General features: G+C 63.7%; 445 protein-coding genes, 2 tRNA genes, 1 other RNA gene, 7 pseudogenes and 1 riboswitch (1 of these 456 cut by a window edge). Of the genes and pseudogenes, 253 read left to right on the top strand and 202 right to left on the bottom strand.

Annotated elements, in window-relative coordinates; genetic code table 11:
• The 4 genes and pseudogenes from ACFFNA_RS21750 to ACFFNA_RS21735 all read left to right on the top strand — a co-directional run.
• A pseudogene (locus tag ACFFNA_RS21750) lies at positions 1–1,315 on the top strand (DUF4153 domain-containing protein) (it extends 141 nt beyond the left edge of the window).
• 3 nt (positions 1,316–1,318) lie between these two features.
• Positions 1,319–2,011, top strand: a complete 693-nt coding sequence (locus ACFFNA_RS21745) for a response regulator (RefSeq protein WP_378921477.1) — start codon at positions 1,319–1,321, stop codon at positions 2,009–2,011.
• Complete coding sequence (locus ACFFNA_RS21740; RefSeq protein WP_378921475.1) at positions 2,002–3,603, top strand: sensor histidine kinase; 1,602 nt, start codon at positions 2,002–2,004, stop codon at positions 3,601–3,603. The genes ACFFNA_RS21745 and ACFFNA_RS21740 overlap by 10 nt, the downstream gene beginning before the upstream one ends.
• A 74-nt stretch (positions 3,604–3,677) precedes the next feature.
• Positions 3,678–4,844: an NAD(P)/FAD-dependent oxidoreductase gene (locus ACFFNA_RS21735; protein ID WP_378921473.1), complete on the top strand. Its 1,167-nt coding sequence runs from the start codon at positions 3,678–3,680 to the stop codon at positions 4,842–4,844.
• A gap of 221 nt (positions 4,845–5,065) precedes the next feature.
• Here ACFFNA_RS21735 and ACFFNA_RS21730 read toward each other — a convergent pair whose 3' ends face one another.
• The 4 genes from ACFFNA_RS21730 to ACFFNA_RS21715 form a co-directional block, all read right to left on the bottom strand.
• Positions 5,066–5,557, bottom strand: a complete 492-nt coding sequence (locus ACFFNA_RS21730) for an SRPBCC family protein (RefSeq protein WP_378921471.1) — start codon at positions 5,555–5,557, stop codon at positions 5,066–5,068.
• A 42-nt stretch (positions 5,558–5,599) separates the two neighbouring features.
• Positions 5,600–6,046, bottom strand: a complete 447-nt coding sequence (locus ACFFNA_RS21725; RefSeq protein ID WP_378921469.1) for an SRPBCC family protein — start codon at positions 6,044–6,046, stop codon at positions 5,600–5,602.
• A complete protein-coding gene (locus tag ACFFNA_RS21720) occupies positions 6,046–6,357 on the bottom strand; it encodes an ArsR/SmtB family transcription factor (protein WP_378921691.1) in 312 nt (103 codons plus the stop codon). The genes ACFFNA_RS21725 and ACFFNA_RS21720 overlap by 1 nt, the downstream gene beginning before the upstream one ends.
• Positions 6,358–6,430: 73 nt before the next feature.
• Positions 6,431–6,856, bottom strand: coding sequence for a GNAT family N-acetyltransferase (locus ACFFNA_RS21715; RefSeq protein ID WP_378921467.1), 426 nt, complete (start codon positions 6,854–6,856; stop codon positions 6,431–6,433).
• A gap of 148 nt (positions 6,857–7,004) precedes the next feature.
• Here ACFFNA_RS21715 and leuD point away from each other — a divergent pair, with 148 nt between their 5' ends.
• The 7 genes from leuD (at position 7,005) to ACFFNA_RS21680 (ending at position 12,269) form a co-directional block, all read left to right on the top strand.
• Positions 7,005–7,610 carry a 3-isopropylmalate dehydratase small subunit gene (leuD, locus tag ACFFNA_RS21710; protein WP_378921465.1) on the top strand — a complete coding sequence of 202 codons (606 nt, stop codon included), beginning with the start codon at positions 7,005–7,007 and terminating at the stop codon, positions 7,608–7,610.
• Between the two features lie 49 nt (positions 7,611–7,659).
• Positions 7,660–8,517, top strand: a complete 858-nt coding sequence (locus ACFFNA_RS21705) for an Ivy family c-type lysozyme inhibitor (protein ID WP_378921463.1) — start codon at positions 7,660–7,662, stop codon at positions 8,515–8,517.
• Positions 8,518–8,785: 268 nt separating this feature from the next.
• Positions 8,786–9,715 carry an Ivy family c-type lysozyme inhibitor gene (locus ACFFNA_RS21700; protein ID WP_378921461.1) on the top strand — a complete coding sequence of 310 codons (930 nt, stop codon included), beginning with the start codon at positions 8,786–8,788 and terminating at the stop codon, positions 9,713–9,715.
• A 128-nt stretch (positions 9,716–9,843) separates the two neighbouring features.
• Positions 9,844–10,227 (top strand): RidA family protein, encoded by a 384-nt coding sequence (locus tag ACFFNA_RS21695; RefSeq protein ID WP_378921459.1) that lies wholly within the window; start codon positions 9,844–9,846, stop codon positions 10,225–10,227.
• A gap of 13 nt (positions 10,228–10,240) precedes the next feature.
• Positions 10,241–10,591 carry a VOC family protein gene (locus ACFFNA_RS21690; protein WP_378921457.1) on the top strand — a complete coding sequence of 117 codons (351 nt, stop codon included), beginning with the start codon at positions 10,241–10,243 and terminating at the stop codon, positions 10,589–10,591.
• Between the two features lie 87 nt (positions 10,592–10,678).
• Complete coding sequence (gene leuB, locus ACFFNA_RS21685; protein WP_378921455.1) at positions 10,679–11,782, top strand: 3-isopropylmalate dehydrogenase; 1,104 nt, start codon at positions 10,679–10,681, stop codon at positions 11,780–11,782.
• Positions 11,783–11,786: 4 nt separating this feature from the next.
• Complete coding sequence (locus ACFFNA_RS21680) at positions 11,787–12,269, top strand: GNAT family N-acetyltransferase (RefSeq protein ID WP_111544084.1); 483 nt, start codon at positions 11,787–11,789, stop codon at positions 12,267–12,269.
• Here the strand turns inward: ACFFNA_RS21680 and ACFFNA_RS21675 are convergent.
• Positions 12,259–12,969: a DUF805 domain-containing protein gene (locus ACFFNA_RS21675; RefSeq protein WP_378921453.1), complete on the bottom strand. Its 711-nt coding sequence runs from the start codon at positions 12,967–12,969 to the stop codon at positions 12,259–12,261. The genes ACFFNA_RS21680 and ACFFNA_RS21675 overlap by 11 nt on opposite strands.
• Before the next feature lie 213 nt (positions 12,970–13,182).
• On the opposite strand from ACFFNA_RS21675, the gene ACFFNA_RS21670 reads away from it, so the two are divergent.
• Positions 13,183–13,734, top strand: coding sequence for a DUF3291 domain-containing protein (locus tag ACFFNA_RS21670; RefSeq protein WP_378921451.1), 552 nt, complete (start codon positions 13,183–13,185; stop codon positions 13,732–13,734).
• 63 nt (positions 13,735–13,797) lie between these two features.
• Here ACFFNA_RS21670 and ACFFNA_RS21665 read toward each other — a convergent pair whose 3' ends face one another.
• Positions 13,798–15,678 (bottom strand): DEAD/DEAH box helicase, encoded by a 1,881-nt coding sequence (locus ACFFNA_RS21665; RefSeq protein ID WP_378921449.1) that lies wholly within the window; start codon positions 15,676–15,678, stop codon positions 13,798–13,800.
• Positions 15,679–15,937: 259 nt separating this feature from the next.
• Between ACFFNA_RS21665 and ACFFNA_RS21660 the strand changes: the two genes are divergently transcribed.
• The 3 genes from ACFFNA_RS21660 (at position 15,938) to ACFFNA_RS21650 (ending at position 17,843) form a co-directional block, all read left to right on the top strand.
• Positions 15,938–16,069, top strand: a complete 132-nt coding sequence (locus ACFFNA_RS21660; RefSeq protein ID WP_378921447.1) for a hypothetical protein — start codon at positions 15,938–15,940, stop codon at positions 16,067–16,069.
• A 106-nt stretch (positions 16,070–16,175) separates the two neighbouring features.
• Complete coding sequence (locus tag ACFFNA_RS21655) at positions 16,176–17,210, top strand: aspartate-semialdehyde dehydrogenase (protein WP_378921445.1); 1,035 nt, start codon at positions 16,176–16,178, stop codon at positions 17,208–17,210.
• A 174-nt stretch (positions 17,211–17,384) separates the two neighbouring features.
• The gene (locus ACFFNA_RS21650; RefSeq protein ID WP_378921443.1) at positions 17,385–17,843 is read left to right on the top strand and encodes a GNAT family N-acetyltransferase; all 459 of its coding nucleotides are present in this window, start codon (positions 17,385–17,387) and stop codon (positions 17,841–17,843) included.
• A gap of 1 nt (position 17,844) precedes the next feature.
• Here ACFFNA_RS21650 and ACFFNA_RS21645 read toward each other — a convergent pair whose 3' ends face one another.
• Complete coding sequence (locus ACFFNA_RS21645; RefSeq protein WP_378921441.1) at positions 17,845–18,252, bottom strand: ACT domain-containing protein; 408 nt, start codon at positions 18,250–18,252, stop codon at positions 17,845–17,847.
• 187 nt (positions 18,253–18,439) lie between these two features.
• Between ACFFNA_RS21645 and ACFFNA_RS21640 the strand changes: the two genes are divergently transcribed.
• The 3 genes from ACFFNA_RS21640 (at position 18,440) to ACFFNA_RS21630 (ending at position 20,427) form a co-directional block, all read left to right on the top strand.
• Positions 18,440–19,348 carry a bestrophin family protein gene (locus tag ACFFNA_RS21640; RefSeq protein WP_378921439.1) on the top strand — a complete coding sequence of 303 codons (909 nt, stop codon included), beginning with the start codon at positions 18,440–18,442 and terminating at the stop codon, positions 19,346–19,348.
• A 123-nt stretch (positions 19,349–19,471) separates the two neighbouring features.
• Positions 19,472–19,882: a DoxX family protein gene (locus tag ACFFNA_RS21635; protein WP_378921437.1), complete on the top strand. Its 411-nt coding sequence runs from the start codon at positions 19,472–19,474 to the stop codon at positions 19,880–19,882.
• Positions 19,883–19,899: 17 nt separating this feature from the next.
• Entirely contained in the window at positions 19,900–20,427 is a 528-nt protein-coding gene (locus ACFFNA_RS21630; protein ID WP_111544092.1) for an SRPBCC family protein, read from the top strand.
• A 71-nt stretch (positions 20,428–20,498) separates the two neighbouring features.
• Here the strand turns inward: ACFFNA_RS21630 and rpsP are convergent, their stop codons facing one another.
• From rpsP to ACFFNA_RS21600, 6 genes are all read right to left on the bottom strand, one after another.
• Positions 20,499–20,900, bottom strand: coding sequence for a 30S ribosomal protein S16 (gene rpsP / locus ACFFNA_RS21625; RefSeq protein WP_184872646.1), 402 nt, complete (start codon positions 20,898–20,900; stop codon positions 20,499–20,501).
• A gap of 108 nt (positions 20,901–21,008) precedes the next feature.
• The gene (locus tag ACFFNA_RS21620; RefSeq protein WP_111544094.1) at positions 21,009–21,335 is read right to left on the bottom strand and encodes a chorismate mutase; all 327 of its coding nucleotides are present in this window, start codon (positions 21,333–21,335) and stop codon (positions 21,009–21,011) included.
• A 7-nt stretch (positions 21,336–21,342) separates the two neighbouring features.
• A complete protein-coding gene (gene ffh / locus ACFFNA_RS21615; RefSeq protein WP_378921434.1) occupies positions 21,343–22,932 on the bottom strand; it encodes a signal recognition particle protein in 1,590 nt (529 codons plus the stop codon).
• Positions 22,933–23,287: 355 nt separating this feature from the next.
• Positions 23,288–23,884: a DUF1236 domain-containing protein gene (locus ACFFNA_RS21610; RefSeq protein WP_378921432.1), complete on the bottom strand. Its 597-nt coding sequence runs from the start codon at positions 23,882–23,884 to the stop codon at positions 23,288–23,290.
• Between the two features lie 63 nt (positions 23,885–23,947).
• Entirely contained in the window at positions 23,948–25,045 is a 1,098-nt protein-coding gene (locus ACFFNA_RS21605; protein ID WP_378921430.1) for a zinc-binding metallopeptidase family protein, read from the bottom strand.
• Between the two features lie 91 nt (positions 25,046–25,136).
• A complete protein-coding gene (locus tag ACFFNA_RS21600) occupies positions 25,137–26,384 on the bottom strand; it encodes a flavin monoamine oxidase family protein (protein WP_378921428.1) in 1,248 nt (415 codons plus the stop codon).
• A 147-nt stretch (positions 26,385–26,531) separates the two neighbouring features.
• Here ACFFNA_RS21600 and ACFFNA_RS21595 point away from each other — a divergent pair, with 147 nt between their 5' ends.
• On the top strand, positions 26,532–27,329 hold the full coding sequence (locus ACFFNA_RS21595; protein WP_111544098.1) for a lytic murein transglycosylase: 798 nt from the start codon (positions 26,532–26,534) through the stop codon (positions 27,327–27,329).
• A gap of 57 nt (positions 27,330–27,386) precedes the next feature.
• Here ACFFNA_RS21595 and ACFFNA_RS21590 read toward each other — a convergent pair whose 3' ends face one another.
• Together ACFFNA_RS21590 and ACFFNA_RS21585 are read right to left on the bottom strand one after the other, a co-directional pair.
• The gene (locus ACFFNA_RS21590) at positions 27,387–27,908 is read right to left on the bottom strand and encodes a hypothetical protein (RefSeq protein ID WP_378921426.1); all 522 of its coding nucleotides are present in this window, start codon (positions 27,906–27,908) and stop codon (positions 27,387–27,389) included.
• A gap of 5 nt (positions 27,909–27,913) precedes the next feature.
• Positions 27,914–29,137 (bottom strand): argininosuccinate synthase, encoded by a 1,224-nt coding sequence (locus ACFFNA_RS21585; protein WP_111544099.1) that lies wholly within the window; start codon positions 29,135–29,137, stop codon positions 27,914–27,916.
• A 254-nt stretch (positions 29,138–29,391) separates the two neighbouring features.
• On the opposite strand from ACFFNA_RS21585, the gene ACFFNA_RS21580 reads away from it, so the two are divergent.
• Positions 29,392–30,033: a LysE family translocator gene (locus ACFFNA_RS21580; RefSeq protein WP_378921423.1), complete on the top strand. Its 642-nt coding sequence runs from the start codon at positions 29,392–29,394 to the stop codon at positions 30,031–30,033.
• 4 nt (positions 30,034–30,037) lie between these two features.
• Here the strand turns inward: ACFFNA_RS21580 and ACFFNA_RS21575 are convergent, their stop codons facing one another.
• Genes ACFFNA_RS21575 through rlmN form a run of 4 tightly spaced genes read right to left on the bottom strand, consistent with a single transcriptional unit; the run spans position 30,038 to position 32,593 of the window.
• On the bottom strand, positions 30,038–30,478 hold the full coding sequence (locus tag ACFFNA_RS21575) for a hypothetical protein (RefSeq protein WP_378921421.1): 441 nt from the start codon (positions 30,476–30,478) through the stop codon (positions 30,038–30,040).
• A complete protein-coding gene (locus ACFFNA_RS21570) occupies positions 30,475–30,918 on the bottom strand; it encodes a hypothetical protein (protein ID WP_378921419.1) in 444 nt (147 codons plus the stop codon). Before ACFFNA_RS21570 ends, ACFFNA_RS21575 begins: the two co-directional genes overlap by 4 nt.
• The gene (locus ACFFNA_RS21565; RefSeq protein WP_378921417.1) at positions 30,915–31,379 is read right to left on the bottom strand and encodes a hypothetical protein; all 465 of its coding nucleotides are present in this window, start codon (positions 31,377–31,379) and stop codon (positions 30,915–30,917) included. The genes ACFFNA_RS21570 and ACFFNA_RS21565 overlap by 4 nt, the downstream gene beginning before the upstream one ends.
• A complete protein-coding gene (rlmN, locus tag ACFFNA_RS21560; RefSeq protein ID WP_378921415.1) occupies positions 31,376–32,593 on the bottom strand; it encodes a dual-specificity RNA methyltransferase RlmN in 1,218 nt (405 codons plus the stop codon). Before rlmN ends, ACFFNA_RS21565 begins: the two co-directional genes overlap by 4 nt.
• Positions 32,594–32,863: 270 nt before the next feature.
• On the opposite strand from rlmN, the gene ACFFNA_RS21555 reads away from it, so the two are divergent.
• Positions 32,864–33,163 carry a hypothetical protein gene (locus ACFFNA_RS21555; RefSeq protein WP_111544105.1) on the top strand — a complete coding sequence of 100 codons (300 nt, stop codon included), beginning with the start codon at positions 32,864–32,866 and terminating at the stop codon, positions 33,161–33,163.
• Positions 33,164–33,376: 213 nt separating this feature from the next.
• On the opposite strand, the gene ACFFNA_RS21550 is transcribed toward ACFFNA_RS21555, so the two are convergent.
• The 3 genes from ACFFNA_RS21550 to ACFFNA_RS21540 all read right to left on the bottom strand — a co-directional run bounded on the left by ACFFNA_RS21550 (position 33,377) and on the right by ACFFNA_RS21540 (position 34,930).
• Positions 33,377–33,880 (bottom strand): invasion associated locus B family protein, encoded by a 504-nt coding sequence (locus tag ACFFNA_RS21550; RefSeq protein ID WP_258590678.1) that lies wholly within the window; start codon positions 33,878–33,880, stop codon positions 33,377–33,379.
• Positions 33,881–34,156: 276 nt separating this feature from the next.
• Positions 34,157–34,519, bottom strand: a complete 363-nt coding sequence (locus tag ACFFNA_RS21545) for a YkvA family protein (RefSeq protein ID WP_095084391.1) — start codon at positions 34,517–34,519, stop codon at positions 34,157–34,159.
• Between the two features lie 114 nt (positions 34,520–34,633).
• Positions 34,634–34,930 (bottom strand): 4a-hydroxytetrahydrobiopterin dehydratase, encoded by a 297-nt coding sequence (locus ACFFNA_RS21540; RefSeq protein ID WP_378921412.1) that lies wholly within the window; start codon positions 34,928–34,930, stop codon positions 34,634–34,636.
• Between the two features lie 108 nt (positions 34,931–35,038).
• On the opposite strand from ACFFNA_RS21540, the gene ACFFNA_RS21535 reads away from it, so the two are divergent.
• On the top strand, positions 35,039–35,557 hold the full coding sequence (locus ACFFNA_RS21535; protein WP_378921410.1) for a low molecular weight protein-tyrosine-phosphatase: 519 nt from the start codon (positions 35,039–35,041) through the stop codon (positions 35,555–35,557).
• Here the strand turns inward: ACFFNA_RS21535 and thpR are convergent.
• Together thpR and ACFFNA_RS21525 are read right to left on the bottom strand one after the other, a co-directional pair.
• Positions 35,461–36,057, bottom strand: a complete 597-nt coding sequence (gene thpR, locus ACFFNA_RS21530; RefSeq protein ID WP_111544108.1) for an RNA 2',3'-cyclic phosphodiesterase — start codon at positions 36,055–36,057, stop codon at positions 35,461–35,463. The two genes, ACFFNA_RS21535 and thpR, sit on opposite strands and share 97 nt — an antisense overlap.
• 125 nt (positions 36,058–36,182) lie before the next feature.
• Positions 36,183–36,827 (bottom strand): arylesterase, encoded by a 645-nt coding sequence (locus tag ACFFNA_RS21525; RefSeq protein WP_378921408.1) that lies wholly within the window; start codon positions 36,825–36,827, stop codon positions 36,183–36,185.
• 85 nt (positions 36,828–36,912) lie between these two features.
• On the opposite strand from ACFFNA_RS21525, the gene ACFFNA_RS21520 reads away from it, so the two are divergent.
• The 4 genes from ACFFNA_RS21520 (at position 36,913) to ACFFNA_RS21505 (ending at position 41,921) form a co-directional block, all read left to right on the top strand.
• Positions 36,913–37,608 carry an ABC transporter ATP-binding protein gene (locus ACFFNA_RS21520; RefSeq protein ID WP_111544110.1) on the top strand — a complete coding sequence of 232 codons (696 nt, stop codon included), beginning with the start codon at positions 36,913–36,915 and terminating at the stop codon, positions 37,606–37,608.
• Positions 37,608–40,157, top strand: a complete 2,550-nt coding sequence (locus ACFFNA_RS21515) for an ABC transporter permease (protein ID WP_378921406.1) — start codon at positions 37,608–37,610, stop codon at positions 40,155–40,157. The genes ACFFNA_RS21520 and ACFFNA_RS21515 overlap by 1 nt, the downstream gene beginning before the upstream one ends.
• Positions 40,158–40,460: 303 nt before the next feature.
• Entirely contained in the window at positions 40,461–41,240 is a 780-nt protein-coding gene (locus ACFFNA_RS21510; protein WP_111544112.1) for a Bax inhibitor-1/YccA family protein, read from the top strand.
• Between the two features lie 111 nt (positions 41,241–41,351).
• Complete coding sequence (locus ACFFNA_RS21505) at positions 41,352–41,921, top strand: GNAT family N-acetyltransferase (RefSeq protein WP_378921403.1); 570 nt, start codon at positions 41,352–41,354, stop codon at positions 41,919–41,921.
• A 4-nt stretch (positions 41,922–41,925) separates the two neighbouring features.
• Here the strand turns inward: ACFFNA_RS21505 and ACFFNA_RS21500 are convergent, their stop codons facing one another.
• On the bottom strand, positions 41,926–42,312 hold the full coding sequence (locus tag ACFFNA_RS21500; RefSeq protein ID WP_378921401.1) for a DUF2794 domain-containing protein: 387 nt from the start codon (positions 42,310–42,312) through the stop codon (positions 41,926–41,928).
• Positions 42,313–42,855: 543 nt separating this feature from the next.
• Positions 42,856–43,641, bottom strand: coding sequence for a DUF1223 domain-containing protein (locus ACFFNA_RS21495; protein WP_111544116.1), 786 nt, complete (start codon positions 43,639–43,641; stop codon positions 42,856–42,858).
• A 174-nt stretch (positions 43,642–43,815) separates the two neighbouring features.
• Here ACFFNA_RS21495 and ACFFNA_RS21490 point away from each other — a divergent pair, with 174 nt between their 5' ends.
• Positions 43,816–44,484 carry a ceramidase domain-containing protein gene (locus ACFFNA_RS21490; protein ID WP_378921399.1) on the top strand — a complete coding sequence of 223 codons (669 nt, stop codon included), beginning with the start codon at positions 43,816–43,818 and terminating at the stop codon, positions 44,482–44,484.
• 103 nt (positions 44,485–44,587) lie between these two features.
• Here the strand turns inward: ACFFNA_RS21490 and acnA are convergent, their stop codons facing one another.
• Positions 44,588–47,278: an aconitate hydratase AcnA gene (acnA, locus tag ACFFNA_RS21485; RefSeq protein ID WP_378921397.1), complete on the bottom strand. Its 2,691-nt coding sequence runs from the start codon at positions 47,276–47,278 to the stop codon at positions 44,588–44,590.
• A gap of 281 nt (positions 47,279–47,559) precedes the next feature.
• Between acnA and ccmA the strand changes: the two genes are divergently transcribed.
• From ccmA to ACFFNA_RS21465, 4 genes are all read left to right on the top strand, one after another.
• A complete protein-coding gene (gene ccmA, locus ACFFNA_RS21480) occupies positions 47,560–48,162 on the top strand; it encodes a heme ABC exporter ATP-binding protein CcmA (protein WP_378921395.1) in 603 nt (200 codons plus the stop codon).
• Positions 48,163–48,358: 196 nt separating this feature from the next.
• Positions 48,359–49,024, top strand: coding sequence for a heme exporter protein CcmB (gene ccmB / locus ACFFNA_RS21475; RefSeq protein WP_111544120.1), 666 nt, complete (start codon positions 48,359–48,361; stop codon positions 49,022–49,024).
• A gap of 124 nt (positions 49,025–49,148) precedes the next feature.
• Entirely contained in the window at positions 49,149–49,316 is a 168-nt protein-coding gene (ccmD, locus tag ACFFNA_RS21470) for a heme exporter protein CcmD (protein ID WP_095083995.1), read from the top strand.
• Complete coding sequence (locus ACFFNA_RS21465) at positions 49,313–49,888, top strand: DsbE family thiol:disulfide interchange protein (RefSeq protein ID WP_378921392.1); 576 nt, start codon at positions 49,313–49,315, stop codon at positions 49,886–49,888. Before ccmD ends, ACFFNA_RS21465 begins: the two co-directional genes overlap by 4 nt.
• Before the next feature lie 187 nt (positions 49,889–50,075).
• On the opposite strand, the gene ACFFNA_RS21460 is transcribed toward ACFFNA_RS21465, so the two are convergent.
• On the bottom strand, positions 50,076–50,243 hold the full coding sequence (locus ACFFNA_RS21460) for a hypothetical protein (protein WP_095083997.1): 168 nt from the start codon (positions 50,241–50,243) through the stop codon (positions 50,076–50,078).
• Positions 50,244–50,558: 315 nt separating this feature from the next.
• Here ACFFNA_RS21460 and ACFFNA_RS21455 point away from each other — a divergent pair, with 315 nt between their 5' ends.
• The gene (locus ACFFNA_RS21455; RefSeq protein ID WP_111544123.1) at positions 50,559–51,479 is read left to right on the top strand and encodes an SMP-30/gluconolactonase/LRE family protein; all 921 of its coding nucleotides are present in this window, start codon (positions 50,559–50,561) and stop codon (positions 51,477–51,479) included.
• 33 nt (positions 51,480–51,512) lie between these two features.
• Complete coding sequence (locus ACFFNA_RS21450; RefSeq protein ID WP_111544124.1) at positions 51,513–51,722, top strand: tautomerase family protein; 210 nt, start codon at positions 51,513–51,515, stop codon at positions 51,720–51,722.
• Positions 51,723–51,724: 2 nt separating this feature from the next.
• Here the strand turns inward: ACFFNA_RS21450 and ACFFNA_RS21445 are convergent, their stop codons facing one another.
• From ACFFNA_RS21445 to ACFFNA_RS21410, 8 genes and pseudogenes are all read right to left on the bottom strand, one after another.
• Entirely contained in the window at positions 51,725–52,255 is a 531-nt protein-coding gene (locus ACFFNA_RS21445; RefSeq protein ID WP_378921389.1) for an NADPH-dependent FMN reductase, read from the bottom strand.
• 40 nt (positions 52,256–52,295) lie between these two features.
• Positions 52,296–52,900: pseudogene (locus ACFFNA_RS21440) on the bottom strand (pyridoxamine 5'-phosphate oxidase family protein).
• 10 nt (positions 52,901–52,910) lie between these two features.
• Positions 52,911–53,585: a septation protein A gene (locus ACFFNA_RS21435; protein ID WP_378921387.1), complete on the bottom strand. Its 675-nt coding sequence runs from the start codon at positions 53,583–53,585 to the stop codon at positions 52,911–52,913.
• Between the two features lie 62 nt (positions 53,586–53,647).
• Positions 53,648–55,297, bottom strand: a complete 1,650-nt coding sequence (ftsY, locus tag ACFFNA_RS21430) for a signal recognition particle-docking protein FtsY (protein WP_378921385.1) — start codon at positions 55,295–55,297, stop codon at positions 53,648–53,650.
• Positions 55,298–55,308: 11 nt separating this feature from the next.
• The gene (mtaB, locus tag ACFFNA_RS21425; RefSeq protein ID WP_378921383.1) at positions 55,309–56,607 is read right to left on the bottom strand and encodes a tRNA (N(6)-L-threonylcarbamoyladenosine(37)-C(2))-methylthiotransferase MtaB; all 1,299 of its coding nucleotides are present in this window, start codon (positions 56,605–56,607) and stop codon (positions 55,309–55,311) included.
• Complete coding sequence (gene dapF, locus ACFFNA_RS21420; protein WP_378921381.1) at positions 56,607–57,491, bottom strand: diaminopimelate epimerase; 885 nt, start codon at positions 57,489–57,491, stop codon at positions 56,607–56,609. Before dapF ends, mtaB begins: the two co-directional genes overlap by 1 nt.
• Before the next feature lie 168 nt (positions 57,492–57,659).
• Positions 57,660–58,226 (bottom strand): hypothetical protein, encoded by a 567-nt coding sequence (locus ACFFNA_RS21415; RefSeq protein WP_378921379.1) that lies wholly within the window; start codon positions 58,224–58,226, stop codon positions 57,660–57,662.
• Positions 58,227–58,303: 77 nt separating this feature from the next.
• The gene (locus ACFFNA_RS21410) at positions 58,304–59,308 is read right to left on the bottom strand and encodes an MBL fold metallo-hydrolase (protein WP_378921377.1); all 1,005 of its coding nucleotides are present in this window, start codon (positions 59,306–59,308) and stop codon (positions 58,304–58,306) included.
• Between the two features lie 318 nt (positions 59,309–59,626).
• Between ACFFNA_RS21410 and ACFFNA_RS21405 the strand changes: the two genes are divergently transcribed.
• Both ACFFNA_RS21405 and zapE read left to right on the top strand, forming a co-directional pair.
• Positions 59,627–60,166: a protease inhibitor Inh/omp19 family protein gene (locus tag ACFFNA_RS21405; protein ID WP_111544132.1), complete on the top strand. Its 540-nt coding sequence runs from the start codon at positions 59,627–59,629 to the stop codon at positions 60,164–60,166.
• Positions 60,167–60,255: 89 nt separating this feature from the next.
• Entirely contained in the window at positions 60,256–61,479 is a 1,224-nt protein-coding gene (zapE, locus tag ACFFNA_RS21400; protein ID WP_378921375.1) for a cell division protein ZapE, read from the top strand.
• Positions 61,480–61,484: 5 nt separating this feature from the next.
• Here zapE and ACFFNA_RS21395 read toward each other — a convergent pair whose 3' ends face one another.
• Positions 61,485–61,823, bottom strand: coding sequence for a hypothetical protein (locus tag ACFFNA_RS21395; RefSeq protein WP_111544169.1), 339 nt, complete (start codon positions 61,821–61,823; stop codon positions 61,485–61,487).
• Between the two features lie 101 nt (positions 61,824–61,924).
• Positions 61,925–62,290 carry a GNAT family N-acetyltransferase gene (locus ACFFNA_RS21390; RefSeq protein ID WP_378921373.1) on the bottom strand — a complete coding sequence of 122 codons (366 nt, stop codon included), beginning with the start codon at positions 62,288–62,290 and terminating at the stop codon, positions 61,925–61,927.
• A gap of 236 nt (positions 62,291–62,526) precedes the next feature.
• Here ACFFNA_RS21390 and mdh point away from each other — a divergent pair, with 236 nt between their 5' ends.
• The 12 genes from mdh (at position 62,527) to ACFFNA_RS21330 (ending at position 75,063) form a co-directional block, all read left to right on the top strand.
• Positions 62,527–63,495, top strand: a complete 969-nt coding sequence (gene mdh, locus ACFFNA_RS21385; protein ID WP_111544135.1) for a malate dehydrogenase — start codon at positions 62,527–62,529, stop codon at positions 63,493–63,495.
• Between the two features lie 31 nt (positions 63,496–63,526).
• Complete coding sequence (gene sucC / locus ACFFNA_RS21380; protein WP_378921371.1) at positions 63,527–64,720, top strand: ADP-forming succinate--CoA ligase subunit beta; 1,194 nt, start codon at positions 63,527–63,529, stop codon at positions 64,718–64,720.
• Between the two features lie 4 nt (positions 64,721–64,724).
• Positions 64,725–65,096 (top strand): cupin domain-containing protein, encoded by a 372-nt coding sequence (locus tag ACFFNA_RS21375; protein WP_378921369.1) that lies wholly within the window; start codon positions 64,725–64,727, stop codon positions 65,094–65,096.
• Between the two features lie 2 nt (positions 65,097–65,098).
• Complete coding sequence (locus tag ACFFNA_RS21370) at positions 65,099–65,596, top strand: DUF1579 family protein (RefSeq protein WP_378921367.1); 498 nt, start codon at positions 65,099–65,101, stop codon at positions 65,594–65,596.
• 14 nt (positions 65,597–65,610) lie between these two features.
• Positions 65,611–66,513, top strand: a complete 903-nt coding sequence (gene sucD / locus ACFFNA_RS21365; protein ID WP_378921365.1) for a succinate--CoA ligase subunit alpha — start codon at positions 65,611–65,613, stop codon at positions 66,511–66,513.
• 148 nt (positions 66,514–66,661) lie between these two features.
• Positions 66,662–69,649 (top strand): 2-oxoglutarate dehydrogenase E1 component, encoded by a 2,988-nt coding sequence (locus tag ACFFNA_RS21360; RefSeq protein ID WP_111544140.1) that lies wholly within the window; start codon positions 66,662–66,664, stop codon positions 69,647–69,649.
• A gap of 47 nt (positions 69,650–69,696) precedes the next feature.
• On the top strand, positions 69,697–70,974 hold the full coding sequence (gene odhB, locus ACFFNA_RS21355; protein ID WP_378921363.1) for a 2-oxoglutarate dehydrogenase complex dihydrolipoyllysine-residue succinyltransferase: 1,278 nt from the start codon (positions 69,697–69,699) through the stop codon (positions 70,972–70,974).
• Positions 70,975–71,038: 64 nt separating this feature from the next.
• Complete coding sequence (locus tag ACFFNA_RS21350) at positions 71,039–71,818, top strand: hypothetical protein (protein ID WP_378921361.1); 780 nt, start codon at positions 71,039–71,041, stop codon at positions 71,816–71,818.
• 76 nt (positions 71,819–71,894) lie between these two features.
• Positions 71,895–72,395: a hypothetical protein gene (locus ACFFNA_RS21345; protein ID WP_245445844.1), complete on the top strand. Its 501-nt coding sequence runs from the start codon at positions 71,895–71,897 to the stop codon at positions 72,393–72,395.
• A complete protein-coding gene (locus tag ACFFNA_RS21340) occupies positions 72,392–73,147 on the top strand; it encodes an SDR family oxidoreductase (protein ID WP_378921360.1) in 756 nt (251 codons plus the stop codon). The genes ACFFNA_RS21345 and ACFFNA_RS21340 overlap by 4 nt, the downstream gene beginning before the upstream one ends.
• Positions 73,148–73,171: 24 nt before the next feature.
• Positions 73,172–74,578, top strand: coding sequence for a dihydrolipoyl dehydrogenase (lpdA, locus tag ACFFNA_RS21335; RefSeq protein ID WP_378921358.1), 1,407 nt, complete (start codon positions 73,172–73,174; stop codon positions 74,576–74,578).
• A gap of 155 nt (positions 74,579–74,733) precedes the next feature.
• On the top strand, positions 74,734–75,063 hold the full coding sequence (locus tag ACFFNA_RS21330; RefSeq protein ID WP_378921356.1) for a hypothetical protein: 330 nt from the start codon (positions 74,734–74,736) through the stop codon (positions 75,061–75,063).
• A 222-nt stretch (positions 75,064–75,285) separates the two neighbouring features.
• Here ACFFNA_RS21330 and ACFFNA_RS21325 read toward each other — a convergent pair whose 3' ends face one another.
• Together ACFFNA_RS21325 and ACFFNA_RS21320 are read right to left on the bottom strand one after the other, a co-directional pair.
• The gene (locus ACFFNA_RS21325) at positions 75,286–76,353 is read right to left on the bottom strand and encodes a TraB/GumN family protein (RefSeq protein WP_378921354.1); all 1,068 of its coding nucleotides are present in this window, start codon (positions 76,351–76,353) and stop codon (positions 75,286–75,288) included.
• Positions 76,354–76,413: 60 nt separating this feature from the next.
• Positions 76,414–77,352, bottom strand: coding sequence for a tyrosine recombinase XerC (locus ACFFNA_RS21320; protein ID WP_378921352.1), 939 nt, complete (start codon positions 77,350–77,352; stop codon positions 76,414–76,416).
• A gap of 286 nt (positions 77,353–77,638) precedes the next feature.
• Here ACFFNA_RS21320 and rimM point away from each other — a divergent pair, with 286 nt between their 5' ends.
• Positions 77,639–78,238: a ribosome maturation factor RimM gene (gene rimM / locus ACFFNA_RS21315; RefSeq protein WP_378921350.1), complete on the top strand. Its 600-nt coding sequence runs from the start codon at positions 77,639–77,641 to the stop codon at positions 78,236–78,238.
• Positions 78,235–78,933, top strand: coding sequence for a tRNA (guanosine(37)-N1)-methyltransferase TrmD (gene trmD, locus ACFFNA_RS21310; protein ID WP_378921348.1), 699 nt, complete (start codon positions 78,235–78,237; stop codon positions 78,931–78,933). The genes rimM and trmD overlap by 4 nt, the downstream gene beginning before the upstream one ends.
• Here trmD and ACFFNA_RS21305 read toward each other — a convergent pair.
• Positions 78,915–79,667 (bottom strand): sulfite exporter TauE/SafE family protein, encoded by a 753-nt coding sequence (locus ACFFNA_RS21305; protein WP_378921346.1) that lies wholly within the window; start codon positions 79,665–79,667, stop codon positions 78,915–78,917. The two genes, trmD and ACFFNA_RS21305, sit on opposite strands and share 19 nt — an antisense overlap.
• A gap of 327 nt (positions 79,668–79,994) precedes the next feature.
• Between ACFFNA_RS21305 and rplS the strand changes: the two genes are divergently transcribed.
• The 10 genes from rplS (at position 79,995) to ACFFNA_RS21255 (ending at position 88,722) form a co-directional block, all read left to right on the top strand.
• A complete protein-coding gene (rplS, locus tag ACFFNA_RS21300; RefSeq protein ID WP_111544150.1) occupies positions 79,995–80,534 on the top strand; it encodes a 50S ribosomal protein L19 in 540 nt (179 codons plus the stop codon).
• Between the two features lie 144 nt (positions 80,535–80,678).
• The gene (locus ACFFNA_RS21295; RefSeq protein ID WP_378921343.1) at positions 80,679–81,113 is read left to right on the top strand and encodes an organic hydroperoxide resistance protein; all 435 of its coding nucleotides are present in this window, start codon (positions 80,679–80,681) and stop codon (positions 81,111–81,113) included.
• Entirely contained in the window at positions 81,110–81,595 is a 486-nt protein-coding gene (locus tag ACFFNA_RS21290; RefSeq protein WP_111544152.1) for a MarR family winged helix-turn-helix transcriptional regulator, read from the top strand. Before ACFFNA_RS21295 ends, ACFFNA_RS21290 begins: the two co-directional genes overlap by 4 nt.
• Before the next feature lie 174 nt (positions 81,596–81,769).
• Positions 81,770–82,567 carry a transporter substrate-binding domain-containing protein gene (locus ACFFNA_RS21285; RefSeq protein ID WP_111544153.1) on the top strand — a complete coding sequence of 266 codons (798 nt, stop codon included), beginning with the start codon at positions 81,770–81,772 and terminating at the stop codon, positions 82,565–82,567.
• A 251-nt stretch (positions 82,568–82,818) separates the two neighbouring features.
• Complete coding sequence (locus ACFFNA_RS21280; protein ID WP_378921341.1) at positions 82,819–83,634, top strand: amino acid ABC transporter permease; 816 nt, start codon at positions 82,819–82,821, stop codon at positions 83,632–83,634.
• Between the two features lie 102 nt (positions 83,635–83,736).
• Entirely contained in the window at positions 83,737–84,372 is a 636-nt protein-coding gene (locus tag ACFFNA_RS21275; protein ID WP_378921339.1) for a class I SAM-dependent DNA methyltransferase, read from the top strand.
• The gene (locus ACFFNA_RS21270; protein ID WP_378921699.1) at positions 84,369–84,584 is read left to right on the top strand and encodes a hypothetical protein; all 216 of its coding nucleotides are present in this window, start codon (positions 84,369–84,371) and stop codon (positions 84,582–84,584) included. The genes ACFFNA_RS21275 and ACFFNA_RS21270 overlap by 4 nt, the downstream gene beginning before the upstream one ends.
• Positions 84,585–84,665: 81 nt before the next feature.
• A complete protein-coding gene (gene leuC, locus ACFFNA_RS21265) occupies positions 84,666–86,075 on the top strand; it encodes a 3-isopropylmalate dehydratase large subunit (RefSeq protein WP_378921337.1) in 1,410 nt (469 codons plus the stop codon).
• A 162-nt stretch (positions 86,076–86,237) separates the two neighbouring features.
• Entirely contained in the window at positions 86,238–87,434 is a 1,197-nt protein-coding gene (locus ACFFNA_RS21260) for a GGDEF domain-containing protein (RefSeq protein ID WP_378921335.1), read from the top strand.
• A 76-nt stretch (positions 87,435–87,510) separates the two neighbouring features.
• Positions 87,511–88,722, top strand: coding sequence for a GGDEF domain-containing protein (locus ACFFNA_RS21255; RefSeq protein WP_378921333.1), 1,212 nt, complete (start codon positions 87,511–87,513; stop codon positions 88,720–88,722).
• 20 nt (positions 88,723–88,742) lie between these two features.
• Here ACFFNA_RS21255 and ACFFNA_RS21250 read toward each other — a convergent pair whose 3' ends face one another.
• Positions 88,743–89,105 carry a hypothetical protein gene (locus tag ACFFNA_RS21250; protein ID WP_378921331.1) on the bottom strand — a complete coding sequence of 121 codons (363 nt, stop codon included), beginning with the start codon at positions 89,103–89,105 and terminating at the stop codon, positions 88,743–88,745.
• A gap of 252 nt (positions 89,106–89,357) precedes the next feature.
• On the opposite strand from ACFFNA_RS21250, the gene ACFFNA_RS21245 reads away from it, so the two are divergent.
• The 7 genes from ACFFNA_RS21245 (at position 89,358) to ACFFNA_RS21215 (ending at position 94,778) form a co-directional block, all read left to right on the top strand.
• Positions 89,358–89,696, top strand: a complete 339-nt coding sequence (locus tag ACFFNA_RS21245; protein ID WP_378921329.1) for a hypothetical protein — start codon at positions 89,358–89,360, stop codon at positions 89,694–89,696.
• 248 nt (positions 89,697–89,944) lie between these two features.
• A complete protein-coding gene (sdhC, locus tag ACFFNA_RS21240; protein ID WP_378921327.1) occupies positions 89,945–90,364 on the top strand; it encodes a succinate dehydrogenase, cytochrome b556 subunit in 420 nt (139 codons plus the stop codon).
• A gap of 2 nt (positions 90,365–90,366) precedes the next feature.
• On the top strand, positions 90,367–90,762 hold the full coding sequence (gene sdhD, locus ACFFNA_RS21235) for a succinate dehydrogenase, hydrophobic membrane anchor protein (protein WP_111548529.1): 396 nt from the start codon (positions 90,367–90,369) through the stop codon (positions 90,760–90,762).
• Position 90,763: 1 nt separating this feature from the next.
• Positions 90,764–92,602, top strand: coding sequence for a succinate dehydrogenase flavoprotein subunit (gene sdhA, locus ACFFNA_RS21230; RefSeq protein ID WP_111548528.1), 1,839 nt, complete (start codon positions 90,764–90,766; stop codon positions 92,600–92,602).
• A 2-nt stretch (positions 92,603–92,604) separates the two neighbouring features.
• Positions 92,605–93,042: a DUF3052 domain-containing protein gene (locus ACFFNA_RS21225; RefSeq protein ID WP_378921324.1), complete on the top strand. Its 438-nt coding sequence runs from the start codon at positions 92,605–92,607 to the stop codon at positions 93,040–93,042.
• Positions 93,042–93,821 (top strand): succinate dehydrogenase iron-sulfur subunit, encoded by a 780-nt coding sequence (locus tag ACFFNA_RS21220; RefSeq protein ID WP_111548527.1) that lies wholly within the window; start codon positions 93,042–93,044, stop codon positions 93,819–93,821. The genes ACFFNA_RS21225 and ACFFNA_RS21220 overlap by 1 nt, the downstream gene beginning before the upstream one ends.
• Before the next feature lie 315 nt (positions 93,822–94,136).
• A complete protein-coding gene (locus ACFFNA_RS21215; protein ID WP_378921322.1) occupies positions 94,137–94,778 on the top strand; it encodes a YceH family protein in 642 nt (213 codons plus the stop codon).
• Positions 94,779–94,981: 203 nt separating this feature from the next.
• Here ACFFNA_RS21215 and ACFFNA_RS21210 read toward each other — a convergent pair whose 3' ends face one another.
• Positions 94,982–95,407 carry an OsmC family protein gene (locus ACFFNA_RS21210; protein ID WP_111548524.1) on the bottom strand — a complete coding sequence of 142 codons (426 nt, stop codon included), beginning with the start codon at positions 95,405–95,407 and terminating at the stop codon, positions 94,982–94,984.
• A gap of 221 nt (positions 95,408–95,628) precedes the next feature.
• Between ACFFNA_RS21210 and ACFFNA_RS21205 the strand changes: the two genes are divergently transcribed.
• The 3 genes from ACFFNA_RS21205 (at position 95,629) to ACFFNA_RS21195 (ending at position 96,870) form a co-directional block, all read left to right on the top strand.
• On the top strand, positions 95,629–95,838 hold the full coding sequence (locus tag ACFFNA_RS21205) for a hypothetical protein (protein WP_378921320.1): 210 nt from the start codon (positions 95,629–95,631) through the stop codon (positions 95,836–95,838).
• 11 nt (positions 95,839–95,849) lie between these two features.
• Complete coding sequence (locus tag ACFFNA_RS21200) at positions 95,850–96,206, top strand: YciI family protein (RefSeq protein ID WP_378921318.1); 357 nt, start codon at positions 95,850–95,852, stop codon at positions 96,204–96,206.
• A 136-nt stretch (positions 96,207–96,342) separates the two neighbouring features.
• Complete coding sequence (locus tag ACFFNA_RS21195; protein WP_111548522.1) at positions 96,343–96,870, top strand: hypothetical protein; 528 nt, start codon at positions 96,343–96,345, stop codon at positions 96,868–96,870.
• A 70-nt stretch (positions 96,871–96,940) separates the two neighbouring features.
• Here the strand turns inward: ACFFNA_RS21195 and ACFFNA_RS21190 are convergent, their stop codons facing one another.
• Positions 96,941–98,218, bottom strand: coding sequence for a ubiquinone biosynthesis hydroxylase (locus tag ACFFNA_RS21190; RefSeq protein WP_378921316.1), 1,278 nt, complete (start codon positions 98,216–98,218; stop codon positions 96,941–96,943).
• A 100-nt stretch (positions 98,219–98,318) separates the two neighbouring features.
• Here ACFFNA_RS21190 and tesB point away from each other — a divergent pair, with 100 nt between their 5' ends.
• The 4 genes from tesB to ACFFNA_RS21170 all read left to right on the top strand — a co-directional run bounded on the left by tesB (position 98,319) and on the right by ACFFNA_RS21170 (position 101,743).
• The gene (tesB, locus tag ACFFNA_RS21185) at positions 98,319–99,194 is read left to right on the top strand and encodes an acyl-CoA thioesterase II (protein ID WP_378921314.1); all 876 of its coding nucleotides are present in this window, start codon (positions 98,319–98,321) and stop codon (positions 99,192–99,194) included.
• 216 nt (positions 99,195–99,410) lie between these two features.
• Entirely contained in the window at positions 99,411–99,749 is a 339-nt protein-coding gene (locus tag ACFFNA_RS21180) for a P-II family nitrogen regulator (protein WP_013528889.1), read from the top strand.
• Positions 99,750–99,780: 31 nt separating this feature from the next.
• The gene (locus tag ACFFNA_RS21175; RefSeq protein ID WP_378921310.1) at positions 99,781–101,136 is read left to right on the top strand and encodes an ammonium transporter; all 1,356 of its coding nucleotides are present in this window, start codon (positions 99,781–99,783) and stop codon (positions 101,134–101,136) included.
• Between the two features lie 331 nt (positions 101,137–101,467).
• Positions 101,468–101,743 (top strand): hypothetical protein, encoded by a 276-nt coding sequence (locus ACFFNA_RS21170; protein WP_111548519.1) that lies wholly within the window; start codon positions 101,468–101,470, stop codon positions 101,741–101,743.
• 147 nt (positions 101,744–101,890) lie between these two features.
• On the opposite strand, the gene ACFFNA_RS21165 is transcribed toward ACFFNA_RS21170, so the two are convergent.
• Entirely contained in the window at positions 101,891–102,262 is a 372-nt protein-coding gene (locus ACFFNA_RS21165; RefSeq protein WP_378921308.1) for a hypothetical protein, read from the bottom strand.
• 217 nt (positions 102,263–102,479) lie between these two features.
• Between ACFFNA_RS21165 and ACFFNA_RS21160 the strand changes: the two genes are divergently transcribed.
• From ACFFNA_RS21160 to ACFFNA_RS21150, 3 genes are all read left to right on the top strand, one after another.
• A complete protein-coding gene (locus ACFFNA_RS21160) occupies positions 102,480–105,155 on the top strand; it encodes a DNA translocase FtsK (RefSeq protein WP_378921306.1) in 2,676 nt (891 codons plus the stop codon).
• Between the two features lie 149 nt (positions 105,156–105,304).
• On the top strand, positions 105,305–105,985 hold the full coding sequence (locus ACFFNA_RS21155) for an outer membrane lipoprotein carrier protein LolA (RefSeq protein ID WP_378921304.1): 681 nt from the start codon (positions 105,305–105,307) through the stop codon (positions 105,983–105,985).
• Positions 105,986–106,258: 273 nt separating this feature from the next.
• Complete coding sequence (locus ACFFNA_RS21150) at positions 106,259–107,065, top strand: exodeoxyribonuclease III (RefSeq protein ID WP_111548515.1); 807 nt, start codon at positions 106,259–106,261, stop codon at positions 107,063–107,065.
• Positions 107,066–107,259: 194 nt separating this feature from the next.
• Here ACFFNA_RS21150 and ACFFNA_RS21145 read toward each other — a convergent pair whose 3' ends face one another.
• The 4 genes from ACFFNA_RS21145 to ACFFNA_RS21130 all read right to left on the bottom strand — a co-directional run bounded on the left by ACFFNA_RS21145 (position 107,260) and on the right by ACFFNA_RS21130 (position 109,764).
• Positions 107,260–107,829 carry a glycosyltransferase family protein gene (locus ACFFNA_RS21145; protein ID WP_378921302.1) on the bottom strand — a complete coding sequence of 190 codons (570 nt, stop codon included), beginning with the start codon at positions 107,827–107,829 and terminating at the stop codon, positions 107,260–107,262.
• A gap of 228 nt (positions 107,830–108,057) precedes the next feature.
• The gene (locus tag ACFFNA_RS21140; RefSeq protein WP_378921300.1) at positions 108,058–108,360 is read right to left on the bottom strand and encodes a hypothetical protein; all 303 of its coding nucleotides are present in this window, start codon (positions 108,358–108,360) and stop codon (positions 108,058–108,060) included.
• 144 nt (positions 108,361–108,504) lie between these two features.
• Positions 108,505–108,960: a Crp/Fnr family transcriptional regulator gene (locus ACFFNA_RS21135; protein WP_111548514.1), complete on the bottom strand. Its 456-nt coding sequence runs from the start codon at positions 108,958–108,960 to the stop codon at positions 108,505–108,507.
• A gap of 120 nt (positions 108,961–109,080) precedes the next feature.
• Positions 109,081–109,764 (bottom strand): response regulator transcription factor, encoded by a 684-nt coding sequence (locus ACFFNA_RS21130; protein ID WP_023760937.1) that lies wholly within the window; start codon positions 109,762–109,764, stop codon positions 109,081–109,083.
• Between the two features lie 144 nt (positions 109,765–109,908).
• Here ACFFNA_RS21130 and ACFFNA_RS21125 point away from each other — a divergent pair, with 144 nt between their 5' ends.
• Positions 109,909–110,445: a L,D-transpeptidase family protein gene (locus ACFFNA_RS21125; RefSeq protein ID WP_208647188.1), complete on the top strand. Its 537-nt coding sequence runs from the start codon at positions 109,909–109,911 to the stop codon at positions 110,443–110,445.
• A 59-nt stretch (positions 110,446–110,504) separates the two neighbouring features.
• On the opposite strand, the gene ACFFNA_RS21120 is transcribed toward ACFFNA_RS21125, so the two are convergent.
• On the bottom strand, positions 110,505–110,771 hold the full coding sequence (locus ACFFNA_RS21120; protein ID WP_111548512.1) for a hypothetical protein: 267 nt from the start codon (positions 110,769–110,771) through the stop codon (positions 110,505–110,507).
• Between the two features lie 130 nt (positions 110,772–110,901).
• On the opposite strand from ACFFNA_RS21120, the gene gcvA reads away from it, so the two are divergent.
• Positions 110,902–111,837: a transcriptional regulator GcvA gene (gene gcvA, locus ACFFNA_RS21115; protein ID WP_378921297.1), complete on the top strand. Its 936-nt coding sequence runs from the start codon at positions 110,902–110,904 to the stop codon at positions 111,835–111,837.
• 114 nt (positions 111,838–111,951) lie between these two features.
• Here the strand turns inward: gcvA and ACFFNA_RS21110 are convergent, their stop codons facing one another.
• From ACFFNA_RS21110 to tsaD, 6 genes are read right to left on the bottom strand one after another with little or no spacing between them, the layout of a single operon-like run.
• Positions 111,952–112,368, bottom strand: coding sequence for a DUF1761 domain-containing protein (locus ACFFNA_RS21110; protein WP_111548510.1), 417 nt, complete (start codon positions 112,366–112,368; stop codon positions 111,952–111,954).
• A 50-nt stretch (positions 112,369–112,418) separates the two neighbouring features.
• On the bottom strand, positions 112,419–113,018 hold the full coding sequence (locus tag ACFFNA_RS21105; RefSeq protein ID WP_378921688.1) for a class I SAM-dependent methyltransferase: 600 nt from the start codon (positions 113,016–113,018) through the stop codon (positions 112,419–112,421).
• Positions 113,019–113,071: 53 nt separating this feature from the next.
• On the bottom strand, positions 113,072–113,497 hold the full coding sequence (locus ACFFNA_RS21100) for an EVE domain-containing protein (RefSeq protein ID WP_111548508.1): 426 nt from the start codon (positions 113,495–113,497) through the stop codon (positions 113,072–113,074).
• Between the two features lie 40 nt (positions 113,498–113,537).
• A complete protein-coding gene (locus ACFFNA_RS21095; protein ID WP_378921295.1) occupies positions 113,538–113,834 on the bottom strand; it encodes a YciI-like protein in 297 nt (98 codons plus the stop codon).
• 38 nt (positions 113,835–113,872) lie between these two features.
• Positions 113,873–114,889, bottom strand: a complete 1,017-nt coding sequence (locus tag ACFFNA_RS21090) for an NAD(P)H-dependent glycerol-3-phosphate dehydrogenase (RefSeq protein WP_111548506.1) — start codon at positions 114,887–114,889, stop codon at positions 113,873–113,875.
• The gene (gene tsaD, locus ACFFNA_RS21085; protein WP_208647186.1) at positions 114,886–115,971 is read right to left on the bottom strand and encodes a tRNA (adenosine(37)-N6)-threonylcarbamoyltransferase complex transferase subunit TsaD; all 1,086 of its coding nucleotides are present in this window, start codon (positions 115,969–115,971) and stop codon (positions 114,886–114,888) included. Before tsaD ends, ACFFNA_RS21090 begins: the two co-directional genes overlap by 4 nt.
• Before the next feature lie 101 nt (positions 115,972–116,072).
• Here tsaD and hemC point away from each other — a divergent pair, with 101 nt between their 5' ends.
• From hemC to ACFFNA_RS21055, 6 genes are all read left to right on the top strand, one after another.
• Positions 116,073–116,999 (top strand): hydroxymethylbilane synthase, encoded by a 927-nt coding sequence (hemC, locus tag ACFFNA_RS21080; RefSeq protein WP_378921293.1) that lies wholly within the window; start codon positions 116,073–116,075, stop codon positions 116,997–116,999.
• A 2-nt stretch (positions 117,000–117,001) separates the two neighbouring features.
• Positions 117,002–117,718 (top strand): uroporphyrinogen-III synthase, encoded by a 717-nt coding sequence (locus tag ACFFNA_RS21075; RefSeq protein ID WP_378921291.1) that lies wholly within the window; start codon positions 117,002–117,004, stop codon positions 117,716–117,718.
• 110 nt (positions 117,719–117,828) lie between these two features.
• Entirely contained in the window at positions 117,829–119,292 is a 1,464-nt protein-coding gene (locus tag ACFFNA_RS21070) for a COG4223 family protein (protein ID WP_378921289.1), read from the top strand.
• Positions 119,293–119,302: 10 nt separating this feature from the next.
• Complete coding sequence (locus ACFFNA_RS21065) at positions 119,303–120,901, top strand: heme biosynthesis protein HemY (protein WP_378921287.1); 1,599 nt, start codon at positions 119,303–119,305, stop codon at positions 120,899–120,901.
• A 36-nt stretch (positions 120,902–120,937) separates the two neighbouring features.
• Positions 120,938–121,417, top strand: a complete 480-nt coding sequence (locus ACFFNA_RS21060; RefSeq protein WP_378921285.1) for a tellurite resistance TerB family protein — start codon at positions 120,938–120,940, stop codon at positions 121,415–121,417.
• Positions 121,418–121,435: 18 nt separating this feature from the next.
• Complete coding sequence (locus ACFFNA_RS21055) at positions 121,436–122,152, top strand: glutamine amidotransferase (RefSeq protein WP_378921283.1); 717 nt, start codon at positions 121,436–121,438, stop codon at positions 122,150–122,152.
• Between the two features lie 17 nt (positions 122,153–122,169).
• Here ACFFNA_RS21055 and ACFFNA_RS21050 read toward each other — a convergent pair whose 3' ends face one another.
• The 7 genes from ACFFNA_RS21050 to ACFFNA_RS21020 form a co-directional block, all read right to left on the bottom strand.
• Positions 122,170–123,408 (bottom strand): MFS transporter, encoded by a 1,239-nt coding sequence (locus tag ACFFNA_RS21050; protein WP_378921281.1) that lies wholly within the window; start codon positions 123,406–123,408, stop codon positions 122,170–122,172.
• 266 nt (positions 123,409–123,674) lie between these two features.
• Positions 123,675–124,775, bottom strand: coding sequence for an aminotransferase class I/II-fold pyridoxal phosphate-dependent enzyme (locus ACFFNA_RS21045; RefSeq protein WP_378921279.1), 1,101 nt, complete (start codon positions 124,773–124,775; stop codon positions 123,675–123,677).
• A gap of 127 nt (positions 124,776–124,902) precedes the next feature.
• Positions 124,903–125,361: a Ros/MucR family transcriptional regulator gene (locus tag ACFFNA_RS21040; RefSeq protein ID WP_111548496.1), complete on the bottom strand. Its 459-nt coding sequence runs from the start codon at positions 125,359–125,361 to the stop codon at positions 124,903–124,905.
• A 215-nt stretch (positions 125,362–125,576) separates the two neighbouring features.
• Positions 125,577–126,281 (bottom strand): ROK family protein, encoded by a 705-nt coding sequence (locus ACFFNA_RS21035; RefSeq protein WP_378921277.1) that lies wholly within the window; start codon positions 126,279–126,281, stop codon positions 125,577–125,579.
• A gap of 14 nt (positions 126,282–126,295) precedes the next feature.
• Positions 126,296–127,672, bottom strand: coding sequence for a glucose-6-phosphate dehydrogenase (gene zwf, locus ACFFNA_RS21030; protein ID WP_378921275.1), 1,377 nt, complete (start codon positions 127,670–127,672; stop codon positions 126,296–126,298).
• A 23-nt stretch (positions 127,673–127,695) separates the two neighbouring features.
• Entirely contained in the window at positions 127,696–128,715 is a 1,020-nt protein-coding gene (gnd, locus tag ACFFNA_RS21025; RefSeq protein WP_378921273.1) for a phosphogluconate dehydrogenase (NAD(+)-dependent, decarboxylating), read from the bottom strand.
• 25 nt (positions 128,716–128,740) lie between these two features.
• Positions 128,741–131,182, bottom strand: a complete 2,442-nt coding sequence (locus ACFFNA_RS21020) for a glucan 1,4-alpha-glucosidase (protein WP_378921271.1) — start codon at positions 131,180–131,182, stop codon at positions 128,741–128,743.
• A 151-nt stretch (positions 131,183–131,333) separates the two neighbouring features.
• On the opposite strand from ACFFNA_RS21020, the gene ACFFNA_RS21015 reads away from it, so the two are divergent.
• The 8 genes from ACFFNA_RS21015 (at position 131,334) to ACFFNA_RS20980 (ending at position 141,391) form a co-directional block, all read left to right on the top strand.
• Complete coding sequence (locus ACFFNA_RS21015) at positions 131,334–132,620, top strand: sensor histidine kinase (RefSeq protein ID WP_378921269.1); 1,287 nt, start codon at positions 131,334–131,336, stop codon at positions 132,618–132,620.
• Entirely contained in the window at positions 132,620–133,354 is a 735-nt protein-coding gene (locus ACFFNA_RS21010) for a response regulator transcription factor (protein ID WP_111548490.1), read from the top strand. The genes ACFFNA_RS21015 and ACFFNA_RS21010 overlap by 1 nt, the downstream gene beginning before the upstream one ends.
• A gap of 173 nt (positions 133,355–133,527) precedes the next feature.
• On the top strand, positions 133,528–134,418 hold the full coding sequence (locus ACFFNA_RS21005) for an SMP-30/gluconolactonase/LRE family protein (RefSeq protein ID WP_111548489.1): 891 nt from the start codon (positions 133,528–133,530) through the stop codon (positions 134,416–134,418).
• 97 nt (positions 134,419–134,515) lie between these two features.
• Positions 134,516–135,529: a substrate-binding domain-containing protein gene (locus tag ACFFNA_RS21000; RefSeq protein WP_184872543.1), complete on the top strand. Its 1,014-nt coding sequence runs from the start codon at positions 134,516–134,518 to the stop codon at positions 135,527–135,529.
• Positions 135,530–135,578: 49 nt separating this feature from the next.
• Positions 135,579–137,048, top strand: coding sequence for a sugar ABC transporter ATP-binding protein (locus tag ACFFNA_RS20995; protein ID WP_378921266.1), 1,470 nt, complete (start codon positions 135,579–135,581; stop codon positions 137,046–137,048).
• Position 137,049: 1 nt separating this feature from the next.
• Entirely contained in the window at positions 137,050–138,030 is a 981-nt protein-coding gene (locus ACFFNA_RS20990) for an ABC transporter permease (protein WP_378921264.1), read from the top strand.
• Between the two features lie 2 nt (positions 138,031–138,032).
• Positions 138,033–138,980: an ABC transporter permease gene (locus ACFFNA_RS20985; RefSeq protein ID WP_378921262.1), complete on the top strand. Its 948-nt coding sequence runs from the start codon at positions 138,033–138,035 to the stop codon at positions 138,978–138,980.
• Between the two features lie 344 nt (positions 138,981–139,324).
• Complete coding sequence (locus ACFFNA_RS20980; protein ID WP_378921260.1) at positions 139,325–141,391, top strand: 3-hydroxyacyl-CoA dehydrogenase NAD-binding domain-containing protein; 2,067 nt, start codon at positions 139,325–139,327, stop codon at positions 141,389–141,391.
• Between the two features lie 93 nt (positions 141,392–141,484).
• Here the strand turns inward: ACFFNA_RS20980 and ACFFNA_RS20975 are convergent, their stop codons facing one another.
• Positions 141,485–142,372, bottom strand: coding sequence for a LysR family transcriptional regulator (locus tag ACFFNA_RS20975; RefSeq protein ID WP_378921258.1), 888 nt, complete (start codon positions 142,370–142,372; stop codon positions 141,485–141,487).
• Positions 142,373–142,476: 104 nt separating this feature from the next.
• On the opposite strand from ACFFNA_RS20975, the gene bla reads away from it, so the two are divergent.
• Positions 142,477–143,364 carry a class A beta-lactamase gene (gene bla, locus ACFFNA_RS20970; RefSeq protein WP_378921256.1) on the top strand — a complete coding sequence of 296 codons (888 nt, stop codon included), beginning with the start codon at positions 142,477–142,479 and terminating at the stop codon, positions 143,362–143,364.
• Positions 143,365–143,450: 86 nt separating this feature from the next.
• Here the strand turns inward: bla and atzF are convergent, their stop codons facing one another.
• Genes atzF through ACFFNA_RS20930 form a run of 8 tightly spaced genes read right to left on the bottom strand, consistent with a single transcriptional unit; the run spans position 143,451 to position 151,767 of the window.
• On the bottom strand, positions 143,451–145,304 hold the full coding sequence (gene atzF / locus ACFFNA_RS20965; protein WP_378921254.1) for an allophanate hydrolase: 1,854 nt from the start codon (positions 145,302–145,304) through the stop codon (positions 143,451–143,453).
• A complete protein-coding gene (locus tag ACFFNA_RS20960; RefSeq protein ID WP_378921252.1) occupies positions 145,301–145,651 on the bottom strand; it encodes a cupin domain-containing protein in 351 nt (116 codons plus the stop codon). Before ACFFNA_RS20960 ends, atzF begins: the two co-directional genes overlap by 4 nt.
• On the bottom strand, positions 145,644–146,312 hold the full coding sequence (locus tag ACFFNA_RS20955) for a cysteine hydrolase family protein (RefSeq protein WP_378921250.1): 669 nt from the start codon (positions 146,310–146,312) through the stop codon (positions 145,644–145,646). The genes ACFFNA_RS20960 and ACFFNA_RS20955 overlap by 8 nt, the downstream gene beginning before the upstream one ends.
• The gene (locus tag ACFFNA_RS20950; RefSeq protein ID WP_378921248.1) at positions 146,312–147,841 is read right to left on the bottom strand and encodes an ABC transporter ATP-binding protein; all 1,530 of its coding nucleotides are present in this window, start codon (positions 147,839–147,841) and stop codon (positions 146,312–146,314) included. Before ACFFNA_RS20950 ends, ACFFNA_RS20955 begins: the two co-directional genes overlap by 1 nt.
• Positions 147,842–147,850: 9 nt before the next feature.
• On the bottom strand, positions 147,851–148,552 hold the full coding sequence (biuH, locus tag ACFFNA_RS20945) for a biuret amidohydrolase (protein WP_378921246.1): 702 nt from the start codon (positions 148,550–148,552) through the stop codon (positions 147,851–147,853).
• Between the two features lie 14 nt (positions 148,553–148,566).
• Positions 148,567–149,493 carry an ABC transporter permease gene (locus tag ACFFNA_RS20940; RefSeq protein ID WP_111548477.1) on the bottom strand — a complete coding sequence of 309 codons (927 nt, stop codon included), beginning with the start codon at positions 149,491–149,493 and terminating at the stop codon, positions 148,567–148,569.
• On the bottom strand, positions 149,493–150,617 hold the full coding sequence (locus tag ACFFNA_RS20935) for an ABC transporter permease (RefSeq protein WP_378921244.1): 1,125 nt from the start codon (positions 150,615–150,617) through the stop codon (positions 149,493–149,495). Before ACFFNA_RS20935 ends, ACFFNA_RS20940 begins: the two co-directional genes overlap by 1 nt.
• A gap of 22 nt (positions 150,618–150,639) precedes the next feature.
• A complete protein-coding gene (locus ACFFNA_RS20930; RefSeq protein ID WP_378921242.1) occupies positions 150,640–151,767 on the bottom strand; it encodes a BMP family ABC transporter substrate-binding protein in 1,128 nt (375 codons plus the stop codon).
• 296 nt (positions 151,768–152,063) lie between these two features.
• Here ACFFNA_RS20930 and ACFFNA_RS20925 point away from each other — a divergent pair, with 296 nt between their 5' ends.
• On the top strand, positions 152,064–152,750 hold the full coding sequence (locus ACFFNA_RS20925; RefSeq protein WP_378921240.1) for a GntR family transcriptional regulator: 687 nt from the start codon (positions 152,064–152,066) through the stop codon (positions 152,748–152,750).
• 26 nt (positions 152,751–152,776) lie between these two features.
• On the opposite strand, the gene ACFFNA_RS20920 is transcribed toward ACFFNA_RS20925, so the two are convergent.
• From ACFFNA_RS20920 to ACFFNA_RS20880, 9 genes are all read right to left on the bottom strand, one after another.
• On the bottom strand, positions 152,777–154,285 hold the full coding sequence (locus tag ACFFNA_RS20920) for an aldehyde dehydrogenase family protein (protein ID WP_378921686.1): 1,509 nt from the start codon (positions 154,283–154,285) through the stop codon (positions 152,777–152,779).
• A gap of 20 nt (positions 154,286–154,305) precedes the next feature.
• The gene (locus tag ACFFNA_RS20915) at positions 154,306–154,650 is read right to left on the bottom strand and encodes a cupin domain-containing protein (protein WP_111548472.1); all 345 of its coding nucleotides are present in this window, start codon (positions 154,648–154,650) and stop codon (positions 154,306–154,308) included.
• Between the two features lie 28 nt (positions 154,651–154,678).
• Positions 154,679–155,020, bottom strand: coding sequence for a cupin domain-containing protein (locus ACFFNA_RS20910; protein WP_378921238.1), 342 nt, complete (start codon positions 155,018–155,020; stop codon positions 154,679–154,681).
• 98 nt (positions 155,021–155,118) lie between these two features.
• Positions 155,119–155,469, bottom strand: a complete 351-nt coding sequence (locus tag ACFFNA_RS20905; RefSeq protein ID WP_378921237.1) for a cupin domain-containing protein — start codon at positions 155,467–155,469, stop codon at positions 155,119–155,121.
• Positions 155,466–156,740: a glycosyltransferase gene (locus tag ACFFNA_RS20900; RefSeq protein WP_378921236.1), complete on the bottom strand. Its 1,275-nt coding sequence runs from the start codon at positions 156,738–156,740 to the stop codon at positions 155,466–155,468. The genes ACFFNA_RS20905 and ACFFNA_RS20900 overlap by 4 nt, the downstream gene beginning before the upstream one ends.
• Before the next feature lie 12 nt (positions 156,741–156,752).
• A complete protein-coding gene (locus ACFFNA_RS20895) occupies positions 156,753–157,826 on the bottom strand; it encodes an ABC transporter ATP-binding protein (RefSeq protein ID WP_378921234.1) in 1,074 nt (357 codons plus the stop codon).
• Positions 157,823–158,614, bottom strand: a complete 792-nt coding sequence (locus tag ACFFNA_RS20890; protein WP_378921232.1) for an ABC transporter permease — start codon at positions 158,612–158,614, stop codon at positions 157,823–157,825. The genes ACFFNA_RS20895 and ACFFNA_RS20890 overlap by 4 nt, the downstream gene beginning before the upstream one ends.
• A gap of 183 nt (positions 158,615–158,797) precedes the next feature.
• The gene (locus ACFFNA_RS20885; protein WP_378921684.1) at positions 158,798–159,640 is read right to left on the bottom strand and encodes an ABC transporter permease; all 843 of its coding nucleotides are present in this window, start codon (positions 159,638–159,640) and stop codon (positions 158,798–158,800) included.
• A 99-nt stretch (positions 159,641–159,739) separates the two neighbouring features.
• Positions 159,740–160,807, bottom strand: coding sequence for a polyamine ABC transporter substrate-binding protein (locus tag ACFFNA_RS20880; protein ID WP_378921230.1), 1,068 nt, complete (start codon positions 160,805–160,807; stop codon positions 159,740–159,742).
• Between the two features lie 239 nt (positions 160,808–161,046).
• Here ACFFNA_RS20880 and ACFFNA_RS20875 point away from each other — a divergent pair, with 239 nt between their 5' ends.
• Genes ACFFNA_RS20875 through ACFFNA_RS20860 form a run of 4 tightly spaced genes read left to right on the top strand, consistent with a single transcriptional unit; the run spans position 161,047 to position 165,968 of the window.
• Positions 161,047–161,985: a GntR family transcriptional regulator gene (locus ACFFNA_RS20875; RefSeq protein ID WP_378921228.1), complete on the top strand. Its 939-nt coding sequence runs from the start codon at positions 161,047–161,049 to the stop codon at positions 161,983–161,985.
• A gap of 10 nt (positions 161,986–161,995) precedes the next feature.
• Positions 161,996–163,279 carry a nucleotide disphospho-sugar-binding domain-containing protein gene (locus ACFFNA_RS20870; protein WP_378921226.1) on the top strand — a complete coding sequence of 428 codons (1,284 nt, stop codon included), beginning with the start codon at positions 161,996–161,998 and terminating at the stop codon, positions 163,277–163,279.
• 5 nt (positions 163,280–163,284) lie between these two features.
• Complete coding sequence (locus ACFFNA_RS20865; RefSeq protein WP_378921224.1) at positions 163,285–164,664, top strand: glutamine synthetase family protein; 1,380 nt, start codon at positions 163,285–163,287, stop codon at positions 164,662–164,664.
• A gap of 2 nt (positions 164,665–164,666) precedes the next feature.
• Positions 164,667–165,968, top strand: a complete 1,302-nt coding sequence (locus tag ACFFNA_RS20860) for an NAD(P)/FAD-dependent oxidoreductase (RefSeq protein WP_378921222.1) — start codon at positions 164,667–164,669, stop codon at positions 165,966–165,968.
• 25 nt (positions 165,969–165,993) lie between these two features.
• Here the strand turns inward: ACFFNA_RS20860 and ACFFNA_RS20855 are convergent, their stop codons facing one another.
• Complete coding sequence (locus ACFFNA_RS20855; RefSeq protein ID WP_378921220.1) at positions 165,994–166,764, bottom strand: IclR family transcriptional regulator domain-containing protein; 771 nt, start codon at positions 166,762–166,764, stop codon at positions 165,994–165,996.
• A 120-nt stretch (positions 166,765–166,884) separates the two neighbouring features.
• Between ACFFNA_RS20855 and ACFFNA_RS20850 the strand changes: the two genes are divergently transcribed.
• The 7 genes from ACFFNA_RS20850 (at position 166,885) to ACFFNA_RS20820 (ending at position 174,675) form a co-directional block, all read left to right on the top strand.
• Entirely contained in the window at positions 166,885–167,742 is an 858-nt protein-coding gene (locus tag ACFFNA_RS20850; protein ID WP_378921218.1) for a CoA transferase subunit A, read from the top strand.
• Complete coding sequence (locus ACFFNA_RS20845) at positions 167,739–168,536, top strand: CoA-transferase subunit beta (protein WP_378921217.1); 798 nt, start codon at positions 167,739–167,741, stop codon at positions 168,534–168,536. The genes ACFFNA_RS20850 and ACFFNA_RS20845 overlap by 4 nt, the downstream gene beginning before the upstream one ends.
• Before the next feature lies 1 nt (position 168,537).
• Positions 168,538–169,743, top strand: coding sequence for a 3-oxoadipyl-CoA thiolase (gene pcaF / locus ACFFNA_RS20840; RefSeq protein WP_378921215.1), 1,206 nt, complete (start codon positions 168,538–168,540; stop codon positions 169,741–169,743).
• A 151-nt stretch (positions 169,744–169,894) separates the two neighbouring features.
• Positions 169,895–170,926, top strand: a complete 1,032-nt coding sequence (locus ACFFNA_RS20835; RefSeq protein ID WP_378921213.1) for a BMP family protein — start codon at positions 169,895–169,897, stop codon at positions 170,924–170,926.
• Positions 170,927–171,188: 262 nt separating this feature from the next.
• Positions 171,189–172,679 (top strand): ABC transporter ATP-binding protein, encoded by a 1,491-nt coding sequence (locus tag ACFFNA_RS20830; protein WP_378921682.1) that lies wholly within the window; start codon positions 171,189–171,191, stop codon positions 172,677–172,679.
• The gene (locus ACFFNA_RS20825) at positions 172,679–173,734 is read left to right on the top strand and encodes an ABC transporter permease (RefSeq protein ID WP_378921211.1); all 1,056 of its coding nucleotides are present in this window, start codon (positions 172,679–172,681) and stop codon (positions 173,732–173,734) included. Before ACFFNA_RS20830 ends, ACFFNA_RS20825 begins: the two co-directional genes overlap by 1 nt.
• Positions 173,731–174,675 carry an ABC transporter permease gene (locus tag ACFFNA_RS20820; RefSeq protein ID WP_378921209.1) on the top strand — a complete coding sequence of 315 codons (945 nt, stop codon included), beginning with the start codon at positions 173,731–173,733 and terminating at the stop codon, positions 174,673–174,675. The genes ACFFNA_RS20825 and ACFFNA_RS20820 overlap by 4 nt, the downstream gene beginning before the upstream one ends.
• Before the next feature lie 28 nt (positions 174,676–174,703).
• Here the strand turns inward: ACFFNA_RS20820 and ACFFNA_RS20815 are convergent.
• Positions 174,704–175,472, bottom strand: a pseudogene (locus ACFFNA_RS20815) (SDR family NAD(P)-dependent oxidoreductase).
• A gap of 291 nt (positions 175,473–175,763) precedes the next feature.
• On the opposite strand from ACFFNA_RS20815, the gene ACFFNA_RS20810 reads away from it, so the two are divergent.
• Both ACFFNA_RS20810 and ACFFNA_RS20805 read left to right on the top strand, forming a co-directional pair.
• Complete coding sequence (locus ACFFNA_RS20810; protein ID WP_378921207.1) at positions 175,764–175,919, top strand: hypothetical protein; 156 nt, start codon at positions 175,764–175,766, stop codon at positions 175,917–175,919.
• A gap of 138 nt (positions 175,920–176,057) precedes the next feature.
• On the top strand, positions 176,058–177,005 hold the full coding sequence (locus tag ACFFNA_RS20805) for an LLM class flavin-dependent oxidoreductase (RefSeq protein ID WP_378921679.1): 948 nt from the start codon (positions 176,058–176,060) through the stop codon (positions 177,003–177,005).
• A gap of 16 nt (positions 177,006–177,021) precedes the next feature.
• On the opposite strand, the gene ACFFNA_RS20800 is transcribed toward ACFFNA_RS20805, so the two are convergent.
• Entirely contained in the window at positions 177,022–177,696 is a 675-nt protein-coding gene (locus ACFFNA_RS20800; protein WP_378921205.1) for a cysteine hydrolase family protein, read from the bottom strand.
• On the bottom strand, positions 177,693–177,941 hold the full coding sequence (locus tag ACFFNA_RS20795; protein WP_378921203.1) for a hypothetical protein: 249 nt from the start codon (positions 177,939–177,941) through the stop codon (positions 177,693–177,695). The genes ACFFNA_RS20800 and ACFFNA_RS20795 overlap by 4 nt, the downstream gene beginning before the upstream one ends.
• 75 nt (positions 177,942–178,016) lie before the next feature.
• Between ACFFNA_RS20795 and ACFFNA_RS20790 the strand changes: the two genes are divergently transcribed.
• Genes ACFFNA_RS20790 through ACFFNA_RS20775 form a run of 4 tightly spaced genes read left to right on the top strand, consistent with a single transcriptional unit; the run spans position 178,017 to position 181,207 of the window.
• Positions 178,017–178,814, top strand: a complete 798-nt coding sequence (locus ACFFNA_RS20790) for an ATP-binding cassette domain-containing protein (protein WP_378921201.1) — start codon at positions 178,017–178,019, stop codon at positions 178,812–178,814.
• Between the two features lie 52 nt (positions 178,815–178,866).
• Positions 178,867–179,793 carry a tonB-system energizer ExbB gene (gene exbB, locus ACFFNA_RS20785; RefSeq protein ID WP_378921199.1) on the top strand — a complete coding sequence of 309 codons (927 nt, stop codon included), beginning with the start codon at positions 178,867–178,869 and terminating at the stop codon, positions 179,791–179,793.
• Positions 179,794–179,819: 26 nt separating this feature from the next.
• A complete protein-coding gene (exbD, locus tag ACFFNA_RS20780) occupies positions 179,820–180,284 on the top strand; it encodes a TonB system transport protein ExbD (RefSeq protein ID WP_378921197.1) in 465 nt (154 codons plus the stop codon).
• Positions 180,281–181,207 carry an energy transducer TonB family protein gene (locus ACFFNA_RS20775; RefSeq protein WP_378921195.1) on the top strand — a complete coding sequence of 309 codons (927 nt, stop codon included), beginning with the start codon at positions 180,281–180,283 and terminating at the stop codon, positions 181,205–181,207. Before exbD ends, ACFFNA_RS20775 begins: the two co-directional genes overlap by 4 nt.
• Positions 181,208–181,307: 100 nt before the next feature.
• Here the strand turns inward: ACFFNA_RS20775 and ACFFNA_RS20770 are convergent, their stop codons facing one another.
• The 7 genes and pseudogenes from ACFFNA_RS20770 to ACFFNA_RS20740 all read right to left on the bottom strand — a co-directional run bounded on the left by ACFFNA_RS20770 (position 181,308) and on the right by ACFFNA_RS20740 (position 184,902).
• The gene (locus tag ACFFNA_RS20770; protein ID WP_378921193.1) at positions 181,308–181,628 is read right to left on the bottom strand and encodes a hypothetical protein; all 321 of its coding nucleotides are present in this window, start codon (positions 181,626–181,628) and stop codon (positions 181,308–181,310) included.
• A 111-nt stretch (positions 181,629–181,739) separates the two neighbouring features.
• Positions 181,740–182,000, bottom strand: a complete 261-nt coding sequence (locus ACFFNA_RS20765; protein WP_378921191.1) for a hypothetical protein — start codon at positions 181,998–182,000, stop codon at positions 181,740–181,742.
• A 4-nt stretch (positions 182,001–182,004) separates the two neighbouring features.
• The gene (locus tag ACFFNA_RS20760; protein ID WP_111548448.1) at positions 182,005–182,256 is read right to left on the bottom strand and encodes a hypothetical protein; all 252 of its coding nucleotides are present in this window, start codon (positions 182,254–182,256) and stop codon (positions 182,005–182,007) included.
• Positions 182,257–182,315: 59 nt separating this feature from the next.
• Positions 182,316–182,582 carry a nitroreductase family protein gene (locus ACFFNA_RS20755; protein ID WP_378921189.1) on the bottom strand — a complete coding sequence of 89 codons (267 nt, stop codon included), beginning with the start codon at positions 182,580–182,582 and terminating at the stop codon, positions 182,316–182,318.
• Positions 182,583–182,847: 265 nt separating this feature from the next.
• A pseudogene (locus ACFFNA_RS20750) lies at positions 182,848–183,595 on the bottom strand (XRE family transcriptional regulator).
• A gap of 651 nt (positions 183,596–184,246) precedes the next feature.
• A complete protein-coding gene (locus ACFFNA_RS20745; RefSeq protein WP_378921187.1) occupies positions 184,247–184,606 on the bottom strand; it encodes a hypothetical protein in 360 nt (119 codons plus the stop codon).
• A 220-nt stretch (positions 184,607–184,826) separates the two neighbouring features.
• Positions 184,827–184,902 (bottom strand) — tRNA-Ala (locus ACFFNA_RS20740).
• A 91-nt stretch (positions 184,903–184,993) separates the two neighbouring features.
• Between ACFFNA_RS20740 and ACFFNA_RS20735 the strand changes: the two genes are divergently transcribed.
• Positions 184,994–185,368, top strand: a complete 375-nt coding sequence (locus tag ACFFNA_RS20735) for a YggT family protein (protein ID WP_378921185.1) — start codon at positions 184,994–184,996, stop codon at positions 185,366–185,368.
• Positions 185,365–185,694 carry a DUF167 family protein gene (locus ACFFNA_RS20730; protein ID WP_378921183.1) on the top strand — a complete coding sequence of 110 codons (330 nt, stop codon included), beginning with the start codon at positions 185,365–185,367 and terminating at the stop codon, positions 185,692–185,694. The genes ACFFNA_RS20735 and ACFFNA_RS20730 overlap by 4 nt, the downstream gene beginning before the upstream one ends.
• Positions 185,695–185,712: 18 nt before the next feature.
• Here ACFFNA_RS20730 and ACFFNA_RS20725 read toward each other — a convergent pair whose 3' ends face one another.
• The 3 genes from ACFFNA_RS20725 to ACFFNA_RS20715 are packed head-to-tail and all read right to left on the bottom strand — an operon-like array spanning position 185,713 to position 188,445.
• Positions 185,713–186,594, bottom strand: coding sequence for a MurR/RpiR family transcriptional regulator (locus tag ACFFNA_RS20725; protein ID WP_378921181.1), 882 nt, complete (start codon positions 186,592–186,594; stop codon positions 185,713–185,715).
• A gap of 10 nt (positions 186,595–186,604) precedes the next feature.
• Positions 186,605–187,672 carry an ABC transporter ATP-binding protein gene (locus ACFFNA_RS20720; protein WP_378921179.1) on the bottom strand — a complete coding sequence of 356 codons (1,068 nt, stop codon included), beginning with the start codon at positions 187,670–187,672 and terminating at the stop codon, positions 186,605–186,607.
• A gap of 2 nt (positions 187,673–187,674) precedes the next feature.
• Positions 187,675–188,445 carry an SDR family NAD(P)-dependent oxidoreductase gene (locus ACFFNA_RS20715; protein ID WP_378921177.1) on the bottom strand — a complete coding sequence of 257 codons (771 nt, stop codon included), beginning with the start codon at positions 188,443–188,445 and terminating at the stop codon, positions 187,675–187,677.
• 182 nt (positions 188,446–188,627) lie between these two features.
• Here ACFFNA_RS20715 and ACFFNA_RS20710 point away from each other — a divergent pair, with 182 nt between their 5' ends.
• The 4 genes from ACFFNA_RS20710 (at position 188,628) to ACFFNA_RS20695 (ending at position 193,362) form a co-directional block, all read left to right on the top strand.
• On the top strand, positions 188,628–189,860 hold the full coding sequence (locus ACFFNA_RS20710) for an ABC transporter substrate-binding protein (RefSeq protein ID WP_378921175.1): 1,233 nt from the start codon (positions 188,628–188,630) through the stop codon (positions 189,858–189,860).
• Between the two features lie 288 nt (positions 189,861–190,148).
• A complete protein-coding gene (locus ACFFNA_RS20705; protein ID WP_378921173.1) occupies positions 190,149–191,018 on the top strand; it encodes a carbohydrate ABC transporter permease in 870 nt (289 codons plus the stop codon).
• 11 nt (positions 191,019–191,029) lie between these two features.
• Positions 191,030–191,854, top strand: a complete 825-nt coding sequence (locus ACFFNA_RS20700) for a carbohydrate ABC transporter permease (protein WP_111548567.1) — start codon at positions 191,030–191,032, stop codon at positions 191,852–191,854.
• A 32-nt stretch (positions 191,855–191,886) separates the two neighbouring features.
• Positions 191,887–193,362 carry a M81 family metallopeptidase gene (locus ACFFNA_RS20695; RefSeq protein ID WP_378921171.1) on the top strand — a complete coding sequence of 492 codons (1,476 nt, stop codon included), beginning with the start codon at positions 191,887–191,889 and terminating at the stop codon, positions 193,360–193,362.
• An 8-nt stretch (positions 193,363–193,370) separates the two neighbouring features.
• Here ACFFNA_RS20695 and ACFFNA_RS20690 read toward each other — a convergent pair whose 3' ends face one another.
• From ACFFNA_RS20690 to ACFFNA_RS20665, 6 genes are all read right to left on the bottom strand, one after another.
• Complete coding sequence (locus ACFFNA_RS20690; RefSeq protein ID WP_378921169.1) at positions 193,371–195,425, bottom strand: M3 family metallopeptidase; 2,055 nt, start codon at positions 195,423–195,425, stop codon at positions 193,371–193,373.
• 101 nt (positions 195,426–195,526) lie between these two features.
• Positions 195,527–195,940, bottom strand: a complete 414-nt coding sequence (locus tag ACFFNA_RS20685) for a nuclear transport factor 2 family protein (protein WP_378921677.1) — start codon at positions 195,938–195,940, stop codon at positions 195,527–195,529.
• Positions 195,941–196,034: 94 nt separating this feature from the next.
• A complete protein-coding gene (locus ACFFNA_RS20680) occupies positions 196,035–196,679 on the bottom strand; it encodes a carbonic anhydrase (RefSeq protein ID WP_111548437.1) in 645 nt (214 codons plus the stop codon).
• 271 nt (positions 196,680–196,950) lie between these two features.
• Positions 196,951–197,745: a DUF429 domain-containing protein gene (locus tag ACFFNA_RS20675; protein ID WP_378921167.1), complete on the bottom strand. Its 795-nt coding sequence runs from the start codon at positions 197,743–197,745 to the stop codon at positions 196,951–196,953.
• Positions 197,742–198,626 (bottom strand): pyridoxal kinase PdxY, encoded by an 885-nt coding sequence (gene pdxY, locus ACFFNA_RS20670; RefSeq protein WP_111548435.1) that lies wholly within the window; start codon positions 198,624–198,626, stop codon positions 197,742–197,744. Before pdxY ends, ACFFNA_RS20675 begins: the two co-directional genes overlap by 4 nt.
• A 13-nt stretch (positions 198,627–198,639) precedes the next feature.
• Complete coding sequence (locus ACFFNA_RS20665; protein WP_111548434.1) at positions 198,640–198,891, bottom strand: hypothetical protein; 252 nt, start codon at positions 198,889–198,891, stop codon at positions 198,640–198,642.
• A 163-nt stretch (positions 198,892–199,054) separates the two neighbouring features.
• On the opposite strand from ACFFNA_RS20665, the gene ACFFNA_RS20660 reads away from it, so the two are divergent.
• From ACFFNA_RS20660 to ppa, 6 genes are all read left to right on the top strand, one after another.
• The gene (locus ACFFNA_RS20660) at positions 199,055–199,693 is read left to right on the top strand and encodes a LemA family protein (RefSeq protein ID WP_378921164.1); all 639 of its coding nucleotides are present in this window, start codon (positions 199,055–199,057) and stop codon (positions 199,691–199,693) included.
• A 248-nt stretch (positions 199,694–199,941) separates the two neighbouring features.
• Positions 199,942–200,790 (top strand): TPM domain-containing protein, encoded by an 849-nt coding sequence (locus ACFFNA_RS20655; RefSeq protein ID WP_378921162.1) that lies wholly within the window; start codon positions 199,942–199,944, stop codon positions 200,788–200,790.
• A gap of 4 nt (positions 200,791–200,794) precedes the next feature.
• Entirely contained in the window at positions 200,795–201,673 is an 879-nt protein-coding gene (locus tag ACFFNA_RS20650; RefSeq protein ID WP_378921160.1) for a TPM domain-containing protein, read from the top strand.
• A 9-nt stretch (positions 201,674–201,682) separates the two neighbouring features.
• Positions 201,683–202,321, top strand: a complete 639-nt coding sequence (locus ACFFNA_RS20645; RefSeq protein ID WP_378921158.1) for a TPM domain-containing protein — start codon at positions 201,683–201,685, stop codon at positions 202,319–202,321.
• Positions 202,322–202,439: 118 nt separating this feature from the next.
• Complete coding sequence (locus ACFFNA_RS20640) at positions 202,440–202,946, top strand: GNAT family N-acetyltransferase (RefSeq protein WP_111548428.1); 507 nt, start codon at positions 202,440–202,442, stop codon at positions 202,944–202,946.
• Between the two features lie 112 nt (positions 202,947–203,058).
• Entirely contained in the window at positions 203,059–203,592 is a 534-nt protein-coding gene (ppa, locus tag ACFFNA_RS20635) for an inorganic diphosphatase (RefSeq protein ID WP_378921156.1), read from the top strand.
• Between the two features lie 108 nt (positions 203,593–203,700).
• Here ppa and ACFFNA_RS20630 read toward each other — a convergent pair whose 3' ends face one another.
• Positions 203,701–204,294 (bottom strand): hypothetical protein, encoded by a 594-nt coding sequence (locus ACFFNA_RS20630; protein WP_378921154.1) that lies wholly within the window; start codon positions 204,292–204,294, stop codon positions 203,701–203,703.
• A 45-nt stretch (positions 204,295–204,339) separates the two neighbouring features.
• Complete coding sequence (locus ACFFNA_RS20625) at positions 204,340–204,957, bottom strand: TetR/AcrR family transcriptional regulator (RefSeq protein WP_111548566.1); 618 nt, start codon at positions 204,955–204,957, stop codon at positions 204,340–204,342.
• A 74-nt stretch (positions 204,958–205,031) separates the two neighbouring features.
• Between ACFFNA_RS20625 and ACFFNA_RS20620 the strand changes: the two genes are divergently transcribed.
• Together ACFFNA_RS20620 and ACFFNA_RS20615 are read left to right on the top strand one after the other, a co-directional pair.
• On the top strand, positions 205,032–206,315 hold the full coding sequence (locus ACFFNA_RS20620; protein ID WP_378921151.1) for an MFS transporter: 1,284 nt from the start codon (positions 205,032–205,034) through the stop codon (positions 206,313–206,315).
• Between the two features lie 157 nt (positions 206,316–206,472).
• A complete protein-coding gene (locus ACFFNA_RS20615; protein WP_111548565.1) occupies positions 206,473–208,047 on the top strand; it encodes an alkaline phosphatase D family protein in 1,575 nt (524 codons plus the stop codon).
• A gap of 44 nt (positions 208,048–208,091) precedes the next feature.
• On the opposite strand, the gene ACFFNA_RS20610 is transcribed toward ACFFNA_RS20615, so the two are convergent.
• Positions 208,092–208,373, bottom strand: coding sequence for a hypothetical protein (locus ACFFNA_RS20610; protein ID WP_245446359.1), 282 nt, complete (start codon positions 208,371–208,373; stop codon positions 208,092–208,094).
• Between the two features lie 197 nt (positions 208,374–208,570).
• On the opposite strand from ACFFNA_RS20610, the gene typA reads away from it, so the two are divergent.
• Entirely contained in the window at positions 208,571–210,400 is a 1,830-nt protein-coding gene (typA, locus tag ACFFNA_RS20605; RefSeq protein ID WP_378921149.1) for a translational GTPase TypA, read from the top strand.
• A 65-nt stretch (positions 210,401–210,465) separates the two neighbouring features.
• Here the strand turns inward: typA and ACFFNA_RS20600 are convergent, their stop codons facing one another.
• On the bottom strand, positions 210,466–211,092 hold the full coding sequence (locus ACFFNA_RS20600; protein WP_378921147.1) for a DUF1062 domain-containing protein: 627 nt from the start codon (positions 211,090–211,092) through the stop codon (positions 210,466–210,468).
• A 604-nt stretch (positions 211,093–211,696) separates the two neighbouring features.
• Between ACFFNA_RS20600 and ACFFNA_RS20595 the strand changes: the two genes are divergently transcribed.
• Positions 211,697–212,308 carry a LysE family translocator gene (locus ACFFNA_RS20595; RefSeq protein ID WP_378921145.1) on the top strand — a complete coding sequence of 204 codons (612 nt, stop codon included), beginning with the start codon at positions 211,697–211,699 and terminating at the stop codon, positions 212,306–212,308.
• An 85-nt stretch (positions 212,309–212,393) separates the two neighbouring features.
• On the opposite strand, the gene ACFFNA_RS20590 is transcribed toward ACFFNA_RS20595, so the two are convergent.
• A complete protein-coding gene (locus tag ACFFNA_RS20590) occupies positions 212,394–212,717 on the bottom strand; it encodes a YciI family protein (RefSeq protein ID WP_378921143.1) in 324 nt (107 codons plus the stop codon).
• A 137-nt stretch (positions 212,718–212,854) separates the two neighbouring features.
• Positions 212,855–213,418: a peroxidase-related enzyme gene (locus ACFFNA_RS20585; protein WP_378921141.1), complete on the bottom strand. Its 564-nt coding sequence runs from the start codon at positions 213,416–213,418 to the stop codon at positions 212,855–212,857.
• A gap of 136 nt (positions 213,419–213,554) precedes the next feature.
• Here ACFFNA_RS20585 and ACFFNA_RS20580 point away from each other — a divergent pair, with 136 nt between their 5' ends.
• Together ACFFNA_RS20580 and ACFFNA_RS20575 are read left to right on the top strand one after the other, a co-directional pair.
• Complete coding sequence (locus ACFFNA_RS20580; RefSeq protein ID WP_378921139.1) at positions 213,555–218,345, top strand: NAD-glutamate dehydrogenase; 4,791 nt, start codon at positions 213,555–213,557, stop codon at positions 218,343–218,345.
• A 295-nt stretch (positions 218,346–218,640) separates the two neighbouring features.
• Positions 218,641–220,017, top strand: coding sequence for an MFS transporter (locus ACFFNA_RS20575; protein WP_378921137.1), 1,377 nt, complete (start codon positions 218,641–218,643; stop codon positions 220,015–220,017).
• A 151-nt stretch (positions 220,018–220,168) separates the two neighbouring features.
• Here the strand turns inward: ACFFNA_RS20575 and purH are convergent, their stop codons facing one another.
• The 4 genes from purH to htpX all read right to left on the bottom strand — a co-directional run bounded on the left by purH (position 220,169) and on the right by htpX (position 226,220).
• Positions 220,169–221,785, bottom strand: a complete 1,617-nt coding sequence (gene purH, locus ACFFNA_RS20570; protein WP_378921135.1) for a bifunctional phosphoribosylaminoimidazolecarboxamide formyltransferase/IMP cyclohydrolase — start codon at positions 221,783–221,785, stop codon at positions 220,169–220,171.
• A 156-nt stretch (positions 221,786–221,941) separates the two neighbouring features.
• Positions 221,942–223,666, bottom strand: coding sequence for a heparinase II/III family protein (locus tag ACFFNA_RS20565; protein ID WP_378921133.1), 1,725 nt, complete (start codon positions 223,664–223,666; stop codon positions 221,942–221,944).
• Positions 223,667–223,812: 146 nt separating this feature from the next.
• On the bottom strand, positions 223,813–225,201 hold the full coding sequence (locus tag ACFFNA_RS20560) for an RsmB/NOP family class I SAM-dependent RNA methyltransferase (RefSeq protein WP_378921131.1): 1,389 nt from the start codon (positions 225,199–225,201) through the stop codon (positions 223,813–223,815).
• A complete protein-coding gene (gene htpX, locus ACFFNA_RS20555; protein ID WP_378921129.1) occupies positions 225,198–226,220 on the bottom strand; it encodes a zinc metalloprotease HtpX in 1,023 nt (340 codons plus the stop codon). The genes ACFFNA_RS20560 and htpX overlap by 4 nt, the downstream gene beginning before the upstream one ends.
• A 102-nt stretch (positions 226,221–226,322) precedes the next feature.
• Between htpX and ACFFNA_RS20550 the strand changes: the two genes are divergently transcribed.
• Complete coding sequence (locus ACFFNA_RS20550) at positions 226,323–226,544, top strand: DUF1674 domain-containing protein (RefSeq protein ID WP_111548414.1); 222 nt, start codon at positions 226,323–226,325, stop codon at positions 226,542–226,544.
• 94 nt (positions 226,545–226,638) lie between these two features.
• Here ACFFNA_RS20550 and ACFFNA_RS20545 read toward each other — a convergent pair whose 3' ends face one another.
• Positions 226,639–227,310 (bottom strand): HAD-IA family hydrolase, encoded by a 672-nt coding sequence (locus ACFFNA_RS20545; protein ID WP_378921127.1) that lies wholly within the window; start codon positions 227,308–227,310, stop codon positions 226,639–226,641.
• Between the two features lie 169 nt (positions 227,311–227,479).
• On the opposite strand from ACFFNA_RS20545, the gene ACFFNA_RS20540 reads away from it, so the two are divergent.
• From ACFFNA_RS20540 to ACFFNA_RS20530, 3 genes are all read left to right on the top strand, one after another.
• Entirely contained in the window at positions 227,480–228,349 is an 870-nt protein-coding gene (locus tag ACFFNA_RS20540; RefSeq protein WP_378921125.1) for a transglutaminase-like domain-containing protein, read from the top strand.
• Between the two features lie 387 nt (positions 228,350–228,736).
• Positions 228,737–230,155, top strand: a complete 1,419-nt coding sequence (locus ACFFNA_RS20535; protein ID WP_378921123.1) for a pilus assembly protein TadG-related protein — start codon at positions 228,737–228,739, stop codon at positions 230,153–230,155.
• Between the two features lie 398 nt (positions 230,156–230,553).
• Positions 230,554–231,822 (top strand): class I SAM-dependent methyltransferase, encoded by a 1,269-nt coding sequence (locus ACFFNA_RS20530; protein ID WP_378921121.1) that lies wholly within the window; start codon positions 230,554–230,556, stop codon positions 231,820–231,822.
• On the opposite strand, the gene ACFFNA_RS20525 is transcribed toward ACFFNA_RS20530, so the two are convergent.
• Both ACFFNA_RS20525 and acs read right to left on the bottom strand, forming a co-directional pair.
• Positions 231,823–232,572: an MOSC domain-containing protein gene (locus ACFFNA_RS20525; protein ID WP_378921119.1), complete on the bottom strand. Its 750-nt coding sequence runs from the start codon at positions 232,570–232,572 to the stop codon at positions 231,823–231,825.
• Positions 232,572–234,527: an acetate--CoA ligase gene (gene acs, locus ACFFNA_RS20520; RefSeq protein ID WP_378921117.1), complete on the bottom strand. Its 1,956-nt coding sequence runs from the start codon at positions 234,525–234,527 to the stop codon at positions 232,572–232,574. The genes ACFFNA_RS20525 and acs overlap by 1 nt, the downstream gene beginning before the upstream one ends.
• Positions 234,528–234,843: 316 nt before the next feature.
• Here acs and ACFFNA_RS20515 point away from each other — a divergent pair, with 316 nt between their 5' ends.
• The gene (locus ACFFNA_RS20515) at positions 234,844–235,116 is read left to right on the top strand and encodes an usg protein (RefSeq protein ID WP_111548407.1); all 273 of its coding nucleotides are present in this window, start codon (positions 234,844–234,846) and stop codon (positions 235,114–235,116) included.
• A 164-nt stretch (positions 235,117–235,280) separates the two neighbouring features.
• Here the strand turns inward: ACFFNA_RS20515 and ACFFNA_RS20510 are convergent, their stop codons facing one another.
• Positions 235,281–236,315 (bottom strand): aldo/keto reductase, encoded by a 1,035-nt coding sequence (locus tag ACFFNA_RS20510; RefSeq protein WP_378921114.1) that lies wholly within the window; start codon positions 236,313–236,315, stop codon positions 235,281–235,283.
• A gap of 63 nt (positions 236,316–236,378) precedes the next feature.
• Positions 236,379–237,560 (bottom strand): MFS transporter, encoded by a 1,182-nt coding sequence (locus ACFFNA_RS20505; protein WP_378921113.1) that lies wholly within the window; start codon positions 237,558–237,560, stop codon positions 236,379–236,381.
• 119 nt (positions 237,561–237,679) lie between these two features.
• Here ACFFNA_RS20505 and ACFFNA_RS20500 point away from each other — a divergent pair, with 119 nt between their 5' ends.
• Entirely contained in the window at positions 237,680–238,588 is a 909-nt protein-coding gene (locus tag ACFFNA_RS20500) for a LysR family transcriptional regulator (RefSeq protein ID WP_378921111.1), read from the top strand.
• Between the two features lie 66 nt (positions 238,589–238,654).
• On the opposite strand, the gene ACFFNA_RS20495 is transcribed toward ACFFNA_RS20500, so the two are convergent.
• Both ACFFNA_RS20495 and ACFFNA_RS20490 read right to left on the bottom strand, forming a co-directional pair.
• A complete protein-coding gene (locus ACFFNA_RS20495) occupies positions 238,655–239,704 on the bottom strand; it encodes an aldo/keto reductase (RefSeq protein WP_378921109.1) in 1,050 nt (349 codons plus the stop codon).
• 111 nt (positions 239,705–239,815) lie between these two features.
• A complete protein-coding gene (locus tag ACFFNA_RS20490; protein ID WP_378921107.1) occupies positions 239,816–240,478 on the bottom strand; it encodes a YggS family pyridoxal phosphate-dependent enzyme in 663 nt (220 codons plus the stop codon).
• 153 nt (positions 240,479–240,631) lie between these two features.
• Here ACFFNA_RS20490 and leuS point away from each other — a divergent pair, with 153 nt between their 5' ends.
• The gene (leuS, locus tag ACFFNA_RS20485) at positions 240,632–243,256 is read left to right on the top strand and encodes a leucine--tRNA ligase (RefSeq protein ID WP_378921105.1); all 2,625 of its coding nucleotides are present in this window, start codon (positions 240,632–240,634) and stop codon (positions 243,254–243,256) included.
• Positions 243,243–243,827 (top strand): LPS assembly lipoprotein LptE, encoded by a 585-nt coding sequence (gene lptE, locus ACFFNA_RS20480; protein ID WP_111548401.1) that lies wholly within the window; start codon positions 243,243–243,245, stop codon positions 243,825–243,827. The genes leuS and lptE overlap by 14 nt, the downstream gene beginning before the upstream one ends.
• Before the next feature lie 86 nt (positions 243,828–243,913).
• Here lptE and fsa read toward each other — a convergent pair whose 3' ends face one another.
• Entirely contained in the window at positions 243,914–244,570 is a 657-nt protein-coding gene (gene fsa / locus ACFFNA_RS20475; protein ID WP_378921102.1) for a fructose-6-phosphate aldolase, read from the bottom strand.
• Positions 244,571–244,660: 90 nt separating this feature from the next.
• On the opposite strand from fsa, the gene ACFFNA_RS20470 reads away from it, so the two are divergent.
• Positions 244,661–246,844, top strand: coding sequence for a primosomal protein N' (locus ACFFNA_RS20470; protein WP_378921100.1), 2,184 nt, complete (start codon positions 244,661–244,663; stop codon positions 246,842–246,844).
• 53 nt (positions 246,845–246,897) lie between these two features.
• Positions 246,898–247,635: an aspartate/glutamate racemase family protein gene (locus ACFFNA_RS20465; protein ID WP_378921098.1), complete on the top strand. Its 738-nt coding sequence runs from the start codon at positions 246,898–246,900 to the stop codon at positions 247,633–247,635.
• A gap of 33 nt (positions 247,636–247,668) precedes the next feature.
• On the opposite strand, the gene ACFFNA_RS20460 is transcribed toward ACFFNA_RS20465, so the two are convergent.
• Entirely contained in the window at positions 247,669–250,638 is a 2,970-nt protein-coding gene (locus ACFFNA_RS20460; protein WP_378921096.1) for a hypothetical protein, read from the bottom strand.
• A gap of 371 nt (positions 250,639–251,009) precedes the next feature.
• Here ACFFNA_RS20460 and ACFFNA_RS20455 point away from each other — a divergent pair, with 371 nt between their 5' ends.
• The 6 genes from ACFFNA_RS20455 to ACFFNA_RS20430 all read left to right on the top strand — a co-directional run bounded on the left by ACFFNA_RS20455 (position 251,010) and on the right by ACFFNA_RS20430 (position 256,830).
• Positions 251,010–251,405 (top strand): AGROH133_08824 family phage infection protein, encoded by a 396-nt coding sequence (locus ACFFNA_RS20455; protein ID WP_111548397.1) that lies wholly within the window; start codon positions 251,010–251,012, stop codon positions 251,403–251,405.
• A gap of 246 nt (positions 251,406–251,651) precedes the next feature.
• A complete protein-coding gene (locus tag ACFFNA_RS20450; RefSeq protein WP_378921094.1) occupies positions 251,652–252,212 on the top strand; it encodes a F0F1 ATP synthase subunit delta in 561 nt (186 codons plus the stop codon).
• On the top strand, positions 252,212–253,741 hold the full coding sequence (gene atpA / locus ACFFNA_RS20445) for a F0F1 ATP synthase subunit alpha (protein ID WP_111548395.1): 1,530 nt from the start codon (positions 252,212–252,214) through the stop codon (positions 253,739–253,741). Before ACFFNA_RS20450 ends, atpA begins: the two co-directional genes overlap by 1 nt.
• Before the next feature lie 31 nt (positions 253,742–253,772).
• Positions 253,773–254,657 carry a F0F1 ATP synthase subunit gamma gene (locus ACFFNA_RS20440; RefSeq protein WP_111548394.1) on the top strand — a complete coding sequence of 295 codons (885 nt, stop codon included), beginning with the start codon at positions 253,773–253,775 and terminating at the stop codon, positions 254,655–254,657.
• A 70-nt stretch (positions 254,658–254,727) separates the two neighbouring features.
• Positions 254,728–256,323, top strand: coding sequence for a F0F1 ATP synthase subunit beta (atpD, locus tag ACFFNA_RS20435; protein WP_167458789.1), 1,596 nt, complete (start codon positions 254,728–254,730; stop codon positions 256,321–256,323).
• 99 nt (positions 256,324–256,422) lie between these two features.
• The gene (locus tag ACFFNA_RS20430) at positions 256,423–256,830 is read left to right on the top strand and encodes a F0F1 ATP synthase subunit epsilon (RefSeq protein WP_111548393.1); all 408 of its coding nucleotides are present in this window, start codon (positions 256,423–256,425) and stop codon (positions 256,828–256,830) included.
• Positions 256,831–256,882: 52 nt separating this feature from the next.
• On the opposite strand, the gene ACFFNA_RS20425 is transcribed toward ACFFNA_RS20430, so the two are convergent.
• Positions 256,883–258,379, bottom strand: coding sequence for a mannitol dehydrogenase family protein (locus tag ACFFNA_RS20425; protein WP_378921090.1), 1,497 nt, complete (start codon positions 258,377–258,379; stop codon positions 256,883–256,885).
• Positions 258,380–258,473: 94 nt separating this feature from the next.
• Here ACFFNA_RS20425 and uxaC point away from each other — a divergent pair, with 94 nt between their 5' ends.
• The 8 genes from uxaC (at position 258,474) to ACFFNA_RS20385 (ending at position 265,642) form a co-directional block, all read left to right on the top strand.
• On the top strand, positions 258,474–259,934 hold the full coding sequence (uxaC, locus tag ACFFNA_RS20420) for a glucuronate isomerase (RefSeq protein WP_378921088.1): 1,461 nt from the start codon (positions 258,474–258,476) through the stop codon (positions 259,932–259,934).
• Positions 259,935–259,968: 34 nt separating this feature from the next.
• Complete coding sequence (locus ACFFNA_RS20415; protein ID WP_378921086.1) at positions 259,969–260,946, top strand: TRAP transporter substrate-binding protein; 978 nt, start codon at positions 259,969–259,971, stop codon at positions 260,944–260,946.
• 66 nt (positions 260,947–261,012) lie between these two features.
• Positions 261,013–261,582 carry a TRAP transporter small permease gene (locus ACFFNA_RS20410; protein WP_167458787.1) on the top strand — a complete coding sequence of 190 codons (570 nt, stop codon included), beginning with the start codon at positions 261,013–261,015 and terminating at the stop codon, positions 261,580–261,582.
• Positions 261,583–262,863 (top strand): TRAP transporter large permease, encoded by a 1,281-nt coding sequence (locus ACFFNA_RS20405; RefSeq protein ID WP_111548390.1) that lies wholly within the window; start codon positions 261,583–261,585, stop codon positions 262,861–262,863. It abuts the gene before it with no gap.
• 8 nt (positions 262,864–262,871) lie between these two features.
• The gene (locus ACFFNA_RS20400) at positions 262,872–263,648 is read left to right on the top strand and encodes a FadR/GntR family transcriptional regulator (RefSeq protein ID WP_378921083.1); all 777 of its coding nucleotides are present in this window, start codon (positions 262,872–262,874) and stop codon (positions 263,646–263,648) included.
• Between the two features lie 22 nt (positions 263,649–263,670).
• Positions 263,671–264,522: a 5-dehydro-4-deoxy-D-glucuronate isomerase gene (kduI, locus tag ACFFNA_RS20395; protein ID WP_378921081.1), complete on the top strand. Its 852-nt coding sequence runs from the start codon at positions 263,671–263,673 to the stop codon at positions 264,520–264,522.
• Positions 264,519–265,283, top strand: coding sequence for a 2-dehydro-3-deoxy-D-gluconate 5-dehydrogenase KduD (gene kduD / locus ACFFNA_RS20390; protein ID WP_111548387.1), 765 nt, complete (start codon positions 264,519–264,521; stop codon positions 265,281–265,283). Before kduI ends, kduD begins: the two co-directional genes overlap by 4 nt.
• Positions 265,284–265,294: 11 nt before the next feature.
• On the top strand, positions 265,295–265,642 hold the full coding sequence (locus ACFFNA_RS20385; RefSeq protein WP_378921079.1) for a cupin domain-containing protein: 348 nt from the start codon (positions 265,295–265,297) through the stop codon (positions 265,640–265,642).
• 172 nt (positions 265,643–265,814) lie between these two features.
• On the opposite strand, the pseudogene ACFFNA_RS20380 reads toward ACFFNA_RS20385, so the two are convergent.
• Positions 265,815–267,237: pseudogene (locus tag ACFFNA_RS20380) on the bottom strand (coniferyl aldehyde dehydrogenase).
• Positions 267,238–267,479: 242 nt separating this feature from the next.
• Here ACFFNA_RS20380 and recQ point away from each other — a divergent pair.
• Positions 267,480–269,308: pseudogene (recQ, locus tag ACFFNA_RS20375) on the top strand (DNA helicase RecQ).
• A 141-nt stretch (positions 269,309–269,449) separates the two neighbouring features.
• Here recQ and ACFFNA_RS20370 read toward each other — a convergent pair.
• Positions 269,450–270,073 (bottom strand): TetR/AcrR family transcriptional regulator, encoded by a 624-nt coding sequence (locus tag ACFFNA_RS20370; RefSeq protein ID WP_378921077.1) that lies wholly within the window; start codon positions 270,071–270,073, stop codon positions 269,450–269,452.
• A 250-nt stretch (positions 270,074–270,323) separates the two neighbouring features.
• On the opposite strand from ACFFNA_RS20370, the gene ACFFNA_RS20365 reads away from it, so the two are divergent.
• On the top strand, positions 270,324–270,854 hold the full coding sequence (locus ACFFNA_RS20365) for a hypothetical protein (RefSeq protein WP_378921075.1): 531 nt from the start codon (positions 270,324–270,326) through the stop codon (positions 270,852–270,854).
• A 38-nt stretch (positions 270,855–270,892) separates the two neighbouring features.
• On the opposite strand, the gene ACFFNA_RS20360 is transcribed toward ACFFNA_RS20365, so the two are convergent.
• Positions 270,893–271,504, bottom strand: coding sequence for a TetR/AcrR family transcriptional regulator (locus tag ACFFNA_RS20360; RefSeq protein WP_378921073.1), 612 nt, complete (start codon positions 271,502–271,504; stop codon positions 270,893–270,895).
• A 143-nt stretch (positions 271,505–271,647) separates the two neighbouring features.
• Here ACFFNA_RS20360 and ACFFNA_RS20355 point away from each other — a divergent pair, with 143 nt between their 5' ends.
• Positions 271,648–272,385, top strand: coding sequence for an SDR family oxidoreductase (locus tag ACFFNA_RS20355; protein WP_378921071.1), 738 nt, complete (start codon positions 271,648–271,650; stop codon positions 272,383–272,385).
• Between the two features lie 308 nt (positions 272,386–272,693).
• On the opposite strand, the gene ACFFNA_RS20350 is transcribed toward ACFFNA_RS20355, so the two are convergent.
• Positions 272,694–272,783 (bottom strand) — tRNA-Ser (locus ACFFNA_RS20350).
• A gap of 404 nt (positions 272,784–273,187) precedes the next feature.
• On the opposite strand from ACFFNA_RS20350, the gene ACFFNA_RS20345 reads away from it, so the two are divergent.
• The 4 genes from ACFFNA_RS20345 to ACFFNA_RS20330 all read left to right on the top strand — a co-directional run bounded on the left by ACFFNA_RS20345 (position 273,188) and on the right by ACFFNA_RS20330 (position 275,485).
• Complete coding sequence (locus tag ACFFNA_RS20345; protein ID WP_111548557.1) at positions 273,188–273,856, top strand: 50S ribosomal protein L21; 669 nt, start codon at positions 273,188–273,190, stop codon at positions 273,854–273,856.
• 97 nt (positions 273,857–273,953) lie between these two features.
• Positions 273,954–274,223 (top strand): 50S ribosomal protein L27, encoded by a 270-nt coding sequence (gene rpmA, locus ACFFNA_RS20340; protein ID WP_015315190.1) that lies wholly within the window; start codon positions 273,954–273,956, stop codon positions 274,221–274,223.
• A 119-nt stretch (positions 274,224–274,342) separates the two neighbouring features.
• Entirely contained in the window at positions 274,343–274,930 is a 588-nt protein-coding gene (locus ACFFNA_RS20335) for a GNAT family N-acetyltransferase (protein ID WP_111548382.1), read from the top strand.
• A gap of 3 nt (positions 274,931–274,933) precedes the next feature.
• On the top strand, positions 274,934–275,485 hold the full coding sequence (locus tag ACFFNA_RS20330; RefSeq protein ID WP_378921067.1) for a GNAT family N-acetyltransferase: 552 nt from the start codon (positions 274,934–274,936) through the stop codon (positions 275,483–275,485).
• Positions 275,486–275,492: 7 nt separating this feature from the next.
• Here ACFFNA_RS20330 and ACFFNA_RS20325 read toward each other — a convergent pair whose 3' ends face one another.
• Positions 275,493–276,362 carry an endonuclease/exonuclease/phosphatase family protein gene (locus tag ACFFNA_RS20325; protein ID WP_111548381.1) on the bottom strand — a complete coding sequence of 290 codons (870 nt, stop codon included), beginning with the start codon at positions 276,360–276,362 and terminating at the stop codon, positions 275,493–275,495.
• Between the two features lie 134 nt (positions 276,363–276,496).
• Here ACFFNA_RS20325 and obgE point away from each other — a divergent pair, with 134 nt between their 5' ends.
• The 5 genes from obgE to ACFFNA_RS20300 all read left to right on the top strand — a co-directional run bounded on the left by obgE (position 276,497) and on the right by ACFFNA_RS20300 (position 282,316).
• Entirely contained in the window at positions 276,497–277,528 is a 1,032-nt protein-coding gene (gene obgE, locus ACFFNA_RS20320) for a GTPase ObgE (protein WP_378921064.1), read from the top strand.
• A gap of 3 nt (positions 277,529–277,531) precedes the next feature.
• On the top strand, positions 277,532–278,761 hold the full coding sequence (gene proB, locus ACFFNA_RS20315; protein ID WP_378921062.1) for a glutamate 5-kinase: 1,230 nt from the start codon (positions 277,532–277,534) through the stop codon (positions 278,759–278,761).
• A gap of 3 nt (positions 278,762–278,764) precedes the next feature.
• Positions 278,765–280,051, top strand: coding sequence for a glutamate-5-semialdehyde dehydrogenase (locus ACFFNA_RS20310; RefSeq protein WP_378921060.1), 1,287 nt, complete (start codon positions 278,765–278,767; stop codon positions 280,049–280,051).
• A 163-nt stretch (positions 280,052–280,214) separates the two neighbouring features.
• Positions 280,215–280,802, top strand: a complete 588-nt coding sequence (locus ACFFNA_RS20305; RefSeq protein ID WP_111548377.1) for a nicotinate-nucleotide adenylyltransferase — start codon at positions 280,215–280,217, stop codon at positions 280,800–280,802.
• 221 nt (positions 280,803–281,023) lie between these two features.
• Entirely contained in the window at positions 281,024–282,316 is a 1,293-nt protein-coding gene (locus ACFFNA_RS20300) for an MFS transporter (RefSeq protein WP_378921058.1), read from the top strand.
• On the opposite strand, the gene ACFFNA_RS20295 is transcribed toward ACFFNA_RS20300, so the two are convergent.
• Complete coding sequence (locus ACFFNA_RS20295) at positions 282,317–283,168, bottom strand: mechanosensitive ion channel family protein (protein WP_378921056.1); 852 nt, start codon at positions 283,166–283,168, stop codon at positions 282,317–282,319.
• Between the two features lie 242 nt (positions 283,169–283,410).
• Between ACFFNA_RS20295 and rsfS the strand changes: the two genes are divergently transcribed.
• From rsfS to ACFFNA_RS20255, 8 genes are all read left to right on the top strand, one after another.
• Positions 283,411–283,788 (top strand): ribosome silencing factor, encoded by a 378-nt coding sequence (gene rsfS, locus ACFFNA_RS20290; protein ID WP_023678068.1) that lies wholly within the window; start codon positions 283,411–283,413, stop codon positions 283,786–283,788.
• A gap of 85 nt (positions 283,789–283,873) precedes the next feature.
• Positions 283,874–284,356, top strand: coding sequence for a 23S rRNA (pseudouridine(1915)-N(3))-methyltransferase RlmH (gene rlmH / locus ACFFNA_RS20285; RefSeq protein ID WP_111548374.1), 483 nt, complete (start codon positions 283,874–283,876; stop codon positions 284,354–284,356).
• A gap of 145 nt (positions 284,357–284,501) precedes the next feature.
• Positions 284,502–285,845: a murein hydrolase activator EnvC family protein gene (locus ACFFNA_RS20280; protein WP_378921053.1), complete on the top strand. Its 1,344-nt coding sequence runs from the start codon at positions 284,502–284,504 to the stop codon at positions 285,843–285,845.
• A 1-nt stretch (position 285,846) separates the two neighbouring features.
• On the top strand, positions 285,847–287,178 hold the full coding sequence (locus tag ACFFNA_RS20275) for a S41 family peptidase (RefSeq protein WP_378921051.1): 1,332 nt from the start codon (positions 285,847–285,849) through the stop codon (positions 287,176–287,178).
• Between the two features lie 193 nt (positions 287,179–287,371).
• The gene (locus tag ACFFNA_RS20270; protein ID WP_378921049.1) at positions 287,372–288,550 is read left to right on the top strand and encodes a divergent polysaccharide deacetylase family protein; all 1,179 of its coding nucleotides are present in this window, start codon (positions 287,372–287,374) and stop codon (positions 288,548–288,550) included.
• Positions 288,551–288,580: 30 nt separating this feature from the next.
• Entirely contained in the window at positions 288,581–289,102 is a 522-nt protein-coding gene (locus ACFFNA_RS20265) for an RNA pyrophosphohydrolase (RefSeq protein WP_111548371.1), read from the top strand.
• 180 nt (positions 289,103–289,282) lie between these two features.
• Positions 289,283–290,422, top strand: coding sequence for an alanine racemase (gene alr, locus ACFFNA_RS20260; protein WP_111548370.1), 1,140 nt, complete (start codon positions 289,283–289,285; stop codon positions 290,420–290,422).
• Between the two features lie 78 nt (positions 290,423–290,500).
• Complete coding sequence (locus ACFFNA_RS20255; protein ID WP_378921046.1) at positions 290,501–291,757, top strand: D-amino acid dehydrogenase; 1,257 nt, start codon at positions 290,501–290,503, stop codon at positions 291,755–291,757.
• Between the two features lie 28 nt (positions 291,758–291,785).
• On the opposite strand, the gene ACFFNA_RS20250 is transcribed toward ACFFNA_RS20255, so the two are convergent.
• The 3 genes from ACFFNA_RS20250 to ACFFNA_RS20240 form a co-directional block, all read right to left on the bottom strand.
• Positions 291,786–293,945 (bottom strand): phospholipase D-like domain-containing protein, encoded by a 2,160-nt coding sequence (locus ACFFNA_RS20250; RefSeq protein WP_378921044.1) that lies wholly within the window; start codon positions 293,943–293,945, stop codon positions 291,786–291,788.
• Complete coding sequence (locus ACFFNA_RS20245) at positions 293,942–294,385, bottom strand: phospholipase A2 family protein (RefSeq protein ID WP_111548367.1); 444 nt, start codon at positions 294,383–294,385, stop codon at positions 293,942–293,944. Before ACFFNA_RS20245 ends, ACFFNA_RS20250 begins: the two co-directional genes overlap by 4 nt.
• Positions 294,386–294,502: 117 nt before the next feature.
• Entirely contained in the window at positions 294,503–295,384 is an 882-nt protein-coding gene (locus tag ACFFNA_RS20240; RefSeq protein ID WP_111548366.1) for a LysR family transcriptional regulator, read from the bottom strand.
• Between the two features lie 375 nt (positions 295,385–295,759).
• On the opposite strand from ACFFNA_RS20240, the gene ACFFNA_RS20235 reads away from it, so the two are divergent.
• Positions 295,760–297,256 carry a CoA-acylating methylmalonate-semialdehyde dehydrogenase gene (locus ACFFNA_RS20235; RefSeq protein ID WP_378921042.1) on the top strand — a complete coding sequence of 499 codons (1,497 nt, stop codon included), beginning with the start codon at positions 295,760–295,762 and terminating at the stop codon, positions 297,254–297,256.
• 175 nt (positions 297,257–297,431) lie between these two features.
• Here ACFFNA_RS20235 and ACFFNA_RS20230 read toward each other — a convergent pair whose 3' ends face one another.
• Positions 297,432–297,761 (bottom strand): nuclear transport factor 2 family protein, encoded by a 330-nt coding sequence (locus ACFFNA_RS20230; RefSeq protein WP_378921040.1) that lies wholly within the window; start codon positions 297,759–297,761, stop codon positions 297,432–297,434.
• An 84-nt stretch (positions 297,762–297,845) separates the two neighbouring features.
• On the opposite strand from ACFFNA_RS20230, the gene ACFFNA_RS20225 reads away from it, so the two are divergent.
• Complete coding sequence (locus ACFFNA_RS20225; protein ID WP_111548554.1) at positions 297,846–298,259, top strand: winged helix-turn-helix transcriptional regulator; 414 nt, start codon at positions 297,846–297,848, stop codon at positions 298,257–298,259.
• Positions 298,260–298,569: 310 nt separating this feature from the next.
• Positions 298,570–298,887 (top strand): hypothetical protein, encoded by a 318-nt coding sequence (locus ACFFNA_RS20220; RefSeq protein WP_111548364.1) that lies wholly within the window; start codon positions 298,570–298,572, stop codon positions 298,885–298,887.
• A gap of 9 nt (positions 298,888–298,896) precedes the next feature.
• Here the strand turns inward: ACFFNA_RS20220 and ACFFNA_RS20215 are convergent, their stop codons facing one another.
• Positions 298,897–299,547 carry a GntR family transcriptional regulator gene (locus ACFFNA_RS20215; protein WP_245446358.1) on the bottom strand — a complete coding sequence of 217 codons (651 nt, stop codon included), beginning with the start codon at positions 299,545–299,547 and terminating at the stop codon, positions 298,897–298,899.
• Positions 299,548–299,658: 111 nt separating this feature from the next.
• Between ACFFNA_RS20215 and ACFFNA_RS20210 the strand changes: the two genes are divergently transcribed.
• The 3 genes from ACFFNA_RS20210 to ACFFNA_RS20200 all read left to right on the top strand — a co-directional run bounded on the left by ACFFNA_RS20210 (position 299,659) and on the right by ACFFNA_RS20200 (position 302,907).
• Positions 299,659–300,552: a dihydrodipicolinate synthase family protein gene (locus ACFFNA_RS20210; RefSeq protein WP_378921037.1), complete on the top strand. Its 894-nt coding sequence runs from the start codon at positions 299,659–299,661 to the stop codon at positions 300,550–300,552.
• A gap of 71 nt (positions 300,553–300,623) precedes the next feature.
• Positions 300,624–301,874 (top strand): NAD(P)/FAD-dependent oxidoreductase, encoded by a 1,251-nt coding sequence (locus tag ACFFNA_RS20205; protein ID WP_378921035.1) that lies wholly within the window; start codon positions 300,624–300,626, stop codon positions 301,872–301,874.
• 31 nt (positions 301,875–301,905) lie between these two features.
• Positions 301,906–302,907, top strand: a complete 1,002-nt coding sequence (locus tag ACFFNA_RS20200; RefSeq protein ID WP_378921033.1) for a 4-hydroxyproline epimerase — start codon at positions 301,906–301,908, stop codon at positions 302,905–302,907.
• Between the two features lie 3 nt (positions 302,908–302,910).
• On the opposite strand, the gene ACFFNA_RS20195 is transcribed toward ACFFNA_RS20200, so the two are convergent.
• A complete protein-coding gene (locus ACFFNA_RS20195) occupies positions 302,911–303,804 on the bottom strand; it encodes a LysR substrate-binding domain-containing protein (protein WP_378921031.1) in 894 nt (297 codons plus the stop codon).
• A 145-nt stretch (positions 303,805–303,949) separates the two neighbouring features.
• Here ACFFNA_RS20195 and ACFFNA_RS20190 point away from each other — a divergent pair, with 145 nt between their 5' ends.
• From ACFFNA_RS20190 to ACFFNA_RS20140, 11 genes and pseudogenes are all read left to right on the top strand, one after another.
• Positions 303,950–304,336 (top strand): ectoine synthase, encoded by a 387-nt coding sequence (locus tag ACFFNA_RS20190; RefSeq protein WP_378921029.1) that lies wholly within the window; start codon positions 303,950–303,952, stop codon positions 304,334–304,336.
• Between the two features lie 3 nt (positions 304,337–304,339).
• Positions 304,340–304,438, top strand: a pseudogene (locus ACFFNA_RS20185) (proline racemase family protein); the annotation flags it as partial.
• A gap of 321 nt (positions 304,439–304,759) precedes the next feature.
• Positions 304,760–305,662: a branched-chain amino acid ABC transporter permease gene (locus ACFFNA_RS20180; RefSeq protein WP_111548360.1), complete on the top strand. Its 903-nt coding sequence runs from the start codon at positions 304,760–304,762 to the stop codon at positions 305,660–305,662.
• Positions 305,663–305,666: 4 nt separating this feature from the next.
• Positions 305,667–307,262 carry a high-affinity branched-chain amino acid ABC transporter permease LivM gene (gene livM / locus ACFFNA_RS20175; RefSeq protein WP_111548359.1) on the top strand — a complete coding sequence of 532 codons (1,596 nt, stop codon included), beginning with the start codon at positions 305,667–305,669 and terminating at the stop codon, positions 307,260–307,262.
• Positions 307,262–308,947: an ATP-binding cassette domain-containing protein gene (locus ACFFNA_RS20170; RefSeq protein ID WP_378921026.1), complete on the top strand. Its 1,686-nt coding sequence runs from the start codon at positions 307,262–307,264 to the stop codon at positions 308,945–308,947. Before livM ends, ACFFNA_RS20170 begins: the two co-directional genes overlap by 1 nt.
• The gene (locus tag ACFFNA_RS20165; RefSeq protein ID WP_378921024.1) at positions 308,947–309,675 is read left to right on the top strand and encodes an ABC transporter ATP-binding protein; all 729 of its coding nucleotides are present in this window, start codon (positions 308,947–308,949) and stop codon (positions 309,673–309,675) included. Before ACFFNA_RS20170 ends, ACFFNA_RS20165 begins: the two co-directional genes overlap by 1 nt.
• A gap of 17 nt (positions 309,676–309,692) precedes the next feature.
• A complete protein-coding gene (locus tag ACFFNA_RS20160; protein WP_111548356.1) occupies positions 309,693–310,040 on the top strand; it encodes a DUF6867 family protein in 348 nt (115 codons plus the stop codon).
• Between the two features lie 137 nt (positions 310,041–310,177).
• Positions 310,178–311,296, top strand: a complete 1,119-nt coding sequence (locus tag ACFFNA_RS20155; RefSeq protein WP_378921022.1) for a branched-chain amino acid ABC transporter substrate-binding protein — start codon at positions 310,178–310,180, stop codon at positions 311,294–311,296.
• Between the two features lie 300 nt (positions 311,297–311,596).
• Entirely contained in the window at positions 311,597–315,055 is a 3,459-nt protein-coding gene (gene pyc, locus ACFFNA_RS20150) for a pyruvate carboxylase (RefSeq protein WP_378921020.1), read from the top strand.
• A gap of 299 nt (positions 315,056–315,354) precedes the next feature.
• Positions 315,355–315,615, top strand: a complete 261-nt coding sequence (locus ACFFNA_RS20145; protein ID WP_027027312.1) for a DUF2312 domain-containing protein — start codon at positions 315,355–315,357, stop codon at positions 315,613–315,615.
• A gap of 194 nt (positions 315,616–315,809) precedes the next feature.
• Entirely contained in the window at positions 315,810–316,259 is a 450-nt protein-coding gene (locus tag ACFFNA_RS20140; protein WP_378921018.1) for a hypothetical protein, read from the top strand.
• 48 nt (positions 316,260–316,307) lie between these two features.
• On the opposite strand, the gene ACFFNA_RS20135 is transcribed toward ACFFNA_RS20140, so the two are convergent.
• Entirely contained in the window at positions 316,308–316,817 is a 510-nt protein-coding gene (locus tag ACFFNA_RS20135) for an arsenate reductase ArsC (RefSeq protein WP_378921016.1), read from the bottom strand.
• A gap of 211 nt (positions 316,818–317,028) precedes the next feature.
• Between ACFFNA_RS20135 and ACFFNA_RS20130 the strand changes: the two genes are divergently transcribed.
• Positions 317,029–317,367, top strand: coding sequence for a hypothetical protein (locus ACFFNA_RS20130; protein WP_111548351.1), 339 nt, complete (start codon positions 317,029–317,031; stop codon positions 317,365–317,367).
• A gap of 103 nt (positions 317,368–317,470) precedes the next feature.
• On the opposite strand, the gene msrB is transcribed toward ACFFNA_RS20130, so the two are convergent.
• The 5 genes from msrB to ACFFNA_RS20105 all read right to left on the bottom strand — a co-directional run bounded on the left by msrB (position 317,471) and on the right by ACFFNA_RS20105 (position 321,434).
• A complete protein-coding gene (gene msrB / locus ACFFNA_RS20125; protein ID WP_013529102.1) occupies positions 317,471–317,875 on the bottom strand; it encodes a peptide-methionine (R)-S-oxide reductase MsrB in 405 nt (134 codons plus the stop codon).
• Positions 317,876–317,976: 101 nt separating this feature from the next.
• Positions 317,977–318,774, bottom strand: a complete 798-nt coding sequence (locus ACFFNA_RS20120) for an MBL fold metallo-hydrolase (RefSeq protein WP_378921013.1) — start codon at positions 318,772–318,774, stop codon at positions 317,977–317,979.
• A 22-nt stretch (positions 318,775–318,796) separates the two neighbouring features.
• Positions 318,797–319,987, bottom strand: a complete 1,191-nt coding sequence (locus tag ACFFNA_RS20115) for a vWA domain-containing protein (protein WP_378921011.1) — start codon at positions 319,985–319,987, stop codon at positions 318,797–318,799.
• 7 nt (positions 319,988–319,994) lie between these two features.
• The gene (locus tag ACFFNA_RS20110; protein WP_378921009.1) at positions 319,995–320,441 is read right to left on the bottom strand and encodes a GNAT family N-acetyltransferase; all 447 of its coding nucleotides are present in this window, start codon (positions 320,439–320,441) and stop codon (positions 319,995–319,997) included.
• A 153-nt stretch (positions 320,442–320,594) separates the two neighbouring features.
• The gene (locus ACFFNA_RS20105) at positions 320,595–321,434 is read right to left on the bottom strand and encodes an AAA family ATPase (RefSeq protein ID WP_378921007.1); all 840 of its coding nucleotides are present in this window, start codon (positions 321,432–321,434) and stop codon (positions 320,595–320,597) included.
• Positions 321,435–321,584: 150 nt separating this feature from the next.
• Here ACFFNA_RS20105 and ssrS point away from each other — a divergent pair.
• The 6 genes from ssrS (at position 321,585) to ACFFNA_RS20075 (ending at position 325,828) form a co-directional block, all read left to right on the top strand.
• Positions 321,585–321,740, top strand: a non-coding RNA gene (gene ssrS / locus ACFFNA_RS20100) — 6S RNA.
• Positions 321,741–321,929: 189 nt separating this feature from the next.
• Positions 321,930–322,517: a 5-formyltetrahydrofolate cyclo-ligase gene (locus ACFFNA_RS20095; RefSeq protein ID WP_378921005.1), complete on the top strand. Its 588-nt coding sequence runs from the start codon at positions 321,930–321,932 to the stop codon at positions 322,515–322,517.
• Between the two features lie 76 nt (positions 322,518–322,593).
• Positions 322,594–323,418, top strand: coding sequence for a TIGR00282 family metallophosphoesterase (locus ACFFNA_RS20090; RefSeq protein WP_095084226.1), 825 nt, complete (start codon positions 322,594–322,596; stop codon positions 323,416–323,418).
• 75 nt (positions 323,419–323,493) lie between these two features.
• The gene (locus ACFFNA_RS20085; RefSeq protein ID WP_378921003.1) at positions 323,494–324,261 is read left to right on the top strand and encodes a TerC family protein; all 768 of its coding nucleotides are present in this window, start codon (positions 323,494–323,496) and stop codon (positions 324,259–324,261) included.
• 488 nt (positions 324,262–324,749) lie between these two features.
• Positions 324,750–325,499, top strand: a complete 750-nt coding sequence (locus tag ACFFNA_RS20080) for a YebC/PmpR family DNA-binding transcriptional regulator (RefSeq protein WP_111548345.1) — start codon at positions 324,750–324,752, stop codon at positions 325,497–325,499.
• A gap of 17 nt (positions 325,500–325,516) precedes the next feature.
• Complete coding sequence (locus ACFFNA_RS20075; RefSeq protein WP_378921001.1) at positions 325,517–325,828, top strand: Rdx family protein; 312 nt, start codon at positions 325,517–325,519, stop codon at positions 325,826–325,828.
• Between the two features lie 83 nt (positions 325,829–325,911).
• Here the strand turns inward: ACFFNA_RS20075 and ACFFNA_RS20070 are convergent, their stop codons facing one another.
• A complete protein-coding gene (locus ACFFNA_RS20070) occupies positions 325,912–326,388 on the bottom strand; it encodes an anthrone oxygenase family protein (protein ID WP_378920999.1) in 477 nt (158 codons plus the stop codon).
• Position 326,389: 1 nt separating this feature from the next.
• Positions 326,390–327,223 (bottom strand): NAD(P)H-binding protein, encoded by an 834-nt coding sequence (locus ACFFNA_RS20065; protein ID WP_111548343.1) that lies wholly within the window; start codon positions 327,221–327,223, stop codon positions 326,390–326,392.
• A 106-nt stretch (positions 327,224–327,329) separates the two neighbouring features.
• Here ACFFNA_RS20065 and ACFFNA_RS20060 point away from each other — a divergent pair, with 106 nt between their 5' ends.
• A complete protein-coding gene (locus tag ACFFNA_RS20060) occupies positions 327,330–327,971 on the top strand; it encodes a TetR/AcrR family transcriptional regulator (protein ID WP_378920998.1) in 642 nt (213 codons plus the stop codon).
• A gap of 83 nt (positions 327,972–328,054) precedes the next feature.
• Here ACFFNA_RS20060 and rpmE read toward each other — a convergent pair whose 3' ends face one another.
• On the bottom strand, positions 328,055–328,276 hold the full coding sequence (gene rpmE / locus ACFFNA_RS20055; RefSeq protein WP_006327661.1) for a 50S ribosomal protein L31: 222 nt from the start codon (positions 328,274–328,276) through the stop codon (positions 328,055–328,057).
• A 207-nt stretch (positions 328,277–328,483) separates the two neighbouring features.
• Here rpmE and ACFFNA_RS20050 point away from each other — a divergent pair, with 207 nt between their 5' ends.
• Complete coding sequence (locus ACFFNA_RS20050; RefSeq protein ID WP_378920993.1) at positions 328,484–330,283, top strand: ABC transporter transmembrane domain-containing protein; 1,800 nt, start codon at positions 328,484–328,486, stop codon at positions 330,281–330,283.
• 16 nt (positions 330,284–330,299) lie between these two features.
• Here ACFFNA_RS20050 and ACFFNA_RS20045 read toward each other — a convergent pair whose 3' ends face one another.
• The 3 genes from ACFFNA_RS20045 to ACFFNA_RS20035 all read right to left on the bottom strand — a co-directional run bounded on the left by ACFFNA_RS20045 (position 330,300) and on the right by ACFFNA_RS20035 (position 333,439).
• Complete coding sequence (locus ACFFNA_RS20045) at positions 330,300–331,373, bottom strand: hypothetical protein (protein WP_378920991.1); 1,074 nt, start codon at positions 331,371–331,373, stop codon at positions 330,300–330,302.
• Entirely contained in the window at positions 331,370–331,762 is a 393-nt protein-coding gene (locus ACFFNA_RS20040; protein WP_378920989.1) for a hypothetical protein, read from the bottom strand. The genes ACFFNA_RS20045 and ACFFNA_RS20040 overlap by 4 nt, the downstream gene beginning before the upstream one ends.
• A gap of 192 nt (positions 331,763–331,954) precedes the next feature.
• Positions 331,955–333,439, bottom strand: coding sequence for a carboxypeptidase M32 (locus tag ACFFNA_RS20035; protein WP_378920987.1), 1,485 nt, complete (start codon positions 333,437–333,439; stop codon positions 331,955–331,957).
• A gap of 142 nt (positions 333,440–333,581) precedes the next feature.
• Here ACFFNA_RS20035 and ACFFNA_RS20030 point away from each other — a divergent pair, with 142 nt between their 5' ends.
• Positions 333,582–333,935 carry a DUF1304 domain-containing protein gene (locus ACFFNA_RS20030; RefSeq protein ID WP_378920985.1) on the top strand — a complete coding sequence of 118 codons (354 nt, stop codon included), beginning with the start codon at positions 333,582–333,584 and terminating at the stop codon, positions 333,933–333,935.
• 91 nt (positions 333,936–334,026) lie between these two features.
• On the opposite strand, the gene ACFFNA_RS20025 is transcribed toward ACFFNA_RS20030, so the two are convergent.
• The 7 genes from ACFFNA_RS20025 to ACFFNA_RS19995 all read right to left on the bottom strand — a co-directional run bounded on the left by ACFFNA_RS20025 (position 334,027) and on the right by ACFFNA_RS19995 (position 340,326).
• Positions 334,027–334,461, bottom strand: a complete 435-nt coding sequence (locus tag ACFFNA_RS20025; RefSeq protein WP_378920983.1) for a hypothetical protein — start codon at positions 334,459–334,461, stop codon at positions 334,027–334,029.
• Positions 334,462–334,711: 250 nt separating this feature from the next.
• Positions 334,712–335,740: a peptidoglycan -binding protein gene (locus ACFFNA_RS20020; RefSeq protein ID WP_378920981.1), complete on the bottom strand. Its 1,029-nt coding sequence runs from the start codon at positions 335,738–335,740 to the stop codon at positions 334,712–334,714.
• Between the two features lies 1 nt (position 335,741).
• Positions 335,742–336,767 (bottom strand): MotA/TolQ/ExbB proton channel family protein, encoded by a 1,026-nt coding sequence (locus tag ACFFNA_RS20015; RefSeq protein ID WP_111548547.1) that lies wholly within the window; start codon positions 336,765–336,767, stop codon positions 335,742–335,744.
• A 109-nt stretch (positions 336,768–336,876) separates the two neighbouring features.
• Positions 336,877–337,563, bottom strand: coding sequence for a PAQR family membrane homeostasis protein TrhA (gene trhA, locus ACFFNA_RS20010; protein WP_378920979.1), 687 nt, complete (start codon positions 337,561–337,563; stop codon positions 336,877–336,879).
• A gap of 104 nt (positions 337,564–337,667) precedes the next feature.
• Complete coding sequence (locus tag ACFFNA_RS20005; protein ID WP_111548335.1) at positions 337,668–338,468, bottom strand: inositol monophosphatase family protein; 801 nt, start codon at positions 338,466–338,468, stop codon at positions 337,668–337,670.
• Positions 338,469–338,735: 267 nt separating this feature from the next.
• Complete coding sequence (gene efp, locus ACFFNA_RS20000; RefSeq protein ID WP_111548334.1) at positions 338,736–339,302, bottom strand: elongation factor P; 567 nt, start codon at positions 339,300–339,302, stop codon at positions 338,736–338,738.
• A gap of 163 nt (positions 339,303–339,465) precedes the next feature.
• On the bottom strand, positions 339,466–340,326 hold the full coding sequence (locus ACFFNA_RS19995; protein ID WP_378920976.1) for a LysR family transcriptional regulator: 861 nt from the start codon (positions 340,324–340,326) through the stop codon (positions 339,466–339,468).
• A 102-nt stretch (positions 340,327–340,428) separates the two neighbouring features.
• On the opposite strand from ACFFNA_RS19995, the gene ACFFNA_RS19990 reads away from it, so the two are divergent.
• The gene (locus ACFFNA_RS19990) at positions 340,429–341,445 is read left to right on the top strand and encodes a zinc-dependent alcohol dehydrogenase family protein (protein ID WP_378920974.1); all 1,017 of its coding nucleotides are present in this window, start codon (positions 340,429–340,431) and stop codon (positions 341,443–341,445) included.
• Between the two features lie 15 nt (positions 341,446–341,460).
• Here the strand turns inward: ACFFNA_RS19990 and ACFFNA_RS19985 are convergent, their stop codons facing one another.
• The 3 genes from ACFFNA_RS19985 to ACFFNA_RS19975 all read right to left on the bottom strand — a co-directional run bounded on the left by ACFFNA_RS19985 (position 341,461) and on the right by ACFFNA_RS19975 (position 344,190).
• Positions 341,461–342,456, bottom strand: a complete 996-nt coding sequence (locus ACFFNA_RS19985) for a tetratricopeptide repeat protein (protein ID WP_378920972.1) — start codon at positions 342,454–342,456, stop codon at positions 341,461–341,463.
• Between the two features lie 46 nt (positions 342,457–342,502).
• Positions 342,503–343,150 carry a thiamine phosphate synthase gene (locus ACFFNA_RS19980; protein WP_378920970.1) on the bottom strand — a complete coding sequence of 216 codons (648 nt, stop codon included), beginning with the start codon at positions 343,148–343,150 and terminating at the stop codon, positions 342,503–342,505.
• 134 nt (positions 343,151–343,284) lie between these two features.
• On the bottom strand, positions 343,285–344,190 hold the full coding sequence (locus ACFFNA_RS19975; protein WP_378920968.1) for a DMT family transporter: 906 nt from the start codon (positions 344,188–344,190) through the stop codon (positions 343,285–343,287).
• A 132-nt stretch (positions 344,191–344,322) separates the two neighbouring features.
• On the opposite strand from ACFFNA_RS19975, the gene ACFFNA_RS19970 reads away from it, so the two are divergent.
• Together ACFFNA_RS19970 and ACFFNA_RS19965 are read left to right on the top strand one after the other, a co-directional pair.
• Positions 344,323–344,799 (top strand): Lrp/AsnC family transcriptional regulator, encoded by a 477-nt coding sequence (locus tag ACFFNA_RS19970; protein WP_378920966.1) that lies wholly within the window; start codon positions 344,323–344,325, stop codon positions 344,797–344,799.
• A 180-nt stretch (positions 344,800–344,979) separates the two neighbouring features.
• On the top strand, positions 344,980–345,750 hold the full coding sequence (locus ACFFNA_RS19965; protein ID WP_111548328.1) for a sulfite exporter TauE/SafE family protein: 771 nt from the start codon (positions 344,980–344,982) through the stop codon (positions 345,748–345,750).
• 41 nt (positions 345,751–345,791) lie between these two features.
• Here ACFFNA_RS19965 and ACFFNA_RS19960 read toward each other — a convergent pair whose 3' ends face one another.
• Complete coding sequence (locus ACFFNA_RS19960; RefSeq protein WP_378920963.1) at positions 345,792–346,343, bottom strand: DUF2269 family protein; 552 nt, start codon at positions 346,341–346,343, stop codon at positions 345,792–345,794.
• 331 nt (positions 346,344–346,674) lie between these two features.
• Here ACFFNA_RS19960 and ACFFNA_RS19955 point away from each other — a divergent pair, with 331 nt between their 5' ends.
• The 8 genes from ACFFNA_RS19955 to ACFFNA_RS19920 all read left to right on the top strand — a co-directional run bounded on the left by ACFFNA_RS19955 (position 346,675) and on the right by ACFFNA_RS19920 (position 352,177).
• Entirely contained in the window at positions 346,675–347,055 is a 381-nt protein-coding gene (locus tag ACFFNA_RS19955) for a hypothetical protein (RefSeq protein WP_111548326.1), read from the top strand.
• 380 nt (positions 347,056–347,435) lie between these two features.
• Complete coding sequence (gene rcdA, locus ACFFNA_RS19950; protein WP_111548325.1) at positions 347,436–347,969, top strand: protease adaptor protein RcdA; 534 nt, start codon at positions 347,436–347,438, stop codon at positions 347,967–347,969.
• 218 nt (positions 347,970–348,187) lie between these two features.
• The gene (ruvC, locus tag ACFFNA_RS19945; RefSeq protein ID WP_378920961.1) at positions 348,188–348,697 is read left to right on the top strand and encodes a crossover junction endodeoxyribonuclease RuvC; all 510 of its coding nucleotides are present in this window, start codon (positions 348,188–348,190) and stop codon (positions 348,695–348,697) included.
• Positions 348,698–348,753: 56 nt separating this feature from the next.
• Positions 348,754–349,023, top strand: a complete 270-nt coding sequence (locus tag ACFFNA_RS19940; protein WP_378920959.1) for an AbrB/MazE/SpoVT family DNA-binding domain-containing protein — start codon at positions 348,754–348,756, stop codon at positions 349,021–349,023.
• On the top strand, positions 349,001–349,420 hold the full coding sequence (locus tag ACFFNA_RS19935) for a type II toxin-antitoxin system VapC family toxin (protein ID WP_111548322.1): 420 nt from the start codon (positions 349,001–349,003) through the stop codon (positions 349,418–349,420). Before ACFFNA_RS19940 ends, ACFFNA_RS19935 begins: the two co-directional genes overlap by 23 nt.
• Before the next feature lie 10 nt (positions 349,421–349,430).
• Entirely contained in the window at positions 349,431–350,051 is a 621-nt protein-coding gene (gene ruvA / locus ACFFNA_RS19930; RefSeq protein ID WP_111548321.1) for a Holliday junction branch migration protein RuvA, read from the top strand.
• A gap of 43 nt (positions 350,052–350,094) precedes the next feature.
• Positions 350,095–351,132 (top strand): Holliday junction branch migration DNA helicase RuvB, encoded by a 1,038-nt coding sequence (ruvB, locus tag ACFFNA_RS19925; protein WP_111548320.1) that lies wholly within the window; start codon positions 350,095–350,097, stop codon positions 351,130–351,132.
• A gap of 148 nt (positions 351,133–351,280) precedes the next feature.
• The gene (locus ACFFNA_RS19920; protein WP_378920956.1) at positions 351,281–352,177 is read left to right on the top strand and encodes a metallophosphoesterase; all 897 of its coding nucleotides are present in this window, start codon (positions 351,281–351,283) and stop codon (positions 352,175–352,177) included.
• A gap of 4 nt (positions 352,178–352,181) precedes the next feature.
• Here the strand turns inward: ACFFNA_RS19920 and ACFFNA_RS19915 are convergent, their stop codons facing one another.
• Entirely contained in the window at positions 352,182–353,432 is a 1,251-nt protein-coding gene (locus ACFFNA_RS19915; protein ID WP_378921674.1) for a glycoside hydrolase family 5 protein, read from the bottom strand.
• Positions 353,433–353,565: 133 nt separating this feature from the next.
• On the opposite strand from ACFFNA_RS19915, the gene ybgC reads away from it, so the two are divergent.
• From ybgC to ftsH, 9 genes are all read left to right on the top strand, one after another.
• Complete coding sequence (gene ybgC / locus ACFFNA_RS19910; protein WP_378920954.1) at positions 353,566–354,036, top strand: tol-pal system-associated acyl-CoA thioesterase; 471 nt, start codon at positions 353,566–353,568, stop codon at positions 354,034–354,036.
• A gap of 408 nt (positions 354,037–354,444) precedes the next feature.
• Positions 354,445–355,155, top strand: a complete 711-nt coding sequence (gene tolQ / locus ACFFNA_RS19905; RefSeq protein ID WP_095089519.1) for a protein TolQ — start codon at positions 354,445–354,447, stop codon at positions 355,153–355,155.
• A 10-nt stretch (positions 355,156–355,165) separates the two neighbouring features.
• A complete protein-coding gene (gene tolR, locus ACFFNA_RS19900) occupies positions 355,166–355,618 on the top strand; it encodes a protein TolR (RefSeq protein WP_111548317.1) in 453 nt (150 codons plus the stop codon).
• 7 nt (positions 355,619–355,625) lie between these two features.
• Positions 355,626–356,783 (top strand): cell envelope integrity protein TolA, encoded by a 1,158-nt coding sequence (tolA, locus tag ACFFNA_RS19895; RefSeq protein ID WP_111548316.1) that lies wholly within the window; start codon positions 355,626–355,628, stop codon positions 356,781–356,783.
• A gap of 66 nt (positions 356,784–356,849) precedes the next feature.
• Positions 356,850–358,133: a Tol-Pal system beta propeller repeat protein TolB gene (tolB, locus tag ACFFNA_RS19890; RefSeq protein WP_245446364.1), complete on the top strand. Its 1,284-nt coding sequence runs from the start codon at positions 356,850–356,852 to the stop codon at positions 358,131–358,133.
• 233 nt (positions 358,134–358,366) lie between these two features.
• Entirely contained in the window at positions 358,367–358,873 is a 507-nt protein-coding gene (gene pal / locus ACFFNA_RS19885; RefSeq protein ID WP_095089511.1) for a peptidoglycan-associated lipoprotein Pal, read from the top strand.
• A gap of 226 nt (positions 358,874–359,099) precedes the next feature.
• The gene (gene ybgF / locus ACFFNA_RS19880) at positions 359,100–360,167 is read left to right on the top strand and encodes a tol-pal system protein YbgF (RefSeq protein ID WP_378920951.1); all 1,068 of its coding nucleotides are present in this window, start codon (positions 359,100–359,102) and stop codon (positions 360,165–360,167) included.
• Between the two features lie 58 nt (positions 360,168–360,225).
• Positions 360,226–361,635, top strand: coding sequence for a tRNA lysidine(34) synthetase TilS (tilS, locus tag ACFFNA_RS19875; RefSeq protein WP_378920949.1), 1,410 nt, complete (start codon positions 360,226–360,228; stop codon positions 361,633–361,635).
• Positions 361,636–361,759: 124 nt separating this feature from the next.
• A complete protein-coding gene (ftsH, locus tag ACFFNA_RS19870) occupies positions 361,760–363,685 on the top strand; it encodes an ATP-dependent zinc metalloprotease FtsH (protein WP_111548312.1) in 1,926 nt (641 codons plus the stop codon).
• An 81-nt stretch (positions 363,686–363,766) separates the two neighbouring features.
• On the opposite strand, the gene ACFFNA_RS19865 is transcribed toward ftsH, so the two are convergent.
• On the bottom strand, positions 363,767–364,135 hold the full coding sequence (locus ACFFNA_RS19865) for a winged helix-turn-helix transcriptional regulator (RefSeq protein ID WP_378920946.1): 369 nt from the start codon (positions 364,133–364,135) through the stop codon (positions 363,767–363,769).
• A 184-nt stretch (positions 364,136–364,319) separates the two neighbouring features.
• Between ACFFNA_RS19865 and ACFFNA_RS19860 the strand changes: the two genes are divergently transcribed.
• Together ACFFNA_RS19860 and ACFFNA_RS19855 are read left to right on the top strand one after the other, a co-directional pair.
• Positions 364,320–365,084 carry an SDR family oxidoreductase gene (locus ACFFNA_RS19860; RefSeq protein WP_378920944.1) on the top strand — a complete coding sequence of 255 codons (765 nt, stop codon included), beginning with the start codon at positions 364,320–364,322 and terminating at the stop codon, positions 365,082–365,084.
• A 30-nt stretch (positions 365,085–365,114) separates the two neighbouring features.
• Positions 365,115–365,990 carry an NAD(P)-dependent oxidoreductase gene (locus tag ACFFNA_RS19855; protein WP_378920942.1) on the top strand — a complete coding sequence of 292 codons (876 nt, stop codon included), beginning with the start codon at positions 365,115–365,117 and terminating at the stop codon, positions 365,988–365,990.
• A gap of 72 nt (positions 365,991–366,062) precedes the next feature.
• On the opposite strand, the gene ACFFNA_RS19850 is transcribed toward ACFFNA_RS19855, so the two are convergent.
• Positions 366,063–366,908 carry a hypothetical protein gene (locus tag ACFFNA_RS19850; protein WP_378920940.1) on the bottom strand — a complete coding sequence of 282 codons (846 nt, stop codon included), beginning with the start codon at positions 366,906–366,908 and terminating at the stop codon, positions 366,063–366,065.
• 368 nt (positions 366,909–367,276) lie between these two features.
• Here ACFFNA_RS19850 and glmM point away from each other — a divergent pair, with 368 nt between their 5' ends.
• The 5 genes from glmM to serA all read left to right on the top strand — a co-directional run bounded on the left by glmM (position 367,277) and on the right by serA (position 373,845).
• Positions 367,277–368,629 (top strand): phosphoglucosamine mutase, encoded by a 1,353-nt coding sequence (glmM, locus tag ACFFNA_RS19845; RefSeq protein ID WP_111548308.1) that lies wholly within the window; start codon positions 367,277–367,279, stop codon positions 368,627–368,629.
• 279 nt (positions 368,630–368,908) lie between these two features.
• Positions 368,909–369,739, top strand: coding sequence for an outer membrane protein (locus tag ACFFNA_RS19840; protein ID WP_378920938.1), 831 nt, complete (start codon positions 368,909–368,911; stop codon positions 369,737–369,739).
• A 209-nt stretch (positions 369,740–369,948) separates the two neighbouring features.
• Entirely contained in the window at positions 369,949–370,722 is a 774-nt protein-coding gene (locus ACFFNA_RS19835) for an outer membrane protein (RefSeq protein ID WP_378920936.1), read from the top strand.
• A 204-nt stretch (positions 370,723–370,926) separates the two neighbouring features.
• On the top strand, positions 370,927–372,102 hold the full coding sequence (locus ACFFNA_RS19830) for a phosphoserine transaminase (protein WP_378920934.1): 1,176 nt from the start codon (positions 370,927–370,929) through the stop codon (positions 372,100–372,102).
• A gap of 144 nt (positions 372,103–372,246) precedes the next feature.
• On the top strand, positions 372,247–373,845 hold the full coding sequence (serA, locus tag ACFFNA_RS19825) for a phosphoglycerate dehydrogenase (protein ID WP_378920932.1): 1,599 nt from the start codon (positions 372,247–372,249) through the stop codon (positions 373,843–373,845).
• Positions 373,846–374,003: 158 nt separating this feature from the next.
• Here serA and ACFFNA_RS19820 read toward each other — a convergent pair whose 3' ends face one another.
• A complete protein-coding gene (locus ACFFNA_RS19820) occupies positions 374,004–374,915 on the bottom strand; it encodes a DMT family transporter (protein ID WP_378920930.1) in 912 nt (303 codons plus the stop codon).
• 213 nt (positions 374,916–375,128) lie between these two features.
• Here ACFFNA_RS19820 and ACFFNA_RS19815 point away from each other — a divergent pair, with 213 nt between their 5' ends.
• Both ACFFNA_RS19815 and ACFFNA_RS19810 read left to right on the top strand, forming a co-directional pair.
• A complete protein-coding gene (locus tag ACFFNA_RS19815) occupies positions 375,129–376,427 on the top strand; it encodes an adenylosuccinate synthase (protein WP_378920928.1) in 1,299 nt (432 codons plus the stop codon).
• A 74-nt stretch (positions 376,428–376,501) separates the two neighbouring features.
• Entirely contained in the window at positions 376,502–378,154 is a 1,653-nt protein-coding gene (locus ACFFNA_RS19810; RefSeq protein WP_378920926.1) for a hypothetical protein, read from the top strand.
• Here the strand turns inward: ACFFNA_RS19810 and ACFFNA_RS19805 are convergent.
• Genes ACFFNA_RS19805 through ACFFNA_RS19795 form a run of 3 tightly spaced genes read right to left on the bottom strand, consistent with a single transcriptional unit; the run spans position 378,123 to position 380,962 of the window.
• Positions 378,123–378,440 (bottom strand): type II toxin-antitoxin system CcdA family antitoxin, encoded by a 318-nt coding sequence (locus tag ACFFNA_RS19805; protein WP_378920924.1) that lies wholly within the window; start codon positions 378,438–378,440, stop codon positions 378,123–378,125. The two genes, ACFFNA_RS19810 and ACFFNA_RS19805, sit on opposite strands and share 32 nt — an antisense overlap.
• Before the next feature lie 55 nt (positions 378,441–378,495).
• Positions 378,496–380,316 (bottom strand): ABC-F family ATP-binding cassette domain-containing protein, encoded by a 1,821-nt coding sequence (locus ACFFNA_RS19800; RefSeq protein ID WP_378920922.1) that lies wholly within the window; start codon positions 380,314–380,316, stop codon positions 378,496–378,498.
• Between the two features lies 1 nt (position 380,317).
• Positions 380,318–380,962 (bottom strand): thiamine diphosphokinase, encoded by a 645-nt coding sequence (locus ACFFNA_RS19795; protein ID WP_378920920.1) that lies wholly within the window; start codon positions 380,960–380,962, stop codon positions 380,318–380,320.
• Between the two features lie 88 nt (positions 380,963–381,050).
• Positions 381,051–381,165: riboswitch (TPP riboswitch) on the top strand.
• A gap of 43 nt (positions 381,166–381,208) precedes the next feature.
• Here ACFFNA_RS19795 and thiB point away from each other — a divergent pair.
• The 4 genes from thiB to ACFFNA_RS19775 all read left to right on the top strand — a co-directional run bounded on the left by thiB (position 381,209) and on the right by ACFFNA_RS19775 (position 386,424).
• Positions 381,209–382,207, top strand: coding sequence for a thiamine ABC transporter substrate binding subunit (gene thiB / locus ACFFNA_RS19790; protein ID WP_378920918.1), 999 nt, complete (start codon positions 381,209–381,211; stop codon positions 382,205–382,207).
• Positions 382,208–382,283: 76 nt separating this feature from the next.
• Complete coding sequence (gene thiP / locus ACFFNA_RS19785; RefSeq protein ID WP_378920916.1) at positions 382,284–383,921, top strand: thiamine/thiamine pyrophosphate ABC transporter permease; 1,638 nt, start codon at positions 382,284–382,286, stop codon at positions 383,919–383,921.
• Positions 383,914–384,696 (top strand): thiamine ABC transporter ATP-binding protein, encoded by a 783-nt coding sequence (gene thiQ, locus ACFFNA_RS19780; protein WP_378920914.1) that lies wholly within the window; start codon positions 383,914–383,916, stop codon positions 384,694–384,696. The genes thiP and thiQ overlap by 8 nt, the downstream gene beginning before the upstream one ends.
• 258 nt (positions 384,697–384,954) lie before the next feature.
• Positions 384,955–386,424, top strand: a complete 1,470-nt coding sequence (locus tag ACFFNA_RS19775) for a M48 family metalloprotease (RefSeq protein WP_378920912.1) — start codon at positions 384,955–384,957, stop codon at positions 386,422–386,424.
• Between the two features lie 41 nt (positions 386,425–386,465).
• Here the strand turns inward: ACFFNA_RS19775 and ACFFNA_RS19770 are convergent, their stop codons facing one another.
• A complete protein-coding gene (locus ACFFNA_RS19770; RefSeq protein WP_378920910.1) occupies positions 386,466–387,329 on the bottom strand; it encodes an RNA polymerase factor sigma-32 in 864 nt (287 codons plus the stop codon).
• A 328-nt stretch (positions 387,330–387,657) separates the two neighbouring features.
• On the opposite strand from ACFFNA_RS19770, the gene ACFFNA_RS19765 reads away from it, so the two are divergent.
• From ACFFNA_RS19765 to ACFFNA_RS19755, 3 genes are all read left to right on the top strand, one after another.
• Positions 387,658–388,431 (top strand): amino acid ABC transporter substrate-binding protein, encoded by a 774-nt coding sequence (locus ACFFNA_RS19765; RefSeq protein WP_378920908.1) that lies wholly within the window; start codon positions 387,658–387,660, stop codon positions 388,429–388,431.
• Positions 388,432–388,568: 137 nt separating this feature from the next.
• The gene (locus ACFFNA_RS19760; protein WP_111544500.1) at positions 388,569–389,249 is read left to right on the top strand and encodes an amino acid ABC transporter permease; all 681 of its coding nucleotides are present in this window, start codon (positions 388,569–388,571) and stop codon (positions 389,247–389,249) included.
• On the top strand, positions 389,246–390,019 hold the full coding sequence (locus tag ACFFNA_RS19755; protein ID WP_378920907.1) for an amino acid ABC transporter ATP-binding protein: 774 nt from the start codon (positions 389,246–389,248) through the stop codon (positions 390,017–390,019). The genes ACFFNA_RS19760 and ACFFNA_RS19755 overlap by 4 nt, the downstream gene beginning before the upstream one ends.
• 86 nt (positions 390,020–390,105) lie before the next feature.
• Here ACFFNA_RS19755 and ACFFNA_RS19750 read toward each other — a convergent pair whose 3' ends face one another.
• The 6 genes from ACFFNA_RS19750 to ACFFNA_RS19725 all read right to left on the bottom strand — a co-directional run bounded on the left by ACFFNA_RS19750 (position 390,106) and on the right by ACFFNA_RS19725 (position 398,237).
• A complete protein-coding gene (locus tag ACFFNA_RS19750) occupies positions 390,106–390,687 on the bottom strand; it encodes a CarD family transcriptional regulator (protein ID WP_111544498.1) in 582 nt (193 codons plus the stop codon).
• 370 nt (positions 390,688–391,057) lie between these two features.
• Positions 391,058–391,396 (bottom strand): ferredoxin FdxA, encoded by a 339-nt coding sequence (gene fdxA / locus ACFFNA_RS19745; RefSeq protein WP_095089463.1) that lies wholly within the window; start codon positions 391,394–391,396, stop codon positions 391,058–391,060.
• Positions 391,397–391,631: 235 nt separating this feature from the next.
• Entirely contained in the window at positions 391,632–392,030 is a 399-nt protein-coding gene (locus ACFFNA_RS19740) for an RNA-binding S4 domain-containing protein (protein ID WP_378920904.1), read from the bottom strand.
• A gap of 15 nt (positions 392,031–392,045) precedes the next feature.
• The gene (locus ACFFNA_RS19735; RefSeq protein WP_378920902.1) at positions 392,046–395,447 is read right to left on the bottom strand and encodes a helicase-related protein; all 3,402 of its coding nucleotides are present in this window, start codon (positions 395,445–395,447) and stop codon (positions 392,046–392,048) included.
• Positions 395,448–396,222: 775 nt separating this feature from the next.
• Positions 396,223–396,948, bottom strand: coding sequence for an acetoacetyl-CoA reductase (gene phbB, locus ACFFNA_RS19730; RefSeq protein ID WP_111544495.1), 726 nt, complete (start codon positions 396,946–396,948; stop codon positions 396,223–396,225).
• 110 nt (positions 396,949–397,058) lie between these two features.
• Positions 397,059–398,237, bottom strand: a complete 1,179-nt coding sequence (locus ACFFNA_RS19725; RefSeq protein ID WP_378920900.1) for an acetyl-CoA C-acetyltransferase — start codon at positions 398,235–398,237, stop codon at positions 397,059–397,061.
• A gap of 296 nt (positions 398,238–398,533) precedes the next feature.
• Between ACFFNA_RS19725 and phaR the strand changes: the two genes are divergently transcribed.
• Entirely contained in the window at positions 398,534–399,142 is a 609-nt protein-coding gene (gene phaR / locus ACFFNA_RS19720; protein WP_111544553.1) for a polyhydroxyalkanoate synthesis repressor PhaR, read from the top strand.
• A 55-nt stretch (positions 399,143–399,197) separates the two neighbouring features.
• On the opposite strand, the gene ACFFNA_RS19715 is transcribed toward phaR, so the two are convergent.
• Positions 399,198–400,340, bottom strand: coding sequence for a citrate synthase (locus ACFFNA_RS19715; protein ID WP_111544493.1), 1,143 nt, complete (start codon positions 400,338–400,340; stop codon positions 399,198–399,200).
• A gap of 92 nt (positions 400,341–400,432) precedes the next feature.
• On the opposite strand from ACFFNA_RS19715, the gene ACFFNA_RS19710 reads away from it, so the two are divergent.
• A complete protein-coding gene (locus ACFFNA_RS19710; protein ID WP_378920897.1) occupies positions 400,433–401,521 on the top strand; it encodes a citrate synthase/methylcitrate synthase in 1,089 nt (362 codons plus the stop codon).
• A gap of 214 nt (positions 401,522–401,735) precedes the next feature.
• Positions 401,736–402,866 carry a patatin-like phospholipase family protein gene (locus ACFFNA_RS19705; RefSeq protein WP_378920895.1) on the top strand — a complete coding sequence of 377 codons (1,131 nt, stop codon included), beginning with the start codon at positions 401,736–401,738 and terminating at the stop codon, positions 402,864–402,866.
• Positions 402,867–403,048: 182 nt separating this feature from the next.
• On the opposite strand, the gene ACFFNA_RS19700 is transcribed toward ACFFNA_RS19705, so the two are convergent.
• Positions 403,049–403,648, bottom strand: a complete 600-nt coding sequence (locus ACFFNA_RS19700; protein ID WP_378920893.1) for a TetR/AcrR family transcriptional regulator — start codon at positions 403,646–403,648, stop codon at positions 403,049–403,051.
• Between the two features lie 123 nt (positions 403,649–403,771).
• Here ACFFNA_RS19700 and ACFFNA_RS19695 point away from each other — a divergent pair, with 123 nt between their 5' ends.
• From ACFFNA_RS19695 to ACFFNA_RS19675, 5 genes are all read left to right on the top strand, one after another.
• The gene (locus ACFFNA_RS19695; RefSeq protein ID WP_111544552.1) at positions 403,772–404,233 is read left to right on the top strand and encodes a (2Fe-2S)-binding protein; all 462 of its coding nucleotides are present in this window, start codon (positions 403,772–403,774) and stop codon (positions 404,231–404,233) included.
• 2 nt (positions 404,234–404,235) lie between these two features.
• Complete coding sequence (locus ACFFNA_RS19690) at positions 404,236–406,509, top strand: xanthine dehydrogenase family protein molybdopterin-binding subunit (protein WP_378920891.1); 2,274 nt, start codon at positions 404,236–404,238, stop codon at positions 406,507–406,509.
• Entirely contained in the window at positions 406,506–407,111 is a 606-nt protein-coding gene (locus ACFFNA_RS19685) for a hypothetical protein (protein ID WP_111544487.1), read from the top strand. The genes ACFFNA_RS19690 and ACFFNA_RS19685 overlap by 4 nt, the downstream gene beginning before the upstream one ends.
• A 157-nt stretch (positions 407,112–407,268) precedes the next feature.
• Positions 407,269–408,441, top strand: coding sequence for an efflux RND transporter periplasmic adaptor subunit (locus ACFFNA_RS19680; RefSeq protein WP_378920888.1), 1,173 nt, complete (start codon positions 407,269–407,271; stop codon positions 408,439–408,441).
• A gap of 82 nt (positions 408,442–408,523) precedes the next feature.
• A complete protein-coding gene (locus ACFFNA_RS19675; protein WP_378920886.1) occupies positions 408,524–411,697 on the top strand; it encodes an efflux RND transporter permease subunit in 3,174 nt (1,057 codons plus the stop codon).
• Between the two features lie 78 nt (positions 411,698–411,775).
• On the opposite strand, the gene ACFFNA_RS19670 is transcribed toward ACFFNA_RS19675, so the two are convergent.
• A complete protein-coding gene (locus tag ACFFNA_RS19670) occupies positions 411,776–412,735 on the bottom strand; it encodes an SDR family oxidoreductase (protein WP_378920884.1) in 960 nt (319 codons plus the stop codon).
• Positions 412,736–412,825: 90 nt separating this feature from the next.
• Positions 412,826–413,029: a DUF680 domain-containing protein gene (locus ACFFNA_RS19665; protein ID WP_378920882.1), complete on the bottom strand. Its 204-nt coding sequence runs from the start codon at positions 413,027–413,029 to the stop codon at positions 412,826–412,828.
• A 95-nt stretch (positions 413,030–413,124) separates the two neighbouring features.
• On the opposite strand from ACFFNA_RS19665, the gene ACFFNA_RS19660 reads away from it, so the two are divergent.
• On the top strand, positions 413,125–414,039 hold the full coding sequence (locus tag ACFFNA_RS19660) for a LysR family transcriptional regulator (RefSeq protein WP_378920880.1): 915 nt from the start codon (positions 413,125–413,127) through the stop codon (positions 414,037–414,039).
• Here the strand turns inward: ACFFNA_RS19660 and ACFFNA_RS19655 are convergent.
• The 4 genes from ACFFNA_RS19655 to ACFFNA_RS19640 form a co-directional block, all read right to left on the bottom strand.
• On the bottom strand, positions 413,997–415,178 hold the full coding sequence (locus tag ACFFNA_RS19655; RefSeq protein ID WP_378920878.1) for an MFS transporter: 1,182 nt from the start codon (positions 415,176–415,178) through the stop codon (positions 413,997–413,999). The two genes, ACFFNA_RS19660 and ACFFNA_RS19655, sit on opposite strands and share 43 nt — an antisense overlap.
• A 260-nt stretch (positions 415,179–415,438) precedes the next feature.
• On the bottom strand, positions 415,439–415,747 hold the full coding sequence (locus tag ACFFNA_RS19650) for a DUF1244 domain-containing protein (protein ID WP_378920876.1): 309 nt from the start codon (positions 415,745–415,747) through the stop codon (positions 415,439–415,441).
• A gap of 18 nt (positions 415,748–415,765) precedes the next feature.
• The gene (locus tag ACFFNA_RS19645) at positions 415,766–416,563 is read right to left on the bottom strand and encodes an N-formylglutamate amidohydrolase (RefSeq protein ID WP_378920874.1); all 798 of its coding nucleotides are present in this window, start codon (positions 416,561–416,563) and stop codon (positions 415,766–415,768) included.
• A 142-nt stretch (positions 416,564–416,705) separates the two neighbouring features.
• Positions 416,706–416,894: a hypothetical protein gene (locus ACFFNA_RS19640; protein ID WP_378921697.1), complete on the bottom strand. Its 189-nt coding sequence runs from the start codon at positions 416,892–416,894 to the stop codon at positions 416,706–416,708.
• Here ACFFNA_RS19640 and ACFFNA_RS19635 point away from each other — a divergent pair.
• Together ACFFNA_RS19635 and pyk are read left to right on the top strand one after the other, a co-directional pair.
• Positions 416,851–417,297 (top strand): DUF1036 domain-containing protein, encoded by a 447-nt coding sequence (locus ACFFNA_RS19635; protein WP_245331228.1) that lies wholly within the window; start codon positions 416,851–416,853, stop codon positions 417,295–417,297. The two genes, ACFFNA_RS19640 and ACFFNA_RS19635, sit on opposite strands and share 44 nt — an antisense overlap.
• Positions 417,294–418,733 carry a pyruvate kinase gene (gene pyk / locus ACFFNA_RS19630; RefSeq protein WP_378920872.1) on the top strand — a complete coding sequence of 480 codons (1,440 nt, stop codon included), beginning with the start codon at positions 417,294–417,296 and terminating at the stop codon, positions 418,731–418,733. Before ACFFNA_RS19635 ends, pyk begins: the two co-directional genes overlap by 4 nt.
• A gap of 43 nt (positions 418,734–418,776) precedes the next feature.
• On the opposite strand, the gene ACFFNA_RS19625 is transcribed toward pyk, so the two are convergent.
• From ACFFNA_RS19625 to ykgO, 3 genes are all read right to left on the bottom strand, one after another.
• Complete coding sequence (locus ACFFNA_RS19625; protein ID WP_378920870.1) at positions 418,777–419,838, bottom strand: alpha/beta fold hydrolase; 1,062 nt, start codon at positions 419,836–419,838, stop codon at positions 418,777–418,779.
• Positions 419,839–420,036: 198 nt separating this feature from the next.
• Positions 420,037–420,642: a tetratricopeptide repeat protein gene (locus ACFFNA_RS19620; RefSeq protein WP_378920868.1), complete on the bottom strand. Its 606-nt coding sequence runs from the start codon at positions 420,640–420,642 to the stop codon at positions 420,037–420,039.
• Positions 420,643–420,755: 113 nt separating this feature from the next.
• Positions 420,756–420,881, bottom strand: coding sequence for a type B 50S ribosomal protein L36 (gene ykgO / locus ACFFNA_RS19615; protein WP_006327841.1), 126 nt, complete (start codon positions 420,879–420,881; stop codon positions 420,756–420,758).
• 240 nt (positions 420,882–421,121) lie between these two features.
• Here ykgO and ACFFNA_RS19610 point away from each other — a divergent pair, with 240 nt between their 5' ends.
• Entirely contained in the window at positions 421,122–421,544 is a 423-nt protein-coding gene (locus tag ACFFNA_RS19610) for a lysozyme inhibitor LprI family protein (protein ID WP_378920860.1), read from the top strand.
• Positions 421,545–421,559: 15 nt separating this feature from the next.
• Here the strand turns inward: ACFFNA_RS19610 and ACFFNA_RS19605 are convergent, their stop codons facing one another.
• The 18 genes from ACFFNA_RS19605 to ACFFNA_RS19520 form a co-directional block, all read right to left on the bottom strand.
• Positions 421,560–422,636, bottom strand: coding sequence for a 5-(carboxyamino)imidazole ribonucleotide synthase (locus ACFFNA_RS19605; protein ID WP_378920858.1), 1,077 nt, complete (start codon positions 422,634–422,636; stop codon positions 421,560–421,562).
• Positions 422,633–423,130: a 5-(carboxyamino)imidazole ribonucleotide mutase gene (gene purE / locus ACFFNA_RS19600; protein ID WP_378920856.1), complete on the bottom strand. Its 498-nt coding sequence runs from the start codon at positions 423,128–423,130 to the stop codon at positions 422,633–422,635. Before purE ends, ACFFNA_RS19605 begins: the two co-directional genes overlap by 4 nt.
• A gap of 116 nt (positions 423,131–423,246) precedes the next feature.
• Positions 423,247–424,140, bottom strand: coding sequence for a PfkB family carbohydrate kinase (locus ACFFNA_RS19595; protein WP_378920854.1), 894 nt, complete (start codon positions 424,138–424,140; stop codon positions 423,247–423,249).
• Positions 424,137–425,012, bottom strand: a complete 876-nt coding sequence (locus tag ACFFNA_RS19590) for a MurR/RpiR family transcriptional regulator (RefSeq protein ID WP_378920852.1) — start codon at positions 425,010–425,012, stop codon at positions 424,137–424,139. The genes ACFFNA_RS19595 and ACFFNA_RS19590 overlap by 4 nt, the downstream gene beginning before the upstream one ends.
• Positions 425,009–425,977: an ABC transporter permease gene (locus tag ACFFNA_RS19585; RefSeq protein WP_378920850.1), complete on the bottom strand. Its 969-nt coding sequence runs from the start codon at positions 425,975–425,977 to the stop codon at positions 425,009–425,011. The genes ACFFNA_RS19590 and ACFFNA_RS19585 overlap by 4 nt, the downstream gene beginning before the upstream one ends.
• A gap of 9 nt (positions 425,978–425,986) precedes the next feature.
• On the bottom strand, positions 425,987–427,504 hold the full coding sequence (locus tag ACFFNA_RS19580) for a sugar ABC transporter ATP-binding protein (RefSeq protein ID WP_378920848.1): 1,518 nt from the start codon (positions 427,502–427,504) through the stop codon (positions 425,987–425,989).
• A 57-nt stretch (positions 427,505–427,561) separates the two neighbouring features.
• A complete protein-coding gene (locus ACFFNA_RS19575; RefSeq protein WP_111544471.1) occupies positions 427,562–428,620 on the bottom strand; it encodes a sugar ABC transporter substrate-binding protein in 1,059 nt (352 codons plus the stop codon).
• Positions 428,621–428,681: 61 nt separating this feature from the next.
• Positions 428,682–429,671: a sugar phosphate isomerase/epimerase family protein gene (locus tag ACFFNA_RS19570; RefSeq protein ID WP_378920846.1), complete on the bottom strand. Its 990-nt coding sequence runs from the start codon at positions 429,669–429,671 to the stop codon at positions 428,682–428,684.
• Between the two features lie 198 nt (positions 429,672–429,869).
• Positions 429,870–430,796, bottom strand: a complete 927-nt coding sequence (locus ACFFNA_RS19565) for an anti-sigma factor family protein (protein ID WP_378920844.1) — start codon at positions 430,794–430,796, stop codon at positions 429,870–429,872.
• A complete protein-coding gene (locus ACFFNA_RS19560; protein WP_378920842.1) occupies positions 430,793–431,332 on the bottom strand; it encodes a sigma-70 family RNA polymerase sigma factor in 540 nt (179 codons plus the stop codon). Before ACFFNA_RS19560 ends, ACFFNA_RS19565 begins: the two co-directional genes overlap by 4 nt.
• Before the next feature lie 46 nt (positions 431,333–431,378).
• Positions 431,379–431,723: a cupredoxin domain-containing protein gene (locus ACFFNA_RS19555; RefSeq protein WP_378920840.1), complete on the bottom strand. Its 345-nt coding sequence runs from the start codon at positions 431,721–431,723 to the stop codon at positions 431,379–431,381.
• Between the two features lie 19 nt (positions 431,724–431,742).
• Complete coding sequence (locus ACFFNA_RS19550; RefSeq protein WP_378920838.1) at positions 431,743–432,696, bottom strand: metallophosphoesterase family protein; 954 nt, start codon at positions 432,694–432,696, stop codon at positions 431,743–431,745.
• 255 nt (positions 432,697–432,951) lie between these two features.
• On the bottom strand, positions 432,952–434,157 hold the full coding sequence (locus ACFFNA_RS19545) for an aminotransferase class V-fold PLP-dependent enzyme (protein WP_378920836.1): 1,206 nt from the start codon (positions 434,155–434,157) through the stop codon (positions 432,952–432,954).
• Positions 434,158–434,180: 23 nt separating this feature from the next.
• Positions 434,181–434,642 carry a RidA family protein gene (locus ACFFNA_RS19540; protein WP_111544547.1) on the bottom strand — a complete coding sequence of 154 codons (462 nt, stop codon included), beginning with the start codon at positions 434,640–434,642 and terminating at the stop codon, positions 434,181–434,183.
• A gap of 35 nt (positions 434,643–434,677) precedes the next feature.
• Positions 434,678–435,472 (bottom strand): amino acid ABC transporter ATP-binding protein, encoded by a 795-nt coding sequence (locus ACFFNA_RS19535; RefSeq protein ID WP_111544465.1) that lies wholly within the window; start codon positions 435,470–435,472, stop codon positions 434,678–434,680.
• Positions 435,473–435,474: 2 nt separating this feature from the next.
• Positions 435,475–436,125 (bottom strand): amino acid ABC transporter permease, encoded by a 651-nt coding sequence (locus ACFFNA_RS19530; protein WP_111544464.1) that lies wholly within the window; start codon positions 436,123–436,125, stop codon positions 435,475–435,477.
• A 1-nt stretch (position 436,126) separates the two neighbouring features.
• Positions 436,127–436,792 (bottom strand): amino acid ABC transporter permease, encoded by a 666-nt coding sequence (locus ACFFNA_RS19525; protein WP_378920833.1) that lies wholly within the window; start codon positions 436,790–436,792, stop codon positions 436,127–436,129.
• Between the two features lie 127 nt (positions 436,793–436,919).
• Complete coding sequence (locus tag ACFFNA_RS19520; RefSeq protein ID WP_378920831.1) at positions 436,920–437,792, bottom strand: transporter substrate-binding protein; 873 nt, start codon at positions 437,790–437,792, stop codon at positions 436,920–436,922.
• Between the two features lie 130 nt (positions 437,793–437,922).
• On the opposite strand from ACFFNA_RS19520, the gene ACFFNA_RS19515 reads away from it, so the two are divergent.
• Positions 437,923–438,711 (top strand): IclR family transcriptional regulator, encoded by a 789-nt coding sequence (locus ACFFNA_RS19515; protein ID WP_378920829.1) that lies wholly within the window; start codon positions 437,923–437,925, stop codon positions 438,709–438,711.
• Positions 438,712–438,750: 39 nt separating this feature from the next.
• Here the strand turns inward: ACFFNA_RS19515 and ACFFNA_RS19510 are convergent, their stop codons facing one another.
• Positions 438,751–438,954: a YdcH family protein gene (locus ACFFNA_RS19510; protein ID WP_095089397.1), complete on the bottom strand. Its 204-nt coding sequence runs from the start codon at positions 438,952–438,954 to the stop codon at positions 438,751–438,753.
• 240 nt (positions 438,955–439,194) lie between these two features.
• On the opposite strand from ACFFNA_RS19510, the gene ACFFNA_RS19505 reads away from it, so the two are divergent.
• The 4 genes from ACFFNA_RS19505 to ACFFNA_RS19490 all read left to right on the top strand — a co-directional run bounded on the left by ACFFNA_RS19505 (position 439,195) and on the right by ACFFNA_RS19490 (position 442,636).
• Positions 439,195–439,374 carry a YdcH family protein gene (locus ACFFNA_RS19505; protein WP_027023510.1) on the top strand — a complete coding sequence of 60 codons (180 nt, stop codon included), beginning with the start codon at positions 439,195–439,197 and terminating at the stop codon, positions 439,372–439,374.
• A gap of 323 nt (positions 439,375–439,697) precedes the next feature.
• The gene (ispG, locus tag ACFFNA_RS19500) at positions 439,698–440,948 is read left to right on the top strand and encodes a flavodoxin-dependent (E)-4-hydroxy-3-methylbut-2-enyl-diphosphate synthase (protein WP_378920826.1); all 1,251 of its coding nucleotides are present in this window, start codon (positions 439,698–439,700) and stop codon (positions 440,946–440,948) included.
• Between the two features lie 5 nt (positions 440,949–440,953).
• The gene (locus ACFFNA_RS19495) at positions 440,954–441,808 is read left to right on the top strand and encodes a transglycosylase SLT domain-containing protein (protein ID WP_378920824.1); all 855 of its coding nucleotides are present in this window, start codon (positions 440,954–440,956) and stop codon (positions 441,806–441,808) included.
• A 90-nt stretch (positions 441,809–441,898) separates the two neighbouring features.
• Positions 441,899–442,636 (top strand): class I SAM-dependent methyltransferase, encoded by a 738-nt coding sequence (locus ACFFNA_RS19490; RefSeq protein ID WP_378920822.1) that lies wholly within the window; start codon positions 441,899–441,901, stop codon positions 442,634–442,636.
• 28 nt (positions 442,637–442,664) lie between these two features.
• On the opposite strand, the gene ACFFNA_RS19485 is transcribed toward ACFFNA_RS19490, so the two are convergent.
• Together ACFFNA_RS19485 and ACFFNA_RS19480 are read right to left on the bottom strand one after the other, a co-directional pair.
• Entirely contained in the window at positions 442,665–445,004 is a 2,340-nt protein-coding gene (locus tag ACFFNA_RS19485; protein ID WP_378920820.1) for a response regulator, read from the bottom strand.
• A 253-nt stretch (positions 445,005–445,257) separates the two neighbouring features.
• Positions 445,258–445,866 carry an ATP-dependent DNA ligase gene (locus ACFFNA_RS19480; RefSeq protein ID WP_446685972.1) on the bottom strand — a complete coding sequence of 203 codons (609 nt, stop codon included), beginning with the start codon at positions 445,864–445,866 and terminating at the stop codon, positions 445,258–445,260.
• Positions 445,867–446,161: the final 295 nt, after the last annotated feature.

The following is a 446,161-nucleotide window of genomic DNA, read 5'->3' as shown; positions in this document are numbered from 1 at the left end:
CCCGTCGCGCTGCTTGTCGCGTTGCTGCCGCTTGCCGAAAACGTCAGCGCCCTGTCGGTGTCAACAGCGCTTGCGGCCATGATCGTCTTCGCGCTTTCGCTCAGCGGACGTCTGCGCCATCGCATCGCCCGCATTGCCGGCCAGATCGCGCTGTTCGGGCTGGCGGTGCCGTTCCGGCTCATTGGTGATTTCATCCGCTGGCGCAAGACGGCGCGCCGGTTCGGCCGGCGCCGCGTCCGGCTGGCGGCGATCGCCGTCTGGGTGATGCCGCTGACGCTCGGCGCGGTCTTCCTGGCCCTGTTCGGCGCCGCCAATCCGGTCATCGACTACTGGCTGTCGCTGATCGACCTTCTGAAGCTGCTCGATCTCATCCAGCTCACGCGGATTGCCTTCTGGCTGTTCGTGCTGGCCTGTGTCTGGGCCTTTCTGCGGCCACGCCTGCCTCGCCTGTTGCGCCGCATCCCGCGCGCGATGCCGCCAGCGGCGGTCAGCGCTCAATCCGAGAAAACCGTCACCACCATCGAGGACATCCTATTCGGCGTTTGCGCTGCAGACCGGTCTCGACGCCACCTATCTGTGGGGCGGGGTGGCGCTGCCCGACGGGCTCAGCTACGCGGCTTACGCGCATCGCGGCGCCTATCCCTTGATCGTCACCGCGCTGCTTGCTGCCGGCTTCGTGCTGGCGGCGCTGCGGCCCGGAAGTGCTGCATCAGCCGATCCGCTCATCCGCCGGCTGGTCTATGCCTGGGTGGCGCAGAACATCATGCTGGTCATCTCGTCGATCCTGCGGCTCGACCTCTATATCGGCATCTATGCGCTGACCTACTGGCGCGTCGCCGCTTTCGTCTGGATGGGGCTGGTGGCGGCCGGCCTTGCCCTGATCATCGCCCGCATCGCGCTTGGAAAATCCAATGAATGGCTGCTGTCCGCCAATCTTCTGACGTTATCTCTGACGCTTTATGCCGGCTGTTTCATCAACTTCGCCGCGCTGATCGCCAATTACAATGTCGACCATTCCCTCGAAATGACCGGCCTGGGCATCTCCCTCGACGCCTGGTATCTGCGCTCGCTCGGCCCGGGCGCGTTTCCGGCACTCGATCGCTTCCTCGATCATCAGAGCCGGACGGCTGCCGCCAACGATCCCGTCTTTCGCGAACTGGCGGGGCTGCGCGGCAGCGACGAAGGCTGGTATCGCACCCTCCAGCAGAGCTGGCGGGCCTGGAGCTTTCGCGACTGGCGGTTGCTTGCCTATCTCGACACGAGGGGCCCTGTCGTGGTTCCTGACGCCAGCAAACCTTACGTGCCGGGCCGCTGATCCATGCCGCATCACATCCTCGTCGCCGACGATGATCCGCATATCCGCGAGGTGATCTGCTTTGCGCTGGAAAAGGCCGGCATGAAGACGCAAGCGGTGGCCGATGGTGCCGCCGCTCTGCAAGCGATCGGACGGCGCACACCTGACCTGGTCGTACTCGACATCGGCATGCCGGAGATGGACGGGCTGGAAGTCTGCCGGCGGCTGCGGCACACATCCGATGTGCCGGTGCTGTTCCTGTCCGCGCGAGATGAAGAAATCGATCGGGTGCTGGGTTTGGAAATGGGCGGCGACGACTATGTGACCAAGCCGTTCAGCCCGCGCGAGCTGGTCGCCCGCGTCAACGTCATCCTGCGGCGCGCCCGCCCGGTGCCGCCCGAACCGGCCGACGACAGGCAGTTCGCGCATGGCAAGCTCGCCTTGGCGCCGGCCAGCCATAGCGCCAGCTTCGACGGCAAGCCGCTTGCCCTGACGGGCATAGAATTCTCGATCCTGAAGGGGTTTTTGGCGCGGCCGACGCATGTGCTCGACCGTGATGCGGTGATGGCCAATGCCTATGCCGCCAACATCCATGTCGCCGACCGCACCGTCGACAGCCATATCCGCAACATCCGCGCCAAGCTGGCGGCGGCGGGCTGCCTGGATGCCATCGAGACCGTGCATGGCGTCGGCTTCCGGCTCGGCCGATGCGGCTGACGACCTCTCGCAAGTGGATCGGCCGCAAATGGCGGCCTCGCCTCGCCACGGTTGTCGTCGCCATCCTGATCCTGGTGATGGCCTTGCCGCTGGTCGGCCTGTTCTTCTTCCGGCTCTACGAGAACCAGCTGATCCGCCAGACCGAGGCCGAGCTGATCGCGCAAGGTGCTGCCATCGCCGCCATCTATGCGCAGGACGTGCGCGACGCCGGCATCCCGCCGGACAAGCTCGGCGCGCCGATGCCGCAAGCAAGCGGCGATGCGAGCCGGGGGGTCGATCCAGACCCTCTGTACCGGCCGATCGAACCGCGTCTCGATCTCGCCTCGGATTATGTGCTGCCGACGCGGCCGGCGGCGATGCCTGCCACCATCGATCCCGCCTTCGCGGCGATCGGCGCGCGCCTGTCTGGCATTCTCGATGCCACGCAGAAAACCACGCTGGCCGGCTTCCGGCTGCTCGACCCCGCGGGCGTCGTCATTGCCGGACGCGGCGAGGTCGGACTGTCGCTTGGCGGGGTCGAAGAGGTGCGCGCAGCACTTGCCGGGCGCTATGCCAGCGCGCTCAGGCTGCGCATCCCCGACCAGCCGCCGCCGCCGCTCTATTCGGTCAGCCGCGGCACCAAGGTGCGTGTCTTCGTCGCCCTGCCGGTGGCCGTCGACGGGAAGGTCGCCGGCGTGGTCTATGTGTCGCGGACGCCCAACAACATCGTCAAGCATCTCTATGGCGAGCGCGGCAAGGTGACCCTGGCGGCAATCGCCATTCTCGGCGGCACGCTGCTTATTGGCCTGGTCTTCCTGCGCACCGTCAGCCGGCCGATCTACGCGCTGATCGACCGCACGGAGCGCATCGCCGCCGGCGACCGCGCGGCGATCCGGCCGCTCGACCACCACGGCACCTACGAGATGGCGGAGCTTTCCGCCGCCTTCCTCGACATGGCCGAAAAGCTGCAGGCGCGATCAGACAGCATCCAGACTTTTGCCACCCATGTCTCGCATGAGCTCAAATCACCGCTGACGGCGATCCAGGGCGCGGCCGAGCTGCTGCGCGATTCCGGCTCGGCGATGGACGATGCCGAGCGGCGGCGCTTCTCCAACAATATCGTCACCGATGCGGGGCGGCTCAATCTGCTGGTCCGCCGCCTGCTTGATCTGGCGCGTGCCGAGAATCTCGCGCCGAGCGGCGAGAGCACCTCGATCGGCGCAGCGCTGGCGTTGCTGCCCGTCGACAACAGGCTGGCGGTACGCGTCGAGGCGGGCGGCGAGATCGGTTTGCTCATATCGGCCGAAAACGCGGCAATCGTGCTCGTCAATCTCATCGACAATTCGGCCAGGCACGGCGCGACGCAGGTTTCGGTCTCAGCGGCGAGCACCGGCGGCAAGGCGACCATCCTGGTCGGCGACGACGGCGCCGGCATTTCGCCCAGCAACCGGGCGCGCATCTTCGAGCCGTTCTTCACCACGCGGCGCGATTCCGGCGGCACCGGCATGGGGCTCGGCATCGTGCTGGCCCTCCTGAAAGCGCATGATGGTATGATCCGGCTGGTTGACTCCGAACGCGGCACGCGCTTCGAGATCATTCTGCCGGTTGTATGAATTGGAGCATGATCTTATCCGAAAACCGATACCCGCTTTTCGGGATCATGCTCTAGGATTGGAGAGGCAAAAGCGTGCGCTACGACATCGTCATCATCGGCGGGGCCATCGTCGGGTCCTCGATCGCCTATTATCTGCGCGAAGAGGGGTTTTCGGGCTCGATCGCGCTGATCGAGCGCGATCCGCAATTTGCGCATGCGGCAACGACACTGTCCTGCGCCTCCATCCGCCAGCAGTTCTCCATCCCGGAAAACATCCGCCTGTCGCAGTTCACGCTAAAGCTGTTCCGGCGGTTGAAGGAAGAGTTCGGCACTGACGCCGATATCGGTTTTCGCGAGGGCGGCTATCTCATCCTGGCCGGCGAGAACGGCTTGCCGATCCTGAAAGCCAATCACGACGCGCAGATGGCCGAGGGCGCCGACATCGTGCTCGAGGATGCGGATCAGCTGGTGCGCCGCTTTCCGTGGCTGTCGGCCGAGGGCATCACCGCCGGCGCCTACGGCCGGACAGGCGAGGGCTGGTTCGACGCCCATGCGATGCTGATGCTGTTCCGCAAGGCGCTGCGGGGCAAGAAGATCGATTTCATCACCGCCGACGTCACCGGCATCGAGCGGCAGGGCGACCGCGTCACCGGCGTCAGCCTCGACAATGGCGAGACGCTCGAAGCCGGCACCGTCATCAACGCCGCCGGGCCGAATGCCGGCAAGGTGGCTGACATGGCCGGACTGGCGCTGCCGGTCGAGCCGCGCAAGCGCAACGTCTTCGTATTCGAGGCGCGCGAGAAATATGCCGACATGCCGCTGCTAGTCGATCCCTCGGGCATCTATGTGCGGCCGGAAGGCTCGGTCTACATCACCGGCGGCGCCGAGCCGGAAGAGGGCGACGGTCCTGCCGATCCCGCCGATTTCGAGCCGGACTGGCCGCTGTTCGAAGAGGTCATCTGGCCGGTGCTGGCGACCCGCATTCCGGCCTTCGAGGCGATCAAGCCGACCCGTGCCTGGGCCGGGCACTACGACTACAACACGCTCGACCAGAACGCGGTGATCGGCCCGCATCCTGAGATCGGCAATTTCCTGTTCGCCAACGGCTTTTCCGGCCACGGCCTGCAGCAGGCGCCGGCGGTCGGCAAGGCGCTGGCCGAGCTGATCGTACATGGCGGCTACCGCACGGTGGACTGCGCGGCGTTCGGGTATGGCCGGGTTGCCGAGGGAAGGGCGTTCCGGGAATTGAATGTGATTTGACGACGGCGCTGCGGCCGGACGCAAGCTCTCTTTCCCTTCTCCCCTTGTGGGAGAAGGTGTCGCCGAAGACGACGGATGAGGGGTGCTCCAGCTTGGCACCGACGCGCCCCGTCCAACACCCCTCATCCGTCTCGGCGCTACGCGCCGATCCACCGCCCTGGGCGAGTCACGGGCCTCGCCCGCCCTTTGGGCCCCGCAGGGGGAGAAGGGAAGACGCGCGTCTAAGCTGCCGCCAGTCTTCCAGCGTCTACATAAGCCTGCAGCCAGCTCAGCACCCGCGCCCAACCTTCGGCATGCTCGGCCGCCGCTTCGCCCAGCCCGGCAAAACCGCCATGACAGATGGTGACGCGCGTGCCGGTGGCGATCGGCTGCAGCAGCCAGGCGACCGTCGTTTGCCGCCGGCCAAGCGTCGGATGATCCCACGCATAGGCCCGCGTCTGCACGATCCGGCGCGGCGCCTCGATGTCGAGGAATTCGCCGCTGGCCGGCAGATCCTTGCCGTCAGCCGCTCGGACGGTGACCTTCCAGCGGCCGCCGACGCGAAGATCGGCTGACCAATCGACCATCCGGTAGGTGTCGGCGGACCCCCACCAGTGCTCGACTTCGTCCGTGACCAGGGCGCGGAAGACACGCTCGGCGGGTGCGCCGATGTCGGCGCTTGCCATGACGGTCTCGCCATTGGTCATGCTGTGCACGACAGGGACATGCATCATAGGTACCTCCAACAAGATCGTTTCGCTATCGAAACGAGGGCATCAACCCTTCGACGCCGGGCGCGACAGACCCTTGCCGGTTTCGAGCAGGCTCTTCAGGCTTGACAGGATCAGCGGCCAGCCGTTGGAGACATGCTCCAGCAGTTTGTGCGGACCGTCCGCCCCGTGGGTGACGGCAAGCTTCATCATGTCGCCTTCCTGCTCGATGACGAAGGTGCAGCGCGTGTAGCCGTCGGCCTTCACCTCCGGCATGAACTCGTTGCGCCATTTGATCACGATGCGCCTGGGCGGATCGATCTCGAGGATCTCGCCGCTGTCGGTGACGCGGCCGTCGGCGTAGACCATCTTCCACGCCGAACCTTGCTTCCAGTCGCTCTGCATCTGGGCGCCGAGGAAATACTGCTGGTGGAACTCCGGCTCGGTCAGCGCTTCCCAGAGTTTTTCGGGCGTGGTGCGGATGTAGGTCACGTAGACGAAAGCGTTGCTCATCAGTCTTCCCTTTCGAGGCGTTTCTTCAAATCGCCAAGCGCGTTCAGCCGCCCGCGCTCGAATTTGCCGATCCAGCGGTCGGCGATCTCGTTGATGGGAACGGGGTTGAGGTAGTGCTCCTTCTCGCGCCCCTTGCGGATGGTGGTGACGAGGTTGGCTTCCTCCAGGATCGCCAGGTGCTTGGTCACCGCCTGGCGCGTCATGTCCATCTCCGCGCACAGCGCGTTCAGCGTCTGCCCGTTCCTGATATGGAGGCTGTCCAGCAATTTCCGGCGGGTCGGGTCGGCCAGGGCGCGAAAGACGGCATCCATACTCATGGCTTAATATGCAACCATTTGGTTGCATGTCAAGCGGCAAGGCTTTCACGCCGAGAAGGCGACCACGTCAGTACTTGCGGGAGAACCAGAAGGCGTCGGGCATGCGCATCATGCCGATCCGTTCGTAGAAGCCGACGGCGTCGGGCATGGAGATCAGGCTGATGGCGACGGATGGCCCGAGCTGCCGTCGCGCCTCGTCCATCAGGCCCTTGCCGATGCCGAGCCCCTGCGCCGATTGGGAAACGGCGAGTTCGGAGATGTAGCAGACCCAGGAGAAGTCGGTGAGGGCGCGGGCAACGCCGATCAGCGGCTTGCCCTCGACATCGAGACGCGCCGTCAGCACCAGATTGGCGCCTGAAAGCATCGCCTGCAGGCGGGCGTCGTCATCGACGGGGCGTGTCTCGCCGAGGCCGGATTCCACCAGCACACGGTGGAATTCGGCGATGTCGAGCGCGGGCTCGCGGGCATAGAGGATTTGGGAGTTTTGCGCCATGATCGCCAGACTGCACCATCGGGCGGCGAATTCGAAGCCGTTTTACGCAGCTGGCCATCCTGCACAAACAGTTGCCTTTTATTTGCCCGCGGCTTTGTGTAAACCGTGCCTCAGCAATTCCCCCGAAACAAGAACACGGGCAAAAGCCATGGAAAAATTCACCAAGCTCACCGGCGTCGCCGCGCCGATGCCGATCGTCAATGTCGACACCGACATGATCATCCCCAAGGATTATCTCAAGACGATCAAGCGCACCGGGCTCGGCACCGGCCTGTTCGCCGAAATGCGCTACAATGACGACGGTTCGGAAAATCCGGATTTCGTGCTCAACAAGCCGGCCTACCGCAAGGCGCAGATCCTGGTCGCCGGCGACAATTTCGGCTGCGGTTCGAGCCGCGAGCACGCGCCGTGGGCGCTGCTCGACTTCGGCATTCGCTGCGTCATCTCGACCTCGTTCGCCGACATCTTTTACAACAACTGCTTCAAGAACGGCGTGCTTCCGATCACCGTCAGCCCCGAAGACCTCGAAAAGCTGATGGACGACGCCTCGCGCGGCTCCAACGCCACTCTGTCGATCGACCTCGAGGCCAAGGAAATCCGCGGCCCCGATGGCGGCGTGGTCGCGTTCGACCTCGACGATTTCAAGCGACACTGCATGCTCAATGGTCTCGACGATATCGGCCTGACCATGGAGAAGGCCGGCGCCATCGATTCGTTCGAGAAGAGAAACGCCGAGCAGCGCCCCTGGGCCTGAAAGCAGCGCCGACGGCGGGTCTTCGCTTCGGGTAGAACGAGGACTTGTCATGACACGCTTGCTTGTTGCCGTCGCCTGCGGGCTGGTGTTGATCTTGCTGCCGGCGACGAGCCTGTTTGCCCAGGCGCCTGTCATCGACCAGAAGGCGCCGATCCCGTTCGAGGGTGGTCAATTTACCATCACCCAGCAGGAGCCGGACGGCGAAAAGGTGCTCGCCTATGACGGCCAGACGCTGGCGAGCAATTATGACGTCTTCTTCGACAGGATCATCGACATAGCCGGCACTGAAGTGGCGCTGGTCGATGTCGGCGACGGCAACATCGACCATCTCTGCGGTCCCCCCGTGATGATCGTGTGGAAGCCGAAAGGCGGTACGATCCAGGGCATCACGGTCGAGCAGGATGGATGCGGCGCGCCGGCGTCGGTGACCGACGATGTCATCTATTTCGTCCCCTATCTGCTGCCGGGCGCCTCGAAGCGGGCGATGCAATGGTCGCCGACCGACGGGCTGACGATTGCGGGCAATCTTACCTACATGCCGGATCCCGGCACGGGCTGGAAAGATGTCGACGTGTCGAAATACGAGGACATGATCGACGCCTTTCACAACGAGGCCGTCTACAGGGACGCCACGGCCTTGCTTGGCAAGGACATGACCGTTCTGGCAGCCAGCTTTCTGGCCGCCGGCGGCACGAAAACAACCGCGTCCGGCATCGTCTATTTCGACGGCTGCGCGCCGCACAATTGCGGCGGCAATCACGGTTTCATGGCGGTCGATCAGACCAACCACAAGCTCTATTTCGCCCACAGCGGCGACAAGCCCAGGATGGATGTATGGCCGCCGGTGCAGACCTGGCCGGCCGATGTCAAGGCGGCGCTGGAAGAGGCGATGGGGTCTGCGAACTAGGGCATGTTGATATTCAGGTGATGCCGGCCTGCAAACGGCTGATACCTGCGCTTCCGGTGCTCACGTACCCAAACGTACGCTCCGCTCCGGTTCTCGGAACCCACCTTGTTTGCTTCGCGCCCGTCTTCGACTCCGGCTCGGCCTGACCTGAATCTCAACACACCCTGGACCCTCTTCGAGAACACGGTCGGTCATTCGACTGGTGCGACTCAGAGCAACTGGCGTTTCATGTCCGGCTGGCTATGATCTGACGAAACGGAGGATCACCATGACACGTTCGCTTCTTGCCGGCGCTTGCGGGCTGGCCCTTTTGCTGCTGCCTGCGACGAGTGCTTATGCCCAGACGCAGACGCCCGCGGCGCAGCTCGCGCCATCCACCGAGAAACCTGCCACCGATCAGGGGACGGGCGCCGCCGATGCTTCCGACGACGACAAGCAGGCGCCTGTGCCGTTCGAAGGCGGCCAGCTGACCATCACCCAGCCGGAACAGGACGGTGAGAAGGTGCTTGCCTATGATGGCCAGCAACTGGCAACCAACTACGACGTCTTCTTCGACAGAATAGTCGAGGTCGGCGGCGTCAAGGTGGCGCTGTTCGATGTCGGGGACGGCGGCAATCAATGCGGCCCGGCCACGGTGATCATCTGGAAGCCGGAAGGTGGCACCATCCAGAGCACGACGGTCGAACAGGACGACTGCGGCGCACCGCCCTCGGCGGTGTCCGACAACGCCATCTATTTCGTGCCCTATCTGTTGCCGGGAGATGAGAAGCCGGCTTTGCAATGGTCGCCGACCGACGGGCTGACGATTTCAGGCAATTTGACCTACATGCCGGAACCCGGCACGGATTGGAAAGACATCAATCCGGAAAAGTACCAGAACATCATCGACGCCTTCCATAACGAGGCTGTCTACAAGGAAGCGCAAAAGCTGCTCGGCAAGGACATGCCCGACATGGCGACCAGCCTGCTGGTCGGCGGCGGCACGGAAAAGACCGCTTCGGGCGCCTTCTACGCCAGCGGCTGCGTGCCGCATGACTGCGGCGGCAATGACGGCTTCATGGCGGTCGACCCGGCCCAGCACAAGCTCTATTTCGCCCGCCGCGGCGACAATGGCCAGCCGAACGCCTGGCCGGCGATGACGACATGGCCGGCCGATGTGAAGGAGGCGCTCGACAAGGCGCTGGGGTCGGGAAATTAAGGGTTCCAGGCAGGTAATCACCACCGCCGCGACATCTAAGGTTTGCACCGCCATTCCACTCGCGTTGGCCCATGGCTGGCTCCGCGTTTTCCCTGCAAAATGGCCGCTACAATCCTGCGAGGCACCTCATGCGAAAACTGATCTCCACCGGCTCGCCGTTCGAAAAGACCGCCGGCTATTCGCGTGCGGTGGTGCAGGGCGACTGGTGTTTCGTGTCCGGAACGACCGGCTATGACTATGCGACGATGACGATGCCGGACACCGTTGAGGCGCAGGCGCGCAATTGCCTGGCGACGATCGGCAAGGCGTTGCAGGACGGCGGCTTCGAGATGGCCGACGTGGTGCGGGCGCATTACTACATCACCGATGGCGCCTTCGTGGATATCGTCTTCCCGATCCTCGGCGAGACGTTCGGCGATATCAGGCCGGCGGCGACGATGATCGTCTGCCAGCTCAACAAGCCGGAAATGAAGATCGAGATCGAAGTGACGGCGCTGCGGCGCACGGCATGAAGGCGGGCAGACGATGAAAGTCCGGCGGATCGTTGCCAACATCGAGACATCAGACATCGCGGCGGCGAAGCGCTTCTACCAGGACGTGCTCGGCCTCGACGTGCTGATGGACCATGGCTGGATCGCGACCTTGGGCTCGCAAGAAAAAATGGACGTCCAGATCAGCTTTGCCGCCGAGGGCGGCTCCGGCTCGCCGGTGCCGGATCTGTCGATCGAGGTCGACGATGTCGATGCGGCGCTCGACGCCATGGAGGCGGCCGGCTTCGCCATCGAATACGGCCCGGCGGACGAGCCCTGGGGCGTACGGCGCTTTTATGTGCGCGATCCGTTCGGCAGGTTGGTCAACATTCTCTCGCATCGGTGAACGGTGGTTCTGAACCGCAGGCTTGCGCGCCGGGCGCTTGGCGTTTAGCAAGGCCGCGGTTCAAATTCTTTCCAGGACGGTTTTCCCATGGCAACGAAGCATCTTTTCCTGCTCGCCGGCGACGGCATCGGTCCGGAGGCGATGGCCGAGGTCAAGAAGCTGATATCAGCCATGAATGACAAGCTCGGCAGCGGCTTTACCACCGAGGACGGCCTGGTCGGCGGCTGCGCCTACGATGCGCATGGCGCGGCGATTTCCGATGCCGACATGGCAAAGGCGATGGCTGCCGACGCGGTGCTGTTCGGCGCCGTCGGCGGGCCGAAATGGGATGCCGTACCCTACGAGGTGCGCCCCGAAGCCGGCCTGCTGCGCCTGCGCAAGGACATGGAGCTGTTCGCCAATCTGCGCCCCGCCATCTGCTATCCGGCACTCGCCGCATCCTCCTCGCTCAAGCAGGAGGTGGTCGAAGGTCTCGACATCTTGATCGTGCGCGAGCTGACCGGCGGCGTCTATTTCGGCGAGCCGAAGCAGATCATCGATCTCGGCAATGGCCAGAAGCGCGGCATCGACACCCAGGTCTACGACACGTTCGAGATCGAGCGCATTTCGGGCGTGGCGTTCGAGCTGGCGCGCACGCGCAAGAACCATGTCACCTCGATGGAAAAGCGCAACGTCATGAAGTCGGGCGTGTTGTGGAACGAGGTCGTCACCCAGACCCACAAGGCGCGGTACTCCGACGTCAAGCTCGACCACATGCTGGCCGATGCCGGCGGCATGCAGCTGGTGCGCTGGCCAAAACAGTTCGACGTCATCGTCACCGACAATCTGTTCGGCGACATGCTGTCCGACATCGCCGCCATGCTCACCGGCTCGATCGGCATGCTGCCGTCGGCTTCGCTCGGTGCGCCGGATGTGAAGACCAAGAAGCGCAAGGCGCTGTACGAGCCGGTGCACGGTTCGGCGCCCGACATTGCCGGCAAGGGCATCGCCAACCCGATCGCCATGATCGCGTCCTTTGCCATGTGCCTGCGCTATTCCTTCGGCATGGTCGAGGAAGCCGACCGTGTGGAAGCCGCGATTGCCGCCGTGCTCGACGAAGGCCTGCGCACCAAGGACATTCTGTCCGAGGGCATGACCGAGGTCGGCACCGTTCAGATGGGCGACGCGATCATCGCCAAATTCCTCGGCTGATACCGTGCCGGTCGACGTCCGCTGGGCGACGACCGGGGATGCGATGGCGCTCGCCGATATGCTGTGCGAGATGGCTGTTCACTACCGGCAGCCGCCTCTTGCTGCCGACCGCGCCTTGTCGGCGGCACGAAAATGGCTCGGCGAGGAAAGTCCGGCCTATCCGCATTTCGCGCTGGCCTTCGTCGCGGGCGAGGTCAGCGGCCTGGCGTCGGTGGCGATCGCGCATCCCGGCATCGATCTCGAGCGGTTGCTGTTCCTCAAGGACCTGTTCGTGCGCGACAAGGTTCGCAACGCCGGCGTCGGCCGGGCGCTGATCGGCTTTCTCGCAGACCATTGCCGGCGCCATGGCATCGGCCGTATCGACCTGACCACCGAGGACTGGAACGAGGGCGCGCTGCGGTTCTACGACCGGCTCGGCGCCGAGCGCCACGGCCAAAAGGTCTTTCTCAGGCTTTCGGGAGAGGCGCTGAAGGCGGTCAAATCCTGACGCCCGCCGGTACCGGTCCCCACTTGTTTTCCCTGGCCTGCGTCGGAATCAGCGCGCAGACCAGGATGATCAGGCTGCCGATCGTGGGGATGAGGATCACCAGGCAGAGCCAGCCCGTCACGCCAATATCGTGCAGCCGGCGCACGATCACGCCGAGGCTGGGCAGGAACGTCGCCAAAATGAAGGTGCCGCAAAGCCCAACCGTTACCGCTGCCGACACATCGCTGTCGAAATCGCCCATATCCATATCGGTGAACAGGCCGATGCCGCCAATGATCAGCAGGCAAACCGTCCAGAACAGGCAGTAGCCCCAATATTCCTTGCGCCGGGCGCGGCCGGCGAAGTTGAAGTAGTTCCGCGTCACGCCGCGCCAGAAATAGCCCCACAAATCGGTGGGTTCGGCCGGTTCGGCGGAGCGGCCGAAATTCTGTGCATGGGGTGCACCGGCGGCAGCTTTATTGCCGGCTTGAGCCGGTGTGGCGCTCGTGCTGGCGTCGGCGGCGGGGGCTGCGGTCTGGACGGCGATCGAAAAGACGTCTCGCGCCTGGCCGCCGCCCGGCTGGAACTCGACGGCCGTGCCGTTGGGCATCGCGGTTTGCCGGCGCAGGTTCTCGCGGGTGAAGGTGTAGCGATTGCCGTCGGCTCCGGTGATGAAGCCGAAGCCCTGCTCCTCGTCATAGTGAAGCACTTCGCCGCGCATATCCTGCCCCCGCTTGCCACGTCCCCGCCAAGGTGTGGCACAGGGCCGAGCCCATGGGCAAGACCATGCCCGTGGCTACCGTCTTCGCCGCGAATGAAGCATAAGACGGAAATTGCAGTCGTCTTCACCAAACGCGGACAATGTCAGCCAAGAGTGCTGATGCCGAAATTGTGAATCGACCCGGTAGGGCGCGGACAGTCCGTTGGAGGCAAAATGAAGAGAAAACGGCTCGCTTTGTACACGTTCGGTATCTTCCGCGCGCCAGCCAATGACGCGGTGAACCAGGGCTTTCATGACCGCAACGATCGCAATTTTCTGGTTGCCGAAACCAGCGAAGGGTTCATCGCCAGGTCGGGCTATCCGGAAGAACCTGGTCCCGAAAGCTGGGGCGAGCAGGTTTTTCCGCGCTTCTACAGTGAACGAGGGGACGGTTGGTCGCCATCGACGTTGTCGCTCTGGAAAGACCTGGCATCGCCAATGGCATTCTCTTACGCGGGAATTCATATGGAGGCGATGAGGCACGGACGAGAATGGTTTCTCAAACCCGCCTGGCCACCCTATGTGCTTTGGTGGGTCGAGTGGGATCATGCGCCTACCTGGACGGAGGCCGTGGCCCGACATGAATTCCTTCATGACCACAAGGCCAGCCCTTTCGCCTTCGATTTCAAGACATGTTTCGACGAAGATGGCCGCCCAACGACAATCGATAGCCAGGCGGTCAAGCGAAACATACGTCTGAATGAAGAGCGGCAGCAATTGATCTGACCAGGCGCGCGGACGGCAATCCGCCCATCCCGGCCATTTGGCGCAGCCCAGCTGATTTCGACCCTAGGCTGGCCGCTTCTTCGCCTTCTTGTGCTTCGGCGCGCCGGTGTTTTCGAACTTCGGCTTGCCCGGCTTCTTGGCCCACGGCTTTGCCTCGAATGCGGCGGCGGGGCGCTGGTCGGCCGATGCCGGTGCCGGCGCACGCTTCTCGAATTTGCGCTTCGGCGCGTTGGGGTCGAACGGCGCCTTGCCGCGATGCGGTTTCTTGTCAGGGCTTGGCGGTTGATAGCCGGCCCGCGACAGGTCGGGCGTGCCGTCGAGCCGCTTCACCACGATGTTGTTCTGCAATTTGCGGTCGGGACCGATCGCCGCCAGGAAGCGGTCGGCCCAATCCGCCGCGATCTGCACGAAGGTCTCTTCGGGCTGCATCTTGATGGCGCCGATCTCGCGCTTGCTGATGCTACCGGCACGGCACAGCATCGGAATCAGCCAGCGCGGCTCGGCATTCTGCCGGCGTCCGATCGACAGCGAGAACCAGACGCTGGCGCCGAAATCCTCGCGGCGGCTGGGCGCCTCGTCCCGGCGTGCGAAGTTTTCGCCCGCCTGTTTTTCACGCGATGGCGTGAACGGTGCGATCTCCATGAGATCCTCGGGCGCCGAGCGGCTGGAACGGCACAGGCGCACGAAGGCGGCGGCCACCTGTTCGGCGCCATGCTTGTCGAGAAGCTCGCCGATGAAGCCGCGTTCCTCATCCTTCACAGGCTCGCTGAAGGCGGGGTCGGCAAGGATGCGCTCGTCGTCGCGGCGCAGCACGTCGTCGGCCGAAGGCGGGCTGGCCCATGTCGCCTTGAGCCCGGCGTTCTGCAACAGCCGTTCGGTGCGCTTGCGGGCGCTGTTGGGCACGATCAGCGCGCTGACGCCCTTGCGGCCGGCCCGTCCGGTGCGGCCGCTGCGGTGCAGCAGCGTCTCCGGGTTGGTCGGCAGGTCGGCGTGGATCACCAGTTCGAGGTTGGGCAGGTCGATGCCGCGCGCCGCGACGTCGGTGGCGATGCAGACCTTGGCGCGGCCGTCGCGCATCGCCTGCAGCGCATGGCTGCGCTCGTTCTGGCTGAGTTCGCCCGAGAGTGCGACGACGGAAAAGTTGCGGTTGTTGAAGCGCGCGGTGAGATGGTTGACGGCAGCGCGGGTGTTGCAGAACACCAGCGCGTTCTTCGCTTCGTAGTAGCGCAGCACGTTGATGATGGCGTTCTCGCGGTCGGCCTGGGCAACGCTCAGCGCCCGGTATTCGATGTCGAGATGCTGCTTTTCCTCGCCGGCGGCCGAGATGCGCACGGCGTTGCGCTGGTAGCCCTGGGCGAGCGTTGCGATGGAGCGCGGCACGGTGGCCGAGAACATCAGCGTGCGGCGCTCGGCGGGGGCCGCGTCGAGGATGAATTCGAGGTCCTCGCGAAAGCCGAGATCGAGCATCTCGTCGGCTTCGTCGAGCACCACGGCCTTGAGCGCCGACATGTCGAGCGAGTGCCGCGTGATGTGGTCGCGCAGGCGGCCTGGCGTGCCGACGACGATGTGGGCGCCACGCTCCAGCGCGCGCCGTTCGGTGCGCATGTCCATGCCGCCGACGCAGGACGCCACCGTGGCGCCGGTCAGCTCGTAGAGCCATTCCAGCTCGCGCGTCACCTGCAAGGCCAGTTCGCGCGTCGGCGCCACCGCCAGCGCCAGCGGCGCCGCGGCGTGGGCAAAGCGCTCCGCGCCGCCCAGAAGGGTCGGCGCCAAGGCGAGGCCGAAGGCCACCGTCTTGCCGGAGCCGGTCTGCGCCGACACCAGCGCATCGGCCTCACCGAGTTCGGGAGCCAGAACCGCCTTTTGCACCGGCGTCAGTTCGGAATAGCCGCGTTTTTCCAGCGCGCTGGCAAGCGCTGGAACAATAGCTTCGAAGTTGGACATCTTACTCTTTCGGAATTCAGGGCCTGCCCATCGGGCAACAATGCCGGGGCTGGCGTCGCGCCTGCCAATGATCTCTGGCCGTTCGTACTTCGCGCGGCCGCTATTGTACAGGGCAAGCAGCTCTCGGAGGCCAGCCAATCGCCGGCGCTGCGGGTTGGGCAAGCGGAAAACTCAAACTTCGAGCGATTGGCCACGCCGCTCGGCGATTGACTCCTAGCGCAAACCGCGTAAAAGCCGGCACCGAACAGGACAGTTTTCGATGCGCGGCCTTTTGATGGCGGTTCTTGCATTCGATTTCCCTGGCCACAATGCAAATCATTGGGCCGGGCGCGTCGGCGCGTCTCCTCGTTCCAGCAAAACCATGGCCAAAACCACCACCAAAACGGTGTGATTCCCTTGGCCTAACCACCCTCTCCCGGGTCCGGCCCGGGGGACGGAACCCGCTTCGGCCGGCGGGTTTTCTCCAAAAACCAAGCGGAGAGGGACAGGAGAACTTTATGAGTTTCAAGGTTGCGATCGTCGGCGCCACGGGCAATGTGGGCCGGGAAATGCTCAACATACTGGAACAGCGCGGCTTTCCAGTGAGCGAAGTTGTGGCGCTGGCCTCGCGGCGCAGCCAGGGCACCGAAGTGTCGTTCGGCGACCGCACGCTGAAGGTCAGGACGCTTGACCAGTATGATTTTTCCGACACCGACATCTGCATCATGTCGGCTGGCGGCAACGTCTCCAAGGAATGGTCGCCGAAGATCGGCAAGCAGGGCTGCGTCGTCATCGATAATTCGTCGGCCTTCCGCTACGACCAGGACGTGCCGCTGATCGTGCCGGAAGTGAACCCGGACGCGATCTCGTTGTTCACGCGCAAGAACATTATCGCCAACCCGAACTGCTCGACGGCGCAGCTGGTGGTGGCGCTGAAGCCACTGCATGATTTCGCCACCATCAAGCGCGTCGTCGTCGCCACCTACCAGTCGGTTTCGGGTGCCGGCAAGGAAGGCATGGACGAGCTGTTCACGCAGACCCGCGCCGTGTTCGTCGCCGATGGTGTCGAGGTCAAGAAGTTCACCAAGCGCATCGCCTTCAACGTCATTCCGCATATCGACGTCTTCCTCGACGACGGCTCCACCAAGGAAGAGTGGAAGATGGTGGCCGAGACCAAGAAGATGCTCGACCCCAAGATCAAGCTGACGGCGACCTGCGTGCGCGTGCCGGTGTTCATCGGCCATTCGGAAGCGGTCAACATCGAATTCGAAAAGCCGATCACCGCCGACGAGGCGCGCGATATCCTGCGCGAGGCGCCGGGCTGCCAGGTCTTGGACAAGCGCGAGGACGGCGGCTACATCACGCCGCTGGAATCGGCCGGCGAGGACGCCACCTTCATCTCGCGCATCCGCGAGGATTCGACCATCGACAACGGCCTGTCGATGTGGATCGTCTCGGACAATCTGCGCAAGGGCGCGGCACTCAACGCGGTGCAGATCGCCGAGCTGCTGGTCGAGCGCGGCCTGATCCAGCCGAAGAAGAAGGCGGCTTAATCTCGCTTGAGTTAGGTTTCGCTCACGGGCCGTATCGCCGCTGCCGCGGCGGGCCCTCCGCGGGGGCGCCGGAAAACCGGCGGCCCGCGGTCGCGGGCCTAGGGCACCCTTTCCTTCTCCGCTTGGTGTGGGAGAAGGACAGCACGCACTTGCTCTTCAGATTGAGCTCACCTCATGAACGGTACTCGGCCTGCTGATATTGTGCTGCGGCCGGCCACAGGGCCGGATGCTGTCTCGATTGCGAAGGTCATGCGGGCGGCGCTTGGCTCGTTCGACTGGATGCCGGTCATCCATACGCCGGACGAGGACCTTGCCTTCATCCGCGACGTCGTGCTGCCGCGGCAGCAGGTGACGGTCACTGAGGCCGGCGAGGACATTGTCGGCTTCATTGCCGTCAGTGGCGAATGGGTGGAGCAGCTCTATCTCGATCCGGCCCGGACGGGACAAGGCATCGGCAGCTGGTTGCTGACGGACGCGACCGCTGCCCTGTCGGTGGTCAAGCTGCATTGCTTCCAAGCCAACACCGGCGCCCGGCGCTTCTATGAGCGGCATGGGTTCATTGCCGAAGGTTTTGGCGACGGCACCAAGAACGAGGAGGGCCTGCCTGACATCCTCTATGTCCGCAGGCGCTGATTCAGCCGGCATTGTCCTTGGCCAGCTGGCGCAGCAGTTCCAGCGCCTCCTCCGCCCGATCGGCGGGAACGAACAGATGGTCGTGGTAGAAAGCCGAGACCGGGTTGACGCCCATGCCGGCAGCAGCCAGCCGCGTGGTGATGGCGGCGAGGAAGCCGACGGCTTCCAGCGACGAATGGATGTTCAGCGTCACCATGCGGCAGCGGAAGGAAGCGGTCAGTCCCGCGGCGCTGGCCGCATCCTCGGTTACGATCAGCGTCACGCCCTCGCGCTCGCGAAAGATCATCACCGGTTCGAGGCTTTCCGGCTGCGCGACGCCAGGCGCCAGCGTGGCGAAGACATAGGTGCCGGCCAACAGTTCCGGCGTCATTGTCGCCAGCAGCTTTTTCAGATCGGTCTCGCCAGTCATTTGTCTTCTCTCGTCCGATGCAGGAACGGGCCGCAGCCCGCGTGCTCCTCAATATCCGCGACAGGCGGGTGCCGATAGCCTGCACGCTGCACGGACGACATGGCGATGTCGCTGACGGCTGAGCTTGCCGGCTTGTTGCCTCGCACAATGGAGAGGATGAGGACCAGTGCCGGTCCGTGAAAGGCCCTTGATAATCGTTCGCCCGCGCCCGACGTTCCTGCAGTTGTTCTTTGTCATGCGCGGCTCGGTGGTGCCACGCATCCTGCCGCAGATCCTGGGTTTTGCGCTTTATTCCGCGGTCATCCTTGCCGTGGCGCGCCAGTTCCATCTCGATTTCAGCATCTTCAACATCACGCCTTTCGGACTGGTCGGCGTGACGTTGTCGATCTACCTGTCATTCCGCAACAACGCCGCCTACGACCGCTGGTGGGAGGCGCGCAAACTATGGGGCACGCTGGTTTTCGAAATCCGCAACCTGGCGCGCGCCACCACCAGCCTCATCGCCGATCCGGCCGAACAGCGCGCGCTGCTGATGGAGGCGCTTGCCTTCTGTCATTTCCTGCGCGGCCAGTTGCGCAAGATCGACAGCATGAAAGACGCCCGCGCTTTCATCGAGGCCGAGGCGGATACGGCTGCAAACTTCGCCAACCCGGCGGACGAGATGGTCAGGCGCATGGGCCGACGCGCCAATGCGCAGCGCCGGGCCGGCGAGGTCGATCCGATCGGCTTTCGCATTCTCGATGAAAGGCTGGCATCGATCACCGCCATCCAGGCCGGCTGCGAGCGGATCGCGGGCACGCCCTTGCCCTTCGCGTACACACTGCTGGTGCATCGCACGGCCTACATCGTCTGCCTGCTGCTGCCCATCGGCCTGATCTCAAGCACGGGCTGGGCAACGCCGCTGTTCACGGCGCTGATCGCCTACACCTTCTTCGGCCTCGACGCGCTTTCGGAAGAGCTCGAGGATCCGTTCGGCACCGAGGCCAACGACCTCGCCCTCGACGGCCTCTGCCGCGTCTGCGAAATCTCGGTGTTCGAGGCGCTGGGCGAGACGCCGCCCAAAATGCTGCCCGCCGAGAAGTTCTATTTCTCGTAGACCTGCAGTGCTGTAGCTGTCGCCGGCGCCAAAAAGAATCCGGACCGTGTCGGATTGCCACCTCATGCCGCGTCCTTGGTTCGACCCCGCGAAAAAGGGCTCGAAACATCAGGAGGAAACACCATGAGCATTTCCGAAACCGCGCCCGCCTCGACGGGCGCCCTGTGGACCGGCCGCACCCTCAGCGGCGTCATTGTGCTGTTCATGATCTTCGACGGCGTCATCAAGTTACGGCCGCTCGACATCGTCACCCAGACGATGGTGCCGCTTGGCTGGTCGGCCGACGCGAATGTCGCGCGCATGCTCGGCGTCATCGGTTTGATCTCGACCGCGCTCTACGCCTTGCCGCGCACCTCTGTGCTCGGCGCCATCCTGCTCACCGCCTATATGGGCGGCGCCATCGCCACCAATGGGCGTGTCGACAATCCGCTGTTTTCGCACACGCTGTTCGGCGTCTATCTCAGCGTCATCCTGTGGGGTGGCCTGTTCCTGCGCGACCCCCGGGTGCGCGCACTGATCCCGTTCAGCCGATAAGCACGAAGGAGAGAAAAATGTTCAGCACCATCCTCATTGTCCTGGTCGTCATCATTGCCGCCGTGCTCATCTATGCCGCGACACGGCCGAACGACTTCGTCACCACCCGCTCGGCCAATATCAACGCCGCGCCGGAAGCGATCTTTCCGCTGATCAACGATTTCAGCCGCTGGCCGACATGGTCGCCTTACGAAAAGCTCGATCCTCAGATGAAGCGCTCGCTCTCCGGCGCGACAAGCGGCAAGGGCGCGGCCTATGCCTGGGAAGGCAATTCCAAGGCCGGCAAGGGACGCATGGAGATCATCAATTCGGTGCCGTCCTCGCTGGTGTCGCTCAAGCTCGATTTCGAAAAGCCGTTCAGGGCCAACAACAGCGTCGACTTCACCCTGACGCCTTCGGGGGAGAGCACCGCCGTCACCTGGGCGATGCGCGGCAGCCGGCCCTTCATCGCCAAGCTGATGGGCCTGTTCATGAACTTCGACACCTTGATCGGCAAGGATTTCGAGGCCGGCCTCGCCAATCTGAAGCGCCTCAGCGAAAAATAGACTCGGGCGGGCGGCATTCAAACAAAAACGGCGGGCACAGGCCCGCCGTTTTCGTGAATGCGATACGGCAATTATTCGGCGGTGGCGGCTTCCGCCTCGGCCGGTGCGGCAGCGGCAGCGGCGACAGCAGCAGCGGCGTCTTCCTGCGCCTTCTTCAAAAGGGCAGCGCGTTCCTGCGCCTTCTTGCCCGGCTCGGCCTTCTTCGGGTTGGAGCGGGCGTCACGCTTGGCAATGCCGGCCTCGTCGAGGAAGCGCAGCACGCGGTCGGTCGGCTGGGCGCCGTGCGACAGCCAGTGCTTGACGCGGTCGGCGTCGACCTTGACGCGCTCGCCGTCCTTGGGCAGCAGCGGGTTCCACGAGCCGAGCGACTCGATGAAACGGCCGTCGCGCGGCGAACGGGCGTCGGCGACGACGACGTGGTAGTAAGGACGCTTCTTCGAGCCCGCACGGGCCAGTCTGATCTTCAATGGCATTTCTTTTCTCCTAAAAACTCTGATTTCGTTGGTTGGTTTGTGGTTTTTGTTTTGTGCAGGTCGTTATCCCAAAACCGCGCGCACTTTTGGGCGACATGCACTGGTTTCTCAGCCGGCTTTCATCACGCCGTTGGAAGCGGCGATCTGTTCGTGGTGGCGGATCACTTCGCGGACGACGAAGTTGAGGAATTTTTCCGCGAAATCCGGGTCGAGATGCGCATCCTTCGCCAACTGGCGAAGGCGGGCGATCTGCTGCTGCTCGCGCGCCGGGTCGGCCGGCGGCAGCCCATGCGTTGCCTTCAGCACGCCAACCGCCTTGGTGCAGCGGAAGCGCTCGGCCAGCATGTGGATGAGTGCTGCGTCGATGTTGTCGATCGAGGCGCGATAATCGGCCAGGATGGTGCGTGCGTCGGCCATGTCCTTTTCTTCGTTCATCGCGTCCTCACTTCTTCTTGCCAAGGCCGGGCAGGCCGCCGCCGCCCATGCCGGGAAGTCCCGGAAGCTTCATGCCGCCGGGCAGACCGGGCAGGCCACCGCCGCCTGGAAGACCGCCAGGCAGGCCCTTCATGCCGCCGAGGCCGGCCGCCTGTGCCTGTTTCTGCAAGGCTTCGAGCTGCTTGGGATCCATCTTCGACAGGTCGGGCATGCCGCCGATGCCCGGCATCATGCCGCCGAGGCCCATCTTGGAGGCAAGGCCGCCCATCATGCCGCGCATCAGGCCGCCGCCTTTGCCCTTGCCGCCCATCGCTTTCATCATGTCGGCCATGCCGCGATGCATCTTCAACAGCTTGTTGATCTCGGCCGCGTCGGTGCCGGAACCGGCGGCGATGCGCTTCTTGCGCGAGTGCTTGAGGATATCGGGGTTGGCGCGCTCGGCCTTGGTCATCGACGAGATGATGGCGAGCTGGCGGCCGAACATCTTGTCGTCGAGACCGGCGGCGGCCATCTGGTCCTTCATCTTGCCCATGCCGGGCATCATGCCCATGATGCCGCCCATGCCGCCCATTTTCGACATCTGCTGAAGCTGGCCGGCGAGGTCGTTCAAATCGAACTTGCCCGACTGCATCTTCCTGGCCATCGCCGCCGCTTGCTCGGCGTCGATGTTCTCGGCGGCCTTTTCGACGAGCGAGACAATGTCGCCCATGCCGAGGATACGGTCGGCGATGCGCTTGGGGTGGAATTCCTCCAGCCCGTCCATCTTTTCGCCGGTGCCGATCAGCTTGATCGGCTTGCCGGTGACGGCGCGCATGGAAAGGGCGGCACCGCCACGGCCGTCGCCATCCATGCGGGTCAGCACCAGGCCGGTGATGCCGACGCGCTCGTCGAAACTCTTGGCCAGGTTGACGGCGTCCTGGCCGGTCAGCGAGTCGGCGACCAGCAGGATTTCGTGCGGGCTCGACACCTTCTTGATGTCGGCCATCTCGACCATCAGCGGCTCGTCGATATGGGTGCGGCCGGCGGTGTCGAGGATGACGACGTCATGGCCGCCGAGCTTGGCCGCCTGGACGGCGCGGCGGGCGATGTCGACCGGCGACTGGCCGTCGATGATCGGCAGCGTCGCCACCTTGACCTGCTCGCCGAGCTGGCGGAGCTGCTCCTGCGCGGCGGGACGCCGCGTGTCGAGCGAGGCCATCAGGACCTTCTTGTTCTGACGCTCGGAAAGGCGCTTGGCGATCTTGGCCGAGGTGGTCGTCTTGCCGGAGCCCTGCAAGCCGACCATCATGATGACGACCGGCGCCGGCGCATTGAGGTCGACGGCGACGCCTTCGGCACCGAGCATGTCGACCAGTTCGTCATGAACGATCTTGACGACCATCTGGCCGGGCTTGATCGACTTGACCACGGCGGCGCCGACGGCCTTCTCGCGCACCTTGTCGGTGAAGGAGCGTACCACTTCCAGCGCCACGTCGGCTTCGAGCAGCGCACGGCGCACCTCGCGCAGTGCGGCCGAGACATCAGCCTCCGACAGCGCGCCGCGGCCGGTCAGGCCGTTCAGGATGGAGCCAAGACGCTCCTGAAGCGATTCAAACATTCTGTTTCCTTTTCCCTGGCACCCGGATGGTGCCCGAGAGGTAATGCGTTCGCGCCCAGTGTCCAACCAAAAGCTGGTCCAAGCAAAAGCCAAAACCAAAAAGCACCCGGGGGCGCTCAGCGCTGCCGGGTGTTGGCCTCCAGGATCGATTTACAGCACTTCACCTCAATGAGGTTTCGGCGTCCTGGTCGGCTTGCTCGGAGGGATACTCGTCGCGGAATTCGGGGCGTGTAGACAGGAAATCGGCCGCAGAGTCAAGGTCTGGGGCCGAATGCGGCAGTTGCGTCAGGTCTGCGCTGCCAGGCGGACGCTGCAGTCGCGGCGACCGCGGCGACCGCTTGGTGCAAAATCGATATCAGCGCACCACGTACATGACGCGCCGCGTCTGCGGATCGATCAGCGCCGGCTGGCCGTTCACATAGACATAGCGGTAGTTGTAGTCCGGAATTTCGCGCAGCTGGACGGTGTCGGGCAAGGTCGCGCCGGTCACCACCTCGCCGTCGAGATAGACGGGGTCGAGACGATGCGTGTCGACATAGGTTCTGACTTCGGCCGGAGGTGGAGGGAAGGCGTCGTTGAGCTGATCGCTGGCGATGATCGCTCCGGTGTAGTCGGTCGAGTAGTCATCCGGCGGCGAGACGACAGCAATGCTGGAACCGTGCGGGCGCTGCGTCAGCACCACCCGGCTGCCGCCGAAATCGGCCGTCACATAGTCGGAATAGACCCAGCCCTGGCCGCCGGCCTCGGCGATGGTGCACCATTTGCTGTTCTCGATGCAGCCATTGAGTGTTGCCGACTGGCCGGCTGCGAGCACGCCGATCACAGGATATTGCGGACCGGGGCCGGCGCGCACGTTGAGATCGGTGACGGCGGAGACGGCGGTGTCCGCAAACGCGGCGCCCGACAGGATCGTCAGCATTCCCGCGACTACGGGAAACAATACGGATTTCATGGTTTTCTCTCCGTTTTCATGGTCCCTCACCAGCGAAACGGGGCAGTGGCGCATGCGTTCCCGCTAAAATGCCTGCGCCAACTCACGATTTGTTCCGGCTTCTCTTGGCAAACCGGTCAGAAGGTCGTGAACGAAGGCCAATTTCCGCGCCGTGACGTCCGAAATGACGAAGGGGTAGAGGTCGGGCAGGCCCATGCAGCGGTTGATCGAATTGGAGGCTTCAGACAGCACCAGCCAGCGGGCAAGGATCCTTTCGAAAGGCTCAGGTGCTGCGGCAGGCTCGGATGGCGCCGGCTGCAGTCCACCGCCGGTGTCGCCTTGCGGCAACTCGTTGGCTTCCACGGTTTCCAGCCGGCCGAGCGGGAAGTTCAGCGCATGGACCATTTCCAGCGTGTCGGTGATGTGCAGATGGTGGGCCCAGGTTTCCGCCCAGTCCTCCCACGGATGGGAGGTGGCATAGGCCGAGATGTGGCTTTGCTGCCAGTCCGGCGGCGCGCCGTTGGCGTAATAGGTCTTCAGCGCCTGTTCGTAGTCGGCATGATCGTCGCCGAACAGCGCGCGAAAAGCTTCCAGCCTTTGCGGATCGTCGCGGATCAGGCGGTCCCAGTAGTAATGGCCGAGTTCGTGGCGGAAATGGCCCAGCAGCGTGCGATAATTCTCACCCATCTCGACGCGCCGCTTTTCGCGCTCGGCCGAGTCGGCCTCGGCGACGTTGAGCGTGATCAGGCCATTGTCGTGGCCGGTCAGGATGCGCTCGCCGCCGGGACCGCCACCGATCGGATCGGCCAGGAAGTCGAAGGCAAGGCCGACCTCGTCGGCGGGGTTCTGCTTGGGCGCGACCGGCAGCCCGAAGGCGAGCAGCGAATAGATGGCGCGCTTCTTCGCCGCCTCGACGCGGACCCAGCGGCGGCGATTGCCGTCGACTGAGAGATCAGGGATCAACTGGTTCAGCACGCAAGCGCGGCAAAACGCCTGTCCCGGCTCGGCCATCCAGTTGCAGGCGCATTCATCGGCGTTGGTGCACTGGAAGATGCCGCCGACACCCGACAAGGCAAACTGCGCATGCTCGGGATCGTAGAGCACGAGGCTCGAGCAGTTCAGGCACTGGGCGTTCTCGAAATAGAGACGGTGACCGCAATGCGGGCAGTCGAAGAGTTTCATGTCGGTCTCAAACCTTCAGAGCCAGCATATAGGTGCGCGGCGGCAGGTGCCCAACGCCAATCGCCGGCCGGCGTTCCGCATTCGATCGGGGCTATTTCGTCGCAAGCTGGGCGGCGACCTGTCTGGCCACCGCTTCGCCCGACAGCCTGGCGCCGCCGCAGGTCTGGATCAGCGGACCGGCGAGGTGCTCGCCGGCGAAGAAGATCTTGTCGGCCACCGGCTGCATCAGTGCGGCGCGCGCGCCCGAACGGCCGGGGCGGGCCGCCGCGTAAGCGCCACGCACGAAGCGCTCGCCGCCCCAATTGGTCATCATGGCGCGTGCCACGTGCTTTCGTGTCTCGCTGCCGAAAATGCCGCACAGCCGGTCGACGACGAAGTCGATGCCCGCCGCCTCGCCCGCTGCCGACATCTCCCAGGCGAAGTCGCCGCCGACGAAACCGACCATCAGGTCGAGGTCGAACGGGAAGCACAGGAAATAGATGTCGTGCCTGGCCATGCGCTCGATCAAAAGGTCGTCGAAGGGCTGCAGCCCAAGCCTCGTGCCCCGGATCTCGACCGGCAATTTGGTCAGCATGCCCATCGGCAGGTCGAAGAAGGCGCCAAAATGCGTGTCGGGAAGTGTCGGCGAGAATTCGATCTCCTCGAAGGCGAGCACCGCCGGCGAGGCGGTGACGATGACCGCCTTGGCGCGAACAGTGCCGCGATCGGTGACGCAGGCGACACCAGGTCCGTCCCAGAGAATCCTGCGCACCGGCGTCGACAGTTCGACCGGCAGGTCGGCGCCGAAACGGGCGACCAGCGCGCCAAAGCCCTCCTTGCTGAAATAGTTGGGGTCGAGATCGGCGGCGGCCTGAAAGTCGCGTATCGAAATCTCGTCCTCGTCGGCGCCGAAATCCATCGGCCCGGCGAAGGTGGCCGCGGCGCGCGGCGCATGGCCCCTGGCGAGCAGCGCCGAAAGCCGGTCGTCGTCGCCCTCCTTCACCTCGTGCTTGGCCAGCAGTTCGAACAGCCGCGCGTCGGCAGCCTTCATTTCGGTTTCCTCGGCCTCGCTTGCCTTGCGCTTGCGGTAATAGAGATGGTCGACATTCATGTCGTGATGATGCAGCGTCCAGCCGGCAGCCTGGGCTTCTGGAAAATAAGGGTTGCGGTCAGCGGCGTGCAGCCAGGCGCAGCCGATGTCGAAGGGAATGCCGAAATGCTGGTCGCTGGTCCATGCCCGGCCGCCGATGCGGCCCATCGCTTCGAGTAGCTTGAAGGAGAGGCCGGCTGCCTGCAAGGTCCTGGCCGCGGCCAGACCCGCCGAGCCGGCGCCGATGATCACGACATCAACGTCTTCCATGGCTATTTCGCCCCCGCCACAATATTCACTTGATCGTAGGCAAATTCCCCGGCATTCGCCAGCACTGCAGCAGAGACAGTGACAAGTGCGGGTTTCGCTGGCAAATTCGCAACCGGGACGTGATTCAGACAATCAGGAGAGAAAAGCATGGCATTACTTGCCAAGGGTAGGATTTTTGTAGCCGCGGTGGTGGCGGTGCTTGCGCTGGCGACGGGCGCGCAGGCGGGGGCCAGCTGTGGCAAGACTGGCGCCGGCTTCGAAGCCTGGAAGCCGGAGTTCGCAGCGGAGGCCAAGTCCGAAGGTGTTGGCCCGAAAGGTCTGGCCGCGCTGGCTGGCGCGACCTATGCGACGAAGACGATTAGCGTCGACCGCGGCATTCACAAGGCTTTCAGCGGCTCGGTGGAAGATTTCATGAAGCGCCGTGGCGGCGCCGCGATCATTTCCAAGGGCCGTTCGCTGAAGAAGTCGAACGCGGCGCTGTTCGACAAGATCGAAAGCAACTACGGCGTGTCGCCGGGAGTGTTGCTCGCCATCTGGGGTATGGAGACTGGCTTCGGTTCGGCCATGGGCAACCAGAATACGGTTTCCGCCATTTTGACGCTTGCCTATGATTGCCGCCGCCCGGAGTTCTTTTACCCGCATGCCATTGCGGCCCTGAAGCTGGTCGATCGTGGAGCGTTGAGCGCCTCGTCGGTCGGCGCCGCGCATGGCGAGATTGGCCACACGCAGTTCCTGCCCGGAAATGTCTTGAAGTATGGCGTCGGCAGTGGAAACCTGCGCGACAAGGCCACTGCGTTGGCTTCCACCGCCAACTTCCTCAAGGGTCATGGCTGGCGGGCCGGCGCGAGTGCGCAGTCGAATCTCGGCGCCATTGCCGGCTGGAATTCCGCAAGCGTCTATCAACAGGCCATCGCCCGCATCGCCACGGCGATCGACGGCGACTGATAGAAATCTCTATCTCTTTGTTTTGGCGACAGAAAGCCCGGCCATGCGCCGGGCTTTTCATTTCACGTCGAGCGCGTAGGAGCATCCGGCCAGCGTCTTGCCGGGGTGTGACTCGACGGTCGAGACGTTGAGCGTGATGCGCGTGGCGAGGTTGACGCCGCCGGCGTCCTCTGTGCTTTCGACAATAACCTTCTCGCCAAGGAATTTGTCCGGTGTCGAGATTGTCGCCGGGACATCGAGCTCTCTGGCCAGGTCCGGCGCGGCAACGCCGTCAAGCACGGCCATCGGCCCGGTCGCGGAAAAGACGATGGAAGTCGTCTCGCGCCCGAAGGCACGAATTTTGGTCGGCAGTTCATACTGAACGAGGAACGGGTTGCCGGCCGCAACCTCTTTCCAGCCCAGTTTCCCCACGGCGCCGGGCTCACCGGCCAGCCAAAGCGCAAAACCGTTATAGGCCGGCACGTCGGCCCGGCATTCGATCAGCGCGGCAAGGTCGAGAGAGGCGGGGTCGAAATCCTCGGCCACGGCCGGCGTCGCCAGAAGAACCAGCGGCGCCAGGCATCGACCGAGGCGACGCATCCGAATTATTTGTTGCGGCTACGTGCGGCAAGTGTGCGCAGCCTCAGCGCGTTGAGGCGGATGAAGCCGGCGGCGTCCTTCTGGTCATAGGCGCCGCGGTCGTCCTCGAAGGTGACCAGCGCATCGGAATAGAGCGTCTTCTTCGACTTGCGGCCGGTGACGATGACGTTGCCCTTGTAGAGCTTGAGGCGCACCGTGCCTTCGACGTCTTCCTGGCTCTTGTCGATCATCGCCTGCAGCATCAGGCGTTCGGGCGCGAACCAGAAGCCATTGTAGATCAGCTCGGCATAGCGCGGCATGAACTCGTCCTTCAGGTGCGCGGCACCACGGTCGAGCGTGATCGATTCGATGGCGCGGTGGGCTGATATCAGGATGGTGCCGCCGGGCGTCTCGTAGACGCCGCGCGATTTCATGCCGACGAAGCGGTTCTCGACCAGGTCGAGCCGGCCGATGCCGTTGTCGCGGCCGAGATCGTTGAGCGCAGCCAGCATGGTCGCCGGCGACAGCTTCTTGCCGTTGAGGGCTACGGGATCGCCCTTGAGGAATTCGATCTCGATCTCGGTGACGGCGTCCGGCGCGTCCATCGGCGAAACGGTGCGCTGGTGGACGAATTCCGGCGGCTCGCTCCACGGGTCTTCCAGCACCTTGCCTTCGGAGGACGAATGCAAAAGGTTGGCGTCGACCGAGAACGGCGCATCGCCCTTCTTGTCCTTCGGCACCGGAATCTGGTGCTGCTCGGCGAAGTTGATCAGGTCGGTGCGCGACTTGAACGACCAGTCGCGCCATGGCGCGATGACCTTGATGTCGGGGTTCAGCGCGTAAGCCGAAAGCTCGAAGCGAACCTGGTCGTTGCCCTTGCCGGTGGCGCCGTGCGCAATCGCGTCGGCGCCGGTCTCCCTGGCGATCTCAACCAGGTGCTTGGAGATCAGCGGCCGGGCGATCGAGGTGCCGAGCAGGTAGGTGCCTTCATAGACGGCATTGGCGCGGAACATCGGGAAGACGAAGTCGGAGACGAATTCCTCGCGCACGTCGACGACGCGAATGTCCTTGATGCCCATCATCTCAGCCTTGCGGCGGGCCGGCTCGAGTTCGCCGCCCTGGCCGAGATCGGCGGTGAAGGTGACGACTTCGGCGCCGAGTTCGGTCTGCAGCCATTTCAGGATGATGGATGTGTCGAGGCCGCCGGAATAGGCGAGCACGACCTTCTTGACGTCTTTGGCTTTTGACATTTGACGGTTCCGCGACAGGAGTTCTCGGCGGGCGAGGTATCACGGGGTTTCCGGCTTGCGCAAGGGACCAACTCGTTACGGGCGTTAGTGCTGCCCCTCACCTGCCTGCCGGCGTTCGTCGTTCGCAAAGCCAAGCAATTGGCTTTTCGTCCACTGCGCGGACCACTTGAAGCGATTGCCATGCTGGATCACCTCTCTATCTGGCACCGGCGCGGCGCATCCTGTATAGGCGCTTCTATTCCCCGGGGCCGCCCATGCCGTTCATTCCAGACACCACCACGCTGATCCAGTTCGCCATAGCCACCGTGATCCTGGCGATCACGCCCGGGCCGGACATGACCTTGTTCGTCTCGCGCACGCTGAGCCAGGGCCGCGCCACCGGCTTTGCCTCGATGGCCGGTGCGCTGTGCGGCACGCTGATCCACACCACGCTGGTGGTGGTCGGTGTCTCGGCGCTGATCGTCGCCTCGCCGATGGCCTTCTTCGTGCTGAAGATTTTTGGCGCCGGCTATCTCGTCTTCCTCGCCTGGCAAGCGATCACCAGGGGCTCGGCCTTTTCGCCGGAGAAGAAGACGGGACCCGAGATCTCGCTGTTGCGCAGCTGGGCGGCGGGGCTCGGTGTCAACCTGCTCAATCCGAAGATCATCCTGTTCTTCATGACCTTCCTGCCGCAGTTCGTCTCCGCGCATGACCCCAATGCGCCGGGAAAGCTGTTTTTCCTCGGCTCGATGTTCATCGTGCTGTCGATCCCGGTGACCGCGCCGATGGTGCTGGCGGCGGAAAAATTCTCGGCGGCGATGAAGGCCAGCCCGCGCGTCACGCGGGTGGTCGACTATCTCTTTGCCGGCGTATTTTCGGCGTTTGCGCTCAAGATTCTGAGCGCCCAGGCGAAATAGGGTTCTAGTCTTTCCACCAGCTTCCGGCCCAGCGCCCGGCGCTGAGCCAGTAGAAGATGCCGCCGACCATGCCGCTGCCGATCACCGCCAGGATGGCGCTGGTGTTCCTGACCGCGAAAGCGGCATCACCGGCATGGTCGATCAGGCCGAGGAAAACGGCCGCGACCACCGCGCCCGCCAACGCATAGAACAGCCAGTCGCGCCGGCCGAGGATCTCGGCAAGCAGGATGACGATCACCGCCGGCATGAAGCCGAAATAGGCGACGAACAGGGCGACGAAGGGAATTGAAAAATACAGGGAGGCCGTCGGGTGAGCCTGTTCCGGCATGTAGCCGAGCGAGGCCAGGAACAGGATGTTGAGGAAGGCGCTCGCCGCCAGCGAGGCGACCGCATAGCCGAACAGGATGACGGCGAAACGGACGAGGTAACCAATGAGGCGGCTCATCCCAAATCTCGGCGTGTGCCAGACTTGCGTCCGGCCAGAAGCCAGTAGACCGAACCGGCAGCAATGCCGGCCGTGGCCAGAAATCCGAGATAGCCCGGATTGAAAACAAAACCCCCGGCCGAGCGCGGCATGGAAACACCAAAGGCGGTGGACGTGACCGCACCGGTGACTGCAAAGTAGAACCATCCTCGGAGCGACAACCGTTCGGCGACAAAGATTGCCGGACCGACGATCACTAGCGCGCTGACCATCACGGTCAACACGGCGAGCGGGAAGGAGCCCAGCCAGTCGAATGCGAAAATGATGGACCAGTTGCCATCTTCGATACCTTCCAGAAGAGCGATCAGCAGCACGGGTACCAGGATCGAGGTCAACGCGGCGGCGATATAGCCGACTGCTATCATGGCGAGGTGCTTCAGCCAGGCGAAGGGACGGGTCATGGCGAAACGATCTCTTCCTTGCTGAGAAGAGATCGTCTGACCACCGCCCAATAAGCAAACCCACCGGCAAAGCCACCTGGCAGACAAGGCAACAGTATCTGGAGCGGCGTTTCGAACGGACGGTTCTGCACCAGACTGATGTTGAGGATCACCAGTGCGAGAATGGCATCCAGGGTTCCGGCGCAGGCAAATGGCAGCCATCCGACCCAGCCTCTTCGGCGCGCAACAAACAGCGTCAACAGAAAACCGGGCAGTGCCGTCAGAAAGGTGATCATGAGCGCAAACGGGAAAATATCTCCCAGACTGCGGCTGGTGGCGTAGTAGGATCCCCAGGCGCCATCATCCGGCAAGACTGTCGGGAGCAGCATGGCAAACATGGTGGCGGTGACCGCAATTAGGACGGCGGCGACATAGCCAAAGAATGCATAACCGATGCGGCCCCAAGGAAGATCGCGGCTCACGCCTCGCCGTGCCCCGCGATCATCATTGCTTCCAGCGCCAGCCGGTCGACCTTGCGCATGCGCTCGGAGTCGGACTTGAGCTGGCCGCAGGCGGCGAGAATGTCGCGGCCGCGCGGCGTGCGGATCGGCGAGGCATAGCCGGCATTGTTGATGTAGTCGGCGAACTTCTCGATCGTCTCCCAGTCCGAGCACTGGTAGTTGGTGCCCGGCCACGGGTTGAACGGGATCAGATTGATCTTGGCCGGAATGCCCTTGAGCAGTTTGATCAAGCCCTTGGCGTCCTCGATGGAATCGTTGACGTCCTTCAGCATCACATATTCGAAGGTGATGCGCTTGGCGTTCGACAGGCCGGGATAGGCGCGGCAGGCGGCGATCAGTTCCTTCAGCGGGTACTTCTTGTTGATCGGCACCAAAAGGTCGCGCAGGTCGTCATTGGTGGCGTGCAGCGAGATCGCCAGCATGACGCCGATCTCCTCGCCGGTGCGGAAGATTTCCGGCACGACACCGGAGGTCGACAGCGTGATGCGTCTCTTCGACAAGGACAGGCCGTCGCCATCGGAGGCGATCAGCAGCGCCTTCTTCACCGCCTCGAAATTGTAGAGCGGCTCGCCCATGCCCATCATGACGATGTTGGACACTTTGCGGCCCTCGGCCGGCACGATGGCGCCGTCGGGCGTGTCGCGGTCGGGGAAATCGCCGAGCCGGTCGCGGGCGGTGAGCAACTGAGCGAGGATTTCCTCCGCCGTCAGATTGCGCACTAGCTTCTGCGTGCCGGTGTGGCAGAACGAGCAGGTCAGCGTGCAGCCGACCTGCGAGGAGATGCAGAGCGTGCCGCGGCCTTCCTCGGGGATATAGACGGTCTCGATCTCGACCGGCCGGCCGGCGCCGCGCGGCGGAAAGCGAAACAGCCATTTGCGGGTGCCGTCGGCGGAAATCTGTTCCTCGACGATCTCCGGCCTGGCGACTGTGAAATGCTTGTCGAGTTCGGCGCGCAGATCCTTGGAGATGTTGAACATGCCGGCAAAGTCGGAAACGCCGCGCACATACATCCAGTGCCAGAGCTGCTGGGCGCGCATCTTCGCCTGGCGCTCCGGCACGGTGCCAGATGCGACCAGGGCCTCGCCGAGTTCGGCCCGCGTCAGGCCGATCAACGACTGCTTTTCGGGCTGTGCGGCGCGGGCGCCTTCGGTGGTGAGGTCGAATGAAAGGGTCATGGTTGCACAGACATAAGCGGTTTGCGGCCGATTTCATTCATCGTGCCGGAAATGAAGCGCGGCGCATAGCACAGGTTGAGGGCGGAGTCATGCGGAGCGAACGCAACCCCATGCACGCCGGCTGACAAGCCGCTACGACTATCTGGCAGCCTTGCCCTATTCTCCCGCCGCAAAGGACCGATCACATGGTCGTGTTCGCGTAACGATTCCCATCGCGGCTTCGAAATCCGAAGGGGGCAACCATGCCCCTACAAAATGGGAGTATGCAGAATGAACTCTATCAAGCTCGCCGTCATTGCCGGCCTCGTCGGCCTATCCGCCTCGCAGGCATTTGCCGAAGACGCGATGGGTACGATGACCATGATGAAGGGCGGAGAAGTGATGGCGATCATGCCGGACGGGCATATGGGAACCATGATGCCGGATGCGAAGATGGGCGCCGAGATGATGAAGATGGCAAAGCCAATCAAGCACTGCATGATGATGATGACCGACGCCAAGGGCAAAGCCTTCATGATCGATACGTCGACCAAGAAGGCTCAGGCCGAATGTGAAAAAATGGCCATGTGAGACTAATGCATGTCGCTCAAAAGTGGCCCCGGTCTTGAGACAACGACATGCATAGAAACAAAGGCTTAAAGCGCGGCGCATGAATCCGTTTCGACGCGACGCGCTTTAAACCGCCGGCACACACGCCGGCCTGAAAAAGCAAAAGGCCGGGCTTTGCGGCCCGGCCTGTCATTCAAAACGACGCTTTGGCAAAACGAAGCTTTGCCTTTTTGCCTATTTGCACTTGGCGATCGAGGACAGCGCCGCCGAAATGCCCTTCAGCGAGAAGACATAGGAGGTGGGGTTGCCGCGGCCGGACTTCGCCGTCACCTTCATGTCGGTGCCGGTCTTCATGGCGGCGATCAGCACCGGCTCCTCGGCGGCGTTCTCGACCCAGGCCGACTTGCCGCGCGTGAACATCGAGAACGACTTCTTGTCGATGGTGACGGTGGCCTTGGAACCTTCCTGGAAGGTATAGCCGGCGATGAATTGCGGCTCGTAGGACACTTGCTGGCCGGGCCGCTGGCTGACGAAGAAGAACATGTCGCCATGATCGAGCGTCGGTGGCTGCTTGTCGGTCGGCACGGTCAGGACATAGCAGACCTTGCCGCCCGATGCCTGGTAGCTGTAGGTGCCCCAGGCATTGTGCTGGCCGATCTTGGTCGCCGACTGCGCCAGCGCCGGCGCTGCCACGGCCACCAGGACCAGGCTCGAAACTATAGCAATCAATCCGCGCATCGCTTTTCCCGTATTCCAAAGGTGCGGCGGCAGGCCGGCTTGGCGTCCTGCCCGTCGCTTCATTTTGATTTAATCTGGGTTACCAAACGGTGAACTTCCTTTGAGAAAAGGACCCTCACCCCAGGAAACCGCCGCCTTTCCCGCGCCGCCGCCTTGCGAGCGGGTGGCGCGACGTCCCTTCGGCGACTTGGAGGCCACGAAAGCGGCAAGAGTTTGACTTTTTGTTTTGCCGCCAAACGCCGGCTTCAAAGGCATTTGCACGGCGACAGGGCCTGCTCAGCCCTTGTCGGCGATGGCGTCCTTGGCGGCCTGCCGGTGCGCCGGCGTGATGTGGGCGCTGACAGCGGTGATCGCGGCGGTGAGCACGGCGATGTCGTCGGTGAAGCCAAGCCCGAGGACGAAGTCCGGGATGACGTCCACCGGCAGCACGAAATAGCCGAGCGCGGCCAGCAGAATGCCCTTGGCGCGCAGCGGCGTGTTCTTGTCCATGGCGCAGTAATAGGCGGCCACGACCTCTTCCATGAAGGGGATCTGCCGTGCGGCTTTCTTCGCCGTGCGCCAGAATTTCTCGCGCACTTCATTCTCGTCGCCCAGCTTGCCGCCAAAGCCGAAGAAATCAAAACCGGATTGTTGCGCCATCAGTTTCTCCTTGCAGCGTGCCTGCGCATCCCAGCGCATGCCCGCGAGCGAAAATGTGGTGAAACCCGACCCCCGCTGCAAGATGCCGGCGCCGATTTGGGATCCACCGCTCGTTCAGCCACCAAAAAAGCGGTTCATCTTCTTCGCCAGATCGATATCGAGCGCGGTCACGCCGCCGGCATCATGGGTGTTCAGTGTCACGTCGACGGTCTTGTAGACATTCGACCAGTCGGGATGGTGGTCCATCTTCTCGGCGGCAAGTGCGACGCGGGTCATGAAGGCGAAGGCTTCGGAGAAATTGGCGAAGATGAATGTGCGATGGATCGAGGCGCCATCGGCGGCCAATGCCCAGCCGTCGAGACCGGTCAATGCGGCTTCAGCGGCTTCCCGGCCCAGTTTCTCTCTCGTCATGTTCGTTTCCCGTGCTATTTCCAGAAATGACCTTCACCATAATGCATGTCGCCAAAAAGTGCGTTGCGGTTTTGGGATAACGACATACCCAAAAACAATTCCGGATCGATGAGCGCGAAGCCCGTAAATTCCATTCTTTTCGTCTGCCTCGGCAACATCTGCCGGTCGCCGCTGGCAGAAGGCGTTGTTCGCGCCGTGCTGGCGGAGGGCGGATGGGGCCGGGATATCCTGCTCGATTCAGCCGCAACCAGCGGCTGGGAGGTCGGCTCATCCCCCGATCCACGCTCGATCGCGGTTGCGATGCGTCACGGCATCGACATTTCCCGACAGAGGGCGCGCAAGGTCACGCCAGAGGATTTTCACCGCTTCGACCTGATCCTCGGCATGGACCGGTCGAATGTTCGTGACCTGAAAGCGCTGGCGCCGGCGGCCATGCACGACCGGGTGCACCTGTTCCTGGAGTTCGCCAAGGGCAATGCGCGTGACGTGCCGGATCCCTATTATGACGGGGCGGAAGCCTTCGCGTCGGTCTACCGCATGATCCGCGAGGCGTCGGAGGCGCTGGCGACAAGGCTGGAAGCACGGGCGTCCGTGCCCGACAGCGGCCAGGCTTCCTCGACGATGTAGGGGCCGCCGCCGACCGAATCGCGCGACGACATCAGCACGAAACGGCCGATGCGAAACGGCAGTGTCGAGAAATTGCCGCGTGCCGACAGATACTGGGCGACGTCCAGCGGGGTCGAATTGCGCAAGCGCGCCAGCGTCACATGCGGCATGAACTTGCGCGGGTCGGCGGGGATGCCGAGCCGCTGGCAGATGCGGTCGATCTCGCCCTGAAGGGCGGCAAGATCGGGCGAGGCGGAGGCACCCGCCCACACCGCATGCGGCTTCTTCTGGCCGAAAGCGCCGACGCCGGACAGGGTCAGCGAGAAGGACGGGCGGTGGACACGGTCGAGCGCGTTGGCGATCTCATCGGCGACGTGACCCGGGACATCGCCGATGAAGCGCAGCGTCAGATGGTAGTTCTCGACGTCGATCCAACGGGCCCCGGGCAGGCCGCCCCGCAGCAGGGACAGCGAAAGGGCGGCGTCACGCGGTATTTCGAGGGCGGTGAAAAGACGCGGCATGAAGAGCCTCCCTTCCTCGAATCGAACTGTAGCCCTAGCGAATCATCGAAAATCAAACGGAGCAAGAGGTTTGTTGGTCGCAGGCTTTGCTAAAAGCTTCCCCTGGGGAAAACATCAGCCTGATCTCACAAACCTCCCGGCACCGCGGCGATCGCTTTTTCGACCGTCGGCAAGATGCGTTCGACCATCTGATCGACGCCTTGCGGGCTCGGATGCAGGCCGTCTTCGAGTTGCATGCCAGGCTGGCCGGCGACGCCATCGAGAAAGAACGGGTAGAGTGCAACTTCGTATTTCTTGGCAAGGTCCGGAAAGATGGCGTCGAAGGTGTTCTGGTAGTCGGCGCCGAGATTGGGTGCGGCGCGCATGCCGGCCAAGAGCACGGCAATCCTGCGCTCCTTCAGCTTGCCCAGCATCTCATCCAGGTTCTTTCTGGGGATGTCTGGCGAGACGCCGCGCAGCATGTCATTGGCGCCGAGTTCGAGAATGACCAGCTGCGTGCCGTCGGGTACCGACCAGTCGAGCCGCGCCAGGCCGCCGCTCGTCGTGTCGCCGGAGACCCCGGCATTGGCGACCGTCACATCGTGACCTTGGGCGCGCAGCGCGGCCTGCAGTTTGTCGGTAAAGCCCTGGCCCGGCCCAAGGCCAAAGCCCGCCATCAGGCTGTCACCGAAGCCGACGATCTTGAACGGCTCGGCACGCGCCGACGAAAGGCCGCCGCAAATGGCGAGGAAAACGATGAAGCCTGCGGCTATCTGGCGTTTGAAAGACATGCGGCAGGCCCCATATACCCGAGGAATTCTTCCGACGGCATCCGGCAAGCAGAGCCTTCATCCCTTGATATAGGACGCTTTCATTTTGACAGAAGCCGTCATCGCGCTGAAAGACGTATCGCTGACACTTGGCGAAGGGGCGTCCTCCGTGCATGTGCTGAAAGGCGTCAGCCTCGATGTGGCGCCTGGCGAGGCAACCGGCATCGTCGGTCCCTCGGGCTCGGGCAAGTCGACATTGCTGATGGTTCTGGCAGGCCTGGAAAGGGTCGATTCGGGTACGGTTCGAATCGCCGGCGAGCTGCTCAACGGCAAAACCGAGGACCAGATTGCTTCGTTTCGTGGCCGAAACATTGGCATCGTGTTCCAGTCGTTCCATCTCATTCCGAACATGACGGCGCTCGAAAATGTCGCGGTGCCGCTGGAGCTCGCCGGCCATGCCGATCCGTTTTCGGTGGCGGCGCGCGAACTGGCGGCCGTCGGCCTGAGCGATCGCGTCACCCATTATCCCGGCGAATTGTCGGGCGGCGAGCAACAGCGCGTGGCGATCGCCCGGGCGCTGGCGCCGTCGCCGCGCATTCTCATTGCCGACGAGCCGACCGGCAATCTCGACCAGGCGACGGGGCGGCAGGTCGCCGACCTCCTGTTCGCCAAGGCGGCCGAGCGCGGTATGACGCTGGTGCTGGTCACCCATGATCCGGCACTGGCGGCACGCTGCTCGCGCCAGGTGTCGATGCGGTCGGGCCGGATCGAGGCGCCGGCACCCGTCAAGGTGACGGCCTGATGCCGTTGTCGCAGACGTTGAAGCTTGCGGTCCGCTTCTCGCTGCGCGAGATGCGCGGCGGTCTGTCGGGCTTCCTGATCTTCCTTGCCTGCATCGCGCTCGGCGTCGCGGCCATCGGCGGCGTCAACTCGGTGGCGCGTTCGATCACCGCCGGCGTCGCCAATCAGGGCCAGACGCTGCTTGGCGGCGATCTTCGCTTCCAGATCAACCAGCGCTACGCCAGCCAGGCCGAAAATGGCTTTCTTGACGGGCTGGGCGTCATTTCCAGAACCGCCAGCATGCGCTCGATGGCGCGTCTCGCCGACGGAACCGACCAGGCGCTGGTCGAGGCCAAGGCGGTCGACCATGCCTATCCGCTCTACGGCGCGCTGGAGACCGAGCCGGCACTATCGAAGCAGGAACTGTTCGGCGAAGAGTTCGGCGTTTTCGGCGCCGCGGCCCCCGATCTGCTGTTCGAACGATTGCATCTTCAGATCGGCGACCGGCTGAAGCTCGGCACTGCCACTTTCGAACTGCGCGCCAGGCTGGTCACCGAACCGGATGCGGTGTCCGACGGGTTCGGCTTTGCGCCGCGGCTGATGATCTCGACCGACGGGCTGGCGGCCACCGGACTGATCCAGCCGGGCAGCCTGGTCGAAAATGCCTATAAGGTCCGGCTGCCCGCCGATGCCGATGAGGCGCGGCTCAAGGCCATCCAGGATCAGGCGGCCAAGGATTTTCCGCAAGCCGGCTGGTCGATCCGCACGCGCAGCAATGCCGCCCCGGCGCTGTCGTCCAACATCGAACGCTTCTCGCAATTCCTGACGCTGGTCGGGCTGACGGCGCTGGTGGTCGGCGGTGTCGGCGTCGCCAATGCGGTGCGCGCCTATCTCGACGGCAAGCGCGGCGTCATCGCCACCTTCAAGAGCCTGGGCGCGTCGGGCGGCTTCGTCTTTGCCGTCTATCTGGTGCAGATCCTGATCATCGCAGCCCTGGGCATTGTGCTCGGCCTGGTGCTCGGGGCGCTGATGCCGTTCGCGGCCGGTGCCGCCCTTCATCAGGTCATTCCGGTGCCGGCGGAAGGCGGCTTCTATCCCGGCGCGCTCGGCATGGCGGCGCTGTTCGGCCTTTTGGTGACGCTGGCCTTCGCGCTTTTGCCACTTGGCCGCGCCCGCGACGTGCCGGCGACGGCGCTGTTTCGCGAGATGGGGCTCGAAGGCCGCGGCTTTCCGCGCCCTGTCTATATTGCGGCGGCTGTCGGCATCGCGCTGCTGCTGGCGGCGCTGGCTATCCTGTTTTCCGGCGACCGCCGCATCGCCTCGATCTTTGTCGGCGCCACCGTCTTCGCTTTCCTGGTGCTGCGCCTGGTCGGCGCGCTGGTGCAATGGGCGGCGAAGAAGAGCCCGCGCGTGCGCTTCGTGGCGCTGCGGCTCGCCGTCGGCAACATCCACCGGCCCGGCGCCTTGACGCCATCGGTGGTGCTGTCGCTGGGGCTTGGGCTGACGCTGCTGGTGACGCTGGCGCTGATCGACGGCAATCTGCCGCAGCAGATCTCCGGTAGCCTGCCGGAGCGGGCTCCGAACTTCTTCTTCGTCGACATCCAGAGTAGCGATGTCGCCGCTTTTTCCGCGCTGATCGGACAGCAGGCGCCGCAGGGGACGCTGGCCAAGGTGCCGATGCTGCGCGGCCGGGTGATGGCGCTCAACGGCGTCGATGTCGACAAGGTCAAGGTGCCGGCCGAAGGCGCCTGGGTGCTGAAAGGCGATCGCGGCCTGACCTATGACGCCAGACAGCCGGACAACGCGACGCTGACCGAGGGCAGCTGGTGGCCGGACACTTATACCGGCGAGCCGCTGGTCTCGTTCTCGGCCGTGGAAGGCAAGGAGATCGGGCTGAAGCTTGGCGACACCATCACCGTCAACGTGCTCGGCCGCAACGTGACGGCGAAGATCGCCAATTTCCGGCAGGTCGAATGGGAGACGATGGGCATCAATTTCGTCATGGTGTTCTCGCCCAACACATTCACTGGGGCGCCGCATGGCTGGATGGCGACGCTGACCGAAAAGACCGCCTCGACGGCCGACGACGCGCGTATCCTCAATGCCGTCACCCGCGCCTTCCCGGCGGTGACGACGGTCCGGGTCAAGGATGCGCTCGATGTCGTCAACCGGCTGGTCGGGCAGCTCGGCACGGCGATCCGGGCCGCGGCCGGCGTGGCGCTGATCGCTTCGGTGCTGGTGCTGGCCGGCGCGCTTGCCGCCGGCAACCGGGCACGCATCCATGACGCGGTGGTGCTGAAGACGCTGGGCGCGACACGCACGACGCTGATTGCCGCCTTCTCGCTCGAATACATGCTGATCGGGCTCGCCACCGCGATCTTCGCCCTGGCGGCAGGTGGTGCTGCTGCCTGGTTCGTCGTCGCGCGCATTATGACATTGCCATCGCATTTCATGCCCGAGGTGGCGGTGGCGACCATTCTGTTTTCGCTCGTTATCACGGTCGGCATCGGCCTCGCCGGCACCTGGCGGGTGCTCGGCCACAAGGCCGCACCGGTGTTGCGCAACCTATAGAGCGGTGAACCGCTCTAATTTTGTTGCGCAATTCCGGACGGAAAACCGCTGAACACTTTTCCTGGAATTGCTCTGAATTCCGCTGGCCGGGGACCCGGATTTGGTTAAATCGACGTAATGTTGCGCCGCCAAAGGCCGAAAAACCGGACCGTGTGCGTCTCACGAAGCATTACACCCGGTTACGGTCTTGTTCTTGACGCGAATAACCATCATATTTCGCCACAGGCATGCTGGAGCCCCGCCAGCGGCGCCTGGGTCCGGTGGACCTGACACCCGACGGGGCAGAAGCAATAGAGGACTCCCATGGCTGAACCCATTCGCAACTATCAGACGCGCGCCGTGCCCGGCGCCGGCGTTGATGCAGGCATCGATCAGGGCCTGCGCGCCTATATGATCAAGGTCTACAATCTGATGGGGCTTGGCCTCCTCATCACCGGTCTTGCCGCCGTAGGCACGATCATGCTGGCCACCACCACCGATCCGGCCTCGGCTGTCGCAACGCTGCCGAGCGGCGAGATGCTGACCTCCTTCGGCTACGCGATCTTCGGCTCGCCGCTGCGCTGGGTGGTGATTTTTGCCCCGCTGGCCGCCGTACTGTTCCTGTCGTTCCGCGTCCAGTCGATGAGCGTTGCGGCGGCACAGACGACGTTCTGGGTCTATGCCGGCCTCGTCGGCCTGTCGCTGTCGTCGATTTTTCTGGTCTACACCACGGCCAGCATTTCGCAGACCTTCTTCGCCACCGCCGCGGCTTTCGGCGCGCTGTCGCTCTACGGCTACACGACCAAGCGCGACCTGACGGCGATGGGCTCGTTCCTTATCATGGGCGTGTTCGGTCTGATCATCGCAATGGTGATCAACATCTTCCTGCAGTCGTCGGCGCTGTCCTTCGCTGTTTCGGCGATCGGCGTGCTGGTGTTCGCGGGCCTCACCGCCTACGACACGCAGAAGATCAAGGAGATGTATTTCGATGGCGACGCTTCGGATGTCGCCGGCCGCAAGGCGATCATGGGCGCGCTGAGGCTCTATCTCGACTTCATCAACCTGTTCATGTTCCTGCTGCAGTTCATGGGCGATCGCCGTTAGTTAGCTGCGACGCTGGACCATCGAGTTCTTGAAGGGCGGCCCAACGGCCGCCCTTTGCTTTTGTGTCTGTTTTTGCTGTTATTGCGGGCAGAACAACGGCATGCATAAATAATGAGCAGTATCATCATCCGGACCGCGACAGCGGCCGATCTCGACCGGATCACGGAAATCTATGCCGACGCGGTCACCCAGGGCACGGCGAGCTATGAGCTGGAGCCGCCCGGTCGCGTTGAGATGGGTGTCCGCTTCGACACTCTGATGGCTGGAGGATTTCCCTATCTGGTGGCGGAAAAGGACGGCGCCGTGCTCGGCTATGCCTATGCCGGCGCCTTCCGGCCGCGCCCGGCCTACCGCTTCATCGTCGAGGATTCGGTCTATGTCGCGCCCGAGGCCAAGGGCCAGGGGGTTGGCCTGTTGCTGATGCAACGCCTGATCGAGGCATGCCGAGCGGCGGGCTTTCGCCAGGTCATCGCGGTGATCGGCGACGGGCGGGCGGACAGCGCCTCGGTGCGGCTGCACGAAAAGCTTGGCTTCCGCCATTCGGGACGCCTCGAAGGCTCCGGCTACAAGCACGGGCGCTGGCTGGACACGGTGTTCATGCAGCTCTCGCTGAATGGCGGGGCGCTCGCTCCGCCTGATCCCGATTCGCTGCCGGAGCGAAAATTCCGCCAGCAAAAATAAAGGGTTAAGCCTCGACAAGCTTCAGCTTGCCGTCGAATATCCCAAGCACGCGGCCAAGCTCCTGGCCGCGCTTGAGGATGCGGCCGCCGGCGGCAATGACGGCAAAGGCGCCCTGTTTGCGCGCCAGTTTCGGGTCCTTGACGATCTGGAACAGCGGCACTTCGCTGGTGCGGCGGAACACCGAAAACACTGCCCTGTCGGTGAGATGATCGATGGCGTAGTCGCGCCATTCGTTGGCGGCGACCATGCGACCGTAGAGTCTGAGGATCTGGTCCAGTTCACGCCGGTCGAACCGCACCGGCTGATCGAGGCGCTCGCGTCGCGCCTCGTGCAGCGGGATCAATATTGCGGATGCGTCCCCATCCCCCGTCCCGCCGCTGTCGTCGGTCATGCCTCGATCCTTCAAAATGAATCTTTGCCAACCAAAGTTGGCGCGTTCGCAGCTGAATTGCAAGACCCGGCGAAGGGAGGGCGGCGCCGCGCTGTTTCTGCAACGTCCAGTCACTTTTATGAAACGCCCTGTTGGAATTGGTGATGCTTCGCCACATTCTCGCCATTTTTTATCCGCGCTCATGCCCCAATGTCCGACGAATTTACCGGCGTTGCCTGAGACGGTTCGGTCCGGCACCGGCTCGTAAACCCCAAGCCCCCCGCCCACGGGTCTGCGTCGGATCGAACCAACCTCGGTCTTTCTTCGGAAGGATCGGGTGCGACGATCCCAAAACCTAAATGACCGACGTCAGAAGCAAGCTGACGTCGGTTTTTTGTTTTCCGGGTGGCGCGCGGGGTGGAATCCCCCTCGCATTCGGTTGTTCTATCCGCTGACATCCCAACGCAGGCGGTCCTTCGCGCCCCCCTCTGTCCTGCCGGCGTTCGGGGGGGCGCTGTCCCGCTGACATCTCAACGGAACGTCTCAATTGAGATCTGAAAGCTTCTAAGGTTTGTGAATGAAGGCGGCGCCCAGAATGGGGCCGGGCAGGCCATCCTTGCCGACCGACTGCAGCAGCACGGCGCAGCCGCCCTTCTTGGAAATCTCGCTCATCGGCAATTCGTAGCGCTGTGCCTTGCCGTGCCACATGCCGGCGGTCTGGATGCCCGAGACCGCGTTCCAATAGGTCATCTTGCGGCCGGTGTTCTCACCCTGGCCGATCTTGACCGTCTGCGGCGGGTCGAAATAGACGATGACGACATGGGCGTCGCTGGGGCCGTTTCCGGCATCGCCGGCGTCGATCATCACGCGGTCGCTGGTCCGGCTGACCTTGACGGCGACCCGCATGCCTTCGCCGCTCTTGGCCATGCGGGCCAGCGCGCCGTCGACATCGACGCGGCTGGCGCCGTTGACATGGACGCGGCCGTTGATGACGGCCTGCGGTGTATAGACGGAGCGGCTGCCGAAGGCGCGCATATAGTCATTTTGCCGCTCGGTGTTCTCCTTGCGGCTCAGCGTGTCCTGCCAGCCGAGATAGTCCCAATAGTCGACATGATAGGCGAGCGCGACGATGTCTTCCTTGGCGGCAAGCTCGGCGAACAACGCATCGGCCGGCGGGCAGGAATTGCAGCCCTGGCTGGTGAACAGCTCGACCACGCCCAAGGGCCTGTCGATCTGGGTTTTGTCGGCCTGCGGCTTGCCGGGCTCGGCGGTTTGGCCGGCGCCGGCAAACGCTGAGAAGGCCAGCGCAAGGGCTGCCAGCCACAATGATTTTCGCGAGGCCATAACCATTCCGATTCCCGCCGGTGGTGCCGGCTTTATTGTGATTGCTGAAATATGTGGCAGAACCGGAAGTCAACGGGAAGTCACGTTGCGGTGAAATTTTGCCATTGCAACCGACCACAACGGCGCAATAGGAAAAGGGCTTGCACTTCAGGGTAGAAATCGATTCGGGCGGCAATCACGATGTGGCAAACTCTTTTGGCGCCGATCGATCTCTATTGCGAGCGGACCGGGCCGGAACTCTGGTCCGAGCCGGTCAATGCCCTGTCAAACCTCGCCTTCATCGCCGCCGGCCTGTGGGGCGTGCGCGAGGTGCGCAGGCTGCGCACCGGCACCTTCGCCGAGGTGCTGGCGTGGTGGGTGGTGGCAATCGGCATCGGCTCGACGATCTTCCACACCTTCGCCACCAGGGGCACGGTCTGGGTCGACGTGTTGCCGATCGCCGGCTTCACGCTCGCCTATACGCTGTTCAACCTGCGCCGTTTCCTCGGCCTGCGATGGGGCAAGGCGATTGCCATGTTCGTTGTCTTCTACGCTGTTGCCGGGGCGATAACCTTCGCCGTGCCGGACTGGCTGCGCCAGGCCTCGAACGGCACGACGGGCTATCTACCGCCGTTTCTGGCGCTCGCCTTCTTCGGCACACTGGTGGTGGCCAGCGGCAATCGCGCCGGCTGGTACAATCTGGTGGGGTCGGCGATCTTCGTCGTGTCCGTCATCTGCCGCATGATCGACCCGCTGGTCTGCGGCAGCTTTCCGCTCGGCACGCACTTCCTCTGGCACATCTTTAACGGGCTGATGCTCGGCGTGCTGCTGGCGGCAACGGCGCGCTTTGGAAAAGGCAGTAGGCAGTAGGCAGTAGGCAGTAGGCAGTAGGCAGTAGGCAGTAGGCAGTAGGCAGTAGGCAGTAGGGGTGCCTTTCCCTATTCCCTTATTGCCTACTGCCTACTCCCTGCCCTTAAGCCGCCAAATCGCGCAGCACGTATTGCAGGATGCCGCCGTTCTTGAAGTAGTCGAGTTCGTCCAGCGTATCGATGCGGCAGATGATCGGCACGTTCTTCACCGTGCCGTCGCCATAGGTGACCTTAGCGGTCATCGTCTGGCGCGGCTTGATGGCGCTCAGCCCGTCGATCTCGACCAGCTCGTCGCCTTTCAGGTTGAGCGAGGCCCAGGACGTGCCGTCCTCGAAGACGAAGGGAATGACGCCCATGCCGACCAGGTTCGAGCGGTGGATGCGCTCGAAGGACTGGGCGATGACGGCGCGGACCCCGAGCAGATTGGTGCCCTTGGCCGCCCAGTCGCGCGACGAGCCGTTGCCGTATTCGACACCGGCGAAGATCACCAGAGGCACGCCTTCCTTCTTGTACTCCATTGCCGCGTCGTAGATCGATTCCTCTTCCTTCGACGGGTAGTGGATGGTGTAGCCGCCCTCGCGGCCATTCTCGCCCAGCATATGGTTGCGGATGCGGATGTTGGCGAAGGTGCCGCGCATCATCACCTCATGGTTGCCGCGCCGCGTGCCGTACTGGTTGAAGTCGGCGACGCCGACGCCATGGTCGGTGAGGTATTTGCCGGCCGGTGAGGCCGCCTTGATCGAACCCGCCGGCGAGATGTGGTCGGTGGTGATCTTGTCGCCGAACAGGCCGAGCACGCGGGCGCCCTTGATGTCGCCGATCTTGCCGAAACCGGCGGTCATGCCGGCGAAATAGGGCGGGTTCTGCACATAGGTCGAATTGTCGTCCCAGGCATAGGTCTGGCCTTCCGGCGCCTTGACGTTCTGCCAGTATTCGTCGCCCTTGAAGACGTCGGCATATTTGCGGGCGAACAGCTCGCGGGTGACGTTCTTCTCGATGAACTCCTGGATCTCGGCCGAGCTCGGCCAGATATCCTTGAGGTAGACCGGATTGCCGTTCTTGTCCTCGCCGAGCGGCTCGGTGGTGAGGTCCTTGGTGACGGTGCCGGCCAGCGCGTGGGCGACGACCAGCGGCGGCGAGGCGAGATAGTTCGCCTGCACGTCGGGCGAGACGCGGCCTTCGAAGTTGCGGTTGCCGGACAGGACCGCGGCGGCAATCAGGCCTTTTTCGTTGATGGTTTTCGAGATCGGCGCCGGCAACGGGCCGGAATTGCCGATGCAGGTGGTGCAGCCGAAACCGACCAGGTTGAAGCCGATCTGGTCGAGCTCCTTCTGCAGGCCGGATTTCTCCAGATATTCGGCCACCACCTGGCTGCCAGGGGCCAGCGAGGTCTTGACCCACGGCTTCTGCTTCAAACCGAGGCGGTTGGCGTTGCGGGCCAGGAGGCCGGCGCCGATCAGCACGCTCGGGTTCGACGTGTTGGTGCAGGAGGTGATGGCGGCGATGACGACGTCGCCATGGCCGAGATCGTGGCTGGTGCCTTCAACGGCGTAGCGCTTGTGGATCTCGGCGGCCTTCTTGTATTCGGTCTCCATCGCCTTGGCGAAGCCTTCCGGAATGCCTTCCAGCGCGACGCGGCCTTCGGGCCGCTTGGGGCCGGCCATCGACGGCACGACGGAACCAAGTTCCAGCTCGAGCAGGTCGGTGAACACCGGATCGGCCGAACCGGTGTCGCGCCACAGGCCTTGCGCCTTGGCGTAGGCCTCGACCAGGGCGATGCGGTCCTCGCTGCGGCCGGACATTGTGAGGTAGCGGATGGTCTCGCTGTCGACCGGGAAGAAGCCGCAGGTGGCACCGTATTCGGGCGCCATGTTGCCGATGGTGGCGCGGTCGGCCAGCGTCATGTTGGACAGGCCTGGGCCGAAGAACTCGACGAACTTGCCGACGACGCCCTTCTTGCGCAGCATCTGGGTGACGGTGAGCACGAGGTCGGTGGCGGTGACGCCTTCCTTCAGTCTGCCGGTGAGGCGGAAGCCGATGACTTCAGGCAACAGCATGGAGACAGGCTGGCCGAGCATGGCCGCCTCGGCCTCGATGCCGCCGACGCCCCAGCCGAGCACACCAAGGCCGTTGATCATCGTGGTGTGCGAATCGGTGCCGACGCAGGTGTCGGGATAGGCGGTGGTTTCGCCGTCCTCGGTGTTGGTCCACACCACCTGGCCGAGATATTCGAGGTTGACCTGATGGCAGATGCCGGTGCCGGGCGGCACGACGCGGAAGTTGCGGAACGCCTGCTGGCCCCATTTCAGGAACTTGTAGCGTTCCTCGTTGCGCTCGTATTCGAGCTCGACATTGCGGGCGAAGGCCAGCGGCGTGCCGAATTCATCGACGATGACGGAATGGTCGATGACGAGGTCTACGGGCACCAGCGGGTTGATCTTCTGCGGGTCGCCGCCGAGCGAGGCCATGGCGTCGCGCATGGCGGCAAGGTCGACCACGGCTGGAACGCCGGTGAAATCCTGCATTAAGACGCGGGCCGGGCGATAGGCGATCTCGACGCCGGCGGTGCCCTTGTCGGTCAGCCAGCCGGCGACCGCCTGGATCGATTCTTTGGTGACGGTGCGGCCGTCCTCGTTGCGCAGCAGGTTCTCCAGCAGCACCTTCATCGAATAGGGCAGCTGGGCGATGCCGGTGAGACCGTTCTTCTCGGCCTCGATGAGATCGAAATAAACATACTCCGTACCGCTTGCGGTCAGCGTGCGGCGGCAATTGAAACTGTCTAGGGATTTTGACACGTGCGATCCTTGTCTGTTCAGCCTGAAAGGGAACGGACGCCGATGGCATGCAATCACGCGCAAAGGTGCGGGTACGGCCATTTCCGCTGTCCGTTCCCAAGCAACCCGAGCCGTTCAAGGCGGCGCGTGCGCTGGTTCGGCGCTAATTCTGTTCCCGCGCCGACCGCTGGCACGGATGCACCGCATATAGAGAATTTTCTGGAATAGTTCTAGACAGTTGCAAAGCAAATTTGTGCGATGCGGCGGCTGTCGCGACACATGGTTTTCAGGGCAGGCGAGGGATGCGGCTGATCGCCGAAAATCTGGGCGGCGAACGCGGCGGCGATATGGTGTTTTCCGGCATCGATTTTGCCCTGGAAGACGGCCAGTCGCTGGTCGTCACCGGGCCGAACGGTGCGGGCAAATCAACATTGTTGCGGGTCATCGCCGGGCTGCTGCCGGTCGCGGAAGGCGACGTGCGGATCGAAGGCGGCGGCGAAGCGTTTCCGTCGATCGCGTCGGCCTGTCATTATCTTGGCCACGAGAACGCCATGAAGCCGGCGCTCAGCGTGGCGGAAAATCTGCGCTTCTGGCGCGACTTCAATGGCGATGGAGATGTCGGCGTCGAAGAGGCGCTGGAAACGGTCGGGCTCGGCGGCATCGGCCATCTGCCGTTCGGCTACCTGTCGACCGGGCAACGGCGGCGCGCGGCGATCGCCAAGCTTTTGGTCAGCCATCGGCCGCTGTGGCTGCTGGATGAGCCGACGGCGGGATTGGACAAGGCCTCGGAGGCGCGGTTTGCGGGGCTGATGGGGAAGCATCGTGGAGAGGGTGGGATCGTCGTTGCGGCGACGCATTTGCCGCTGGGATTGGATGGGGCGAAGGAATTGAGGATGGGGGAGTAATGTCGGTATTCCTTCGCGACCCCCTCTGCCCTGCCGGGCATCTCCCCTTCAAGGGGGGAGATTGGCAGTTTCAACGCTTCGCTCGTCCTGCAACATCGGAGATTGGCGAAAGCCGAGGTGACGGCCAATCTCCCTCCTTGAGGGGGAGATGTCCGGCAGGACAGAGGGGGGTGCCTGGGCAACGGCATCTCAAATCATGCTAGCCCTCTTCCTGCGCGATATCCGCCTCAACATCCGCGCTGGCGGCGGCGCGTTAACTGGCGTCATCTTCTTCCTCGCCGTCATCGCCACCATTCCGTTCGGCGTTGGGCCGGACCTGAAGCTGCTGGCCCGCATCGGGCCGGCGATCCTGTGGATCGGCGCGCTGCTGTCCTGTCTGCTCGGCCTCGACCGGCTGTTCCAGGCCGACCGCGAGGACGGCTCGCTCGATCTGCTGGTGCTTGGCAACGACCGCCATATGCTGGCCTTGACGGTGCTGATCAAATGCCTGGCGCATTGGGCGGGCAGCGTGCTGCCGCTGGTCATTGCCGCTCCCTTGCTCGGCCTGTTCATGAATATGGAGCCGGCGGCAATAGGCGCCACGGCGTTGACGCTGCTGGTCGGCACGCCGGCGATCACCTTCATCGGCGCGGCGGGTGCGGCGGTGGCGGTGGCGCTGCCGCGTGGCGGGCTGCTGATCTCGGTGCTGGTGCTGCCGCTGACCATCCCGGTGCTGATCTTCGGCGTTTCGGCGAGTTACGGCGCGACGGCCAATCCCGATCCGTTTCTGCAGCCCTTCCTCATTCTTGCCGCGCTGACCCTGTTTCTTGCCGTGCTGGGGCCGGTCTCGGCGGCGCTGGCGCTGCGCCACGGAACGGATTGAGTGACGTCAAAGGCTGCGGCGCGGCGACCGATTGCGAAGCCGATGGCGCGAGGCTAAGGGAAGGCATGTTCGAATTGGGCGAAATGACCGGTTTGGAAAGCGGCACTTTGGCGAGGCCTGCCGCATGAGCGCGCACGCACTCTACGTCACCGCCGCCTATACGATCACCGCCGTGGTGCTGGCCGGGCTGGTCGGCTGGATCCTGCTCGACCAGCGGGCGCGCAAACGCGAACTCGCTGAACTCGAAGCGTCAGGCGTGCGGCGGCGTTCCGACAAAGGCGCCAAGCCATGAGCACAGAGATGGAAACGCCGACGCCCCGTCGCCGCCTGTTCGTGCTGTTGCCGCTGCTGGTCTTCCTCGGCTTGGCCGGACTGTTCCTGGCGCAGCTGTTGTCGGGGCGCGACGTTTCGGAAGTGCCGTCGGCCTTGATCGGCCTGCCGGCGCCGCAGACCAACCTGCCGCCGCTGGAGGGCAGCAACCTGCCCGGGCTCGATTCGAAATCCTTCGCCGGCAAGGTCACGCTGGTCAACGTGTTTGCGTCGTGGTGCGCGCCGTGCCGCGAAGAGCATCCGGTGCTGCTGGCGCTGGCGCAGGACAAGCGTTTCGTCATGGCGGCGCTGAACTACAAGGACGAGCCGGAAAACGCCCGGCGTTTCCTTGGCGATCTCGGCAATCCGTTCCAGGCGATTGGGGTCGACGAAGCCGGCCGCACGGCGATCGACTGGGGTGTCTACGGCGTGCCGGAAACCTTCGTCATCGGCAAGGACGGCAAGGTCGCCTACAAGCATGTCGGCCCGCTGACCGCCGAGGCGGCGCGGACGGTGCTGTTGCCGCAGATCGACAAGGCATTGGCGGCGCATTGATATTCAGGTGATGCCGGCCTGCAAATGGCGGCTTCCTGCGCTTCCGGTGCTCACGTACCCAAAAGTACGCGCCGCTCCGGTTTTCGGAACCCACCTTGTTTGGTCTTCGCGCCCGTCTTTCGACTCCGGCTCGGCCTGACCTGAATCTCAACGCGCCTGGGTGGCGCCGAGTCGATGGATCTTAAGATCAGCCGTAGATCTGCTTGTGGACCTGGTAGAGCATTTCGCTGCGGTCGGCGCGCATGTCGGCCAGGTCGCGGCTGGAAAAGCTGTCGATTTCGGCGACAAGGCGGTTGTAGTGCTTGCGCTTGGCAATGCTGGTGCGAGCGCGGGTCATGAGATCGTTGAAGATCATAGCGAGTTTCCTTCTGTGCCGCATTTTTGGCGGCTGGTTCTTCCTCCCTTGATCAGTACGAAGCATGACATAGTAATGGTGCATTGCAAAAAGAAGATGTTGCAATGCACCATTGCACGTAGCGCATAGCAGGTTAAGCCAGCTTAACCTGGGTTAAGCGCGCTTAACCCAGGTTAGCCAGGCAGCTCCAGCAGGTTGGCGTTGCTTCCCATCTGCCTTGAGACGTCAAGATGCGGTGAAGCACTCATCATCGATCTTGCCAGATCGATCTCCGGCTGGCTTGATCGCGCCCGACCTGATGCCAGGAGGAAAAGCATGGCCGCCGCAGATTATTATGAAGTTCTTGATCCGCGTTTCGCGCGGCTGTTCAATTCCAACGCGCAAGTGGAGAAGCTGTTCACCGGATGCCAGTGGGCGGAGGGGCCAGCCTGGTTCGCCGCCGGCCGCTATGTCGTCTGGTCCGACATCCCCAACAACCGCATGCTGCGCTACGACGAGACCGACGGCAATGTCAGCGTCTTCCGTCAGCCGTCCGGCAACTCCAATGGCAACACCGTCGACCGGCAGGGCCGGCTGGTGACCTGCGAGCACTCGGGCCGCCGTGTCAGCCGCACCGAGTTTGACGGTTCGGTCACCACCATCGCCGCCAAATGGCGTGGCAAGCGGCTGAATTCGCCCAACGATGCGGTGGTGAAGTCGGATGGCTCGATCTGGTTCACCGATCCGAGCTACGGCATCGACACCGACTATGAGGGCGACAAGGCCGAAAGCGAGATCGGCGCCTGCTACGTCTATCGGGTCGATCCCGGCACGGGCGAGGTCGAGGCCGTCATCACCGACATGGTCAGGCCCAACGGCCTTGCCTTCTCGCTCGACGAGAGCAAGCTCTATGTCGTCGACACCGGCCGCACGCATGGCGCGCAAGATCCTGCCCATATGCGGGTATTCAATGTCGGCAAGGGCGGCAAGAAGGTTTCCGGCGAAAAGGTCTTCGCCGACTGCACGGCCGGCATGTTCGACGGCTTCAGGCTCGATGAGGACGGCCGCATCTGGACCAGTGCGGCCGACGGCATCCACTGCTACGATCCGGACGGGACGCTGATCGGCAAGGTCAAGGTGCCGGAGGTCACCGCCAATTGCGTGTTCGGCGGCAACAAGCTGAATTGCCTCTATATCGCCGGCACCACGTCGCTCTATATGGTGAGGCTGATGGTCAACGGCGCCAAGACCTATTGAGCGACCGTCAACAACATCGAAGGGGAGGACGCCATGCCATTCGTGAGCATCCGCATCGTCAAGGAAGTGATTGCCGCTGACCCGGCGGGCAAGAAGGCGGACATAGCCAAAAGGGTCACGGCGGCCATCATGGACGCCACCGGACTGGGCAATGACGATGTCTGGGTGGTCTTCGAGGAGGTCAACGCCCGCGACTGGTACGTCGGCAAGACCGATGTCGAGACGCTGAGAAGCAAGAAGTAGCCTCAGCGGTCGGCGATGAAGCCCGCGAAAGCGGACAGCGCATCGCGCATTGCCAGTCGGTTTTCCGGCTCAGCCAGGATGTTCTCCACCTCCGGCGGCTTCTTGCCGAGCAGGGCGATCTCCAGCACATCTTCGCAAAGCGCGAACGACATGGTGCGCATGACCTCGGTCAGCGCGGCGCGGGCAAACAGCGAGCGCGGCGAGGCGTGCACCAGCATGGCGGGCTTGGCGACGGCGGCGTCGCGCGACACCAGCCAGTCGAGGGCATTCTTCAGTCCGCCCGGCACGCCATGGGCATATTCCGGACAGGAGATGATGACGCCGTCGGCTTGCGTGACGGTGTCGATCAGCGCGGAGGCTTCATGCGGCGTCCGCTCGGCCTCATCGTCGGGATTGAAGATCGGCAGACGGCCAAGCCGGTCATAGACGGTGACGTGGCAGCCGGGCGGGGCGTTGCGCGCCAGGGCCGCGACCAGTGCGGCATTGGTGGAGGCCGCTCGCAGGCTGCCGGAAATGGCGAGGATTTCGATCAAGGGAGAGCGGCCGGATACAGGTGAATCGTGACGCGAAAAACTACCACAAGGTCTTGCGGTAATCCTGGTCCAGCTCGCGGTCGATGCTGCCGGCAGTCTCTGCCAGCGCCAGCTGGTCACGCAGGATCTGGCCGAGCGTCGGCAGCGTTGCGCGGTCGTACCAGGTTTCCGGCTTCCACAGATCCGAGCGCATGAAGGCCTTGGCGCAATGCATGTAGGCGGCCTTGACGGTGACCACGACGACGCTTTGTGGTTCCTTGCCGTCGACGGCGAGCCGTTTGCGCAAGGTCGCGTCGACGGTGATGCGGGCGTCGCCGTTGACGCGCAGCGTCTCGTTCATGCCGGGAATGAGGAAGAGCAGCCCGACCGACGGGTTGAGGAGGATGTTCTCCAGCGTGTCGAGCCGGTTGTTGCCGGGCCGGTCGGGAATAGCGATGGTCGTGTCGTCGAGCACGGCGGCGAAGCCCGGTTTGTCGCGGCATTGCCGGCGCCGTCGGACGAGCCGATCAGCACGAACGGGCTCTTGCCGATGAAGGAGCGGCAATGGCCGTCGAGCGCCTTCAATTCCTTGCGGATAGAGCCGTCGGTCGGTCGCGGCGTCTTGTAGATCGTCCTCAGCTCATCGCGCGTGGTGACGAATTCCATGACCCTCTCCCTATTTCCCGGCCTTCTCTTCTTTCCCGGCTTTCTCGTCGAGCGAATGGCGCAGGATCAGCGGCATCTGGCTGAAGGTGAACAGAAGCGTGATCGGCATGATGCCCCAGACCTTGAAGGTAACCCAGGCGTCGGTGGAAAAATTCCGCCACACCACTTCATTGGCAAGGGCCAGGAACAGGAAGAACAGACCCCAGCGGAAGGTCAGCTTCCTCCAGCCCTCGGCGTCGAGGCTGAAGGCCGAATCGAAGACATAGCCGAGCAGCGATCTGCCGAAGTAGAGACCGCCGAGCAGCACGCCGCCGAACAGCGTGTTGACGATGGTCGGCTTCATCTTGATGAAGATGTCGTCCTGCAGATAGAGCGTCAGCGCGCCGAAGATGAAGACGACGACGCCCGACACCATCGGCATGATCGGCAAGGTGCGCATCAGCAGCCATGAGGCGATCAGCGCGATGGCGGTGGCGGCCATGAACAGGCCGGTGGCGACGAAGATCGGGCCGCCCAATTCGGCCAGGACAGGGAATTTCCGCACCAGCCATTCGCCGCGCGCATTGGCGAAGAAAAACACCATCAACGGCCCCAGCTCCAGCACCAGTTTGAGCAGCGGATTGACGCCTTCCTTCTTCTCTTTTTGCGGGTCGGACGGATCGCGTTCGAGAATGGGTGGGTTCATAGACTTTACTTTCTTACGCATAATCTGATCCAAAAAGTCTGCAACTTTTTGGGATGTGCTTGTTAGGCAACTCCAGCGATCGCCCTGGCGAATTCGCTTGCCGAAAAAGGTTCGAGGTCATCGACCTGTTCGCCGACGCCGATGAAATAGACCGGCAATTTGTGCTTTGCCGCGATCGCCACCAGAATACCGCCACGCGCCGTGCCGTCCAGCTTGGTCATCACCAGGCCGTTGACGCCGGCGACATTGCGGAAGATCTCGACCTGGTTGAGCGCGTTCTGGCCGGTGGTGGCGTCTACCGTCTGCAAAACGGTGTGCGGCGCTTCCGGGTCGAGCTTGCCCAGCACGCGGACGATCTTTTCGAGCTCGGCCATCAGCTCGGTCTTGTTCTGCAGGCGGCCGGCGGTGTCGATAATCAGCACGTCGGAGCCGGCTTCTTTTGCTCGTTCGAAGGCGTCATAGGCCAGCCCCGCGGCATCGGCGCCGATCTTGGAGGCGATGACCGGTGATTTCGTCCGCTCGCCCCAGATCTTCAATTGCTCGATCGCGGCGGCACGGAACGTGTCGCCGGCCGCGAGCATCACCGACAGGCCGCCATCGGTCAGTTTTGCCGCCAGCTTGCCGATGGTGGTGGTCTTGCCGGTGCCGTTGACGCCGACCACCAGGATGACATGCGGCTTGTGCGAGAGATCGAGCTCCAGCGGCATGGCGACGTGGGCCAGCACCTTCTCCACCTCGGCCGCCATGATGGCGCGCACTTCCGCGTCGGAAACATCCTTGCCGTAGCGGCTGGAAGCCAGCGCATCGGTGACGCGCAGCGCGGTTTCCATGCCGAGATCGGCGCGGATCAGCACATCCTCGAGGTCCTGCAGGGTCTCTTCGTCCAGCTTGCGCTTGGTGAAGACGCCGGCGATGTTGCCGGTGAGCTCGCGCGACGAACGGGCAAGCCCATCCCTCATGCGCTGGAACCACGAGCGCCTCGGCGCCGGTTCCGGCGCTTTCTGCGGTTCGGCCTTCTGCTCGACCTTCTTGGTGACGGTCACCTTGCCGGGAGCGGGAACGGGTTTTGGCGCCGGTTGCGGGACGGCCTGAGGTTCGGGCGCGACCTCGGCAATGACAGGCTGTGCTTCAATCGGAGCCGGCTGGCGAATGGGCGGCGAAACTTCGGCCGGCGGGATTTCGGGCGCCGGCGTTTCGGCGGGAGTCTCGACCGGCGGTGCCGGCACTTCGACTGGCGCAGGTTCTGGCTGTTTCTCCGGTTGCGGCACGATTTCCGGCCGCTCCGGCTCCGGAATTTCGCGCGGCTCCAGTGCAGGAACCGGCTCCGGCACCACAGGCGCGGGTGGGATTTCCTCTGGCGCAGGCTCCTCGGCGGGCGCTTCCGGTTCAACCGGCTGCGGCTCTTCAACCGGGGCAGGCTCAGGCCGGATTTCCGGCTCGGGCGGAATGATCGGTGCCGGCTCGGGCGCTGGTTCCTCGACAGGCGCCGGCTCCGACGGCACTTCCGGCTCGGCCGGCAGTGTCGGTACAATTTCCGCCTCGGGCTGCGGCTCGTCGCGCTTCAGAAATTCCGGAACAACCTGTTCGGACGCCGGCTTCAGCGCATCGAGCGCTTCCCATTTGATCGGCGGCAGCGGGGCGGTCTCGTCGACCGGTTCCTCGACCACTTCCTTCTTGCCGAACGAAAATATCTTCTTGAAAAAACCAGCCATGCTTTGCGGTCTCAGGCGGCGCGGGCGGCAAGCGGCGCCGCGATCAGCCGGGCGCCATCGTGGCCGGTGATATCGGCCGCGACGATCTCACCCGGCACGCCCGCGCCGAGTGCGGCAAGCGTAAAACCTTCGGTGCGGCCAAGACCGTCACGCTCGATCAGGATCGACTGGCGCGTTCCGGAAAGCGACGACAGATGGCGCCGATACGCAGCCTCACCCGCGGCGCGCAACCGGGCGGCGCGCTGCTTGACCAATTCGCGCCGCACCTGCGGCATACGCGCGGCGGGCGTGCCTTCGCGTGGGCTGAACGGGAAGACATGCAGATGGGTCAGTCCGCATTCCTCGACGATTTTTTCCGAGTTTTCGAACATCTCATCCGTTTCGGTCGGGAAGCCGGCGATGATGTCGGCGCCGAAGACGATGCCGGGGCGCAATTTGCGCACATCCTCGCAGAAGCGGATCGACTGATCGCGCAGATGGCGGCGCTTCATGCGCTTCAGGATCATGTCGTCGCCGGATTGCAGCGACAGATGCAGATGCGGCATCAGCCGCGGCTCGGTGGCGATGGCGTCGAGCAAATCGTCGTCGGCCTCGATCGAATCGATCGAGGACAGCCGCAGCCGCTTCACATCGGGCACCTGCTTGAGGATTGTTTTTACCAGTCTGCCGAGCTTTGGCGCACCCGGCAGGTCGGCGCCAAAACTGGTCATGTCGACGCCGGTCAGCACGATCTCGGCATAGCCGTTGCCGGCGAGCCGCTTGATCTGCTCGACCACGGCGCCCATCGGCACCGAGCGCGAATTGCCGCGACCATAGGGAATGATGCAGAAGGTGCAGCGGTGGTCGCAGCCGTTCTGCACCTGGACGAAGGCGCGCGCCCTGCCCTCGATGGCGTCGACCATGTGGCCGGCGGTCTCGCGCACCGAAAAGATGTCGTTGACGCGTGCCTTCTCGGTGTCGTTGACGCCGAAATCCGGCAGCGCCCGATAGGAGTTCGCCTTCAGCTTCTCCTCATTGCCAAGCACGAGGTCGACCTCGTCCATGGCGGCGAAATTCTGCGGCTCGGTCTGCGCGGCGCAGCCGGTGACGATGATGCGCGCTTCGGGGTTGTCGCGGCGCGCCTTGCGGATCGCCTGCTTTGCCTGGCGTACCGCCTCGCCGGTCACGGCGCAGGTGTTGAAGATCACGGCGCCGCCTTCCAGCGCGCCAAGGCCGGCGCTTTCCGCCTCGCGCCGCATCACCTCGGACTCATAGGTGTTCAGCCGGCAGCCGAAGGTGACGACATCGATACCCTTGGAGAGGGAGGCCATCAGGCCGCGCTTTCGGTGTCGCGGGCCCAGGTGCCGGTCGACGGATCGAAGCTGCCGGAAAATTCCCATTCGGCGGCACCGGTGAGGATGACGTGGTCGTCGCCGCGCCATTCGACATGCAGCGAGCCGCCGCCGGGCGTCACCAGGCTGACGCTGCGGCCGGTCCGGTTGGTGCGGGCCGCGGCGACCACCGATGCGCATGCGGCGGAGCCGCAGGCCTTGGTCAGGCCGGCGCCGCGCTCCCAGGTGCGGATGACCATGGTGTCGGGCGAGGTGACCTCAACGATGGTGATGTTGGCGCGCTCGGGAAACATCGGATGGTTCTCGAGCAGCGGCCCGAAGCGGTCGAGCTCATAGGACCAGACGTCGCGGTCGACCCAGAATATGGCGTGCGGGTTACCCATCGAGACCACCGAGGGCGAATGCAGCACCGGCGCGTCGATCGGACCGATCTGCAGCTCGATCATGCGGGTATCGTGGAACTCCTCGGCCAGTGGAATGTCCTGCCAACCGAAACGCGGTATGCCCATGTCGACCGAGATTGACCCGTCGGCATGTTCGCGTGCGTTGAGGATGCCGGCGACGGTCTCGAAGGTGAAGGTCTTCTGGCCGGTTTCTGCGGCGAGCGCCTGGACGACGCAGCGCATGCCGTTGCCGCAGGCCTGAGCCTTGGAGCCGTCGGAATTCAAGATGTCGATGAAAAAGGCGGTGCCCGGCGTCCGGGCGTCGTGGATCGCCATGATCTGGTCGAACCTGGTCGCGGCATCGGCGTTCAGCGCAATGGCGGCAGCCGGCGTCACCCGATCGGCACGGCTACGCATGTCGGCAACGATGATCTCGTTGCCGATGCCGTTCATCTTGGCGAAAGGGGCAGTGCTGGCCATTGCTCCGCGAATTCCGTGTCCGTTTGGCGCTATATGGCGGAAACGAGCGGGAATTACCAGTGCGCAGGCGGCTTACGTCACCGCGAAGATGCCGAGCACCACGAGCAGGAAGATGACCAGAACGATGCCGATGAGGATGCGCCGCGAGGCCGATGCCCGGGGCTATATCTAGCCGGCGATCTCGATATCGGTGGTGAAGGGCGCCGTCTTGCTCGAATTCTCGTCATGCATGAGGAAGTCGCACCGGTATTTGCCGGCCGGCAAGCCGTCGAGGGAGAGGTCCAGTTTGAAGAACAATTCGCGGTTGTGTGAGCGGGAAGCGACCTGAACACGGCCGACCTTCGCACTCGTAGCGAGGGACTCGCCCGCCGCGGAAAAGATAGTGATGTCGACGGAAAGCGCGATCATGCTGTTGCCGAGGCCATCCGAGCCGTAGCCATAGCCGACAGGTTCCATGTAGAGCACGATCTTCTCGCCGGGCTTGTAGATGTGATTGGCACGCTCGCTGTAGATGCCGAAGCCGCTCGCCGTGTCGACCTGTTTGACATTCAGAACGGCCAGCGGCGTCGCTTGCCAAAAGGCTTCCTCGGCACTGCGGAATTTGTCCAGCGCGCCGGCGCCGTCGCCCGACTGCAGCAGCTTTTCCGCTTCCGCCGCGCGATCGGCGATGTCTCCGGCAAAGGCTGCCGACGTGGAGATTCCCATAGCGAGCAGGATTGCCAGGATTGATTTCATAAGATGCGACTCCGTTCCCCAGAAACGCCATGGTGAGCGAAAACCGCGGTGGGGTAAACGGCAATCCTCAGCAGGCCTCAAGGTACGTCCCAGACCTCGCCGGGCCGCAAGGCGCGAAAGCGCTGCCGCGGGATGCCTTGATCGTCGAGCGCCTCGGTCAATTTCCGCGCCGGCTCGTCGATCGGTTCGTCGGTGAGCCGGAAGGTGCCCCAGTGGCAACCGGCGGCATAGGCGGCGTTGCACAGTTTCATGCCTTGCACGGCTTCTTCCGGATTCTGATGCTGCGGCGCCATGAACCAGCGCGGCTCATAGGCGCCGATCGGCAGGATGGCGAAGCGGAAGCCGCCATGTTTTTCAGCCATCAGCCGGTAGTTGATGCCATCGTGGAAGCCGGTGTCGCCGGCGAAATAGACCTTGCCATTCGGCGTCTCGATGACGAAGCCGGCCCACAGCGCCATGCGCCGGTCGCGGGCGCCACGCGCCGACCAGTGATGCGCCGGCTCGACATGGATAGCGACGCCGTTGCCGATCTCGACCCTGTTGCCCCAGTCATGCGCCGACAGCCGCATCCCGGGAACTGCTTCGCCAATCAGGGCATCGTTGCCGAGCGGGGTGATCACCAGCGGGTCGTGGCTGGCCTTCAGCCGCTTCAGCGTGGCGAGGTCGAGATGGTCGTAATGGTTGTGGCTGACCAGAACGAGGTCGATCGGCGGCAGGTCGGCGAAGGCAATGCCTGGCGGCATGACGCGTTTTGGCCCGGCGAAGGCGAGCGGCGATGCGCGCGGCGACCAGATCGGATCGGTGAGGATGTTCAGGCCGGCCGTCTGGATCAGCAAGGTGGAATGGCCGACCATGGTCAGTTGCAACGCTGCGCCTTCGACCCGTGTCGCCGGTTTTGCCTGCGGCAAAGGGCTCGGAGTGGTCGCCGGCCATTTCGAGCGCTTGCCACTCAACTGCCATTTCAGCAGGTCGGCGAAACGGCCGGGTGGCTGGCCGTCGGGATTGAAGAACAAGGTGCCGTCGAAATGATCGCTGGGTGGGCCGCTGTAGTAGCGGTTGGCGGCTTTCTTTCTCGCGGCCAAATTCTTGCGCTCCGGCAGGTTTCGGTTTCCAAGAGATAGGACCAATGCCGGCCGGCGCAAGCATTTGGAAGACCGCAAATGCGGCTTCCGGAAAGACCGCAAATGCGGCTTCCGGCTTGCCGGGTGCGGGGGGCCGCACCGATCCAAGGGTTGGAGCGACACGCGGCCAGTGCCGCCAGGATTGCGATAAATTTGCAACAGATCTTGCTGCAAACCGTATTTTAACCATATCGGGTTGAAATTTCGCCACCTTCTCCATCTTGGTGGAGGTGAGATTGTGCGGACGGCGTCCCCGAGCCGGATCCGACGGAGGTTGGAATGATTTTTTCGAAAAGCGGCCTGGTGGCCGTATCGCTGGCGGCGCTCGTTGCGAGTGGCTGTTCGACCTCACGCTTCTCGTCGATGGATGACCAGCAGCCGGCACCGCTGCAGCCGGCACCGGCCGGCCAGGTGACCGCCAATCAGCTGCCGCCGCCGGCAGCACCGGGCGCCACCGACCCGTCGAAATTCCCGACCGCGCCGGCGAATACGCAGGTTGCGTCCTTGCCGCCGGACGGCTCGGCGCCCGCCGGCGCCACGGATCTGACCGCGGCCGCCGTCGCCGGTGTCTGGAATGCCAGCGTTTCGGGCCAGAGCTGCAAGGTGGCGACGCCGCAGACCAAGTTCGGCGCCGGCTTCCGCGCTGGACCGTTGCACTGCCCGGCGCCGATCGACGGCATCAAGTCGTGGAATGTCGCCGGCAAACAGCTGACGCTCTATGACGAGAATGGCGGCACGCTGGCGCGGCTCTATTCGTCGGGCGGCTCAAAATTCGACGGCCAGACTTCCAACGGCCAGGCGATTTCGCTTACAAGATAGGCTGACCCGCCCCCTATTTGTTTTTACGCAATTCCGGACGGAAAACCGCTACACACTTTTCCTGGAATTGCTCTAGAACGACGTGATCGATGCATCTGCGTGACGGCCTCCAGACCCATGCGACCGTCAGGCAGCGCTACGACCATCTGGTGGAAACCGGCGCGATCGAACGCGATCCGGCGCAGGAACGGATCGCCGCCGCGCTCGACCGGCTGACCGACGAGATCTCGGCGAAGCGGCTGGCGCAGAAGTCCAGCGCGCTTGGATGGCTGTTTGCCCGCAAGCGCGAGACGCATGAGGCCGTCAAAGGCCTCTACATCCATGGCGGCGTCGGCCGCGGCAAGACCATGCTGATGGACATGCTCTTCGAATTGCTGCCGGTGCGGCGCAAGCGCCGCGTCCACTTCAACGACTTCATGGCCGATGTGCAGGACCGCATCCAGAAGCACCGGCAGGCGCGCAAGAACGGCTCGGTCAAGGAAGACGATCCGATCCCGCCGGTGGCCAAGGCGCTTGCGGAGCAGGCCTGGGTGCTCTGCTTCGACGAGTTCTCGGTCACCGACATTGCCGACGCGATGATCCTGTCGCGGCTGTTTTCGGCGCTGTTTGCCAGTGGCGTGGTGCTGGTCGCCACCTCGAATTTGGCGCCGGAAAATCTCTATGGCGATGGGCTGAACCGGCAGCTTTTCCTGCCGTTCATCGGCATTTTGGAGCGGCACACGCAGGTGCTGTCGCTCGACGCCGACAAGGACTACCGGCTGGAAAAGCTCGCCCGCACTCCGGTCTATGTCACGCCGGCCGATGCGGCGGCCGACCAGATGCTCGACGAGGCCTGGCAAACCATGACGCGCGGTGCGCCGACGGCGGAGACCTCGCTGACCCTCAAGGGACGGCAGGTGATCGTGCCGGCTGCTGCCGGCGATGCGGCGCGGTTTTCCTTTGCTGATCTCTGCGAAAAGCCGCATGGCGCCCGCGATTTCCTGGCGATTGCCGGCCGCTTCTCGACCGTCTTTATCGACCATGTCCCGGTGCTCGGCGAAGGCAAGCGCAACGAGGCCAAGCGCTTCATCCTGTTGATCGACACGCTCTACGATCATCATGTGCGGCTGGTGGTCAGCGCCGAGGCGCCGCCGCCGCAGCTCTATGTGGCCAAACGCGGCGTCGAGGTCTTCGAGTTCGAGCGCACGGCATCACGCCTGATCGAGATGCAAAGCCGCGACTGGCTGGAAGACTGGGCGGAACGGCAGCAGGTTAAGGATCAGACAAAGAAGCCGGAAGGCCGGCACGGCGAGTCTCCTGTCGCTACGGCCTGAGCCTTTCAAGCGGGTGGCAAAGTTCCGGCAACAACTGTGTAGTGATCGACGAATTCGGATTTCTCCAGGAGGTAGCGATCGTCTTCCGGATAGTAGCGGGCCAGTTCCGGTGCATCGCCGGCAAAGCTTCGCACGGCGTCCATCGATGACCACCAGCTCAACGTGACGACCTCCGTCGACCCATCGCCACGATCGCGCATAAGCATCTGGAAGCCGCGATTGCCTGTCGTAGCCGCGTAATCAAGGCCCCCTGTCCTCTCGACATAGGCGGCATAGGCAGCGCGATCCTGTGTGCGGATGACGGACGACCAGCGGCGCAGAATGAGCGGTTCTGTTTCGGTCATGGCTAACTCCTTGTTGTCGTGGCCGCAAAGCGAATCCACCTGCAATGGTCTAGAGCCTGTAAACGTACATCACGAACGGCTCGGCCACCGAATTGCGCGAGTCATAGAGCGCGGGCGGCGAGATTGTCTGGCTCGGTGCCGACCCAGGCCTCCTCACAGCCATGCTCGCGACCAATCGCGAACATGGCGTCGAGCATGTCTCGTGCGATGCCCTGGCGCTGGAAGGCAGGGGATACACCGACCTCGTCTATATAGAGTTCGCTGACCTTGTCGGGGTGGCGGTGGATGACGGCGGCGCATTGTCCGATGACCAGACTGTCCGCCAGAGCGACGATCATGAAATGGCCGGGTTCTCGGAGATAGGCTGCCAGCCGATCCGGCCTGACCGGCTCGTCGAAGACGTCCTCGGCGACTTGCATCACAAGGGCGTCATCGCCGGGGAACAGCCTTCTGATTTCCATCTTCATTGTGTAAATTCTCCCAAGTCGGCTTACAAACTTTGACGTTTACGTAAATCCCGATCTATCTAACCGATTGAAAATGCTGGCTCCGAAATAATCGTTTGAATTTATCTTGCACCAAGGCTATTGGGTGCGGCGAAAATCCGCGGTTTCCTCGCAGCATTCCGGCCTCTTCCTCGACGCCGCCAACCAAGTCGCCAAGGATTTGGGCGTCGTCACTGACAAAGGGAAAATATCCTGACATGGCACGCAACAAGATAGCGCTTATCGGCTCTGGCATGATCGGCGGCACGCTCGCCCACATGATCGGTCTGAAGGACCTCGGCGACGTGGTGCTGTTCGATATCGCCGAGGGTATCCCGCAGGGCAAGGGGCTCGATATCGCGCAGTCGTCGCCGGTCGATGGGTTCGACAGCCGCCTCACCGGCGTCAACGACTATGCCGGCATCGAGGGCGCCGATGTCTGCATCGTCACCGCCGGCGTGCCGCGCAAGCCGGGCATGAGCCGCGACGACCTGCTCGGCATCAATCTCAAGGTCATGGAACAGGTCGGCGCCGGCCTGAAAAAATATGCACCGAAGGCCTTCGTCATCTGCATCACCAACCCGCTCGACGCCATGGTCTGGGCGCTGCAGAAGTTCTCCGGCCTGCCCAACAGCCATGTCGTCGGCATGGCCGGCGTGCTCGACAGTTCGCGCTTCCGCTATTTCCTGGCCGAGGAGTTCAAGGTCTCGGTCGAGGACGTCACTGCCTTCGTGCTCGGCGGCCACGGCGATTCCATGGTGCCGATGATCCGCTATTCGACGGTTTCCGGCATCCCGCTGCCCGACCTGATCAAGATGGGCTGGACCTCGAAGGAAAAGCTCGACCAGATCGTCCAGCGCACCCGCGATGGCGGTGCCGAGATCGTCGGCCTGCTCAAGACCGGCTCGGCCTATTACGCGCCGGCCGCCTCGGCGATCTCGATGGCGGAAGCCTATCTTAAGGACAAGAAGCGTGTGCTGCCCTGTGCGGCGTACCTCTCCGGCCAGTATGGCGTCAAGAACACCTATGTCGGCGTTCCCGTGGTGATCGGCGCCGGCGGCGTCGAGCGCATCATCGAGATCGACCTCAACAAGAGCGAGCAGAAGATGTTCGACGCTTCGGTGGCGACGGTGCAGGGCCTGACCGAGGCCTGCGTCAAGATCGCGCCGCATCTCGCCTCGAAGTGACCCCCCAGCAGTCGACCCGGAGACATCGAAGATGAACATCCATGAATATCAGGGCAAGGCGCTGTTGAAGAGCTTTGGCGCGCCGGTGGCCGAAGGTGTGCCGGTGTTCAAGGCGAGCGAGGCGGAAGCCGCCGCCAAGGCGCTGCCCGGCCCGCTCTATGTGGTGAAGAGCCAGATCCATGCCGGCGGCCGCGGCAAGGGCAAATTCAAGGAGCTCGGCCTTGACGCCAAGGGTGGCGTGCGGCTGGCGAAGTCGGTGGCCGACGTGGTCGCCAACGCCAACGAGATGCTTGGGCATACGCTGGTGACCAAGCAGACCGGCCCGGCCGGCAAGCAGGTCAACCGCCTCTACATCGAGGACGGCGCCGACATCGAGCGCGAGCTCTATCTGTCGATCCTGGTCGATCGCTCGGTCGGCCGCGTTGCCTTCGTCGTCTCGACCGAAGGCGGCATGGACATCGAGGCGGTCGCGCACGACACGCCGGAAAAGATCATCACCGTCGCCATCGACCCGGAAAAGGGCGTCACATCTGCCGATCTGAAGGCGCTCAATGGCGCGCTGAAGCTCGACGGCGACGCGGGCCGGGATGGCGATACGCTGTTCCCGATCCTCTACAAGGCCTTTGTCGAGAAGGACATGAGCCTGCTCGAGGTCAATCCGCTGATCGTCATGAAGAACGGCCGGCTGCGCGTGCTCGATGCCAAAGTGTCGTTCGACAACAATGCGCTGTTCCGCCACCCCGACGTGCTCGAACTGCGCGACACCACCGAAGAGGACGAGAAGGAGATCGAGGCGTCGAAATACGACCTCGCCTATGTCGCGCTCGACGGCAATATCGGCTGCATGGTCAACGGCGCCGGCCTCGCCATGGCGACGATGGACATCATCAAGCTCTATGGCGCCGAGCCGGCCAACTTCCTCGATGTCGGCGGTGGCGCGTCGAAGGAGAAGGTGACGGCGGCGTTCAAGATCATCACCAAGGATCCGGCGGTCAAGGGCATCCTGATCAACATCTTCGGCGGCATCATGAAGTGCGACATCATCGCCGAGGGCGTGATTGCCGCGGTCAAGGAAGTCGGCCTCGAAGTGCCGCTGGTGGTGCGCCTGGAAGGCACCAATGCCGAGCTCGGCAAGAAGATCATCAACGACAGCGGCCTCAACGTGGTGTCGGCCGATGATCTTGACGACGCGGCCAAGAAGATCGTGACGGCGGTGAAGGGCTGAGCTGATGCCTCCGCGCAAGATAAATCTGGTCGAGGCGGCGGATCAAAAGATCAAGAAAGTCTTCGATCCGCACATCGCCGGCGACGTCAACGACAGCCAGGCGAAAGTCGCCAAGTTCGGCGAGGTCTTCGACTGGCACGCGCATGACAATGAGGATGAAGCTTTCCTCGTGCTGCGCGGCCGCATCGCCATCGATTTTCGCGACGGTCCGGTCGAGCTCGGCGAGGGCGACTTCATCGTCGTGCCGCGCGGCGTCGAGCACCGGCCGCGCTCGCTCAGCAAAGAACCGGTGGTGCTGATGTTCGAGCCGGCGACGACGCTCAACACCGGCAATGCCAAGAGCGACCTCACCGTCGCCGATCTGAAGCGGCTTTGACCATGAACGCGGCACCGTCCTTCTCGCTCTCGGCCGATCATCAGCGCCTGCAGGCGCTGGTGGGCGCGTGGCGTGGCGAGGAAGAGGTGTCGGCGACGAAATGGACGGCAGCCGGCGCCGCGACGGCCGAAGTGCTTGCCGAGGCCGAGTTCGGCGGGCTGTTCGTGGTGCAGCGCTATCGCCAGAGCCGCGACGGCACGGTTTCCTTCGCCTCGCACAATGTGTTGGGCTTCGACCAGCAAGACAGCGTCGTCACCATGCATCAGTTCGATTCGATGGGCTTTGTGCCGGCCGCATCGGCAACAGGTACGTGGGGTGGCAATACGCTGACGCTGCTGCGCTCGTCGCCGCGCGGGTCGGCGCGGGTGACCTACGATTTCGACAGCAATGACAGTTACCGCATGAGACTGCAGTTCCAAGCCGCCGGCAGCGATGCCTGGCAAGACATGGTGAGCGGCGTCTACAGCCGTGTCTCACCCTCCTCGATCAACGACTTCTAAGAAAAAGGGCCACCATGTCCATTCTCGTCGACAAGAACACCAAGGTGCTGGTGCAGGGCCTGACCGGCAAGACCGGCACATTCCACACCGAACAGGCGCTGGCCTATCACGGCACCAAGATGGTCGGCGGCATCCACCCCAAGAAGGGTGGCGAGACCTGGACCGGATCGAAGGGCGAGAGCCTGCCGATCTTCGCCACCGTCGCCGAGGGCAAGGAAAAGACCGGCGCCAACGCGTCCGTCGTTTATGTGCCGCCGGCGGGTGCCGCCGAAGCCATCCTGGAAGCGATCGAGGCCGAGATCCCGCTGATCATCTGCATCACCGAAGGCATTCCGGTGATGGACATGATCAAGGTCAAGGCCAGGCTCGACCGTTCGACCTCGCGGCTGATCGGCCCGAACTGCCCGGGCGTGCTCACCCCCAATGAATGCAAGATCGGCATCATGCCCGGAAACATCTTCCGCAAGGGCTCGGTCGGTGTTGTTTCGCGCTCGGGAACGCTTACCTATGAGGCCGTGTTCCAGACCACCAATGTCGGCCTCGGCCAGACCACAGCCGTCGGCATTGGCGGCGACCCCGTCAAGGGCACCGAATTCATCGACATGCTCGAGATGTTCCTCGCCGATGACGAGACCAAGTCGATCATCATGATCGGCGAGATCGGCGGTTCGGCCGAGGAAGACGCCGCGCAGTTCCTCAAGGACGAAGCCAAGCGTGGCCGCAAGAAGCCGATGGCCGGCTTCATCGCCGGGCGCACGGCGCCGGCCGGCCGCACCATGGGTCATGCCGGCGCGGTCATCTCCGGCGGCAAGGGTGGCGCCGAGGACAAGATCGCGGCGATGGAATCGGCCGGGATCAAGGTTTCGCCCTCGCCGGCACGGCTTGGCACGACGCTGGTCGAGGCGATCAAGGGTTAAGGCAGTAAGGGAGTAGGGCAGTATGGCAGCAGGGGAATAGGAAGAACGGGACGAGCGCGGCAACCGCCTGCTTTCCCTACTGCCTTACTCCCCTACTGCCCTACTCCCCTCCAAAAACAGGAGACGGAGCCAGGCTCCGCAGACAAAAATGGCAAGACAAGATCAGGCCAACGACCAATTTTCGCTCACCTCTTTCCTCTATGGCGGCAACGCCGACTATATCGACGCGCTTTACGCCGCCTATGAGGACGATCCGGCCTCGGTCAATCCAGAATGGCAGGAGTTCTTCGCCGGGCTGAAGGACGACGCGGGCGATGTGCGCAAGAACGCCAAGGGCGCCTCCTGGGCAAAGCCCTCCTGGCCGCTGCAGGCCAATGGCGAACTGGTGTCGGCGCTCGACGGCAACTGGGGCATCGTCGAGAAGCATCTGGAAAAGAAGGTCAAGGACAAGGCCGTCGTCAACGGTATCGTCCTTTCCGACGCCGACGTGCACCAGGCGACGCGCGATTCGGTGCGCGCCATCATGATGATCCGCGCCTACCGCATGCGCGGCCATCTGCACGCCAATCTCGACCCGCTCGGCATCGCCAAGCCGCTCGAGGACTACAACGAATTGTCGCCGGAGAATTACGGCTTCACCGCCGCCGACTACGACCGGCCGATCTTCCTCGACAATGTGCTCGGGCTCGAATTCGGCACCATCCGGCAGATGCTGGAGATCCTGACGCGCACCTATTGCTCGACGCTCGGCGTCGAGTTCATGCATATTTCCGACCCTGAGGAAAAGGCCTGGATCCAGGCGCGCATCGAGGGCGCCGACAAGGAGATCTCCTTCACCGCCACCGGCAAGAAGGCGATCCTGCAGAAGCTGGTCGAGGCCGAAGGCTTCGAGCAGTTCATCGACGTCAAGTACAAGGGCACCAAGCGCTTCGGCCTCGACGGCAGTGAATCGCTGATCCCGGCGCTGGAGCAGATCGTCAAGCGCGGGGGCCAGCTCGGCATGAAGGAAATCGTGCTCGGCATGGCGCATCGCGGCCGGCTGAACGTGCTTTCCCAGGTGATGGCCAAGCCGCACCGCGCCATCTTCCACGAGTTCAAGGGTGGCTCGGCAGCACCCGACGAGGTCGAGGGCTCGGGCGACGTCAAGTACCATCTCGGCGCCTCGTCGGACCGCGAGTTCGACGGCAACAAGGTGCATCTGTCGCTGACCGCCAACCCCTCGCATCTGGAAATCGTCGATCCGGTGGTGATGGGCAAGGCGCGCGCCAAGCAGGATTATCTGTTCGGCCGCAGCCGCGAGGAAATCGTGCCGCTGGAAGAGCGCGCCAAGGTGCTGCCGCTGCTGCTGCACGGCGATGCCGCCTTCGCCGGCCAGGGCGTGATCGCCGAAATCCTCGGCCTGTCCGGCCTGCGCGGCCACCGCGTCGCCGGCACGCTGCATTTCATCATCAACAACCAGATCGGCTTCACCACCAACCCGCGCTTCTCGCGCTCGTCGCCCTATCCGTCCGACGTGGCCAAGATGATCGAAGCGCCGATCTTCCACGTCAATGGCGACGACCCGGAAGCCGTGGTCCATGCCACCAAGGTGGCGATCGAATTCCGCATGAAGTTCCACAAGCCTGTTGTGGTCGACATGTTCTGCTACCGCCGCTTCGGCCACAATGAGGGCGACGAGCCGGCCTTCACCCAGCCGATCATGTATCGCAACATCCGCATCCACAAGACGACGGTGCAGATCTATGGCGACCGGCTGATCGCCGAGGGCCACATCACGCAGGCCGAGCTCGACCAGCTGAAGGCCGACTGGCGGGCGCATCTGGAATCCGAGTGGGAAGTCGGCCAGCACTACAAGCCCAACAAGGCCGACTGGCTCGACGGCGCCTGGTCGGGCCTGCGCACGGCCGACAACCAGGACGAACAGCGGCGCGGCAAGACCGCCGTGCCGGTCAAGACGCTGAAGGAAATCGGCAAGAAGCTGACCGAGGTGCCGAAGGATTTCGAGGCGCACAAGACGATCATCCGCTTCCTCGAGAACCGTCGCCAGGCGATCGAATCCGGCGAAGGCATCGACTGGTCGACGGCCGAGGCGCTGGCTTTCGGCGCCATCCTGCTCGACGGCAATCCGATCCGCCTGTCGGGCCAGGATTCCGAACGCGGCACCTTTTCGCAGCGCCATTCCGTGCTTTACGACCAGCGCGACGAGACCCGCTATATCCCGCTCAACAATCTGTCGGCCGCACAGGCCGGCTACGAAGTCATCAACTCGATGCTGTCGGAAGAGGCGGTGCTGGGTTTCGAATATGGCTACAGCCTGGCCGAACCGAAGGCGCTGACTCTGTGGGAAGCGCAGTTTGGCGACTTCGCCAACGGCGCCCAGGTGGTGTTCGACCAGTTCATCTCGTCGGGCGAACGCAAGTGGCTCAGAATGTCGGGCCTCGTCTGCCTGCTGCCGCATGGCTATGAAGGCCAGGGTCCAGAGCATTCCTCGGCCCGCCTCGAGCGCTTCCTGCAGCTTTGCGCCGAAGACAACATGCAAGTGGCGAACTGCACGACGCCGGCTAACTACTTCCACATCCTGCGCCGGCAGCTGAAGCGCGACTTCCGCAAGCCGCTGATCCTGATGACGCCGAAGTCGCTGCTGCGCCACAAGCGGGCGGTGTCGACGCTGCCGGAAATTTCCGGCGAAAGCTCGTTCCACCGGCTTTTGTGGGACGATGCCCAGCTCTTGCCCAACCAGGCGATCAAGCTCACCAAGGATTCGAAGATCCGCCGCGTCGTGCTGTGCTCGGGCAAGGTCTATTACGACCTCTACGAGGAGCGCGAGAAGCGCGGCATCAACGACATCTATCTGCTGCGCGTCGAACAGCTCTATCCGTTCCCGGCCAAGGCGCTGATCACGGAACTGTCGCGTTTCCGCAATGCCGAGATGGTGTGGTGCCAGGAGGAGCCCAAGAACATGGGCGCCTGGTCGTTCATCGACCCGTATCTGGAATGGGTGCTGGCGCATATCGACGCCAAGCATCAGCGGGTGCGCTACACCGGCCGTCCGGCGGCCGCCTCGCCGGCGACCGGACTGATGTCGAAGCACCTTGCCCAGCTCGCCGCCTTGCTCGAAGACGCGCTCGGTGAATAGAACAGATCCGGACGAATAAACAGAACCGAAAGAAACGGACAGGCACAATGGCTACCGAAATCCGCGTTCCCACTCTCGGCGAATCCGTCACCGAAGCGACCGTCGGCAAATGGTTCAAGAAGGTCGGCGACACCATCGTCGCCGATGAGCCGCTGCTCGAGCTCGAGACCGACAAGGTGACGGTGGAGGTGCCTGCCGCCGTCGCCGGCACGCTGGGCGAGATCACCGTCAAGGAAGGTGAAACGGTCGGCGTTGGCGCGCTGCTGGGTTCGATTTCGGCGGGCGGGGCTGCCGCTCCGGCGACCAAGCCACAGGCGGTGTCGCAGGCCTCGTCGCCGGATGCGGCATCGACCGGCAAGCAGGCGGCGGCCGAAACCGCCAAGATCGCCGGCGACGCCGGCGCGGTCGAGCCGCGCAGCATGCCGCCGGCCCCGGCCGCGGCAAAACTGATCGCCGAGCACAATCTGGCGGTCGACCAGCTCTCCGGTTCGGGCAAGCGCGGCCAGGTGCTGAAGGGCGACGTGCTCGACGCGATCTCCAAGGGCGCGCCTTCGCAGCCGGCCGAGACACCCAAGGCAGCGCCGGCGCCGGTTGCGGTGCGTGCGCCGTCCTCGGGCGACGATGCGTCGCGCGAGGAGCGCGTGCGCATGACCAAGCTGCGCCAGACCATCGCGCGCCGCCTCAAGGAAGCGCAGTCGACCGCCGCCATGCTGACCACCTTCAACGAGGTCGACATGAGCGCGGTGATGGCGCTCAGGGCCAAGTACAAGGACGTGTTCGAGAAGAAGCATGGCGTGAAGCTCGGCTTTATGGGCTTCTTCACCAAGGCCGTCACCCACGCACTGAAGGAAATCCCCTCGGTCAACGCCGAGATCGACGCCACCGACATCATCTTCAAGAACTACGCCCATATCGGCGTCGCCGTCGGCACCGAAAAGGGCCTCGTCGTGCCGGTCGTGCGCGATGCCGACCAGATGTCGATCGCCGAGATCGAAAAGGAAATCGGCCGCCTGGGCATCGCCGCGCGCGATGGCAAGCTGTCGGTTGCGGATATGCAAGGCGGTACCTTCACCATCTCCAATGGCGGCGTTTACGGGTCGCTGATGTCGACGCCGATTCTCAACGCGCCGCAGTCGGGCATTCTGGGCATGCACAAGATCCAGGACCGGCCTGTGGTGGTCGGCGGCCAGATCGTCATCCGGCCGATGATGTATCTGGCGCTCAGCTACGATCACCGCATCGTCGACGGCAAGGAAGCGGTGACCTTCCTGGTGCGCGTCAAGGAAAGCCTGGAGGATCCGGAACGGCTGGTGCTCGATCTCTGACCGCCGGTCTGAGCGAGAGGGGAGTTCTATGAGGTACTTTCTGCAGGCGCTTTCCTCGGCTGCGTTGGCCGCAGGGTTTACCGCCTTCAGTCCTCAGGCCCAGGCGGACGAGGTACCGCCATCGCAGGACCTCCCTGTACTGGATTTCTATGCCGATTCGCTCGTGACGGCCCGCTCCATTGCGGCAGTCTGCGCGCCGCCGTCCTCACCTGCTCGCGACGACAAGGCCTGGGAGGAAGCGGCAGCGATCCTCGTTGCGTCGCTCTGGGCCGACGGCTTTCCCGCCGACTTCGTCAGGAGTGTCAAGGCGCGGCTCGATCACCCGCCGATCCCTGCGAAAATCGACTGCAATGACGGCAGTAAAATCGACGAACTTGCAGGGTCGGAGGATGAGGGGTGGGTTCAACTCATCAAGGGAATGCTGAAAGGCACGGGACTCCGGGCGATCGAAACGCCGGTTTCCGATGCCCAGTGGAAAGAGATCAAGGCAACGATCGAAGGTGATCTGCCGGCGCAGACAAAGCTGTTCGATTGCGTCGGCGCTGTCGGGTTCGGATTGTTGCCCACCTTGATCCATGACTGGAATGGCATGCTGATCGAAGTGGGGCAGAAGCTGGTCGCAGCCGGCCTGCCGCGCGACGAAGTGAGCGCGGAGCTGAACGCAGCCGACGCCAACCACCTCTGGCACAAACCGGATGCGGCGACGCTGGCCTCGCTGAGACGGAGCTGCAAGGAGGACAAGAGCTGGTACGAAAGGCTTGCAACGATGAGCTATGCCGGCATCAGCGTAGAGGTGGACAAACGCCTGCCCGCCCGTTCGACGTCAGAGACGGGAGACCAGTAGGCATGGCCCTGAGCACGGCTGCGTCGGAGTGCCGGCGGGGTGGCGATGTCGCCCAGGCATTGGCGCCCCGAACGCGATGACGATACGTGTCGGCGGTTCGCTGGTTTCCTTCGCGGTCGGCCTCGGGTGGCCTCTGGCTGCCGTAGCCGGCTGCCCGATCGAGCTTGCCGTCTATGGCGAGGCCCAAAGCGGCAGCGAGATCGACTTTACCCCGACCGGCACCTCGGCGACGGTGACCAACAGCTTCCGGATGATCCTCGACAACAATGTGGTGCTGAACGGCATCGTCATGTGGAACGAGGGTGTGTCGCGGCCGAACGGCGTGCTGATGTACAAATGCCCGGAGGGCGACGTCACCGGCGAGGAGCTTGCCGCCTGCACGTCCTGGCACGGTGTCATCTACACGTCGGATGACAAGGGCAGCATCGGGCTGCTGCCGGCAGAAGGCGTCGAAGCGCCGAAGACGCTGATCCTGCCTGATCTTGGTCAGTCGCTGCGCCAATCCTCAGCCTATGGCGGCAGCGGGTTTTCGAAAGTGCCGTGGGATGTGTTTGCCTTGAAGGGATGCCAGGAATGAGCCGGTCGCAAAAGGTACTGCTGGTCACCGGTGGCAGTCGCGGCATCGGCGCCGCGATCTGCCGGCTCGGCTCGAAGGCCGGCTATCGCGTCGCGGTCAACTACGCTGCGAATCAGGACGCCGCCGAGGCGCTGGTCGCCGAGATCCAGGCCGCCGGCGGCGAGGCTTTTGCGGTCAAGGGCGATGTCGGCAGCGAGGCCGATATCGTTGCCATGTTCGGCGCCGTCGACCGCGCCTATGGCCGGCTCGATGCCTTCGTCAACAATGCCGGTATCGTCGACGTCAAGGCGCGCGTCGACGAGATGGACGTTTCGCGGCTGGAGCGCATGATGCGCATCAATGTCGTCGGTTCGTTCCTGTGCGCCCGCGAGGCGGTCAAGCGCATGTCGACCCGCCACGGTGGCTCGGGCGGATCGATCGTCAACATCTCATCGGCGGCGGCGGTGCTTGGCGCCGCGGACAACTATGTCGACTATGCAGCGTCCAAGGGCGCCATCGACACCTTTACCATCGGGCTTGCCCGCGAGGTGGCGTTGGAAGGCATCCGCGTCAACGCGGTTCGGCCGGGCATCATCGACACGGAGATTCATGCTTCCGGCGGACAGCCGGACCGGGTGACACTGATCCAGGACACCCTTCCGATGAAAAGAGCCGGCACAGCGGATGAAGTCGCGGGTGCGGTTCTCTATCTTCTATCCGACGCGGCGTCCTATACGACGGGCGCCATCCTGAATGTAAGCGGCGGCCGCTGAGCCCCAGTTAGGAAGGACAGTATCATGGCTTATGACGTCGTTATCATCGGATCGGGACCGGGCGGCTATGTCTGCGCCATCAAAGCGGCGCAACTCGGGCTGAAGACGGCGGTGGTCGAAAAGAACGCGACCTTCGGCGGCACCTGCCTCAACATCGGCTGCATTCCGTCCAAGGCGCTGCTCCACGCCTCCGAGATGTTCGCCGAGGCCGGCCATTCCTTCGACACGCTCGGCGTCGAGATATCAGCGCCGAAATTGAACCTGAAGAAGATGATGGCGCACAAGGACGCGACGGTGGCGTCGAACGTCAATGGCGTCGCCTTCCTGTTCAAGAAGAACAAGATCGATAGCTTTCGCGGCACTGGCAAGGTGGTTGCGGCCGGCAAGGTCTCGGTCACCGGCGAGGATGGCAAGGTCGAGGAGATCGAGACCAAGAACATCGTCATCGCCACCGGTTCGGATGTCGCCGGCATTCCGGGCGTCAAGGTCGATATCGACGAGAAGGTGATCGTGTCGTCGACCGGCGCGCTGTCGCTGGACAAAGTGCCTGGTCATCTGGTGGTGGTCGGCGGCGGTGTCATCGGCCTCGAGCTCGGCTCTGTCTGGGCGCGGCTTGGCGCCAAGGTCACCGTCGTCGAATTCCTCGACACCATCCTGGGCGGCATGGACGGCGAGGTCTCCAAGCAGTTCCAGCGGCTGCTGTCGAAACAGGGTTTCGAGTTCAAGCTCGGCGCCAAGGTCACCGGCGTCGCCAAGGCCAAGAAGGGCGCGACCGTCACCTTCGAGCCGGTCAAGGGCGGCACCGCCGAGACCATCGAGGCGGACGCGGTGCTGATCGCCACCGGGCGCCGCGCCTATGCCGACAGCCTCGGGCTGAAGGAGGCCGGCGTTGAGGTCGACGAGCGCGGCCAGGTCAAGACCGACGGGCATCTGCGGACCAACGTCCCCGGCATCTACGCCATCGGCGATGTCATCGCCGGGCCGATGCTGGCGCACAAGGCCGAGGACGAGGGCGTGGCGGTGGCGGAAACCATTGCCGGCCAGGCTGGCCACGTGAACTATGACGTCATTCCGAGCGTCGTCTACACCAGTCCGGAAATTGCCTCGGTCGGCAAGACCGAGGAAGAGCTGAAGAAGGCCGGCATGGAGTACAAGGCGGGAAAATTCCCGTTCAGCGCCAATGGCCGGGCGCGCGCCATGCTGCACACTGACGGCTTCGTCAAGATTCTCGCCGACAAGGCCAGCGACCGCGTGCTCGGCGTTCATATCGTCGGCTTCGGCGCCGGCGAGATGATCCACGAGGCGGCGGTGCTGATGGAATTCGGCGGTTCCTCGGAAGATCTCGCTCGCACCTGCCATGCGCATCCAACGATGTCGGAAGCGGTCAAGGAGGCGGCGCTGGCGACCTTCTTCAAGCCGATCCACATCTAACGTCGTCATCCCAGGGCGGAGCAGGAGCGCAGCTCCGTCGCGGAGACCCTGGGATCCATGCCGCGACATCAGAGCGCTGCAGCGGTGCAGATATTTCTGTTCGGCTGCGTTCTTCGGCTGACCTCGCGGCATGGATCCTCGGGTCAAGCCCGAGGATGACGAACGTGTGGCGACACCACCCAAAGCAAAACGGCCCGCTTTTCAGCGGGCCGTTCGTATTTGATATCAAGCCGACCCGTTGGCCGATCAGTTGGCCGGTGCGGCAGGAGCCGGTGCTGGCGCTGGAGCCGGCGCAGGCGCCGGGGCAGGTTCTGCAGGGGCAGGCGCCGCCGGAGCGGGTGCAGCCGGAGCTGGTTCGGCTGGCTTCATCGGTTCCGCAGGAGCCGGCGCAGGCGCCGGCGTGCTGGCCGCAGGCGGCTCGGCAGTTGCCGGATGCTCACCGCCGCTTCTTCCGAAAACATAATACGCGACAACCGCCAGAATAACGACGACCAGCGCAATCAGCCAGGTGCTACCGCCGCCACCGCCGCTTGGGCGTGGGGCGTTGGTGGACGAATTGAACGGGTCGTTTGGATTCGGTGTGTTCGCCATAAAAGTGTCCTCCGTGGATGAAAAATATCAATCAACACGACTCAACGCGCAATCGTTGAACAGGTTTCACGCTAGTCGAGGAAAACGCCGAAAACACGACGCCCGGACTATGCGACTCAGTTGACAGCGGTGACAGTATAGCCGGCTTTGCGGAAATCCTCGACCAGGCCCTCGGGACCGGGAAGGTGGAGGGCGCCGACCGCCATGAACGCATTGCCCCTGGCCAGGATCGGCTCGGCGTGCTCGACCATCACCTTGTTGCGGCTGGTGATCATGGTTTCCTCGAACGCCGCATAACCCGCGGGGTCGTCCTGCTGATCGGGCATGGCGGCGCGGAACAGCGGCCAGAACATGCCGGTGTCGCCGCGCTGGTAGAGAACAATCATGGTTTCGTTGATGTCGTTGACCTTGTCGCCCAGCTTCAGCGTGTCGACCAGACCCTTCATGTGAAAGGCGAGCGGCAACGAGGCCATGGCGCGCAGCTGGCTGGCAGCCGTTTCCAAGCCTTCCACCGGCTTGCCGGCGGCCTTGGCACCTTCCGCCAGCTTGACGTCGAGCACCGGGGCGCCGCCGGACTGGCGGGCCAGTTCGCAAGCCGGAAGCGCCATCATGGCCGAGAGCATCCACGGCTTCATCTTGGCAACGGTTGCCGGCGGGATGCCGCGCGCGTCGAGGGCGGCATTCATGGCCGCCGCATCGTCGGGCGACAGCAATGACGACAGCGTCGTAGAGTCGGTGAACATCATCAGGTCCGGCTCCTTGAGCATAGCCGCCATCATCTGCTGCTTGTCGAGCACGTCGGTGGTTTCGATGACGATGGTGGCGGCGGCGTCATAGGCCTTCTGTGCAGCCGGCGGCAGCGCGGTGACGCGCGGGTCGGTCATGTGCATGGTGCCGAACAGGAAGGACGGTTTTTCGCCCGGCTTTTCCAGCTTCCACAGCAGGCCCTTGCCGTTGGGCGTGGCCACGGCTTCCGCTTCGATCTTCTGGTAGGCCGCCAGATCGCTCTTCTGCAAGGCAGACAGCATGTCGGCGCCGGTGCAGGTCGGGATCTCGGCATGCGCCCTGCCGCCCGCGAACAGCAAGACGGCGAGGAACGACAGGAAAAACAGGACATTGAGTGCGATAAGCAGCTTCAGCGATACGGAAGCTGCACGGTCGGCGATGGCGATGACGCGTTTCATGGCCCTTTCCTAAGACCGAAAAGCGGCAAAACGGTTAACCGGCACTGCAAAATTGAAGCTTCATGCCCTTGGATGGGCTGATTCGTAGATTTCGAGCAGCCTGGCGGTGTCGACGCCGGTGTAGATCTGCGTCGTCGACAGGCTGGCGTGGCCAAGCAGCTCCTGGATGGTGCGCAAATCGCCGCCGCGGCCGAGCAGATGCGTGGCGAAGGAATGGCGCAGCGCGTGCGGCGTCGCTGTATCGGGCAGGTTGAGCGCCGAGCGCAGTTTGGCCATGTCGCGCTGGACGATGGCCGGGTTGAGCGGGCCGCCGCGCGCGCCGCGAAACAAAAGGCCCTTCGGGTCGAGGTGATAGGGGCACAGCCGGCGGTATTCGGCGATCGCCCGCAGCGCCACCGGCAGCACCGGCACCAGCCGGGTCTTGCCGCCCTTGCCGGTGACGCGCAGCACGGTGTCGGTCGCCAATGCCAGATCGGCGCCGGCGAGGCCGAGCGCCTCGGAAATGCGCAGGCCGGAGCCGTAGAGCAGTGTCAGCACGGCGGCGTTGCGGGCTGCGATCCATGGCTCTTCCGCCAGTTGGCCTTCGACGGAAACGATATGCTTTGCATCGCTTGCGGTCAGCGGCTTGGGCAGCGATTTGGGCTGGCGCGGCGCGCGCAGCGCGGCAGCACCCGCCGCATTGACGAGGCCGCGCCGTTCGAGGAACCGCAACAGCGAGCGGATACCTGCCAGCCCGCGGCCAAGCGTGCGGGCGCCGGCGCCGGCGTTGCGGCGGGCGGCGAGGAAACCGCGCAGATCGGCCGGGCGCAGATTGGCGATGTCCGAGATGCCGGGCGAGCCGCCACAATGGCCGGTAAGGAAATGCAGGAACTGGCGCGTGTCGCGCTCATAGGCTTCGACGGTTTGCGGCGACAGCCGGCGTTCGCGCGCCAGCATCTTCAGCCAGCTTTCACGCGCCGCCTGGAGGTCGGGTTTTGCCGGGATGAGGAATTCCTGCATGGCGTGCTTCCAATCTTTGTTTCATGCATGTCGTTGTCCCCAAAACCGGAGCCACTTTTGGGCGACATGCATTTGTCTTTATGCATGTCGTCATCCCAAAACCGGGAGCCACTTTTGGGCGACATGCATTTGTCTTTATGCATGTCGTCATCCCAAAACCGGGAGCCACTTTTGGGCGACATGCATTGGCAACCATTTTCCGGCAGCCGGGTTAGGAAGCGGTGAAGAGCACGTCATTGAAATGACAATCGGGGAGCGTTAGAGCAAAGCCAAAGGATGTCGCGCCATGAGCAAGCCCCAGAACCCCGTCCAGATGGCCGTGATCGGCGCCGCCCACGGCATCAAGGGCGAATTGCGGGTGAAGACCTTCACCGGTGAGCCGCTGGCGCTGGCCGATTATGGGCCGCTCTATGCCAGGGACGGCCGCGCCTTCCAGATCATCGACATCAGACCCGCCAACACCGTCGTCGTGGTCCGCTTCAAGGGTGTTGCCGACCGCAACGCCGCCGAGGCGCTCGCCGGCACCGAGCTGTTCGTCGACCGGTCGGTGCTGCCCGACGACGGCGAAGAGGACGAATTCTACCATGCCGACTTGGTCGGGCTGGAGGTCCGCGACGACACCGGCGCTGCCATCGGCAAGGTTGTCGCCGTGCACAATTTCGGCGGCGGCGACATTCTCGATGTGACATTGGGCGGGCGCAAGGGCGTGCTGATCCCGTTCACGCAGGCCGCCGTACCGCAAGTGTCGATCGCCGAGGGTTTTGTCCGCGTCGACCCGGCGGCAGCCGGGCTTGTCGAGGACGAGGATGGCGATGGCCCTCGCGAAGAAGACTTCGACCCGAAGGGCAGGCCGCGTGGACCGAGCGATGCCGGGGGCAACCGGTGACGTTCAAGGCCTCGGTGCTGACGCTCTATCCCGAGATGTTTCCCGGCGCGCTTGGCTTGTCGCTGGCCGGCCGGGCGCTGGAGGCCGGCACATGGTCGCTGGAAGCGATCCAGATCCGCGACTTCGCCACCGACCGCCACCGCACCGTCGACGACACGCCGGCCGGCGGCGGCGCCGGCATGGTGATGCGCGCCGACGTTTTGGCCAAGGCCGTCGACCATGCTTCGCCAGAGGGCGACGCGCGGCCGCGCCTGCTGATGAGCCCGCGCGGCAAACCGCTAACGCAGGCCCGCGTGCGCGAACTGGCGGCCGGGCCGGGCGCGGTCATCGTCTGCGGCCGCTTCGAGGGCGTCGACCAGCGGCTGATCGAGGCGCGCAGCCTGGAAGAGGTTTCGATCGGCGATTTCATTCTCTCTGGCGGTGAGCCGGCGGCGCTCGTGCTGCTCGACGCGGTGGTGCGGCTGTTGCCCGGGGTGATGGGCAATGCGGTGTCGGGCGAGGAAGAGAGTTTCGAGAACGGCCTGCTCGAACACCCGCACTACACCCGGCCACAGGAATTCGAGGGGCGCGAGATTCCCGAGGTGCTGATATCAGGCAACCACAAGAAGATCGCCGCATGGCGGCGGGCGGCGTCCGAGGCGCTGACGAAGGAGCGGCGGCCGGACCTGCCCGGCACTCAGCCCTTGCTGAAGTAGTAGAAGGTGAGAAACAGGCCGACCGCGACGACGAAGCCGCGCACCAAATTCTGCGGCACGCGCTTGGCGATCCAGACGCCGGCATAGCCGCCGAGTGCGCCGCCCGGGATCATGATGATGGCTTGCGGCCAGGCGACGACGCCGCCCGAGACGAAGACGACGATCGCGACCGCGGCGACGACTATGGCCAGCATGTTCTTCAGCGCGTTCAGCCGATGGTAGTCGCCGGCCTGCGTCAGGCCGAGCGTCGCCAGCATCATGACGCCCATGCCGGCGCCGAAGAAGCCGCCATAGATGGCGGTGAGAAACTGTGCCAGGGAACCGGCCAGCGACCCAACGGCCGCTTCATGCCCCGGTTTTGGCGCCGGCTTCAACCACGGCCCGGCGGCGAACAATGCGGTTGCGCCTAACAGCAGCCACGGCACCAGAACGCGAAACGACGGATTGTCGAGCGCCAGCAGGATCAGCGCGCCGACCAGCGCGCCGACCGCCGAGATCAGGCAGAGCAGCAGCGCGCCGCGCCAGAAATGCCGGATGTCGGCTGAGTAGGCCAGCGTCGAGGTGATATAGCCTGGAAATTGCGTCACCGAGGAGGTGGCGTTGGCGACGATCGGCGGCAGGCCGACCAATGTCATGGCGCCGAAGGTGATGAATGTGCCGCCACCGGCGACCGCATTGGCGGTGCCTGACAGAAAGCCCGCGAGGAAAAGCAGGATGGCGTCGAAGATAGACATGGAAATGCCGCCGCAGAAAACTGTGCTGCGCCCGGCTTAGGAAGCTTGTAAGACGGACGCAACCCGGCACCGGAAGGTTATGATGGTGCCATGCGACCAAAAAAGACTCGGGATCGGGCGTGACAAAGCGTCGAAATAGCTGTATGTGCCCGCCGAACCGGAAGAACAATCTACCGGACCCGTCAACAATGACGGTGTAGTCGCCCCTGCCCGATGTCTTGGACACCCTGTGTCCTGGGACAAAGGGCATAGCCGAGCGGTCAGTGGAACTGCAAGGCGAGTGTCGGACGCTCTGACTGTCGGAAGAACAAGAAGTGGATTTTTGAGATGGATATTCTCCGTCAGCTCGAGGCCGAACAGGCCGCCAAGATCGAAGCCAAGCGCAAGCTTCCCGAATTCCAGCCCGGTGACACCGTGCGCGTCCAGGTCCGCGTGACCGAAGGCACCCGCACCCGCGTCCAGGCCTATGAGGGCGTCGTCATCGCCCGCGCCGGCTCCGGCTTCCAGGAAAATTTCACCGTCCGCAAGATCTCCTACGGCGAAGGCGTCGAGCGCGTGTTCCCGGTCTACTCGCCGATGGTCGAAGGCGTCGAGATCGTTCGCCGCGGCAAGGTGCGTCGCGCCAAGCTCTACTATCTGCGCGATCGTCGCGGCAAGTCGGCCCGTATCTCGGAAAACACCGGCGTGCGCGCCCGCAAGCTGAACGATGAGGAGCGCGATGCGCTGAACGCCGAAAAGGCCCGCATCGAGGCCGAGAAGGTGGCAGCCGCCGAGGCTCTGGCCGTCGAGAAGGCCGCCCAGGACGCCGCCGAGAAGAAGGCCGCCGACGAGGCAGCCAAGGCCGCGGAAGCCGCGACCGCCGAATAAGGTTTTCGACAAGCATGGTTTTAAAAGGCGGCTTCGGCCGCCTTTTTTCGTTTTGGGCGTTTCATGTCCTGGTAGAAAATCCGCGGTTGACTCAATTTACATCGTGTACTAAATAATCGTGCACAATATAAATGGAGACACGAGATGACCGCATTGTATTCCACTCAAGCTCGGGCCGTCGGCGGCCGCGCCGGCCATGTCCAGAGCGGCGATGGCCTGCTCAGCCTCGACCTTGCCATGCCGAAGGAACTGGGCGGCAAGGGTGGCGCCACCAATCCCGAACAGCTTTTCGCCGCCGGCTATGCCGCTTGCTTCGAAAGCGCCATGCGCTTCATCGCCGGCAAGCAGAAACTTCCGCTGCAGGACGCCTCGGTGACGGCCAATGTCAGCCTGCATCCCAATGGCCAGGGCGGTTTCCTGCTCGGCGTTTCGCTCGCGGCCGAGACGAAAGGTCTTGATCAGGCGGCAGCAGAGGCGCTTGTATCGGCGGCGCATCAGGTTTGCCCCTATTCCAACGCCATCAAGGGCAACATCGAGGTGGCGCTTTCGGCAATGGCGCTTCCGGCAAAGGCAGCATGACCACCAGAACGACCCCTTCGCCCCTGGACGTCCCGGCGGATTTCGCCGGGATACCGAAGCTCGAGCAGCATCTCTGCTTCGCGCTCTATTCGGCGAGCGGGCTGATGACACGGCTCTACCGGCCGCTGCTCGAGCCGCTCGGCCTGACCTACCCGCAATATCTGACCATGCTGGCGCTGTGGGAGCATGCACCGCGCACCGTCGGCGAACTCGGTGATGCCTTGGGGCTCGATTCGGCAACGTTGACGCCGCTGCTCAAGCGCCTCGAAGCCAACGGCCTGGTCACACGCCGGCGCGATGCCGCCGACGAACGCCGGGTGCTGGTCGAACCGACGCATCAGGGCCAAGCACTGCGCGAGGGCGCCAAGGCGGTATCGGCCGCGATGCGTTGCCATTCGGTGCTCGATGGCGACGAGCTGAAATCCCTGCATCACTCCCTGACCCGGCTGATCGACGGTTTGCGGGAAGCGGGCGCCGATTGACGGGAGACCGCAAGGATCGTCCTGGAATTCCCGGATTGAAGGCACTGGAATCCGTTTTCGCGTCAGCTGACGCAGTGGACCGTCTTGCATGGCGCTTGCGGAAAGCTAAAGTCGGCGCCGGATTTCCTGCAAGCCCGGCCCCTGTCCGGGCCATTCAATTTCCGGGAGTGTGTCATGACCAAATCGAAACTGCTGCTGGCCGGCCTGCTTGCCCTCATCCTGGCGCCCGTCGCCGCATTCGCGCAGGCGCTGCCCGATCTCGGCGGCAAGAAGGTGGTGGTGGTGACCGAAAACGCCTATCCGCCGCTGCAGTTCATCGATGCCAAGACGGGAAAACAGATCGGCTGGGAATATGACGCGATGAACGAGATCGCCAAGCGGCTGAACTTCACCGTCGAGTACCAGAACACCTCCTGGGACGCGATGATCCAGGCGGTTTCCGACAACCAGTACAACATCGGCATGACCGGCATCACCATCAAGGACGACCGCAAGCAGAAGGTCGATTTCTCCGACCCCTATATGCGCTCGGAACAGTTCATGCTGGTGCGCGGCGACGAAAGCCGCTTCACCGACGCCAAAACCTTCGGCGCCTTCAAGGACGGACTGATCGGCGCCCAGGCCGGCACGACGCCCTTCTACACCGCCGTCTACAGCGTGCTCGACGGCAATGAGCAGAACCCGCGCATCAAACTGTTCGAGACTTTTGGCGCCACGGTGCAGGCGCTGAAGTCCGGCGACGTCGATGTCGTGTTGACAGACGGCACCGCGGGCAAGGGCTATGTCGACGCTTCCGAGGGCAAGCTGAAGCTGATCGGCGGGCCGCTCGGCACCGAGGATTTCGGGTTTATCTTCCCGAAGGGTTCCGATCTGGTGAAGCCGGTCAACGCAGCAATCGCGGTGCTGAAAGCGGACGGGACCTTCGACACGCTCAACAAGAAATGGTTCCTTGATTACAAGATGGGGCAGTAGTTCGTCTTGGTGCGCGCGTGGGGTGATGCTAGCGCGCTGACCCTGCGCTTGAACACCCTCCTCTGTCCTGCCGGACATCTCCCCCTCAAGGGGGGAGATCGGATGTCGCATTGGCTTTCGCTAATTTCCAACGCCAAAAAATGGGCGACGAGGTTGAAGCTGCCAATCTCCCCCCTGGAGGGGGAGATGTCCGACAGGACAGAGGGGGGTGGCCTGGCGCGTCGCGACGTTTGCTTGGCAAGCATCGCCTGATGACAGCGCCCTCATCCTCCACCTCAAAATCCGACTTCCCTTGGTGGCTCGTCGTGGCCGTGGCCATCGCGGTTGCGGTGGCCGTCTTCGTCGCGACCAGCAACCTCTACGCCCAGGTTTTTGCCACCGTCGCCAAGGGCATCGGCATCACCGTCTTCGTCACCGTGGTTGCCTTCGTGCTGGCGTCCGCCATCGGACTGGGCATTTCGCTGATGGGGCTGTCGGGCTCGCGCTGGCTACGCCAGGTCGCCCGCTTCTATGTCGAGATCATCCGCGGCGTGCCGATCCTGGTGCTGTTGTTCTGGATCGCCTTCGTTGGCGCGCCGGCCTTTGTCGCGGGCTGGAACGCGCTGACCGCGCCGCTGCAGAATGCCGGCCTGCTGGGCGAATTGCTGGTGCGCGACGTGTCGCTCTTGTGGCGCGCCATCATGGCACTGACCATCGGCTACTCGGCCTTCATATCGGAGGTTTTTCGCGCCGGCATCCAGGCCGTCGAGAAAGGCCAGATCGAGGCGGCGAAGGCGCTGGGCCTGACGCGGGCGCAACGTTTCCGGCTGATCGTGTTTCCGCAGGCGATCCGCACCATCCTGCCGCCGCTCGGCAATGATTTCGTCGCTCTGGTCAAGGATTCCTCGCTGGTCTCGGTGCTCGGCGTCGCCGACATCACGCAGATGGGCAAGGTCTACGCCGCCGGCTCGTTCCGCTTCTTCGAGACCTATTCGATCGTCGCCTATGTCTATCTCATCCTGACCGTCGGCCTGTCGCTGGCTTTGCGGGCGCTGGAACGGCGGTTGCGCCGCCAGCACGAGGAATAGTTTTTGGACCAAGACAGCGGTATCTTGCTTTTATGCATGTCGTTGTCCCAAAACCGCTGCGCACTTTTGGGCGATATGCATTAGCTGGGAGAAGCACGACCTATGATCGTCGACAAAGCCAATGCGGCGCTGGATTCCGTCTACACGGCCGATACGCCGGAAGCGCTGGCCGAGGCCTATGCCGCATGGGCTGCGACCTATGACAGCGAGACCGCGTCGCTCGGTTATTTGCTGCCTTTCCTGATCACCGCCTGGGTGGCGCGCCATGTGCCGGCGGGCGAAGGGCCGCTGCTCGATGCCGGCTGCGGCACCGGCCTGTCGGGACCGTCGCTGAAGGCGCTCGGCTACAACGATATTGCCGGGCTCGATCTCTCCGACGACATGCTGAAAATCGCCGGCAGCCGCAATGCCTACAGCGAGCTCAAACAGGCGATGCTGGGCGGACCGCTGCCATGGCCGGATGACCATTTCCGCGCCTTCTTCTCAACCGGCGTTTTCACCATCAGCCATGCGCCGGCGTCGGGCCTGCATGAGCTGGTGCGCATCACCCGGAAAGGCGGCCACGCCATCTTCACCGTGCGCGACCAGGTTTTTGCGAACGGCGGGTTCCAGGCTGTTTTCGACGAACTGGAGCAGGCGAAAAAATGGCGGCCGGTCGAGCAGACCCCGTGGTTCCGGTGCTACGCGATCGCCGAGCCCGACGCGCTGGTGAAGACTTTTGTCTTCGAGGTAGTTTGAGGGACGCATCTTCCTTCTCCCCCAAGGGGAGAAGGAAAGAGCCGCGCCGCACGCCGCAATTGCCGAAAAGCCAAAACATTGATATGAGCCACGCCATGGAAGAGCTTTTTGGCGATCCGGCCTATAAGGGGTTCGTGCTGCAGGACAGAAAACGCCTGCCGTCGCGTTTCTCCGCGCGCGTGACCGGCGCACTGACCAGCCGACTTACCTAGACCGACCTGTCCAGGTCGTTTAGCCGGACTGATGATCCGGCATCTGCTCTTTCCCATTCTCATATCGACGGATTTACGCACATGAGCGCACCGCGCACCCTCTACGACAAGATTTTCGATGACCACGTCGTCGACCGACAGGACGACGGCACCTGCCTGCTCTACATCGACCGCCACCTCGTCCATGAAGTGACCAGCCCGCAGGCCTTCGAAGGCCTGCGCCTGAGCGGCCGCAAGGTCCGGCATCCGGAAAAGACGCTGGCCGTGGTCGATCACAATGTCTCGACCTCGCCCGAGCGCAAGTTCGGCATCAAGAACGAGGAAAGCCGTATCCAGGTCGAGGCGCTGGCCAAGAACGCCAAGGATTTCGGCGTCGAATATTACTCCGAGAACGATATCCGCCAGGGCATCGTCCACATCATCGGCCCGGAGCAGGGTTTTACGCTGCCCGGCATGACCATCGTCTGCGGTGACAGCCACACGTCGACGCATGGCGCTTTCGGCGCGCTGGCGCACGGCATCGGCACGTCCGAGGTCGAGCATGTGCTGGCAACGCAGACGCTGATCCAGCGCAAGGCCAAGAACATGCTGGTGCGTGTCGACGGCCAGTTGCCGGATGGCGTCACCGCCAAGGACATCATCCTCGCCATCATCGGCGAGATCGGCACCGCCGGCGGCACCGGCTATGTCATCGAATATGCCGGCGAGGCGATCCGTGCGCTGTCGATGGAAGGCCGCATGACGATCTGCAACATGTCGATCGAGGGCGGCGCGCGCGCCGGCCTGATCGCCGCCGACGAGACGACCTTCGCCTATGTCAAGGACAAGCCGCGCGCCCCGAAGGGCGCGGCCTGGGATGCGGCACTCGAATACTGGAAGACGCTGCAATCCGACGAGGGCGCGCATTTCGACAAGGTGATCGTGCTCGATGCGGCCAAGCTGCCGCCGATCGTCTCCTGGGGCTCCTCGCCCGAGGATGTCGTGTCGGTGCAAGGCATCGTGCCGAACCCGGACGACATCAGCGATGAAAACAAGCGCACCTCCAAGCAGCGCGCGCTCGACTATATGGGTCTGACGCCGGGCACCAGGATCACCGACATCACGCTCGACCGCGTCTTCATCGGTTCCTGCACCAATGGCCGCATCGAGGACCTGCGCGCCGTCGCCAAGGTGGTCGAAGGCAAGACGGTCAGCCCGCATGTCGATGCGATGATCGTGCCGGGCTCCGGCCTGGTCAAGGAACAGGCGGAAGCCGAAGGCCTCGACAAGATCTTCGTCGCCGCCGGCTTCGACTGGCGCGAGCCGGGCTGCTCGATGTGCCTTGCCATGAATGACGACCGGCTGAAGCCGCATGAACGCTGCGCCTCGACCTCGAACCGCAATTTCGAAGGCCGGCAAGGCTTCAAGGGCCGCACCCATCTGGTGTCGCCGGCGATGGCGGCGGCGGCGGCGATCGCCGGCCACTTCGTCGACATCCGCGAGTGGAAATAGCGCGCGGCTTCCAGCTGCGAATGCATGCCAGACCCCGGACCGCTTGCGGCTCCGGGGTCTTTTTTCATTCGCCCCGTCCGCATATTCCCTTTCGCTTAACCGCTTGTTTGGGCTTGCGCTCTAAGGTCTTCCCTGACGTAAGCGAGGGGAAGTCACAGTCCTTTGGACACCGGCCTGTTCATAGCGCTGCTCAATCCGACGATCGCGCTGGCACTCGGCGCGGCCTTCCTCGTGCTATGGTCCTATCAGCGCCACCGCCCCTATCTCGCCGTGCTGGCGATCAGCTACAGTGTCTCGGCGCCCGGCTTCCTGCTGCAGTATTTCACCTTGCCCATCGGCATGCAGCTGACCAAGGTGGCGTCGAACATCTGCTTCACAATTGCCGGCTGCTGCCTGTCCAGCGCCATCGTCCACCGCTATGGCCGCAAGGTGCCCTATGTGGGGATCGGCGTGCTGGCCGGCGGCGGCCTGGCGTCGTTGTGCTGGTTCCTGTTTGTCGCGCCGGATCTCACCTGGCGCATCCTGGCGATGAATTTCGCCTTCGGTGGGCTCAGTCTCCTGGTCGCCGCCGAACTGCGGCCGGTGCGCCGCAACGGCCCGACCGAAAAAATCCTCTTCGTTCTGTCGCTGCTGTCGGGCCTGAACTTCTTCGTGCGCACCCTTGTCGTCGTCATCGCGCACGGACCCTTCACCAGCTATGACGGGTTCTATGGCTCGTCCTACTGGACGACGGCGCTGCTGTCGCACGCGCTGCTGTCGCTGCTCATTGCGCTCTGCCTGTTCTCCGCCGCCGCACTTGACGTGATGAAAGTGCTGAAGACCGAGACCTATACCGACCCGCTTTCGGGTCTTCTCAATCGCCGTGGCTTCGAGGAGCGGGGCATGCTGCTACTGCGGCACTGCGCCACGGCCCGCTTCCCGGTCGCATTGGTGCTGGCCGACCTCGATCATTTCAAGGCGCTCAACGACGTGCACGGGCATGCGGCGGGCGACCGCGTGATTGCCGACTTCGCCGCCAAGCTTCGGTTGGGCGCCGGGTCGCGCGGCGTTGCCGGGCGTATCGGCGGCGAGGAATTCGCCGTGCTGCTGCCCCTCAGCGATCTCGCCGCCGCGCGGCTGTTCGCCGAAGCCGTGCGTACACTCTATTCGGCCGGCCACGTCGACGGGCTTCCTGCCGGCACGAAGGTGACAGCCAGCTTCGGCGTGGCGGCGCGTAGCGGCGACGAGGCACTGGAGCCGCTGATGCGTCGTGCCGACGACGCGCTCTACAAGGCCAAGAAGAACGGCCGCGACAGCGTGCGCCTGTCTTACGAGCGCCCGGAAACGGTGTTCGTGGCGGAGCCTCTAAGGACCGGCTGATCCTGCCTGGCCGGGCCAGCGTTAACGTCTTCTTCGCCCGTCAATGCTTAGCTGTCGGCGCGGGTTCGATAAGACTATGAGTGGCGCCAATTTCATCCTGCTGATAAATGTGTCGGTTGCCGGCCTGCTGGCGGCATCCTTCATGGCGGTCGCGTTGCACGAGGGCGGCCGTGCGTCGCCGCGCTGGCTGGCGTTCGGCTATCTCCTGGGCATGGTGTATTTCGCCATCGAATTCAGCATTCCCGCCTTCGACAATGCGCGACCGGTGGTCGTTGCCGCCTTCGCGGTGTTTCTTGGCGCCACCATCGCCTTCAATGGCGGGCTGGCGCACAAATACGGCGTGGCACCGCCATGGACGCCGATGCTGTTCTTCCTCGTCGCCACCTCTGTCGCGGTGTATTTCGTCCAGAACCTGCCGCGCCAGTCGCTGGTCCGCATGATGGCCTACCAGCTTCCCTATGCGGTCATGCAGTTCATTGGTCTCGCCATCGTCTGGTCGTCGAGGCAAAGGCCCGCCCGTCTCGACCGCATCCTGATGGCGGTGCTTGCGGCCAGCGGGGTGCAGTTTGCCTCAAAGCCGTTCATCGCGCATGCGCTCGGCGGCTGGGGCGCCAACCCGCAGGTCTATCTGCAAAGCAGCTACGCGCTGGTGTCGCAGTCGCTCGGCACCGTCTTTGGCCTGGCGCTGGCGCTGCTGATGCTGGCCATCCTGGTTCGCGACCTGCTCGCCGAGGTGACGTCGAAGTCGGAGACGGACACGCTCTCGCGGCTGCTCAACCGCGGCGGCTTCACCCACCGCGCGGAGCTGGCGGTGCTTGGCGCGGTGCGGCAAGGCGTGCCGGTCGCGCTGGTCATCGCCGACCTCGATCACTTCAAGAGCGTCAACGACAGTTTCGGCCATGCATCCGGCGACCGCGTGATCGAGACCTTTGCCGGTTTCCTGCGCGAGGCCGCCGCCGGCCACCATGTCTCCGGCCGCATTGGCGGCGAAGAGTTCGCCATCATCCTGCCGGGAACCAACCTTGCCGCCGCCCGGCTGTTCGCCGAGGGCACACGCAGTGCTTTCAGCGCGCTGCCCATCGACGGCCTGCCGGCGGACAATCGCTGTACGGCGAGCTTCGGCGTCGCCGAACTTCATCCGAGCGAAGCTTTTGCCGATCTGATGCGGCGCGCCGACCAGGCACTCTATCAGGCGAAGAATGCCGGGCGCGATTGCGTGCGTGTTTCCGCCGGGCCGGACGGCAACTGGTCGTCAGCCGGGATCGAAGCTGAAGCGCGCCGCGTTTGAACGGTGCGCGACGACATGCATTAGCGGCAAGGGCTGAGCTCGGGCATCTCGCCGTCGGAGAGCCCGTACATATAGCTGCGGCCCTTCACGAACACCGGCGGCCGGTAGCAATCGCTGTAACCGGTGATTTCGTCGGCTTCATTCTCGTAGATCACCTTGGGTTGGCCGGCGCTGGTGTAGTCGGACATTTGTTTGGCCAATCTGCCTTCGCCGACCAGGATGCGCTTGTAGCCGGCGGCGCTGTCGATGACGAGATTGCCGAACGAATCGGCGTAGACGCGATCCCGGTGACGTGGGCCGGCGAGCACTGGCGCTGCCAGGCCAACGACGGAAGCCGCCACGATGAGCGCCGCAAGGCGCATTCTTCCCGAGTTCGAACGCATGGCGTCCTCCTTGTTTAGAGGAAAGCCTCCTCGAATCAGAAATTAACCTTTTCTTAACCTTTGTTAAGAGGTTGGCGCGCTTCGCGGCGATGTCTCGGTAAACATGGTTAATATCCGACTGGGTGGAAAACCCGGTGGCCATCTTTCGGCCATGCTTGACCGCACCATCGCGGCCGGCGTCCAGGTCGGCGTCGGATGACCTTGATCTTGGCAATGCATCGTGGCCAGTTTGCCGCGCGGGAGGGACAGCATATGGCGTTACGCCGGACGTTTCGGGTGATGCTTGCCCTGTCGCCGCTTCTGGTCGCCATGGCCTGTGTGCCAAATCCTCCGAAAGCCGCCGTCACCGATGTGTCCGCGCCGCAGCCGCGCACCGCGACCTACACTTGCGCCGACGGCGTCAGGATGACCATCGAGAATCTCGGCACCTCGGTGCGTGTTGTCGGTCCCGACGGCGCCAGCGAGGATATGCTGGCCTCGCCGGCCAACCAGAACAGCCGTTACGAGCAGGCGCATGACGCGATTGTGATCGATGGCCGCGAAGCGCTGGTCATGAAGGCAGGGTCGACGCCGGTGACCTGTAAGCGCTAAGCCGAAACAGCAGAGGCCATGCACATGGTGCACTGCAGCGATATCGAGCCGACTTCGAGCCGTCGGCCCCCTAATCGATTGAAGCCCGAGCCCCGCCTTTAGTCAGATTAAATTACGTTTTCGAAACGGTTTTCTGGCTTTGACGCGGTGCAAAAAGAGCATTAGAAACCGGCTGTCCGAAGTCGCAACCGGAAGCGGCAATGCCGCATTTCCACCTGAGGCTCCAGGGACGCCGAACTGGGGGAGCCATGAGCAAATCACCAGCCACCCGCGAATTTGCCAGACGTGAACGGCCACTTTCGCCGCACCTGACCGTGTACCGGCCGCCGATCACCATGACGATGTCGATCATCCATCGCATCACCGGTGGCGCGCTCTACTTCGGCACGCTGCTGGTCGCCATATGGCTGATGGCGACGGCAAGCTCGCAGGCGACGTTCGACTGGGTGAACTGGGCCCTCGGCACCTGGCTCGGCCGGCTCATCCTGTTCGGCTACACCTGGGCGCTGATGCACCACATGCTGGGTGGCGTGCGCCATCTGGTATGGGACACCGGTGCCGGCCTCGAGAAGCACACGGCCTCGAAGATCGCCTGGGCGACGCTGGCCGGCTCGATCCTGCTTACGCTGCTGATCTGGATTGCCGGCTATATGGCGCGGGGAGCCTGATCATGAGCACTGGAAAGACCGATATGCGCACGCCGCTGGCGAAAGTCCGCGGCCTGGGTTCGGCCCGCGAGGGCACAGGACATTTCTGGCGCCAGCGCCTCACCGCCATCGCCAACATCCCGCTGACGCTGTTCTTCGTCGGGTTCCTGATCGCGCTCAACGGCGCCAGCCACGCCGAGGTGCGGGCAGCGCTCGCCAATCCGTTCGTGGCGCTGGTGCTCGCCCTGGTGCTCATCTCCGGGCTCATCCATATGCGGCTCGGCATGCAGGTGATCATCGAGGATTATGTGCATGGCGAAGGCATGAAGCTGGCGCTGATCGCGCTCAATACATTTTTCACCATAGCGGTCGGCGTCGCCTCGATCTTCGCCCTGCTCAAGCTGACATTCGGAGGCTGAGTTGGCCAAGGACGCAAAAGGGGCCAACACCGGTTCCGCTTATACCTATGTCGACCACAAATTCGACGTCGTGGTCGTCGGCGCCGGCGGTGCCGGCCTGCGCGCCACGCTCGGCATGGCCGAACAGGGCCTGCGCACCGCCTGCATCACCAAGGTGTTTCCGACCCGTTCGCACACGGTGGCGGCGCAAGGCGGCATTGCCGCGTCGCTGTCCAACATGGGCCCCGATTCCTGGCAGTGGCACATGTACGACACCGTCAAGGGCTCGGACTGGCTGGGCGATGTCGACGCCATGGAATATCTGGTGCGCGAAGCGCCGGCGGCGGTCTACGAGCTCGAACATTATGGCGTGCCGTTCTCGCGCACCGAAGAGGGCAAGATCTACCAGCGGCCGTTCGGCGGCCACATGATGAATTACGGCGAAGGCCCGCCGGTGCAGCGCACCTGTGCGGCGGCCGACCGCACCGGCCACGCCATCCTGCACACGCTCTACGGCCAGTCGCTGAAGAACAATGCGCAGTTCTTCATCGAGTATTTCGCGCTCGACCTGATCATGGAACCGGACGGCACCTGCACCGGCGTCGTCGCCTGGAACCTCGATGACGGCACCATCCATCGTTTCTCGGCCAAGATGGTGGTGCTGGCGACCGGCGGCTACGGCCGCGCCTACTTCTCGGCGACGTCGGCGCACACCTGTACCGGCGACGGCGGCGGCATGGCGGCACGCGCCGGCTTCCCGCTGCAGGACATGGAGTTCGTGCAGTTCCACCCAACCGGCATCTATGGCGCCGGCTGCCTGATCACCGAAGGCGCGCGCGGCGAGGGCGGCTATCTCGTCAACTCCGAGGGCGAGCGCTTCATGGAGCGCTACGCGCCGTCGGCCAAGGACCTTGCCTCGCGCGACGTCGTCTCGCGCTGCATGACGCTGGAGATCCGCGAAGGCCGTGGCGTCGGCAAGAAGAAGGACCACATCTTCCTGCACCTCGACCATCTCGATCCGGCCGTGCTGCACGAGAGGCTGCCCGGCATTTCGGAATCGGCGAAAATCTTTGCCGGCGTCGACCTGACCAAGGAGCCGATCCCGGTGTTGCCGACGGTGCACTACAATATGGGCGGCGTGCCGACCAATTACTGGGGCGAGGTGCTCAATCCGACGCCGAGGAGCCCGGACAAGGTGTCGCCCGGCCTGATGGCGGTCGGCGAGGCGGGCTGCGCCTCGGTGCACGGCGCCAACCGGCTGGGTTCGAACTCGTTGATCGACCTGGTGGTGTTCGGGCGCGCGGCGGCGATCCGGGCCGGCCAGGTCATCGACCGCAAGTCGGCGATCCCCGCGCCCAATGAAGCCTCGGTCGAGAAGATCATGGATCGCTTCGATCGGCTGCGCCACGCCAATGGCTCGACGCCGACGGCGGTGTTGCGCGAGAAGATGCAGAAGGCGATGCAGGAAGACGCGGCGGTGTTCCGCACGCAGGAATCGCTGGAGAATGGCTGCAAGCGCATTTCGGAAATCTGGACCGAACTGAAGGACATCAAGGTGTTCGACCGCTCGATGATCTGGAACTCCGACCTGGTCGAAACGCTGGAGCTGGAAAACCTGATGGCCAACGCCATCACCACGGTCTATGGCGCCGAGGCGCGCAAGGAGAGCCGCGGCGCGCATGCGCGGGAGGACTTTTCGGCCCGCGACGACAAGGTCTGGCGCAAGCACACGCTGGCCCGGCTCAGCGAAGACGGCAAGGTGACGCTGTCCTATCGGCCGGTGCACACCGAGCCGCTGCTGGCGGAAAAGGACGGCGGCATCAGCCTCGCCAAGATCGCGCCCAAGGCCAGGGTGTACTGACGATGGCGCCGGCGGCAGTGGGATATTCCGGTACGCCCCTTCCGGCCAAGCTCGGCCTGAAGGACGGGATGACCGCCGCCTTTATCGCGCTGCCCCACGACCTAGACGATCTCACAGATGCCGTGCGTTTCTCTTCGGTCGACCGGCTGGCCGAATGGTCTGACATTTCGGGAGCGATCCTGAAATACGATGCCGTTCATGCCTTCACCCGGCAGCGTGCCGAGATCGAGGATCGCCTCGGCGATGTCGAGGCGGCGATCAAGCGCGACGGCATGGTCTGGGTGTCCTGGCCGAAGAAGGCATCGAAGGTGGCCACCGACGTCACCGAGGGCGTTGTTCGCGCCGAGGCGCTGAAGCGCGACCTGGTCGATGTGAAAGTCGCTGCCGTCAATGAAATCTGGTCCGGGCTGAAGCTCGTCATCCGAAAGGACCGCAGGTAATGGTCGAACTGACGCTCCCCAAGAACTCGCAGATCAAGCAGGGCAAGACCTGGCCGAAGCCGGAAGGCGCCACCAATTTGCGCGAGTATCGCATTTACCGCTGGTCGCCGGACGATGACGAGAATCCGCGCATCGACACCTATTTCGTCGACATGGACGATTGCGGACCGATGGTGCTCGACGCGCTGCTCTGGATCAAGAACAAGATCGACCCGACGCTGACCTTGCGCCGCTCCTGCCGCGAGGGCATTTGCGGCTCCTGCGCCATGAACATCGACGGCTCCAACACGCTGGCCTGCACCAAGGGCTGCGACGACATTTCCGGCGCCGTCAAGGTCTACCCGCTGCCGCATATGCAAGTGGTCAAGGATCTGGTGCCCGACCTCACCAATTTCTATGCCCAGCACGCCTCGATCCAGCCCTGGCTGAAGACGGTGTCGCCGGAGCCGGCCAAGGAATGGCTGCAGAGCCACGAGGACCGCGAAAAGCTGGATGGCCTCTACGAGTGCATATTGTGCGCCTGCTGCTCGACCTCGTGTCCGAGCTACTGGTGGAACGGCGACCGCTATCTCGGTCCGGCAACCCTGCTGCAGGCCTATCGCTGGCTGATCGATTCCCGCGACGAGGCCAAGGGCGAGCGGCTCGACAATCTCGAAGACCCGTTCCGGCTCTATCGCTGCCACACCATCATGAACTGCGCGCAGACCTGCCCCAAGGGCCTCAACCCGGCCAAGGCGATCGCCGAGATCAAGAAGATGATGGTGGAGAGAAGGGTGTAATTTCGATGGGGGGGCTCGCCTCATCCGTTGCGATCCTTCGCGCCCCCCTCTGTCCTGCCGGACATCTCCCCCACTTGGGGGGAGATTGGCTATCATCGCCGTTTTCGCCAATCGCTTGCGATGCAGGAAGCGTCCTTCAACGCCTAAGGAGAGCGCTGGGTGCCGAAGCTGCCAATCTCCCCCCAAGTGGGGGAGATGTCCGGCAGGACAGAGGGGGGCGCTGTCCCGCCGACGTCAAGAGTTCTGCTCTGTCGCGCAGCTCGGATGTCTGTCAAAATCATGCTGCCCAAGAATCGATAGAAAATAGTCAATCAAATGAGCGACGACCTTCCCATTCTCTCCCCCATCGAAGCCCGCGTGCTCGGCTGCCTGATCGAGAAGAAGGAGCTGACGCCGGACGTCTATCCGCTGACGCTCAATGGCGCGCATGCCGCGGCCAACCAGAAGACGGCGCGCGAGCCGGTGATGTCGGTCGAGCTTGTCGAGGTCAGGCGGGCGCTGAGCCAGCTGGAGCAGAAGGGCCTGGTCCGGCAGGTCTTCGCGTCGCGCGTCGAGCGCTACGAGCATCTGGTGGCGCAGCGTTTCTCGCTCACTTCGGCGCAGATCGCGCTGATCGGCCTGATGCTGTTGCGCGGCGCGCAGACGGCGCATGAATTGCTGGTGCGGGCCGAGCGCATGGCGCGGTTTTCGTCGATCGACGTGCTGCGCACCGATCTCGACCTGCTGATCGGCCGCCGGCCGCCGCTGGTGATGCTGATCGAGCGCGGTCCCGGCCAGCGCGAGGAGCGCTTCATGCATCTTTTGAGCGGGACACCGCAGATCGCGGCCATCGCCATGCACCAGGCCCCGCTGGCCGCCTCAGCGGCCTCCGGCCTCGAAGAGCGCGTCAGCGCCCTCGAGGATGAGGTTGCGAGGCTGCGCGCCCGAATCGAGGCGCTGACCGGCGAAGGAAGCTAACGACCATTCGACCCGGGCTCGTTTCAGACGATCATTGCGGAAGTTGGCGCCGCCCCTCATCGCCCTGCCGGCGTCCTTTTTGCAACGCTGATGATTGGCGAAACCGTGGATGAGAGCGCCCCTCTCCCCGTCATAATACGGGGAGAGGATGCCGGCAGGCAGGTGAGGGGCAGCGCAAACGCCTGCAGGTTCTGCGATGTTGTTCACCCAAGCCTGGCGTCGAGTGATACCTTGATGGCGCCGAGTGCCTTCGAGACCGGGCATTCAGCCTTGGCCTTTTCGGCCAGCTCCTTGAATTTCGCCGCGTCGATGCCCGGAACCTTGCCGACCACCGTGATGGCGCTGCCGGTGATGCCGGTGCCGGGAACCAGCGTCACCACCGCCTTGGCGTCGAGCTCGGTGGCGGGTGTGCCGTTCTCGGCCAGGAAGTGCGAGAACTGCATGGCGTAACAGCCGGCGTGGGCCGCGGCGATCAACTCTTCCGGATTGGTGCCGGATTTGCCGCTCTCATCCTCGAAGCGCGCCTTGAACGAATAGGGGGTGCCCTTCAGGGTGCCGCTCTGCGTGTCGAGCGTGCCTTTGCCCTCTTTGAGATTGCCTTTCCAGACGGCGTTTGCGGTGCGGTCCATGAATTCCTCCTTGAGTGTTTCGATTGCGCCGGCCCGGCGCCAGCGTTGCTCTCAACTATAGCGCGGGCACGCCGGAAGGCCACCGCGCTGTTTCGGCGCGGGTGCAATGCCGGCGGCGCAATGAAATTTTTCTGAAAAAATGTGCGTGCAAAAATGTCGACTTCCATCTGCCCCGGCCGTCCTGCGGGCGGCCACGGATTTCGTGGCGGATGGAGGTTCACATGAACGATCTGTTTTCTGCTCACTGGACAAGCACCGGCCGCAAGGCTGGTGAACAAGAAATCGACTGGTTGCAGCAGCCCGCGTCCGGCTTCGGCCGGCTGCTTGCGGCGGTCGCCATCATCGGGGTCGGGGTGTGCTTTCTCGATCACGCGGCGGGCAAAGGCCCGGCTGACAGCTTGATCGCCTCATCCTATGATTCGTCACGATAAGGGAGATGGACATGCAATATGTTTGCCTGGTCTTCGGTGAGGAAAAAGATCTCCATGCCATGACGACAGAGCGTCTGGCCAAGCTCGACGCCGATTCGCTGGCCTATGACCGGTCATTGGACCAACGTGGGATGCTGATTATCGCGCAGGCGCTGCAACCGGTGAAAACCTCGAAAACCGTTCGCAGGCGCAAGGGCAAGAGGCTGATCACCGACGGCCCGTTCGCCGAGACCAAGGAGCAGTTGCTCGGTTTCGTCATGATCGAGGCGAAAGATCTCGACGAGGCGCTGGAAATCGCCGGCGAGATCCCTCTGGCTGAAATCGGCACCATCGAGGTGCGCGCGATCTACACCGTGCCGGGATCATAGATCCTGCCATGCGTTGCGGTCATTTGGAAACCTGGGGCGTTCGGTCGAGCGAACGTCCGATTTCCGGCGCAACTATTGCGTGTTGAAGCAACGCAAGAGTTCTCCTATCGTCGCCGGGGATTTTGGGGGATTCGACATGCCTTTCCTGATTGCTATCCTTGGCGTGTTGGGCGCGGCGGCGTTCTGGTGGTACCGGATGAAGGCGATGAACGAGGCGGCGCGTGACGTTGCCGATGTCATCGGCCGGGTCCAGGGCTCCGTGCGCCGCAAGAAGCTGCGCAAGCAGGCGGCCCTGTCGCCATTGACGGCGATCGACGATCCGGTGGTGGCGGCGGCGACGCTGATCACCGCCATCGTCTCCGAGGACGGGCCTGTGCTGCCGCAGCGCGAGGCTGTCATTCGCGCGGTGATTTCCGAGATCGCCGACAAGAAGAAGACCGACGAAGCGGTGATCTACGCCAAATGGGCAGCATCACAGATCGACGACACCACGATCGTCATCGACAAGCTGGCGCCGTTCCTGCGCGAACGGCTCGACGTGGCCGAGCGAAACGATCTGCTGCAGATGGTCAACCGCGCCGCACAAGGCGGCGAGAAACGCCTCGAAATATCCGACCAGCGCATATTGCGGCTGCGGCAGAAGCTGGGTTTCGAGGTCAACTAGGTTGCGCTGATGTTCAGGTCGGGCCGGCCTGGCCTGAATCTCAACACACCTGGCATGTCCGTGAGACGGCTCAGATCGCCTCGCCTTTCAACAATCTTGGCGTGCCGGCGGAAAGCCCGGACGCCTGGCGGATAAAAAACTCCTTCAGCCGCGGCATGCGTTCGACCAAGCCGAGCCCGATGTCACGGACGGTGCGCAGCGGGCCGATGTCGTTGGAAAACAGCCGGTTCAGGACGTCTGTCGTGACGCCCATCTGCACGGTGTCGAAGCGCCGCCACTGCTGGTAGCGTTCGAGCACGTCAAGCGCGCCGATGTCCTGGCCGAGGCGGTCGGCCTCGACGATCACTTCGGCCAAAGCGGCGACATCCTTGAAGCCGAGATTGAGGCCCTGGCCGGCGATCGGGTGGATGCCGTGGGCGGCGTCGCCGGCGAGCGCGATGCGCGGCGCGACGAAGGCGCGCGCGATGGTCAGGCCGAGCGGCCAGGCGCGCGGCTTGTCGGCGACGCGGATTTCGCCAAGCTTCAGGCTGAAACGCTGTTCGAGTTCGTGCTCGAAGACGAGATCGTCACCGGCAACCAACTTCTCGGCATCCTGCGTGCGCTCGACCCAGACGATCGACGAGCGGTTGGTGCCGTCCTCGCCGGGCTTGAGCGGCAGCGTGGCAAACGGGCCGGCCGGCAGGAAATGTTCTTCCGCACGGCCATTGTGCGGGCGTTCATGCGCCACCGTGCAGACGATGCCGGACTGGCCATATTCCCACTTCACCGTCTTGATGCCGGCCATGTCGCGCAGCTTCGAGTTGACGCCGTCGGCGGCGACCAGCAGCCGGGTCTTCAGCGTCGCGCCGTCGGCAAGATGCACGGTGATGCCGGCGCCGTTGGTCTCAAAACCCTGCACGGCGACGCCCTCGATGATGTCGATGCCGAGTTTCTCGGCGCTGGCCCGCAAGGCGCCGTTCAGCGCCCGGTTGGCCACCATATGCGCAAAGGGCTCGCCCGGCGCGATCTCGCCGTCGAAGGTCAGGAAGACCGGGCGCACCGGATCGGAGGTACGCGAATCGGTGATGATCATCTCGGTGATCGCCTGGGCCTGCGGCGCGATCTCGGCCCACACGCCGAGCTGGTCGAGCATGCGGCAGGCGGCGGCGGCAATGGCCGATGCGCGCCCATCCCTTTGCCAGGCGCCGGCGGGCGCGGCATCGACAAGGGCGACGGCAAGGCCCGGACGCGCCTGCTTCAGCGAGACGGCCGCGGCAAGGCCGACATAGCCGGCGCCGGCGACCAGAACGTCGAGCCCAAACCTTGTTTTCGCGCTTGGCCTGGTTTTCGCGTCGGTCTTGCGTTCCATCTTCTTCGCTCCTTGCACGCCGACCGGGTCTTGCGCCCTTGACTGCCTGTCCGTCCTGTCGGAAACCGCCATAACACTTCTGCGGCAAGGGCGCGAAAATATGACGGCTGCCATGGACGAGCTTCTCGGCATTCTCGACCTCGAGAAGCTGGAACACAATCTGTATCGTGGTCGCAGCCCCTTGCTCGACTGGCAGCGCGTCTTCGGCGGCCAGACTATCGCCCAGGCGCTGGTGGCGGCACAGCGAACCGTCGACCCCGATCGCCACGTGCATTCGCTGCACGGCTATTTCATGCGGCCCGGCGACACCAAGGTGCCGATCGTCTACGAGGTCGACCGGATCCGCGATGGCGGCTCCTTCACCACACGCCGCGTGGTGGCGATCCAGCACGGCCAGGCGATCTTTTCGCTGGAAGCCTCGTTCCAGCAGGATGAGGTCGGCCTCGAACACCAGGTGCCGATGCCGCAGGACGTCCCGGGGCCAGACACCTTGCTGTCGCAGCGCGAGTTGCTGGGCAAGTTCGGCGAGGCGGTGCCCGAAGGCATCAAGCGCTACTGGGAGCGCGACCGGCCGATCGAGATGAAGCCGGTGATGCTGAAGCACTACACCAGCCGCGAAAAGCTGGAGCCGAAGCAGAACATCTGGATCCGCACGACCGGTCCGGTGCCGGCGGACCGCGCCATGCAGGCGGCGGTGCTCGCCTATCTTTCCGACATGACGCTGCTCGACACGTCGACCTTCGCGCATGGCCGGGCCATTTTCGATCGCGATATCCAGGCGGCGAGCCTCGATCACGCCATGTGGTTCCATCGCAGCCATCCGCTCGACGACTGGATGCTCTACACGCAAGACAGCCCGTCGACACAAGGGTCGCGCGGCTTTACGCGCGGCTCGCTGTTTGCCCGCGACGGCACGCTGATCGCCTCGGTTGCGCAGGAAGGGCTGATCCGGCTCAAGCGATCGCCTGCAGAGTAGGCATTTTTAAAAAATTGCCTAATTTTTAAGCAGGCATGTTGCCGGCGTTGCGTGCACGTCGCCGCGTTAGTCGCTTCAATTCCTTTGTTTACAACAGGTTAACACCCTGCTTCGGCAATTGGCACGGAGCTTGAATCCTCGTGGGCACTCTCCGGCTCTTTGGGATCGGTGAAGTCGTGCAAACGCGGGGGACCGCAACAGCAAAGGGTGAACCTTATGAAAATCGTGATGGCAATCATCAAGCCGTTCAAGCTCGACGAGGTACGCGAAGCGCTTACCGCCGTCGGCATCCAGGGCCTGACCGTCACCGAAGTCAAAGGCTACGGGCGTCAGAAGGGGCATACGGAAATCTATCGCGGTGCGGAATACGCGGTCAGTTTCCTGCCGAAGATCAAGATCGAAGTCGCGGTCAGTGCCGACATGGTCGACAAGGCCGTCGAAGCCATCACCGCGGCCGCCAAGACCGGCCAGATCGGCGACGGCAAGATCTTCGTTTTCGGCATCGATCAGGCGGTGCGCATCCGCACCGGCGAAACAGACACCGACGCGCTCTGAGCGGCGAACACGTATTCCAATGGAGAGTTCAATGAATATACCTTCCACCTTGAAGACGACGGGACGCGCCGCCCTTTTGGGGTCGCTCGCTCTCGCAGCATTGGGCACGGTCGCCGCCTTCGCGCAGGAAGCGGCTCCCGCCGCGGCCGCGGCTGCACCGGCTGCCGCCCCCACCCCGGTGCTCGACACCGGCAACACCGCCTGGATGCTGACCTCGACGGCGCTCGTGCTGATGATGACCATTCCGGGCCTGGCGCTGTTTTACGGCGGCATGGTGCGCAAGAAGAACGTGCTCGCCACCATCATGCAAAGCTTTGCCATCACCTGTCTGGTAACGGTGCTGTGGTTCATGTTCGGCTATTCGCTGGCCTTCTCCGACGGCGGCGGCATGAATGCCTATCTCGGCGGCACCTCGAAATTCTTCCATCACGGCATCACCACTGCCTCGCTGTGGCTGCCGGGCGTCGCGAACATTCCTGAATTCGTCTTCTCGATGTTCCAGATGACCTTCGCCATCATCACCCCGGCGCTGATTGCCGGCGCCTTCGCCGAACGCTTCAAATTCTCGGCGCTGCTGATCTTCATGGCGCTGTGGCTGCTTGTCGTCTACGTGCCGATCGCGCATTGGGTCTGGGGTGGCGGCTTCCTCGGCACGGCTGGCGTGCTCGACTTCGCCGGCGGCACGGTCGTCCACATCAACGCCGGTGTCGCCGGTCTGGTCTGCGCGCTGGTTCTCGGCAAGCGCGAAGGCTACGGCACCGCCAACATGGCGCCGCACAACCTGGTCTATTCGGTGATCGGCGCTTCGCTGCTGTGGGTCGGCTGGTTCGGCTTCAACGCCGGTTCGGAACTGGCTGCCGACGGTCTTGCCGGCGCTGCCATGCTCAACACCCAGGTCGCCACCGCAGCGGCGGCGCTGGCCTGGATGTTCGCCGAATGGATCGTCGCCAAGAAGCCCTCCGTGCTCGGCATCATCTCGGGTGCCGTCGCCGGCCTGGTGGCGGTGACGCCGGCTTCCGGCTTCGTCAACCCGACCGGCGCCTTCATCGTCGGCATCGTTGCCGGCGTCGTCTGCTATCTCTCGGCGGTCAAGGTCAAGCACATGTTCGGCTATGACGACTCGCTCGATGCGTTCGGCGTGCACGGCGTCGGCGGCGTCATCGGCGCCCTGCTCACCGGCGTGCTGGCCGATCCGGCGATCAACAGCCTGTCGTCGGGTGCTTCGCTCGGCAAGCAGATCTACGGCGTCGCCGTCACCATCGTGTGGACGGCCGTCGCCACCTTCGTGATCCTCTACATCGTCAAGGCGCTGGTCGGCCTGCGTCCGACGACCCAGGAAGAGGTCGAAGGCCTCGACATCTCCCAGCATGGCGAAGTGGTGCCGTAAGGCCAGCTTAGCCAACGGGGCCGGCGGAACCCTCCTCCCGCCGGCCCCTAATCTGCTTACGCAATTCCGAACGGAAAACCGCTGCGCACTTTTCCTGGAATTGTTTTGAAAAGATCCCGTCGTGACGCTCCCGAAAGGAGCTCACGCATTGAGGCCCGGATTGTATCCGGGCCTCTTTTTTTTGGTAAAATTTTCCGACAATACCCATGGTTCGCGCAATCACGTTCTCGTGATGGGCCTTTGGGAAGAAACATCGGCCGCATCGGTTCCGAACTGTGGGGAACGACCGCCATTCCGGCGCTCGTTGCGAACAACAGGGAGGAACCATCTCATGAACTTCAAGAACATCTGCCTCGGAGCGCTCGCGCTTGCCATGGTCAGCGGCACGGCATTTGCCGGCGCTCTGGATGAACCGGACAACATGGCGCCGTTCTTCACCGATGCCAGCATGAAAACCATGAAGCCCAAGGCCGAATTCAAGGCCGCCTGGGATGCGATGGCGAAGGACAAGCAGGGCGCCATGATGAAGGAATGCCAGGACGCGGCCATGAGCAAGCCGCACGCCGAGTTCTGTGCGAACCTGCAGGCGCTTGGCGGCGCCAACTGACAGACGTCTTGATCGGGCCGAGGTCCGATCTATTTCGCGAAACGAACAATGGCGTGCCTTGTGCCCGCCATTGTCCCGTTTGGCCAGGCTGGTGCTCGTCGAAAGGGCTTCCGCAGGATCTCGCGATAACCCGTTCCGGCGGCAGCTTTATCCGCCGGCTCCGTCGTCCATCATGGTGTTTGTCAGCGCCTCGTTGGCCCTGCTGCATGTCTGGGAATGCGGGCAATTCCTGACAATCATCACAGGCGCGACCGTCAGGACAGCCGCGATCAGAATCTGCAGGCCGAGCCCCAGCACTCCAAATCCCTTGCCGAAAAGACCCCTGTACAGAAAATACAGGCCTTGCATCAGACAGGCTGTGGCGAGGATGTGCAGGAGCGGGCCGGTCGCTCTGGCAAAGGGCGTCACGTAGCCATCCGGGAAGCCCACCATGCCGAGTTCGACAAACCAGTGCAGGGCAAGCAGGAGACTGATCCCTGCCCAGCCCAGAACCGCTACGCGAAGGACGACGGATTGCATGCCTCTATCCACGGTTGGTGGCCCTGCGGCAAAGTCACGGCACCGCTCTTGGGTCGCTTTCCTCGGGCGGCAGGCGGCTCAACCGGCGGTAACGAGGTTTGATCACCTCAACCTCTTATAGTTAATGCGCCCTTAACCTTCCCGCCGATAGTCTGAGACCCGAATCTGCCGGAGTGCGCCACGCACCCGCACCAAGCAATGACAGACGGGGAAGAGCATGCGTTCAGGGGCTTCAGCACCGCTCGCGCTGCCCAATACGGGGCACGGCATCCAGGCGTTCGCGCGGCGTCAGGTCGGGCGGCTGGTCGGTGCCGGACTGTTCGTGCTGGCCGCCTTCGGGGTCGCCAGCCTTGCCACCTGGAACGTCGCTGATCCGAGCTTCTCGCACGCCACGAACAACACCGTCACCAACGCCATGGGCTATGCCGGTGCGGTGTTCTCCGATCTGGCCATGCAGTTCTTCGGCCTCGCCGCCGTTGCCGCCCTGGTTCCAACTGTCATCTGGGGTTTTCTGCTGTTTTCCGCGCGCGGCGTCGACAGGCTGCCCAGGCGCGGGTTGTCCTGGTTCGGCTTCGGCCTGCTGGCCGCGGCCATGGCCGGCTGCGTGGTGCCGCCCAAGACGTGGCCGCTGCCCACCGGCCTCGGCGGCGTGTTCGGCGACATGGTGCTGAAAATCCCTGGCGTTGTCATCGGCGGCTATCCGACCGGGCTGTTCGCCAGCATCATCGCCATATTGCTGGCCGCACCGGCGCTGTGGCTCTTTGCCCACGGTTCGGCGCTGATCGGACGCAAGAATGGCTTCGCCGTGATGGAGGACGAGCCTGCCGCCGATCCGCGTGACGACGACCTTTTGTTCGACAATGACGAGGATGAAGGCGACGAAGGCATTCTGGCGCTTGGCGCCATTACCCATTGGTGGCTGTCGCTGCGCGCCTGGATGCACCGCCGCGCCGTGCGCCGCAGGCAGGAGCGGGAGGAGTACGAGCCGGAGATGGAGCCGCGCGCCAGTGCCTGGCGGCGGGCCGCCGAACGGGTCGAATCGGCCGAATTCGCCGAATCGCGGATGAGCCTGGATGGCCGCGCCCGCGTCGAACCGGAATTCTTCGCCGCCATGGTCAATGACCGCAGCGTTTCGGTCGATCCGGCTGATGACGATGTCTTCGACGATCGCTTCGACAATGGCGGCGAAGATGCCGATTTCGACGATGAGCCTGTCGTGCAACGCCGGTCGGCGCCGACGGCCAGGGTCCAGCAGTTCCGCTCCGATGCCGCCACGCGCGTCGAGGCGCCGGCGCCGCGTCCGGCTCCGGGTGCCCGCGTCCAGCGCGAGGCACAGACATCGCTGATCGGCTCGGAAAAATTCGAAATGCCGTCGCTGCATTTCCTGTCCGAACCGAAAAACGTGGTGCGCGACGCCAGCCTGTCCAAGGACGCGCTGGAACAGAATGCCCGCCTGCTCGAGGGCGTGCTGGAGGATTTCGGCGTCAAGGGCGAGATCATCGCCGTCCGCCCCGGTCCCGTCGTCACGCTCTATGAGCTCGAGCCGGCGCCCGGCATCAAATCGTCGCGCGTCATCGGCCTGTCCGACGACATCGCCCGTTCGATGAGCGCCATCGCCTGCCGCGTCGCCGTGGTGCCCGGCCGCAACGCCATCGGCATCGAGCTGCCGAACGCCAAGCGCGAAACCGTCTATCTCCGGGAGATCCTGGCCAGCCGTGACTTCGAAACGACGAAAGCCAAGCTGGCGCTGGCGCTGGGCAAGACCATCAATGGCGAGGCGGTCATCGTCGACATCGCCAAGATGCCGCACGTGCTGGTCGCCGGCACCACCGGCTCGGGCAAGTCGGTCGCCATCAATACCATGATCCTGTCGCTGCTCTACCGGCTGACCCCGCAGGATTGCCGGCTGATCATGATCGATCCGAAAATGCTGGAACTGTCGGTCTATGACGGCATCCCGCATCTGCTCACGCCGGTGGTCACCGATCCGAAGAAGGCGGTGGTGGCGCTGAAATGGACCGTGCGCGAGATGGAGGACCGCTACCGCAAGATGTCGAAGGTCGGCGTGCGCAACATCGACGGGTTCAACGCCCGTGTGCAGCAAGCCGACAAGAAGGGCGAAAAGATCTCGCGCACCGTGCAGACCGGCTTCGACCGCCAGACGGGCGAGGCGATCTACGAGACCGAGAATCTCGATCTCGAGCCGATGCCCTATATCGTCGTCATCATCGACGAGATGGCCGACCTGATGATGGTCGCCGGCAAGGACATCGAAGGTGCCGTGCAACGCCTGGCGCAGATGGCGCGTGCCGCCGGCATCCATGTCATCATGGCGACACAGCGCCCGTCGGTCGACGTCATCACCGGCACCATCAAGGCCAATTTCCCGACCCGCATCTCCTTCCAGGTGACGTCGAAGATCGACAGCCGCACCATTCTGGGCGAGCAGGGCGCCGAGCAGCTGCTCGGCATGGGCGACATGCTCTACATGGCCGGCGGTGGCCGTATCCAGCGCGTGCACGGCCCGTTCGTCGCCGATGAAGAGGTCGAGAAGATCGTCGCGCACCTGAAGCTGCAGGGCGTGCCGGAATATCTCGACGCCATCACCGAGGACGACGGCGAGGACGACGACGAGCCGTCGGGCAAGGGCGGTTCCGGCGGTGGTGGCGGCAACAGCAATTTCGAGGATTCCGACGATCCCTACGATCAGGCGGTTTCCGTGGTGCTGCGCGACGGCAAGGCTTCCACCAGCTACATCCAGCGCCGGCTGGGCATCGGCTACAACCGCGCCGCCTCGATCATCGAGAAGATGGAGAAGGAAGGGATCGTCGGCCCGGCCAACCACGCCGGCAAGCGCGAGATCCTGGTGCCGACCGAAGAGGACAAGTTCTGACCGGAGACCCTTGTGACAGCTCCTGTCTGGCAACCTTGAGCCGTTCAAGGCGTTGAAGCGACTGAGGGTGCGGCCTGACCCGCCAAACTTCAGCCCAACTGGGGGTCCAAGCACTAGAGCAACTCAGAAATCAGATGAGAGTGACCGACATGAAAAACGATCCTTCAGCGCTCAGCAGTTTTGCTCCCACCCGGCGCCAGTTGCTCGGGCTTGGCCTCGCTTTTGCAGGGGCGACAGCCTTCAACGTGATGCCCGGCTTCCAGTTGCTGGCTTCGGCGCAAGCGGGCGTGCCGCCGGCCGCACAGAAGATCGCCGATCATTTTTCCTCGGTCAAATCGATGAGCGGCGAATTCGTGCAGTTCGGCCCCAAGGGCGAGCAGACCGGCGGCAAGTTCTTCCTCGAACGGCCGGGCAAGATCCGCTTCAACTATGACGGCGCGTCAAATTTCCGGGTGATTTCAGACGGCAAGTCGGTGGCCATCCTGAACAAGAGGCTGAACACGTCCGATCTCTATCCGCTGTCGAAGACGCCGCTGAAGTTGCTGCTCGACGACAGGATCGATCTCTCCGGCGACCGCGTCAAAAGCGTCAAGCAGGAAGATGACCTCACCACCATCCAGCTCGCCGACAAAGCGGTGTTCGGCAATTCGAAGATCACGATGATGTTCGATCCCAAATCCTACGAGCTGCGTCAGTGGACGATCACCGACGCACAGGGCAAGGACACGACGGTGATGATCTTCAACGTCAAGGAAGGCGTCAGCTTCGCCGCCGACACCTTCGCCATCGACTACACCGCGAATCGCGAACTCAACACCAAGACGCGCTAAAGCGCGTCGCGTTTGAATGGATTCAGGCGACGCGCTTTAGGTCTTTGGTTTTCATGCATGTCGTTGCCCCAAACCGGGGCCACTTTTGGGCGACATGCATTAGGGCATTGCTTCGATAGCTGAGGAAAGCACTGGGTCGCGCCTCGCCGGGCGTGGCCCGGCTTGTCTTTGCGGCTTGCGGCTGGCAATTTCCCGGACTGACTCCGTCAAAAGGCGTCTGCCCCGTCAGGGCCCGTCGGTTCTGGCTGGCCATACGCTGTCCTGGATTGCCAAATGCCCTTTTCCATCGCCACCTGGAACATCAATTCCGTTCGCCTGCGCATGCCGATCGTCGAACGCCTGCTTGTCGAGCATGCGCCTGACGTGCTCTGCCTGCAGGAGACGAAAGTTCCGGACGAGCTGTTTCCCGAAAAGGCGTTCCGCAAGCTCGGCTACGAGCACATCGCCTTCCACGGCCAGAAGGGCTACCACGGCGTCGCGACGGTGGCGCGGCGGCCGATCGAGGTGGTCGAGAAGCGCCGCTTCTGCGAAATCGAGGACAGCCGGCACCTGTCGGTGACGGTACGGGCCGGCGGCAAGGCGATCCTGCTGCACAATTTCTACGTTCCGGCGGGCGGCGACGAACCGGATCCTGTCATCAACAGGAAGTTCAAGCACAAGCTCGATTTCGTCGCCGAGATGAATGCCATCCGTGCCGAGCATGACGAGGTGTCGGGCTCTGTCCTGGTCGGCGACCTCAACATCGCCCCGCTCGAACACGACGTCTGGTCACACAAACAGCTGCTCAACGTCGTCAGCCACACGCCGGTCGAGACGGAAAATTTCGAGGCGATGCGGCTCGCCGGCAACTGGGTCGACCTGATGCGGCTCAATATTCCGCACGAGCAGAAGCTTTACACCTGGTGGAGCTATCGCGCGCAGGACTGGCAAGCCTCGGACCGTGGCCGGCGGCTCGATCATGTCTGGTCGTCGCCAAACCTGGTGCCGGACTTTGCCGGCTACGAGATCCTGCGCCTGGCGCGCGGCTGGGAGCGCCCGTCGGACCATGTGCCGGTCATCGCGCGCTTCGATCTCGATTGAGGTGTATTGAGATTCAGGTGATGCCGGCCTGCAAATGGCGACTTCCTGCGCTGCCGGTGCTCACGTACCAAAAAGCACGCTCCGCTCCGGTTCTCGGAAGCGGCCTAGTTTGGTCGCTTCGCGCCCGTCTTCGACTCCGGCTCGGCCTGACCTGAATCTCAAAACACCTTAGAGCGCGTCGCAGCCAGACGGGTTCAAACGACGGGCTTCAGGTCTTTGGCTTTGTGGGTGTCGTTGTCCAAAGACTGCTGCGTGGACTGGCGTGCTGTCTTGTCCGTGTGCCCCAGCAGATAGGGATGGTCGCGGCGGCGCGCGGCCAACATCCTGCGAGCCGCTTCGATGATTTTCGGCGCCGGGACATTGGCGACCAGCCCAGTTGGACTTGCATGGCGTGCCTCAATCATGTCGACGCTGTTCGAAAGCGGCCGCCAACGGCTCATGTTGGCACCGCCGCTGACGATAACCATCGGCGTCATCACCGTAGCCATCAGATGTGCCGTACCGCCTTCGGCGCCAATGTAAAGATCGGCAAACTCTCCGAGCGCCAGCAGAATATCGCTGACGGCGACATCCTCCACCGTGCCGGAATCGATAGACTGCAACTTCGGCACACGCCGAACCAGTTCAGCGACGTCGGGGCCGTCGCCGGGCGTCTTCACATAGATAAGGTTTGCTCCGTCGGCGATCATGCTGTCGGACATTGCGACAACCTGATCCGTTGTCATTCGTTTGTCGCCGTCACCATGCGCCGCGATAACGATCAATGGGCCATGCTTGCCGTCCGCCAGCCGCCTGGCCACCGCGCGCGCGGCCGGGGTCGGCTCCAGCCGATGGTCAAAAGGGAGCCGTCTCAGCGCAAGACGCTCGACAAGGCGGTGGTAGCGCCAGGCATTGTGCTCGGGGCGAGCTTCGGGTTTTTGGCCGGGGGGCGAGGAGAGCGCGAAAGCCGGAAAGTTCGCTTCATAGGCAATCTCGCGTCCGAGCAGCGAGGCCTAGGTCTGAATCAGCCAGGGCGCCACCATACGAAAATCGACAATGGCTACCCGCTCCTTGCCCTTGCGGTGGCTGGCCACCAAACGCGCCAGCGGCGTGCGCACATTGATCGCATCGACCAGGTGGTCGACATGGCGATTGAGGACATGTTCCAGGGTCGATGATGCGGTGGTTCCGTAGACGATGAAACTATCGGGGAATGCCGTTCTGGCGGCCCGCAAAGCCGAGACCCGGACCAACCCGTCGCCAAACGCGTCATTCCGGGAATACAGGATGATCGTCTCGTACCGAGCTGGCGACATGCCGCGCTCCCCCAGGAGCTTGGTGGTGGCGGTGGCTGCTACGCCGCCCGCCTTTCGGGGTTCTGTAGGATTTCACCTCTTGCCTGTCAACGAAACCTCGCCCCTCTGGGCCGGGCAGCGGGATAACCAACGCGTCGCTGCAGCTCAGCCCTCGAAACGAGGCGCCAGTTCCTCGATGCGGCGGATCAATGCCTGGAATTCCTCGGAGATGCGCTGGTGCAGATTCACTGCGATTTCCGGATATTCTTCGAGGATGCGGCGGAACATCTTGCGGCTGAGCCGGATCACTTCCGAATCGATTTCGGCCGACGCGCTGGTCAGCCGGTTGCTGTCGGCGATCAACGCCAGTTCACTCAGGATCGTGCCGGGCCCCGCCGTGCCTATCGGGATGCGTTCGCCATTCTGCTCTCGATAGAGCACGATGCGCCCGCTGACCACGACATAGGCCGAATCGGCCTCGTCATCCTCGCGATAAAGCTTATGGTTGGCTTGCAGTATTGTGTTCTCGGCGCCGAAGGCGAGCAGACGCAACTGTTCCTGCGTGAAGCCCTCGAAGAGCCTCACGGCGGACAGGATGCGAATGTCGTCATCCAACGCCATCTAGCTGTGTCCCCGAACGGTCAGTCCAATCCCTCCACTGCGATACGATCCAGAACCCCCTCCAACAGGATCGTACCCGAATGCAGCCCCGCCCCGGCCGCTCATTGGATAATGAAATGTTTAAGGAACCAGCTTGTAGCCGCCGCTTTCTGTCACAAGAATTTCCGCATTGGAAGGATCGCGCTCGATCTTCTGGCGTAGCCGGTAGACGTGGGTTTCCAACGTGTGCGTGGTGACGCCGGAATTGTAGCCCCACACTTCCTCGAGCAGCACGTCGCGCGTCACCACCTTCTGGTCGGCGCGATAGAGATATTTGATGATCGAGGCCTCCTTCTCCGTCAGCCGCACCTTGCCGCCACGCGGGTCGATCAGCAGTTTCTGGCTGGGCTTGAAGGTGTAGGGCCCGACCGAGAAGGTGGCGTCCTCGCTCTGCTCATGCTGGCGCAATTGCGCACGGATGCGCGCCAGCAGCACAGCGAAGCGGAACGGCTTCGTCACATAGTCGTTGGCGCCGGCCTCGAGACCGAGGATCGTATCGGAATCGGTGTCGTGGCCGGTCAGCATGATGATGGGCGCCTTGTAGCCGCCCTTGCGCAGGATCTTCACCGCTTCGCGGCCATCCATGTCGGGCAGGCCGACATCCATGATGAGCAGATCGATGAGGCCTCCGCGCGCCGTGGCGACGCCTTTTGCCGCAGTCGATTCCTGCAGCACGTCGAATTCCTCGTAGAGGGACAATTGCTCGACCAGAGTGCCGCGCAGGTCGTCATCGTCGTCGACGATTAGAATGGTGCGTGAAGTCATGGATCAATCCGTTGTTTTGAAAAGAAAATTCAGTTGACCGCTGCCTGTTTATGCGGAAGCTGACCAGCACAACAGCCGATCACAGTGATTTGTTCCGTGGCACGATCATACAAGAAAAAACGCGATCGCAATGCAGCCGGCGCAATTTTGCGAAAAGGGCTGCGCGTGCTGACCGTGCGGGCGAGGCCCGGCAACCCGAGCCAGGGCCTGCTGCAGGCCGGCGGAACTGTGTTTGCCTGTGCTCTGGGACGGGGCGGCATCTCGGCCGGCAAGCGCGAAGGCGACGGCGCCACGCCGCTTGGCCACATGCGGATCCTGTCGGGCTATTTCCGGGGAGATCAGTTCTCCAGCGGCCGCAAGACGCGTTTGGCGATGGCGCCGATCGGGCCTGATCTGGGCTGGTGCGAAGTGCCTGACGACCGCAACTATAACAGGCCGGTCAAGATTCCCTACGGCGCCAGCCACGAACGCATGCGGCGCGACGACCGTCTCTACGACGCCTGCCTGGTGCTCGACTGGAACCTGGCGCCACGCCGGCGTGGGCGCGGCAGCGCCATCTTCTTCCACCTGGCGCGCCCCGGCTTCACGCCGACTCAAGGGTGCGTGGCGGTGACGGCGCGCACTATGGCGCGGCTGCTGCCGTTGCTGTCGGACAGGACGGTGATGAAGGTGGTGCGGTAAGTAAGGGAGTAGGGAGTAGGGATCAGCGTCGGCGCCGTAGCTTCCTATTACATACTGCCCTACTCCCCAATTCCCTTCCGGCCAGGCTTTTGCCAGCCGATGTCGAGAAGGCCTAACCGACCCATTTCCCTGTCCATGGCACGGGCGACGTCACGGCGCTCGGCGCCGATGTCGCGTAGCTGGCGATCGGGGAGGTCCTCGACGTTTTGGTGGGCGATATCGTGGCGGGCGAGGCGTATGGCGACCCTGGCATGGCGAAACCAGTCAAGCACCGCGCGTAGCCAGGCCGGCGTGGACGCTGGTGAGTTCAAAACGATGTGGGACATGGCGTGATCCGTTTCATCCGGATGTCAAATCCGGTTTGATGGTGTGTCGATGAATGCAGCATGCCGCATTGAAATTTAAATGAGAAACGAGTAGTTCTTTCAAGATCGTCAAGTTTTATTTGAGGATGGTATGTCCCGCCTGCTGCCTGGAACGCGAGCGCTGAGGACGCTGGAAGCCGCCGCCCGGCACCTCAACTTCACTCGTGCCGCCGACGAGCTCGGCCTGACGCCGGCTGCGGTCAGCCATCAGATCAAGGAAATCGAGGATCAGCTGGGCATCGTGCTGTTCACGCGCACCAGCCGCACCATCCGGTTGACGGCGGCGGGCACGGTGCTGTTCGAGGCCTCGATCGATGCGCTCGACCTGCTTGGCCGGGCCGTCTCGCGTGCGCGCAAGCTGACGCGCGGCACGGCATTGCTGAAGGTAACGCTCGACGCCCAGTTCGCGTCAAAATGGCTGATGCGGCGCGTCGACGATTTTCGCAGGCGTCAGCCCAATATCGAACTCAGGTTCGACATCGCCTACGAAGTGCGGGATTTCGACCTCGACGACGTCGATGTCGGCATCCGGTTCGGCGTCGGGAAATACCCGGGCCTTCGCGCCCATCGCCTGTTCGACAACATCATCATTCCGGTGTGCAGCCCGGGCCTGCTGACGTCCGGTCCGCCGCTGCGCGAGCCGCGTGACCTCTTCAATCACACGCTTGCCCATATCGAATGGGCGCGACAAGGCGTGACATGGCCGAACTGGCGGATGTGGATGGCGGCGGCCGGCATCAACGATTTCGACGACAGCCGGACCATCGTGTTCAGAAACTCCACCGACGCTGTTCAGGCGGCGATCGAGGGCAATGCCGTCGCGCTCGCCGATTTCGCCATGGTGGCAAACGACCTTTCCGAAGGCAGGCTGGTGCAGCCTTTTGAACTCGGCCTGCGGGTGGGGGCCGAGTTCGCCTATTTCCTGGTCTATCCCGAGAGCACCGCCGACGATCCGCGTATCGTCGCTTTTCGCGAGTGGATTCTCGAGGAAGTCGCCAGGACGCAAACCACGGACAAAGGGCAGTAGGGCAGTAGGGCAGTAGGGCAGTAGGGCAGTAGGGCAGTAGGGCAGTAGGGATGGGCGTCGATGCTGCCTTCGGCCCCCATTCCCCTACTGCCTTACTGCCCTACTCCCTTTTGATCAGGTTGCCGCCGCGCCGAACCAGCCGATGACCACGCCGATGATCAGCAGCACGCCAAGCCAGTGGCCGCCGTCGATGAGGGTCAGGTCCCAGCCGAAATTCTGGTAACGATGGTTGGCCGAGAGCGTTGTGGCGACGAAGCCCAGCCAAAGCACGAAGCCGAAGACAAGTCCGGCGAGCAGTGTCGGCTCGCCGCCGGTCATCGCGCCGACGACCAGGGCCATTATGTAGGCCATGATCAGTTCGGCGATGAAGCTGATGACGAACGGCAGCGGCGATTTTTTCATGGTTGCGGGATCAAGCTTGGCGGCCTTCAGCCACGGCTTGCTCAGGCCCATATACCAGGCGGCGCCGAACAACCATGCCACGACGGCGGCGGCGATCACCGCCAGCCAGTTCACTGCTTCAAAATCCATGAGATCCCCCTCCGATACAGATCTGATGGAACGCCTGTTCGGCGATTGCGTCAAGCAAACCGCCAGACCGTGGTGCGCTTGACCAGTGAATCCTCCAGTGCCCGGGTGACGGCCACGTCATAGACCGCGAGCGGTTCCAGCCCCGCCTTCGGCATATACGACCGGCCGGGATCACCGACGAGGATCTCGGCGCCGCGCCCCTTCAGCGTTGCGAACCACGGCATCAGCCGGTCGGCGAAGGATCTGTCGTAGAAAACATCGCCGGCCAGGATCACGTTCCAGCCCGCATCGGTGCCGATGCAATCCGTGCCGAGGAAGTCGATCCCGACATCGTTGGCTTGCGCATTGAGGCGGATCGCGGTCACACAGAAAGGATCGATGTCGGTTGCGATCACCCTGGCCGCGCCGGCCTTGGCCGCGGCAATGGCGACAAGGCCGGAGCCGGAAGCGAAGTCGAGCACGCGCTTTCCCCGCACGGTGCCGGGATTGTCGATGATATAGCGGGCAAGGCCCTGACCGCCGGCCCAGGCAAAGGCCCAGAAGGGCGGCGGCAGGCCGATCTCGACCAGCTCATCCTCCGTCCGCTGCCACAAATCATGTGCTTCATCGGCAAGATGAAGCAGGATTTCCGGCACGTGCGGCGGCGCCATCAGCGCCGTGTTGTCGAGGATGAATTGCTTTGCGCTGTGTGGCGTGAGCGCCGTCACGGAGCTGGTGTCAGGCCGCCCATGCGGCAGACTTCCTTCCATTCGGCCGGCGTCACCGGCTGCACGGAAAGCCGCCCGAGCCGCACCAGCGCCATGTCGGCAAGCTTGGGATTGGCCTTGACCTCTTCCAGCGTCGGCGGGTTCGGCACATCCCCATAGGCACGGATGTCGACGCATTCCCAGCGTGGATCGTCCGTCGTGGTGTCGGGATGGGCAAGCGCGCAGACTTCGGCAATGCCGACCACGTTCAGCCCTTCGTTGGAATGGTAGAAGAAGCCGAGATCGCCGATCTGCATCGCCTTCATGTTGTTGCGCGCGGCATAGTTGCGCACGCCATCCCATTGCGTGCCGGCCTTGCCCTTCGCCTTCAGCGCCTCGAAGGAGAAGACCGAGGGTTCGGATTTGAACAGCCAGTAGTTCATTCTTGTGCTCCTCCTTGCGCTCGCTCGCCAGCGACCAGGATTAACTAGCCGCCGGCTTGTTGAACGTCCAGTTCCACTGGCGGATTTCGACGCTTTCGAACAGCCCGGCCTTGGCGTACGGGTCGGCGGCCGACAAGGCCTGTGCCCCCGCTAGGTCCGGTGCCTCGACAACGACGAGGCTGCCATTGGGCTTGCCTTCGGCGTCAAGGAACGGACCGGCGAAAGCCAGCTTCTTGTCGCCATTCAACCCTTCGAGAAAGGCGATATGCTCTGGCCGCGTGTCGAGGCGCACCTGCAGGCTTGCGGGCTTGTCCTTGCAAATCAAAGCAAACAGCATGGTCTTTTCTCCTGGCCTTGGGATCAATGTTGTGGGGATCAATCGTTGGTTTCGGTCTTCAGCGGCCGGGTCATCAAGGCCGTCACAGCCTGCCGGATGGTGATGGTGCCGTCCAGTATCGCCGCGACGGCAGCGATGATCGGCGCATCGATGTTGCGCTCGGTGGCGATGCGGGCAGCGATCGCCGCCGTCGGCACGCCCTCGGCCAGCGGCAATCCGGCAAGCGGCTTGCCTTGCCCGAGCGCCAGCCCATAGGCGAAATTGCGCGACTGGGTCGACGAACAGGTGAGCAGCAGGTCGCCAAGGCCGGAAAGCCCCATCAGCGTTTCGGGCCTGGCGCCGAAGGCGGCACCGATGCGCCGCAGTTCGACAAAGCCGCGCGTCACCATGGCGGCCTGGGCACTGGCGCCGAGCCCGGCGCCGGTGACCGCGCCGGCGGCAATGGCGAAGACGTTCTTCAAGGCGCCGCCGATCTCGACGCCGATGAGGTCATCGCTCGAATAGCAGCGCAGATTCTCCGCCGAAAAGCGGGCGGCGAGGTCTGCGGCCAGGGCCTCGTCGCGGGCGGCGACCACCACGGCTGTCGGCAGGCCGCGGGCGACATCGGTGGCGAAGCTTGGACCCGACAAAGCGGCGACGGGGTTTTGCGGCAGGATCTCCTCGACGATCGCCGACAGCAAGGCGCCGGTGTCGCGCTCGATGCCCTTGGCGCAGAGAACAAGCGGAATGCCGGGTGGCATATGGCCTTTCGCGACCGCCAGCGTTGCCCGCAGCGATTGCGCCGGCGTCACCGCCAGCACGCAATCGGCGCCAGCGAGTGCCGCCTTGATGTCGCTCGTCGCCTCGATGCCGGGCGCGATGGCGATACCGGGCAGATAGCGCGGGTTCTGGCCTTGGCCGATCGAGGCGACGGTTTCCGGGTCGCGTGCGAACAGCCGCACCGAATGGCCGGCGCGTAGCATGGCCAGCGCCAGCGCCGTGCCCCAGGCGCCGCCGCCAAGCACGCTGACGCGCCAGCCGCTTTTGCCCGGGCCGTTCATGTTCCGGCCATTCATGCCTTGGCTCCGCGCCGGCCGGAGCCGACCATCGGCGTCGAGATGCTGTCCAGCGGCCAGCGCGAGCGCGGCACGAAATCGAAGCCGTTCTCTTGCGCCATGCCTTCGCGCAGCCGTTCGATGCCGGCCCAGGCGATCATCGCCGCATTGTCGGTGCAAAGTTTGAGCGGTGGCGCGACGAAGGTGAAACCGGCCTCGTCGCACTGCCGTTCCAGCGTCGCCTTGATGGTGCGGTTGGCGGCGACACCGCCGGCCACGACCAGCGCCGGATTTCTGGTGCCGGGAAATGTCTCGCGGAAGCGCGCCAGCGCACGCGCGACACGGTCGGCCAGCGCATCGGCCACCGCTGCCTGGAACGAGGCGCAGATGTCGGCGACATCCTGGTCGCTCAGCGGCGCAATGGCGGTTGCGGCCTGGCGCACGGCGGTCTTCAAACCGGAGAAGGAAAAATCGGGCTGGGCCGAGCCCTTCATCGGACGCGGAAAGGCAAAACGCGACGCATTGCCGGTTTGTGCCGCCTTCTCGACATTCGGTCCACCGGGATAGGGCAGGCCGAGCATCTTGGCGGTCTTGTCGAAGGCCTCGCCGAGCGCGTCGTCGATGGTGGTTGCCCAGCGCTGATAGTCGCCGACGCCGCGCACGGCCAGGATCTGCGTGTGGCCGCCGGAGACCAGCAGCAGCAGATAGGGAAAATCGAGCCCATCGGTCAGCCGGGCGGTCAGGGCATGGCCTTCGAGGTGGTTGATGGCGATCAGCGGCTTGTTTGCAGCCGCGGCGATCGCCTTGGCGGTCATCAGCCCGACAATCAGCCCGCCGACCAGGCCGGGGCCGGCGGTGGCGGCGATCGCATCGATATCGGCTAGTGCCACGCCCGAATCGGCAAGGGCTGCCTCGACGATGCCGTCCAGCGCCTCGACATGGGCACGCGCCGCGATCTCCGGCACAACGCCGCCGAATGCGGCATGCTCCTCGATCTGGCTGAGCACGATGTTGGACAGGATTCTTGGCGCGCCATCGCCGTCGACCGCCACGACGCTGGCGGCGGTCTCGTCACAACTCGTCTCAATGCCCAGAACGCGGATCAATTCGTCGCTGTCCCAATAGATTGTATGTCAGGACTTTCCGCTTTAGGAGAAAGCCCGGAAAAACCTCGCTGGCCGGGGGTTATCACGGACTGCATGCCATGCAAACAATCTTGAGAATCGGAACACGCGGCAGCCCGCTGGCGCTGGCACAGGCGCATGAAACGCAGGCGCGGCTGATGGCCGCGCTTGGGATGCCGGCGGAGGCGTTCGAGGTCGTCGTCATCTCGACCAGCGGCGATCGCATCCAGGACCGGCCGCTGTCGGAGGCTGGCGGCAAGGGCCTGTTCACCAAGGAGATCGAGGAGGCGCTGCTGGCGGGCCGGATCGACATCGCCGTGCATTCGTCGAAGGACATGCCGACGCAACTGCCCGGCGGTCTGGAACTCAGCGCCTTCCTGCCGCGCGAGGACGCGCGCGATGCCTTTGTCGGCAAGGCGGCGAAGACGATCGCCGACCTGCCGCGCGGGGCGAAAATCGGCTCATCGTCGCTGCGGCGGCAGGCGCTGATCCGCCGAATGCGGCCGGATCTCGACGTGGTGATGTTCCGCGGCAATGTGCAGACGCGCCTGCGCAAGCTGGACGAAGGGGCCGCCGCCGGCACCATCCTTGCCTATGCCGGGCTGAAGCGGCTGGGACTCGAGCATGTCGTCACCGACCTGATCCCGCTCGACATCTTCCCGCCGGCGCCGGGACAAGGCGCGATCTGCATCGAGACCCGCATCGGCGATCGCGACGTCGAAAAAATGCTGGCCGCCATCCATGATGTGCCGACCGGACAGGCGCTCGCCTGCGAGCGCGCCTTTCTGGCGGCGCTCGATGGCTCCTGCCGCACACCGATCGCCGGCTACGCGTCGATCGAGGCCGAAAAGCTTTCCTTTGCCGGGTTGATCATCTCGCCTGACGGCACGCAGTCGCACACGGTCGAGCTGCAGGGATCGGCGCAGGATGCTGCCCGCATCGGCCAGGAAGCGGCCCGGACGGTACGGGCCAAGGCCGGCGAAAAGTTCTTCGACGGCTGGCTCTGAAAATGCTTCGCGTCCTGGTAACGAGACCGGAACCGGGCGCCTCGCGCACGGCGCGGCAGCTTCAGGACACAGGGTTCCAGCCGATCCTTCTGCCCTTGACCGAAACGGCGGCCTTGCCGGTCGATGCCGGACTGCTTCCAGGCGATGCGGTCGCCGTTGCCGTCACCAGCGCCAATGCCGTGCGCCATGCTTCCAAGGAGCTCATCGCGGCGCTCGCCGCCTTGCCTTGCCATGCCGTGGGAACAAGGACGGCGGAAGCCGCGCGCAAAGCGGGGTTCTTGTCGGCCAGCGAAGGCCCAGGCAATGCCGAAGCGCTTGCCGACAGTCTTGCTGGTTATCTCTCGGGGAAGACCATCGTCTATCTCTGCGGACGCGTGCGCTTTGCGGTGTTCGAACAGAGGCTGAAGGCAGCAGGCGTCCAGGTCCACGCCGTCGAAACATATGACACGCTCACGGTGGGTTATTCTGACGAAGCCATCCTCGAGCGTCTGTCTGGCCAATCCGCCGATGTGGTGCTGCTTTACTCAGCAAAAGCCGCCGCCGCGATGCAGATCCTGACCAGGCGGCCCGCTTTGCAGGAACTATTTGAAAGAACAAGGTTTTTCGTTCTTTCCGCGCGCATCGCGGCAGCGCTTGACGATACCACCGATGAAAGAATCCGCATTGCCGCGCAGCCCGATGAGGATACGCTGCTGGGGCTTTTGCGGGCGCGGCTCTGAGCCGCGTCATCACACCGCCCCTTTTCACCGCTTGGTGATGTGCTAGACCCTTTCTGAACCATCATGCGCCGCCAGGCGTTGAGACGAAGCGAATTGTGCGGAGCCCAGGCATGGTCAAGACGCCGAAGATGCGACACTCGAAAGGCCGCCGCGAGCCGGTGACCATCGATCTCGAGCCCGGCGCGGTCTCGCGCATCGCCGACGAGGATGCCGCCAAGCCGCAGGCCGGCGCTGAAGCGGCACCTGAGGAGGTAGCCTCGCAAGCCGAGGTCCCCGAAGAACCGGTGCATGCCGACCAAACCGATCTCGAGCCGTGGGAGCATTCCGACGCCCACGCCGAATCGGAGCAGACAGCGGCGGCAGCCAAGGATGGCAGCGAACCTGCCTATCCCGGACCGTCCGATGCGCCGGCCAGCAAAACCAAAGCCTTCGACTACAATTTCGAGGATGCATCGGCCAAGCGCACCCAGACCGACGACGGCAAGGCAAAAACCGGGACACCGGACGAAAGAATGGCGCCAACACCCCCGGCAAAGCGTAGCGGCCTCAATGGCATCGCCGCCGGCATCATTGGCGGTGTCATCGCGCTGGTCGGCGCCGGTGGCCTGCAATTCGCCGGCCTGCTCGGCGCGCCGGGATCCGGTTCCGGCGTTTCGCTCGACGGCGTCAACAGCGAGATCGCCGCGCTGAAGAGCGAAATCGCCGGCTTGAAAGAAACGGGCGGCAACGCCGACGCGTCGGCGAAGGTCGACGGGCTGTCGTCGGCGCTGGATCAGGTCAAGACGGATGTCGCGGCGCTGAAATCGGCGGTCGAATCCGGTGGAGCGGGCGACAATGCCGGGCTCGCAGCGCTTGGCGACAAGGTCAAGCAGATCGAAACGGCGGTCGCCTCCCTTGGCAAGGCTGGCGGCACGGCACCGGTCGATCTCGGCCCGCTCAACGAAAAACTGGCTGGCCTCGACGCGCAGGTGAAGTCAGCCGGCGAGGCGACGACGGCGCAGGATGGCCGGCTCACCGCACTGGAGCAGTCGGTGTCGCAGCTTTCCGGCAAGGTCGAGGCGGCGGCAGGACAGCCGAAGATCGCGCTCGCCATCGCCGCGTCGGCGCTCAAGGCGGCGCTCGACCGCGGCGCGCCATTCTCGGCCGAACTCGAGACCTTTGCCGCGATTTCGCCGGATGCGCCGCAGCTTGCGACACTGCGCGCCTATGCCGAAAAAGGCGTGCCCACCCGTGCCGAGATCGCATCGCAAGCGGATGCCGCCGCCAACGCCATGGTTGCTGCCGCGACGCCTGTCGATGAGAATGCCGGCTTCCTGCAGAATCTTATGTCGAGCGCCGAATCGCTGGTCAAGGTTCGGCCGATCGGCGCCGTCGAAGGTGCCGGCGCGCCGGAAACCGTCGCGCGCATCGAGGTGGCGGTCAACCAGGGCGACTATGCCAAGGCGCTCAGCGAATATGACACGCTGCCCGAAGCCGTGAGGGCGGCCGGTGCCGACTTTGCCGGCAAACTGAAAGCACGCATCGAGGTCGAAACGCAGGTCGACGCGCTGATCTCCGGCGCGATGAAGGCATGAGGGCAACACCATGATCCGCCTCTTGGCCTTCCTCATCGTCGTTTTCGCGCTCGGGCTGGGTTTCGCCTGGCTGGCCGACCGGCCGGGCGACATGGTCGTCACCTTCAGCGGCTACCAGTACCAGGTCAGCCTGATGGTGGCGGCAGTGGCCGTTGTTGCCGTCGTTGCCGCGGTGATGATCTTCTGGTGGCTGATCAAGTCGCTGTGGAACAGCCCCTACACCATTTCGCGCTATTTCCGCGTGCGCCGCCGCGACCGTGGCTATCAGGCACTGTCGACCGGCATGATCGCCGCCGGCGCCGGTGACGGAGCACTGGCCCGCAAGAAAACCAAGGAAGCGGCAAAGCTGATCCGCTCCGACCAGGAGCCGCTGATCCATCTGCTCGAGGCGCAGGCGTCGCTGCTCGAAGGCGATCATGAAGGCGCGCGGCAGAAGTTCGAGAGCATGCTCGACGACCCCGAAATGCGGCTGCTCGGCCTGCGCGGGCTCTATCTCGAAGCCGAACGGCTCGGCGACCGCAACGCCGCCAGACATTACGCCGGCCGTGCCGCCGTGATGGCGCCGCAACTGGCCTGGGCGGCCGAATCGACGCTGGAAGAATTGACCGCGCGCGGCGACTGGGACGGTGCCTTGAAACTCGTCGACGCGCAGAAGTCGACACGGCAGATCGAACGCGATGCCGCCAACCGACGTCGCGCCGTATTGTTGACGGCCAAGGCGCAGGCACTTGCCGACAGCGATCCGACTGCCGCCAGAACCGCGGCGATCGAGGCCAACCGGCTGCGGCCGGACTTCGCGCCGGCCGCTGTTGCTGCTGCTGCTGCGCTGTTCAAGCAGAACGATGTGCGCAAGGGCTCGAAAATCCTCGAGGCGGCATGGAAGGCCGAGCCGCATCCGGAGATCGCCGAGCTCTACACCCATGCAAGGCAGGGCGACGCCGTGCTCGACCGCCTCAACCGGGCGAAGAAGCTGCAGGAGATGAAGAAGAACCACGCCGAGTCGTCGATGACGGTGGCGCGCGCCGCACTTGACGCGCTGGATTTTTCGACCGCCCGCCGCGAGGCCGAGGCAGCGATCCGGATGGACCGCCGCGAGGGCGCCTATCTGCTTTTGGCCGACATCGAGGAGGCCGATACCGGCGACCAGGGCAAGGTGCGGCAGCTGCTGTCGAGGGCGGTGCGGGCGCCGCGCGATCCGGCCTGGGTCGCCGATGGCGTCGTTTCCGAGCGCTGGGCGCCGGTATCGCCGGTCACCGGCCGGCTCGACGCCTTCGAGTGGCGTGCGCCCATGGAGCGGCTCGGCCAGCTGATCGACAGCCATGACGATGCATCGGCCTCGGCCGCGCCGGTCATCGAAGCGCTGGCAAAGCCGGTGAGCGAAAGGCCTGTCGAGGTGATCGATGACGCTGGCCCAGGCGCGCCCGCAGGCAAGGACGCCGAGACCCACGAGGATGATGTCCGGCCGATCACAGCCGCCGCCTTCGCTGAGGTGCCGTCCAATGCGGAAGCCGTCGAGCCGGCCGAGGAGCTTGCGCGGCTGCCGGACGATCCCGGCGTCGATCCGGACGAGGAAGCGGAAAAATCGCCGCGCCGGTTCCGGCTGTTTTGAATTGGGCCGGCTGTCAGGCCGTTGGGGATTGGATTTATGTTTGAACGCGTTCTGTCATTTCTCAGGGATTTGCCGGCCGGCGCTGGTACGCATGCCAGCACTGATGATCCGCGCGTTGCGGCTTCGGCGCTCCTCTATCACGTCATGAATGCCGATGGTGTGCGCCAGGATGTCGAGTGGGAACGGTTCAAGGCGGTGCTGGCCGAGAGCTACTCGATCAGCGGCGCCGAACTCGAAGCGCTCGCCGCTGCGGGCGAGCGGGCCGACAATGAAGCGATTGATCTCTATGCCTTCACCAGTGTCTTGAAGCGCCACCTCGATGCCGATGCGCGCAAGGCCTTCATCGGCCTGATGTGGGAGATCGTCTATGCCGATGGCGAGTTGCACGAGCTGGAGGACAACACGGTCTGGCGCGTGGCCGAGTTGATCGGCGTCGAACGCCGCGACCGCGTCGAGGCGCGCCGCAAGGCGGCGGCGAAAGCACCCGGCGCCACCGGAACATCGAGCGACGAATAGACGGGATTTCGCCTGCCCATGCCGCGCCAAACGAGTTCGAAGCCAAAGATCCTGATCGTGCTGCATCAGGAGAATTCGAGCCCCGGACGCGTCGGCCACATGCTCCTGGAAGAAGGCTTCGAGCTCGACATTCGTCGTCCGCCGCTCGGCGATACCTTGCCAGAAACGCTGGACGGCCACGCCGGCACTGTGGTGTTTGGCGGGCCGATGAGCGCCAATGACGAGGACGAATTCGTTCGCCGCGAGACCGCCTGGCTGGAAATACCGCTCAGGGAGAACCGGCCGTTCCTCGGCATCTGCCTCGGTGCGCAGATGCTGGCCAACCATCTCGGCGGCAAGGTCGAGGGTCACGGCGATGGGCTGGTCGAGATCGGCTGGTATCCGCTGAAGGCGACCGAAGCCGGCAAGAACCTGATGCACTGGCCTGAAATGGTCTACCAGTTCCACCGCGAGGGCTTTTCGCTGCCCAGGGACGCGACGCTGCTGGCGACGGCCGAGACCTACCCCAACCAGGCCTTTCGCTATGGCGACAATGCCTGGGGCATCCAGTTCCATGGCGAGCTGACCAGGGCGATGATGCAGCGCTGGGTGGTGCGCGGCGCGCATCGCTTTGAGTTGCCGGGCGCGCAACCCGGCCGCGATCATCTCGGCGGCCGGCTGATCTGGGATATGCATCTCAAGCGCTGGCTGGACGAATTCCTGCGGATGATCTTCGGCAAGCCGGCGGTGCGATAGGGCAACGACGGCGCGCGTCAGTTTCGCCCGTTGAGGTGGCGCACCTTGCGCAGTTGCGGGAACAGCACCATCCACAGCCCGGCAACGGCGATCGCGCCGATGCCGCCGACGACGACGGCCGGCACCGTGCCGATCAACGCCGCCATCGTGCCGGCGCGGAATTCGCCGACCTCGTTGGAGGCGCCGACGAAGACCTGGTTGACGGCGTTGACACGGCCACGCACATGGTCGGGTGTCCACAGCTGGATCAAGGTTTCCCTGATGTAGACGCTGAACATGTCGGTGGCGCCGAGGAAGGCAAGGGCGACGATCGACAGCCAGGTGATCGTCGACAGGCCGAACAGCACGGTGAAGGCACCGAACGAAGCAGCGGAGGCTAGCATGATCATGCCCGCGTGGTTGCGGAGCGGATGCCCGGCCAGCCAGATCGCGACGCAGATGGCGCCGACGCTGGGCGCCGAGCGCAGCAGGCCGAGCCCCCAGGGGCCGAGCTGGAGGATGTCGCGCGCGTAGATCGGCAGCAGCGCCGAGGCGCCCGACAGAAGCACGGCGAACAGATCGAGCGAGATGGCGCCCAGCACGATCTTCTCGCTCCAGATATAGCTGAACCCACCGAACAGATTCTGCAGCGTCGGCTTTTCGGTCTCTGTGCGTTGCGATGGCTTCGGGATGGTGAAGATCAGCAGCCCGGAGGCCAGCATCAGGACGGCAGCGGTGCCATAGGCCACTTGCGCCGACACGCCATAGAGCAGGCCGCCGGCGACAGGGCCAACAATGGTCGCGGTCTGCCAGGCCGACGAATTCCAGGCAATGGCGTTGGCGAAATCCTCAGGCGGCACCAGATTGGCGAACAGCGAGGCCGAGGCCGGGCCGAAGAAGGCGCGGGCGACGCCGAACATGGCGAGCACGGCGAAGATCGGCAGCGGTCCGCTGATGCCGTGCAGCGTCAGAAACAGCAGCGTCAGCGCGCAGATCGACTCCACCACCACCGCCAGCGCCATGATCAGGCGGCGGCCGAAGCGGTCGGCGACGACGCCGGTGACCAGCACCAGCAACAGCGACGGCAGGAACTGGACGATGCCGACAAGGCCGAGATCGAGCGGATCGCGGGTCAGGTCATACATCTGCCAACCGACAGCGACCGACACGATCATGGTGGCGAATGTGGTGAGGAAACGCGCCGCCCAATAGCTCAGGAAGGAGCGGTGGCGGAACGCGGCATAGCGCTGGTCCGGCGAGGTTTGTGCGGCAGTCATGGATCGAGGCCCCGTTGCGATGGTATTGGAGCGACGTGCGTCCAATTGGACGCACAAAGTACGCTCCAACACTTCTTGGTTGTCGCATCGTGCTTTTCCGAAAATCGGAACCGATTTTCGAGCCGATGCGATAGCCGGCGGGGCACTTCCCGGATGGGCGCTGTTCCGGCCAAGGGAACTTCTAACAAAGTTCGCAGCGCGATGTGCGCCAGAATCAGCACTGGATCAAGAAATTTTCACCCTGTTCCTTTGATTGCACGAGGACGTTACTGCCGCAGCGCGGCGGAGATGGCGTCGAGGCCGCCGCTTAATTCGGCCGCGGTCGGCCAACCGAAGCCGACACGGAAGAAGCGTTTTTCCATTTCGAACCAGTGGCCGGGTCCAACATAGGTGCCATGGTTTTCCAGCAGGTTCACGTAGAACCGGTCGAGATCGAAGCCGGGATCGACATTCAGGCGCGGGAAGCCGACGACACCGCCTTCGGGCCGCACCCAGTCGACCAGCGGCTCGCGGTCGATCCAGGCCTGGACGATGTCGCGGCGCCTGGCCATTTCGGGCAGCAGCGTCGCCAGGAAGGCGTCCCGGCGCTGCAGCATGCCACGCGCGATGCCTTCATCGATGACGCTGCCGCAGATGCCGATCTGCTCGTTGGCGGCGAGGAACTTCTCCTGAAGGTCCGCATCCCTGGTGATCAGCCAGCCGATGCGGATGCCGGGAATGCCGAAGGCCTTGGACAGCGACGAGACGCTGATCGCCTTCGGGCTCAGCGATGCCGCCGACGGCAGGCGCTTGCCATAGGAGAGGTCGCGGTAGGTTTCGTCGACCAGCAAATGGCAGTTGTGGTGCTCAGCGAGGGCGACCAGCGCATCGAGTTCGGCCCGGTCCATCATCGTGCCGGTCGGGTTGTGCGGGCAGGTGACGCTGATCAGCCTGGTGTTCGGCCGTATCGCCGCCGCGACTTGGCTGACATCGATAGCGAAGCCGTCCTCGAAGGCCAGGTCGACAAAGCTGATAGCGCAGCCGATCGCCCTTGGGGTCTCGATGTTGGTGGCGTAGTTGGGCCTGATGACGACGAGATGAGCGCTAGCCGACAAAAGCGAGGTCGAGATGATGAACAGCGCGCCGGCAGCGCCGGCGGTGACAAGGACATCATCGGGCGAGATGCCGGCATCCTGCGCCGCGATCAGCGCGCGCAACTCCTTGTCGCCGCGATGCTCGCCGTAGAAAAGCGTGAGATCGGGCAAGGACAGGCCGATGTCGGAGAGTTTCTGGTCGGCGATCGAACTTTCGGAAAGATTGTAGCGGATCCGGTCATAGCCGTACTCTTCCGGCGCCTCTTTCTCGATCACCATCCTGGCGTAGTTCATGGCTCTCCCCCAAAAGAATCCGTCCGATTCATCCAAGCCACAAAAACATGAAGCCTGCCAAGGCGGATTCGCCGGCAGGCTCCAATCAATCCATTGGCTCAGCCTATTGGCTCTGTGCGGAATTGCCTCAGGCCGAAGCCTTGGCTTTCCTGCCCTTGACGACCGGCTTCGGGGCGGCCTTGCGGCCGAGCCCGATCGACTTCGCCAGCAGCGAACGCGAAGCGGCATAATTGGGAGCGACCATCGGATAATCCGACGGCAAGCCCCATTTGGCGCGATAGGCATCCGGCGTCAGGCCGAAATGCACGCCGAGGTGACGCTTCAGGGATTTGAACTTCTTGCCGTCTTCCAGGCAGATGATGAAGTCCGGTGTCACCGATTTCTTGGGGTTGACCGCCGGGACCAGCGGCGCCGCCACCGGCACCACCGGCTGGCCGAGCCCGCTTATCGAAGCGCTGACGCTGGCGATGAGATCGGCGAGACCTGAAACGGGCAAGCGGTTCTTCTCGACATAAGCGGACACGATGTGAGCGGTCAGCTCGAGCAGGTCGATGTCTTTACGGGCGCTGTTGCTATCGTCGGTCAATCTATTTCTCCGTCTAAAGCGCATGACCTGAAAATCGGATTCGATTCCCGGAAAGGATCATGCGCAAAATCAAAATGCTGCGGCGTCCTTTGTGCATCCACGGGACGGGCGGCGTTGTTGTGGCGCGAAATTCCTAGTCGGCAAATCTGCGCAGCGCAATGACTTGATGCCGCGGCACACGTTATTTTGAACAACTATATTAAACAATAATAATATCAGACTATCAGCGCCTTGTCGCGCCACAAACGAAAGCCGCCTTCGAAGGCGCGTGTGTTGTCGCCGCGCCTCGAGTCGGTGGGCAATTCATCGAGCTTGTCGACATTGCCGCCGCCAATGACGACATAGTCAGGCTGCATGGCGGCGCGGAGCCGGTCGACGACGTCGAACACATATTTGCGCCATCTCTTCTTGCCGCGCTTTTCCAGCCCGCGTTCGCCGACATAGTCCTCGAAACTCCTGCCCTTCTTGTAGGGAAGGTGGGCGAGTTCCATCGGCTGGGCGACATTGTCGACGATCATCGCCGCGCCGAGGCCGGTTCCCAGTCCGATGAACAGCATGCGGCCGCCCTCATAGCTGCCGATGGCCTGCATCAGCGCGTCGTTGACCACCTTCACCGGCTTGCCGAACTGCGCGGCGAAATCGTAGCCGGCCCAACCCTTGCCGAGATTGGCAGGATCGGTGAGCGGCCTGTTGTGGTTGACCGGGCCGGGATAGCCCATCGAGATGACGTCGTAGGACAGGCCTTCGGCGAGCTTCTTGACCGCATCGGTCATCTGCTGCGGCGTCAGGCCAGGTCCCGAGTCGGCGCGGCGCTCCGCACCGCCGGCGCTCGAGAGGATCTTGACGTGCGAGCCGCCAATATCGATCGAAAGCACGATCTTCTCAGCGTCCAATGCAGGCTGCTTCATCGCCTTGGCCATTGTGCCACCTCCACTCACTTTACCGGATCGATCCAGCCATTGGGCGGCCCGAACCCGGCCATCACGTCCGCCGGACCCCATGTGAGCGGTTCATAGAGGTGCGGCGGCGTGGTGTCGCCAAGCACCGGGCCGACGATGCGCCAGGCCAGCTCGCTGGCGTCCTGGCGGGTGAACAGCTGGCCGTTGCCGTTCATGGCATCGCCGATCAGCCGCTCATAGGGCGGCATGTCGCTCTTGCTGTCGTCAAGCGCCGTCAGTTCGACCTGTTCGCCGATCATGTCGTCGCCCGGCGCCTTGCGCTGGGCGCCGATGGCGATCACCACTTGCGGATCGATGCGGAAGCGGACGTAGTTCTGGTCGGCGGGCTTGATCGGGTCGAAGACGTCGAGCGGCGGCCGCTTCAGCCGCACCACCACCTCGGTGACATGCACGGGCATGTTCTTGCCGGCGCGGATGAAGAACGGCACATCCTGCCAGCGCCAGGTGTCGACGAAGAAACGCACCGCCGCAAAGGTCTCGACCGGTGAGTTCGGCGCCACGCCGGGTTCGGCGAGATAGCCGGTGAACTGGCCGCGCACGACATCGTCCTTCGTCAGCGTCCGGATCGCGCGCAGCACCTGCACCTTCTCGTCGATCAAATCGTCGGCTGACCGGCCGACGGGCGGCTCCATGGCGAGCAGCAACAGGATGTTGAGCAGATGGTTCTCGATGACATCCCTGATGCAGCCGACATCGTCATAGAAGCGGCCACGCCCCTCGACGCCGAAATCCTCGGCCATGGTGATCTGCACGCTCTCGACGAAGTTGCGGTTCCAGATCGGCTCGAGGAAGGAATTGGCGAAGCGGAAATAGAGCAGGTTCTGGATCGCTTCCTTGCCGAGATAATGGTCGATGCGGAAGATCGACTGTTCGTCGAACACCAGATGCAGGACCCGGTTTAGCCAGCGCGCCGATTGCAGGTCGTGGCCGAAGGGCTTTTCCACCATCAGCCGCGCGCCATGCGCCGTGCCCGATTGCTCGAGCCCCTGGACGACGGTCTCGAACATGGTCGGCGGCACGGCCATGTAATGCAGCGGCCGCTGGGCGGTGCCGAGCGCGTTTTTCAGTTTCTCGAACGTCGCCGGATCGCGGTAGTCGCCGCTGACGTAGCGCAGCAGCGACGCGAACTTGGCGAACACCTTTTCGTCGATCTTGCCGAGCGCATCGACGATGCCGTCGCGGGCGCGCGCCTGCAATTGCTTGAGGTCCCAGGCGTCGAACGCGACGCCGATCACCGGTTCGGTCAGCGTGCCCTTGGCGACCATCTGGTAAAGCGCTGGAAATATTTTCTTGTGGGCGAGGTCGCCGGTCGCTCCGAAGAGCACCAGCGTATCGGACCGTTCCTGGCTCATCAAATTGTCTCCCCTGCCGGCCGTCACGAGCCGGACTTCGGCTTTTCGACATGGCCGCCAAACGCATAGCGCATGGCGGACAGAAGCTTGTCGGCGAATTCGGATTCGCCTTGCGAGGAGAAGCGGTCGAACAGCGCCGAGGACAGAACTGGCGCCGGCACGCCGGTGTCGATCGCCGCCTTCAGCGTCCAGCGTCCCTCGCCGGAATCCGAGACGCGGCCGCCGAAACTCGCCAGCGAGGCGTCTGACTTGAGCGCGCCGGCGGTCAGGTCGAGCAGCCAGGAGCCGATGACGCTGCCATGCCGCCAGACCTCGGCGACGTTGGCGAGGTCGATGTCGAACTGATAATATTCCGGGTTCTGCAGTGGGCTGGTCTCGGCGTCGGCGGCGCGCTTGACCTTGCCGGCATTGCCGGCCTTGAGGATGTTCATGCCCTCGGCATAGGCGGCCATGACGCCGTATTCGATGCCGTTGTGGATCATCTTGACGAAATGGCCAGCACCGCTCGGGCCGCAATGCAGATAGCCGAAGGGTGCCGTGCCGGCGGCGGCCTTGTCGGGAGCGGGCGCGCCGGCATCGGCGCCGGGCGCCAGCGTGGCAAAGATCGAATCGAGATGCTGGACCGCCTCGTCAGGCCCGCCGATCATCAGGCAGTAGCCGCGATCGAGGCCCCAGACGCCGCCACTGGTGCCGACATCGACATAGCTGATGCCCTTGTCCCTGAGCTTCGCCGCCCGGTCGACGTCGTCATGGTAGTAGGAATTGCCGCCGTCGATGATAATGTCGCCGGGTTCCATCAGGGCGGCGACCTGATCGACGATCTTGCCGGTGATTGCAGCCGGCAGCATCAGCCAGACGCAGCGCGGCTTGGCCAGCTTGCCGACGAATTCCGCAAGGGATGCCGCTCCCGACGCACCGTCGGTTACGAGCGCGGCGACGCTGGCCGGGTTGATGTCATAGACGACGCATTGGTGGCCGTCGCGCATCAGGCGCCGGACCATGTTGGCGCCCATCCGGCCCAGTCCCATCATTCCGATCTGCATGGTTTCGTCCCTGTTTCCTGGAGATTTACGGGGTTTGTCGAGGAAGGATCGACTGGCTATCCTGCTCGCCTGATATGACGGAGAAGTCGACATTCTCCCAATCACCGGCTCCGGACCAGAAAAAAGTGAAGATCAGCGTGCTTCCGCTGGGGAGGTTGGCCGTGGGCAGATCGGCAAGATGGATGCCGAAAGCGTTCTCTGTCGTCTGACTGTCGACGGCGGTTGCCCAATTGTCGGTGCTCCAGCGAACCGTCGCCGGGGCCAGCAGCTCGACGCGCAGCGTCTTGCCGGCCGGGATCGTGCGGATCTTGTTGTTGAACCGCCATGTCCTGAGCGGCGATACAGTCTTGTCCTCGATGTAGCGCTTGACGCCTTGCGGCGGCATGTCGAAGACCGCGCCGTCGCGCAGCGAGCGCAACAGCTTGATATACTCCGAATGCGCCCAGACCAGCGGCATGGCGCTGCCCGAGGGACGACCGTGCAGCAGTTCGCGCTCGGCCAGGTCGGCGCCGTCCCAGACCTGTTCGGGCAACAGGCCGCCCGGTCCGGCCGAACCTTCCAGCGCGGCCAGCAGGCTCGCCGCCTTGTCCTTGCGCCCCGCCGCCAGCTCGTAATGGGCGCGTTCGCCGGCCAGCAACGGCCAGGGCCGGCCCTGGCCGGTGCCGTCGAACGGCGCTCCATCCTCGTGTTCGCCATAGCCATCGCCATTGTAGCGGTACCAGAGCGGTCCCTGCGGCAGGTCGCAGCGCAATTGCGCATCGATGACCTTGACCGTGTCGACGATGCGCGGATCATCCGCTGCCCTCAGGCCAAACCGGACGAGCGCCAGCGCGTCCGGGCTGACGATTGCCTCGGCTGGACGGTCGGTATCGCCGGGCGGCCGGTTCTTGATCGGGACATAGCCGTCCTTCGGCGAACCGGCCTCGGCGCTGTCGGGCGGTGCGATGCGGACGTAGTAGCCGTCGACGCCGGCTTGCCGGCAGAGTGCCGTGCCGGTGACATAGGTCCAGCGCTCGACCTGGTCGTTCCAGACATCGGCGGTCTCGCGCAGATAGGCCGCCGCGCTCTGCTTGCCGCAGGCGTCGAGCAGGTCCGCTGCGGCGAGCAGTGCGGCGATCTCGATGGCCAGCGTGAACGGGCTGTAGCCGGCATCCTCCTCCCAGCGATCCTCGCCGGTGACGGGTCCGTTGCGCACGACATAGCTGGCGGCGCGCTCGATCATTGGCAGGAAGGCTGCGAGCCTGGCACGCGGCAGGTGTCCTGCGCGATGCAGCGCATCGGCCAGCAGCAGCGGGAAGGCGCATTCGTCCATCTGGATGCCTGGCCAATAGGCCGATCCATCGAGCCAGGCGTTCTGCGGCCAGCGTCCGTCCGGCTGCTGGATGGAGTGCAGATAGTCAAGGATTTGCAGGGCCGACGCGGCGTCGCCGGCAGCGAGAAAGCCACCTGCCGTTTCGACCAGATCGCGCGGCCAGACCAGATGATAGCCGCCGAGATCGTCGTCGCCCTTGTTGAAGCCCCACGGAATCGAAAGGCTGGCGACCGCCGCACCCGGCACGGCGATCGACCGGTGCGTCGCCAGGACAGCGGTCGAGACGCGATAGAAGTTGATCCCGGATTCGCCATGCCGGTCCAGCGGCAGCAGGCCCTTTTGCCATTTGCGCCATTTCTCGACGTAGGATTTTGCGGCGGGCTCAAAGCCTCGTTTCAAGCTGGCGAAGGCATTTTCAGCAGCCTCGTCGGGCGTCGCGCCAAAACCCAACGCCAGCAACGCTTTTGATTTGCCAGTAGAAAAACCGATCTCGCCGGTCAGCGCGACATTGCCGTCCTCGGCCCGCCGGCAAGTCGGATCGAGTTTGCCGGTGTTGTGGAGCTGCTGCCAGCCGTCGGAGGCGCCGACATAGCCGGCCGAGCAGCTTCGCCAGGGCAGCGACGAGGCCAGCGCCAGGCAGGTGCCACGCCCCGAGGCGAACAGCACAGGCTTTCCCTTGTGGTCGCCGACCCAGGCGGTGTTTCCCATGCCGGCATTGATCAGATGCGGCGCCAGCAAGGCGTAGACGCGGTAGTCGCCGGCGGCACCCTTGAGCGGCGTGAAAACGATCTCCTGCAGCAAAGCGGGCCGGGCCGGGTCGGCGAGGATGCTCTTTTCGATCCGATAGGCGCCGTCGGCGGCGGTGTTGACCAGCCTGTAGGCCGGCACGCCGTCCTCGAATGGTTCGATGGCGTGCGCGGCATCGCGCTTCTCTTCGGAGAAATAGCCGTCGGGGCCGGTGACGATCAGGCCGAAATCGCGCGTGCAGGCGCTGTCGAGGCGCGGATAGTAGATCTCGTTGAGGATGCCATGGCTGATCGTGAACCAGATCTGGCCGGCCGGCGAAAGGGACGTTCCGACGCCACTCTTGGCGCTTGACGTCCAGCGGGCCGGAATTCCCGGGGCGCCCGGAGCAACGGTTGGCGTCACTGGCATTCTATCGCGGTCTCCTGACCCTTCCCTAGACCAGGACGCGAACCCTTTTCAATCATTGCACCGCAAAGTGATCGCCACCGCCAATGGCGCCCTCGTTGACAGCGGCGCCGCGTAGCGTCCACTATTCCCGGCACGGGAGGATCGCGAAGCCATGCCGGAGGTGTCCCTGGTCCTGATCGACCGGTTGCTGGCGATTTCGCGGGCGCTTGCCGGCCATATCGATCCCGGCACGGCGTTTCGCGCGACGGCCATCGAGATCGGCACGCTCATTCCGCACGATCACATGGATCTGGCGGTGCTGTCGCATGACGGGCGCAGGCACGCCTGTTATGAAGCCGGCTTCCACACCAGCTGGAGCGAGCTTGCCCAGCATCCGCTGCCGACCGAAGTCAGCCCGATCCGCTCGGTGCTGTGGGGCGAGGTGCCCTACCTGCTTGCCGACGACGCGCTGCGCGACCAGCGCTTCCATTTCGCCACGGCCATCGACGGGCCGATCTTCGCCGCCAGGCTGCGCAGCCGCATCGTCGTGCCGCTCAGGGCACGCGGCGGCATCATCGGCGCCCTTAACATCAGCCGGCACGAGGTCGGCTGCTACACGCTTGCCGATGTCGCGGTCGCCCAGCAATGCGCCGATCTGATCGCGCCCTATATCTTCGCGCTGATCCAGACCGAGGAGGCGCGCCGCGCCATGCTTGCCGAGAGCGAGGCGCGCAATCGTGTCGAATTGCTGCGCGTCGGCGCCTCTCAGCTGACCGAAGGCATGGAGCGCGAACGCCGGCGCATGGCCATGGATTTGCATGACCAGACGCTTGCCGACCTCGCCCGCATCGCCCGCCAGCTTTCGGCCTTGCGCGGCCAGGGCGTGGCGCGGGCGGCGCAGCTTGCCGACCTCGAGCTGGAGGTCGCCGGCTGCCTGACGGAACTGCGCCACATCGTCGACGACATGCGGCCGAGCGTGCTCGAACTGTTCGGCCTGCGCGACGCGGTCGAAGCGCATCTCAACCGCAGCGTCGCCAGAGCCAAGCCGCCGATCGCCGTGCGCATCGCCGACACCAGTGACGGCGGCGCCGACAGCCTGCCGGAGCCCGTCCGCACCGCGCTCTACCGGATCGTCCAGGAAGCGATCAACAATGCCGTTCGTCACGCCGCGCCGCGCCGCATCGATGTTTTGCTGGCGTCGACCGCGAGCGTCCTGCGGGTGATCGTCACCGATGACGGCCAGGGCTGCGGCACCGTCGATCCGGCCGCCCATGGCGGTATTGGCCACATGCACACGCGGGCAGCCCTTATCGGCGCGCGGCTGCGCATCGGGCAGGCCGGCCGCAAGAGCGGCGGCACCCGTGTCGTCGTCGAGATCGACCGCCAGCCGTCGCGGGAATTGCCGGTTGCGGCGGCCGCAACGGTGCCCGGTCAGCTCGCCGTGTCGGAGGCCATGTGATGCTTGTGATGATCGCCGAAAATGACGGGTTGCACCGCACATTCGCGCGTCGCACCGTCGAGCAATTGTGGCCCGGCGACGTCGAGGTGATCGAAGCGAGCGACGGCGAAGACGCCATCAACCTAGCGGCCGAGCGCGAGCCGCCGCATGTCGTGCTCGATCTGCAGATGCCGAAGGCAACGGGGATCGAGGTTGCCAGGGCGATCTGGAACCGCCGCGCCGGCACGCACATCCTGTTCTGGTCGAATTTCGCCGACGAGGCCTATGTGCGCGGCGTGGCGCGCATCGTGCCGCCCGGCTCGGTCTATGGCTATGTGCTCAAATCGGCGACGGAGGAAGGCATGCGCTCGGCCCTGCGCGGCGTTTTCCGCGAAGGCCACTGCATCATCGACCGCGAGATCCGCGGCATCCAGCACCGCGTCCAGGACAAGTTCGAGGGCATCACCGACGGCGAGTATGAAAGCCTGATCGACATCGCGCTCGGCCTGACCGACCGGGCGATTGCGGCGCGCCGCGGCCTGTCGATCCGCGGCGCGCAGAGCCGCATCAAGCATGTCTATGACAAGCTCGGCATCGTGCCGGCGGAGGACGGCGCCAGCGATGCTTCCGTGTTCAACTCGCGGACGCGGGCGATCTATCTCGCGATGGCGCGCGGCCTGATCAACATCGACGCGCTGCGCCGCGAGCAGGACCGGCTCGATGCCTGGCTGGCGCAGGCGCCGCCCGAGCACTAATTCTAGCCAGCGCGACTGTGCAAATGCACAGTCGTCCCTGCGCTTTGACCCGTATCGCCACGCCGGTGCCGCAACTACCTTCGATCCCCAATAAGAAAACATATCGGGGAAGCGCTCATGCCATTCGTCACCATGCGGATTCGCACGGCTGCTCACGCCGCCGGGAGCCAGTGATGTCGGCGTCGGCGCGAGCCCGCCATCCCGGCTTCGACGACGTCGTCGGCGATGCGACGATCGAAACGCTGGCGAGTGGCTTCGGTTTCCTCGAAGGGCCGGTGTGGCATCCCTACGAGAAGTGGCTGGTCTTTTCCGACATTCCGGAAAGCCGCATGTACCGGCGCAGCGCCGCGGGCGAGATCGAGCTGTTCCGTGAGCCCAGCCACAAGGCCAATGGCAACACGCTGGACCGGCAGGGGCGGCTGGTGACCTGCGAGCACGCGACGAGCCGGGTGACCCGCGCCGAGCCCAACGGCAGCGTGACCGTGCTTGCCACACACCACCAGGACAAGCAGCTCAACAGCCCGAACGACATCGTCGTTGCCACCGGCGGATCAATCTACTTCACCGATCCGGGCTATGGCAGGGTGGAGTTCTACGGCGTGCCGCGGCCGCAGGAGTTGTCCTTCCAGGGTGTCTACCGCATCGATGGCGACGGCACCCGGCTGACATTGCTGGCCGATGATTTCGTGCAGCCGAACGGGCTTTGTTTTTCGCTGGACGAGTCGCGGCTGTTCATCAACGACACCGAACGCGGACACATCAGGGTGTTCGGCGTCGAGGCGGACGGCGATCTCAACGGCGGTGCGGTGTGGGCGGTGACCGAGGGCGACGGGCCGGGAGCGCCAGACGGCATGAAGATCGACAGCCGCGGCAACGTCTATTGCACCGGCCCCGGCGGCATCCATGTCTTCGACGGCTCGGGCGCCATTCTGGGTGTCATCCGGACGCCGGAAGACTGCGCGAATTTCACCTTCGGCGACGACGACCTGAGGAGCCTCTACATCGCCGCATCGACGTCGCTGTACCGGCTCCGGGTGCGCGTGCCGGGATTGAGACTGTTTTGAGTTCGGGACCGTCCGTGCTCAAATCAGATTGGGAGTGAGGCCGGGGTCAAAACCGGCGGGAACTGCAGCAGTAAACATCATCTGGGAGGATTACGACATGAAGAAACTGTTCGTCTTGGGCGCCTTGGCGGCAATGCTCGCCTCGGGCACCGCACTGGCCGACACCAGTGGCAAGAAGATCGCCTTCTCCAACAACTATGCCGGCAATTCCTGGCGGCAGGCTATGCTGGACAGCTATGGCATCGTCACCAAGAAGGCGGTCGCGGACAAGGTCGTCGGCGCAGCCGATATCTTCACCACCGCCGACAAGGAAGTGCCGACGCAGGCGGCCCAGGTGCAGAACCTGATCCTGCAGGGCTATGACGCGATCGTCATCAACGCCGCTTCGCCGGATGCACTCAACGGCGCCATCAAGCAGGCGTGTGACGCCGGCATCACCGTCGTTTCCTTCGACGGCACCGTGACCGAGCCTTGCGCCTATCGCGTCGTCGTCGACTTCAAGGACATGGGCAAGCAGGAAGTCGAGCAGATGGCCAAGTTCCAGCCCAAGGGCGGCAATCTGCTGGAAATCCGTGGCCTTGCCGGCACCTCGATCGATGATGCCATCCATGCCGGCATCCTCGAAGGTGTGGCCGCCCATCCCGAGTTCAAGATCGTCGGTTCGGTGACCGGCGACTGGGACCAGACGACGGCACAGAAGGCAGTTGCGACCATCCTGCCGTCGCTGCCGGACGTCGTCGGCATCGTCGACCAGGGCGGTGACGGCTATGGCGCGGCGCAGGCCTTTGCCGCCGCCGGCAAGCCGCGCCCGACCATCATTATGGGCAACCGCCAGGACGAATTGCAGTGGTGGAAGGAACAGAAGGACAAGGACGGCTACAAGACCTGGTCGGCGTCGATCGCGCCGGGCGTGTCGTCGCTGGCCTTCTGGGTGGCGCAGCAGGTGCTCGACGGTCGCACCGACATCCCGCACGATCTGCTGGTGCCGTACCTTGCCTTCACCCAGGACGATTTCGAAGCCGAGCTGCCGAAGATCGTCAAGGGTGGCGTCGCCAGCCACGAATACACGCAAGAGGACGCGATCGCGGCGATCAAAGCCAACATCAAGTGAGTGTAGGAGAAGCGTTGCCGTCCGTATCGTCGAACGGATATCGTTGAGCATGGTTGCAGGGAACGCTGACATCATCAGACTGAACGGCGCCGAAAAACATTTCGGCGCCGTTCGCGCGCTGGGCGGCGTGGATTTCCACGTTGGCCCCGGCGAATGCGTCGGCCTCGTCGGCCACAATGGCGCCGGCAAGTCGACGCTGATGCACATGGTGGCGGGCACGCTGATGCCCGACAGCGGCCAGATCGGGGTGCATGGCGGCATCGAGGACAATTACTCGGTGTCGCGGGCGCAGCAGCTCGGCATACGCTGCGTCTTCCAGGAATTGTCGCTGTGCCCCAATCTCAGCGTCGCCGAGAACACGCGCATCAACCACGCGTCGCTGCGCGGCTTCGGCTGGCGGCGCAAGGCAGCCGAACTGATCGCCGCCAAGCTCGACGAGATCTTTCCGGGCCACAGCATCTCGGCGTCGGACATTGTCGGCGACCTGTCGATCGGCCGGCGCCAGATGGTCGAGGTGGCGCGCGCCTTTACCGTCACCCAGGACCGGCTCGACCTCGTCATCCTCGACGAGCCGACATCGTCGCTCGACGCCCATACGGCCGGCCAGCTGCTGGCCTTCGTGCGCCGCTTCGTCGCCGGCGGTAAAAGCTGCATCCTGATCTCGCATGTGCTGGGCGAGGTGTTGCGGAATGCCGATCGCATCGTGGTGATGCGCGACGGCAAGGTGGTTGTCGCCGACGCCGCTGGTGCGTTCGACCGCGACCGGCTGGTGACGGCGATGGGCGGAGCGGAAGCGCGCCAGAAGATCGCGGCGCAGGTCGCCGACGCCAAACCAGGGACCAGCGCGCTGCGGGTGCGGGCGCGACCCGCCGTGCAGAAGGACGGCACCGACCTTGTCGCTCGTGCCGGCGAGATCATCGGCCTTGCCGGTCTGGCTGGCCACGGCCAGACCGACCTGTTGCTGGCGATCTTTGCTGCTGCATCGCGCGCCAAGGCCGGCATCGAGGTCACCGCGCCGGTGGCGCTGGTGGCCGGCGACCGCCAGTCGGATGGCATCTTCCCGCAATGGTCGATTGCGCAGAATATCGGCATCCGCTCGCTGGCGCGTTTGCGCAACGGGCTGTTGATCTCGCCGCAGCGCGAGGCCGAACTGGCCGCAATCTGGCAAAAGAAGATCGGCATCCGCACGCCGGACATGAACAACAACATCTTCTCGCTGTCGGGCGGCAACCAGCAGAAGGCGCTGTTTGCCCGGGCGCTTGGCTCGGACGCACAGATCGTGCTGATGGACGATCCGATGCGCGGCGTCGATATCGGCACCAAACTGGAGGTCTATGACCTCGTACAGGAAGAGGCCCGCCGTGGCCGCACCTTCCTGTGGTACACTACGGAAACCGAAGAGCTCGACAATTGCGACCACATTTATGTCTTCAAGAACGGCCGCATCGTCGCCAATCTGCGTCGCGACGAACTGACCGAAGAGAAGATCATCCAGTCCTCGTTCGGCGATGCGGCCTGAGATGACGGCCGCCAGCCTCGACACCACCGCCAAGACTTCCGCCGAGCGTGGCGCGCTGGCCCGGGCCCGCCTGCTGCGCGGGCTGCTGCCGGCGCTGTCGCTGGCGCTGGTGCTGCTCGCCATCGCCTGGCTCAACCCGCGCGCCATCAGCTATTTCGGCTTCAGCCTGATGCTGAACCTGGCGATCCCGATCGCCCTGGCGACGATCGCGCAGATGTTCGTCATCGCCGGCAACGAGCTGGACCTATCGATCGGCACCTTCGTCGGTTTCGTTGGCTGTGTCACCGCGACCTGGCTGAAGGACGCGCCGCTCATCGGTGTTGTCATCCTGCTCGGCTCGATTGGCGTCTATGCGCTGCTCGGGGCGCTGATCCATCTGCGCAACCTGCCCTCGATCGTGGTGACGCTCGGCATGAGTTTCGTCTGGCAGGGGCTGGCCATTCTCGTCCTGCCCAAACCCGGCGGCAAGGCGCCGGACTGGCTGCTGGCGTTCATGGCATTCAAGCCGCCTTTCGTGCCATTCCCGATCATCGCCGCGCTGCTGATCGGCCTCATCGTTCACTTCGGCCTGATGCGCACTTCCTACGGCGTGATCCTGCGCGGCTCCGGCGGCAATCCGGCAGCCCTCGGCCGCGCCGGCTGGTCGCTGCTCAAGACCAAGATCGTGCTGTTTTCGCTGGCCGGCCTGTTCGGCGTGCTGTCGGGCATGGCGCTGATCGGCATTACCACCTCGGCCGATGCCAATATCGGCAATGGCTATACGCTGCTGGCGATCGCCGGCGTCATCCTCGGCGGCGGCGAGTTCGTCGGCGGCCGGGTGTCGCCGATCGGCGCGGTGATCGGCGCGCTGACACTGGCGCTCGCCGCCTCGCCTCTGCTCACCTTCATGCACATTCCGCCCGACTGGCAGGTGGCCGCCAATGGCGCCATCCTTATCATCGTGCTGGCGGCCCGCGTCCTGATCAGCCGCAGGGAGAGGTAGCCATGGCCGTGTTGAAACCACTGCTTGCCAAACCCTGGATCTGGTCGTTCCTCGGCGCCTTGCTGGTGTGGCTGGCGACGATCGTCTTCACCGGTGGCTATGGCGCCGGCGGCATGGTTACGGCGGCGCTGTCGCTTGCGGTGTTCACCGTCATCGTCGGTGTCGGCCAGATGTTCGTCATCACGCTCGGGCCGGGCAATGTCGACCTGTCGCTGCCGGCCAATATCGGCCTCGCCAGTGCCGTCGCCATGAAGGTGATGGACGGCAACGACTCCATGATCGTGGTCGGGCTTTTGGCGGCGCTCGCCACGGGGGCTGCGATCGGCGCCGCCAACTATTTGCTGATCTGGGCGTTGCGCATCCCGCCGATCATCGCCACGCTGTCGGCCAGCTTCATCATCCAGTCGATCGACATCAGCTATGGGCGCGGGCTGCAGATCAAGCCGCCGCCGGGCTTCGCGGATTTCGCCAACTGGCAGGTGCTGGGCATTCCGGCGCTGGCGATCCTCACCGTGCTGTTCACCATCGGTGCGGCGATCGCGCTGCAGCGCATGATCTATGGCCGCTCGGTGCTGGCGATCGGCCAGAACATCCGTGCCGCATGGCTCGCCGGCGTCAATGTCGGCCGCATCCGCTTCCTCACCTACACGCTGTCGGGTGCGCTCGGCGGCATCGACGGGGCGCTGCTCGCTGGCTATTTCCGGGGCGCCAATGTCGACATCGGCAACGAGTATCTGCTGGCCTCGATCGCCGTCGTCGTCATCGGCGGCACATCGGTGGCTGGCGGCAAGGCCAACGTGCCGGGCGTCTGGGGCGCGGCCCTGTTCCTGGTGCTGCTGTTGACCATGCTCAACACGTTCGGCGTCAGCGCCGGCGTGCGGCTGCTGCTGACGGGGCTGATCATTGTCGGGGTGATCACGGCCGCGGGTGGGCAGAAGGCGCTGCGTTGAGGTGTGTTGATATTCAGGTGATGCCGGCCTGCAAACGGCGGGTTTCTGCGCTTCCGGTGCTCACGTACCCGAATGTACGCTCCGCTCCGGTTCTCGGAACCCACCGTTTTCGGCTCGGCCTGACCTGAATCTCAACACACCTCCGAAAACCGCAGACGCCTCGACCCACGCCGGCGTGCAGATGCTCTCAGGCGCGCGCTCTTCCCCGAGCTGATGTCGGGCCGTTGAAGTATTAAAGGCTGGGATTCATTGTGCCAGGCCGGCATCGGGTTCCCATCGGCGTCATGGCGCTGTAAATCCGGTCCGCGCGGCCACGGCCGCTCACCATCGCTGGGAGGTTTTGCGTGTCCGATTTCCTGAAGGTCAGCCGCGACGGCGATGTCGCCATCGTCATCATCGACAATCCGCCGGTCAATGCGCTGAGCTTCCACGTTCGCGAACCGCTAATGCAGGCTCTCGTTGAGTTGCGGGATGATCCCTCCGTCGCGGCCATCGTCATCGCCTGTGCCGACCGAACTTTCGTTGCCGGCGCCGACATCACTGAATTCGGCAAACCGGTGCAGCAGCCCGAACTGCGCGCCATCGTGGCGACGCTGGAGATCATCGCCAAGCCGACAATCGCCGCCATTCACGGCACCGCGCTTGGTGGCGGCCTGGAGCTGGCGCTCGGCTGCCATTTCCGTGTCACTGATGCCGGCGCCAAGCTCGGCCTGCCGGAAGTAAAGCTCGGCCTTTTGCCGGGCGGCGGCGGCACGGTGCGGCTGCCGCGCCTTGTCGGCGCGGTGAAGGCGCTGAAGATGATCGTTTCCGGGGCGCCGATCGGTGCTGAAGAGGCGCATGCCACCGGTCTGGTCGATGCCGTCTTCGAAGGCGATCTGACCACGCATGTCGTGAACTTCGCCAGGGAAATAGCCCGCAAGGGTGGTCCCTTCACGCCGGTGCGCGATCGCGATGAAGGGCTCAAGGCAACTGACCTGGCCGCCTTCGACACCGAGGCAGCGGACCTTGCCAAGAAGGCGCGCGGCCTCGAGGCGCCGATCGCCTGCGCGCAGGCGGTGCGCAATGCCGTCACGCTGCACTTCGACGAAGCGCTGGCGGCGGAACGTGCGCTGTTCGTGAAGCTTGTCGCCAGCGACCAGTCGCGCGCGCAACGGCATCTGTTCTTCGCCGAACGTGAGGCGGCAAAGATTCCCGGCAAAGATTTCATCAAGCGCAGGATTGCCCGCGTCGGCGTCATCGGCGCCGGCACGATGGGCGGCGGCATCGCCATGGCCTTCGCCAATGGCGGCTATCCCGTCACCTTGCTGGAGACCAGCCAGGAGGCCTTGCTGCGCGGACTGGCGACCATCGACAAGAACTATGCCGTTTCCGTCACACGCGGCTCATTGACCGAAGACGCCAAGCGGCAGCGGCTCGCCCGGTTCACGGGATCCACCGACTATGCCGATCTCGCCGATTGCGACCTGATCGTCGAGGCGGTGTTCGAGGACATGACGGTCAAGAAGGAGGTTTTTGGCAGGCTCGAAGCGGCAGCCAAGCCGGGTGCGATCCTCGCCACCAACACCTCCTATCTCGACATCAACGAGATCTCCGCCTCGACCTCGCGCCCGCAGGATGTGCTCGGCCTGCATTTCTTCTCGCCGGCCAATGTCATGAAGCTCTTGGAGATCGTGCGGGCCGAGAAGACCGCGCCCGATGCGCTGGCTGCCGTCGTCGACCTGGCGCGGCGGATCGGCAAGGTGGCTGTCGTCGTCGGCGTCTGCCACGGTTTTGTCGGTAACCGCATGCTGGCGGCGCGTGGCGCCGAATCCGAAGCGCTTCTGCTCGAGGGCGCAACCCCGCGCCAGGTCGACCAGGCGTTCACCGATTTCGGCTGGCCGATGGGACCGTTCCAAATGGGCGATCTCGCCGGCCTCGACATCGGCTGGCGCAACCGCAAGGCGCGCGGCCAGACGGCCGTGATCGCAGACACGCTGTGCGAACAAGGACGTTTCGGCCAGAAGACCGGCCGCGGTTACTATCTCTACGAGGCCGGCGCACGCACCGCAGTGCCCGATCCCGAGGTCGAGGCGCTGATCCGCGACAAGGCGGCCGAAAAGGGCATCGCACCGAGGGCGGTCGGCGCGGAAGAAATCATCGAACGCACGCTCTATCCCCTGGTCAATGAGGGCGCCAGGATTCTGGAGGAGGGGATCGCGGCCCGCGCGTCAGACATCGATGTCGTCTGGGTCAACGGCTACGGCTTTCCCGTCGGCAAGGGCGGCCCGATGTTCTGGGCCGGACTTGAAGGGGCGGCCAAGATCATCGAGCGGCTCGAGTACTGGCATCAGCGCACCGGAAGGCAAGTCTTCAAACCGGCGCCGTTGCTCAAGCGAATGGCCGAAACCGGCTCCTGGGAAGCCGGGGAGTAGAGCGGTTCATCGTTTCACGGAAACGCCGAACCGCTCTATTCTCTTTGTTTTGACGCAATTCCCTGAGGGAAAGCGCTTTTCCCGGGAAGACCGCTACACACTTTTCCTGGAATTGCACTCCGTCTCGGCCTTCAACCAGTCGGCGAAGATCGTCATTGCCTGCGAGTTCTGGCGCCTGCGCCGTGCCGACAGCCAGTATCGGCCGACATCGACCGTGCAGTCGAAAGGCTGCACCAACTGGGCCGAACAGAGCTCGCGGCTGAACATCGAAACCGGCAGCAATGCCACGCCGGCACCCTGGACGGCAGCGTTCGCCATGGTGACCGATGAGTCGAAGACGATGCCTTTGATCGGCGGGCAATGGCGCCCTGCCGTCTCGAACCAGCGCAACCATTCGTCTTCCCGGTAGGAGCATAGCAGCGTTTCGCGCGCGAGATCGGACGGGTCGCGCAGGCGCGCCGCGATGCCGGGCGTGCAGGCCGGCGAGAAGGCGCCGGGCAGCAGCGGCGTGTTCTCGGTTCCCTGCCAGGAGCCGTCGCCGAAGCGAATGGCAAAATCGAGACCGTCGGCGGCGAGATTGACCCGGTTGTTGTTGGTTGAGATGCGCAGCTCGATGTCCGGATAGGCCTGGTGAAATGCCGGCAATCTGGGAATCAGCCAGCCCGAGGCGAAAGTGCCGACGACACCGACTGTGACGATGTCGTTGAAGCGACCGCCCTCGAAGCGGTCGAGCGTGACGCTGATCCTGTTGAAGGCATCGCTCAGTACGGGCAACAGTGCCTCGCCCTCCTCGCTCAAAGCGAGGCCGTGCGGCAATCGGCGAAAAAGCCTGATACCAAGGACTTCTTCAAGGCCCTTGATCTGATGGCTGACGGCGGCCTGGGTGACGCGCAGTTCGAGGCCGGCGCCGGTGAAACTGAGATGCCTTGCAGAGGCCTCGAAGGCGCGCAAGCCGTTCAGCGGGAGGTGCGATCGCTTCATCATCCCAGCCCTAATTTTTCTTATGGCGGGGGCGATGTTTACTCGTTTGCGATGGGGCCGGATCCGGTCCAGTTCTGCCGCGCGGGGCAACAGAGAGTGTGGACATGACAAGCAGGCGCAGTTTCATCAGTGGTCTCGCGGTGGTTTTGACGGCCCCGGTTGGCGCCATCGCGAAGGCGGCAATAAGCCCGACAAAATTTGATGGGGTCTTGCCGAAAATAAGGCGGATCGAGGCGAAAAGCGGCGGCCGGCTCGGCGTCGCCTGCCGGATCTCGGGAACGACTGCGCAATTCGGCTATCGTGAGGACAAGCCGTTCCCAATGTGCAGCACCTTCAAGGCACTCGCGGCGGCGTTCGTGTTGCATCGTGTCGACGGCGGCATCGAGCAGCTCGACCGCAGCATCAAGATCCCGCACGACGCCATTATCGCGAACTCTCCAACGACCAAGAAACATGCCGGCGGCGAGATGACGGTGGCGCAGCTTTGCGAAGCCGCGGTGACAGTCAGCGACAATGGGGCAGCCAATCTGTTGCTGGAGTCCTTTGGCGGACCTGCGCAGCTGACGGCCTATCTGCGTTCGATTGGCGACAAGGTGACCAGGCTGGACCGGATCGAGCCGGAGCTGAACGAGTCGCTGCCGGGGGACGCGCGCGACACGACCTCGCCGCTGGCCATGGTCAACAATTTCGAACGGCTGACGATCGGCAACAGCCTGTCGGGGAAGGGCCGGGCGCAGCTTGTCGATTGGCTGGTGGCGAACAAGACCGGCGACGAGCGCATAAGGGCGGCACTGCCGAAAGGCTGGACATGCGGCGACAAGACCGGAACCGGCGCGCGCGGCAGCACCAATGACGCGGCCGTCATCTGGCCGACTTCCAGCAACCCGATTTTGATGTCGATCTATCTGACGGGAACGAAACAGAGCCTGGCCAAACGCAACGCCGTCATTGCCTCTGTCTCACGGGCATTGGTCGAAGCGATCGAGGCTTAGACGTTTTAGCGGCGCAGACCCTGTCGCGCCATTGCTGAGGGCGCGACAGGCTTCTTGAGTTTCGGTCCCTCACCAAAGGCAGAACGTCACAAAACCGCTATTCGTGTTGGATGGTCAGGTGCTTCCTCCAGGCGGCGTTGCGGTTCGTGCGAGCTCGCGACGAAGCTGCGCCACCCACCATGGGCCGAGATGTCAATCGCCGCCGACAAGCCGGCTGTCTCGGCCACGAACCCCTTCGCCGTTGTGCCATCGTCGAGTTCGATCGTGCCAATGCCGAGCGGGGCCGGAATAGCGGCGACGAAGCGTCCGAAGGCGCCCGGATCAAGCCGCCAGACCTCGACATCTATCCGCATTCCATCTCCGGCGACCCGGACGAGTCCAGGCTTGGGTACGGACTGGCTGGCGAGAGCGTAAAGCCGGTAGGCAGGCGCTGTTCTCGTCGTTCTCGAGAACTGGGCGCCGAGATCTCGCAACTGGCCATTGAGCGGCATGCCCGACAGATGCGCGCCGACGACCACCAGATCGATCATCTCGTCCGGCGCGCGCTCGCCAGGCGGCGCGCTGCCCGGCTGCGCCCAGCCGGTCGCGCCAAGCGGAAGGCCGCTGGCCGCGTGGATGTCGCGAGCGAGACCGGCCGTCAGCCAGTCCTTGCCCGCCATCGCCAGCAAGGTCACGCTCATCGGCAAGCCATCGTCGCGCCGGCCGCTCGGCACGGCGACGCCGCACATGTCGAGCAGGTTGACGAAATTGGTGAAGGTGCCGAGACGGCTGTTGGTGACGATAGGGTCCGCTAGAACCGCATCGAGAGCGTAATGCGTCGGCGCGGTCGGTACGCAGAACAGGTCGACCGAAGCGAGGACCGGTGCGAGCTTCGCCCTGTAGGCCTGAAGCGCATAGAGGCCCCTGAAGGCATCGGCCGCGGAGAGGCTGCGCGCGCCGCCGATGATTTTCCGTGTCACCGGATGCATGGCCGCCTCGTTGGCCTCCATGAAACCGGCGATCGCCGCGTACCGTTCGGCCACCCAGGCGCCTTCATAGAGAAGGTTGGCGGTGGCGTAGAAATCGCCGAACGGGATTTCCACCAGCCGGCAGCCGAGCCCGCGCAGCATGTCTAGCGCCGCGTCGAAACCCTCTGCCATTGCCGTGTCGCCGAAGAATTTGAGATCCTGCTTCGCCGGCACGCCGACACTTAGCACCGGCGGCCGCGCCGTGAGGGCCGGCACCTTGACCGCGCGCGAATAGGCATCGGCTGGATCCTTGGCTGCGGCCACACCGAACACCGCGTAGGCATCGTCAACGGTCAGCGCGAACACGGAGATACAGTCGAGTGTGCGGCAGGCCGGTACGACGCCGGCGGCCGACAGCGCCCCGACGGTCGGTTTCAGGCCGACAATATTGTTGAGGCCGGCCGGTATGCGGCCGGAGCCTGCCGTGTCAGTGCCGAGCGCGAAGGAGACGATGCCGCGCGCCGTCGCAACGGCGGACCCCGACGAGGAGCCGCCGGGCACCAGACTGGCATCGATGGCGTTCTTCGGGATCGGGTACGGCGTGCGCACGCCGACAAGGCCGGTGGCGAACTGATCCAGATTGGTCTTGCCGACCACCAGCGCGCCGGCAACCTTGAGCCGGGCCACCACGGTGGCGTCCACCTGGGGCATGTAGGCATATTCGGCGCAGGCCGCGGTGGTCGGCATGCCGGCGACGTCGATGTTGTCCTTGACGGCGAAGGGCACGCCCCACAGCGGCTTGGTTACCGGATCGAACGGCCCGAGCGTTTGCGCCTGCGCCAGCATGTCCGCCTTGGCGGCGAGATGAATGAAGATGCCCGGATCGTCAGCCGCCGCGATGCGGGCATGGACGGCATCGATCATGGCGGCGACACCGACGCCGGCCCGATAGGCCGCATGCAAACTGCCGATGTCGAAGCGGATCTCGCTCATTTGGTCTCCCCCAGAATGATCACCGGCAGGTCCCATTGGATCAGCACGACGCAGCCCTCCTTCGTCCACACCGAATGCTCGGTCCCGACCGGGTTCAGGACCACGCTGCCGGCCGGATAATCGCCATTCTCGTCGCTTTGTGTCCCCTCGAGCACGACGATGGTTTCCAGCCCGACATGTCGATGGCGCGGCACGCCGGCGCCGGGCCGGTAGTTGAGGATTGCCACCGACGGTTCGACCGGTTCGCCCTTCAGCAGCCAGTGCACCGCGATGCCCTCGCGAAAATGTTCGAACGCCAGATCGCGCCAGCCGCCGCCGAGGACGCCGGCAAAACTCAGATTAGCCATTGGCAATTCCCCGAAGCACCTGGTCGGTCGTCGCCGTCCAGCCGACGATGGCGCCTTGCGCTCTGATCATTGCGATGGCGGCCGCCTTGAACTCCGGAAAATAGCTCTCCGTTGCGTCTTCGGCGAGCAGGCACTCATAGCCCCGATCATTGGCCTCGCGCATCGTCGTCTGTACGCAGACCTCGGTGGTGACGCCGGCAAAGACCAACTGCAGTGCGCCGAGTCGTTTCAGATCTTCGCCGAAGCTGGTTGCGTAGAAAGCTCCCTTGCCAGGCTTCTCGATGACAATCTCGCCGGGCAGTGGCGCGAGTTCGTCGAGGATCGCTGTGCCCGACTCGCCAACGATCAGCACGCGGCCCATCGGCCCAACATCGCCGATGCGGATCGACGGATTGCCGCGGTTGCGCTTGGACGGCGGCAGGTCGGACAGGTCGGCCCGGTGGCACTCCATCGTGTGAATCACCGGCAGGCCGGCCGCGCGGAACCCATCGATCAGCCGCTTCACCGTCGGCACAATGGCCGTGATGCGGCTGACATCGTTGCCGAGGCTGGCGCCGAAGCCGCCCGGCTCGGCGAAGTCGCGCTGCATGTCGATGACGACCAGCGCCGTCGTCTCCGGCTTGAATGCAAAGGCAAACGGCTGCGCATCGATTTCAGCCATCAATGGTGTCCCGCCATATGCTCGCCGATGGTCTGCACGCTCGCCTGCGCGATCGGCGTTTCGTAGACCAGCGCACCGTCCGACATGACGAAGATGCGGTCCGACAGTTCCAGCAACTCGTCGAGGTCCTCCGACAACAAAAGCACGGCAGCACCCGCATTGCGCGCCTTCATGATGCGGGCGCGGATTTCGGCCACCGCCGAGAAGTCGAGACCGAAGCAGGGATTGGAGACAATGAGCAAGTCGACCTCGCCGGTCAGTTCGCGCGCCAGCACTGCGCGCTGCACATTGCCGCCCGACAGCGAGGCGATGGGCGACGACAGCGATGCGGTCTTGACCTTGAACTGCTCGACCAGCCTGGCGCTGAACGCGCGGATGGCACTGGTGCTGATCCAGCTCACCGGTTTGCCGTTGCCGTCCACGTCGAAGGTGCGGAAGGAGATGTTCTCGGCCACGGTCATTTTCGGGGCGCAGGCATTCTTCAGCGGCTCTTCGGGGATGAGCCGCACATTGAACGCGCGCGCCTCGGCGCGTGTCGCCCCATAGGCGGACCCGCGCACCAGCACGTCGCCCGCGTGGCGCGGACGCTGGCCGGCCAGCACTTCCAGAAACTCTTTCTGGCCATTGCCGGAAATGCCGGCGATGCCGACGATCTCGCCCGAGCGCACGCCGAGATCGTCGATGCTGATCGATTTCAACCCGGTTCGGTCAGGCGCCTTCAGCGAACTGACCTTGAGCACCGTCTCGGCATCGGGCTTCGGCGTTGCACGGCTGTCGAGCGCAGCGATCGGTTGGTCGCCGATCATCATCGCTGCCATCGTCTTGTGGTCGAGGTCGGCGACGCGGCCCGTTCCCGTCAGCTTGCCCTTGCGCAGCACGCTGGCATCATCGGCGAAGGCCGTCACCTCATGGAATTTGTGCGAGATCATCAGCACGGTGAGGTCGCCGGCCTTGGTCATGTCGCGCACCAGCCCCAGCACCTCCTGCGCCTCGCCGGGCGTCAGCACCGAGGTCGGCTCGTCCAGCACCAGGAAGGAGCGGCCGAGATAGAGCTGCTTGACGATCTCGAGTTTCTGCTTCTCGCCGGCTGCGAGCTCCGCCACCTTGACGTCGAGCGGCAGCTTGAACGGCATGCGCTCCATGAACACGGCAAGGTCGGCGCGCTCCTTGCGCCAGTCGATGATGCCCGGCACCCTCTCGCGCGAGATGACGAGGTTTTCCGCCCCCGTCAGCGAGGGCACCAGCGTGAAATGCTGGTAGACCATGCCCAGCCCGAGCGCAGAGGCGTCGCGGGGGCTGGCGACCACGACCTCGCGGTCATCTACGAGGATGTCGCCGGAGGTCGGGTGGTAGAACCCCATCATGCATTTGACCAGGGTCGACTTGCCGGCGCCGTTTTCGCCGAGCAGCGCATGGAATGATCCCGCCGGCACCTTGATCGAGACATCGCCCAGCGCCGTGAAGGCGCCGAAGCGCATGGTCATGCCAATGGTCTCGACGCCGACGGCTTTTCTGCTGCCTTCATGCATGGTCGAACCTCACGGCAATTGGGCGACGAAGGACGCCGAGTTCGACACCGCGCCGAAGACGCCGCCCTGCATCTTGATCATCTTGATGGCCGCCAGATGGTTGCCGTAGTCGGTCGCCCCACAGCAATCCTCCAGCATCACGCATTCATAGCCGCGGTCGTTGGCCTCGCGCATGGTGGTGTGCACGCAGACATCGGTGGTGATACCGGTCAGCACGATGTTTTCGATGCCGCGCTGGTTGAGGATCAGCTCGAGGTCGGTGGCGCAGAACGAACCCTTGCCGGGCTTGTCGATGATCGGCTCGCCTTCGGCCGGATAGAGGTCGGGGATGATGTCCCAGCCCGGCTCGCCGCGCACCAGGATGCGCCCGCAAGGGCCGGGATCGCCGATGCCGGCATTGATGCGGCGCGAGCGCCAGCGCTTGTTGGCCGGCAGGTCGGCGAGATCGGGCCGGTGGCCCTCGCGCGTGTGGATGATGGTGTAGCCCTTGGCGCGCATCACCGAGAGCACCGACTTGATCGGCTCGATGGGCGCGCGCACCAGCGACAGGTCATAGCCCATATGGTCGACATAGCCGCCCGGTCCGCAGAAATCGGTCTGCATGTCGATGATGATCAGTGCCGTATTGTCGGGGCGAAGTTCGCCGTTGTAGGGCCATGGATAGGGGTCGGCGTCGATGTAGCGCTGGGTGATCTCGGCTCTGGCGTTCATGGCAAAAACTCCAGTTATTTGGTGATCGACAATTCGCCCGGTGCACCGGCGAGCGAACGGGTCGGCGACGAGGTGGCGATCATGATGATCAGGGTGAGGATGTAGGGCGCGGCGTAGAAGAGGTAGTAGCCTTGGGTGACGCCGACCGACTGCAGCGCCGGTCCAAGAGCGCCGGCCCCACCGAACAGAAGGGCGGCGGCAAAGCAGCCAAGCGGGTTCCAGCGCGCGAAGATGACCAGCGCCACCGCCATCAGCCCTTGGCCCGACGAGATGCGTTCGGTCCAGCTGCCGGGATAGTAGAGCGACAGATAGGCGCCGCCGATGCCGGCCAGCGCGCCGCCGACGCCGGTGGCGAGCAGGCGTACCGTGTCGGGATTGAGACCCATGGCGCGCGCGGCGTCCGAACTGTCGCCGACAACGCGCACGATGAGGCCGGCGCGGGTGTTGCGGAAGGCCCACCACAGGACGACCGAAAGTGCCGCTCCGATCAGGAACAGGACGTTGACGTCGAGCGCGGCCTGTACCTGCGGAATATCGGACCAGCCGCCGAAAGGAATGGCCGGCAGGTTGGGCGCCTTCGGCTTGATGAACGGCTTGCCGAAGAAGAAGGCGAGCCCCGAGCCGAACAGCATCAGCGCGATGCCGATGGCGATGTCGTTGACCTTCGGAAATTTGCAGATCCAGCCGTGGAACAGGCCGAAGCACAGGCCGGCGAAGGCTGCGGCGAGCAGGCCGAGCCATGGCGAGTTGGTCATCACCGCAACCGCATAGGCGGTCATGGCGCCGAACACGAGCGTGCCTTCGAGCCCCAGATTGATGCGGCCGGAACGCTCGGTGATGGCTTCGCCCAGCGAGACGAAGATGAAGGGCGTCGACACGCGGATGGCGCCGCCCAGAATGGCCAGCGGCACGCCCCAGAGGCCGATCTCGGTCGCGTCCATCAGGAGGCCCTCTGCCACAAATCGGGATTGAAGGCCTTGAAGCGGCCGTACAAGGTTTCGCTGAACAGGATGACGATGAACAGCATGCCTTGGAGCACCAGTACGGTGGCGTCGGGCAGGTCCATGCGGCGCTGGATCAGCCCGCCGGACGCGTCGATGCCGCCAAGCAGGATGGCGACCGGGATGATGGCCAGCGGGTTGTGGCGGGCCAGGAAGGCGACGAGGATGCCGGTGTAGCCATAACCGGCGGCGAGCGAAGCATTGGCGCTGCCCTGGACGGCCGCGACTTCCAACATGCCGGCGAGCCCGGCAAAGCCGCCGGCCAGCGCGGTAAAACCGACGATGAGCGGCCCGACGGCCAGGCCCTGCACCTGTGCCGCGCGCACGTTGCCGCCGGCGATGCGCGCGGCGAAACCCCAGCGGGTCTTTTCAATGAGCACCCAGGACACGATGCAGGCAACGACACCGGCGACCAGCCCCCAATGCACATCCATGCCCGGAATGTTGCCGATGCGATAGATGTCGGCCAGCGGCTGCGTCGAGGGCTTGTTGAGCGAGGCGGGATCGCGCAGCGGTCCTTCCACCAGCTGGTTCATCAGGGCGATAGCGATGTAGGCCATCAGCAGGCTGGAGATGGTTTCGTTGACGGCACGGTAGTGGCGTAGCGCGCCGACGGCACCGATCCAGATGCCGCCGGCGGCCATGCCCGCCACGCCCATGGCAAGAATGACGATGAAGGAAGGCGCGCCGCTCAACGCGACACCGATGGCCGCGGCACCGACACCGCCGAGCACGATGGCGCCCTCGCCGCCGATGACGACGAGGCCGAGCCGCGCCGGCAGCGCCACGCAGAGCGCCGCAAGCAGCAAGGGTGCGGCCCGCGACAGCGAGTTCTGCACCGAGAACCATGAGCCGAAGCCGCCGCGCCACATGGTTTCGTAGAGCAGGACCGGCGACTTGCCGACAGCCAAGATGAACAGGCTGAACAGGACCATGCCGACGACCAGCGCGGCGAGCGGAATGACGAAGGCTTCCGCTCGCCTGGCGATCCATTCGAGCGCCGCCGGATAGCCCCTGGCGCCGAGGATGGCCGGCGCCTCCGCACTGCTGGTCGTATCTGTCATGGTCCCGTCTCCGCGCTCAGCCTTAGGCGGTCGAGCCGACGACGCCCTCAACGAGATAATCCATGCTTTCGAGCTCGATGGCGGTCTCGACGAAGGCCTGGCCCTCGGTGGCGACGACAACGCCCTTGTTGCTCTTGAGCGGGCCCTTGATGACGGAGAAACCGCCCTTCATCATTTCGGCCAGCGTGGCGTCGAACTGCTTGTGCGCGGCCTCGCCGACGGCGAGGCCGAGCGGGCTCATCTTGACGAAACCGTCGGCCAGGCCGCCGCGGGTGAAGTTGGGCAGCGGCGTGCCGGCTACCAGGTCGTCGACGAACATCTTGTAGACTTTGGCCCAGTTCCACTCGGCGCCGGTGAGGTATTTTTCGGGTGCCAGCGGGCTTTGGTTGGCGTGATAGCCGCAAACGAAGGCACCGCGACCGGCCGCCGTCTCGACCACCACTTTCGGGCTATCGACGTGGCAGGTGATGACGTCGGCGCCCTGGTCGACCAGCGCGTTGGTGGCTTCCGCCTCCTTGACCGCTAGCGACCACTCGCCGGTGAAGATCACTTGGCAGGTGATGGTCGGGTCGACCGAGCGCGCACCGAGCAGGAAGGAGTTGATGTTGAGCAGCACCTGCGGGATCGGCTTGGCCGCGACAAAGCCGAGTTTCTTGGCCTTCGAGGTGTGGCCGGCGACGACGCCATTGAGGTATTGGCCCATGCCGATATAGCCGAAATAAGAGCCGGCGTTCATCGGATGCTTGTCCTTGTTCCACATGCCGCCACAATGGCGGAACTGCACGTCAGGGAATTTCGCGCACATGGCCAGCATATGGGGGTCGAAATAGCCGAAGGAGGTCGGGAAGATCAGCGAGGCCCCGTCGAGATTGATCATGGATTCCATGGTCTTCTGGACATCGACCGTCTCCGGCACATTCTCCTCCTCGACGACGGTGATCCCCTCGATGCCTTTCAGTGCCGCGGCGCCCTCGGCATGCGCCTGGTTGTAACCAAAGTCGTCCTTCGGACCGACATAGATGAAGCCGACCGTTGCAGCGGCGGCAAAGGCTCTGCTGATGGGAAACGATGCTGAGGCAAGACCAAGTGCGGCTCCGGCGGCGGAGGTCTTGAGCAACTGGCGACGGTTAAGCATGAATCTGTCGGTCATGTGAATGCTCCCCTGTAAGACCCTCTTCGAGTCGGTTAACCTTCTCATGAAAGTGCATGCAATCAGCGTGCCAGTTCAAACAATGAAATTTATCCAATTAAATCAACAATTGTTCCAATGACGCCTGCACAAGCGACGGGCAATTGCATACACTTTTTGCTCTTAAAATAGACAGTTTGACATGTAGATTAAAATACAGGCATAGAGGGAATGCCCGAGTCGAAGCTGGTCCGCGAGCCATGCGATTCGCGGCCACGAAAAGACTGGACGGAGGAGACGTGTCGGGAAAGCGCAACTTGATCAGGTCGGGTACGACCGTCGATCAAATGGTGAGGGCGATTGGCGACCGCATCGTCACCGGTTTCCTGCGCCCCGGTGAAAAACTCGACGAGGCGTCGCTGGCCGCCCGCTTCGACGTATCACGCACGCCGGTCAGGGAGGCGCTCGGTCAGCTCAGTGCCATGGGCCTGGTGGAAAGGCGGCCAAACCGCGGTGCCATCGTCGCGGTGGTCACGCAGGAGCATCTCGCCTCGATGTTCGAAAGCATGGCCGAGCTTGAAGGTATTTGCGCGCGCTTCTGCGCCGAACGCATGACCGCTGGCGAGCGCCGCGCGCTGGAGGTTGAGCATCAGGCCTCGGCCCGCCTGGTGCGATTGGGCGCCGAGGAGGACTATGAATATTTCAACACCGAGTTCCACACCCGGCTCTATCGCGGTGCCCACAGCACCCATATCTACGAGCTGACCGTAATGACGCGCAGCCGGCTGGCGCCGTTCCGTCGCGCCCAGTTCATGCTGCCGGGCCGCCTGGCCAAATCCTGGCAGGAGCATGACGCCATCGTCACCGCGATCATGCGCGGCGATGGCGCTGCCGCCGGCAAGGCGGCACGGGACCACGTTTCCATCGTCAGCGAGGCGAGCGCCGTATTCGCGGCGGGTGATCCAGCAAGTCGCAAGGCAGATTCGATAGGGTTGTCTTCATAACGCGGATATCCCGCGGACTTTTCGACCTATATGTGCTTGCGGCCGCCGGTCTCTCGGAACCAGCTGTCGGGGTAGGGGTACCACCAGTCCTGGATCGCCGGTCTGTGGTCGATGATGACCATCTTAGAGCGGCGGAAGGCGTCCAGCCCCTGGCGTCCAAGCTCGCGGCCGAGGCCTGACGCCTTCCAGCCGCCGAAGGGCAAGGCGTCATTGTCGATCAGCGGGTTGTTGACCCAGACCATGCCAGCCTCGAGCCGCTCGGCGGCGTCATGCGCTTCGGCCAGATCGGTGGTGAACACCGAGGCGCCAAGCCCGAACGGGCTGTCATTGGCAAGCCGGATCGCTTCGTCGAAATCCTTGACCCGGCAGATCGCTGCGACCGGGCCGAAGCACTCTTCGCGCACGATCGCCATGTCTGATGTGACGCCGGTCAGGATGGTCGGCTCGTAGAACCAGCCTGTGTTGTGCGCTGGCGGAATGCGGCCGCCGGTGACCGCAACGGCGCCGTTGGCGATAGCGTCGTCCACCAAGCGCATCACCTTGGCCCGCGCGCCTTCGCTGACCAGCGGGCCGATCTCGGTCTTGTCCAGTCCGTTGCCGATGCGCAGTGCGCGTGTCCTTTCGGCAAACAGTTCGACGAAGCGGTCATGCACGGCGTCGACGACGAAGAAGCGCTCGGCCGAGGTGCAGACCTGGCCGGTGAGGTGGAAGGCAGCGGTGACGCTGCCGGCCGCGGCGACCTCGAGCGGGGCGTGTTGGCTGATGATCAGCGGATCGCTACCGCCGGCTTCGATGACACACGGCTTCATGCGCTCGGCGCAGGCCACAGCGACCGCCTTGCCGGCGGCGACCGAGCCGGTGAAGGCGACGGCATGGGTGCGCTCCGAGGCGATCAGCGCCTGCGCGGTTGCCGCGCCACCGGGCAGGCAGGAGACCAGCCCTTCCGGCAAGGAGCGGAACACGGTCATGTAGTCGAGCGTCGACAGCGTCGTCGCTTCGGCCGGCTTGATGATGCAGGCATTGCCGGCGGCGAGCGAAGCGGCGACGGTCCAGCACATCAGCAGGATCGGGAAGTTGTAAGGCATGATGTGCACCGACACGCCGTAGGGCTCGTAACGCGCATACTGGAACGAACCGGCCTGCGTCGTGCCGGCGATCTTGCCGGCATCGTCGCGCGCCATCTCGGCGTAGTAGCGGAAGATCGGCGCGCAATTGGCGATCTCGCCGATGGCTTCCGGATAGGGCTTGCCCATCTCGCGCACCATCAGCTCGGCGCAGCGCGTGAAGTCGGCCGCCTCGATGGCATTGGCGACGGCATGCAGATGCTTGGCGCGGCTCTTGGCGTCGAGCTTTTTCCAGACGGCCTGCGCCTTGGTGGCGGCAATCAGCGCTGCATCGATCTCGCCATCTGTCACAGCGGCGATCGCGCCGACCGTTTCCAGCGTCGCCGGATCGATCACCGGTTTCGTGGCGCCGGCCATCGGCCGGTAATCCGGGTTGACGAAGAAAGCCGGCCGGTCAGGGGAGCAATGCATGGACATCCTCTCAGATCCGCTCAGCGGATCATGTAGACCTTCTTGATCGTCTCATGGACGGTGCAGACGCCTTTCCAGTCCTGCGGAAAGAAGGCCGCCGTGTCCGGCTCGATCTCGATCACTTCGCCGGATTCATGGACATAGGTGCAGCGGCCCTCGAGGAAGTGGCAGAACTCGTCGCGGGTGACGTGGCAGTGCCATTTGCCAGGCGTGCAGACCCAGAGGCCGCACTCGGAACGACCCTCCGGCCCCTTGTACAGAAGCTTGCCCGAAGTGTGGGACTCGCCCTCGATCATCGTCGGGATGGCGCCCCAGTCGACGAGATCGGTGATGGCGAGCGGCGATTTCATGATCGGCGTTGTCATATCGATTTCCCTAGAATGGCCTTGGTGCTCACCGGCACATGAAGGCCTTGGTCAGCGTTTCGGTGATGATGGAGATGCCGGTCCAGCCGGCGGGGAAGAACACAAGCGTGCCGGCCTCGACCGGAATCTGTTCGCCATTGTCGTGGATGTAGGTGCCGCGCCCCGACAGGAAATGGCAGAACTCGTCGGCAGGGAAGGTGACTTTTCGCGTGCCTGATGTGCACGACCACAGGCCGCATTCGCTCGATCCGTCCGGGTTCTGCGACAGGATCTTGCCCGACGCACGCGGCGAGCCGGCGAGCGTGTTGCTGCCCGCGCCCCAGTCTTCCAGGTCCACGGTCGAGGCCTTCGGCCAATGCGGTGTCGGCATGTCATCAAACTCCGTGTACCTTTGCTTGAGCATGATCTCTGGACAAACGGTTTCCGTTTGTCCGAGAAAACCGGTTCCCACTTTTCGGGATCATGCTTTCAAGCCAGCATGTAGACGTTGCGCATGGTCTCATGCACGGTGCATTCGCCCGCCCAGCCGGCCGGGAACATGACCACGGTTCCAGCGGTGACTTCTATCACTTCGCCGACATCCGACCGGTAGGTCGCGCGGCCGGCGACGAAATGGCACAATTCATCGCGCGGGATCGCCAGGCGCCAGCGGCCGGGCGTGCAGACCCAGATGCCGGATTCCGGCTGGTTGTTCGGCCCCTTGTACACCAGCCGGCCGGTGGAGTGGGAAGCGCCGTCCAAGGCATCCGGCTGCGCCCCCCAGTCGACGAGGTCGGTGCGAGTCGTGGCTTGGTGGAGGTGTGGGGCGGAGGAGCTCACAGCAATCTCTCCAACAACCCAGCCGCCTTCTCCGGACCGTTCTGCGCATGCATCTGCGCCGACGTCTTCGCCAGCTTGGCTTTCATGGCTGGATCGGTCAGGCAGGCTTCGATCTTGGCGACCAGTTCGGCGTCGTTCCAGTCGTAGCGTGGCATGCCGGAGCCGTGGCCGGTTTCCTCGACACGGGTGGCGTTGTCGTGGCCGTCCCAGACATAGGGCATGATGATCGCCGGCTTGCCGAAATAGAGGCACTCGGTGAACGAGTTGTTGCCGCCATGGTGGATGACAGCTTCGACCTGCGGAATGACCGAAGGCTGCGGGAACCAGCTCTCGACGATGACGTTGCCGGGAACATCCGCGTACTGGTCCTTGTAGCCGCCGACATTGACCAGCGCGCGGTAGCGCGTCTTGCCCAGCGTCGCGATGATGCGCTTCAACAGGTCGACATCGCCGGCACCCAGGCTGCCGAAGGAAACATAGAGTAGCGGGCAGTCATTATTCTCAGTGAAGGTCGGCACCGTGTAGGGTTTTTCCTGCCGCACGCAGCCTTCGAGATACTGGAATTTTGCCGGATCGAGCGGATGGCGGCGCTTGAACTTTGCCGCCTCGGGGTAGAGCAGCAGGTTGAGGTAGGGCGAGGCCTCGAAGAACTGACCGATCGGATAGGGCGCCTCGTTGTTGGTGGTGAGGAAGGCGTTGAAGTCGTCGTGGATCGGCTTGATCACGGCGTTGAAATGGTCGCGGTAGCGCTGGTGCCCGGCATGGTCGTTCTCGCCGCAGCCGGAGAGATGCGGCGGGATGTCGTCGTCCTCGATCTCGTTTTCCGAGCAGGAGATGACGCGCACCCACGGCTTGCCGAACTGTTTGATCGCAGGGAACAGGATGACGTTGTCGACGCAGATCACGTCCGGCTTGATGGCCGCGAGTACGCGTGGCAGATCCTTCTGCGCCCATTTGGCGCTGTCGACGATCGCCGTCCAGCAATCCTTCACGTAATTGTCGATCTGGTCGTAGGGCGATTTGCGGAAGTTCGGGATGTGGCCGTTGATGAAATCCTCCCAGAACTTGGCCATCTGCTCCGGCGGCATCGGCTCGGACAGGTTCACCGGATGGGCCTCGAAGCCGTAACCCTTGTAGACATCGACGAAGCCGGGATCGGACAGGAACACCGCTCTGTGTCCACGCGCCTCGACCGCCTGGGCGATGCCGACGGAATTGAGCGCCGGGCCGTAGGCCGCTTCGGGAAAAAACGCGATCGTCTTCTGCGCCATCAGGCGTCTCCTTCACTCTGCGAAAATTCTGACATCGGCGGCGTCCCAGCCGAGTTCGACCTGGTCGCCTGACGACACCGGCCGGCGGTCGGCGGCATCGGCGGTGACACGCACCAGGAACGGTTTTGGCGACAGAGCGGTGCGGACATGCAGCTGCAGGTCGAGACCGTGATAGGCAAGTGCCTCGACCCTACCGGTGGTGCGGTTGGCGGTCTCATCCGACGGGAACAGCCGGATGCGCTCGGGCCGCACCGACGCGACAGCGGACGCACCGGGCGAAAGCGAGGCGGGAACCTTGCCGGCGATCCGAGTGCCATTGCCTGCCATGACACCATCGGTGGCGGCCTTGCCCGGCACGAAATTCATCACGCCGATGAAATCGGCAACGAAGCGGTCGGCAGGATGTTCGTAGATCGTATGCGGCGTGTCGCATTGCAGCAGCCTGCCGTCCTTCAACACCGCCATGCGGTCGGCCATCACAAGCGATTCTTCCTGGTCGTGGGTGACGATGACGAAGGTGATGCCGACCTCGTGCTGCAGGCGCTTTAATTCCAATTGCATGGCGCCGCGCAGTTTCTTGTCGAGCGCGCCGAGCGGTTCGTCGAGCAGCAGCAGCCGGGGCCGCTTGACCAGCGCCCGGGCCAGTGCGACGCGCTGCTTCTGGCCGCCCGACAATTGCTCCGGCTTGCGGTCGGCGAAGGCGACGAGTTCGGTCGTCGCCAGGATGGCATCGACGCGGGAGCGGATTTCGCTAGCCGGCAAACGCTCCATCTCCAGCCCATAGGACACATTGGCCCGGACACTCATATGCGGAAACAGCGCGTAGGACTGGAACATCAAATTGACCGGCCGTTTGTTGGGCGGGGTCCTGGCGATGTCGCGGCCGTCGAGCAGGATGCGCCCGTCGCTTGGCGTCTCGAAACCGGCCAGCATGCGCAGCAGCGTGGTCTTGCCGCAGCCGGAAGGGCCAAGCAGGGCGAAGAACTCGTTCTCACGGATGTCGAGCGAGATGCCGTCGACAGCGGTCACCCGACCGAAGTTCTTCGACACATGATCGATGGCCAGCAGCGTGCGCGGTTCGCTCATTGGCCGATAATCCCACGATTGAGCCGCTGCGACAGGGTCAGCGCGGTGATGCTGACCGCCATGACGATGGTTGCCAGCGCGTTGATCTCCGGCGTGATGCCGAAACGGATCATCGCATAGATCTGCATCGGCAGCGTCGTCGAGGCGCGGCCGGCGCCGGCGGTGAAGAAAGCGATGATGAACTCGTCGACGGACAGCGTGAAGGCAAGCAGCGCGCCGGCGACCACGGCCGGCAGGATGACCGGCAATGTCACCCGCCGGAAGGTGGTGATAGCTGAAGCGCCAAGGTCAGCGGACGCCTCGACGATCGACCAGTCGAAACTCTTCAGCCGGGCACGCACTACCGAACAGACGAAGGCGAGGTTGAAGACGACATGGGCAAGGATGATGGTGTGCAGGCCCATGGTCAGGTTGAGCATGGAGAAGAACGACAGCAGCGCGATCGCCAGCACGATGTCGGGGATGATCATCGGCGCGAAGATCAGTGCTTCGAGGCCCTTGCCATAGTGCCGGCGCATCTCGACGCCGATCGCCAGCAGCGTGCCGAGCAGCGTGGCGATTGCCGTCGAGACCAGCGCCACGATCAGCGTGTTGAGCGTGGCGGAGAGGATCGCGGAATTGCCGGCCAGCGAGACATACCATTTCAGCGAAAAACCCGACCATGCCGTCGGCAGCCCGCCTTCATTGAAGGACAGCGCCACCAGCACGGCGATCGGGATGTAGAGGAAGGCGAAGACGAGGATGAGGATCGTCCGCATGCCGAAAGTGCGGGCAGGCGATGAAGTCATGGTCGCCCTCCGGTAGTCTGGAGGCAAGCGAGCGACCAGCGTCCTTCTCCCCGTTCACGGGGAGAAGATGCCGGCAGGCAGATGAGGGGCAGCGCCCGATATTGCAGGAGCTTGCGCCGCCCCTCATCCGCCCCTTCGGGGTACCTTCTCCCCGTGAACGAGGAGAAGGGAAGGAAGAAGCGCTCAGCCATCGGCGTCACCCTTGGCCTCGGCCGCACGCCCGGAGGCACGATCCGCAGCCAGGGCCTGCGCCATCAGCACCAGCAGCATGATGGCGATCAGCGCCATTGCCAAGGCCGCGCCGAAGGGCCAGTCGTTGGCGGTCAGGAACTGGTCGTAGACGAGATTGCCGATCATCTGGAAGCGGCCGCCGCCGAGCAGGGCAGGGGTGACGAAATTGCCGATCGACAGCACGAAGACGAACACGGCGCCGGCGGCGATGCCGGGCACGGTCAGCGGCAGGATGACGCGGCGAAAGGTGGTGAGGGCCGAAGCGCCGAGGTCGCGCGAGGCTTCGGCGAGTTCCGGATTGAGCCGCGACAGCGGCGCGTAGCAGGCGAGGATGACGAAGGGCAGGTAGTTGTAGACCAGGCCGGCAATGACGGCGCCTTCGGTGTACAGCATCGACGGCGGCTCGCCGGCGTAGCCGAACCAACGCAACAGCTGGGTGATGAGGCCTTCGCGATTGAGCAGCACGATCCAGGCATAGGTGCGGATCAGATAGTTGGACCAGAACGGCAGCACGGCGAAGAACAGGAACACCGGCTGCAGCCGGCGTGGTGCGGCTGAAATCGCGTAGGCGGCGGCATAGCCGATGACCACGGCGATCAGCGTCGCCGTGCCGGCGATACGCGCCGAGTTGATGAAGATACCGGCATAGAGCGGGTCGAACACCAGCCCGAAATTCTCCAGCGTGAAGGTGTATTCGATGCCGCCATAGATGCCGCGCCGGAAGAAGGCGAGCGCCAGCACCAGTGCGCACGGCACCACCATCAGCGCGGTCAGCCAGACCAGCGCCGGGGCCATTAGCAAGGAGGAGCGAAGTCGGGTCTGGGACAATTTTCGGGTACCGCTCAAGGCCGGCGGCAGTAGCGCTGCCGGCCGTGATATCTGGTTTGACGCCGCTTACTGCGCGGCCTTGATCTCGCTGACGATCTTCGAATAGTCGCGCTGGGCGTCGCCGACGTCGCGCAGCTGCTCGAACTTGACGAGGTCGGCCACCGGCATCGCCATGTTGGGGAATTTTGCCAGGAAGTCGGCGGGCAGGCTTTCCATAGCCGGCTTGTTCGGCACCTTGTAGTCGATGTTCTGCGCCGCCCAGGCGTGGTTCTTGGCGTCGAGCATGAAGTTGATGAACTGGAAGGCGGCGTCCTTGTTGGCGGAGGCCTTCATCACCACCATCGTGTCGACCCACAGGTCGGAACCTTCCTTGGGGATGACGTACTTGATCTCGGGTTTTTCGGCGATGCCGTAATTGCACCAGCCGTCCCATGCCTGCACCATCAGCGCTTCGCCGGAAACCAGCTTCGAATAGAAGGTGGTGTCGTCATAGGCGAGCAGGGTCTTCTTGGCCGAGATCAGCAGGTCCTTGACCTCGGCCATCTTGGCCGGGTCGGTCTCGTTGACCGAAAAGCCCTTGTCGAGCTGGCCGGCCGCCAGCAGCCAGCGATCGGTCGCCAGCATGGTGGTCTTGCCCTTGAGGTCGTCGGAGGGGGCAAGCAGATCGCTCCAGCTCGTCGGCGCGACCTTCACCAGGTCAGAGCGGTAGCAGAGGCCTGTCGTGCCCCAGGTGTAAGGCACCGAGAAATTGTTGCCGACATCGTGCGGCAGCTTGGTCGCTTCCGGATAGAGGTTGGCGAGGTTGGGGACCTTGGTGTGGTCGATCGGCTCGGTCAGGCCGAGCTTGTTCAGCACCTCGGCGAAGGGCGAGGAGACGAAGACCACGTCATAGCCCTTGCCGCCGGCGGCGATAAGCTTGCCCATGATCTCCTCATTGGTGGCATGAACAACCACTTCGCCGGAAACCCCGGTCGCGGTCTTGAAGGTGGCCATGGCGTCGGGCGCCATGTAGCCGTCCCAGTTGGAAATGACGAGATCGGCGGCGGCCGCCGGCACCGACAGCGCCAAGGCCAGGCCGAGTGCGATTGACGGCATCTTCAGCGAACGGTGCCGCAAGAAGGTCGTGGCGGTCATGACAGGTTCCCCATTCTGGTTGATCGTCGAATTTCATTCGCCGGACCAACGCCTGCGACCCATGCCGCCGCCTCGATCCCGTTCCCTCGGTCTTTTTTGTGCCGATTGTCCTGACAGTACTATTGCAGAAAAAAGTACGTCAATCCATAATTTGCCAAGCGACCGAGGAATCTGGCCGATTGCGTCCGCGAGGCCGATCGGTCAAAGCATATAGGTCACGTCCGTTCACGAGCATTGTCATGCAAGCTGCCGCCCGACGACCCCGCACCAACCACCTCGACCTGGCGCAGCGCATCCTGGATGTAGCGCGGCAGCGCGGGTTCGAGCCCGGCGCGCGGCTGCCCGAACAGCAGATCGCCTCGCTATGCAATGTGTCGCGCACGCCGGTACGGGCGGCGCTTAGCCTGCTCGCGGAACAGGGCGTTGTGCGTTGGGAGGCTGATTCCGGTTATCACCTGGCCATCGACCTCACGACTCAGCCGGCTATTGCGGCTGAATTGCCTCTTACCGAGGAGGACGAGCTTGCCGAGGCGATCCTGCGCGACCGGTCGGCGCGGCGACTGGACCAGACGGTGACCGCCGCGGGATTGATGCGGCGGTACAGCGCCGAGCGAAAGACGGTACTAAAAGCTCTCAACAAACTGACGGAAGAGAATCTGCTCGACCGTGCGCCCGGCCAATCCTGGCTGTTTCGCCGCGCGCCGGACGATCCGGAGGCACAAGGCGAAAGCTATGAGTACCGCTTGCTACTGGAGCCCGCAGCCATCCTGACGCCCGGCTTCCGGCTGGACGACGCACGCGCCGCGGCCTTGCGCCAGGGCATGGAAGCGCTGTTGGCACTGCCGGACGCCGCATTCGACGCCCGCGAGTTCCAGCGGCTGGACATCGATTTTCACGGCATGCTCGCCGAAGGTTCTGCCAACCGGTTCATTGCCGATGCGCTGGCCGATCACCTCAGGCTGCGCCGGCTGCCGGGCATCTATGCCGGCGTCAACGTCTTCCGGCTGCGGCAATCGCTGCGCGAGCACCTGAATATACTCGACCATCTTGAAAGCCGGCAGTATGAGGTGGCTGCCGATCTGCTTCGCATTCACCTGCGGCTCTCCCGCAACCAGCGACCGCAAGCGGCCAGTCGCGGGGCGCCCGCCCTGTTCGGCATGATCAGCCGGCCGGAATGACGAGGATTAATTGACGCGTAAAGCCAGCCCGACCATCGCGCTGTTTCCCGAAGCGAGTTTCGGCGCGGCGTTGAATTGCGTTGGCATCGCACAAGCATTGCGTGCGAAAGGCGCCCGACCGGTCTTCATCTGCCATGCCGGCTTCTCCGGCGTCTTTGCCGACTATGGTTTTCAGGAATACCAGCTGCCCACCGACGAGCCACTGAGCGACAGCGAGCGCCAGAGCTACTGGCAGGCCTTCGTGCGCAGGCATCTGCCGCATTTCAGGCTGAGCCCGATCGACCAGCTCGAAACCTATGTCGCGCCGACCTGGCAAGCGATCGTCGACACCGCGGTCAACGCCGAAGCGCCGCTGCGCCAATTGCTGGCGCGGCTGAAACCGGACGCGGTGGTGCTCGACAATGTCATCATGTTCCCGGCGATCGCTGCCGCCGGCTGCCCATGGGTGCGTGTCGTTTCCTGCGCCGAGACCGAGCTTCCGGACGTGCAGGTGCCGCCCTATCTGTCAGGGCTTGGCACTGACGACCCGCAACGCGCAGCGTTCGAGGCCCGCTATCTCAAGGCGTCGGCGCCGGCGCATGACCGCTTCAACCGTTTCCGGACCGATGCCGGCCTGGCGCCGCTGCCGAAGGGCCTGTTCCTTGAAGTCTCCCCCGATCTCAACCTGCTGCTGACGCCGACGATCGTGCGCCGCGAGCGCGCCGAGCCGCTCGACCCGGCCCGCTTCGTCTATCTCGAAGGCTGCGTGCGCTCGGAAGGACCGTTCGAGGTGCCGGTGTTTCCGCGCAATGGCGGGCCGCTGGTCTATCTCAGCTTCGGCAGTCTCGGCGCCATGAATGTCGGCCTGATCGAGCGCATGCTGGCTGTGTTCGACAGACTGCCGGCGCGGTTCATCGTCAATGCCGGCGGCCTGCGCGACACGTACCGCGCGGTGCCGGACAATGTCTATCTCGACGCCTGGTTTCCGCAGCCCTCGGTGGTGGCGAAATCCGACCTGTTCATCCATCACGGCGGCAACAACAGCTTTTGCGAAGCGCTGCGCTTCGGCGTGCCGTCGCTGATCATGCCCTATTGCTGGGACGGGCATGACAATGCGCGGCGCGCCGAGGAGACCGGCGTCGGCAGCCATATCGGCCGTGACGGCTGGACCGAAGGAGTATTGGAGGGAGCCATTCTCGGCCTGCTGGCCGATGACGCCATGCGCGCCCGCCTCAGGGACAATGCAGCCCATATGGCGCTGACCCCTGGAACGGACGTGGCCGCGCAAGCCATACTCTCTCTGGTACGGACATGAACGAAATGCTTGATAAAAACGCGAATACCTTGCTCTCCAGCGGCAACGATCCCAGGACCTGGCTAGCCCAGCACGGCATCAACGAGATCGAGTGCCTGGTGCCCGACATGAACGGCGTCCTGCGCGGCAAGGCCTTGCCGACGGCCAAATTCGTCAAGGCACTGGAAGACCGCGCGCTTTATCTGCCGAGCAGCGCTTTTCTGGTCAGCATCGACGGCCGCTATTCCGGTTCGATCGACGAGGGTTTTGCTTATTCGGACCCGGATATGCGGATGGTGCCTGACGTCTCGACGCTCTGCCTGGCGCCCGGCGCCGGGGCTGGCAAGGCCTACGTGTTTGCCGATGCGTTCCACATGGACGACCGGCCATGGATGGCGTCGCCGCGCCATGTGCTGAGAGCCGTGCTCGATCTCTATCGCCAGCGAGGCTGGCGGGCAGTGGTGGCGCCGGAGCTCGAATTCTATCTGACCGCGCCCAATCCCGACCCCGACCGGCCGCTGACCGCACCGGTCGGCGGCAATGGCCGAGCCGAGACCGTGCAGCATCCCTACGACATGGCTGCACTGGAGGAGTTCGAGCCGGTGATCCGCCGCATCTATGATTATGCGGCAGCGGCCGGATTGCCGCTCGACACGCTGATCCATGAATCGGGCACGGCACAGCTGGAGATCAACTTCCTGCATGGCGACGCGCTGCCCTTGGCCGACAAGGTGCTGCTGTTCAAGCGGCTGACGCGCCAGGCCGCGCAGCAGAGCGGCATGCATGCCACCTTCATGGCCAAGCCGATCGCGGCACAGGCGGGGAGCTCGATGCATCTGCACATGTCGGTCATCGACGAGGCCGGCAAGACGCTGTTTGCCGGCACTGACGATGCCGACACGGAAATGTTCGGCCATTTCATCGGCGGCCTGCAAAAATATGTCCCGGAAATCATGCCGCTGTTTGCCCCGAACGTGAACTCGTTCCGCCGCATCCGGCCGAACCACAGCGCGCCGGCCAACATCGAATGGTCGCATGACAACCGTTCTTGCGGCCTGCGCGTGCCGGCCGGTGGCCGCGCCGCACGTCGGGTGGAGAACCGCTTGCCGGGTGCCGATTCCAATCCCTATCTGGCGATCGCCGGTTCGCTCCTGGCAGGCTATCTCGGCGTCGAGCAGAAGCTGGCGCGGTCGGCCGAGGCGTCTGGCAATGCCTACAAGAACAAGAGCACTTTGCCGAAAACCATGGAGGAGGCGCTGGATCGTTTCACCGCTTGCGACCCGGTGCGGCAACTGCTCGGCGAGGACTTCTTCCAGACCTATCTGCGCGTCAAGAGCGTCGAACTCGACCTGTTCCAGGGCGTGGTGACGAGCTGGGAACGAGACCACCTGCTGTTGAAGGTGTAATGATGGGCTTCAATTCCGAGGGTTTCAATTCCGGTTTGGATATCGGCAAATCCTACTATGTCTCGACGGCGAATCCGTCGCCGGACCATCCTGCCCTGCAAGGCGACGTCAATGCCGACCTGGTGGTGGTCGGCGGCGGCTGTACCGGCCTGTCCGCCGCCCTTCACGCCGCCGAACGCGGGTTGAAGGTGGTGCTGCTCGAAGGCGGCAAGATCGGCTGGGGCGCGTCGGGGCGCAATGGCGGCCAGATGATCCCCGGTCTGCGCAAAGGCGCCAAGGGCCTGGTCAAGCTCTACGGCCCCGAGCGGGCGAAGGCGCTGTTCGACCTCGCCTTCGAGGCGCGCGGGCTGGTGCTCGACATCATCGAGCGCCACGTCATCGATTGCGACCTCAGGCTGACCGGCCATCTGGTCGGCGCGGTCAATGGCTCCGATCTCAAAGACCTTGAGGAAGAGGCCAAGTGCCTGGCCACGGTGATGAAGTTTCCGCATGCCGAAATCCTGTCGGCGGCGGAAGCGCGCGGCAAGGTCGACACGCCCTATCATGGCGCGATGTACGAGCCGCTTGGCGGCCACATGCATCCGCTGAACTACACGCTCGGCCTTGCCCGCGCCGCGGCGGCGGCCGGCGTCATCATTCACGAAAACTCAGTTGCAGTGCGGCTGGAGCGCGAGCCTTCGATCCGGGTCTCGACGGCCAAGGGGTCGGTCCGGGCCAAGCATGTCGTGTTGGCGGGCGATGCGCTGCTCAATGGGCTGGAGCCGCGCGTCAACAGCCGCATTATGCCGGTCGGCAACTACATCGTCGCCACCGAGCCGCTGGAGGGCAAACGCAATGTCATCCCGGCGAATGTCGCGGTGTCAGACACCCGCTTCGTCGTCAACTATTACCGCATGTCGGCGGACGGACGCCTGTTGTTCGGCGGCGGTGAGCGCTACACGCCGTCGCCGCCGGCCGACATTGCCGGCTTTGTGCGGCCGCACATGGAAAAGACCTTTCCGCAACTCACCGGCTGCCGCATCGATCACGCCTGGGGCGGGCTGGTGTCGGTGACGACGTCGCGGCTGCCGCATGTCGGGCACTATGGCGAGGTCTATTTCGCGCATGGCTATTCCGGCAAGGGCGTCATCCTGTCGACGCTGTCGGGCAAGCTTTTGGCCGAGGCGATCACTGGCGATGCTTCGCGGCTCGACCTGTTCTCGACGCTCACGCCCATGCCGTTCCCCGGCGGCACGGCGCTGCGCGGTCCGCTCTATGTGCTCGGCATGCTGTGGTACGCGATGCGCGACCGCATCAAGCATTGAGGGTGCGAGATGCAACCCCGATGAATTAGACGACGAAGAAATCCTCGATGCGCTGCCTGGCCTCGAGCAGCGCCGGCAGGATTTCCCGTTCCATTTCCGCGACCGAGAAACGCGCGGACTGGGTCGAGACGTTGATGGCCGCGACCGTGCGTTGCGCGCGGTCGCGGATCGGCACGGCGATCGAGCGCAGCCCGAGCTCCAGCTCCTCATCGACGACGGCAAAGCCGTCCGCCTTCGCCTTGCCGATGGCGTCGGCCAGCAGCCGTGTGTCGGTGATGGTCTTCGGCGTCCGTTTCTCGACCGTCGCCTGGCCGAGAAATGCGTCCAATTCTCCGGGCGTCAGGCCGGCAAGCAGGATCCGCCCCATCGAGGTGCAATAGGCCGGCAGCCTGGTGCCGACATCGAGCGACACGCTGAGGATGCGGCGGCCGGGAATGCGGGCGACGTAGACGACATCCTGGCCCGACAGGATGGCCGCCGAGCAGGCCTCGTTCAGCTGCGCCGCAACGGCCCGCATGATGGGGGCGGCGAAGCTCCACAGCGAGGCGCCGCCGAGCCAGGTGCGGGCGACGGTCAGCAGGCGCGGCGACAGCGAGAACACGCGGCCGGCCTGGGTGGCGTAGCCGGTGGCGACAAGCGTCAGTAGAAAACGGCGGGCGCCGGCGCGGGTCAGTCCGGCCTCCTCGGCCATTTCGGTCAGTGTCATCCCCGAAGGGTGCCGTGCCAGGATTTCCATGACGGCAAGGCCGCGCTCGAGCGAGCCGACATGGTCACGGGAAGCGGCCTCTTCGTCCATCTCACCTCCTCAGAACGGCATCGTCGCCCGGATTGACTCAATGCTATTACTCAGCTAGAAAGTATCGCATACAAAACATATGTTCGCAATACGAACTTTTTAGGACCCGGAGCCGATGCGATGGTCAAGTTCCTGCCGCTCAAACAGGCCGTGGCCGAGAACTTGAATGATGGTGACGCGGTCGCCTTCGAGGGCTTCACCCATCTGATCCCGACGGCGGCGGCGCATGAGGCGATCCGCCAGAGATTTCGCGACCTGACATTGATCCGCATGACGCCGGACCTGATCTACGACCAGATGATCGGCATGGGCATGGCGAAGAAGATCGTCTTCTCCTATGTCGGCAATCCCGGCGTCGGCCTGCTGCGGCGCGCTCGCGACGCCATCGAGAACGGTTTTCCCCGGTCGATCGAGGTCGAGGAACACAGCCACGCCGGCATGGCCAACGCCTATGAGGCGGGTGCTGCCGGCCTGCCCTGCGCGGTGTTTCGCGGCTATCGCGGCGCTGGGCTGGCAGCGGTCAATCCGAACATCAAGTCGGTCACCTGTCCGTTCACCGGCGAGGTGCTGGCGGCTGTCCCTTCGATCCGGCCTGATGTCACCTTCATCCACGCGCAGAAGGCCGACCGGAAAGGCAATGTGCTGGTCGAAGGCATCATCGGCATCCAGAAGGAAGCGGTGCTGGCGGCTAGCCGAGCGGTGGTGACCGTGGAGGAAGTGGTCGACAATTTCGACGACCTGCACCCCAATTTGACCGTGCTGCCGCGCTGGACGATCGCGGCGATCTCCGTCGTGCCCGGCGGCTCGCACCCGTCCTACGCGCATGGCTATTACGCGCGTGACAATGCGGCCTATCTGGAATGGGACGAGATCGCCGCCGACCGGGAGAAATTCCAGGCCTGGATGCAGGCGAACGTCATCGAGAAGAGTGCCGACGATTTCGCGGCCCGTGTCGAGCATCTGAGGAAAGCGGCATGAGCGACAATCCGGACTTCACCCCCAACGAGATGATGACGATCGCCGCCAGCCGCGCGCTGGGGAATGACGATGTCTGCTTCGTCGGCATCGGCGCGCCGTCCGCCGCCTGCAATGTGGCACGGCTGACGCATGCGCCTGACATCATCTTGATCTATGAGAGCGGCACGATCGGCACTGCGCCAGACGTGCTGCCGCTGTCGATCGGCGATGGCGAATTGTGCGAAACCGCGGTCACCACCGTCGCGGTGCCGGAGATGTTCCGCTACTGGCTGCAGGGCGGCCGCATCTCGATCGGTTTTTTGGGTGCTGCCCAGCTCGACAAGTTCGGTAACATCAACACCACCGTCATCGGCGACTATTTCCACCCCAAGACCCGGCTGCCCGGCGGCGGCGGCGCACCGGAGATCGCGACGTCGTCGAAGGAGATCTACATCACCATGGCGCAGACCAAGCGCGGCATGGTCGAAAAGATCGACTTCTTCACCTCCTTCGGCCATGGCGAGGGCGGCGATCATCGAAAGCGTCTCGGCATCGACACCGCTGGCCCGACCTTGCTGATCACCGATCTCGCCATCTGGAAACCGGACCCGGCGACCAAGGAATTCACGGTCGTGTCGCTGCATCCCGGCGTCACGCGCCAGCAGGTGCAGGAGACCTGTGGCTGGATCGTAAAGTTCGCGGAGGTGCTTGACGAAACACCGGCGCCAAGCGAACTCGAACTGACGACATTGCGCGACCTGCAGGCCCGCACCAAGGCGGCGCATGAGGGAAGCGGAAAAGTAAAGGCTGCATGACATGGCCGAGGCCTATATCTGCGACTACATCCGCACGCCGATCGGCCGTTTCGGCGGTTCCCTGTCCTCGGTGCGCGCCGATGATCTCGGCGCGATACCTCTGAGGGCACTGGTCGAGCGCAATCCCGGCGTCGACTGGCAAGCGGTCGACGACGTCGTCTACGGCTGCGCCAACCAGGCCGGCGAGGACAACCGCAACGTGGCGCGCATGGCGCTGCTGCTGGCTGGTCTGCCGAAGGAGATCCCGGGCTCGACGGTCAATCGCCTGTGCGGTTCGGGCATGGATGCGCTGACCATCGCGGCGCGGGCCATCAAGGCTGGTGAAGCGGAGCTGATGATATCAGGCGGCGTCGAATCGATGAGCCGCGCGCCCTTCGTCATGCCCAAGGCCGACGCGGCGTTTTCGCGCAACGCCGAGATTTACGACACCACCATCGGCTGGCGTTTCGTCAATCCGCTGATGAAGAAGCAATATGGCGTCGATCCGATGCCGGAGACCGGCGAGAACGTCGCCGAGGATTTTTCGGTGTCGCGCGCCGACCAGGATGCCTTTGCCGTGCGCAGCCAGGACAAGGCTGTCGCCGCACAGGCCAATGGCCGGCTGGCGAAAGAAATCACCCCGGTGACGATCCCGCAGCGCAAGGGCGACCCGCTGGTCGTCTCGAAGGATGAGCATCCCCGCGCCGGCACCACGGTCGAGGCGCTGGCCAAATTGCCGACGCCATTCCGGCAAGGCGGCACGGTGACGGCCGGCAATGCCTCCGGCGTCAATGACGGGGCGGCGGCGTTGATCGTTGCTTCCGAAGCGGCGGTGAAGAAATATGGCCTGACTCCGGTCGCCCGCATCCTTGGCGGTGCTGCTGCCGGAGTGGCACCGCGCATCATGGGCATCGGCCCGGCGCCGGCGACGCAAAAACTGTGCGCGCGGCTCGGCCTGACGCCAAAACAGTTCGATGTCGTCGAGCTCAACGAAGCTTTTGCCTCGCAAGGCATTGCGGTGCTGCGCCAGCTTGGCATCGCCGAGGATGCGGAGCACGTCAATCCGAATGGCGGAGCCATCGCGCTCGGCCATCCCTTGGGCATGTCGGGCGCCCGCATATCCGGCACGGCGGCGCTGGAGCTTCGCGAACGTGGCGGCCGCCATGCGCTGGCGACCATGTGCATCGGCGTCGGCCAGGGCATAGCGATCGCGCTCGAACGGGCCTGACCAGCAGCCCCTCTTGGCCGGCTAAGATCGAGGCTGGATCGGGCGCCGCCAAATTTGACCATGTGGACAAAAGTCCGGACCCGTTCCATAGTTCCCCGTCTGATTTTTGGAACAGCCGGCTCGACACGGCTGTCGAACAGAGGGGCATGCAATGGAAAACCGGAAGAACAAATCTCATTCATCACGCGAAGGACTTTCGCGACGCAACGTGCTCGAGCTGGGCGCGCTTGGCCTGGCTGCGGCCATGCTGCCGGGCGCCGCCTTCGCCAAGGACAAGAAGCTGAAAGTGGCGGCGATCTTCGCCACGCCGATCGAGGAGCCATGGGACAACCAGATCCATGTCGCCCTGCAGAAGGCCGAGAAGGAACTCGGCATCGAATACAAATGGTCGGAAAAGGTGCAGACCGCCGATTTCAGCCGCGTCATGCGCGAATATGCGCAGGGCGGCTATCAGCTGGTGCTGGGCGATGCCTTCGCTGCCGAGCGTGAATCGCGCCGCACCGCCAAGCAGTTCCCGAAGACCGCCTTCCTGTTCGGCTCCGGCGCCGGTCCGGCGGAACCGAATTTCGGCGTCTTCGACAACTGGATCCACGAGCCGGCCTATCTCTCCGGCATGATCGCCGGCAAGATGTCGAAGTCGGGCACGATCGGCGCCGTGGCGGCGATGGGCATTCCGGAAGTGAACCGGCTGGTCAACGCCTTCTTTGCCGGCGCCAAGGAGGTCAATCCCAACATCAAGAAGAAGGTCGCCTTCATCGGCTCCTTCTTCGATCCGCCGAAGGCCAAGGAAGCGGCTGTCGCGCAAATCGACGCCGGTGTCGACGTCATCTATGCCGAGCGTTTCGGCGTCATCGAAGCGGCAGTGGACAAGAAGATCTTTGCCATCTCCAACATGTCCGACCAGTCCAGCCTCGGCCCCGATACGGTCATCACCGGCCCGGTCTGGGACATGTATCCGACAGTCGAGCAGGCGATCAAGCTGGTCAAGGCCGGCGTCTTCACGGCGCAGGACTATGGCGATTTCTCGCGCATGGCCAAGGGCGGCTCGCATCTCGCGCCCTACCATAATTTCGACAAGACGCTGCCCGCCGACGTCAAGGATCTGGTCGAGAAGAAGAAGACCGAAATCCTCGAAGGCAATTTCCGCGTCGACGTCGACGAGAACACGCCGGTTTCGGATTGATAGTTCATCTTCAGGGGCTGGTGCTTGAACACCCCCTCTGTCCTGCCGGACATCTCCCCCTCAAGGGGGGAGATTGGCAGTTTCACTGGTAGCGCTCTGATCTGACGCGGAAAATTGGCGAAAGCCGAAGTGACATTCGATCTCCCCCCCTTGAGGGGAGATGGCCGGCAGGCCAGAGGGGTGCAGCACATCCCTCAAAGCTGAATCGTAAAGCCAGTTCCGATCAGGAGTATCCTTGCCGACGCCCGCCCCACTCATCGAAATGCGCGGCATCACCAAGAGCTTTGGCGCCGTCAAGGCGAACGAGGCCGTCGACCTCAGCGTCGCGCCGGGCGAGATCCTCGGTCTGCTGGGCGAAAACGGCGCCGGCAAGACGACGCTGATGAACGTGCTGTTCGGCGCCTATGCGCCCGACGCCGGCGAGATCTTCATCCAGGGCCAGCCGGTGCGGATCACCAGTTCGGCCGATGCGCTGGCCGCCGGTATCGGCATGGTGCACCAGCATTTCCATCTGGCACCACGACTAACGGTGCTGGAAAATCTGCTCATCGGCATTCCCGGCAGATCGGGGCGGATCGACCGCGCCGGTGGGTTGGCGCGGCTGGCCGAGATCGGCCGCCAGCATGGGCTGACGCTCGATCCCGACCTTCCGGTCTCGGCGCTGTCGGTCGGCGAGCAGCAGCGGCTCGAGATCGTCAAGGCGCTGTTTCGCGGCGCCAAACTGCTGATCCTCGACGAGCCGACGGCGGTGCTGGCGCCAGCGGAGGTCGACGGGCTGTTCTCGGCGCTGCGCTCGATGGCGGCGCAGGGCCTCGGCATCATCTTCATTTCGCACAAGCTCAACGAGGTGCGGGCGCTGACGCATCGCTGCACGGTGCTGCGGCATGGCCGCGTCGCCGGCCGTGTCGATGACCCGGCCAACACGACGTCGGCCGCAATGGCGCAACTGATGTGCGGCCACGAGATCGTGCCGCCGGCGAGGGGGCCATCGACGCCCGGTGCGGCGGTGCTGACGCTCGACGGAATTTCCACATCGCAGCATTCGGGCACGGCGCTACGCGACGTATCGCTTTCCGTCCGCGCTGGCGAGATCCTCGGCATTGCCGGTGTCTCGGGCAATGGCCAGCAGGCGCTTGCGGAGGTGATCTCGGGCACGCGTGCGCCGGATGCCGGTCGGATGACCATCGCCGGCCAAAAAGTGTCTGGGTTTTCGCCGCGCGAGGTGCAGGCGCTTGGCCTCGGTCGCATCCCGGAAGACCGCATGACGACCGGGCTGGTCACCAATCTGCCGCTCGCCGATTCGATGGTGCTGCCGCGCATCGGCACGGCAGCGTTCAGCAGCAGGGGCCTGCTCAAACCGGATGCGATCCGCGCCTTCGCCGAGGCGCAGATCAAGGCCTATGACATACGCTGCCCCGGGCCGATGACCCGCGCCGGGGCGCTGTCCGGCGGCAATCTGCAGAAGGCGCTGCTGGCGCGCGAACTCGCTTTCGATCCGAAGGTGCTTGTTGTCTCGCAGCCGACGCGCGGCCTCGACATCGGCGCTGCACGCTTCATCCACGAAAAGTTCCTCGATATGCGCGCCAAGGGCTGCGGCATCATCGTCATCGGCGAGGATCTGGAAGAGCTGCTGGTGCTCTGCGACCGCATCGCGGTGATGTATGAGGGCCGCATCGCCGGCACGCTCGACAGCGCCGATGCGACGGTGGCACGGCTCGGGCTGATGATGACGGGCGCGGAGGGCCACAGCTGATGTTTCGCCTGGAAGTCCGCACCTCGACGCCGGCCTGGTTCAATCTGGCTTTGCCGCTGCTGGCGATCGCAGCCACGCTTGTCCTGTGCAGCGGCCTGATCGCGCTGGCCGGGGCCGGCGTCGTCGAAGCCTATGGCGTAATGTTCACCGCCTCGCTTGGCGACAGCTACGCGATCACCGAAACGATGGTGCGTGCCGCGCCGATGATCTTCACCGGGTTGGCGGTGGCGGTCGCCTTCCGGGCAAAATTCTGGAACATCGGCGCCGAGGGGCAATTGCTGGCCGGCGCTGTCGCCAGCTGCTTTGTCGGCGCGATCCCGATGCCGGGGCCGCTCGCCATGCTGTTGATGGCGGTGGCCGGTGCCGCGGCCGGTGCCACTGTCGCCCTGGTGCCGGCGACGCTGCGGGTCAAATTCAAGGTCGATGACGTGGTCAGTTCGCTGCTGCTCAACTCGGTCATCTACTATGCGCTGATGGCGCTGATCGAGGGGCCGTGGAAGGACAGTTTCAGCGGCTATCCGATCTCGCCACCGATCGAGGATTCGGCGAATTTTCCGGTGCTGCTCGAAGGCACGCGGCTGCATCTCGGCGTTGTCGTGGCGCTGATCGCGGCACCGGTCATCTGGTTCCTGATCGTGCGCACGACGCTCGGCTTCAGGATCAGGGTCACCGGCGAGAATCCGGAAGCCGCGCGCTATGGCGGCATCCATGTCGAGCGGGTGCTGATCTCGACCGCGCTGCTGTCCGGCGCGCTTGCCGGGCTGGCCGGTGTCGGCGAAGTCGGCGGCGTGCATTTCCAGGTGATGAGCGACATCTCGCCGGGCTACGGCTATTCCGGCATCGTCGTTGCCATGCTGGCGCGGCTCAATCCGCTTGGCGTGGTGCCGGCGGCGATCTTCCTGGCCGCGGTGATGACCGGCGCCGAAGCGATGTCGCGGGCGACCGGCGTGCCGGCCTTCCTCAGCGATGTCATCCAGGGCACGGCGCTACTCGCCATGCTGGTGGCGCTGCTGTTCACCGCCTACCGCATCCGCCGCGTCGGAGCCGCCCGATGAGCGCCGTGTTCGAACAGATTTTTCAGGTCGGCTTCCTGGCCGCCATCATTCGCATCGCCACGCCGCTGGCGTTTGCCACGCTCGGCGAAATGTTCTCCGAGCGCGCCGGCGTGCTCAACCTCGGCATCGAAGGCATCATGCTGCTGTCGGCGATGACGGGTTTTACCGCGACCAGCCTCAGCGGCAGCCTTTGGCTCGGCGTATTGGCTGCGGTGCTGACCGGCATGCTGATGGGCGCGCTGCATGCGCTGTTCACCGTGGCGCTGGGCTTGAGCCAGCATGTCTGCGGCATTGGCGTGACACTGTTCTCGTCGGGCCTCGCCTATTTCCTCTACCGGCTGATCTTCGGTCAGCAATCGGTGCCGCCCAGCATCAAGGGGTTCGAGACACTGCCGATCCCGGTCCTCTCCAGCATTCCGGTGCTTGGGCCGGCGGTTTTCAACCAGTTTGCACTGGTCTACATGGCGATCCTGGCCATCCCGCTGGCCGCCTTCGTGCTCTACCGCACGCCATGGGGCCTGTCGGTGCGCATGGTCGGCGAAAATCCGCGCGCCGCCGACTCGGCCGGTGTCAGCGTCATCGCGACGCGCTTCCAGGCGGTTATCCTCGGCGGTGCGCTGATGGGGCTGGCCGGCGCCTTCCTGTCGATGGCGCAGTTCAACGCCTTCACCTTCGGCGTGGTATCCGGCCGCGGCTGGGTGGCAATCGCGCTGGTCGTCTTCGGCCGCTGGGATCCGTGGCGCTCGGCAGGGGCGGCGCTGCTGTTCGCCTTTGTCGATGCCTTGCAGTTGCGCATGCAGGCGAGCGGGCTCGGGCATATCCCCTATGAGGCGTTCCTGATGCTGCCTTTCATCTTCACCATTGTCGCCATGGCTGTGATGTCGCGCAACGCGGTGGCGCCGTCGGCCCTGCTCAAGCCGTTTCGTCGCGAGGAGCGCTGACGGCCAGGGGCTGTCAGCGTTCCGTTGGTCACATCGCGGTAAAGCCGTTGTCGACGAACAGATGCGCACCGGTGACGAAGCTGGCCTCGTCGCTGGCCAGGTAAAGCGCGGCCTTCGCCACCTCTTCCGGCTCGCCGATCCGGCCCTGCTGCGCTGCCAGTGCTGCGTCGGAGACGTCGACGCCGAGCCGGCCGAGATCAGCAACCTCGCGCAGGCCGTGCGGCGTGCGGATGAAGCCGGGGCAGACCGCGTTGCAGCGGATGTTGCGGTCGCGGAACTCGACGGCGATGGCACGCGCGAACATGTGGCAGGCGCCCTTGGTGGTGTCATAGAGCACTTCCATCGGCGTTGCCGCCACCGCCGAGATCGACGAGGTGCAGACGATCGAACCGCCGCCTGCGGCAATCATGCCGGGCAGCACGGCGCGTGTCATCAGGAACATCGAGCGCACATTGACGGCATGCAGCCAGTCCCATTCCTGCACGGTCGTCTCCAGGAAGGGTTTGATGACGATGGTGCCGGCATGGTTGAACAGCACGGTGACCGGGCCGAGTTTTTCGGTCGCGCCTTTCACGGCGGCCTCGACCTGGGCTTCATCGGACACGTCGGCGACCCAGTGTTCGGCTATGTGCCCCCGCGCGCGTATCGCCGCCGCGGTTGCAGCGGCGGCCTCGCCATTGCGGTCGATGATCGCCACCTTGGCGCCTTCCGCAGCAAACAAGCTCCGAGGCCGCGCCGCCCATTCCCGTTGCGCCACCCGAAATGATGGCGACCTTGCCGGCCAGTCTTGCGCCCATTTTTCTGCTCCCCTGTTGGACGATTTCGTGTTTGCCGAGTGGGCGATGCTATCCCGCCCGCTCCGGGCGGCCAATGCACGAATTGGGTGCGGCGGAGACAAGGACTTCGGCCCATCCAGGACCCAGAGCAATGCGGGCGGCCATGTTGAGCAGTGGCCCCAAGCACGTCCTCTCAGCAAGCCGTTGCCAATTTTCGGCTCGATATGAGAAAATCTTTCTGCCTATCGTCAAAAAATAGCAATCGACAAAGTCTACAAGTTTTATAGATTAACCAGCGAGACGGAGGTCGATATGTCCTATATCCAGAACGCCCAGACGGATCGCAGCGGCCAGAGGCTGGCCAATGCTCGGGCCTTTCGCCCGGCCTATGCCGGTGCCTTCGCCTATCTCGTCTTTGCCCTTGCGTTCGTGTTCACCGGGGCCGTTGTTCTGGGTCTCATTCCCTGAGTCGTCAGATCGACCGGGGTTAGCTGCCCGCCGCTTTCAGGTAATCGGAGTTGAATGAACCGGGTCCTCGGTGCGCTTTCGCGCGGCTGGGATTCGAATTTCACCGCATCAGTGATTCCAGAGATGGAGGAGATGGCAATGCCGATCGAGTTCACGCATGTTCCCGGAAAGACTCATCCCACTGGTACCGCCGCTCCCTTTTTCTACGACTTTGCCGAGACCGCGACCAAGCTCGGGCTGATCGAGGACGGCGGCTTCCGGAAGATCGTCGTCGACGATTCGGCCGGGTTGCTGACCAATATGGATCTCGCTGGACAGGTGCTCGACCGGACGTCGTCGCTGGAAGTCGTACTCACCCACTGGGCGGGCGTGGTCGAACCGACGGTGGCGGCCCGCCAGCTGGCGTCGATCGACAGGAAAAGCGGCGGACGGCTGGCGCTCAGGATGATCAGCGAGCCGCTGAACGACGACGATGCCGAAACGCGGCCGGTCGGGCACACCGTCATCTGGCAGCGCATCGACGAATATCTGGTCCTGCTGAAACGGCTGTGGTCGAACGACCGGCCGTTCGACCATGAAGGCGCGTTCTACAGCGTCAAGGGCGGCTATGTGCCGCGCAAGGGTCCGCACGGCGCCGACCTGGTCATCCGCATGGGCGGGCAGTCCGGAACGGCGCTCAAGGTGGCCGGCCGGCACGCCGATGTCTTCGAACTGGCGCCAGGCTCGATCGACGAGGTCCGGCAGCTGATGGAGCGGGTGCGCGGCGCCGCCGCCGAACATGGCCGGGCCGGCAAGCTGCGCTTTGCGCTTCCGGTCAGGATTCACCAGGGCGCTGCCGCCACCGGCCACAAGGCGGTCGATGTTGCCGGGCCGCCAGCCCAGGCCGCCCTGTCGTTGCTTGCCTATGCGGCTCTCGGGATCGATGAATTCATGATTGTCGGCGTCGACACGCCGCGCGAGATCGCAACGGTCGGCCGCGAAACGATCGCCCTGCTGCGCAATTCGCTGGCGCGTCGCGAGGCGGAGGTGCCGCAGCCTGGGGCATATGCGCCGCGCGTGCCGCAAGTGGCGCGTGCAGCGGGCTGAGCAGGCGCCCTTGAAATTAACCTGTCGCGCCACTCAGCCGCGCTAGGCCTTCGATGACGGCGGCGGACACGGCCAGCGCGCCGAAGACGCCGTCCTCGACTGTCACCATGTGAAGCGCCGCCTCATGCGCCTTCTGGTCGCCGCTGGCGCAAGCGTCCGAGATCGTCAGGCACTGAAAATTGCGGTCGCAGGCCTCGCGCAGCGTGGTGTGGACGCAGACATCCGTCGTGCAGCCGGAAAACATCAGATGCGTGATGCCTTGCGCGCGCAGCACAAGCTCGAAATCCGTATAGGTGAAGGCGCTGTTGCAGGTCTTGTCGACGATGATGTCCTGCGGCGCGACATCGATCTCCGGAACGATCTGAAACCCCGGTCCCGAGCGAAGCAGGATTTCGGTGCCTTCGAGCCCGGCGCGCTTGCGGCGCCATTTCTCGTAAGGCGTCATGTCGGCCATGTCGGCCCGATAGCCCTGCCTTGTGTGGATGATCCGGACACCGGCCTTGCGGCCGGCAGCAATCAGCCGGTTCACGGTCGGCAGGATCGCCCTTAGCGGCGAGGGGTCATATCCCTGCCTGGCGAAATAGCCAGTCGTTGACAGGAAATCCTGCTGCAGGTCGATGACAACAAGCGCGGTGTTTTCGGCCACCAGCCTGCCATCATAGGGGAAGTCGAAGGGTGTCGCCTTGATCATCTTTGGCTCCCAGTTTTCGAACGGCACTCGAGTTTGCCTTGACGCAATTCCGGACGGAAAACCGTTTCACACTTTTCCTGGAATTGCTCCAGCCACTTTGCATCAACGCGACGACAACAGATGCCGGGCGTCATGCAGCCGGCGGCAGATGCCGGCGGTGCGGATCCGAATTTCGCGCCGATATTGACGGTCGCGACGAATTGTTGATCGTTGCAGTCATCTTCAATGTTGACTAGTAAGGTCATGTTTCATAGTCAATCGGGCATCGGCCTGCCGAAACCAGAATCTGGAGATGCGGGCGGTCGCGCTGGAGAGAAGCCATGACCGTGGCTGGAATTGATGCCCAGACTGCCTTCCATATCGACGCGGTGCGCTTTGCTGTCGGCGGGCGGACGCTGCTCGGTCCGGTTTCGTTCGAACTGGAGCGCTCGCGTGTCTACGGGCTGATCGGCCATAACGGGTCGGGCAAGTCGACGCTGATCAAGCTCATCGCGCGCCAGCAGCCGGCAAGCTCAGGCGCCATCACCTTCGCCAAGCGCCCGCTGCTGCAATGGGGTGCCCGCGAACTCGCCCGCGCGCTAGCCTATCTGCCGCAGACGACGCCGGCGGCGACCGGTCTTACGGTGCGCGAACTGGCGACGCTCGGGCGCTATCCCTGGCATGGTGCGCTGGGCCGTTTCCGCGTGGAAGACAGGCAGCATGTCGACGAGGCGCTGGCCCTGACCGACATGGAAGGTTTCGCTGAGCGGCTGGTGGACGAATTGTCCGGCGGCGAACGCCAGCGCGCCTGGCTCGCTATGCTGGTGGCGCAGAATGCCGGCGTCATGCTGCTCGACGAGCCGATCTCAGCGCTCGACATCGCCCATCAGGTCGAGGTGCTTGGGCTGGTCAGGGATCTCAGTCGCAAACGCGACCTTTGCGTCGTCGTCGTGCTGCACGATCCCAACATGGCGGCGCGCTATTGCGACGAGCTGATCGCGCTGAAGGACGGCAAGCTGCTGACACGCGGCACACCCGGCGAAATCATGCGCAGCGATGTGCTGAAAGGCATTTTCGGCGTGGAGATGGGCGTGTTCGCGCACCCCGTCACCGGCCAACCGGTCGGCTATGTGCAGTGACGAGACGTGCCTGTGGTGGCGGCTGGCCGCTGTGAGAACAAGGAAGAAGCTGTTGTCGAGAAATGGTTTGTTGGCGGCGTTGGTCGCATCCGTGATCCTGTCGGCCGGCTGTGCGACGGCCCAGGAGCAACCGGCCGGCGCCGCCCCCGCGATCGAGGCGCCTGCCGCGCCGGCAGTCGCGCCGCCGGCCACGGTGGCGCCTGCGCAACAGCAGCCAGGCGCCCAGCCGAACACGCCGGCCGAGACAGGGCCTTCGACGGCGATGGAACTGACCTTGCCGCATGATCTGTCGCCATGGGGCATGTTCATGGCGGCCGATATCATCGTCAAGGCGGTGATGATCGGACTGGCCTTTGCCTCCCTCGTCACCTGGACGATATGGCTGGCCAAATCGCTGGAAATCTTCGGCGGCAAGCTGCGCATCCGTCGCGCCGTCCGGGCGATCGGCGATGCCGCCACGCTGAAGCAGGCCAGCCGTGCGCTCGGCCGCAGCGGCGGCCCCGGCGCGCTTCTGGTGCGGGCGGCCGAGGAGGAGACCGCGCTTTCGGCCGGAGCGCTCGACCATGTCTCGGGCGATGGGCTGAAGGAACGGGTCACCTCGCGCCTGTCGCGCATCGAGGCGGCGGCGTCGCGGCGCATGTCGCGTGGCACCGGCCTGCTGGCGACGATCGGCTCGACCGCCCCTTTCGTCGGCCTGTTCGGCACCGTCTGGGGCATCATGAACGCCTTCATCGGCATCTCACAGGCGCAGACCACCAATCTCGCCGTGGTCGCGCCTGGCATCGCCGAAGCGCTGCTGGCCACGGCGATGGGCCTTGTCGCGGCGATACCGGCTGTCGTCATCTACAACGTCTTTGCCCGCTCGATAGCCGGCTACCGGCAGATCCTCGCCGATGCCTCGGCGGGCGTCGAACGGCTGGTCAGCCGTGACCTCGACTTCCGCATCGTCGCGCCGGCAACGGCGATGGCTTCGGAATGATGGCGGCGGACTAGCGGAGCAAGGCCATGGCAAGCAGAATCCGACAGACCATGGACGACGATCTCGAGGAAAGCCACGAGATCAACGTCACCCCGTTCATCGATGTCATCCTGGTGCTGCTGATCATCTTCATGGTCGCCGCACCGCTGGCGACGGTGGATGTCAATGTCGATCTTCCGGGCTCGACCGCAACGCCCGCGCCGCGGCCGGAAACACCGCTGTTCCTGACGCTGAAGGACGATCTGACGCTGGCGATCGGCAACGACAGCGTGCCACGCCCGGCTTTCGCCGCCACGCTGGACAGCAGGACAAAGGGCGACAAGCAGACGCGCATCTTCCTGCGCGCCGACAAGGCGGTCGCCTATGGCGACCTGATGAAGGCGATGAACCTGCTGCGCGGTGCGGGCTATCTGAAGATCGCGCTGGTCGGCCTGGAGACGGCTCCCGCCGATGCCCAGGCGCCCAGCACCACCGGCACAGCAGTGCCATGATGCAAGCGGCCGCCTTGCCCTCAGTCGAGTTGTCGCGCTTCAGCCGGCGCGACCTTGGCTTGTGGGCGGGTGCAGCCGTACTGGTCCTTGGAGCTCATGTCGCGGTCGCCTATGCCGTGCAGACCTTCAGCATGATCAACGAAGCAGACGGTGGCCCGCCACCGGCCCAGGTGATCGAGATGGCGCCGATGGTGGTGATGCCGGCTGTCGAGGAACAGGTTGCCGCGCTGGACGCGGTGACATCAGATCAGACCGAGCCGACGCCCGAAGACCCGGTCGAGAAGGTGGAGCCGGTTGTCGAACAGCCGCAAGCGGTTCCGCCCGACGAGACCGAACTCACCCAGACCGAGATGGCTGAGCAGGTCGACCAGCTGCCGCCGGACGAGGTCGTCCCGGATATTGTCGAGGCTGTCACACCCGACGTGGTCATTCCATTGCCGCAGCCGAAGCCGGTCGAGGCGTCCAAGGACAAGAGACCGGTCGAGGCCAAGGCGAAAAAACCCGTCGACAAGCCAAAACCGCGGCCGAAGAAGGAGAAGGCGGCACCGCCGAAGACGGCAAGCGTCGCCAGCGCCGATGCGAGGCCAGCGAGCAGGACAGCCGCGCCGAAGTCGGCGGAATCGACATCGCGATCCGGCGATTCCAGCAAATGGGACTCCCGTCTGGGCGCCTGGATCAAGCGACACACGCGCTATCCCAGTTCAGCCAAGGCCCGAGGCGTGGAAGGCAAGCCGTATGTCGCCTTCACGGTCGACTCGTCCGGCCGGGTCCTGTCTGCCAGGCTCACCCGTTCCTCCGGGGATGCCGATCTGGACCGTGCGGCGCTCGCCGTGCTGCAAGGGGCCACCGTGCCGGCACCGCCGCCGGAACTCGGCACGCGCCAAAGCCGCACGGCACCATTCGTGTTCAGCCTCCGCAACTAAGGTCTGTTGATATTCAGGTGAGGCCGGCCTGCGAACGACTGATACCTGCGCTTCCGGTACTCAGGCGGGCTGACCTGAATCTCAGAGCAGGCTCCGTCCATCAATAGCTCAGCGACTTGCACAGAGCCTCGACCTGTTCGAGATAGAAGCGGCATTTCGTGCGCAGGATCCTGAGGTTCGGGTCATCGGCGCCGTTGATCTCGATGGTCTGCATCATGAAATCGAAATGGGCGTGGAAGGCGTCCACCGCGCCCCAGAGACTGTCGGCCTGGCAGCCGTCGGCAATTGCCATCGAGAAGAGCTGGCGCGATTCGATCCGTGCGGCGACAGGCGATGGCGATCGGCTTGCGATCAGGGCGTCGAGCCGGCTGAAAATGCTGTCCCTTGTGTCGATGCTCTTGATGTTGACAATCATGTTCATTGCAAGGTCCCTGGAGCAATTGCCGGAAAGCGTGTGGCGGTTTTCCGCCGGAATTGCGTGAAAACAAAAGGTTAGAGCGGGTTCGGCGATTCAATCAAACGCCGAACCGCCCTAGGCCTGCGCGACCGGATGGCGGTTCTGCGGGCGGGATGCGATCAAGGCTGGAATGGCGGTCGCATCGGACGGCCTGCCCCTGATGATGTTGGCGACCTCGGCATCGGCCTGTTCGAACCAGTAGACCATGTCGGCGCGGCCAAGATCCGTGGCGGCCTTTTTCAGCAGCGGCAGCAGGCTTTGCAACGCGCACAGTGTTTCCCAGCGATTTGGCCGGAAGATCGAGCCTGCCGCCGCGCATGCGGCTGACGATTGCATGCCGCTACGCTCGCCTCGCATGAGCGCGATTGTCTTTCGCCTGCGCCTTGGGGTGCAGCGGGTTGCCGCTGAGCTGCGCATGCCTGGCGGGTCGTGCGCCGCGAAGAACGTCGAAGGCTTCGGCATAGGCCATGCCCAGCAAATAGGAGATCATGGGAAAACGGCTTGCTTCGGCCATCTGCACGAGCTCATTGGTCATCGACGAAATATATTGAAGACTATCGATCTCCGACTGACGTAAGGATTGATTTGGCACGTGCAGCTCCTGTTATCTGATGGAACTCAAGGAACGCGTTACGGAACATACTAAGCCGACTAATTGATAGCTTGGCCCGCTGAAGACGGGCATGTTTGCGGGGTCGAGATGGTCAAGGCATAGATCGGCGCATCGGTGAGGCGATCGAGGCCAAGCAGGCGCTTGATCGCTGAATGACCGAGCGCGGCGGTGGGGCATGCCGACAGGCCATGATTGGTCGCCGCTAGCATGATGTTCTGGCCGATGTGACCGGCCTGCGAAAAGAAGACAGTCTGCGTGCCGGCGGCAATCGTCAGCTTCGGAGCGGGGGTCACTTTCTTGGCCATTTTCATCCCTTCTTGACCCTCATGGGGACCCGTTGAAAGACCCTAAAAACGGGGATCCACGACAAGAAAGGTAAGGTCGGAAGAGTTAATGGTCTGTTAAAATTGTAGTAAAGCAGCGCGCAAAAGGCGGTCGTGTGACTTATCTTTCCTGAGGTTTAAGTGTAAAATATCGATTTTGTTCAGATACAGAGTTGACAATCGTTGGTATGCGCTCTTTTGGTGCATTCTTATTCTTATTTAGCGTAAACGGCGTGGCCGGGAGGGCCTAGCCCAGCCCGTGCCGGGTGATGCTGACCACCAGGTAGTCGACGCTCGAATCGTTGGGCCTGACGACATGTACCATGCTGATGGCGTGCCTCGGGCGGATGTTGGCAGTGTCGCGCCGCATGATCACGGACACGAATGCCGGCCCGGCGTCGGTCAGAAGCATGCCCTGCCCGTTAGCACCGGTTCGGAGATGGGGGCCCATTGCACGGAGATCAGCGACGGCTCGCCAGTCTGGCGGCGATTGATGCCGCTGAAATAGATCCAGCTCAGACGCGAGATCGCCACCCCATTGTGGTTGCCGCGCGCCCGCGCCCATGTCGATCCCCTGCCGTTCCGACCATCCGGTAACCCTTCTGAAGGTGACCAGTTCGGCTTCGCGCCGCACGAAGGTCACCGATCGCATCAACAGGTCGGGGCGGTGAGGAATCGAAAAATAGGTGAAATAGGTGCCTCCCGCGATCGATGGACTGGGAGGACGGATCATCTGGGTGAACAGGCTCGCGGAAATCGGCGGCAGGCCACGCCCCTGGGTTCGGGGACACCGGGGTCCGGTACAGTTCGGCTTCGTCGATCCGGAAATAGTCGCATATCAGCTTGGCGGTGGCCTTGTTCGGAACGGTCTGTGCTTGCAGGTAGCGTTCGAACTGCGTGCGGTTGATGCCCAGCTCACGGCATACCGCGCTTACGGAGGCATGGTCCTTGCAGAGGCGTCTAAGGTTTGCAGCGAGATTCTCGCGAATTGACACGTGTTTGCTTCCGCAGGCGGCTTCTTCATTTCGATTCGAAAATCCATATAGCGTCTTCGGTCGCCCCCGCCGAAACGCCCTTGTCGTAACACACAGAAAAACTGATTTGCTGACGTCAATCTAATGGGGCAGCTTCCAAAGAAAACGGAAGCAATCCAAGGGCCCCTTCCTCTATAAGTCCAATTGACAGCCGTTTTGCCTGATATCGCGAGACAAGGGCGCAGTATTACGTCGCGGCCTCGAAGGCGCGCTGGCACAACAAATATCGCCCGCCCGCGAGCCAGGGCGGGCGCCGTGCCCTTAACCCGGGTTGCGAGGAAGCAGACAACTATTCCCGCGTGATCCTGAGGTGGGACTTCAGCGAGGCCAAGGCGACCCGGATCATCGAGTGCCGCAACCAAATCCAATGGATCATTCAGCACAGGTCAGGAACGCGGGGTGGTCACCCGTCATGGCGACCTCAGTCCTATTGCCGGACCCGTCAGGCCCTTGAACGGCTGTTGCCGCGGATGGCTGAGGAGATCGCCGCAACGTTGCCCGTCAGGTTCGTTGAAGCGGGGTAGGCGAGGGGCGGGTTGCCGTTTCGTGGGCCCGCAGAGGCTGCGCTGAGTGGCGCTGAGGTTTCCCCGCTGGTGCCGCGTTCCGCTTCCTCTATCTTCTAAGCCGAGCGCCTAAGCTCGCCAAAAGCGTCAAATATAAAATGGCTATTCCTGGGGCCAAAACTCGGTTAGCGGTGAGGCCAGAACCTTGTAGCAGCGTAAAAATGAGCGCAGTAAAGCAAAGAAACAGTGTCGCCGCAGCGAAAACATAAAGGGCAATAAGTCCCCAAAAATGCAGCGGATTTCTGTCGCGAGTAACAGGACCAATTCTCGTCTCGATATATCCAAGCTTATATGCGGCCATAAGATCACGCGTTCCTGACTTCATCCAATAGTAAGCGGCCCATGACAGGATAATGAGCAAAAGCACGCTGGCCGTGGTGTCGGTCATGATTTTTGTTTCGGGTGACATGATATGTCTCGACTACTCTCGCAATAATCACGTTTGGTTCCGGTCTGCAAAGGGTCGAACTCGGTCGTTCGGAGTGATTGGAACCAAGGCGAAGGGCACACACCGGCGACGATGGCACCGGAGATGGCCTGAAACGTGGGCCAAACGCGTGGGCCAAACGAAAAAGGCCATTTCGACTATCTTATTGATTTTACTGGGAGATATGCCCTCTAAATTCCGCTGGTGGAGCTGAGGAGGATCGAACTCCTGACCTCGTCATTGCGAACGACGCGCTCTCCCAGCTGAGCTACAGCCCCGTCCAGCGGATGGGCGCATTTATCGGGCGCCACGCTTTCCTGTCAAGGCGGCGTTTTGCCGAAATCCGTGGCCGCCAGGCGTCAGGCCGGCGTGCGGGAGAAGGCGGCCCTTGCCGGTTTCCCCCGCAATGGCTACATGTCGCGCATTCGCAAGGAGCAACTGATGATCGCAGTCTTCTATACGCTGCATACCGCAATCAATATCTATTGGTGGATCATAATCGGCGCGGCTATCTTCTCCTGGCTCTACGCCTTCAACGTTGTCAATTCGCGCAACCAAGTCGTCAATTCGATTGGCACCATGCTCTATCGACTGACCGAGCCGGCGTTACGGCCGATCCGCCGCCTCCTACCCGACCTCGGTGGCGTCGATATCTCGCCGATTGTCCTGCTGTTGGCGCTGACATTTATCAGCGTGTTTTTGAACTACACCGTTCAGCCGATGTTCGGCATCGGTCCGATGTGAGCTCTGCCGCCAGTTTATTCTTTCGCCTGCGCGACGACGGTGTCGAGCTGTTTGTCCGGCTGACGCCGAAGGCGGCACTGGACAGGCTTGAAAGCGTCGAAACCGCGGCAGACGGGCGAAGCCATCTCAAGGCTCGCGTCCGCGCCGTGCCGGAAAACGGTGCCGCCAACAAAGCACTCGAAAAGTTGATCGCCAAGGCGCTGGGCGTGCCGGCGTCCGCCGTCTCCGTTGTCGCCGGCGGCACCGCCCGGCTGAAGACCCTGCGTATTTCAGGCGACCCGGCGATGCTGGTGAAAAATATCGAGGCGCTCGGCCAGCAGTCCTGATGTCCTTCGATGGGACGTTCAATCTCCCAGCGGCAGACGGGGATCGTCGACCTTTAGCGTGTTCACGCTCTGCTTGATGCGGCGCAGGTTTTCCAAAACCCTTGGTCCGCGCGTCTCGGCGACCGAAGTGACGATCATGTCGACGATCGACAGCAGTGCATAACGCGACGATGTCGGCTTGTAGATGTTGCCGTCTTCCAACGACTGGAAATGGATGACCGTGTCTGCGACTTTGGCGAGTGCCGAGTCCGGCGGGGTGATGGCGATGGTGGTGGCGCCATATTGCTGGGCGACCTGCACCGCATCGATGACCGATCGCGCATAGCCGGAAACCGAAAAGGCGACCAGCGTGGTGTCGGGCGTGGCAACGGCGGCGTACATGCGCTGCAGCTGCCCGTCGATCTGCGCCAGCACCGACACACCCAGCCTGAACAGCCGGTTCTGCATCTCGGTCGCCATCATCGACGAAATGCCGCCCGACCCGATGCACAGCACATTGCCGGAGACGGCGATGCGCGCGGCGACGGCGACCAGCGTCGTCATGTCGAGGTTTTCGCTGGCGCGCTGGATGGCGGCAATCGCGGCTTCGGTGATGGCGGAAGCGATGCGCTGTTCGCGGGCGTCGCGGCTCAACGGTTCCGGCGACAGATACTGGCCGCCGATGGCGATGGCTTGCGCCAGATAGAATTTGAAGTCGCGCAGGCCCTCGCAACCGAGGTTGCGGCAGAACCGGGTCACCGTCGGCTCGCTGACGCCGACGCGGGCGGCGATTTCCGAAATCGCCGCCTTGGAGACGAGATCGAGGTCGGCGAGCACGAAGGCTGCCAGCTTGCGATCCGACTTCGTGCCGTCCTGCGACATCAGTTGCAGGCGCGTGATGATGTCGGCCGGCGTTTTCATATCTGTGTTTTCATACGGGCAGGCCCGTCGCCTTGTCGAACAGATGGATGTTGCCGGGATCGACGCTCACCGGCAGCACGTCGCCCGGCCTGACCGGCACCCTGTCGCGGAACACGGCGCGCACCGCGTCGGTGCCAATGGCGCCATAGACATGGGTTTCGGAGCCGGTCGGCTCGACGACATCCACCTTGATCGTCATCGCGTCGACAGCCTCGCCGATGACAAAATGTTCGGGCCGGATGCCGGCCTCCACGGCGCTGCCCGCCGGCACCTGTTTGCCGGCAAGCGCAAGCCGCCCGCCACCGGTCGACTCGAACCAGGTTTTCTCAGGCGATGCCTTGAGAGAACCGGAGACAAAACTCATCGACGGCGAGCCGAGGAAGCTGGCGACGAACTTGTTGGCCGGCCGGTCATAGAGCTCCAGCGGCGCGCCGACCTGCTGGATCCTGCCGCGGTCCATCACCACGATGCGGTCGGCCATGGTCATGGCTTCGATCTGGTCATGGGTTACATAGACGATCGTCGATTTCAGCCGCTGGTGCAGCGCCTTGATCTCGACGCGCATCTGCACGCGCAATTGCGCGTCGAGGTTGGACAAGGGCTCGTCGAACAGGAACACCGACGGCTCGCGCACGATGGCGCGGCCCATGGCGACGCGCTGACGCTGGCCGCCCGACAGCTGGCGGGGGTAGCGGTCGAGATAGGAGAAGAGATTGAGGACGCCCGACGCTTTCCTGACCTTTGCGTCGACCGTGGCGCGCGCTTCGCCGCGGATTTTCGGGCCAAAGCCGATATTGTCCGAGGCCTTCAGATGCGGAAACAGCGCATAGGATTGGAACACCATGGCGATGTTGCGCTGCTGCGGCGGCAGTGCGTTGGCGCGCACGCCGCCGATCAACAGGTCGCCGGAGGTGATCGTCTCCAGCCCGGCCAGCATGCGCAGCAAGGTCGATTTGCCGCAGCCGGATGGCCCGACCAGCACGACGAACTCGCCGCTCTTGATGTCGAGGCTGATGTTTTCGAGGATCTTGTGCTGTCCAAACGATTTCGACAGGTCGCGAAACTCGACGTCGGTCATGGTCACGCTCCCAAAATGTCGTCGATGAATGGCAGGCAACCGGCTGTCAGGCCAGCGTCCACCGGCATCACCACGCCTGTTACGCCCGATGCGCGATCGGAGGCAAGGAAGGCCACCGCTTCGGCCACTTCCGAAGCGTTGACGATGCGGCCGAGCGGATAAAGCTGCTGCAGCTTGCCGAGGATTTCGGGATCCTTGGCAAGGCGGTGATCCCAGGCGGCGGTGCGGATCGATCCGGGGCAAACGACATTGGCGCGCAGGCCGCTGCGGCCGAGCTCGACGGCGATCGCCTTGGCGTAGGCGTTGATGCCGGCCTTGGCCGCCGCATAGGCGGGATTGCCGAAATGCGCAATGGCATTGACCGAGGAGATGAAGACGACGCTGCCCGAACCGCGGCCGGCCATCGCCCTGACCAGCGGATCGGCGAAAGTCATCACGCCGGTCAGGTTGAGGTCGAGTTCCTGCTCGATCTTGTCAGGATTGAGGGCGGAAAGCGTCTCGGCGCGCGTCCAGCCGGCATTGTTGATGAGAATGTCCGGCACGCCATCCCTGTCGAGGATCGCTCCTATCGCCGCTTCTATCGAAGCCCGGTCGAGAAGGTCGAAGACGTGGCGGGAGGCAAAATGCGGGCTCTTCAACGCTTCGCTGGACTGGTCGCAGCCGATGACCCTGGCGCCTCTTTGCGCCATCAGCGCCACGATGGCCGTGCCGAGGCCGCCGCCAGCGCCGGTCACCACGACCGTCTTGCCTTCGAATTCGGCTTGCGAAACCACCGTGCGTCATCCCTTAGGGAGTTCTGACAATCCTGTCAGGCCTAGTCCACGAAATGTAATTAAGCAACAGAATAATCTGCTTGCAAGCCTTCAAATCATCGATAATGTAGGAAAGTCACATAAATCTTCTGCGCCGGTCGCGAAGAGGCGCGCAGGCGCAAAATCAAAATGGGAGACATCAAATGAGCCTTGCAAAATGGACTGTCGGCCTGATGGCCGGAATGAGCATGCTGGCATTTGCGGCGCAGGCGAATGCGGGCGAGGTGCGCGTCACCGTCGCCGAGTACAGCGCCAAGACTGGCCCTTATTTCGACAGCGTCAAGAAGGAATTCGAGGCGGCCAACCCCGGCATCACCGTTAAGTTCGAAGTGGTGCCGTGGGAGGTGCTGCTGCAGAAGCTGACCACCGACATCACCGCCGGCACCAATGCCGATCTGTCGATCATCGGCACGCGCTGGCTGATCGACTTCGTCCAGCAGGATGTCGCCGAGCCGCTCGACAGCTACATCAAGCCCGACTTCAAGGACCGCTTCATCGACACCTTCCTGTCGCCGTCGATCATGGACGGCAAGACCTACGGCCTGCCGATCGCGGCCTCGGCGCGCGCCATGTACTACAACAAGGAGCTGTTCGAGAAAGCCGGCATCGCCAATCCGCCGGCCAACTGGACCGAGCTGCAGGAAGACGCGCGCAAGATCAAGGCGCTCGGTTCCGGCACCTTCGGTTTCGGCTTGCAAGGCAAGGAGATCGAGACCGACGTCTATTACTACTATGCGATGTGGTCCCAGGGCACCGAAATCCTCAACAAGGACGGCACTTCCGGCCTCGGCACGCCGGGTGCGCTTGAAGCCGCCAAGCTCTACAAGTCGATGATCGACGAAGGCCTGACCGAGCCGGGCGTCACCTCCAACAACCGCGAGGATGTGCAGAACCTGTTCAAGCAGGGCAAGGTCGGCATGATGATCACGGCACCCTTCCTGTCCAACCAGATCAAGGACGAGGCGCCGAACCTGAAATACGGCGTGGCGGCCATTCCGGCCGGACCGACCGGCGTGCGCGGCACCTATGGCGTCACCGACTCGATCATCATGTTCAAGAACTCCAAGAACAAGGACGAGGCCTGGAAGCTGCTCGATTTCCTGTTCACCACGGAACAGCGCGCCAAGTTCACGCAGGGCGAAGGCTTCCTGCCGGTGAACAAGGAAGAAGCCAAGATGGACTACTACGTCAACAACGCCGACCTGGCGGCGTTCACGGCGCTGCTGCCCGACGCCCGCTTCGCGCCGATCATCCCCGGCTGGGAGGAGGTCGCCCAGATCACCTCGGACGCCATGCAGAAGATATACCTCGGCGGCGACCCCGAGGCAGGATTGAAGGACGCGGCAGCCAAGGCCAACGCCGTGCTCAAGAAATAGGGCGTATCTCCCTGCGCCCGTGGCGCGCCCCACTCAGGCGGGGCGCGCCACACCTTTCCCGGTCTTCGTTCTTGCCACTTTGGAGATTGGCGAAAGCGTCAATGAGAGCGAGCCCTCTCCCCGTCGCTATACGGGGAGAGGATGCCGGCAGGGCGGTGAGGGGCAGCGCAAACGCCGCAGGAAGTTCAAATCCTGAAGCGATGTCCTTGGGAAGAACGAGGCGAGATTGAGCTAAGCTGGCAAGCCAGCGCCACTGATGTCCACCGCAAACACGGTACAGCCCGGCCGATGCAAAATCGCTTCTTGCCCTATCTCCTGACCTTGCCCAGCCTGTTCCTGGCGGCTGTCGTCATCTTCTGGCCGGTGTGGGACCTGATCCAGATCTCGACGCATGAAGTCAGCCGCTTCGGCCAGCTTCGCGAATTCAACGACTTCGCCAATTTCGCGGCGCTGGTTGCCGATCCCGATTTCATGGCCGCGCTCTGGCGCACCGGCCAGTGGACCGTGCTGGTCGTTGGCGGCGCGTTGCTGCTGTCGATCCCGGTGGCGATGATCCTCAACACCGATTTCTACGGCCGCGGCATCGCCCGAGTCCTCATCATGCTGCCCTGGGCAGTGTCGCTGACCATGACCGCGGTGGTCTGGCGCTGGGCGCTGAGCGGCGAAAGCGGCATGCTGAATTCGGCGCTGATCGACCTCGGCCTCATCGACCACAACATCCAATGGCTGGCGAGCGCGGAGACCGCTTTTCCGATGCAGGTGCTGATCGGCATCCTGGTGACGGTGCCATTCACGACGACAATTTTCCTCGGCGGCCTGTCGTCGATCCCGGACGACCTCTACGAGGCGGCGGCGCTCGAAGGGGCGACGCCGCTGCAGCAGTTCCGCGAGATCACCTTTCCGCTGCTGAAACCGTTCATCAACATCGCCATCGTGCTCAACACCATCTACGTCTTCAATTCCTTCCCGATCATCTGGGTGATGACGCAAGGCGGGCCGGCCAACTCGACCGATATCCTGGTCACCCATCTCTACAAGCTGGCCTTCCGCATCGGCAAACTGGGCGAAGCATCGGCGGTGTCGCTGGTGATGTTCGCCATATTGCTGGTCTTCACCATGATCTATGTGCGGCTGGCGATGCGGGAGCAACGCGCATGACCAATAAGCTCATGACGGGCAAGCTGAAGCGCTCCATCATCGCGTGGCTGCTGCTGGCGCCGCTGATCGTGGTGACGATCTTCCCCTTCGCGGTGATGTTCTTGACCGCGGTCAAGCCAAGACAGGAAGTGCTGTCGCCGACCTGGTGGCCAAGTGAATTCCGCTGGTCGAATTTTTCCGACATGTGGGTGGCGACCGGCTTCGGCCGGGCGCTGCTCAATTCGCTTTACGTATCGATCATCGCCACCGTGGGCGCCATCCTGATTTCGGTTCCGGCCGCCTACGCCATGTCGCGCTTCCGCTTTGCCGGCTACGGCGCCTTGCGGCAGTTCCTGCTGATCTCGCAGATGATCTCACCGATCGTGCTGGTGCTCGGCCTGTTCCGGTTGATGGCGGCCTGGGGCCTGGTCGAGAGCACGACGGCGCTCGGCCTCATCTACATGGCCTTCAACGTCGCCTTCACCGTGTGGATGCTACAAAGCTATTTCGACACCATTCCGCGCGATCTCGAGGAAGCGGCCTGGATGGAGGGTGCCGGCCGCTGGCTGACCTTGCGCAAGGTGTTCCTGCCGCTCTGCCTGCCGGCGATCGCAGTGACCGCGATCTTCACCTTCATCAATGCCTGGAACGAATTCGTCGTGGCGCTCACCATGCTGCGCAGCCAGGAAAGCTACACCTTGCCGATCCAGGTGTTTTCGCTGGTCGCCGGCCGCTACACCATCGAATGGCACCACGTCATGGCGGCGACGCTGCTGGCGACCTTGCCGGTGGCGATCCTGTTCATCTGGCTGCAGCGCTACCTCGTAAGGGGGCTGGCGCTCGGGGCGGTCAAATAGCCTGCTAGACTACCATCCACCACGGAGTTCTCATGCGCATCTTCACCGCCTCGCTGGCGACGGAAACCAACACCTTCTCGCCGGTGCCGACCGACAGGGCTTCGTTCGAGATGGCCTTCTATGCCGGGCCCGGCAAGCATCCGGAGACGCCGACGCTGTGTTCCTCGCCGATGGTCGCTCTGCGCCGGCGCGCGGCGGCCGAAGGGCTAACCGTCATCGAGGGCACCGCCACCTGGGCGGAGCCCGGCGGCCTGGTGCAGCGGCAGACCTATGAGGCGCTGCGCGACGAGATTCTCGGCCAGCTCAACGCAGCGCTGCCGGTCGATGCCGTCATTCTCGGCCTGCATGGCGCCATGGTGGCGCAAGGCTATGACGACTGCGAAGGCGATCTGCTCGGGCGCATCCGCGAGATGGTCGGTCCGAAGGTGGTGATCGCCTCGGAGTTCGATCCGCACAGCCATTTGACACCGAAGCGTGTCGCGGCATCAGACATCATGGCCTACTTCCTCGAGTTCCCCCACACCGATTTCTACGAGCGCGGCGAACATGTCGTGGCGCTTGGGCTCGCCGCGGCGCGCGGTGAGATCAAGCCCGTCATCTCGACCTTCGACTGCCGCATGATTCAGGTGCTGCCGACCAGCCGTGAGCCGATGCGCTCCTTCGTTGACCGCATCAAGGCGCTGCACGGCAAGGACGGCGTGCTGTCGGTCTCCGTCATCCACGGCTTCATGGCGGCCGACGTGGCCGAAATGGGCACGCGCATCCTGGTCGTCACCGACAATGACAAGGCCAAGGGCGATGCGCTGGCGGAACGGCTGGGGCTGGAACTCTACGCGCTGCGCGAAAAGACGACGATGACCATGCTCAGCGCCGCCGACGGCATCGATCGGGCGCTGGCCGTGCGCGCTGAAAACCCGGGCAAGCCCGTGGTCATCGCCGATATCTGGGACAATCCCGGCGGCGGTGTGCCCGGCGACGGCACCTTCGTGCTGCGCCAGATGCTGGCGCGCGGCCTGAACAATGTCGGCGTCGCGACGATCTGGGATCCGGTCGCGGTGACCTTCTGTTTGGCCGCAGGCGAGGGCGCCGTCATCGACCTGCGTTTCGGCGGCAAGGCCGGGCCTCAGGCCGGCGAGCCGATCGACGCGCGTGTGCGGGTGCTGAAAGCGGTTCCAGAGGGCTGGCAGAGTTTCGGGCCGAGCCGGGTGACGCTGGGGCCGACGGCGCTGGTGCGCATCGAAGGCACCGAGGTCGACATCATCCTCAACACCAATCGCACGCAGACCTTCGAGCCGGATATCTTCGTCAACATCGGCGTCGATCCGCTGGCCAAGGACATCCTGCTGATCAAGTCGACCAATCATTTCTATGCCGGCTTCGAGCCGATCGCCGCCGAGATCATCTATGTCTCGGCGCCGAGTTCGTATCCGAGCAATCCGGCGGTGACCAACTACACCAAGCTGACGCGGCCGATCTGGCCGCGGCTGGCCGATCCGTGGAAGGTGTGAGGGTTGGATTACACCAGCCCGCGCTTGGCCATCATCGCTTCAGGCGACGGCATCTTGCCACGGAAGGCAGTGTAGAGTTCTTCGGGGTCCTTCGAGCCGCCGGCGGCGTAGATGTTCTTACGCAGCCGCTCGGCGAGCGCCGGGTTGAACGGGTCGCCCGTCTCCTCGAAGGCGGCGAAGGCGTCGGCGTCGAGCACTTCCGACCACATGTAGGAGTAATAGCCGGCCGAATAGCCGTCGCCGGAAAACACATGGCCGAAATGCGGAGTGCGATGGCGCATGGCGATGGTGTCCGGCATGTCGAGCTTTTCAAGCGTTTCGGTTTCGAAACGAAGCGGCGCTTCTGGCGCATCCGGCCGCGCGTGATAGGCCATGTCGATCAGCGCCGAAGCGGTGAATTCGACCGTGGCGAAGCCGGCGCCAAAGGTGCGCGCCGCCAGCATCTTGTCGAGCAGTGCCTTGGGCATCGGCTTGCCGGTCTTCACATGCAGCGCATGCTTTTCCAGAACCGCCGGCACGGTCAGCCAGTGTTCGTAGAGCTGCGAGGGCAGTTCGACGAAATCGCGGCTGACCGAGGTGCCGGAAACCGACGGCCAGGTGACATCGGTCAGCATGCCGTGCAGCGCGTGGCCGAACTCATGGAACAGCGTTTTCGCCTCGTCGACCGACAGCAGAGCCGGCTCGCCCGCCGGAGGCTTGGCGAAGTTCATGATGTTGTAGATCACCGGTTTCGACCCGTGGCCAAGCTTGTAGCCGGACTTGAGCGCGCTCATCCACGCGCCGGAGCGCTTTGACGGCCGCGCGAAATAGTCGGCGAGGAACAGGCCGCGCTCGCTGCCGTCGGCATTTTTCACCACGAAGACGCGCGCGTCGGGATGCCATACGGCAATGCCTTGCTTTTCCTCGAAGGTGATGCCGAACAGCCGTGTCGCCACGTCGAAGCAGGCGTCGATGACGCGGTCGAGCTGTAGATAGGGTTTTAGTTCCGCCTCGTCGAAGGCGAACTTTTCGGCGCGCAGCTTCTCCTGGTAGAAGCGCCAGTCCCAGGCGGCGAATGTTTCGTTGCTGCCGGCTTCGGTCGCCAGCCGCTGCAATTCGCTCTGGTCGGCCGCGGCCTTTTCCAGTGCCTTCTCCCAGACCGGGTCGAGCAGCGCATGCACTGCCCTCGGCGTCTTGGCCATGGTGTCGTCGAGCTTCAGTGCGGCAAACGAGCCGTAGCCGAGCAGCTTTGCCTTTTCGGCGCGCAGCTTCAGCATGTCGCGCACCACAGTGGTGTTGTCGGTGGCGCCGCCATTCTGGCCACGCATGGTGAAGGCGCGGAAGGCGATCTCGCGCAGGTCGCGGCGTTCGGAGAAGGTCGTGAACGGCTCGTAGATCGAGCGCGACAAAGTGATGGCATAGCGGCCCTTCTGGCCGCGCATTTCTGCGGCTTCGGCCATCGGGCTCTTCAAAAAATCCGGCAGGCCGGCAAGGTCGGCCTCGTCGAGGAACAGCGCCCAGTCGCGCTCATCGGCAAGCACATTCTGGCCGAAACTGGTGCCAAGCGAAGACAATTCCTCGTTGATATTTGCCAGCCGCTTCTTGCCGTCGGCGTCGAGCTTGGCGCCAGAGCGGACAAACCCTTTCCAGGTCTTCTCCAGCACCCGCAGCGTCTCGGCATCGAGCTTCAGGCTCTCGCGGCGCTGGTAGAGATCGTCGATGCGGGCGAACAGCCTCTCGTTCATCGAGATCGCCGAGAAATGCCTGGACATTTTTGGCGAGATGTCGCGCTCCAGTGCCTGGATCGTCTCGTTGGTGTAGGCGCCGGCGCGGCACCAGAAGATGGACGAGACACGGTCGAGTGCCTCACCACCGAGTTCCAACGCTTGCAGCGTGTTCTCGATGGTCGGCGCATCCTGGTTGCCGGCGATCGCCTCGATCTCCGCCTCATGCGCCTTCAGCGCCGCATCGAAGGCCGGGGAAAAGTCGTCGTCACCAATGCGGGTGAAATCGGGCAGGCCGAGCGGCCCTTGCCACGCGGTCAGCGGATGGGCGGCGAGGTCGACGGCTTTCGTGGAAGGCATGGACAATCTTTCGAATGTTGGCAGACGAAGGGAAGGGCGGTTCACCCCCGATGTAGGGCGCAGGTTCGCCGCACGCAACAGGGCTGCCGGTCAGGTTTTCGTCAGTAACCGTCGCAGTTTTCGGCGATCGCCGCTTGCGAGCTGGCGGTGATGCGGTTGTCGGTCACCGCGAAGGTTTCCTGCATCAGCATGTCGTTGTTGGGAAAATCATAGCAGGCGATCACCGTGGTGACGCCGCCTTCGCTCTTCTCGATCCGGTGCCGGATCTCCGCACCCGCGACGGCGCCTTGCCATTCGTCAATCGAGGCGATGAATTCCTGCTTGCTTTGCACGATGCCGAGGTCTTCAAGCTTTATGCGGACGTCATCGGCGAGCAGGTCGGACAGTTCGGCGCGATCGGCCACCAGCAGTGCCGAATACCAGCGGCTGATGATGGCGCCATCGTCGGCGCGAACAGGAATGATCGAAAACAGCAACGCTGCCGCGACGAAAGTGATCGAACGGCGATCTCCCATCATGTGCTGCCACCGGCTTCCTGTTCGACCATGAGTCTACCCGAAAACCGGTTGCGACTTTCGCCGGCGCGATCCTTCGGTTCGGGATCATGGTCTACGCCATCTCCGGCCGTTCGAAATCGCCGGTCTCCTTGTTCATCACCCAGAGTTCGCCGGTCGAAATGTCGAACCAGGCGCCATGCAGCGACAGCCTCCCCTTGCCTTCGAGGATCGAGACGCAAGGAAAGGTCCTGAGATTGGCGATGGAATAGCGGATCGAAATACGCTCCAGCGCGGTCTGGCGTTCCGACGCCGTCATGAAGGTGCTGGAGGACACGGTCTCGGCCGCCGGCGCGATGAGGCTCATCCATTTGCCGATGAAGTCGCCGGGCGACAGCGGTGCGGAATTGGTGTCGAGCGCGGCGCGGATGCCGCCGCAGCGACCATGGCCCATGACGACGATGTTCTTCACCTTGAGGCTCTGCACCGCGAATTCGAGCGCGGCAGAGGTCGAATGAAACTCGCCGTCCGGCGCGTAGGGCGGCACCAGATTGCCGACATTGCGCAGCACGAAGAGTTCGCCGGGGCCGGCGTCGAAGATCGCTTCGGGGGCCGCGCGGGAGTCGCAGCAGGCGACGATCATCGTTTCCGGTGCCTGGCCTTCGCGGGCAAGCTCGCGATAGCGTCCGCTCTCGGTGAGATAGCGGCCGGTCATGAAATTGCGGTAGCCGGCGAGAAGATGGTCAGGGAGATGGGACATGGGCGGCGTCTGGAGCCTTTCCGGGTTGGATGCGGCAGCTCGTTGCGGGTCTCTGTTTGTTTTGACGCAATTCCGGACGGAAAACGGTTTCACACTTTTCCTGGAATTGCTCTAAAGAGGCTCTAACGGCAAAAGCCTGTTGCGGGCAATGCCGAATTGCAGATGGCTGCCCGGCAATCGCCATGCAAGGTGCATGGCTCGAGCTATCTCTTTGTTTCAACGCAATTGCGGACGGAAACTGTTTCGCATTTTTCCTGGAATTGCTTGGGGCTCACGCCCAGATCGCGACGGGGATGCCCAAACTGTCACGGCCCGGCGGGTCGGGAAATGGCCGTGCCTCGCCGCTGGCGATGCGACCGGCAATCAGCATCATCGCGGCTGCATCGAGAAAATCATCGGCGGCGGCACCGCGCGGCGGCGGCTCGTCGAGAAAGCTCATCTCATAGCCATGGCGGCTTAGCAGCGCCTTGCGTTCCGCCATGCCGGCCGGATTGATGCTGCCCTTTATCTTCTTCGGCAGCTGCATGGCCTGATCGCCGTTCAGCCGGCAGAAGGCGACTTCCGGATGCGATTCGAAGACGCGGCTGCGCAATTCGGGCCGGGCGATGAGCAGGGCGTCGATCTCGCGGATCTTCGAAAAGATACCAAACGCCTGGATCGAAACACCGCGCGGCGGGTCGGATGTGGTCATGGCCACCTCGCTTGCCCGGCGATGCGCGGCGTACCAGGCTTCGACTGTGGTGAAGTCGCCCGTGTCGGCATAGAGCGCGGCGCGGGACGGGATCGAAAAGACGCTGGATTGGCGCTGCCCGAGCAGTGGCCGCACCAGCGCTTCCGGTCCGCGCCCGCCTTTGCTCGAAAACTCGGGCAGACCGATAGGCATATCGACAGCGACGATCGCGTCAGCGGGGAGTGCTGCAAGCAGGGAGGCGAAGCTTGCAAAGACAGCGACGGAAGGTGTCGAACCGGGGTTACGAGGTGTCGAACCGAGATCGTGCCGTACGGCGATCCAACCGGCCTTGCAGCCGTCGACGCCGACAAGCACGGCGGTCGTGGCTGGAGTCACGCCCTGCGGTCCCGCCCCGGATGCGTGAGGTGGCGAAGCTGCACCATCGCCATCGGGTGCGACAGGCTCTGTGCATCGGTTTCGAGCTGCAATTCGTCGCCGCCGCGCTTGGCGGTGCGCGCCAGGATCTCGTAGACCGCCGCCGTGGTCGACTGCAGCGCCTTGATCGCCGGCTGGCCGGACAGGATGCGCGCTAGGTAGACGGCCGCCGTCAGGTCGCCCAGTCCATTCGGCGGCTTGTCGATCAGGCGGTGCTCGGCCAGCAGCACCTGGTTGCCGTCGAGCAGAAGGTTGCCGGTGCCGCCGGTCATCATCGACGGCGCCGAGGTGACCAGCATGGTCGATGGGCCGGCGTGAAGGGCGGCCGCGATCACCGATTTCAGGTCGGGCAACGGGGCGCCGGCCATCCATTCCAGTTCGTAGCGATTGGGGGTGGCTATGTCGGCGATTGGCATCAGCCGATCGCGCATGACAGCGGCAGTCGGTTCCGGCACGTACAGGCCACCCGAATCGCCCATCACCGGATCGCAGATATAGACGGCGTCAGGCGTCCTGGCCTTCACGGCGGCAACCAGAGAGGCAACGGCCTCGGCCTGGCCTGGCTCGCCGAGATAGCCGGACAGCACGGCGCCGACTTCGCCCAGCCATGGCGCGCGCTCGAGATCGGCCATCAGCGCCTTGAACTGATCGAGCGGCGGCACGATCCGTGTCGCCCGCCCATGGCCGGGGTGCCAGGGCAGGATGATTGTCGGCACCGCCCAGACTGGAAAGCCCAGCGTCTCCAGCGCAAAGACTGCGGCGCGGTTGCCGACCGAGCCGCGCGCGACATGGCTGGAGATGACGATGACCGCACGCGGCGCGTCGGTTTTTTCGGCGCTCATTGTTCTTTGATTCCTAGCTGCCCCGGATGACGTAAAGCACAAGCCAGACCATCAGGCCCAGTGTCAGGAGCAGGCCGATTGTCCGGCCAATGCGCGTGCCCCAGACTTCGATCGGGTCGGCACGGTCGGCATCGGCCGCGGTGACGTGGTCGCGCATGCCTTTCGTGCTGCGCGCCACAAACGAATTGCCGGCCGGATCCGTCTCGCGCGCGATGCGCTCGAGGATACGGCGCGATTCCCTCTCGCTGTCCTGGCGTTGCGCCATGATGATGTCCCGTTTTGCTCAGACCTTATCGCGTTCGCGCGGCCAATCACAGAGCCTTGCAACGCCACCAGGCGTGCCAGGCAAGCGGCTGCCGGTCGGGCGGTTTTCTTGCGCGCTGATTGTGGTAATGCTTCGCATGCAACTTCTACCGAGGGACCCCATCATGTTTGCCCAGCGTCTTGCACCACCGTCGATGTTCCGCGCGCTGCCCGCCTTCCTGATGATGGCGATCGTGCTGCCGCTGCTTGCCGGCTGCGGCTACAACACCATCCCGACGGCGGAGGAAAACGCCAAGGCGGCATGGAGCGAGGTGCTGAACCAGTATCAGCGCCGCGCCGACCTCATCCCCAACCTGGTCGAGACGGTCAAGGGCTACGCCTCGCATGAAAAGGACACGCTCGACGCCGTGGTCGAGGCCCGCGCCAAGGCGACGCAGATAACGGTGACGCCTGAAACGCTGAACGACCCCGAAGCCTTCAAGAAATTCCAGGACAGCCAGGCCGGCCTGACCAGCGCATTGTCGCGGCTGTTGGCGGTGGTGGAGAACTATCCCGACCTCAAGGCCAACCAGAATTTCCTGGCGCTGCAGGCGCAGCTCGAAGGCACCGAAAACCGCATCGCGGTGGCGCGGCGCGACTACATCCAGGCGGTGCGGGACTACAATCTGACGCTGAGGACCTTCCCCTCGGTGCTGTGGGCAACGTTCTGGTTCCGCAGCAACCAGCCCTTTGCCAACTTCACCATCGACGACGACAAGCTGCAGACGCCGAAGGTCGATTTCGGCACCAAGCAGGGCGGGTGAAGAACGCCTGGTGAGGCTGGTTTTTGTCGGCCTTGTGCTCCGTCCCACCCCGCTCTGTCCTGCCGGACCCGGCCCTTCGCTGTCGCTCCGGGCGTTCGTCGCTCGGAAAGCCAAGCAATTGGCTTTCCGTCCGCTACGCGGACCACGCCTCACCCCCCTCAAGGGGGGAGATTGGCAGTTTTTCCGCTTTCGCCAATTTTCTACGTTGCAGACGAGTTGCTGTCAGCGATGACAGCCAATCTCCCCCCTTGAGCGGGAGATGTCCGGCAGGACAGAGGGGGGCGCGAAGGATCGCTAACCTTGCCTTGCTGTATGCCATTCCAAGTCTCCACTTCCTTCCCCTTACTGCCTTCGCCGCCGATCTACCCGCCCTGACGGGCCGTGTCGTCGACAATGCAGGCATCATCGATGCCGCGACCAAGGCAGCGTTGACGCAAAAACTCGCCGATTTGGAGACAAAAGGTTCCGACCAGATCGTCGTTGCCACCATCAACAGTCTCGACGGCGAGGAGATCGAACCTTACGCCAACCAGCTGTTCCGCTTCTGGAAGCTCGGCCAGGCGAAGGAAAACAATGGCGTCCTGCTGCTGGTGGCCAGGGACGACCACAAGATGCGCATCGAGGTCGGCTATGGTCTTGAGGGGACGCTGACCGACCTTCACACCAAGCTGATCATCGAAAACGACATGGTGCCGGCTTTCCGCGCCGGTGATTTCTCCGGCGGCATCAGCAAGGCCGTCGACGACATGATCATGGTGCTGGAAGGCAATCCGGAGGAGCTGGTGGCGCGTGGCGAGCGCAACCAGCAGGCGCCCTTCAATTCCGACGACTTGTTCTTCGCCGTCTTCATCAGCATCTGGGCGATCATCTTCTTCGGCAGCATCGCGGTCTCCGTCCTGCCGCCGATCTTTGGCCAGAAGCTTGGTCCCGGCCGCTATCGCTGGCTCGGCATGACCTTCGAGCCACACCGGCGGTCTTCGGGTGGCGGCTGGTCGTCGGGAAGTTCCGGCGGCGGCTGGTCCTCGGGCGGTGGCGGCGGCGGCTTTTCTGGCGGCGGCGGTTCGTCCGGCGGCGGCGGCTCTTCGGGAAGCTGGTGACGGCATGGCAACACGCAACATCAGCCTGTTGAGACCCGGCCGCTTCGGCACGGCAGTCCTGGTAGCTGTGGCGGCGCTGTTTTTCGGGGTCACGGCCTTCGCCGCCGAGTTGCCGGCGCTGACGGGGCGTGTCGTCGACAATGCCGGCATCATCGATGCCGCCACCAGGGCGGCGCTGACGCAGAAGCTTGCCGATTTCGAGACAAAGGGCTCCGACCAGATCGTCGTCGCGACGATCAATAGCCTCGATGGCGAGGAGATCGAACCTTACGCCAACCGCCTGTTCCGCTTCTGGAAACTCGGACAGGCCGGCGAGAACAATGGCGCGCTTTTGCTCGTGGCCAAGAACGACCACAAGATGCGCATCGAGGTCGGCTATGGGCTGGAAGGCACGCTGACCGACCTGCACACCAAGCTGATCATCGAAAACGACATGGTGCCGGCCTTCCGTGCCGGCGATTTCTCTGGCGGCATCAGCAAGGCCGTCGACGACATGGTCATGGTGCTGGAAGGTAGTCCGGAGGAGCTGGAAGCGCGCGGCGCCCGCAACCCGCCCCACGCCAGCTCCATCGACCCCATCGTCGCGGTGTTCCTGATCCTGTGGGCGACGATGTTCTTTGGCGGGCTGGCAATGGCGTTCCTGCCGCCGATGTTGGGCACAAAGCTGTCGCCGGGCGTGTACAAATGGCTGGGCATGACGTTTCGTTACGGCCGCGGACCGAGCGGATCCTCGCGCAGCAGCTGGACAACGGGTTCGTCGTCGGGCAGCGGCTGGTCGTCGGGAAGTTCCGGTGGCGGGTGGTCGTCCGGCTCAAGCAGCGGCGGCGGGTTTTCCGGTGGCGGCGGTTCGTCCGGTGGTGGCGGTTCTTCAGGAAGCTGGTGAGACAAGATCATGGCAACACGACCGATCAGCCCGGAAGATCATGAGCGCGTCGCCGCTGCGATCCGCGCCGCCGAAACCAGGACCGATGGTGAGATCTACTGCGTCGTGGCGCATGCCAGCGACGGCTATTTCTTCCCGGCGGCCTTCATGGCGACAGCAGGCATGCTGATCGTCAGTCTCGCCGTCGGCTACGGGCTGGAAGCCTGGTGGCTGTCGATCCGGCTGCCGCATTTCGTCATCGCCCAGCTGCTGGCGCTGGTTTGCGTGCTGGTCTTGCTGTGGGCGCTACCCGGCCTGCGCATCCATCTGGTGCCGAGGCGGATGCGTTATCAGGCGGCGCACGCCAATGCGATCAAGCAGTTCCTCGCCCGCAACGTCCACCGCACCACGGCGCGCACCGGCGTTCTGGTCTTCGTCTCGATCGCCGAGCGCTACGCCGAGGTGGTCGCCGATTCGGGCATCGATGCCAAGGTCGGCCAGCATGTCTGGGATGGTGTCGTGCGCGACTTGACCGCGCATGCCGGCGACGACCGGCTTGCCGACGGCTTCGTCAAGGCGATCGAATCGGTGGGCGCGGTGCTGGCCGAGCATTTCCCGGTCACATCAGGCGACACCAACGAGCTCGACGACCATCTCGTCGAGATTTGAGCCTTTCCGAGAAGGCATCGAAGCCACTTCGCTGATGCGATGATCGCCTGTGAGAAAGCGGTCGGCGGGCCGCGCTGACTCTTGCAATCGGGCAATGCGGGTTTATGGTTAACAAATCATGAATACGCTGACGATCGACATCCGGAAGGCCGAACCGAGCGACGCTGGTGCCATAGCCGAGGTGCACCTGCAGGCCTGGCGCGGCGCCTATTCCGGCATCATTCCGCACCGCACGCTGACATCGATGATCAACCGCCGTGGTGCCGACTGGTGGGCGAATGCCATCCGCCGCGCCGCCACCGTGCTGGTGGTCGAGATAGGCGGCAAGATCGCCGGCTATGCCACGATCGGCAAGAACCGCGCCCGGGAACTCAAGCAGCAAGGCGAAATCTACGAATTGTACCTGCGCCCGGAATATCAGGGCATCGGGCTCGGCAGCCGCCTGTTCGCGGCAGCCAGGGCGCGGCTGGCCGATCACGGGCTGAAGGGCATGGTGGTGTGGGCGCTTGAGGACAACCAGAACGCGCTCGCCTTCTATGCCGGCGCTGGCGGCCGCGACGTCGCCGAAGGTGTCGAGATCTTCGAGCAGAAGGCGCTGAAAAAGGTCGCCTTCGTCTGGGAGTGACGGCCCGGCCCTTTCTGCCATTACGCCTTCCGATCGTGCCCAGCACCATTCGCCGCATTGCGCCGCGCGGCAGCGCCCGCTATCGATCTCTCATCAAAAGAGGGACAAAACCATGCGCATTGAAGCCATAGCCACCGGAAAGAATCCGCCTGAGGACGTCAACGTCATCATCGAGGTGCCGATCGGCGGCGAGCCGATCAAGTACGAGATGGACAAGGAGGCCGGCACGCTGTTCGTCGACCGCTTCCTGCACACCTCGATGCGCTACCCCGGCAATTACGGCTTCGTGCCGCACACGCTGTCGGGCGACGGCGATCCGATCGACGTGCTGGTCTGCAACACGCGCGCCCTGGTGCCGGGTTGCGTCATCAATGTCAGGCCGATCGGCGTGCTGATCATGGAAGACAATGCCGGCCAGGACGAGAAGATCATCGCCGTGCCGTCGCCCAAGCTGACGCTGCGCTACGAGAACGTCACCGAATACACCCAGCTGCCCGACATCACGCGCCAGCAGGTGCAGCACTTCTTCGAGCACTACAAGGATCTCGAGCCCGGCAAATGGGTCAAGATCGAAGGCTGGCACGATTCCAAATATGCCAAGAAGATGATCCTCGACGCGATCGCGCGGGCCAAGGCGGGCAAGTAGCCCGATAAAGCGCGTCGCGTTGAAACAGATTCAGGTGACGCGCTTTAAGTCTTTGTTTTTATGCATGCCGTTGCCCCAAAAACCGGGACCACTTTTGGGCGACTTGCATTAGTTATCGACGCGGCCGAAAGCCGGCACGTTGCCGATGACCGTGTGCCTGTCCTTGCCGCAGGCGAATGTCCGCGCTTTCTCGTCAGCGAGTTTGCGCGCCTGATCGTTGGCGGCGGGATTGCCCGTGGCCAGCACCAGGCCGACGGTGCAGCCGTCGCGGGCGTCCATCTGGCCGACCTTGGCGACGAGCAGCACCTCGGTCGGCCTGTTCTGGTCGTCCGGGTTGCTGATCGAGCGGCGGTGGATCACGGCAAAGGGCACGGCCTTGTCGCCCGTGGTCTCGATGCGCCACTCGATCTTGGCTCCGGACGAATTGAAGCCGGAAAAACTCTCCCAGACCGATGTCATGTCGCTGCCGGGCGGAAAACCATAAAACAGCGATTCACGAGCGTCGTCATAGGCGATCAGCACGGGGTAGCCGCGATAGCCCGAACAGGCGAGATCGGCCCAGTCGCCGTCGCCTTCCTCGGCCTGCGCGTAGGTCACGCAGTCCTTCTTCCAATCGAGATCGGTATAGGCGCTTGATATGTCGCTGGCCTGCGCGGCTTGGCAGAAACCGGCGAAGACGAACGGGATCAGAAGAGCGCGCATGGCCGACAATCTCCGTTGCAAGCCAGCGCAGCGTAGCGCCAAACGCTATTTCTTCAAGCTCGCCTCAATCAGCAGGTCGGCATTGCGGGCGACCGTTTGCGCCGGGCCGCCGAGCCCGAACAGCTGGCCGCTGATATAGGCGCCTTCGATCAGGAGCAGCAGGCCGTCGCCCAAAGTGTCGGCGTCTTGCGCGCCCATCGCAACCGCCATGGCGCGCAGGCGGCGGCGCAGTTCGTGCTTGTTGGCTTCGCTGACCACGCGGGCCGGATGGCCGTGTTCGGGATATTCGACCGCCGCATTGGTCATGCCGCAGCCGCGATATTCAGCCATCTGCGTGCGCTTGCCGATGCGGGTCAGGAACGCCTTGATCTGCGCGCGCGGGTCGCCGGGATGAGCGGCGACCGCCTCATCGAAACGCTCCCAGTACTCCTGATCGTACTGCCTGAGATAGGAGGCCGCCAATTCGTCCTTGGAGGGAAAGCTGCGATAGAGGCTGGGCTTGGTGACGCCGGCGCGCTTGACGATCTCGTCGACGCCGATCGCCCTGATGCCGCGCCGGTAGAACAGGTCGTACGCCACGTCGAGGATTTTCTTGGCAGCCTTCGGTGGCGCCGATGCATGACCGTCGTTGATGGTCAGTTCAATATTTTTGTCCGTTGGCATCATGGAACTCGATTGACAATGTTACCGATCGGTACGTATACCTTACCTCCATCTGCAACGTACCGGTCAGTAACATGATAACTCAATCCCGCCCGTTTGGCCAGCGCTACGCTTTCGTCGTGGTCGGCGTCATCTTTTTCTGTTTGCTGATCGCGGCTGGGCTGCGGTCCGCGCCCGCCGTCATGATGCTGCCGCTGGAGAACAGTTTCGGCTGGCGCCGCGACGTCGTTTCGCTGGCCGCCGGTGTCGGCATCCTGCTCTACGGCCTGACCGGTCCATTTGCGGCGGCCTTGATGGAGCGGATCGGGCTGCGCCGCACGCTGCTTGCCTCGCTGGTGGTGATGTCGGGCTCGACCGCGCTCAGCCTGCTGATGACCAAGCCCTGGCATCTGTTCATCACCTGGGGTGTGTTCTCGGGCATCGGTTCCGGCGCCGTTGCCAGCGTGCTCGGCGCCACCATCGTCAACCGCTGGTTCAAGACCAATCGCGGCCTTGTCATGGGACTGATGTCGGCCTCCAGCGCCACCGGCATGCTGGTGTTTCTGCCGCTGATCGCCGCGCTGGCGCAGTCGGGTGGCTGGCAGCCGGTCGTCATCGCGGTTGCGATCGCCACCGCGGCTCTCGTGCCGCTGGTCTGGCTGCTGGTGCCGGAGCGGCCGGCTTCGATCGGCATGGTGCGATATGGCGCCGAGGCCGACGACGTGCCGCCGGCGCCGCCTGCTTCACAGGGCAATTTCCTCGCGCACACGTTCTCGACGCTGCGCCGTGCCGCCGGCACGCGCGTGTTCTGGTACCTGTTCGCCACCTTCTTCGTCTGCGGCTTCACCACCAACGGGCTGGTCGGCACGCATCTGATCGCCTTCTGCGGCGATATGGGCATCGGCGAGGTGCAGGCGGCCGGCCTGTTGTCGATGATGGGCATTTTCGACCTGATCGGCACGACGCTGTCAGGCTGGCTCACCGACCGCTACGACCCGCGCAAGCTGCTCGGCGTCTATTATGCCATCCGTGGCCTGTCGCTGATCTACCTGCCCTATTCCGGCTTCTCGGCGACCAGCCTGATCATCTTCGCGGTCCTCTACGGCCTCGACTGGATCGCCACCGTGCCGCCGACGCTGAGGCTCGCCAACGAGGCGTTCGGCGACCGCAGCGGCCCGATCGTGTTTGGCTGGATCGTCGCCGGCCATCAGATTGGTGCTGCCGCGGCCGCAGCCTTCGGCGGCACAATGCGCGAGCTGCAGGGCAATTACGAGTTGGCCTTCCTGATCGCCGGCATGACGGCGATCGCCGCCGCCTGTATCTCGCTGTTGATCAACACCAGCCGGCCGGTGTTCGATCCGGAACCGCAGGCGGCGTAAGAAGAGGGGCTGCCGGCCAAGCTGCCAACCTCCCCTCTCGTGGGGGAGATCAGCAGTTCGCCTGTTGATCGTCAGAAAACCTTCATGGTTTCGAGATGTGCCTGAAACATTGACGCTTGACCTTGGCGGCAATTTTCAAGCCATCCAGGAGACAGCCATGAACAAGCTCTCGATGACCCGCCGTGCTTTCGTCACTTCCGCCAGCGCCGTTGGCCTGGTCGGCGTCTCCAGCCTGGCGCTGCCATACTATTCGCGCGCCAACCAGCGCCCGGCCTTCACCCATGGGGTCCAGTCAGGCGATGTCGACGCCACCAGCGGCATGGTGTGGACGCGCACCGACCGACCGTCGCGCGTCATGTTCGAAGTGTCTTCGACCGAAAGTTTCACCGACGCCGTCCGCCTGGCGCCGCTCGATACCTCGCCGGCCAGCGACTACACGGTCAAGCGTCTGCTCACCGACCTCGCTTCCGACCAGGACATCTTCTATCGCATGACGGCCGCCGATCTCGCCGACATCAACGCCGTCTCCGAGCCGATCATCGGCCGTTTCCGCACCGCGCCCGCTTCCAGGCGCGACGTCAAGTTCGCCTGGTCGGGCGACACCGCCGGCCAGGGCTGGGGCATCGACGAGACCGGCATGAAGACCTACGCCACGATCGGCAAGCACACGCCCGATTTCTTCCTGCATTCGGGCGACACCATCTATGCCGACGGCGCCATGAAGGACGAGGTCGACCTGCCCGGCGGCGGCAAGTGGAAGAACGTCGTGCTGATCGACGGCAAGCGCAAGGTCGCCGAGACACTGGAGGAATACCGGGACCAGTGGAAATACAACATGATGGACAAGAACGTGCTGAGCCTCAGCGCTATCTGCCCGACCTTCTACCAGTGGGACGACCACGAAGTGCTGAACAACTGGTCGGATTCGAAGGATCTCAGCGCCGACAACCGCTACACGGAGAAATCCATCCATGTTCTGGCGGCACGTGCGGCGCGCGCCTTCCATGAAATGACGACGATCCGCTACGAACCGTCCGAGCCCGGCCGCGTCTATCGCAAGATTGCCTACGGACCGCTGCTCGACGTGTTCTTCCTCGACATGCGTTCGTATCGCGGCCCCAACGGTCCGGACATGCAGGACGAGATGACGCCGCAATCGCGTATGCTCGGCGAACAGCAGACGAAATGGCTGAAGCGCGAACTGGCAAACTCGAAGGCGACCTGGAAGATCATCGCCGCCGACATGCCGCTCGGCCTCGTGGTCTGGGACGATGGCGCCAAAAAGGTCGGCGCCGAAGCGGTCAGCAACGGCGACAACGGCCCGGCCAAGGGACGCGAACTCGAGATCGCCGATCTGCTGCGCTTCATCAAGAATGCCGGCATCAGCAACACCGTCTGGCTGACCGCCGACGTGCATTACACCGCCGCGCACTACTACAATCCCGACAAGGCGCAGTTCCAGGATTTCAACCCGTTCTGGGAATTCGTCTCGGGCCCGATCCATGCCGGCACGTTCGGCCCGAACGATTTCGACATGACGTTCGGTCCGGAGCTGAAATTCATCAAGGCGCCGACCGCCGAGCAAGGCCAGAACCTGCCGCCGTCGGCCGGCCTGCAATTCTTCGGGCTGGTCGATATCAACGGCGCCAGCGAGCAGATGACGGTGCGGCTGATGGATCGCGAGGACAACGAGCTCTACAAGGTCACGCTCGACCCGGTGCGGTCGGCGTAAGCCGACTTCGTCATCTCCGGGATGACGACCGCTGCCGGCGGTCGTCAGTCGGGGTAGCAGACCATCGGAATGTTGGGCCAGACGGCGCTGTCGCAGTTGGCAGCGTCCTGCCTTTGCTTGAAGGCGGCGCTAACCGGGCCGGTCACCATCGGGTCGACGCCGTCGGGCGCGTCGGCGAAGACCTGCTCGGCGGATGGCGCATTGGTCGGCAAGGCAGGCCGCGCCTCCTTCTGCGTCGCGGCCGACTGCGCGGCGTTAACCGCCAGTAGGGCGGCAAAGGCAATGGACGCGATGAGCGGCCAAAATCGGTTGAGTTTATCGGTCATGACGTTCGAACTGCCCGGGCCCCGAAAGGTTCCCGCCTTGGTTAACAAAATCATCTCACACGCAGATGCTTAAGATTTGATGAGTATTTGGTGTCGCGCCGCCTCTTTCGCAACTGCGAAAAACCCTGTATGAGCCGCGCAACCGAAAGAGGCAGCGCCTTTTGGCCTGCTGCCCGCAACGCTTCCGAGACCAGAACATGAAAATTCGTAATATCGCGATCATCGCGCACGTCGACCATGGAAAAACCACCCTCGTCGACCAATTGCTCCGGCAATCCGGCTCCTTCCGCGACAATCAGCGCGTCGCCGAGCGCGCCATGGATTCGAACGACCTCGAAAAGGAACGCGGCATCACCATCCTGGCCAAGGCGACCTCGGTCGACTGGAAGGACACCCGCATCAACATCGTCGACACCCCCGGCCACGCCGATTTCGGTGGCGAGGTCGAGCGCATCCTGTCGATGGTGGATTCGGCCATCGTGCTGGTCGACGCCGCCGAGGGACCGATGCCGCAGACCAAGTTCGTCGTCGGCAAGGCGCTCAAGGTCGGCCTGAAGCCGATCGTCGTCATCAACAAGATCGACCGTCCGGACGCCCGCCATGTCGAGGTGGTCAACGAGGTGTTCGACCTGTTCGCGGCGCTCGACGCCACCGACGAGCAGCTCGACTTCCCGATCCTCTACGGTTCAGGCCGCGACGGCTGGGTTTCGGAAAATCCGGAAGGTCCCAAGGACCAGGGCCTGGCGCCGCTGTTCGATCTCGTCATCAAGCATGTGCCGGCGCCGACCGTTCATCCCGGCCCGTTCCGCATGATCGGCACCATCCTGGAAGCCAATCCGTTCCTTGGCCGCATCATCACCGGGCGCATCGAGAGCGGCACGCTGAAGTCCAACCAGCCGGTCAAGGTGCTGCACCATGACGGCACGCTGGTCGAGACCGGCCGTATTTCCAAGATCCTCGCTTTCCGTGGCCTCGAGCGCCAGCCGATCGAAGAAGCCCAGGCGGGCGACATCGTCGCCATTGCCGGCCTGTCGAAGGGCACCGTCGCCGACACGTTCTGCGATCCGGCGGTGACCGAGCCGCTGCATGCGCAGCCGATCGATCCGCCGACCGTGACCATGTCCTTCCTGGTCAACGACAGCCCGCTGGCCGGCACCGAAGGTGACAAGGTGACGAGCCGCGTCATTCGCGACCGCCTCCTGCGCGAGGCCGAAGGCAATGTCGCGCTGAAGATCGAGGAATCGCCCGACAAGGATTCGTTCTTCGTCTCCGGCCGCGGCGAATTGCAGCTGGCCGTGCTGATCGAGACGATGCGCCGCGAAGGTTTTGAGATCGCCGTGTCGCGTCCGCGCGTCGTCATGCAGAAGGGCGAAAACGGCGAATTGCTGGAGCCGGTCGAGGAAGTCGTCATCGACGTCGACGAGGAGCATGCCGGCATCGTCGTGCAGAAGATGTCGGAGCGCAAGGCCGAGATGGTCGAGTTGCGCCCGTCCGGCGGCAACCGCCAGCGCATCGTCTTCCACGCGCCGACGCGCGGCCTGATCGGCTACCAGTCGGAACTGTTGACCGACACGCGCGGCACGGCCGTGATGAACCGGCTGTTCCACGCCTACGAGCCCTACAAGGGCGAATTGCCGGGCCGCACCAATGGCGTGCTGATCTCCAACGAGCAGGGCGAGGCGGTGGCCTATGCCATGTGGAACCTGGAAGACCGCGGCCCGATGGTCATCGACCCGGGCGTCAAGGTCTATCAGGGCATGATCATCGGCATCCACTCCCGTGACAACGACCTCGAAGTGAACGTGCTGAAGGGCAAGAAGCTCACCAACATCCGTGCCGCCGGCAAGGACGAGGCGGTCAAGCTCACCCCGCCGATCCGCATGACGCTGGAACGCGCGCTGGCCTGGATCCAGGACGACGAGCTGGTCGAGGTGACGCCGAAGACCATCCGCCTGCGCAAGCTCTATCTCGACCCGAACGAGCGCAAGCGCTTCGAGAAGTCGGCCAAGGCAGTCGGCGCGGCGTAATCTTTCCCTATTTTCCAACAGTTGAGAGGGGCGGAGCATACATTGGCTCCGCCCCTCTTTTCCATTCATCCACCGGCAGTCCGGATGATGTCCTCCCGATCGGGTTCACCGCCAAGGTCGATCAGGATCGTCCCTCCATCCCGAACCGGTTTGCGCAAGGCTTTCGCGCCTTCCGGATCAACGACCAGCAATCGCCGCTCTTCCATCGCCTGTAGCCGTGATCGCGAAATGCCGAGTTCGCCGGCGAGCAACCGGTCAAGCCGCAGCGATGTCAGCATTTCGAGCCGGAGCTGGAGTTCCAGCCCGGTTGCGCTTTCCCTTGTATCGCCAAGCCTCTGCTTGTGGACGGCGACGTCGGGAAACTCCTCGACACGTCCCACCCTGCTGCGCAGGGCAACGACATCGAAAGCATGGCGCCGGGCGAGTGCGGGATCGTTGCTCTCGAGCGCCGCCAGCCGCTCCGGTTCGATGTCGCGGCGGTTGCAGCGCTCCAGTATGCCGAAATTCCAGGAATTGTCGCAGTCGATGCAGCGATAGATCAGCCAGACGTCGATGCGCTTGCCGTTGGCGTTGACGCGGAACTTCCCGCTGCAGCAATAGGCCTTCACGGTGCCGCAACGGTTGCAGTTGATGAGCGGTCGAGGTGCGGTCTTGGGCGCGATCGCCCAGCGGATACGCGATAGTCCAGACATGCCGATAAGCCCTTCCCGTCGGGAAGTTCATCAGGTCGGCTCTGTCGAGATGCCCATGCGGGCGCGGCGTGGCGATTAGGCTGTGGCGATCGGAAATCAGGTGTCACGGGCGGTCGCGCGCGACAGCGGTTCAGCAGTGCCAAACCGGTCTCGAACCGCCGCCCAGAGGAACACATGAAAATGAAAACAGGCACCGCGAATGCGGCGCCATGCAGTGTGTCGGGGGAGTTGACGAGACCGGCGGTTACGTAGGCAAAGTGAAACTCAAAATTGTTTCGCGGCGGCTCTTCTAGCGGCACCCGATGGGAACGGCAAGGCCTGCAATCGTCGAGGTCGGCGCTGCCCTCATCCGCCTGCCGGCACCTTCTTCCCGTAAACGGGGAGAAGCCCGCGCCCCAAGCCTCGGCACTCCTTCTGCACCGCTGACGGTGGCGAAACCGTCGATGACAGCGTCCTTCTCCCCGTTCGCGGGGAGAAGATGGCGGTAGCCAGATGAGGGGCAGCGCCAACGCCTCTTCAGAGGATGAATTTCGCAGCAGGCCGCAGGGTGGCAAATCGCCGCCGATCAGGTATCGTCCGCTCCCCAACGCTCGAAGGCATTGCCATGCACCTTACCTCGCTCCTGATCTTCGCCGCCGCTTTGTTCGTTGCTGCCGGCTCGCCCGGCCCGTCGATCGCGGCACTCGTCGCTCGCGTCATCTCGAAGGGTTTTCGCGACGTGTTCCCGTTCCTGCTCGCCATGTGGATCGGCGAGGCCATCTGGCTGTCGCTGGCGGTGTTCGGGCTGGCTGTCGTGGCGCAGAGTTTTCACTTCGCCTTCGTCGTGGTGAAATGGGTCGGCGTCGCCTATCTCGCTTACCTCGCCTGGAAGATGTGGACGGCCCCTGTCGACGCGAAGGAGGGCGAGATGCCGCGCGAGGATTCGCCCGCAAAACTGTTCTTCGCCGGCATGGCGGTGACGCTCGGCAATCCCAAGATCATGATGTTTTACCTGGCGCTGCTGCCGACGATCATCGACCTCGCTTCGGTCAGCTTCGTCGGCTGGGTCGAATTGACGGCGACCATGGCCGTGGTGCTGGTCGCCATCGATCTCGCCTGGGTGCTCGCCGCCTCGCAGGCGCGCAAGCTGTTGAAGAGCAAGCGCGCCATGAAAATCGCCAACCGCGTCAGCGCCACGACGATGGCCGGCGCCGCCGCGGCCATCGCGGCGCGGTGATAGAGCACGTACCCGAACCGAAGACCGCGTCAGCGAAAAGCGGGAACCGTTTTTTTGCGACGCTGACCTTCGGTAGGACGCCGCGTCACATCATTTCAATGATAGGCGCGATCTCGACGCTGAAACCTGGGTCCATCAGGATAGGACAGTCCTTGGCCTTGCCGACGGCATCGTCGATGTCTTTTGCTTCGACGACTGTATAGCCTGCGGTTGGATTGCTGCCGCCGTTGTTCTCGACCTTGCCGCCGGGCAGAACCATCTTCGACATGCCGACCGGATTGCCTCCGTCGACCACGGCCGAGCCGAGCTTGCCGTACCAGTTCGTCCAGGCGTCCATTGCCGCTTTCCGCTCGGCCTCCTCGGTCGGCATCTTGCCCGAGCCGTGATAGACGTAGAGAAACTTCGCCATGTTCTCCTCCCTTGATCAGCGGCATGGAACCGGCATGCGGTCATGCCGCCCGCCGATCATCGGACCAAACCGGCAAACAAGCAACGAGAATGCGACATAGCTAATATGCAGGGTGGTTGGCTCGCAACCGCAGTGCTTCACCGCGCCATGGCGTGGTATTCGTCGTTCGGCCGCATGTCGATTGCCGCCGCCACCCGGTTCGACATGTTGAAGAACGAAGCGGTCGAGGCGATGTCCCAGATGTCGCGGTCGGTGAAGCCGACCTTGCGCAGTGCGGCCCGGTCAGCCTCGACGATCTTAGCCGGCTCTTCGGTCAGTTTGACGGCGAATTCGAGCATCGCGGCCTGCTTCGGCGAAAGCTCAGCGGCGCGGAAGTTCATCACCATCATCTCGCCGAGCGCCGGGTCACCTGACAGCTGGCGCACCGCCGCGCCATGCGCGGTCAGGCAATAATAGCAATGGTTGATCGAGGAGACGGCGACCGCGATCATCTCGCGTTCCAGCTTCGACAGGCCGGACTCTCCCAGCATCAGGTCGTTGTACATGTCCGTGAAGGCGCGCAGCTTCTTGTCGTCGAAGGCATAGGCGCGCAGCACGTTGGGGACGAGACCGAGCTTCTCCTCGCATTTGGCGAAATAGGCTTTTGTCGCTTCGCTCAGCTCTCCCGAAGCGAGGTCAAGCGCGGTGATCTTGCCGGTCATGGGTCATTTCTCCTCGGTGGGCGACGGATTGCCGCAGAATTCCGATAATTCTTGGCAAGCCGTCAAACCTTTGTCGCCAAACAGCGGTCATCTGCTACCATAGTCACAAAAGCATGCGACGGGAGGGAATGGCATCATGGCCAGCGTGAAATCCGCTAGCAAGTCGAGGAAGAAGGCCACGTCAGCGGCGAAAACGGAGGAAAGGCCGACCAGGCTTGCCGATTATCTGCTCGCCCGCGCGCCGGCTGAAGACATCGCAACCTATCAAGCGGCCGACCTCGAACGTGCCGCCGAACTCGCCGGCCAGGCGGTTGCCGGCCACAAAAAGGGCGAGTGCGTCGTTGCCGTCGATGCCGATTCAGGCGTTGCCCGCGAGGGCCGCCCGGTGACCGTGATCACCGTCGTCAACGACAACATGCCGTTCCTGTTCGATTCCATTCTCGGCGAGGTCACTGAGACCGCCGGCGAGCCGACCCTGGTCACTCATCCGGTCATCACCGTTCGCCACGGCAAAGGTGGCGTCGAGGAAATCCTCGGCGACGGCAATTTCGCCAAGGACGACGGCAATCACGACCGGCTGAGCGTCATCCATGTCCACATCCCGCGGCTGACCACCGAGCAGGCGACCGGATTGAACGAGCGGCTGCGCAAGATGCTTAGCCAGGTTCACGCCGCCGTCCACGACTGGCGGCCAATGCTGGCCCGCCTCGACCAGGCGATCTCGGAGTTCCGTTATACGGCGGTACCGCTCGACAAGAAGAGCGTTGCCGAGGCGATCGCCTTCCTGGAATGGCTGCGCGACGACAATTTCACCTTCCTCGGCATGCGCGAATTCAAATACACCGGCGGCGAGGAAAGCGGCACGCTGGAGCGCGCCGACAAGCCCGGTCTCGGCATCCTGTCCGATCCCGACGTTCTGGTGCTGAGGCGCGGTACGGAAGCCGTGACGACAACGCCGGAAATCCGTGCCTTCCTGCATGGACCGGAGCCGCTGATCGTTACCAAGGCCAATGCCAAGTCTTCCGTGCACCGCCGCATCTATCTCGATTACATCGGCGTCAAGACCTACACGTCCAAGGGCACGCTAGCGGGCGAATTGCGCATCGTCGGCCTGTTCACCTCGACCGCCTACACGCGCTCGGTGATGAAGATCCCCTATCTCCGGTCAAAGGCCGAAACCATCATCGCCAAGTCCGGCTTCGACCGGCACGACCACTCCGGCAAGGCGCTGATCAATGTGCTGGAGAGCTATCCGCGCGACGAGTTGTTCCAGGTTCCGGTGCCGATCCTGAGGAAGCACGCCGCAGCCATTCTCGGCCTGGTCGAGCGGCCGCGCGTTCGGGCGCTGGTGCGCGCCGACCAGTTCGACCGCTTCGTCTCGATCCTCGTCTTCGTGCCGCGCGACCGCTACGACAGCGTGGTGCGCGAGAAGATCGGCAGCTATCTCAAGACCGTGTTCGAAGGCCGGCTGTCGGCCTATTACCCAGCCTTCCCCGAAGGCGGGCTGGCACGCGTGCATTTCATCATCGGCCGCTCCGGCGGCAAGACGCCAAAGGTCGAGCAAGCGGCGATCGAGGCGGCGATCCGCGACATCGTGCGCACCTGGGAGGATGCCCTTTCCGATGCGGCGGACGCCAATGGCGGCGACCAGGGGTTGAAGGCAATTGCCGCGCGGCTGCCGGAAAGCTACCGCGATTCGTTCAGCGCGGCGGTGGCGCTGGCCGATGCCGGGCGCATCGCCAGGATCAGCGCCGGCAATCCGATCGCCATCGACTATTATCGTGATGCCGAGCAGGAGCCGCACCAGGCGTCGTTGAAGATCTATCACCACGGCAGCCCGGTGGCGCTGTCGCGGCGCGTGCCGGTGCTGGAAAACATCGGCTTCCGCGTCATCAGCGAGCGCACGTTCGAGGTCGGCGACGACCAGTCCGGCATGGTCTTCATCCACGACATGGAGTTGGAGAACAGCTACGGCAAGCCGATCGACCTTGCCGATGGCGGCGCGCTGTTCGAGGACGCGTTCCTGTCCGTCTGGCGCGGCGACGTCGACAATGACGGCTATAACGGCCTCGCCCAGACCGCCGGCCTGTGGTCGGGCGAGATCACCATCCTGCGTGCCTATGGCCGCTATCTGCAGCAGGTCGGCATTCCGCAAAGCCAGGATTTCATCGCCGCCGCGCTCAACCGCTATCCCGACATCGCCCGCGGCCTGCATGCGTTGTTCATCGCCCGGCTTGGCCCGACGGCCGAGACCGAAGGCGTGGTGGCGGCAAAGCACCTCAAGGCCAAGATCAAGGATGCGCTGGAAGATGTGCCGAACATCGACGACGACACCATCATCCGCCGCTACCTCAATTTGATCGAAGCCTCGCTGCGCACCAATCATTTCGTTGCCGATACGAAAGAGAAAGGCCAGTCGCTGGCGATCAAGCTTGATTCGCATGCGGTCGAGGGATTGCCGGCGCCGCGGCCGTGGCGGGAGATCTTCGTCTACGGTTCCGAGGTCGAGGGCCTGCATCTGCGCTTCGGCCCGGTGGCGCGTGGCGGCCTGCGCTGGTCGGACCGCGCCCAGGACTACCGCACCGAGGTGCTCGGCCTGGTCAAGGCACAGCAGGTCAAGAACGCCGTCATCGTGCCGGTTGGCGCCAAGGGCGGTTTCTTCCCCAAGCGCCTGCCGGCGGGCGGCAGCCGTGACGCGATCTTCGAGGCCGGCACCTCGGCCTACAAGAACTTTGTCTCGAGTCTGTTGTCGATCACCGACAATATCGGCCTCGACGGGGTCATCCCGCCAGTCGGCGTCGTGCGCCGCGACCCGGACGATCCCTATTTCGTCGTTGCCGCCGACAAGGGCACGGCGACCTTCTCCGACACCGCGAACGCCATCAGCGAGAAGCACGGCTTCTGGCTCGACGACGCCTTCGCCAGCGGCGGTTCGGCCGGCTACGACCACAAGAAGATGGGCATCACCGCCAAGGGCGCCTGGGAAGCGGTCAAGCGGCATTTCCGCGAGATGAACCGCGACATCCAGACCTCGCCCTTTACCGTCGTCGGTGTCGGCGACATGTCGGGCGACGTGTTCGGCAACGGCATGCTGCTGTCGCCGAAGACCAGGCTGATCGCCGCCTTCGACCATCGCGACATCTTCATCGATCCCGATCCCGATATGGTGGCGTCGATGGCCGAGCGCGAGCGCATGTTCGCCCTGCCGCGTTCGAGCTGGCAGGACTACGACAAGACCAAACTGTCGGAAGGCGGCATCATCGTCTCGCGCAACCAGAAGTCGATCACCTTGCCGGCGGCAGCGGCGGCGGCGATCGGCTTGACCAAGACCACCGCCACGCCGGTTGAGATCATGGGCGCCATCCTCAAGGCGCCGGTAGACCTTTTGTGGTTCGGCGGCATCGGCACGTATCTCAGGGCATCCAGCGAAACCAACGCCGAGGTCGGCGACCGCGCCAATGATGCCGTCCGCATCACTGCGCTCGACGTGCGCGCCAAGGTGATCGGCGAGGGCGCCAATCTCGGCGTGACGCAGCGGGCGCGCATCGAGTTCGGTCTGAATGGCGGCCGCTGCAACTCCGACGCCATCGACAATTCGGGCGGCGTCAACTGCTCCGACGTCGAGGTCAACATCAAGATCGCGCTGGCTTCGGCCATGCGCAAGGGATCGTTGACGCGTCCGGCACGCAACAAGCTGCTGGCCGAAATGACCGACGAGGTTGGCGGACTGGTGCTGTCCAACAATTACGAGCAGACGCTGGCGCTTTCGATCGCTCGCAAGCGCGGCCTCGCCGACATCGCGCATCAGAGCCGTTTCATGACGGCGCTGGAGGCACGCGGCCTGCTCGATCGCGCCGTCGAGACGCTGCCGTCGCCGGCAGCCCTTGCCGAGCGCGAAGCACGCGGCGAACCGCTGACCAGGGCCGAGCTCGGCGTGCTGCTCGCCTATGCCAAGATCGTGCTGTTTTCCGACATCGTCGCCAGCGACGTGCCGGACGACGCGCATTTCGATCGCGACCTGATGGGCTATTTCCCGGACCGGATGGCGAAGAAATACGCCGCCGAAATCCATGGTCACCGGCTGCGCCGCGAGATCATTGCCCGCGTCGTCGCCAACGACCTGGTCAATCGCGGCGGCCCGTCCTTCGTCAACCGGCTGCAGGAAGCGACCGGCCGCACCGCGGCCGATGTGGTGCGCACCTTCGCGGTGGTGCGCGACGGTTTTGCCTTGCCGGCGCTCTATCGCGAGATCGACGCGCTCGACAATCTCATCGACGGCCAGGTGCAGCTCGATCTCTACCAGGCGGTCAGCCGGCTGATCTACGTGACCAGCGGCTGGTATCTCAAGAACGATGCCGGCACCGCACCGCTTGGCCAGCGCATCACTGAGCTGCAGGAAGCGCGCAAGGCACTGGAGCCCAAGCTCGTTTCGCTGCTGCCGGCCTTCTCGCGCGAGCGTATCGAGGAGAAGCGGCACGGGCTGTTCAAGGCCGGCGCGCCGGAAAAGCTGGCCGGGCAATTGGCGCTGAACGAGGTGGCGGAGCTCATCCCCGACATCGCGCTGACGGCGCGTACGGCCGGCGCCGATATCGTCGCCGCGGCCAAGGCGTTCTTCGCGGTCAGCGATGCCTTCCGCATCCCGCGCGTCGAGGACGCGGCGCGCTCGATCACGCCCTCGGACTACTACGATCAGCTGGCGCTATCGCGCGCCACCGACACGATCGGCGCGGCGCGGCGCGGCATTGCTGTCGCGGCACTCACCGGCCATGCGACGGCAGCGGATCCGGTGGCGGCTTGGCTGGAAGCCGGTGGCGAGCGGGTGGCACGCATCCGCGAGCGGCTGCAGGCACTGACCGAAGGCGGCGACATCACCGTGTCGCGGCTGTCGGTCGCGTCCGGGTTGATGAGCGATCTGACGGGGATGTGAGGCCTCGCAAGCTTGGGTTCCTCGCCCCGCCAGAGCGGGGGAGAGGTGGCCGCGAAGCGGTCGGAGAGGGGGCTTCCTAGGGTGAAGCCCTTCCTTGAACGATTACCTGAAACATGGGATGGCGCATTTGCCCCTCTCCGTCTCGGCTTCGCCGAGCCATCTCTCCCCCCACTGCGTGGGGGCGAGGAACCCAAGGGCAATATGGGGCGGCGCCATGCTTGTTCGTTTGCGCCGTCATGAAAAAAGATGCAGACATGGCGCGCGACGCGGGCGGAGCGGATGCTGAGGAGGGGATATGGCCGAGGTAACAGTGCAGCGTGCGTCTGGGCGTGGCATCTGGGGATGGATGTTCTTCGACTGGGCGGCGCAGCCGTTCTTCACCGTCGTCACCACCTTCATCTTCGGCCCCTATTTCGTTTCGCGCATGGCGAGCGATCCCAATACCGGCCAGGCGGTCTGGGGCTACGGCATTGCCGCGGCCGGGCTGGTCATCGCCGTGCTGTCGCCGATCCTCGGCTCGATCGCCGACCAGACCGGACCGCGCAAGCCGTGGATCGGGTTCTTCGCCGCGATCAAGATCACCAGTCTTTGCCTGTTGTGGTTCGCGGCCCCCGGCTCCAACCTGTTCCTGGTCGTGGCCCTGTTCTCGCTGGCCTCGGTGGCGGCCGAATTCTCGACCGTGTTCAACGACTCGATGATGCCGCGGCTGGTGCCGAAAAGCGAAATCGGCCGCATTTCCAACATCGCCTGGGGCCTCGGCTATCTCGGCGGCATGATCGCGCTGATCTTCGTCGTCACCTGCATGGCCGGCTCGCCCGAGACCGGCAAGACGATCATCGGCATCGACCCGCTGTTCGGGCTCGACCCGAAGCTCGGTGAGGACGCGCGCGCAACCGGGCCGCTGTCGGCCGGCTGGTACTTCCTGTTCATCCTGCCGATGTTCTTCTTCACGCCGGATGCCATCAAGGGCATCCCGATCGGGCCCGCGGTGCGCGAAGGCCTGTCGGAGCTGAAATCGACGCTGGCCGAGGTGCGCCAGCGCGGCGGCATCTTCCGCTTCCTCGTCGCCCGCATGATCTATCAGGACGGCGTCAACGCCTTGCTGGCGCTGGGCGGCACCTTTGCGGCGGCGATGTTCCACTGGTCGATCACCGAGATCGGCATGTTCGGCATCATCCTCAATGTCGTCGCCATCCTTGGCTGCTGGGTCGCGGCGCGCCTCGACACCGCACTCGGCTCCAAGGTGGTGGTGATGATTGCGCTGGTCATGCTGTCCATCGCCACCATCGGCGTCGTCTCGACCGGTCCGGGCTTCACGCTGCTCGGCCTGATACAGCTCTCGACGGTCGATTCGGGCGGCCTGTTCGGCACCGCGGCTGAAAAAGCCTACATCATGTATGGCCTGTTGATCGGGCTGGCCTTCGGGCCGGTGCAGGCGTCGTCGCGCTCCTACATGGCACGCAGCGTCACGGCGGCGGAATCCGGCCGCTATTTCGGCATCTATGCGCTGGCCGGACGGGCGACCAGTTTCCTGGCGCCGTTCCTGGTGGCAACCATCACCGCCGTCAGCGACTCGGCGCGGCTCGGCATGGCGGTGATCATCCTGTTCCTGGCCATAGGCATGGCGATCCTGATCAGGACGCCCTATCCGGCGGACCAGCCGGTGGAGTAGAGGCGTTCGATAATTCTACTCCGCTGGCCGCCTGACGCGGTTTTCTGCGCTTCCGGTGCTCACGGACTTGAATGTCCGTTCCGCTCCGGTTCTCGAAACCCACGCCATCCGACTCAGCGGAGCGAATTCTCGGGACGCCTCTTTGCCGGAACTAATGCCGGAAGTGTCTCACGCCAGTAAACACCATGGCGATGCCGTGCGCGTCGGCGGCGGCGATGACGTCGTCGTCGCGCATTGAGCCGCCCGGCTGGATGACGGCGGTGGCGCCGGCTTCGATGGCTGACAGCAATCCGTCGGCGAAGGGGAAGAAAGCGTCGGAGGCGACGACCGAGCCCTTGGTCAGCGGTTCGGCAAGGCCAGCCGCCTCGGCCGCGTCGAGCGCCTTCCTCGCGGCGATGCGCGAGGAATCGACCCGGCTCATCTGGCCGGCGCCGATGCCGACGGTGGCGCCGTCTTTGACGTAGACGATGGCGTTGGACTTGACGTGCTTGGCGATGCGGAAGGCGAATTTCAGGTCGGTCATTTCGGCCGGTGTCGGTGCACGCTTGGTCACCACTTTCAGCTCGAGGTCATCGACCACGGCATTGTCCCTGCCCTGGACGAGCATGCCGCCGGCGACGGATTTGACCGTCATGCCAGGCGTGCGCGGGTCCGGCAGGCCACCGGTCACCAGCAGGCGCAGGTTCTTCTTCGCCGCGATGATTGCGGCTGCTTCGTCGGTTGCGTCGGGCGCGATGATCACCTCGGTGAAGGTTTTCACGATCTCCTTGGCAGCTTCGGCGTCGAGGGTGCGATTCATGGCGACGATGCCGCCGAAGGCCGAGACCGGATCGCAGGCGAGCGCCTTGGCGTAGGCGGCCTTCAGCGACGTGCCTTCGGCCACCCCGCACGGGTTGGCGTGCTTGATGATGGCGACGGCGGCGGAGCGGTTCGGGTCGAACTCGCCGGCCAGTTCGAAGGCGGCGTCGGTGTCGTTGATGTTGTTGTAGGAGAGCTGCTTGCCCTGCAGCTGGCGTGCCGTGGCGACGCCCGGCCGCTTGTCGCCATTGACGTAGAAGCCGGCGCTCTGGTGCGGGTTCTCGCCGTAGCGCATTACCTCGACCAGCCTGCCGCCGAAGGCGCCCCACATCGGATGCTCGATCTCCAGCGCCTCGGCGAACCAGCCGGAGATCGCCGCGTCATAGGTGGCGGTGCGGGCAAACGCCTTGGCCGCCAGCTTCTTGCGGAAATCCAGCGACAGCGAGCCGATGTTCATCTCCAGCGCGTTCAGCACCGAGGCGTAGTCGCCGGGGTCGGTGACGATGGCGACATAGGCATGATTCTTGGCCGAGGCCCGGATCATCGCCGGGCCGCCAATGTCGATGTTCTCGACAATCGCGGCATAGTCGGCGCCGGAGCGGCGGACTTCCTCGAACGGATAGAGGTTGGAGACGACGAGATCGATCGGCTCGATGCCGTATTTGCGCATTGCCGCGGCATGCTCCGGGTCGTCGCGCACGCCAAGCAGCGCGCCATGCACCGACGGATGCAAGGTCTTGACGCGGCCATCCATGATCTCGGGAAAACCGGTGAGCTCGGAGACATCACGCACGGCCAGGCCGGCCTCGGCGATCGCCTTTGCCGTGCCGCCGGTCGAGACCAGCTCGACGCCGGCGGCCGCCAGCGCCTTGGCGAAATCGATCAGTCCGGTCTTGTCGAAAACGGAGAGCAGGGCGCGACGGACCGGAACGAGGTCGGGTGCTGGAATGTTCTTGGCGGCGACGGCCATGGGCTGGCGGCCTTTCACGGCTGGTGTGGTGGGTGCCCGCGCCCTAGCACAGGATATCGGGAAATCAAACCGGAAGCGCTGCCTGGCTCTTGTTGCCGCATGATGTTTATCCGAAAAGTCTGCAACTTTTCGGCCTCATGCGCGAGGCAGATACGATCAGTTGTTTTCCGGGTAACCGGCGATGCTGGTGCGCGTCAGTTGCCACTGGACTTCGGCGACTTCCGAGGCCTTGAAGGCAAGCACGATCTGGCGGCTGCGGCGCGGGCCGCCAAGACCGGCGAAATAGATCGATTCCTCGACCTCCGGCACCACTTCGCTGGAGGTGAACACCCAGGTGTCGGCCTGATCGCCGGCCAGGACCAGTCGATCGTGCTCGTCCTGCAGCAGATTGACGTCGGGGTGGACGTGGAAGCGGACGGTGACGAAGTCGCGGCCGTTGTTGCGGATCGTGGCATTGCCGGGCCGCTGGAAGCGATCCCTACCGGTCAGCACGTTGCCGTTCGACGACAATTTCAGCTCGCGCTCGTGCACGAAGCCGAAGCGTGGGACATAGCCGTCATGACGGGCGATGAAACCCTGAACGCCCTTCTGGTCGACGCGCTTGCATTGCACATGTTGCGGGCCGCCGATCAACGGCGAGCCGAGCAGGTCGTTGACGCGCAGCGAATGGGTGAAGCGTGCCGACGAGGTGTCGTTGATGGTGGCGGTCGAGTGCGCGGCGGTGGCGCGTGCCAGCGGCCGGAACTCGGCGACGCCATAGGTGTCGATGCCGGCGTTGACGATGTAGTGCTGGCGGCCGGAAGACAGTTCGAAGGCGAGGCAGCCAGCATGCGCGGCATTGGACACGTCGACCGGCGGCGGCAGGCCGGTGTCGGCGATAACCGTGACGCCGCCCATCGACAGGCGCTCATAGCCGGAATGCGGCGCATGCAGCAGCGGCGAGCCGGCGGTGTCGTCGTGACGCAGGATGGTGGCGATCCGGTCGTGGATGGTGGCGCCCATGCCGTTGAAGCGGGCGAGACTGCCGTCCTGATGGCGGAAGAAGCGCAGCGCCGGCAGCATGCGGTCGATGGCGCCGATGAGGGCCTGCGGCGGCGTTTCGGCCTGGTTGGCATAGGTCTGACGCAGCGGCAAAAGGTCGGCGAGGATTTCCAGGACGACCATCGGATTGCGCGAAATGTGGCCGCCGTCGGCAAGGATTTGGCGGTCGAGCTCCCCGGCAAGGTTGCGGGTGGCGCCGCGCAGCGCCGATGCCGGCGCCGGCAAGGACAGGGCGGCGAAGGCCAGCGCGATGCGGGCGCGCAGCCTGTCCTTGCCATCCGGCATTTCGCGCGTCATCGACCTGAGGTAGCGGATCTGGACGGCAAGCGACTTCAGGAAGGCGCGGTAGAAGGGGAATTCGGCGCCCTGCAGCACGACAGGGGAATGCTGCAGCCAGGCGATGATGCGCTTGGCCGTCGTGCCGGGCTCCCAGGCGATGCCGGAAATATGGCTGCCATGCATGGTGATCCAGTCGGAGACCAGCGCGCGGGCATTGGCGGCGGCGAGCTCAGTGCCGGCGGCACGCATGTGGCGCAGCCAGCGAAAGCCGTGCAGCGTCTTTTGCCAGCCATGGTTGGGCACGTTGATCTGGAAGGGCGACTTGCCGCCGGTCTCGACCAGATGCCCCGACAAGGGATAACGGCCGTAGTAGATCTCGAGCGCGATCTGGGGGTCGGCCAGACGCAGGTCCGGCGGCGCGATCAGCACACGTTCGGGCGTGCGGCCGGAATAGCGCCAACGATACATCGGCCCGGCACGCAGGCGCCGGCGCGTTTTGCGCCAGAACTCCTTCGCGACAAGCGTCCATAGACGCGTCGTGTTGCTGGCAGCAAGTGCCAAATCCCCTCCTGATCGTCCTCTACCCCGGCGCAAGTTTACATGATTGCACGACTCGTGCGAAGGCGAATTCCATCGGGCGGCGCCGGTCACCCGGTTTTGCCCCCGACCCTCCCTAAAAAAGTCAGTAAATCCGGGTGGTTAAATCCTTAGCCGGCTCGGCGTATGCGGGCGGCGAAGAAGCCGTCCAGGCCCGAGCGTTCCGGCGCGCCGAGGTCCAGATCGGCGGGCGTGGTGCGCAGCGTGCCTTGCGGCGTCAGGAACGGATCGATGCCGGCGATCTCTCCTTGCTGCAGCGGATCGTTGGCTGTTTCAGCCGTGCAGGCCAGAAAGGCGCGATAGAGGTCCTCGCCCTCGATCGGGTCGAGCGAACAGTTGGAAAAGACGATCCTGCCGCCGGGTTTTACCAGCGTGACGGCGCGGGCGAGCAGCCTGCGTTGCAGGTCGGCGAGCTTCTCGACATCGGCCGCCGTCTTGGTCCACGGCACGTCGGGATGCCGCCGCACCGTGCCGGTCGATGAGCAGGGCGCGTCGAGGAGCACGGCGTCGAACAATTCCTCCGGCTCGTACTTGAGCAGGTCGGCCTGGACGATGTCGGCCGACAGGCCGAGACGTTCGAGATTTTGCGTCAGCCGCGCCAGCCGGTTTTTCGAGGTGTCGACGGCGGTGACCTTGGCGCCGGCGAGAATGAGCTGAGCGGTCTTGCCGCCAGGGGCGGCACAGAGATCGACGACGCGGAGCCCTCTGACATCGCCGAACAGCCGCGCTGGCAGGCTGGCCGCGGTGTCCTGGACCCACCAGGCGCCATCGGCAAAGCCGGGCAATTCGGTGACCGGTCCGGCAAGCTTTTCCACGCGCACCGTGCCGGTCGGCAGGACGATGCCGCCAAGCCGTTCGGCCCAGACTTCGGGATCGGCCTTGACCGAGAAATCGACCGGCGCCTCGTGCCGATGGGCGGCGAGAATCTGTGTGGCCTTCTCATTGCCATAGGCAGCCTTCAGCCGGTCGGAAAACCATTTCGGCGCTTCGTCGGTAGCGGCAAGGGTTGTCGGAAGTTCGGCTTCCTTGATCCGCGCGAGCGTGCGCAGCACGCCGTTGACCAGGCCGGAAAAGCGCACCGTGCGCGGGTCGGACTTGGCGTGGGTCACGGCCAGGTCGACGGCGGCGCTGTCGGGAATGTCGAGGAACAGGATCTGCGCGGCCGCCACATGCAATATGTGCGACAGCGCGGTGGCGTTGGGCGGCAGCGGCTTTTCCAGGCGCCGCGCCAGCAGCCCGGTGATGGTCATGCGATAGCGCAGTGCGGTGACCAGAATGGCGCGCACCAGGCCGCGATCGCGCAGGTCGAGGGCCTTGTATTGCGGGTGGCCGTTTTCATGATCGGTCAGTCCGTCGAGTGGCGTCCTGGCGTCGATGACAGCGGCAAGCAGGCGTGCAGCCGCCTTGCGGGCGGCGAGACCGGCAACGAAGTCGCCTCCGGCATTGTGTTCCGGATCGCCTGAAACGGTGCGTCGAGGTCCTCTGTCCGCCACGCTCACGACCACCGGCCTTTGGGCCGGGTCGGGTTGCGCCCCCACGGATTGGGCTTCGGCCCGGCCGGTTCTGCCGGCTGCTCGGGCCGAGCTGCCTGGTCCCACGGGCCCGATGGCTGCTGTTCGTCCGCCTGCCGCGGCATCGGCGCCTGGCGCGGTGCGACCCGAGTGTCGCCGCCTTCCATCTCGCGCGCCATCGCTTGCAGCGCGGCGATGCGGTTTTCGGTGCTCGGGTGGGTGGAAAACAGACTGTCCATGCGCTCGCCGGAAAGAGGATTGATGATGAAGAGATGCGCCATCGCCGGATTGCGCTCGGCATCGGGGTTAGGAATGCGTTCGGCGCCGCGGGCGATCTTGTCAAGGGCGGACGCCAGCCAGAGCGGGTGTCCACAGATTTCGGCGCCGCGCCGGTCGGCCTCGTATTCGCGGGTGCGGCTGACCGCCATCTGCACGATCATCGCCGCGAAGGGCGCCACGATCATCGCCGCCAGCACGCCGACAAAGCCGAACGGATTGTTGTTGTCGCGGTTGCCGCCGAGGAAGAAGGCGAAATTGCCGAGCATCGAGATGGCGCCGGCAAAGGTGGCGACGATCGTCATGGTCAGCGTGTCGCGGTGCTGCACATGGGCGAGCTCGTGCGCCATCACTGCAGCGACTTCTTCATGGCTCAGCCGCTGCAGCAGGCCAGTGGAGGCGGCAACCGCCGCATTCTGCGGGTTGCGGCCGGTGGCGAAGGCGTTCGGCTGCGGATTGTCGATCAGATAGGTCTTCGGCATCGGCAGGCCGGCCTGTTGGGCCAGTGACTGAACGATGGCGTAATATTCGGGCGCGTTCTTTTCGTCGACCTCGACGGCGCGGTTCATCGACAGCACCATCTTGTCGGCGTTCCAGTAGCTGAACAGATTGGTGCCGGCGGCGATGACCAGCGCGATCATCATGCCGCCCGATCCGCCGATCAAAAAGCCGACTCCCATGAACAGCGCCGTCATCGCGGCAAGAAGCATGGCGGTGCGAAGTGTGTTCATCGTCTGCTCCTGTCCAGCTGGTGAAGGGGGCTCGATCCCTGTGGGCTCATCGCTATATGATGGGAAATGCCAGTTCCCGTTTCAATCCGCCGGAAATATCGCATGAACGACGAAACCAGTAAAACCGATGCCGACCTTGGCCATGACGTCCAGCCAAAGGCGCTGACGCCGGAAGCCAGCCGTGCCCTCGCGGAAGCCGAAGCAAGGCGGGTGAAGTATCTGGAGAAGGAAGCCGCGGCGCCGAAGGAAATCGGCGGCCGTGGCGGCAAGGAACCCGGCCGCTACGGCGACTGGGAGGTCAAGGGCCTGACCAGCGATTTCTAGGCGTTTGCCAGGCCTTGTTTTTAGGCATGTCGCTGTCCCAAAACCGCTGCGCACCCTCGGGTCAGGCCGTGGGCATGCCTTTGGGCGACCTGCATCAGGAAGCCGCGGCGCTTTGGATACGCTCCAGACCAAGCCGGCCCTGGGCGTCGGTGACTGCCGTCAGGTTGCTGTAGTCAAAAGTGGTTTCGTGCGGCGTTTCCATCTTGTACTGATGTGTCGCGGTGATCACCACCACCGTAGCGCCGGCCGCCTCGCCCGCCTGGATGCCCGGCGTTGCGTCCTCGAAAACCACGCAGTCGTGAGCGTCGAAGCCAAGCCGTTCGGCCGCCAACAGGAAGCAGTCGGGGGCAGGCTTGCCGTGAACCACGTCTTCCGCCGTGACCATCGTCGCCGGACGCGGGATGCCCGCCGCTTCGATCCGCACCAGCGCAAGCGCGAGCGGCGATGAGGTGACGATCGCCCAGCGCTGCGGCGGCAACGAAGCCAGGAAAGCAGCGGCGCCGGCGATGGCATTGACCCCTTCGACATCGGCGATTTCGGCCCGCGTAATCTCGTTCGCCTCGTGCTGTGGGTCGACCCCGGGAAGCGCCAGCCGGCGGACGGTCTCGATCGCCCGCCTGCCATGCATCGTTGGCAGGAAAGCCGCCACGTCGAGGCCGTGCCCCATCGCCCAATTGCTCCAGACGCGTTCCGCGGCAGCGGTCGAATTGAGCAGCGTGCCGTCCATATCGAAGAGGAAGGCCGCGAATTTTTTGCCTGCGAACATGGTTTTCCTTGAGTTGGGGGGGAGCGCTTGCGGCGATCGCCGAACCTAACGTTGCGGCCTCTTTATGGGAAGGTGCGAGGGATCATCTTTTCGATGATTCCAGGGAACCACAGCCCGGCTCTCGCGTTTCAACAAAACTGTTTTCCGCGATAATCGAGGGGGGACTGCGATGCTGATCCGGCTCGGCTACGAAATCGCCATCGAATGCACCGCGGCCACCCCGGTGATTTCACTGCTCGAGATCCACAAGGACAGGCAGGCCGACATCAAGCGGCAGACGCGGGTGCTGACGTCGCCTGCCGTGCCGACTAGGCTCTACCACGATCTGCATGGCAATGCCTGCCGTCGCTTCACCGCGCCCGCCGGCGGCTTTCGCATTCTTTACGATGCAGTCATCGAGGACAGCGGCGAGACCGACGAAGTCAACACACTGGCCAGGGAAGTGCCGGTGGCGGAACTGCCGGACGAGGTGCTCGGTTATCTCCTCGGCAGCCGCTATTGCGAGACCGATCATCTGAGCGCCCTAGCATGGCAGCTTTTCGGCCATGTCCCCTCGGGTTGGGCGCGGGTGCGGGCGATCGTCGACTATGTCCACAACCGGCTATCGTTCGGCTATGGCTATGCGCGTCCGACCCGCACCGCGGCCCAGGCGCATGAGGAACGCGTCGGCGTCTGCCGCGACTTTGCTCATCTGGCGATCACGCTCTGCCGCTGCATGAACATTCCGGCGCGCTATGTGAACGGCTATCTCGGCGACATCGGCGTGCCGATCGATCCGGCGCCGATGGATTTCTCGGCGTGGCTGGAAGTGTTCCTCGACGGCAAATGGTACACGTTCGATCCCCGCCACAACACGCCGAGGATCGGTCGCGTCGTCATCGCGCGCGGCCGCGATGCCACCGACGTACCGCTGCTGCACAGCTTCGGCCCGCACCGGCTGAGCCTGTTCAAGGTGTGGACCTATGAGCAGGAAGGCAATCTGTTCAACCCGCCCTATCACGGCATCGACAGGACCGTCAGCGCGCAAATGCTTGCCTAAGGTGTGCAGATATTCAGGTGAAGCCGGCCTGACCTCAATCGCAACACACCCTAGGTCCCGGCAGCCGCATCATTTTGCACTTCGTTTTCGGGACAGCTGCGATTTAGGAACAGCTGGTCCGCTTCGGCACAGAAGTCCTGTGCCGCAACAGGACGTCATCGTGCATTCCGGGATCCCTTGGTCTGATCATGGTAAGCGGCTCGTAAACGAAGCCGCAAGATCGTTTTTCTGTTTACCAGTCGTTCACCTTTACGCAGCTCGAAACCAAACAAAAACAACAAGTTGTTGGCACACGGCTGGTCTTCTGCCCCGTGGCGGCGTCACCCGGCTGGAATCCTGCATTGTCCTTCCCGCGGCGACGAGGCCGAGGCGAGTGGAGGCTGTAGGATGCGGAATTACGGGGGTCTTGTTCACGCGGTTGGCGTCTTCGCCAGACATCGCGGTGGAAATTTCGCGGTCCTGTTCGGCCTTACCGCCTCGGTCTTGGCGCTAGCTATTGGCTTTTCCGTCAATGTAACGCAGCTCTACAATGCCAGATCGAGCCTGCAGGGCGTGGTCGACGCCGCTGTGACGTCGACGGCGCGCGACCTGACGACCGGCGTCACTAGGGAAGCCGATGCCAACGCATCGGTGCAGGCCTTTCTCGACGCCAACAGCCAGGCAGGCATCCTGCCGGCCGACCAGATCGTCATGGACAGGCTGATTGTCAACAGGACCGCCAAGACGGTCCAGGCGGACGCCCATGTCGATGTCGCCCTGTATTTCCCGATTTTCAACATGGGTGACATGAAACGCGTCGCCGCTTCCACAACGGCGCTCTACTCGGACAAGACCATCGAAGTGGCGATGATGCTCGATGTGACCGGGTCGATGGGGCCGAATGTATGGGCCAAGACCAACAAGATCGGCGACCTGAAAGTCGCCGCGTCTGGGGCTGTCAAGGATCTGCTGGACAACAACATCGATCCGAAAAATCCGCGTGTGCATGTGGCGATTGTTCCCTATGCCGAAGCAGTGAACACTGGCGGTCTTGCTGACAGCGTCTTCGTCGAGACGAAGGGCGGGCCGGATCTGCCGCCACCTGTGGATGCTCCGGTTTCAGTGTCGGTGACACCAGCGCCGGACAAATGTGCCACCGAACGCAAGGACAAGGATGGCTATGCCGACACTTCGTCCGACGGGCCTTTCACATCGCGGTGGGACAACAATGGCAAAGAGTACCTGGCCAAAATCAATCGGGACGATCACATGAAAACCTGCCCGACGCCGGAACTCATCCCGCTGTCGGCCGACGAGGACAAGCTGCTCGACACAATCGACGATTTCAGCGCGGCTGGCGTGACCGCCGGCGGCATCGCTGCGCAGTGGGGCTACTACATGCTTTCACCCTCGTGGCGCTCGACCATCGTCAATGCCGGGCTCGGTGCGGGTCCCGCCAATTTCGACAAGAGGAAAGTCGCCAAGGTCGCCATCCTGATGACCGACGGCCAGTTCAACACAGCCTTCGCCGGCGGGCGCGGTGCGCCAAATTCACAGAATGCGGGCCAGATGTCGCGCGGCAATGCCGAAGGCATTTGCGGTGAGATGAAGCGCGACGGTATCGAGATCTTCACGATCGGCTTCGACTTGAACGATCCGACCATGACGGTGACCGAACGGGACCAGGCAAAAAGCGTGCTTCAGGACTGCTCCACGGCGGACACGTCGTCTCTGAAACACTATTACGAGGCTGCCACCGGCGCGGAATTGAAGCAGGCGTTCGACGACATCGTCCGGAACATCGAGAAGATCACCGTCGCCAAATGAGTCGTTGAGAAGCCGGGCAGTTCTGCGTGATTTTGGTCCAAAAGGAAAAGGCCGCCGCTTCCTTCGAAGCCGCGGCCTTCCGTGTTTCCGTCCGTGGCGCGGCCAATGGCGGCGACCTGTGAGGTCACCCGCCGCGCATCTCGCGCCTTAACGGGAAGACTGCTTCCCGAAAGTGCAATCCGCTGAGGCCACGTTCTGGAAAACGAAATCACTCGACATCGGATCACCTCCTTTCGATTTGTTGAACACACCGAGATGATGGGGTCTGATTTGGCAAATGGCAAGGCGGCTCCGTCAAAAAGCCGGATGTGTGTCTTTCCAGACAGGCTGGCCAGACGGGCGGCTTGCGGTCCGGGGGCAAACAGACAACATTGGCGCTCTGCCTTCTGGGAGGAAGCATGGACGCCACCGACAAGGCCGCGCGGATCGTTCGAACGGTTGTTGAAACGTTGAAGCCGGGCTTTGCTGTCAAGCTCTGGACCGGCGAGCGGATTGGCCCCGCCACCGGCCCCGTGCTCACCGTCAACGACCCCGACATTGTCTGGCAGATGGTTCGCCGACCCAACTTCTCGACGCTGATCGAGATGTGGATTTCCAAGGCGGTCGATGTCGAAGACGGATCGCTGTTTGATTTCTACGCACTGCCTTCGCAAGGCAAGCTCAGGTCGAAACTCAAGGCATTGCCAAAGCTGGCGATCCTGCGTGACCTGCCGGCCGTGCTGTTTTCAAGGAAACAGATGACGGCGCGGACCGATCTTTCGGGGCGCAATCCCTTCGTCAGCGGTTCGAGCCAGGAAGCGATCCAGCATCACTATGACATCTCGAATGCCTTCTATCAGCTCTTCCTCGACGAGCGCATGGTCTACAGCTGCGGATACTTCAAGGATTTCGCCAATAGCATCGATCAGGCGCAAATCGACAAGCTCGACCATATCTGCCGCAAGCTGCGGCTGAAGCCCGGCGAGCGGCTGCTCGACATAGGCTGCGGCTGGGGAGCGATGCTGATCCATGCCGTGAAGAACTATGGTGTTGTCGGCCACGGTGTCTCGCTGTCAGAGGCACAGACCAACCTTGCCCGCGAACGCATCCGCACCGAAGGGCTGGAGGACAAGATCACCATCGAAATAAAATCCTACGCCGAGCTCTCCGGTAGCTTCGACAAGATATCGTCGATCGGCATGTTCGAGCATCTGGGGCTCGCCAACCATGCCGCCTATTTCTCCACCATCCACCGGTTGCTGAAACCGGGCGGCGTCTATCTGCATCACGCCATTACCAGGCGCAGCAAGGGCGACATCAAGAAAACCCTGCGCAAGGGACCGGAATACAAGGCGCTGATCAAATACATCTTCCCCGGCGGTGAACTCGACACGATCGGCATGACGCTCGGCAATTTCGAAGCGCATGGCTTCCTCGTCTATGATGTCGAGAACCTGCGCGAGCACTATGCCTGCACCTGCAGGCTGTGGGCGGAGCGTCTGCACGCCCGCTTCGACGAGGCGATCGCCGAGGTCGGCGAAGCCAAGGCACGCCTGTGGCTGCTTTATCTCACCGGCTGTTCGATCACCTTCGAACGCGCCTCGGCGCAGATTTTTCAGACCGTTGTCACCAGACGGGCACGCGGCCCGAGCGGCCTGCCGCCGACGCGGGCTGATCTCTACCGATGATCAGATGAATCGCATCGCTGCGCCGATTTCGACGCGGGCGGGCTGGTCGACCGTGCAGTAGACGCCGAGATTGTGCGCGTTGTGACGAACCAGATTGCGCAGGATGGCCGGGTCGTGATCGAAACCATCCTGGGCGATGATGGTGAAGCCGCAGCGGCGGCATGGCTCGGAGATGGTCAGCAGTAGGTCGCCGATCGCCAGCTTGCGGCCGATCCATTCCGTCTCCGGGAACGATCCTTCGATCGGCGCCATGTCGACGACGATGTTGGGGCGGAAGCGGCGCGGGTCGGGGACGCCTTCGGGGTGCAATGCCTTCAGCCGTGCCAGTGACGCCGTAGTCAGCAGGTGGATCGGGGCCTTGCGGTAACGCTCTGCGGTCAACGGTCCGGAATAGCCGGGCGCCGCGTTTTCCCTCCGAAACGGCCGGATCGCGGCTGCGAAGCCGAGATAGGCCGAAACGGCGCGATCGCTTTCGGCCCCAGGCGCCGCCAGCCAGTCGCCGTCCGGAACGGCAACCTCCAATTCGCGGTTTGGCGGTAACCGGGTCTTGATGCGCGGCACTCTGTGCCATTTCACGTCGCGGTCCGGCCGCGCGATTTCGTTGTCGGAAACATCGACGAGACCGAACATGCGGTCGCCGTCGATGCTTTCCTGATCCACCAAAATCGCGTCCAGGCGCTCGCCGGCAAGCGAACTCGCCGGATAGCGCCAGAGGTCGCTGACAGTGCCCAACAAAGCCTCGCCCTGCATCAGCCCTTCTTGTTCTGCCGGTTGGCTATCAGGTCCTCGACAACGGCTGGATCGGCCAGCGTCGAGGTGTCGCCAAGTGCTGCGAAATCGTCCTCGGCGATCTTGCGCAGGATGCGCCGCATGATCTTGCCCGAGCGCGTCTTGGGCAGGCCGGGCGCGAACTGGATCTTGTCGGGCGAAGCGATGGCACCGATCTCCTTGCGGACATGGGCGACGAGTTCCTTGCGCAATTCCTCGCTCGGCTGCTCACCGGCCATCAGCGTGACGTAGCAGTAGATGCCCTGGCCCTTGATGTCGTGCGGGTAGCCGACGACGGCGGCTTCCGAAACCTTGTCGTGGCTGACCAGTGCCGATTCGACTTCCGCCGTGCCCATGCGATGGCCGGAGACATTGATGACGTCGTCGACGCGGCCGGTGATCCAGTAATAGCCGTCGGCGTCGCGGCGGCAGCCGTCGCCGGTGAAGTACTTGCCCTTGTAGGTCGAGAAATAGGTCTGCACGAAGCGGTCGTGGTCGCCATAGACGGTGCGCATCTGGCCGGGCCATGAATCGGTGATGCACAGATTGCCGTCGGCGGCACCCTCCAGCACCTTGCCTTCGCCGTCGACCAGTTGTGGCTCGACGCCGAAGAACGGCCGGGTCGCCGAACCTGGCTTGAGGTCGGTGGCGCCGGGCAGCGGCGTGATCAGGATGCCGCCGGTCTCGGTCTGCCACCAGGTGTCGACGATCGGCACCTTGCCGTTGCCGACGACGTTGTAATACCACTCCCAGGCTTCCGGATTGATCGGCTCACCGACCGAACCCAGCACGCGCAGCGACTTGCGCGACGTCCTGGCGACATGCGCATCGCCGGCGCCCATCAGCGCGCGCAATGCCGTCGGCGCGGTGTAGAAGATGTTGACCTTGTGCTTGTCGATGACTTCCCAGAAGCGCGACTGCGACGGATAGTTCGGCACGCCTTCGAACATCAGCGTGGTGGCGCCGTTGGCGAGCGGCCCGTAGACGATGTAGCTGTGGCCGGTGACCCAGCCGACATCGGCGGTGCACCAGTAGATGTCGCCATCATGGTAATCGAAGACATATTGGTGCGTCATCGAGGCATAGACGAGGTAGCCGGCGGTGGTATGCAGCACGCCCTTCGGCTTGCCGGTCGAACCCGAGGTGTAGAGGATGAACAGCGGATCCTCGGCCTTCATCTTCTCCGGCTTGCATTCGGCCTTCACCGTCGCGACCTCGTCGTGGTACCAGACGTCGCGTCCGGCCACCCAGCCGGTCTTACCGCCGGTGCGGCGCACGACCACCACCTTTTCGACTTTCGTTCCGGCCTTGGCGGCGATCTCGATCGCCTTGTCGGTGTTGTCCTTCAGCGGGATCGGCTTGCCGCCACGCAGGCCCTCGTCGGCGGTGATGACGAAGGTCGACTTGCAGTCATCGATGCGGCCGGCCAGCGCGTCCGGCGAGAAGCCGCCGAAGACGATCGAGTGGATGGCGCCGATGCGCGTGCAGGCCAGCATCGCATAGGCGGCTTCCGGAATCATCGGCATGTAGATGGTGACGCGGTCGCCTTTCTTGACGCCGTGCTTCTTCATCACATTGGCGAGCCGGCAGACATGCTCGTAAAGCTCGTTGTAGGTGATCTTCTTGTCGTCGTAGGGGTTGTCGCCTTCCCAGATGATGGCGGTCTGGTTGCCGCGCTTCTTCAGGTGCCGGTCGATGCAATTGTAAGAGACGTTGGTCAGCCCATCCTCGAACCATTTGATCGAGACCTTGCCATCGAAGGAGGTGTTCTTGACCTTGCTGAAAGGCTTGAACCAGTCGATGCGCTTGCCGTGCTTGCCCCAGAACTTGTCCGGGTTCTTGACGCTGTCGGCATACCATTTCAGGTAGGTGTCATTGTCGATCAGCGCGTTTTTCTTCCACGCCGGCTGGACGCGATGGACATGAACCTCGTACATTTCTTCACTTTCCTCCCAAACCAATCCGCGGGCTTGAAACGCCGGCGGGATCGCGGCGACGCGGCCGCGAATTCGGCGGCATTATTACCAGTTCCGCCGTCACGGCAATATTAGACGTTGGGTTTGCGCGGCGGGATGCCGCAGACAGGCTTGCGCCTGCTGTCAGCACTCGGGCGATACCGCTGCTAACTGCATGTTTTCGCGCGGAAAACCCGTTTTCGATCAGGAAAAATCAATAGACAGTTAAGCAACGGCGCGCACACTCTGACGTTGGGAGGAAAGGAGACTCAACCAAGGACCGCCCAAGGGGATAGCAATGCGCGACCATTCCGAAATGGACCTGATGCTCAAGGGCTATGGCCTGACCACGGCCAAGATTCTCTATCACTTTCCCGACCATCCGCATCTGCTGCAGAGCTACATCTGGCAGGATTATGATCTGGCGCCGGAATTTCCGGTGCTGATCCGGTTCATCGAATTCTGGAAGACCAGGCTCGACGGGCCGCTGCATTCGGTTGTTTACACGCACCAGAAGCTGATCGCGCCGAACGAATGGCGCAAGGTCGACGGCGAGTTCGTGCTGCATTAGGACGTGCCGATATTCAGGTGAGGCCGGCCTGCGAATGGCGGGTTCCTGCGCTTCCGGTGCCCACGTACTTTAAGTACGCTCCGCTCCGGTTCTCGGAAGCCACCATTCTCGACTCGGCCTGACCTGAATCTCCCTGATCCCGAACGGTTGATGTGTCACGACGCTCAGACCGCCGGCGGGTTGAGGCGGGCGAAACCTTCCTGGCGACGATAGGGGAAATAGGGGTAGGGCGCGGTTACTTCGCTCGCGGCGTCGAGTTTCCTGATCTGCTCCGGCATCAAGGTCCAGCCGATGGCGCCGAGATTCTGGCGCAGCTGTTCCTCGTTGCGGGCGCCGATGATGACCGAGGACACGGTCGGGCGCTGCAGCAGCCAGTTGATGGCGATCTGCGGCACGGTCTTGCCGGTTTCTTCGGCCACCGCGTCAAGGGCATCCATGACCCGGTAGAGATGCTCGTCCTCGACTGGCGGGCCGAAGCTGGCGGTGTCGTGCAGCCGGCTCTTTTCCGGCAGCTTTGCTCCACGGCGGATCTTGCCGGTCAGGCGGCCCCAACCGAGCGGGCTCCACACCAGCGCGCCGACGCCCTGGTCAAGGCCAAGCGGCATCAGTTCCCACTCATAATCGCGGCCGACCAGCGAATAATAGACCTGGTGCGCGACATAACGCGGATAGCCTCGGCTGTCGGCTTGCGCCAGCGACTTCATCACTTGCCAGCCGGAGAAATTGGAGACGCCGACATAGCGAAGCTTGCCGGCGCGCACGAGCCCGTCCAGCGTCGACAGAACCTCCTCGATCGGCGTGCCGGCATCGAAGGCATGCAGCTGCAGCAGGTCGATGTAATCGGTGCCGAGGCGCCTCAGCGCATCGTCCACGGATTTGATCAGCCGCGAACGCGACGAGCCGTAATCGGCCGGGCCGTCGCCCATCGGCAGCGAGGTCTTGGTCGAGATCAGCACGGCATCGCGGCGGCCCTTCATGGCTTCGCCAAGCACTTCTTCCGACGCGCCGTTCGAGTAGACGTCGGCGGTGTCGAACAAATTGACGCCGGCTTCGAGGCAGATGTCGATCAGCCGCCGCGCTTCCCTGGCGTCGCTGTTGCCCCAGGCGCCGAACAGCGGGCCGGAGCCGCCAAAGGTTCCCGCGCCGAATGAGAGTGCGGGCACTTTCAGGCCCGATGCACCGAGAGGTCGATAGTCCATTTTCTTGGCTCCTGATGGTGTGGAAGGGATGTCAAAAAAGCGATCCGGTTTTCCCGGCGAGCGTTACGATCGGACGGAGACAGGCTCGCCGATCGTAGGGGTGCGATCGAGACGCAAGGCCAGCCCTGCGACGGCGAGTGCTGCGAGCGGCAGCAGGGCGGCGACCCAGGTGAGCGCACCGAGGCCAAGGCCATGGGCAATCACCGCACCGCCAAGCCAGGCGCCTGCCGCATTGCCGAGATTGAAGGCGGCGATGTTGAAGGACGAGGCGAGGCTCTGGCCCGCACCTTGCGCCTTTTCCAGCACCCACATCTGCAGCGGCGCCACGGTGGCGAAGGCGGCGGCACCCAGCAGGCCGACATAGATCACGGCCATCACCTGGCTGTGGATGGCGAAGGTCATGGTTGCGAGCACCAGTGCCAGCACCACGAGACTGCCCAACACAGCCGGCACCAGCCAGCGATCGGCGGCCTTGCCGCCGGCGAGATTGCCGGCGATGAGACCGCCGCCGAAGACGAGCAGGATCGGCGACACAGCGGCTTCGCTAAAGCCGCTGATTTGCGTCAGCAGGGGGGTGATGTAGGTGAAGACGGCGAAGACGCCGGCATAGCCGAGCACGGTGGTGGCGAGGCCGAGCAGCACGGGCGTGCGGCGCAGCACGGCGAGATCGGCGCGCAGGTCGCTTTTTTCAGGCGCTGTCTGGCTGCGTGGCACCAAAGCCAAGATGACGGCGAAGGCCGCCAGGCCAACCACGGTTACCGCCCAGAAGGTCGCCCGCCAGCCAAAGGCTTGGCCGAGCCAGGTGCCGAAGGGCACGCCGAGGATGTTGGCGATGGTCAGGCCGGTGAACATCAGCGCGATCGCCGATGCCTTCTTGTTGGGCGCGACCAGCCCGGTGGCGACCACCGAACCGACGCCGAAGAAGGTGCCATGGGCAAAGGCGGTGATGACGCGGGCGCCCATCAGCGTCCAATAGTCGGGCGCTAGCGCACAGGCCAGATTGCCAAGCGTGAAGATCGCCATCAGCGCCAGAAGCACGGTCTTGCGCGGCCAGTTGCCGGTGGCGATGGTCAGCAGGGGCGCGCCGATGACGACGCCGAGCGCATAGGCTGAAATGAGCTGGCCGGCGGCCGAGATCGAGACGCCGAGATCCTTGCTGACATCGAGCAGCAAACCCATGATGACGAATTCGGTGACGCCGATGCCGAAGGCACCGGCGGCGAGGGCGTAGAGGGCAAGAGGCATGGCGATTTCCACTTCGATGAGGAAGAGCGCCGTCCCGCGCCCCGACCCGAAAGATCGTGTTGCGATGCATTGTGAACCAGACTTGCTTTGGGCACATTTTCTGTGAAATAGATTCACAGATGGCCAGGCCCGACATCAATCGCTCCGGCGAGATCGAAGTGTTCGTACGCGTCGTCGAGGCGGGCAGCTTTTCGGCGGCGGCGCGCGAACTGCGCATGACGCCGTCGGCGGTCAGCAAGCTGATCGCGCGGCTGGAGGCCCGGCTTGGCGCTCGGCTGGTCAGCCGTTCGACGCGAAAACTGCAACTGACGCCGGAAGGCACCGCGTTCTACGACAGCGGCCTGCGCATCCTGGCCGACATGGCGGCGGCCGAACAGGAGGCAGCGGCAGGTGCGGCGCCACGCGGACGGCTGCGCGTCAACTCTTACGTTCCCTTCGGGGTGCACCGGCTGATCCCGCTTCTGCCACGCTTCCTCGAACGCTACCCCGAGATCTCGGTCGATCTGGTGCTGACCGACAGCGTCATCGACCTGATGGCGGAACGCGCAGATGTCGCCATCCGTGCCGGCCCGCTCGGCGAATCACGGCTGGTGGCGCGCAAGCTCGGGCAAAGCCCGGTGGTCGTCGTTGCCGCGCCCTCATACCTCAGCACGCATGACACGCTGCTGACACCGGCCGATCTCGACAGGCACAACCGCATGGGCTTCGGCTTCGTGCGGCATCTCGATGGCTGGCCGTTCTTCGATGCGGCCGGCAACCCCATCATGGTTCCGATCACCGGCAACACGCTGGTCAGCGACGGCGAGGCGATGCGGCTGATGGCGCTGGCGGGCGCAGGCATTGCCCGGCTGGCGCACTGGCACGTGGCAGCCGATATCGCGGCCGGCCGGCTGGTGCGGTTGCTTGAGGATTTCAATCCGGGCGACGAGGAAGCCACCCACGCCGTCTATGTCGGCCAGGGCCGGCATCTGCCGGCGCGGGTGCGGGCCTTTCTCGATTTTCTGGGAGAGAGCGTGCGGCTGACCTGAGCTGACTTGAGGTGAGCGGGCTCTCGGGAGCCGACCGGCTCCCCGAGATGTCTGCGCTGGCAGCTTCTATGCTTTTGGCGTGAACGGTGCCGGGCGGCGGCCGGCTGCCTGGCGCTCCACCATCCAGCCGGGATATTCGGCCGGCAAGGCACTGACCTCATCGAGGCGGACGAGATCGTCGGTGTCGAGCTTCAGCTGGGTGGCGGCAAGGTTCTGTTCCAGCTGCTCCATGCGGCTGGCGCCCATGATGACGCTCATCACGAAAGGCTTGGCCAGGACATAGCCGAGCGCCACCGTGGCAACGCTTACATCGTGCTTCCTGGCGATCTCGCGCATGACGGCGACGGCCGCCCAGGCGCGCTCCTCGTTGACCGGCGGGAAGTTGAAGGAGGCACGGCGGCCCTCGCCATTGCCGGGCGCGCCGGGTCCATATTTACCGGAGAGCAGACCGCCGGCCATCGGCGACCACACCATCAGGCCAAGCTTTTCCTCGTTGAGCAACGGCACGATTTCACGCTCGAGATCGCGGCCGGCGATCGAATAATAGGACTGGACGGTCTCGAAACGGGCAAAGCCCTTGCGGTCGGCGATGCCGAGTGCCTTGGCGATGCGCCATGCCTGCCAGTTGGAAACGCCGACATAGCGGACCTTGCCGCTGGCAACCAGATCGTCAAGAGCCCGCAGCGTCTCGTCGATCGGCGTCACCGTGTCGGTGCCGTGCAGCTGATAGAGATCGATATGATCGAGTTGCAGCCGCTCGAGGCTGGCATCGACCGAATCCATGATGTGGCCGCGTGACGAGCCACGCTGGTTCGGACCGTCGCCCATGGCGCCATGCACCTTGGTGGCGATAACCACCTTCTGCCTGTCGACGCCGAGATCCCTCAGCGACTGGCCGAGCAACCGCTCGGACTCGCCGAACGAATAGACGTCGGCCGTGTCGAAGAAATTGACGCCGGCGGCGAGCGAGCGCGCAACGATCTCGTTGACGCCCTTCTGGTCGAGGCTGGCGATCAGGCCCCATTGGGCATTTTCGCCGGCGGCGCCGAAGGTCATGGTGCCGAGGCAAAGTTCGGAGACGAACATCCCCGTATTTCCAAGCTGGTTGTAACGCATGGGTGGAGGCTCCAGGAGAATCGTGATGACACCAAGCAAATAGGAACGGAACGTTTCGTTTCCAGTGCTGGCACAACGTGCCTGCCGAATTGGCCCAAAGGCCGTGGCGTGTCAGCGGCTGCCGAAGATCGCCGAGCCGACCCTGACACTGGTGGCACTGAAAGCGATGGCCGTCTCGTAGTCGCCGGACATGCCCATCGACAGTTTGGCGACGCCGGCCTCATGCCCAAGCTTCTCCAGCAAGGCGAAGTGAGGACCAGGGTTCTCGTCGGCCGGCGGGATGCACATCAGGCCTTCGATGGCGAGGCCATGGACATCACGGCAACGGGTGACGAAGGCGACCGCGTCGCGCGGTTCGATGCCGGCCTTTTGCGGCTCGGAGCCGGTGTTGACCTGGACATAGAGCTTTGGCGCGCGGCCCTGCCTGGCGATCTCCCTGGCGAGTTCAACGGCGATCTTGTCGCGATCGACCGTCTCGATGACGTCAAACAGCGCCACCGCCTCCTTCGCCTTGTTCGACTGCAGCGGGCCGATCAGATGCAGTTCGATGTCGGGAAAAGCCTCCTTCAGCGCCGGCCATTTTCCTTGCGCCTCCTGCACGCGGTTTTCGCCGAAGATGCGCTGGCCGGCCTCGATGACCGGGCTTATATCGGCGGCGTCGAAGGTCTTGGAAACCGCGACCAGAGTCACCGCGCCAGCTTGGCGACCGGCCTCGCGCTCGGCGGCGGCGATCTTCGCCTTGACCGCGAAAAACTGCTGAACTGCGTCGCCCATATGCAAATCCCGCTGTTTTGATCCGCGTTTTTGATCGACGCGAGACCCATATGGTTGACGGGTTTGCCAAACCATGGTGAACACCCGGACCATATCCAATGAACTGCCGAGCTGTCGCCCGCAGTCCGCATGCTTTTAAGTGAAAAACGTCCCATGGCAACCGAACGATACAATCCGTGCGCGTCAGAGCCCAAATGGCAAAAGGCCTGGGACGCCAAGAAGCTTTTCGAAGCGCACAACGACGATCCGCGTCCGAAATACTACGTGCTGGAGATGTTCCCCTATCCGTCGGGGCGCATCCATATCGGCCACACCCGCAACTACACGATGGGCGACGTGGTGGCGCGCTACAAGCGAGCCAAGGGCTTCAACGTGCTGCATCCGATGGGCTGGGACGCCTTCGGCATGCCGGCCGAGAACGCGGCGATGCAGAACAAGGTCCATCCCAAGGAATGGACCTACCAGAACATCGCCACGATGCGCGAGCAGCTCAAGGTCATGGGCCTGTCGCTGGACTGGGCGCGTGAATTCGCCACCTGCGACGTCGACTATTACCACCGCCAGCAGATGCTGTTCCTCGATTTCGTCGAGAAGGGGCTGGTGACGCGCAAATCCTCCAAGGTCAACTGGGATCCGGAGGACATGACCGTGCTCGCCAACGAGCAGGTCATCGACGGGCGCGGCTGGCGTTCGGGCGCGTTGGTCGAACAGCGCGAACTGACGCAGTGGTTCTTCAGGATCACCGACTTCGCGCAGGACCTGCTGGATTCGCTCGACGGCCTCGACGAATGGCCGGAAAAAGTGAAGCTGATGCAGCAGAACTGGATCGGCCGCTCCGAGGGCCTGCTGATCCGCTGGCCGCTGGCCGACGCCATCGGCGGCGAGCATGAGCTGGAAGTCTATACGACAAGGCCCGACACCATTTTCGGCGCCTCCTTCATGGCTGTCGCCGCCGATCATCCGCTGGCCAGGAAGGCTGCGGAGACCAATCCGGGGCTGGCCAAGTTCATCGACGAGGTCCGCCATATGGGCACTTCGGTGGCGGCGCTGGAGACGGCCGAGAAGAAGGGCTTTGACACCGGCATCCGCGTCGTTCATCCGTTTGACGACAGCTGGACGCTGCCCGTCTATGTCGCCAATTTCGTGCTGATGGAATACGGCACCGGCGCCATCTTCGGCTGTCCGTCCGGCGACCAGCGCGACCTCGACTTCGCCAACAAATACGGCCTGCCGGTGATCCCGGTGGTGATGCCGGAAGGCGAGAATCCAGCGAGCTTCCAAATCATCGATGGAGCCTATGACGGCGACGGCGTGATGATCAATTCGCGCTTCCTCGACGGCATGAAGCCGGACCAGGCCTTCGACGAGGTCGCGAAACTGCTGGAGCAGAAGACCATCGGCAACCGGCCGATGGCCGAGCGCAAGGTGAATTTCCGCCTGCGCGACTGGGGCATTTCGCGCCAGCGTTACTGGGGCTGCCCGATCCCGATGATCCATTGCGAGGATTGCGGCGTGGTGCCGGTGCCGAAGGCCGACCTGCCGGTCAGGCTGCCCGACGATGTCGATTTTGACCGGCCGGGCAATCCGCTCGATCGCCATCCGACCTGGCGGCATGTGAAGTGCCCGCAATGCGGCAAGGACGCGCGGCGCGAAACCGACACGATGGACACGTTCGTCGATTCGTCCTGGTATTTCGCCCGCTTCACGGCGCCCTGGGCGTATGAGCCGACCGATCCCAAGGCAGCGAATGAGTGGCTGGCGGTCGACCAGTATATTGGCGGCATCGAGCACGCGATCCTGCACCTGCTCTATTCGCGCTTCTTCACCCGCGCCATGCGCGAGACCGGCCATGTCGGCCTGGCCGAGCCGTTCAAGGGCCTGTTCACGCAAGGCATGGTGGTGCACGAAACCTACCGAGTCGGCTCGTCATCGAATGGCCGCTGGCTGGCGCCCACCGAAGTGCGGCTGGAGGACGTTGACGGCAAGCGCCAGGCCATCGACATCGCCACCGGCGAAGCCGTGACGATCGGCCCGCTCGAAAAGATGTCGAAGTCGAAGAAGAACACGGTGAGCCCGGAAGACATCACCGACGGCTACGGCGCCGACACGGCGCGCTGGTTCATGCTGTCGGACTCGCCGCCCGAGCGCGATGTTGAATGGACCGACGATGGCGCCGCCGGCGCGCATCGCTTCATGCAGCGCATCTGGCGCCTGGTGTCGACGGCGGCCGAAACGCTGGTGGGTGTCGAGCCCGTGGCGGCTGGTGGCGGCGAAGCTGGAGTGGTCTCCAAGGCGGCGCACAAGATCCTGAAAGCGGTCGGCGAAGATATCGAGAAGCTCGCCTTCAACCGCGCCATCGCTCGCATCTACGAACTGGCCAACGCACTGACCACGCCGCTCAACGAAGTGGCCGAAGGCAAGGCCGATGCGGCGCTGAAAGGCGCTTGCCGGCAGGCTGCGGAGATACTCGTGCATCTGATCGCGCCGGTCATGCCGCATCTGGCCGAGGAGTGCTGGGAAACGCTCGGTGGCACCGATCTGGTCGCCGAACGGCCGTGGCCGGTCTTCGATCCGGCACTGGTCGTCGACAACGAAGTTATCTATCCGGTACAGGTCAACGGCAAGAAGCGGGGGGATTTGACAATTGCCCGCGACGCGGACCAAGGTGCGGTCGAAAAAGCGGTATTGGCTCTCGACTTCGTGCAGAAAGCGCTCGAAGGTAAGGCTCCGCGCAAGGTGATCATCGTGCCGCAGAGGATCGTCAATGTCGTTGCCTGATCGGGAAAAGACAGAGCTGAACCGCTTGCTGCGCCGCATGGCGCTTGCCGGCCTTGTCGGCTCGCTTGCGCTGGTTTCAGCCTGCACGGTGCGGCCGCTCTATTCGAACGCGCCGTTGTCGACCGGCTCGACCGTCAGCGCCAATGCCGAACTGGCGTCGATCGGCATCAAGCCGGTCAACACGCGTTTCGGCCAGCAGGTGCGCAACAATTTGATCTTTGGGTTTGGACGAGGCGCCGGCGAACCGGCCTCGCCCGTCTATTCGCTCTTTCTCGGTGTGGGCGAAGCCGTCGAGTCCTCGGCACTCGTGCAGGTCGGAACCGACGAAGACGAGCCGACCGCCGGTTCCGTGACGCTGACCGCCAATTATACGCTGAGCGATGCCAAGACCGGTGCGAAGATCGCGTCCGGGAGGCGCTCGATCACCTCGTCCTTCGACAGGCCGCGTCAGGAATTCGCCTCATACCGGGCGCAGATCGACGCCGAGAACCGTGCCGCGCGCGAACTGGCCGAAGCGCTGCAGCTGTCCATCGCCCAGGACCTGGTCAGGCACGGCAAGACGGCGGGCTAGACCCCTTCCAAACCTGGATCAACAAAAAAGGCCGATTGCTCGGCCTTTTTTATTTGAAACGGTATTGGCCTCAGCCGATCGCCATCTCAGCCGATAGATTGGCCGGTCTTTGCCCAGTCGGCGAGGAACTGTTCCAGGCCCTTGTCGGTCAGCGGATGCTTGACCAGTGCCTTCAGCGTCGCCGGCGGCGCGGTAACAACATCGGCGCCGATGAGTGCCGCCTGCTTGACATGGTTCACGGTGCGAACCGAAGCAACGAGGATCTCGGTCTGGAAATCGTAATTGTCGTAGATCTGCCGGATCTCCTGGATCAGCTCCATGCCGTCGATGCCGATGTCGTCGATGCGGCCGACGAAGGGCGAGATGAAGGACGCACCGGCCTTGGCCGCCAGCAGCGCCTGGTTGGCCGAGAAGCACAGCGTGACGTTGACCAGGCGGTTCATCTCGGTGCGGATGGTCTTGCAGGCCTTCAGGCCGTCCAGCGTCAGCGGCACCTTGATGCAGACATTGTCGGCGATCTTGGCCAGAACCTTGGCCTGCTGCATCATCTCCGAATATTCGGTGGCGGTGACTTCGGCCGAGACCGGACCCTTGACGATGTCGCAGATCTGCTTGGTGACATCGGCGATCTTGCCGCCGGATTTCAGGATCAGCGACGGGTTGGTGGTGACGCCGTCAAGCAGGCCCAGATCGTTCAGCTCACGGATATCCTTGACGTCGGCGGTGTCGACAAAAAATTTCATGGCGGTCTCCTGACGATTTCGTCGTGCTGGGAAAGGCACGTTCAGCGTTGCGCTTTGATCTAGACCAAAGTCGGGGCAAGGTCACGCCTCATGATCGAAGATTCGCCCTTTGTCGCAGCCGCACCGGTGCTGGTGCCGATGCCCGCCGAACGCCCCTACACCTATGCCGTGCCGGTCGGCATGCGTGTGGTGCCGGGCTCGATCGTGCGCGTGCCGCTCGGTCCGCGCCAGGTCGCCGGCATCGTCTGGGATGGCGCGGTCGAGAAGGTCGATGCGAAAAAGCTGCGCCCGATCGAGCAGGTCTTCGACTGCCCGCCGATCGACCGCGCCATGCGCCGCTTCGTCGACTGGGTGGCGCAGTACACGCTGTCGCCGCCCGGCATGGTGGCGCGCATGCTGCTCAGGGCGCCGGAGGCTTTCGACCCCGAACCATGGATCGAGGGGCTGCAGCGCACCCTCTTGACGCCCGACCGGATGACGGGGGCCAGAGAGCGCGTGCTGGAGACAGCCGAAGGCGGGCTTGCCTGGACGCGGTCGGGCCTGGCGCACGCGGCCGGCGTGTCGTCGACGGTGATCGACGGCCTGAGGGCACAGGGCGTGTTCGAGACGGTGATGATCCCGCCGCGCCCGGTGGTGGCAGCGCCCGACACCAGCTACGCGATACCGGAACTGATGCCGGACCAGAATGACGCGGCGCAGATGCTGCGCGCCAATGTCGCGGCTGGTGTGTTCAATGTCGCGCTGCTCGACGGCGTCACCGGGTCGGGCAAGACGGAAGTCTATTTCGAGGCGGTGGCGGCCGCGCTCGACCAGGGCAAGCAGGTGCTGATCCTGCTGCCGGAAATCGCGCTGACGCACGCCTTTCTCGAGCGCTTCCAACAGCGTTTCGGCGCCAAGCCGGGCGAATGGCACTCGGACCTGCCGCCACGGATGCGGGAACGGGTCTGGCGGCAAGTGGCGGAAGGCGGCGTGCGCGTCGTCGCCGGCGCACGCTCGGCGCTGTTCCTGCCGTTCAGGGAGCTTGGCCTGATCGTCGTCGACGAGGAGCATGACCCCGCCTACAAGCAGGAAGACCGCGTCTTCTACAATGCGCGCGACATGGCGGTGGTGCGCGGCCATATCGGCAGCTTTCCGGTGGTGCTGGCGTCGGCGACGCCATCGGTCGAAAGCCGGGTCAACGCCAGCCAGGGCCGCTACAACAGGGCCGTGCTTTCCGCCCGCTTTGCCGAGGCGGCTCTTCCTCATCTCAAGGCAGTCGACATGCGGCGAGCGTCACCAGCGCGCGGCGGCTTCCTGTCGCCGGTGCTGCTCGACCAAATGCGCCAGACGCTGGAGAGGAAGGAGCAATCGCTGCTGTTCCTCAACCGGCGCGGCTATGCGCCGCTGACGCTGTGCCGGGTCTGCGGCCACCGCTTCGGCTGCCCGGTGTGCTCGGCCTGGCTGGTCGAGCATCGCTTTCGCGGCCAGCTGGTCTGCCATCATTGCGGACACAATGAGCGCCGCCCCGAAGCCTGCCCGGAATGCGGCACGCTGGACCATCTGGTTGCTTGCGGACCCGGCGTCGAACGCATCGCCGAAGAGGTCGTCGCGCATTTTCCGGATGCGCGCACCATCGTTTTGTCATCCGACCTGATGGGCGGCGTGCGGCGGTTGCGGCTGGAGCTGGAGGCGATCGCCAATGGCGAGGCCGACATCGTCATCGGCACGCAGCTTGTCGCCAAGGGGCATAACTTCCCCAATATGACCTTGGTCGGTGTCGTCGATGCCGATCTCGGTCTCGCCAATGGCGATCCGCGCGCCGCCGAGCGCACCTTCCAGCTGCTCAGCCAGGTCACCGGCCGCGCCGGCCGCACCGGCAAGAAGAGCCTCGGCCTGCTGCAGACTTTTCAGCCCGACCATCCGGTGATGCGGGCGATCGTCTCCGGCGATGCCGAGGCTTTTTACGAGCGCGAGATCGCCGAGCGTGAACGGGCAGCCTTGCCGCCCTTCGGCCGGCTCGCCGGCGTCATCGTCAGCGCCGTGACGCGGGCGGAAGCCGAGGGCCATGCGCGCGGCCTGCGCCGTGCCGCGCCCGAGGCCACCGATCTGTTCGTGCTGGGACCAGCGGAGGCGCCGTTGTCATTGCTCGGCGGCCGTCACCGCTTTCGCCTGCTGATCCAGGGCGAGCGGCGCGCCGACATGCAAGGCTTCATCCGCGCCATGTTGGCCAATGGCCCGAAACAGCGCGGCTCGGTCAGGGTACAGGTCGACATCGATCCGCAGAGCTTTTTGTAAGGTCGCGATTTCAGCGCTAGGCTGCCTCAAAGCCGGCGAGACAGGAAGATCATATGAAAACCCTTGGCCTTCTGGGCGGCATGAGCTGGGAATCAACAGCGATCTATTATCGCCTGCTCAACGAGATCGTGCGCGAGCGTCTCGGCGGGCTGCATTCGGCGAAGCTGCTGCTGTGGTCGTTCGACTTCGCCGAGATCGCCGAGCGGCAGCATCACGGTGACTGGGACGGCGCCGGCGTGCTTCTCGTCGAAGCGGCGCGCAGACTTGAGGCGGGCGGCGCGGAAGGCCTGCTTCTGTGCACCAACACCATGCACAAGCTGGCCGACCAGGTGCAAGCATCGGTGTCGATCCCGCTGATCCACATCGCCGACGCTACCGCGGCGGCCGTCAAGCGCGCCGGCATGCACCGCCCGGCGCTGCTGGCAACGCGGTTCACGATGGAGCAGGATTTCTACAAGGGCCGGCTTGCCGACAAATATGGTCTGCGGCCGGTCGTGCCCGATGCAGCCGGCCGCGACATGGTCCACCGCGTCATCTACGAGGAACTGTGCCAGGGCGTCGTCACCGAAGCCTCGAAAGCGGCCTATATCGCCGAGACCGAACGCCTGCGGCGCGACGAGGCCGCCGACAGCGTCATCATGGGCTGCACCGAGATCACCATGCTGATCGGCCAGCCGGATTTCGACATTCCGGTCTTCGACACGACGCGCATCCATGCCGAGGCAGCGGTGGCCTTCATGCTGCCCTGTACCAATTCCAGGAAAAACGGTTTTCCCGGGAAAAGCGCGTAGCGCTTTCCCTGGGGAATTGCGTCAAAGCAGAGATCAGGGCTGGACGGCGACATTTCCGCTGCCGACCACTTTCAGCTTCCATCCGTCTGCTTGCGTGCCGGCGAGATTGAGATGCCCGGCCAGGAAATACAGGCGATCGGTATCGGGGCCCTTGGCGGTGCAGAATCGATCCTGCAGATAGGACGGAGGCGTCGCCTGGTAGTAGAGATCAGCCTCGATGCTGGCAGGGCGTGCGCCCTTCGGCAAATCGGCAAGCGGTATCGAGTAGCTCAGCGTGTCGCTGCCGCCCGATATGTAGTCGGGGTCGTCCTCGACAGCGGTCGTGCCGACATCGACGGCGAGTTCCTCATCGGCGCCCAATGCCTTGGCGATTTCGAGCCGGCTTTCGACCGGCAGGAAGCCCGCCGGCAATATCCGGTTGTCCTTAACCTCCGTGCAGATCGACAGGAAGCTGGTCGTCAGTTCGCCTTCCGGCTTCGCATGGGCATTGCAGACCGGATTGGGCGTATTGGCGGGCGGCGTGGAGACCAGTTCCTGATAGATCTGAACCTGATCCTGCCGCGTGATCTTCTGGTAATGCGGCTGATGCGGCCGTTCGCCAGGGTGGACGCGGCCGGAACAATCATCCTTCCACCAAAGCTCGCCATCGAGTGGCTTGCCGTCGGCGTCGACGATCACGCCGGCGGCGTTGGTGCGACCGGAGACCCAAAGCTGCTCGCCGTTCTGGTCGAGCACGCTGAAGGTGAGAAACGCACGCCGGAAACCCACTCCGGAGGGAAACTTGTGACCGGCCAGGTTCTTCACCGTCACCTTGGCATCGAGCGCGTCGGCGCTCATCGCAAGGTCGCTGATCGCGACGGTGGCGGTTGTCTGTGACGCCTGGTCCAGCATCGCCTGCTCGGTGAGGACGAGAGGATCGAGAGCCTTCTTGCCCATCATCGGATCGCGAGTCCTGATGCCGAAGACATCGGGAAACTGCTGCGCCATCTTGACCAGGAAGACGTTGAGACCGACGAGCGTGTGGCGGGCAAATCCCGCGCGAACCGAAAGATCCGGTGCGTTGCTGGACTCGGTCTGCGGGAAATTCAGATTTTCCTGGATGCTGGCGATCTTGCTCATCGTCGGCGACCCGTCCTGTTCCGTCGATGGCATGTGACAACCCTGGCAGCTCCGCGGTGTGGCGCCGGCGCCCAGCGGAAGCGGTCCGTCCGGCGTGCTGCCGGTTCGATAGGCGCTGAACGCCCATTCCGGATAGGTCGTCTGCTCGTAGATATGCGCCAAGGTGTTGGTGCCCTGCAGAACCGGCAAATGAACCGTGTGGCACGTCCCGCAAACCTCGGAGCTCATGATCGTGGCGTCGTGGACCGGTTTGATGCCCAGCGCCGTATGCATCGGCCCGACTTCCGGTTTCTCGAAGGGGCCGATGAGCGTATCGGGCGAACCGACCATGAAGCTGCCGGTGAAGGTCTTGGCAAAACCGGTCGCGTGCGGATTGAGCAGTGCCTGCCGCTCGTCGACGCAGGCGTTCTGCGGCTCATCGCCGAGCGGTCCGCTGGCCTTGCTGTTGAGCACCATGCGGTGACAGGACGTGCAGGTGATGCCGTCGCGGGCAAGCATGCCGTAATTGGCGTGCGCGGCACTTGGATTGTCGGCGGGCCAGGGCGTCGCATCGACCATGTCGCGCGAGAACAGTTCGCATTTGCCCGAGCGCGCCTTCTCGTCGATGTGAAACTGCCGTTCTCCGGCGATGCCGTGGCAGCCAAGGCAAACGTCCTGCACGACACCGGACATTTTGGGGTGAAAGCTTTGCGTTTCACTGGCCAGCTGCGCGAAAAATATCGGGTCGCGGCCTCCCAGCCCCATCGGCGAGGTTCGCCAGGTCGCCAGCGGCGACAGATTGATCAAGCCATCGCCATGCGGGTTTGGCTTGGTCATGTCGAACTGCAGCCCGGTGCTGCCGGCATCATGACAACCGAGGCACTGGCTCGAGGTCAGGAACGTATCGGACGCATCGGGACCTTTGGCCCCGACCCAGGTGTTGTCGTAAGTTTCGGAAGGCATACGCGAGACGGTCTCATAGGTCGGCATCTCGCGGACATAGGCCTGCAGCGCGGCGATCACGTCGGCGTTCGGACTGTAGAGCGGTTCGCCAAGACGCGGGTTGGCATTGACCGGCAAAACGACGGCTTGGTGCAAGGTCGTTGCCGGCGCTCCCTTGAAGAAATCCTGTGCGAGATAGTTGAGCGGCTTGCCTGGCTCACCCGCGATGTTCTTGGAAGATGCGAAGGTCAGATTGTCGGCCGCCGAGGCATGACAGTTCATGCAGTACTGGGCGAAGCCCATGTTGGGCAGGCTGTTGTTGTCGGCCGGGAGAGCTGGCCAATCCGGAGTCCAGCCGCTCTGGCTGCCAAAGCCGTACCAGCCCCAGAACCAGCCATCGTAAGAGGCGCTGGCATCGCGGATCATGATCGCGGCGCCGCTGGTTGGAAAAAGTCTGAGAGGATCGACCGTCCGGCAATCCGACGCCGGCTCCGAAAACATCTCCTTCACCATGATGGCGCCGTCGGGAACCGGCGGTGGATGATCGACCTCGCCGTCGGCTGAGCGGTTCTTGCGAAGCCAGTCCATCATGTCAGGCGAATACCAGATCATCACCGGCGCATGGGTTCCCTGGTCGAGGCCCTGCCAGGCGCCGTTGACCAGGGTCGCGATGCGCGGCCCGGCCTGACGCACGTATTTGTCGTGCACCCATCCGGCAGCTTCGTCGCGATAACAGTAACTGCCCAGATATTGGTTGAGCTTGTTCTCGTAGTCTCCCAGGGACAGCGCCGAGGGCTTCCTGATCGTGGCCTCGAGCTGCTGGCAGACCAAAGGATCGGTGGGAGCCATGGCCGTCGGCCGTTCGGCGATGCAGTCCGCGCGTGCGCCCTGCGTGATCCCGACAAGGGCTGCCGCAACGACCCAGATGCTGGCCAGATGCAACGCCCGACAAAGATCCGGCATGATCGTCTCCGAATTTCGAGATCCTGCCTGCCGCACTCCGTCCGCGCTGATTTCACAAGTGATCGTGAAACATGTGAATTTGCTAAACTAAACAAGAAGTCGGCGAAAGGTACATTCGAAGCATAATACTTGCATTACGTTACGGCAAGGCATGCAATCTATACTGTTGAAGAAATTGCGCCGCGGATCCTCTTGTCCGGGGGTTTGCTTGCGCAGCAGCCGAATCGGCCGCGAAGCTGCGAGCGGGCAGCCCATATCACGCGATGACATTTCCAGTGCGGCCTTGCCGAACCCCGACTTTCCGGCTGCGCGCTTGACTTCCTCCACGGGCGACATTCAATGCATCCAGAATTGCTGTGAGGGGAGGCAAGATGGATTTTGCGTTTCCGTGGCCGATGAGCCAGGGCGAATGGCTGGCCTGGTCGAGCGCCGTCGTCACCGTGCTGCTCGGCCTTTTGTTTTTTCTGGCGCCTAGCCTGGCCTTCCGGATCCTGCGGCTGCAGGTCAAGCCCGAGAAGGTGGCGGCGATCGCCGAAGGGCGCGGCAGGATGTCGGGCTTCTATCTGGGCGTCGGCCTGTGCTGCATCCTGCTCGCGCAGCCGCTGATCTACATGACGCTTGGCTTCTCCTGGCTGTTCACCGCCTTCGGCCGGCTGCTGTCGATGATGTCGGATGGCGCCAATACGCCTTTCAATTGGGTGTCCATTGTGGTGGAATTGGCATTGGCGGCGTTGCCGCTCGCCTTCGCCTTCGGCTTTCTGCCTTGAATCCTTGGGGTTTCCGGGGCGGAAGACGGGGTTCTTTCGCCAGATGCGACAATAGTGCCTGAAAACCATGCGGAAGGACGCATTGCGGTCTTAAAATGCCTGTGCTAGACGGCAATCGACTTTCGGCCGGGGATAGCGGAAGCCGCGTCTCCGTGCTTGGAAAAATGCAGTAAGGTCAAAGATTTAGCCAGAGTTTTTGCTCGCGCCAACAATCTGCGGCCTGTCAGACAAGAGAAAAGACGGTCCGTGGCCCAATCGTCATCGCCAATCTCAGGTGTCGCAGAACGCTATGCGGGTTCGCTGTTCGAACTCGCCCTGCAGGCAAATTCGGTCGCCAAGGTCGAGGCAGACCTCAGCAGTTTCGAAGCGATGCTCGCGGGCAGCGCCGACCTGACCCGGCTGATCAACAGCCCGGTGTTTTCCAGCGAGGACCAGGCCAAGGCCATTGCGGCGATCGCCGACAAGGCCGGGATTACCGGCCTCACCGGCAATTTCCTGCGCGTCGTCGCCCGCAACCGCCGGCTGTTCGCCATCCCCGGCATGATCAGGGCGTTCCGCCAGATCGCCGCCGAACATCGTGGCGAGACCGCTGCTGAAGTGACGTCGGCGCATGAGCTGACCGCTGCCCAGCAGACCGAACTCAAGGCGGCGCTGAAGAGCGTTGCCGGCAAGGACGTGGCCATCTCCGTCACCGTCGATCCGTCGTTGCTCGGCGGGCTGGTGGTCAAGATGGGCTCGCGCCAGATCGATACGTCGCTCAAAACCAAACTCAATTCGCTCAAGCTTGCACTGAAAGAGGTCGGCTGATGGACATCCGCGCCGCGGAAATTTCCGCAATTCTGAAAGACCAGATCAAGAATTTCGGCAAGGAGGCCGAGGTCTCCGAAGTCGGACAGGTACTGTCCGTCGGTGACGGTATCGCCCGCGTCTACGGCCTCGACAATGTCCAGGCCGGCGAGATGGTCGAATTCCCCGGCGGCATCCGCGGCATGGCGCTCAACCTCGAAGCTGACAATGTCGGCGTCGTCATCTTCGGCGCCGACCGAGACATCAAGGAAGGCGATATCGTCAAGCGCACCGGCGCCATCGTCGACGTTCCGGTCGGCCCCGGCCTGCTCGGCCGCGTCGTCGACGCGCTCGGCAACCCGATCGACGGCAAGGGCCCGATCAAGGCAGTCGAGCGCAAGCGCGTCGACGTCAAGGCGCCCGGCATCATCCCGCGCAAATCGGTGAACGAGCCGATGTCGACCGGCCTCAAGGCCATCGATGCGCTGATCCCGGTCGGCCGCGGCCAGCGCGAACTAGTCATCGGCGATCGCCAGACCGGCAAGACAGCCATCATCCTCGACACGATGCTCAACCAGAAATCGGTGCACGACAACGGCCCCGAGAAGGAAAAGCTGTACTGCGTCTATGTCGCCGTCGGCCAGAAGCGCTCGACCGTGGCGCAGTTCGTCAAGGTGCTGGAAGAGCGCGGCGCGCTCGAATACTCGATCATCATCGCCGCCACCGCGTCCGATCCGGCGCCGATGCAGTTCCTGGCGCCGTTCGCCGGCTGCACCATGGGCGAATATTTCCGCGACAACGGCATGCATGCGCTGATCAGCTACGACGATCTGTCGAAGCAGGCCGTCGCCTACCGCCAGATGTCGCTGTTGCTGCGCCGCCCGCCGGGCCGCGAAGCCTATCCGGGCGACGTCTTCTACCTGCACTCGCGCCTGCTCGAGCGCGCCGCCAAGCTCAACGACGATTTGGGCGGTGGATCGCTGACCGCCCTGCCGATCATCGAGACGCAGGCCAACGACGTGTCGGCCTATATCCCGACCAACGTGATCTCGATCACCGACGGCCAGATCTTCCTCGAAACCAACCTGTTCTTCCAGGGCATCCGTCCGGCCGTTAACGTCGGCCTGTCGGTGTCGCGCGTCGGCTCGGCCGCGCAGATCAAGGCGATGAAGCAGGTTGCCGGCTCGATCAAGGGCGAGCTCGCGCAGTACCGCGAAATGGCGGCCTTCGCGCAGTTCGGCTCGGATCTCGATGCCGCCACGCAGCGCCTGCTCAACCGTGGATCGCGCCTGACCGAACTCCTGAAGCAGCCGCAGTTCTCGCCGCTGAAGACGGAAGAGCAGGTCGCGGTGATCTTCGCCGGCGTCAACGGCTATCTCGACAAGCTGCCGGTCAACCAGGTCGGCAAGTTCGAGCATGGCCTGCTCAGCCACATGCGTGCGGCCGGCAAGGACGTTCTCGAGGCCATCCGCAAGGAAAAGGCGCTGTCGGACGATCTGCGCGCCAAGCTGAAGGCCGAGATCGACGCTTTCGCCAAGACCTTCGCCTGAGCGAAGCGCAAGACGGGATCAGGTTTGAAGCATGCCTTCATTAAAAGACCTTCGTAACCGTATCGCCTCGGTCAAGGCGACGCAGAAGATCACCAAGGCGATGCAGATGGTCGCCGCGGCGAAGCTGCGCCGTGCGCAAGAGGCCGCGGAAGCGGCGCGCCCCTATTCGGAGCGCATGGGTTCGGTGCTCGCCAACATCACACAGGCAATCGGCGGCGGTGGCGATGCCCCGGCGCTGATGACCGGCACCGGCAAGGACGACGTGCATCTGCTTGTCGTCTGCACCGCCGAGCGCGGCCTGTGCGGCGGCTTCAATTCGCAGATCGCCCGCCTTGCCCGCGACCACATCCGCAGGCTTTTGGCCGACGGCAAGCAGGTCAAGATCATCTGCGTCGGCAAGAAGGGTTTCGATATCCTGCGCCGCGACTACGCATCGATGATCATCGACCGTGTCGACCTGCGCGAGGTCAAAACGCTCGGCTTCGTCAATGCCGACGCGATCGCCAAGAAGGTCATCCACCTCTTCAACGAGGGCGGCTTCGACATCTGCACGCTGTTCTATTCGCAGTTCAAGTCGGTGATCAGCCAGATCCCGACCGCGCAGCAGATCATTCCGGCCGGTCTCGCTTCGGCTCCGGCCGAGGCGGTGGATGGCGGCAGCGCCGTCTATGAATACGAACCGGAGCCGGGCGAAATCCTCGCCGATCTCATTCCGCGCAACATCTCCGTGCAGGTTTTCCGGGCGCTGCTCGAGAACGCGGCCGGCGAAATGGGCGCCAAGATGAGCGCCATGGACAATGCGACGCGCAACGCCGGCGAGATGATCAACAAGCTGTCGATCACCTACAACCGCCAGCGGCAGGCGCAGATCACCAAGGAACTGATCGAAATCATTTCGGGCGCCGAGGCGCTCTAGGCGCGGTTCGCGGGTCATCGGCCCGCGACCGGACCGCGTGAGAAACAAAGGACGAAAAAGGGTAAAGACGATGGCGAAAGCAGCGACCCCCAAGACGGCGGCCCCCAAGGCAGCAGCCGCGAAGACCGCAGCCCCCGCGAAGGCGGCCAAGGCTCCGGCAGCAGCCGCGAAGGCGGCTCCGGCCAAGACGGCGGCAGCACCGGCAAAGGCCGCCGCGGCCAGGACACCGGCAGTGGCCACCAAGGCAACCGGCGTTGTCGGCAAGGTCCGCCAGGTCATCGGCGCCGTTGTCGACGTGCAGTTCGGCGATCACCTGCCGGCGATCCTGAACGCGCTCGAGACGACCAATGTCGGCAACCGCCTGGTGCTCGAAGTTGCCCAGCATCTGGGTGAAAACACCGTGCGCTGCATCGCCATGGACTCGACCGAAGGTCTGGTGCGCGGCCAGGAAGTGCGCGACACCGGCGCGCCGATCACCGTACCGGTCGGCCCGGGCATGCTCGGCCGCATCATCAACGTCATCGGCGAGCCGGTCGACGAAGAAGGCCCGGTCGACGCAACCGAAATGCGCTCCATCCACCAGCCGGCTCCGACCTATGTCGAGCAGTCGACTGAAGCACAGATCCTGATCACCGGCATCAAGGTGCTCGACCTGCTGGCTCCCTACGCCAAGGGCGGCAAGATCGGCCTGTTTGGCGGCGCCGGCGTCGGCAAGACCGTGCTGATCCAGGAACTGATCAACAATATCGCCAAGGCGCATGGCGGCTATTCGGTGTTCGCCGGCGTCGGCGAGCGCACCCGCGAAGGCAACGATCTCTATCACGAGTTCATCGAATCCGGCGTCAACAAGAAGGGCGGCGGCGAAGGCTCCAAGGCCGCACTCGTCTACGGCCAGATGAACGAGCCGCCGGGCGCCCGCGCCCGCGTCGGCCTGACCGGCCTGACGGTTGCGGAATATTTCCGCGACCAGGGCCAGGACGTGCTGTTCTTCGTCGACAACATCTTCCGCTTCACGCAGGCGGGTTCGGAAGTGTCGGCTCTGCTCGGCCGTATCCCGTCGGCCGTCGGCTATCAGCCGACGCTCGCCACCGACATGGGTGCGCTGCAGGAACGCATCACCACCACCACCAAGGGTTCGATCACCTCGGTGCAGGCGATCTACGTGCCCGCCGACGATCTGACCGACCCGGCGCCGGCGACCTCGTTCGCCCACCTCGACGCGACCACGACGCTCAACCGCGCCATCGCCGAGAAGGGCATCTACCCGGCCGTCGATCCGCTGGATTCGACCTCGCGCATGCTCGACCCGCTGGTCGTCGGCGACGAGCACTACGGCGTCGCGCGCCAGGTGCAGTCGATCCTTCAGCGCTACAAGTCGCTGCAGGACATCATCGCCATCCTGGGCATGGACGAGCTGTCGGAAGAGGACAAGCAGACGGTGGCCCGCGCCCGCAAGATCGAGCGCTTCCTGTCGCAGCCCTTCTTCGTCGCCGAAGTGTTCACCGGCGCGCCGGGCAAGCTGGTCGACCTCGCCGACACCATCAAGGGCTTCAAGGGCCTCTGCAACGGCGACTACGACCACCTTCCGGAAGCTGCCTTCTACATGGTCGGCGGCATCGAGGAAGCGGTCGAGAAGGCACAGCGCCTGGCGGCCGAAGCGGCATAAGAAGCGAATAGCGAATAGGGAGTAGCGAATGGGGGTTTATGAGCCGGGCGCGTTTTTTCACTACTCGCTACTCACTATTCCCTATTCGCTAGATTGATCATGGCTGAAGCTTTCAAATTCGAACTGGTCTCGCCGGAGCGCCTGCTTGTTTCCGAGCAGGTCGAATCCGTCGTCATTCCCGGCGCCGAGGGCGAGATGACCGTGCTGGCGCATCACGCGCCGGTCATGACCACGATCAAGCCGGGCGTCGTCACGGTGAAGGCCGCGTCGGGTGGCGAAGAGCGCTATGTGGTGTTCGGCGGCTTCGCCGACATCGTTCCTTCCGGCTGCACGCTGCTGGCGGAATCGGCTGTCGCCGTGAAGGACGTCGACCGCGCCGATCTCGCGCGCCGCATCCAGGAAGCCAGGGAAGACGCCGCCGACGCCAAGGACGACCAGGTCCGGAGCAAGGCAGAGCAGTTCCTTAGCCAGCTCACCACGCTGGAAGGCGCCATTCTGCCGGCGTAGAATTCGCTTCAGATGACTAAGTGAAAAGCGGGGCCTTGCCTCGCTTTTTTGTTTAGATGTCCAATGCAGCGAAGGCTGCTGCTGGCCCGCCACGCTGCAGCTGTTCGAGGTGGACGATTGTCAGCTCCATCAATCTTTGGCGCTCCGGCGCGCTTTTGGCAAAGCCGGCCAGATCGAACACCGCGTTGACTGTTTCGGTGGCCGACAAGCGCCTGTCCCGAATCGTCGCCATCGATGTGTCGAGCGGATCGGTGAAATGCGCCTCGGGCAAGGATTTGCCACGCGCCTCGCAAGCGGCGATCCAGGCGGCTACCACCAACATGAGATGCGCCGGCGAGGCGCCTGAACGGAGGCGCTCGATAGCGGAGGCGACGATGCGCTGCGGCAGTTTCTGGCTGCCGTCGTTGGCTATCTGTGCCGTGCGGTGGGCAAGTGCTGTGTTTGAGAAGCGCTCTGCGAGCTCTGCCGTATAGCTCGCTGTATCCAGCCCGGCATTTTTGGGCAGCGTCGGGATGGCCTCGGCCCAGAGCGCATCGACAAAGGCTCTTATCGCCGGATCGGCGAAGGCGCGGTCGACGGTGGCGTGGCCGCTGAGCAGGCCGAGATAGGCGATGGCCGAATGCGAGCCGTTGAGCAGCCTGAGCTTCATGTCCTCGAACGGCCGGACATCGTCGACCATGGTGACGCCGAACTGTTCCCAGGCTGGCCGTCCCTGCGGAAAATTGTCTTCGATCACCCATTGGCAGAACGGCTCGGTCATGACCGGCCAGGCGTCCTCGACGCCGAGTTCGACAGCGATCCGCGCCCGGTCGGCGTCGGTGGTCGCCGGCACGATGCGGTCGACCATGCTGGAGGGAAACGCGACCTGGTCCGCGATGTGACTGGCGAGCCTGCTGTCGCGTAGCGTGGCGAATTCGATCAGCAGCCGGTGCAGCGTGGCGCCGTTGGCCGGCAGGTTGTCGCAGCACAGCACGGTGAAAGGCGGCGTGCCGGCGGCCTTTCGCCGCGCAAGCGCCTCGGTCAGGAAACCATGCGCTGTCTTCGGCGTTTGCGGATTTGCAAGATCGTGGACGATATCGGGATGAGCGGTGTCCAGACCGCCGCTGGCCGACCTTAGATAGGCCTTTTCGGTGATCGTCAGCGTCACGATGCGAGTGCGGGGATCGGTCAGCACGGTGAGCACCGCGTCCGGGTCTTCCGGGGCCACCAGCAGCGCACCGATTGAGCCGATGATGCGAAGCTTCTCCTCGCCGCTGCTCCTGATCGCCAGCGTGTAGAGCCCGTCCTGCGGCGAGAGCGCATCGCGTGTGTCGGCGCTGCGCAGCGAGACGCCGACGATACCCCAGCCGGTCTCGCCAGCCGCCAGGCAGTCGTCGACATAGGCGGCCTGATGGGCGCGATGGAAGGCGCCGACGCCGAGATGCACGATGCCCGGGACGACGCGGCTGCGATCATACGAAGGTGTCGCGACCGAAGCCGGCAATGTTTGTGCCGCCTCGCCGGAAAGGCGTTTTGTCGTCGTGGCTCGGCTGGTCTGGTCGGACGGCATGAACTCGCCTCGGGGATGGTTGGCAAGCGGCGTAACATCCGATTTCTTGCCATGCAATGGTCGGAAAGTCATCATACAACAATCTAATTTTTGTATGTTGACATTATTTCTTGCCGACCCTACCGATAGCGGCCCTGGGAGGATCGTCGTGGCACTGACCAATGCGGATTTGCTGTTTCCCGCCGAGGCGCATCCGCGCTCCATCGCCCGCGATCTCTATGCCGGCATCAAGGATTTGCCCATCGTTAGCCCGCACGGTCATACCGATCCGCGCTGGTATGCGCTGAACGAGCCGTTCCCGGATCCAGCGCAATTGCTCATCGTGCCCGACCATTACATTTTCCGCATGCTTTTCAGCCAGGGCGTTCGCCTCGAGGACCTCGGCGTGGCGACCTTGGACGGCGCACCGGTGGAGACCGACGGCAGGGCGATTTGGCGGCGCTTTGCCGAAAACTATTTCCTCTTCCGCGGCACGCCGACCCGGCTGTGGTTCGACCATGTGCTGTCGCATCTGTTTGGCATCGACGAACCGCTCAACATGGCGACCGCCGACCGTCACTACGACACCATCGCGACGGTGCTGCAATGGGAGAATTTCCGCCCGCGCGCACTGTTCGAGCGCTTCAACATCGAGGTCATCGCGACAACGGAAGGTGCGCTCGACGATCTCAAATGGCACCAGATGATCCGCGACAGCGGCTGGGAGGGCAAGGTCATCACCGCCTACCGGCCGGACGCCGTCGTCGATCCGGACTTCGAGGGTTTTTCGGCCAATCTCGACCGGCTTGGCGAGATCACCGGCTGCGACACCGGCAACTGGACCGGCTATCTCGACGCCCACCGGCAGCGGCGCGCCTTCTTCAAAAGCTTTGGCGCGACCTCGTCCGATCACGGCCATCCGACGGCGGAGACCGCCAATCTTTCGGATGCGGCGGCCGAGGAGCTGTTCAATCGTGTCCGTCGCGGCTCGGATGACGAGCGCGAGCGAAAATTGTTCCGCGCCCTGATGCTGACCGAGATGGCCAAGATGAGCCGGGATGACGGGTTGGTGCTGCAGATCCATCCCGGTTCATGGCGCAATCATTCGCCTTCTATTTTCCAGAAGTTCGGCCGCGACAAGGGCTTCGATATCCCGACCCGAACCGACTATGTGACGGCGCTGAAGCCGCTGCTCGACTGTGTCGGCCTGGAACGGGACCTGACGATCATCCTCTTCACGCTCGACGAGACCAGCTATGCGCGCGAACTGGCACCGCTAGCCGGCACCTACCCGGCGCTGAAGCTCGGGCCGGCCTGGTGGTTCCACGACAGCCCGGAAGGCATGCGGCGCTTCCGCGAGATGACCACCGAAACGGCCGGCTTCTACAACACCGTCGGCTTCAACGACGACACCCGCGCCTTTCCATCCATACCGGCGCGTCACGACGTGGCGCGGCGGGTCGACTGCGCGTTCCTGGCGCGTCTCGTCGCCGAGCATCGGCTGCGCGAGGACGAGGCGCATGAGCTGGCGCGGGAGCTTGCCTACACGCTTGCGAAGAAGGCGTACCGGCTCTGAGCCGGGCGATTCGGTTTATAAAAGGGAGGAAGTCATGTTGCATTTTTCTAAGTTGACCGCAGCCACGTTCGCCTTCGGCTCACTGCTGGTCGGCATTGCCAATGCCGACACCGTGCTGCGCTCGGCTGACACGCACCCGGACGGCTATCCGACGGTCGAGGCGGTCAAATACATGGGCGACCTGATCAAGCAGCGCACCAATGGCCGCTATTCGGTCGAGGTCTATCATTCGGCGCAGCTCGGCGAGGAGAAGGACACGATCGAGCAGACGCAGACCGGCGTCATCGACCTCAACCGTGTCTCGATGGGGCCGTTCAACGGCATCGTGCCTGAAACCGCGGTGCCATCGCTGCCCTACATGTTCCGTTCTGTCGAGCAGATGCGCCACGTGATGGACGGACCGATCGGCGACGACATCCTGAAAGCCTTCGAGGCGCATGACCTCGTCGGCCTCGCCTTCTACGATTCCGGGGCGCGCTCCTTCTACAACACCAAGAAGGACATCACCTCGATCGCCGACCTGAAGGGCATGAAGTTCCGCGTCATCCAGTCGGACGTGTTCGTCGACATGGTCAATGCGCTGGGCGCCAACGCCACGCCGATGGCCTATGGCGAGGTCTATTCGGCACTCGAGACCGGCGTCATCGACGGCGCCGAGAACAACTGGCCGAGCTTCGAATCCGCCAAGCACTATGAGGTCGCCAAGCACTACACCACCGACCAACACCAGATCGTTCCGGAAGTGCTGGTGATGTCGAAGGCGAGCTGGGACAAGCTTACGCCGGAAGACCAGGCGATCGTCCGGCAAGCGGCCAAGGACAGCGTCGTCAAGATGCGCGAACTGTGGGACGCGCAGGAGAAGAAGTCGCGCGATCTCGTCGAGAAGGCCGGCGTCAAGGTCAGCGAGATCGACAAGCAGCCGCTGATCGATGCCATGAAGCCGGTCTATGACAAGTATCTGTCGACACCCGAGCTGAAGGACCTCGCCGCCCGAATCCAGGCAACCAAGTAGGCCGGTTGCGGGGTCGGGCTCTGCGCCCCGCCCCGCGCCGTTCCTAGCAAGCATCGGGAGGACCGGATGGCGACAGGATCGGTAAAAAGCGAGACGCAGCCGATGGCGCGCGTCAGCGCCGTTCTTTCCAGGATTTGCGACGGCGCGCTGTATCTGGCGGGCATCGGCATGGTCGCGATGACCGCGCTCGTCGCCTACCAGGTGTTTTCCCGCTTCGTGCTCAATTCGTCACCGAGCTGGACCGAAACCAGCGCCATCATGCTGATGAACTGGTTCATCTTCCTCGGTGCGGCGGTCGGCGTGCGCGAGAACTACCATATGGGGTTCGACGTGCTGCTCTATGTCCTGCCGAAGGGCAGCAAAGGCGCGCTGCGCATGCTTTCCGACCTGATCGCGCTCGGCTTCGGCTTCGGCATGGTCTGGTACGGCTGCAAGCTGGTCGGCCTGACCTGGCACACCATCATTCCGGCGCTCGAACTGCCCGGTGGCTTCGACTATCTGCCACTGGTCGCCGGCGGCGTGCTGATCTGCCTGTTCTCGGCGGAGCGCATTGCACAGCGCTGGTCAGGCTTGGATATCGACAAGGATATCAATCTCGAAGACGTGCCGGAAATGCCGGCGGTTCAGGAGGCCTAGATGGAACTCTGGATCCTGTTCGGCGTCTTCACGCTGCTGATGTTTGCCGGCACGCCGATCGCATTCTGCCTCGGTGCCGCATCCTTCGGCACGGTGCTCTATCTCGGCCTGCCGCCGCTGGTGGTGTTCCAGCAGTTGAAGTCGGGCATGTCAGCGTTTTCGCTGATGGCGATCCCGTTCTTCATCTTCGCCGGCGATTTGATGGTGCGCGGCGGCATCGCGCAACGCATCGTTTCCTTTGCCGGCTCACTGGTCGGCCATGTCCGGGGCGGGCTCGGCCAGGTCAACATCATCGCCGCCACGCTGTTCGGCGGCATTTCCGGCTCGGCGGTGGCGGAAGCGGCGGCCGTCGGCGGGCTGATGATTCCGCAAATGAAGGCACGCGGCTATGGTGCGGACTACGCCGTCAACGTCACCTCGATGGCGGCGTTGATCGCGCTTCTGTTGCCGCCGTCGCAGAACATGATCATCTATTCGATCGCCGGCGGCGGCAAGATCTCGATCGCCGACCTGTTCACCGCCGGCATCCTGCCCGGCCTTTTGTTCGCCGCCTCACTGATGGTCACCGCCTATTTCGTCGCCCGCAGCCGCGGCTATCCGGTCGAGCAGTTCCCCGGCTTCGCGCGCGTCGGCCAGCTGGCGGTCATCGCCGTTCCCGGACTTCTTTTGATCGGCATCATCTTCGGCGGTGTCCGCTCGGGCATTTTCACGGCGACGGAAAGCTCCTGCATCGCCATCCTTTACGCCTTGCTGGTCACCGTCTTCGTTTATCGCTCGATGGCCTGGGGCGATTTCGTCCATGCCACCAAGGGCGCCGTGCGCACGACGTCGATGGTGCTGCTCATCATCGGCACGGCGGCCTCCTTCAGCTGGCTGATGGCCTATCTCAAGGTGCCGGTGCTGCTGATCGCCGGCATGAACGCCATCTCCACCGACCCGCTGGTCGTGCTCTTGCTGCTCAACGTTCTGATGCTGCTGCTCGGCACCTTCATGGACATGGGGCCGATGATCATCATCTGCACGCCGATCTTCCTGCCGCTGGTCACGCATTATGGCGTTGACCCCGTGCATTTCGGCGTCATCACCATCCTCAACCTCGGCATCGGGCTGAACACGCCGCCGGTCGGCACGGTGCAGTTCGTCGCTTGCGCGGTCGGCAAGATCACGGTGTGGGAAGCGATGCGCTCGATCTGGCCGTTCTACGGCGCGAGCCTCGTGGTTCTCGGGCTTGTGACCTATATTCCGGCCATCTCGCTCTGGTTGCCGAGCGTGTTCAAATAGGGGGCGATATGGCATCGGATACCGCAACCGACCTCAGGGTCGAGAGAAAACCAAAACTGTCGGAGACCGTCGTCGCGGCGATCCGCAAGCAGCTTCAGGCGGGCGAGATCCTGCCCGGCCACAAACTGCCAACCGAAGGCCAGTTGACCGAGACCTTCGGCGTCAGCCGCACCGTCATCCGCGAGGCTTTGGCCAAGCTTGCCGCCGACGGCCTGGTCGAGCCGCGCCAGGGTGCCGGCGTCTTCGTCACCGAGCGCATCTCGACGATGTTCGGCGCACTTGCCGCCGACATGGGCAGCAAGGATTCGATCGCGCTCAACGTGCTCGAAGTACGGCTGGCAATCGAGATCGAATCGGCCGGGCTCGCCGCCATCCGCCGCAACGCCGCGCAGGAGGCGGCGATCCAGGAAGCCTTCTTCGAATTCGAACGGCTGCTGCTCGCCTCAGAGCCGACCGGTCCTGCCGATCTCGCCTTCCATCGCGCCATCGCCAGCGCCACCAACAATCCCTTCTATGTCGAGATGCTCGACGTGCTCGGCCGGCGCGCCATTCCATGCGACGTGACCTCGCCCTGGTCGACCGAGCTGGTGCAATCCGACAGCTACCAGCGCGGGCTGCAGCGCGAGCATCTGGTGATCCTCAACGCGATTACATCAGGCGATGCCGAAGCCGCGCGCGAGGCGATGCGCGCGCATCTCACCGCCAGCCAGCAGCGCTATCGCGAGCGCCTGCATGCAAGGCAGGTTTTTTATGCCAGTTCGGTCAAGGCCGCTGGCGGCGAATGACCCATCTCAAGTCAGGACAGCAATGAGCCAGAGCCATACCGACTACACATCGCGCTTTGCCATCGACCCGGTCGCCGCCGCAGCGATGGGAACCGACGAACTGCGCCACAATTTCCACATCGAAGACCTGTTCCAGCCCGGCCGTATCAGCCTGACCTACACCCACTACGATCGCATGATCGTCGGCGGCGCCCTGCCGAATGCCGCGCCACTTCAGCTGGAGGCGATCAAGCCGACCGGGACCAAGGATTTTCTCGACCGCCGCGAGCTGATCGCCGTCAACATCGGTGGCGCCGGTGTCATCGAGGCCGGCGGCCAGTCCTTCAAATTGCAGGCGCGCGACATGCTCTATCTCGGCATGGGCAGCAAGGACGTGTCGTTCGCCTCGGCGGACAAAGCCGTGCCGGCCAAATTCTACCTGCTCAGCGCGCCGGCGCATCAGGCCTGGCCCAGCCGGCTGATCCGCATCGGCGACGCCAAGCGTCTCGATCTCGGCAGCAAGGATAGCTGCAACGAGCGCTCGATCTTCCAGTTCATCCACGCCGAGGGCGCAAAAACCTGCCAGCTGGTGGTCGGCATGACGCAGCTGGCGCCGGGCTCGGTGTGGAACACCATGCCGTGCCATGTGCATGACCGGCGCATGGAGGCCTATCTCTATTTCGACTTGGCCGAAACGGCGCGTGTCTTCCACTTCATGGGCGAGCCGGACGAAACGCGCCATATCGTCATGGGCAATGAGGAAGCGGTGCTGTCGCCGGGCTGGTCGATCCATTCGGGCGCCGGCACCTCGAACTACGCCTTCATCTGGGCGATGGCCGGCGACAATGTCGACTACACCGATGTCGACCCGGTGAAACTGGACGAATTGCGGTGAGCGACCTTTCCGCCTTCAGCCTGGCCGGCAAACGCATTCTCGTCACCGGCGCCAACACTGGCATCGGCCAGGGCATTGCCGTCTCGATCGCTCGTGCTGGCGGCGTGGTGATCGGCGTCGGCCGTTCGTCGATGGACGATACGGCAAGCAAGGTCGCCGCCTTCGGCGGGCAATTCGAGGCGGTGAGCGCCGACCTTGCCGACACGGCATCCGCCGGCCCGATGCTGGACCGGGTCTGGGACGAAAGCGGCCCGCTCGACGGGCTGGTCAACAATGCCGGCATCATCCGGCGCGCCGATGCCGTCGATCTCAGCGAGACCGACTGGGACGACGTCATCGACGTCAATCTGAAGACGGTCTTCCTGCTCTGCCAATCCTTCGCCAGACGCGCGCTTGCCGGTGGACGCCAGGGCAAGATCGTCAACATCGCCTCGGTGCTGAGTTTCCAGGGCGGCATCCGCGTTGCGTCCTACACCGCCTCGAAACATGGCGTGCTCGGCATCACCCGGCTGCTCGCCTGCGAATGGGCGGCAAAGGGCATCAACGTCAACGCCATCGCGCCCGGCTATATCGAGACCAACAACACGCAGGCGCTGCGTGCCGATCCCGACCGCAGTGCCGCCATCCTGGGGCGTATCCCGGCCGGCCGCTGGGGCGAGCCGGGGGACATTGGCGACGCCGCCGTCTTCCTGCTGGCGCCGGCGTCGAACTACATGCATGGCGCTGTGGTGCCGGTGGATGGCGGCTGGCTGGCACGATGAGGGAGGTGACGATGGCTGAGCCGAAGATTTTCGCACATGCCGGCGAAAGCGCCTGGACGGCGACGCCGGATGGCAACAGGCGGCGCGTTCTCCTGCACACCGATGAATTGATGATGGTCGAATTCGGCTTCGACAAGGGTGGCGTCGGCGCCCTGCATTCGCACCCGCATGTCCAGGCGAGCTATGTCGCGGAGGGCCGCTTCGAGGTGACCATCGACGGGCGGACCGAAATCCTCGCGGCCGGCGGCAGCTTCATCGTGCCGTCCAATCTGGTGCACGGCGTCAAGGCACTGGAAGCGGGGCGGCTGGTCGACAGCTTTACGCCGCACCGGGCCGATTTCTTGCCTAGTCCAGACTAGCCAAGGCTGGGAGATCGAGCGCGGGCGAATGACCCGCGCCCCGAAGAGGCGCGGGTTGTTGCCTGGGCGCTTGTGGCGCCGCGGTACTCAAGACATGACCGCAGGATGTGAAGCCTGCCGCATCATGGTGAAGATAGGCTTAACGCGCTGTACAACCGATGGCTGTCGTCTGTCAGGTGATGTGCCGGAGCAGGCTGAAAAGCCGCTCGAACGTCTTGCCGTAGGGCGGACGCAGCAAGCCTCCCGCGCTTAGCCGCGACTGCAGGAAAACCGGCTTCTCCTTGCTGAAGGTGCGGAAACCCCATTCGCCGTGATAGGCGCCCATGCCGCTGGCGCCGACGCCGCCGAAGGGCTGGTTCTCCTGCACCAGATGCAGCATGCAGTCGTTGATGGTGACGCCGCCGGCGACGGTCTCGTGCAGGATGCGTTGACGGTTGCCGCCGTCGCGCCCGAACCAGTAGAGCGCCAGCGGCCGGTCCGCGCGGTTCACATGGTCGATGGCCTCGTCGACTGTGGCGTATTCGACGATCGGCAGCACCGGGCCAAAAATCTCTTCACGCATCAGCCGTAGGTTCGGGCCAGCATTGCGGACCAGGGTCGGTAGCAACTTGCGGCTGGCCGAGCCCAACTCCTCGCCGGCCGGGTTGATTTCGACGACATCGGCGCCGGCATCGCGGGCTTCCGTGATCATGTCGCGCAGGCGCTGGTGATGCCGCTCGCTGATGATGGCGGTATAGTCGGGATTGTCGCGCAAGGTCGGGTAGAGCCGCGCTATCGCGGTCGCGAGCTTTGTGGCGACCGCCCCGGCCTGCCCCTTCGGCACCAGCAGATAATCCGGCGCGATGCAGGTCTGCCCCGGCATTCAACAGCTTGCCATAGGCGATGCTGGCTGCTGCCGCATCGAAGTCGCAGGATGGATCGAGGATTGCCGGCGACTTGCCGCCGAGTTCGAGCGTGACCGGGGTCAAGTTGGCGGCAGCCGCGATCGCGACCTGGCGGCCGACCGCGGTCGAGCCGGTGAACAGCAGGTGATCGAAAGGCATCGAAACGAAGGCCTTTCCCATCTCCGCATCGCCGGTGATGACGCTGAGTTCGTCCGCTGCGAAATGCTCGTCGGCCAGTTGCACCAGCAACGCCGAAAAAGCCGGCGTCAGTTCGGACGGCTTGACGAGCACGCGATTGCCGGCGGCAAGGGCCGCGGTTACCGGCCCGACAGCGAGCTGGAAGGGATAGTTCCATGGCGACACGATCCCGACGACACCGAGCGGCTGCGCGACGAGGCGATTTCTGCCGGGCAGGAACGGCATGGTGGTGGCAACGCGACGTTCGCGCATCCAGCTCCTGAGATGGGACAGCGCGTGGCGGATGCCGGCGCGGACGACAAACAGTTCCGCAAGGCGCGTCTCATGCGCAGAGCGGCCGCCAAAGTCGGTGTCGATCGCCGTGCAAATATCTGCCTCATGCCGCTCGGTCAGTGCCAGCAGGCGTTTCAGGCGATCCTTTCGAACGCCAATGTCCGGGAAAGGCTGCGCCTCGAAGGCGGCACGCTGCAATTGAAACCGCTCGCAGAGAGCATCCTGTCTGGTGTGCAGCATCGCGCCCTCCCTGGCCATGTCGGGACAAGCTTACATCGCAGCGGCTGGAGGAATCCAGCGAGGTGCAGGTGTCGCAGGGGAAGGGACAGCCTCCGGCTGCGTTCGCGGTGCGAGCGGCCTGTTCCTGTTGTGGTCCGATGACGGCTGCGCTAAGGCAAGGTGCCCATGCGGAGAGTCGTTTTGATCGGTTTCCACATCCTCTCCAATCCACCAAAAATCAACTCAGGCCCGGTGTCCGACTGATGCAGGCGCAGGCAGCGAGCATTCGCGCCGAAGATCCCAAGCGACGCGTCCTGAAGGACGTGTTCGGCTTTGACGATTTTCGTCCCGGCCAGGCCGATGTCATGGATGCGCTGCTGGCCGGGCGTCATGTTCTGGCTGTCATGCCGACAGGTGCGGGCAAGTCACTTTGCTACCAGGTTCCGGCGCTGGTTCTGGGCGGGCTGACCATTGTCGTTTCGCCGCTGGTCGCGCTGATGCAGGATCAGGTCGCCGCCTTGCGCCTTGCCGGCGTCGCCGCCGATACGATCAATTCCTCGATCGACCGCGAGGCCAATGTCGCCGCCTGGCGCCGCGTTGCGGCGGGCCAGACGCGCCTGCTCTATCTTGCGCCGGAGCGGCTGATGACCGAGCGGATGCTCGACGCGCTGGCCAGGCTCGACGTCAGCCTGATTGCTGTCGACGAGGCGCATTGCATCTCGCAATGGGGACCGGCGTTCCGGCGCGAGTATGAAGATCTGTCGCGGCTGCGCGGCATCTTCCCCAACGTGCCGATCATCGCGCTGACGGCGACGGCGGACGAGAGCACGCGCACCGACATCGAGGCGCGGCTGTTTGCCGAGCGCGTCGAAACCCTGGTGCTGGGCTTCGATCGGCCGAACATCAAGCTTGGCATCGAGGCCAAGCAGGACAGCAAGCGGCAGTTGCTGAGCTTCGTCGAGCGTCACCCCGGCCGCAGCGGCATCGTCTACTGCCTGTCGCGCAAGAAGACAGAAGAGATGGCGGCCTTCCTCGAGAAGAACGGCGTCACCGCGCTCGCCTACCATGCCGGCATGAGCAAGGACGCGCGTGATGCGAATCAAAACGCTTTCATGACCCTATCCGGCGTGGTCATGGTGGCGACCATCGCCTTCGGCATGGGCATCGACAAGCCTGATGTCGCCTATGTCTTCCACACCGATATGCCGGGCAGCCTGGAGGCCTACTATCAGGAGATCGGCCGCGCCGGCCGCGACGGGCGGGAGGCGGAGGCGCATATGCTGTTTGGCCTTGGCGATATCCGCATGCGGCGGCTGTTCATCGACGACGAGGATGCGCCGCCGGAGCACAAAAGGCGCTCGCATGGCCGGCTCGACACGCTGATCGGCTATTGCGAAACGGCGCAGTGCCGCCGCCAGGTGCTGCTTGGCTATTTCGGCGAGGAAGCCTCGCCTTGCGGCAATTGCGACACCAGGCGCCGCGCGCCGATGGCGGGGCGGAGGCGCGGATCATCCTGGCGGCGATGGCGCAGAGCGGAGAACGCTTCGGTGCCGGCCATGTCATCGACATTCTGCTCGGCCATGAAACCGAGAAGATCCTCGCCAGGAACCACCAGAGGCTCGCCAGCTTCGGCAGCGGACTGGCGCACAAGAAGGATTTCTGGCTGTCGCTGATCCGGCAGCTCGTCGCGGGCGGTTTCCTGGCACCGGATCCGGGCGGCCATGGCGGCCTCGCCATCGCCGAAAAGGGCCATGCGCTTGGCCGTGGCGAGATGCCGTTCCACTACCGCGTCGAGGTGCGCAGCCGCGCCTTGCGCGGCAAGATGCGTTCCGCCCAGGCCGCGGACATGGAAGGCGTGGATGCCTCGCTGCTGGCAGCGCTCAAGGCGCTGCGGCTGCGGCTTGCCAAGGAGCGCCAGGTGCCGGCCTATGTGGTGTTCTCCGATCGCACGCTGATCGACATGGCCGAGCGCTGCCCGCGCGATCTCGATGCCTTCGCCGAAGTGAATGGCGTGGGTGCCGCCAAGCTCAAGGAATTCGGCCAGGTTTTTCTGAGCGCGATTGCAGGGCATCAATCGGATGGCTCGGCCTGAAGGCAAGAGCCGTCAAAACCAGCGCATGACCCCGAAAATCGGAATCGATTTTGCTGGGTGTGGTCGCCTTGATCGTCAGTTTTTTGCGAGACAGCATTTCTTGAATTTCTCTTTGCCACCCACTCGTTGCGTGGGACGGTATTAGGCGAGAAGCCTGCCGAAGACGACCTGCTTGAACTCGATCAGCGGAGCATCGCTCTTTTCGGCGCGCATACGCAGTAACGCGCCCTCCCAACTGTTCAGCACAAAGCGGGCCAACAAAGCTGCGGGGAGCTGATCGCCGATCACTCCTTCTTCCTGCGCCTGCGCAAGACAGGTCTCGAAAAACCCGCTCCACGATCCGAAATGCTTGACCAGATGCTCGCGGACGAGGGCGCTGTGATCGGCAACCTCAGCGCTGATATTGCCAAGCAAGCATCCCTTCACGAATCCGGCTGCCCTGAATGCCTCGATCCTGTCGTCGAAATAGGCTTCCAACCGGACCAGCGGCGCAACATCCGCATCGCAGAGCATCGTACGCAGCTTGTCCTGGTTGCGCGCGAAATAGGCATCGATCACCTCGACTCCGAACGCCTCCTTGCTGGCGAAGTGATTGTAGAACGAGCCCTTGGGCACGCCGACGCTTTCGACGATGCCCTGAATGCCCGTCGCGGCATATCCCCCGGTGTGGAACATTCGCAAACCCGCTTGGACGAGATTGTTGCGGGTGTCAGGCTTCGGTTTTGGACCCCTTCGGGCGGCGGGAGAAGGTTCCACTTCAAACATCCTTGACTAATTCAAGACGACCGGTCATTTTATAATTATCGCACTCTGAGCGCCGGTGTCAAGAAAATGACTTGGCGTGCAAGGAGAATGGTCATGGTTTCGAGGCTGGATGTACGAATTCCCGCAGATGGCGGCATGGAACTCGGAGCTTGTCTCTTGAGACGGGCCAGCCGACGCGACCGGCCCGATCCTTCGCTTCCGATATGTCGACCCCACCCGACTCGCTTCAATTTATAGAAAGAATACCGCCATGCAGAAAATGCTTTCCGCCGCTGTCTTCGCCCTCACAGCTTTTTCGGCGGGGTTCGCGACCGCGGCACCGGCCGCCTACAAGGACCCGCTGGACGCTCGCACCCTCAGCACGATCTCGTCGCATTTCAGCAAGCTCATGGAACTGGCGAACAAGCACGACATCCAGGGCCTGCACGCAATGTTCTGGCAATCGCCTTCGGCCCTTCTGGTCGCAAAGAGCGCCATTCCATTGGAAGGCAACTGGGCCGGATTCTGGGGCAACAACGCGATCGATCAGAAGCTGCACGATATAGCGGCATCGGGTCCTGTCGTGCTGACGCCCGATCTCTTCAGGCTCAAGGTCGTCGGACTGACCTCCGACATCGCGGAATCCTATGCGCCGATGAACATCACCGTGTCCTATGCCGGACAGGACGGCACGCCCAAGCCGTTCCTGATGATCATCACCTGGAAGAAGGTCGCGAAAGACTGGAAGGTCGCCTCCGAAATCATTCTGCCGGTGCCGCCGACGCCTGCCAGCAAAGGCTAGATGCATGCTATCCCTCGCGCTCGGCCGAGGCCGCTTTACTAGATATCGCTCGGGTCCGAAGTCGAGATATGTGCCTGGATGATCATCTCGAAAACCGGCGTCAGAATCCCCGCAAGCTCATCGGATTCGGCATCGACGAGCGCATGCAAGCCGATCATCTGCCGCATCAATTGGAAGCCTGCGATCAAGGACAGCGCGATGGCGGCGCGCTGTGCGGCCAGCCCGTCCTTGATCGCTTCGGCCGAGCGCCGCTGGTGAAAGCGTTCGATTTGCTCGCGCGCGATTTCCGCCGCGCGCGGGTTGGCCGCAGACTTGATCAAGATGAGAAAGCCGTCGAGCGGTGCAGTGTCGCTTCGTGATCCCGCGACGAGTGCATCGGCCAGGGATCGGGCCAGAACGGGCGACGTGAGCACGTCGTCCGTGATGATGACCGGGTTGGCCAACGTGCTGGCGAGCACGTCAGTGAAGAGCTGCTCCTTCGATCCGAAATAATGGTTCACCATCATCGCGGTGACGCCCGCCTTAGCCGCAATCTCGCGCACGCCGGCGCCGTCATAGCCGGCGGCCACGAACGCCTCGCGCGCCGCAGTCAGGATGGCCTCCCGCGTCGCAACGGCATCGCGCTTTCGCGCCGGAGCAGCAGACACCATTGGCTTGTCCTTACTATACGGTTGTAGAATCGTTCGATTATAACTATACTCTCGTAGAGATAATCCACAACCGATGGCGGAGATCGGCCCTGGACGTCTCCGGAGGCAACTGTGGAACCGCCACAGCAACAAGGAACAGGAGAATGACGGACAAAGTGATCGCGCTGGTGACCGGCGCCAATAAGGGCCTGGGTAAGGAAGTCGCCCGCCAGCTCGGCAAGCGTGGCATGCGGGTCTATGTTGGCAGCCGCGACCAGATGCGCGGCGAAGCGACCGTTGCCGAACTCGTGGCGGATGACCTGGATGCGCATCTGCTGCCGCTCGACGTCACAAGCGACGAGAGTGTGACTGCGGCTGCGGATATATTGGCCGAGCACGAAGGTTACCTCGACGTGCTGGTCAACAATGCAGGCATATTGGCGGCGCGGCCGGCCTTCGAGATCGACGCCGCCGACATGAGCCGGACCTATGAGACCAATGTGTTCGGCGTGGTGCGCATGATCCACACGATGCTGCCGCTGCTCAGGCGCTCACAGCAGCCCCGCATCGTCAACATCGCCAGCACAACCGCCTCGCTGACCTTGGCGAGCGATCCCACGACCATGTTCGGACGCGAGGACACGATTGTCGCCTATGCCTCGTCCAAGGCCGCAGTCACCATGCTGACGGTGCAGTACGGCAATGCGTTTCGCCGCAGCGCCGATCATGCGCATTTCAAGATCAACACCGCGACGCCGGGTTACATCGCGACGGATCTCAACAACTTCAGCGGCAATCGCACTGTTGAGGAAGGCGCAACAATCGTGGTCGACCTCGCGACATTGCCCGACGACGGTCCCAGCGGCGGCTACTTTAACGACGCTGGCGTTGTGCCGTGGTGAGTTTGGACCGCGTCTTGCTGCCATCTTGTGCACATCGGCACTCTACATAGAGAACGCCGATTCCACACCACCGGGCTTTCGCCACATTACGCTGGGCCTTAATGGCGGTGCACATATGCCGTTCCCCGCTTCGGTCATCTCAGCCGCGCCAGTGCTGGACGCTGCCGAAGGTCTCGGCGGCAAGGTCGACATCGCCGTTCATGATCACCTGCATCGTTGTATTGTTTCCCTCTGCTATTCACCAATACGGCGATACATGCGGTAATCGGCGGCTCTGTCGGGATATCTCGTGGAATCGGCGGGCAATCTGGCGGAGAGGGAGGGATTCGAACCCCCGATGGGCTTGCACCCATGCCGCATTTCGAGTGCGGTGCATTCGACCACTCTGCCACCTCTCCGCGGTCATGGTCGGCCGTTGCCGGCGCGGCGCACTAGATAACGGCTGAACGGGCAGGTTACAAGGCCAATCCGCGAGTTATTTGGCTTCCCGGGCAAGCGGCGGATTCGCATCGGTGGTTACGGTCAAGCCCGTACAGATTTCCGGCCCATCCACGCATCCCCGCCCTGCCGACGACGGCAACGCCGTGCGGTCTTGTTGACACGGCCGGTCGTTTGCCCGCCAATAACAGTCTCGGCAACGGCTTCGCCTTGACTCACACTCAACCTTCGGTTAGGGACAGCGCGCAATCGGCGTGGAGGGTTCTTCCGCGCCGCTTGTTTTTTGAACCCGCAGACTGACAAAAAGACGGCCGAACCGCCAGAGGCGGTTCATCAAGGCCGACCGAACAGCGAAAGGCAAAAAATGTTCGCAGTCATTAAAACGGGTGGCAAGCAGTATCGCGTTGCCGCCAACGATCTCCTGAAGATCGAAAAAGTCGAAGCCAATGTCGGCGATATGGTCGAGATCGGCCACGTGCTCGCGCATGGCGAGGGCGAGAATGTCACGTTCGGCGCGCCGTTCGTCGATGGCGCGGTGGTTACCGCCGAAGTCGTCGAGCAGGGCAAGAACCGCACCGTCATCGCTTTCAAGAAGCGCCGCCGGCAGAACTCGCGCCGCAAGATCGGCCATCGCCAGCTTTTGACCACCGTGCGGATCTCCGAGATCCTGCTGGGTGGTGCCAAGCCGACGAAGACGGCAGCCGTCAAGGCGCCGAAGAAGGAAGCCAAGGCAGAGGCCGTGACTGAAGCGACGGCGGAAGCCGCGCCGAAGAAGGAGCCCAAGGCCAAGGCAGCCGAGACCGCGGCAGCGCCGCTGTTCAAGGCGCCGAAGGGCGAGCCGGACGATTTGACCGTGATCAAGGGCATCGGCCCGGTCGCAGCCAAGGACCTCGCCGAGCAGGGCATCATCACCTTCGCCCAGCTCGCCAAGCTGACCGACAAGGATGTCGCCAAGATCGACGAGCACATGCCCTTCAGCGCCGACCAGATCAAGGACTGGCGCGAGCAGGCCAAGGAATTGGCGGCGAAGTAATTTTCTGGCGATCAGGTCGCCGGATCGGACTTGAAACGGAACGCGAACGCGTTCATAAGGCCTTTTAGGCGCCTTGCGGCGCAACGGAGTTAGTTAGATGGCACACAAGAAAGCTGGCGGCTCGTCGCGCAACGGTCGCGACTCGCATTCCAAGCGTCTGGGCGTGAAGAAGTTCGGCGGCGAAGCCGTCATCCCGGGCAACATCATCATTCGTCAACGCGGCACCACCTGGCATCCCGGCGTCAATGTCGGCATGGGCACGGACCATACCCTTTTTGCGCTCGAGACCGGCGCCGTGACGTTCAACAAAAAAGCCAACGGCCGAACCTACGTATCGGTCAACCCGATTACCAAAGCCGCGGAGTAGCCGGTTCCGCACTAGAACACCGGCGCCCATCTCGGGAACCGGTGTCTGGCAAAGCCAGGAAAAGGATCAGGGGAGATGGGTTTCCATCTCCCCTTTTTCTTGGCCTGGAGGACTTTCAAATGGTTGCCGAAGCGGAAGACACCGACGACGAAAGTTACGCGATAGACTGCCCGGTCCTGGTCACCGAGCGGCTGGTGATGCGAGCGCCCCGCGAAGATGATATTCCGCAACTGGTCGAACTTGCCGACAACCGTCATGTCGCCGAAATGCTGGCCCGCATGCCGCACCCCTATGGCGAGGCCGAGGGACGCGCCTTCCTTGCCATGGCGAAGTCGCGCCGGGCCGGCATTGTCTATGCCTTGACGCTGGCCGGTACCGACACCTTCGTCGGCTGCGCCGGTCTCAACACCACCGATCGCGGGCTGGAGCTCGGCTACTGGATCGGAGAGCCTTACTGGAAGAAGGGCTATGCGACGGAAGCCGCCCACGCGCTGGTCGACCTCGCCTTCCAGAAGACGTCGATCCAGGTGCTGCATGCCTCGACGCGGGTCATCAACCCGGCCTCGCGCCGGGTGATCCACAAATGCGGCTTCCAGTATGCCGGCCAGGGCATGCTGAACTCGATCGTCGCCGGCCAGGTGCCGGTCGAGCGTTACCGGCTCGACAGGAAGACCTGGACCAGCCTCCGTAACTGGGTGCATTTTTGATGGATGGCGCCGGTCAAGCCAATGGTCGATGACAGCAGCGATATTGAAACGGTCGCGATCGCGCCGATAACGCCGGGAGATGTTGAAAGCTTTCATCGCGCGCTTGATCTCGTTGCGCGTGAGCGAAAGTACCTGTCCTTCCTCGAGGCGCCACCACTGGATCAAACCCGAAGTTTCGTAACGGACTGTATCGGGAGAGGCGACCCAGGCTTCGTGGCCGTTGTTCGTGGCGAGGTTGTCGGTTGGTGCGATATCTCACGCCATGACCGGCTCATACATGCTCATCGCGGCACCCTCGGAATGGGGATTGTTCCCTCCTATCGCGGGCATGGCCTCGGCCTGCGGCTTATCAATGCGACCTTGACGCAAGCACGCAGGGCCGGCTTTGTCCGCATCGAGCTTTCCGTGCATTCCGACAATGCTCGCGCCATCTCTCTTTACGACAAGGTCGGGTTTGTCAGGGAGGGTGTGCAGCGCGACGCTGTCTATATCGACGGGGAATACCGCGATACGATCGTGATGGCGATCGTCGAACGCGAAAATGCAGCCGGATAAAGAGCCATCAGCCCAGTTCGACCCACACCGGCAGGTGGTCCGAACCGACCGCTTGCCGGTCGACCCACAGACGCTTCAGGGATTTGGCCAGCGAAGCGCTGGTGAAGACATAGTCGATGCGCTTGTGGCGGCTGGCATTGGCGGGCTGTTTGGGGTCGACCCAGCTGACCAGATCGTCGCCGGCGACGTTGAGGCGCATGGCGGCATCGACGGCAAAGTCGGCGGTCAGCGGCATGCCGAATTCATGGTCCGGCCGGCCGGCGAGTTCGACATATTCGGGTGAGCCGGCCAGCATGTTGAAATCGCCCATGCCGACAAAGGCTTCGGGATGGGGCAATTCCGGCAAGCCGATCTCGGCGACGCCGGACAAGGCGCCGCCTTCGAGCGCATAGTTCAGCATGCGCTGGCGCAGGAACTGGATCTGGCTGGCGCGTTCGACCGGGCTGCGGTGATCGAGATGGATGGAATAGAAGCGGATGAAACCAAGCGGCGTCTCGATCAGCGCTTCCAGCGCGCCGCGCTGGAAATTCATCATCTCGAAGCTGCGGCTGCGCGGCAAAAGCAGGTTGCGCGACAGATGAATGGGTGTCTTCGACAGCACCATATTGCCGAGCTGGAAGGTCGTGGTGATGGCGCGGCCGTTGTCGATGCGCGACCCGATATTGGCCTCGAAATTGCTGCCATAGACGGCGAAATAGTCGGGCAACGCCTCGCCGATCTCGGCGACCATGTCGCGGCCGCCGTTCCTGGGATTGTTGCGGGTCACCTCCTGCAGCGCGATCACGTCGGCGCCGCGCACGGCATCAGTGATGCGCTCGACACTGTACTGCCCATCAAGGCCGATGCCGTACTGGACGTTGTAGGTTACAAGCTTCATTCCGACACCCCCTCCGGCCAACCCCACGCGGCCATTGTCACAAAACGGCCTCGCCCTTCGCCGCGCCTTGGTTTAGAGCAAGGCCGAAGGTTTAGAGCAATGCCGCAAAGCCACTAGCAGAAACTGCACACGCCATGAAATTTCTCGATCAAGCCAAAGTCTACATACGCTCCGGCGACGGCGGTGCCGGTTCGGTGTCGTTCCGGCGCGAAAAATTCATCGAGTTCGGCGGACCGGACGGCGGCGATGGCGGCCGTGGCGGCGATGTCTGGCTAGAGGCGGTCAACGGGCTGAACACGCTGATCGACTATCGCTACCAGCAGCATTTCAAGGCCAAGACCGGCGTCCATGGCATGGGCCGCAACATGACCGGCGCCAAGGGTGCCGACGTCACGCTAAAGGTGCCGGCGGGAACGCAGGTGTTCGAGGAAGACAACGAGACGCTGATCTGCGACCTGACCGTGGTCGGCCAGCGCTTTCTGCTGGCCAAGGGCGGCAATGGCGGCTTCGGCAACCAGCATTTCAAGACCTCGACCAACCAGGCGCCGCGCCGCGCCAACCCCGGCCTGCCGGGCGAGGAGCTCAACATCTGGCTGCGGCTGAAGCTGATCGCCGATGCCGGGCTGGTCGGGCTGCCCAATGCCGGCAAGTCGACATTCCTGGCCGCAGTCACCGCGGCCAAGCCGAAGATCGCCGACTATCCGTTCACCACGCTACATCCCGGTCTCGGCGTCGCCCGCATCGATGCGCGCGAATTCGTCATCGCCGACATTCCTGGTCTCATCGAAGGCGCGCATGAGGGCGTCGGCATCGGCGACCGCTTCCTCGGCCATGTCGAGCGCACGCGCGTGCTGCTGCACCTGGTCTCGGCGCAGGAGGAAAACCCGGGCAAGGCCTACAGGACCGTGCGCGCCGAACTCGACGCCTATGGCAATGGCCTGACCGACAAGGTGGAGATCGTGGCGCTTTCCCAGGTCGACACGCTCGACGCCGATGCGCGCAAGAAAAAGGTCGCGTCGCTGAAGCGCGCCGCCGGCCGTGCGCCAATGCTGTTGTCGGCGGTCACCGGCGAAGGCGTCGAGGCGGTGCTGCGGGCGCTGATGGCGGTGGTGGCCGAGGCGCGTGCGCAGATCTCGGCTCCGGTCGAGACCCGCTGGGACAAGTAGGCCATGCAGTCGCTGAAGACATACCGGCGCATCACCGTGAAGATCGGCTCGGCATTGCTGGTCGACCGCACGACCGGCCTCAAGCGCGACTGGCTGGCCTCGCTAGCCGACGACATTGCCGTGCTTGCCCAGGGTGGTGCTGAGATCCTCGTCGTGTCGTCCGGCGCCATCGCGCTTGGCCGCACCATCCTTGGACTGGGCAAGCGGGCCCTGAAGCTCGAGGAAAGCCAGGCGGCGGCCGCCGTCGGACAGATCGCGCTCGCCGGCGCCTGGTCTGATGCGCTCGGCAAGGGCAGCCTGAAGTCGGGCCAGATCCTGCTGACGCTCGGCGACACCGAGGAGCGCCGCCGCTACCTCAACGCGCGGGCAACGATCTCGACGCTGCTCAAGATGAAGGCGGTGCCGGTCATCAACGAGAACGACACGGTGGCGACCTCCGAAATCCGCTATGGCGACAATGACCGGCTGGCTGCGCGTGTCGCAACGATGATGGGCGCTGACCTTTTGGTGCTGCTTTCCGACATTGACGGCCTCTATACCGCGCCGCCGGCGCGTGACCACAGCGCAAAGTTCATTCCGCTGGTCGATCGCATCACCCCGGACATCGAAGCGATGGCGGGCGCGGCTGCGTCCGAGCTGTCGCGCGGCGGCATGCGGACAAAGCTCGATGCCGGCAAGATCGCCACCGCCGCCGGCACCGCGATGATCATCACGTCGGGCACGCGGTTGTCGCCGCTGATGGCGATCGAGCGCGGCGAACGCGCCACCTTCTTCCGGCCGAGCAGCAATCCGGTCAAGGGCTACAAGACCTGGATCGCCGGCCAGCTCGAACCCGCCGGCCGGCTGACGGTCGATGCCGGCGCCATCGGCGCACTGCTGTCGGGCAAGTCGCTGCTGCCGGCCGGCGTCAAGCTGGTCAGCGGCAATTTCTCGCGCGGCGATACGGTGGCGATCCTGTCGCCCGAGGGCCGCGAGATCGCGCGCGGGCTGGTTGCCTATGATGCCGCCGATGCCGTAAGGATCGCAGGCCTGAAGACGGCCGAGATCGAAACGGTGCTCGGTTATGAGGCGCGTTCGGCGATGATCCACCGCGACGACCTTGTGGTGAGCCATTCCGGTGACCAAGTACGGGCCGGTGACCAAGTACGGGCCGGTGACCAATTACAGGCCGGTGACGATGTACGGGCTGGTGACCAAGTACGGGCCGGTGACGAAGTATCGAGCGGAGGATGAGCCATGCTGAAGCTGCATGAAAAATCCGGGGACGACACGGTGGCGCTGATGGCCGATATCGGCCGCCGCGCCCGCGCTGCCGCCCGGCCGCTGGCCATCGCCACGACCGCCGCCAAGAACGCCGCCCTTGTTGCCATGGCCGAGGCGATCGTCGCCCGGGAGCAGGAGATCCTCGACGCCAACGCCATCGATGTCTTGAATGGCGAGCAATCCAAGCTTTCGGCTTCGTTCATGGACCGGCTGAGGCTCAATCCGGCGCGCATCCGTGCCATGGCTGATGGCATCAGGGAAATCGCCGAACTGCGCGATCCGGTCGGCGATGTCATCGCCGCCTGGGACCGGCCGAACGGCTTGCATATCGAACGCGTGCGCACGCCGCTCGGCGTCGTCGGTGTCATCTATGAGAGCCGGCCAAACGTCACGGCGGATGCCGGCGCTCTTTGCCTCAAGGCCGGCAATCCGGTGATCCTGCGTGGTGGTTCGGATTCGCTCAGTTCGTCGGCTGCCATCCATGCCTGCCTGGTCGAGGGCCTTAAGGCCGCCGGCCTGCCGGAAGACGCCATCCAACTGGTGCCGACCACCGATCGCGCCGCCGTCGGCGAGATGCTGAAAGGCCTTGCCGGCACGATCGACGTCATCATTCCGCGCGGCGGAAAAAGCCTTGTCGGGCGGGTGCAGACCGAGGCGCGGGTGCCGGTGTTCGCCCATCTCGAAGGCATCTGCCATCTCTACATCGACCGCTCGGCCAAGCTCGACATGGCGGTCCAGATTGCCGTCAACGCCAAGATGCGGCGCACCGGCGTCTGCGGTGCCGCCGAAACGCTGCTGGTCGATCGTGCTGTTGCCTCCACGCATCTGGTGCCGATCCTCGACGCCCTGCGCGCCGCCGGCTGCGAGATCCATGCCGATGCCGAGGTGCTGAAGGCATTTTCCGGCGCCAAGCCGGCCACTGATCTCGACTGGGTGACCGAATATCTCGATGCCATCATCGCTGTGAAGCTGGTCGATGGCGTCGCGGGCGCGATCGAGCATATCGAGACGTTCTCCTCGCACCACACCGAGGCGATCGTCGCCGAGGACACGCGGGCCGTGGAAAAATTCTTCAATGAGATCGATTCGGCGATCCTGCTGCACAATGCCTCGACGCAGTTCGCCGATGGCGGCGAATTCGGCATGGGCGCCGAGATCGGCATCGCCACCGGCAAGATGCATGCGCGCGGGCCGGTCGGCGTCGAGCAGCTGACCTCCTTCAAATACCGCGTGCGCGGGTCGGGACAGGTGAGGCCTTGAACGCTGATCTTACCCTCCCCCTTGTGGGGAGGGTGGCGAGCATAGCTAGCCGGGTGGGGGAATAACGCTGAACTCTACGACACCCCCACCCCGCTCCGCTTCGCGGATCGACCCTCCCCATAATGGGGAGGGTAAGGAACTCATTTCCTCCCGCTATCTCAAAATGCCGCATGCCGAAAAGGGGCTGGCGGTCGGCCTGTTCGGCGGCTCGTTCAACCCGCCGCATGCCGGCCACGCCCTGGTCGCCGAGATTGCGCTCAGACGCCTGGCGCTCGACCAGTTGTGGTGGATGGTGACGCCTGGCAATCCGCTGAAGAACACGCGCGAACTGGCGCCGCTCGGCGATCGATTGCAACTGTCGGAACATATCGCCAAGAACCCCAAGATCAAGGTCACCGCCTTCGAAGCGGCGCATCATGTCCGCTACACCGCCGATACGCTGGCGCTGGTCAAGGCGCGCAATCCCGGCGTCGATTTCGTCTGGATCATGGGCGCCGATAGTTTGCGCGATTTCCATCGCTGGCAACGCTGGCGCGAGATCGTCATGACCTTCCCGATCGCCGTCATCGACCGTCCGGGGGCGACACTGTCGTTCCTGTCATCGGTCGTCGCCAAGACCTTCGACTATGCCCGCGTCGACGAAGGGGATGCGCCAAGGCTCGCCCGCATGAAGGCGCCGGCCTGGACCTTCATCCACGGTCCGCGCTCGTCGCTGTCGTCGAGCGCGATCCGCAAGCTGGCCGAGGGGTAGCGTCCGCGCGGATTTCCCTCTCCCCTTGTGGGAGAAGGTGTCGCCGAAGGCGACGGATGAGGGGTGTTCCAGAGAACACCAACGCCTCATTCCGTCCAGCACCCCTCATCCGTCTTGGCGCTGCGCGCCAATCCACCTTCTCCCACAGGGGGAGAAGGGAAGATCGGCCATGTCGCTTTTATCGCTCCGTTTGCCCGTTTCATGGGCAATCCTGAGCAGGCATGTCGATTCCCAGGAAAAACCGCACCGAAGCCGGGCAGGGCGATGAGCCCACGCCGCTGATCGCGATTGCCAGTGTCATCGCGTCGATGGCGCTGATCGCCGTCGGCAATGGGCTGATGTTTGCCTATATCCCGGTCCGGCTCGGCGCCGAGGGCTTCGATCCGACCTGGGCCGGGCTGATCATCACCGGACTTTCGGCCGGCGGCCTCGCCGGCTGTATCCTGACCGGACCGCTGGTGCGAAGGGTCGGCCATGCCCGCGCCTTCATGGTGCTGTCGGCACTGATCGCGCTGGCCAACGCCGCTGTCGGCGCCGGCCCGCATCCGCTGCTGTGGATCGCGGCCCGCGCGCTCTACGGCTTTGCCATATGCGGCCTGTTCATCGTCGCCCAGAGCTGGCTGAACGATGCCGTCGCCAATGCCATCCGTGGCAGGGTGATGGCCTTCTTCTACGTTGCCTATGTCGCCGGGCTCGGCGTCGGCTATGCGACGCTGGCTCTTGTCGACATCAGAACCGCGGACGCGCCGCTGATCGGCATCGTCTTCACGGCGCTGTCGATCCTGCCCGTGGGGTTGACCAGGCTTGCCCAGCCGCCTCCACCGCAAGCGGCCTCCGTGGCGCTCGGCCGGGCCTGGCGGATTTCGCCGGTCGGCGTTGCCGGCATGCTTGCCGTCGGTGGCCTGTCGATGTCGATCGCCGGCTTCGCGCCGATCCATGCCACGGCCAAGGGCTACAGCCAGGCCGACGTCGCCCTGCTGCTTTCGGCGATGCCGGTCGGCACACTGATCCTGCAGATCCCGCTCGGCTGGATTTCCGACCGCACCGACCGCCGCTATGTGCTGATCGCCGCAGCCGCGCTCGCCGCGGCGGCAGGGATGTTTGCGCTCGGTTTTGATGGCGGCGCGCTGGCGGCGCTGGTGGTGATCTACATCGTCTGGGATGGCGCCTCGGAATCGATCTATTCGCTGGCCAGCGCGCATGCCGCCGACCGCGCCGGCAAGGACGACATGGTGGCGCTGTCCAGCTCGCTGTTGTTCGCCTGGTCGCTTTCGGGCTTCATCGTGCCCGGCATCGTCACCGCGCTGTCAGCCGTCTTCGGGACACAGGCCTTCATCTATGTGGCGATCGTCATCGCCTGCGCCTTCTGCCTGTTCGTGCTTTTGCGCGTGGTGACGACGCAGGCTGTTCCCGCCGCCGAAACCGGCAGTTTCGCGCCGATGACGGCGCAGGCGCCCTTGCCGGTCGAACTCGCCTTCGCGCCAGACGAACAGGCCCGGCACAGAAGCAATTGATTATTGCCGGCGGGCCTCCGGCGCCGGCGCTTCGGGTGGCGGCAGCGGGATCGATATGCCTTCTGCGTCGAATTCCTGCTTGGCGCGCTTGGTGAGGTCGGCCTGGGTGGCGAAGAAATCCGCCGACGCTGTCCAGTAGCGCAGTGAAATCGAGACCGTGCTTTCGCCAAGGGTCGCCACGAAAGCGATCGGCGCCGGATCGCGCTTGACCCGGCGCTCGGCGACCGCAATGGCAAGCAGCGTCTTCTGGGCGCGGTCGATGTCGTTCCAGGAGCCGATCGAGAGCATTATGTCACCGCGGCGCACTCCGTTGCGCGAGAAGTTGCGTACCGGCTGGTTCCACAGCGTTGAATTGGGCGCCAGGATATAGACGCCGTCGGCGGCCCTGAGCCTGGTGGCGAAGAGGCCGATCTCCTCGATCGAGCCGGCGATCGAACCGACCTCGACGGATTCGCCGATGCGGAACGGCCGCAGCGCCAGAAGCATGATGCCGGCGGCGATATTCTGCAGCGTGCCTTGCAGCGCCAGGCCGATGGCGAGACCGATGGCGCCGATCGCGGCGATGATCGAGGCCGTCTGCACGCCGAACTGGCCGAGCACCATGATCGTGACGAGGATCAGGATGGCATAGCGGACGATCTTGGAGAAGAAGTGCCGCAACGTCGCGTCGAAACCGTGGATATGGCCGAGGCCGGCGAAAATCGAGCGTTCGGCAAGTCCGGCGACGATATAGCCGCCAACCAAAAGGATGACGGCACCGATGGCCGAGAAGGCGTAGGAAACGATCAGCGTGCTGAGCTGCGCGAGTCCGGCCTGGACGGTCAGAAGGGCGTTTTGAGGGTCGATCGGCATGGGGAAAATCCGGTTGGTCGGTGAGCCGATAACCCATGCGGACGGCCATGGTTCCGATCTTTTCGCGCATGCGGCGGAACCGCGGGACCGACAATACGTTCGTGCGCGACAGCGCGCCGTCTTGAAACTGCAACGGAACTCTGCCTATCTAAGAGGCGTCACCTGCTTTTGGGGGTGATTTGGTTGTTCTTGCTGCGAAAGGAAATACACTGAGAACAGCACTGCGGAAGAAGGCCGATATCATGCCTTCGCCGGCCGGGATCAGCGTAAACGACGCCGTGTCTCGCGCCATCAAGACAGTCCTTGCCAGTCTGGAAGACTCCAAGGCCGAAAACATCGTCTCAATCGACATTCAGGGGAAATCGAGCCTCGGCGACTACATGGTCGTCGCGTCGGGCCGATCGCACCGACATGTCTCGGCTGTCGCCGATCACCTGCTCAAGGCGCTCAAGGATGCCGGTCTCGGCACGGCGCGCGTCGAGGGGCTGGCAGGCGCCGACTGGGTCCTGATCGATTCGGGCGACATCATCGTCCATGTCTTCCGTCCCGAAGTCCGCGACTTCTACAATCTCGAAAAGATGTGGCAGGCGCCGGATCTCGAGGAAGAGACCCTCCACTAAGCCGTCTTTGTTTTGATGCATGTCATCGTCCCAAAACCGGTTCCCACTTTTGGGTGACATGCATTAGCGGCTTATAGAGGCGAGGATGAAGATATCAGTTCATGCCGTGGGCCGGATGAAAGCCGGCCCCGAGAAGCAGCTCGCCGACCGCTATTTCGAGCGCTTTGCCAAGAGCGGCCCGGCGGTGGGGCTCGAATTTTCCGGCGTGGCCGAAATCGCCGAGGGGCGCGCCCAGACCGCCAACGAGCGCCGGCGCGAGGAAGGCCAGAAGCTACAGGGGCAGCTGCAGCCCGGCACCGCGCTATTCCTGCTCGACGAACGCGGCAAGAATTTTTCCTCCGAAGACTTCGCCGGGCGCATCGGCCAGCTGCGTGATGGCGGCCGCAAGGCGCTGGTCATCGCCATCGGCGGCGCCGACGGTCACGATCAGCCGCTGCGCGATCAAGCCGAATTGGTGATGTCATTCGGATTGCTGACCTGGCCGCACCAGTTGGTGCGCGTGATGCTGGGGGAGCAGTTGTACCGGGCCGCGACCATCCTGTCGGGCCATCCCTATCATCGTTCGTAAACCGGTGAATTGGCGCGATACACACGGATTTCCGCCCCAATGCATCGCCAGACTGCGCCAATTGGGGCTCTCGAACATGGTTTAGGGGGGCTTTCGAACATGGTTGATTGTTCGTTAACGAAGCCACGCATAGAGTCGGGCTTCAATGTCTGAAGACTGGAAATCAGGGACGGGCTCATGGCGCGCGCGCTGCGGCATCGCGGCGGCGGTGCTTGTGCTGTCGCTGCATGTGGCGCGGGCCGAGAACACGCTCGACCTTGCCCCCGATCCCGACCAGAGCCGCGCCGAATACGAACAGGTCTCGAAGGAGATCACGCTGTCGTCGGAGCGGTTGGCCAAGCTCGCCGCCGACATCGCGACGATCAAGAAGGATCACGCCTCGATCACCGCGGCATTGATCCAGTCGGCGATGACCGAGCAGAAGCTCGGCCAGGACATCGAGGATATCGGCGCCAGGCTGGAAGGGCTGAAGGGCCAGGAACAGAAGATCCGCACCTCGCTGGCGGCACGGCGCGACGTGCTGGCCGAAGTGCTGGGCGCACTGCAGCGCATGGGGCTCAATCCGCCGCCGGCGATCCTGGTCAAGCCGGAGGACGCGCTGTCGTCGGTGCGCAGCGCCATCCTGCTCGGTGCCGTGGTGCCGGAACTGCGCCAGCAGACCGATATATTGCTGGCCGATCTCAAGGAGCAGTCACGGGTGACGGCCTCGATCGAGGCCGAGCGGGCGCGGCTGACGGCGGCGGTCGGCGACCAGACGGCGGAAAAGAAGCGGCTCGGCATGCTGCTGGAGGCCAAGCAGCAGCTCGAAGCCGACACGCAAACGCAAATGGCCGCTGAAAAGCAGCGGTCCGAGACGCTGGCGGCCAAGGCCGGCAGCTTGAAGGAATTGATTGCCTCGCTCGAAGCCGACAAGAGCCGCAAGGCTGCCGATGCGGCCAAGGCCGCCGAGCAAAAGACTGCCGACGGCGACAAGACGTCGGCGCCGGCGGAGGCCCCAGCGGAATTGGCATCCCTACCCGTACCCGAAGGCAATCGACTTGCCGCTGCGGCACCCTTTGCGGCGCTGCAGGGGCAGATCGCGTTGCCGGTGACCGGCCGCATCAAACGGCGATTCGGCGCCGAGGACGGTAACGGCGCAGTGATGCTTGGCGACATGGTTGCGACACAATCGGGAGCCATCGTCACCGCGCCGGCGGATGGGAATGTGCTTTATGCGGGGCCGTTTCGCTCTTATGGTCAACTCTTGATCCTGAACGCAGGCGACGGTTATCATGTCGTTTTGGCGGGGATGAGCAGAATCAGCGTCGCGACTGGCCAATCAGTGCTCGCAGGAGAGCCGGTCGGCGCGATGGGAGAGGCCCGGGTGGCGAGCACCTCGGTATCGAAGAATGGAAATGCCACACCGGAACTCTATGTCGAGTTCCGCAAGGATGGAAAACCCGTCGATCCGGCCCCATGGTGGGCGGACCGTTTTTCTGGAAGGACGTGAAATGATGCGGAAACTGTCGCTTCTGTTTGCCGGTGCGCTGATGGGCGCGTCCGCCATGAGCCTTGTTTATGGCACACCCGGCTCGGCGGCGAACGCTGCAGGGTCGGAGACCTACAAGCAACTGGCCATCTTCGGCGATATCTTCGAGCGGGTGCGGGCCCAGTATGTGACGCCGCCCGACGACAAGTCGCTGGTCGAGAACGCCATCAACGGCATGCTTGCCTCGCTTGACCCGCACTCCTCCTACATGAACGCCGAGCAGGCGCAGGACATGCGCGTCCAGACCAAGGGTGAGTTCGGCGGCCTCGGCATCGAGGTCACCATGGAGAACGACCTGGTCAAGGTGATCACGCCGATCGACGACACGCCGGCTGCCAAGGCAGGCGTGCTTGCCGGCGACTATATCGCCAAGATCGACGGCGAGGAGGTTCGCGGCCTGACCCTCAACGACGCCGTCGAGAAGATGCGCGGCCTGGTCAACACGCCGATCAAGCTCACCATCCTGCGCCAGGGCGCCGACAAGCCGATCGAACTGACGGTCGTGCGCGACATCATCAAGGTTAAGGCGGTCAAGTTCCGGGTCGAGAACGACATCGGCTACATGAAGATCACCTCGTTCACCGAAAAGACCTATGACGACCTTGAGAACGCCATCGACACTATCAAGAAGCAGGTGCCGAACGACAAGCTCAAGGGCTATGTGCTCGATCTGCGCCTCAATCCAGGTGGCCTGCTCGACCAGGCGGTGAGCGTCTCCGATGCCTTCCTCAACCGCGGCGAGATCGTCTCGACGCGCGGTCGCGATCCGAAGGACGTCACCCGCTTCGACGCCAAGCCCAAGCAGGTCGACGACATCAACGGCAAGCCGATGATCGTGCTGGTCAATGGTGGCTCGGCCAGTGCGTCGGAAATCGTCGCCGGCGCGCTGCAGGACCTGCGCCGCGTCACGGTGGTCGGTACGCAGTCCTTCGGCAAGGGTTCGGTGCAGACCATCATTCCGCTCGGCGAAAATGGTGCGCTCCGGCTGACGACGGCGCTCTATTACACGCCGTCCGGCAAGTCGATCCAGGGTAAGGGCATCACGCCCGACATCAAGGTCGACCAACCGCTGCCGCCGGAACTGCAGGGCAGGGACCTGACGCGCGGCGAATCCGACCTCAAGGGCCATATCAAGGGCGCCGACGAGAGCTCGACGGGTTCGGGCTCGGCAGCCTATGTGCCGCCGGATCCGAAGGACGATCTGCAGCTCATCTATGCCGAGCAGCTGCTGCGCGGCCAGAAGACCGATCCGTCCTTCCCGCCCAATCCGGAAAAGGCCGTTCTCAACCAGTAAGGGTGTGGCCGACAACAGGCTGGCCGCCTGATGGAAGCAATGCGATGCTGCCGGGACCGAAAGGTTCCGGCAGTTTGATTCGGGGCAAGGCGAAGCCCTGGGATGCGGCGCCAGGGGTGCGCCAGGATTGATGAATTCGCGCATGTCTTTCGAAGGGGTTTCGCCTTCGGAGCCATGCGCCCGGGGATGCGGCTTGGCTGACACAGGCAAGGATATCGAACGCCCGCTCGGACAAACCGTCCGGTCGCCGCGCGCCGCTGGCAAGGTCAGCGCCGGTGCGGTTGCGGCAACCGTGGTCGTGCTGGCGGTGGTCGGCGTCTCCGGTGCGATCGCGCTGAGGGAAAAGCCGTTCCGCAAGCCGCAAGAGGTCGCCGTGTCGACGCCGAAGGTGACGGCAGCGGCCGAGCCCGCTGCCGCGCCGGCCGCTTTGGCCCCGGTCGCCGCAGCCAAGCCGGAAGCGCCGGCCAAGACGGGCGGGCCGCAGATCATCCATGTGCAGACGGAAGAGGGCGATGGCCCGCCTAAGGCGATCGTCATCCACGACCCGTCGACCCTCGGCCAGAATTTGAAGATCGCGCATATTCCCGACAAGGCGTTGATCGAAGCCAGCGAAACCGGGCCTTTGCCTGTCCGCGCCGCCGATGGCCGGCGGCCCTTCGACGTCTATGCGCGGCCCTGGTCCGGGGCGCGCGGTGCCCGCGTGGCGATCGTCATAGGCGGGCTTGCGGTTTCGCAGACCGGCACCCAGGCGGCCATCGCCAAGCTGCCGGCGGAGGTGACGCTGGCCTTCGCGCCGCAAGGCAACAGCATCGGACGCTGGATGCAGGCGGCGCGGCAGGCCGGCCATGAGATCGTCATGCAGGTGCCGCTCGAACCGTTCGACTATCCGAACATCAACCCCGGCCGCAACACGCTGACGGTGGCGGCGAGCGCGGATGAGAATTTGAAGAACCTGCACTGGGCGCTGTCGCGGACGACGAACTACACCGGCGTCATGAACTATATGGGCGCGCGCTTTTCCGCCGACGCGGCGGCGATGGCGCCGTTCATGGCCGAGCTCGGCAAGCGGGGCCTGGCCTATATCGATGACGGCTCGTCGGCGCGCAGCCTGGCGCCCGACCTGGCGTTGAAAGACGGCGTGCCCTTTGTCTCCGGCGACACGGCGATCGATGCCGTGCAGGATCGCGGCGCCATCCTGAAGAAACTCGACGGGCTGGAAGCCACCGCGCGCGCCAAAGGCTTTGCCGTCGGCATCGGCTCGGCCTTCGACCTGACGGTCGACACGGTGTCGTCCTGGGTCGCCGAGGCCAAGAAGCGCGGTATCGAAATCGTGCCGATTTCAGCGGTGGCCATCGATCCGCAAAAAGGCTAGCCATCGGAAAACGACTTGGAAGATTGACTGATGGCAAAGACAAAAAGAGTGGACCGCGAAACGCTGCCCTATCGTCCCTGTGTCGGACTGATGATCCTCAATGCCGATGGCCTGGTCTGGGTCGGGCACCGCATTGCCGAGCCGGACAGTGAATTTGCCGGCACGACGCAGCTTTGGCAGATGCCGCAGGGCGGCATCGACAAGGGCGAAGAGCCGCTGCAGGCGGCCGAGCGCGAACTCTATGAAGAGACCGGCATGCGCAGCGTCTCGCTGCTCGCCGAGGCGCCGGACTGGATCAACTATGATTTGCCGGACCACCTCGTCGGTATCGCCTTCAAGGGCAGGTATCGCGGCCAGACGCAGAAATGGTTCGCCTTCCGCTTTCACGGCGATGTCAGCGAGATACAGATCAATCCGCCGCCGGGCGGCCACACCGCCGAATTCGACAAATGGGCATGGCGGCCGATGCAGGACCTGCCCGACCTGGTCGTGCCGTTCAAGCGCAAGGTCTATGAGGATGTCGTGGCGGCGTTCCTGCATCTGGTGCAATAGCCTCGACGTGAAACGACCGCAGTTGCCGCGCCGGCCCGGCGGTCCTATTGATGTCTAAAGCGCGTCGCGTTTGAGCGGATTCAAGCGACGCGCTTTAGGTCTTTGTTTTATGCATGTCGTCCTCCCAAAACCGGGGCCACTTTTGGGCGACATGCATTACCCGCCGCAAGAAGGGTCGCCATGAACGACGCCCCCAACAGGTCGCTGCCCGAGGACATCGCCGCCACAAGCGAAGCGGTGGCTGGCGCCATCCTCACCATCGACCTTGGCGCGATCCGTGAAAACTACCGGCGGCTGAAAAGGCAACTGGGCAGCGTGCGCTGCGCCGGCGTGGTCAAGGCCGACGGCTACGGGCTTGGTGCGAGCCAGGTGGCGGCGGCGTTGCTGAGCGAAGGCTGCGATATCTTCTTCGTCGCGCTTCTGGGCGAAGGCATCGCCTTGCGCCGCTCGCTCGGGCCGGGGTCCGGCATTTTCGTGCTGAACGGCATTCCGCCCGGTGCCGAGCCGGACGCCGCGGCTGCAAACCTTTCCGCTGTCGTCAACAGCCCGGAACAACTGGCGGCCTGGCGTGCGGCGGCCCGCCACACCGGCCGAAAGCTGCCTGCGGCAATCCAGGTCGACAGCGGCATGTCGCGGCTCGGCATGGCGCCGCAGGATGTCGAGCGCGTTGCCGCCGATCCCGGTGCCTTTGACGGCATCGACGTCCGTTTCGTGATGAGCCATCTCGCCTGCGCTGACGAGCCGGAGCATCCGGCCAATGAGCGGCAGCGACTGGCATTCGAACGGCTGCGCGCAATGTTGCCGAAGGCGCCGGCCTCGCTCACCAATTCGTCCGGCATCTTCCTTGGGCAGCGCTTTCATTATGATCTCGCCCGGCCGGGTGCCGCGCTTTACGGCATCAATCCGACCCCGGCCAGGCCGAACCCGATGCTGCCGGTGGTGCGGCTGCAGGCCAAGGTCGTCCAGACCCGCATGCTGGAGGCCGACGTCGGTGTCGGCTATGGCCACATTTTCCGCACCACGGCTCCGCTCACGGCCGCGACGATTTCGCTCGGCTATGCCGACGGCTGGCATCGCCGGGCGGCGTCCGCGGCCTGGTTCGAGGGCGTGCGGCTGCCCTTCCGTGGGCGGGTGTCGATGGATTCGATCATTCTCGACATTTCCGCTTTGCCACCCGGCAGACTGGGTGAGGGCGATCTCGTCGAGCTGCTCGGCCCCTCGCAAAGCGTCGACGACGCGGCAGGCCATGCCGGCACCATCGGCTACGAAATCCTGACCAGCCTCGGTCACCGCTTTCATCGGCGGTACGTCGATGGCTAGCCCCTTGGCGGGCGCCTTAAAATCCGGCAGACAGAAGATGGCATGCCCGGCCTGGGCGACGCCGTGGAGTGTTGTGCGATGAAAATCATGGTGCTGGGCGGTGGCGTCATCGGGGTGACCACGGCGTACTATCTCGCCGAGGCCGGCCACGAGGTGACGGTGGTCGACCGCCAGAAAGGCCCGGCGCTGGAAACCAGCTTCGCCAATGCCGGCGAGATCTCGCCCGGCTATGCCTCGCCCTGGGCCGGGCCCGGCATTCCGCTGAAGGCGATCAAATGGCTGCTGATGAAGCATGGCCCGCTGGTCGTGCGGCCCGCCTTCGATCCACATATGTGGACATGGCTGATCAAGATGCTGCGCAACTGCACGGCCGACCGCTATGCGATCAACAAGGCGCGCATGGTGCCGCTGGCCGAGTACAGCCGCGATACGCTGAAGGCGCTGCGCGAAGCGACCGGCATCGTCTATGACGAGCGTGCCCAGGGCACGCTGCAGCTGTTTCGCACGCAAAAGCAGCTCGACGGCACCGGTGGCGACGTCGAGGTGCTGAAGAAATATGGCGTGCCCTACGAGATCCTCGACCAGGACGGCTGCGTCGCGGCGGAGCCGGGCCTCGCGGGCGTGCGCGAAAAGTTCGTCGGTGGTCTCAGGCTGCCGCGCGACGAGACCGGCGACTGCAAGATGTTCACCGACAGGCTGGCCGAGCTGTGCGTGGCGCGTGGCGTGAAATTCGAATATGATCTGACGGTATGGCGCGTCCTGCGCAGCCGCAACCGCATCGCCAATCTCAGCACCAGCAAGGGCTGGATGACCGCTGACGCCTATGTCATGGCGATGGGCAGCTATTCGGCGGCGTTCATGCGCCGGGTGAAGCGGCCGATCCCGGTCTACCCGGTGAAGGGCTACTCGATCACCGTGCCGATCCAGGATGCCGCTGTGGCACCGGTGTCGACGGTGATGGACGAGACCTACAAGGTGGCGATCACCCGGCTCGGCGATCGGATCCGGGTCGGCGGCACGGCCGAGATTTCCGGCTTCGACCTCAGGCTGCACGAATCGCGACGCCGCACGCTGGAGCACTCGGTCGGCGATCTCTTTCCGGGCGCTGGCGCCATGCGGGACGCGACGTTCTGGTGCGGGTTGCGGCCGATGACGCCGGATGGTCCGCCGCTGATCGGGCGCACCGAGCTTTCCAATCTCTATCTCAACACCGGCCACGGCACGCTCGGCTGGACCATGGCTTGCGGCTCGGCCAAGGTTCTGGCCGACATCATCTCCAGCCGGGTGCCGGACATCGATGTCCGCGACCTCGCGCAGGAGCGCTATCTGCGATAGGGGGCGGCGATGGTATCGCCCAAATTCGTCAAAAGGCCTGCCGGACCCAGTCTTCGTCGAACAGCAGCCGATAGGCCCATGGGATCGTCACGTTGGTTGGGACCGGGTTCGAGTGGGCGAGATAGTCGTCATAGATCGCCTTCATCCTGGTGTAGAAGGCCGGGTCGAGCACCATCATGCCATTCTCCGAGTCATGGAAGAAGCTGCGGTTGTTGAGATTGACCGAGGAGATGGCGACCAGCCTCTCGTCGATCATCATGATCTTGGAATGCAGCACGACATCGGGCGCCTTGAACTCGCGAATGTGGATGCGGTCGCCATATTTCTCGACGAACAGCTTGTTGAGCGCGGTGAGGAACCTGCCGCCAATATCGCCCTTGAGATCGATGCGGCCGACAATGTCGATCCTGACGCCGCGGGCCAACGCCCGATCAAAAGCCTGGGCGAGCTTCGGCGTCAGGTTGAGGTAGGGATTGACGATCTGGATACGGTGCTGGGCGGCGTCGATCAGCTCGACGAAATAATCCTCCAGCGCATGGCCATCCGCGTAGGGTAAGGAGATGAAGTGCCGTGCCGTGCCTGACGGGCGGCGGCCGTCGGACCGGACCGGAATGGAGAAGGGCCGCGCGATGTTGGTGTCGGCGTCGCGCAGCCATACTGTCGAAAGATGCGCGGCGAGCGTCTCGACCGTGGTGCGGTCGGTGAACTCGATGTCGAAGTCGCTCCAGTTCGAATAGTAGTTCAGCGAGAACCCGTCGGTCTTGCCGTATTGCTCCAGGTCCGGATAGCGCGACAGATCGATCGGCTGGTGGAACAGGAAGCCGTCATGGATGTTGCGGCCGCCGATGATGGCGCGCGAGCGCCTGGGATCCTCGGCCAGTGTTGCCAGCATCTTGATGTGGTGGGTCTTGTGCAATTGTGAGATCTGCTCGTCGATCGGCGCGCCCCGATCGGCCCGCCAACGGTATTCCTGCAGCTCGACATTGGGGAATTCGGCCGCCAGCCGATGCAGCAGTGCATCGTCCTTGGCGCGCTCCAGCACGTCCGTGACCATGATGCGCACCTTGGTGCCGAGCGCGGCATGGTGGCGGATCAGCCGTTCGATGATGCGGCCGGAAAAATCCGCCTTGAACTCGAGCGAGGACAAATAGATCAGCTTTAGCCTTGGCGCCTTCGAGAAGTCGAGTGGCAGCTCCGGATCGCCCTTGTCGATGGCGCTGTCGGGCAGCGGCACTCCCATCAGCGCCTCGACCTTGGCGTTGAAGCCGTCGCGCGATTTGCGCAGCAGGCGCGGCTCTTCAATCGGCAGGGCGCAGGTCTGCGACAACCAGCGGCTGGCGTAGAAGGCGCGACTGAGCGGGTCGAGGCCGGCGGGATCGGGCGTCGGACAACGCTCGTAGCGGCTGTCGAAGGCGGCGAGCGCCGGATCGGCGGTCTCCTCGCGCTGGATGGTGAGCGGCGCGCCTGCCGGGACAAGGGAGCGGATTCTTACAGTGCAGCGGTTCAGGCTGTCACTCGGGAACAGGCTGACCGTGTCGTCCTCGCCAGACAGGCGAAAGCGGAATGCCCTGCCCGCGGCAATGGCTCGCGAACCGGCGCCGTCGCGGAGCGCCAACGCGCCATCGCATGAGCCCTCTATGTCGGCCGGTTGTTTGCCCGCCTGGCGCAGCATGATCTCGACGCTGCGCGCCTGCAGGCCGGAGAAATCGAATGTCTTGGGCGCCGAAGGCCGTGCCGCCGCGTCGATGTAGAGCGTCTGCCGCGACACCCGCCAGCGTCCGTCGAAATGGCCATCGCCGCTGCCGCTGGCCGGCGGCAGATGCGTTTCGGCAACCGGCCCGGCCAGTTGCTGCAGCGTCCGGTAAGTCGCCTGGAAATCGCTGTTGCGGATCTCATAGCGGTCATGGCCGAAAGAACCGGTGCCGTTGGCCCGGTCCATGGCGCCGAGTTGGTGGTGGGCAAGCAGCGCCAGGAACCGCTTTTCATAGTCGCTTGTGCCGGCGTCGCCAAAAAATTGAGCGGCGGCGACCTGCGGCCCAGGCGTGCTGGCCGACAATGAGGGTCGAGCGCAGGCCTCTTGACCCTGCAGCAGGTCGCAGGCATTGCGGCCAGGCGAGCCGGCACAGCCCGCAAGGACAACGAGCGCCAGCCCGGACAGGGCCACGACGATGGCTGCGCGGCCGTTCACCCGGCCGCCCCGGCCTTCAGGACGCTCAGTTGTGCCGGGTCGCGCGGCGGCATGAAGCCCTGCGGGAACACCTTGCAGACGGGAACGGCGAACGTGGCGATCAGCAGTTCCGCCTCGCCGCGCATCTTGCGCGGTGCTGTCTTGTCGTCGCGTATCGCTTTCGCCGAGGCGACGAGGGCACCATCGCAGCCGCAATGATTGTGGCGGGCGATGTAACAGGCGTCATGGGTCCGGCAGGCCGCATCGAGTCGGTCGACCGGCCGCGCCGACAGATCGCCGGTGCGGGTGCCGGGGCCGCAATAATTGCCGAACACGAAAGGCGAGGGGCGTGCCATGGCGTAGCGGATCGGCTTGGGCAGGTCGGCCTCCGGCACCTTGGTCCATGGATTGGCGCAAGCGGAAACGAAAAGCAGCGGCAGGATGGCAAGAACGGCTCGCATTTTTATCCGCGCCAGCTTTCTGAATGTCCCCATAGCAGGAATTCCACCGTGCGACCGGCAGAATTGCACGCCCGATGTGACAGTCATCGATTTTGTGGCGAGGAAAAGGCGGCATGTCTAAACGAACAGGCTTCTCTCCCGCTCCACCGCCTTGGTGATGAAGCTGGCGACGATCTGGACGCGGCGCAGCGGCCGGACCGATTCGTGGTAGACCAGCCAGTAGGCACGGCGGATGGGCGCGACCACATCGACGGACACCAGTTCCGGCATCGAGCGGGCGACGAAAGTGTGCAGGATGCCGATACCGGCGCCCGACCGCACCGCTTCGGCTTGGCCAAGCGCCGAGGAGATGGCGAAGCTGGTGCGCCAGTCCGGACTGAATTCGGCCGCGTAGTCGAGCGAGGGGCTGACGATCAAGTCCGGCACATAGCCGATGAGCGTGTGTTGGCCGAGCTCGGCTGCTGTTTTGGGCAAGCCATGAGCTTGCGCATAGGCGCGCGAGGCAAACAGGCCGAGCGAATAGTCGACCAGCTTTCCCGCCACCAGCCGGCCCTCCGTCGGCCGCTCGACGGTGATGGCGATGTCCGCCTCGCGGCGCGACAAGGAGAAGGAGCGCGGCACCGGCACAAGCTGGATCGTCAGCTCGCGATGCAGGGCCGTCAGTGTGCCGAGACGCTTGGCCAGGAAGGCGACGCCAAACCCGTCCGGCGCGCCGATGCGCACCGTGCCGGAGACGTCGTCGCCTTCGCCGGCAACGGTCGAACGCGCGGCGATCATGTCGCCTTCCATGCGCTCGGCAATGTCGAGAAAACGCTCGCCGGCCGGCGTCAGTTCGCTGCCGGTGGTCAGCCGGCGAAACAGCTTTGTCCGCAGCGCATCCTCGAGTGCTGCGATGCGGCGCGAGACGGTGGCATGGTTGAGCTCCAGCCGCCTGGCGGCGCCAAGGATCTGGCCGGCGCGCGCCACGGCAAGAAAGATGCGGACGTCATCCCAGTTCATGGGAATGGTCCGTCTTAGCGATGCGCGTCGCGTTCCCGCCCACCCCTCTCTGTCCTGCCGGACATCTCTCCCGCAAGGGGGGAGATTGGCAGCTCTGCCGACGGCGCGCCCCTTGCGGCGCCGAAGATTTGCGACATGGGCGGCGACATCCGATCTCCCCCCTTGCGGGGGAGATGGCCGGCAGACCAGAGGGGGGTGGGAAGGAATGCAATCTTTCAATCCTTGGAACGATGGAAGTATCAGGGTATTTGCGGCAATTAATGCACAGCCGGCTTCTGTTGTCTATTTCATGCACAACGGTTGCGTTCTCACTCGCGTTGCCATCCGCCGGGCAAAGGCGGACAATGCACCATCACAAACCCAGGGAGAGAAATCATGATCGACTACGGTCATTTCATCGGCGGCAAGCATGTCGCCGGCACCAGCGGCCGCAAACAGGATGTCATGCAGCCGATGGACGGCACGGTGCGTGGCACGGTGGCGCTGGCTTCGCAGGCGGAACTGCGCGCGGCCGTCGAGAATGCCAAGGCAGCGCAGCCCAAATGGGCGGCAACCAACCCGCAGCGCCGCGTGCGCGTACTGATGAAGTTCCTCGAACTCGTCGCCCGCGACTATGACCAGCTGGCCGATATCCTGGCCCGTGAGCATGGCAAGACGATCGCCGACGCCAAGGGCGACATCCAGCGCGGCCTGGAAGTGGTCGAGGTCTGCATCGGCGCACCGCATATGATGAAGGGCGAATTCACCGACGGCGCCGGCCCCGGCATCGATGTCTATTCGATGCGCCAGCCGCTCGGCGTCGTTGCCGGCATCACGCCGTTCAATTTCCCGGCGATGATCCCGCTGTGGAAGATCGCGCCGGCTATCGCCTGCGGCAATGCCTTCATCCTGAAGCCGTCGGAGCGCGACCCGGGCGTGCCGATGCGCATCGCCGAACTGTTCATCGAAGCTGGCCTGCCCGCCGGCATCCTCAACGTCGTCAATGGCGACAAGGGTGTGGTCGACGCGATCCTCGACGATCCCGACATCAAGGCCATCGGCTTTGTCGGCTCGACGCCGATCGCCCACTACATCTATTCGCGCGGCACTGCCGCCGGCAAGCGCGTGCAGTGCTTCGGCGGCGCCAAAAACCACATGATCATCATGCCCGATGCCGACATGGACCAGACCGTCGACGCGCTGATCGGCGCCGGCTACGGCTCGGCCGGCGAACGCTGCATGGCGATCTCGGTGGCCGTCCCGGTCGGCAACGACACCGCCAACCGGTTGATGGAAAAACTGATCCCGCGCGTCGAAAGCCTGAAGGTCGGACCTTCGACCGACTCTTCGGCCGATTTCGGCCCGCTGGTGACGGCGCAGGCGCTGGAGCGCGTCAAGGGTTACGTCGACACCGGCGTCAAGGAAGGCGCCAAGCTGGTCGTCGACGGCCGTGGCTTCTCCATGCAGGGCTACGAGGATGGCTACTACATGGGCGGCTGCCTGTTCGACAACGTCACATCAGACATGCGCATCTACAAGGAAGAGATCTTTGGTCCGGTGCTCTCGGTGGTGCGCGCGCCGACCTATGAGAGCGCGATCAAGCTCGCCAACGACCATGAGATGGGCAATGGCGTCGCCATCTTCACCCGTGACGGTGACGCGGCGCGCGATTTCGCCTCGCGGGTCCAGGTCGGCATGGTCGGTATCAACGTGCCGATCCCGGTGCCGATCGCCTACTACACTTTCGGCGGCTGGAAGGCGTCCTCCTTCGGCGACCTCAACCAGCATGGTCCGGACGCGTTCCGCTTCTACACCAAGACCAAGACGGTGACCTCGCGCTGGCCGTCCGGCATCAAGGACGGTGCCGAATTCGTCATCCCGACGATGAACTAGCCGGACGATTCTTGCTTGCGCGTCCTCGCCTTCGGCTGCGGGCGCGCGGGCAGGCATCAAGGACGGTGCGGAGTTCGTCATCCCGACGATGAACTGAGACCGGAAAACATTGGAGTATGAAGAAGGCGGGTTTATCCCGCCTTCTTCGATTCTGAAGCTCCGCTGTGCAGAATGGTCATGCGCCGATCTCCAGTTTTTCGATCCGGCCGTCATGCAGTGTGAAATTGTAGTGCAGCGTCGCCGGACTGCCGGGGAAATTGCCTGAGACGATGCCGGCGATCCGCCACGCATCGCCATTGGCGGTCGCGTCGGCGACCTCAACCGTCACCCGGTATTTGCTTGTCGTTGCTTCCATCCATTTGCGGATGGCGGTCGAACCCAGATGGGTTTCGCCTTCGTCCTTGACCGTGGCATCCGACGAGAAGGGGATGAGCATGGCGCCGATGTCGTGCCTGTTCTTGGCGGCAAAATAATCGGTCAGCGGCTGCGGAAGTTTTACGGTCATGGTTTCATCTCCGGTTTCGGATCCCGCCATCGACGCAAAGGTCTGCGGCCTTGTCCGGCTCCTAAAATGAGATATGCTGACAAAATGACAAGAACAGACGAAAAAGTAAGGTACTTACCTAAAAGTAAGGGCGCGTCCGAAAGTAAGGTTGGGCCGGAAAATAAAGTTGAGGCGCTGACGCCATTGTCCGCGGCGAGCGGTGTCGAGAATGTGCTGCGGATCCTCGAAGGCCGCTGGAAGCTGGTGATCCTGTTTCACCTGTTCGGCGGCAAGGTGTTGCGCTTTTCGGACCTCGAACGGGCGATCCCGGCGATCTCGCAGAAGATGCTGATCCAGCAACTGAGGCAGATGGAGGGCGACGGGATCGTGCGCCGCATCGTGCATCATCAGGTGCCGCCGAAAGTCGAGTACTGCCTGACCGATTGGGGGCAGGCGCTATGCCCGGCTCTCGACGCCCTGCTGAAATGGGCGGCGCTTCGCGAACCCGTGGAAGGCTGACGCGGATCGTCGCCCCTGCAGCGCGCCGCAAGATCGAATATGGTCGCAGTTTAGCTTGTTCCGTTTGTGCCGGCGGACAAGAATTCTGTCCAGTGGTGCCGGTGGCGGCAAGGCCTTAAATGGCGCTTGTTTTCGGATAGGGACCTCACCATATCGAATCCAGGGAATGTGATAAAATTCCCTGACGACAGACCGGAAACCAGAAGGAGTGACGTGATGAAGACGTCGAACCCGGCCTGGAACGCTCCGGCATATTGAGGCTGCCTATGTGCCTCCCTTTGCCGGAACGTGAAGGCGAAGGAGGTGCCAAATGGCACACAATTTTTCGTTTCGATGGATCAGGATAGCCGCGATCGGCGCCGTGCTGGCGATGTCGACGCTGTCCGCACAGGCGCAATTCGTCTGCGGCGGCCACAGCGATCTTGTCGCAGGACTGGCGCAGGCCTTCCAACAAAAGCAGATCGGCTACGGTGTGGTCGGGCAAGCCGCCATTGTCGAGATCTATGTTTCGGCAAGTGGGACATGGACCATGCTGGTAACCGACGTGCAGGGCCGAAGCTGCATCATCGCGACCGGTGAGGGCTGGGAGAATACCCTCGCGGTGACCACAACGGCGAAAGGGATCTGAACCGCCCGATCAGCGCGTTGCAGCCACCTCAGCGTGGCCGCGCAGCAGCGCCATCAGCCGCTTGGCATCCTTGGCCGCGGCCTCCTCGTCGCCGTCAAGGATCGAGCGGATCAGCGCGACATGGTGCTCGGCCGATTCGGCAAGCCCGGTGTCGGCCTTGTAGCGGAACCAGAAGCGGCGGCTGTGGGTCTGCAAGGGAGCTGCCAGGCGGGCAGCGAACGGATTGTCGGCGGCCAGCGCCAGCGCTTCGTCGAGCGCCTTGTCGGCCTGGATGAAGGCAAGCACATTGCCCGCGATCACTGCCTTTTGCATGGCAAGGGCTGCCTCGTGAAACATGTCGGCGGCCTCGCGGGTGACGAAGCGGGCGGCGGAACGAGCCAGCACCACCTCGACGCCACGACGCGCGTCCAGAACGCGCAGCCAGTCGCCGGGATGCAGCGGAGCGATCGCGATGCCGGCGCGCGGCCGCACGTCGAGCAGCCCTTCCCAGGCCAGTCGCTGGATTGCTTCACGCACCGGTGTGCGGCCGAGCGCCAGCCTTTCGATCAGGGCGCCCTCGGTGACGAAACTCGCCGGCGCCAGTTCGAGCGTGACGATCATGTGCTCGAGCACGCGGTAGGCTTTGGCCGCCGCGGGCTCGAATGTCGTAGTTGATTCCATGGATATCAAAGGCGATCTCCTGATATATTCAGGATATATCATAGGAGAATCCTCATTGACAGGCGGTTTCTTAACAGATATACCACTGATATATCAGGTGGAGAGATGACCATGTGGACCGGAGTTTTCCCAGCCGTTACGACCAAATTCACCGCCGACGATCGCCTCGACCATGCCGAGATGGAGCGCTGCTTTGGCCTGCAGATGGAGGCCGGCTGCGACGGCATCATCGTCTGCGGATCGCTCGGCGAAGGGCCGATGCTGTCGCCGGACGAGAAGATCGAAGTGCTGAAGACCGCGCAGAAGGTTGCCGGCAAGAAGCCGGTGCTGCTGACGGTCAATGAGGCCGGCACCCGCGAGGCGGCCAGCATTGCGCGCCGCGCCGCCAAGGAAGGCGCCAACGGCCTGATGGTGGTGCCGAGCCCGATCTATCACACCAATGCGGAAGAGACGGTCGCGGCGCTGCGCGCCGTCGCAGAGGCCGGCGACCTGCCGGTCATGATTTATTCCAACCGGCTTGCCTACCGCGTCGACGTCACCGTCGACCAGATGGAGGAACTGGCATCGGACAAGCGCTTTGTCGCCATCAAGGAATCCTCCGACGACATCCGCCGCTCGACCGAGATCATCAATCGCCTCGGCAACCGCTACGACCTGTTCACCGGCGTCGACAATCTCGCTTTCGAGGCGCTGTCGGTCGGCGCCATCGGCTGGGTCGCCGGACTGGTCACCGCGTTTCCACGCGAGACGGTCGCCATCTACCAGCTGATGAAGCAGGGCCGCCGCGAAGAGGCGCTCGCCATCTACCGCTGGTTCCGGCCGCTGCTCGATCTCGACGTCTCGACCTATCTGGTCCAGAACATCAAGCTTGCCGAAGTTTTTGCAATCAATACCAATGACCGCGTGCGCATGCCGCGCCAGCCGCTGTCGGGCGAGCGCCGCAAGGCAGTCGAGAAGATCGTCAAGGACGCACTGGCGGTTCGGCCGACACTGCCGCAGTTCTGAGAGTGGCAATGTCGCTGGCTGCATGGTGTGGATAGAAGCGAAGGTCGGTACATGCATCGCGATGTGCAGCCATGAATAGCGATGCTTCAATCGATGTCGCCATCGTCGGTGGCGGCATCATCGGCATCTGCGCCGCAGCCTGTCTTGCCGAGGCGGGGCGCTACGTCACGGTCTTCGACCGCACCGGCATTTGCGAGGAAACGAGCTCCGGCAATGCCGCCGCCTTCGCCTTTTCCGACGTCCTGCCAATGGCCCACAAGGGCATGATCCGGCAGCTGCCGAAATGGCTGGCCGACCCACTCGGCCCGCTCAGCATTCCGCCGGCCTATCTGCCAAAGCTGCTGCCCTGGCTGATACGCTTCTGGCGTGCCGGCGCGCCGGCAAAATACGAAGCGAGCCTTGCCGCCCAGGCGGGCATGATGAAACTCGCCGAGGCGGAGTGGATGGGCCTGCTCGACCGTTCCGGCACGCGAGGCATGCTGCGCGAGGACGGCTCGCTCGAACTCTACGAGAGCGAGGCCGAGTTCCGTGCCTCACTGCCCGGCTGGGCGATCCGCGAGCGCTTCGGCATCGGTTTCCGCCATGTCGAGGGCGAGGAACTGGCAGGTTTGCAGCCCGGGCTTTCGCCGCGCTTCATCAAGGGCACATTCGTGCCGGGATGGAAGACGGTCGCCGATCCAAAACTGCTCGGCAAGGCGGTGTGGGCCTACGCGCAGACCAAGGGCGCGCGCTTTGAAATGGCCCGGATCGAGCGCGTCGCGACGGATCAGCATGGCGCGACATTGACGCTGGCCGACGGCACGACCAGGCAGGCCAGGCACCTCATCATTGCCGCCGGCGCATGGTCGCATCTGCTGGCGAGGCAATTCGGCGATCGCATTCCGCTGGAGACCGAACGCGGCTATAACACGACATTGCCGAAGAGCGCCTTCGACGTGAAGCGGCAGCTGATCTTCTCCGGCCATGGTTTCGTCATCACGCCGCTCGAAACGGGCCTGCGCGTCGGCGGCGCCGTCGAACTCGGCGGCATCGAGCGGCCGCCCAACTATGCGCGATCGAAGGCGCTGCTGCAGAAGGCACAAAAATTCCTGCCGGGGCTCGATCCGGCCGGCGGGCGCGAATGGATGGGGTTCCGTCCCTCGTTGCCGGATTCAGTGCCCGTCATTGGTCGCGCGCCGGGAGGCCGGCCTGTGATCTATGCCTTCGGCCATGGCCATCTCGGCCTGACCCAGGCGGCAGCCACGGGACGGTTGATCCGCGATCTCGTCCTGGGGCAGACTCCGCCGATCGATCTGGCCCCCTTCAGTCCACAACGATTTTGATTTTTCGGGTTTTGATTTTTCGAGGAGCGTCATGGCCAAGAAATCCTTCTTCTGCATAGACGGCCACACCTGCGGCAACCCGGTGCGGCTGGTCGCCGGCGGCGGCCCGCTGCTGCAGGGATCGACGATGATGGAACGGCGCGCGCACTTCCTTGCCGAATATGACTGGATCCGCACCGGGCTGATGTTCGAGCCGCGCGGCCATGACGTGATGTCGGGTTCGATCCTCTATCCGCCGACGCGCGACGATTGCGACATCGCCATCCTGTTCATCGAAACCTCGGGCTGCCTGCCGATGTGCGGCCACGGCACCATCGGCACGGTGACGATGGCGATCGAGCACGGGCTGATCAAACCGAAGACGCCGGGCGTGCTCAGGCTCGACACGCCGGCCGGCCTGGTCATCGCCGAGTACAAACAGGTCGGCGACTATGTCGAGGAGGTGCGCATCACCAATGTGCCGTCCTTCCTCCATGCCGAAGGGTTGACCGTCGAATGCCCGCAGCTCGGCGAGATCACCGTCGATGTCGCCTATGGCGGCAATTTCTACGCCATCGTCGAGCCACAGAAGAACTATCGCGACATGGCCGACTATTCCGCCGGCGACTTCATCGCCTGGAGCCCGGTGGTGCGGCAGCGGCTCAACGAAAAGTACTCCTTCGTGCATCCGGAGAACCCCGGCATCAACCGGTTGTCGCACATGCTGTGGACCGGCAAGCCGACAGTGGGGGGTGCGGACGCCCGCAATGCCGTCTTCTATGGCGACAAGGCGATCGACCGCTCACCGTGCGGCACTGGCACCTCGGCGCGCATGGCGCAGCTTCATGCCAAGGGCAAGCTCAAGGCTGGCGACAGCTTCGTCCATGAATCGATCATCGGTTCGCTGTTCAAGGGCAAGGTCGAAAAGGACGTCACCGTCGCCGGCAAGCCGGCGATCATTCCCTCGATCGGCGGCTGGGCGCGGATGACCGGATTGAACACCATCTTCATCGACGACCGCGATCCGTTCGCACATGGTTTTGTCGTCAAGTGATATCTACTGATCATCGGCCGCGGCATTGACCGAGACCTCCTGGCGAAACCAGTCGGCGAAGGTCATCGCGGCGGGCGAAGCATCGACCGACATCGTCAGGAAGTAGCCCTTGTCGCGATTGGTTGCGACCTGTGACAAGACAATCAGATCGCCCCGCTTCAGTTCGTCCCGAAAAACGTCGACTGGACAAAGCGCCACGCCGTGGCCGGCGATGACCGCCGTTGCAAGAATGTTGAAGTCGGCGAAGACGGGTCCGTTGCCGACGTCGAAATTGGGTAGTCCGGCCTCGGAGAACCACTCGCGCCAGCCCTGACGGTTCTCGTCATGCAAAAGGTCCGCGCCTGCGATTCCCGCGGGTGTTCGCAGATGGTCCTTACCGGCGAAGTAATAGGGGCTGCACACCGGCCGGTTCAGGCGTGAAAACAGCTTGAGACTGGTGACGCCGGGAGTCGGATCCGCCCCAAGTGTGATCAGCACATCGTTCTCACCATCGCCGAGCCTTTCCTCGGCCCGTGCATAAGCCACCCGCATGCCGATATCGGGATGGCTGGCGGTGAAGTCCGGCAGGCGGGGCACGAGCCAACGGCTGGCAATGGAAGGTATGCAACCCACGGATACGGTTGCCACAGCCGCATTGCGCCGAATGCGCCGGCATGTGGCGCCGAGTTCGCCAAGTGCCCCGCTCGCCGAGGCCTGGAGGATTACCCCTGCATCCGTCAGCCGTACCTTGCGCGTGTCCCGGTGGAAGAGCGGCACGCCCAACCACTCCTCCAGTCGCCTTATCTGGTGACTGATGGCCGGGTGGGTGACGTGCAGCTCCTCGCCGGCAGCGGAGAAACTGAGATGACGCGCAGCGGCCTCGAAAGCCCGGACCGCGTTCAGCGGGACATATTCCATATGTAAAATTTACTAACATATCAGGTGAGAAGCAATCATTTGAAGACGCGCATATCTTGCGGCATTTCTGCAGTCGGATTTCGGGCTTGTTCCCGATCCGCAACCGGAGACTCCGGGCTTTTGACGATACGCAGGGAAAACGACCATGTTCACCAGGCAATTGGCTGATGTAGAAAAATCTGACTTCTTCGTGGATCGGGGCAATGGCACCAGCCACCGCCTGCTGACACAAAAGGACGGCATGGGGTTCACCGTCTGCCATACCGTGGTGCGTGCAGGCAGCGAATCACGCCTCCACTACCGGCGGCATTTCGAGGCCTGCTACTGCATCGCCGGCGCTGGCGAGGTCGAAGACATGTCCGGGGAAGTGCATCGTATCGAGCCAGGCACGATCTATGTGCTCAATGAACATGACGATCACTATCTGCGTGCCGACGCTGCCAGCGACATGATCCTGGTCAGCGTCTTCAATCCTCCCCTTGATGGCACCGAGCGGCATGTCCTGAGCGGGAATGGCGGATCTGCCTACTGAGCCCGAGGAGCCATCGCTCCCTCGATCGGCGGCTGGGCGCGGGTGACCGGATTGAACACCATCTTTATCGACGACCGCGATCCGTTCGCCCACGGATCCTGACCTAGCGGAAAGGAACAGACGAAAAACGGACCCTGTCAGCAACGCAAGGATTCTTCTAATCACCTAATTTTGACGGTGATTTCTTCGAAACGGGGCGCATGATGCGGTCGAATCGTCAAAGACATTGCGTTATGCCAATGATAGGGTCCGCGATAGTCCAGGGGCCGGATGGGAGAAAACGGGCAATCGGACGGCGTGTCGGCAAAACACGCACGACGATTGAAAAATGACGTTGCAATCCGGGCTCGAAACTTTACGACTAGGGGAAATACGAAAAGGAATGCGTCTGCATGGGCGACATTCCAGGGGAGCCACGTACACATGCAGTACTTTGTCCAGCAGCTTATCAACGGGCTGACGCTGGGATCGATCTATGGGCTGATCGCGATCGGCTACACGATGGTCTACGGCATCATCGGCATGATCAACTTCGCCCATGGCGACATCTTCATGGTGGGTGCCTTCACGGCGCTGATCGTCTTCCTCGTCCTCGGCGCGCTATTCTATTCGGTGCCCGTGGTCATCGCGCTGCTGGTCATGATGATCGTGGCGATGCTGCTCACCAGCCTCTACAACTGGACGATCGAGAAGGTCGCCTACCGCCCCCTGCGCGGTTCGTTCCGGCTGGCGCCGCTGATCACCGCGATCGGCATGTCGATCGCGCTGTCGAACTTCGTCCAGGTGACACAGGGCCCGCGCAACAAGCCGATCCCGCCGATGGTGTCGAAGGTCTACGACATTGGCGGCATCAGCGTGTCGCTGAAGCAGATCATCATCGTCATCGTCACCGCGCTGCTCCTGGCTCTGTTCTGGTATCTGGTCAACAAGACGTCGCTCGGCCGTGCGCAAAGAGCATGCGAGCAGGACCGCAAGATGGCGGCGCTGCTCGGCATCGATGTCGACCGGACGATCTCGATCACCTTCATCATGGGCGCGGCCCTTGCAGCGGTCGCCGGCACGCTGTTCCTGATGTATTATGGCGTCATTGCCTTCTCGGACGGCTTCACGCCTGGTGTGAAGGCGTTCACGGCAGCGGTGCTGGGCGGCATCGGTTCGCTGCCGGGCGCGGTGCTCGGTGGGCTGATGATCGGCTTCATCGAGAGCATGTGGTCGGCCTATTTCTCGATCGACTACAAGGACGTCGCGGCGTTCTCGATCCTGGCGATCGTGCTGATCTTCCTGCCTTCCGGCATATTGGGCCGGCCAGAAGTCGAAAAGGTCTGAGATCATGGCCGTCACCGTATCTCCGGAGCGCGACAGCGTCGCCACCCCTATCCAACGCGCCCTCAAGGAAGCGTTCTATGCCGGCGCCATTGCGCTTGGCCTGTTCGTGCTGTTCATCGGGCTGAAGACCGGTCAGAACATTTCCAATGAACTGGTCCTGACTGAGCGCTGGGGCCTGCTCGCCGCCGTGGTGATCGCTACGGCCGTCGGACGCTTCCTCTATGTCGCCTATGGCCAGCCCTTCATGGCCAACCAGAAGATCACCGACGTCGCCACCGGCCTGTTGCCGGCCAGCGTGGGGTCACGTTTCTTCCAGTTGCCGGCGTTCATACTGGCTGTCGTCGCGGCGGTGCTGCTGTTCGTGTTGAGCAACTCTCTCGCCGGATGGGTGGGAGCAGAACCGGCCGGCTATCTGCAATTCCTGCGCGCCCTAGCGGTCATCTATGTGCTGGCTAGCGTGATCTACTACTTCCGCGCCTTCATCCATGCCAACTTCACAAAGCTCGGCGTTGCCGCGCTCGTGCTGTACCCGATCCTCGTGGTCGCGGTGCTGTCGCTGAACGCTTGGTCGATTGTCGGAGGGCTGCAGGGCTCGCTGAAATGGGTCGACAATTTCGGCATCCAGATCCTGATCTATGTGATGCTGGCCTGGGGCCTCAACATCGTTGTCGGCCTCGCCGGCCTGCTCGACCTTGGCTACGTCGCCTTTTATGCGATTGGCGCCTATTCGTATGCGCTTCTCGGCACGCATTTCGGCCTGTCGTTCTGGATCCTGCTGCCCGCCGCCGGCATGATGGCCGCGTTTTGGGGCGTGATGCTCGGCTTTCCGGTGCTGCGCCTGCGCGGCGACTATCTGGCGATCGTGACGCTGGCATTCGGCGAGATCATCCGCCTGGTGCTGATCAATTGGCGCGAGGTCACCAACGGTTCGTCCGGCATTTCCGGCATTCCCAAGGTCAGCTTCTTCGGCCTGATGTCGTTCAACGTGTCAGACCCGAACTACATCGCCAAGGTGCTGGGCATCGCCCAATCGGGCGCCTATTACAAGATTTTCCTCTACTATCTGATCCTGGGGCTCTGCCTGCTCACCGCCTTCGTCACCATCAGGCTGCGCCGTCTGCCGGTTGGCCGCGCATGGGAAGCGCTGCGCGAGGACGAGATCGCCTGCCGGTCTCTGGGTATCAACACCACCACCACCAAGCTGACCGCCTTTGCCACCGGTGCCATGTTCGGTGGCTTCGCCGGCTCGTTCTTCGCCGCACGGCAAGGCTTCGTCAGCCCGGAATCCTTCGTCTTCCTGGAATCGGCGATTATCCTGGCGATCGTCGTGCTCGGCGGCATGGGCTCGCTGGTCGGCATCGCCGTCGCCGCCATTGTGATGATCGGCGGCACCGAGGCGCTGCGCGAACTCGACTTCCTCAAGCAGATATTCGGGCCGGACTTCACGCCCGAACTCTACCGCATGCTGTTGTTTGGCATGGCCATGGTCATCGTCATGCTGTGGAAGCCGCGCGGCTTCGTCGGCAGCCGTGAACCGACGGCCTTCCTCAAGATACGCAGGGCCGTGTCAGGATCCTTCACCAAGGAGGGCCACGGCTGATGAACGCGGTCACACCCATGAACGACGCCATCCTGCAGGTCGAGCATCTGTCGATGAAGTTCGGCGGCCTGGTCGCCATCGGCGACCTGTCCTTCACCGCCAAGCGCGGCGAGATCACCGCGCTGATCGGCCCCAATGGTGCCGGCAAGACCACCGTGTTCAACTGCATCACCGGCTTCTACAAGCCGTCAGAAGGCATGATCACGCTCAACCGGAACGACGGCTCGAGCTATCTGCTCGAGCGGCTGCCCAATCATGAGATCCCGGCGCGTGCCAAGGTGGCGCGCACCTTCCAGAACATCCGCCTGTTCTCGGGCATGACGCTGCTGGAGAATCTTTTGGTTGCCCAGCACAACAAGCTGATGAAGGCATCGGGCTATACGGTGCTGGGCCTGTTCGGCTTCAGCGGCTACCGCAAGGCCTCGGCCGAATCGGTCGAGCTTGCCAGGCACTGGCTGGAGAAGGCCGATCTCGTCGACCGTGCCGACGATCCGGCCGGTGACCTGCCCTATGGCGCGCAGCGGCGCCTCGAGATCGCCCGCGCCATGTGCACGGGGCCGGAGCTTCTGTGCCTCGACGAGCCGGCGGCCGGTCTCAATCCAAAGGAATCGGCGGCGCTCAACGAACTGCTGATCGACATCAAGAACACCACGGGCACCTCGATCCTGTTGATCGAGCATGACATGTCGGTGGTCATGCAGATTTCAGACCATGTCGTGGTGCTGGAATATGGCCGCAAGATCTCCGACGGCAGTCCGCAATCGGTGCGTACCGATCCACGCGTCATCGCCGCCTATCTCGGCGTCGACGACGAGGAGGTTGAGGCGGTCCTTACCGAAGTCGGCGACGAAGACGTCATCGAACAGCTCGATACGGGGCCGGATGCCGCGCACGGCCCGGGAACGTCGTCTTCGTTTCTCGCCGGGCCGGTGACCGACACGGTCGGCCACAGCGAAGGCGAACGGGTCACGGTGGCGAAGGGCGCGTCAAAGGCCGGTCAGGTCGACGCAAGATCGCTCGCCGCGGCGAACAAGGCGGCCTCGCTGACGGCGGTACCGGCCGCGAAGCCCGCTCCAGCGGCGAAAGCAAAGCCTGCTCCGAAAGCGGCGTCAAAGGCGGCAACCGGAACGGCAGTGAAGTCGACCGCGGCGCCCGCACCTGCCAAACCGGCCGCCAAAGCTCCGGCAACCGCCAAGGCGCCAGCGACAAAGACTGCAACAACGAAGACTCCGACGGCGACGGCTGGGGGAATCTCCAACCGGCTTGCGGCGCCGCGCGGCGGCAAGGCCGACAATCTGACCCGCATCAAGGGCATCGGTACGGTGAACGAGAAGAAGCTCAACGATCACGGCATCTTCCACTTCGACCAGATCGGCGCCTGGAAAAAGGCCGACGTTGAGGCCGCCGAAGCCTATCTCGCCTTTGACGGGCGCATCGCGCGTGAGGAATGGGTCAAGCAGGCCAAGCTGCTTGGCCAGGGCAAGGACACGGAATTCTCGCGCCGCGTCGATGCGGGCAAGGTGGCGACCAGCCATGCTTCCGGAAAGACTGCAAATGCAGCTTCGGGGAAGACTGCAAATGCAGCTTCGGGGAAGACTGCAAATGCAGCTTCGGGGACGGCCGCAAGCGCGGCTTCCGGGAAGACCGCCAAGCCTGTGGCGGGCAAGCGTGGAGGGGGCAAGTGATGGCCGGGACAACACTGCTCGATATCAAGGGTGTGCAAACCTATTACGGCAACATCCGGGCGCTGAACGGCGTCGATGTCACCGTCAACCAGGGTGAGATCGTGGCGCTGATCGGCGCCAACGGCGCCGGCAAGTCGACGCTGATGATGACCATCTTCGGCGCGCCTCGCGCTCGATCCGGCACCATCACCTTTGCCGGCACCGACATCACCCAGATGCCGACGCACGAGATCGCGCGCATGCGCATTGCTCAGTCGCCGGAGGGCCGGCGCATCTTCCCGCGCATGACGGTGATGGAGAACCTGCAGATGGGCGCCAGCCTCGACAACCTCAAACACTATGACGAGGACGTCGAGAAGGTGTTCACGCTGTTCCCACGGCTGAAGGAGCGCATCGCCCAGCGCGGCGGCACGCTCTCGGGCGGCGAGCAGCAGATGCTGTCGATCGGACGCGCGCTGATGGCGCGGCCGAAGCTGCTTTTGCTCGACGAACCGTCGCTCGGCCTGGCGCCACTGATCGTCAAGCAGATCTTCGACGCCATCCGTGAGCTGAACCGCACGCAGGGGCTGACCGTGTTCCTGGTCGAGCAGAACGCCTTCGGCGCGCTCAAGCTCGCCACGCGCGGCTATGTCATGGTCAATGGCAATGTGACGATGAGCGGCACCGGCAAGGAACTGCTCGCCAATCCGGAAGTGCGCGCCGCCTATCTCGAAGGCGGACACCACTGAGCTCAGGAGACTTCACCATGCAGGGCATTCTCTACGAGGAGCCGTCGATCTGGCAATTCTTCTTCGTCACCTGTCTGCTCGGCGGCTGGGCTGCTTGGATGACAGGCAAGGCCAGCGCCCAGACATGGCGCAGCTTCATGCATCTGTTCGCCTATATGCTCGGCCTTGGCATCGGCATCCGCTTCATCCATCACGCGCTGTTCGGCGGCACGATGTTCTCGCTGCACTATTACATTGTCGACACCATCGTGCTGATGATCCTCGGCTTCGTCGGCTATCAATACACGCGCACCAACCAGATGGTGACGCAGTATAATTGGCTCTATGAAAGAGCTTCAATCTTGAGCTGGAAACCGAAAGGTTGACGTTCATCATTAACGCCGCTTCGGGGATGAATCGGCGTGACAAGGGCCTGAAAATCGGCAAACTATGCTTTCTGCGATAAGGGTGGGCATCGCATGAAAGCTTCATCCACGCCCACTCCGTAAATGGGAGCGTTTAAATGAAAAAGTCACTTTTGTCCGCCGTCGCCCTGACCGCGCTGGTCGCGTTCGGCGGCAACGCGTGGGCTGATGTACTGATCGGCGTTGCCGGTCCGATCACCGGTCCGAACGCAGCCTTTGGCGCGCAGCTTCAGAAGGGTGCGGAAGCGGCTGTCGCCGACATCAATGCCAAGGGCGGCATCAACGGCGAGCAGATCAAGCTCGAGGTTGGTGACGACGTCTCTGATCCGAAGCAGGGCATCTCGGTCGCCAACAAGTTCGTCGGCGACGGCGTCAAGTTCGTGGTCGGCCACTTCAACTCGGGCGTCTCGATCCCGGCATCGGAAGTCTATGCGGAAAACAACATGATCGAGATCACGCCGGCCGCGACCAACCCGCAGTTCACCGAGCGTGGCCTGTGGAACGTGTTCCGCACCTGCGGACGCGATGACCAGCAGGGTAGCATTGCCGGCGCCTATCTCGCCGCGAACTTCAAGGACGCCAAGATCGCCGTCGTTCACGACAAGACCACCTACGGCCAGGGCCTTGCCGACGAAACCAAGAAGGCGATGAACGCCAAGGGCGTGACGGAAGTCATGTATGAAGGCATCAATGTCGGCGACAAGGACTTCTCGGCGCTGATCGCCAAGATGAAGGAAGCCGGCGTCTCCATTATCTATTGGGGCGGCCTCCACACCGAAGCCGGCCTGATCATCCGCCAGGCGGCTGACCAGGGCCTCAAGGCGACGCTGATCTCCGGTGACGGCATCGTGTCGAACGAGCTGGCTTCGATCGCGGGCGACGCGGTTGCGGGCACGCTCAACACGTTCGGCCCGGATCCGCGCCTGATTCCCGCCAACAAGGAACTCGTCGAGAAGTTCCGCGCGCAGGGTTTCGAGCCGGAAGCCTACACGCTCTACGCTTACGCTGCCGTGCAGGCGCTTTCGGAAGCAGCGACGGCCGCCAAGTCGAACGACCCGCAGGAAGTTGCCAAGGCGCTGCATGCGAATGGCCCGTTCAAGACCGTGCTCGGCGACCTGTCCTATGACGCCAAGGGCGATCCGACGCTGCCCGGCTACGTCATGTACGAATGGAAGAAGGGCGACGACGGCAAGTACACTTACATCCAGAAGATGTAAGCCTGTCGGCCTCGATTTTTATGGAATGCCCGGCGCTCCGCGCCGGGCATTTTTCTTTTGAGCCCCGCTCCGTTTCAGATGAGTCCGGCAAGCCGATACAGCCGGCCTTTAGCCGGAAAAGGATCATGCCTTGAACGGCAGCGCCGGCGCTTTCTTGCGCGTTCGACCGAATGCGACCAGCTTTGGCGCAAAGATTCCGTTTAAATCGATTTAATTCAGCGTCAATTTTGTTTGCACTGCAGCATTTTCGCGCTAATCATGACGCCCAGTTTCCTCCCCGACACTGTCCGGAGTTCGTCCTTGGCCATTACGAAGATCCTCGTCGCCAACCGATCCGAAATCGCCATTCGCGTCTTTCGCGCCGCCAACGAACTTGGCCTCAAAACCGTGGCGATCTGGGCCGAGGAGGACAAGTATTCGCTGCATCGCTTCAAGGCCGACGAGAGCTACCAGGTCGGGCGCGGACCGCACCTGACCCGGGATATGGGACCGATCGAAAGCTACCTGTCGATCGAGGAGGTGATCCGCGTCGCCAAGCTTTCGGGCGCCGATGCCATCCATCCCGGCTACGGGCTTTTGTCGGAAAGCCCCGAATTCGCCGAAGCCTGCGCGGTCGCCGGCATCACCTTCATCGGGCCGAAGCCGGACACGATGCGCCGGCTCGGCAACAAGGTTGCCGCGCGCAATCTGGCGATCGAGGTCGGCGTGCCGGTGATCCCCGCCACCGATCCGCTGCCGGATGACATGGACGCGGTCAAAAAACTGGCCAAGGGGATCGGCTATCCGGTGATGCTGAAGGCATCGTGGGGTGGCGGCGGGCGCGGCATGCGCGCCATCCGCTCCGAGGCCGATCTTGCCCGCGAGGTCATGGAAGGCAAGCGCGAGGCGAAAGCGGCCTTCGGCAAGGACGAGGTCTATCTCGAAAAGCTGATCGAGCGCGCCCGCCATGTCGAGGTGCAGGTGCTTGGCGACACGCATGGCAATGCGGTGCACCTGTTCGAGCGCGACTGCTCGATCCAGCGCCGCAACCAGAAGGTCGTCGAGCGGGCGCCCGCGCCCTATCTCGAAATGTCGCAGCGCGAGGAGCTTTGCGGCTACGCGCTGAAGATCGCGCGCGAGACCAGCTATATCGGTGCCGGCACGGTCGAGTTCCTGCAGGATGCCGATACCGCCAAGTTCTATTTCATCGAGGTCAATCCGCGCATCCAGGTCGAGCACACCGTCACCGAGCAGGTGACCGGCATCGACATCGTCAAGGCGCAGATCCACATCCTCGATGGCTTCGCCATCGGCACGCCGGAATCGGGCGTGCCGGCGCAGGAGGACATCCGGCTGAACGGCCATGCGCTGCAGTGCCGCATCACCACCGAAGACCCCGAGCACAATTTTATTCCCGACTACGGCCGCATTACCGCCTATCGTGGAGCCACCGGCTTCGGCATTCGCCTCGATGGCGGCACCGCCTATTCCGGCGCGGTCATCACCCGCTTCTACGATCCGCTGCTGGAGAAGGTGACGGCCTGGGCGCCGACGCCGGCCGAGACCATTGCCCGCATGAATCGGGCGCTGCGCGAGTTCCGCATCCGCGGCGTCGCCACCAACCTGACCTTCCTCGAAGCGATCATCAACCACCCGAGCTTCGCCGACAATTCCTACACGACCAAATTCATCGACACGACGCCGGAGCTGTTCCAGCAGGTCAAGCGCCAGGATCGCGCCACCAAGCTCATCAATTATCTTGCCGACGTGTCGGTCAACGGCCATCCCGAGACGCGCGGCCGGCCGCAGCCGAAGGCCGACTCGGCCGCTCCCGTGGTGCCTTACCTCAACGGCAACGTACCGGGCGGCAGCAAGCAGAAGCTGGACGTGCTCGGACCGGAGAAATTCGCCGCCTGGATGCGCGAGCGCAAGGAGGTGCTGGTCACCGACACGACGATGCGCGACGGCCATCAGTCGCTGCTGGCGACGCGTGTGCGCACGCATGACATCGCCGGCATCGCCGGCACCTATGCGCGCGCCCTGCCGCAGCTTCTGTCGCTCGAATGCTGGGGTGGCGCCACCTTCGACGTTGCCATGCGCTTCCTTACCGAGGATCCATGGGAGCGGCTGTCGCTGGTGCGCGAGGCGGCGCCCAATCTGTTGCTGCAGATGCTGCTGCGCGGTGCCAATGGCGTCGGCTACACCAATTATCCCGACAATGTCGTGCAGCATTTCGTCAAGCAGGCAGCAAGCGGCGGCATCGACCTGTTCCGCGTGTTCGACTGCCTGAACTGGGTTGAGAACATGCGCGTCGCCATGGACGCGGTCGGCGCTGAGGGCAAGCTGATCGAAGCGGCGATGTGCTACACCGGCGACATACTCGACCCGGCGCGAGCCAAATACGATCTCAAATACTATGTCGGCCTGGCCGGCGAATTGCAGGCGGCCGGCGCCCACATCATCGCCGTCAAGGACATGGCTGGTTTGCTCAAGCCGAGTGCTGCCCGCGCGCTGTTCAAGGCGCTGCGCGAGGCGACCGACCTGCCGATCCATTTCCACACCCACGACACGTCGGGCCTGTCGGCGGCGACGGTGCTGGCGGCGGTGGAGAGCGGCGTCGACGCCATCGACGCGGCGATGGATGCCTTCTCAGGCAACACCTCGCAGCCTTGCCTTGGCTCGATCGTCGAGGCGCTGAAGGGCACCGAGCGCGACCCGGGCCTCGATCCGCAATGGATACGCAAGATCTCCTTCTACTGGGAAGCGGTGCGCAACCAGTACGCCGCCTTCGAAAGCGACCTCAAGGGACCGGCCTCGGAAGTCTACCTGCATGAAATGCCGGGCGGACAGTTCACCAACCTCAAGGAACAGGCGCGCTCGCTCGGGCTCGAGACACGCTGGCACGAGGTGGCGCAGACCTATCATGACGTCAACCTGATGTTCGGCGACATCGTCAAGGTGACGCCGTCGTCCAAGGTCGTCGGCGACATGGCATTGATGATGGTCAGCCAGGATCTGACGGTTGCCGATGTCGAAAATCCGGCCAGGGACATCGCCTTTCCGGATTCGGTCGTCTCGATGCTGCGCGGCGATCTCGGCCAGTCGCCCGGTGGTTGGCCGGCAGCGCTGCAGAAGAAGGCGCTGAAGGGCGACAGGCCGATCACGGTGCGGCCTGGCTCGCTGCTCAAGCCGGCCGATCTCAAGGCCAGCCGCAAGGAGATCGAGGAGAAGCTCGAGCGCAAGCTCTCGGAGTTCGAATTCGCCTCGTGGCTGATGTATCCGAAGGTGTTTTGCGACTTTGCCGGCGCGCAGGAGACCTACGGCCCGGTCAGCGTCCTGCCGACGCCGACCTATTTCTACGGCATGAAACCGGAAGACGAGATCTTCGTCGACATCGAGAAGGGCAAGACGCTGGTGGTGCGCTGCCTGGCCATCGGCGATGTCGACGACAAGGGCATGGTCACAGTGTTTTTCGAGCTCAACGGCCAGCCGCGCCGCGTCAAGGTGCCCGACAGGGCGCATGGCGCGTCCGCCGCCAAGGCTCGCCGCAAGGCCGAGCCGGGCAACGAGGCGCATGTCGGCGCGCCGATGCCGGGCGTCGTTTCGGCGCTTTCGGTTGCCGCCGGCCAGGCCGTGAAGGCCGGTGACGTGCTGCTTTCCATCGAAGCGATGAAGATGGAGACGGCGCTGCATGCCGAGCGCGACGGCACGGTCGCCGAGGTGCTGGTCAAGGCCGGCGATCAGATCGATGCGAAGGACTTGCTGATCGCCTTCAACTGAGACCTTTTGAGAATTCTACTCCGGCGGTCACCTGACGCGGTTTTCTGCGCTTCCGGTGCTCACGGACCTGAATGTCCGCTGCGCGCCGGTTCTCGAAAACCACGCCATCTGACTCACCGGAGCGAATTCTGAAAAGGTCTCAGATCCGGATTAAGGCCGGATTGTCACGCCCTATCGAACGTCATGACAAACCGCATCGATAACAGCTTGACCCGCCGCCGCCGGTCGGGCATCGAACCGGCTCAAATTTGCCGCCGTAGTCCCCCGAGTCGCGGCGCAGAAACGATGTGGAGAAAAACATGGCCGACGATATCACCGAGACCAGCCAGACTGTTGCCGCCGGCCAGTTGCGTGCCTTCATCGAGCGCATCGAGCGGCTCGAGGAAGAGAAGAAGACCATTTCCGACGACATCAAGGAAGTGTTCGCCGAAGCCAAGGGCACCGGCTTCGACACCAAGGCGATGCGCACCATCATCCGGCTGCGCAAGAAGGATCAGGCCGAGCGGCAGGAGGAGGAAACCATCCTCGACCTGTACAAGGCCGCGCTCGGCATGGTGTAAGAGTCTGTTTGGAAATTCTACTCCGGCGGCCATCTGATGGCGTTTTCTGCGCTTCCGTTGCTCACGGACCAAAGTCCGCTGCGCTACGGTTCTCGAAACCACCATCATATCACTCGCCGGAGCGAATTTCGAAACAGTCTCTAGAGGCTGGCAACAGTCTCAGCCTGGGCATGATGCTGGAGCGGCATCGAACCATGAGCGAATTCGACTTCGGCGCCCGCCGCGCCTCTGAATTCCGCCAGCGCGGCTTCTGGACGCTGTTCGACGAACGGCATCCGGAGGAAAAGGCTCTGCTGGCGAGGCGCGGACCCTGGTTCTGGCAGCGCGGGCTGCCCGACTTCGCATTGGTCCTTTCCATGTATGTCGCGCCGGCGCAGAACCATGTCGGCGTCTTCTTTGGGCGCAACGAGAAGTTCGGCGCCACGGGAGCGTGGTCGCGGTTGAAGCCGTTCCAGCCGGCGATCGAAGGCAAGCTGAAGCTCAGGCCGGAACAGAGCTGCGAGGGCCTTGGCATCAATTCGATGTGGCGGGTGAATTGCTTTGCCGAAGACAACTGGCCGGCGATGACCGACTGGCTGGTGACGGAGGCCTCGCGCATCGAGCGCGCGGTCACTGAGGTTCTGGCGGACGGAGACCAGGCCTGAGCGTGAAATTCGCGCCTGCCGGACGCCGACACGGCGAGCGTTTTGCGATCAATTCGACTTCGCCGTATCGCGGCCGATCTCGTCCAGATGGTGCTGCAGCGTCATATGGTCGAGCGTGCCCATCGGCAGATTGACGAACAGCGAGATGCGATTGCTGAGCATGCGAAAGGCATCGGCGAAGGCGAGGTGCACCTCGGCATCGGTGCCGACGGCCTTGGCCGGGTCCGGTATCGCCCAGAGTGCCGTCATCGGATGGCCGGGCCATATAGGACAGGCTTCGTTCGCGGTGTTGTCGCAGACGGTGAAGACGAAATGCATTTCCGGTGCGTCGGGCGCGGCGAATTCGTCCCAGCTTTTCGAGCGGGCGAAGCCGGTGTCGAAGCTGAGGGTTTCGAGCAGTTGAAGTGCGTAGGGATTGACCGTGCCCTTCGGCTGTGAGCCGGCGGAAAAGGCCCTGAACTTACCGGCGCCGATCCGGTTGAGGATGGCTTCCCCCATGATGGATCGCGCCGAATTGGCGTTGCACAGAAACAGCACATTGTAGAAATTGTCGCTCATCTCAAGACCTCCCCGGCAGGCGACTGGATGATTGGGCGGCAAATTCCGTCGGGACGTCGCCGCTTGGCAAAGTATATCGAAAAGAAGCGGCGTAGAAAGGTTTCGCGACCGTGTGATGACATCTGGTCAGGTCACAGGTCCATCGTCGCCTGGTGTTGACAGTTTTTTGCGTTTGACGTCCCTGCCGAAGCCGAACAGAGGGTTGCGCCTGATGAACGTTTCAAAGCTTCCCGAAGACGAGAACGACACGGCAAGCGGGGGCTTCTTCCGCGCACGCTGGCAAGGCCTGGTGCCGCTCGATCGACTGTTCTGGCGCGACCTCGTCCTTGTCGGCACCGCGATCAACGTCGCATCGTCGGTGGCCGCGATCATCCTGCTCACACTGAAGCTGCCGCTCGCACTGGCTCTGGCGGTGCATTTCGCGCCTGTGCCCTACAGCATCTTTCTGACCTTTGCCGTATGGCGGACCACGGAAAAGGTTAGAGGTGCCAAGGCCTCATTGATGACGCTTGGCGCCACATTGTGGCTGATCCTGGTGGTTGTGGTCTGACAGCGCGGACATGGCGCCTGGCGCGTTCGCCGGGCTTCCTGCCGCGCAACCAAAAAGGGCAGCCGCAGCCGCCCTTCCCATCCATCCAGCGATCGTGTTGGGCTTAAGCCGCCGGCTCGAATTTCAGCGCCACGCCATTGATGCAGTAGCGCAGGCCGGTCGGCGGCGGGCCGTCCTCGAAGACATGGCCGAGATGGCTGCCGCAGCGGGCGCAATGGCATTCGGTGCGGACCATGCCATAGCTGCGGTCGACGGTGTTCTCGACCGAGCCCGGCACCGGGTCGTTGAAGCTTGGCCAGCCGGTGCCGCTCTCGAACTTCAGCTTGGATTCGAACAGCGGCTGGTCGCAGCCGACGCAGGAAAACGTGCCGGCGCGCTTCTCGTAGAGCAAAGCACAGCTTCCCGGCCGCTCGGTGCCGTGGCCGCGCATGACGGCGTATTGCTCCGGCGTCAGCCGGGCGCGCCATTCGGCGTCGGTGCGGGTGACGGGGTAGGTGTGGGTGTCCATTTGATCTCCTCAGCCTTGCCGGCTCGTTGTTGATTGCAAGCTCATATTCGCACCAAGATAGGCATTTGTTACCGGGTTTGCCCGCATTTTCGATCGCGCTTTCATGCGATGGCTGCAAGATAGCGTGCGACCGATGTATCGAATGCCGCTTTTGCATCCCCAATGACATTCTGGTTCCACCATGCGCCGTAGATATCGTCGAATGCGAACGAGTCCAACGCCACCGCGATGCGGCGCACGGCCGCTGCGTTGAGCGGAATGTAATTGGGATAGCTGTACATGAAGCTGACATGGCGGCGCGTCGGCGTCACCTGCACCGTATCGCCGGTCAGGATGGCGTTGCCGCCATCGCGCTTCCAGTGCAGCACCTGGCTTCCGGCAAGATGACCACCGCAGCGGATGAGTGTCAGCGATGGGTTTATCGCGCGCGTCTCGCCCTCCCAACTGACGATCGCCTTGTGCGGCCGTAGGATCCATTGGCGGTCGTCTGCATGGAGATAGATCGGCACGCCGCCAAACGCCTCGCTCCATTCGATCATCGCCGAGTAGAAGTGGCAGTGCGAGATGGCGATCGCTGCCAGGCCGCCGCGGCGGTTGATCTCGGCCACCGCCTCGTCGCTGACCATCGAGATGCAGTCCCACAGCACGTTGCCGTGCGGCGTCTGCGCCAGCAACGCGCGCTGGCCGATGGCGAAGCGCGGCTCAATGCCGAAGGCAAGAACGCCGGCGTCGTCCCTGACCATAACCCGGTGACCGGCAGCGAGCTCTTGCGGTGTGATCCACGCCTGGCCTTCCCAGCGCACATATTGCCGCTCGTCCTCGCAGATCGGGCAGCGGTTCGGCGGTGCCTCTGTTGCCGCGAACTGGACGCCGCATTGCAGGCAGAGAAAGCAGGTCATCGTTTTTCCTGTCAGTAGCTATTTAATGCTTCCTTGAAAGCTGCTTCGTTGCGCCTTCCAGCCCGGCCAGCGTCAGCGGGAACATGCGGCCGCCAAAGATGTCGCGGATCATGGCAATCGAATGGGTAAAGCCCCAGTTCTTCTGGCTCTCGGGGTTCAGCCATACCGCGTTGGGCCATTGCTGCAGCAGGCGGCCGAGCCAGACGCTGCCTGCTTCAGGATTCCAGTGTTCGACGGAGCCGCCGGGGTGCGCAATCTCGTAAGGGCTCATCGAGGCGTCGCCGACCACGATCACCTTGTAGTCCGGCCCATATTTGTGAAGCAGGTCGAAGGTCGGGATCGTCTCGGCATGCCGGCGGCGATTGTCCTTCCACACGCCCTCATAGAGGCAGTTGTGGAAATAAAAATATTCGAGCTGGCGGAATTCGGCGCGGGCGGCCGAAAACAGCTCCTCGACACTCTTGATGTGGTCGTCCATCGAGCCGCCGACGTCGAAGAACATCAGAAGCTTCACGGCGTTGCGTCGTTCCGGCCGCGTTCGCACGTCGAGATAGCCATGCTCGGCGGTGGCGTGGATGGTGCCGGGCAGGTCGAACTCCTCCTCGGCGCCCTCGCGCACCCAGCGGCGCAGCCGCTTCAGCGCGATCTTGATGTTGCGGGTGCCGAGTTCGACGGCATCGTCGAAATTCCTGAACTCGCGCCTGTCCCAGACTTTTACGGCGCGGCGGTTGCGGCTTTCGTGCTGGCCGATGCGCACGCCTTCGGGATTGTAGCCATAGGCGCCAAAGGGCGAGGTGCCGCCGGTGCCGATCCATTTCGAGCCGCCCTGGTGGCGGCCTTTTTGCTCCTCCAGCCGCTGTTTCAAGGTCTCCATCAGCTTTTCGAAACCGCCGAGTGCCTCGACCAGCTTTTTCTCCTCGTCGGTCAGGTGCTTCTCGGCGAGGCGGCGCAGCCATTCTTCCGGGAGATTCGCGACGTCCACGGCATCCGGTTCGCCGAGCGCTTCGACACCCTTGAAGACATGGGCAAACACTTGGTCGAAGCGGTCGATATGGCGTTCGTCCTTCACCAGTGCGGTGCGGGCGAGATAGTAGAAACCCTCGACGTCATAGTCGACCAGCCCGGCTTCCAGCCCCTCCAGCAGCGACAGATATTCCCGCAGCGAAACGGGAACGCGCGCTGCCTTCAGTTCGAGGAAGAAGGGGATGAACATGGTCTATCTACAGCAAATCATACTCGATGAAGCCGGTCCGGCGCGCCACATGGTCGTAGAGCTTGCGTGCCGTGGCATTGGTCTCGTGCGTCATCCAGTAGACATTCTTGACGCCGATCCCGGCTGCTTCCTGCTTCACCGCCTCGATCAGCGCCGCACCGATGCCCTTGCCACGCACGTCCGGGTCGGCGAACAGGTCCTGCAGATAGCAGTTGTTCTGCTCCGCCCAGCAGGAGCGGTGATAGAGATAATGGGTCAGGCCGACGGCCTTGCTGTCAAGCGTGGCGATAAAACCCTTCGGCTCGAACTCACCCGCCGTGAACAGCCGCTTCCAGGTGACGACGTAGGCTTCCTCCGGCAGCTTGGTTTCGTAGAAGGTCAGGTAGTCGGTCCACAGACGCCGCCAGTCGGTGTGGTCGGACTGAGCAAGCGGGCGGACAGTGATCTCGGTCATTTCGATCCCTCTCTGAAGTCTGGACCCGATCCATACCAACAGAACCGGGATCAGGAACACCCTTGCCTACCCCGCCGGCAAATTATACTCGCGAAAAGCGGTCGCGAGCATATGCAACGCCTCTCGTAGCCGCTCGACACCTGCGCGGACCGCCTAGCCCTGCCGCCTCGCCATGAAGGCCAGCCGCTCGAACAGATGCACGTCCTGTTCGTTCTTCAGCAATGCGCCATGCAGCTTGGGCAGGGCGTTCTTGGGGTCGGCGCGCAGGTCTTCCGGCGCGATATCGTCGGCGACCAGAAGCCTTATCCAGTCGAGCGCTTCCGAGGTCGACGGCTTCTTCTTCAGGCCCGGGACCTCGCGGATCTCATAGAACTGGGTCAGCGCCGCCCGCACCAGATTCTGCTTGATGCCGGGATAATGCACGTCGACGATTTTGTGCAGCGTCTCGACGTCCGGGAAGCGGATATAGTGGAAGAAGCAGCGGCGCAGGAAGGCGTCCGGCAGCTCCTTCTCGTTGTTGGAGGTGATGATGACGATCGGCCTGACCGCGGCGCGGATCATCTCGCCGGTCTCGTAGACGAAGAACTCCATCCGATCGAGCTCCTGCAGCAGATCGTTGGGGAACTCGATATCGGCCTTGTCGATCTCGTCGATCAGAAGCACGACCTTCTTGCCGGCCGCGAAAGCCTCCCAAAGCTTGCCGCGCTTGATGTAGTTCCTGATGTCGTTAAAGCGGTCGTCGCCAAGCTGGCTGTCGCGCAGCCGCGAGACGGCGTCGTACTCGTAGAGGCCCTGCTGCGCCCTTGTGGTTGACTTGACGTGCCATTCGATGAGGTCGAGGCCGAGTGCCGCCGCAACTTGGCGCGCGAGTTCCGTCTTGCCGGTGCCGGGCTCGCCCTTGACCAGCAAGGGCCGTTCCAGCGCGATCGCCGCGTTGACCGCCACCATCAGATCCTTGTCGGCGACATAGGCCGCCGTGCCTTCAAAACGCATTTTTGCTCCCTGGTCGGTCATGACGACCGTACGGACGCGGCTCTGCCTGTGCAAGGGTGGGTTGTTGCTGGCGGCGAGCGGCCTGAACCCAACATGGGAAAGAATGTCATCTCTCTGGCGCTTGGCTGACCAGCAGCCTATATTGGGTGGGACGGTCTGTGCTTCCCGGCAGGAGAACATTTTCCCCGGGGCCTTAACGATCCTTAGGGAGCTGTCCCTGGGAAGACCCGTGGGTTTTCTCACACGGCGCCCACCTACTTTGTAGGTTCCCGGGATCGCTCTCTCCACCGGTTGTGTGGATCGTCACTCATCGAAAAGGCCGTATTTGGCGGATTTTGTCGTCGCGCCGCTTTGTGCGGTGAACGAAAAGTTCGCTCCGCGGATCTCGTTTCGCATGATCTTTTTCACCGAACCGCTGACACGTCGGTGGATCATGCGGTAGAAAACGTCGCTCCTAAGACTCCATCCAAATCTGACCTTTTCTATCGTCTGCGCATGACATCCTCAAAAGACCTGAAAAAGCGGCTTCGCCTCGAGGCACTCGGGCGCCGCGACGCGCTCGATGAATTCTGGCGGGTGGAGATCGCTCTCGAAATGGCGGAGACGGCGCGCGATCACCTCGCTGTCGAGCCTGGTCAGATCGTCTCCGGCTTCTGGCCGATGCGTTCGGAAGTCGACGTCCGGCCGCTGATGTTTGCCTTGCGCGAGCAAGGGGCAAGGCTTTGCCTGCCGGCGATCCTCGACAAGACCACCATCGTCTTTCGCGAATTGGTGCGCGGCGCGCCGATGGTCGAGATGGGTTTCGGCACGGTCGGCCCGCATGAGGAGGCCGAGGTGCTCGACCCCACAGTGATGCTGGTGCCGCTCGCCGCCTTCGACGCGCGCGGCCATCGCATCGGCTACGGTGCCGGCTACTACGACCGTGCCATCGCCAAGCTGATCGACAAGGGGCAGGCGCCCCGATTGATCGGCATCGCCTTCGACTGCCAGGAGGTGGCGCTGGTGCCGGATGAGGACCACGATGTCGTCATCGCGGAAATACTCACCGAGAGCGGGTTGCGCCGCTTCGCGCCAAAATTGTAGATAAGCATAATGGACGCATGATCTTTTCACAGACGTCATGCAGCTTTTGCTTCGCTGACCTTCGGTGCGGGATCATATGAGACTTCTCTTCCTCGGTGACATGGTGGGAAAAACGGGACGCACGGCAGTGTGGGAACAACTGCCGGGACTGATCTCCGATTTCAAACTCGATTTCGTCATCGTCAATGGCGAGAATGCCGCCGGCGGCTTCGGCATCACCGAAGAGATCTTTCGCGAAACGATCGCGGCCGGCGCTGATGTCGTCACCACCGGCAACCATGTCTGGGATCAGCGCGACGCGCTGGCCTTCGCGCCGCGCGAAGAACGCTTTCTGCGCCCCTCCAATTTCCCCAAGGGCACGCCCGGGCGCGGCTCCGGCGTCTACATCGCCAGGAGCGGGGCGCGCGTGCTGGTCGCCAACATCATGGGCCGGGTGTTCATGCATCCCGAACTTGACGATCCGTTCCAGGCCGGTGAACGCGAACTGGCCGCCTGTCCGCTCGGCGAGCAGGCGGATGCCGTGATCATCGACTTCCACGCCGAGGCAACCTCGGAAAAAATGTGCTTCGCCCATTTCGTCGATGGCCGCGCCAGTCTCGTCGTCGGCACCCACACGCACCAGCCGACCGGCGATCACCAGATACTCAATGGCGGCACCGGTTACATCTCCGATGCCGGCATGTGCGGCGACTATGATTCCTCGCTCGGCATGGACAAGGAGGAACCGCTCAACCGGTTCCTGTCGAAAGTGCCGAAAGGGCGCTTCGAGGCAGCGACCGGACCGGCGACATTGTGCGGCGTCGGCGTCGACATTTCCGACCGCACCGGATTGACCGAGAGGATCGCGCCGTTTCGTCGCGGGCCGCGGCTGGAGGAAACCGCACCGTCCTTCTGGTCGTGACATTGATATAGACGCAAGCAGTACCTAATTGCCGGCAACATCTGCTTCAGATCGTTACAAGAGGGGACGACCTCCATGCAGCTCATCGAATTCCTGGCGCCGCATTTTCACTTCGTGTCCGATCCGACGGCCTGGGTCGCGTTGCTGACGCTGGTGGTGCTGGAGATCGTGCTCGGCATCGACAATCTGATCTTCATCTCGATCCTGACCAACAAGCTGCCGGAAGCGCAAAGGGCCCGCGCCCGCCGCCTTGGCATCTCGGCGGCGCTGATCATGCGGCTGGTGCTGCTGGCCACCATTTCGATCATCGTCCAGCTGACGACGCCGGTGTTCACCGCCTTCGATCACGGTTTTTCCTGGCGCGACCTGATCCTGATTGCCGGCGGCCTGTTCCTGGTGTGGAAGGCGACCAAGGAGATCCATCACACGGTCGATCTCGACGATCACCAGGACACGATGCTGGGTGAGACCCTGCAGATCAGCCTCGCCGGCGCGATCTTCCAGATCCTGCTGCTCGACCTCGTCTTCTCGATCGATTCGATCATCACCGCCGTCGGCATGACCGACGAGATCGCCATCATGTACATCGCCGTGATCGTCGCGGTGAGCGTGATGATGCTGGCGGCTGGACCGCTGGCGGACTTCATCGCCAAGAACCCGACCATCGTCATGCTGGCGCTGGGCTTCCTGCTGATGATCGGCATGACGCTGATCGCCGACGGCATGGGTTATCATGTGCCCAAGGGCTACATCTACGCGGCGATGGGTTTTTCGGCCCTGGTCGAAGGGCTCAACATGCTGGCGCGGCGGCGCAGAAAGGCGAAGTCCGGCGGCGGGCATTGAGCTATGACCAGCAATGACCTTAGCCAGGATCAGCGCGATCAGTTGGCCAAGCTGGCTGATTTGCCTGACAGCGAGATGATACATCGGACATTCCGGAAGCACAGGCCGAGAACTGGCTTCATGCTCGCCGTGGGCAGAAAAGCCTGATCCTAAGCGCTGATCTCCCCTTGCTCTAGTTGGCCAGCACACCCTTCGGAACACACTGCGGATCAAGCAGATCCACGATCGCTGATCAGCCAGTACGCAGGCCATGCGATCAGCATCATCGACCGGCTGAAGTCCGACCTGGAGGCGTAAGCGATTGCAACTGCCTCGCGGCTGGACGAATTGAGCCGATTTATCTATAAGCCGGCCATTCCGACAGAGAACGCCGTGCTTCCACGAGTTGCACCTGGGACGCTCTGAAATTTTGAATTCGAGCTTTGCAGAAGACGAGGTGAGATCACCTCGCTTCGGGATGCTCTAGCCGAGAAGACGACAGGGGTGCCATGGCTGGCCATTCACAGTTCAAGAACATCATGCACCGCAAGGGTCGCCAGGATGCGGTGCGGTCGAAAATGTTTTCCAAGCTGGCGCGCGAAATCACCGTTGCCGCCAAGAGCGGGACGCCCGATCCATCGATGAACCCGCGCCTGCGTCTTGCCGTGCAGAACGCCAAGGCGGTGTCGATGCCGAAGGACAACATCCAGCGCGCTATCAACAAGGCGTCGATGGGCGATGCCGAAAACTACGAAGCCGTGCGCTATGAGGGCTATGGGCCCGGCGGCGTCGCCGTCATCGTCGAAGCGCTGACCGACAACCGCAACCGTTCGGCCTCGAACGTGCGCGCCGCCTTCACCAAGGCCGGCGGGGCGATGGGCGAAACCGGCTCGGTGTCGTTCATGTGGGATCGTGCCGGCGAGATCTATTATCCGGCATCGGTAGGCAGCGCCGACAAGGTGATGGATGCGGCGATCGAAGCCGGCGCCGATGACGTGGAATCCGATGAGGAAGGCCACACGATCTACTGCGCTTTCGAGAATCTCGGCGAAGTGTCGAAGGCGCTGGAAGCCTCGCTCGGTGAAGCTGAATCGGTGAAGCCGATCTGGAAACCGCAGAACAGTGTTCCGGTCGACGAGGATCGGGCACAGTCGCTGATGAAGCTGGTCGCCACGCTCGAGGATGACGATGACGTTCAAAGCGTCTACGCCAACTTCGAAGTCGACGACGAGACCATGGCCAAGCTCAGCGCGGCATGAGCCAAGCCCAGCCAGACATGAGCGAGCCTCAGCTGCCCACCATCCGCATCACCTATTGTACGCAGTGCCAGTGGCTGCTGCGTGCCGGCTGGATGGCGCAGGAATTGCTGTCTACCTTCGGCACTGACCTCGGCGAAGTCACGCTGGTGCCCGGCACCGGCGGCATCTTCACCATCAGCTGCAATGACACGCTGGTCTGGGACCGCAAGCGTGACGGTGGCTTTCCGGACGCGGCCAAACTGAAGCAGCTGGTCCGCGATGTCATCGATCCGGATCGCGATCTCGGTCATTCCGACCGCAAGAGCCATACGCAAAAAGACCCCGCCTGAGCGGGGTCTTTTGCTTTTTGCAGAACGCTTCTCTCTTTGTCTTGACGCAAATCCGGACGGCTACACACTCTTCCTGGAGTTGCTTAGAGCAATGAGAGAATGAAGCAGGCCATCGCCACGATGGCAGTGATGGTGCGGACGTGGTTCCACATCACCCATTGGCTCAGATGGTTCGCCCACACGGCAGCACCGTTGCTGCTGGCCGGGTCGACGGCGGCGAGCGCATCGTTGAGCGGCACGTTGAAGACCATGGTCACGATCGGGCTGCCGATCAGGTAGATCACCGCGCCGGCAAGCAACCAGTACGAGCCGGACTGGCTCCAGCCCATGATGGCGGCGGCGATAAGCACCAGACAGAGCAGGCCGGTACCGAAAAGCGCCGTCATGAAGGTCGGGGTGATCACGGTGATGTTGATCGAATTCATCGCCGCGATGCCGCTAGGGACGGGCAGTCGGGCAAGCGCCGCCATGATGAAATTGGAAAAGGCGAAAAACACGCCGCCGACGACGCCCGAGCCGATTGCAGCAATGATGGTAAGGGTGGGAAGAAGCTTGATCATCTCAGTTGCTCCAGATGCCGGTTGCGGCGGTTTCATTTGCGTAGGCGGAAAAGTCTTTCGGCGCGCGGCCGAGCACACGCTGGACGCCGTCGGTCAGCGTCTCGTTGCGGCCGTCAAGCACTTCGGTAAACAGCTCGTTGAGCAGCCAGGCGATTTCGGGCGGCAGTTCATGTGCCGCCATCGCGGCGGTGAATTCGTCATGCGAGACCTTGATATAGCGGATGTCACGGCCGGCCGCCTTGGCGATCTCGGCGACCGCGTCGGCGAAGCTCAGGAGCCGCGGCCCGGTCAGTTCATAGAGATGTCCGACATGGCCTTGTTCGGTCAGCGCGACGAAGGCGGCGTCGGCAATGTCGTCGGCATCGACGAAGGGCTCACCGACATTGCCGACCGGCAAGGCCACTTCGCCCTCGAGCAAGGACTCAACGAGGAAGCCTTCGCTGAAGTTCTGCGAAAACCAGGCGCAGCGCAGGATCGTCCAGTCGGCGCCCGAGGCCTTCAGCATCTCTTCGGCGCGCTGGGCTTCCGTCTCGCCGCGGCCGGAGAGCAGCACCAGGCGGGTGACGCCATTGGCCACCGCAAGCCTGGCGAAGGCGCCGACGGTTTCGGCGGCACCCGGCACAGCGATGTCGGGATAGTAGCTGATGTAGACGGCACTTACGCCTTGCATGGCCGGCCCCCAGGTCGCGGGAAGTTCCCAGTCGAAGCGCGGGGTGCCCGAGCGCGAGCCGATGCGCACCGGCAGGCCATGCGCCGTCAACCGCTCGGCGAGGCGGCGGCCGGTCTTGCCGGTGCCGCCGAGGATCAGGATGGGTTTTGATGTCGTGCTGTTCATAGCTGTTTTCCTCTGTTTCAAAATATGAGTAATCCTCACATTTGCAAAACGTGATAAACCCTCGTATTTTGCGAGTCAAGCAATTTTGTTGGCATTGGAGACAGCCATGGAAGACACCGCCGCGCCGGTTTCCCCCCAGGAGCAGATTGCTTCGCCGCGCCGGGCACCGAGCCAGCAGCGCAGCCGCGAGCGGGTCGAGCGCATGCTCGCCGCCGCCTCGGCGCTGATTGCCGAGCAAGGCAGCGATGCCATGCGCATGGGTGAAGTGGCGGAACGGGCAGGGGTGTCGATCGGCTCGCTCTACCAGTTCTTTCCGGACAAGCGGGCGATCATCTGGGCGCTGGCCGAACGCTACACCGTCGAAAGCCAGGCCTGCATCTCGGCGGCACTCGCCGACGTCAGCGACGCCGAAGGCCTGGGCCAAGCATTTTCGGAGCTGGTCGATATCTATTACGGGCTGTTCCTGGCCGAGCCGGTGATGCGCGACATCTGGTCAGGCACGCAGGCCGACAAGGCGCTGCGCCAGCTCGAACTCGCCGACAGCCGCGCCAACGCCGAATTCCTCACCGCGGTGCTGAAGCGGCTGCGGCCCGCGGCGGATCCGGCGGCGCTGGAAACCACGGCGTTTCTGGTCTGGCAAATGGGCGAGGCCGCCATGCGGCTGGCGATCTCGGTCGACAGGCAAGAGGGCGACAGACTGGTCGCCGCCTACAAGCGCATGGCACTGCGGGAGTTGTTGGCCGAGTAGGGAGCGAAAGCGGAGCTTCGGCGAAGCAACAAAAAACCCGCCTCGAGGGCGGGTTTTCCAATCTACGAAAAAGGTCGTCGGGCTTAGAGGCCGAAACCTTCGAAACGCTTCTTGAACTTCGACAGGCGGCCGCCGCGGTCGAGCAGCGTCTGCTGGCCGCCGGTCCAGGCCGGGTGGGTGGTCGGGTCGATATCGAGGTTCATCGTATCGCCTTCCTTGCCCCAGGTCGAACGGGTCATGTATTCGGTGCCGTCGGTCATGACGACCTTGATGGTGTGGTAATCGGGATGGATATCGGTCTTCATGGTTCGGTTCCTGGCTTGCCGGCGCTGCCGACGGGCATGAAGCCTGCGTCGATGCGCCCCTTTTTAAAACTCGAAGCCGCAGCTATTGAGGAGCCACGGCTTCTAAAACGGTCGGCGAGCCTATACATCAGCCGGAATTGAATCACAAGGCCGCGGCAAGCGCATATTGAGGCGCATAGCCCAAAGGCGGCTAGAGGAAACATTGGAATGGCGCAAACCAGCAGCGCAGACGAGCGCCGGCGCTCGCTCAAGCCGCTCAGGCGCCTGTTCCCGTACATCACGCATTATCGCACACTGGTCGTAGGCGCCGTCATCTCGCTGGTCATTGCCGCGGCAACGACACTGGCGCTGCCACTGGCCGTGCGGCGCATGATCGATCATGGTTTCTCGTCGGCCAACACCATCTTCATCGCCGAATATTTCGCTGCCCTTGTGGCGATGGCCGCCGTGCTGGCGGCGGCATCGGCCAGCCGCTATTATTTCGTCATCACGCTCGGCGAGCGCGTCGTCGCCGATATTAGGCGCGATGTCTTTGCCCATGTGACGACACTGTCGCCGTCCTTCTTCGACACCGCCCAGTCCGGCGAGATCGTTTCGCGGCTCGCCGCCGACACCACGCAGGTCAAGTCGGCGGTCGGGGCGACGGCCTCGGTGGCGCTGCGCAACGTCATCCTTGGCCTCGGTGCCGTGGGGATGATGGTCGTCACCAGCCCGAAACTGTCCGGCCTAGTCATTGCCGCTATCCCGGTCATCGTGCTGCCGCTGGTCGCCTTCGGCCGCTCGGTGCGGCGCAAGTCGCGGCAGGCGCAGGATACGCTTGCCGATGCCACAGCCTATGCCAGCGAGCAGATCGGCGCGGTGCGCACCTTGCAGGCCTTCACCAATGAGAAGCTGGTCACCGGGCATTTCTCCGGCGCCGTGGAAGCCGCTTTCGAGGCGGCGCGCTCCTCGATCTTCGCGCGCTCCTTCCTCACCTTCTTTGCCATCTTCACGATCTTCTCGTCTGTCGTGGCGGTGCTGTGGTTCGGCTCGCGCGACGTGCTCGCCGGCAATCTGTCGCCAGGCACGCTCGGCCAGTTCCTGCTCTATTCGGTGTTCGCCGCCGGTGCGCTCGGCGCGCTGTCGGAAGTGTGGGGCGAGCTTGCGCAGGCGGCGGGTGCTTCCGAACGGCTGACCGAGATCCTGGCCGAGAAGCCGGCGATCCAGGCGCCGGCCGATCCGAAGCCGCTGCCGGCGGTCGCCAAGGGCGCGATCGTCTTCGAAGATGTCTCCTTCTCCTACCCGGCCAGGCCCGATCGCGCTGCCGTGCACGGCTTGAGCTTTCAGGTCATGCCCGGCGAGACTGTGGCGATCGTCGGCCCGTCAGGGGCCGGCAAGAGCACGGTCTTTTCGCTGATCCTGCGCTTCTACGATCCTGAAACCGGCAAGATCCTGATCGACGGCGTCGATGTGCGCGAAGCCGATCCCGTCTCGGTTCGCGAGCGAATCGCCATCGTGCCGCAGGATGTCACCATCTTCGCGGCGAGCGCGCGCGACAATATCGGCTTTGGCCGGCCGGGCGCCAGCGAGGCCGAGATCGAGACGGCGGCGAAGGACGCGCTGGCCGACGAATTCATCCTCAAGCTCGAAAAGGGCTATGACAGCCAGGTCGGCGAGCGCGGCGTGACGCTGTCCGGCGGCCAGCGCCAGCGGGTGGCGATCGCTCGCGCCATCCTGCGCGACGCGCCGATCCTGCTGCTCGACGAGGCAACCTCGGCGCTCGACGCCGAAAGCGAGACGCTGGTGCAGATGGCGCTGGAACGCCTGATGCAAGGGCGCACCACCATCGTCATCGCCCACCGTCTGGCGACGGTGCTGAAGGCCGACAGGATCCTGGTCATGGACGGCGGCCGCATCGTCGAGGAAGGCACGCATCAGAGCCTCGTCGCCAAGGGTGGCATCTATGCGCGGCTGGCCAAGCTGCAGTTCGAAACCGGCGCCAGCGCCTTCAAGGGCGCGGCTGAATAGGCATTTCCGGCGGGACTCAGTTTGCTTCGGGCTCGGCGTAGGCGAAGTTGTAGTTCCAGCCGGAATTGTCACTCATCTTCTTTCGTGATCGGAGATAGGCTCCGATATTCTTGGCGGGAACCCGATCGCTGATGGTCTTGAGGTACCAGTCGACCTGAAATTCGGTTGGCGTACTGGACCAGCGCGCCTTGAAGGCGACGTAGGGCGTAATCACGTCGTCGGATTTCTCGGGCCCAACGAATTGTGCCTTCAGGTTTCTGACGATGCATTGATGACGCTTGAACATGGGGCTGCCGAGCCAAACCGGACCGATCCTGCCGACCATATCCGGCGCCGGCAAATTGCTGATGCCAACATCCGCCTTCAGCGGAAAGTTCGTGACGAGATCATCGGTGTCGAGCGCCTCTGTCGGCAACTCGTAGGATTCGACTATCGTGACGACGTTCTGATCGCGGTCGTCGTTTGTCGACAACGTCGCCAGGCTTGTCATCCCGGGATACTGGCGGTTGTAGTACTGTAGGTAGTCGTCGGCGAGCTTTGTGGCCGATTGCGAAACCAACCTGTATCGCATGCTGTCGGCATCCGCATCGCGATAGGTCGTACTGACTGTCAGGTTGAGCGGCTCGCCCTTGAATTTGGGAAAGTCAAAAGCCTCGCTGACGAAGGTGGTCGGCTGAAAAAGTTCCTCGCGCTCGATTCTCTCCATCTGCGCGTTGCCGGCGACGATCGGCAAGGCAAAGCCATAGTCGGGCGGGACGAGGTTCTCGGCCCTGCCGCCCTGGAGAAAGTTGGTCGCATCGATCCAGTAAGTCTGGCCGCCGATGACGGCCTTGACGATGACGTGGTCAAACGCGCGAATTGTTGGAAGAACGTCGCCGAGTGCAAATCCGTCGTCCAGGTCTGTCAGCGCCGGGTTTGCCTGGACACCCAGCCGCCGCAGGCTGGAGGCAAGAAGCAAGGCCTTGTCCTTGCAGTCGCCGAAGCCGCTCTTGACCACCACATCGGGGCTGCGGGGGATGTAGGAGCCGCGGCCCATCGACAGGCTCACATAGCGAATGGTGTCCTGAACCAGGCGCATCGCCTCGATCATCCGATCTTCCGGCTTGGCGTATCTGGCGGCGATGTCGTCCAGTTTCGAGGCGAATTCGGCCGGCAGTTCCTGATCGAGCCGGTAGTAGGGCAGAACCGCGTCGACGTGGCCGCACCGCGCTCGAGCCCGGTGCGATCGACGATCTTGTAGGCATAGCGGTCAAATGCCTCGAGACCGCCTGGCCGTTGCCGGATCTGATACTCCGACAAAAGATTGGATATGCCGTTCTTGATCTGGCTGTCGAAGCGCGGGTCCGGCTTGGGAAGCTCGACCCGATCGATCCAGCCGCCAGGACTGCCCTTGTGGATTTCGGCGTCGGCCATGGCCGGCGAACAGAAAATGGCAAAGGCAATCAAGACGAAAAGCCGCGTGATCGCAGAAGATATCACTGGAAAGCACCCCGCCCGAACAATCCGGCCGTCTCGCAAGATACTGTCGGATACTACCAGTGATAGAAAAGTAGAGACGATCCCGCAAGACACAGGAAGCTGTCGCCGCCCAGCGATGACGCCCGTTGTATCCAGGAATTGCCGACGGCATCAGCCGATCACCGAAATCGAGAAAGGCCGATGTGGCCGGGTTCATCCGCCGTATCGCTGCTTCAGATGGTTCACGAAATAGGTGGCGTCAAGCTTTTCGCCGGTGGCGCGTTCGAGCAGGTCCGGCGTCGACCAGCGTGACCCCTGCGACCAGATTTTTTCGCGGCGCCAGGCGTTGATTGACTCGAAATTGCCTTTGGCAAGATCGTCATCGGCGGCGGGATGCTCGCGCGTCAGCGCCGCCCATTGCTGCGCCGCCATCATCGCGCCCAGCGTGTAGGAGGGGAAGTAGCCGAAGGCGGCACCCGGCCAGTGCACGTCCTGCATCGGCCCGTCGGCCGGATTGTCGATGGTCGAGAGGCCGAGATAGTCGCGCATCTTGGCGTCCCAGGCTTCGGGCAGGTCGGCCACCTCCAGCCTGCCGGAGACGAGCTCCTGCTCCAGTTCGTAGCGCAGGATGACATGCAGCGGGTAGGTCACCTCGTCGGCATCGACCCGGATCAGGCCGCGCTCGACGCGATGCACATGCGGCAGGATGTCGTCGAGCGACCAGGCTTCGCCGAGATGCTTTTCGACCACCGGCAGCGCCCAGCGCCAGAAAGCCGGGTTGCGGCCGAGTTGCTTTTCGACGAACAGGCTCTGGCTTTCATGCACGGCCATGCCGCGCGCCTTGCCGAGCGGCCAGTGCGCCCATGCATTCGGCAGGTTCTGTTCATACAGCGCATGGCCGGTCTCGTGCAGAACGCCCATCAATGCCGACAGGAAGTCTGAGGTCTTGTAGCGGGTGGTGATGCGCACGTCGCTCGGCACGCCGCCGCAGAAGGGATGGTGCGATACCGACAGCGACCCGTGCGTCAGGTCGAAGCCGACCGCCGCCATCATGGCAAGGCCGAGCTCGCGTTGCCGGTCGATCGCATAGGTGCCCGAAAGCGGCTTCAGCGGGCGCTTGCGCAGCCGCGCTTCCTGTATCGCCAGTGCCTCCGGCACGAAGCCTTTCAGGAAAGCCTTGAGATCGGTGAAGACAGGCGTGATGTCGGCGGCGCGGTTGCCGGGGTCGTATTGCTCCATCAGCGCGTCATAGGGGGCGAGACCGAGCACGTCGGCACGCAGCGACGCCTCTTCGCGCACCAGCGCCACCACGCCCTCGAGCGCCGGCAGGAAGCCCGCCCAGTCGTTCTTGGCGCGCAGGTCGCGCCACAGTTGCTCGCAGCGCATGCGCGCGGTCGTCTGACGTTCGACGAATTCGACTGGCAGGCAGGTCAGATTGGTGTACTGCCGCCGCAATTCGGCAACGGCGGCCCGTTGCTCTTCACTCAACGCTTCCTGTTCGGCCGCGGCGATCCAGTCAGCGATTTCCGGTGCAGTTGCCCTGGTGTGATACATGCCGGCCAGTGACGACATTGCCTCGGCGCGCTTCTCGCCGCCGCCGACAGCCATGTGCGTGGCCTCGTCGGCGCCGAGGATGGCCAGCGCATGCTCGAGCGCTTCGAGCTTGTGGCCGAGGTCATCGAGTTTCTGAAAGGACATGGCTGCTTCCGTGATTGAGGACGGCGCGAAAAGATACCAACGCAAAAGCGTTTGCAACCCTGCGACCCTGTGCGGCGGACACATCTTGCGCGGGTGAGGTCACGCGTGAAATGCTGCCGGCGACGCATGGAGAGGGAACAACATGATCGGCAACATCCTGGTTGGGCTGGTGGCCTTGATCCATGTCTACATCGTCTATCTCGAAATGGTGCTGTGGGACACGCCGCGCGGGCACAAGGCATTCAATCTGACGCCCGAATTCGCCAGCGCCTCGAAGGTGCTTGCCGCCAATCAGGGCCTCTACAACGGCTTCCTCGCCGCCGGCCTGATCTGGGGGCTTTACCTCGGCGCTGCCGGTTTTCAGATCAAGGTTTTCTTCCTGTTGTGCGTGGCCATTGCCGGCCTCTATGGCGCGGCAACGGTTGGCCGCAAGATCCTGTTCATCCAGACCGTGCCGGCGGTGGTTGCCCTGATTGCAGTCTGGCTGGACTGGTAGGAAATTGGGCTGGTAGGAAAAAGGACGCCCGCGGGATTGGGTCCCGAAGGCGCCGGGTAGGCCCTTCCTTTTGGTTTCAGGCGGGATGGCCTCAGCCGTTCGGATAGTGTCCGCCGTCGTCGCCATCGCCCATCAGGAAACCGCTGCCGGTATCGACCCGCAGCCGCTGGTCGACATTGTCGAGACGGCGCAGCAGGTCATGGTATTGCGCGGCCGGTATCCTGCCGTGATCCGATGCCGCTATCTTCTCTGCCGCCTTACCGATGCGGGCGGTCTGCATTTCCAGGCGCTCGGCCACGGCCGGCGTAATGTTGTTGGCCTGCCTGGCGTCGACTATGCCCTCGCGGACGCCCTGAACCTGTTCGATGAGACCCTCGACGCGCGGGCCCGTAAGGTCGGTCGGGTCGGTGGCCTCGAGAGCGCCCTTGTGATGGCCCGCGGCATAGGCGCCGGCAATCGGAATGGCGATGAGGAACGCCGTGAGTGTTGCAGTTCTAAGCGAGGTGCTGGGAATAAAAGAGCGCATCTTCGCGTCTCCTCCTGAAGAGGAAGGTGGCGGTTCCTTCGCCTGCCTTCCAGCCGAGGGCCGTCCGGTTCCGTCGCGTCGCGATGAGGGGGATTCATCGCCGGCGGTTCTCGGCCCAGGCGGGAAGCTAGGATCGCACAGCGACGATGTGTAATTAAAAAAAGATAATCTTTTCAGGCCTTGCCGGCCTCGGACTGCGCCCTAGAGTTGAGCCGGCGAACAAATTCGCGTGATGCCGCGTGATGATGGATCAACGTTCGGTGAGCTTCAGTTCAATACGCCGGTTCTTGTTGCGCGCCTCTTCGGTGTCGGCGGGGTCGAGCGGCTGGAACTCGCCGAAGCCGGCGGCGACCAGGCGGTTGGCCGGCACGCCGTTCTCGATCAGGAATTTCACCACCGAGGTCGAACGCGCCGTCGACAGCTCCCAGTTGTCGCGGTAGCGGCCGGTGCCGGAGAGCGGCTTGTTGTCGGTATGGCCGTCGACGCGCAGCACCCAGTTGATCTCGGGCGGGATCTCCTTCTGCAGCTCGATGATGGCGTCGGCGAGTTTCTTCATCTCGACCTTGCCGGCATCGTTGATAACCTCGGAGCCGGTCGGAAACAGCACTTCGGACTGGAACACGAAGCGGTCGCCGACGATGCGGATGTTCTCGCGGTCGGCGAGGATTTCGCGCAAGCGGCCGAAGAAGTCGGAGCGGTAGCGGTTCAATTCCTGCACGCGCTGCGCCAGTGCTACGTTCAGGCGGCGGCCGAGATCGGCGATCTTGGTGTTGGAATCACGGTCACGGGTTTCGGAGACGTTGAGCGCATCCTCAAGCGCGCCGATCTGCTTGCGCAGTGCTGCAATCTGCTGGTTGAGGATCTCGACCTGGCTCAGCGCCTGCTGACTGATCTGGCGCTGGCTGTCGAGCTCGCCCGAAAGTGCGACGGCACGCTGGTTGGCGGCGTCGCCGGCGCCAGCACCTTGCGCCAGCAATTGTTCGAGCCGGCCTTTTTCGGCTTCCGCCGCCGACAGCGATGCCTGCAGATTGGCAAGCGAATCTTCCTTGTCCTGCGCGGTCGAACGCTCCAGCGCCAGAAGCTGGGTCAGTTCGTTGATCTGCGAGTTGAGGCGCGAGAGCGCCGTGTCCTTGCCGGAGATTTCGCGGCCGAGCAGGAACTGCGCCAGCACGAAGACGGTGAGCAGGAACATGATCGCCAGAAGCAGCGTCGACAGCGCGTCGACGAAGCCCGGCCAGTAATCGATGCGGCGATCGCGCCGCCCACGTGCCAGCGCCACGTCAATGCACCCCGGGCTTCTTCAGGGCGTCGGCGATCTTTTCCAGCGTGTTGCGCATTGCCTTCTGTTCGTCGGACTGGGCCTCGACCCAGTCGCGCATGATCTGCTGCTCGGAGCGCATGTTCTTGACTAGGCCGGAAATGCCGTCGGCGAGATTGGCCATGGCAGTGGCGACGCGCGGATTGGAGCCGCCGCCATTCTCCTGCATGCTGCGCAGCCTTTCCGACAAAACCCGGATCTCGTCAGAGGATTCGGTCTTGGCCGGGTCCGAGACGACGATGTCGGACGACAGATCGGTGACCGAGGACAGCCAGTTTTCCAGTTCGGTGTAGAAGCGCGTCTGGGCGCGGCCGGCCTGCAGGTCGAGGAAGCCGAGCACCAGCGAGCCGGACAGGCCGAACAGCGAGGACGAGAAGGCCGTGCCCATGCCGGCCAGCGGCGCCGAAAGCCCTTGCTTCAGCGAATCGAGCACCGCAGCAGCGTCGCCTGTACCCGGATCGAGCGATTCGATGGTCTCGCGGATCGAGGCGATGGTGTTCAAGAGGCCCCAGAAAGTGCCGAGCAGGCCGAGGAACACCAGCAGGCCGACGAGATAGCGCGAGGTGTCACGGCTTTCGTCGAGGCGTGTGGCGATGGAATCGAGCATGGTGCGCATCGAACTGGTCGAGAAGGCCGTCGCGGAGGAGCGGCCGATCATCGCCTTCATCGGCGCCAGCAGCACCGGTTCGGTGGTCTCCGAGCCGGCACGGAAGGAGTTGACCCAGCGCACTTCGCGAAACAGCCGTCCGACCTGGCCGAAGGCCAAGAGGATGCCGACCACCAGCACGCCGACGATCAGGCCGTTGAGGCCGGGATTGCTGCCAAAGGCAGTCGAGATCTGGCGGGTCAGGATGGCGGCGATGAAGGCGACGATGACCAGGAAGATCATCATGGTCAGCAGAAAGACCTGCGGGCTCGACAATTTGTGCGGATCGTAGATCAGGACATCAGAGCGTCTGCCCATGCCGAAGGATCTGAGAAAAGCCATTCGTGCCCCGTTTCCGATGCCGCCGCCGATCACGTAGACCGCGACTCTAAACGGAATTGTGACCAAATTGAATGGCGCTTGGCAATATTGCCGCGTCGATAAGTCTGTGTCAGAGGCGATTGATGACCAGACAGTCGACCATGGCGGCCCGATGCAGGCCAGCGCCGGTGACGACGAAGCCGTGCCACAGTGCATTGTGGAAGCGCAATCCCTTCCAGGCGAAGAAGATGACGCCGCAGGAATAGACGATGCCGCCGGCGACGATGAGCGCGAGCGATGTCGTCGGCAAAGTCTGGACAAGCGGCTTCACCAGGACGATGCCGCTCCAGCCGATGGCGAGATAGAAGACGATCGCCAGCCGGTCGAAACGGCCCGGGAAAAACACCTTGATGGCGATGCCCAGCGCTGCGGCGGTCCAGACGAGGACGATCATCCAGCGCGCCAGCGGCGAGCCTTCGAGCTGAGCCAGGAAAGGCGTGTAGGTCGCGGCGATCAGGAGATAGATCGCAGCATGGTCGAAGCGCCGCAAGATCCATTTCACCGGCGACGACACCGGCCACAGATTGTAGGTAAGCGACACCGACAGCACGGTGAGCAGCGAAACCACATAGAAGGCGGCGGCGATATATTCGCCCGGCCCGACACGAAAGGCCGCCAGCGCCAGCAGTGCCGAACCGACCGAGATCGCCAGCACGATGCCGACCGCATGGACGATGCCGTCGGCGATCATCTCGGCGCGCGAATAGTGCCAGCGTCCGATGAACGGGATGTCGGGGTAAGGTTGGTTGTCTTTCACTGCCGGGTTCCTGCGCCGCGCCTTCCAATTTGGGCGCTCGCCGGGCAGTATTTCAAGCTTCCATTGCGGTTTTGCGACTGCGGCGCATCAGCGCGGCGTGTCAGTCAGCGCGCCGAGAGCGGCTTCTTCACGGCCTTCAGCAAAGCGCGCTGGATGACCTCGTTGCCGGCGACCACCGAGCCGTGGTCAAGCATGTCCTGGCCTCCGTCCATGTCCGAAACGAAGCCACCCGCCTCGCGGATCAGCAGCAGGCCGGCGGCGACGTCCCAGGCCGACAGGCCGGTTTCCCAGAACCCGTCCATTCGGCCGGCGGCGACATAGGCGAGATCGAGCGAGACGGCACCCATGCGGCGCACGCCCGAGACCTCCGCCATGACGTTGCGCAGTTCGACGAGGAAATTGCCGTGGTGGCCGCGGCCAAGGTGCGGCACGCCGCAGCCGATCACCGTGTCGACCAGCTTGATGCGGCCGGCGACGCGCAAGCGGCGGTCGTTCATGAAGGCGCCGCCACCGCGTTCGGCGGTGTAGAGTTCGTCCATTGCCGGGTTGTAGATGACGCCGGCAACGATCTGCCCCTGGCGTTCCAGCGCGATCGAAACGGCAAAGAGCGGGATGCCGTGCAGGAAATTGGTGGTGCCGTCGAGCGGGTCGACGATCCAGCGGTGCTGGCCGTCGTCGCCTTCGACCACGCCGCGCTCTTCCATCAGGAAGGCATAGCCCGGCCGTGCCTTCGACAGCTCGGCAAAGACGATGTCCTCGGCCTTGCGGTCGGCCTGGCTGACATAGTCGCCAGGGCCTTTCATCGAAACCTGCAGGTTCTGCACCTCGCCGAAGTCGCGCGACAGCGAGCGGCCGGCTTTCATTGCGGCCTGGACCATGACGTTGAGAAGGGCTGAGCGTGCCATATCGTTGGAAACTCCGAGAGCTTGGGGCGGATCAACTCAAACTGGATCGCGCCCCCGCTTCATATGCTTGTTTTTTGAAGCATGATCTCATCCGAAAAGTCTGCAACTTTTTGCTGCGCTGACCTTCGGGTCGGGACCATGCCTAGATTGGTTCATCGTCTCACGGAAACGCCGAACCGCTCTATCTCCTTGTTTGTCGCAATTCCCAAGGGAAAGCGCTATGCGCTTTTCCTGGGAAAACCGTTTCACACTTTTCCTGGAATTGCCCTAGTCGGCGCGGCGCACGTAGGTGATTTCGTTGGTGTCGACGATGATGCGCTCGCCGGCGCCGATGAATGGCGGCACCAGCACACGGATGCCGTTTTCCAGCATCGCCGGCTTGTAGGACGAAGCCGCCGTCTGGCCCTTCACCACCGGGTCCGCCTCGGTGATGGTCAGCGTCACATAGTCGGGCAAGGAGATGCCGATCGGCCTTTCGTCATAGAGCTGGACCGTCACCATCATGCCGTCCTGCAGGAAGGCGGCGCGGTCGCCGACGAAGTCCTTGTTCAATTCGAGCTGCTCGTAGCTTTGGGTGTCCATGAACACCAGCGCGTCTTCCTGCGCGTAGAGGAAGGAAAAATCCTTCAGGTCGAGCCGGATCTGCTCGACGGTCTCGGCCGAGCGGAAGCGCTCGTTGAGCTTGGTACCGTTGATGAGGTTCTTCAGCTCGACCTGGTTGTAGGCGCCGCCCTTGCCGGGCTTGACGGTGTTGGTCCTGACCGCCACCCAAAGGCCGCCATCATGCTCGATGACGTTGCCGGGACGGATTTCGTTGCCATTGATCTTGGCCATAGTGATCTGATCCGGAATGAGATGTTCGCCGAGAAAGCGAATTCGGGGCTCCCAAGACCACAAATCGCCAGAAGAGGCAAGGGAGCGGGCAGGCTGGGGCCAAGCGCCGGGAATGAAGCACCGAGGTCGGGGGTCTGGATATGCAGTGCCGTAGAAGGCAGGGTCAGGCGTCGTGGTTGATAACCGCACCGACGGATTTGGCGACGGCATCGGCGACCTTTGTCAGTCGATGGATGTGCGGCGACCGCATGACAACGACCTGCATGGACAGGTCGAGATCACCTGCCTCGATGAGCATCACGCCCCTCGGCAAGTGCTGACGCAGAAGGCGCATGGGCATGAGGCCGAGTCCGTGGCCCCTTCGCACCCACTCCATCTGCATGGCCGGGTCCTGGATTTCGGCGGCGATGGATAATCTCCTTCTGTCTTCGCCCAGGACGGCAAGCAGCCGTTGGCGCGCGTCGCAAGGCGGGGGGCTCAAGACCCAGGCCGCATCTGCAAGATCGGTCGCCGGGCCGACCTGCTTGCCGGCCACGATGCCGAGGCGCTCCGTGCCGATGGCACCCTCGCTGCTTTCGCCGGTGTTTGCGCGCAGCACGATGGCGACATCGAGCTGCCCGCGATCAAACTGGTAGACGAGTTCGGCGCTCCAGCCGGTCTTGAGGCGCAGCGACACGTTTGGAAACAACGCGGCGGCATTGGCAATGGCCCCCGCCACATCCCTGTCGGAGAGGCCGTGGGCAAGGCCGAGGCGAAGCACCCCTTCAGGCTCGGCGCTGCCGGCGAAGGATTTCAGCGCTTCGACCGAAGCGAGAATGTCGCGGCCGCGAGCCAGTACGTCCAGGCCTGCCTGGGTCAGCCGCGGCGGCTTCTGCCGCCGGTCGAGCAGTGTGGTGGCGAGCATGTCCTCCAGCCGCTGGATCTGCCGGGTTACGGCAGGCTGCGTCAGTGGCAGGCGGCGGGCCACTTTCTGGATCGAGCCTTCCTCGGCGAAGAGGACGAGCGTGCGCAGTTCCTCGAGCATCCGTTTTCACCATGTTCTACACGCATAATTATGCTGACTATTATGAATTTGAAATCCACCGTCTGACAAGCGATTTTCCTTGCAACGGAAAGGATGACGACAATGAAAGCCATCGAGCTGCAGAACCCGGGCGGCATCGACCATCTCAGAATGGTCGAACGGCCGATGCCGGCACCGGGTCGCCAGGAAATGATCATCAAGGTCAACGCCACGGCGCTAAACTACCGCGACGTGGAAATCGTGCGCGGCAACTATCACACAGTATTTCCATTGCCGCTGGTGCCGCTTTCGGACGGCGTCGGTGACGTCGTGGCGGTCGGCCCTGAGGTCAGCCGCTTCAAGGTCGGCGACCGTGTCTGCGGGACCTTCTGGCAGCGCTGGGTCGGCGGCAGCTTCGCCATGGCCGAACCGTCCTATCAGCGCGGCGGTCCCATCGACGGATTGCTCAGCGAATTCGCCCGGCTGGACGAACAGGCGGCAGTGCTTGCCCCAACGCATCTGAGCGATGTCGAGGCGGCGACGCTGCCTTGCGCTGCTGTCACCGCCTGGCATGCGCTGTTCACCGAGGGCCATCTGAAGCCGGGCGAAACCGTGCTGAGCCTGGGCACTGGCGGCGTGTCGCTGTTTGCGGTGCAGTTCGCCGCCGCTGCCGGCGCGCGCGTCATCGTCACCTCGAGCAGTGATGCAAAGCTTGAACGGGCAAGGCAAGTCGGTGCCCATGACTGCGTCAACTACAGCAGCGATCCGGACTGGTCGTCAGCCGTCATGGCGCTGACCGATGGCCGTGGCGCCGATCACATCATCGAGGTCGGCGGGCCGCAAAGCTTCGCGCAGTCGCTGAAGGCCGCGGCACGCGGCGCCCAGATCAACGTCATCGGCTATCTCGGCGGCAGCGAGGGGGCGATCAATCCGCTCGATATCTTTCGCCGCCAGGTCAGGGCACGCGGCATACCCGTCGGCTCACGCGAATCCTTCGAGGCAATGAACCGCGCGCTTGCGGTCAATCGGCTGCGGCCGGTGATCGACCGGGTCTTCCCGTGGGGAGAGGCAACGGCGGCGTTTCACCATCTCGAACATGGCTCGCCCTTCGGCAAGGTCGTCCTCGATCACACGCCGTGATTTCGCGACCGGCGATCAGGGCAGGCGGTTCGCCTTCTGCAGAGCCTGCTTGGTCTGGTCGTCGCCCAGCCCCTGCAGGAAATCGTCCATCTGCGGGTCGATGAGACCGGCGCGGCGGGCGACGATGTACCAGGCGCCGGCAAGGACAAGATCCGGATCGGTGCCGATGCCTTGCATATAGAGCTTGGCGAGGCGGTTCTGCGCGGCGACGTTGCCGCCCTCCGCCGCCTGCTTCATCCAGCCGAAGGCGGATTTCAGGTCGCGGCCGCCACCGCGACCCTCGATCATCCAGGTTGCGAGATCGATCTGCGCGGTGTCGTAATTCTGCCGTGCGGCCTGCGCCAGCAGGCGCCTTGCCTGCGCGTCGTCGCGCGGCTTGCCGCCGACGCCATTGGCATAGATCTGTGACATCGCATATTGCGCGTCGGCGAGGCCGGTGGCGGCGGCGCGCTCATAGTAGGAGACCGCCTTGGCGAGGCCGGCGTCGCCGGGGTCCTGCTGGACCAGCATCTGCGCGAAATTGAACTGCGCCAGCCGGTTGCCGGCTTCGGCGGCGGCCTGCATCAGCGCATAGGCCCCCTTCTCGTCCTTCTTGACGTAGCGGCCATCGAGCAGCATCAGCGCATACTGGAACTGCGATTCCGGCACGCCCTGTTCGGCGGCAAGCGCGTACCATTTCGCCGCTTCCGCGGCATTCAGCGGCACACCCAGCCCGCGCGACAGGATCTCGGCCACCAGCGTCTGCGCGGCCGGGTCGCCATTCTGCGCGCGCACCAGCGCGAGATTGTAGGCCGTCTTGTAGAGACCGCGCTGGAAGGCGCCATAGGCGGCGTCGGCCGGCTTGGCGCCGAAGCGGTCGGGATTGATGGCATCGGCCGACGGCAGCGGCGCCGGCTCGGCCGTGGTGGCGGGCTGCGGCAGCGGCTTGTCGATCGGCTTGTCCGTATGCACGCCGGCTTCCGGCTTGGACTGCGGCAGCGGGATGTTTTCCGCGGCCGCTGCCTGGATCATGAGCGCCGCAAGCAGAGCCTGGAGGGGAAGCGTTGCCGAGGGCACGTCAGTCCTCGAAGCGCGGCGCGGTCTCGTCGAGCAGCGCATTGGCGCTGGCGACCGCTGTCCTAGGGTCGGTGCCGTCGGCGAACACGGCGCTCGACAGTGCCACGAATTCGGCGCCAGTGGCGCCCACCGCTTCCACCGAAGCGATGTCGGATCCGGCCATGACGATGCAAGGGATCTGGATCATATCGGCCCACCATCTGCCGAGCGACAGGTTGCGCGGGTGGGGTTCGGGCTTGTTGTCGTAACCGAAGCGGCCGAAGAAAATGTAGTCGGGCCTTGTCTCGCCAAGCTCAAGCGCGTCGTCTCGCGTCTTGGCACCGCCGGTGCCGACCATCATCTTTGCCTGGAAATGCTCGATCGTCTCGGCGAGCTCGGCCTTGGAGACCTCGACATGGATACCGTCGGCCTGGACGCGGCCGGCTATGCGGGTGTCGCCGGCGATGACGACAGCGACGCCCGCGGCTTGCGCTGCCGGCACGATCTGTTCGGCGAAAGCCTGGAAGGAGGCCTCGTCCATACCGTTCTCTGGCAGGATCAGCGAAGCCACATCGCCGCCTTCGAATGCCGCGGCGATACGGGCCGCCGGCACGCCAGGCGGCGCGATCAGCACGATGCGACAGCGGTTGGGGGGCGTTGCGTCATTCATGGTTCTTCGATCCCGCGTTTCGCCTATGCCGGGCGAAGATGGTTGGATTGCGGCATAGAGCAAAGTGCCCGCTTTGAACAGGCGGGCATCTGGGATCGCGTTTTTTGACCCGCCGGGCAGCCGGCGGGCCCGCGTCACTTGATCGGGTGCGGGCTCGCGACGGGCGGTTTCGGCTTCCACAGCGTCCAGCCGAGATTCATGCCGGCGGCGGCGATCAGGATGGCGGTGGCGCCAACGATCTGGCTCAGATGCAGCCGATGGCCGAAGGCGGTGACATCGACCAGGATCGCCACCACCGGGTAGATGAAGGACAGCGAGCCCTGCAGATGCGTCGGCAGCTTCTGGATGGCGCCATACATCAGGATGTACATCAGGCCGGTATGGACGATGCCGAGCGTCGCCAGCATGGTCCAGCTCCACGCATCGGCCGGAAGCTGGGAAAGATTGGCGAAGGGCGCCAGCATGACGACACCGACGCAGACCTGGATCAGCGCGATCAGGTGCGGCGGCGTGCCCTTGAGCTTCTTGGTGACGATGGCGGCGACGGCCCAGAAGAAAGCCGCGCCCAACGCCATGACGATGCCGGTAAAGTAATCCGTGCCGACATCGCCGGCATCGGGGGCGGCCTGCACGATCAGCACCATGCCGGCGAAGGCGATGGCCAGCCAGGTCAGCTTGGTCAAGGTCAGCCGCTCGGCGAAGAACAGCGCGCCGAAGCCGACCAGCATGAAGGGCTGCGTGTTGTAGACAGCGGTGGCGATCGAGATCGACGCGCGGGAGAAGGCACTAAAGAGTAACAGCCAGTTGACGACGATGGCGACGCCGCCGAGCGCGGCGAGGCCGACGACGCGCAACGACAGCCTGTTGCGCAGCAACCCCAACCCGGCGCAGATGACAAGCAGCGTCACCGCGCCGAACGCGCAACGCCAGAACACCACATCCATGATCGGCTGGCCGGACAGGACGACGAACCATCCGATCGTCCCCAGGATCGCCATTGCGGCGGACATTTCGACCGTACCGCGCACTGTATCGTTCACAACAAACCTCCGAACCCGTTGAGCCGGTATAATCTCATGCGGCAACGGAGCTTTCCATCTGACAAGAAAGGTGGTATGGGTAAGCGACCTAATTATATTAGGCTTAGCCTCCAAATTTGCGAGGAATGTAAAATGCTTGACGATCTCGACCGACGCCTCCTCGAAATCCTGGTCAAGGACGCGCGCACCTCGCTGAAGGAGCTGGCCAGCCAGGTCGGGCTATCGTCGCCAAGCGTCTCGGAACGGCTTCGACGGCTCGAAGAGCGCGGCGTCATCCGGGCATTCACCGTCGAGATCGACCCGCTGGCACTCGGCTATACACTGCAGGCGATCGTTCGCATCCGGCCGCTGCCGGGCAAGCTGCACATCGTCCAGAAGCTGATCGAGGAGATCCCCGAATTTGGCGAATGCGACAAGGTGACGGGCGATGACTGCTTCGTCGCCCGCCTGTTCGTGCGCTCGATCGGCGATCTCGACGGAATTCTCGACCGCATCGCCGACAAGGCCGAGACTAGCACCGCCATCATCAAGGCGCAGCCGATCCGGCGGCGGCCACCGCCGCTCGACGCAACTGCCTCTCGTGAGAGGGCAAAGGTTTTGCAGGGCTAAGCCCGAACTGGCGGAAGAGTTGGAGCGGCCGATGTTCCTGCTGGTCTCGGCCCGCCGATAGGACAAAGGCCCGCCATTGGCCAGGCGTGCCGCAGCCACGCTTACATTTGCTGTCGCTCCGCTCAAAATTCTGGGCTATTCAAGCGTCGACGCGCTTTCCCTCCAGCCCAGCCCCTCCCCATGTCAGGCCTGCTTCTCGATCCGTGGTTCTACGCGGCTGCCATCCCGGCGGTCATTCTGGTCGGCCTGTCCAAGGGCGGGTTCGGCGGCGCCGTCGGCTTCGTCGGCGTGCCGCTGATGGCGCTGACCATGCCGCCAGTGCAGGCCGCCGCCATACTGCTGCCCATCCTGTGCCTGATGGACATCGTGTCGGTGTGGACATGGTGGGGTGTCTACGACCGCAAGATGCTGGTCGACATGATGCCGGGCGCCGTCATCGGCATTGGCCTCGGCTGGCTGACGGCGGCACTGGTCACCGAAGAGGCGGTGCGGCTGATCGTCGGCGCCGTCGCCATCATCTTCGTCCTGCGCTGGCTCTATCTGCAGTTTCGCCATGGTGCCGACCACGCGGCCCAGCCCAACCGCGTGGCTGCCGCCATCTGGGGAACGGTCGCCGGCTTCACCAGCTTCGTCGCCCATGTCGGCGGCCCGCCGTTCCAGGTCTATGCCTTGCCGATCCGGCTCGATCCCAAAATTCTGTCGGGCACCGCGGCGATCTTCTTTGCCGCCACCAATGCGCTGAAGCTCATTCCCTATTTCGCGCTCGGCCAGTTCGACACCGCCAATCTGACGGCGTCGGCGGTGTTGACGCCGCTGGCGCCGCTGTCGACCATCGCCGGCGCCTGGCTGGTGCGGCGGATGCGCCCGGAAACCTTCTATCCCTTCACCTACGCAACCGTGGCGGTGGTGGCGCTGAAGCTGCTGTGGGATGGCATCGCCGGCCTTCTGTAAAGGGTGAGGCGGCTGTGCAGCCCCTCACCATCACGGAGGTGTCAGGCGGCGCTCGGCACGAGGCGACGGTTGCCGCCAAGGGCCAGTACGGCGCCCACCACGACGACCAGCACCATACCGGCAAGAATGCCGATGTCATGCGCGGTCGGCTTCAGCACCATGTCGGCGATGATTGCCAGCATCACCGCATAGTCGAAGCGCGCCGCGCTCATCATGCGCTGGCCGATGGCCAGAACAGCGGGCGTGATGCCCTCCTTGGCGATCATCGCGCCCATGCGCTCGCCGGTCGGCTTGAAGATGAACATGCCGATCGAGAAGGTCGTGGCGTAGCCGACCAGACCGATGATGATCCACAGATCCGAAAAGCCGACCCAGAAGCTGCACATGATGAGGCCGAAGATCAGGGTCAGCATCGACATCGGTGCGAAGAAACGGCCTCCCAACTGCCCGCTGGCACGCATCGCCTGCAACTTTTCCTCGATGTTGCCGGCGCGCTCGGCAAGCACGCCGAGCAGGAACAGCACGAAACCGCCCCCAACCCATAAACTGGCCGAGACGATATGGAGAAATTTGACGATCGAGTACCAGTCCATGGTTGCTCCTTGGGTGTTCTGGAGGGGTTCCGGTAAGGCGCGATTTGCGCCGGCCCGTCAGAGGAGCGGCCTTTAGCGCGGCGCACGTTTCGGAACGATGTCGCGAAAAATTTGGTTCTGTTTCAGCTTGCCGCCAGCGCGAAGCCGCCGAGATGGCGAATGCACTGCCTGATTTTCTGCTATCGTGAGAAGTGTCGGGAGGGGTTGGCGCGACATCGTCTGGAAACAGTGCCGATGCTAGTGCACCGATGCCGGGAGCCCGGTGGCGACAAGATTCGCCTGACGATCAACCCATTCCCGCACACGGGAAGAGGCAATTCGGGGGAACATTATGCAAGGGGTAGCACGGAATTTCTTCACGCTGGCCATCATCTATTCGCTGTGTGGCATGGCGCTCGGCCTGTACATGGCGATCAGCCAGGACCATGGCCAGATGCCGACCCACGCCCACACGATGGTGGCCGGATGGCTGATGTCGGCGGTCTTCGCCTTCTTCTACCATCTGTTTCCGGCAGTCGGGCAAAAGATGCTCGCCACCATCCATTTCTGGCTGACGGCAATCAGCGGCATCGGCCTGTTGATCGGCCTCTATTTCCTGCTTGCCGGCAATGCCGCGATCGAACCGCTGGTGGGGATTTCCTCGATGGGCTTCTACGCGTCCATGCTGCTGTTTGCCTTCGTCGCCTTGCCGGCCGTCTGGAAGACGGCCTGAGCTGAGCCTGAAACGAGGCTCGGGGCTGTGCTGTTACGGCACAGGACGGTGGCGTTCGGTCAAAAAACACGCGCGCCGTTAAGGCTTCATTAAGCTTTACAGGTGTTTACTATGTCCATCCAGTGATCTGGATTCTTACCGAGTGGTTGGAGCCACTTTGTTTGACGCCTCCCTGTTAAACTCCTGAGAGCCGCCTTATCCGCGGCTCTTTTTTTGTCCGGATTTCAGGGCGCCCGACAGCGGCTCGCCGTTAACCTTCTGTTAAACATGTGCTTGCCTTCGCCGGTAACGAAGCGCATTTTCAAGCTTCAGTTCTATAGGGTGCTGGGTGTATCGGCAGTGAGCCGAATCGGCCAGCTGTAGGTGCAGGGGGCGTAGCAATGAACGAGCTTTCGAAGGGCAGTGCGAAAACCGTCAAACTGGCGGAGCGCCGGGTTTTCACGCAATCCTTCAAGCCGCTTTACCAGGAAGGCATGGGCCTGGTCGAACAGGCGGCGGAGTATCTCGACGGCAAGGGCCGGGTCGAGGCAAAGAAACTGTCCAGGCTGGGGGCCACGCTCTATGCCGCCGAATCGATGCGGCTGACCACAAGGCTGATGCAGGTTGCCTCCTGGCTGCTTTTGCAGCGCGCGGCGAATTCCGGCGAGATGACCCGCGACCAGGTTGCGTCGGAAAAGTCCAAGGTGCGCCTCGACACCGCTTCCGCCCATGACGAAGCCGCCGGCTGGGCCGAACTGCCCGAGGATTTCCTCGACCTAGTCACCCGCTCGCTGCGCCTGCAGGCGCTGGTGCGCCGCATGGACGAGGAGATCTACGGCTCCGGCGCCGTGGTCGACATGCAACTGACGGCTCGCCGCCCCAATCCGGTTTCCGACCAGATCAGCCTGCTCAACACGGCTTTCGCTCGCGGCTGACGGGCTGCCTGATAATTCTACTTTGACGGGCATCTGGCGCAGTTTTCTGCGCTTCCGGCGCTCACGTACTTAGGTACGCTCCGCTCCGGTTCTCGAAAACCACGCCATCTGCTCCGCCAGAGCGAATTCTCAAACAGCCCGCGACTCGTCGTGGGGGATCGTTTCCGGTTTGTTCACATTTCGCTGGCATCGCTGTCCACCGGAGGTAAACTCGCCGGATGGGGGAAGCGATTCGCATTATCGGTATCGACCCGGGGCTCAGGCGCACCGGCTGGGGCATCGTCGAGAGCCTCGGCAATTCGTTGCGCTTCGTCGCCTCCGGCACCGTGCGTTCCGACGACAAGGCGGCGCTGGCGACGCGGCTCTGCCAATTGCATGACGGGCTCGCCGAAATCCTGCACACCACCATGCCGCACGAGGCGGCGGTCGAACAGACCTTCGTCAACAAGGACGCGGTGGCGACGCTGAAGCTCGGCCAGGCGCGCGGCATCGCCATGCTGGTGCCGGCGCGCGCTGGCCTCGTCGTTGCCGAATATGCGCCCAACGCTGTCAAGAAGGCGGTGATCGGCGTTGGTCATGGCGACAAGAAGCAGATCCACATGATGGTGAAGGTGCTGTTGCCGAAGGCCACTTTCGATACCGAACATGCCGCCGACGCGCTGGCCATTGCTATCTGCCACGCGCATCACCGGCAAAGCGTCGCCTACAGGATGGCGCTCGCCGGGTAGCAATGTTCTTGACTTGTTCTCATAGTTGCGATAAGTAATACTTCAGAGGTATTACCATGCGCGTGACCACCAAGGGGCAAGTCACCATTCCCAAACAGATAAGGGACCATCTGGGTATCGGCCCGGGCTCGGAGGTGGAGTTCGTGGCCACCGACGAGGGCGCTCGGCTTGTCGCCGTCAACGAAAACCTATCCGAGGAAGAGGCATCCCGCAGGTTCAGCGATGTCCTTGACCGGATGGCGGGGACCCTGGATTTGGCGGGCATGACGACCGACGAATACATGGAGTGGTTGAGGGGGCCGCGTGAAGATCTCGACGTTGATTGACACAAATGTCCTGATCGACGTCTGGGGACCGGCCGGACCGCTGACAAAATGGTCGGCATCGGCGATTGTTTCCTGTCGCCGCGATGGAGCCTTGCTGATCAATACGATCATCTGGTCCGAGCTCGCGCCGCTGATAGCGACAGAGACGGCGCTTCGAAAAGCAGTCGACATGCTCGAGATGGATCGCGAGTTTCTGCCCTGGGACGCGGCATTCCTTGCAGGCGTCGCGCATTCCCGCTATCGCCGTGCTGGCGGGGTTCGCGAGCGGACGTTGCCAGACTTTTTCATTGGCGCCCATGCGACCGTTGCCGGACATCGTCTGCTGACCCGCGACGCTGCCCGCTACCGCAGTTACTTCCCGGATCTCGACATCATCTCTCCTGAAACGCACCCATGAAGGCCCAGGCATGATCGGCAAACTCAAGGGCACGCTCGACGAGATCGACGAGGACCATTGCCTCGTCGATATTCATGGCGTCGGCTATGTCGCCTATTGCTCGGCGCGTACGCTGGCAGCACTCCCGGCATCGGGCGAAGCGGTGGTGCTGTTCATCGAGACCTATGTGCGCGAGGACATGCTGCGGCTCTACGGTTTCCAGTCGCAGCTGGAGCGCGAATGGTTCCGGCTGCTGATGAACTATGTGCCAGGCGTCGGCGCCAAGGTGGCGCTCGCCATCCTGTCGACACTGGCGCCGGCCGATCTCGCCAACGCGATTGCACTGCGCGATATCGCCATGGTCTCTCGCGCCCCAGGTGTCGGCAAGAAAGTGGCCGAGCGCATCGTCACCGAATTGAAGAACAAGGCGCCGGCCTATGCCGGCACTGCCTCGGGCACCATCGGCCTGAAGCAGGAGCTCGGTGAAGGCGTCGCTCCGGCGCCGATCACCGACGCCGTCTCGGCACTGGTCAATCTCGGCTATTCGCGCGACACCGCGGCCAATGCGGTGGCGGCGGCGCTGAAGACGGCGGGCGAGGATGCCGATGCACCGAAGCTGATCCGTTTCGGCCTGAGGGAGCTGGCGCGGTGAGGCGTCGCTTGTTCAGTTCCTTGCCGCGTGCAAGGAAGGCGCCATGAGCCTGTCACCCCGTCTCATTACGCCTGAAAAACGCGGCGAGGATGCCGAGCAGACCTTGCGGCCGCAGACGCTTGACGATTTCGTCGGCCAGGCGGCGGTGCGGGCCAATCTCAAAGTGTTCATCGAGGCCGCCAAGGGCCGCAACGAAGCGCTCGACCATGTGCTGTTCGTCGGGCCGCCGGGTCTCGGCAAGACGACGCTGGCGCAGATCATGGCGCGCGAGCTCGGCGTCAATTTCCGCTCGACCTCCGGCCCGGTTATCGCCAAGGCCGGCGATCTCGCGGCCCTGCTCACCAATCTCGAAGAAGGCGACGTGCTGTTCATCGACGAGATCCACCGGCTGAGCCCGGCGGTGGAGGAAATCCTCTATCCGGCAATGGAGGATTTCCAGCTCGACCTGATCATCGGCGAGGGACCGGCGGCGCGCTCGGTCAAGATCGATCTCGCCCGCTTTACGCTGGTCGCCGCCACCACGCGGCTTGGTCTGCTCACCAATCCGCTGCGCGACCGTTTTGGCATTCCGGTGCGGCTCAATTTCTATTCGGTCGAGGAGCTGGAGCAGATCGTGCGGCGCGGCGCCCGCATCCTGCAAATGCCGCTCGGCGACGATGGCGCGCTGGAGATCGCGCGGCGCGCGCGTGGTACGCCCCGCATCGCTGGCAGGCTGTTGCGCCGCGTACGCGATTTCGCCTCGGTCGCCGGCGATGGCCATGTCGACCGCCAGATCGCCGACGAGGCCTTGACCCGGCTTGAGGTCGACGCGCTCGGCCTCGACGCGCTCGACCGCCGGTATCTGTCGATGATCGCCCGCAATTTTGGCGGTGGGCCGGTCGGCATCGAGACGATCGCCGCCGGCCTGTCCGAGCCGCGCGACGCCATCGAGGACATCATCGAGCCCTATCTGATCCAGCAGGGTTTCATCCAGCGCACACCGCGCGGCCGGATGCTGACGGCCAATGCTTGGCGGCACCTCGGCCTCGATGCGCCGAAGGATCTGGCGCAGCAGCAGATCAACCTGTTCCAGGAAGAGTAGCGGCTCGGCGATTGGACACGGAGCTGCGATCAAGGATCCGTGAATGTCCTTGCGCAAAATATCCTCAGCTTCGCCGACTTGCCGGCGCAATCGTGGACTTTAACGCGGCCTTGGCGATTGTCGCCGCGATTTAGTGCCGGAGCCGAGCATGATAACCAGACGCGGGTTCCTGCGCTTTGTCGGCGGGTCGTTTCTGTCTGTTGCCGCGTTCAGCGCCTATGCGGTGGGCATCGAGCCGATGCTGCTGACGCATGTGAAGCGCTATGCCTTAACGCCACCGCATTGGTCGGCGGGATTGAAACTGCGCATCGTCGCGCTCGCCGACATCCATGCCTGCCGGCCGTGGATGACACCGGAGCGGATCGCTTCGCTTGTCGAAGACGCGAACGCGCTGCAGCCGGACCTGATCGTCCTGCTTGGCGACTACATCGCCGGCATGCCTCTGGTGACGGGGCCGGTGACGCCGTCGCAATGGGCATCCGCACTGTCGGGCCTCAAGGCGCCGCTCGGCGTGCTGTCGATCCTTGGCAACCACGACTGGTGGGGCGATGGCTTCGCGCAGCGGGCGGGCGCCGGTCCGACCATAGCGCGCAAGGCCTTGGAGAAAGTCGGCATCCCGGTTCTGGAGAACGATGTCGTGCGCCTGGAGAAGGACGGGCATGGTGTCTGGATCGCCGGGCTCGCCGACCAGCTGGCCCTGCTGCCGACCAGGGACCGCACCGGCTTCACGGGGCTGGACGATCTCGACGGCACGCTGGCCAAGGTCAGCGATGCCTCGCCGGTCATTTTGCTCGCGCATGAGCCCGATATTTTTCCCACCGTGCCGTGGCGGGTGTCGCTGACGCTGTCCGGCCACACCCATGGCGGACAGGCGCGGCTGTTCGGCTATTCGCCGGTCGTGCCGTCGCGGTTCGGCAATCGCTATGCCTATGGCCATGTCGTCGAGAACGACCGCAATCTGATCGTCTCGGGCGGGCCTGGCTTCAGCATTGTGCCGGTGCGTTTCGGGATGCGCCCCGAAATCCTGTCGATCGACCTTGGTTGAGCGGTCAATGCAGTGTGCGGATCACGTCCATCACGTCAGGCTCGGCCTTGTCGCCGTTGAAGGCGTCGACGATGCCGAAGGCGCCGCCATAGCTCCACACCGACCATGAGAAGCCATGCGCTTCGGCGCGCGCGATCATGTCCCTGACATAGGCGGCGCGGAACGCGGCCGGCATCACATAGGCGTTGCCGTATTCCTGGCGGATCATGCCGAATTCGCCCAGCGTGATGTTCTCCGGCTTGATGCCGTTGGCCTTCGCCCACGCCTCGACTTGTCTGAACGGCGCATCCATAAGGCCAAGCAGCTTGTCGGGGCTGTCCATGCTGGCGACCTGTTCATCGAGATAGGCAAGCAGGCCGCTCTGCCGTGCCCATGGCGCCTCGGCCCTGATCCTGGCGCGGTTGGTGTCGAGCGTCACCTCGAGCTGTGCCTGCGGCACCGCGGTCAGCGGATAGGGCAGGCCGGTCACATAGGGGATGAAGTCGCCGGCCCAGGTCGCGCCCTGATGGGTGAGCAGGAACGGATCGTAGGAGTGGAAGGTCCAGATGACGTTGTCATCCGGGATCGTCTTCGGATCGATCTTCTCCAGGGAGGTCGCGGCCGAATAGCAGGCCCCGGTCAAGATCAAAGTTAGCTTGGTGGCCGATGAACGCGCCGCCGCGAACAGCTTCTGCTGGCGGTCCGGCCACAGGCTGGTGCCGTCGCTGTCGCAGTCGACGATAGGTTCGTTCATCGGCTCGAAAGCGACCTTTTTGGGATCCTCGCTGGCCAGCGTGCGGGCCATCTTGCGCACCATGTCGACATAGGCGTCGAAGGTCTGCGGGTCGTCCATCACTTGGCCCATGCCGATCTTGCGGCTGCCGCCGGCCGGGATCAGATGCATGTCGACGACCACCTTCAGCCCGGCGCGGTTGATCATGCGCACTGAGTCCAGCACGCTGGCATAGAGGTCGTCGCGCAAGGCCACGGTCTGGCCGGACAGGAAAGGCGACGGATCGACCGGCATGCGCAGGAAATCGAAGCCCGCATCCTTCAGTGCCTTGAGGTCGTCGTCCTTGAGGAACTTGCGCCATTCCGGATAGGGCAGGATGGCCTTGGCGTCACCCCACTGCTCCTCGCCCGGCCACGTCGTCCACTGGTCGAGGTTGAGGCCGCGCTTCATCGAGAAGGTCGCCGCCTGGCCGGGCAGCGATAAAGCCGCGAGCACAAGCAGCGCCGCCATCAAGGTCTTGATCATCGCCGTCAACAGTGCCATCGGGTTCATGCGCCAAGCCAGTGCGTGTCGCCCAAAAGTGTGTAGCGGTTTTGGGACAACGACACGCACGGAAACAATTGCCTTAAGCGCGCCACGCTTTAGGTGCCCGGTCAGGTCCAAAAAGGAAAGCGCAATGGACGATCATGGTGAATCGGCGGCGTTGCTGGCAGGGCTCTCCGGCGCGCTGACGGAGTTCGGCCATCGGCTGATGGCGAGGGTCTATTACGCCGACACCGATTTCTCCGGCGTCGTCTACCATGCGCGCTATCTGGAATTCTTCGAACGCGGCCGCTCCGACTATCTCAGGCTGACCGGCGTGCATCACACCGAGCTTGCTGATGGCAAGCATGGCGAGAAGATCGTCTGGGTGGTGCGTCGCATGGAGATCAATTTTCGCGGCCCCGCCCGCATCGACGACATCCTGACGGTCGACACCCGCACCGAGGACATTTCGGGCGCGCGCATCTTCATGGCGCAGCAGCTCAAACGCGGTGATGAAGTGCTGGTCGAGGCCAAGGTCGAGGCGGCGATCATCGGCGAGAATGGCCGGCCACGGCGCTTCCCCAAAGAATGGGTGGCGGCATTCATGCCCAAGATGAGTTGATATTCAGGTGATGCCGGCCTGCAAACGGCAGGTTCCTCCGCTTCCGGTGCTCACGTACCCAAACGTACGCTCCGCTCCGGTTCTCGGAACCCACCGTTTTCGGCTCGGCCTGACCTGAATCTCAACACACCTTTGGAGGGGCGGATGAGCTGATGCAGACCGAGCCGGTGGTCCACGGGCGTGGCAATGCGCCGCGCCTTATGTACTAACCCATCCTTAACCATAACGGTTCATGAAGAGATTGGTGAAGATTGGCGCTATCCAGCGCCTTCCTTTCACCAATATTTGCCCCGAAAAGGCCACCAACGGCACGGTTTGGGGTTGTTCAGGTAGCTGCGTGCGAACCGACCACAAGGGATGCCAGGGGCCAGCTGCCAGCTTCGCCCGGAAAATCTTAAGGACGTAACGATGGAAAATATCGCACTCGCCGAACCGGGCGCGCAATTGTCGATTTGGGCGCTGTTCATGCAGGCCAGCTGGGTGGTCAAGCTGGTCATGATCGGTTTGCTCTGCGCTTCGGTCTGGACCTGGGCGATCATCGTCGACAAGCTGGTTGCCTATGCCCGCATGCGGCTGTCGCTCAACCGGTTCGAGCAGGTGTTCTGGTCCGGGCAGTCGCTGGAGGAGCTCTACCGCACGCTCGCCGACCGCAAGACCACCGGCATGGGTGCCATTTTCGTGGCTGCAATGCGTGAGTGGAAGAAGAGCTTCGAGAAGGGCGCCAAGTCGCCGCTCGGCCTGCAGACCCGCATCGACAAGGCGATGGACCTGGCGCTGACGCGCGAGATGGAAAAGCTGGAGGGGCGCCTCGGCTTCCTCGCCACCACCGGCTCGGCGGCACCCTTTATCGGCCTGTTCGGCACCGTCATCGGTATCATGACCTCGTTCCAGGCGATCGCCGGGTCCAAGAACACCAGTCTTGCGGTGGTCGCGCCCGGCATTGCCGAAGCGCTGCTGGCGACGGCCATCGGCCTGCTCGCCGCCATCCCCGCCGTCATCGCCTACAATAAACTGTCGTCCGACGCGAGCAAGATAGCGGTGCGCATGGAAGGGTTCTCCGACGAGTTCTCCGCCATACTCTCGCGCCAAATCGATGAAAAAGTGGCCCCCAAGGCCTGAGGAGTAACTGATGGGTATGTCCGTTGGCATGGGAGGACGCGGTGGGCGCGGCCACAGGCGGCGCGGCCGTCACCATGCACTGATGTCGGAGATCAACGTCACGCCGATGGTCGACGTGATGCTGGTGCTGCTGATCATCTTCATGGTCGCGGCACCGATGCTGACGGTCGGCGTGCCGATCGACCTGCCTGACACGCAGGCCAAGGCGATGAATGCCGACACGCAGCCGATCACCGTCTCGATCAACGCCGCCGGCCAGATCTATCTCCAGGAAACCGAGATTCCGATCGAGGAGCTGGTGGCCAAGCTGCAGGCGATCTCGAAGACCGGCTATGAAGAGCGCATCTTCATCCGCGGCGACAAGTCCACCGACTATGGCACGGCGATGAAGGTGATGGCTCGTATCTCGTCCGCTGGCTACAAGAACATCGGCCTGGTTTCACTGCAGGAACAGGATCAATAGACGCACGATGAAGACCGGCCTCACCACATCGGTGATCTTGCATACGGCGGTGCTGGCCTTCGGCCTGTTCACGCTGTCGGCGCCGGCCGCACTCCCGTCCGCCGATGTCGAGTCGGTCGCGGTCGACATCGTGCCGATGGAAGCCATTGCGCAGACGTTGCAGGGCGACAAGAAGGCCGTGATGCATGAAAAGCCGGCCCCTGTGCCGACCCAGCGCCCGGACATCGTGCCGGTAGCGCAGAAGGTCGGCGAGAACAGCGTCGACACCGACAAGCCGGTAACGCCGGAGGCCAAGCCGAAGCCGGTCGACATGACATCGGCTCCGCCGCCCGCGCCGACACCGATCGAAAAGCCGAAGCCGGAGGACGTGCCGAAGCCGCAGGAAAAGCCCAAGCCCATTCCGGCAACGGAAGTGGCGCCGGCGCCGACGCCCAAGGAAGAGGTGAAGCCGGAGCCGGTCAAGCAGACGGACCCCAAGCCGACACCGGCCAAGCCGGCGCCGACCCCGCCGCCGCAGGACAAGACCGCCGCCATCGATCCGACGCCCGAGGTCAAGCCTGATGCCGTTGCTGAGGCCATAGCCAAGGATCCGCCCACCGAAGAGACGCAGCTGCCGAACTCGGCGCCCGCGCCGGAAGCGCGGCCGAAGCCTCAGCCGGCGCAGGCCGAAAGCGCCAAGGCGCCGGAACGCAAGGATGCCGACAAGCCGGTCAAGGAAGCCTCGTCGAAGCCGAAGTCCGACGACAAGCAGTTCAACGCCGACGAGATCTCCGCTCTCCTCGACAAGCAGAAGCCGTCCGGCGGCGGCGCCAAGCGCTCGACCCAGCAGGCCTCGCTCGGCGGCGACAAGGATCAGGGCCAGAAGCTGTCGAAATCGGAAATGGGTGCCCTGGAAAGCCAGCTCGGCGGCTGCTGGACCCTTCCAGTTGGCCTTGAAGGTTCGGAAAACTTCGTCGTCGTCGTCCGCTTCAACCTGGATGCCTCCGGCAAGCTGGATGGCCGCCCGAATGTCGAGAAGTCGAGCGGAAACCGCCAGTTCGACGAAAGTGCCGTTCGCGCGGTGCAAAAATGCGATGTCACCGGCCTGCAGGTCCCCGCAGGCAAGCAGGACATCTGGGCCGACGTCCGCGTCACCTTCGATCCAAGGGAGATGCTGGGCCTGTAGGCCCGAGTATCCGAAAATCAGTACGAGAAGCGAGAAGACATGAAATCAATCCTCAAGCCGCTCCTGATGGTCGCAGCAATGGCGATGGGCATGACCGCTGCCGGCACGTTGCCGGCCCTGGCGCTCGTCGAGCTCAACGTCAACAAGGGCAATGTCGAACCGCTGCCGATCGCCATCACCGATTTCCAGGGAGGCGACGCGCTTGGCGCCCAGATTTCCGAGATCGTCACCGCCGACCTGAAGCGCTCGGGCCTGTTCGCGCCGATCGACAAGAGTGCCTTCATCGAGAAGATATCCAATCCGGACGCAGCACCGCGCTTCGACGACTGGAAGGTGATCAACGCGCAGGCGCTGGTCACCGGCAGCGTCGGCAAGGAGGCCGACGGCCGCATCCGCGCCCAGTACCGGCTGTGGGATACCTTTGCCGGCCAGCAGATGTCCGGCGAGCAGTTCTTTGCCAACGACGCCAATCAGCGTCGCGTTGCCCACATCATCGCCGACGCGATCTACGAGAGGCTGACCGGTGAGAAGGGCTATTTCGACACGCGCGTCGTCTTCATCGACGAATCCGGCGCCAAGAACGCGCGCAAGAAGCGCCTCGCCATCATGGATCAGGACGGCGCCAACGTCCGCTATCTCTCCGACGGAAAGTCGATCGTGCTGACGCCGCGTTTCTCGCCGAACCGGCAGGAAATCACCTACATGTCCTATGAAAGCGGTCAGCCGCGGGTCTACCTGCTGCAGATCGAGACCGGCCAGCGCGAACTGGTCGGCAATTTTCCCGGCATGACCTTTGCGCCACGCTTTTCGCCCGACGGCCAGAAGGTGATCATGAGTCTGCTGCGCGATGACGGCAACTCCAATATCTTCGCCATGGACTTGCGGAGCCGTTCGACGACACGGTTGACCAACTCGACCGCCATCGACACCTCGCCGTCCTATTCGCCCGACGGCAGCCAGGTGGTGTTCACCTCCGACCGCGGTGGGCGCGCGCAGATCTATGTGATGGGTGCCGACGGCTCGGGCCAGAACCGCATCTCCTTCGGCGACGGCGTCTATTCGACGCCGGTGTGGTCGCCGCGCGGCGACCTCATCGCCTTCACCAAGCAGACAGGCGGCGAATTCCAGATCGGCGTCATGAAAACCGATGGCTCGGGCGAGCGTATCCTGTCCTCCGGCTTCCAGCAGGAGGGGCCGACCTGGGCGCCGAACGGCCGAGTGCTGATGTTCTTCCGCGATTCCGCCGGAGGCCCGAAGCTGGTGTCGGTCGACCTCACCGGCCGCAATGAACAGTCGATCCCGACGACGAACTTCGCCTCCGACCCGGCATGGTCGCCCTTGCTGGAGTAGTTTGGCTCAATTGTCACAGATGCCGGAAAGGGGCCTTTGTGGCCCCTTTTCCACGCCTTGGTCGCGTTTTGGCCGCATTTACGCCTAGGGTCCGCGCCAATTGTGGCTTCGGGCCAGACGGCTGCGGACGGGCAGCCTAACCAAATTTTAACCGTGTTTCTTGAATGCCGGTTAACCCAAACGTGGTTACTGGGTGATCAACGAAATCACTCGAAATACGAAGGAGAGGCGGCATGGGCCGTATCGCAGCACTTACCAGAAACCCGGTCATGATCGCGCTGGTGGCGATGCTCGCCATCGCCGGTTGTGCCTCGAAGAAGACGCCGAACAATGCCGCCGACCTTGGCCTCAACGGCGCCGGCGCGGCAACGCCCGGATCGGCAAAGGACTTCACCGTCAACATCGGCGACCGCATCTTCTTCGATACGGACTCGACCTCGATCCGTGCCGACGCGCAGACGACACTGTCGCGCCAGGCGCAGTGGCTGAACCAGTACAAGCAGTACGCCATCGTCATCGAAGGCCATGCCGACGAACGCGGCACGCGTGAGTACAATCTGGCGCTCGGCGCCCGCCGCGCCGCCGCCACCCGCGACTTCCTCGTCGCAAAGGGCGTTTCGGCCAGCCGCCTGAAGACGATTTCCTACGGCAAGGAGCGTCCGGTCGCGGTGTGCGACGACATCTCCTGCTGGTCGCAGAACCGCCGTGCGGTCACCACGCTCAGCGGCGCCGGTTCCTGAGCCATCGTGCAGCCGACCGGCGTGTCAAAAGAAGGCGCGGCGCTCTAGCGGCAAAAATGCAACATACCCTTGCGAAAGGCGGCCCCAGGGCCGCCTTTTTCATATCCGGATGCCCGAAACAAAATTTGGCCGAAGTCTCGGCTCCTGCTATGAGCCGAGGGCGCTTGGCTGGTCCCACTCTGATTGGAAGGCGCGAACAAGCTAACGAAATCACGGCGAGAGGCACATGCATTTGAGATCGGTTCTGAGCGGCACGCTTGCGCTGTTGCTCCTATCAGGCGTCACCGCACTGGCGGGCACAGGGCAATCAACCGACAGCGGCTTTTCCTTCCATCTGCCCAGCATCGAATTGCCCAGCCTATTCGGTCAAAAGAAGAAACCGGATCAGGTTCAACTGGTGCAGTCCGACGGTACCGCCGTGACCGGGCTGGAAGAGCAACTGCGGCAGATGAACGGCAAGATCGAGGAACTCAATTTCCAGGTCCTGCAGATGCAGGAGCAGATCCGCAAGCAGCAGGAAGACAACGAGTTCCGCTTCCAACAGCTTGAAGGCGGCACGCAAGGCGGGCAGCCGCCGGCACAGAAGAAGTCGGACGCCACAACTACGGATACCAACACCGATGTGGCAGCGGCTCCGGCAACGCAGGCGCCGGCCGACGCGGGCACGGCGCCCGCCGGCCAGGAGGTCATCGTCGAATCGCCCAATGGCGACCCCGGCAAGGTGATTCCCGGGACGGGTGCGCCGGAAAAGACCTTCGGCACCATCACCGTCGACAAGAACGGCAATGTCATCGATGCCGGCGGCAACACCCAGGCGACCGCGCCGGCGCAAGATACCGCGCCCGCCGCCGGCGCCCCGGCCAAGGCCGGCAAGTCCGACGGCACGGAGGTGGCGGCATTGCCCGCCACCAACGACCCGGAGGAACTCTACCGCGACTCCTATCAGTTCATCCTCTCGGGCGACTACAGCACCGCCGAGCAGGGTTTTCGCAACCATATCTCCCGCTTCCCCAAGGATGCGAAGGCTGCGGATGCGCATTACTGGTTGGGCGAGTCGCTGCTCGGCCAGCAGAAATACCGCGACGCGGCCGAGACTTTCCTCGCCGCCAGCAAGGACTATCCCAAGGCCAAGAAAGCTCCCGACATGTTGCTGAAGCTCGGCGTGTCGCTGGTCGGCCTCAAGCAGCATGACGTGGCCTGCGCCACCTTCAGTGAGATCGGCAAGCGCTACCCCGACATCTCCGGCGCGCTCAAGGAACGCGTCAAGCAGGAAAAGGCGCTGGCGGCGTGCTGAACCTTCCCGTTCATGTCGTTGCCCCAAAACCAGGATCATCTTTGGGCGACATGCATTGATGCTCGATACCGAGCCTGATCTTTCGAAAAGCCTTTTTTCGCATATCGATTTTACCAGCGGCGCTGTTGCGGCCGTGTCCGGCGGCAGCGACTCGACCGCCCTGCTCCTTCTTCTCAAACACCATCTCGACCGCACAGCGCCGGCAACGAAGCTGCTGGCGGTGACGATCGACCACGGTTTGCGGCCCGGCTCGGCGGCGGAAGCGCAGGGGATGGCGAGGCTGTGCGCCACGCACGCAATCGCGCACCGCATCCTGACATGGTCGGGCTCCAAGCCGTCGACCGGTCTGCCCGCCGCCGCACGGGAAGCGCGCTACCGGCTGCTGGCCGAGGCAGCACAGGCGGAAGGCCTTGGCCTGATCCTGACCGGCCATACCGCCGACGATCAGGCGGAAACGGTGCTGATGCGGCAAGTACGCAACGACAGATTGGCACGCAAAGAGGGATTGGCGCGTGACGAGGGCCGAGGCCATGCCGACGCGGCAGGCCGAGGACTTGCCGGCATGGCGCCGGCCACCTTGTATGACTGGCGCAGCTGGATCGTGCGGCCGCTTCTCGGCATGCGGCGCGCGGCACTGCGCGACGTTCTGCGGCGTCAGGATGTCGGCTGGGCCGACGACCCGACCAATGTCGACAAGGCTTTCGAGCGGCCGCGCCTGCGCGCGACGCTCGCCGACGACGACGGCGTGCAGCGCATCGACGACGCGCTGGCACTGGCCGCGCAGGAGGGCAGCGTGCGCAGGCAGCTTGGCCTGGCTGCGGCGGACTTGATCCGCCGTTTCGCGATCCAGCCGGCGGCCGGGCTCATTCGGCTTGATCCTGGCTTGCTGAACGCCGGCGAGGACCGGACGGCGGTCTACGCACTGCGCATTCTGCTGGCCACGACCGGCGGGATTGCCTTTCTGCCGGACCAGGCCCGCAGCGAGGCGCTGTTTGCCCGGCTGAAGACCGGTTTTCTTTGCGCCACATTGTCGCGGACGGTGGTCGATTGCCGGCGCGCCGGCATCTTCCTGCGCCGCGAGGCGCGCGGTCTGCCGCCTGCCGCTGCAGTCACCCAGGGCACCCTCTGGGATGGCCGCCGGCGCATCACATTGAACAACAGCAGCGGCGCATTGTTGATCGCCCCGTTCGGAGCAGCAGCGAAGCGGCCGGCGATCGGCGAGGGGGAAACCCCGCCAAGCCTGATGCGCGCCGCGCTCGCCGCCGAGCCGGCATTGTGGCAAGCCGGCGAATGCCTTGGTTTGCCGGGAGATATCCGGGCGCCTGCGGTGGTTGAGGCGCGGCCGGTCGTTGCCCCCTTTGCCCGCTTCCTGCCGTCCTTCGACCTGGCGCCGGCGCGGGCTGTCGCCGGGCTGATTGGGGCGGCCCCGGTCCCGCCCTTGCCTTTCAGCGGCCACAGTGCCGGTTGATGATGGGCTAAAGCTTAACCCAGACGTGCTGTTATGCTTGGCAAGGGGAGGCGCTCTCCCTATGTTAGGCGCAAGTTTCCTCTCATGACGTGTGTCCGCCCCGCGGACGCCAACGGGACAATTGATGAATCCGAACTATCGCAACCTCGCGCTCTGGGCGATCATAGCGGTCTTGCTCATCGCCCTGTTCAATCTGTTCCAGACGCCGCAGACGCGAGGGGCCTCAAGCGATGTGCCTTATTCGCAGTTCCTGCAGGACGTCGCGGCCGGCCGGGTCAAGACGGTGACCATTGCGGGCGCCCGCATCAGCGGCACCTACACCGACAATGCCAGCGGCTTCCAGACCTATTCGCCCGGCGATCCGTCGCTGGTCTCGCGGCTGCAGGACAAGAACGTCACCATCAATGCGCGGCCTGAGACCGACGGTTCCAATTCGCTGTTCGGCTATCTGATCTCGTGGCTGCCGATGATCCTCATCCTCGGCGTCTGGATATTCTTCATGCGCCAGATGCAGTCTGGATCCGGGCGCGCCATGGGCTTCGGCAAGTCGAAGGCCAAGCTTTTGACCGAGGCGCATGGCCGCGTCACCTTCCAGGACGTTGCTGGCGTCGATGAAGCCAAGGAAGATCTGGAAGAGATCGTCGAGTTCCTGCGCGATCCGCAGAAGTTCCAGCGGCTCGGCGGCAAGATTCCGCGTGGCGTGCTGCTTGTCGGCCCTCCGGGAACCGGCAAGACGCTGCTCGCCCGCTCGGTTGCCGGCGAAGCCAATGTGCCGTTCTTCACCATCTCCGGTTCGGACTTCGTCGAGATGTTCGTCGGCGTCGGCGCCAGCCGCGTCCGCGACATGTTCGACCAGGCCAAGAAGAACGCGCCCTGCATCATCTTCATCGACGAAATCGATGCCGTCGGCCGCCATCGCGGCGCCGGTCTCGGCGGCGGCAATGACGAGCGCGAGCAGACGCTGAACCAGCTGCTGGTCGAGATGGACGGCTTCGAATCCAACGAAAGCATCATCCTGATCGCCGCCACCAACCGGCCCGACGTGCTCGACCCGGCGCTGCTGCGTCCGGGCCGCTTCGACCGCCAGGTGGTGGTGCCGAACCCCGATATCGTCGGCCGCGAGAAGATCCTCAAGGTGCATGTGCGCAACGTGCCTTTGGCGCCCAACGTCGACCTCAAGGTCGTCGCTCGCGGCACGCCCGGGTTTTCCGGCGCCGACCTCATGAACCTCGTCAACGAATCGGCGCTGATGGCCGCGCGGCGCAACAAGCGCCTGGTGACCATGGCCGAGTTCGAGGACGCCAAGGACAAGATCATGATGGGCGCCGAGCGTCGTTCGTCGGCGATGACCCAAGCCGAAAAGGCGCTGACCGCCTACCACGAGGCCGGTCACGCCATCCTGGCGCTCAACGTGCCGTCGGCCGATCCGCTGCACAAGGCCACCATCATCCCGCGTGGCCGGGCGCTCGGCATGGTCATGCAGTTGCCGGAAGGCGACCGCTATTCGATGAGCTACAAATACATGATCTCGCGGCTCGCCATCATGATGGGTGGCCGTGTCGCCGAGGAGTTCAAGTTCGGCAAGGAAAACATCACCTCGGGTGCCTCCTCGGACATCGAGCAGGCGACCAAGCTGGCGCGCGCCATGGTCACGCGCTGGGGCTTTTCCGACAAGCTCGGCCACGTCGCCTATGGCGACAACCAGGAGGAAGTGTTCCTCGGTCACTCGGTGGCGCGCACGCAGAACGTCTCGGAAGAGACCGCGCAGATCATCGATGCCGAAGTGCGCCGCCTGATCGACGAGGCCTATTCGACGGCAAAATCCATCCTGACCAAGAAGAAGAAGGAATGGATCGCGCTGGCGGAAGGGCTGCTCGAGTATGAGACGCTGTCGGGTGAAGAGATCAAGCAGTTGATCGCCGGGCAGAAGCCCTCGCGCGACCTCGGCGACGACACGCCGCCAAGCCGTGGCTCGGCCGTGCCGAAGTCCGGCCGGCGCAAGAAGGGACCCGAGCCGGAAGGCGGCATGGAACCCCAGCCTTCAAGCTGACCGAGACCACTGATTTCAGACCGCTGACTTCAAAACAAACGCCGCGGCTTCAACCCGCGGCGTTTTGCTGTTCGGCGTTGGTCACAGGCCGCGCGGCGCGAGCGCGCTTGCCTTGCCGGGGCGCTGCCCGTCGGTCCGTCCGGCATGTTGCTTGCCCCATCTGGCGAGCGGAATCAGGGCATTGTCCAGCTCGATACCGAATTCGGTGATCGAGTATTCGACCCTGGGCGGGACTTCGGGGAAGACCTCGCGGTGGACGATGCCGTCGGCCTCCATTTCGCGCAGCTGCTGGATCAACATCTTTTCACTGATGTCGGGCACCCGGCGCTTCAGTTCACCGAAGCGCGCCGGCGCCTTGTGGACCTGCCAGAGCAGCAACGCCTTCCACTTGCCGCTGATCACCTCCAGCGCCGGCCCTAATCCGCAACTATCTGGCTGTTTCTTTCCCATGTTTCATCCAATTCTGAGCAATCGGTGGGTGGCTTACATTTTTGTCGGTACTTGAGAAAAACCAAGCCGGTCCATAACTTCAAACCAGATCGCCGGCACCGGCGAACAGCACAACAACATATCGGTACCTTGCTTCGGCCTGCAAAGGCCGTCGGCGGTCGGATTTTGGCGAAAAGGATGGATCATGACACGATACGCAAACAAGAAGGCCGTGGTGATCGGCGGAACGCACGGCATGGGGCTTGCCGTGGCGGAGGCCCTGGTCGAAGGCGGCGCCGGCGTGTTGGTCACCGGCCGCGATCACCGCAACATCGAAGCCGCCCGCGCGAAGTTGTTTTCGCGCGCCCATGTCGTGCAGTCGGACACCAGCGACATGGCCGATATCGTCACGCTCGGAGCCGAAGTGGGACAGAAGCTCGGCCAGATCGACTTCCTCCACATCAATGCCGGGGTTGCCAATCTCGAGCCGGTGGAGCGGGTCACCGAGGACAGCTACGACCGCATCTTCAACATCAACACGAAAGGCGCTTTCTTCACCGCGCAGCGCCTGCTGCCGCTCATCAAGGATGGTGGCGCCATCGTCTTCACCTCGTCGATCGCCGATGAATCCGGCAACGGCGGAATGAGCGTCTATTCCGGATCGAAGGCTGCACTTCGCGCTTTCGCCAAGGTTCTTGCCGCCGAGCTTCTGCCGCGCCGGATCCGCGTGAATGTGGTCAGCCCCGGCTTCATCGATACGCCGACAATGGGCGTGGCGAGCGCTTCCGCCGAGGAGCGGGCGGCCTTCATGGCGATCGGTGACGCGGTCACGCCGATGAAGCGTCACGGCACCGTCGAGGAGGTGGCGCGTGCGGTGCTGTTCCTGGCTTTCGATGCAACCTTCACCACAGGCGCGCGGCTGACCGTCGATGGCGGCCTTGGCCAGGATCTGAGCCCCTTGCCGGCGTGACCCGGCAAACCGAAACCACGGAGACGCACGATGAGCGATATGACTGTAATCGGCCTTGGCGCCATGGGCACGGCTCTCACGGAGGCCTTCCTCGACAAGGGGCATGTTGTGACGGTGTGGAACCGCTCACCGGCAAAGGCGCACGCTTTGGCGGCCAAGGGCGCTGTCGTGGCTGCCAGCGTCGAGGACGCCGTCAGGTCGAGCCCGCTGATCGTGGTGTGCCTTCTGGTCTACGACACGGTCCACGAGGCGCTTGCGCCCGCGCGGGAAGCGTTATCGGGCCGCACGCTGGTCAATCTCACCAACGGCACGCCCGAGCAGGCGCGGGCGATGTCGCAGTGGGCCGTCACGCACGGCGCCAACTATGTCGATGGTGGCATCATGGCGGTGCCGCCGATGATCGGCCGGCAGCACGCCCTGATCCTCTACAGCGGCTCCAGGCAGGGGTTCGACACGCACTCTGAACAACTCGATGCGCTCGGCACCGGCAAATATCTGGGCGAGGATGCCGGCTTGGCACCGCTCTACGATATTTCGCTGCTGGCCGGCATGTATGGCCTGTTCGGGGGTGTGCTGCAGGCACTGGCGCTGACAGGATCCGCGGGAATTCCGGCCGAAGAATTCATGCCGCTGCTGATGTCATGGCTGCAAGCGATGCAAGGTGGGTTGCCGAAATGGGCCGAGCAGATCGACGCCGGCGATCACACCAGCAATGTCGTCTCCAATCTCGGCATGCAGGCCGAGGCCTATGTCAATCTGATCGATGCCAGCAAGGCCGCAGGCATCAGCACCGAACTCATGCTGCCGATGCAAAGCCTGATGAAGCGCGGCGTGGCGGCCGGCAAGGCTAACGCCGATCTCACCAGCCTGGTCGAGCTTCTGCAGTTAGCGAAACAGGTCGATTGAGACTGTTTGAACGCAACAAAAGGCCCGCGAAGCCGACGCCTCGCGGGCCTTATGTTTGTCAGGCTGTGGCGCTCAGGTCTTCAGCTTGGCGTTGCAGAGGCTGTAGAAGCCGCCGCCCTTCTGGATCCACTTGAGGCCGCCAAGCGCATTTGCGTCCTTGAGGGCATAGTACTGGTCGAGACAGGTATGCATGCGGCCCTTTCCGGGGGTTTCGCTGGCATATTTCGGCGAGATCGCCGACGGGAAAGTGACGCCCTTGGGCGCAACCGTCGTCGGCTTTGCCGGCTCTTTGGTGTAACTTGCCTCGCTCGGAGCCGGCACCGTGTCGTCATCCGACGCGGCGGCGCCGCATTCGGTCTTGCGGAAGTCGTTCCACTTCATGCCTTTCAGCGTGTTGGCCGTCTTGGCAGCCTGATACTTGGTGCTGCATTCGGCCATGCTCAGACCCTTGCCGCCACTGTCGGCGGGAGCCGCGGCAGCCTTGGTGGTTGCCGGCTTGGTGTCGGCAGCGGCGGATGCGCCGGCGGCGCATTCGGCCTTGCGGAAGTCGTTCCACTTCTGGCCATTGAGCGTACCGGCAGCCTTCGCAGCCTGGTATTTGGCGCTGCATTCCTTGGCCGTCAGCCCCTTGGCTGTGCTGTCGGCAGCCGCGGCGGTGGTCGCCTTGGCTGCCTTGGCCGGCTTCGTTTCGGCTGCCTTCTTGGTGTCGGCTGGCTTGGTTTCGGTGGTCGCCGCGGCATCGGTGCCGCACTGCGCCTTGCGGAACTGGTTCCAGGTCGCTCCGGCGAGTGTCCCCGCGTCCTTGGCGGCGTTGTACTTCGTGCTGCACTCGGCCATCGTCAGCGCGTTGGCTGGCGCAGCCAGGAACAAGGTCGCGACGGCGAGGCCGGTCAAAGTGGCAAGTCGGTGGATGAGCATAGCGTTTTCTCCGTTGCAGCAGCCCATGGTACGTCCCTGCAAACCAATAACGCTCAACGGTCGGTTGCGCCAGATGCTAAGTGGCGTATATATCGCCGAAAGCTGGCTCCTCCCGACAAGGTGATGAAATTGTTGCCTGTTGCTGGATTCAGAGCAAGATTTTCCAGGTGCATCCGCGCTGAAAGGCTCACATGACTGGTATGTTACAACGTGGCACTCTCAGCATGTGGGTTGCAGCCAGGTTGTGTGCAGTGCACAACAATGATTTTCTAAGGATTGGTAACATATAATCACACAATGTGATCATGGTGCCCTGGCCAATTGTGGCATGACGCGCCGGCAAAGAACTGTCGAGGAATCTGGTTAGCATGGCAGGGAATTATTTCGGCACGGACGGCATCCGCGGGCGCGCCAACAAGTTTCCGATGACCGCTGAAATCGCGATGCGGGTCGGCATGGCCGCCGGCCTCTCGTTCCAGCGCGGCAGTCATCGTCATCGCGTCGTGCTCGGCAAGGACACCAGGCTTTCGGGCTACATGATCGAGAATGCGATGGTGTCCGGCCTGTGCGCCGCCGGCATGGACGTGTTCCTGCTCGGCCCGATCCCGACGCCAGCGGTCGCCATGCTGGTGCGTTCGCTGCGCGCCGATATCGGCGTCATGATCTCGGCCTCGCACAATCCCTATTACGACAACGGCATCAAGCTGTTCGGCCCCGACGGCTACAAGCTCTCCGATGAGATCGAAGAGCGCATCGAGGGCATGCTCGACAAGGATATCGAACTGACGCTCGCCGATTCCGATGGGCTTGGCCGCGCCAAGCGCGTCGACGGCGTGCATGACCGCTACATCGAATTCGCCAAGCGCACCTTGCCGCGCTCGATGTCGCTTTCGGGCCTCAGGATCGTCGTCGATTGCGCCAATGGCGCCGCCTACAAGGTGGCGCCCGAGGCGCTGTGGGAACTGGGCGCCGAAGTCGTCGCCATCAATGTCGAACCCAACGGCTTCAACATCAACAAGGAATGCGGCTCGACCCATCCCGCAGGTCTGCAGAAGAAGGTGCACGAAGTGCGCGCCGACATCGGCATCGCGCTCGACGGCGATGCCGACCGTGTCGTCATTGTCGATGAGAACGGGGCGATCGTCGATGGCGATCAGATCATGGCGCTGATCGCCGAATCTTGGCACCAGAGCGGGCGGCTTGCCGGCGGCGGCGTCGTTTCGACGGTCATGTCCAATCTCGGCCTCGAGCGCTTCCTCGGCGACATGAAATTGCAGTTGCACCGCACCAAGGTCGGCGACCGCTATGTCGTGGAGCATATGCGCGCGCATGGGCTCAATGTCGGCGGCGAACAGTCGGGCCATATCGTGCTGTCGGACTTCTCGACCACCGGCGACGGCCTCGTTTCGGCGCTGCAGGTGCTGGCCTGCATCAAACGGCAGGGACGGCCGGTCAGCGAGCTGTCGAAGAAATTCGAACCGGTGCCGCAGCTTTTGAAGAACGTCCATATTTCCGGTGGCAAACCGCTCGAGGAAGCGCCAGTCAAGGCAGCCATCGAAGACGCCCGTCACCGCCTGGGCAAGGCCGGGCGGCTGGTCATCCGGCCATCCGGCACCGAGCCACTGATCCGCGTCATGGCCGAGGGCGACGACCCACAACTGGTCGAGGCCGTCGTCAACAACATCGTCGAAGTCATCTCGGAAACGCGCAGCGCCGCCTGATCCCTAGCGCGCCCGAAGGGCGTCGCGCCTAGCGCGCCCGGGAAGGCGCCGCGCCGCAGCATTTCCACCGCTCAAAGCCCGCCCTTCCGGCGGGCTTTTTGTTGGCCGGCGGCCGATCCCGGGCTCCGGAAACCGCGCCCCGCTTCCTCGAAGTTTCGAGATTCGTGGTTAAGCAACAGGGTTAAACGCCTTTTAACCTTTGCAATTCATTATCCACGACTGAAAGCAAATTGCATTTCGGACACGATCGCCGTTCCGAACTTCTTAGGGGTGACAAGCATGTTCAATACAGCAAGAAAGGCCCTGTTCGCTGCGCTGTTCGCAGGGCTGGCCGGGCCGGTTTTCGCAGCCGACATCCCGGAACCGGTGGTCGAAGAGGCTCCGCCACCGGTCTACGAGCAGCCGGCCGATATCGGCGGCTGGTATATTCGTGGCGACATCGATTATCACAAGTCGACCGTGCGCGGCATCGACTATATGACTTACACCATCGATCCCTGTAATTGTACGGTCACGCCCGGCAGCAAGAGTTTCGATTTCGGCAAGCTCAAGGGCGGTTTCTCGCTTGGCGGCGGCGTTGGCTACAAGGTCAACGATTACTTCCGGACGGATTTGACCGCCGACTACTGGTTCAAGTCGAACTTCGATGGCGGCACCTCGGATCTGCTCACGACCTCGACCGAAGTGTCGAAGATGAGCGCCCTGTTGCTGCTCGCCAATGCCTATGTTGATATCGGCACCTGGCACGGCATCACGCCCTATGTCGGCGCCGGCATAGGCGGCGCGCATGTCAAGTGGGATACTGTCTACGACCCGAACACCACCGAGACCAATCCCGGAGCATCCAACTGGCGCTTCGCTTACGCCCTGATGGCAGGTGCTTCCTACTGCCTGACGGACAAGGTGATCCTTGATGCGGGTTATCGCTACAGCCACATCCAGGGCGGCCGCATGTTCGAGTGGGACGCGAGCAGCGCCGGGCCGGGCTTCGACGGTGGCATCAGCACCCACGAGGTGCGCGGTGGCCTGCGCTATCAGTTCGGCGGCAACAACGGTTGCTCCGTGCCGGTGGCCTACCAGCCCGAACCCGAGCCGGTCTACACCAAGTAACACTTGTAATACTTGAAAATTCGCGAACCGCCCGGCATCAGCCGGGCGGTTTTCGTTTGGGTCGCTTGCAAAGAAAGTTTCCGCCGGAAATGAATTCGCTAACGCTCTGTTAGCCTTAACCGGCACTTAACCACTATGGTTAACAATGCTCCTTGAAACGATGGCTGCCGTTGCGATTGCTGGCGGCGCCAAATTCGGGAGTCGGGACCATGACACTCACATCGCGTATGGCGCTGGCGCTCGGCGCATTTGCCCTCTTGCCGCTGACACCCGCATTCGCCGCCGACTACGATCCGCCGGTCTATGTCGACCAGGCGCCCGACTATGTGCCGGTCGAGGTCGGCTCCGGCTGGTATCTGCGTGGCGATGTTTCCTATCTGGCGCAGAAGAGCTTCGAGAATGAGGATTTCGCTTTCACGCCGGCGAGCTTCAGCGACAAGGAAGATCCCATCTTTGCCAGCATCGGCTTCGGCTATCATTTCAACGATTATCTGCGTGCCGATCTCAATCTTGGCTACCTGCCCGGCAACAAGATCGGCGTCAGCTATGACGATACGGGGATCGTGGTACCGCCGGCAACGGGCACCGTGGCATCAGCATCGCTGAAGAACTATGCCTTCTCGGGCATGCTCAACGGCTATGTCGACCTTGGCACCTATGTCGGGATCACGCCCTATCTCGGCGCAGGCATCGGTGTTGTCCGCAGCACGCGCAAGCTCTCGGCGAGCTATTTCACAGACAACGATGATCCCACCGACGATTTCGTCCAGAACGATGATAAGACCAAGTACTCCCTGGCCTACACGCTGAATGCGGGCCTTGCCTATCAAGTGTCCAAGAATGTTTCCGTCGATCTGGGCTATCAGTATTTCTCCGCCCCCGACGCCGAATATGTGACCGCCGAAAGCCTGGCCTCGTTTCCGGTTCACAAGGGGATCAGCAACCATCAGGTCAAGCTCGGACTGCGCTACGATCTCTGGTAGCAGGCTCGGTATGCGTGAAAGCACTGACGGCGGATCTGTTCGGTCCGCCGTTTGCGTTTGAGGTCACGACATCCTGATCACAGATCGCCGGTATCCTGCCAACGACAAAAACTTTCCTCTTGACGCCCGAAGCCTGAACGCATATCGCCGTCCGTGGGCCACCCCTCCCCAACGAGGGGCCACTATCTGGAAGGATAGACCACGATGACGACACATACGAAGCCCGGACTCCGTCCGGCAAATCCCAACTTTTCTTCAGGTCCCTGCGCAAAACGCCCCGGCTGGTCGGTCGAGGCGCTGAACAATGCCGCGCTCGGCCGTTCCCACCGCGCCAAGATCGGCAAGGCCAAGCTCGAACAGGCGATCGAGCTGACGCGCGAAATTCTCCAGGTCCCGGCGGACTATCGCATCGGCATCGTGCCGGCGTCGGACACCGGCGCGGTCGAGATGGCGCTGTGGTCGCTGCTCGGCGAGCGCGGCGTCGACATGGTTGCGTGGGAGAGCTTTGGCTCCGGCTGGGTCACCGATGTGGTCAAGCAGCTCAGGCTTGCCGACGTGCGCAAGATCGAGGCCGGCTACGGCCAATTGCCCGACCTGGCAAAGATCGACTTCGATCGCGATGTGGTCTTCACCTGGAACGGCACCACGTCCGGCGTGCGCGTGCCGAACGGCGATTTCATTCCTGCGGATCGCAAGGGCCTGACCATCTGCGACGCCACCTCGGCCGCGTTTGCGCAAAGGCTCGATTTCCAGAAGCTGGATGTCGTCACCTTCTCCTGGCAGAAGGTGCTGGGCGGCGAGGGCGCGCATGGCATGCTGATCCTGTCGCCTCGCGCCGTCGAGCGACTGGAGACCTACAAGCCGGCTTGGCCGCTGCCTAAAATCTTCCGCCTGACCTCGGGCGGCAAGCTGATCGAAGGCATCTTCAAGGGCGAAACCATCAACACGCCGTCGATGCTGTGCGTCGAGGATTATCTCGATGCGCTGCACTGGGCGAAATCGATCGGCGGCCTCGAGGCGCTGATCGCCAGAGCGGATGCCAATGCGGCGGTCCTCGATCGCTTTGTCGGCAAGTCCTCATGGCTCGGTCATCTCGCCGTCGAGCCGGCGACGCGGTCGAACACCTCGGTCTGCCTGTCCTTCACCGACCCCGACGTGTCCGCGCTCGACGCCGACGGGCAGGCGGCTTTCGCCAAGGGGCTTGTCTCGGTGCTCGACAAGGAAGGCGTCGCCTATGACATCGGCGCCTATCGCGACGCGCCGCCCGGCTTGCGCATCTGGTGCGGCGCGACGGTCGAGACGTCCGATCTCGAGGCGCTGCTGCCCTGGCTAGACTGGGCGTTTGCCGCGCAGAAGGCGTCGCTCAAGGCAGCGGCCTGACTCCGAAGGGCCGGGTGGGTTCGCCCGGCTCAACGATCCAACATCCAGAAGATTTAGGCCACATCCGGCCGCAAGGACCTCATCCCGGCGCTTTCGCGCCGACCTTCCCCAAGGGGGAGGGACGCCAATCAAAGGATCAAATCCATGCCTCGCGTTCTCGTCTCAGACAAACTTTCTCCCACCGCCGTGCAGATCTTCAAGGATCGCGGCGTCGAGGTCGACTATCTGCCCGACCTCGGCAAGGACAAGGAAAAGCTCGCCGAAGTGATCGGCCAGTATGATGGCCTCGCCATCCGCTCGGCGACCAAGGTCACCGAAAAGCTGATCAATGCCGCCACCAATCTTAGGGTTATCGGCCGCGCCGGCATCGGCGTCGACAATGTCGATATCCCGGCGGCGAGCCGCAAGGGTATCATCGTGATGAACACGCCCTTCGGCAATTCGATCACCACCGCCGAACATGCGGTGGCAATGATCTTTGCGCTGGCGCGCCAGATCCCGGAAGCCAACGCCTCGACCCATGCCGGCAAATGGGAAAAGAACCGCTTCATGGGCGTCGAGATCACCGGCAAGACGCTGGGCGTCATCGGCTGCGGCAACATCGGCTCGATCGTCGCGACGCGCGGTGTCGGCCTGAAGATGCATGTCATCGCGTTCGACCCGTTCCTGTCGGACAAGCGCGCCGAGGAGCTTGGCGTCGACAAGGTCGAACTGGACGAGCTTTTCGCCCGCGCAGACTTCATCACGCTGCACACGCCGCTGACCGACAAGACGCGCAACATCATCGATGCCGCCGCGATCGCCAGGATGAAGAATGGCGTGCGCATCATCAACTGCGCGCGTGGCGGGCTGGTCGTCGAGGCCGACCTGATCGCGGCGCTGAAGAGCGGCAAGGTGGCCGGTGCCGGCATCGACGTGTTCGAGGTCGAACCGGCCGAGAACAATGAATTGTTCGGCATGGAGAACGTGGTGGCGACGCCGCATCTCGGCGCCTCGACGACGGAAGCGCAAGAGAACGTCGCCCTGCAGGTCGCCGAGCAGATGGCCGACTACCTGATCAAGGGCGCCGTCTCCAACGCCATCAACATGCCGTCGATCACCGCCGAGGAAGCGCCGCGACTGAAGCCGTTCGTCAAGCTCGCCGAAGTGCTCGGCGCCTTTGTCGGCCAGGTCACCGAAGACCCGATCAAGGAGGTCGAGATCCTGTTTGACGGCTCGACCGCGACGATGAACACGCGCGCGCTGATCAGCGCCACACTTGCCGGGTTGATCCGGCCGCAGGTCTCCGACGTCAACATGGTGTCGGCGCCGATCATGGTGAAGGAGCGCGGCATCATCGTTGCCGAGGTCAAGCGCGACAAGTCGGGCGTGTTCGACGGCTACATCAAGCTGACGGTCACGACCGAACACAAGACGCGCTCGATCGCCGGCACCTGCTTCTCGGATGGCAAGCCGCGCTTCATCCAGATCAAGGGCATCAATCTCGACGCCGAGGTCGGCCAGCACATGCTCTATACGACCAATGCCGACGCGCCGGGCATCATCGGCCTGCTGGGCACGGTGTGCGGCGAGAACGGCGTCAACATCGCCAACTTCCAGCTTGGCCGCAACCGGCCGGGTGGCGATGCCATCGCGCTGCTCTATCTCGATGCACCGTTCCCGGAGAATGTGCTGGAGCAGGTCAAGGCGCACAAGTCGATCGATTCGGCCAAGCGGCTGCATTTCGACGTCAACGCGATGTGACCCGACCTGCTAAAGCGCGTCGCGTTTGAACGGACCCATGCGACGCGCTTTAGGTCTTTGTTTTTATGCATGTCGTTCTCCCAAAACCGGGGCCACTTTTGGGCGACATGCATTAGGAAAGATCGAAAGGCGCGGCCTGGTCCGCGCCTTTTGTTTGTTCAGCGTGTCCTGGCTGACGGCAGCTTCGCTGCCTTGCGCCCGCTGTATTCGGCAAGCCCGATGCCGCCCAGCACAAGCACCAGAGCCAGTGCCTGATAGAGCTGGAACGTCTCGCCGACGATCAGCACCGAAAGCAGGGTGCCGAAGATCGGCACCAGGTTGATGAACAGGCCGGCGCGGTTGGCGCCGATCAGTTCGTTGCCCCTGATGTAGAAGATCTGCGAGATGACCGAGGCGCCGATCGCGGTATAGACGATGACCGCCCAGCCGCGCGCGTCGGGCACGATGACCTTGCCGGCGGCGACCTCCCACAGGAAGAAGGGCAGCGAGGTGACAAGTGCCGCAACCGACAGGGCCAGCATCAGGCTCTGCCAGTGCATCACCGGCTTCAGCCGCAGTCCGACCGAATAGCCACTGTAGAGAAACACCGCGACCAGCATGATGGCGTCGCCGAAATTGAGTTCCAGCGTCAACAGCCGGCGCGGGTCACCGTGGCAGGCGGTCAGGACCACGCCGGCGATGGTCAGCACGACGCCGACAATCTGTGCCCAGTTCACGCGCAAGCGGAAGAAGACGAAATTGGCGACGATGATCAGGATCGGCATCGCAGCCTGTTCGATCGAGACGTTGATCGCCGTCGTGTAGTTGAGGGCCGTGTAGAAGATCGTGTTGAACAAGGTGAAGCCGCTGGCGCCAAGTGCCGCCAGCACGAGCCAGTGCTTGCGCACCACCGGCCAGTCCTTGCGTATCGTCTGCAAGCCGATTGGCAGCATGATCGCCACGGCCAGCACCCAGCGCAGGAAGACGAGCGTCATCGGCGAGACGTGATCGACCGCCAGCTTGCCGGCCACCGAGTTGCCGCCCCACAGCAAGGTGGTGAGCAGCAGGAATATGTAGGCGCTTCGATGCATCGCGGGATTCCGGCCGCCAGAGGTGAGCTGCGGTGTTTGCCGGCCTATTGTCCCCGTCCGCCCAAGTAAATGATGTCAAAGCCGAAAATTGTTGTGCCTCAGCGCGTTTTTGGCGGCAAAGAAAGGTCGCGCTCACGAGGTCTTGACGTTATAGAGGCCTGTCGTTTCGAACCATATTCAAGCCGCTCGGCGGCGTCTCAAGGGAAAAGAAACATGGCCAATGTGGTGGTCGTCGGCTCGCAGTGGGGCGACGAAGGCAAGGGCAAGATCGTCGACTGGCTGTCGGAGCGCGCCGATGTCGTGGTGCGTTTCCAGGGTGGCCACAATGCCGGCCACACGCTGGTCGTCGACGGCAAGGTCTACAAATTGTCGTTGCTTCCGTCCGGCGTCGTGCGCCAGGGCAAGCTGTCCATCATCGGCAATGGCGTGGTTTTCGACCCGCATGCTTTCGTCGCCGAAGTGGCGAAGCTCAAGGCACAAGGCGTCGAAGTGGCGCCGGATCGCCTGAAAATAGCCGAAAACACAGCGCTTATCCTGTCCCTGCATCGGGAGCTGGACGGATTCCGCGAGGACGCCGCCTCCAACTCCGGAACGAAGATTGGCACGACCCGTCGTGGCATCGGCCCCGCCTATGAAGACAAGGTGGGCCGGCGCGCGGTCAGGGTGATGGATTTGGCGGATTTGGAAACGCTGCCCTTGAAAGTCGACAGGCTGCTGACGCACCACAATGCGCTGCGTCGCGGGCTTGGCCATGCCGAAGTCACGCATGATGCGATCATGCATGAGCTGACCTCGGTCGCGGCCGAAATCCTGCCCTATATGGACCGGGTGTGGAAAATCCTCGACGACAAGCGCCGCGCCGGCGAGCGCATCCTGTTCGAGGGCGCGCAAGGCACGCTGCTCGATATCGACCACGGCACCTATCCGTTCGTCACCTCGTCGAACACGGTCGCCGGCCAGGCGGCTGCCGGCTCCGGTGTCGGCCCAAGCGCCATCGGCTATGTGCTCGGCATCACCAAGGCCTATACGACGCGCGTCGGCGAAGGTCCGTTCCCGACCGAGCAGAAGAACGAGATCGGCGAGTTCCTCGGCACGCGCGGCCATGAATTCGGCGTCGTCACCGGCCGCAAGCGCCGCTGCGGCTGGTTCGACGCGGTGCTGGTGCGCCAGGCCGTCGCCGTCAACGGCATCAAGGGCATCGCGCTGACCAAGCTCGACGTGCTCGATGGGCTGGACGAAATCAAGGTCTGCACCGGCTACCGTCTCGACGGCGAGATGATCGACTATCTGCCGGCCAGCCAGGGTGCGCAGGCACGCGTCGAACCGGTCTACGAGACGCTGGAGGGCTGGAAAGGCACCACCGCCGGCGCGCGCAGCTGGAACGATCTGCCGGCCCAGGCCGTCAAATATGTCCGCTACATCGAGGAGTTGATCGGCGCCCCGGTCGCACTCCTGTCCACCAGCCCGGAACGGGACGACACGATACTTGTGACCGATCCGTTTCAAGACTAGTTTCTCAGCCTTTCCGGGCATCGCGGCTGATTTGCGGGGGCCGGCCCAGGAGCAAAATACAGGTCGACCGAAGCATGGCAGATTTCGTTTCTGTTCTGAAAAGGCAGCTCGACAAGCATGGCGAGCCGGGACTCGATACGCGCAAGCGGATCTATGACGGCGCGCGTTCCGCGCTCGAAAAGAAGCTTGCGGAGTTTTCGCCGCCGCTGTCTGCCGAGGTCATAGCCAAACAGAAGCGCTCCCTGGAAGACGCTGTCGTAAGTGTCGAGCGGGACTATGCCAAGAGCGTGCCGGAGACCGATCCGCTTGCGGAGCTGGAACACATCTTTTCCTCGATCGACCGCAACAAGAACCAGCCGAGCCATACACGGCAACTGGCGAAGGCAGAACCGACCTGGCCGCCGCCGCCTCTCGCCAAGCCGGAACCTTATCGACCGGCGCCACCACCTGTCGCCAAGGTCGAGCCTAGCTGGCAAAAGCCGACCCAAGCGCCTGCTGCTCACGCCGATACGGCCCTTCCGGGGATGGAGGGTGAAGAAGCCGACGACGGGGTCGATGTCTTTTCCAGCAACGAAGAGCCGGTGTCGGACACTTTCGAGCGCCTGCGCCCCGCCGAACGCAAGCGCAGCTATGGCGGCTTGATCGCCGCCGTCGTCGCCTTGCTGGTTGTTGCCGGTGGCGGCTATGGCATCTGGCTGAACAAGGACGCCTTCAGCAAGATGCTGGGACTTGACGGCAGCACCAAGGTCGCGAAGACCGAACCGGTGAAGCCGGCGCCGGCCAAGCCGGCAAAAGATGCCGCCGCAACGCCGCCAGCACCCGCAGCCGGCGGCACGGAAACCGAAGCCACGAAATTCACCCAGCGGCTGACGCCGCAGGGTAGCGAAGTCGACCCCGGCCCGGCCGGCGGACAGAGCGGCATCGGCGAAGGCGAATCGGTCGCCGCGCTGACCACGCCGCCCTCGGCGACGAACGCGCCAGCCGTTTCTGCACCGGCTGCCGGCACTCCGCCCGCGGCCGCACCCGCCACAACGCCGCCACCCGGCACGGCACCGGCGACGCCACCTGCCGCGGGGGCTGCACCTGCGGCGCCGGCTGCAGCCGCCACTCCGCCAGCACCGGCAGGCGCCGCGCCGGCGGCACCGGCAGCCGCGCCAGCGGAAACCGCGCTGCCGGTCGGCCAGAAGGCGATCTTCTATGAAGAGCGCACCAGCACCGCCCAGGGTTCGGCGGAGCCCGGCAGCATTGTCTGGTCGCTGGTGCAGGAATCGCCCGGTGGCGACCTGCCGCCGGAGCCGGCAATCCGCGCCGAGGCAACCATTCCCGGCAAGGACATCCAGTTGCGCATGACCATTCGTCGCAACACCGACCAGACACTGCCGGCCAGCCATATCATCGAGATGATCTTCCTGACGCCCGACGGCTTCGAAGGCGGCGGTGTCGACAACATCCTGCGTGTCGCGATGAAGAGTTCGGAACAGGATGCCGGTAGCCCGCTGATCGGCATTCCGGCCAAGATCGCCGACGGTTTCTTCCTCGTCGCGCTCAACGACACCAAGGCCGATGAGGACGCCAACATGACCTTGCTTCGCGGGCAGGACTGGATCGACGTGCCGGTCGTCTACAAGACCGGACGGCGGGCGCTGCTGACCATGGAAAAGGGTATTCCCGGCGAGAAGGTGTTCGACGAAGCGATCAAGGCCTGGCAGGCGAAGACGGCGGGCTGAGAAGAGCGCCTTCGTCAGGCGACATCAAAACAGCCGATATTTGGCTAGGGGCAGTCCGTTGCGTCCGACGCAGTCCGTTGCGTTCGACATAGTCGTTCCAGCTTGCAATGGCTTCCTTGTTCTCTTCTTGCCATTGACGCGTCTTTTGCGCCGCGATCGCTTTCGCGATACCCATCTCCGCGGCGCAAGATATGTCGATGCCCAACGCTTTGGCGTTTTCGATCAACGGCGACCTGATGAATATGCTGACGGATTTTCGCCGAGGCTTCGGCTTCGATTGAAGCATGGAGTTCGCGTCCCTTTATGCGTCCAATATAGATGCATAAAGCCTGCGAACACCATTACCCTTCCATTTCCTCGCGCAGCATCTCCAGTTCCAGCCACTCTTCCTCGAGTGCGGCCAGGGTCGCGCGCTCCTTGTCGAGCGCGGCGATGGTTTTCTGGAACGAGGCCGGATCGCGCTCGTAGTAGGCTGGATCGGCGATGTTGTTCTCAAGCCTGGAGATTGAAGCCATCACGGCCTCGATTTTCTTGGGCAGGGATTCCAGCGCGAACTTCTGCTTGAACGACAGTTTCTTCGCCGGCCCCTTTGGCGCAGCGGCTTCACTTTTGGTCGTCGCTGGGGCCTCGCCGGCTTCGGCCTTCGCCCGGGCCTTGCGGTCGTCGAGCCGGGTGCCGCCGCGCTGTGCCAGCATGTCCGAATAGCCGCCGGCATATTCGATCCAGCGGCCGCCGCCGTCCGGAGCGATGATGCTGGTCACGGTGCGGTCGAGGAAATCGCGGTCGTGGCTGACCAGGATGACGGTGCCGGCAAAGCCGGCAACCAGTTCCTGCAGCAGCTCTAGCGTCTCCATGTCGAGATCGTTGGTCGGCTCATCGAGCACCAGAAGGTTCGCCGGCCGCGCCAGCACGCGCGCCAGCAAGAGCCGCGCCCGTTCGCCGCCTGAAAGCTCGCGCACCGGCGTGCGTGCCTGCTCAGCCTTGAACAGGAAATCCTTCATGTAGGAGACGACATGGCGCTGCTCGCCATTGATGACGAGGTTCTCGCCGCGCCCGTCGGTGAGATATTGCGCCAGCGTCTCTTGCGGGTCGACCGCTTCGCGCTTCTGGTCGAGCGTGGCGATCTCCAGATTGGTGCCGAGCCGCACCGAGCCGGAATCGGGCTTCATCTCGCCGGTCAGCATCTCCAGCAGCGTCGTCTTGCCGGCGCCGTTCGGTCCGACGAGGCCGACGCGATCGCCACGCTGGATGCGGGTCGAGAAGCCCTTGACCACGGTGAGGTCGCCGAAGCTCTTCTCGATGTTTTTCGCCTCGATCACCAGCTTGCCGGATTCGGCGGCGTCGCTGGCCACCATGGTTGCCGAACCTTCGGCGCCGCGATGGCCGCGGAAGCGCTGGCGCATGGTCTGCAGTTCGCCCAGCCGGCGCATGTTGCGCTTGCGCCGCGCCGTCACGCCGTAGCGCAGCCAGTGTTCCTCGCGCACGATCTGGCGGCCGAGCTTGTGCTGCTCACGCTCTTCTTCTTCCAGCACGAGGTCGCGCCATTCCTCGAAGTGGCCAAAGCCCTTGTCCAACCTGCGGGTCTGGCCGCGATCGAGCCAGACGGTGGCGCGCGATACGCGCTCGAGAAAGCGGCGGTCATGCGAGATGACGACGAGCGCCGAGGAGGTACGGACGAGCTCCTCTTCCAGCCACTCGATCACCGAGAGATCGAGATGATTGGTCGGCTCATCAAGCAGCAGAATATCGGGCTCCGGCGCCATGACACGAGCGAGTGCTGCGCGCCTTGCCTCACCGCCGGAAAGATCGTTCGGCCGCTCCTCGCCCGACAGGCCGAGATGCTCCATGAGATAGCTGGCGCGGTATGGATCGTCGGCAGGCCCGAGCCCAGCCTCGACATAGGCGCGCACGGTCGCAAAACCCTCCATGTCGGGCATCTGCGGCAAATAGCGGACGGTTGCCGAAGGCTGGCGGAACACCTCGCCGTCCTGCGCCTCGATCAGGCCGGCGGCGATCTTCAGCAGCGTCGACTTGCCGGACCCGTTGCGGCCGACCAGCGCGATCTTGTCGCCGGCGGAAGCGGTCAAGGCGGCGCCATCGAGCAGCGGCGTGCCCCCGAAGGTCAGTTTTATCCCGTCGAGATTGAGAAGGGGCGGGGCCATGTCAGCTTTCAGGCAGTGGATAAGGATGGGCGAGCAACAGCGCGCGGCCTTGGTCGAGTGTGATTTCGAGGCGGCCCTTGACTTCGTTGGAGATGGTCAATGACGAGCCGAACGCCACCTTGACGCGGTCGAGCGGCCATTTGGCGCCGATGACGGTCAGGCCGGAAAGATCGGAAAAGCCGAGCACCGAAAACAGCGTGCGGTCGGCATAGTCGAAGCCGGCTTTCCCATGCAGCAGCGGAACGCCTTCCTGGGCGCCGCTGCTCAGAAGCACCCTCGTTCCGGCCTCGGCCAGCCGCAGGGCAAGCGCCAGATGCAGGAAGGCGTGGTCGGCGCGCTTGCCGCCAAAGGCGCCGGCGAGCACCAGGCTGGTCGCGCCGCGCTCCAGCGCGGCGGCGATGGCCAGTTCGCCATCGGTCTTGTCCTTCTCCGCCGGGAAGGTCCGGCGAGGCACGGCGGCGAGATCATCCGGCAGGTTGGCCGGCACCGAATCGAAATCACCCACCCACAGTTCCGGGACAAGGCCCAGCATGCGCGCATGGCCGATGCCGGCGTCGGCGGCGATGACGCGGGAGCCTTCGACCTGCCGGTCGAGCCGTGGCGTGCGGATGAGATCGCCGCCAAGCAAGATGGTGAATGTGCTCATATCGTGTGGCCCTTACCAGCCCGGCACGGGAAACGGAAGGCCGGCAAACTGCCACTTGCGCGGTTGATCGGCCGGGCCTATGTGTCGAAACGCTCTAACGGGGTGCCGGACGCGATCTTCGCGGACCGGCTGAGAGGCAAACTCGCCAACCCGCTGAACCTGATCCGGTTTGTACCGGCGGAGGGATTAGACGTTTCGGACAGTCCGACGCCTCAATTCCTTTCAATTCGAACGAAGGAGGCGCCGATGCGCACGCTTTTATACTCTCTTGTCTCTGCGATGGCTGTGGTCCTGTCCGGGCCGGCCTTGGCCAAGGACAAGCTCACCGTCTACACCTATGAGAGCTTCACCGCCGACTGGGGTCCGGGTCCCGTAGTGAAGAAGGAATTCGAGGCCGAATGCGGCTGCGATGTCGAGTTCGTCTCGGTCGCCGATGGCGTCGCGTTGCTCAACCGCGTCAAGCTGGAGGGGGCATCGACGAAGGCCGACATCGTGCTCGGCCTCGACACCAATCTGACCGCCGATGCCAAGGCCACAGGCCTGTTTGCGCCGCATGGCGCAGTGTCCGATGTCAATGTACCGGGCGGCTGGAACGACGATACGTTCGTTCCTTTTGACTACGGCTATTTCGCCGTCGTTTACGACACCGAGAAGTTGAAGACACCGCCGAAGAGCCTGAAGGAGCTGGTCGAAGGCAGCGCCGACGACAAGATCGTCATTCAGGATCCGCGCACCTCGACACCGGGCCTCGGCCTGCTGTTGTGGGTCAAGTCGGTCTATGGCGACAAGGCGCCGGAGGCCTGGGCGAAGCTCAAGGCGAAGGTGCTGACCGTGACGCCGGGCTGGAGCGAGGCCTACGGCCTGTTCACCAAGGGCGAGGCGCCGATGGTGCTGTCCTACACCACCTCGCCGGCCTATCACATGGTCGCCGAGAACACCGAGCGCTACCAGGCAGCGTCGTTCGAAGAGGGCGAATATCTGCAGATCGAGGTCGCCGGCATCACCACGACAGGGGCCAAGAATCCGCTGGCGGAAAAGTTCCTGGCCTTCATGACCGGACCGAAATTCCAGGATGCCATTCCCGAGACCAACTGGATGTTCCCGGCCGGCAAGACCGACAAACCGCTCAATCCGGCCTTCGACAAACTGGTCAAGCCGACCAAGACCTTGCTGTTCAGCCCCGAAGAGGTCGCCGCCAACCGCAAGGCCTGGGTGGATGAATGGCTGGCGGTGATGAGCAAATGAGAGCGCGTTTCACCCTCCCCCTTGTGGGGAGGGTCGATCCGCGTGGCGGAGCGGGGTGGGGGCTGCGACCTTGAAGATGTCCTCACCCCCACCCCGGCGCGCATCCTCTGACCCTCGCATCACAGCTGGCGTCATCGCGCTCGCCGCAATCTCGCTGTTGATCGGCGGCGCGTTTGCTGGACTGCTTTTCGAAGGCGCTCACGACTTCTCCGGCGCCTGGGCGGCCTTCGATCCTTATCTGCTTCGCGTCGTTCGCTTCACGCTCTGGCAAGCGGCGCTCTCGACGCTGCTTTCGGTCGGGCCGGCGCTGTTCGTGGCGCGCGCGCTGTCACGGCATCCACGCTTCCTTGGCCGCGCCTTCATCCTGCAGCTGTTCGCCGTACCATTGGCGCTGCCGGCCATCGTCGCGGCACTCGGCATTCTCGCTCTCTATGGCCGTGCCGGCTATTTTTCCGGGGTGTTCACGGGGATTGGCGGTGGAAGCTGGCCAGGCATCTATGGCCTGCCCGGCATTCTCGTCGCACATGTCTTCTTCAACCTGCCGTTGGCGACAAGGCTCCTTCTCGAAGCGCTGCAGACCATTCCCGCCGACCAATGGCGGCTGTCGAGCCAACTCGGCATGGGCGCGCGGCCGGCGTTCCGGCTGATCGAATGGCCTACGCTGCGTGCGGCCTTGCCGGGTGTTGCCGGGCTTGTCTTCATGCTCTGCATCACCTCGTTCACGATCGTGCTGACGCTCGGCGGCGGGCCAGCCGCGACGACGCTGGAGGTCGGCATATACCAGGCGCTGCGCTTCGATTTCGATCCCGCCCGGGCCGTCACCCTGACATTGCTGCAGATCGCCTTGACGTTTGTCGTCGTGCTGGCGCTGACGCGGCTTGGCGCCAATGTGGTCGGCGACACCAACCTGCCGGTTGCGCCGCGCCGCTACCTCCCCGTCAATGGGACCGAGACCTTGCTGAACGTCGTGCTCATCGTGCTCGCGCTGCTGTTCGTTGTCGGACCGATGGCGGCCACGGTGATGGCCGGGCTTGGCGCCGATCTCGGCCGGCTTGCCGGCGAGGTCGCCGTGCGGCAGGCGACGCTGACCAGCGCGGTGCTGGCCTTCCTGTCAGCACTGCTTTCCGTGACGCTGTCGCTGGCGCTGACCATGGCACGCCGGGCGCTGGCGCTGAACCACCGCTCAGGCGCAAAGGCAATGCTGGAACACGCCGCTGATACCGGCGCCGGTTTCGTCCTCGTCGTGCCGCCGATCGTCGTCGGCGCCGGCTGGTTCCTGTTGCTGCGCCATGTCGGCGATGTCTTTGTCATCGCCCCGGTCATGGTCGTCGCCGTCAACGCGGTGATGGCGATGCCGTTCGCACTGCGCGCTGTCCGTCCCGCCTATGATGCGGCGAGCGAGCGTCACGAACGGCTTTGTGCGCAGCTCGGCATTGCGGGCTGGAATCGTTTGATGCTGGTCGACTGGCCGTCGCTGCGGCGGCCGCTTGCCACCGCCTTTGCTTTCGCCATGGCGCTGTCGCTTGGCGATCTTGGCGTCATCGCGCTGTTCGGCAGTGATTCCGTGCAGACCTTGCCCTACCTTCTGTTGGCGCGCATGGGCAGCTACCGCACGCAGGACGCCGCCGGCCTGGCGCTGCTGCTTGGCCTCGTCTGCCTCGCATTGATCGTAGCCGCACACTGGCTGGGAAGGGAGAAGAACCGGGATGCCTGACGGGGCGGCCAGCAGGTCTGAAAAGGGCGCTTCGGTGCGGCTGGACCAGGTGTCGTTCAGCTATGGCGAAGCGCCGCTCGTCTTTGACGTCGATTTCGCCGCGGCGAAAATCACAGCCATCATGGGGCCGAGCGGTTCTGGCAAGTCGACGCTGCTCAACCTGGTGGCCGGCTTCGAGGTACCGCAGTCGGGCCGCGTGCTGATCGGCGGGGCCGATGTCAACGCCGCGCCGCCGTCAGCGCGGCCGGTGTCGATGGTGTTCCAGGAGAACAATCTCTTTGCCCACCTCTCCGTCGAGCAGAATGTCGGGCTCGGCCGCTCGCCATCCTTGCTGCTGACCGAGGCGGATCGTGCCGCGATCGCCGGGGCGCTCGAACGCACCGGCCTTGCCGGCAAGGAAAAGCGCCTGCCGCGTGAACTCTCCGGCGGTGAACGCCAGCGTGTCGCCTTGGCCCGCGTCCTGGTGCGCGACCGGCCGGTGCTCCTGCTCGACGAACCCTTCGCCTCGCTCGGCCCGGCGCTGCGCGACGACATGCTGGATCTGGTCGCCGCAGTGCACGCCGAACGGGGCATGACGGTGCTGTTCGTCACCCACCAGCCGGAGGATGCCCGCCGCATCGGCGGGCACATGGTGTTTCTGGACAATGGCGTTGTCGCGGCAACCGGCAAGGCGGATGAATTCTTCAGCGGGGCTGGTCCGGAAGCGTTCCGGCGCTATATCGGCGCGGGTGCCGGGGATGTCGTATCACGAGATGTTGCCCGGAAGCGGACATAATTTACGGTCAAACCGGCTCCAGGCGATGTGGCGCTTGCTTGCCATGACTGGAGGAGTGTGGCTAGGTCCCCCTACTGGTCCGGCAACAGGCCGTGATTTGCCTGCAGCATCCGCCGCCCGCCCCGAGGGGCGCGCGCCGGATGCTGCAGCAGTTTGAGATAGCGCATGACACGTTCCGAAGATCGCCCCCGATTTTCGTGGTCATGTGCCGGGACCCGAAAGGAAGCCGTTCTGGCGATCGGCGTTGACAAACTACGAATGAATCCGCTGGCGCGCTTTCTCGCGCTGGCCGGCTTTGCCGTGGCGCTGGCGAGCTGCCAGATGTTCACGCCGCCCGAGGTTCAGGAATCCGGCTTCCAGCCTTCCGACAAGCCGATCACAGTCGACAACGTCGCTGCCAACAGCAAGCTCGCCGAACTGGCCAAGGCACAGCATCCGCGCATCCTGGCCACCTATGGCGGCGAATATTCCGATCCCAAGCTCGAGCGCATGGTTGCCAAGGTGGTCGGCAATCTGACCGTCGTGTCGGCCAACCCGACGCAGACCTATCGCATCACCATTCTGAATTCGCCCAACGTCAACGCTTTCGCACTGCCGGGCGGTTATCTCTACATCACGCGCGGCCTGCTGGCGCTGGCCAATGATTCGGCCGAGCTTGCGGCGGTCATCGCCCATGAGATGGGCCACGTCACCGCCAATCACGGCTTGCAGCGCCAGCAGCTGGAGGCCGAGGAAGGCCTGGCGACCAAGGTGGTTTCCGATGTGCTCGGCGACAGCCCGACCGCCAAGGCGGCGCTGATCCGTGGCAAGCTGAGACTGGCGCAATTCTCGCGCAACCAGGAGCTGGAGGCCGACGCCATCGGCATCAAGTCGATCGGCGAAGCCGGCTACGATCCTTTCGCCGCCGGCCGCTTCCTGCAGTCGATGTCGGCCTATACCGATTTCCGCTCGATCAGTGGCGCCACCGACGCCAGCCTCGACTTTCTGGCCACCCACCCCAACACGCCGCAGCGCATCGATCTGGCGCAGCGCCATGCCCGCCAGTTCGGCGCACCCGGCGTCGGCACCCGCGACCGCGATTCCTTCCTCGCCGGCATAGACGGCCTGCTCTATGGCGACACGCCTGAGGAAGGCTATGTGCGCGGCGAAACCTTCCTGCATCCGGGCCTCGGCGTGTCCTTCTCGGTGCCCGAGGGCTTCATCATCGACAATTCGGCCGCCGCTGTGACAGCAACCGGGCCCGGCGACATGGCGATCCGCTTCGACGGCGTCTCGATCGACAAGAACCGCGCGCTCACCGACTATATCCGCAGCGGCTGGGTGGCTGGTCTCGACGACAGCACCGTCAAGCAGGAAACGATCAACGGCAACGAGGCGGCGACCGCGCATGCCGGTGCCGATGGCTGGCAGTTCGATATCGCGGTGATCCGCGCCGGCGGCCAGGTCTACCGGCTGCTGACCGCGGCGCCCTCGGCCAGCACCTCGCTGGATACGGTGGCGCGTTCGGTGAGCGGATCGTTCCGTATCCTCAGTGCCGAGGAAAAAGCGGCGCTGAAGCCGCTGCATATCCGCGTCGTCACCGTTCAGCCCGGCCAGACGATGGGTTCGCTTTCCGCCCAGATGGTTGGTGTCGACCGCAAGCTCGACCTGTTCCGCGTGCTCAATGCGCTGTCGCCGGGGGCCGCGGTCTCGGCCGGCGACAAGGTCAAGATCGTTACCGACAAGTAAGAGTCCGTCGCAAACTCACCCCGCTGGACGCCTGCCGCGGATCAGGCGGCAGTCGCCATAAATTCCGGGTTCTGCTTCACCAGCGCGACCTTGAGCTTTTCCATGGCGCGCGCCTCGATCTGGCGGACGCGTTCCTTGGAGATGCCAAGCGTCTCGCCAAGCGCTTCCAGTGTCGCACCCTCGTCGTTCAGCCGGCGTTCCTCGATGATCCTCAGCTCACGCGCGTTGAGCGCGCGAAGCGCTTCCCTCAGCCAGAGCGAACGGCGTGCGACATCGATCTTGTCGCCGACGATCTCGTCGGGCAATGGATCGTCCGAGACCAGGAAATCCATCCGCTCTGTCGAACCCGCATCGTCGGCCATCGGCATGTTGAGCGAGGAGTCCGGCGCCGACAGCCGCGAATCCATCATCGCCACGTCGGCCTCGGAGACGCCGAGTGCCTCCGACACTTCGCGATAGAGCGTCGCGTTGGACAAAGGTTCGGTGCCGTTGGCCAGCCGCGCGCGCAGACGTCGCAGGTTGAAGAAAAGCGCCTTCTGCGCCGAGCTGGTGCCGCCGCGTACGATCGACCAGTTGCGCAGGATGTAGTCCTGCATCGAGGCGCGGATCCACCACGTCGCGTAGGTCGAAAACCGCACCTCGCGCTCGGGCTCGAAGCGGGCGGCGGCTTCAAGCAGGCCGACATGACCTTCCTGGATCAGATCGCCGAGCGGCAGGCCGTAGTGACGGAATTTGGAGGCCATGGAAATGACCAGCCGCATATGCGCAACCGTGATGCTGTGCAGCGCGTTCTGGTCGTTGTCTTCTTTCCAGAGCAATGCGAGCCGGTGCTCTTCTTCACGTTCGAGGTAGGGAGCCTTCATTGCCGCGCGGACCATGATCCGTCCTGCAGTGTCTTCCATCATGAGGCGCTCCCTGGCTCAGGCGATGCGGATGACTTTGCAAACTTGGCAGGCGCCCGGGTTGAAATCGCGGCGTCGTGCCCTAGAAAATCCAGAACGTGCCATGCACGAGAATGGTTCCGTGGCCGTTGGCGGCTGGATCGAGTTGCCTGAGGGGGGCCGGCGATGATCCGCGGTCGTGTCGATCGCAACCAAAAGCGCTATTTCGAGAATATGATTTCAGAAGTTGTTTGTTTTTGAAATCCTGTTCCTTATTTTTTCGACTTGTATCTGTCAGTTTCCAGCGCTCACAACATGCCGGACAGCCGGCCAAGGACGGGATCACAGAAAAATGAAATGGCTCAAGTCGTTTATCATCGCCGGAACGCTGCAGGCGCTGGCTGTCACGTCAGGCCATGCCGGCGCCAATCTCGACCAGATCAAGCAGGCAGGCGTCATCAAGGTCGGCACGGAAGGCACCTATGCGCCGTTCACCTATCATGACACTTCCGGCGCGCTGGTCGGCTTCGATGTCGAAATCGCCAAGGCGATCGCCGACAAGCTCGGCGTCAAGGCCGAGTTCCTCGAAGGCAAGTGGGACGGGCTGATCGCCGGCCTCGATGCCAATCGCTATGATACCGTCATCAACGAAGTCGGCATTACCGATGCCCGCAAGGCCAAGTACGACTTCTCCGATCCCTACATCGCCTCCAAGGCGGTGCTGATCGTGCGCGGCGACAACACCGACATCAAGACCTTCGCCGATCTCAAGGGCAAGAAGTCGGCGCAGTCGCTGACCTCAAATTTCGGCAAGCTCGCTGAGACGAATGGCGCCGAACTCGTCGGCACCGACGGCTTTGACCAGTCGATCCAGCTGCTTTTGACCGGCCGCGCCGATGCCACCATCAATGACAGCCTGTCGTTTCTCGACTTCAAGAAGCACAAGCCCGACGCCAATGTGAAGATCGCCGCGCAAGAGGAAAACGCCGACTATTCCGGCGTCATCGTGCGCAAGGGCGATCCGGACCTGGTTGCGGCGATCAACAAGGCGCTGGCCGACATCAAGGCGGACGGCACCTACAAGAAGATCGCCGACACCTATTTCGGCCAGGACGTTTCGAAGTAATTTCATGAGGTGAGGCCGGCCGCCGGCCTATGCGATATCAAGCGGCGAGCCGTCTTTGACGGTCCGCCGCTTTTGTCGTGATATGCCGATCGCATTCGCGCTTTGATGAGCCGCCTCGACCATTTGGAGGGTCTTACGTGACGCACTGGCTGCAACTGATGCTGGAGTCGCTGCCGTCGCTCTTGTGGGCGGCCCTGATCTTCACCGTGCCGTTGACGCTGCTTTCCTTCGTTCTTGGCTTGACGGTCGGCCTCGGTGCCGCGCTCGGCAGGCTGTTCGGGCCGAAGCCGCTGGTCGCGCTTGTGCGCTTCTATGTCTGGATCTTCCGCGGCACGCCGCTGCTGGTGCAGCTGTTCCTGATCTTCTACGGCCTGCCATCGGTCGGCATCCTGCTTGACGCCTTCACCGCCGCGTTGATCGGCTTCACGCTGAACATCGGTGCCTACACGTCGGAAATCATCCGCGCGGCAATAGGCTCGGTGCCGAAAGGCCAGTGGGAAGCCGCCTATTCGATCGGCATGACATGGAGCCAGGCGATGCGGCGCACCATCCTGCCGCAAGCCGGAAGGGTCGCGGTGCCGCCGCTCTCCAACACCTTTATCTCGCTGGTCAAGGATACGTCGCTGGCCGCCGCCATCACCGTGCCGGAAATGTTCCAGGCAGCGCAGCGCATCGTCGCCACCACCTATGAACCGTTGATCCTCTATGTCGAGGCGGCGATCCTCTATCTGGCGATGAGCTCGGTGCTGTCGGCCTTGCAGACGCGGCTGGAAGAACGGCTCAACCGCTATGGTGGCTTCCTGGAGGCGCGCTCATGATCGGCCTCACCAACATTGAAAAGCGCTTCGGCGACAATCTCGTGCTGAAGGGCGTGACGGTCACCATCGCCGAAGGCAGTGTCACGGCGCTGGTCGGCCCTTCGGGCGGCGGCAAGAGCACGCTGCTGCGCTGCATCAACCTGCTGGAGATTCCGACCTCCGGCACGGTGCGCATCGGCGACGAGGTGCTCGAATTCCATCCTGGCGGCAAGGTTCCGGCCAGGGATATCCAACGCTTGCGTCTGCAAACCGGCATGGTGTTCCAGAACTTCCAGCTGTTTCCGCATCGCACCGCGATCGAGAATGTCATGGAAGGGCTGGTGACGGTGCTGAAATGGCCAACGGAGCGGGCGCGCGAGCGGGCGCTCGCCCTGCTGGAAAAGGTCGGCATGGCACACAAGGCCGACGCCTGGCCGGCAACCCTGTCGGGCGGCCAGCAGCAGCGCGTTGCAATCGCTCGCGCACTGGCGCCGTCGCCGAAAGTGCTGCTGTGCGACGAGCCGACCTCGGCGCTCGACCCGGAACTGGCCCAAGAGGTGGTCGACGTGCTCGGCAAGCTCGCCAGCGAGGGGACGACCATGGTGATGGCGACGCATGACCTGCGCCTCGCCTCCAAGATTGCGCAGGAAGTGGTCTTCCTCGATGCCGGCGTCATCGTCGAGAAAGGCCCGGCGGCCGTACTGTTCGGCAATCCGGAACACCAGCGGACCAAGCGGTTCATTGCGACGCTGAAGCAAGAGGCGGAGAAGGAGGGTGGCGGCGAGGCGTAGGCGCCGTCCTCGCTTCGGCCGATCCTCCCAGAAACAAAAAACCCGGCACGAGGCCGGGTTTTTCATGGATTCGAAGGTGAAAAAGCTCAGGCAGCTTCTTCCTGCTCGGCTTCCTCATTGTCGGCCTTGGCGCCGCGCTTAGGGCCCTTGTTGAGGTTGACCTCGATCAGGCGCACGGCTTCGGTTTCCGACATGCGGTTGACGGCCGCGATCTCGCGGGCCATGCGGTCGAGTGCTGCCTCGTAGAGCTGGCGTTCGGAATAGGACTGCTCGGGCTGGTTGTCGGCGCGGTAGAGGTCGCGCACAACTTCCGAGATCGAGATCAGGTCACCGGAATTGATCTTCGCATCATATTCCTGGGCGCGGCGCGACCACATGGTGCGCTTGACGCGGGCGCGGCCCTGCACGACTTTCAGCGCGCGCTCGACATAATCCTCTTCCGACAGCTTGCGCATGCCGATGGAGGTCGCCTTGGCGACCGGCACCTTCAGGCGCATCTTGTCCTTCTGGAAGTCGATGACGAACAGTTCCAGCTTGTGCCCAGCGACTTCCTGCTCGTCGATCGACACGATCTGGCCGACGCCATGCGCCGGATAGACAATATACTCGCCGGTCTTGAAACCGTGACGCGCAGCGGAGGACTTCTTCTGCGGGGTTATCGTTGCCATTGCGCCCTGAACTCCTTGTTGTGGTACCGGCTTCCTGCCGGCCCGAACTCGCGCGATCGGGGAAACCGATCGTTAGCCGCACAACAGATGAACCCATCCGGAAAAGCCGGGACCGGCAAACCGCAATAGTGCGACCGCCTGGCCCAGATCGCTCTGGTCCGGAATGAGATTTTCACCTTTCAGTGATTTGGGGCGTCTGCGCCATAAATCGACGTTGTGTCACCGGCATGTTTGGCTGATGTAACACAAAAAGTCGGAAGAATCAAGGTTTTGCTGCATGAGCGAAGGCCACAGTTAAGCGCCGCCTGTCAAGGCGCTTAATGTGACATGCCTCTTACCCAACGTAATACCGGCCTTTGCGGACCTTTTGTCAATCGCCTTCACCGGGCTCGGCCGAGAAGTATTTCTCGAACTTACCGGCCTCGCCGTCGAAGGATTTGGCGTCGGCCGGAGGTTCCTTCTTGGCGGTGATATTGGGCCATTTCTCGGCGTATTCGGTGTTGATCTGCAACCATTTGTCGAGCCCCGACTCGGTGTCGGGCTTGATTGCGTCGGCCGGGCATTCCGGCTCGCAGACACCGCAGTCGATGCACTCGTCGGGATGTATGACGAGCATGTTCTCGCCTTCGTAGAAACAATCGACCGGACAGACCTCGATGCAGTCCATATATTTGCATTTGATGCAATTGTCGGTCACGACATAGGTCATCGGTTCGGCTCCGGAACGTCCCATTTTGTTGGGCTTTTTCCGTGAGGTAACGCCTTTATCCGCCGCTTGCAAGGGCAGCCATGCCTGGCGGCATCAGCGTTTCCGAAATGGAATTCCAGATGGCAGGCCCGGCAGGGATAGGTCATGTCCTGCGAAGTGTCTTGTTTGCCGGGTTCAGGGTTCGTTTTGTGAGTGTCGTTACCCCAAAATCGTCACGCATTTTTTGGCCGACACATCAGTCATCGCCAAGCAAGCGGTCGGTCTGGCGGCGTTCCTTCTTCGTCGGGCGGCCGCTGCCGGCCTCGCGCAGCCCTGGAATTGCATCGGGAGGGGCTTCGCCCTTTGGCGCGGGCGGCGGCGAGATATCCTCGTAGAGCGTGCGGGCCTCCTCGGCCGGGCCACGCCGCACGCCGGCGTTCAGCACCTTCCAGACGAAGATGCGCCGCTCGAGCGTGATGGTCAGGACATCGCCAGGCTTGACCAGATCGGAGGCCTGCGCTGCTTTGTCGCGATTGATGCGCACGCGGCCGGCGACCACCAGTTTCGCCGCCAGCGAGCGCGATTTCACGGCGCGCGAGAAGAACAGCCATTTGTCGATGCGCTGGCGGTCTCGGGCAGCCGTTGGGGCAACCATCGCAGCGAGCCGGGCCTACTTCTTCAGCTGGTCGCGCAAAGCGGCGAGCTTGGCGAAGGGCGAATCCGGATCGAAGCGCACCGGGCGCTCCTCGCGCGGCTTGGGCTGGAAGGCCGGCTTCCCGCCCCCCTTGCCTCGATCGGGGCCGCCACTCTTGCCATCCGGCCTGCCGCCCTTCCAGTCGGGCCGGCCTTCGCGGCGGTCGGGACGCTCGCCCTGTGGGCGGCCGTCACGCCTTTGTTCGCCCTCGCCCTGCGGCTTGGGCTTGAACTTCGAGCGGTCGAAGCGCGGCTTGCCGGCACCGTCGCGCCGTCCCTCGTGGGCCGGACGTTCTCCAGGTGTGGCTGCCGCTGGCGCGCCGGCGGCATCGGCCGGTGTATCGCTTCGGCCGCGCGCGGCCTGGCCGTTGCGCGGGCGATTGTGGCGGCCGTCACGATGGCGGGGGCGCTGTTCGAAACGGCCCTGGCGCCACAACAGGATCGGCTTTGGCGCCTCGGCTTCCGGAGCGGGCTCGCTGGCGGCTGCATCGGCCACCACGACAGGCTCGTCCGGCGCCGCTTCCGCCGCTGGCGCAGCTTCGGAAACTGGCTCTGCCGATGCGACCGCGACAGGTTCGGCTTCTGCCTCTGGCTCGGCAGCCGGCGCGGGTTCAGCAGCCACTTCGACGACGGCCTCTGGTGCGGCCACTTCCGTGGTTTCGGCTGGAGCTTCGGGTTGTTCTTCCGCGACGGGCGCGGCCGCCGCTTCCGCGATGGGTTCGGCGGGAATTTCGGCGATGGCCTCAGCAGTGGTGGCCGGCTCCGAACCTTCGACCGATGCCTCCGCGGCCGCGTCGACTGCCGCAGCTTCCGCTGCCTTGGCCTGCTCGGCCTTTGCAGCTTCTTCCGCCGCCAGCTTCGCAGCTGCCGCTTCGCGCGCGGCAATGTCCTGCGCCTCGAGCCGCGCCTTGACCTCGACGGCCGGCTTCGGCTCGGCACGATAGCCGAGACCTTTCAGGATCTCTTCCATGTCGTCGGCGGTGGCGCCGAGGATCGACATCATCGGCGGCGTCACCATGAAGGACTGGCCGTCATAGGCGCCGTCCGGACGCTGGCCGAGACCGGGCTTCCAGTTGGTCGCCGGGCGGATCAAATCCGCCAGCCGCTCCAGAATGTCGATGCGCACGGCGCGGCGGCCGAGATTGCGGTAGCCGGCAAGCTTGTAGAAGGTCCTGTCGAAGGTCGGGTCGATGACCACCGAGGTGCGGCCGGAGGCGAGGGCATGGACCACGTCGCCAAAGCCGGGCTTGTCCTTGCCGTCGTTCTTCAGCGCCCACAGCAAGGTCACCAGTCCGGCGGGCGCCGGCTTGATCAGCGCCGGCACGAAGACATGGTAGGCGCCGAAGCGCACGCCGAGCCGGCGCAGGGCAGCACGGCCCTCTTGGTCGAGCGACTTCATTTCTTCGGCGATGTCGCGGCGGTTGATGAGGCCGAAATTCTCGACCAGCTGGAAGGCGATGCCGCGGCCGATGCCGGCAATCTGGTCGGCGTTCTTCAGATCGACCAGCGGCTTCAGCAGCAACTCGATCTGGAAATTGACGAAACGTTCGGCGCGCGCCGCGACCTTGTCGCGCGCCGGGCCGGTCAGTTGTTCGTCGGCCAGCAGCACAAGGCGCGGTTTCAGCGCATCTTCGCCGGCGACCAGCGTGCCGATCGGCGCGCCGATCCAGCGCAGCGTGCCGTCCGAGCCAAGTGCGATGTCGCCATTGGCGCAAGCGCCGAACCGTTCGGCGCGCGCCTCGAATTCGGCTGCCAGCGCCTTCTGGGCGGCGGTGCGCACCGCCTTGGCGTCTTCGCCGCCGGCGGTCTGGTCGGCGGTGAAGCGGAACCCTTGCAACTCGCCGACATGGTGGCCTTCGACAAGGACGGTTCCGGTAGGACTAATTTCGGCTTCAGGCATGGTATTTTCTCTAAGGCGCCGCATGAGGACGGAAGTCCTGCGGTCTACGAAGCGTTTCGTCAACCGCTCATGCAACGCATCCGACAATCTGTCTTCGATTTCGCGCGTCTTTTCCTGCCAGTGTGCCTGATCGGCCAGCCAGCCGGGCCGGTTCGACACGAATGTCCAAGTGCGGATCTGGGCAATGCGATGCGACAGCGTGTCGATGTCGCCCTCGGTGGTGTCGGCGCGGCGCACCTGCTCGGCCATGTAGTTTTCGTCGACATGGCCATGCCGGGCAAGGTCCGTATAGATGGAAGCAATGAGGTCGGCATGCTGGGCCGGTGCGATCTTGCGGTAATCCGGCAGCGCGCAGGCTTCCCACAGCAGCGCCACGCGTTTGGCATTGGTGGCGAGTGCGCGGATGTCCTCGTCGCGCGACAGGTGCTCGAGCGCCTGCGCATCGACCGCAGGCAGCGCGCGCGTCAGCCCCTCGACAGGGGCGTTGGTCTCGATCGAGCGTTTCAGCGCGTCGAGGCTGGCGAAGTCGAAATGGGCGGTGCGCCACTGCAGCACCTTCACCGGGTCGAAGTCGTGGCCTTCGATCTTCTTGACCAGGTCCTCGTCAAGCGGGTCGACCTGGCCGGTGACGCCAAACGTGCCGTCGCGCAGATGCCGGCCGGCGCGGCCGGCGATCTGGCCAAGCTCGGCCGCCGTCAGGTTGCGATACTGATAGCCGTCGAACTTGCGGTTCTGGGCGAAGGCGACATGATCGAGATCAAGGTTGAGACCCATGCCGATGGCGTCGGTGGCGATGAGATAGTCGACGTCGCCCGACTGGAACAACGCCACCTGGGCGTTGCGGGTACGAGGCGAGAGCGCGCCAAGCACGACGGCGGCACCCCCCTGCTGACGACGGATCAGCTCGGCGATGGCATAGACCTCGTCGGCAGAGAACGCGACGATCGCCGTGCGCCTGGGCAGTCGGGTCAGCTTCTTCGACCCGGCATAGGCAAGATGCGACAGCCTCGGCCGCGTCACCACCGACACGCCCTTCAGCAGGCGCTGGAGGATGCCGTGCATGGTGGCCGCACCCAGCAGCAGCGTTTCCTGGCGGCCGCGCAGATGCAGGATGCGGTCGGTGAAGATGTGGCCGCGCTCGAGATCGCCGGCCAACTGCACCTCGTCGATGGCGACGAAGGCGGCGTCGGTCTCGCGCGGCATGGCCTCGACGGTGCAGACCGAATATTTGGCACCGGCCGGCTGGATCTTCTCCTCACCGGTGATCAGCGCGACCTTGTGGGCGCCGACCTTTTCGCAGACGCGGCCATAGACCTCACGCGCAAGCAACCTGAGCGGCAGGCCGATGATGCCACTCTCGTGCGCCACCATGCGCTCGATGGCGAGATGGGTCTTGCCGGTGTTGGTCGGCCCAAGCACGGCGGTCACGTCTCGGCCCGACAGGATCAGCGGTTCGGTATGTTTCGGCTGGATGTTCATCGACCTGGAAATAAGGCTTTCTGGTCTCTCGTTGTCGGGAGCGTGCCTCGAGTGGCGCGTATGACAGGCGACACATAAGGATTTCGAGCGCGAAGCGAAAGCGGAATGTTCCACCGGCGGCTCGAAGTCGTCTGTGTCAAGCTCCAGATTGGTTGCGGATTAACAGTTGGAACGAGTCTGGAACGAATCGGCGACGAATCAGTGACTCGACCAGATTCAGCTTTTGTTCACGGCTACATATGGATTTTGTGACCATGAGTCTCACCACATGCTGAATCAACGAACTGGCCCGTTTCATGCAGGGCGAGCTCTGCCGTTAACCTTTGCCGGCGAACGACCAGAATGCCTTGGCCTGCCTCTTCCAAGATTATGAAATTGTTGATCTTTCCTAAGCTCCGTTAAGGATTTGGCAGGCGATTCCGGCTGTCATCGTTAACACTCCGGTCAAAGCCGGAACGAATCGGCGCCGAATCAGCGATGCCAGAATCTTCCCGTTTTGTTCACCACAATATCTTGTGTTGCAAACAGCTTATCCACCGAGAATCCACAGGTTGCAAAGCCGGTTTTGCACAGGGCGGCCGGTGGTTGTTAACCTCTGCGTGCCGGATTGGGGCAGCAGCAGGCGTGGGCACGGCGAGAGCACTAAGCTGCCGACGAAAGACGGCCGGTCTGCCGGCCTGTCGATCTCGCCGCTCACACCGGCACTTCTGCCACAACCCGGGACAGAAAACCGCTTCACATTTTTCCTGGAATGTTTCAGGCGAAGTGAAGTGCCTCAGGCGAAGTATTGGCCGCCATTGGCTGATATGGTCGAGCCGGTGATGAAGCCGGCATCTTCGGATGCGAGGAAGACGACGCAGCGCGCGATCTCTTCCGGCTCGCCGAGGCGGCCGACGGGGATCTGCGGGATGATGCGCTCGTTGAGCACCTTCTCGTCGATTGCCTTGACCATTTCGGTGGCGATATAGCCGGGGCAGATGACGTTGACGGTGATGCCCGCGCGGGCCCCTTCCTGTGCAAGTGCCTTCGAAAAGCCGATGTCACCGGCCTTGGCGGCGGAGTAATTCACCTGTCCGGCCTGGCCCTTCTGGCCGTTGATCGAGGAGATGGTGATGACGCGGCCGAACTTGCGGTCGCGCATGCCGCCCCACAGCGGATGCGTCATGTTGAAGACGCCCGACAGATTGGTGTCGATGACCTCTTTCCACTGCTCGCGCGTGATCTTGTGGAACATGGCGTCGCGGGTGATGCCGGCATTGTTGACCAGCACCGAGACCGGACCGAGATCGGCCTCGACCTGCTTGATGCCGGCGGCGCAGGAATCGTAGTCGGCGACCGACCATTTGTAGACCGGGATGCCGGTTTCGGCTTTGAATTTCGCCGCCGCGTCATCATTGCCGGCGTAGTTGGCGGCAACCGAATAGCCTGCGTTCTTCAATGCGATCGAGATCGCCGCGCCGATGCCGCGCGATCCGCCTGTGACGATTGCTACCTTGGTCATGCGTTTCCCCTTTTTTGATATCGCCCTGTTGTCGGGCTTGGCAGGCGCTGGATATGGAGCAGGCACTGGATATGGAACGAGCGGCTTGCGCCGCCCGTTCAGTGATATCTTTAAAGCGCTTCCACGCACATGGCGACGCCCATGCCGCCACCAATGCAGAGCGTGGCGAGGCCTTTCTTGGCGCCGCGCCGACGCATCTCGAAGACCAGCGTGTTGAAGATGCGGGCACCCGAAGCGCCGATCGGATGGCCGATGGCAATGGCGCCGCCATTGACGTTGACGATCGAGGGATTCCAGCCCATGTCCTTGTTGACGGCGCAGGCCTGGGCGGCGAAGGCCTCGTTGGCCTCGATCAGGTCGAGATCGCCGACCGACCAGCCAGCCTTTTCCAATGCCTTGCGCGAGGCCGGTATCGGACCGGTGCCCATGATCTGCGGGTCGACGCCGGCGGTTGCCCAGGACACGATGCGCGCCAGCGGGGTGATGCCGCGCCTCACCGCTTCCGCTTCGCTCATCAGCAGCGCGCCGGCGGCGCCGTCATTGATGCCGGAGGCGTTGGCGGCGGTCACCGTGCCGTCCTTGTCGAAAGCCGGCCTCAACTTGGTCATGGCGTCGATCGTGGCGCCGTGGCGGATGTATTCATCCTGGTCGACAATGGTGTCGCCCTTCTTGCCCTTGATGGTGACGGCGACGATCTCGTCCTTGAACTTGCCGGCCTTCTGCGCCGCCTCGGCCTTGTTCTGGGAGGCGAGCGCGAACTGGTCCTGATCGTCGCGGGTGATCTGGAACTGGCGAGCGACGTTCTCGGCGGTGTTGCCCATGTGGTAGCCGTTGAAGGCATCCCACAGTCCGTCCTTGATCATGGTGTCGATCAGCTTGAAGTCGCCCATCTTGACGCCGGCGCGCAAATGCTGGGCATGCGTCGAAAGCGACATCGACTCCTGCCCGCCGGCGATGATCACCTTCGCATCGCCGGTGGCGATCTGCTGCATGCCGAGCGCAATGGCGCGCAGACCCGAGCCGCAAACCTGATTGAGGCCCCAGGCCGTGGTTTCCTTGGGCAGACCGGCATTGATCGATGCCTGGCGGGCCGGGTTCTGACCCTGAGCGGCGGTCAACACCTGGCCGAGGATGACTTCGTCGACCTCGCCTGGTTCGACACCGGCACGCGACAGCAGTTCCTGGATGACGATAGCACCGAGCTCATGCGCCGGCGTGGTGGCGAAAGCGCCGTTGAATGAGCCGACCGGCGTGCGGGCCGCACTGGCAATGACGATGGAAGCGGACATTTTCTTCTCCAGACTTCAAGGTGTTGTTCTGTCGTTGAGGACTTTTCTTGCCCTTTCCAGAACCCAAGTCAAACCGGAAATGGGCATGGCGCCCATGCGCAGCAAGCACATCGCACCGTGCCATGGCTGCACTCCATCCATTGCTGCGCAGCATATTTTGCCCGCTATGCAGCATTTAATGATGCCGCAGTGCACAAACTGCTTGGAATTGTGAGGCTTTTGCGCATATCCTCAAAAAAGGCACAATCGTTACCGGCGGCTTACTGGGGGGCGCCGGTGTCCCCGGGAGGATGCAGATGGCCGCTAAAGACGATCCGATCATCATCAAGAAATACGCCAATCGCCGCCTCTACAACACCGGCACCAGCACCTATGTGACGCTCGAGGACCTCGCCGAGATGGTCAAGAAGGGCGAGGAGTTCACCGTCCAGGATGCCAAGACCGGTGACGACATCACCCATCCGGTGCTGACCCAGATCATCTTCGAGCTCGAGAACAAGGATGGGCAGAACATGCTGCCGATCCCGTTCCTGCGCCAGCTGATCGCCTATTACGGCGACCAGATGCAGATGATCGTGCCAAGCTTCCTCGAACAGTCCATGCTGGCCTTCTCCAAGGAGCAGGAACGCTTTCGCGAACAGATGAAGGGTGCGCTCGGCAAGTCGCCGCTGGACATGATGAAGATCACCACGCCGATCAAGGCGCTGGAGGAGCAGACGCGCCGCAACATGGAAATGTTCCAGAATGCGATGCGGCTGTTCACGCCGTTTCCACCGGTAGGTACCGCGCCAGCCGCGGCCCCGGCCGAGCCGGCGAGGAAGGAAATGCCGGAAAAGCCCGACGACCTTCAGGAACTGAAGGACCAGATCGCGGCCATGCAGCGCAAGCTCGACACGATGTCGTGAGCGCTTCGGAGTCGTGAGCGCTTCGGATCGAAAGATCCGTAGCTGGCACATAGTGCTATCGCGGCAGCAATCCCTCATAGCGGCCGCGCGGCCTGATGACACTTCCGCTTGTTAGCTGTTCGACCGTGTGCGCGGCCCAGCCGACGCTGCGTGCGAGTGCGAACAGGCGGAACGGTGCATCGCGCGGCAAGCCAAGGCCGCGTGTCAGCACGGCCAACGCGAAGTCGATGTTCGGGCGCGCGCCGGTCGCGGCAAGGGCCGTATCACGCAGCGATTGAGAGAGATCATCGATGTCGATCACGCTCAGCAATGCCGCCGCGCGGGGATCGCCGTCGGGATAGAGCGGATGGCCGAAGCTCGGCAGAGGCCGGTCATGGCTGAGCCAGCGCCGGATCGCCGCTTCGGCACCGTGCCGCCCCGCATCCTCGGCCAGTTGCATCACCGCTTCGCCGGCGCCGCCATGGCGAGGGCCTGACAATGTCGCCAACCCAGCGAGCAGGCAGGCGGCCATCGGCGCTCCGGTCGAGGCCGCGACACGGGCGGCGAAAGTCGATGCGTTGAGTTCGTGGTCGGCGAGCAGGACGAGCGCGCGGCGGATCGCATCGGCTCCGGCTGCATCCACCGACCAGTCCCGCGCCAATCGCCGATGAACTGGGTCCGGTCCCGCCGATGCGCCCAAGGCGCTGGCCAACACGCCGACCGCGTGCGCGGCATCGGCATGCAGCGAGGTGGCGCTGCGCCCGAGTGAAGGCCGCCCCTGGCCGGCAAGCACGGCAAGTTGCGCAAAGGCCGAGGCCCGGCCGGGTTGGTGGGCCGCATCCGGCGCCGGCGCTCGGAAGGCCACCGGTTCAGGCAGCGCCCAGAGCACTGCCGCTGTTTCTTCCAGCGTGGCACTCGCTGAAAGCGCAACGGCGTCCTGGCCACGATAGACAAGATGACCGTGCAAGACGGTCGAGATCGAGGTGACGATCGACGGTTCGCCCCAGGCAATGGCGCTTTCGGCGATGGCCGACGGGCTGCGTCCACGCGCCCTTCGCGTTGCCAGTACCGCTATGTCGTCGGCACGATACTGGCTGCGGCGCGGATCGGCGCGGTCCGGTTGCATGCCGATGCGGCCGCGGCTGACATAGGCGTAGAGTGTCTGGGGCCGCACCTTGAGCCTTTCCAGCGCCTCTTCCCGCGACAACCACTCGGACATATCGAACTCTGATATTGATTATATTGATCAAGATTGATCAGCAGATTGCCTAGCCTTATCTCTGATACGGAAATGGATCAAGGAGGCAGGCTATGGCGAATGGGCTCGACGACGTTGTGGCGGCTGAAACCGTCCTCTCCGACGTGGATGGTCTTGGCGGCAATCTGACCATCCGCGGCCATTCGCTGCGGGAACTGGCCGGACGCTGGAGCTACGCGCAGGTGGTCAGCCTGCTGCTCGATGGCTTCTTCGAAGTCCTTCCCGGCGATGCCGAACTGGCGCGAGCGCTGGGCCAGGCGCGCGCAGAAGTGTTCGAGCGGCTTTTGCCCTCACTGCCTTTGCTGACTCCGCTCGATGTCTACAGCGCGATGCGCGCCGGCATGGCGCTTCTGCCGGACGGCGAGACTTTGCCGGACGCGTTGCGGCTGATCGCGGCACCCGCGGTGCTGACGCCGGCCTTGCTGCGCCTACAGCACGGCGAGGAGCCTATCGCGCCGGACAGCCGGGCCGATCATGCCGCCGACATGTTGAGGATGCTCAACGGTCGCCCCGCCTCGCCGGCACTGGCGAAGGCGCTCGACACCTATCTGATGACCGTCTGCGACCATGGTCTCAATGCCTCGACCTTCGCCACCCGCGTGGTCGCGTCGACACAGGCCGGCCTAACATCGTCCGTGCTGGCCGGGCTCGGCGCACTCAAGGGGCCGCTGCATGGCGGCGCGCCCGGCCCGGTCATCGAGATGCTGGATGCGATCGAGGCGCATGGCGATGCCGCCGGCTGGCTGCGCGACGAGGTCGCGCATGGCGAGCGCATCATGGGCTTCGGCCATCGCATCTACCGCGTGCGCGATCCGCGTGCCGACGTGCTGAAGGCGGTGGTGCGGCAACTCGGCGGCGAGAGCGAAACCGGTCGCCGGCTGGCCTTCGCGGAGACAGTGGAGCAAGCCGCGCTCGACGTGCTGCGTATCGCCAAGCCGTCGCGCTCATTGCAAACCAATGTCGAATTCTACACCGCGCTGCTTTTGGAAGCGGCGGATTTCCCCAAGGAGGCATTCAGCAACGTCTTCGCCGCCGGGCGTGTCGCCGGCTGGATTGCGCACGCCCGTGAACAGCAGACGACCGGACGGTTGATCCGGCCGCAGTCGCGCTATGTCGGGCCGGTGCCGGACCTCGTTGCCTGAGGCTGTCTGCCTGTTTCGATGGATGCCGCCTTTCCGCTCCGAAGCGGCGAGGCGGTTCTTCATGACCGAAATTTCATGTGATCACGCGACCGTGTTCGTGTTCTTGCCTTGGTCAGGACTTATATGCTGCACTGCAACATAGGTCCGCTGTGACCGAACCGTCCCGATCCCCGGGCGTGATGAGGCCTGCAGCATCCAAAACGACAGGAACGCCATGACGAAAAACGGCAAGGCGGAGGAAACCAAGAAGATCAACATCGCGCTTCAGGGCGGCGGCTCGCACGGGGCCTTTTCCTGGGGTGTGCTCGACCGGCTGCTGGAGGATGGCAGGCTGGAGATCGCAGCGGTGTCCGGGACCAGCGCCGGCGCCATGAACGCGGTGGCGTTGGCCGACGGTTTCGTGCGTGGCGGCGTCGAGGGAGCGCGGCAAAAGCTCGACGATTTCTGGCGCGCGGTGGCGGCAAAGGGTCGGTTCAGCCCGGTGCAGCGCATGCCGTGGGATGTAGCCTGGGGCAACTGGTCGATCGAGAACACGCCGGGCTATGTCTTCTTCGACACCATGTCGCGGGTGTTTTCGCCCTACGTCGCCAATCCGCTCGGCCTCAATCCGCTGCGCGACGTGGTTGCGCAGGAGATCGATTTCAAGAATGTGCGCGCCTGCAAGTCGATGGAACTGTTCATTTCGGCAACCAATGTCGAAACCGGGCAGTTGCGTGTGTTTTCAGATGGCGAGATCGACCTCGACACGGTGATGGCCTCGGCCTGCCTGCCGCAACTGTTCCGCGCCGTCGAGATCAAGGGCGTGCCCTATTGGGATGGCGGCTATGGCGGCAACCCGGCGCTTTATCCGTTCTTCAAGACGGCGGCGACCGAGGACGTGCTTCTGGTGCAGATCAATCCGGTGGTGCGGGAAGGAACACCGAGGAGCGCCAACGAGATCCAGAACCGCATCGACGAGATCACCTTCAACGCCGGGCTGCTGCGCGAATTCCGCTCGATCGCCTTCATCAAGGAACTGATCGCCGCCGGCCGTCTGCCACATGGCGAATACCGTGACATCCGCATGCACCGCATCGATGCCGACGAGGCGTTCAAGGATCTGTCGGCGTCATCGAAGGTCAATGCCGAATGGGCGTTCCTGAGCTATCTGCGCGATCTTGGCCGCACCGCCGCCAGCGACTGGCTGGAGGAGAATTACGATGCCGTCGGCAAGCGCCCAACGCTCGATCTGTCAGGCGAACTCGATGACGGCTTCAAGCCGGTGCGTGGTCCCGCACCTGGCCGGCGGGTCAAGGAATTCCTCGCGGTGCGCAAGAACCCGGAGGCGGAGCGCCGCCGGGCCTGAGCTGTGCCGAGATTCAGGTGAGGCCGGCCTGCAAATGGCGGCCTCCTGCGCTTCCGGTGCTCGCGGACCCGAAAGTACGGTCTGCTCCGGTTCTCGGAACCCGCCTTGTTTGGTCGCTTCGCGCCCGTCTTGGACTCCGGCTCGGCCTGACCCGAATCTCGGCACAGCTTTGCTTCTTGGCTTCATCCAGCTTTCAAGGTCAGATCGATCACCCTGATCAGGGCAGCGGCCGCCTGCCGCTGCCTGTCGGGATCGCTGATCCGCGCCTTCATGCCTTCCAGTCCGTCGAGCAGCATGTCGGCAAGCAGTTGCGTCGACAGGCCCTTGGCCGCCAGATCGACGCCGTTCCTGGCGGCCTCGCTCTGGATCGCGGCGGCGATATGTTCGACAAGGCCGCCGCGCCAGCAGCCGACCAGATCGCCGAGGCTTGATTTCATGTCCACCAATTCGGCGCCGTGCGGCGAGGCAACGACTGCGCTCATCATCGAGATGAAAGCTTCGTCGATGGCTCGCATCATGCGCTCGGTGAAAGCGCCATCGCCGGCCAGAGCCATTTTCGCGGCCTCGACCGAGCGCGACAGCACCATCATGGCGATGGCGCGAAAAATGTCGGTCTTGTTCTTGAACAGGAGATAGAGCGCCGGCCGCGACATGTCGGCGGCGCGGGCGATGTCGTCCATGGTGGTGCGGGAGAAGCCATAGGCCAAAAACACCTTCATTGCGCCATCCAGGATGCGGACGCGTTTGGGGTCGGTGATGGCGATGTCTTCGATCTGATTCATGGGGCAACATTATCCTGCAAAATAGCAATTGACAAAATGACGATTTTTGTCAATCTGTTTGAGGAGGAAATGACCGGTTGGCCATTTCGTCTCGGGTTGTGGACGACAACAAAGGGTATCCCCATGCGCCTCACCGTCGACGGGCAGTCTTTCGATTTCGAAGCCGATCCGGACATGCCGCTGCTATGGGCGCTGCGCGATCTCATTGGCAAGACCGGACCGAAGTTCGGCTGCGGCATCGCCGCCTGCGGCGCCTGCACCGTGCATATCGATGGTCAGCCGGTGCGTTCCTGCTCGCTCCCGGTTGGCCAGGTCAGCGGCGCTGTCACCACCATCGAAGGCATCGGCACGGCGGACAGACTGCATCCGGTGCAGCAGGCATGGCTGGAGGAGCAGGTCGCGCAATGCGGCTACTGCCAGGCCGGCCAGATCATGAGCGCGGTGGCGCTGCTCGACGAGGTCGCCGACCCGAGCGACGCCGACATCGACAACGCCATGGGCGGCAATCTCTGCCGCTGCGGCACCTATCCGAAGATCCGCTCGGCCATCAAGAAGGCTGCAGCGCTTAAGACAGCGGGGCTCTGACCATGGCCAGTGTCGGAAAGATCGCCCGCCGCACATTCCTGATTGGCGCGGCTGCTGTCGCGGGCGGCTTTGCCGTCGGCTACTACTATTATCGCAAACCGTTTGCGAACCCGCTCGAGGCCGATCTCGGCAAGGGCGAGGCGACCTTCAACCCCTATGTGAAGATCGGCGCCGACAACACCATCACCATCGTCGCGCCGCGCGCCGAGATGGGGCAAGGCATCTCGACGACGCTTGCCGTCATGGTCGCCGAAGAACTCGATGTCGGTCTCGATCAGGTCAAGGTCGAGCACGGCCCGGCCTCCTATGCCTATTACAACGCGGCGATCCTCGAAGAAGGCGGCCCGTTCGCCTTCTTCGACGAGAGCATGACTGCACAAGCCGTGCGCTCGGGTCTCGGCGTGGTCGGCAAGTTCCTTGCTCTCCAGGCCACCGGCGGCTCGGCTTCGGCGCGCGACGGTTTCGACAAGATGCGCCAGGCGGGCGCCACTGCCCGGCAGTTGCTGATTGCGGCGGCGGCGCAGAAACTCGGCGTTGCCGCCGCCGATCTGGAAACGGCCAACGGCTCGATCCTGCATAAGGCGTCTGGCAAGTCGCTGACTTATGGCGCGGTCGCCGCGGCCGCCGCCGCCATGGCACCGCCGGCCGAAGTCAGGCTCAAGGACCGAGCCGACTGGAAACTGCTGGGAAAACCGCAGAAGCGCATCGACATGCTGGCCAAGGTCACCGGGGCGCCGATCTTCGGCATCGATGTCAGGCTGCCGGACATGCTCTACGGCACGGTCAAGATGAGCCCGCGCTTCTGGGCCAAGCCGGTCAAGGCGGACCTCGCCAAAGCCGAGAAAATGCCCGGCGTGGTCAAGATCGTACCGCTCGAGACGAATTATGGTCACGGCTTCGGCATCATCGCGGACAATACCTGGGCGGCATTCAGGGCGGCCGACGCCATCGACGCCCAGTGGGCGGATCCCGAATATCCGCTCAGCAGCGCCGCCATTGGCGACGTGCTGAAACAGGCGCTCGGCACCAAGGGCTCAGCGATGCGCGACAATGGCGATGTCGATACCGCCTTCGCCGACGCGCCGCGCGAAAGGATCGTCGAGGCAGACTATGCGGTGCCTTATCTGGCGCATGCGACAATGGAGCCGATGAACGCCACGGCACGGTTCGGCGATGGTGCCCTCGACATCTGGTGCGGCAACCAGGCGCCGACCCTGGTGCGGCAGCTTTGCGCCAACGCGGTCGGCATCGAGCAGGACAAGGTCACCGTCCACACCACCTTCATGGGTGGCGGTTTCGGCCGCCGTACCGAGATGGACTATGCCCTTTGCGCGGTGTTGATGGCGAAGGAGACAGGCGGGCGCCCAATCAAGGTGACCTGGACGCGCGAAGAGGACATGCGTCATGACGCTTATCGGCCGGCCGCGGTCGGCAAGTTCCAGGCGCGGCTCGGCGACGACGGCATGCCGGTCGCCGTCGACATGAAGCTCGCCTCGCCATCGGTGATCGCCGGCACCTTGCGTCGGCTGTTTCCGTCGATATCGCCACTCGGTCCCGACAAGTCCACTGTCGATGGGGCCTATGACCAGCCCTACACAATTCCGAACTATCGGGTCAGCGGCGTCGCGGCGCCCGTCTCCATCCCTGTCGGCTTTTGGCGCTCGGTCGGCAGCTCGGTCAACGGCTTCTTCCATGAGGGGTTCATGGACGAGATCGCCACAGCCGGCAAAATCGATCCGGTCGAGATGCGCAAGAAGCTAATGGCCGCCTATCCCTCGGCGGTGAAGGTGGTGGAGAAAGTCGCGGCGATGGCGAAATGGGGCGAGGCGCTGCCCGCCGGCAAGGCCAGGGGCATGGCCTTCACGCTGTCCTTCGGCAGCTGGGTCGGCGAGATCATCCAGGTGGCGGACACGCCGGCCGGCATCCGCATCGAGAAGGTGTGGATCGCCGCCGATGTCGGCACCGCGCTCGATCCCGGTATCATCGAGGCTCAGCTGATTTCCGCCGCCATCTACGGTCTTTCGGCGGCAATGGGACAGGAAATCACCTTCGCCGACGGCATGGTCGAACAGTCGAACTTCCACGACTTCGACGCCATGCGGATCTTCCAGTGCCCGGTCTTCGAAGTCGCCATCCTGGAAAATTTCCACAAGATGGGCGGTGTCGGCGAGGTCGGCACACCGCCGGCGGCACCGGCGCTGGCCAACGCCATCTTCGCGCTCACCGGCAAGCGCATCCGCACGCTGCCTTTGTCGAAAACGGTGGCCTTCGCATGAAGAAGCTCCTCATCATGCTGACGCCTGCTGCCATGCTCGCCCTCGCGGCGCCGTTCGCAGTCGCACAAGACAGCCAGACGCCGGCGCCGGCGACGGTCGACGCAGCGAAAGGCTTGTCCGAATGGGACAAGATCCATGCGGTGTTCTCGCATCCGCGCTGCGCCGACTGTCATGTCGCGGACGACCGGCCGCGCTGGTCCGGCGCGCATTATGGCGGCACCCGCGTTCACGCCTTCAACGTCCAGCGCGGTAACGACGGATCGGGCTTCGGCAATCCGGGCCTGCGCTGCACGACTTGCCATTTCTCTAGCAATTCCAATGCATTGCATGGACCGCCCGGAGCCGAGAACTGGCGTCTGGCGCCGGCCGAGATGGCCTGGTTCGGGAAATCTTCGGCCGAAATCTGCGCCCAGATCAAGGATCCGGTGCGCAATGGCGGTCGCAGTTTGGACGATATCGCGCTGCATGTTCGCGACGACAGGCTGGTCGCCTGGGGCTGGGCGCCGGGGTTGAACCGTGAGCCGGCTCCGGGCTCGGCCGAAGCAACCTTTCAAGCGATCGAAAACTGGATGGCGGTGGGTTCACCTTGCCCGGTGCCGTAATGGTCTTGCAACTTTAAGGCTATATTGCGGTGCAACTTTGATGTAGAAGCGCGCTTCGCCGATCACGGCAAATTGAAGACGGCCTGGCGCGCACCCATATCGGCGACGCGCCCGCGTTATGAGGACGCTGGCCGAATCCGCAGTGGAAAAAACGACGATGAGAATCAGGTTTCACAAGCTTGCAGCCGTTGTTGTGCTCATTGGTTTCGCGGCGTGGATGGCGACAGGCGAATTCTCGTCCGTCGGCAGCGTAGCCGCCAACAAGGCCAAGGCTGCCGAAGTCGAGCAGGCCAAGGCGCCGGACGCGAACAAGCCCAAGGTGGCGGAAGCCGAGCCGAAGCCACCGTTGCGCACCGTCGCGGTGGTGACGCCGCCGCGCAAGACCTATGCGCGCGCCATCCGCATTTCAGGATTGACCGAAGCCGATAAACGAGCGGTGCTGGGCGCGCGCGTTGCCGGTGTCATCGACAAGCTGCCGGTCAAGCAAGGCCAGCACGTCAAGACCGGCGATCTGGTGATGATGCTTGCCGCCGAAGAAAAGATCTCGATGGTCGACAACGCCAAGCAGTTGGTTGTGCAGCGCCAGGCCGAGTTGGACGCAGCTCTGCGACTGATGAAAACCGGCAATTTGCCGAAGCTGCAGCTCGATACCGCGCGCTCGAACCTGACCTCGGCGCAGTCGCTGCTGAAAACGGCGCAGGCCCTGCTCGAGCGCAATGAGGTGAGGGCGCCTTTCGACGGCGTCATCGACCGGGTGCCGGTGGAACTTGGCAGTTCCATCATGGAGGGCGGCGAGGTGGCAACCATCCTCAAGCTTGATCCGGTGATTGCCCGCGGCGAGGTCAGCGAGCGCGATCTCGGCTACCTCAAGCTGGGCGACAAGGCCAATGTTCGGCTTGTCAGCGGCCAGACGGTCGAAGGCACCGTGCGCTACATCAGCCGCGACGCGTCGTCGGCGACCCGCACTTTCCGCATCGAGGTGGCTATCCCCAATGGCGACGGCTCCGTGCCGGCCGGCATGACGGCGGAAATCGCGCTCAACGCGCAACCGACCGACGCTGTCCTGCTGCCGCGCTCGGTGGTGACGCTCGGCGACAAGGGCGACCTCGGCATCCGTGCCGTCGGCAAGGACAACAAGGTGGCGTTCTTCCCGATCGACCTCGTCGACGATACGCCGACCGGCCTTGTGCTCGGCGGCATCCCGGCTGACGCGCGCATTATCGTCGCCGGCCAGGAACTGGTGAAGGAAGGCGATGTGGTCAATCCGGTCGAGGCCGACCAGGCGACGATCCGGAAGCTGCTGGGCGAGGCGACTGCCGGGACGCAGTAGCAACGGGTCGCGACGGACTAGCCCTGGGCGGGGACAATCGGCTGCGACGCAGCTCCTGAAAATTCAACAACAGGCGTTAGCCATGGATATCGTCAGACTCGCAATCAACAATGCCCGCCTGACCATCTCGGTCCTGGTCTTCCTTCTGCTCGCAGGCTGGGTCGCTTATCAGTCAACGCCAAAGGAAGCGGAACCCGACGTTCCGATTCCGATGATGTATGTCAGCCTGATCTATCAAGGCATTTCGCCCGAGGATTCGGAGCGCCTTCTGCTGCGGCCTATGGAAAGCAAGCTGAAGAGCCTGAAAGGCCTCAAGGAAATGCGCTCGGCCGCCTTCCAGGGCGGCGGCTATGTGCTGGTCGAGTTCCAACCGCAGACCAACCTGGCGACAGCGCTGCAGGACACGCGCAGCAAGGTGCAGGATGGCAAGGCCGACCTGCCGCAGGCGGCTGAAGAGCCTGTTGTTACCGAGGTCAATATCTCCGAATTCCCCGTCCTCGTCGTCACCCTGTCAGGCGAATTGCCCGAGCGTGTGCTGACCGCTGCCGCGCGCGAACTGCGCGACCGCATCGAAGAAGTGCCCGGCGTTCTCGAAGGCTCGCTGCAGGGCGCGCGCGACGACCTCGTCGAGGTCGTCATCGACCCGATGAAGCTGTCTTCCTACGGGCTGCAGCTCGATCAGCTGATCGGTGCGGTCGGCAACTCCAACAGCCTGGTCGCCGCCGGCAATATCGAGGGCTCGGAGGGCAAATACGCCGTCAAGGTGCCGTCACTGATCGAGACACCTGAGGATGTGGCGGCGCTGCCGGTGGTCGCCGGCCCCAATGCCGTGGTTCAGGCCAAGGACATCGCGACGATCCGCTCCACCTTCAAGGATGCCGAGACGGTGACCCGCCTCAACGGCAAGCCGGCCATTGCCATCGAAGTGAAAAAGCGCATCGGTGCCAATCTGATCGACACGCTCACCAAGGTGAGGGAGGTCTCCGACGCCTTCGTCAAGACCATGCCGCAAGGCATGAATGTCACCTACACGCAGGACAAGTCGGTCTTCGTCAACCAGCTGCTCGGCGACCTGCAGAACCATGTGATGATCGCCGTCATCCTGGTGTTCATCGTCATCCTCTACGCGCTGTCCGGCCGTGCCTCACTGTTGATCGGCCTGGCCATTCCCTCATCGTTCCTGATCGGCATCCTGTTGCTTGCGATGATGGGCTACACGATCAACATGATCGTGCTGTTCAGCCTGATCCTGGCCGTCGGCATGCTTGTCGACGATGCCATCATCGTCACCGAATTCGCCGAGCGGCGGATGGGCGAGGGCATGCCGAAGGCGGAAGCTTTCGCACTTGCCGCCAAGCGCATGGCCGGTCCGGTCATCGCCGCGACGATGACGCGCATCGCCGCCTTCTCGCCGCTGCTGTTCTGGCCGGGCATCATCGGCGACTTCATGAAATACATGCCGATCACGCTGATCGTCACGCTGTCGGCCTCGATGCTCTACGCGCTGGTGTTCGCACCGACGCTGGGGGCGATCTTCGCCAAGGCGCCCGAGCACCATGAGGATGACAATCGCGACGGCTGGTACATGGCCATCGTCAAGCAGGCGGTGCGCTTCCCCATCACCGTGCTGGTGCTGACCGTGGCGCTGCTGTTCGGCGTCGGCTTTGCCTATTCGAAATATGGCGCCGGTGTCGAGTTCTTCCCCAGTGTCGAGCCAGACTACGGCCTGCTCTACGTGCACGCTCGCGGCAATCTTTCGCTGGCCGAAATGGATACCGCGACCAAGATCGCCGAAAACAGGCTGCTCGGCTGGCCCGGCATCAAATCGGTCTACACCCGCGTCGGCAAGACGCAAGGCGGCGGCCAGGACGTTCCGGAAGACGTCGTCGGCGTCATCCAGTACGAATTCATCGACTGGCGCGAGCGCAAATCGGCAAACCAGATCCTGGGCGAGTTGCGTGGCGTCATGGCCGGCATTCCCGGCGTCGATGTCGAGGTGCGCGTGCCCGAAGCCGGTCCGCCAACCGGCAAGCCGATCCAGATCAGGCTTTCGGCGATCGATCCCAAGGGGCTCGACGACAAGGCGCGCGCCGTCGCGGCCCGCATTGCCAAGGTGCCCGGCGTCATCGACATTTCTGACGGTCTGCCGCCGCCCGGCGTCGACTGGGCGCTCGAGGTCGACCGTGCCAAGGCGGCGCAGTACGGCATCAGCCCGACTTCGGTCGGAACGGTGGTGCAACTGGTGACCAACGGGCTGAAGCTCAGTGAATATCGACCGGCAGGTGCTGACGATGCCGTCGACATCAGGCTGCGTCTGCCCGAAGACCGCCGCACGCTGTCGACGCTCGACGAGCTCAGGGTGCAGACCTCGCAAGGCTCGGTACCGATCTCGAATTTCGTCGTGCGCAAGCCCGAACCGACCGTTGGTATCCTCAACCGCATCGACGGCGCCCGCACGGTGGTCGTCCAGGCAAACGTCGCCGCCGGCACTCAGGTCGCGGCCGTGCAGCAGGAGGTCACCAAGGCTGTCGCCGATATGGATCTGGGCAGCGGCATACGCTGGAAGCTGGCCGGCTCGAACGAGGACAGCGCGGAGGCCAGCGCCTTCCTCGGCAAGGCCTTTGGCGCGGCGATCTTCCTGATCTTCCTCGTGCTCCTGATGCAGTTCAACAAATTCACCAGCGTGCTGATGGTGCTGTCCTGCGTGGTCATGGCGACGATCGGCGTGTTCCTGGGGCTGCTGTTGACGGGAGAGGCATTCGGCATCGTCATGTCGGGCATCGGTGTCATCGCGCTGGCCGGCGTGGTGGTGAACAACAACATCGTGCTGATCGACACCTATGACCGGCTGCGCGAAGAAGGCTGGGACAAGATGGAAGCGGTGTTGCAGACCTGCCGCGAACGGGCCCGCCCGGTTGTGCTGACGGCGGTGTCGGCGATCCTCGGCGTGCTGCCGATCGCCTTTGGCCTCGGTCTCGAAATCTTCCATCACGAGACGACGATCAACGCGCCGTCGACGCAATGGTGGATCTCGCTGTCGTCGGCGATCGTCTTTGGCCTGTCCTTTGCGACCTTGCTGACGCTGGTGGTGACGCCGTCGATGCTGATGATCTTCACGCGCAGCAAGAACAGCCGCTTCTACGCGTTTTTCCGTCGGCTATTCCGGCGCGGCAAGGGAAAGGTCTCGTCGACCGACACGCCAGATACGGATGTGGGCGGCGAGCCGGCTATCGCCTTTCCGAAGGCAGCCGAATAAACCTGTCTGCGAACCTCTGACGCAAAGGCCGTCCGGAACAACCGGGCGGCCTTTTGCATTGCTCTCCCCGGAGCCATGTCAGGCAGCATTCGCAACGCCATTCACTGTGGCGATGCCGATGTCCTCGAGAGCCTCGGCGACTGCCTGATTCAGGGGCGTGTGCGGGATCGCTCCGATGATGCCTTCCAGTCTTGCCGAAGCCAACTGATGCGGCTCGAAGCGCAGATAGGACATCGAGACGATCTCGCGCCACATCGCCACGAACGGGCTGCCGGCGCGCAGCACCCACCAGGGCATCGCGGTCATCTTGAGCGCGCGACCGAGTGCCGTCTCGGCTGACGCCTTGATCTCCCGGTCGGTGACGGCATGGCCCGGAAAGTTCAACGCTTCGTAAGAGCCGAGCTTGTCCAGGTTTTGCGCCAGTCCGACGAAAGCCTTGGCCAGATCCGGCAGGTAGGCCCATTCATGCACCAGATCGACCGGGCCGGGCGCGGTATAGATGCCCTTGTTCATCTTGGCGGCGACGACCAGGTCGAACCATGACCCGCTGCCGGTGCTGCCGAAGAAGTCTCCTGCCCGCAGGAGAATGGTGCGCACCCGGCCCGCGTCGGCCTCGCGGCGAAACAGGTCTTCCATGGCGACGCGGATGCGGCCTTTTTCGGTCGTCGGCCGGAACGGGGAGTCTTCGGTGATCACCGCTGGTATCGGCGAGCCGAAATTGTAGACGTTGCCTGGAGCAAGGTGCAAAGCGCCGTTCGCCCGGCAGGCGGCCATGACGTTCTCGGCCATCGGCAGGCACTTGACCCATTCGGTGTAGATCGGGTTGAGGCCGTTGAAGATGATGTCGACGCCTTCGGTGGCGCGGATAAGCGCTTCGCGGTCAAGCCCGTCACCGGCAACGGCCGTGGCGCCCTTGAGTTCGGCCGGTACCTTGCCGCTGCGGGTGACTGCGCGGACATCATAGCCGGCGCCGATGAAGGCCTTGGCGACCACGCGGCCGAGGCGGCCATTGGCACCGAGAATTGCGATCTTGGTCATTGGAAGTACTCCTGGTTGGAATTGCGTGGCCGGTTGGCTAGGCGGATCAGCGACAAGCGCGATCGGGATCAGCGACAAGCGCGATCGGGATCAGCGGTTGCCGAAGAGGTCGCGGTTGCTGCCCCGCGTGACTGGCTTCTGGGCGTCCGGCTTCTGGATCGACGTGGTGATCGTGTTGTCGGTGCTGGCGGCAGCCGGCTGGCTGGCGTTGTTCGAGCCAAACTTGTCGCTGCCGGCAAAAGCATTGGCCGTAGCGATGAGGATGGCGGCGGCTGTGAGAGCGATCTTGGTCATTGGTGGTCTCCTTGGCGGTGTTTGCAGCCCGAATATGGTCCCCTCGTATGCGAATGGAAATTGACTATGGATGGGGTTCTGATATTCATAAATGAATGAATGAAATCGACTGGAACCTGATCAAGAGCTTCGTCACCGTGGCGGAAACCGGCAGCCTGTCGGCTGCCGCGCGAAAGCTCTCGGCAAGCCAGCCGACGCTCGGCCGTCACATCGGCGAGCTCGAACAGGCGCTGGGTGTCACGCTGTTCCGGCGTGGGCGGCGCGGCTATGAACTGACGGAAGCCGGCAGCACGCTGTTCGAGCGCGGCAAGGCGGTCAGCGAGCAGGCAAGCGCCTTTTCACTGCTGGCGCTGGGCTCGGTCGAGGCGATCGAAGGCACGGTTCGCATTGCCGCCAGCGAGGTGGTGGCGGCCTATGTGCTGCCGGAGATAACGGCGCGGCTTGGTATCGAGGAGCCCGGCATCGAGGTCGAGATCGTCGCTTCCAACCAGGTCGAGAACCTGTTGCGCCGCGATGCCGACATCGCCATCCGCATGGTCAAACCGGGGCAGAACGAGCTGATGGCGCGCAAGGTCTGCGATATTCCGCTCTGCGCCTGCGCCGCCAGATCTTACCTCGATCGGCGCGGCCGTCCGCTGGAACCTGCCGACCTTGTCGACCACGACTTGGTCGGCTTCGACCGCGGCGATGACATCATCAGAGGCTTCACCCAGTATGGCATCCCTGTCACCCGAAGCAGCTTCCGCTTCAGGACCGACAACCAGATTGTTCTGTGGGAGGCGGTGCGGGCGGGAAACGGCATCGGTCTCGGCCAGGAGCCGCTGGTCGACCGTGATCCATCGGTGGAGAAATTGCTGCCTGACCTGCCACTGCCGGTGCTGCCGGTGTGGCTGGCCATGCATCGCGACGTGCGCACCAGCGTGCGCATCCGCCGCGTGGCGGACTTCCTTTACGAGGAACTCAAACGCTATTCGGCCGGCGTGGCGTCGGGAGCGAATTCGGCGCGGTGAGCAAGCCCGGCCATCAGCAGCACGACGATCAGCAGCCCCGACATGGCGACGAAGATCGGGCCGAAGCTGAAATGCTCGGCAACGAACCCGATCGCCGACGGTGCCACCAGAATGCCGGAATAGCCCATGGTGGTGACCACGCTCATGCCGGTGCCCGACGACATGCCTTCCTGGTTGCCGCCGGCCGAAAAGATTATCGGCACCATGTTGGCGATGCCGAAGCCGCATAACGCAAAGGCCGCGATCGCAAGCCAGGGCGAAGGTGACAGCCCGGCGATCAGCATACCGGCGGCAGCGACGAGCGCCGACGCGCGCAACGTCATCACCGCGCCGAGGCGGTTGCGAACGCCGTCGCCGAAGAAGCGCATGATCGCCATGACACCGGAGAAGGCGGCATAGGCAAGACCGGCAATGGCAAGGTCGGCGCCGAGCTCCTGCCTGAGATACAGTGCCGCCCAGTCGAGCACCGCGCCTTCGGAGATCATGGTCAGCAGCGCCATCAAGCCGACAAGGTAGACCAGCGGGTTTGCCGGCAGCACGAATTTATGATGCTCGGTCGCCTGCGGCCTGTCCTCGGCGATCAGATGGCGAACCGCCACCGCGATCACCGCGAAGGCAAGCGCCGTCACCACCGCCGCGTGGGCGAGGTGGCCGTAGTGCTGGATGGCAAAGCCGCCGAGGCCGCCGCCGGCGAAGCCGCCAAGGCTCCAGAAGCCGTGCGAGGACGACATGATGGCGCGGGAGAGCCGCCGTTCGACCACCACCGCATTGGCATTCATGGCGACATCCATGCCGCCGATCGAGCCACCGAAGATGAACATGGCGATCGCTGCCAGCGGCACGTTGGGGGCCAGCGCCACGACCAGCAGGCCGAGGCTGCCGCAAAGACCGAACCAGCGCAGCACGGTGCGCGAGCCATGTTTCGAGATCAGGTGGCCGCACCAGGTCATGGCGGTGACCGCGCCGGCGCCGAACAGCAGGATTAGCAGGCCGAGCGTGAACTTCGTGATCTCCAGCCGGGTCAGGAACACCGGGATCTGCGGCGCCCAGCTGCCGGTCAGGAAGCCGTTGGCGAGGAAAATAGCCGCCACGGCCCATCGTCCGCGAATGGCAGTCAGCATGGCATTTGACGCGTTCATAGAGCGAATCCGGTCAGAAAATGGCTTCGCGCGGCAAATTAGATCGATTCAATTTCTAGTCAAGCACTCTCTCGGGGAAAGCGCTTGGGCCAAACCTGGCCTTGGAAATGATCGAGGGGTGTCGGCGGTTGAGCTAGAGCGGTTCATCGTTTCACGGAAACGCTGACCCGCTCTATCTCTTTGTTTTGACGCAATTCCCTAAGGGAAAGCGCTATGCGCTTTTCCCGGGAAAACCGCTTCACACTTTTCCTGGAATTGCTCTAATGGTCCCGAGGCCGCCTCGCCTCGAATTCAGCCTTCTTGGCGTCGGCGGCCTCGGTCTGGTTGAGCGCCTGCCATTCGGCATAAGGCATGCCGTAAACGATCTCGCGCGACTGGTCCTTGCTGAGGGCAACGCCTTCGGCCTCGGCTGCTTCGCGATACCAGTTCGACAGGCAGTTGCGGCAGAAGCCGGCGAGGTTCATCAGGTCGATGTTCTGCACGTCGTTGCGCTCGCGCAGATGCTCGACCAGCCGGCGAAAGGCGGCAGCCTCGAAATCGCGCTTCTGCTCGTCGCTGAGTTCGGTCATCGGAACCTCCTTGCGGCTCTACAGCGGCCCGGCGCGGGAGCCGAATTGCTTGACCACATGTATATCGGGACGGCGGTCGATCGCGTCAACGATCGGCGCCAGGCGCTGCGCCCATGCGATCGCGCCCGTCTGGTCCGATATCAGGTCCTGGCGGATCTCGATCAGCGCATGGGCGAAGCCGTTGACGATGGCGTGCCTGTACATGGTGTCGCCGCGCAACGCGCCGTCATAGGGCTCGTTGTCGCCGACGACGAGGCTCTTGTCGGCGGCCAGCATGTCGACCAGCGGCCGCGCCACCCGGTCATCCCGATCCCACAGGATGCCGACATGCCAGGGACGTTGGATCCCTTGCATGACCGGGGTGAAGGAATGCACCGAGAAGATGAACGGCGCCTGGGCGGAGGCCTGCGCGACGGAGGCGATCATGGCGCCGACGGCGTCGTGATAGGGCCGGTAGAAGCGGTCGAGCCGCCTTTCGCGCTCCTCGGCGGCAATGGGGTAATTCCCGGGCACGACGGTGCCATCATAAAGCTGGCGAATGAGCGTCGGATCGTCCTCGCCGCGATTGGGATCGATCAGCAGCCGCGAAAAATTGGCCAACACCGCCGGCACGCCGAGCAGGGCAGCCAGTTCGCGCGTCACCGCCTCGACGCCGATATCATAGGCGATGTGGCGGTCGAACTCCGCCGCCGGCAGGCCGAGGCTGCCATACTCCTCCGGCAGGTCACGACGGGCATGGTCGCCCAGGAGCACGATGCCTCGCTTGCGGTCGCCTTCGATGACATCGAAAGGCGCGAAAACTGTGGATCGGGTCATTGGCAGGAAATGGTCTGTTCGCGGGCTTCCGGGGAGGGTGCTATCGTCATTCCACGAAGACGACGCTTGCGCAATGCCGTTGTTTGGCCAAGGTTTCTGCGGAAATCTGGCAGAAGTCGGCGAATTGTGCGCCGGAGCCTTTCTAAATCGATTGGAATTGAACAAAACCGTGCGTTGACATGCGCCCGGACTTTTCCGAAAAGGGGCGCAGAGAGATGCAGATGTGGTTCTTGAGGGGTTTTCGGATGGGTTCCGCCGGCAGGCAGCGCATGCGCTCTGCCTTTGCCATGCCGCTCCTGATCCTTGCGGTGGGCCTGTCGGCGATGGTCATGGCCTCGCCGGCGCGTGCCGATTTCCGCGTCTGCAACGCCACGCAGAACCTGGTCGGTGTCGGTATCGGCTATCGCGCCAAGGCCGGCTGGATCACCGAGGGCTGGTGGCACATCGAGGGATCGAGCTGCAAGACGCTGATCGAAGGGCCGCTGTCATCAAGGTTTTACTATCTTTATGCAGAAGACGCCGAGCGCGGTGGACGCTGGGACGGCCCGATCAACATGTGCGTGGCTGAAAAAGAGTTCAAGATCGCCGGCGTAACCGATTGCGTCGCCCGGGGCTTTCAGCGCGCCGGATTCCAGGAATATGACACGGGCGAACAGGCAAGCTGGATGGTCCAGCTGACCGATGAGCCCGCAACGGGAGGCGCTCCAGCCGCCCCGGGAACAAACAGTCAATGAGACGTAGCCGCAAGGTCAAGATCCTAGCCACCATCGGTCCGGCCTCCTCGTCGGAGGAGATGCTGAAGAAATTGTTCGAAGCGGGCGCCGATGTGTTCCGCATCAATATGAGCCATACCGATCACGAACTGATGCGCACGCTGGTCGGACGCATCCGCACTGTCGAGGAAGCGGTCGGCCGGCCGATCGGTATCCTGGCCGACCTGCAAGGCCCCAAGCTGCGTGTCGGCAAGTTCGCCAATGGCAAGGAAGTGCTGACCGTCGGCCAGACCTTCACGCTTGACGACAATCCCGAGCCCGGCACATCGACCAGGGTCTATCTGCCACATCCCGAAATCCTGAGTTCGGTCGAAGCCGGTCATCGCTTGCTGATCGACGACGGCAAGCTCGAATTGAAGGCGGTGAGAAGCGGCGACGGCAAGTCGATCGTCTGCACGGTCATTGCCGGCACCACGATTTCCGACAAGAAAGGTGTCAGCCTGCCTGACACCGACCTGCCGGTCGGCGCGCTGACCGAGAAGGACCGCAAGGACCTCGATGCCGTGTTGTCCACCGGCGTCGACTGGGTCGCGCTGTCGTTCGTGCAGCGGCCGGAGGATCTGGCCGAAGCGCGCAAGATCGCGCGGGGCCGGGCGCTGATCATGGCCAAGATCGAAAAGCCGCAGGCCGTTGCGCGGCTGGCCGAGATCATCGAGCTGTCCGACGCGCTGATGGTCGCCCGTGGCGATCTCGGTGTCGAAATGCCGCTTGAGGCGGTGCCCGGCATCCAGAAGCAGATCACGCGCGCCGCGCGCCGCGCCGGCAAGCCGGTGGTCGTGGCAACGCAGATGCTGGAATCGATGATCACCGCCCCCGTGCCGACCCGCGCCGAGGTGTCCGATGTTTCGATCGCCGTCTTCGAAGGTGCCGACGCCGTCATGCTGTCGGCGGAGTCCGCCGCCGGCGCCTATCCGGTCGAAGCGGTGGCGATGATGGACCGCATTGCCACCAAGGTCGAAACCGATCCGACCTATGCCGGCATCATCAACGCGCAGCGCTCCGAGCCGGAAGCGACCGGCGCCGACGCCATCTCGCTGGCGGCCCGCGAGATCGCCGAGACGCTGAAACTATCGGCGATCATCACCTACACAGCGTCCGGCACCACCGGCCTGCGCGCTGCCCGCGAGCGCCCGCAAGTGCCGATCATCGCGCTCTCGCCGATCCTCAACACGGCGCGACGGCTGTCGCTGCTGTGGGGCACGCATTGCGTCGTCTCGCCCGATGCCAGCGACCTCGACGACATGGTCAACCGCGCCTGCCGCATCGCCTTCGACGAAGGGTTCGGCAAGCCGGGCGATCGCGTCATCATCACCGCCGGCGTGCCGCTGAGGACCCCGGGTTCGACCAACATGCTGCGCATCGCCTATGTCGGATCGGACGTGCAGACCAGCCGCTAGATCGGTTCGGCGTTTCCGTGAAACGATGAACCGATCTAGGTGATCAGGTCGGCGCGAGTTCGGCCTGCGGCACCTTGATGTCGGCGCATTTGCCGACGCCATAGGCGTCACCGGCGATGCGCGCTTCCACGGCCTTTGCCAGTGCCTGCAGGTCGATGTCCTTGCCGGCGACCTTCTCGATGGCGCCAACCACCAGGTCGGGGGCAATCCAGTCCGGCTTGTGGCCGAGATTGTGCACCCAGACCAGTTCGGCGCCGGCAATGTCGCGGACGAGGCCGACCGAGTGAATCTCCGCATAGACGACCTTGTCGCGGTCGCCCGAAATGACCACGGTCGGCGCCTTGATCTCGGCGTAGTGGGGGGCGGCGCCAACAGCATAGCGATAGAGCCCGGCGACGTCGGTGGCGTTGGCGCGAAAGGCCGGTGGCCGCAGCACCAGCGGGATCGAGGCCGTGGCGAGATAATTGTCCGGCACCTTGTTGGGCGAGAAGACACAGGTCGTGGCATCAGCCATCTGCAGCGTTCCCGTCGAATACGTCAGCGTCTCGGAAAACAGCCAGCCGATCACCGGAATGGTCGTCAGATCATAGTACCAGGAGGTTGCGCCGCCCGGCCAGGGATGGGTCGCCGGCGCGAGGAAGACCAGCCCGAGTGTCTTGTCGGGATGCTCGCGGCCAAACGCCGTCGTTACCACGCCACCGAAGGAATGGCCGACGACGACAGCGTTTTTCATGCCGAGACGGTCCATCAGCGCGGCTATGGTGCTGGCCTGGGCCGACGGGCTTTCGTTGTTGCCTGGGCCACGCCCCGACCAGCCGAAACCCGGCCGGTCGAAGAACAGCATTTCGGCGCGGCCTTCGAGCAGTGGCCGCAGCGGCAGCATCTGGTCCCTTAGATTGGCACTGGCGCCATGGATGAAGACGATCGGCGGCAGCGCGGCGTTCGCAGGCGCCGGAACATGGACATAGTGGATGCGGGCGCCATTGATGTCGGCGAATTCACCGATCGGCGGATTGCGCCGCTCGATCAGCCACGAGCCGACGCGGGTGACGCCGACAAGGCCAAGGACAATCAGGAAGGCGAGGGCAGCGTAGATCAGGTTCATGCGGGGAAAATACGGGCTGGAGCGGAATTAGTTCTGGGTATGCCTGATATTCAGGTGAGGTCGGCCTGCGAACGGTGGCGTCCCGTGCTTCCGGTGCTCACGTACCCAAAAGTACGCTCTGCTCCGGTTCTCGGACACCGCCATTCTCGGCTCGGCCTGACCTGAATCTCAGCATACCCCGGCGGGAGATCGGGAGCATCAAATGCCTTCGCCGGCAAGCTCTTCCGAAATCGTGGCGACCTGGTCCTGGGCGCTGCGCATCATCGGATAGATGGCCAGTACCTTCTGCCACGCCTCGAGCGCCGATTGCTTGTGGCCGGTCAGGGCCATGATCTGCGCCAGGCCGGACAGCGCACCGAAATGGCGCGGCTCGAGCTGCAGCGTATGGTCGATGTCGGACATCGACTTGCCGTAGTTCTTCATCATGAAATGCACGGTGGCACGCCGGTTCCAGCCTTCGGCGTAGGTCGGCTGCAGGGTCACCACCTGGTCGAGGAAATCGAGTGCGACGTCGAACTTCTGGCCCTCGAGGGCCTTTTGCGACCACTGCATCATCAGGTCGACCGAGGCGCTGCCGGATTGGGACCACTCGTTCCAGATGTTGCCGGCAATGCGCTCGGCCGCCTTTTCGTTGCGCTCGCGCTTCAGGTCGCTGAACAACTGGTCGAGGCGGGCCTGCTTCGTCATTGCCACCGGCGGCGCATCCGAAGCGGCCGGCGGTGCGACAGCGTCATCCGCCCGAGCCGGCAAGGACATGGCGCCGGAAAGAAGCAGGGCTGTTAAAAATGCAAAAAGAATCCGCATCGCCGGACTCTAGTCCCGGGCGGCGGAACGTCAAACTGAATTTGGCGTGAAAGGCCGGCAGGGCCGGCAACAAGCATCAATTGGGCGGAGGCAACGCGCCTCCAGCCGAAAACTCAGCCCTGGCGTGCCTTGTAGCGCGGGGCGGTCTTGTTGATGATGTAGACGCGGCCCTTGCGGCGAACCAGCTGGTTGTCGCGGTGACGCGCCTTCAGCGCCTTGAGCGAATTCTTGATCTTCATGGTCTTGCCTGTCGGTGTGGACCCGGTCCGGGTCGAATTTTTAAGGCGCGCCAGAAGACGCGCCTTTGAACTGTGGGTGGCTCATAAACGAGGAGCCTTGTCCGTGTCAACCGCAAGCGTGCTCCATAGCAGGGCGAACCTCCCATATCATCAAATATCCGCCATGTCGGCCTTGTGGCATTGCGCGGCCTCTGGCCGGCTGGGATGATGCGGCCGCCATGAAGTGATTTGGGGATGAATATGCGCCGAATTTTCCTGTCCGCCTGCCTTGTCTTGCTGGCGGGAGCTTCGGTTGCCCGGGCGCAGGAATGCGACCGCAGCGACGACAGCCAGCAGATGATGAACATCTGCGCTGGGGAGGATTACCAGGCCGCCGACGCCAGGCTCAACAAGGCCTACCAGGACCTCATCAGCTCGGATGACGCCGACAGCAGGAAATTGCTGCAGGCGGCGCAACGGGCCTGGATCGCCTTCCGCGACGCCGAATGCGCTCACTCCACCGCGGCCAGCGTGGGCGGCTCGATCCATCCGATGGAAGTTTCGCAATGTCTGACCAGGCTGACCAATGACCGCACCAAGCAGCTCACGGCCGCGGCCAATTGCGAGGAGGGTGATGCAAGTTGCGCCAGTCCTGACGAGGACGAGAGCGACGAGGTGCAATAAAGCGCGTTTCTCAGGTCAGGCGCGACGGCTGATCCGGGTGAAATGGCCCATCTTGCGGCCCGGCCGGGCCTCGGCCTTGCCATAGAGGTGCAGCATCAGATCGGGCTCGGCGAGCAGTTCGGTGACATGCAGCACATCGTCGCCGATCAGGTTTTCCATCACGCAGTCAAAATGGCGTTTCGGATCTCCCAGCGGCAGGCCGGCGACGGCGCGGATATGCTGCTCGAACTGCGAGACGATGCAGGCGGCTTCGGTCCAGTGGCCGGAATTGTGCACGCGCGGCGCGATCTCGTTGGCCAGCAGCAAACCGTCGGCCAGCACGAAGAACTCGACGCCGATGACGCCGACATAGTCGAGCGCCGACAATATCTTCGATGCTGCCGCCTGTGCCGCTGCGGCCGTCTCCGGCATAATGGCGGCCGGCAAGGTCGATGTGTGGAGAATGCCGTTGCGGTGGACATTCTCGGCCGGATCGTAGGCGGCGACGGCGCCGGCCAGCCCTCGCGCCGCGATCACCGAAATCTCGCGCTCGAACGGCACGAAGCTTTCCAGGATCAGCGGCACATTGCCCATCGCCTCGCAGGTGCCGGCAAAGCCGCCCGCCTCGATGTTGCGGAAGACGCGCTGGCCCTTGCCGTCATAGCCCATGCGCCGCGTCTTCAATATGCCGCTGCCGCCGAACACTTTTAGCGCTGCCGTCAACTCATCGTCATTGTCGACCGGACGAAAATCCGCGGTGGCAATGCCGATTCCATTGAGAAATGTCTTCTCGCTCACCCGGTCTTGCGCCACATCGAGCGCTGGCGCCGGCGGATAGACCGGGACCTTGGCGGCAAGCGCGCTGGCGGCCGAGACCGGCACGTTCTCGAATTCGTAGGTGACGACGGAACTCGCCACCGCCAGTTCGGCAAGAGCGGCCGGGTCGTCATAGGCGGCTGTTATCTGCCGGTTGGCGACCTGTGCTGCCGGGCAATCCGGCTGCGGCTCCAGCACCACCGTGCGGTAGCCGAGGCGTGCAGCGGCCATCGCCAGCATGCGGCCGAGCTGGCCGCCGCCTATGATGCCGATGGTCGATCCGGCGGGCAGGCTCACGGCGTATCCGTCGGTTCGGTGGCGACCTTGGCGGTCTGCGAGGCGCGCCAGGCATCCAGCCGCGTGGCAAGCTTTTCGTCGTAGAGCGCCAGCACGGCGGCAGCCAGAAGTGCAGCGTTGGCCGCACCAGCCTTGCCGATGGCCAGGGTTCCGACGGGAATGCCGGCCGGCATCTGGACGATGGAGAGCAGCGAATCCTGCCCGGAAAGCGCCTTCGATTCCACCGGCACGCCGAACACTGGCAGCGGCGTCATCGCCGCTGTCATGCCGGGCAGGTGCGCCGCGCCGCCGGCGCCGGCGATGATCACCTTGTAGCCGGCAGCCTTGGCGCCTTTGGCGAAATCATAGAGCCGGTCCGGAGTGCGATGCGCGGAGACGATCAGCCGCGTGTGCGGAATACCCAGTGCCTCCAGCGTTTCGGCCGCATGGCGCATGGTCGCCCAGTCGGACTGGCTGCCCATGATGATGGCGACGTCGGCGCGTTGATCGTCCAAGTCCTTGCTCCCCGGCGACAAAGGCGCGCCTTAGCGGAATTCGGGCGAAGCCGCAAGGATAGGCGGCAGCTGCTGCCGTTTGGCAAGATGGAAAGTGCTCCTCCAGAGCCGAGATATCAGATGCCGTCGCGCTCAGCCTCGGGTGTCGAAACCAGCAAGGCCGAAGCGGCGTTGGCCGCGGTGACGGCGGCCCGCATGGCCTCGCCACGGGCAAGCGCCGCGGCCAGGGCGCCGACGAATTCGTCGCCCGCGCCATGCGTGCTGACGACCTTGACCGGGATGGCCGGCAACGCGAAGGCCACACCGGTCCGGTCGCAGCAAGCGACGCCCTCGCCGCCTGCCGTAACGATTGCTGTCGGGCAGAGATTGACCAGAAGCCGCGCCGCTTGCGCGGCACCGTCCAGTGTTTCGACCACCGCCAGGCCGGCCAGGAATTCCGCCTCGATGGCGTTGACCACCAGGATATCGACGAGCGCGATCAACTCGCCGGAGAGTTTGCGCGCGGGGGCGGCATTGAGCAGGACGCGGCCGCCCTGTCTCCTGACTGCGCGTGCAGCGGCGATGTTGGCGGCTTCCGGTACCTCGTTCTGCAACAGCAGCACGGAAGTTTGTGCCACCGCATCGGAGGCAGCCGCGATGTCCTTGTCGCCGAGCGTCAAATTGCTGCCGGAGACGATCACCGCGCCATAGTCGCCGCCTTCGTCGAAGATCGCCACGCTCATGCCGGAGCCGGCGCCCGGCACTACGCGAACGAAGCGGCGGTCGACACTGGCGCGATCGAGATTGGCCAGCAGCGCCGTGCCAAAATCGTCGTCGCCGACGGCGCCGATCATTGCCGCGCGCATACCGGCTCTTGCCGCTGACACCGCCTGGTTGCCGCCCTTGCCGCCGCATTTCGGGTGCCAGGCATTGCCGGTCACCGTCTCGCCCTTGCGCGGTCGATCAGGGGCGTCGACGATGATGTCATAGTGCAGGCTGCCGAACACGGTGACCAGCGGCGTTGTCCTCATGAGCCCCGGTCTTTTCGTTTCGATGCCACCGCCGACATGGTGCGGCCGAGATTGCGCTCCGCCGCCTGGTAGTCGCGCTGCGCCACCGCCACGAACAGCGCGTCGAGAATGTTGAGCTGGGCGATGCGCGCCGCTGCGTTTTCCCCCATCAGCGGTGAGCCCTGCGCGGTCGAGCACAGCACGATGTCGGCGACCGCGGCCAGCGGCGAATTGTCGTAATTGGTAATGGCGAGTGTCCGGGCACCGTTCTTGCGGGCCAGTTGAATGGCATCAATGACGGCTGACGTATTGCCCGAATGCGAGAAGCCGACGGCGATGTCGTCTGGGCCGAGCAGCGAGGCCGACATCAGCATCATGTGCGAATCGTCGTAGACCGATGCGCGGATGCCGATGCGCAGGAATTTGTGCGAGACGTCGCGCGCGATTTGCGCCGAACCGCCGACGCCGTAGAAGTCACGATTCCCAGCGCGGTAGAGCAGATCGGCGGCGCGGTCGAAATCCTCGATATCCAGGATCGCCAGCGTCTCCTCCAGCGCCTGGATGGAGGTGCGGAACACTTTTTGCACGATCTCGGCCGAACTGTCGTCGGACGACAGTTCCTGGTGCATTTCGGCGGTCGGCAGGCGGCTGTATTCATAGACGGCGGTGCGGAAGTCGCGATAGCCGGAGAAGCCGAGCTTCTTGGCGATCTTGACCACCATCGCCTCCGATACACCGGATTCCTCGGCGATCTGCTTCAGCGGAATGCTCTCGTCAAAGCCGCGCCGGCCAAAGACGGTTTCCACCACCTTCGCCTCCAGCGGGGTGAGATGCGGCATCATCATGCGGATGCGCGGTCCTACCGCTTTCAGGTCCAGCCCGCTCAAGGTCATCCACGCCCCCTCGTCACACGATCAATAAGCATCGCGGCGAGGATTATAAGACCAGTTGCCAGAAGCTGATAGAAGGACTGCACGTTCATCAGCGTCAAACCGTTGCGCATGGCGCCGAGGATGACGGCGCCCAGAATGGTGCCGACGACGCTGCCCTTGCCGCCCATCAGCGAGGCGCCACCGATGGCCGCCGCGGCAATGGCGTCGAGTTCCCAGAGATTGCCGAGGATGGGCTCGGCGGCGCCCAGCCGGCCAATCAGGATCTGCGCGGCAAGGGCCGCCAGCAGGCCTGAGATCATGTAGGCGGCGATCTTGGTGCGGGCGATCGGCACGCCGGCGATATAGGCGGCCTCCTCATTGCCGCCGACGGCAAGCAGATATTCGCCGAAGGGCGTCTTCTTCAAAACGATCCAGGCGATGACAGCCACACCGGCAACGATGATGACCGCCAGCGGCAGCCCGAACAGCGAGCCGTTGAAGATGGCGCGGAAGCTTGTGGGCAGGCCGAGCACCGGATTGCCGCCGGTATAGATCAGCGCCAGCGCCCGGTAGGTGCTGAGCGTTCCCAATGTGACGATGAAGGGCTGCAGCCCGACATAGGCGACGAGCAAGCCGTTGACGAGGCCGCAGGCGAGGCCAATGGCAAAGCCGGCGGCGATGGCGAGCGGAAACGGCACGCCGGCGACCAGCATCGAGGCCGAGATGACGGCCGAAAGGGCTGCCGTCGGCCCGACCGACAGATCGATGCCGCCGGAGATGATGACCAGCGTCATGCCCAGCGCCAGGCACGCGTTGATGCTCGACTGCTGCAGGATGTTGATCAGGTTGCGCTCGGCGAAGAAGCCGGGCACCAGAGCGCCGAACACGACCAGGATCACGACAAGGCCGATCAGCGTGCCGGCGTCGCGCATGGAGAACCCGCGCAGGAACTCGGCCCGTGGCTGCACCAGAGTGGTATCCGACATATCCGTCACCTAATGCCTTGCCGGCCGTGCCGCCGGCGTTTGCGTTTGCGGGATGGCGTGCGCCGCGATCGCCGGTTCGCTGATGTCGTTCCTGTCGAGTTCGGCCGCGATCGTGCCGTCGCGCATGACCAGCACGCGGTCGGCAAGCCGGATCACCTCGGGAAGCTCGGAGGAGACGACAATCACCGAATGACCCTCGGCTGCGAGTTCCTCGATCAGATGATAGATTTCGGCCTTGGCGCCGACATCGATGCCGCGTGTCGGCTCGTCGAACAAAAGAATGCGCGTGCCCGCCGCCAGCCAGCGCCCGATGATCGCTTTCTGCTGGTTGCCGCCGCTGAACAGCCGGATCGGCCGGTCGAGGAGGAACGGGCGCAGATTGACGCGGCTCATCTTCTCGGCTGCCACCCGCTTCAGCCTGGTGTGATCGATGACGCCGCGAGGCGCGAACACGCCCATCGACGCCAATGCCATGTTGCTGGTGATCGACCGCAGCGGCACGATGCCCTCGCGCTTGCGCTCCTCCGGCACCAGGCCGATGCCGGCGGCAATTGCATCGCGCGGGCTGGAAAATCGCGTCGCCTTGCCGTCGATTGCAATCGTACCGACGGATGCGCGGTCGACGCCGGCCAGCAGCCGTAGCAACTCGGTGCGCCCGGATCCGACCAGGCCGGCAATGCCGAGCACCTCGCCGCGATGCAGGTCGAACGAAACGTCGCGGACTTTCGTCGCGGAGGCCAGGCCGCGTACGCTCAGCATGACCTCGCCGGAGGCATGGGAGTTATGGTGTTCCTGAGCCAATTCGCGGCCGACCATCATCGCGACGACCGCTTTCTCCGACAGGCTTGCCAGATCGACGGAATCGACAACGACACCGTCGCGCATGATGGTGGCGCGCTGGCAGATGCCGAACACCTCGTCCAGCTTGTGCGAGACATAGACAACCGCCACGCCGTCGCGCGCGAGCCCTGTGATGACTTCGGCGAGGCGTTCGAATTCGCTCGGCGTCAGGCTCGATGTCGGCTCGTCCATCGCGACGATGCGGGCGCGATCGAGCAGCGCGCGGGCGATCTCGACGATCTGTCGCTGCGCTACCTTCAGCGTGCCAAGGGGGGCCGCTGGATCGATGGACGGATCGATGGCGACAAGAGCCTCGGCGGCACGGCGTTCCTGCTCTCGCCGGGCGACGAAGATGCCGCCGCGTGTCAGCGGATGGCCGAGAAACATATTCTGGGCGACGCTGAGGCGCGGCACCTGCTGCAGTTCCTGATGGATCATGGCCACACCCGCCGCGCGCGCCGCGACCGGATTGGCTAGTGTGACCGGCTTGCCGTCGATAAGGACGCTTCCCGCCGTCGGCCTGTAGACGCCCGACAGGATGCGCAGCAGCGTCGACTTGCCGGCGCCGTTCTCGCCGAGCAGCCCGTGAATTTCACCGGCACCGACCGAGAAGGACACGTCGCTGAGCGCCCGTACGGCCGGAAACAGCTTGGAAATGCCCACGAATTGCAGCCGGGGGACAGACATCAGTTCGTTCTCCAGGCAGGGTGCCAGCCTTGGGGCCGGCACCCGCCACCCCGCCCTTTAGTTGCCTGCCGCGGCGTCCTCGAGAAGCGCCTTGCGCACGGCGTCACCCGCGCCGGAATAGCGGTCTGCGTTGTCCTTGGTGATCAATGCCTGCGGCGTGGCGACGACACGCGGCAGCTTCTGTCCCGCCACCAGCCGCAGCGCCGTTTCCAGCGCCACCTCGCCGGTCAGCACCGGGAAACTATCGACCGTGCCGGTCAGTTCGCCGGCACGGATCGAGGCATAGGCGTCGGAAATGCCGTCAGTGCCGAACACGGCAACCTTGTCCTGCAGGCCTGCGGCCTTGACCGCCTCGACGATGCCCAGCGCCATGCCGTCATTGTTGGCATAGAAGCCGATCAGGTCGGGGTGCTGCTGCAGGATGTTGGTGGCCGCGTCATAGGAGGTCTGGCGGTCCCAGTTGCCGGGAACACTGGCGACGACCTCGAACTTGCCGGACTCGCTAATGGTGGTCTTGAAGCCGTCGGTGCGTTGGACGGCGGCATAGACGCCGGCCTGGCCCTCGACGATGGCGACCTTGCCGCCATTCGGACGGTTCTTGATGAACCATTTGGCGACGCGCACGCCATTGTCGCGCTGGACATTGCCGACATAGTGCTCGGCTTGCGGGATGACCGCGTCGTTGACGTTGACGACCGGCACGTTGGCGGCTTTGGCCTGTTCCATGATCGGCTGCAGATTGGCGTCCGTCTGTGGCGAGACGAGCAGCACGTTGTAGCCTTGCGTCACCAGGCCTTCGGCGATGGTGAGCTGGCCGAGCTGGTCGCCTTCGCTCTGCGCCGCCTGATAGACGACGGGCACGCCGACCTTGTCGCCGAACGCCTTGTAGCCCTCGCCGAGCGAGCGCCAGTATTCATTGGTCAGCGTCTTGGAGACGGCGCCGGCCTTGGTGCCTTGGGGCAGCTTGGGCAATGCGCCGAACTTGGCTTCGACCTGCGACCAGTCGATGCGGTCCTTCTCGGTATCGGAATTGAGCGGCGCGAGATCGGCCGAAAACGCTGAGCCTATCGATAGCGCCATCAGCGCGGCGGTGGTGGTGGCAAGCAGAAATTTCATTGTATTCCTCCCTTGTTGAAAACGGTGGTGGCATCCAGGCGCGTCAGCTGTCCCGGACGCCTCAGCTGTCCGGACCGAGCATGATTTCCTGGATGATGGCCTGCGACGTCACCGCGTCCTGGCGGTCGACAGCGGCGGACAGGCGGTTGTCCTGATCGATCCGGTCGACGACGCGCAGCATGCGCTTGACGGTGGCAATGTTGACTTCGCACTCGTGCACCGGATCGAGCCCGGTCACGTCGGGGAAGGTGTCGAAATAGATGGCGCCGGCGTAGCCGTCCTTGCGGATCTGGCGGAGCAGTTCGATGGTCTGCAGCGTGTGCACGGCGCCGACCATCAGGCCGTCGTCGCGTTTGGCGTAGCCGTCATTGAGATGCACGCCGAGCAGCTTGCTGTGGCGCGCCACCAGGGCGGCGGCGAAGGCCGGCTGCTCGTCGGCATAGAGCACATGGGCGAAGTCGAGCGTGACCCCGAGATTGGGCAGGCCGACATCGCGGATCGCCAGCAAGGTCGTCGCCGCATCCGGCATCAGGCTGTAGGAGCGCGGCTCGTTGGGCTTGTACTCCAGGCTGATCTGGCAGTCGGGGTCATGTGCCGCGACTTCACGAATTCCGTCGATTTCGTGTTGCCAGAGCGCCGCATAGTCGGCCTGGAAGGCGTAATCGAAGCCATCCTGTCCGAGCCACAGCGTCATCAGGCTGGCGTCGGCCTCGCGCACGGCGTCGATGCCGGCCTTGGTCAGGTCGATCGCTTCGCGGCGCACCGCCGGATCCGGATTGGTGAAGGCGCCGAGCTTGAAGGCCGGGTTGGAGTAGTAGCGCATGGCAAAGCCATTGATGGAGAGGCCAAGGTCACCAAGGTTTCGCGCGATTTCAGCGGGCTTTTCGCTGACATGGTCGGGGAAATTCAGATCGAGGTCGGTCAACCCGACAACCTTGGCGGCACGCGCGGCCATCTGCATCAGTGACGGCTTGCCGGTGAGGTCGGGCCATTCGGCCTGTGGCCGCGAGGCAAAGGAATTCAGGCGCGTGGCGAAACGATTGGCTGTCATGATCGACCCTTCAACACTCATAACTTCACATAAGCACAAATATTTGTAAAGTTATTGTTTTGAAAGGTTATGAGCGGCGGCCGGGCCGCAATTCGTCCAGGCCAGCGCAAATGCGCGCCGTGAACCGGCGATTTCTCAACTGGCGCCGCAGGCTGGAGACCTGTCAGGGACGGTGGGATGAGCGGGGCACGGCCGTCGTCACACCGCCGCCTTGCGGAAGCGGGCGACGAAGTCGTCGAGTTCGGGGCGCTCCATGTCGGAGATCGCCCAGTAGGAGAAGGCGCCGTCGCTCCAGTGCACCAGCGAGAAGCCGCCCGACGAGAGATCGTCAGGTGCTGTGGTGCCGCCGCCCTGCTGCGGTTCGGCGACCAGTGTGATCAGATGCTCGCGGTGGCGGTAGACCAGCGCCGGCACCGGCCGGTCGGCGATCACCTCGACCCGGCCGCCGATGAGCGCGTAGCCATCCTGGGCGAGGTCCGGCGCCGGCGGCGATACGCCCACCCGGGCGTCGAGCCACGGCTTCACCGTATGGCGGTCGGACGAAACGACATCGATAGGGCTGGCAGCAAGCAGACTGCGGCGATGGCCGCTGGCAACCGCTGCTGCGAAACCGTCGGATGCGCTGTTGACCATCAGCCATTGCGTCGCGCCGCTGGCCAGCACCGCGCTGATCATGATCGATGCTGCCATGGCACGCCAGTCGAACGAGCCGAAGCGGCGCGCCCTTGGCAGGACCCGCGTCTGCGACAGACGTGTTTCGGCGTTTCGCCTCTGGCCTCCCCCGATCAGGGCAATCAACCCCGGTTGCGCCGACGGCGTGCCCTGCTGAGGCTCCGCCGCCTCGTCTTGCACCGGCTCGTCTTGCGCCTGTTGTGCCGTGGCCGCCATGCCAATGGCCGCGATGCGGGCCTGAAAGGCATCGCTGACATCAGGGCGCGGCAAGCGGCTGACTGCCGCCTGCAGGGCGACGATGCGGGCGTGTTCGGCGGCAAGCTGCGGGTCGGCGGCGATGCGCCGCTCCACCGCCAGCACTGCTGCCGCGTCGAGTTCGCCATCAACGAGGGCGTGGATCATCAGCCTGATGCCTTCGGGATCGTTGGGCAGTCCGTCGTCATGGTTGGTCATGGCGTTCTCCCCAGTTCAGACACAAGCAGGCCGCGGGCACGGGCCAGCCGCGACATCACGGTGCCCATTGGTACGCTGAGCATGGCCGCTATCTCGCGATAGCTGAGGCCGTTGATATCGCGCAGCACCAGCGTCTCGCGAAACGGCTGCGGCAGTGCCGCGATCGCCGCCTCCAGTGCCGCCGTATCGGCCCTGGCGATCAGGCTCGCCTCCGGACCATCTTCATCCGGCAGGCTGGTGCCGTGCGCCGCTGCGATCTCGTCGAGATCGCCGAGGTCGCCGACGGTCAGCATACCGCGCGGCCGGTTGCGCGACATCCAGGTGTAGGCGGTGTTGCGCACGATGGTCAGCAGCCAGGCGCGGGCATTGCCGCCGGCATAGCCGGCGATGCCGGCATGCGCCTTCACGCAGGCCTCCTGCACCACGTCCTCGGCATCGGCGGCGTTGCCGGTCAGCCAACGGGCGAGCGCAAGCGCATCGCCGAGATGGGGCAGCACCACCTCGCCGAAGCGCTCGGCCAGGGCCTTCTCGCTCAACACCGCAGCATGATCCGGCACTCCGGGCAGGTTCTGCCATGCGCCTTCAGGGCGCGACGGTGATCTTGCCCTGCATGTGCGGGTGAAGTCCGCAGAAATAGGCAAAGTCGCCTGCTTTGGTGAAGGTGAATTCATATGTGTCACCGGTGTCAAGCGCCTTGGAGCGAAAGGAGGAATCATTGGCGACGACCAGATGCGGAATGTCGTCGTCGTTCCTGAAGATCACGGTGGTGCCGGGCTTGACCGTCAGCTCTCGGGGCGTGAAGGCGAAATTCTCGATTTTGACCATCGGCGCATCCGCCGCGCGCATCGGCTGACAGGTCGCCGTGGTCAAGGTGAAGGCCGTGAGGATCGCAGCCATGTGCCGGGCCGGAAGGCGTATGCAGATCATGGTGATTTCCCTTTCAGGCTCAAGCCAGCGTCGAGTCGATGATGGCGAGATCCTGCCCGCCTTGCTTCACGGTGACACTGCTGGTGCCGAGCAGGCCGCGCAGTTGACCGGCCGGCACGGTCATCGGTCCAGGCGAGGCGGCGGTGCCTGGCGCCGGCTGCGGGAAGGCGGTCGAGCGCGCGGTGTGGAAGGTTACGTTGCCTTCCACCTTCTGCATGATCTGGTGGATGTGGCCGTTGAGCACGGTAACCGAGCCGAAGCGCTTGAGCAGGCCGAGCGCCTGTGCCGCGTCGTCGGTGCCCCAGCCCCATTCGGGATAGACGGCCCACAGCGGGATATGGGCGAAGACGACGATCGGCATCGAGGCGCTGACCGCCTTCAGGTCGTCGGCCAGCCACGCCAGTTGCTCGGCGCCGAGATTGCCGAGCCCGCCGGCCTTGAGGTTGACGACATTGACCAGGGCCACGAAATGCACGCCGTTCTGGTCGAAGGAGTACCAGCCGGCGCCCTTGGTGCCCTTGCCATAACGGTCGAGATAGGCCTTGCCGTTGCCGTCGTCGATCAGATCGTGCTCGCCCGGCACGTAATGCACGTCGAAGCCGGCGCCGCCGATGATCTCAGCCGCATTGTCGAACTGTGCCGGCTTGGAAAGATGGGTAATGTCGCCGGTGTGGATCATGAAGGCGGGCTTTTGCGGCAGCGCCTGGACCTTGCCCATGGCCTCCTTCAGCGTGTCGATGGCATGCGGATTGGCCGCCTTGTCGAAGCCGATATGGCTGTCGGAGATCTGCAGGAAGGTGAAGCCGGTGGCCATGGCTTCGGCGGCCTGTGCGGCGCCAAGCAGATTGAGCGACACCGGTACGCCGCCTGAAATCGTCCACAGCACGCCGGTGCCGGCCCAGATCATGCATTCCAGCGCATGGCGGCGGCTGATGCCGTCGCGTCCGCTCTCGTCATCGTGGTGATGGGTCATGTCGGTCTCCTCAACGCCAGGAGTGGCGTATGCTGAGGAGACCCGGGATGGCGGTGGTTTATTCCCGGCTGGTGCAGATCCGGCCGTTCACGGTCACGTGATGGCTGGCGACACCAGCATGCTAGGGTCTAGAGCGGTTCACCGTTCCACGGAAACGCTGAACCGCTCCATCTCTCTGTTTTGACGCAATTCCCTAAGGGAAAGCGCTACGCGCTTTTCCCGGGAAAACCGTCTCACACTTTTCCTGGAATTGCTCTAGTCCGGCCAGCGCAAGGCGCCGGACGAATCCTTGCGGGCAGGCTTCATGGCGTCGATGGGCCGGTCAGTCGCGGTCAGTATGGTCCGCAGCCGTTCGGCGACGATCTCCGCTTCGCCAGGGTGGAGATTGCACGGGTCGAGGAAGAAATGGCCGCGCTCGACCTCGTGGTTGCGCACGATGATGGGCGGCGAGCCCGCGGCCAGGGCCGCGGCGAGGCCGGCGGCGGTGAACCGGCTCTCAGGCGAAACGAAGATCTGCAGGCGATCAAGCGGATTGGCGGTCGGATCAGGGATGATCTGCGCGACGATGCCCGGCAGTCCCTGCAACGTGTCCTTCCACAGGTTGAGCGCTGCCTCTTCGCGCCGGCGGATGCCGTCATGGTCACGCCTTTCCCAGGCTTCGAGTGCGGCCATGGTGCCTGCGATGCTCTCCTTGCCGACCTTCATTGCGCGTGCGACGCCGCGGTTCTGCAGATAGGCGGCGCGCACCAGATCCTTGCGCCCGGTGACGATGCCGCTGGTCGGCCCGCTGAGGAATTTGTGGCCGCTGTAGATGACAATGTCTGCGCCGCGCGCCAGGAAGCCACGCAGATCGTATTCGGAAGCCGCGTCGACAATCACCGGGACGCCCTTGGCGTGGCAGATTTCGCAGAATTCCTCCAGCGACAGCATGCCGTACTGCACGGTGTGGTGCGCGACGACATAGAGGCCCGCCGCTGTGCGGTCGCGGATTGCGTCACGCACATGATAGTCCTGGGTCACGCTGACCGTGCCGGCGGGAATGGTCTTTGCTCCGGCCAGCCTGACCGACTGGTCGATCGGCGCGCCGTAATTGACGATGTGACCGAGCTGGACGATGACTTCCGACTTGAGGTCCTCGGTGTCGTCCGGCAGGCGCTCGATGGCGAGCAGGTTGGTTCCCGTCATGGCGCCGGCGATCGCCATGGTGATGCCGCTGGCACAGCAGGCGGTGATGAAACCGGCCTCGCCGCCGGTGAGGCGTGCAACGATCGTGCTTGCGGCACGCTGCAGATCGTCCATCTCCACCCATTGCGAAGCCATTTCAGACATCGCGCTGATCGCTTCCGGGACGATGATCGATGCGCCAAGCGCAGTCATCGTGCCCGAGACATTGATGATCGGACGAAGGCCGAGCCGTTCGCGGATGGTGGTGTTGGAGCCGTCGGCGGAATAGGTTTTCATCTCTCGGATTCCATTTCTAAAAGTCAGGCGGCGATCTCGATGACCGCCTCGATTTCGACGGTGATGTTTCCAGGCAAGGAGCCGACGCCGATTGCCGAGCGGGCATGGCCGCCGATATTGTCGAAGACATCGGCGAAAAGGTCGGAGCAGCCGTTGACCACTTTCGGGTGGTCGCTGAAGGTCGGTATCGCGTTGACGAAGCCGAGCAGCTTGACGACCCGCACGATGCGGCCGAGATCGCCGGCGGCTGCGTGCATGACGGCGAGCAGATTGAGGCCGGTGAGGCGGGCATGCTGATAAGCCTGCTCTACCGTCACGTCCTCTCCAACCTTGCCGGTACAAAGCGTGCCGTCGGCCCGCAATGGCCCCTGGCCGGACAGGAAGATCAGCCGCCCGCTTTCGGCATGGGTGACGAAGTTGGCGATCGGGGTCGGCGGCTCGGGCAGCGTCAAGCCGAGTTCGGCGAGCCGGATATAAGGCGTCATCAAATGCTCCTTGCGACAGCTTTCGCTGTCCGGTGTCAGAAATGCGAGGCGCGGAAGCGCGCCAGGAAGGTGCGGAGGCGCTCGTTGGTGGTCTCCGCCGCGAGAATCTCCTTCGGTGGGCCGACGGCGCTGACACCACCATCGGCCATGAAGACGATGCGGCTCGAGGCGTCGCGCGCGAAGGCCATTTCGTGCGTCACCATCAGCATCGTCATGCCATCCTCGGCGAGGCTGCGCACGACGGCCAGCACCTCGCCGACGAGTTCGGGGTCGAGCGCCGAGGTGATCTCGTCGAGCAGCAGGATCTTAGGCTCCATCGCCACGGCGCGGGCGATGCCGACGCGCTGCTGCTGGCCGCCGGACAGTTCGGCGGGCAGGCTGTCGGCCTTGTGGGCAAGGCCGACGCGGCCGAGCCAATGTTCGGCGATCGAGCGCGCCTCGGCTTCGCTTTTTCCCCGCACCTTGCGCAGCCCCAGCATGATGTTGCCGGCCGCCGTCAGGTGAGGAAAGAGGTTGAAGCTCTGGAACACCATCCCGGTTTCGGCGCGCATCGCGGCGAGATCGCGTTCGCTGCGGCGCTGACGGGTTCCCGAGTCGCGAAAGCCGACCTCCTTGCCGTCGATGCGGATCGAGCCGCTGTCATAGCTTTCCAGGAAGTTGACGCAACGCAGCAGCGTGGTCTTGCCGCTGCCCGAGGGGCCGATGACGGTCACCACCTCGCCGCGCGCCACCCGCAAGCTGACCGAGCGCAGGACCTGGGCGGCGCCAAAGGATTTGGAAACGTTGCGGACGTCGAGGAGGGCCGGGGTGTCGTTCGAACTTGTGGACATTGCTATTCCCGGATGAAGGAGAAACGCCGCTCGAGCCGCCGGCTGGCGAGCGAAAGGGCATAGTTGACCGCGAAATAGATGAGCGCGCCGAGGATGTAGAGCGGCATGGCCTCGTAGGTGCGGCCGATGACCTGGTTGATGGCCTGCATCAGGTCGGTGATGCCGAGCAGCGACACCAGTGCGCTGCCCTTGACCGCATCGGTGACGCCGTTGATCCAGGGTGGCAGGAAGCGCCTGAAGGCCTGCGGGAAGATGACGTAGGCCAGGCGCTGGCGAAAGGTCAGCCCGATCGCCATTGCTGCTTCCGACTGCCCTTTCGGGATGGAGCCGACCGCGCCCCTGAGATACTCGATGACCTGCGCCGTCTTGAACAAGGTGAGCGCAAGCACGGCGGCCCAGAACGACGGCAGATGAAGCCCGATCGCAGGCAGGCCGTAATAGACGAAGAACATCAGCACCAGGATCGGAATGCCGCGGATCGTGTCGCTGAAGATGCGCACCGCCCAGCGCAGCGGCGCGGGACCATAAACCAGGCCGACGCCCAGCAGGACGCCGGCGATGAGCGACAGGACCACGACCAGCAGCGACACCCACAAGGTCAAGGCGAAGCCTTGGGCAAGGAACGGCAAGGCATAGGCGATCTGGGTGAGCATGTCAGCGTGCCGCCCTGAATCGGCGCTCGACGAGCCGCAGCGCGAAAAGCAGCGCATAGCCGGTCAAGAGATACATCGCGGTCGTGACCAGGTAGACCTCGACGATGCGGAAGGTGTTGAAATTGATCCACTGGGCGCCGTAGGTGAGCTCGGGTACCGAGATGACCGAGGCGATCGAGGTGTCCTTGAACAGCGAGATGAAGGTGTTGGACAGCGCCGGCAAGGTGATGCGCAGCATGGTCGGCAGGCGCACATGGAGCAGTCGTTGCCATGGCGTCAGGCCAATCGCCTTGCCAGCGTCGAGCTGCCCGCGCGGAACGGCTTCGAGGCCCGAGCGAAACACCTCGACCAGGTAGGCGCCGCTATAGACCGACAGCGTCAAGATGAACGAGGTCTGAGCGCTGTAGGCGAGGTCGACCACGGTCGGCAAGCCATAGAAGACGAGGTAGACGAGCAGGATCAGCGGCACGTTGCGGATGAATTCGACATAGGCGGCGATCGTCGCCCGCACCGCGCGCCCTGCCGAGACATACCAGACCGCCAGCACCAGCCCGATGACGACGCCGATGGCGATCGAGATCACGGCCAGTTCAAGGCTGAGCAGCAGGCCGCCCCACAGCTTGTCGAAATGCCGCCAGATCAGGTTGAAGTTGAGCGTATAGCCCATTCGCTTCTCTCAGTACCCTGGACGCTGTTCATACATGTCGTGCCCCGGAAGTCGCTGCTCGTCTGGGCGACATGCATGGTCGAGAAAGGTGGCGGAAGGGTGCGCAGGCATCCTTCCGCTCCATACCTCAGACGGTCGGGAAGCCGGGGTGGCGCGCCGGCGGCTCCTGCCCGAAATAGTCCTTGAACGCGGCGTCGTAGAGGGCGTTTTCGTGACCGAACATGGCGATGGTGAAGGTGGAATTGACGAAGGTCAGCCAATCAAGATCGCCTTGCCGGAGCGCTGCGCCATAAAGCATGCTCAGCCAGCTCTTGCCGGCGTCAAAGTATTTGTCCGGATTGCGCGAGGCGAGCCAGCGCACCGTGGAAAGATCCACCGCGGCGGCGTCGACGCGTTTCGATTCCAGCGCCTGCAGCACGTTGGCCTGCGTATCGATCTGCATGACCTGGGATTGGGGCAGGACCGAATGCACCTGTGCCTCGGCATCGACATTCTGCAGAATGGAGATGCGCGTTGCCGAACCCGCGGCTAGCAGCTTGTCGAAGGTCTTGTTCTCGGCAGTCGGAAGGGTCAGCAGGGCGACACCCTCGACATAGTAAGGCCGGGAAAAATTGACCAGCTGCGAGCGCTGGGCGCTCATGGTCATGAACTGGATGGTGATGTCGACCTTGTTGGTGGTCACGTTGGGAATGCGCTGCGCCGGGTCCTGCATGACGAATTCGACCTTGGTCGGATCGTCGAAAAGTCCCTTGGCAAGAATGCGCCCCATGGTGATGTCCATGCCGACCAGTTCGCCGGCGTCGTTTTCGAAGTGCCAGGGCGCGTTGGTGCTGCCAGTGCCGACGATCAGCTTGCCGCGATCGAGCACGGTTCGCAGCAGGCTGTCAGGTGCTGCCTGGGCAGCAGCCTTCTGGGCATCGACGGCTGCCAGCACGCCAGCCGTGGCCAGTCCTGCCATTCCCAATTTCAGAAAATCACGTCTTCCGGATGTGTCGTTCACGGCGACCTCCTTTCGTGTTGTGTTCCCCTATGCACAGGCAATACACGCATCGTTGATTTTCAGAGCGATTGTCTCTTACAAGAGACGTATGTATCCTGTACAAGACAGATACTAACACCAGGAATCGACAATGCAAGATGGCAATGCCCCAGCAGTTTCAGCCGGCGAGAAGATTTCGGGTTCCCGCGAAAAAGGCCTCAACCGGGTGCTCGAGATCCTCGAGTTTCTTCACACGACGCAGCGGGCGATCGGCATTGGCGACCTTGCCAAGGGGGTGAACGCACCCCGCTCGACGACCTACACGCTAGTGCGGTCGCTGGTCGATGCCGGCCTGCTTGAGATGGCAGGCGACGGCAACCGCGTCTATTTCGGCAAGAAGCTCTATCTCTACGGAATGGATTATGTGCGGGGCAACGACCTCATGAGGCGCGGGCGCCAGGAGGTCGACAATCTGTCGCGCGAGACCGGCGAAACCTCGGAGCTGTGTATGCTGCAAAGCGGCCGCTACACGATCGTCCATTCAAGCCCGGGCACCAGGCCGTTCCGCATAAGTTCCGCCACCGGCCTGCAGATACCGCTGCCCTGGACCGCTTCGGGACGGCTGCTTCTGGCGGGCTTCGAACAGGCCCGGATCGAAGACATGGTATCCGAAGATGATCTCATCTTGCCCGACGGCCGCAGATTGCTTCTCAGCGACTTCATCGCCGACATAGCGAAGGCTGAAGCCACCGGCTATTGCGTCACCTCGGGCCTTGTCGATGCGTATACGAAATGCCTCGCCGCGCCGGTCTTTTCGGGGCCTGGCAAGGTCGAGGCGACGATGTGCCTGGTGGTTCCCATCGACACGTCCGAGGAGCGGACCGGCAGTCTCATCGGCCTGCTGCGCGACCGCGCCGCCAGACTTTCGATCGCCGGATAGGCGCAAAGAAGCGATCAGGAGCGACCCGGCTCTGCCGTCTCACGCGATGATGTCGGGAATGATCTTGTCTTCCAGCGCCATCAGCCGGTCCTTGAGGAACAGCTTCTTCTTCTTCATGCGCTGGATTTGCAGCGGGTCGCAGTTCGTGGCGATCATCGCGTTGATCGCCGCATCGAAATCGGCGTGTTCCTGCTTTAGCCGGGAAAATTCGAGGCGAATATCGGCCTGTTCCTGATCGGACATTCTCTACCGTCTGCACGTCTGCGGCGCCCAAAAACTGGGCCTGATTGGGCGGGGCCGGGGTCTTTTATCACCGGCGCGCAGCCCATATCACATTTCACATTGTCGTGGAATGCTACCACGCAGCATTCGACATCGCGGCCGGATGGTGGCACAGTATCATTGTGCCGTCACAGAAGCGAACCTGCGGTGGACGCGCCGTGACGGCTGCAATCGAGGAAACCATGAAAGGGAGAACCAATCATGTCTCTTGCATCCCATCTTGATGAGTTGCAGCGGAAACACGGCGACATCGAGCGTGAAATCGATGACGCGATGAACCATCCATCGGTCGACGACCTCGAAATCGTGAATCTCAAGCGACGCAAGCTGGCACTCAAGGACGAGATTGAAAAACTGAGAGCACAACCGACCACCCATTGATGCCCTCCTGATATAGACGATCACGATCCACGGCCTCTCTTGCCGGCGGCATTTGTCGCCGGTGTGGTGGATTGTGATTTCCAGCGCTGGGCGGTCGCCGAGGCTGGACTTCCGTTCAGCTCAATTTTTTTGCTTCGGCCGTCGCCGGATCTTCGATTTTTTTGATCCCGGCGGCGGGCCAATTGCGGCCAGTGGCGACCTGTCGCCATTGACAAGCCATCTTTGCTCCTCCACCTCATGCCCGGACTTTAGCGCATCGGCCCGGGGCGTTCTTGTGCGTCCCGGTGGACGCATGGCGCTCCAGAGACAAAAGGCTGCCGGGCATGACCGGATATTTTTCCTCTCCCTTCCCCCGCCGTACCTCGGTCGGCGTCGATGTCGGCGGCGTGGTCGTCGGCGGCGGTGCGCCCGTCGTCGTGCAGTCGATGACCAACACCGATACGGCCGATGTCGACCAGACGGTTGCGCAAGTTGCGGCGCTGCACCGTGCCGGCTCCGAGATCGTGCGCATCACCGTCGATCGTGACGAGAGTGCTGCCGCAGTGCCGCGCATTCACGAAAGGCTGGCGCGGCTCGGCATCGACGTGCCGCTGGTCGGCGATTTCCACTATATCGGCCATAAACTGCTGGCCGACCATCCGGCCTGCGCCGAGGCGCTGGCCAAATACCGCATCAATCCGGGCAATGTCGGCTTCAAGGACAAGAAGGACCGGCAGTTCGCTGCGATCGTCGAGATGGCGATCAGATACAACAAGCCGGTGCGCATCGGCGTCAATTGGGGTTCGCTCGACCAGGAGCTTTTGACCCGGCTCATGGACGACAACCAGGCGCAGGGCTTTCCGCTGACCGCGCAGGAAGTGACGCGCGAGGCGATCGTGCAGTCGGCGATCCTGTCGGCCGAAATGGCGGAAGAAATCGGCCTTGGCCGCGAAAAAATCATCCTGTCGGCCAAGGTCAGCGGCGTTCAGGACCTGATCGCCGTCTATACCGAGCTCGCCACCCGCTCCAACCACGCGCTGCATCTTGGCTTGACCGAGGCCGGCATGGGTTCGAAAGGCATCGTGGCTTCGTCCGCCGCCATGGGCATCCTGCTCCAGCAAGGCATCGGCGACACCATCCGCATCTCGCTGACGCCGGAGCCGAACGGCGACCGCACGCGCGAGGTGCAGGTGTCGCAGGAACTGCTGCAGACCATGGGATTCAGGCAGTTCGTGCCGATCGTCGCCGCTTGCCCCGGCTGCGGCCGCACCACCTCCACCGTGTTCCAGGAACTCGCCCAGAACATCCAGGCTGATCTCAGGAAGAACATGCCGGTGTGGCGCGAAAAATATCCCGGCGTCGAGAACCTCAAGGTCGCGGTGATGGGCTGCATCGTCAACGGCCCGGGTGAGTCCAAGCATGCCGATATCGGCATTTCGTTACCCGGCACCGGCGAGACGCCGACGGCGCCTGTCTTCGTCGACGGCAAGAAGGCGGCGACGCTGCGCGGGCCGTCGATCGCGGCGGATTTCGAGAAAATGGTCGCCGACTATATCGAGCAACGGTTCGGTCGCGGCAAAGCAGCGGCGGAGTAGACGCGATGCAGCGTTTCCTCAGGGCGACGCTGGTTCTGCTTTGCGCCCTGGTCTGTTCGACAGCTGTCCAGGCCGATCCACCGCAATCCGCCAAGCAGAGGCTCATCGACAAGGTCTGCAACCTGATCCAGGCCCATGCCGACCAGAACGGCCTGCCCAGGGATTTCTTCGCCCGGCTGATCTGGAAGGAAAGCCGTTTCGATCCCAACGCCGTCAGTCCGGTCGGCGCCGAAGGCATCGCCCAGTTCATGCCGGGCACCGCCAAGATGCGTGGCCTTGCCAACTCCTTCGACGTCAACCAGGCGATCCCGGCCTCGGCGAAATATCTCGCCGAGATGAAAACCAGCTACGGCAATCTCGGCCTGGCGGCGGCCGCCTACAATTCCGGTGAAAGCCGGGTGTCGCGCTGGCTCGGTTCCGGCGGTTTCCTGCCAATGGAGACCGAGAGCTATGTTTTCGACATCATGGGCGAGCCGGTCGACAAGTTTTCCGACCGGGCCTATGCCGGCAAGGTCGAACCGCTGGATGCAAAGGCGGATTTTGCCGTCGCTTGCCGCAGGCTGCCGGTGATCATGTCGCAGACCGTGGCGATGGCCTCGATCAACATAAAACCGTGGGGCATCCAGGTGGCCGGCAACTTCCGCCGCAGTGCCGCGATCGGCCAATGGCTGCGGGTGAGGAGCCGGTTCCCGGCCCTGCTCGGCGGGCATGATCCGGTGGTCAGCCGGGTGCGCACGCCAATCGGCCGGCGCGGCATATACGCGGTCAGGATCGGCATCGACGACCGCGCCGCCGCCAATGTCATATGCCAGAAATTGCAAAGCGTCGGCGGAGCGTGCGTGGTGGTGCGCAACCGGTAGAACAGTCGCATTGAACGAACTCGGCAGCGTGCCTTGTTCGGCTGAATGCGCCGTCGCATTCAGCAAAGATTTCGGTTATAGGCGACGGCCATGACCGACAGACTCTACAGCGATCCCAACCTCGTCCAGTTCTACGACATTGAGAACCAGGGCCGTGCTGATTTTGACTACTGCGTAAGCCTTGCCAGACATGGCGGTTCGGTCCTCGATCTCGGCTGTGGCACCGGGCAGCTGGCTGCCGAACTGGCCGACCGGCAAAGTGTCACCGGCGTTGATCCGGCATCGGCGATGCTCGACGTCGCGCGGCGCAGGACCGGCGGGCACAAGGTGGAGTGGGTCGAGGCCGACGCTCGAACCGTTCGCCTCGGACGACGCTTCGATCTGGTGCTGCTGACCGGGCACGCGTTCCAGGTTTTCCTGACCAAACAGGATCAAGAAGCGGTGTTGCGCACCATCGCTAACCATCTCGCTCCCGGTGGGCGCTTCATCTTCGACACGCGAAATCCTGCTACGGAGAAGTGGCTGGAGTGGACGCCGCAGCGCTCCGAACGAATGGTGGCGCATCCCAGTCTCGGCACAGTCAAGGCCTGGAATGATGTCGAACACGATGCCGCCACTGGCGTCGTCACCTACTCAACCTTCTATGAAATTCCAGGCGGCAGATCGGTTCTGGGCGCCGAATCGAAAATCGCTTTCCCGGAGAAGGAGGATATCGCCGGGATGCTGGATGAGGTTGGCCTGCTGGTGGAGAAATGGCTCGGTAACTGGGATGGCGGGCCTTATGTCGCCACCTCTCCGGAAATCATCCCGATCGGTGGGCTGCGCTGATCCCGCCAGACCAGCGGCCAGACTTGCCTTACGCCGTCTTCGCCACCACCGTCTCGCTGAGCCAGGTGCCGATCTTGGTGCCGAGACGATCAGGCGAAACCGGCTTGGGCAGATAGTCGTCCATGCCGGCCTCGATGCATTTGTCGCGATCGCCCTTCAGCGCATGCGCGGTGACGCCGATGATCGGGATGTGAGTGCCCGACGAGGTCTCCATGGCGCGGATGGCGCGGGTCGCTTCGTAGCCGTTCATCTCCGGCATCGAGACGTCCATCAGGATCAGCTTGGGGCGCAGCGCCCGGTACATCTCGACCGCCGTGCGGCCGTTGCCGGCAATGCGATAGCTCAGCCCCAGCCCGTTGAGGATCTGGCCGAACACCAGCTGGTTCACGTCATTGTCCTCGGCAATGAGGATGTCGATGGGACCGTTCGGCGTGGCCGTCGATTCCGGTGCCATGGCGATCGGCATCGCCGGGCCGCGAATGACGGTGAATGCGGGTGGTGCTGACGGGGGAGCCGGCACGATCGGTTCGCGAACGAACTGCGCCTTGCCGACCTGCGAACGGGCCTTCTGGACAACCGAGATCACGGTGCCAAGCAGGATGGCGGAACGCGCCGGCTTGGTCAGGTGCGCGGCAATGCCGAAGTCGATGATCATCTTGCCGAAATCGACCTGGTCGACCGAGGTCAGCAGCACCACCGGAATGGAAGCCAGCCGGCTGTCGGAAGCAATGGCCCTGGCTACGTCGGCGCCGTTCATGCCCGGCATCTGGTAGTCGAGGATGATGCAGTCGACGGCGGCTCCCAGCTGGCAGGCGCGATCGAGGAAGGCCAGGCCCACGGCGCCGCTTTCGGCGGCGGCACAGTCGAAGCTCCAGCTTCTCAGCTGCTCGAGCAGGATTTCGCGGTTGACCGGATTGTCGTCGATGACCAGCACGCGAGCGCCGGTGACGTCGACCGGCACGATCTCGTCGCGCGCCGCGGCGTGGTGCGCCGGCAGCGGCACCGCGAACCAGAACACCGAGCCGCGGCCGATCTCGCTCTCGACGCCGATCTTGCCCGCCATCAGATCGACGAGGCGCGCGGCGATGGCAAGGCCAAGGCCGGTGCCTTCGTGGCGGCGGGTCGATGAACCATCGACCTGGGCGAATTTTTCGAACACGTTCTGCAGTTTTTCGGCCGGGATTCCGATGCCGGTGTCCTCGACGCGAACCTTGAGCTGGACTACGTCATTGACGATCTCGCCGCCGACATCGATCAGCACGTGACCCTTTTCGGTGAACTTCACCGCATTGCCGAGCAGGTTGGTGACGATCTGCCGGAACCGCCCGGCGTCGCCGACGACATGGGCCGGCAGGCGCGGGTCGACGCGCACGATCAGTTCGAGGTTCTTTTCGGCGACGCGCGCCGATACCAGCGTCGCCACATCCTCGACCGCCTCGGAAAGACGGAAGGGAGCCGGGTCGAGGGTGAGCTGGCCGGCGTTGATCTTCGAGAAATCGAGGATGTCGTTGATGATGGTGAGCAGCGCGTTGCCGGATTTGACGATGACGTCGGTGAAGGTTTTCTGGCGCGCCGTCAGGTCGGTCTTGGCCAGCAGCTCGGCCATGCCGAGCACACCGTTCATCGGCGTGCGGATCTCGTGGCTCATATTGGCCAGGAATTCCGATTTGGCGCGGTCGGCGGCCTCGGCCTTGAACAGGGATTCGGCGGATTCGGCAAAGGCGCGGCGGATGGCCACTTCCATCGGACGGAAGATCCAGAAGGCGACGATGGCAAGGGCGGCGAACAGGATGCCGCTCGCCCACAGCAGCAGCCTGTCGCTGGAGACATCGGCCAGATGGCGCTCATCGTCCATGGCGGTGCGGACGCGGACCAGCATGGGCTGGGCAAACAGGTCGTTCTGGTTGCGGATTTCGCGATAGCTCCATTCATCGACCTTCTGCGCCATCGACATCAGGTTGAAGTTGCGCACCATGTCGCGCGGCGACCAGAACAGGTCGCCGTTGACGGAAGCGGTTTCGAGCTCGTTGATGGTCTTCACCGAAAGGCGCGGCCTGATCGCGGCAAGCTGCGCGGTCAGCGTTTCGATCTCGCCGGTCAGGCGCTCCGAATGGCCGCGCGCCGATGTGGTCAGCGCATCGCGTGTCTCCGTCCGCCAGGCGGTGCCGGTCGTCTCGGCAAAGCTGGTCGCGTTGCGCAGGTCGCGGGTGAAGACGACGAGGTTGCTGCTCAGCGCATCGATGTCATGGCGAAAGGAATTGACCCGATCGAGCGCAATCACGATGGCGGCGGAAGCCAGCGCAAAGATCAGCAACCCTGAAATATAGCGAATCCGGACTGACCGGATGAAGGACGAATATTCCGGCATGCGCAACCCCAACACATACGCATCATTTTAATGACCGGGATTACGCTTCATTTACATTAAAATTTCGTTCGGGTGTGGAGGCGAACTAAGCGATGGGTGACGGGTTTCGATCCGAAGTCGACCTTCGCAGACTGAATCCTGAGTGACTTCTTTGCGCCTCCGGTCACTCCGGCCGACTTGACCGCCTACCAAAAGCGGACATTGCTGGTGCCGACGCTGCGGTCGCGGTTGCGCCAGATGCGGTCGTCGATGCTCAGAAATCGGCTTCCTCGAAGTATTTGGCCCTCAGCCATGTGTTCGACGGTCCGCTCCTGTAGCGGCTGTCGACGCGCTTCGAGATGATGCTCTCGAGCCCCACCTTCTCGATGGCGCGAAAGATCGCTAGCGCACTGCTCTCGAAATGCTCGCTGTACTGGATCTTGCCGAGGTCGTGCCCAACCAGTTGCCACAGTGCCTGCTTGCGCTGCAACAGGGGCAGGGAGGCTAGATTGCGACCGTCGAGATGGAGGATGTCGAACGCGACGAACACCAGCCGGCTCGGTTCGTTCCAGATCGCGGCTTCCAGCGCAGGGCAATCGGGAGCGCCCTGCTCGCCTGGCACGATGACCTCGCCGTCGATAATGGCAGCCCGGCATGGCAGCTCGGCAGCCAGCGCGATGGGCCAGTATTTCGTGGTCCAGTCACGGCCGTTGTTGCTGTAAAGACGCACGCCGCCTTTATCGATGATGATCTGCGTTCGGTAGCCGTCAAGATTGACCTCGTGAACCCATCCCTCATCTTCGGGCGGCTCCTCGACCCGAGTCGGGATCTGCGGCGGAATGAACTCCAGCCGGCCACCGTTCACCTTGGCACGCTTCCTCAATGACGCCACCTTTGATCGCGCAGCAGCGGCTGATCGGCACAGGCAGCCCGACATCCCCCCAACCTGGATGCCTGCCGCCTGTGCCGAGCCCCCGCCGAGCCATTGCAAGCATCTGCGCACGGGGTCGGATTGTCGTTAGCTTCGCATCCAAATACTTATCCTGGCGTACATATCTCACTCGTTGCGGCGCTCTTGTTGATTTTCACTGAGAACTGACCCGGCATTTCCACCGAGATTTGACCCGCCTTTCATGTATGTTTCGGTTCGGGGTTGAGGGTCAAGGTTCTGGCTTTCT

The organism is Mesorhizobium kowhaii, from assembly GCF_042431665.1.
In the GTDB taxonomy this organism is placed as follows: Bacteria; Pseudomonadota; Alphaproteobacteria; order Rhizobiales; family Rhizobiaceae; genus Mesorhizobium; species Mesorhizobium kowhaii.
Note: the sequence above shows the minus strand (reverse complement) of the source record. Positions and strands in the feature narration are given on the sequence as shown.

Coding starts and splice junctions, on each gene's coding strand:
- ACFFNA_RS21745 (WP_378921477.1), top strand. CDS start 1,319: ATGCCGCATCACATCCTCGTCGCCGACGATGATCCGCATATCCGCGAG.
- ACFFNA_RS21740 (WP_378921475.1), top strand. CDS start 2,002: ATGCGGCTGACGACCTCTCGCAAGTGGATCGGCCGCAAATGGCGGCCT.
- ACFFNA_RS21730 (WP_378921471.1), bottom strand. CDS start 5,557: ATGATGCATGTCCCTGTCGTGCACAGCATGACCAATGGCGAGACCGTC.
- ACFFNA_RS21725 (WP_378921469.1), bottom strand. CDS start 6,046: ATGAGCAACGCTTTCGTCTACGTGACCTACATCCGCACCACGCCCGAA.
- ACFFNA_RS21720 (WP_378921691.1), bottom strand. CDS start 6,357: ATGGATGCCGTCTTTCGCGCCCTGGCCGACCCGACCCGCCGGAAATTG.
- ACFFNA_RS21715 (WP_378921467.1), bottom strand. CDS start 6,856: ATGGCGCAAAACTCCCAAATCCTCTATGCCCGCGAGCCCGCGCTCGAC.
- leuD (WP_378921465.1), top strand. CDS start 7,005: ATGGAAAAATTCACCAAGCTCACCGGCGTCGCCGCGCCGATGCCGATC.
- ACFFNA_RS21705 (WP_378921463.1), top strand. CDS start 7,660: ATGACACGCTTGCTTGTTGCCGTCGCCTGCGGGCTGGTGTTGATCTTG.
- ACFFNA_RS21700 (WP_378921461.1), top strand. CDS start 8,786: ATGACACGTTCGCTTCTTGCCGGCGCTTGCGGGCTGGCCCTTTTGCTG.
- ACFFNA_RS21695 (WP_378921459.1), top strand. CDS start 9,844: ATGCGAAAACTGATCTCCACCGGCTCGCCGTTCGAAAAGACCGCCGGC.
- ACFFNA_RS21690 (WP_378921457.1), top strand. CDS start 10,241: ATGAAAGTCCGGCGGATCGTTGCCAACATCGAGACATCAGACATCGCG.
- leuB (WP_378921455.1), top strand. CDS start 10,679: ATGGCAACGAAGCATCTTTTCCTGCTCGCCGGCGACGGCATCGGTCCG.
- ACFFNA_RS21675 (WP_378921453.1), bottom strand. CDS start 12,969: ATGCGCGGCGAAGTGCTTCACTATGACGAGGAGCAGGGCTTCGGCTTC.
- ACFFNA_RS21670 (WP_378921451.1), top strand. CDS start 13,183: ATGAAGAGAAAACGGCTCGCTTTGTACACGTTCGGTATCTTCCGCGCG.
- ACFFNA_RS21665 (WP_378921449.1), bottom strand. CDS start 15,678: ATGTCCAACTTCGAAGCTATTGTTCCAGCGCTTGCCAGCGCGCTGGAA.
- ACFFNA_RS21660 (WP_378921447.1), top strand. CDS start 15,938: ATGCGCGGCCTTTTGATGGCGGTTCTTGCATTCGATTTCCCTGGCCAC.
- ACFFNA_RS21655 (WP_378921445.1), top strand. CDS start 16,176: ATGAGTTTCAAGGTTGCGATCGTCGGCGCCACGGGCAATGTGGGCCGG.
- ACFFNA_RS21650 (WP_378921443.1), top strand. CDS start 17,385: ATGAACGGTACTCGGCCTGCTGATATTGTGCTGCGGCCGGCCACAGGG.
- ACFFNA_RS21645 (WP_378921441.1), bottom strand. CDS start 18,252: ATGACTGGCGAGACCGATCTGAAAAAGCTGCTGGCGACAATGACGCCG.
- ACFFNA_RS21635 (WP_378921437.1), top strand. CDS start 19,472: ATGAGCATTTCCGAAACCGCGCCCGCCTCGACGGGCGCCCTGTGGACC.
- ACFFNA_RS21630 (WP_111544092.1), top strand. CDS start 19,900: ATGTTCAGCACCATCCTCATTGTCCTGGTCGTCATCATTGCCGCCGTG.
- rpsP (WP_184872646.1), bottom strand. CDS start 20,900: ATGCCATTGAAGATCAGACTGGCCCGTGCGGGCTCGAAGAAGCGTCCT.
- ACFFNA_RS21620 (WP_111544094.1), bottom strand. CDS start 21,335: ATGAACGAAGAAAAGGACATGGCCGACGCACGCACCATCCTGGCCGAT.
- ffh (WP_378921434.1), bottom strand. CDS start 22,932: ATGTTTGAATCGCTTCAGGAGCGTCTTGGCTCCATCCTGAACGGCCTG.
- ACFFNA_RS21610 (WP_378921432.1), bottom strand. CDS start 23,884: ATGAAATCCGTATTGTTTCCCGTAGTCGCGGGAATGCTGACGATCCTG.
- ACFFNA_RS21605 (WP_378921430.1), bottom strand. CDS start 25,045: ATGAAACTCTTCGACTGCCCGCATTGCGGTCACCGTCTCTATTTCGAG.
- ACFFNA_RS21600 (WP_378921428.1), bottom strand. CDS start 26,384: ATGGAAGACGTTGATGTCGTGATCATCGGCGCCGGCTCGGCGGGTCTG.
- ACFFNA_RS21595 (WP_111544098.1), top strand. CDS start 26,532: ATGGCATTACTTGCCAAGGGTAGGATTTTTGTAGCCGCGGTGGTGGCG.
- ACFFNA_RS21590 (WP_378921426.1), bottom strand. CDS start 27,908: ATGCGTCGCCTCGGTCGATGCCTGGCGCCGCTGGTTCTTCTGGCGACG.
- ACFFNA_RS21585 (WP_111544099.1), bottom strand. CDS start 29,137: ATGTCAAAAGCCAAAGACGTCAAGAAGGTCGTGCTCGCCTATTCCGGC.
- ACFFNA_RS21580 (WP_378921423.1), top strand. CDS start 29,392: ATGCCGTTCATTCCAGACACCACCACGCTGATCCAGTTCGCCATAGCC.
- ACFFNA_RS21575 (WP_378921421.1), bottom strand. CDS start 30,478: ATGAGCCGCCTCATTGGTTACCTCGTCCGTTTCGCCGTCATCCTGTTC.
- ACFFNA_RS21570 (WP_378921419.1), bottom strand. CDS start 30,918: ATGACCCGTCCCTTCGCCTGGCTGAAGCACCTCGCCATGATAGCAGTC.
- rlmN (WP_378921415.1), bottom strand. CDS start 32,593: ATGACCCTTTCATTCGACCTCACCACCGAAGGCGCCCGCGCCGCACAG.
- ACFFNA_RS21555 (WP_111544105.1), top strand. CDS start 32,864: ATGAACTCTATCAAGCTCGCCGTCATTGCCGGCCTCGTCGGCCTATCC.
- ACFFNA_RS21550 (WP_258590678.1), bottom strand. CDS start 33,880: ATGCGCGGATTGATTGCTATAGTTTCGAGCCTGGTCCTGGTGGCCGTG.
- ACFFNA_RS21545 (WP_095084391.1), bottom strand. CDS start 34,519: ATGGCGCAACAATCCGGTTTTGATTTCTTCGGCTTTGGCGGCAAGCTG.
- ACFFNA_RS21540 (WP_378921412.1), bottom strand. CDS start 34,930: ATGACGAGAGAGAAACTGGGCCGGGAAGCCGCTGAAGCCGCATTGACC.
- ACFFNA_RS21535 (WP_378921410.1), top strand. CDS start 35,039: ATGAGCGCGAAGCCCGTAAATTCCATTCTTTTCGTCTGCCTCGGCAAC.
- thpR (WP_111544108.1), bottom strand. CDS start 36,057: ATGCCGCGTCTTTTCACCGCCCTCGAAATACCGCGTGACGCCGCCCTT.
- ACFFNA_RS21525 (WP_378921408.1), bottom strand. CDS start 36,827: ATGTCTTTCAAACGCCAGATAGCCGCAGGCTTCATCGTTTTCCTCGCC.
- ACFFNA_RS21515 (WP_378921406.1), top strand. CDS start 37,608: ATGCCGTTGTCGCAGACGTTGAAGCTTGCGGTCCGCTTCTCGCTGCGC.
- ACFFNA_RS21510 (WP_111544112.1), top strand. CDS start 40,461: ATGGCTGAACCCATTCGCAACTATCAGACGCGCGCCGTGCCCGGCGCC.
- ACFFNA_RS21505 (WP_378921403.1), top strand. CDS start 41,352: ATGAGCAGTATCATCATCCGGACCGCGACAGCGGCCGATCTCGACCGG.
- ACFFNA_RS21500 (WP_378921401.1), bottom strand. CDS start 42,312: ATGACCGACGACAGCGGCGGGACGGGGGATGGGGACGCATCCGCAATA.
- ACFFNA_RS21495 (WP_111544116.1), bottom strand. CDS start 43,641: ATGGTTATGGCCTCGCGAAAATCATTGTGGCTGGCAGCCCTTGCGCTG.
- ACFFNA_RS21490 (WP_378921399.1), top strand. CDS start 43,816: ATGTGGCAAACTCTTTTGGCGCCGATCGATCTCTATTGCGAGCGGACC.
- ccmA (WP_378921395.1), top strand. CDS start 47,560: ATGCGGCTGATCGCCGAAAATCTGGGCGGCGAACGCGGCGGCGATATG.
- ccmB (WP_111544120.1), top strand. CDS start 48,359: ATGCTAGCCCTCTTCCTGCGCGATATCCGCCTCAACATCCGCGCTGGC.
- ccmD (WP_095083995.1), top strand. CDS start 49,149: ATGAGCGCGCACGCACTCTACGTCACCGCCGCCTATACGATCACCGCC.
- ACFFNA_RS21465 (WP_378921392.1), top strand. CDS start 49,313: ATGAGCACAGAGATGGAAACGCCGACGCCCCGTCGCCGCCTGTTCGTG.
- ACFFNA_RS21460 (WP_095083997.1), bottom strand. CDS start 50,243: ATGATCTTCAACGATCTCATGACCCGCGCTCGCACCAGCATTGCCAAG.
- ACFFNA_RS21455 (WP_111544123.1), top strand. CDS start 50,559: ATGGCCGCCGCAGATTATTATGAAGTTCTTGATCCGCGTTTCGCGCGG.
- ACFFNA_RS21450 (WP_111544124.1), top strand. CDS start 51,513: ATGCCATTCGTGAGCATCCGCATCGTCAAGGAAGTGATTGCCGCTGAC.
- ACFFNA_RS21435 (WP_378921387.1), bottom strand. CDS start 53,585: ATGAACCCACCCATTCTCGAACGCGATCCGTCCGACCCGCAAAAAGAG.
- ftsY (WP_378921385.1), bottom strand. CDS start 55,297: ATGGCTGGTTTTTTCAAGAAGATATTTTCGTTCGGCAAGAAGGAAGTG.
- mtaB (WP_378921383.1), bottom strand. CDS start 56,607: ATGGCCTCCCTCTCCAAGGGTATCGATGTCGTCACCTTCGGCTGCCGG.
- dapF (WP_378921381.1), bottom strand. CDS start 57,491: ATGGCCAGCACTGCCCCTTTCGCCAAGATGAACGGCATCGGCAACGAG.
- ACFFNA_RS21415 (WP_378921379.1), bottom strand. CDS start 58,226: ATGAAATCAATCCTGGCAATCCTGCTCGCTATGGGAATCTCCACGTCG.
- ACFFNA_RS21405 (WP_111544132.1), top strand. CDS start 59,627: ATGATTTTTTCGAAAAGCGGCCTGGTGGCCGTATCGCTGGCGGCGCTC.
- zapE (WP_378921375.1), top strand. CDS start 60,256: ATGCATCTGCGTGACGGCCTCCAGACCCATGCGACCGTCAGGCAGCGC.
- ACFFNA_RS21395 (WP_111544169.1), bottom strand. CDS start 61,823: ATGACCGAAACAGAACCGCTCATTCTGCGCCGCTGGTCGTCCGTCATC.
- ACFFNA_RS21390 (WP_378921373.1), bottom strand. CDS start 62,290: ATGAAGATGGAAATCAGAAGGCTGTTCCCCGGCGATGACGCCCTTGTG.
- mdh (WP_111544135.1), top strand. CDS start 62,527: ATGGCACGCAACAAGATAGCGCTTATCGGCTCTGGCATGATCGGCGGC.
- sucC (WP_378921371.1), top strand. CDS start 63,527: ATGAACATCCATGAATATCAGGGCAAGGCGCTGTTGAAGAGCTTTGGC.
- ACFFNA_RS21375 (WP_378921369.1), top strand. CDS start 64,725: ATGCCTCCGCGCAAGATAAATCTGGTCGAGGCGGCGGATCAAAAGATC.
- ACFFNA_RS21370 (WP_378921367.1), top strand. CDS start 65,099: ATGAACGCGGCACCGTCCTTCTCGCTCTCGGCCGATCATCAGCGCCTG.
- sucD (WP_378921365.1), top strand. CDS start 65,611: ATGTCCATTCTCGTCGACAAGAACACCAAGGTGCTGGTGCAGGGCCTG.
- ACFFNA_RS21360 (WP_111544140.1), top strand. CDS start 66,662: ATGGCAAGACAAGATCAGGCCAACGACCAATTTTCGCTCACCTCTTTC.
- odhB (WP_378921363.1), top strand. CDS start 69,697: ATGGCTACCGAAATCCGCGTTCCCACTCTCGGCGAATCCGTCACCGAA.
- ACFFNA_RS21345 (WP_245445844.1), top strand. CDS start 71,895: ATGACGATACGTGTCGGCGGTTCGCTGGTTTCCTTCGCGGTCGGCCTC.
- ACFFNA_RS21340 (WP_378921360.1), top strand. CDS start 72,392: ATGAGCCGGTCGCAAAAGGTACTGCTGGTCACCGGTGGCAGTCGCGGC.
- lpdA (WP_378921358.1), top strand. CDS start 73,172: ATGGCTTATGACGTCGTTATCATCGGATCGGGACCGGGCGGCTATGTC.
- ACFFNA_RS21330 (WP_378921356.1), top strand. CDS start 74,734: ATGACGAACGTGTGGCGACACCACCCAAAGCAAAACGGCCCGCTTTTC.
- ACFFNA_RS21325 (WP_378921354.1), bottom strand. CDS start 76,353: ATGAAACGCGTCATCGCCATCGCCGACCGTGCAGCTTCCGTATCGCTG.
- ACFFNA_RS21320 (WP_378921352.1), bottom strand. CDS start 77,352: ATGCAGGAATTCCTCATCCCGGCAAAACCCGACCTCCAGGCGGCGCGT.
- rimM (WP_378921350.1), top strand. CDS start 77,639: ATGAGCAAGCCCCAGAACCCCGTCCAGATGGCCGTGATCGGCGCCGCC.
- ACFFNA_RS21305 (WP_378921346.1), bottom strand. CDS start 79,667: ATGTCTATCTTCGACGCCATCCTGCTTTTCCTCGCGGGCTTTCTGTCA.
- rplS (WP_111544150.1), top strand. CDS start 79,995: ATGGATATTCTCCGTCAGCTCGAGGCCGAACAGGCCGCCAAGATCGAA.
- ACFFNA_RS21295 (WP_378921343.1), top strand. CDS start 80,679: ATGACCGCATTGTATTCCACTCAAGCTCGGGCCGTCGGCGGCCGCGCC.
- ACFFNA_RS21290 (WP_111544152.1), top strand. CDS start 81,110: ATGACCACCAGAACGACCCCTTCGCCCCTGGACGTCCCGGCGGATTTC.
- ACFFNA_RS21285 (WP_111544153.1), top strand. CDS start 81,770: ATGACCAAATCGAAACTGCTGCTGGCCGGCCTGCTTGCCCTCATCCTG.
- ACFFNA_RS21280 (WP_378921341.1), top strand. CDS start 82,819: ATGACAGCGCCCTCATCCTCCACCTCAAAATCCGACTTCCCTTGGTGG.
- ACFFNA_RS21275 (WP_378921339.1), top strand. CDS start 83,737: ATGATCGTCGACAAAGCCAATGCGGCGCTGGATTCCGTCTACACGGCC.
- leuC (WP_378921337.1), top strand. CDS start 84,666: ATGAGCGCACCGCGCACCCTCTACGACAAGATTTTCGATGACCACGTC.
- ACFFNA_RS21255 (WP_378921333.1), top strand. CDS start 87,511: ATGAGTGGCGCCAATTTCATCCTGCTGATAAATGTGTCGGTTGCCGGC.
- ACFFNA_RS21250 (WP_378921331.1), bottom strand. CDS start 89,105: ATGCGTTCGAACTCGGGAAGAATGCGCCTTGCGGCGCTCATCGTGGCG.
- ACFFNA_RS21245 (WP_378921329.1), top strand. CDS start 89,358: ATGGCGTTACGCCGGACGTTTCGGGTGATGCTTGCCCTGTCGCCGCTT.
- sdhC (WP_378921327.1), top strand. CDS start 89,945: ATGAGCAAATCACCAGCCACCCGCGAATTTGCCAGACGTGAACGGCCA.
- sdhD (WP_111548529.1), top strand. CDS start 90,367: ATGAGCACTGGAAAGACCGATATGCGCACGCCGCTGGCGAAAGTCCGC.
- ACFFNA_RS21225 (WP_378921324.1), top strand. CDS start 92,605: ATGGCGCCGGCGGCAGTGGGATATTCCGGTACGCCCCTTCCGGCCAAG.
- ACFFNA_RS21220 (WP_111548527.1), top strand. CDS start 93,042: ATGGTCGAACTGACGCTCCCCAAGAACTCGCAGATCAAGCAGGGCAAG.
- ACFFNA_RS21215 (WP_378921322.1), top strand. CDS start 94,137: ATGAGCGACGACCTTCCCATTCTCTCCCCCATCGAAGCCCGCGTGCTC.
- ACFFNA_RS21210 (WP_111548524.1), bottom strand. CDS start 95,407: ATGGACCGCACCGCAAACGCCGTCTGGAAAGGCAATCTCAAAGAGGGC.
- ACFFNA_RS21205 (WP_378921320.1), top strand. CDS start 95,629: ATGAACGATCTGTTTTCTGCTCACTGGACAAGCACCGGCCGCAAGGCT.
- ACFFNA_RS21200 (WP_378921318.1), top strand. CDS start 95,850: ATGCAATATGTTTGCCTGGTCTTCGGTGAGGAAAAAGATCTCCATGCC.
- ACFFNA_RS21195 (WP_111548522.1), top strand. CDS start 96,343: ATGCCTTTCCTGATTGCTATCCTTGGCGTGTTGGGCGCGGCGGCGTTC.
- ACFFNA_RS21190 (WP_378921316.1), bottom strand. CDS start 98,218: ATGGAACGCAAGACCGACGCGAAAACCAGGCCAAGCGCGAAAACAAGG.
- tesB (WP_378921314.1), top strand. CDS start 98,319: ATGACGGCTGCCATGGACGAGCTTCTCGGCATTCTCGACCTCGAGAAG.
- ACFFNA_RS21180 (WP_013528889.1), top strand. CDS start 99,411: ATGAAAATCGTGATGGCAATCATCAAGCCGTTCAAGCTCGACGAGGTA.
- ACFFNA_RS21175 (WP_378921310.1), top strand. CDS start 99,781: ATGAATATACCTTCCACCTTGAAGACGACGGGACGCGCCGCCCTTTTG.
- ACFFNA_RS21170 (WP_111548519.1), top strand. CDS start 101,468: ATGAACTTCAAGAACATCTGCCTCGGAGCGCTCGCGCTTGCCATGGTC.
- ACFFNA_RS21165 (WP_378921308.1), bottom strand. CDS start 102,262: ATGCAATCCGTCGTCCTTCGCGTAGCGGTTCTGGGCTGGGCAGGGATC.
- ACFFNA_RS21160 (WP_378921306.1), top strand. CDS start 102,480: ATGCGTTCAGGGGCTTCAGCACCGCTCGCGCTGCCCAATACGGGGCAC.
- ACFFNA_RS21155 (WP_378921304.1), top strand. CDS start 105,305: ATGAAAAACGATCCTTCAGCGCTCAGCAGTTTTGCTCCCACCCGGCGC.
- ACFFNA_RS21150 (WP_111548515.1), top strand. CDS start 106,259: ATGCCCTTTTCCATCGCCACCTGGAACATCAATTCCGTTCGCCTGCGC.
- ACFFNA_RS21140 (WP_378921300.1), bottom strand. CDS start 108,360: ATGTCGCCAGCTCGGTACGAGACGATCATCCTGTATTCCCGGAATGAC.
- ACFFNA_RS21135 (WP_111548514.1), bottom strand. CDS start 108,960: ATGGCGTTGGATGACGACATTCGCATCCTGTCCGCCGTGAGGCTCTTC.
- ACFFNA_RS21130 (WP_023760937.1), bottom strand. CDS start 109,764: ATGACTTCACGCACCATTCTAATCGTCGACGACGATGACGACCTGCGC.
- ACFFNA_RS21120 (WP_111548512.1), bottom strand. CDS start 110,771: ATGTCCCACATCGTTTTGAACTCACCAGCGTCCACGCCGGCCTGGCTA.
- gcvA (WP_378921297.1), top strand. CDS start 110,902: ATGTCCCGCCTGCTGCCTGGAACGCGAGCGCTGAGGACGCTGGAAGCC.
- ACFFNA_RS21110 (WP_111548510.1), bottom strand. CDS start 112,368: ATGGATTTTGAAGCAGTGAACTGGCTGGCGGTGATCGCCGCCGCCGTC.
- ACFFNA_RS21105 (WP_378921688.1), bottom strand. CDS start 113,018: ATGGCGCCGCCGCACGTGCCGGAAATCCTGCTTCATCTTGCCGATGAA.
- ACFFNA_RS21100 (WP_111548508.1), bottom strand. CDS start 113,497: ATGAACTACTGGCTGTTCAAATCCGAACCCTCGGTCTTCTCCTTCGAG.
- ACFFNA_RS21095 (WP_378921295.1), bottom strand. CDS start 113,834: ATGCTGTTTGCTTTGATTTGCAAGGACAAGCCCGCAAGCCTGCAGGTG.
- ACFFNA_RS21090 (WP_111548506.1), bottom strand. CDS start 114,889: ATGAATGGCCGGAACATGAACGGCCCGGGCAAAAGCGGCTGGCGCGTC.
- hemC (WP_378921293.1), top strand. CDS start 116,073: ATGCAAACAATCTTGAGAATCGGAACACGCGGCAGCCCGCTGGCGCTG.
- ACFFNA_RS21075 (WP_378921291.1), top strand. CDS start 117,002: ATGCTTCGCGTCCTGGTAACGAGACCGGAACCGGGCGCCTCGCGCACG.
- ACFFNA_RS21070 (WP_378921289.1), top strand. CDS start 117,829: ATGGTCAAGACGCCGAAGATGCGACACTCGAAAGGCCGCCGCGAGCCG.
- ACFFNA_RS21065 (WP_378921287.1), top strand. CDS start 119,303: ATGATCCGCCTCTTGGCCTTCCTCATCGTCGTTTTCGCGCTCGGGCTG.
- ACFFNA_RS21060 (WP_378921285.1), top strand. CDS start 120,938: ATGTTTGAACGCGTTCTGTCATTTCTCAGGGATTTGCCGGCCGGCGCT.
- ACFFNA_RS21055 (WP_378921283.1), top strand. CDS start 121,436: ATGCCGCGCCAAACGAGTTCGAAGCCAAAGATCCTGATCGTGCTGCAT.
- ACFFNA_RS21050 (WP_378921281.1), bottom strand. CDS start 123,408: ATGACTGCCGCACAAACCTCGCCGGACCAGCGCTATGCCGCGTTCCGC.
- ACFFNA_RS21045 (WP_378921279.1), bottom strand. CDS start 124,775: ATGAACTACGCCAGGATGGTGATCGAGAAAGAGGCGCCGGAAGAGTAC.
- ACFFNA_RS21035 (WP_378921277.1), bottom strand. CDS start 126,281: ATGGCCAAGGCGATGAAGCAGCCTGCATTGGACGCTGAGAAGATCGTG.
- zwf (WP_378921275.1), bottom strand. CDS start 127,672: ATGAGCCAGGAACGGTCCGATACGCTGGTGCTCTTCGGAGCGACCGGC.
- gnd (WP_378921273.1), bottom strand. CDS start 128,715: ATGCAGATCGGAATGATGGGACTGGGCCGGATGGGCGCCAACATGGTC.
- ACFFNA_RS21020 (WP_378921271.1), bottom strand. CDS start 131,182: ATGCCAGTGACGCCAACCGTTGCTCCGGGCGCCCCGGGAATTCCGGCC.
- ACFFNA_RS21015 (WP_378921269.1), top strand. CDS start 131,334: ATGCCGGAGGTGTCCCTGGTCCTGATCGACCGGTTGCTGGCGATTTCG.
- ACFFNA_RS21010 (WP_111548490.1), top strand. CDS start 132,620: ATGCTTGTGATGATCGCCGAAAATGACGGGTTGCACCGCACATTCGCG.
- ACFFNA_RS21005 (WP_111548489.1), top strand. CDS start 133,528: ATGTCGGCGTCGGCGCGAGCCCGCCATCCCGGCTTCGACGACGTCGTC.
- ACFFNA_RS21000 (WP_184872543.1), top strand. CDS start 134,516: ATGAAGAAACTGTTCGTCTTGGGCGCCTTGGCGGCAATGCTCGCCTCG.
- ACFFNA_RS20995 (WP_378921266.1), top strand. CDS start 135,579: ATGGTTGCAGGGAACGCTGACATCATCAGACTGAACGGCGCCGAAAAA.
- ACFFNA_RS20990 (WP_378921264.1), top strand. CDS start 137,050: ATGACGGCCGCCAGCCTCGACACCACCGCCAAGACTTCCGCCGAGCGT.
- ACFFNA_RS20985 (WP_378921262.1), top strand. CDS start 138,033: ATGGCCGTGTTGAAACCACTGCTTGCCAAACCCTGGATCTGGTCGTTC.
- ACFFNA_RS20975 (WP_378921258.1), bottom strand. CDS start 142,372: ATGAAGCGATCGCACCTCCCGCTGAACGGCTTGCGCGCCTTCGAGGCC.
- bla (WP_378921256.1), top strand. CDS start 142,477: ATGACAAGCAGGCGCAGTTTCATCAGTGGTCTCGCGGTGGTTTTGACG.
- atzF (WP_378921254.1), bottom strand. CDS start 145,304: ATGAGCGAGATCCGCTTCGACATCGGCAGTTTGCATGCGGCCTATCGG.
- ACFFNA_RS20960 (WP_378921252.1), bottom strand. CDS start 145,651: ATGGCTAATCTGAGTTTTGCCGGCGTCCTCGGCGGCGGCTGGCGCGAT.
- ACFFNA_RS20955 (WP_378921250.1), bottom strand. CDS start 146,312: ATGGCTGAAATCGATGCGCAGCCGTTTGCCTTTGCATTCAAGCCGGAG.
- ACFFNA_RS20950 (WP_378921248.1), bottom strand. CDS start 147,841: ATGCATGAAGGCAGCAGAAAAGCCGTCGGCGTCGAGACCATTGGCATG.
- biuH (WP_378921246.1), bottom strand. CDS start 148,552: ATGAACGCCAGAGCCGAGATCACCCAGCGCTACATCGACGCCGACCCC.
- ACFFNA_RS20940 (WP_111548477.1), bottom strand. CDS start 149,493: ATGGACGCGACCGAGATCGGCCTCTGGGGCGTGCCGCTGGCCATTCTG.
- ACFFNA_RS20935 (WP_378921244.1), bottom strand. CDS start 150,617: ATGACAGATACGACCAGCAGTGCGGAGGCGCCGGCCATCCTCGGCGCC.
- ACFFNA_RS20930 (WP_378921242.1), bottom strand. CDS start 151,767: ATGACCGACAGATTCATGCTTAACCGTCGCCAGTTGCTCAAGACCTCC.
- ACFFNA_RS20920 (WP_378921686.1), bottom strand. CDS start 154,285: ATGCATTGCTCCCCTGACCGGCCGGCTTTCTTCGTCAACCCGGATTAC.
- ACFFNA_RS20915 (WP_111548472.1), bottom strand. CDS start 154,650: ATGACAACGCCGATCATGAAATCGCCGCTCGCCATCACCGATCTCGTC.
- ACFFNA_RS20910 (WP_378921238.1), bottom strand. CDS start 155,020: ATGCCGACACCGCATTGGCCGAAGGCCTCGACCGTGGACCTGGAAGAC.
- ACFFNA_RS20900 (WP_378921236.1), bottom strand. CDS start 156,740: ATGGCGCAGAAGACGATCGCGTTTTTTCCCGAAGCGGCCTACGGCCCG.
- ACFFNA_RS20895 (WP_378921234.1), bottom strand. CDS start 157,826: ATGAGCGAACCGCGCACGCTGCTGGCCATCGATCATGTGTCGAAGAAC.
- ACFFNA_RS20890 (WP_378921232.1), bottom strand. CDS start 158,614: ATGACTTCATCGCCTGCCCGCACTTTCGGCATGCGGACGATCCTCATC.
- ACFFNA_RS20885 (WP_378921684.1), bottom strand. CDS start 159,640: ATGGCCCCGGCGCTGGTCTGGCTGACCGCGCTGATGGTGGTGCCGTGC.
- ACFFNA_RS20880 (WP_378921230.1), bottom strand. CDS start 160,807: ATGACCGCCACGACCTTCTTGCGGCACCGTTCGCTGAAGATGCCGTCA.
- ACFFNA_RS20875 (WP_378921228.1), top strand. CDS start 161,047: ATGCAAGCTGCCGCCCGACGACCCCGCACCAACCACCTCGACCTGGCG.
- ACFFNA_RS20865 (WP_378921224.1), top strand. CDS start 163,285: ATGCTTGATAAAAACGCGAATACCTTGCTCTCCAGCGGCAACGATCCC.
- ACFFNA_RS20860 (WP_378921222.1), top strand. CDS start 164,667: ATGGGCTTCAATTCCGAGGGTTTCAATTCCGGTTTGGATATCGGCAAA.
- ACFFNA_RS20855 (WP_378921220.1), bottom strand. CDS start 166,764: ATGGACGAAGAGGCCGCTTCCCGTGACCATGTCGGCTCGCTCGAGCGC.
- ACFFNA_RS20850 (WP_378921218.1), top strand. CDS start 166,885: ATGGTCAAGTTCCTGCCGCTCAAACAGGCCGTGGCCGAGAACTTGAAT.
- ACFFNA_RS20845 (WP_378921217.1), top strand. CDS start 167,739: ATGAGCGACAATCCGGACTTCACCCCCAACGAGATGATGACGATCGCC.
- pcaF (WP_378921215.1), top strand. CDS start 168,538: ATGGCCGAGGCCTATATCTGCGACTACATCCGCACGCCGATCGGCCGT.
- ACFFNA_RS20835 (WP_378921213.1), top strand. CDS start 169,895: ATGGAAAACCGGAAGAACAAATCTCATTCATCACGCGAAGGACTTTCG.
- ACFFNA_RS20830 (WP_378921682.1), top strand. CDS start 171,189: ATGCGCGGCATCACCAAGAGCTTTGGCGCCGTCAAGGCGAACGAGGCC.
- ACFFNA_RS20825 (WP_378921211.1), top strand. CDS start 172,679: ATGTTTCGCCTGGAAGTCCGCACCTCGACGCCGGCCTGGTTCAATCTG.
- ACFFNA_RS20820 (WP_378921209.1), top strand. CDS start 173,731: ATGAGCGCCGTGTTCGAACAGATTTTTCAGGTCGGCTTCCTGGCCGCC.
- ACFFNA_RS20810 (WP_378921207.1), top strand. CDS start 175,764: ATGTCCTATATCCAGAACGCCCAGACGGATCGCAGCGGCCAGAGGCTG.
- ACFFNA_RS20805 (WP_378921679.1), top strand. CDS start 176,058: ATGCCGATCGAGTTCACGCATGTTCCCGGAAAGACTCATCCCACTGGT.
- ACFFNA_RS20800 (WP_378921205.1), bottom strand. CDS start 177,696: ATGATCAAGGCGACACCCTTCGACTTCCCCTATGATGGCAGGCTGGTG.
- ACFFNA_RS20795 (WP_378921203.1), bottom strand. CDS start 177,941: ATGACCTTACTAGTCAACATTGAAGATGACTGCAACGATCAACAATTC.
- ACFFNA_RS20790 (WP_378921201.1), top strand. CDS start 178,017: ATGACCGTGGCTGGAATTGATGCCCAGACTGCCTTCCATATCGACGCG.
- exbD (WP_378921197.1), top strand. CDS start 179,820: ATGGCAAGCAGAATCCGACAGACCATGGACGACGATCTCGAGGAAAGC.
- ACFFNA_RS20775 (WP_378921195.1), top strand. CDS start 180,281: ATGATGCAAGCGGCCGCCTTGCCCTCAGTCGAGTTGTCGCGCTTCAGC.
- ACFFNA_RS20770 (WP_378921193.1), bottom strand. CDS start 181,628: ATGAACATGATTGTCAACATCAAGAGCATCGACACAAGGGACAGCATT.
- ACFFNA_RS20765 (WP_378921191.1), bottom strand. CDS start 182,000: ATGCAATCGTCAGCCGCATGCGCGGCGGCAGGCTCGATCTTCCGGCCA.
- ACFFNA_RS20755 (WP_378921189.1), bottom strand. CDS start 182,582: ATGGCCAAGAAAGTGACCCCCGCTCCGAAGCTGACGATTGCCGCCGGC.
- ACFFNA_RS20745 (WP_378921187.1), bottom strand. CDS start 184,606: ATGTCACCCGAAACAAAAATCATGACCGACACCACGGCCAGCGTGCTT.
- ACFFNA_RS20725 (WP_378921181.1), bottom strand. CDS start 186,594: ATGAAAACGCCGGCCGACATCATCACGCGCCTGCAACTGATGTCGCAG.
- ACFFNA_RS20720 (WP_378921179.1), bottom strand. CDS start 187,672: ATGACCGACGTCGAGTTTCGCGACCTGTCGAAATCGTTTGGACAGCAC.
- ACFFNA_RS20710 (WP_378921175.1), top strand. CDS start 188,628: ATGAGCCTTGCAAAATGGACTGTCGGCCTGATGGCCGGAATGAGCATG.
- ACFFNA_RS20705 (WP_378921173.1), top strand. CDS start 190,149: ATGCAAAATCGCTTCTTGCCCTATCTCCTGACCTTGCCCAGCCTGTTC.
- ACFFNA_RS20700 (WP_111548567.1), top strand. CDS start 191,030: ATGACGGGCAAGCTGAAGCGCTCCATCATCGCGTGGCTGCTGCTGGCG.
- ACFFNA_RS20695 (WP_378921171.1), top strand. CDS start 191,887: ATGCGCATCTTCACCGCCTCGCTGGCGACGGAAACCAACACCTTCTCG.
- ACFFNA_RS20690 (WP_378921169.1), bottom strand. CDS start 195,425: ATGCCTTCCACGAAAGCCGTCGACCTCGCCGCCCATCCGCTGACCGCG.
- ACFFNA_RS20685 (WP_378921677.1), bottom strand. CDS start 195,940: ATGGGAGATCGCCGTTCGATCACTTTCGTCGCGGCAGCGTTGCTGTTT.
- ACFFNA_RS20680 (WP_111548437.1), bottom strand. CDS start 196,679: ATGTCCCATCTCCCTGACCATCTTCTCGCCGGCTACCGCAATTTCATG.
- pdxY (WP_111548435.1), bottom strand. CDS start 198,626: ATGAGCGCCGAAAAAACCGACGCGCCGCGTGCGGTCATCGTCATCTCC.
- ACFFNA_RS20665 (WP_111548434.1), bottom strand. CDS start 198,891: ATGGCGCAACGCCAGGACAGCGAGAGGGAATCGCGCCGTATCCTCGAG.
- ACFFNA_RS20660 (WP_378921164.1), top strand. CDS start 199,055: ATGTTTGCCCAGCGTCTTGCACCACCGTCGATGTTCCGCGCGCTGCCC.
- ACFFNA_RS20650 (WP_378921160.1), top strand. CDS start 200,795: ATGGCAACACGCAACATCAGCCTGTTGAGACCCGGCCGCTTCGGCACG.
- ACFFNA_RS20645 (WP_378921158.1), top strand. CDS start 201,683: ATGGCAACACGACCGATCAGCCCGGAAGATCATGAGCGCGTCGCCGCT.
- ACFFNA_RS20640 (WP_111548428.1), top strand. CDS start 202,440: ATGAATACGCTGACGATCGACATCCGGAAGGCCGAACCGAGCGACGCT.
- ppa (WP_378921156.1), top strand. CDS start 203,059: ATGCGCATTGAAGCCATAGCCACCGGAAAGAATCCGCCTGAGGACGTC.
- ACFFNA_RS20630 (WP_378921154.1), bottom strand. CDS start 204,294: ATGCGCGCTCTTCTGATCCCGTTCGTCTTCGCCGGTTTCTGCCAAGCC.
- ACFFNA_RS20625 (WP_111548566.1), bottom strand. CDS start 204,957: ATGCCAACGGACAAAAATATTGAACTGACCATCAACGACGGTCATGCA.
- ACFFNA_RS20620 (WP_378921151.1), top strand. CDS start 205,032: ATGATAACTCAATCCCGCCCGTTTGGCCAGCGCTACGCTTTCGTCGTG.
- ACFFNA_RS20615 (WP_111548565.1), top strand. CDS start 206,473: ATGAACAAGCTCTCGATGACCCGCCGTGCTTTCGTCACTTCCGCCAGC.
- ACFFNA_RS20610 (WP_245446359.1), bottom strand. CDS start 208,373: ATGACCGATAAACTCAACCGATTTTGGCCGCTCATCGCGTCCATTGCC.
- typA (WP_378921149.1), top strand. CDS start 208,571: ATGAAAATTCGTAATATCGCGATCATCGCGCACGTCGACCATGGAAAA.
- ACFFNA_RS20600 (WP_378921147.1), bottom strand. CDS start 211,092: ATGTCTGGACTATCGCGTATCCGCTGGGCGATCGCGCCCAAGACCGCA.
- ACFFNA_RS20595 (WP_378921145.1), top strand. CDS start 211,697: ATGCACCTTACCTCGCTCCTGATCTTCGCCGCCGCTTTGTTCGTTGCT.
- ACFFNA_RS20590 (WP_378921143.1), bottom strand. CDS start 212,717: ATGGCGAAGTTTCTCTACGTCTATCACGGCTCGGGCAAGATGCCGACC.
- ACFFNA_RS20585 (WP_378921141.1), bottom strand. CDS start 213,418: ATGACCGGCAAGATCACCGCGCTTGACCTCGCTTCGGGAGAGCTGAGC.
- ACFFNA_RS20580 (WP_378921139.1), top strand. CDS start 213,555: ATGGCCAGCGTGAAATCCGCTAGCAAGTCGAGGAAGAAGGCCACGTCA.
- ACFFNA_RS20575 (WP_378921137.1), top strand. CDS start 218,641: ATGGCCGAGGTAACAGTGCAGCGTGCGTCTGGGCGTGGCATCTGGGGA.
- purH (WP_378921135.1), bottom strand. CDS start 221,785: ATGGCCGTCGCCGCCAAGAACATTCCAGCACCCGACCTCGTTCCGGTC.
- htpX (WP_378921129.1), bottom strand. CDS start 226,220: ATGAACACACTTCGCACCGCCATGCTTCTTGCCGCGATGACGGCGCTG.
- ACFFNA_RS20550 (WP_111548414.1), top strand. CDS start 226,323: ATGAACGACGAAACCAGTAAAACCGATGCCGACCTTGGCCATGACGTC.
- ACFFNA_RS20545 (WP_378921127.1), bottom strand. CDS start 227,310: ATGTTCGCAGGCAAAAAATTCGCGGCCTTCCTCTTCGATATGGACGGC.
- ACFFNA_RS20540 (WP_378921125.1), top strand. CDS start 227,480: ATGCTGATCCGGCTCGGCTACGAAATCGCCATCGAATGCACCGCGGCC.
- ACFFNA_RS20535 (WP_378921123.1), top strand. CDS start 228,737: ATGCGGAATTACGGGGGTCTTGTTCACGCGGTTGGCGTCTTCGCCAGA.
- ACFFNA_RS20530 (WP_378921121.1), top strand. CDS start 230,554: ATGGACGCCACCGACAAGGCCGCGCGGATCGTTCGAACGGTTGTTGAA.
- ACFFNA_RS20525 (WP_378921119.1), bottom strand. CDS start 232,572: ATGCAGGGCGAGGCTTTGTTGGGCACTGTCAGCGACCTCTGGCGCTAT.
- acs (WP_378921117.1), bottom strand. CDS start 234,527: ATGTACGAGGTTCATGTCCATCGCGTCCAGCCGGCGTGGAAGAAAAAC.
- ACFFNA_RS20515 (WP_111548407.1), top strand. CDS start 234,844: ATGCGCGACCATTCCGAAATGGACCTGATGCTCAAGGGCTATGGCCTG.
- ACFFNA_RS20510 (WP_378921114.1), bottom strand. CDS start 236,315: ATGGACTATCGACCTCTCGGTGCATCGGGCCTGAAAGTGCCCGCACTC.
- ACFFNA_RS20505 (WP_378921113.1), bottom strand. CDS start 237,560: ATGCCTCTTGCCCTCTACGCCCTCGCCGCCGGTGCCTTCGGCATCGGC.
- ACFFNA_RS20500 (WP_378921111.1), top strand. CDS start 237,680: ATGGCCAGGCCCGACATCAATCGCTCCGGCGAGATCGAAGTGTTCGTA.
- ACFFNA_RS20495 (WP_378921109.1), bottom strand. CDS start 239,704: ATGCGTTACAACCAGCTTGGAAATACGGGGATGTTCGTCTCCGAACTT.
- ACFFNA_RS20490 (WP_378921107.1), bottom strand. CDS start 240,478: ATGGGCGACGCAGTTCAGCAGTTTTTCGCGGTCAAGGCGAAGATCGCC.
- leuS (WP_378921105.1), top strand. CDS start 240,632: ATGGCAACCGAACGATACAATCCGTGCGCGTCAGAGCCCAAATGGCAA.
- lptE (WP_111548401.1), top strand. CDS start 243,243: ATGTCGTTGCCTGATCGGGAAAAGACAGAGCTGAACCGCTTGCTGCGC.
- fsa (WP_378921102.1), bottom strand. CDS start 244,570: ATGAAATTTTTTGTCGACACCGCCGACGTCAAGGATATCCGTGAGCTG.
- ACFFNA_RS20470 (WP_378921100.1), top strand. CDS start 244,661: ATGATCGAAGATTCGCCCTTTGTCGCAGCCGCACCGGTGCTGGTGCCG.
- ACFFNA_RS20465 (WP_378921098.1), top strand. CDS start 246,898: ATGAAAACCCTTGGCCTTCTGGGCGGCATGAGCTGGGAATCAACAGCG.
- ACFFNA_RS20460 (WP_378921096.1), bottom strand. CDS start 250,638: ATGCCGGATCTTTGTCGGGCGTTGCATCTGGCCAGCATCTGGGTCGTT.
- ACFFNA_RS20455 (WP_111548397.1), top strand. CDS start 251,010: ATGGATTTTGCGTTTCCGTGGCCGATGAGCCAGGGCGAATGGCTGGCC.
- atpA (WP_111548395.1), top strand. CDS start 252,212: ATGGACATCCGCGCCGCGGAAATTTCCGCAATTCTGAAAGACCAGATC.
- ACFFNA_RS20440 (WP_111548394.1), top strand. CDS start 253,773: ATGCCTTCATTAAAAGACCTTCGTAACCGTATCGCCTCGGTCAAGGCG.
- atpD (WP_167458789.1), top strand. CDS start 254,728: ATGGCGAAAGCAGCGACCCCCAAGACGGCGGCCCCCAAGGCAGCAGCC.
- ACFFNA_RS20430 (WP_111548393.1), top strand. CDS start 256,423: ATGGCTGAAGCTTTCAAATTCGAACTGGTCTCGCCGGAGCGCCTGCTT.
- ACFFNA_RS20425 (WP_378921090.1), bottom strand. CDS start 258,379: ATGCCGTCCGACCAGACCAGCCGAGCCACGACGACAAAACGCCTTTCC.
- uxaC (WP_378921088.1), top strand. CDS start 258,474: ATGTTGACATTATTTCTTGCCGACCCTACCGATAGCGGCCCTGGGAGG.
- ACFFNA_RS20415 (WP_378921086.1), top strand. CDS start 259,969: ATGTTGCATTTTTCTAAGTTGACCGCAGCCACGTTCGCCTTCGGCTCA.
- ACFFNA_RS20410 (WP_167458787.1), top strand. CDS start 261,013: ATGGCGACAGGATCGGTAAAAAGCGAGACGCAGCCGATGGCGCGCGTC.
- ACFFNA_RS20405 (WP_111548390.1), top strand. CDS start 261,583: ATGGAACTCTGGATCCTGTTCGGCGTCTTCACGCTGCTGATGTTTGCC.
- ACFFNA_RS20400 (WP_378921083.1), top strand. CDS start 262,872: ATGGCATCGGATACCGCAACCGACCTCAGGGTCGAGAGAAAACCAAAA.
- kduI (WP_378921081.1), top strand. CDS start 263,671: ATGAGCCAGAGCCATACCGACTACACATCGCGCTTTGCCATCGACCCG.
- ACFFNA_RS20385 (WP_378921079.1), top strand. CDS start 265,295: ATGGCTGAGCCGAAGATTTTCGCACATGCCGGCGAAAGCGCCTGGACG.
- ACFFNA_RS20370 (WP_378921077.1), bottom strand. CDS start 270,073: ATGTTTGAAGTGGAACCTTCTCCCGCCGCCCGAAGGGGTCCAAAACCG.
- ACFFNA_RS20365 (WP_378921075.1), top strand. CDS start 270,324: ATGCAGAAAATGCTTTCCGCCGCTGTCTTCGCCCTCACAGCTTTTTCG.
- ACFFNA_RS20360 (WP_378921073.1), bottom strand. CDS start 271,504: ATGGTGTCTGCTGCTCCGGCGCGAAAGCGCGATGCCGTTGCGACGCGG.
- ACFFNA_RS20355 (WP_378921071.1), top strand. CDS start 271,648: ATGACGGACAAAGTGATCGCGCTGGTGACCGGCGCCAATAAGGGCCTG.
- ACFFNA_RS20345 (WP_111548557.1), top strand. CDS start 273,188: ATGTTCGCAGTCATTAAAACGGGTGGCAAGCAGTATCGCGTTGCCGCC.
- rpmA (WP_015315190.1), top strand. CDS start 273,954: ATGGCACACAAGAAAGCTGGCGGCTCGTCGCGCAACGGTCGCGACTCG.
- ACFFNA_RS20335 (WP_111548382.1), top strand. CDS start 274,343: ATGGTTGCCGAAGCGGAAGACACCGACGACGAAAGTTACGCGATAGAC.
- ACFFNA_RS20330 (WP_378921067.1), top strand. CDS start 274,934: ATGGCGCCGGTCAAGCCAATGGTCGATGACAGCAGCGATATTGAAACG.
- ACFFNA_RS20325 (WP_111548381.1), bottom strand. CDS start 276,362: ATGAAGCTTGTAACCTACAACGTCCAGTACGGCATCGGCCTTGATGGG.
- obgE (WP_378921064.1), top strand. CDS start 276,497: ATGAAATTTCTCGATCAAGCCAAAGTCTACATACGCTCCGGCGACGGC.
- proB (WP_378921062.1), top strand. CDS start 277,532: ATGCAGTCGCTGAAGACATACCGGCGCATCACCGTGAAGATCGGCTCG.
- ACFFNA_RS20310 (WP_378921060.1), top strand. CDS start 278,765: ATGCTGAAGCTGCATGAAAAATCCGGGGACGACACGGTGGCGCTGATG.
- ACFFNA_RS20305 (WP_111548377.1), top strand. CDS start 280,215: ATGCCGCATGCCGAAAAGGGGCTGGCGGTCGGCCTGTTCGGCGGCTCG.
- ACFFNA_RS20300 (WP_378921058.1), top strand. CDS start 281,024: ATGTCGATTCCCAGGAAAAACCGCACCGAAGCCGGGCAGGGCGATGAG.
- ACFFNA_RS20295 (WP_378921056.1), bottom strand. CDS start 283,168: ATGCCGATCGACCCTCAAAACGCCCTTCTGACCGTCCAGGCCGGACTC.
- rsfS (WP_023678068.1), top strand. CDS start 283,411: ATGCCTTCGCCGGCCGGGATCAGCGTAAACGACGCCGTGTCTCGCGCC.
- rlmH (WP_111548374.1), top strand. CDS start 283,874: ATGAAGATATCAGTTCATGCCGTGGGCCGGATGAAAGCCGGCCCCGAG.
- ACFFNA_RS20280 (WP_378921053.1), top strand. CDS start 284,502: ATGTCTGAAGACTGGAAATCAGGGACGGGCTCATGGCGCGCGCGCTGC.
- ACFFNA_RS20275 (WP_378921051.1), top strand. CDS start 285,847: ATGATGCGGAAACTGTCGCTTCTGTTTGCCGGTGCGCTGATGGGCGCG.
- ACFFNA_RS20265 (WP_111548371.1), top strand. CDS start 288,581: ATGGCAAAGACAAAAAGAGTGGACCGCGAAACGCTGCCCTATCGTCCC.
- alr (WP_111548370.1), top strand. CDS start 289,283: ATGAACGACGCCCCCAACAGGTCGCTGCCCGAGGACATCGCCGCCACA.
- ACFFNA_RS20255 (WP_378921046.1), top strand. CDS start 290,501: ATGAAAATCATGGTGCTGGGCGGTGGCGTCATCGGGGTGACCACGGCG.
- ACFFNA_RS20245 (WP_111548367.1), bottom strand. CDS start 294,385: ATGCGAGCCGTTCTTGCCATCCTGCCGCTGCTTTTCGTTTCCGCTTGC.
- ACFFNA_RS20240 (WP_111548366.1), bottom strand. CDS start 295,384: ATGAACTGGGATGACGTCCGCATCTTTCTTGCCGTGGCGCGCGCCGGC.
- ACFFNA_RS20235 (WP_378921042.1), top strand. CDS start 295,760: ATGATCGACTACGGTCATTTCATCGGCGGCAAGCATGTCGCCGGCACC.
- ACFFNA_RS20230 (WP_378921040.1), bottom strand. CDS start 297,761: ATGACCGTAAAACTTCCGCAGCCGCTGACCGATTATTTTGCCGCCAAG.
- ACFFNA_RS20225 (WP_111548554.1), top strand. CDS start 297,846: ATGACAAGAACAGACGAAAAAGTAAGGTACTTACCTAAAAGTAAGGGC.
- ACFFNA_RS20220 (WP_111548364.1), top strand. CDS start 298,570: ATGGCACACAATTTTTCGTTTCGATGGATCAGGATAGCCGCGATCGGC.
- ACFFNA_RS20215 (WP_245446358.1), bottom strand. CDS start 299,547: ATGGAATCAACTACGACATTCGAGCCCGCGGCGGCCAAAGCCTACCGC.
- ACFFNA_RS20210 (WP_378921037.1), top strand. CDS start 299,659: ATGTGGACCGGAGTTTTCCCAGCCGTTACGACCAAATTCACCGCCGAC.
- ACFFNA_RS20205 (WP_378921035.1), top strand. CDS start 300,624: ATGAATAGCGATGCTTCAATCGATGTCGCCATCGTCGGTGGCGGCATC.
- ACFFNA_RS20200 (WP_378921033.1), top strand. CDS start 301,906: ATGGCCAAGAAATCCTTCTTCTGCATAGACGGCCACACCTGCGGCAAC.
- ACFFNA_RS20195 (WP_378921031.1), bottom strand. CDS start 303,804: ATGGAATATGTCCCGCTGAACGCGGTCCGGGCTTTCGAGGCCGCTGCG.
- ACFFNA_RS20190 (WP_378921029.1), top strand. CDS start 303,950: ATGTTCACCAGGCAATTGGCTGATGTAGAAAAATCTGACTTCTTCGTG.
- ACFFNA_RS20180 (WP_111548360.1), top strand. CDS start 304,760: ATGCAGTACTTTGTCCAGCAGCTTATCAACGGGCTGACGCTGGGATCG.
- livM (WP_111548359.1), top strand. CDS start 305,667: ATGGCCGTCACCGTATCTCCGGAGCGCGACAGCGTCGCCACCCCTATC.
- ACFFNA_RS20170 (WP_378921026.1), top strand. CDS start 307,262: ATGAACGCGGTCACACCCATGAACGACGCCATCCTGCAGGTCGAGCAT.
- ACFFNA_RS20165 (WP_378921024.1), top strand. CDS start 308,947: ATGGCCGGGACAACACTGCTCGATATCAAGGGTGTGCAAACCTATTAC.
- ACFFNA_RS20160 (WP_111548356.1), top strand. CDS start 309,693: ATGCAGGGCATTCTCTACGAGGAGCCGTCGATCTGGCAATTCTTCTTC.
- ACFFNA_RS20155 (WP_378921022.1), top strand. CDS start 310,178: ATGAAAAAGTCACTTTTGTCCGCCGTCGCCCTGACCGCGCTGGTCGCG.
- ACFFNA_RS20145 (WP_027027312.1), top strand. CDS start 315,355: ATGGCCGACGATATCACCGAGACCAGCCAGACTGTTGCCGCCGGCCAG.
- ACFFNA_RS20140 (WP_378921018.1), top strand. CDS start 315,810: ATGAGCGAATTCGACTTCGGCGCCCGCCGCGCCTCTGAATTCCGCCAG.
- ACFFNA_RS20135 (WP_378921016.1), bottom strand. CDS start 316,817: ATGAGCGACAATTTCTACAATGTGCTGTTTCTGTGCAACGCCAATTCG.
- ACFFNA_RS20130 (WP_111548351.1), top strand. CDS start 317,029: ATGAACGTTTCAAAGCTTCCCGAAGACGAGAACGACACGGCAAGCGGG.
- msrB (WP_013529102.1), bottom strand. CDS start 317,875: ATGGACACCCACACCTACCCCGTCACCCGCACCGACGCCGAATGGCGC.
- ACFFNA_RS20120 (WP_378921013.1), bottom strand. CDS start 318,774: ATGACCTGCTTTCTCTGCCTGCAATGCGGCGTCCAGTTCGCGGCAACA.
- ACFFNA_RS20115 (WP_378921011.1), bottom strand. CDS start 319,987: ATGTTCATCCCCTTCTTCCTCGAACTGAAGGCAGCGCGCGTTCCCGTT.
- ACFFNA_RS20110 (WP_378921009.1), bottom strand. CDS start 320,441: ATGACCGAGATCACTGTCCGCCCGCTTGCTCAGTCCGACCACACCGAC.
- ACFFNA_RS20105 (WP_378921007.1), bottom strand. CDS start 321,434: ATGCGTTTTGAAGGCACGGCGGCCTATGTCGCCGACAAGGATCTGATG.
- ACFFNA_RS20095 (WP_378921005.1), top strand. CDS start 321,930: ATGACATCCTCAAAAGACCTGAAAAAGCGGCTTCGCCTCGAGGCACTC.
- ACFFNA_RS20090 (WP_095084226.1), top strand. CDS start 322,594: ATGAGACTTCTCTTCCTCGGTGACATGGTGGGAAAAACGGGACGCACG.
- ACFFNA_RS20085 (WP_378921003.1), top strand. CDS start 323,494: ATGCAGCTCATCGAATTCCTGGCGCCGCATTTTCACTTCGTGTCCGAT.
- ACFFNA_RS20080 (WP_111548345.1), top strand. CDS start 324,750: ATGGCTGGCCATTCACAGTTCAAGAACATCATGCACCGCAAGGGTCGC.
- ACFFNA_RS20075 (WP_378921001.1), top strand. CDS start 325,517: ATGAGCGAGCCTCAGCTGCCCACCATCCGCATCACCTATTGTACGCAG.
- ACFFNA_RS20070 (WP_378920999.1), bottom strand. CDS start 326,388: ATGATCAAGCTTCTTCCCACCCTTACCATCATTGCTGCAATCGGCTCG.
- ACFFNA_RS20065 (WP_111548343.1), bottom strand. CDS start 327,223: ATGAACAGCACGACATCAAAACCCATCCTGATCCTCGGCGGCACCGGC.
- ACFFNA_RS20060 (WP_378920998.1), top strand. CDS start 327,330: ATGGAAGACACCGCCGCGCCGGTTTCCCCCCAGGAGCAGATTGCTTCG.
- rpmE (WP_006327661.1), bottom strand. CDS start 328,276: ATGAAGACCGATATCCATCCCGATTACCACACCATCAAGGTCGTCATG.
- ACFFNA_RS20050 (WP_378920993.1), top strand. CDS start 328,484: ATGGCGCAAACCAGCAGCGCAGACGAGCGCCGGCGCTCGCTCAAGCCG.
- ACFFNA_RS20045 (WP_378920991.1), bottom strand. CDS start 331,373: ATGATCGAGGCGATGCGCCTGGTTCAGGACACCATTCGCTATGTGAGC.
- ACFFNA_RS20035 (WP_378920987.1), bottom strand. CDS start 333,439: ATGTCCTTTCAGAAACTCGATGACCTCGGCCACAAGCTCGAAGCGCTC.
- ACFFNA_RS20030 (WP_378920985.1), top strand. CDS start 333,582: ATGATCGGCAACATCCTGGTTGGGCTGGTGGCCTTGATCCATGTCTAC.
- ACFFNA_RS20025 (WP_378920983.1), bottom strand. CDS start 334,461: ATGCGCTCTTTTATTCCCAGCACCTCGCTTAGAACTGCAACACTCACG.
- ACFFNA_RS20015 (WP_111548547.1), bottom strand. CDS start 336,767: ATGGCTTTTCTCAGATCCTTCGGCATGGGCAGACGCTCTGATGTCCTG.
- ACFFNA_RS20005 (WP_111548335.1), bottom strand. CDS start 338,468: ATGGCACGCTCAGCCCTTCTCAACGTCATGGTCCAGGCCGCAATGAAA.
- efp (WP_111548334.1), bottom strand. CDS start 339,302: ATGGCCAAGATCAATGGCAACGAAATCCGTCCCGGCAACGTCATCGAG.
- ACFFNA_RS19995 (WP_378920976.1), bottom strand. CDS start 340,326: ATGCTCGAGGAACTGCGCACGCTCGTCCTCTTCGCCGAGGAAGGCTCG.
- ACFFNA_RS19990 (WP_378920974.1), top strand. CDS start 340,429: ATGAAAGCCATCGAGCTGCAGAACCCGGGCGGCATCGACCATCTCAGA.
- ACFFNA_RS19985 (WP_378920972.1), bottom strand. CDS start 342,456: ATGATCCAGGCAGCGGCCGCGGAAAACATCCCGCTGCCGCAGTCCAAG.
- ACFFNA_RS19980 (WP_378920970.1), bottom strand. CDS start 343,150: ATGAATGACGCAACGCCCCCCAACCGCTGTCGCATCGTGCTGATCGCG.
- ACFFNA_RS19970 (WP_378920966.1), top strand. CDS start 344,323: ATGCTTGACGATCTCGACCGACGCCTCCTCGAAATCCTGGTCAAGGAC.
- ACFFNA_RS19965 (WP_111548328.1), top strand. CDS start 344,980: ATGTCAGGCCTGCTTCTCGATCCGTGGTTCTACGCGGCTGCCATCCCG.
- ACFFNA_RS19960 (WP_378920963.1), bottom strand. CDS start 346,343: ATGGACTGGTACTCGATCGTCAAATTTCTCCATATCGTCTCGGCCAGT.
- ACFFNA_RS19955 (WP_111548326.1), top strand. CDS start 346,675: ATGCAAGGGGTAGCACGGAATTTCTTCACGCTGGCCATCATCTATTCG.
- rcdA (WP_111548325.1), top strand. CDS start 347,436: ATGAACGAGCTTTCGAAGGGCAGTGCGAAAACCGTCAAACTGGCGGAG.
- ruvC (WP_378920961.1), top strand. CDS start 348,188: ATGGGGGAAGCGATTCGCATTATCGGTATCGACCCGGGGCTCAGGCGC.
- ACFFNA_RS19940 (WP_378920959.1), top strand. CDS start 348,754: ATGCGCGTGACCACCAAGGGGCAAGTCACCATTCCCAAACAGATAAGG.
- ruvA (WP_111548321.1), top strand. CDS start 349,431: ATGATCGGCAAACTCAAGGGCACGCTCGACGAGATCGACGAGGACCAT.
- ruvB (WP_111548320.1), top strand. CDS start 350,095: ATGAGCCTGTCACCCCGTCTCATTACGCCTGAAAAACGCGGCGAGGAT.
- ACFFNA_RS19920 (WP_378920956.1), top strand. CDS start 351,281: ATGATAACCAGACGCGGGTTCCTGCGCTTTGTCGGCGGGTCGTTTCTG.
- ACFFNA_RS19915 (WP_378921674.1), bottom strand. CDS start 353,432: ATGGCACTGTTGACGGCGATGATCAAGACCTTGATGGCGGCGCTGCTT.
- ybgC (WP_378920954.1), top strand. CDS start 353,566: ATGGACGATCATGGTGAATCGGCGGCGTTGCTGGCAGGGCTCTCCGGC.
- tolQ (WP_095089519.1), top strand. CDS start 354,445: ATGGAAAATATCGCACTCGCCGAACCGGGCGCGCAATTGTCGATTTGG.
- tolR (WP_111548317.1), top strand. CDS start 355,166: ATGGGTATGTCCGTTGGCATGGGAGGACGCGGTGGGCGCGGCCACAGG.
- tolA (WP_111548316.1), top strand. CDS start 355,626: ATGAAGACCGGCCTCACCACATCGGTGATCTTGCATACGGCGGTGCTG.
- tolB (WP_245446364.1), top strand. CDS start 356,850: ATGGTCGCAGCAATGGCGATGGGCATGACCGCTGCCGGCACGTTGCCG.
- pal (WP_095089511.1), top strand. CDS start 358,367: ATGGGCCGTATCGCAGCACTTACCAGAAACCCGGTCATGATCGCGCTG.
- ybgF (WP_378920951.1), top strand. CDS start 359,100: ATGCATTTGAGATCGGTTCTGAGCGGCACGCTTGCGCTGTTGCTCCTA.
- tilS (WP_378920949.1), top strand. CDS start 360,226: ATGCTCGATACCGAGCCTGATCTTTCGAAAAGCCTTTTTTCGCATATC.
- ftsH (WP_111548312.1), top strand. CDS start 361,760: ATGAATCCGAACTATCGCAACCTCGCGCTCTGGGCGATCATAGCGGTC.
- ACFFNA_RS19865 (WP_378920946.1), bottom strand. CDS start 364,135: ATGGGAAAGAAACAGCCAGATAGTTGCGGATTAGGGCCGGCGCTGGAG.
- ACFFNA_RS19860 (WP_378920944.1), top strand. CDS start 364,320: ATGACACGATACGCAAACAAGAAGGCCGTGGTGATCGGCGGAACGCAC.
- ACFFNA_RS19855 (WP_378920942.1), top strand. CDS start 365,115: ATGAGCGATATGACTGTAATCGGCCTTGGCGCCATGGGCACGGCTCTC.
- ACFFNA_RS19850 (WP_378920940.1), bottom strand. CDS start 366,908: ATGCTCATCCACCGACTTGCCACTTTGACCGGCCTCGCCGTCGCGACC.
- glmM (WP_111548308.1), top strand. CDS start 367,277: ATGGCAGGGAATTATTTCGGCACGGACGGCATCCGCGGGCGCGCCAAC.
- ACFFNA_RS19840 (WP_378920938.1), top strand. CDS start 368,909: ATGTTCAATACAGCAAGAAAGGCCCTGTTCGCTGCGCTGTTCGCAGGG.
- ACFFNA_RS19835 (WP_378920936.1), top strand. CDS start 369,949: ATGACACTCACATCGCGTATGGCGCTGGCGCTCGGCGCATTTGCCCTC.
- ACFFNA_RS19830 (WP_378920934.1), top strand. CDS start 370,927: ATGACGACACATACGAAGCCCGGACTCCGTCCGGCAAATCCCAACTTT.
- serA (WP_378920932.1), top strand. CDS start 372,247: ATGCCTCGCGTTCTCGTCTCAGACAAACTTTCTCCCACCGCCGTGCAG.
- ACFFNA_RS19820 (WP_378920930.1), bottom strand. CDS start 374,915: ATGCATCGAAGCGCCTACATATTCCTGCTGCTCACCACCTTGCTGTGG.
- ACFFNA_RS19815 (WP_378920928.1), top strand. CDS start 375,129: ATGGCCAATGTGGTGGTCGTCGGCTCGCAGTGGGGCGACGAAGGCAAG.
- ACFFNA_RS19810 (WP_378920926.1), top strand. CDS start 376,502: ATGGCAGATTTCGTTTCTGTTCTGAAAAGGCAGCTCGACAAGCATGGC.
- ACFFNA_RS19805 (WP_378920924.1), bottom strand. CDS start 378,440: ATGCTTCAATCGAAGCCGAAGCCTCGGCGAAAATCCGTCAGCATATTC.
- ACFFNA_RS19800 (WP_378920922.1), bottom strand. CDS start 380,316: ATGGCCCCGCCCCTTCTCAATCTCGACGGGATAAAACTGACCTTCGGG.
- ACFFNA_RS19795 (WP_378920920.1), bottom strand. CDS start 380,962: ATGAGCACATTCACCATCTTGCTTGGCGGCGATCTCATCCGCACGCCA.
- thiB (WP_378920918.1), top strand. CDS start 381,209: ATGCGCACGCTTTTATACTCTCTTGTCTCTGCGATGGCTGTGGTCCTG.
- thiP (WP_378920916.1), top strand. CDS start 382,284: ATGTCCTCACCCCCACCCCGGCGCGCATCCTCTGACCCTCGCATCACA.
- thiQ (WP_378920914.1), top strand. CDS start 383,914: ATGCCTGACGGGGCGGCCAGCAGGTCTGAAAAGGGCGCTTCGGTGCGG.
- ACFFNA_RS19775 (WP_378920912.1), top strand. CDS start 384,955: ATGAATCCGCTGGCGCGCTTTCTCGCGCTGGCCGGCTTTGCCGTGGCG.
- ACFFNA_RS19770 (WP_378920910.1), bottom strand. CDS start 387,329: ATGATGGAAGACACTGCAGGACGGATCATGGTCCGCGCGGCAATGAAG.
- ACFFNA_RS19765 (WP_378920908.1), top strand. CDS start 387,658: ATGAAATGGCTCAAGTCGTTTATCATCGCCGGAACGCTGCAGGCGCTG.
- ACFFNA_RS19755 (WP_378920907.1), top strand. CDS start 389,246: ATGATCGGCCTCACCAACATTGAAAAGCGCTTCGGCGACAATCTCGTG.
- ACFFNA_RS19750 (WP_111544498.1), bottom strand. CDS start 390,687: ATGGCAACGATAACCCCGCAGAAGAAGTCCTCCGCTGCGCGTCACGGT.
- fdxA (WP_095089463.1), bottom strand. CDS start 391,396: ATGACCTATGTCGTGACCGACAATTGCATCAAATGCAAATATATGGAC.
- ACFFNA_RS19740 (WP_378920904.1), bottom strand. CDS start 392,030: ATGGTTGCCCCAACGGCTGCCCGAGACCGCCAGCGCATCGACAAATGG.
- ACFFNA_RS19735 (WP_378920902.1), bottom strand. CDS start 395,447: ATGAACATCCAGCCGAAACATACCGAACCGCTGATCCTGTCGGGCCGA.
- phbB (WP_111544495.1), bottom strand. CDS start 396,948: ATGACCAAGGTAGCAATCGTCACAGGCGGATCGCGCGGCATCGGCGCG.
- ACFFNA_RS19725 (WP_378920900.1), bottom strand. CDS start 398,237: ATGTCCGCTTCCATCGTCATTGCCAGTGCGGCCCGCACGCCGGTCGGC.
- phaR (WP_111544553.1), top strand. CDS start 398,534: ATGGCCGCTAAAGACGATCCGATCATCATCAAGAAATACGCCAATCGC.
- ACFFNA_RS19715 (WP_111544493.1), bottom strand. CDS start 400,340: ATGTCCGAGTGGTTGTCGCGGGAAGAGGCGCTGGAAAGGCTCAAGGTG.
- ACFFNA_RS19710 (WP_378920897.1), top strand. CDS start 400,433: ATGGCGAATGGGCTCGACGACGTTGTGGCGGCTGAAACCGTCCTCTCC.
- ACFFNA_RS19705 (WP_378920895.1), top strand. CDS start 401,736: ATGACGAAAAACGGCAAGGCGGAGGAAACCAAGAAGATCAACATCGCG.
- ACFFNA_RS19700 (WP_378920893.1), bottom strand. CDS start 403,648: ATGAATCAGATCGAAGACATCGCCATCACCGACCCCAAACGCGTCCGC.
- ACFFNA_RS19695 (WP_111544552.1), top strand. CDS start 403,772: ATGCGCCTCACCGTCGACGGGCAGTCTTTCGATTTCGAAGCCGATCCG.
- ACFFNA_RS19690 (WP_378920891.1), top strand. CDS start 404,236: ATGGCCAGTGTCGGAAAGATCGCCCGCCGCACATTCCTGATTGGCGCG.
- ACFFNA_RS19685 (WP_111544487.1), top strand. CDS start 406,506: ATGAAGAAGCTCCTCATCATGCTGACGCCTGCTGCCATGCTCGCCCTC.
- ACFFNA_RS19680 (WP_378920888.1), top strand. CDS start 407,269: ATGAGAATCAGGTTTCACAAGCTTGCAGCCGTTGTTGTGCTCATTGGT.
- ACFFNA_RS19675 (WP_378920886.1), top strand. CDS start 408,524: ATGGATATCGTCAGACTCGCAATCAACAATGCCCGCCTGACCATCTCG.
- ACFFNA_RS19670 (WP_378920884.1), bottom strand. CDS start 412,735: ATGACCAAGATCGCAATTCTCGGTGCCAATGGCCGCCTCGGCCGCGTG.
- ACFFNA_RS19665 (WP_378920882.1), bottom strand. CDS start 413,029: ATGACCAAGATCGCTCTCACAGCCGCCGCCATCCTCATCGCTACGGCC.
- ACFFNA_RS19660 (WP_378920880.1), top strand. CDS start 413,125: ATGAATGAAATCGACTGGAACCTGATCAAGAGCTTCGTCACCGTGGCG.
- ACFFNA_RS19655 (WP_378920878.1), bottom strand. CDS start 415,178: ATGAACGCGTCAAATGCCATGCTGACTGCCATTCGCGGACGATGGGCC.
- ACFFNA_RS19650 (WP_378920876.1), bottom strand. CDS start 415,747: ATGACCGAACTCAGCGACGAGCAGAAGCGCGATTTCGAGGCTGCCGCC.
- ACFFNA_RS19645 (WP_378920874.1), bottom strand. CDS start 416,563: ATGACCCGATCCACAGTTTTCGCGCCTTTCGATGTCATCGAAGGCGAC.
- ACFFNA_RS19635 (WP_245331228.1), top strand. CDS start 416,851: ATGCCGCTCCTGATCCTTGCGGTGGGCCTGTCGGCGATGGTCATGGCC.
- ACFFNA_RS19640 (WP_378921697.1), bottom strand. CDS start 416,894: ATGACCATCGCCGACAGGCCCACCGCAAGGATCAGGAGCGGCATGGCA.
- pyk (WP_378920872.1), top strand. CDS start 417,294: ATGAGACGTAGCCGCAAGGTCAAGATCCTAGCCACCATCGGTCCGGCC.
- ACFFNA_RS19625 (WP_378920870.1), bottom strand. CDS start 419,838: ATGAACCTGATCTACGCTGCCCTCGCCTTCCTGATTGTCCTTGGCCTT.
- ACFFNA_RS19620 (WP_378920868.1), bottom strand. CDS start 420,642: ATGCGGATTCTTTTTGCATTTTTAACAGCCCTGCTTCTTTCCGGCGCC.
- ykgO (WP_006327841.1), bottom strand. CDS start 420,881: ATGAAGATCAAGAATTCGCTCAAGGCGCTGAAGGCGCGTCACCGCGAC.
- ACFFNA_RS19610 (WP_378920860.1), top strand. CDS start 421,122: ATGCGCCGAATTTTCCTGTCCGCCTGCCTTGTCTTGCTGGCGGGAGCT.
- ACFFNA_RS19595 (WP_378920854.1), bottom strand. CDS start 424,140: ATGAGGACAACGCCGCTGGTCACCGTGTTCGGCAGCCTGCACTATGAC.
- ACFFNA_RS19590 (WP_378920852.1), bottom strand. CDS start 425,012: ATGACCTTGAGCGGGCTGGACCTGAAAGCGGTAGGACCGCGCATCCGC.
- ACFFNA_RS19585 (WP_378920850.1), bottom strand. CDS start 425,977: ATGTCGGATACCACTCTGGTGCAGCCACGGGCCGAGTTCCTGCGCGGG.
- ACFFNA_RS19580 (WP_378920848.1), bottom strand. CDS start 427,504: ATGTCTGTCCCCCGGCTGCAATTCGTGGGCATTTCCAAGCTGTTTCCG.
- ACFFNA_RS19575 (WP_111544471.1), bottom strand. CDS start 428,620: ATGAAATTTCTGCTTGCCACCACCACCGCCGCGCTGATGGCGCTATCG.
- ACFFNA_RS19570 (WP_378920846.1), bottom strand. CDS start 429,671: ATGACAGCCAATCGTTTCGCCACGCGCCTGAATTCCTTTGCCTCGCGG.
- ACFFNA_RS19565 (WP_378920844.1), bottom strand. CDS start 430,796: ATGACCAACCATGACGACGGACTGCCCAACGATCCCGAAGGCATCAGG.
- ACFFNA_RS19555 (WP_378920840.1), bottom strand. CDS start 431,723: ATGATCTGCATACGCCTTCCGGCCCGGCACATGGCTGCGATCCTCACG.
- ACFFNA_RS19550 (WP_378920838.1), bottom strand. CDS start 432,696: ATGACCCATCACCACGATGACGAGAGCGGACGCGACGGCATCAGCCGC.
- ACFFNA_RS19545 (WP_378920836.1), bottom strand. CDS start 434,157: ATGAAAACCTATTCCGCCGACGGCTCCAACACCACCATCCGCGAACGG.
- ACFFNA_RS19540 (WP_111544547.1), bottom strand. CDS start 434,642: ATGACGCCTTATATCCGGCTCGCCGAACTCGGCTTGACGCTGCCCGAG.
- ACFFNA_RS19535 (WP_111544465.1), bottom strand. CDS start 435,472: ATGTCCACAAGTTCGAACGACACCCCGGCCCTCCTCGACGTCCGCAAC.
- ACFFNA_RS19530 (WP_111544464.1), bottom strand. CDS start 436,125: ATGCTCACCCAGATCGCCTATGCCTTGCCGTTCCTTGCCCAAGGCTTC.
- ACFFNA_RS19525 (WP_378920833.1), bottom strand. CDS start 436,792: ATGGGCTATACGCTCAACTTCAACCTGATCTGGCGGCATTTCGACAAG.
- ACFFNA_RS19515 (WP_378920829.1), top strand. CDS start 437,923: ATGCAAGATGGCAATGCCCCAGCAGTTTCAGCCGGCGAGAAGATTTCG.
- ACFFNA_RS19510 (WP_095089397.1), bottom strand. CDS start 438,954: ATGTCCGATCAGGAACAGGCCGATATTCGCCTCGAATTTTCCCGGCTA.
- ACFFNA_RS19505 (WP_027023510.1), top strand. CDS start 439,195: ATGTCTCTTGCATCCCATCTTGATGAGTTGCAGCGGAAACACGGCGAC.
- ispG (WP_378920826.1), top strand. CDS start 439,698: ATGACCGGATATTTTTCCTCTCCCTTCCCCCGCCGTACCTCGGTCGGC.
- ACFFNA_RS19495 (WP_378920824.1), top strand. CDS start 440,954: ATGCAGCGTTTCCTCAGGGCGACGCTGGTTCTGCTTTGCGCCCTGGTC.
- ACFFNA_RS19490 (WP_378920822.1), top strand. CDS start 441,899: ATGACCGACAGACTCTACAGCGATCCCAACCTCGTCCAGTTCTACGAC.
- ACFFNA_RS19485 (WP_378920820.1), bottom strand. CDS start 445,004: ATGCCGGAATATTCGTCCTTCATCCGGTCAGTCCGGATTCGCTATATT.